The sequence below is a fragment of the Cedecea sp. B1(4) genome, from assembly GCF_059414925.1.
The window spans coordinates 1-383,223 of sequence record NZ_JCAHMZ010000007.1 but is presented as its reverse complement, the minus strand read 5'-3'; the positions used below and the strand labels follow the sequence as shown (position 1 = coordinate 383,223).

Annotated in this window: 345 protein-coding genes and 1 tRNA gene; 195 read left to right on the top strand and 151 right to left on the bottom strand. The window is 56.0% G+C overall.

Annotated elements, in window-relative coordinates:
* The 3 genes from ACR6JA_RS17060 to mdtD form a co-directional block, all read left to right on the top strand.
* Positions 1–181: hypothetical protein (locus tag ACR6JA_RS17060; RefSeq protein WP_494599142.1), on the top strand; the 181-nt coding region annotated here is incomplete at its 5' end.
* Between the two features lie 25 nt (positions 182–206).
* A complete protein-coding gene (locus tag ACR6JA_RS17055) occupies positions 207–905 on the top strand; it encodes a FadR/GntR family transcriptional regulator (protein WP_494494242.1) in 699 nt (232 codons plus the stop codon).
* A gap of 30 nt (positions 906–935) precedes the next feature.
* Positions 936–2,330 carry a multidrug transporter subunit MdtD gene (gene mdtD, locus ACR6JA_RS17050; protein WP_494494241.1) on the top strand — a complete coding sequence of 465 codons (1,395 nt, stop codon included), beginning with the start codon at positions 936–938 and terminating at the stop codon, positions 2,328–2,330.
* Here mdtD and rbsR read toward each other — a convergent pair.
* The 7 genes from rbsR to kup all read right to left on the bottom strand — a co-directional run bounded on the left by rbsR (position 2,327) and on the right by kup (position 10,225).
* Positions 2,327–3,319, bottom strand: a complete 993-nt coding sequence (rbsR, locus tag ACR6JA_RS17045; RefSeq protein WP_213713428.1) for a ribose operon transcriptional repressor RbsR — start codon at positions 3,317–3,319, stop codon at positions 2,327–2,329. The two genes, mdtD and rbsR, sit on opposite strands and share 4 nt — an antisense overlap.
* A gap of 3 nt (positions 3,320–3,322) precedes the next feature.
* Positions 3,323–4,252 (bottom strand): ribokinase, encoded by a 930-nt coding sequence (rbsK, locus tag ACR6JA_RS17040; protein ID WP_213713430.1) that lies wholly within the window; start codon positions 4,250–4,252, stop codon positions 3,323–3,325.
* 68 nt (positions 4,253–4,320) lie between these two features.
* Complete coding sequence (gene rbsB / locus ACR6JA_RS17035) at positions 4,321–5,208, bottom strand: ribose ABC transporter substrate-binding protein RbsB (RefSeq protein WP_213713432.1); 888 nt, start codon at positions 5,206–5,208, stop codon at positions 4,321–4,323.
* A gap of 27 nt (positions 5,209–5,235) precedes the next feature.
* The gene (gene rbsC / locus ACR6JA_RS17030; protein WP_008457775.1) at positions 5,236–6,201 is read right to left on the bottom strand and encodes a ribose ABC transporter permease; all 966 of its coding nucleotides are present in this window, start codon (positions 6,199–6,201) and stop codon (positions 5,236–5,238) included.
* The gene (gene rbsA, locus ACR6JA_RS17025) at positions 6,198–7,712 is read right to left on the bottom strand and encodes a ribose ABC transporter ATP-binding protein RbsA (protein ID WP_213713434.1); all 1,515 of its coding nucleotides are present in this window, start codon (positions 7,710–7,712) and stop codon (positions 6,198–6,200) included. The genes rbsC and rbsA overlap by 4 nt, the downstream gene beginning before the upstream one ends.
* A 10-nt stretch (positions 7,713–7,722) precedes the next feature.
* Positions 7,723–8,142, bottom strand: coding sequence for a D-ribose pyranase (rbsD, locus tag ACR6JA_RS17020; protein WP_166878976.1), 420 nt, complete (start codon positions 8,140–8,142; stop codon positions 7,723–7,725).
* A gap of 214 nt (positions 8,143–8,356) precedes the next feature.
* The gene (gene kup, locus ACR6JA_RS17015; protein ID WP_213713435.1) at positions 8,357–10,225 is read right to left on the bottom strand and encodes a low affinity potassium transporter Kup; all 1,869 of its coding nucleotides are present in this window, start codon (positions 10,223–10,225) and stop codon (positions 8,357–8,359) included.
* Between the two features lie 224 nt (positions 10,226–10,449).
* On the opposite strand from kup, the gene ravA reads away from it, so the two are divergent.
* On the top strand, positions 10,450–11,943 hold the full coding sequence (ravA, locus tag ACR6JA_RS17010) for an ATPase RavA (protein WP_494494240.1): 1,494 nt from the start codon (positions 10,450–10,452) through the stop codon (positions 11,941–11,943).
* A complete protein-coding gene (gene viaA / locus ACR6JA_RS17005; protein WP_494494239.1) occupies positions 11,940–13,391 on the top strand; it encodes an ATPase RavA stimulator ViaA in 1,452 nt (483 codons plus the stop codon). The genes ravA and viaA overlap by 4 nt, the downstream gene beginning before the upstream one ends.
* Positions 13,392–13,394: 3 nt before the next feature.
* On the opposite strand, the gene asnA is transcribed toward viaA, so the two are convergent.
* Complete coding sequence (gene asnA / locus ACR6JA_RS17000; protein ID WP_494494238.1) at positions 13,395–14,387, bottom strand: aspartate--ammonia ligase; 993 nt, start codon at positions 14,385–14,387, stop codon at positions 13,395–13,397.
* Positions 14,388–14,542: 155 nt separating this feature from the next.
* Between asnA and asnC the strand changes: the two genes are divergently transcribed.
* The 16 genes from asnC to ACR6JA_RS16920 all read left to right on the top strand — a co-directional run bounded on the left by asnC (position 14,543) and on the right by ACR6JA_RS16920 (position 30,475).
* Positions 14,543–15,001 carry a transcriptional regulator AsnC gene (gene asnC, locus ACR6JA_RS16995; RefSeq protein ID WP_008457765.1) on the top strand — a complete coding sequence of 153 codons (459 nt, stop codon included), beginning with the start codon at positions 14,543–14,545 and terminating at the stop codon, positions 14,999–15,001.
* A gap of 89 nt (positions 15,002–15,090) precedes the next feature.
* Positions 15,091–15,540 (top strand): FMN-binding protein MioC, encoded by a 450-nt coding sequence (gene mioC, locus ACR6JA_RS16990; protein ID WP_494494237.1) that lies wholly within the window; start codon positions 15,091–15,093, stop codon positions 15,538–15,540.
* A gap of 370 nt (positions 15,541–15,910) precedes the next feature.
* Entirely contained in the window at positions 15,911–17,800 is a 1,890-nt protein-coding gene (gene mnmG / locus ACR6JA_RS16985) for a tRNA uridine-5-carboxymethylaminomethyl(34) synthesis enzyme MnmG (protein WP_213713442.1), read from the top strand.
* Between the two features lie 56 nt (positions 17,801–17,856).
* Positions 17,857–18,480 (top strand): 16S rRNA (guanine(527)-N(7))-methyltransferase RsmG, encoded by a 624-nt coding sequence (gene rsmG, locus ACR6JA_RS16980; protein WP_166878962.1) that lies wholly within the window; start codon positions 17,857–17,859, stop codon positions 18,478–18,480.
* A 619-nt stretch (positions 18,481–19,099) separates the two neighbouring features.
* Positions 19,100–19,480, top strand: a complete 381-nt coding sequence (gene atpI / locus ACR6JA_RS16975; RefSeq protein WP_008457755.1) for a F0F1 ATP synthase subunit I — start codon at positions 19,100–19,102, stop codon at positions 19,478–19,480.
* Positions 19,481–19,488: 8 nt separating this feature from the next.
* Entirely contained in the window at positions 19,489–20,307 is an 819-nt protein-coding gene (gene atpB / locus ACR6JA_RS16970) for a F0F1 ATP synthase subunit A (protein ID WP_039299003.1), read from the top strand.
* 47 nt (positions 20,308–20,354) lie between these two features.
* Positions 20,355–20,594: a F0F1 ATP synthase subunit C gene (gene atpE, locus ACR6JA_RS16965; RefSeq protein WP_000429386.1), complete on the top strand. Its 240-nt coding sequence runs from the start codon at positions 20,355–20,357 to the stop codon at positions 20,592–20,594.
* A 61-nt stretch (positions 20,595–20,655) separates the two neighbouring features.
* Positions 20,656–21,126, top strand: a complete 471-nt coding sequence (atpF, locus tag ACR6JA_RS16960) for a F0F1 ATP synthase subunit B (RefSeq protein ID WP_008457751.1) — start codon at positions 20,656–20,658, stop codon at positions 21,124–21,126.
* Between the two features lie 14 nt (positions 21,127–21,140).
* Positions 21,141–21,674 carry a F0F1 ATP synthase subunit delta gene (atpH, locus tag ACR6JA_RS16955; protein WP_039299001.1) on the top strand — a complete coding sequence of 178 codons (534 nt, stop codon included), beginning with the start codon at positions 21,141–21,143 and terminating at the stop codon, positions 21,672–21,674.
* Positions 21,675–21,686: 12 nt separating this feature from the next.
* The gene (atpA, locus tag ACR6JA_RS16950; protein WP_008457747.1) at positions 21,687–23,228 is read left to right on the top strand and encodes a F0F1 ATP synthase subunit alpha; all 1,542 of its coding nucleotides are present in this window, start codon (positions 21,687–21,689) and stop codon (positions 23,226–23,228) included.
* A gap of 50 nt (positions 23,229–23,278) precedes the next feature.
* Positions 23,279–24,142, top strand: coding sequence for a F0F1 ATP synthase subunit gamma (gene atpG, locus ACR6JA_RS16945; RefSeq protein ID WP_008457744.1), 864 nt, complete (start codon positions 23,279–23,281; stop codon positions 24,140–24,142).
* Between the two features lie 158 nt (positions 24,143–24,300).
* The gene (gene atpD, locus ACR6JA_RS16940) at positions 24,301–25,683 is read left to right on the top strand and encodes a F0F1 ATP synthase subunit beta (RefSeq protein ID WP_008457741.1); all 1,383 of its coding nucleotides are present in this window, start codon (positions 24,301–24,303) and stop codon (positions 25,681–25,683) included.
* A gap of 19 nt (positions 25,684–25,702) precedes the next feature.
* Positions 25,703–26,122, top strand: coding sequence for a F0F1 ATP synthase subunit epsilon (locus ACR6JA_RS16935; RefSeq protein ID WP_008457739.1), 420 nt, complete (start codon positions 25,703–25,705; stop codon positions 26,120–26,122).
* Positions 26,123–26,418: 296 nt separating this feature from the next.
* Positions 26,419–27,789: a bifunctional UDP-N-acetylglucosamine diphosphorylase/glucosamine-1-phosphate N-acetyltransferase GlmU gene (gene glmU / locus ACR6JA_RS16930; RefSeq protein WP_166994941.1), complete on the top strand. Its 1,371-nt coding sequence runs from the start codon at positions 26,419–26,421 to the stop codon at positions 27,787–27,789.
* 280 nt (positions 27,790–28,069) lie between these two features.
* Positions 28,070–29,899, top strand: a complete 1,830-nt coding sequence (gene glmS, locus ACR6JA_RS16925) for a glutamine--fructose-6-phosphate transaminase (isomerizing) (protein ID WP_166878955.1) — start codon at positions 28,070–28,072, stop codon at positions 29,897–29,899.
* A gap of 168 nt (positions 29,900–30,067) precedes the next feature.
* Complete coding sequence (locus ACR6JA_RS16920; protein WP_008457733.1) at positions 30,068–30,475, top strand: cupin domain-containing protein; 408 nt, start codon at positions 30,068–30,070, stop codon at positions 30,473–30,475.
* A 64-nt stretch (positions 30,476–30,539) separates the two neighbouring features.
* Here the strand turns inward: ACR6JA_RS16920 and ACR6JA_RS16915 are convergent, their stop codons facing one another.
* Positions 30,540–30,923 carry a hypothetical protein gene (locus ACR6JA_RS16915; protein WP_213713444.1) on the bottom strand — a complete coding sequence of 128 codons (384 nt, stop codon included), beginning with the start codon at positions 30,921–30,923 and terminating at the stop codon, positions 30,540–30,542.
* 192 nt (positions 30,924–31,115) lie between these two features.
* Here ACR6JA_RS16915 and pstS point away from each other — a divergent pair, with 192 nt between their 5' ends.
* The 5 genes from pstS to phoU all read left to right on the top strand — a co-directional run bounded on the left by pstS (position 31,116) and on the right by phoU (position 35,630).
* The gene (pstS, locus tag ACR6JA_RS16910; RefSeq protein ID WP_008457728.1) at positions 31,116–32,156 is read left to right on the top strand and encodes a phosphate ABC transporter substrate-binding protein PstS; all 1,041 of its coding nucleotides are present in this window, start codon (positions 31,116–31,118) and stop codon (positions 32,154–32,156) included.
* Positions 32,157–32,220: 64 nt separating this feature from the next.
* The gene (gene pstC / locus ACR6JA_RS16905; RefSeq protein ID WP_008457726.1) at positions 32,221–33,183 is read left to right on the top strand and encodes a phosphate ABC transporter permease PstC; all 963 of its coding nucleotides are present in this window, start codon (positions 32,221–32,223) and stop codon (positions 33,181–33,183) included.
* The gene (pstA, locus tag ACR6JA_RS16900) at positions 33,180–34,070 is read left to right on the top strand and encodes a phosphate ABC transporter permease PstA (protein ID WP_008457724.1); all 891 of its coding nucleotides are present in this window, start codon (positions 33,180–33,182) and stop codon (positions 34,068–34,070) included. The genes pstC and pstA overlap by 4 nt, the downstream gene beginning before the upstream one ends.
* A gap of 47 nt (positions 34,071–34,117) precedes the next feature.
* Positions 34,118–34,891 carry a phosphate ABC transporter ATP-binding protein PstB gene (gene pstB / locus ACR6JA_RS16895; RefSeq protein WP_008457722.1) on the top strand — a complete coding sequence of 258 codons (774 nt, stop codon included), beginning with the start codon at positions 34,118–34,120 and terminating at the stop codon, positions 34,889–34,891.
* A 13-nt stretch (positions 34,892–34,904) separates the two neighbouring features.
* Positions 34,905–35,630 (top strand): phosphate signaling complex protein PhoU, encoded by a 726-nt coding sequence (phoU, locus tag ACR6JA_RS16890; RefSeq protein WP_008457720.1) that lies wholly within the window; start codon positions 34,905–34,907, stop codon positions 35,628–35,630.
* Between the two features lie 54 nt (positions 35,631–35,684).
* Here the strand turns inward: phoU and yiiM are convergent, their stop codons facing one another.
* The 10 genes from yiiM to hypA form a co-directional block, all read right to left on the bottom strand.
* Positions 35,685–36,362: a 6-hydroxyaminopurine reductase gene (yiiM, locus tag ACR6JA_RS16885; RefSeq protein WP_213713446.1), complete on the bottom strand. Its 678-nt coding sequence runs from the start codon at positions 36,360–36,362 to the stop codon at positions 35,685–35,687.
* 73 nt (positions 36,363–36,435) lie between these two features.
* Positions 36,436–37,056 (bottom strand): superoxide dismutase [Mn], encoded by a 621-nt coding sequence (gene sodA / locus ACR6JA_RS16880; RefSeq protein ID WP_008457716.1) that lies wholly within the window; start codon positions 37,054–37,056, stop codon positions 36,436–36,438.
* A 334-nt stretch (positions 37,057–37,390) separates the two neighbouring features.
* Positions 37,391–38,359: a chemotaxis protein gene (locus tag ACR6JA_RS16875; protein WP_494494236.1), complete on the bottom strand. Its 969-nt coding sequence runs from the start codon at positions 38,357–38,359 to the stop codon at positions 37,391–37,393.
* Between the two features lie 148 nt (positions 38,360–38,507).
* Positions 38,508–38,855, bottom strand: a complete 348-nt coding sequence (gene yajD, locus ACR6JA_RS16870) for an HNH nuclease YajD (RefSeq protein ID WP_008457693.1) — start codon at positions 38,853–38,855, stop codon at positions 38,508–38,510.
* Between the two features lie 46 nt (positions 38,856–38,901).
* Positions 38,902–40,986, bottom strand: a complete 2,085-nt coding sequence (gene flhA / locus ACR6JA_RS16865; RefSeq protein ID WP_494494235.1) for a formate hydrogenlyase transcriptional activator FlhA — start codon at positions 40,984–40,986, stop codon at positions 38,902–38,904.
* A gap of 109 nt (positions 40,987–41,095) precedes the next feature.
* Positions 41,096–42,106, bottom strand: coding sequence for a hydrogenase expression/formation protein HypE (hypE, locus tag ACR6JA_RS16860; RefSeq protein WP_494494234.1), 1,011 nt, complete (start codon positions 42,104–42,106; stop codon positions 41,096–41,098).
* Entirely contained in the window at positions 42,103–43,224 is a 1,122-nt protein-coding gene (gene hypD / locus ACR6JA_RS16855; protein ID WP_494494233.1) for a hydrogenase formation protein HypD, read from the bottom strand. Before hypD ends, hypE begins: the two co-directional genes overlap by 4 nt.
* The gene (locus ACR6JA_RS16850) at positions 43,224–43,484 is read right to left on the bottom strand and encodes a HypC/HybG/HupF family hydrogenase formation chaperone (protein ID WP_213713456.1); all 261 of its coding nucleotides are present in this window, start codon (positions 43,482–43,484) and stop codon (positions 43,224–43,226) included. The genes hypD and ACR6JA_RS16850 overlap by 1 nt, the downstream gene beginning before the upstream one ends.
* Positions 43,475–44,338, bottom strand: a complete 864-nt coding sequence (gene hypB, locus ACR6JA_RS16845; protein ID WP_494494232.1) for a hydrogenase nickel incorporation protein HypB — start codon at positions 44,336–44,338, stop codon at positions 43,475–43,477. Before hypB ends, ACR6JA_RS16850 begins: the two co-directional genes overlap by 10 nt.
* A complete protein-coding gene (hypA, locus tag ACR6JA_RS16840) occupies positions 44,331–44,693 on the bottom strand; it encodes a hydrogenase maturation nickel metallochaperone HypA (RefSeq protein WP_213713460.1) in 363 nt (120 codons plus the stop codon). Before hypA ends, hypB begins: the two co-directional genes overlap by 8 nt.
* A gap of 256 nt (positions 44,694–44,949) precedes the next feature.
* Between hypA and hycA the strand changes: the two genes are divergently transcribed.
* The 13 genes from hycA to ACR6JA_RS16775 all read left to right on the top strand — a co-directional run bounded on the left by hycA (position 44,950) and on the right by ACR6JA_RS16775 (position 59,227).
* Entirely contained in the window at positions 44,950–45,405 is a 456-nt protein-coding gene (gene hycA / locus ACR6JA_RS16835) for a formate hydrogenlyase regulator HycA (RefSeq protein ID WP_008457686.1), read from the top strand.
* A gap of 88 nt (positions 45,406–45,493) precedes the next feature.
* On the top strand, positions 45,494–46,099 hold the full coding sequence (locus tag ACR6JA_RS16830) for a 4Fe-4S dicluster domain-containing protein (RefSeq protein WP_213713462.1): 606 nt from the start codon (positions 45,494–45,496) through the stop codon (positions 46,097–46,099).
* Positions 46,096–47,904: a formate hydrogenlyase subunit 3 gene (gene hycC / locus ACR6JA_RS16825; protein WP_494494231.1), complete on the top strand. Its 1,809-nt coding sequence runs from the start codon at positions 46,096–46,098 to the stop codon at positions 47,902–47,904. The genes ACR6JA_RS16830 and hycC overlap by 4 nt, the downstream gene beginning before the upstream one ends.
* A gap of 9 nt (positions 47,905–47,913) precedes the next feature.
* A complete protein-coding gene (locus ACR6JA_RS16820; RefSeq protein ID WP_008457683.1) occupies positions 47,914–48,840 on the top strand; it encodes a respiratory chain complex I subunit 1 family protein in 927 nt (308 codons plus the stop codon).
* A gap of 17 nt (positions 48,841–48,857) precedes the next feature.
* On the top strand, positions 48,858–50,567 hold the full coding sequence (locus tag ACR6JA_RS16815) for a hydrogenase large subunit (RefSeq protein WP_494494230.1): 1,710 nt from the start codon (positions 48,858–48,860) through the stop codon (positions 50,565–50,567).
* A 191-nt stretch (positions 50,568–50,758) separates the two neighbouring features.
* Positions 50,759–51,301 (top strand): formate hydrogenlyase complex iron-sulfur subunit, encoded by a 543-nt coding sequence (locus ACR6JA_RS16810; RefSeq protein ID WP_494494229.1) that lies wholly within the window; start codon positions 50,759–50,761, stop codon positions 51,299–51,301.
* The gene (locus ACR6JA_RS16805) at positions 51,301–52,065 is read left to right on the top strand and encodes an NADH-quinone oxidoreductase subunit B family protein (RefSeq protein ID WP_494494228.1); all 765 of its coding nucleotides are present in this window, start codon (positions 51,301–51,303) and stop codon (positions 52,063–52,065) included. The genes ACR6JA_RS16810 and ACR6JA_RS16805 overlap by 1 nt, the downstream gene beginning before the upstream one ends.
* On the top strand, positions 52,065–52,475 hold the full coding sequence (locus ACR6JA_RS16800; protein ID WP_213713474.1) for a formate hydrogenlyase maturation HycH family protein: 411 nt from the start codon (positions 52,065–52,067) through the stop codon (positions 52,473–52,475). The genes ACR6JA_RS16805 and ACR6JA_RS16800 overlap by 1 nt, the downstream gene beginning before the upstream one ends.
* Positions 52,468–52,950: a hydrogenase maturation peptidase HycI gene (gene hycI / locus ACR6JA_RS16795; RefSeq protein ID WP_494494227.1), complete on the top strand. Its 483-nt coding sequence runs from the start codon at positions 52,468–52,470 to the stop codon at positions 52,948–52,950. The genes ACR6JA_RS16800 and hycI overlap by 8 nt, the downstream gene beginning before the upstream one ends.
* A gap of 204 nt (positions 52,951–53,154) precedes the next feature.
* Positions 53,155–53,700 carry an electron transport protein HydN gene (gene hydN / locus ACR6JA_RS16790; RefSeq protein WP_008457677.1) on the top strand — a complete coding sequence of 182 codons (546 nt, stop codon included), beginning with the start codon at positions 53,155–53,157 and terminating at the stop codon, positions 53,698–53,700.
* Positions 53,701–53,737: 37 nt separating this feature from the next.
* The gene (gene fdhF, locus ACR6JA_RS16785) at positions 53,738–55,888 is read left to right on the top strand and encodes a formate dehydrogenase subunit alpha (RefSeq protein WP_494494226.1); all 2,151 of its coding nucleotides are present in this window, start codon (positions 53,738–53,740) and stop codon (positions 55,886–55,888) included.
* Between the two features lie 80 nt (positions 55,889–55,968).
* Complete coding sequence (gene hypF / locus ACR6JA_RS16780) at positions 55,969–58,227, top strand: carbamoyltransferase HypF (RefSeq protein ID WP_494494225.1); 2,259 nt, start codon at positions 55,969–55,971, stop codon at positions 58,225–58,227.
* On the top strand, positions 58,205–59,227 hold the full coding sequence (locus ACR6JA_RS16775) for a HoxN/HupN/NixA family nickel/cobalt transporter (protein ID WP_494494224.1): 1,023 nt from the start codon (positions 58,205–58,207) through the stop codon (positions 59,225–59,227). The genes hypF and ACR6JA_RS16775 overlap by 23 nt, the downstream gene beginning before the upstream one ends.
* Positions 59,228–59,266: 39 nt before the next feature.
* Here the strand turns inward: ACR6JA_RS16775 and avtA are convergent, their stop codons facing one another.
* From avtA to ACR6JA_RS16760, 3 genes are all read right to left on the bottom strand, one after another.
* Entirely contained in the window at positions 59,267–60,520 is a 1,254-nt protein-coding gene (avtA, locus tag ACR6JA_RS16770; RefSeq protein WP_494494223.1) for a valine--pyruvate transaminase, read from the bottom strand.
* Between the two features lie 268 nt (positions 60,521–60,788).
* Entirely contained in the window at positions 60,789–62,819 is a 2,031-nt protein-coding gene (locus ACR6JA_RS16765; protein ID WP_494494222.1) for an alpha-amylase, read from the bottom strand.
* A gap of 118 nt (positions 62,820–62,937) precedes the next feature.
* A complete protein-coding gene (locus tag ACR6JA_RS16760) occupies positions 62,938–63,693 on the bottom strand; it encodes a hypothetical protein (protein ID WP_494494221.1) in 756 nt (251 codons plus the stop codon).
* A 347-nt stretch (positions 63,694–64,040) separates the two neighbouring features.
* Between ACR6JA_RS16760 and ACR6JA_RS16755 the strand changes: the two genes are divergently transcribed.
* Positions 64,041–64,877: a protein bax gene (locus ACR6JA_RS16755; protein WP_494494220.1), complete on the top strand. Its 837-nt coding sequence runs from the start codon at positions 64,041–64,043 to the stop codon at positions 64,875–64,877.
* A 62-nt stretch (positions 64,878–64,939) separates the two neighbouring features.
* Here ACR6JA_RS16755 and xylR read toward each other — a convergent pair whose 3' ends face one another.
* From xylR to xylF, 4 genes are all read right to left on the bottom strand, one after another.
* Positions 64,940–66,118, bottom strand: a complete 1,179-nt coding sequence (xylR, locus tag ACR6JA_RS16750) for a D-xylose utilization transcriptional activator XylR (protein ID WP_166878899.1) — start codon at positions 66,116–66,118, stop codon at positions 64,940–64,942.
* A 109-nt stretch (positions 66,119–66,227) separates the two neighbouring features.
* Positions 66,228–67,409: a xylose ABC transporter permease XylH gene (xylH, locus tag ACR6JA_RS16745; protein WP_494494219.1), complete on the bottom strand. Its 1,182-nt coding sequence runs from the start codon at positions 67,407–67,409 to the stop codon at positions 66,228–66,230.
* Positions 67,387–68,928, bottom strand: a complete 1,542-nt coding sequence (locus ACR6JA_RS16740; RefSeq protein ID WP_494494218.1) for a xylose ABC transporter ATP-binding protein — start codon at positions 68,926–68,928, stop codon at positions 67,387–67,389. The genes xylH and ACR6JA_RS16740 overlap by 23 nt, the downstream gene beginning before the upstream one ends.
* 50 nt (positions 68,929–68,978) lie before the next feature.
* Positions 68,979–69,971 carry a D-xylose ABC transporter substrate-binding protein gene (gene xylF, locus ACR6JA_RS16735; RefSeq protein ID WP_213713492.1) on the bottom strand — a complete coding sequence of 331 codons (993 nt, stop codon included), beginning with the start codon at positions 69,969–69,971 and terminating at the stop codon, positions 68,979–68,981.
* Between the two features lie 371 nt (positions 69,972–70,342).
* Here xylF and xylA point away from each other — a divergent pair, with 371 nt between their 5' ends.
* The 4 genes from xylA to ACR6JA_RS16715 all read left to right on the top strand — a co-directional run bounded on the left by xylA (position 70,343) and on the right by ACR6JA_RS16715 (position 74,886).
* Positions 70,343–71,665: a xylose isomerase gene (gene xylA, locus ACR6JA_RS16730; RefSeq protein WP_494494217.1), complete on the top strand. Its 1,323-nt coding sequence runs from the start codon at positions 70,343–70,345 to the stop codon at positions 71,663–71,665.
* Between the two features lie 45 nt (positions 71,666–71,710).
* Positions 71,711–73,165 (top strand): xylulokinase, encoded by a 1,455-nt coding sequence (gene xylB, locus ACR6JA_RS16725; RefSeq protein WP_213713496.1) that lies wholly within the window; start codon positions 71,711–71,713, stop codon positions 73,163–73,165.
* A 258-nt stretch (positions 73,166–73,423) separates the two neighbouring features.
* A complete protein-coding gene (locus ACR6JA_RS16720; RefSeq protein WP_494494216.1) occupies positions 73,424–73,966 on the top strand; it encodes an isochorismatase family protein in 543 nt (180 codons plus the stop codon).
* On the top strand, positions 73,963–74,886 hold the full coding sequence (locus ACR6JA_RS16715; RefSeq protein WP_494494215.1) for a GlxA family transcriptional regulator: 924 nt from the start codon (positions 73,963–73,965) through the stop codon (positions 74,884–74,886). The genes ACR6JA_RS16720 and ACR6JA_RS16715 overlap by 4 nt, the downstream gene beginning before the upstream one ends.
* Here ACR6JA_RS16715 and ACR6JA_RS16710 read toward each other — a convergent pair.
* On the bottom strand, positions 74,883–75,878 hold the full coding sequence (locus ACR6JA_RS16710; RefSeq protein WP_008457652.1) for an acyltransferase: 996 nt from the start codon (positions 75,876–75,878) through the stop codon (positions 74,883–74,885). The two genes, ACR6JA_RS16715 and ACR6JA_RS16710, sit on opposite strands and share 4 nt — an antisense overlap.
* 199 nt (positions 75,879–76,077) lie before the next feature.
* Here ACR6JA_RS16710 and ACR6JA_RS16705 point away from each other — a divergent pair, with 199 nt between their 5' ends.
* From ACR6JA_RS16705 to tcp, 4 genes are all read left to right on the top strand, one after another.
* Positions 76,078–76,365 (top strand): YsaB family lipoprotein, encoded by a 288-nt coding sequence (locus ACR6JA_RS16705; protein WP_157141404.1) that lies wholly within the window; start codon positions 76,078–76,080, stop codon positions 76,363–76,365.
* 108 nt (positions 76,366–76,473) lie between these two features.
* Positions 76,474–77,385 (top strand): glycine--tRNA ligase subunit alpha, encoded by a 912-nt coding sequence (glyQ, locus tag ACR6JA_RS16700; RefSeq protein ID WP_213713504.1) that lies wholly within the window; start codon positions 76,474–76,476, stop codon positions 77,383–77,385.
* A gap of 9 nt (positions 77,386–77,394) precedes the next feature.
* Positions 77,395–79,464, top strand: coding sequence for a glycine--tRNA ligase subunit beta (gene glyS, locus ACR6JA_RS16695; RefSeq protein WP_494494214.1), 2,070 nt, complete (start codon positions 77,395–77,397; stop codon positions 79,462–79,464).
* A gap of 172 nt (positions 79,465–79,636) precedes the next feature.
* Positions 79,637–81,298 carry a methyl-accepting chemotaxis citrate transducer gene (gene tcp, locus ACR6JA_RS16690; RefSeq protein WP_494494213.1) on the top strand — a complete coding sequence of 554 codons (1,662 nt, stop codon included), beginning with the start codon at positions 79,637–79,639 and terminating at the stop codon, positions 81,296–81,298.
* A gap of 92 nt (positions 81,299–81,390) precedes the next feature.
* Here the strand turns inward: tcp and ACR6JA_RS16685 are convergent, their stop codons facing one another.
* Positions 81,391–82,137 carry an AraC family transcriptional regulator gene (locus tag ACR6JA_RS16685; RefSeq protein ID WP_213713508.1) on the bottom strand — a complete coding sequence of 249 codons (747 nt, stop codon included), beginning with the start codon at positions 82,135–82,137 and terminating at the stop codon, positions 81,391–81,393.
* Between the two features lie 92 nt (positions 82,138–82,229).
* On the opposite strand from ACR6JA_RS16685, the gene ACR6JA_RS16680 reads away from it, so the two are divergent.
* Positions 82,230–82,622, top strand: coding sequence for a nuclear transport factor 2 family protein (locus ACR6JA_RS16680; RefSeq protein WP_494494212.1), 393 nt, complete (start codon positions 82,230–82,232; stop codon positions 82,620–82,622).
* Positions 82,623–82,733: 111 nt separating this feature from the next.
* Here ACR6JA_RS16680 and ACR6JA_RS16675 read toward each other — a convergent pair whose 3' ends face one another.
* The gene (locus tag ACR6JA_RS16675) at positions 82,734–83,021 is read right to left on the bottom strand and encodes an HTH-type transcriptional regulator (protein ID WP_008457638.1); all 288 of its coding nucleotides are present in this window, start codon (positions 83,019–83,021) and stop codon (positions 82,734–82,736) included.
* A gap of 547 nt (positions 83,022–83,568) precedes the next feature.
* Here ACR6JA_RS16675 and ACR6JA_RS16670 point away from each other — a divergent pair.
* Together ACR6JA_RS16670 and ACR6JA_RS16665 are read left to right on the top strand one after the other, a co-directional pair.
* The gene (locus tag ACR6JA_RS16670; RefSeq protein ID WP_494494211.1) at positions 83,569–84,375 is read left to right on the top strand and encodes a MipA/OmpV family protein; all 807 of its coding nucleotides are present in this window, start codon (positions 83,569–83,571) and stop codon (positions 84,373–84,375) included.
* A gap of 271 nt (positions 84,376–84,646) precedes the next feature.
* On the top strand, positions 84,647–85,357 hold the full coding sequence (locus ACR6JA_RS16665) for a DUF3053 domain-containing protein (RefSeq protein ID WP_039296391.1): 711 nt from the start codon (positions 84,647–84,649) through the stop codon (positions 85,355–85,357).
* Between the two features lie 70 nt (positions 85,358–85,427).
* Here the strand turns inward: ACR6JA_RS16665 and ghrB are convergent, their stop codons facing one another.
* The 15 genes from ghrB to ACR6JA_RS16590 all read right to left on the bottom strand — a co-directional run bounded on the left by ghrB (position 85,428) and on the right by ACR6JA_RS16590 (position 104,351).
* Positions 85,428–86,402: a glyoxylate/hydroxypyruvate reductase GhrB gene (gene ghrB / locus ACR6JA_RS16660; RefSeq protein WP_213713515.1), complete on the bottom strand. Its 975-nt coding sequence runs from the start codon at positions 86,400–86,402 to the stop codon at positions 85,428–85,430.
* A 56-nt stretch (positions 86,403–86,458) separates the two neighbouring features.
* The gene (locus ACR6JA_RS16655; RefSeq protein ID WP_213713517.1) at positions 86,459–87,742 is read right to left on the bottom strand and encodes an MFS transporter; all 1,284 of its coding nucleotides are present in this window, start codon (positions 87,740–87,742) and stop codon (positions 86,459–86,461) included.
* Positions 87,743–87,810: 68 nt separating this feature from the next.
* The gene (locus ACR6JA_RS16650) at positions 87,811–88,746 is read right to left on the bottom strand and encodes a sugar kinase (protein ID WP_213713519.1); all 936 of its coding nucleotides are present in this window, start codon (positions 88,744–88,746) and stop codon (positions 87,811–87,813) included.
* A gap of 2 nt (positions 88,747–88,748) precedes the next feature.
* On the bottom strand, positions 88,749–89,498 hold the full coding sequence (locus ACR6JA_RS16645; protein WP_213713521.1) for a sugar phosphate isomerase/epimerase family protein: 750 nt from the start codon (positions 89,496–89,498) through the stop codon (positions 88,749–88,751).
* Positions 89,499–89,611: 113 nt separating this feature from the next.
* Complete coding sequence (locus tag ACR6JA_RS16640) at positions 89,612–90,631, bottom strand: LacI family DNA-binding transcriptional regulator (RefSeq protein ID WP_494494210.1); 1,020 nt, start codon at positions 90,629–90,631, stop codon at positions 89,612–89,614.
* An 80-nt stretch (positions 90,632–90,711) separates the two neighbouring features.
* Entirely contained in the window at positions 90,712–91,605 is an 894-nt protein-coding gene (locus ACR6JA_RS16635; protein ID WP_494494209.1) for a LysR family transcriptional regulator, read from the bottom strand.
* A 58-nt stretch (positions 91,606–91,663) separates the two neighbouring features.
* A complete protein-coding gene (locus ACR6JA_RS16630; RefSeq protein WP_213713527.1) occupies positions 91,664–92,851 on the bottom strand; it encodes an MFS transporter in 1,188 nt (395 codons plus the stop codon).
* Between the two features lie 201 nt (positions 92,852–93,052).
* On the bottom strand, positions 93,053–94,060 hold the full coding sequence (dppF, locus tag ACR6JA_RS16625) for a dipeptide ABC transporter ATP-binding subunit DppF (protein ID WP_494494208.1): 1,008 nt from the start codon (positions 94,058–94,060) through the stop codon (positions 93,053–93,055).
* Positions 94,057–95,040, bottom strand: coding sequence for a dipeptide ABC transporter ATP-binding protein (gene dppD, locus ACR6JA_RS16620; RefSeq protein WP_008457613.1), 984 nt, complete (start codon positions 95,038–95,040; stop codon positions 94,057–94,059). Before dppD ends, dppF begins: the two co-directional genes overlap by 4 nt.
* Before the next feature lie 10 nt (positions 95,041–95,050).
* Positions 95,051–95,953 (bottom strand): dipeptide ABC transporter permease DppC, encoded by a 903-nt coding sequence (gene dppC, locus ACR6JA_RS16615; RefSeq protein WP_213713533.1) that lies wholly within the window; start codon positions 95,951–95,953, stop codon positions 95,051–95,053.
* Between the two features lie 9 nt (positions 95,954–95,962).
* A complete protein-coding gene (gene dppB / locus ACR6JA_RS16610) occupies positions 95,963–96,982 on the bottom strand; it encodes a dipeptide ABC transporter permease DppB (RefSeq protein WP_008457609.1) in 1,020 nt (339 codons plus the stop codon).
* Positions 96,983–97,092: 110 nt separating this feature from the next.
* Entirely contained in the window at positions 97,093–98,700 is a 1,608-nt protein-coding gene (dppA, locus tag ACR6JA_RS16605; RefSeq protein WP_494494207.1) for a dipeptide ABC transporter periplasmic-binding protein DppA, read from the bottom strand.
* A gap of 618 nt (positions 98,701–99,318) precedes the next feature.
* Positions 99,319–101,001 (bottom strand): kdo(2)-lipid A phosphoethanolamine 7''-transferase, encoded by a 1,683-nt coding sequence (eptB, locus tag ACR6JA_RS16600; RefSeq protein ID WP_213713537.1) that lies wholly within the window; start codon positions 100,999–101,001, stop codon positions 99,319–99,321.
* A 192-nt stretch (positions 101,002–101,193) separates the two neighbouring features.
* Positions 101,194–102,870: an LTA synthase family protein gene (locus ACR6JA_RS16595; RefSeq protein ID WP_494494206.1), complete on the bottom strand. Its 1,677-nt coding sequence runs from the start codon at positions 102,868–102,870 to the stop codon at positions 101,194–101,196.
* Between the two features lie 272 nt (positions 102,871–103,142).
* Positions 103,143–104,351, bottom strand: a complete 1,209-nt coding sequence (locus tag ACR6JA_RS16590; RefSeq protein ID WP_494494205.1) for an L-lactate MFS transporter — start codon at positions 104,349–104,351, stop codon at positions 103,143–103,145.
* 359 nt (positions 104,352–104,710) lie between these two features.
* Between ACR6JA_RS16590 and tag the strand changes: the two genes are divergently transcribed.
* Both tag and ACR6JA_RS16580 read left to right on the top strand, forming a co-directional pair.
* Positions 104,711–105,274: a DNA-3-methyladenine glycosylase I gene (gene tag, locus ACR6JA_RS16585; protein WP_213713543.1), complete on the top strand. Its 564-nt coding sequence runs from the start codon at positions 104,711–104,713 to the stop codon at positions 105,272–105,274.
* Positions 105,271–105,732: an N-acetyltransferase gene (locus ACR6JA_RS16580; RefSeq protein ID WP_213713545.1), complete on the top strand. Its 462-nt coding sequence runs from the start codon at positions 105,271–105,273 to the stop codon at positions 105,730–105,732. Before tag ends, ACR6JA_RS16580 begins: the two co-directional genes overlap by 4 nt.
* Here ACR6JA_RS16580 and ACR6JA_RS16575 read toward each other — a convergent pair.
* A complete protein-coding gene (locus tag ACR6JA_RS16575) occupies positions 105,680–108,052 on the bottom strand; it encodes a molybdopterin guanine dinucleotide-containing S/N-oxide reductase (protein WP_494494245.1) in 2,373 nt (790 codons plus the stop codon). The genes ACR6JA_RS16580 and ACR6JA_RS16575 overlap by 53 nt on opposite strands.
* 112 nt (positions 108,053–108,164) lie before the next feature.
* Here ACR6JA_RS16575 and ACR6JA_RS16570 point away from each other — a divergent pair, with 112 nt between their 5' ends.
* A complete protein-coding gene (locus ACR6JA_RS16570; RefSeq protein ID WP_213713547.1) occupies positions 108,165–108,827 on the top strand; it encodes an OmpA family lipoprotein in 663 nt (220 codons plus the stop codon).
* Positions 108,828–108,998: 171 nt separating this feature from the next.
* Here ACR6JA_RS16570 and bcsG read toward each other — a convergent pair whose 3' ends face one another.
* The 3 genes from bcsG to bcsE are packed head-to-tail and all read right to left on the bottom strand — an operon-like array spanning position 108,999 to position 112,427.
* Positions 108,999–110,681, bottom strand: a complete 1,683-nt coding sequence (bcsG, locus tag ACR6JA_RS16565) for a cellulose biosynthesis protein BcsG (RefSeq protein WP_494494204.1) — start codon at positions 110,679–110,681, stop codon at positions 108,999–109,001.
* On the bottom strand, positions 110,674–110,868 hold the full coding sequence (bcsF, locus tag ACR6JA_RS16560) for a cellulose biosynthesis protein BcsF (RefSeq protein WP_008460596.1): 195 nt from the start codon (positions 110,866–110,868) through the stop codon (positions 110,674–110,676). Before bcsF ends, bcsG begins: the two co-directional genes overlap by 8 nt.
* Complete coding sequence (gene bcsE, locus ACR6JA_RS16555) at positions 110,865–112,427, bottom strand: cellulose biosynthesis protein BcsE (protein ID WP_213713552.1); 1,563 nt, start codon at positions 112,425–112,427, stop codon at positions 110,865–110,867. Before bcsE ends, bcsF begins: the two co-directional genes overlap by 4 nt.
* 173 nt (positions 112,428–112,600) lie before the next feature.
* Between bcsE and bcsR the strand changes: the two genes are divergently transcribed.
* From bcsR to ACR6JA_RS16510, 9 genes are all read left to right on the top strand, one after another.
* Positions 112,601–112,786 carry a cellulose biosynthesis protein BcsR gene (bcsR, locus tag ACR6JA_RS16550; RefSeq protein ID WP_038483072.1) on the top strand — a complete coding sequence of 62 codons (186 nt, stop codon included), beginning with the start codon at positions 112,601–112,603 and terminating at the stop codon, positions 112,784–112,786.
* A gap of 12 nt (positions 112,787–112,798) precedes the next feature.
* Entirely contained in the window at positions 112,799–113,533 is a 735-nt protein-coding gene (gene bcsQ / locus ACR6JA_RS16545) for a cellulose biosynthesis protein BcsQ (protein ID WP_166878813.1), read from the top strand.
* Positions 113,530–116,139 carry a UDP-forming cellulose synthase catalytic subunit gene (gene bcsA / locus ACR6JA_RS16540; RefSeq protein ID WP_494494203.1) on the top strand — a complete coding sequence of 870 codons (2,610 nt, stop codon included), beginning with the start codon at positions 113,530–113,532 and terminating at the stop codon, positions 116,137–116,139. Before bcsQ ends, bcsA begins: the two co-directional genes overlap by 4 nt.
* A gap of 139 nt (positions 116,140–116,278) precedes the next feature.
* Entirely contained in the window at positions 116,279–118,672 is a 2,394-nt protein-coding gene (gene bcsB, locus ACR6JA_RS16535) for a cellulose biosynthesis cyclic di-GMP-binding regulatory protein BcsB (RefSeq protein ID WP_494494202.1), read from the top strand.
* A 5-nt stretch (positions 118,673–118,677) separates the two neighbouring features.
* On the top strand, positions 118,678–119,784 hold the full coding sequence (bcsZ, locus tag ACR6JA_RS16530) for a cellulose synthase complex periplasmic endoglucanase BcsZ (RefSeq protein WP_494494201.1): 1,107 nt from the start codon (positions 118,678–118,680) through the stop codon (positions 119,782–119,784).
* Positions 119,766–123,263 carry a cellulose synthase complex outer membrane protein BcsC gene (bcsC, locus tag ACR6JA_RS16525; RefSeq protein ID WP_494494200.1) on the top strand — a complete coding sequence of 1,166 codons (3,498 nt, stop codon included), beginning with the start codon at positions 119,766–119,768 and terminating at the stop codon, positions 123,261–123,263. Before bcsZ ends, bcsC begins: the two co-directional genes overlap by 19 nt.
* Before the next feature lie 202 nt (positions 123,264–123,465).
* Positions 123,466–125,451 carry a biofilm formation regulator HmsP gene (hmsP, locus tag ACR6JA_RS16520; protein WP_213713562.1) on the top strand — a complete coding sequence of 662 codons (1,986 nt, stop codon included), beginning with the start codon at positions 123,466–123,468 and terminating at the stop codon, positions 125,449–125,451.
* A 181-nt stretch (positions 125,452–125,632) separates the two neighbouring features.
* Complete coding sequence (locus tag ACR6JA_RS16515) at positions 125,633–126,919, top strand: dicarboxylate/amino acid:cation symporter (RefSeq protein WP_008460613.1); 1,287 nt, start codon at positions 125,633–125,635, stop codon at positions 126,917–126,919.
* Positions 126,920–127,195: 276 nt separating this feature from the next.
* Positions 127,196–128,680: a M16 family metallopeptidase gene (locus ACR6JA_RS16510; RefSeq protein WP_008460615.1), complete on the top strand. Its 1,485-nt coding sequence runs from the start codon at positions 127,196–127,198 to the stop codon at positions 128,678–128,680.
* 116 nt (positions 128,681–128,796) lie between these two features.
* Here ACR6JA_RS16510 and kdgK read toward each other — a convergent pair whose 3' ends face one another.
* Positions 128,797–129,729: a 2-dehydro-3-deoxygluconokinase gene (kdgK, locus tag ACR6JA_RS16505; RefSeq protein ID WP_494494199.1), complete on the bottom strand. Its 933-nt coding sequence runs from the start codon at positions 129,727–129,729 to the stop codon at positions 128,797–128,799.
* A gap of 242 nt (positions 129,730–129,971) precedes the next feature.
* On the opposite strand from kdgK, the gene pdeH reads away from it, so the two are divergent.
* Positions 129,972–130,745 carry a cyclic-guanylate-specific phosphodiesterase gene (gene pdeH / locus ACR6JA_RS16500; protein WP_166994838.1) on the top strand — a complete coding sequence of 258 codons (774 nt, stop codon included), beginning with the start codon at positions 129,972–129,974 and terminating at the stop codon, positions 130,743–130,745.
* Positions 130,746–130,810: 65 nt separating this feature from the next.
* A complete protein-coding gene (locus ACR6JA_RS16495) occupies positions 130,811–132,877 on the top strand; it encodes an AsmA family protein (RefSeq protein WP_494494198.1) in 2,067 nt (688 codons plus the stop codon).
* 52 nt (positions 132,878–132,929) lie between these two features.
* Here ACR6JA_RS16495 and ACR6JA_RS16490 read toward each other — a convergent pair whose 3' ends face one another.
* The 4 genes from ACR6JA_RS16490 to ACR6JA_RS16475 all read right to left on the bottom strand — a co-directional run bounded on the left by ACR6JA_RS16490 (position 132,930) and on the right by ACR6JA_RS16475 (position 137,212).
* Positions 132,930–134,255, bottom strand: coding sequence for an MFS transporter (locus tag ACR6JA_RS16490; protein ID WP_213713571.1), 1,326 nt, complete (start codon positions 134,253–134,255; stop codon positions 132,930–132,932).
* 196 nt (positions 134,256–134,451) lie between these two features.
* Positions 134,452–135,108, bottom strand: coding sequence for a DapH/DapD/GlmU-related protein (locus ACR6JA_RS16485; RefSeq protein WP_494494197.1), 657 nt, complete (start codon positions 135,106–135,108; stop codon positions 134,452–134,454).
* A gap of 90 nt (positions 135,109–135,198) precedes the next feature.
* Positions 135,199–136,257, bottom strand: coding sequence for an inner membrane protein YhjD (yhjD, locus tag ACR6JA_RS16480; protein WP_213713575.1), 1,059 nt, complete (start codon positions 136,255–136,257; stop codon positions 135,199–135,201).
* Positions 136,258–136,312: 55 nt separating this feature from the next.
* Positions 136,313–137,212 (bottom strand): LysR family transcriptional regulator, encoded by a 900-nt coding sequence (locus ACR6JA_RS16475; protein ID WP_166878783.1) that lies wholly within the window; start codon positions 137,210–137,212, stop codon positions 136,313–136,315.
* Positions 137,213–137,331: 119 nt separating this feature from the next.
* Here ACR6JA_RS16475 and ACR6JA_RS16470 point away from each other — a divergent pair, with 119 nt between their 5' ends.
* Entirely contained in the window at positions 137,332–138,090 is a 759-nt protein-coding gene (locus tag ACR6JA_RS16470) for an SDR family NAD(P)-dependent oxidoreductase (protein WP_213713578.1), read from the top strand.
* A 148-nt stretch (positions 138,091–138,238) separates the two neighbouring features.
* Here the strand turns inward: ACR6JA_RS16470 and yieH are convergent, their stop codons facing one another.
* The gene (gene yieH, locus ACR6JA_RS16465) at positions 138,239–138,904 is read right to left on the bottom strand and encodes a 6-phosphogluconate phosphatase (protein WP_166994834.1); all 666 of its coding nucleotides are present in this window, start codon (positions 138,902–138,904) and stop codon (positions 138,239–138,241) included.
* Positions 138,905–139,072: 168 nt separating this feature from the next.
* Here yieH and ACR6JA_RS16460 point away from each other — a divergent pair, with 168 nt between their 5' ends.
* Positions 139,073–140,404 (top strand): NCS2 family permease, encoded by a 1,332-nt coding sequence (locus ACR6JA_RS16460; RefSeq protein WP_039288928.1) that lies wholly within the window; start codon positions 139,073–139,075, stop codon positions 140,402–140,404.
* Positions 140,405–140,463: 59 nt separating this feature from the next.
* On the opposite strand, the gene ACR6JA_RS16455 is transcribed toward ACR6JA_RS16460, so the two are convergent.
* The 7 genes from ACR6JA_RS16455 to rpmH form a co-directional block, all read right to left on the bottom strand.
* Positions 140,464–141,030, bottom strand: a complete 567-nt coding sequence (locus ACR6JA_RS16455) for an NADPH-dependent FMN reductase (RefSeq protein ID WP_213713580.1) — start codon at positions 141,028–141,030, stop codon at positions 140,464–140,466.
* A 17-nt stretch (positions 141,031–141,047) separates the two neighbouring features.
* Positions 141,048–141,806, bottom strand: coding sequence for a 4'-phosphopantetheinyl transferase family protein (locus tag ACR6JA_RS16450; protein WP_213713582.1), 759 nt, complete (start codon positions 141,804–141,806; stop codon positions 141,048–141,050).
* Between the two features lie 320 nt (positions 141,807–142,126).
* Positions 142,127–143,491 (bottom strand): tRNA uridine-5-carboxymethylaminomethyl(34) synthesis GTPase MnmE, encoded by a 1,365-nt coding sequence (gene mnmE / locus ACR6JA_RS16445; protein WP_494494196.1) that lies wholly within the window; start codon positions 143,489–143,491, stop codon positions 142,127–142,129.
* A 77-nt stretch (positions 143,492–143,568) separates the two neighbouring features.
* Positions 143,569–145,212 (bottom strand): membrane protein insertase YidC, encoded by a 1,644-nt coding sequence (gene yidC / locus ACR6JA_RS16440; RefSeq protein ID WP_312745384.1) that lies wholly within the window; start codon positions 145,210–145,212, stop codon positions 143,569–143,571.
* Positions 145,213–145,214: 2 nt separating this feature from the next.
* On the bottom strand, positions 145,215–145,472 hold the full coding sequence (yidD, locus tag ACR6JA_RS16435; RefSeq protein ID WP_071530513.1) for a membrane protein insertion efficiency factor YidD: 258 nt from the start codon (positions 145,470–145,472) through the stop codon (positions 145,215–145,217).
* Complete coding sequence (gene rnpA / locus ACR6JA_RS16430; protein ID WP_008460645.1) at positions 145,436–145,795, bottom strand: ribonuclease P protein component; 360 nt, start codon at positions 145,793–145,795, stop codon at positions 145,436–145,438. The genes yidD and rnpA overlap by 37 nt, the downstream gene beginning before the upstream one ends.
* Positions 145,796–145,812: 17 nt before the next feature.
* Positions 145,813–145,953, bottom strand: a complete 141-nt coding sequence (gene rpmH / locus ACR6JA_RS16425) for a 50S ribosomal protein L34 (protein WP_003849659.1) — start codon at positions 145,951–145,953, stop codon at positions 145,813–145,815.
* Positions 145,954–146,546: 593 nt separating this feature from the next.
* Here rpmH and dnaA point away from each other — a divergent pair.
* From dnaA to yidA, 6 genes are all read left to right on the top strand, one after another.
* A complete protein-coding gene (gene dnaA / locus ACR6JA_RS16420) occupies positions 146,547–147,929 on the top strand; it encodes a chromosomal replication initiator protein DnaA (RefSeq protein ID WP_008460649.1) in 1,383 nt (460 codons plus the stop codon).
* A 4-nt stretch (positions 147,930–147,933) separates the two neighbouring features.
* Positions 147,934–149,034 (top strand): DNA polymerase III subunit beta, encoded by a 1,101-nt coding sequence (gene dnaN, locus ACR6JA_RS16415; protein WP_008460651.1) that lies wholly within the window; start codon positions 147,934–147,936, stop codon positions 149,032–149,034.
* Entirely contained in the window at positions 149,035–150,108 is a 1,074-nt protein-coding gene (recF, locus tag ACR6JA_RS16410; RefSeq protein ID WP_039298758.1) for a DNA replication/repair protein RecF, read from the top strand.
* A gap of 28 nt (positions 150,109–150,136) precedes the next feature.
* On the top strand, positions 150,137–152,551 hold the full coding sequence (gene gyrB, locus ACR6JA_RS16405; RefSeq protein ID WP_008460653.1) for a DNA topoisomerase (ATP-hydrolyzing) subunit B: 2,415 nt from the start codon (positions 150,137–150,139) through the stop codon (positions 152,549–152,551).
* Between the two features lie 101 nt (positions 152,552–152,652).
* Complete coding sequence (locus tag ACR6JA_RS16400; RefSeq protein WP_494494195.1) at positions 152,653–153,051, top strand: YidB family protein; 399 nt, start codon at positions 152,653–152,655, stop codon at positions 153,049–153,051.
* A 148-nt stretch (positions 153,052–153,199) separates the two neighbouring features.
* On the top strand, positions 153,200–154,012 hold the full coding sequence (gene yidA, locus ACR6JA_RS16395; protein WP_008460655.1) for a sugar-phosphatase: 813 nt from the start codon (positions 153,200–153,202) through the stop codon (positions 154,010–154,012).
* Between the two features lie 53 nt (positions 154,013–154,065).
* Here yidA and ACR6JA_RS16390 read toward each other — a convergent pair whose 3' ends face one another.
* Positions 154,066–155,187, bottom strand: coding sequence for an agmatine deiminase family protein (locus tag ACR6JA_RS16390; RefSeq protein WP_494494194.1), 1,122 nt, complete (start codon positions 155,185–155,187; stop codon positions 154,066–154,068).
* A 130-nt stretch (positions 155,188–155,317) separates the two neighbouring features.
* On the opposite strand from ACR6JA_RS16390, the gene ACR6JA_RS16385 reads away from it, so the two are divergent.
* Both ACR6JA_RS16385 and ACR6JA_RS16380 read left to right on the top strand, forming a co-directional pair.
* Positions 155,318–156,193, top strand: a complete 876-nt coding sequence (locus tag ACR6JA_RS16385) for a LysR family transcriptional regulator (RefSeq protein WP_494494193.1) — start codon at positions 155,318–155,320, stop codon at positions 156,191–156,193.
* Between the two features lie 45 nt (positions 156,194–156,238).
* Positions 156,239–157,504: a YidR family protein gene (locus ACR6JA_RS16380; protein ID WP_494494244.1), complete on the top strand. Its 1,266-nt coding sequence runs from the start codon at positions 156,239–156,241 to the stop codon at positions 157,502–157,504.
* A 5-nt stretch (positions 157,505–157,509) separates the two neighbouring features.
* Here ACR6JA_RS16380 and ACR6JA_RS16375 read toward each other — a convergent pair whose 3' ends face one another.
* Positions 157,510–157,830, bottom strand: a complete 321-nt coding sequence (locus ACR6JA_RS16375) for a YceK/YidQ family lipoprotein (RefSeq protein ID WP_213713598.1) — start codon at positions 157,828–157,830, stop codon at positions 157,510–157,512.
* 314 nt (positions 157,831–158,144) lie between these two features.
* On the opposite strand from ACR6JA_RS16375, the gene ibpA reads away from it, so the two are divergent.
* The 3 genes from ibpA to ACR6JA_RS16360 all read left to right on the top strand — a co-directional run bounded on the left by ibpA (position 158,145) and on the right by ACR6JA_RS16360 (position 160,887).
* Complete coding sequence (gene ibpA, locus ACR6JA_RS16370; RefSeq protein ID WP_213713600.1) at positions 158,145–158,558, top strand: small heat shock chaperone IbpA; 414 nt, start codon at positions 158,145–158,147, stop codon at positions 158,556–158,558.
* 113 nt (positions 158,559–158,671) lie between these two features.
* On the top strand, positions 158,672–159,100 hold the full coding sequence (gene ibpB / locus ACR6JA_RS16365; protein ID WP_213713602.1) for a small heat shock chaperone IbpB: 429 nt from the start codon (positions 158,672–158,674) through the stop codon (positions 159,098–159,100).
* A 128-nt stretch (positions 159,101–159,228) separates the two neighbouring features.
* Entirely contained in the window at positions 159,229–160,887 is a 1,659-nt protein-coding gene (locus ACR6JA_RS16360; protein WP_494494192.1) for a putative transporter, read from the top strand.
* Here ACR6JA_RS16360 and ACR6JA_RS16355 read toward each other — a convergent pair.
* Positions 160,882–161,625 (bottom strand): GntR family transcriptional regulator, encoded by a 744-nt coding sequence (locus ACR6JA_RS16355; RefSeq protein ID WP_213713606.1) that lies wholly within the window; start codon positions 161,623–161,625, stop codon positions 160,882–160,884. The genes ACR6JA_RS16360 and ACR6JA_RS16355 overlap by 6 nt on opposite strands.
* Before the next feature lie 224 nt (positions 161,626–161,849).
* On the opposite strand from ACR6JA_RS16355, the gene ACR6JA_RS16350 reads away from it, so the two are divergent.
* The 6 genes from ACR6JA_RS16350 to ACR6JA_RS16325 all read left to right on the top strand — a co-directional run bounded on the left by ACR6JA_RS16350 (position 161,850) and on the right by ACR6JA_RS16325 (position 168,451).
* Positions 161,850–163,472 (top strand): alpha-glucoside-specific PTS transporter subunit IIBC, encoded by a 1,623-nt coding sequence (locus ACR6JA_RS16350; RefSeq protein ID WP_494494191.1) that lies wholly within the window; start codon positions 161,850–161,852, stop codon positions 163,470–163,472.
* Positions 163,469–164,791, top strand: a complete 1,323-nt coding sequence (locus ACR6JA_RS16345; protein WP_494494190.1) for a 6-phospho-alpha-glucosidase — start codon at positions 163,469–163,471, stop codon at positions 164,789–164,791. Before ACR6JA_RS16350 ends, ACR6JA_RS16345 begins: the two co-directional genes overlap by 4 nt.
* Before the next feature lie 258 nt (positions 164,792–165,049).
* Positions 165,050–166,060 (top strand): cellulase family glycosylhydrolase, encoded by a 1,011-nt coding sequence (locus tag ACR6JA_RS16340; RefSeq protein ID WP_494494189.1) that lies wholly within the window; start codon positions 165,050–165,052, stop codon positions 166,058–166,060.
* A 113-nt stretch (positions 166,061–166,173) separates the two neighbouring features.
* Positions 166,174–166,938 (top strand): basic amino acid ABC transporter substrate-binding protein, encoded by a 765-nt coding sequence (locus ACR6JA_RS16335; RefSeq protein WP_085938922.1) that lies wholly within the window; start codon positions 166,174–166,176, stop codon positions 166,936–166,938.
* Between the two features lie 39 nt (positions 166,939–166,977).
* Entirely contained in the window at positions 166,978–167,742 is a 765-nt protein-coding gene (locus tag ACR6JA_RS16330) for an amino acid ABC transporter permease (protein ID WP_008460679.1), read from the top strand.
* Positions 167,729–168,451, top strand: a complete 723-nt coding sequence (locus ACR6JA_RS16325) for an amino acid ABC transporter ATP-binding protein (protein ID WP_008460680.1) — start codon at positions 167,729–167,731, stop codon at positions 168,449–168,451. Before ACR6JA_RS16330 ends, ACR6JA_RS16325 begins: the two co-directional genes overlap by 14 nt.
* Before the next feature lie 30 nt (positions 168,452–168,481).
* Here ACR6JA_RS16325 and ACR6JA_RS16320 read toward each other — a convergent pair whose 3' ends face one another.
* The 5 genes from ACR6JA_RS16320 to dsdX form a co-directional block, all read right to left on the bottom strand.
* Entirely contained in the window at positions 168,482–169,465 is a 984-nt protein-coding gene (locus ACR6JA_RS16320) for a nucleoside hydrolase (RefSeq protein ID WP_213713614.1), read from the bottom strand.
* A gap of 1 nt (position 169,466) precedes the next feature.
* Positions 169,467–170,498, bottom strand: coding sequence for a LacI family DNA-binding transcriptional regulator (locus tag ACR6JA_RS16315; protein ID WP_213713616.1), 1,032 nt, complete (start codon positions 170,496–170,498; stop codon positions 169,467–169,469).
* Between the two features lie 91 nt (positions 170,499–170,589).
* Positions 170,590–171,984 carry an MFS transporter gene (locus ACR6JA_RS16310; protein ID WP_494494188.1) on the bottom strand — a complete coding sequence of 465 codons (1,395 nt, stop codon included), beginning with the start codon at positions 171,982–171,984 and terminating at the stop codon, positions 170,590–170,592.
* 262 nt (positions 171,985–172,246) lie between these two features.
* Positions 172,247–173,575, bottom strand: coding sequence for a D-serine ammonia-lyase (gene dsdA / locus ACR6JA_RS16305; RefSeq protein WP_494494187.1), 1,329 nt, complete (start codon positions 173,573–173,575; stop codon positions 172,247–172,249).
* Between the two features lie 17 nt (positions 173,576–173,592).
* Positions 173,593–174,930, bottom strand: a complete 1,338-nt coding sequence (gene dsdX / locus ACR6JA_RS16300) for a D-serine transporter DsdX (RefSeq protein ID WP_494494186.1) — start codon at positions 174,928–174,930, stop codon at positions 173,593–173,595.
* Between the two features lie 224 nt (positions 174,931–175,154).
* Between dsdX and dsdC the strand changes: the two genes are divergently transcribed.
* Positions 175,155–176,090: a DNA-binding transcriptional regulator DsdC gene (gene dsdC, locus ACR6JA_RS16295; protein WP_213713624.1), complete on the top strand. Its 936-nt coding sequence runs from the start codon at positions 175,155–175,157 to the stop codon at positions 176,088–176,090.
* Here dsdC and emrD read toward each other — a convergent pair whose 3' ends face one another.
* Positions 176,091–177,275 carry a multidrug efflux MFS transporter EmrD gene (emrD, locus tag ACR6JA_RS16290; RefSeq protein ID WP_166878713.1) on the bottom strand — a complete coding sequence of 395 codons (1,185 nt, stop codon included), beginning with the start codon at positions 177,273–177,275 and terminating at the stop codon, positions 176,091–176,093.
* Positions 177,276–177,637: 362 nt separating this feature from the next.
* On the opposite strand from emrD, the gene fhuE reads away from it, so the two are divergent.
* Positions 177,638–179,803 (top strand): ferric-rhodotorulic acid/ferric-coprogen receptor FhuE, encoded by a 2,166-nt coding sequence (gene fhuE, locus ACR6JA_RS16285; protein ID WP_213713626.1) that lies wholly within the window; start codon positions 177,638–177,640, stop codon positions 179,801–179,803.
* Here the strand turns inward: fhuE and ACR6JA_RS16280 are convergent.
* The gene (locus tag ACR6JA_RS16280) at positions 179,800–180,720 is read right to left on the bottom strand and encodes a LysR family transcriptional regulator (RefSeq protein WP_494494185.1); all 921 of its coding nucleotides are present in this window, start codon (positions 180,718–180,720) and stop codon (positions 179,800–179,802) included. The genes fhuE and ACR6JA_RS16280 overlap by 4 nt on opposite strands.
* 109 nt (positions 180,721–180,829) lie before the next feature.
* Between ACR6JA_RS16280 and ACR6JA_RS16275 the strand changes: the two genes are divergently transcribed.
* Positions 180,830–181,609, top strand: a complete 780-nt coding sequence (locus tag ACR6JA_RS16275; RefSeq protein ID WP_494494184.1) for an SDR family oxidoreductase — start codon at positions 180,830–180,832, stop codon at positions 181,607–181,609.
* Here the strand turns inward: ACR6JA_RS16275 and ACR6JA_RS16270 are convergent.
* From ACR6JA_RS16270 to ACR6JA_RS16260, 3 genes are all read right to left on the bottom strand, one after another.
* Positions 181,606–181,884: a hypothetical protein gene (locus ACR6JA_RS16270; protein ID WP_008458753.1), complete on the bottom strand. Its 279-nt coding sequence runs from the start codon at positions 181,882–181,884 to the stop codon at positions 181,606–181,608. The two genes, ACR6JA_RS16275 and ACR6JA_RS16270, sit on opposite strands and share 4 nt — an antisense overlap.
* A gap of 112 nt (positions 181,885–181,996) precedes the next feature.
* Positions 181,997–182,779: a metallophosphoesterase family protein gene (locus tag ACR6JA_RS16265; protein WP_494494183.1), complete on the bottom strand. Its 783-nt coding sequence runs from the start codon at positions 182,777–182,779 to the stop codon at positions 181,997–181,999.
* On the bottom strand, positions 182,769–184,307 hold the full coding sequence (locus ACR6JA_RS16260; protein ID WP_494494182.1) for an MFS transporter: 1,539 nt from the start codon (positions 184,305–184,307) through the stop codon (positions 182,769–182,771). Before ACR6JA_RS16260 ends, ACR6JA_RS16265 begins: the two co-directional genes overlap by 11 nt.
* A 114-nt stretch (positions 184,308–184,421) precedes the next feature.
* Here ACR6JA_RS16260 and ACR6JA_RS16255 point away from each other — a divergent pair, with 114 nt between their 5' ends.
* The 7 genes from ACR6JA_RS16255 (at position 184,422) to idnR (ending at position 191,686) form a co-directional block, all read left to right on the top strand.
* Positions 184,422–185,315, top strand: a complete 894-nt coding sequence (locus ACR6JA_RS16255) for a LysR family transcriptional regulator (protein WP_494494181.1) — start codon at positions 184,422–184,424, stop codon at positions 185,313–185,315.
* A gap of 85 nt (positions 185,316–185,400) precedes the next feature.
* On the top strand, positions 185,401–186,012 hold the full coding sequence (locus ACR6JA_RS16250; protein WP_494494180.1) for a hypothetical protein: 612 nt from the start codon (positions 185,401–185,403) through the stop codon (positions 186,010–186,012).
* A 187-nt stretch (positions 186,013–186,199) separates the two neighbouring features.
* Positions 186,200–186,880, top strand: a complete 681-nt coding sequence (locus tag ACR6JA_RS16245) for an HAD-IA family hydrolase (protein WP_494494179.1) — start codon at positions 186,200–186,202, stop codon at positions 186,878–186,880.
* Positions 186,881–187,299: 419 nt separating this feature from the next.
* A complete protein-coding gene (gene idnD, locus ACR6JA_RS16240) occupies positions 187,300–188,331 on the top strand; it encodes an L-idonate 5-dehydrogenase (RefSeq protein WP_494494178.1) in 1,032 nt (343 codons plus the stop codon).
* A 24-nt stretch (positions 188,332–188,355) separates the two neighbouring features.
* Positions 188,356–189,120 (top strand): gluconate 5-dehydrogenase, encoded by a 765-nt coding sequence (gene idnO, locus ACR6JA_RS16235; protein WP_494494177.1) that lies wholly within the window; start codon positions 188,356–188,358, stop codon positions 189,118–189,120.
* A 194-nt stretch (positions 189,121–189,314) separates the two neighbouring features.
* Positions 189,315–190,634: a gluconate:H+ symporter gene (locus ACR6JA_RS16230; protein WP_494494176.1), complete on the top strand. Its 1,320-nt coding sequence runs from the start codon at positions 189,315–189,317 to the stop codon at positions 190,632–190,634.
* A gap of 65 nt (positions 190,635–190,699) precedes the next feature.
* Entirely contained in the window at positions 190,700–191,686 is a 987-nt protein-coding gene (gene idnR, locus ACR6JA_RS16225; protein ID WP_494494175.1) for a DNA-binding transcriptional regulator IdnR, read from the top strand.
* A 419-nt stretch (positions 191,687–192,105) separates the two neighbouring features.
* On the opposite strand, the gene ACR6JA_RS16220 is transcribed toward idnR, so the two are convergent.
* From ACR6JA_RS16220 to ACR6JA_RS16210, 3 genes are all read right to left on the bottom strand, one after another.
* A tRNA-Sec gene (locus tag ACR6JA_RS16220) sits at positions 192,106–192,200 on the bottom strand.
* Positions 192,201–192,329: 129 nt separating this feature from the next.
* Entirely contained in the window at positions 192,330–193,244 is a 915-nt protein-coding gene (locus ACR6JA_RS16215; protein WP_494494174.1) for an alpha/beta hydrolase, read from the bottom strand.
* A gap of 83 nt (positions 193,245–193,327) precedes the next feature.
* Positions 193,328–193,663 (bottom strand): nuclear transport factor 2 family protein, encoded by a 336-nt coding sequence (locus ACR6JA_RS16210; protein WP_494494173.1) that lies wholly within the window; start codon positions 193,661–193,663, stop codon positions 193,328–193,330.
* 202 nt (positions 193,664–193,865) lie between these two features.
* On the opposite strand from ACR6JA_RS16210, the gene ACR6JA_RS16205 reads away from it, so the two are divergent.
* Positions 193,866–194,087, top strand: a complete 222-nt coding sequence (locus ACR6JA_RS16205) for a YgdI/YgdR family lipoprotein (protein WP_494494172.1) — start codon at positions 193,866–193,868, stop codon at positions 194,085–194,087.
* 50 nt (positions 194,088–194,137) lie between these two features.
* Here the strand turns inward: ACR6JA_RS16205 and fdhE are convergent, their stop codons facing one another.
* The 4 genes from fdhE to fdnG are packed head-to-tail and all read right to left on the bottom strand — an operon-like array spanning position 194,138 to position 199,661.
* Positions 194,138–195,067: a formate dehydrogenase accessory protein FdhE gene (gene fdhE, locus ACR6JA_RS16200; protein WP_494494171.1), complete on the bottom strand. Its 930-nt coding sequence runs from the start codon at positions 195,065–195,067 to the stop codon at positions 194,138–194,140.
* Complete coding sequence (fdoI, locus tag ACR6JA_RS16195; protein WP_038477697.1) at positions 195,064–195,699, bottom strand: formate dehydrogenase cytochrome b556 subunit; 636 nt, start codon at positions 195,697–195,699, stop codon at positions 195,064–195,066. Before fdoI ends, fdhE begins: the two co-directional genes overlap by 4 nt.
* Positions 195,696–196,598 carry a formate dehydrogenase subunit beta gene (fdxH, locus tag ACR6JA_RS16190; RefSeq protein WP_166994779.1) on the bottom strand — a complete coding sequence of 301 codons (903 nt, stop codon included), beginning with the start codon at positions 196,596–196,598 and terminating at the stop codon, positions 195,696–195,698. The genes fdoI and fdxH overlap by 4 nt, the downstream gene beginning before the upstream one ends.
* A gap of 12 nt (positions 196,599–196,610) precedes the next feature.
* On the bottom strand, positions 196,611–199,661 hold the full coding sequence (gene fdnG / locus ACR6JA_RS16185; protein WP_213713658.1) for a formate dehydrogenase-N subunit alpha: 3,051 nt from the start codon (positions 199,659–199,661) through the stop codon (positions 196,611–196,613).
* 212 nt (positions 199,662–199,873) lie between these two features.
* Between fdnG and fdhD the strand changes: the two genes are divergently transcribed.
* Positions 199,874–200,665, top strand: coding sequence for a formate dehydrogenase accessory sulfurtransferase FdhD (gene fdhD / locus ACR6JA_RS16180; RefSeq protein ID WP_213713660.1), 792 nt, complete (start codon positions 199,874–199,876; stop codon positions 200,663–200,665).
* Positions 200,666–200,725: 60 nt separating this feature from the next.
* Here fdhD and exaC read toward each other — a convergent pair whose 3' ends face one another.
* From exaC to ACR6JA_RS16155, 5 genes are all read right to left on the bottom strand, one after another.
* Positions 200,726–202,264: an acetaldehyde dehydrogenase ExaC gene (gene exaC / locus ACR6JA_RS16175; protein WP_008458710.1), complete on the bottom strand. Its 1,539-nt coding sequence runs from the start codon at positions 202,262–202,264 to the stop codon at positions 200,726–200,728.
* A 137-nt stretch (positions 202,265–202,401) separates the two neighbouring features.
* Positions 202,402–204,237, bottom strand: a complete 1,836-nt coding sequence (gene selB / locus ACR6JA_RS16170; protein ID WP_494494170.1) for a selenocysteine-specific translation elongation factor — start codon at positions 204,235–204,237, stop codon at positions 202,402–202,404.
* Positions 204,234–205,622, bottom strand: a complete 1,389-nt coding sequence (selA, locus tag ACR6JA_RS16165; protein ID WP_494494169.1) for an L-seryl-tRNA(Sec) selenium transferase — start codon at positions 205,620–205,622, stop codon at positions 204,234–204,236. The genes selB and selA overlap by 4 nt, the downstream gene beginning before the upstream one ends.
* Before the next feature lie 69 nt (positions 205,623–205,691).
* The gene (locus ACR6JA_RS16160) at positions 205,692–206,300 is read right to left on the bottom strand and encodes a glutathione S-transferase (RefSeq protein ID WP_213713667.1); all 609 of its coding nucleotides are present in this window, start codon (positions 206,298–206,300) and stop codon (positions 205,692–205,694) included.
* 65 nt (positions 206,301–206,365) lie between these two features.
* On the bottom strand, positions 206,366–207,256 hold the full coding sequence (locus tag ACR6JA_RS16155; protein WP_213713670.1) for a LysR family transcriptional regulator: 891 nt from the start codon (positions 207,254–207,256) through the stop codon (positions 206,366–206,368).
* A 100-nt stretch (positions 207,257–207,356) separates the two neighbouring features.
* Between ACR6JA_RS16155 and ACR6JA_RS16150 the strand changes: the two genes are divergently transcribed.
* From ACR6JA_RS16150 to ACR6JA_RS16125, 6 genes are all read left to right on the top strand, one after another.
* The gene (locus tag ACR6JA_RS16150) at positions 207,357–207,956 is read left to right on the top strand and encodes an NAD(P)H oxidoreductase (protein WP_494494168.1); all 600 of its coding nucleotides are present in this window, start codon (positions 207,357–207,359) and stop codon (positions 207,954–207,956) included.
* 466 nt (positions 207,957–208,422) lie between these two features.
* Positions 208,423–210,342, top strand: a complete 1,920-nt coding sequence (locus ACR6JA_RS16145; RefSeq protein WP_008458694.1) for a PTS mannitol transporter subunit IICBA — start codon at positions 208,423–208,425, stop codon at positions 210,340–210,342.
* Positions 210,343–210,485: 143 nt separating this feature from the next.
* Positions 210,486–211,634: a mannitol-1-phosphate 5-dehydrogenase gene (gene mtlD, locus ACR6JA_RS16140; protein ID WP_494494167.1), complete on the top strand. Its 1,149-nt coding sequence runs from the start codon at positions 210,486–210,488 to the stop codon at positions 211,632–211,634.
* A gap of 45 nt (positions 211,635–211,679) precedes the next feature.
* Complete coding sequence (gene mtlR / locus ACR6JA_RS16135) at positions 211,680–212,219, top strand: mannitol operon repressor MtlR (protein WP_008458691.1); 540 nt, start codon at positions 211,680–211,682, stop codon at positions 212,217–212,219.
* A gap of 71 nt (positions 212,220–212,290) precedes the next feature.
* On the top strand, positions 212,291–212,653 hold the full coding sequence (locus ACR6JA_RS16130; protein WP_008458687.1) for a YibL family ribosome-associated protein: 363 nt from the start codon (positions 212,291–212,293) through the stop codon (positions 212,651–212,653).
* 260 nt (positions 212,654–212,913) lie between these two features.
* Positions 212,914–213,159, top strand: coding sequence for a YdgH/BhsA/McbA family protein (locus ACR6JA_RS16125; protein WP_008458685.1), 246 nt, complete (start codon positions 212,914–212,916; stop codon positions 213,157–213,159).
* Between the two features lie 43 nt (positions 213,160–213,202).
* Here the strand turns inward: ACR6JA_RS16125 and ACR6JA_RS16120 are convergent, their stop codons facing one another.
* From ACR6JA_RS16120 to ACR6JA_RS16110, 3 genes are all read right to left on the bottom strand, one after another.
* Positions 213,203–213,730 (bottom strand): GNAT family N-acetyltransferase, encoded by a 528-nt coding sequence (locus ACR6JA_RS16120; protein WP_494494166.1) that lies wholly within the window; start codon positions 213,728–213,730, stop codon positions 213,203–213,205.
* 4 nt (positions 213,731–213,734) lie between these two features.
* Complete coding sequence (locus ACR6JA_RS16115; protein WP_494494165.1) at positions 213,735–214,064, bottom strand: DHCW motif cupin fold protein; 330 nt, start codon at positions 214,062–214,064, stop codon at positions 213,735–213,737.
* Between the two features lie 89 nt (positions 214,065–214,153).
* Positions 214,154–214,393: a YjiS-like domain-containing protein gene (locus ACR6JA_RS16110; protein ID WP_494494164.1), complete on the bottom strand. Its 240-nt coding sequence runs from the start codon at positions 214,391–214,393 to the stop codon at positions 214,154–214,156.
* A gap of 110 nt (positions 214,394–214,503) precedes the next feature.
* On the opposite strand from ACR6JA_RS16110, the gene ACR6JA_RS16105 reads away from it, so the two are divergent.
* Both ACR6JA_RS16105 and ACR6JA_RS16100 read left to right on the top strand, forming a co-directional pair.
* A complete protein-coding gene (locus ACR6JA_RS16105; RefSeq protein ID WP_166867872.1) occupies positions 214,504–215,922 on the top strand; it encodes an aminotransferase-like domain-containing protein in 1,419 nt (472 codons plus the stop codon).
* A gap of 173 nt (positions 215,923–216,095) precedes the next feature.
* A complete protein-coding gene (locus tag ACR6JA_RS16100; protein WP_213713688.1) occupies positions 216,096–217,733 on the top strand; it encodes an STY4199 family HEPN domain-containing protein in 1,638 nt (545 codons plus the stop codon).
* Positions 217,734–217,766: 33 nt separating this feature from the next.
* Here the strand turns inward: ACR6JA_RS16100 and nudI are convergent, their stop codons facing one another.
* On the bottom strand, positions 217,767–218,192 hold the full coding sequence (nudI, locus tag ACR6JA_RS16095; protein WP_213713691.1) for a nucleoside triphosphatase NudI: 426 nt from the start codon (positions 218,190–218,192) through the stop codon (positions 217,767–217,769).
* Between the two features lie 103 nt (positions 218,193–218,295).
* Complete coding sequence (locus ACR6JA_RS16090; RefSeq protein WP_494494163.1) at positions 218,296–219,228, bottom strand: omptin family outer membrane protease; 933 nt, start codon at positions 219,226–219,228, stop codon at positions 218,296–218,298.
* A gap of 518 nt (positions 219,229–219,746) precedes the next feature.
* On the opposite strand from ACR6JA_RS16090, the gene ACR6JA_RS16085 reads away from it, so the two are divergent.
* Positions 219,747–220,283, top strand: a complete 537-nt coding sequence (locus ACR6JA_RS16085) for a GNAT family N-acetyltransferase (protein ID WP_213713695.1) — start codon at positions 219,747–219,749, stop codon at positions 220,281–220,283.
* A gap of 305 nt (positions 220,284–220,588) precedes the next feature.
* On the top strand, positions 220,589–221,482 hold the full coding sequence (gene kdoO, locus ACR6JA_RS16080; protein ID WP_494494162.1) for a Kdo hydroxylase KdoO: 894 nt from the start codon (positions 220,589–220,591) through the stop codon (positions 221,480–221,482).
* A gap of 74 nt (positions 221,483–221,556) precedes the next feature.
* On the opposite strand, the gene ACR6JA_RS16075 is transcribed toward kdoO, so the two are convergent.
* The 3 genes from ACR6JA_RS16075 to ACR6JA_RS16065 all read right to left on the bottom strand — a co-directional run bounded on the left by ACR6JA_RS16075 (position 221,557) and on the right by ACR6JA_RS16065 (position 224,384).
* The gene (locus tag ACR6JA_RS16075) at positions 221,557–221,937 is read right to left on the bottom strand and encodes a hypothetical protein (protein WP_494494161.1); all 381 of its coding nucleotides are present in this window, start codon (positions 221,935–221,937) and stop codon (positions 221,557–221,559) included.
* A gap of 133 nt (positions 221,938–222,070) precedes the next feature.
* Entirely contained in the window at positions 222,071–223,423 is a 1,353-nt protein-coding gene (gene gorA, locus ACR6JA_RS16070) for a glutathione-disulfide reductase (protein ID WP_008458659.1), read from the bottom strand.
* 118 nt (positions 223,424–223,541) lie between these two features.
* Positions 223,542–224,384 (bottom strand): 23S rRNA (adenine(2030)-N(6))-methyltransferase RlmJ, encoded by an 843-nt coding sequence (locus ACR6JA_RS16065; RefSeq protein ID WP_045784286.1) that lies wholly within the window; start codon positions 224,382–224,384, stop codon positions 223,542–223,544.
* Positions 224,385–224,578: 194 nt separating this feature from the next.
* On the opposite strand from ACR6JA_RS16065, the gene ACR6JA_RS16060 reads away from it, so the two are divergent.
* From ACR6JA_RS16060 to rsmJ, 3 genes are all read left to right on the top strand, one after another.
* The gene (locus ACR6JA_RS16060) at positions 224,579–225,850 is read left to right on the top strand and encodes an acid phosphatase (protein ID WP_494494160.1); all 1,272 of its coding nucleotides are present in this window, start codon (positions 224,579–224,581) and stop codon (positions 225,848–225,850) included.
* Positions 225,851–226,003: 153 nt separating this feature from the next.
* Positions 226,004–228,046, top strand: a complete 2,043-nt coding sequence (gene prlC, locus ACR6JA_RS16055; RefSeq protein WP_494494159.1) for an oligopeptidase A — start codon at positions 226,004–226,006, stop codon at positions 228,044–228,046.
* 8 nt (positions 228,047–228,054) lie between these two features.
* Positions 228,055–228,807 carry a 16S rRNA (guanine(1516)-N(2))-methyltransferase RsmJ gene (gene rsmJ / locus ACR6JA_RS16050; RefSeq protein ID WP_085540213.1) on the top strand — a complete coding sequence of 251 codons (753 nt, stop codon included), beginning with the start codon at positions 228,055–228,057 and terminating at the stop codon, positions 228,805–228,807.
* Positions 228,808–229,317: 510 nt separating this feature from the next.
* Here rsmJ and uspA read toward each other — a convergent pair.
* Positions 229,318–229,755: a universal stress protein UspA gene (gene uspA / locus ACR6JA_RS16045; RefSeq protein ID WP_039298608.1), complete on the bottom strand. Its 438-nt coding sequence runs from the start codon at positions 229,753–229,755 to the stop codon at positions 229,318–229,320.
* Between the two features lie 366 nt (positions 229,756–230,121).
* Here uspA and uspB point away from each other — a divergent pair, with 366 nt between their 5' ends.
* Positions 230,122–230,457, top strand: coding sequence for a universal stress protein UspB (uspB, locus tag ACR6JA_RS16040; RefSeq protein ID WP_008458643.1), 336 nt, complete (start codon positions 230,122–230,124; stop codon positions 230,455–230,457).
* A 74-nt stretch (positions 230,458–230,531) separates the two neighbouring features.
* Here uspB and pitA read toward each other — a convergent pair whose 3' ends face one another.
* Positions 230,532–232,028, bottom strand: a complete 1,497-nt coding sequence (gene pitA / locus ACR6JA_RS16035; RefSeq protein WP_008458642.1) for an inorganic phosphate transporter PitA — start codon at positions 232,026–232,028, stop codon at positions 230,532–230,534.
* A 229-nt stretch (positions 232,029–232,257) separates the two neighbouring features.
* On the opposite strand from pitA, the gene ACR6JA_RS16030 reads away from it, so the two are divergent.
* Together ACR6JA_RS16030 and ACR6JA_RS16025 are read left to right on the top strand one after the other, a co-directional pair.
* Complete coding sequence (locus tag ACR6JA_RS16030) at positions 232,258–233,451, top strand: BaiN/RdsA family NAD(P)/FAD-dependent oxidoreductase (RefSeq protein WP_494494158.1); 1,194 nt, start codon at positions 232,258–232,260, stop codon at positions 233,449–233,451.
* Positions 233,452–233,523: 72 nt separating this feature from the next.
* Positions 233,524–234,288, top strand: coding sequence for a DeoR/GlpR family DNA-binding transcription regulator (locus ACR6JA_RS16025; RefSeq protein ID WP_494494157.1), 765 nt, complete (start codon positions 233,524–233,526; stop codon positions 234,286–234,288).
* Between the two features lie 36 nt (positions 234,289–234,324).
* Here ACR6JA_RS16025 and ACR6JA_RS16020 read toward each other — a convergent pair whose 3' ends face one another.
* From ACR6JA_RS16020 to ACR6JA_RS15980, 9 genes are all read right to left on the bottom strand, one after another.
* The gene (locus tag ACR6JA_RS16020) at positions 234,325–235,125 is read right to left on the bottom strand and encodes an HAD-IIB family hydrolase (RefSeq protein WP_494494156.1); all 801 of its coding nucleotides are present in this window, start codon (positions 235,123–235,125) and stop codon (positions 234,325–234,327) included.
* 34 nt (positions 235,126–235,159) lie between these two features.
* Positions 235,160–235,678 carry a phosphoribosyltransferase gene (locus ACR6JA_RS16015; protein ID WP_494494155.1) on the bottom strand — a complete coding sequence of 173 codons (519 nt, stop codon included), beginning with the start codon at positions 235,676–235,678 and terminating at the stop codon, positions 235,160–235,162.
* 168 nt (positions 235,679–235,846) lie between these two features.
* Positions 235,847–236,644: an energy transducer TonB gene (locus ACR6JA_RS16010; RefSeq protein ID WP_494494154.1), complete on the bottom strand. Its 798-nt coding sequence runs from the start codon at positions 236,642–236,644 to the stop codon at positions 235,847–235,849.
* Positions 236,645–236,777: 133 nt separating this feature from the next.
* Positions 236,778–237,767, bottom strand: a complete 990-nt coding sequence (locus ACR6JA_RS16005; protein WP_494494153.1) for a FecR domain-containing protein — start codon at positions 237,765–237,767, stop codon at positions 236,778–236,780.
* Complete coding sequence (locus ACR6JA_RS16000) at positions 237,764–238,261, bottom strand: sigma-70 family RNA polymerase sigma factor (RefSeq protein ID WP_166878574.1); 498 nt, start codon at positions 238,259–238,261, stop codon at positions 237,764–237,766. Before ACR6JA_RS16000 ends, ACR6JA_RS16005 begins: the two co-directional genes overlap by 4 nt.
* A 162-nt stretch (positions 238,262–238,423) precedes the next feature.
* Positions 238,424–240,976: a TonB-dependent receptor gene (locus tag ACR6JA_RS15995; RefSeq protein WP_494494152.1), complete on the bottom strand. Its 2,553-nt coding sequence runs from the start codon at positions 240,974–240,976 to the stop codon at positions 238,424–238,426.
* A 103-nt stretch (positions 240,977–241,079) separates the two neighbouring features.
* Positions 241,080–242,096, bottom strand: a complete 1,017-nt coding sequence (locus ACR6JA_RS15990; RefSeq protein WP_213713716.1) for an alcohol dehydrogenase — start codon at positions 242,094–242,096, stop codon at positions 241,080–241,082.
* Between the two features lie 49 nt (positions 242,097–242,145).
* Positions 242,146–242,490: a carboxymuconolactone decarboxylase family protein gene (locus ACR6JA_RS15985; RefSeq protein ID WP_213713718.1), complete on the bottom strand. Its 345-nt coding sequence runs from the start codon at positions 242,488–242,490 to the stop codon at positions 242,146–242,148.
* Positions 242,491–242,510: 20 nt separating this feature from the next.
* Complete coding sequence (locus ACR6JA_RS15980; RefSeq protein WP_494494151.1) at positions 242,511–242,792, bottom strand: hypothetical protein; 282 nt, start codon at positions 242,790–242,792, stop codon at positions 242,511–242,513.
* Between the two features lie 287 nt (positions 242,793–243,079).
* Between ACR6JA_RS15980 and ACR6JA_RS15975 the strand changes: the two genes are divergently transcribed.
* Positions 243,080–243,982 (top strand): DMT family transporter, encoded by a 903-nt coding sequence (locus ACR6JA_RS15975; RefSeq protein WP_494494150.1) that lies wholly within the window; start codon positions 243,080–243,082, stop codon positions 243,980–243,982.
* Between the two features lie 36 nt (positions 243,983–244,018).
* On the opposite strand, the gene ACR6JA_RS15970 is transcribed toward ACR6JA_RS15975, so the two are convergent.
* Together ACR6JA_RS15970 and pdxR (ACR6JA_RS15965) are read right to left on the bottom strand one after the other, a co-directional pair.
* Positions 244,019–244,624, bottom strand: a complete 606-nt coding sequence (locus tag ACR6JA_RS15970) for an ATP-dependent Clp protease proteolytic subunit (RefSeq protein WP_213713724.1) — start codon at positions 244,622–244,624, stop codon at positions 244,019–244,021.
* 19 nt (positions 244,625–244,643) lie between these two features.
* Entirely contained in the window at positions 244,644–246,131 is a 1,488-nt protein-coding gene (gene pdxR, locus ACR6JA_RS15965) for a MocR-like pyridoxine biosynthesis transcription factor PdxR (protein ID WP_213713726.1), read from the bottom strand.
* Positions 246,132–246,227: 96 nt separating this feature from the next.
* Here pdxR (ACR6JA_RS15965) and ACR6JA_RS15960 point away from each other — a divergent pair, with 96 nt between their 5' ends.
* Positions 246,228–246,869 (top strand): FMN-binding negative transcriptional regulator, encoded by a 642-nt coding sequence (locus tag ACR6JA_RS15960; protein ID WP_494494149.1) that lies wholly within the window; start codon positions 246,228–246,230, stop codon positions 246,867–246,869.
* Between the two features lie 6 nt (positions 246,870–246,875).
* Here ACR6JA_RS15960 and ACR6JA_RS15955 read toward each other — a convergent pair whose 3' ends face one another.
* The 3 genes from ACR6JA_RS15955 to ACR6JA_RS15945 form a co-directional block, all read right to left on the bottom strand.
* On the bottom strand, positions 246,876–247,925 hold the full coding sequence (locus tag ACR6JA_RS15955) for an AI-2E family transporter (protein WP_494494148.1): 1,050 nt from the start codon (positions 247,923–247,925) through the stop codon (positions 246,876–246,878).
* Between the two features lie 130 nt (positions 247,926–248,055).
* Entirely contained in the window at positions 248,056–248,613 is a 558-nt protein-coding gene (locus tag ACR6JA_RS15950; RefSeq protein ID WP_008458608.1) for a DcrB family lipoprotein, read from the bottom strand.
* Positions 248,614–248,685: 72 nt separating this feature from the next.
* Complete coding sequence (locus tag ACR6JA_RS15945) at positions 248,686–249,351, bottom strand: 7-cyano-7-deazaguanine/7-aminomethyl-7-deazaguanine transporter (RefSeq protein WP_494494147.1); 666 nt, start codon at positions 249,349–249,351, stop codon at positions 248,686–248,688.
* Between the two features lie 174 nt (positions 249,352–249,525).
* On the opposite strand from ACR6JA_RS15945, the gene tusA reads away from it, so the two are divergent.
* Complete coding sequence (gene tusA, locus ACR6JA_RS15940) at positions 249,526–249,771, top strand: sulfurtransferase TusA (protein WP_008458604.1); 246 nt, start codon at positions 249,526–249,528, stop codon at positions 249,769–249,771.
* 37 nt (positions 249,772–249,808) lie between these two features.
* Here tusA and zntA read toward each other — a convergent pair whose 3' ends face one another.
* Positions 249,809–252,022, bottom strand: a complete 2,214-nt coding sequence (zntA, locus tag ACR6JA_RS15935; protein ID WP_213713740.1) for a Zn(II)/Cd(II)/Pb(II) translocating P-type ATPase ZntA — start codon at positions 252,020–252,022, stop codon at positions 249,809–249,811.
* A 184-nt stretch (positions 252,023–252,206) separates the two neighbouring features.
* On the opposite strand from zntA, the gene ACR6JA_RS15930 reads away from it, so the two are divergent.
* The 3 genes from ACR6JA_RS15930 to ACR6JA_RS15920 all read left to right on the top strand — a co-directional run bounded on the left by ACR6JA_RS15930 (position 252,207) and on the right by ACR6JA_RS15920 (position 255,913).
* Positions 252,207–253,253, top strand: a complete 1,047-nt coding sequence (locus tag ACR6JA_RS15930) for a LacI family DNA-binding transcriptional regulator (protein ID WP_213713743.1) — start codon at positions 252,207–252,209, stop codon at positions 253,251–253,253.
* Positions 253,254–253,415: 162 nt separating this feature from the next.
* Complete coding sequence (locus tag ACR6JA_RS15925; RefSeq protein ID WP_213713745.1) at positions 253,416–254,486, top strand: SIS domain-containing protein; 1,071 nt, start codon at positions 253,416–253,418, stop codon at positions 254,484–254,486.
* A gap of 56 nt (positions 254,487–254,542) precedes the next feature.
* Complete coding sequence (locus tag ACR6JA_RS15920) at positions 254,543–255,913, top strand: PTS transporter subunit EIIC (RefSeq protein WP_250153526.1); 1,371 nt, start codon at positions 254,543–254,545, stop codon at positions 255,911–255,913.
* 2 nt (positions 255,914–255,915) lie between these two features.
* Here the strand turns inward: ACR6JA_RS15920 and ACR6JA_RS15915 are convergent, their stop codons facing one another.
* Complete coding sequence (locus ACR6JA_RS15915; protein WP_166878538.1) at positions 255,916–256,542, bottom strand: lysoplasmalogenase; 627 nt, start codon at positions 256,540–256,542, stop codon at positions 255,916–255,918.
* Between the two features lie 121 nt (positions 256,543–256,663).
* Here ACR6JA_RS15915 and ACR6JA_RS15910 point away from each other — a divergent pair, with 121 nt between their 5' ends.
* Entirely contained in the window at positions 256,664–257,035 is a 372-nt protein-coding gene (locus tag ACR6JA_RS15910; RefSeq protein ID WP_213713750.1) for a DUF2500 domain-containing protein, read from the top strand.
* On the opposite strand, the gene ACR6JA_RS15905 is transcribed toward ACR6JA_RS15910, so the two are convergent.
* Positions 257,023–257,292 (bottom strand): DUF1145 family protein, encoded by a 270-nt coding sequence (locus tag ACR6JA_RS15905; protein ID WP_096754169.1) that lies wholly within the window; start codon positions 257,290–257,292, stop codon positions 257,023–257,025. The genes ACR6JA_RS15910 and ACR6JA_RS15905 overlap by 13 nt on opposite strands.
* A 5-nt stretch (positions 257,293–257,297) precedes the next feature.
* Positions 257,298–257,885 (bottom strand): 16S rRNA (guanine(966)-N(2))-methyltransferase, encoded by a 588-nt coding sequence (gene rsmD / locus ACR6JA_RS15900; RefSeq protein ID WP_039288607.1) that lies wholly within the window; start codon positions 257,883–257,885, stop codon positions 257,298–257,300.
* Positions 257,886–258,066: 181 nt separating this feature from the next.
* Between rsmD and ftsY the strand changes: the two genes are divergently transcribed.
* The 4 genes from ftsY to rpoH all read left to right on the top strand — a co-directional run bounded on the left by ftsY (position 258,067) and on the right by rpoH (position 262,524).
* Positions 258,067–259,695, top strand: a complete 1,629-nt coding sequence (ftsY, locus tag ACR6JA_RS15895) for a signal recognition particle-docking protein FtsY (protein ID WP_213713752.1) — start codon at positions 258,067–258,069, stop codon at positions 259,693–259,695.
* Positions 259,696–259,697: 2 nt separating this feature from the next.
* A complete protein-coding gene (gene ftsE, locus ACR6JA_RS15890; protein ID WP_039288597.1) occupies positions 259,698–260,366 on the top strand; it encodes a cell division ATP-binding protein FtsE in 669 nt (222 codons plus the stop codon).
* Positions 260,359–261,414, top strand: a complete 1,056-nt coding sequence (gene ftsX / locus ACR6JA_RS15885) for a permease-like cell division protein FtsX (RefSeq protein ID WP_213713755.1) — start codon at positions 260,359–260,361, stop codon at positions 261,412–261,414. The genes ftsE and ftsX overlap by 8 nt, the downstream gene beginning before the upstream one ends.
* Before the next feature lie 255 nt (positions 261,415–261,669).
* Positions 261,670–262,524 (top strand): RNA polymerase sigma factor RpoH, encoded by an 855-nt coding sequence (gene rpoH / locus ACR6JA_RS15880; RefSeq protein WP_008458573.1) that lies wholly within the window; start codon positions 261,670–261,672, stop codon positions 262,522–262,524.
* A 35-nt stretch (positions 262,525–262,559) separates the two neighbouring features.
* Here rpoH and pdxR (ACR6JA_RS15875) read toward each other — a convergent pair whose 3' ends face one another.
* Complete coding sequence (gene pdxR, locus ACR6JA_RS15875; RefSeq protein WP_494494146.1) at positions 262,560–264,050, bottom strand: MocR-like pyridoxine biosynthesis transcription factor PdxR; 1,491 nt, start codon at positions 264,048–264,050, stop codon at positions 262,560–262,562.
* Positions 264,051–264,168: 118 nt separating this feature from the next.
* Here pdxR (ACR6JA_RS15875) and ACR6JA_RS15870 point away from each other — a divergent pair, with 118 nt between their 5' ends.
* The 3 genes from ACR6JA_RS15870 to ACR6JA_RS15860 all read left to right on the top strand — a co-directional run bounded on the left by ACR6JA_RS15870 (position 264,169) and on the right by ACR6JA_RS15860 (position 268,180).
* The gene (locus tag ACR6JA_RS15870; RefSeq protein WP_213713759.1) at positions 264,169–265,434 is read left to right on the top strand and encodes a 4-aminobutyrate--2-oxoglutarate transaminase; all 1,266 of its coding nucleotides are present in this window, start codon (positions 264,169–264,171) and stop codon (positions 265,432–265,434) included.
* Between the two features lie 140 nt (positions 265,435–265,574).
* Complete coding sequence (locus ACR6JA_RS15865) at positions 265,575–266,819, top strand: aromatic amino acid transport family protein (RefSeq protein WP_494494145.1); 1,245 nt, start codon at positions 265,575–265,577, stop codon at positions 266,817–266,819.
* A gap of 257 nt (positions 266,820–267,076) precedes the next feature.
* A complete protein-coding gene (locus ACR6JA_RS15860) occupies positions 267,077–268,180 on the top strand; it encodes a branched-chain amino acid ABC transporter substrate-binding protein (protein ID WP_008458563.1) in 1,104 nt (367 codons plus the stop codon).
* A gap of 66 nt (positions 268,181–268,246) precedes the next feature.
* Here ACR6JA_RS15860 and panM read toward each other — a convergent pair whose 3' ends face one another.
* Positions 268,247–268,627: an aspartate 1-decarboxylase autocleavage activator PanM gene (gene panM, locus ACR6JA_RS15855; RefSeq protein WP_494494144.1), complete on the bottom strand. Its 381-nt coding sequence runs from the start codon at positions 268,625–268,627 to the stop codon at positions 268,247–268,249.
* A gap of 398 nt (positions 268,628–269,025) precedes the next feature.
* Here panM and livK point away from each other — a divergent pair, with 398 nt between their 5' ends.
* The 10 genes from livK (at position 269,026) to ugpQ (ending at position 279,093) form a co-directional block, all read left to right on the top strand.
* The gene (livK, locus tag ACR6JA_RS15850) at positions 269,026–270,135 is read left to right on the top strand and encodes a high-affinity branched-chain amino acid ABC transporter substrate-binding protein LivK (protein ID WP_039288573.1); all 1,110 of its coding nucleotides are present in this window, start codon (positions 269,026–269,028) and stop codon (positions 270,133–270,135) included.
* 62 nt (positions 270,136–270,197) lie between these two features.
* Positions 270,198–271,124, top strand: a complete 927-nt coding sequence (livH, locus tag ACR6JA_RS15845) for a high-affinity branched-chain amino acid ABC transporter permease LivH (RefSeq protein ID WP_008457946.1) — start codon at positions 270,198–270,200, stop codon at positions 271,122–271,124.
* Complete coding sequence (locus tag ACR6JA_RS15840; RefSeq protein WP_494494143.1) at positions 271,121–272,398, top strand: high-affinity branched-chain amino acid ABC transporter permease LivM; 1,278 nt, start codon at positions 271,121–271,123, stop codon at positions 272,396–272,398. Before livH ends, ACR6JA_RS15840 begins: the two co-directional genes overlap by 4 nt.
* Positions 272,395–273,162, top strand: coding sequence for a high-affinity branched-chain amino acid ABC transporter ATP-binding protein LivG (gene livG, locus ACR6JA_RS15835; RefSeq protein WP_008457941.1), 768 nt, complete (start codon positions 272,395–272,397; stop codon positions 273,160–273,162). The genes ACR6JA_RS15840 and livG overlap by 4 nt, the downstream gene beginning before the upstream one ends.
* 1 nt (position 273,163) lies before the next feature.
* A complete protein-coding gene (gene livF, locus ACR6JA_RS15830) occupies positions 273,164–273,877 on the top strand; it encodes a high-affinity branched-chain amino acid ABC transporter ATP-binding protein LivF (RefSeq protein WP_085938903.1) in 714 nt (237 codons plus the stop codon).
* Between the two features lie 238 nt (positions 273,878–274,115).
* Positions 274,116–275,432 carry a sn-glycerol-3-phosphate ABC transporter substrate-binding protein UgpB gene (gene ugpB / locus ACR6JA_RS15825; RefSeq protein WP_312742240.1) on the top strand — a complete coding sequence of 439 codons (1,317 nt, stop codon included), beginning with the start codon at positions 274,116–274,118 and terminating at the stop codon, positions 275,430–275,432.
* A gap of 114 nt (positions 275,433–275,546) precedes the next feature.
* Positions 275,547–276,434, top strand: a complete 888-nt coding sequence (gene ugpA, locus ACR6JA_RS15820) for a sn-glycerol-3-phosphate ABC transporter permease UgpA (protein WP_008457934.1) — start codon at positions 275,547–275,549, stop codon at positions 276,432–276,434.
* Positions 276,431–277,276, top strand: coding sequence for a sn-glycerol-3-phosphate ABC transporter permease UgpE (ugpE, locus tag ACR6JA_RS15815; protein ID WP_008457932.1), 846 nt, complete (start codon positions 276,431–276,433; stop codon positions 277,274–277,276). The genes ugpA and ugpE overlap by 4 nt, the downstream gene beginning before the upstream one ends.
* A 9-nt stretch (positions 277,277–277,285) precedes the next feature.
* Entirely contained in the window at positions 277,286–278,356 is a 1,071-nt protein-coding gene (locus tag ACR6JA_RS15810) for a sn-glycerol-3-phosphate import ATP-binding protein UgpC (RefSeq protein ID WP_008457931.1), read from the top strand.
* Positions 278,353–279,093, top strand: a complete 741-nt coding sequence (ugpQ, locus tag ACR6JA_RS15805) for a glycerophosphodiester phosphodiesterase (RefSeq protein ID WP_494494142.1) — start codon at positions 278,353–278,355, stop codon at positions 279,091–279,093. The genes ACR6JA_RS15810 and ugpQ overlap by 4 nt, the downstream gene beginning before the upstream one ends.
* 4 nt (positions 279,094–279,097) lie before the next feature.
* On the opposite strand, the gene ACR6JA_RS15800 is transcribed toward ugpQ, so the two are convergent.
* A complete protein-coding gene (locus ACR6JA_RS15800; protein WP_008457926.1) occupies positions 279,098–279,457 on the bottom strand; it encodes a DUF2756 family protein in 360 nt (119 codons plus the stop codon).
* A gap of 121 nt (positions 279,458–279,578) precedes the next feature.
* Here ACR6JA_RS15800 and ggt point away from each other — a divergent pair, with 121 nt between their 5' ends.
* Positions 279,579–281,321 (top strand): gamma-glutamyltransferase, encoded by a 1,743-nt coding sequence (gene ggt, locus ACR6JA_RS15795; RefSeq protein WP_494494141.1) that lies wholly within the window; start codon positions 279,579–279,581, stop codon positions 281,319–281,321.
* 103 nt (positions 281,322–281,424) lie between these two features.
* Here ggt and ACR6JA_RS15790 read toward each other — a convergent pair whose 3' ends face one another.
* Positions 281,425–281,922, bottom strand: a complete 498-nt coding sequence (locus ACR6JA_RS15790) for a GNAT family N-acetyltransferase (protein ID WP_213713774.1) — start codon at positions 281,920–281,922, stop codon at positions 281,425–281,427.
* A 488-nt stretch (positions 281,923–282,410) separates the two neighbouring features.
* Between ACR6JA_RS15790 and ACR6JA_RS15785 the strand changes: the two genes are divergently transcribed.
* The 6 genes from ACR6JA_RS15785 to ACR6JA_RS15760 all read left to right on the top strand — a co-directional run bounded on the left by ACR6JA_RS15785 (position 282,411) and on the right by ACR6JA_RS15760 (position 287,927).
* Positions 282,411–283,448, top strand: a complete 1,038-nt coding sequence (locus tag ACR6JA_RS15785) for an oxidoreductase (protein ID WP_213713777.1) — start codon at positions 282,411–282,413, stop codon at positions 283,446–283,448.
* A 123-nt stretch (positions 283,449–283,571) separates the two neighbouring features.
* Positions 283,572–284,267, top strand: coding sequence for a pirin family protein (locus tag ACR6JA_RS15780; RefSeq protein WP_494494140.1), 696 nt, complete (start codon positions 283,572–283,574; stop codon positions 284,265–284,267).
* Positions 284,268–284,360: 93 nt separating this feature from the next.
* On the top strand, positions 284,361–285,356 hold the full coding sequence (gene gntR / locus ACR6JA_RS15775; RefSeq protein ID WP_008457915.1) for a gluconate operon transcriptional repressor GntR: 996 nt from the start codon (positions 284,361–284,363) through the stop codon (positions 285,354–285,356).
* Between the two features lie 150 nt (positions 285,357–285,506).
* Positions 285,507–286,040 (top strand): gluconokinase, encoded by a 534-nt coding sequence (gntK, locus tag ACR6JA_RS15770; RefSeq protein ID WP_008457913.1) that lies wholly within the window; start codon positions 285,507–285,509, stop codon positions 286,038–286,040.
* A complete protein-coding gene (gntU, locus tag ACR6JA_RS15765) occupies positions 286,037–287,377 on the top strand; it encodes a gluconate transporter (protein ID WP_494494139.1) in 1,341 nt (446 codons plus the stop codon). Before gntK ends, gntU begins: the two co-directional genes overlap by 4 nt.
* A 115-nt stretch (positions 287,378–287,492) precedes the next feature.
* Positions 287,493–287,927, top strand: coding sequence for a hypothetical protein (locus tag ACR6JA_RS15760; protein ID WP_494494138.1), 435 nt, complete (start codon positions 287,493–287,495; stop codon positions 287,925–287,927).
* A 72-nt stretch (positions 287,928–287,999) separates the two neighbouring features.
* Here ACR6JA_RS15760 and ACR6JA_RS15755 read toward each other — a convergent pair whose 3' ends face one another.
* Entirely contained in the window at positions 288,000–288,593 is a 594-nt protein-coding gene (locus ACR6JA_RS15755; protein WP_008457909.1) for a YhgN family NAAT transporter, read from the bottom strand.
* Between the two features lie 174 nt (positions 288,594–288,767).
* Here ACR6JA_RS15755 and asd point away from each other — a divergent pair, with 174 nt between their 5' ends.
* The 6 genes from asd to glgP all read left to right on the top strand — a co-directional run bounded on the left by asd (position 288,768) and on the right by glgP (position 299,621).
* Positions 288,768–289,874: an aspartate-semialdehyde dehydrogenase gene (asd, locus tag ACR6JA_RS15750; protein ID WP_311888246.1), complete on the top strand. Its 1,107-nt coding sequence runs from the start codon at positions 288,768–288,770 to the stop codon at positions 289,872–289,874.
* Between the two features lie 261 nt (positions 289,875–290,135).
* Positions 290,136–292,325 (top strand): 1,4-alpha-glucan branching enzyme, encoded by a 2,190-nt coding sequence (gene glgB, locus ACR6JA_RS15745; RefSeq protein WP_494494137.1) that lies wholly within the window; start codon positions 290,136–290,138, stop codon positions 292,323–292,325.
* On the top strand, positions 292,322–294,304 hold the full coding sequence (gene glgX, locus ACR6JA_RS15740) for a glycogen debranching protein GlgX (protein WP_494494136.1): 1,983 nt from the start codon (positions 292,322–292,324) through the stop codon (positions 294,302–294,304). The genes glgB and glgX overlap by 4 nt, the downstream gene beginning before the upstream one ends.
* A 14-nt stretch (positions 294,305–294,318) precedes the next feature.
* Positions 294,319–295,602 (top strand): glucose-1-phosphate adenylyltransferase, encoded by a 1,284-nt coding sequence (glgC, locus tag ACR6JA_RS15735; protein ID WP_494494135.1) that lies wholly within the window; start codon positions 294,319–294,321, stop codon positions 295,600–295,602.
* A 111-nt stretch (positions 295,603–295,713) separates the two neighbouring features.
* Positions 295,714–297,147, top strand: a complete 1,434-nt coding sequence (glgA, locus tag ACR6JA_RS15730) for a glycogen synthase GlgA (RefSeq protein ID WP_213713791.1) — start codon at positions 295,714–295,716, stop codon at positions 297,145–297,147.
* Between the two features lie 26 nt (positions 297,148–297,173).
* The gene (glgP, locus tag ACR6JA_RS15725; RefSeq protein WP_494494134.1) at positions 297,174–299,621 is read left to right on the top strand and encodes a glycogen phosphorylase; all 2,448 of its coding nucleotides are present in this window, start codon (positions 297,174–297,176) and stop codon (positions 299,619–299,621) included.
* A gap of 59 nt (positions 299,622–299,680) precedes the next feature.
* On the opposite strand, the gene ACR6JA_RS15720 is transcribed toward glgP, so the two are convergent.
* The 3 genes from ACR6JA_RS15720 to glpE all read right to left on the bottom strand — a co-directional run bounded on the left by ACR6JA_RS15720 (position 299,681) and on the right by glpE (position 301,744).
* Positions 299,681–300,439 carry a DeoR/GlpR family transcriptional regulator gene (locus ACR6JA_RS15720; protein WP_008457897.1) on the bottom strand — a complete coding sequence of 253 codons (759 nt, stop codon included), beginning with the start codon at positions 300,437–300,439 and terminating at the stop codon, positions 299,681–299,683.
* A gap of 17 nt (positions 300,440–300,456) precedes the next feature.
* Complete coding sequence (glpG, locus tag ACR6JA_RS15715; protein WP_494494133.1) at positions 300,457–301,278, bottom strand: rhomboid family intramembrane serine protease GlpG; 822 nt, start codon at positions 301,276–301,278, stop codon at positions 300,457–300,459.
* A gap of 139 nt (positions 301,279–301,417) precedes the next feature.
* Positions 301,418–301,744 carry a thiosulfate sulfurtransferase GlpE gene (glpE, locus tag ACR6JA_RS15710; RefSeq protein WP_008457894.1) on the bottom strand — a complete coding sequence of 109 codons (327 nt, stop codon included), beginning with the start codon at positions 301,742–301,744 and terminating at the stop codon, positions 301,418–301,420.
* 195 nt (positions 301,745–301,939) lie between these two features.
* Here glpE and glpD point away from each other — a divergent pair, with 195 nt between their 5' ends.
* Complete coding sequence (gene glpD, locus ACR6JA_RS15705) at positions 301,940–303,448, top strand: glycerol-3-phosphate dehydrogenase (RefSeq protein ID WP_166878486.1); 1,509 nt, start codon at positions 301,940–301,942, stop codon at positions 303,446–303,448.
* Positions 303,449–303,644: 196 nt separating this feature from the next.
* Here glpD and malT read toward each other — a convergent pair whose 3' ends face one another.
* Positions 303,645–306,350 carry an HTH-type transcriptional regulator MalT gene (malT, locus tag ACR6JA_RS15700; protein ID WP_213713800.1) on the bottom strand — a complete coding sequence of 902 codons (2,706 nt, stop codon included), beginning with the start codon at positions 306,348–306,350 and terminating at the stop codon, positions 303,645–303,647.
* 420 nt (positions 306,351–306,770) lie between these two features.
* Here malT and malP point away from each other — a divergent pair, with 420 nt between their 5' ends.
* Together malP and malQ are read left to right on the top strand one after the other, a co-directional pair.
* Positions 306,771–309,173 carry a maltodextrin phosphorylase gene (malP, locus tag ACR6JA_RS15695; RefSeq protein WP_494494132.1) on the top strand — a complete coding sequence of 801 codons (2,403 nt, stop codon included), beginning with the start codon at positions 306,771–306,773 and terminating at the stop codon, positions 309,171–309,173.
* 9 nt (positions 309,174–309,182) lie between these two features.
* Positions 309,183–311,261, top strand: a complete 2,079-nt coding sequence (malQ, locus tag ACR6JA_RS15690; RefSeq protein WP_494494131.1) for a 4-alpha-glucanotransferase — start codon at positions 309,183–309,185, stop codon at positions 311,259–311,261.
* 65 nt (positions 311,262–311,326) lie between these two features.
* On the opposite strand, the gene nfuA is transcribed toward malQ, so the two are convergent.
* Both nfuA and gntX read right to left on the bottom strand, forming a co-directional pair.
* Positions 311,327–311,902, bottom strand: a complete 576-nt coding sequence (nfuA, locus tag ACR6JA_RS15685; protein WP_008457887.1) for a Fe-S biogenesis protein NfuA — start codon at positions 311,900–311,902, stop codon at positions 311,327–311,329.
* Between the two features lie 58 nt (positions 311,903–311,960).
* Positions 311,961–312,644 carry a DNA utilization protein GntX gene (gene gntX / locus ACR6JA_RS15680; RefSeq protein WP_494494130.1) on the bottom strand — a complete coding sequence of 228 codons (684 nt, stop codon included), beginning with the start codon at positions 312,642–312,644 and terminating at the stop codon, positions 311,961–311,963.
* A 38-nt stretch (positions 312,645–312,682) separates the two neighbouring features.
* Between gntX and bioH the strand changes: the two genes are divergently transcribed.
* Positions 312,683–313,468: a pimeloyl-ACP methyl ester esterase BioH gene (bioH, locus tag ACR6JA_RS15675; protein ID WP_494494129.1), complete on the top strand. Its 786-nt coding sequence runs from the start codon at positions 312,683–312,685 to the stop codon at positions 313,466–313,468.
* 34 nt (positions 313,469–313,502) lie between these two features.
* On the opposite strand, the gene feoC is transcribed toward bioH, so the two are convergent.
* From feoC to greB, 5 genes are all read right to left on the bottom strand, one after another.
* Positions 313,503–313,739: a [Fe-S]-dependent transcriptional repressor FeoC gene (gene feoC, locus ACR6JA_RS15670; RefSeq protein ID WP_494494128.1), complete on the bottom strand. Its 237-nt coding sequence runs from the start codon at positions 313,737–313,739 to the stop codon at positions 313,503–313,505.
* 9 nt (positions 313,740–313,748) lie between these two features.
* Positions 313,749–316,067: a Fe(2+) transporter permease subunit FeoB gene (gene feoB / locus ACR6JA_RS15665; protein ID WP_494494127.1), complete on the bottom strand. Its 2,319-nt coding sequence runs from the start codon at positions 316,065–316,067 to the stop codon at positions 313,749–313,751.
* A 53-nt stretch (positions 316,068–316,120) separates the two neighbouring features.
* On the bottom strand, positions 316,121–316,345 hold the full coding sequence (gene feoA, locus ACR6JA_RS15660) for a ferrous iron transporter A (RefSeq protein WP_008457875.1): 225 nt from the start codon (positions 316,343–316,345) through the stop codon (positions 316,121–316,123).
* Positions 316,346–316,796: 451 nt separating this feature from the next.
* Positions 316,797–319,133 carry a Tex family protein gene (locus ACR6JA_RS15655; protein WP_494494126.1) on the bottom strand — a complete coding sequence of 779 codons (2,337 nt, stop codon included), beginning with the start codon at positions 319,131–319,133 and terminating at the stop codon, positions 316,797–316,799.
* A 111-nt stretch (positions 319,134–319,244) separates the two neighbouring features.
* Positions 319,245–319,724 carry a transcription elongation factor GreB gene (greB, locus tag ACR6JA_RS15650; RefSeq protein WP_008457871.1) on the bottom strand — a complete coding sequence of 160 codons (480 nt, stop codon included), beginning with the start codon at positions 319,722–319,724 and terminating at the stop codon, positions 319,245–319,247.
* Between the two features lie 238 nt (positions 319,725–319,962).
* On the opposite strand from greB, the gene ompR reads away from it, so the two are divergent.
* Together ompR and envZ are read left to right on the top strand one after the other, a co-directional pair.
* Positions 319,963–320,682, top strand: a complete 720-nt coding sequence (ompR, locus tag ACR6JA_RS15645; protein ID WP_006177890.1) for an osmolarity response regulator transcription factor OmpR — start codon at positions 319,963–319,965, stop codon at positions 320,680–320,682.
* A complete protein-coding gene (gene envZ, locus ACR6JA_RS15640; RefSeq protein WP_039288465.1) occupies positions 320,679–322,028 on the top strand; it encodes a two-component system sensor histidine kinase EnvZ in 1,350 nt (449 codons plus the stop codon). The genes ompR and envZ overlap by 4 nt, the downstream gene beginning before the upstream one ends.
* A gap of 65 nt (positions 322,029–322,093) precedes the next feature.
* On the opposite strand, the gene pckA is transcribed toward envZ, so the two are convergent.
* Entirely contained in the window at positions 322,094–323,713 is a 1,620-nt protein-coding gene (gene pckA / locus ACR6JA_RS15635; RefSeq protein WP_494494125.1) for a phosphoenolpyruvate carboxykinase (ATP), read from the bottom strand.
* Between the two features lie 325 nt (positions 323,714–324,038).
* Between pckA and ACR6JA_RS15630 the strand changes: the two genes are divergently transcribed.
* Positions 324,039–325,787, top strand: coding sequence for a DUF4153 domain-containing protein (locus ACR6JA_RS15630; RefSeq protein WP_494494124.1), 1,749 nt, complete (start codon positions 324,039–324,041; stop codon positions 325,785–325,787).
* A gap of 35 nt (positions 325,788–325,822) precedes the next feature.
* On the opposite strand, the gene hslO is transcribed toward ACR6JA_RS15630, so the two are convergent.
* The 4 genes from hslO to ACR6JA_RS15610 all read right to left on the bottom strand — a co-directional run bounded on the left by hslO (position 325,823) and on the right by ACR6JA_RS15610 (position 330,021).
* Complete coding sequence (hslO, locus tag ACR6JA_RS15625) at positions 325,823–326,701, bottom strand: Hsp33 family molecular chaperone HslO (protein ID WP_008457859.1); 879 nt, start codon at positions 326,699–326,701, stop codon at positions 325,823–325,825.
* A gap of 27 nt (positions 326,702–326,728) precedes the next feature.
* The gene (gene hslR / locus ACR6JA_RS15620) at positions 326,729–327,130 is read right to left on the bottom strand and encodes a ribosome-associated heat shock protein Hsp15 (protein ID WP_039298413.1); all 402 of its coding nucleotides are present in this window, start codon (positions 327,128–327,130) and stop codon (positions 326,729–326,731) included.
* A gap of 9 nt (positions 327,131–327,139) precedes the next feature.
* Entirely contained in the window at positions 327,140–327,811 is a 672-nt protein-coding gene (yrfG, locus tag ACR6JA_RS15615) for a GMP/IMP nucleotidase (RefSeq protein WP_494494123.1), read from the bottom strand.
* Between the two features lie 74 nt (positions 327,812–327,885).
* Complete coding sequence (locus tag ACR6JA_RS15610) at positions 327,886–330,021, bottom strand: intracellular growth attenuator family protein (protein ID WP_494494122.1); 2,136 nt, start codon at positions 330,019–330,021, stop codon at positions 327,886–327,888.
* Positions 330,022–330,356: 335 nt separating this feature from the next.
* Between ACR6JA_RS15610 and nudE the strand changes: the two genes are divergently transcribed.
* A complete protein-coding gene (gene nudE / locus ACR6JA_RS15605) occupies positions 330,357–330,923 on the top strand; it encodes an ADP compounds hydrolase NudE (protein ID WP_494494121.1) in 567 nt (188 codons plus the stop codon).
* 54 nt (positions 330,924–330,977) lie between these two features.
* Here nudE and mrcA read toward each other — a convergent pair whose 3' ends face one another.
* Positions 330,978–333,530: a peptidoglycan glycosyltransferase/peptidoglycan DD-transpeptidase MrcA gene (gene mrcA / locus ACR6JA_RS15600; protein WP_213713831.1), complete on the bottom strand. Its 2,553-nt coding sequence runs from the start codon at positions 333,528–333,530 to the stop codon at positions 330,978–330,980.
* Positions 333,531–333,669: 139 nt separating this feature from the next.
* Between mrcA and ACR6JA_RS15595 the strand changes: the two genes are divergently transcribed.
* From ACR6JA_RS15595 to ACR6JA_RS15500, 20 genes are all read left to right on the top strand, one after another.
* Positions 333,670–334,485: a type IV pilus biogenesis protein PilM gene (locus ACR6JA_RS15595; RefSeq protein WP_213713833.1), complete on the top strand. Its 816-nt coding sequence runs from the start codon at positions 333,670–333,672 to the stop codon at positions 334,483–334,485.
* Positions 334,485–335,033, top strand: coding sequence for a PilN domain-containing protein (locus ACR6JA_RS15590; RefSeq protein WP_213713835.1), 549 nt, complete (start codon positions 334,485–334,487; stop codon positions 335,031–335,033). The genes ACR6JA_RS15595 and ACR6JA_RS15590 overlap by 1 nt, the downstream gene beginning before the upstream one ends.
* Positions 335,023–335,493 (top strand): HofO family protein, encoded by a 471-nt coding sequence (locus ACR6JA_RS15585; RefSeq protein WP_494494120.1) that lies wholly within the window; start codon positions 335,023–335,025, stop codon positions 335,491–335,493. The genes ACR6JA_RS15590 and ACR6JA_RS15585 overlap by 11 nt, the downstream gene beginning before the upstream one ends.
* Entirely contained in the window at positions 335,480–335,872 is a 393-nt protein-coding gene (locus ACR6JA_RS15580) for a HofP DNA utilization family protein (protein ID WP_494494119.1), read from the top strand. The genes ACR6JA_RS15585 and ACR6JA_RS15580 overlap by 14 nt, the downstream gene beginning before the upstream one ends.
* Positions 335,811–337,058, top strand: coding sequence for a type IV pilus secretin PilQ (pilQ, locus tag ACR6JA_RS15575; RefSeq protein WP_494494118.1), 1,248 nt, complete (start codon positions 335,811–335,813; stop codon positions 337,056–337,058). The genes ACR6JA_RS15580 and pilQ overlap by 62 nt, the downstream gene beginning before the upstream one ends.
* 319 nt (positions 337,059–337,377) lie before the next feature.
* Positions 337,378–337,899, top strand: coding sequence for a shikimate kinase AroK (gene aroK, locus ACR6JA_RS15570; RefSeq protein WP_008457837.1), 522 nt, complete (start codon positions 337,378–337,380; stop codon positions 337,897–337,899).
* A 58-nt stretch (positions 337,900–337,957) separates the two neighbouring features.
* Entirely contained in the window at positions 337,958–339,046 is a 1,089-nt protein-coding gene (gene aroB / locus ACR6JA_RS15565) for a 3-dehydroquinate synthase (RefSeq protein WP_494494117.1), read from the top strand.
* Positions 339,047–339,120: 74 nt separating this feature from the next.
* Entirely contained in the window at positions 339,121–340,398 is a 1,278-nt protein-coding gene (gene damX / locus ACR6JA_RS15560) for a cell division protein DamX (RefSeq protein ID WP_494494116.1), read from the top strand.
* A 63-nt stretch (positions 340,399–340,461) separates the two neighbouring features.
* Positions 340,462–341,286 carry an adenine-specific DNA-methyltransferase gene (gene dam, locus ACR6JA_RS15555; RefSeq protein ID WP_213713854.1) on the top strand — a complete coding sequence of 275 codons (825 nt, stop codon included), beginning with the start codon at positions 340,462–340,464 and terminating at the stop codon, positions 341,284–341,286.
* 46 nt (positions 341,287–341,332) lie between these two features.
* Entirely contained in the window at positions 341,333–342,010 is a 678-nt protein-coding gene (gene rpe / locus ACR6JA_RS15550; RefSeq protein WP_039288419.1) for a ribulose-phosphate 3-epimerase, read from the top strand.
* The gene (locus ACR6JA_RS15545; RefSeq protein ID WP_494494115.1) at positions 342,003–342,716 is read left to right on the top strand and encodes a phosphoglycolate phosphatase; all 714 of its coding nucleotides are present in this window, start codon (positions 342,003–342,005) and stop codon (positions 342,714–342,716) included. Before rpe ends, ACR6JA_RS15545 begins: the two co-directional genes overlap by 8 nt.
* On the top strand, positions 342,709–343,713 hold the full coding sequence (gene trpS, locus ACR6JA_RS15540) for a tryptophan--tRNA ligase (protein ID WP_008457824.1): 1,005 nt from the start codon (positions 342,709–342,711) through the stop codon (positions 343,711–343,713). Before ACR6JA_RS15545 ends, trpS begins: the two co-directional genes overlap by 8 nt.
* Positions 343,714–343,849: 136 nt before the next feature.
* A complete protein-coding gene (gene yhfZ, locus ACR6JA_RS15535) occupies positions 343,850–344,755 on the top strand; it encodes a GntR family transcriptional regulator YhfZ (RefSeq protein WP_494494114.1) in 906 nt (301 codons plus the stop codon).
* A gap of 14 nt (positions 344,756–344,769) precedes the next feature.
* The gene (locus ACR6JA_RS15530; RefSeq protein ID WP_494494243.1) at positions 344,770–345,126 is read left to right on the top strand and encodes a PRD domain-containing protein; all 357 of its coding nucleotides are present in this window, start codon (positions 344,770–344,772) and stop codon (positions 345,124–345,126) included.
* 88 nt (positions 345,127–345,214) lie between these two features.
* Complete coding sequence (locus ACR6JA_RS15525) at positions 345,215–346,387, top strand: YhfX family PLP-dependent enzyme (protein WP_494494113.1); 1,173 nt, start codon at positions 345,215–345,217, stop codon at positions 346,385–346,387.
* Positions 346,380–347,624: a phosphopentomutase gene (locus tag ACR6JA_RS15520; protein ID WP_494494112.1), complete on the top strand. Its 1,245-nt coding sequence runs from the start codon at positions 346,380–346,382 to the stop codon at positions 347,622–347,624. The genes ACR6JA_RS15525 and ACR6JA_RS15520 overlap by 8 nt, the downstream gene beginning before the upstream one ends.
* A complete protein-coding gene (locus tag ACR6JA_RS15515) occupies positions 347,611–348,501 on the top strand; it encodes a phosphotriesterase-related protein (protein ID WP_494494111.1) in 891 nt (296 codons plus the stop codon). The genes ACR6JA_RS15520 and ACR6JA_RS15515 overlap by 14 nt, the downstream gene beginning before the upstream one ends.
* A 9-nt stretch (positions 348,502–348,510) precedes the next feature.
* Positions 348,511–348,864, top strand: a complete 354-nt coding sequence (locus ACR6JA_RS15510; RefSeq protein ID WP_038478118.1) for a DUF2620 domain-containing protein — start codon at positions 348,511–348,513, stop codon at positions 348,862–348,864.
* A gap of 10 nt (positions 348,865–348,874) precedes the next feature.
* On the top strand, positions 348,875–350,179 hold the full coding sequence (locus ACR6JA_RS15505; protein ID WP_494494110.1) for a YhfT family protein: 1,305 nt from the start codon (positions 348,875–348,877) through the stop codon (positions 350,177–350,179).
* 9 nt (positions 350,180–350,188) lie between these two features.
* Positions 350,189–351,280 (top strand): aminotransferase, encoded by a 1,092-nt coding sequence (locus ACR6JA_RS15500; RefSeq protein ID WP_494494109.1) that lies wholly within the window; start codon positions 350,189–350,191, stop codon positions 351,278–351,280.
* A 27-nt stretch (positions 351,281–351,307) separates the two neighbouring features.
* Here ACR6JA_RS15500 and cysG read toward each other — a convergent pair whose 3' ends face one another.
* The 8 genes from cysG to tsgA form a co-directional block, all read right to left on the bottom strand.
* Positions 351,308–352,681, bottom strand: coding sequence for a siroheme synthase CysG (gene cysG / locus ACR6JA_RS15495; RefSeq protein WP_494494108.1), 1,374 nt, complete (start codon positions 352,679–352,681; stop codon positions 351,308–351,310).
* Positions 352,682–352,694: 13 nt separating this feature from the next.
* On the bottom strand, positions 352,695–353,501 hold the full coding sequence (gene nirC / locus ACR6JA_RS15490; protein WP_494494107.1) for a nitrite transporter NirC: 807 nt from the start codon (positions 353,499–353,501) through the stop codon (positions 352,695–352,697).
* A gap of 183 nt (positions 353,502–353,684) precedes the next feature.
* Positions 353,685–354,011 (bottom strand): nitrite reductase small subunit NirD, encoded by a 327-nt coding sequence (gene nirD / locus ACR6JA_RS15485; RefSeq protein WP_008457053.1) that lies wholly within the window; start codon positions 354,009–354,011, stop codon positions 353,685–353,687.
* Positions 354,008–356,557 (bottom strand): nitrite reductase large subunit NirB, encoded by a 2,550-nt coding sequence (nirB, locus tag ACR6JA_RS15480; protein ID WP_213713881.1) that lies wholly within the window; start codon positions 356,555–356,557, stop codon positions 354,008–354,010. Before nirB ends, nirD begins: the two co-directional genes overlap by 4 nt.
* Before the next feature lie 177 nt (positions 356,558–356,734).
* Positions 356,735–357,625 (bottom strand): LysR family transcriptional regulator, encoded by an 891-nt coding sequence (locus tag ACR6JA_RS15475; RefSeq protein ID WP_213713883.1) that lies wholly within the window; start codon positions 357,623–357,625, stop codon positions 356,735–356,737.
* Positions 357,626–357,696: 71 nt separating this feature from the next.
* Entirely contained in the window at positions 357,697–359,763 is a 2,067-nt protein-coding gene (locus ACR6JA_RS15470; RefSeq protein ID WP_494494106.1) for a 2Fe-2S iron-sulfur cluster-binding protein, read from the bottom strand.
* A gap of 25 nt (positions 359,764–359,788) precedes the next feature.
* Positions 359,789–360,406 (bottom strand): glutathione S-transferase family protein, encoded by a 618-nt coding sequence (locus ACR6JA_RS15465; RefSeq protein ID WP_494494105.1) that lies wholly within the window; start codon positions 360,404–360,406, stop codon positions 359,789–359,791.
* 181 nt (positions 360,407–360,587) lie between these two features.
* Positions 360,588–361,772, bottom strand: coding sequence for an MFS transporter TsgA (gene tsgA, locus ACR6JA_RS15460; protein ID WP_213713890.1), 1,185 nt, complete (start codon positions 361,770–361,772; stop codon positions 360,588–360,590).
* A 280-nt stretch (positions 361,773–362,052) separates the two neighbouring features.
* Here tsgA and ppiA point away from each other — a divergent pair, with 280 nt between their 5' ends.
* From ppiA to argD, 3 genes are all read left to right on the top strand, one after another.
* Entirely contained in the window at positions 362,053–362,625 is a 573-nt protein-coding gene (gene ppiA / locus ACR6JA_RS15455; RefSeq protein ID WP_039288366.1) for a peptidylprolyl isomerase A, read from the top strand.
* A gap of 125 nt (positions 362,626–362,750) precedes the next feature.
* Positions 362,751–363,314, top strand: a complete 564-nt coding sequence (gene pabA, locus ACR6JA_RS15450) for an aminodeoxychorismate synthase component 2 (protein WP_494494104.1) — start codon at positions 362,751–362,753, stop codon at positions 363,312–363,314.
* Between the two features lie 89 nt (positions 363,315–363,403).
* Positions 363,404–364,624 (top strand): bifunctional acetylornithine/succinyldiaminopimelate transaminase, encoded by a 1,221-nt coding sequence (gene argD / locus ACR6JA_RS15445; RefSeq protein ID WP_494494103.1) that lies wholly within the window; start codon positions 363,404–363,406, stop codon positions 364,622–364,624.
* A gap of 2 nt (positions 364,625–364,626) precedes the next feature.
* Here argD and ACR6JA_RS15440 read toward each other — a convergent pair whose 3' ends face one another.
* Together ACR6JA_RS15440 and crp are read right to left on the bottom strand one after the other, a co-directional pair.
* Entirely contained in the window at positions 364,627–366,711 is a 2,085-nt protein-coding gene (locus tag ACR6JA_RS15440) for a YccS/YhfK family putative transporter (protein ID WP_213713898.1), read from the bottom strand.
* A gap of 62 nt (positions 366,712–366,773) precedes the next feature.
* Positions 366,774–367,406, bottom strand: a complete 633-nt coding sequence (gene crp, locus ACR6JA_RS15435; RefSeq protein ID WP_000242758.1) for a cAMP-activated global transcriptional regulator CRP — start codon at positions 367,404–367,406, stop codon at positions 366,774–366,776.
* 312 nt (positions 367,407–367,718) lie between these two features.
* Between crp and ACR6JA_RS15430 the strand changes: the two genes are divergently transcribed.
* The gene (locus ACR6JA_RS15430) at positions 367,719–368,123 is read left to right on the top strand and encodes an OsmC family protein (RefSeq protein ID WP_166868079.1); all 405 of its coding nucleotides are present in this window, start codon (positions 367,719–367,721) and stop codon (positions 368,121–368,123) included.
* Between the two features lie 35 nt (positions 368,124–368,158).
* On the opposite strand, the gene ACR6JA_RS15425 is transcribed toward ACR6JA_RS15430, so the two are convergent.
* From ACR6JA_RS15425 to ACR6JA_RS15415, 3 genes are all read right to left on the bottom strand, one after another.
* A complete protein-coding gene (locus ACR6JA_RS15425) occupies positions 368,159–369,028 on the bottom strand; it encodes a phosphoribulokinase (RefSeq protein WP_008457077.1) in 870 nt (289 codons plus the stop codon).
* A gap of 90 nt (positions 369,029–369,118) precedes the next feature.
* The gene (locus ACR6JA_RS15420; RefSeq protein WP_494494102.1) at positions 369,119–369,337 is read right to left on the bottom strand and encodes a YheU family protein; all 219 of its coding nucleotides are present in this window, start codon (positions 369,335–369,337) and stop codon (positions 369,119–369,121) included.
* Between the two features lies 1 nt (position 369,338).
* The gene (locus tag ACR6JA_RS15415) at positions 369,339–370,355 is read right to left on the bottom strand and encodes a hydrolase (protein WP_008457087.1); all 1,017 of its coding nucleotides are present in this window, start codon (positions 370,353–370,355) and stop codon (positions 369,339–369,341) included.
* A 60-nt stretch (positions 370,356–370,415) separates the two neighbouring features.
* Between ACR6JA_RS15415 and ACR6JA_RS15410 the strand changes: the two genes are divergently transcribed.
* Positions 370,416–371,018, top strand: coding sequence for a LysE family translocator (locus tag ACR6JA_RS15410; RefSeq protein WP_008457089.1), 603 nt, complete (start codon positions 370,416–370,418; stop codon positions 371,016–371,018).
* 41 nt (positions 371,019–371,059) lie between these two features.
* On the opposite strand, the gene ACR6JA_RS15405 is transcribed toward ACR6JA_RS15410, so the two are convergent.
* Positions 371,060–372,964 carry an ABC transporter ATP-binding protein gene (locus tag ACR6JA_RS15405; RefSeq protein WP_166994603.1) on the bottom strand — a complete coding sequence of 635 codons (1,905 nt, stop codon included), beginning with the start codon at positions 372,962–372,964 and terminating at the stop codon, positions 371,060–371,062.
* A 124-nt stretch (positions 372,965–373,088) separates the two neighbouring features.
* On the opposite strand from ACR6JA_RS15405, the gene kefG reads away from it, so the two are divergent.
* The 4 genes from kefG to slyD all read left to right on the top strand — a co-directional run bounded on the left by kefG (position 373,089) and on the right by slyD (position 376,340).
* On the top strand, positions 373,089–373,640 hold the full coding sequence (gene kefG, locus ACR6JA_RS15400) for a glutathione-regulated potassium-efflux system ancillary protein KefG (RefSeq protein ID WP_312742455.1): 552 nt from the start codon (positions 373,089–373,091) through the stop codon (positions 373,638–373,640).
* The gene (gene kefB / locus ACR6JA_RS15395; protein ID WP_008457096.1) at positions 373,640–375,445 is read left to right on the top strand and encodes a glutathione-regulated potassium-efflux system protein KefB; all 1,806 of its coding nucleotides are present in this window, start codon (positions 373,640–373,642) and stop codon (positions 375,443–375,445) included. The genes kefG and kefB overlap by 1 nt, the downstream gene beginning before the upstream one ends.
* Before the next feature lie 11 nt (positions 375,446–375,456).
* A complete protein-coding gene (locus tag ACR6JA_RS15390) occupies positions 375,457–375,657 on the top strand; it encodes a YheV family putative zinc ribbon protein (protein ID WP_016538480.1) in 201 nt (66 codons plus the stop codon).
* A 98-nt stretch (positions 375,658–375,755) separates the two neighbouring features.
* The gene (gene slyD, locus ACR6JA_RS15385; RefSeq protein WP_039288330.1) at positions 375,756–376,340 is read left to right on the top strand and encodes a peptidylprolyl isomerase; all 585 of its coding nucleotides are present in this window, start codon (positions 375,756–375,758) and stop codon (positions 376,338–376,340) included.
* A gap of 51 nt (positions 376,341–376,391) precedes the next feature.
* Here the strand turns inward: slyD and ACR6JA_RS15380 are convergent, their stop codons facing one another.
* Positions 376,392–376,610, bottom strand: a complete 219-nt coding sequence (locus ACR6JA_RS15380; protein WP_008457099.1) for a protein SlyX — start codon at positions 376,608–376,610, stop codon at positions 376,392–376,394.
* Positions 376,611–376,840: 230 nt separating this feature from the next.
* Here ACR6JA_RS15380 and fkpA point away from each other — a divergent pair, with 230 nt between their 5' ends.
* The 9 genes from fkpA to ACR6JA_RS15335 all read left to right on the top strand — a co-directional run.
* Positions 376,841–377,668, top strand: a complete 828-nt coding sequence (gene fkpA / locus ACR6JA_RS15375) for an FKBP-type peptidyl-prolyl cis-trans isomerase (RefSeq protein WP_008457100.1) — start codon at positions 376,841–376,843, stop codon at positions 377,666–377,668.
* A 339-nt stretch (positions 377,669–378,007) separates the two neighbouring features.
* On the top strand, positions 378,008–378,736 hold the full coding sequence (locus ACR6JA_RS15370; protein ID WP_008457101.1) for a helix-turn-helix transcriptional regulator: 729 nt from the start codon (positions 378,008–378,010) through the stop codon (positions 378,734–378,736).
* Complete coding sequence (tusD, locus tag ACR6JA_RS15365) at positions 378,736–379,122, top strand: sulfurtransferase complex subunit TusD (protein ID WP_166994599.1); 387 nt, start codon at positions 378,736–378,738, stop codon at positions 379,120–379,122. The genes ACR6JA_RS15370 and tusD overlap by 1 nt, the downstream gene beginning before the upstream one ends.
* The gene (tusC, locus tag ACR6JA_RS15360) at positions 379,122–379,481 is read left to right on the top strand and encodes a sulfurtransferase complex subunit TusC (protein ID WP_213713906.1); all 360 of its coding nucleotides are present in this window, start codon (positions 379,122–379,124) and stop codon (positions 379,479–379,481) included. The genes tusD and tusC overlap by 1 nt, the downstream gene beginning before the upstream one ends.
* 7 nt (positions 379,482–379,488) lie before the next feature.
* Positions 379,489–379,776: a sulfurtransferase complex subunit TusB gene (tusB, locus tag ACR6JA_RS15355; RefSeq protein WP_213713909.1), complete on the top strand. Its 288-nt coding sequence runs from the start codon at positions 379,489–379,491 to the stop codon at positions 379,774–379,776.
* A gap of 124 nt (positions 379,777–379,900) precedes the next feature.
* Entirely contained in the window at positions 379,901–380,275 is a 375-nt protein-coding gene (gene rpsL / locus ACR6JA_RS15350; protein WP_008457105.1) for a 30S ribosomal protein S12, read from the top strand.
* Between the two features lie 95 nt (positions 380,276–380,370).
* Complete coding sequence (gene rpsG, locus ACR6JA_RS15345; protein ID WP_008457106.1) at positions 380,371–380,841, top strand: 30S ribosomal protein S7; 471 nt, start codon at positions 380,371–380,373, stop codon at positions 380,839–380,841.
* A gap of 93 nt (positions 380,842–380,934) precedes the next feature.
* Positions 380,935–383,049 (top strand): elongation factor G, encoded by a 2,115-nt coding sequence (gene fusA / locus ACR6JA_RS15340; protein WP_008457107.1) that lies wholly within the window; start codon positions 380,935–380,937, stop codon positions 383,047–383,049.
* A 71-nt stretch (positions 383,050–383,120) separates the two neighbouring features.
* On the top strand, positions 383,121–383,223 hold a 103-nt coding region (locus ACR6JA_RS15335; RefSeq protein WP_029364778.1), incomplete at its 3' end, for a GTP-binding protein.

Below are 383,223 nucleotides of genomic sequence, written 5' to 3'. Positions count from 1 at the left end.
AGCCGCTTCGCCGTGTCAGTGGAGGCGCATTATAGGGAGTTCTCAGAGCCTGACAACCCCTAATTTGAAAAAACTTTCTGACCGCATTCTTTTTCACCAATGGCGCGCAGAAAGCCAGCAAATCAGGGATATTTGCTGCATAAATCACCGCAAAATCACCGCCGATGGCATACTAGGGTAAGAAATACAGCTAAAGGAATTGCGTCATGTCTTTATCCACTCAACAACTCGCAGCCCAAAAAAACCTTTCTTATGTGCTGGCAGAGAAAATAGCCCAGCGAATTCTCAAGGGCGAATATGCGGCAGGCAGCATTCTTCCAGGCGAGATGGAACTGGGTGATCTTTTTGGCGTCAGCCGGACAGCCGTTCGTGAAGCCGTCAAGACGCTAGCCGCTAAAGGCATGCTGTTGCCTCGCCCAAGGATTGGCACTCGCGTCATGCCCCGCAGCCACTGGAACTTCCTTGATAAAGAACTGATAGCCTGGTGGATGACCAAAGATAACTTCAGTCATGTAGTAGAAGAGTTTTTGATTATGCGTAATAGCCTGGAGCCACAGGCCTGCGCATTAGCCGCTATTAATAGTAATGAGCAGCAGCGAACCAGGCTTACTCAACTGATGGCGCAAATGACAGAACTGCAGACAGACTTTGACCGTCAGCAGTGGATTGAGGTGGATATGGCCTACCACGAACTCATCTATGAAATGAGTGGTAACCCTTTCATGACATCTTTCGCGAACTTATTCAGATCGATTTATTACAATTACTTCACCGCGATTACCGATAACGAAGTCATTAAGCTCGATTTGCATCAGGCGATTGTGGATGCCATTGCTAAGGGAGAGAGGCAGGCCGCTTTTAACGCCTGCCTGGCGCTATTAAAGGAACCCGTCACTCATCGGTAGTCTAAAGCGCACATAACCTTCAGGATAATAATGACGAAAACAGCACGCAGCATGGCCGGCCTGCCGTGGATAGCCGCAATGGCTTTCTTTATGCAGGCTTTGGATGCCACCATCCTTAACACCGCGCTACCGGCAATAGCCCATAGCCTGAATCGCTCCCCGCTGGCCATGCAGGCTGCCATTATTAGCTACACCTTAACCGTCGCTATGCTTATCCCGGTAAGCGGTTGGTTAGCAGACCGCTTCGGCACACGCCGCGTATTTATGCTGGCCGTTAGCCTGTTCACTCTCGGCTCCTTTGCCTGCGCCATGTCAGGGTCTTTAACCGAGCTGGTCATCTTTCGCGTGATTCAGGGAATTGGCGGCGCAATGATGATGCCGGTTGCGCGTCTGGCATTACTTCGGGCTTACCCACGCAGCGAGCTGTTGCCTGTACTCAACTTTGTCACCATGCCCGGTCTGGTCGGCCCCATAATAGGCCCACTGCTCGGCGGCGTTCTGGTCACCTGGGCAAGCTGGCACTGGATATTTTTAATCAATATTCCGATTGGCATTCTGGGCCTGCTGTATGCCCGCAAGTACATGCCCAACTTCACCACGCCGAAGCGCGGGTTTGATATGAGCGGCTTCTTGCTATTTGGCGCGGGCCTGGTGCTGATCTCCAGCGGGGTTGAGCTATTTGGCGAGCGGATTGTCGCCAGCTATATAGGCATGTTATTGATTCTGAGCGGGATTTTACTGCTGCTGGCTTATGTCTGGCATGCCCGCCGCGTTCCAACGCCGCTTATTCCCCTGCCTCTCTTTAAGACGCGTACCTTCTCCGTTGGCATAGTCGGCAATATAGCCTCACGCCTCGGCACCGGCTGCGTGCCTTTTTTAATGCCGCTTATGCTGCAGGTGGGGTTTGGCTATTCAGCATTATTGGCTGGCTGCATGATGGCACCTACGGCGGTCGGTTCGCTACTGGCTAAATCGACCGTCACGCAGGTGCTGCGCTGGCTGGGCTATCGTAAAACGCTGGTCGGGATCACTTTGGTCATCGGCCTGCTGATTGCCCAGTTCTCGCTGCAGTCACCGGGCATGGAAGTCTGGCTGCTGATCCTGCCCCTCTTTATATTAGGGATGGCAATGTCGACGCAGTTTACGGCCATGAACACCATCACCCTTGCGGACCTGACGGATGAAAACGCCAGCAGCGGCAACAGCGTGCTGGCCGTAACTCAGCAGCTTTCAATTAGCCTTGGGGTTGCCGTTAGTGCCGCAGTGCTTAGAGCATGGGAAGGAATAGACAGCGTCAATACCATCGAGCAATTCCACTACACCCTGTTGACGATGGGCGCGATAACGCTGGTCTCATCGGCGGTATTTTTGCTACTGCGCTCCAAAGACGGGCGCAACTTAATAAAAGAACGTCACAAACCTTAAACGGAACTTCGCTCCACCAGCTCTGGCGTCAGCAGTAACCGTTGCTGCGCCAGGTCTGGTTGCCCCATTCGGTGGATCAGCACATCCACGGCCAATTCGCCGAGCTCATCTTTGGGCTGGTGAATCGTCGTCAGCGGCGGCGTCATATAGCGTGCAAGCTCAATATCATCGTAGCCAATCACCGCCATATCCTGCGGAATGCTAAGACCAGCCTGATATAAAGCATGGTAGGCCCCAACGGCCATAGCGTCATTCCCCATGAATACAGCGTCCGGCCTGTCCGCCAGGGTAAGCAGTTCGCTCATGGCGCTAAACCCGCCCTGAAACTCGAAGTCGCCAATAATTTCATAGCCTGGATGAATAGCCAGCCCGGCCTGAGCCATAGCTTTGCGGTAGCCTTCAAGGCGCAGTCTGGCAGGCGTTTTATCCTGCGGCCCGGCGATGCAGGCAATACGGGTATAGCCGTTGTCGATCAAGTGCTGTGTCGCCATTTCTCCGCCGAGCAGCGAGTTATCCTGAATCACATCGCTCTGCCCCTCAAACGGAGCCCAGTCCATCATTACTGTCGGGATAGTCGGGTAGCGGTTGATGATTTCAGGCGAAGGCTGATGCGTTTCGGTGCACAACAACAGTAATCCATCGACGCGCTTTTGCAGCAGCGTTTCCAGATTTCGGTTCATGCGGTGCTCATCGCCTTCGGTGTTACACAGTACCAGGCTGTAGCCGCGCTCAAAGCAGCTGCGTTCCACGCCTCGAACCAGCTCGGAATAGAAGGGGTTACTACTCGCGGTGATCAGCATACCGATGGTATGCGTTTGATTAAGCTTAAGGCTGCGAGCCAACGCAGAAGGCGCATAGTTCAGCGTTTTTACCGCTGCCTCAACCTTCTGGCGGATGGTGTCGCTAACAAAGCGATCGTTATTAATGACGTGGGAAACGGTAGAAGTCGAAACCCCCGCCAGGCGGGCGACGTCTTTCATGGTAGCCATGACTTACCTCTGCTGCTGCAGGAACTCATCTATTTCCTTGCGCCACGGCACGGAAGGCTGAGCGCCTTTTCGCGTCACGGCAATTGCGGCGGCAGCGTGAGCAAATCGCACGGCATCTTCCATCGACTTATCTTCCAGCAATGCAGTCACCAGCGCACCGTTAAAAGTGTCGCCAGCAGCGATAGTATCGACAGCTTTTACCTTAAAGCCCGGCACTCGTTTGCCGTGACCTTTTTCGCTTAGCCATACACCACGGCTGCCGAGCGTGATAATCACCGTTTCGATTCCCTTACCGTGCAGCACTTCAGCAGCTTTGGCAGCATCTGCATCATTCTCAACCCGCACGCCAGTCAACTTTTCTGCTTCCGTTTCGTTCGGAGTGATCATATCTAACAGAGACAGAAGCTCATCAGAGAGTTCACAGGCCGGGGCCGGGTTTAGAATCACTTTGGTCTGGTGCTGATGGGCAATTTTCGCCGCAGCCAGAACGCTCTCAAGCGGGGATTCCAGCTGCATTAATAACGCCGAAGCATCAGAAATTTTCTGCTGCTGTGCTTCCACCAGCTTGGGAGTCAAAGCGGCGTTCGCGCCAGCGTGAATGCCGATCACGTTTTCACCTGCGCCATTGACAAAAATCAGTGCCACGCCGGTCGCTTCATCTTTAATGGTACTGATTGGCGAAGTATCAATATTATCGCTGGCAAGCTGCTTACAAACGCGGCCACCGGTATCGTCATCGCCCACACAGGCAATAAACGCAATGTCTGCTCCACTGCGCCCTGCCGCAACGGCCTGGTTCGCACCTTTACCGCCGAACGCCACCTGATACCCCTGCCCGGTGACGGTTTCACCCGGCGTTGGGAAATGTTCGAGGTTGAGGATATGGTCAGCATTGATGCTGCCAAGAACGACGAGTTTGCCTGTGCTTTTCATATCTTAATATCCAGTTTGAGTGCGCCGCTCATGCCTGAGCGGCGCGTTGCCCTGCTTTTCTTTAATTCTTATTTGGTGATCAGTTTCAAATCAACCGGGATTTTCGCATCCACTTTCTCGCCTTTCAGCACTTTATCAGCGGTTTCCACACCGATAACGCCGATCTGGTCAGCCATCTGAGCCACTGTCGCGCCCAGTTTGCCGCCTTCAACCGCTTTCACGCCGTCAGCCGTACCATCGAAACCGACGACCAGCACATCAGATTTACCCGCAGTTTGCAGCGCACGCAGGGCACCCAATGCCATTTCGTCGTTCTGAGCAAACACAGCCTGAACGTTAGGGTGTGCAGTCAGCAGGTTCTGCATAACGTTCAGACCTTTAGTACGATCGAAGTCAGCTGGCTGGCTGGCTAGCACGTCAAATTTATGTGCCGCAACAGCCTGTTTGAAACCTTCACCACGTTCACGGGCTGCGGAAGCACCAGCAATACCCTGCAGTTCAATGACTTTCGCGCCGTCGCCCAGTTTCTTAGCGATGTAATTACCGGCCATTTTGCCGCCAGCAACGTTATCAGAAGCAATGTGGCTCACCACGGTCCCCTGGTTTGCCATACGGTCGAGAGTGATCACCGGGATTTTAGCCTGGTTTGCCATCTTAACGGCATTGCCCACCGCGTCGGAATCCGTTGGGTTAATCAGCATTAATTTGGTGCCGCGAACCGTTAAGTCCTGCACGTTGGCCAGCTCTTTTGCCGGGTTGTTTTGTGAATCCAACACCACCAGGTTGTAGCCCAGCTTGTCGGCTTCTTTCTGCGCGCCATCTTTCAGCGACACGAAGAACGGGTTATTCAGGGTAGACACCACCAGCGCGATGGTGTCTTTTGCCATGGCGTTTGCGCTTACGGTGGCGCTCAGGGCGACAGCGGAAACCAGGGTAGCCAGTTTTTTCATGTTCATAGTCAGATGTCCTGTAGGGTTATGGTTTTACTGCTTTTTATTGTCCACCAGCACCGCCAGCAAAATTACCACCGCTTTGACGATCATCTGGTAATAAGAAGAAACACCTAATAAATTCAGACCGTTGTTCAGGAAGCCGAGGATCAATGCCCCGATCAGCGTGCCGACAATCCGGCCTTTACCGCCCGCCAGGCTGGTACCGCCCAGCACAACCGCCGCGATAGCATCCAGTTCATATCCCGCACCCGCCGTTGGCTGCGCAGAGGAAAGACGTGCTACTTCGATGATCCCGGCCAGCGACGCCAGCAGACCACACAGAGAGTAGACGATGATTTTCACTTTGTTGACGCTAATACCTGACAGGCGCGTTGCCGCTTCGTTGCCGCCGAGCGCATAGATGTAACGCCCCAGGCGAGTATGGTGCAGCATGTACCACGCGGCCAGGAAGACAATCGCCATGATCCAGACCGGCGTTGGGATCCCCAGCGGGCGGCCAATACCGAACCAGCCAAACAGATCAGCATTGTCTGAGAAGCCGGTATTCATCGGGCTGCCGTTGGTGTAAACCAGCGTTACCCCGCGTAGCAGCAGCATCATGACCAGGGTGGCAATAAAGGCCTGAACCCGCCCTTTCGCTACAATCACCCCCGTTACGGCACCAATGGCAGCCCCAAGAGCTAGCGCAGCGGCAACGGCCACCAGCGCATTGACCTCAAAGCCCACAATCGAGGCCGCCACCGCCCCGGTCAACGCCAGAAGAGAACCGACGGACAGGTCGATCCCGGAGGTCAGAATGACCAGCGTCATCCCCACCGCCATAATGGCGTTCACCGACGTTTGCTGCAGGATGTTGAACAGGTTATTCACGGTAAAGAAGTTCGGGCTCAGGGCCGAGACAATCGCAATCAGCACCAGCAGAGCGATCAGCGATTTTTGCTCCATCAGCCACGCTTTGGTGAACCAGCGACGGGTGGACACGGTCTGGGTACTCATTTATCTAACTCCTGATTCACTCGATTAAGCTTACCAACGGCCGCGGCCATCAGCGCCTCCTGGGTGGCTTCTTCACGGGAGAACTCCCCGCTCAGTCGCCCTTCGTGAATAACCATAATGCGGTCGCTCATGCCCAGCACTTCCGGCATCTCGGACGACACAAGGATGATGCTCAACCCTTCGGCTTTAAACTGGTTAATTAACTGATAAATTTCTTTTTTCGCCCCAACGTCGACGCCACGAGTTGGCTCGTCGAGGATCAGCACTTTCGGGCGGGTCATCAGGCCGCGCGCAATGGCGACTTTCTGTTGGTTACCGCCGGACAGCAGGCCAATTGGCTGTTCCATGGAAGGCGTTTTGACGTTGAACAGGCGAATAAAGTCCTGCACCGCCTGCTGCTCATCTTTATGCTTCAGGCTGCCAGCCCCGCGACTGAAATAACGCAGCGCGGTCAACGACATGTTCTCCTTCACCGACATCCCCAGAACCAGCCCATCACGCTTGCGGTCTTCAGAGATATAAACGATGCCATTAGCCAACCCATCCTGCGGAGAGCGAGTCACTACTTCACGGCCATCCAGCGCCACATAACCACCGCTTCTCGGCAGCGCGCCATAAAGTACTTTCATCAATTCGGTACGCCCGGCACCCATCAGCCCGGCAACGCCGAGGATTTCGCCTTTACGCAGAGTGAAAGAAACCGCCTTCACGCCGGGGCCGGATACGTCATCGACCCGCAGGCGAATATCGCCGGGCTGTTTGTCCAGATGCGGATACTGGTCTTCCAGCTTGCGGCCAACCATCATTTCGATCAGGGTATCTTCGGTAAGCGTGGAGACTTCGCGCTCGGCAATAAACTGCCCGTCACGCAGCACTGTCACGTCATCGCACACCTCAAAAATCTCTTTCATACGGTGGGAGATATAAACGATGCCGCAGCCCTGAGCCTTCAGCTCACGGATAACGCGGAACAGCGACTCGGTTTCCGTGTCGGTCAGCGCATCGGTCGGTTCATCCATGATGATGACTTTGGACTCAAAGCTCAGCACCTTGGCAATCTCAACCATTTGCTGATCGCCAATCGACAGCTCGCCCACCAGACGCTCGCTGGTGTAGCGTAAATTCAGCTTCGCCAGCAGCTTGTCGGCTTCACGGTACATCTTCTTCCAGTCAATGTTGCCAAAATGCCCGACAAACTCGCGGCCAAGGAAGATGTTCTCCGCAATGCTGAGCTGCGGGATCAGGTTGAGTTCCTGGTGGATAATCCCGATACCGGCTTCCTGAGACGCTTTTGGCCCGCTAAAGGCGGTTTCTTTTCCCAGCCACAGCAGCGAACCGGCATCTTTGGTGTAGATCCCGGTCAGGACTTTCATCATCGTGGATTTGCCGGCGCCGTTCTCACCCACCAGCGCCATTGCGCGGCCCGGGTAAACGTTCAACGCCGCGCCAGACAGGGCTTTCACCCCTGGGAACGATTTATCGATCCCTTTAAGTTGCAGTAAGGGTTCCATGCTGACCTCCTCAGAAGGTTACGCCGGCACAGAGAATGATATTCGCATACGGGGAACACTCCCCGCTGCGAATAACCGCATGTGCATCCGCGGTGTGCTGCTTAAACTGCTCATGGCTGATGTAACGAATAGTTATGGTGTTTCCCTGGTGTTTTTGCAGTTGCTCAATATGGCTGAGCAACGTTTCGTGAAGCGCGGGATTATGTTGTTTGATTTCAGAAGCAATGATTGCCGCCTCAACCTGCATTTCCTGCGTTACCACATCCACGACCTGCATAAAGCCCGGAACGCCGTGGGTTAATGCCAAATCAATGCGCTGGGTATGGCGCGGAATTGGCAGCCCGGCATCGGCAATAACCAGTGAATCGGTGTGCCCCAGACGGGAGATAACGGCCGAAATATCAGCGTTAAGAACGGTACCTTTCTTCATTTTCCTGCTCCACTAGCGAAACGTTTCGCTGATAATGAGTGTAGGAAAAGAGCTGGCGGTTAAACAACCACCAGGTTAAAGAAGTGTGATCGACATCGAAACGTTTCGCTAATAAATGCAAAACGGTACTTGAGTACCGTTTTTTAGTCTTTGCGCCCTCTCCTTGTGGGAGAGGGTCGGGGTGAAGGCATCAGGCCAGTAAAGACTGGCTGACTTAAATCTCGACCTGGGTGCCCAGCTCGATAACCCTGTTCGGCGGGATCTCAAACTGGTCAGGCGCGCGCAGGGCATTTCGCTGCAGGGCGAGGAACAGCTTGCCGCGCAGGCGGAGATACCACGGACGTTTGCCGATAATCAGCGACTCATGCGACATGAAGAACGAGGTTTCCATCATCCGACAGCTTAAGCCTTCCAAACCGCAGCGGTGGAAAATCTCTTCCACGTTCGGCGTTTCACGCCAGCCGTAGCTGGCCACCACGCGCCAGAAGGTGGGTGACAGCTGCTCAATGGAAACGCGTTTAACGTTGTGAACGTATGGGGCATCTTCGGTGCGCAGCGTCAGCAATACGACTCGCTCATGCAGCACTTTGTTGTGCTTGAGGTTATGCAGCATGGCAAACGGGATCACGTTTAACGCGCGGGACATATAAACCGCGGTGCCCGGCACGCGAACCGGCGGAGACTTCTCAAGGGACGCAATCATCGCTTCCAGCGAGTTACCGTGCTCGTGCATACGGCGCAGCAGGCGGAAACGCTCGCTCTTCCACGTCGTCATGATGGTAAACATGACAAGCCCCAGCGTGAGCGGCAGCCAGCCGCCAGAGACGATTTTCTCGAGGTTAGCAGAGAACAGCGGCACGTCGATAAACAGGAAGCCCACGCACATCAGGAGCACGGCAATTTTATTCCAGTGCCAGTTTTTGCGCGCGACGGTGCAGCAGAGAATCGAGGTCAGCACCATCGTGCCGGTTACTGCGATCCCGTATGCCGCCGCCAGGTTACTTGAATGTTCGAAGCTAACGATGACGATCACCACGGCGATATACAGAATCCAGTTAATCGCTGGAATGTAAATCTGCCCGGACTCCATTTCCGAGGTATGGATGATGCGCATTGGCGAGAGATAACCCAGGCGAACCGCCTGACGCGTCAGCGAGAATACGCCGGAAATAACGGCCTGAGAGGCAATCACCGTTGCCAGCGTCGCCAGAACCAGGAGCGGGATTAGCGCCCAGTCAGGTGCCAGCAGGAAGAACGGGTTTTTAATCGCTTCCGGGTTCTTTAACAGCAGGGCACCCTGGCCAAAATAGTTCAGGACTAATGAAGGCAGAACCGCGATAAACCATGCGATGCGAATCGGGAGCTTACCGAAGTGCCCCATATCGGCATACAGCGCTTCAACGCCGGTGATTGCCAACACAACCGCCCCGAGAGCAACGAACGACACGGCTTTGTACTGCACGAAGAAATTCACCGCCCAGGTCGGGTTAAGCGCCAGCAGGACTTCCGGGTTGCCGATAATACTGCGCGCGCCCAGAACAGCGAGCGTCAGGAACCACAGCAGCATCACAGGAGCAAACAGCTTGCCCACCATCCCGGTGCCGTGCTTCTGAATCATAAACAGCAGCGTCAGAACAATAATAGAAAGGGGAACAATGTACTGATCGAGCTGCGGCGCGGCTATCTCAAGACCCTCAATGGCCGACATCACCGATATCGCCGGTGTGATAACCACCTCGCCGTAGAAGAAGCTGCCGCCAATCAACCCCATGATCACCAGCACAGAGGTCATTCGCGCCGTCGTATTACGCCCGGCAAGCGACATTAGCGTTAAGATCCCGCCTTCCCCGGCGTTATCCGCCCGCATCACGAAGGTGAGATATTTGATGGAGACGACCAGTACCAACAGCCAAAAAATTAACGACAAAAAGCCAAACACGGCGTCGCGTTCAACGCCAAACCCAAACTGCCCGGACAGACATTCACGAAGGGTATAAAGCGGGCTGGTACCAATATCACCGTACACAACCCCGATAGCAGCCAGCGTAACGGCCGGCAACGATTGTTTATTATCAGCGCTCATAGACTAATCTTTTGTTGGAATCCCGAAAACGTGTGCTTAGTCCCTTGGCCCACAAAACGGCGCACAGTATGCACGATAATTGTGTAAATCGTACTCCTAAATGCATTTGACTTATCTCAGCTCAAACGCTGCATGCGGCATAATCAGCACATTAACTGGCTAAAAATAAACGCTATACTCGCGTTTCTCCACAGGGTTAACCGCGTAAGGATGCAAAGCTAATTATGGCTCAATCACATTTGCTGGCTGAAAGAATTTCTCGTCTCAGCCAGGCGCTGGAAAAGGGACTTTTTGAACGTCAGCACGCCGTTCGTCTCTGTTTGCTGGCGGCGCTGAGCGGCGAAAGCGTCTTTTTACTTGGTCCGCCAGGCATTGCAAAAAGCCTGATCGCTCGCCGCCTGAAATTCGCCTTTCGCGAAGCGCGCGCCTTTGAATATCTAATGACTCGCTTCTCAACGCCAGAAGAAGTTTTTGGTCCGCTGTCTATTCAGGCGCTGAAAGATGAAGGCCGCTATGAGCGCCTGACCGCCGGCTACCTGCCGGAAGCCGAAATCGTGTTTCTGGATGAGATCTGGAAAGCCGGCCCAGCAATTCTAAACACACTGCTGACCGCCATTAACGAACGTCGCTTCCGCAACGGCGCCAGCGAAGACAAAATCCCCATGCGCCTGCTGGTGGCCGCCTCCAACGAATTGCCCGAAGCGGACAGCAGCCTGGAAGCGCTGTATGACCGTATGCTGATCCGCCTGTGGCTCGACAAAGTGCAGGACAAAGCGAATTTCCGCTCAATGCTCATCAGCCAGCACGACGAAAACTTTAATCCGGTCACCGAAAACCTGCAGGTTACCGATGAAGAATATTTCACCTGGCAGCAGCAAATTGGCGGCGTCGCGCTGCCGGACGACGTTTTTGAACTGATCTTCACCCTGAGGCAGCTGCTTGAGGCCACGCCGGGGGCACCTTATGTATCCGATCGCCGCTGGAAAAAAGCCATTCGCCTGCTGCAGGCCAGCGCCTTCTTTAACGGCCGCGATGCCGTGGCGCCTATCGATCTTATCCTGCTCAAAGACTGTCTGTGGCACGACACAGCAACCATGAATTTGATGCAGCAGCAGATTGAAGTTTTGATGACCGGACACGCGTGGCAGCAGCAGGCCATTCTGAGCAAACTCAGCGGCATCGTCCAGCGCCGCCTCCAGCTTCAGCAGCAAAGCAGCGATCGGGACGCTTTCACCGTGCTCAAGCAGACCGGTATGTTCAGCCGCAAGCCGCAGTACCAGCTCCCGGATGAAATAACCGGCGAAACGCTGACGCTTTTACTGCAAAAGCCGCTGAAACTGCACGATATTGAAGTGATTCATATCACCCTGGCGCATGAAGCGCTGGCGCAGTGGCTTAATAAAGGAGGCGAGATCCGCGGCAAGTTGAACGGCATTGGCTTTGCGCAGTTGCTTAACCTTGAAGTGGACAACAGCCTGTACCTGACCATTCGCGATGTTAGCCTTCAGGCCACACGGCTGGCGCTGCCGGGCCACCAGCAACAGGGCGTACCGGATGAGATCAAAAAGCAGTTTGACGATCTCGACGCCGCGTTACACCAGCAGCACGAGCGCTTTAACGATCAGCAAAAATGCCTGTTTATTGAAAGCGACTGGCTGGGAAAAATTGAAGCCAGCCTGCAAGACGTTGCGGCACAGCTGAAACAGGCCCGGCAATGATAAGCGTTGAAACGCTGGATATGATCCTGGCTATTGGTGAAGGCGAACTGATAGAAGAGATCATTATTACCCTGCTGGCTGCCCCGCAGCTGGCGGTGTTTTTCGAAAAATTCCCGCGTTTGAAAAAAGCAGTTAGTGAAGACTTACCTCGCTGGCGAGACCAGCTCAAAGGCCGCCTGAAGGACGGGCACGTCCCGGATGAGCTGGCGCAGGAAGTCCTTTGCTACCAGCAGAGTCAGTTACTCACCACCGGGCAGCTCATCATGCGGCTGCCGGAAATTATTCAGCTGCTGCATAAGCTCGGCTCGCCGTTCTATGAACAGGCCAAAACGCTGGTGGCTGATAACCCGCACTTCACCCCGGCGCAGCATACGCTGTTTCTGCAGCGCTGGCGGTTGAGCCTGGTTGTACAGGCCACGTCACTTAACCAGCAGCTGTTAGAAGACGAGCGCGACAAGCTGCTGGCGGAGATTCAGGAGCGGCTGGCACTTAGCGGGCAACTGGACCCCGCACTTGCCGAAAACGATAAAGCAGCGGGCAAGCTGTGGGACATGAGCGGCGGCACGCTCAAACGCGGGGACTATCAGCTGATTGTGCAATACGGCGAGTTTCTCACCGGCCAGCCGGAGCTGATGCAGCTTGCCGAACAGCTGGGCCGCTCCCGCGAGGCAAAATCCGTCCCGCGGAAAGATTCCCCCACGGAGCCCTGGCGTATGTTGGTGCGGGAACCTGCCACCGTGCCCGAACAGGTTGACGGCCTACAGCGCAGCGACGATATCCTGCGCCTGCTGCCGCCCGAATTGGCAACCCTGGGGATTACCGAACTGGAATTTGAGTTCTACCGCCGGCTGGTGGAGAAGCAACTGCTCACTTACCGTCTGCACGGTGACGCATGGCGTGAAAAAATCATCGAACGCCCGGTCGCCCATCAGGATTTTGACGAACAACCTCGCGGGCCATTTATTGTCTGCGTGGACACTTCCGGCTCCATGGGCGGGTTCAACGAGCAATGCGCAAAGGCTTTTTGCCTGGCGCTGATGCGCATTGCCCTCGCCGACAACCGGCGCTGTTTTATTATGCTGTTTTCCAGCGAAGTGGTGCGCTATGAGGTCAGCGGGCGGGATGGCATCAATCAGGCGATCCGTTTTTTAAGCCAGCACTTCAGCGGCGGGACGGATCTGGCCAGCTGTTTCCGCTCGATCCTGGAAAAAATGCAAACCGGAGACTGGCACGATGCCGATGCGGTGGTGATCTCAGATTTTATCGCCCAGCGGCTACCGGACGATGTCGTCAGCAGCGTGAAGGCGCTGCAGCGGCAGTATCAGAACCGCTTTCACGCGGTCGCCATGTCGGGGCATGGAAAACCCGGCATCATGCGCATCTTTGACCATATCTGGCGCTTTGACACCGGGATGAGAAGCCGCCTGCTGCGTCGCTGGCGGCGCTGAGACTTATAACAGATCGCTAACCTTAGCCTGCACTTCTGGCGACCAGACGCCGCACTGAACCTGCCCGATATGCGGCAGTTGAAGCAGCAGCATCGTCAGGCGGGACTGGCCAATGCCGCCGCCAATGGTTTGCGGCATTTCACCTTTCACCAGCGACTGGTGCCATTCGAGCTGGAGCCTGTCTTCATCTCCGGTGATCGCCAGCTGGCGCTTCAGGGTTGCCGCATCCACGCGGATCCCCATAGAAGAAAGCTCCAGCGCATCTTCCAGCACCGGGTTCCAGACAAGGATATCGCCGTTCAGCCCCGGTAAACCTGCTTCCCCGCCGGTTGACCAGTCATCATAATCCGGGGCGCGGACATCGTGACGTTTCCCGTCCGACAGCTTTCCCCCGATACCGATTAAGAAGACCGCGCCAAGTTCTTTAGCGATAGCCCGCTCGCGGCCTTTTGCGTCCAGACCAGGAAAGCGCTGCAATAACGTTTCGCTGTGAACAAAATGGATTTTCTCCGGCAGCAAGGCGGCCAGGCCAAACCTTTCACTCACTTCAGCTTCGGTAGCCTTAATTGCCGCCCAGATGCTCTCTACGGTTTGTTTTAGTGTGCCGGTGTGGCGTTCACCGTCACCCATCACACGTTCCCAGTCCCACTGATCGACATAGACCGAGTGAATCGGGGATAGACGGTCTTCATCGGGGCGAAGAGCTTTCATGTGCGTGTAAAGCCCTTCGCCCGCGCTGAAGTCGTGCTGGCCGAGCGTTTTTCTTTTCCATTTGGCCAGCGAATGCACCACTTCAAACTGCGCCTGCGGCAAGGTTTTCACCTTCACTTGCACTGCTTTCTCGCTGCCAGAAAGGTTGTCCTGTGTGCCATCCCCTACGCGGCTGAGGATCGGTGCCTGTACTTCTATCAGGCCCAGCTTCTCTTCCAGCTGACGGGAAAAATGGGTTTTCACAAAACTGATCTGACGTTGTTTAGCAATCCAGGCGGTTTTCATGGCTTTTCTCTTTGTTGTGGTGTTTCTGTCATCGATTAAGCAACAGAAACGTCACCGTATTCAATAATCAACAATAAAAAAGGCCAGCCTCTTTTTAATCGACGAATTTAAGGCTATAAAAAATGGAAAATCGGCATTTATCATAGGAAAAAGTGATGGATAATTATCAGATCGACAATCTCGATCGCGGCATACTCGAAGCATTAATGGCCAATGCCCGCACCGCATATGCAGAACTGGCCAAACAGTTTGGTGTCAGCCCGGGCACCATTCACGTCCGCGTCGAAAAGATGAAGCAGGCGGGGATAATTACCGGGGCGCGCATCGACATCAGCCCGAAGCAGCTCGGCTACGATGTCTGCTGCTTTATTGGCATCATTCTGAAAAGCGCCAAAGATTATCCCTCCGCCCTGACCAAGCTGGAAAACCTGGATGAGGTGACTGAGGCTTACTACACCACCGGCCACTACAGCATCTTTATTAAGGTGATGTGCCGATCCATTGATGCCCTCCAGCAGGTACTTATCAACAAGATCCAAACAATCGATGAAATTCAGTCCACTGAAACGCTGATCTCGCTGCAGAACCCGATCATGCGTACTATCCGGCCCTGATCGTTAATTTTAATACCCATATTATCCACAGGTAGATCCCCGCTCTTTCACAGCGTACAATACGCGACGATTTGAAAAGGCGGGACACAATGGCTGATATCACTCTGATTAGCGGCAGTACTCTGGGTAGTGCCGAATATGTAGCAGAACATCTGGCAGAGAAGCTTGAAGAAGCGGGACACGGCACTGAAATGCTGCATGGCCCTCTTTTAGAAGATCTTAAAGCCAGCGGTATCTGGCTGGTGGTCTCTTCCACACATGGTGCTGGCGATCTGCCGGACAACCTGCAGCCTTTCTATGACGCTATAAATGGACAGCGCCCGGATCTGAGCGACGTAAGCTATGGCGCGATCGGGATCGGCAGCCGTGAATACGACACGTTTTGCGGTGCTATAGAGAAGATCGATCTGCTTCTGACCGAATGTGGTGCAACCCGCATAGGATCCTTGCTCAAAATTAACATCCTCGATCACGACATTCCTGAGGATCCAGCCGAAATTTGGGTTGGTTCTTGGATTAATTTACTCCCTGAAGTGTAAAGATTGCGCGATCAGATGTGGATAACTCTGGTTAAAAGCTTGGATTAACCCGTAGTTATCCCAATAACAACCGCTGTTCACTTTTTGAGTTGTGCATAAACCTCAATTCTGATCCCAGCTTATACGGTCTGGGATCACCGGTAGTACACAGCAAACGATCCTTTCCAGGTTGTTGATCCTAAAATGGATAAATGGCTTATCCACAGAGGTGGTCGATCCTAATAAGAGATCACAATAAAGAGATCTTTAAATAAAAAAGATCTTCTTTTAATAACCGAAGATCCCGATGCTTTCTCGAAAGACTAAAGTTGAGTAGAATCCCCAGCCCGGGAAGTCACAAACCCTCATTCGCGAAACCGAGGCAGTTACCATGTTTTATCCAGATCCTTTTGACGTCATTATCATCGGCGGGGGTCATGCAGGCACAGAGGCGGCAATGGCCGCAGCTCGTATGGGTCAGCAGACCCTGCTTCTGACACACAATATCGACACGCTGGGACAGATGTCCTGTAACCCGGCTATTGGCGGTATTGGCAAGGGACATTTGGTTAAGGAAGTGGATGCTCTCGGTGGCTTGATGGCTACCGCGATCGATCATGCAGGTATTCAGTTTAGAATACTAAACGCCAGCAAAGGCCCGGCAGTCCGCGCCACTCGTGCTCAAGCAGACCGTGTGCTTTACCGGCAGGCCGTGCGCACCGCGCTGGAGAACCAGCCAAACCTGATGATTTTCCAGCAGGCTGTTGAAGATCTTATCGTTGAGAACGATCGTGTTGTCGGTGCGGTCACGCAGATGGGGCTTAAATTCCGCGCGAAAGCGGTTGTGCTGACGGTAGGCACCTTCCTGGATGGTAAGATCCACATCGGGCTGGATAACTACAGCGGCGGCCGTGCAGGCGATCCTCCATCGATCCCGCTCTCACGTCGCTTACGTGAACTGCCTCTGCGCGTCAGTCGCCTGAAAACCGGGACACCTCCGCGCATTGACGCCCGCACCATTGATTTCAGCGTACTTGCTCCGCAGCACGGAGATAACCCGATGCCGGTCTTCTCCTTCATGGGGAACGTGAACCAGCACCCGGAGCAGGTACCTTGCTACATCACGCATACCAATGAGCAAACTCACGAGGTCATTCGTAATAACCTCGACCGCAGTCCAATGTATGCAGGGATTATCGAAGGCATTGGTCCTCGTTACTGCCCGTCTATCGAAGACAAAGTGATGCGTTTTGCCGATCGCAACGCGCACCAAATCTTCCTGGAGCCTGAAGGGCTGACCAGCAACGAAATTTACCCGAACGGGATCTCCACCAGCCTGCCGTTTGACGTTCAGATGCAAATCGTTCGTTCGATGAAGGGAATGGAGAATGCGAAGATCGTTCGCCCAGGCTACGCGATTGAGTATGACTTTTTCGATCCGCGCGATCTGAAACCAACGCTGGAAAGCAAGTTTATCCAGGGGCTGTTTTTTGCTGGTCAGATCAACGGCACCACCGGTTACGAAGAAGCCGCTGCTCAGGGTTTGCTTGCTGGTCTCAATGCCGCACGCTTCTCTGCCGAGAAAGAGGGTTGGGCACCGCGTCGCGATCAGGCTTACCTTGGCGTGCTGGTCGATGACCTGTGCACTCTGGGGACCAAAGAACCGTACCGTATGTTTACTTCTCGGGCTGAATATCGCTTGATGCTGCGTGAAGATAACGCCGATCTGCGTCTTACCGAAGCAGGCCGTGAGCTGGGTCTGGTGGATGATGCTCGCTGGGCTCGTTTCAACGATAAGCTGGAAATGATCGAACGTGAGCGTCAGCGCCTGAAAGATATCTGGCTGCACCCGAACTCTGAGCAGGTAGCAGAGGTGAACGCGCAGCTCAGTGCCCCGCTTTCCAAAGAAGCTAACGGCGAAGATCTGCTGCGTCGTCCTGAAATGACCTACGCTGCGATGACGCAGCTGTCGACTTTTGCGCCCGGTCTGGAAGATCCTCAGGCTGCCGAACAGGTTGAGATCCAGGTTAAATACGAAGGCTACATCGCGCGGCAGCAGGACGAGATTGAAAAGCAGCAGCGTAATGAAAATACGGTACTGCCAGCTACGCTTGACTATAGTCAAGTTAGTGGGCTGTCTAACGAGGTGATCGCGAAGCTTAACGATCACAAACCGGTTTCAATTGGCCAGGCATCCCGTATTTCGGGGATCACCCCGGCAGCAATCTCTATTTTGCTTGTCTGGCTTAAAAAACAAGGACTGCTGCGACGCAGCGCTTAAAAACAGACGACCACAGGCCAGGCAAACCTGGCCTCTTTTTTTGATGGATTTACGACGTGCTGACTAAATTATCTCGCCTGCTGAAAGAAGCGGGCATCACTCTCCCTGAAAATCAGCAGCAGCAACTGGTGGGCTATGTTTCGCTGCTCGACAAATGGAACAAGGCCTATAACCTCACTTCGGTGCGTAATCCTGATGAAATGCTGGTGCGGCATATTCTGGATAGCATTGTTGTCGAACCGCATTTGCAGGGAAGCCGGTTCATCGATGTTGGCACTGGCCCTGGTCTTCCAGGGATCCCGCTGGCCATCGTGCGCCCTGATTCGCATTTCACCCTGCTGGACAGCCTCGGCAAACGTGTGCGATTCCTGCGTCAGGTACAGCACGAGCTGAAGCTGGAAAACATTACTCCTGTACAAAGCCGCGTGGAGGATTTTCCGGCGGAACCTCCGTTTGACGGCGTTATCAGCCGGGCTTTTGCCTCGCTAAGCGACATGGTGAACTGGTGTCACCATCTGCCTGCTGTGCACGGGAAGTTCTATGCGCTGAAAGGGGTGCGTCCGGACGAAGAAATTACCCAACTGCCTGCCGGATTCACCGTTGAAAATATCGTCAAACTCAACGTGCCGAGCCTGGAAGGGGAGAGGCATTTGGTGCTGATTAAGGCAAACAAAACTTAATATTTATCAAAAAACGACGCGATAGAGATGTTTCACTGAGGTTAAAAAGCAACGGGGCGAACGATGTAATGGTTGGTTACATTTAACTAATCTTTAACTCGGATTTATCCTGCTTTTAACTTAAAAGTGATTAATTACCAGGGTAATAATTTTATTCGAAAATATCATCCGGCTAAAATTATGCCGAAAAACGGCCTTTGTCGGATGTTAAAAGTTTAACTGGAATGTCAATGAAAGGTTTTTATGATGTTTCAGCTTGTTTTAAACAGAGTGCACATTAATCAGCTTAATTATCAGTCATCTGTAATTAGTGCTTTCTTAGGCGGCAAAATAATGTCTGCCGATAAGATGTTTAATTTGTGATCGTGTGCACGCTTTGCTGTCAGGGATTTCGGCTTATTTGCACTTTTTGAGGAAGCCGATGCGATTCACCAAAAGTCAGAAAACGGCTCTGCGGAAAATTAATTAAACATTTGTTCACCTTTTCGCTACTTATTGTTTGAAATCACTGGGCCGCACCGTATAATTTGCTCGCTTTTTGAGGCTTGACTCAGCGTCGCAAAGACAGTTTTATACGACACGCGACATACCTCATAGGTAGCAGGAGTTAGGAAACGTCATGTCTGTGTCGCTCTTGAGTAAGAACGTAGCCCGCAAGCTTCTGTTCATCCAACTTCTGGCTGTGGTAGCAATTGGACTGCTGTTTTGCCTTAAAGCTCCTTCTTGGGGCGCTTCCGCTCTCGGTGGAGGCCTGGCGGTTTGGTTGCCAAACGCGCTGTTTATGATTTTTGCCTGGCGTCATCAGGCGCATACACCCGCAAAAGGCCGCGTGGCCTGGACATTCGCTTTCGGCGAAGTGCTAAAGGTGATTGCGACCTTCATCATTTTAGTGGTGGCGCTGGCGTACTTTAAGGCGGTGGTATTGCCGCTAATAGTGACGTGGGTTTCGGTGCTGGTTGTGCAGATACTCGCACCAGCTGTAATTAACAACAAAGGGTAAGAGGCATCATGTCTGCAGGAGAAATCTCTACACCGCAGGAGTATATAGGTCACCACCTGAATAACCTTCAGTTGGACCTGCGTACTTTCTCGCTGGTGGATCCGCATAACCCCCCGGCTACCTTCTGGACGCTCAACATCGACTCCATGTTCTTCTCAGTATTTCTGGGTCTGGTGTTTTTGGTGTTGTTCCGCAAAGTGGCGAAAACCGCAACTAGCGGCGTTCCGGGTAAATTCCAGACTTTTGTAGAGCTGATCATCGGCTTTGTGCATGGCAGCGTGAAAGACATGTACCATGGCAAAAGCAAGGTTATCGCTCCACTCGCCCTGACGATTTTCGTCTGGGTCTTCCTGATGAACTTGATGGATCTGTTGCCTATCGATCTGCTGCCATACATTGGTGAGCATATCTTTGGCCTGCCAGCCCTGCGCGTGGTGCCGTCTGCGGACGTGAATATCACCCTGTCTATGGCGCTAGGCGTGTTTATCCTCATTCTGTTCTACAGCATCAAAATGAAAGGCATTGGCGGCTTCACGAAAGAGCTGACGCTGCAGCCGTTCAATCACTGGGCATTTATTCCTGTCAACTTAATCCTTGAAGGGGTAAGCCTGCTGTCCAAACCTGTATCTCTGGGTCTGCGACTGTTCGGCAACATGTATGCCGGTGAGCTGATTTTCATTCTGATTGCAGGTCTGTTGCCGTGGTGGTCACAGTGGATTCTGAATGTGCCGTGGGCCATTTTCCACATCCTGATTATTACGCTGCAAGCCTTCATCTTCATGGTTCTGACGATCGTCTATCTGTCGATGGCGTCTGAAGAACATTAATTTACTTACCACTACTGCGTTTAACTGAAACAAACTTGGAGACTGTCATGGAAAACCTGAATATGGATCTGCTGTACATGGCTGCCGCTGTGATGATGGGTCTGGCGGCAATCGGTGCTGCGATCGGTATCGGCATCCTCGGGGGCAAATTCCTGGAAGGCGCTGCACGCCAACCAGATCTGATTCCACTGCTGCGTACTCAGTTCTTTATCGTTATGGGTCTGGTGGATGCAATCCCAATGATCGCTGTTGGTCTGGGTCTGTACGTGATGTTCGCCGTCGCCTAGTGAGCGATGTTTGAGTCATCTAGTAATATCAGAACGTTAACTAACAAAGAGGCATTGTGCTGTGAACATTAACGCAACAATCCTCGGCCAGGCCATCGCGTTTGTCCTGTTTGTTCTGTTCTGCATGAAGTACGTATGGCCGCCATTAATGGCAGCCATCGAGAAGCGTCAGAAAGAAATTGCTGACGGTCTTGCTTCTGCAGAACGTGCTCAAAAGGACCTTGACCTTGCACAGGCCAACGCGACCGACCAGCTGAAAAAAGCCAAAGCGGAAGCTCAGGTGATCATTGAGCAGGCGAACAAACGCCGTGCCCAGATCCTTGATGAAGCGAAAACTGAGGCAGAGCAGGAACGTAATAAAATCGTTGGGCAGGCTCAGGCAGAAATCGACGCTGAGCGTAAACGCGCTCGTGAAGAGCTGCGTAAGCAGGTCGCTCTGCTGGCTATTGCCGGTGCCGAGAAGATAATCGAACGTTCCGTAGATGAAGCTGCTAACAGCGACATCGTCGATAAACTGGTCGCTGAACTGTAAGGAGGGAGGGGCTGATGTCTGAATTTGTTACTGTAGCTCGCCCCTACGCCAAAGCAGCTTTTGACTTTGCCGTCGAACACCAGAGCGTAGACCGCTGGCAGAATATGCTGGCGTTTGCTGCCGAGGTAACGAAAAACGAACAAATGGAAGAGCTTCTTTCCGGTGCCCTGGCACCAGAAACGCTCGCAGATTCGTTCATCGCCATTTGCGGCGAGCAGCTGGACGCCAACGGCCAGAACCTGATTAAGGTGATGGCTGATAACGGTCGTTTAAAAGCGCTCCCGGATGTTCTTGAGCAGTTCGCGCATTTACGCGCGCTGAGTGAAGCGATTGCAGAGGTTCAGGTAACCTCCGCGGCTGAACTTAGCCATGAACAGCTTGCAAACATTACGTCCGCAATGGAAAAACGTCTGTCACGCAAAGTTAAGCTGAATTGCAAAATCGATAAGTCTGTTATGGCGGGCGTTATCATCCAGTCGGGTGATATGGTCATTGACGGTAGCGTACGCGGCCGTCTTGAACGCCTTGCAGACGTCTTGCAGTCTTAAGGGGACTGGAGCATGCAACTGAATTCCACCGAAATCAGCGAACTGATCAAGCAGCGCATTGCTCAGTTCAATGTTGTGAGCGAAGCTCATAACGAAGGTACAATTGTTTCTGTAAGTGACGGTATTATCCGCGTTCACGGCCTGGCCGATTGTATGCAGGGTGAGATGATTTCCCTGCCGGGTAACCGTTACGCTATCGCACTGAACCTGGAGCGCGACTCCGTAGGTGCTGTAGTTATGGGCCCATACGCTGACCTTGCCGAAGGCATGAAGGTTAAGTGTACTGGCCGTATTCTGGAAGTTCCGGTTGGCCGTGGCCTGTTGGGCCGCGTGGTGAACACCCTGGGTGCACCAATCGACGGTAAAGGTCCGGTTGATAACGATGGCTTCTCGCCAATCGAAGTTATCGCGCCAGGCGTAATCGAACGTCAGTCCGTCGACCAGCCGGTTCAGACCGGTTATAAATCCGTCGATGCGATGATTCCAATCGGCCGTGGCCAGCGTGAGCTGATCATCGGTGACCGTCAGACCGGTAAAACCGCGATGGCAATCGATGCCATCATCAACCAGCGTGACTCCGGTATTAAATGTGTGTACGTGGCTATCGGCCAGAAAGCGTCCACCATTTCTAACGTAGTTCGTAAACTGGAAGAGCACGGCGCACTGTCCAACACCATCGTTGTTGTGGCAACTGCTTCTGAATCCGCTGCACTGCAATACCTGGCACCATATGCTGGTTGCGCAATGGGCGAATACTTCCGTGACCGCGGTGAAGATGCGCTGATCGTATACGATGACCTGTCTAAACAGGCTGTTGCTTATCGTCAGGTTTCCCTGCTGCTTCGTCGTCCACCAGGTCGTGAAGCGTTCCCGGGCGACGTGTTCTACCTCCACTCCCGTCTGCTGGAGCGCGCATCCCGCGTTAACGCGGAATACGTGGAAGCTTTCACCAAAGGTGAAGTTAAAGGTAAAACCGGCTCCCTGACCGCTCTGCCGATCATCGAAACCCAGGCGGGTGACGTTTCTGCGTTCGTTCCAACCAACGTAATTTCGATTACCGATGGTCAGATCTTCCTGGAAACCAACCTGTTTAACTCCGGTATTCGTCCGGCAGTTAACCCAGGTATTTCGGTATCTCGTGTTGGTGGTGCTGCTCAGACCAAGATCATCAAGAAACTGTCCGGTGGTATTCGTACCGCGCTGGCACAGTATCGTGAACTGGCTGCGTTCTCTCAGTTCGCATCCGATCTGGATGAAGCCACCCGTAAACAGCTGAGCCACGGTCAGAAAGTGACCGAACTGCTGAAACAGAAACAGTATGCCCCAATGTCTGTTGCACAACAGGGCCTGGTGCTGTTCGCGGCTGAACGCGGTTACCTCGAAGACGTGGAACTGGCGAAAATCGGTAGCTTCGAAGCCGCTCTGCTGGCTTACGCTGACCGTGATCACGCTCCGCTGATGCAAGAAATTAACCAGACCGGTGGCTATAACGACGAGATCGAAGGCAAGCTGAAAGGCATCCTCGACTCCTTTAAAGCAACCCAGTCCTGGTAACGTCTGGCGGCTTGCTCTAGGGCAAGCCGCAAGGCATTGAGGAGAAGCTCATGGCCGGCGCAAAAGAGATACGTAGTAAGATCGCAAGCGTCCAGAACACGCAGAAGATCACCAAAGCGATGGAGATGGTCGCCGCTTCCAAAATGCGTAAATCGCAGGATCGCATGGCGGCCAGCCGTCCTTATGCAGATACCATGCGCAAAGTGATTGGTCACCTTGCGAACGGTAATCTGGAATATAAGCACCCATACCTGGAAGAACGCGACGTTAAGCGCGTGGGCTACCTGGTGGTGTCGACCGATCGTGGTTTGTGCGGCGGTTTGAACATTAACTTGTTCAAAAAAGTGCTGGCGGATATGAAAGAGTGGTCCGATAAGGGCGTTCAGAGCGAACTCGCGATGATCGGCTCTAAAGGCGTTTCTTTCTTCAACTCCGTTGGCGGCAACGTGGTTGCTCAGGTTACCGGCATGGGAGATACCCCTTCCCTGTCTGAACTGATCGGCCCGGTGAAAGTGATGCTGCAAGCCTACGACGAAGGTCGTCTGGACAAGCTGTACGTTGTCAGCAACAAATTTGTTAACACCATGTCTCAGGTTCCGACCATCACTCAGCTGCTGCCGTTACCGGCATCAGAAGATGAGGATCTGAAGCGTAAATCCTGGGACTACCTGTACGAACCGGACCCGAAAGCGCTGCTGGACACCCTCCTGCGTCGTTATGTTGAGTCTCAGGTTTATCAGGGCGTCGTAGAAAACCTGGCCAGCGAGCAGGCCGCACGTATGGTGGCGATGAAAGCCGCAACCGATAACGGCGGCAGCCTGATTAAAGAGCTGCGGTTGGTATACAACAAAGCTCGTCAGGCCAGCATTACTCAGGAACTTACCGAAATCGTCGGTGGTGCGTCCGCGGTTTAAACCAGGTTTATTACCCTAAATAGTTCGGTTTGCAGAAAGACGCCAACTGAGCAAATCCTCAAGAGCTTACTTCAGTAAGTGACTGAGGTGAGGGAAGGCAGTCAACGCATCTGCAAATTGAAATATGACGGGTAAACGAATTACGTAGAGGATTCAAGATGGCTACTGGAAAGATTGTCCAGGTAATCGGCGCCGTGGTGGACGTCGAGTTCCCTCAGGACGGCGTACCGCGCGTTTATGACGCGCTTGAGGTACAGAACAACAATGAGAAGCTGGTGCTGGAAGTTCAGCAGCAGCTCGGCGGCGGTATCGTGCGTACCATCGCAATGGGTTCCTCCGACGGTCTGCGTCGCGGTCTGCAAGTCAATGACCTCGAGCACCCGATCGAAGTCCCGGTAGGTAAAGCGACCCTGGGCCGTATCATGAACGTACTGGGTCAGCCAATCGACATGAAAGGCGACATCGGCGAAGAAGACCGTTGGGCTATTCACCGTGCAGCACCTTCCTACGAAGAGCTGTCCAGCTCTCAGGAACTGCTGGAAACCGGCATCAAAGTTATCGACCTGATTTGTCCGTTCGCTAAGGGCGGTAAAGTTGGTCTGTTCGGTGGTGCGGGCGTAGGTAAAACCGTAAACATGATGGAGCTGATCCGTAACATCGCGATCGAGCACTCCGGTTATTCCGTGTTTGCGGGCGTGGGTGAACGTACTCGTGAGGGTAACGACTTCTACCACGAAATGACCGACTCCAACGTTCTGGATAAAGTAGCACTGGTTTACGGCCAGATGAACGAGCCACCAGGTAACCGTCTGCGCGTAGCGCTGACCGGTCTGACCATCGCGGAAAAATTCCGTGACGAAGGCCGCGACGTTCTGCTGTTCGTTGATAACATCTACCGTTATACCCTGGCCGGTACAGAAGTATCTGCACTGCTGGGTCGTATGCCTTCTGCGGTAGGTTATCAGCCAACTCTGGCAGAAGAGATGGGTGTTCTTCAGGAGCGTATTACCTCCACCAAGACCGGTTCTATCACCTCCGTACAGGCCGTTTACGTTCCTGCGGATGACTTGACTGACCCGTCTCCGGCGACCACCTTTGCGCACCTGGACTCAACCGTTACGCTGAGCCGTCAGATCGCATCTCTGGGTATTTACCCGGCAGTTGACCCGCTGGACTCCACCAGCCGTCAGCTGGATCCACTGGTTGTTGGTCAGGAGCACTACGATACCGCGCGTGGCGTTCAGTCTATCCTGCAGCGTTACCAGGAACTGAAAGACATCATCGCGATTCTGGGTATGGACGAACTGTCCGAAGAAGACAAACTGGTGGTAGCACGTGCGCGTAAGATCCAGCGCTTCCTGTCTCAGCCATTCTTCGTAGCAGAAGTCTTTACCGGTTCTCCAGGCAAATACGTTTCGCTGAAAGATACCATCCGTGGCTTTAAAGGCATCATGGACGGCGAATACGACCATCTGCCAGAGCAGGCGTTCTACATGGTTGGCTCCATCGACGAAGCCGTTGAGAAAGCGAAAAAACTTTAACGCCTAATCGGAGGGTGACATGGCTATGACTTACCACCTGGACGTCGTCAGCGCGGAGCAGCAAATGTTCTCCGGTCTGGTCGAGAAGATCCAGGTAACGGGTAGCGAAGGTGAGCTGGGTATCTACCCTGGCCACGCCCCGCTGCTCACCGCCATTAAGCCTGGTATGATTCGCATCGTTAAACAGCACGGACATGAAGAGTTTATCTACCTGTCCGGCGGTGTTCTGGAAGTTCAGCCGGGTAACGTAACCGTCCTGGCTGACACCGCGATTCGCGGTCAGGATCTCGACGAAGCGCGTGCCCTGGAAGCGAAACGCAAAGCTGAAGAGCACATGCACAGCTCCCACGGTGACGTGGATTACGCTCAGGCTTCTGCTGAACTGGCTAAAGCGATCGCCAAACTGCGCGTTATCGAGTTAACCAAAAAAGCGATGTAACTACCTGCTTGAAAAGACAAATGCCAGTCCGGGAAACCTGACTGGCATTTTTTTATTCCTCAGCTTTATTCCATGCTCAAAATAACCATAAAACCAGCTAGATAGCGGTTTTCTCGGGGTGTTTAGCCCCTATTTCGGCCTTAATTCTCATGGATTCTGCCGCGATTACTGCTATAAAAGACGCAGATAATCTCAAGGCGGTGAAATTAGCAGCAGCGTATTTTTTGGTGCAAAATATGTAGAATTTTCAAGGCTAAATCGCTTTACTTCACACACTAAACAGATTCAGGACACGTATGTCAAACAGCGCAATGAGCGTGGTTATCCTTGCCGCCGGCAAAGGAACCCGCATGTACTCAGATCTTCCAAAGGTGCTGCACACGCTGGCTGGGAAGCCAATGGTTCAGCATGTCATTGATGCCGCTAATAAATTAGGTGCTCAGCGGGTGAACCTGGTGTATGGCCACGGCGGGGATCTGCTAAAGCAAACCCTGAACGACGGCTCGCTTAACTGGGTACTGCAGGCGGAGCAGCTGGGAACCGGCCACGCGATGCAGATGGCGGCGCCGTTCTTTGCCGATGACGAAGACATTCTGATGCTGTACGGCGATGTGCCGCTGATCTCCGTCGAAACTTTACAGCGCCTGCGTGAAGCTAAACCGCAGGGCGGCATTGGTTTGCTGACCGTTAAGCTTGATGATCCGACCGGCTATGGCCGCATTGCGCGGGAAAATGGCAAGGTCGTTGGCATCGTTGAGCATAAAGACGCCAGCGAAGAACAGCGCAAAATCAATGAAATCAACACCGGGATTCTGGTGGCTAACGGCGCAGATCTGAAGCGCTGGCTCGGCAAGCTGGATAACAACAACGCCCAGGGCGAGTTTTACATCACGGACATTATTGCCCTGGCTCATGGTGAAGGCCGTGAAATTGCCGCCGTTCATCCGGATCGACTGAGTGAAGTCGAAGGCGTGAATAACCGCCTGCAGCTTTCTCGCCTGGAACGCGTTTACCAGACGGAGCAGGCCGATAAGCTGCTGCTGGCGGGCGTTATGCTCCGCGATCCGGCTCGGTTCGATCTGCGCGGTGAATTCACGCACGGGCGCGATGTTGAAATAGATACTAATGTCATTGTGGAAGGTCGCGTTACGCTGGGTAACCGCGTGAAGATCGGGACCGGCTGCGTGATTAAAAATGCCGTCATCGGTGATGACTGCGAAATCAGTCCGTATACGGTTATTGAAGATGCGACGCTTGAAGCCGCCTGCACCATCGGGCCATTTGCCCGCCTGCGCCCTGGCGCGGAACTGGCGGAAGGCGCTCACGTGGGCAACTTCGTTGAAATGAAGAAAGCTCGTCTGGGGAAAGGTTCCAAAGCGGGCCATTTGAGCTACCTCGGTGATGCCGAAATTGGCGACAACGTGAACATCGGTGCGGGCACAATTACCTGCAATTACGACGGCGCGAACAAACATAAAACGATCATTGGTGATGACGTGTTTGTTGGCTCTGATACTCAACTGGTGGCCCCGGTCACTGTGGCCAGCGGTGTCACAATTGGCGCCGGGACGACAGTGACGCGCGACATTGCTGAAAATGAACTGGTGATCAGCCGCGTAAAACAGAAACATATTCAGGGCTGGCAGCGTCCGGTTAAGAAAAAGTAATCTCCCCTCACCCTAACCCTCTCCCCAAAGGGAGAGGGAACTGGACTGAGATGACTTTCCCTTCCTCTCTAAGGGCCTGGGAGCTGAATAAAACACAGATTTCCTCCTTCTCCCTTCCAGGGAGAGGGCTGGGGTGAGGGTCATTCTTGAAAATGCCCCACCCAAAAGCAGTAACCATAAAAATAACCCCACTCTCTACAAGGCTCGGGGCTCCGGAAATACCGGAATAAACAGGTCAGCGACAACACATGGCTAACGCCATTCTCAGGACTTAAAAATTATGTGTGGAATTGTTGGCGCAGTGGCGCAACGTGATATCGCTGAAATCCTTCTTGAAGGACTCCGTCGTCTGGAATACCGCGGGTACGACTCTGCGGGCCTGGCGGTTGTGGACAATAAAGGTCACATGACCCGTCTGCGTCGTTTGGGTAAAGTACAGAAACTGGCGGAAGCTGCGGAAGAAACCGCTCTGCATGGCGGCACCGGGATTGCCCATACCCGTTGGGCAACGCACGGCGAACCTTCAGAAACTAATGCTCACCCACATGTCTCCGACCATATTGTGGTCGTACACAACGGCATTATCGAAAACCACGAACCGCTGCGTGAATTGCTTCAGTCTCGCGGCTACACGTTTGTCTCCCAGACGGATACCGAAGTTATTGCTCATCTGGTGCATTGGGAACTGGAGCAGGGTGGCACGCTGCGCGACGCTGTCCTTCGCACTATTCCTCAGCTTCGCGGCGCTTATGGCACCGTAATCATGGATACCCGTAACCCGGATGTGCTGCTGGCCGCGCGTTCCGGTAGCCCGATGGTTATCGGCCTGGGCATGGGTGAAAACTTTATCGCCTCCGATCAGCTGGCACTGTTGCCGGTAACCCGCCGCTTTATCTTTCTCGAAGAAGGCGATATCGCAGAAGTGACCCGTCGCGCGGTGACCGTTTTTGATACTAAAGGCGAGCAGGTTAAGCGCCCGGACATCGAATCCAATCTGCAGTATGACGCGGGTGACAAAGGCATTTACCGTCATTACATGCAGAAAGAGATCTACGAGCAGCCGAACGCCATCAAAAACACCCTGGCCGGGCGCATCAGCCACGGTGAAGTGGATTTGACGGAGCTGGGGCCAAAAGCCAATGAAATGCTCTCTCAAGTTGAGCATATTCAAATCGTAGCCTGCGGTACGTCGTATAACTCAGGCATGGTTTCCCGCTACTGGTTTGAAGCGCTGGCCGGCGTGCCTTGTGATGTCGAAATCGCCTCTGAATTCCGCTACCGCAAATCTGCGGTGCGCCGCAACAGCCTGATGATCACCCTTTCCCAGTCTGGCGAAACGGCGGACACCCTCGCGGCGCTTCGCCTTTCCAAAGAGCTGGGCTATCTCGGTTCACTGGCGATTTGTAACGTGGCAGGCTCTTCTCTGGTGCGTGAATCCGACCTGGCGCTGATGACCAATGCCGGAACGGAAATCGGCGTGGCCTCAACCAAAGCGTTTACCACTCAACTGACCGTACTGTTGATGCTGGTGGCTAAACTGAGCCGCCTGAAAGGCGCTGACGCACAGGTTGAGCAAGATATCGTACATGGCCTGCAGGCGCTGCCAAGCCGTATCGAGCAGATGCTGTCCCAGGACAAACGCATTGAGCAACTGGCGGAAGATTTCTCTGACAAGCATCATGCGCTGTTCCTTGGCCGTGGCGATCAGTACCCGATCGCCATGGAAGGTGCGCTGAAGCTGAAAGAGATCTCCTATATTCACGCCGAAGCCTATGCGGCGGGTGAGCTGAAGCACGGCCCGCTGGCGCTGATCGATGCCGATATGCCGGTTATCGTTGTGGCTCCGAACAATGAGCTGTTGGAAAAACTGAAATCCAACATCGAAGAAGTTCGCGCCCGCGGTGGCCAGCTGTATGTGTTCGCCGACCGTGACGCTGGCTTTACCAGCAGCGACAATATGCACATCATCGAGATGCCGCATGTGGAAGAGGTGATTGCGCCTATCTTCTACACCGTGCCGCTGCAACTGCTGTCCTACCACGTGGCGCTGATCAAAGGCACCGACGTTGACCAGCCGCGTAACCTGGCGAAATCGGTAACGGTTGAGTAATTTTTTGTCACTAATCAGTCGCGATTAGCGGATGGAAAAGCCGTTTCTCACCAGATCAATAATGCTATAAACGAAGCTACCTCGGGCGATATACCGGGTTAGCTTTCGCATCCACCCTGCGAACGGCGAGTTTGCAGGGTGTTTTTATTTCTGAGCGGGAAACAACAAATGTCGGCAAACAAACCTCACTGTCGGCTGGTCAAGCCGCAGCCAGTATTTATAGGCAAGCAGGGGCTTTCTTATCAGGTAGGTGTTTCAAAGGAGGCCGTCGATTCGCAGCATATCCATATGCAGCTGGCGACCATTCCTCCTCGTTCGCAGGCCAAAGCCCACAAGCACGAACACCATGAAACCGCAATTTATGCCCTGAGCGGAACTTCATCGGTGCTTTATGGTGATGCGCTGGAGCATTTTCTTGAGCTTCCCGCCGGCAGCTTTCTTTATATCCCGATGGATACCCCGCACCTGCCTTACAACAATACCGATGAGCCTGCGGTGGTGATTATTTCGCGGACCGATCCTAACGAGCAGGAGAGCGTGGTGATGATGCCCGAGCTGGACAGAGACGTGCTCTAGCGTCGCCATATAAATTGTCGCGGAGTCATAGAGAAGCCCTCTACGCAGTTGAGGGCTTTTTTTGTTATTTCATTTTCTGGGCTAGTTCATCGATCTTGCGGGAAAGCTGCTCGTTATCCCGCTTCAGGCTGTCCATTCTGGATTGCTGCTCATTGGCTTTACTTTCCATTTGAGACAGTTTGTTTTTCATCTCATCCAGCCTGCTTTCCTGCTCATCTATTTTCCTGACGCTACCGTCGTAATTTGACTGCAACTTTTCCAGGCGATTCTTCATCTCGACAATTGTGCTTTCCTTAATCGATGTAGGGACGAGGGTATTACTTCCTGAAAAGGTGGCGAGCGTTGAGCTGAAACTATCCGTATTACGTGCCTCAACGGCATCAGCGTAAACGGTAGAGGCTGTCATAATCAGTGATATCGTACATAATACAGACAGATAGGCTTTCATTTTAAAACACCTTTTTAAACAAACTGAATTTACTGATGCTTTAAAAAACATGGGGTTGTGTGTTTTTTTATGACGCCAAGCGGATTGTCATAAAACTGTCATAATTCGTACATTTAACTGTCACCAAACTGTCCTATTTTCTACCCTGTATTTAATTAAACAACAATTTACGAACATCTGGCAGGAGACATTATGAACGTTATGCGTACCACTGTCGCAACTGTTGTCGCCGCGACCTTATCTCTGAGCGCTTCTACTGCGTTTGCAGCTGCAAGCCTGACTGGCGCTGGTGCAACTTTCCCTGCGCCGGTGTATGCCAAGTGGGCAGATACCTACCAGAAAGAAACTGGTAACAAGGTGAACTACCAGGGTATCGGTTCCTCCGGCGGCGTGAAGCAAATCATTGCTAACACCGTTGACTTCGGCGCTTCTGACGCCCCTCTGGCGGATGACAAATTACAGCAAGAAGGCCTGTTCCAGTTCCCTACCGTAATCGGTGGCGTGGTGCTGGCTGTTAACCTGCCGGGCTTCAAGTCTGGCGAGCTGGTTCTGGACGGCAAAACTCTGGGCGACATCTACCTGGGCACCATCAAAAAATGGAACGACCCGGCGATTGCTAAGCTGAACCCAGGCCACAAACTGCCTGATCAGAACATCGCGGTTGTTCGTCGTGCTGACGGCTCCGGTACTTCCTTCGTGTTCACCAGCTACCTGTCTAAAGTGAACGAAGAGTGGAAATCCAAAATTGGCGCAGGCTCTACCGTTAACTGGCCAACCGGTCTGGGCGGCAAAGGCAACGATGGCATCGCGGCCTTCGTACAGCGTCTGCCAGGCTCCATTGGCTACGTTGAATACGCTTACGCTAAGCAGAACAACCTGACCTACACCAAGCTTCTGTCCGCTGACGGTAAGCCAGTAAGCCCAACCGAAGCAAACTTTGCTAACGCGGCGAAAGGCGCTGACTGGAGCAAATCCTTCGCACAGGATCTGACCAACCAGAAAGGTGACGAAGCGTGGCCAATCACCTCCACCACCTTCATCCTGGTCCACAAAGAGCAGAAAAACCCTGAGCAGGGCGCAGAAGTGCTGAAGTTCTTTGACTGGGCATACAAATCTGGCGCGAAAGAAGCTAACGCCCTGGATTACGCAACGCTGCCGGCCTCTGTGGTTGAGCAAGTTCGCGCTGCATGGAAGACCAATGTAAAAGACAGTTCCGGTAAGGCGCTGTACTAAGTGCAAAAATCTGGGGTAACAGGTATGTTACCCCGGTTTATTCAGCAACTACGAAGAGTACGCTATGGCTGTGACTAAGCCGACGTTTAAAGCCCCTGGCAAACAAGGTGATGTAATTTTCAGTGCGCTGGTAAGACTGGCTGCGCTGATTGTGCTATTTCTGCTGGGTGGGATCATCATCTCGCTGTTTATCTCCTCGCTGCCGAGCATTGAGAAGTTTGGCTTCTCTTTCCTCTGGTCCAAAGAGTGGGATGCTCCTAATGAAGTCTTCGGTGCACTGGTGCCGATTTACGGAACCCTCGTAACCTCGTTTATCGCACTGCTGATTGCGGTCCCGGTGAGCTTTGGTATCGCGCTGTTCCTGACAGAACTTGCGCCTGGCTGGCTGAAGCGCCCGCTGGGTATCGCCATTGAACTGCTGGCGGCCATTCCAAGTATCGTGTACGGCATGTGGGGCCTGTTTATCTTTGCTCCCCTGTTCGCGACTTACTTCCAGGAGCCCGTAGGCAACGTGCTCTCTGCCGTGCCTATCGTTGGCGCGCTGTTCTCTGGCCCTGCGTTTGGTATCGGCATTCTTGCTGCCGGTGTGATCCTCGCGATTATGATCATCCCGTACATCGCCTCCGTGATGCGCGATGTCTTTGAGCAAACGCCGGTAATGATGAAAGAGTCGGCCTACGGCATCGGCTGTACCACCTGGGAAGTCATCTGGCGCATCGTGCTGCCATTCACCAAAAATGGCGTGATTGGCGGCGTGATGCTTGGCCTTGGCCGTGCGCTGGGTGAAACCATGGCGGTGACCTTTATCATCGGTAACACCTACCAGCTCGATAGCGCTTCACTGTATATGCCTGGCAACAGTATTACCTCAGCACTGGCGAACGAATTTGCCGAAGCAGAATCCGGCCTGCACACCGCCGCACTGATGGAGCTTGGCCTAATTCTGTTTGTGATTACCTTTATCGTACTGGCTATCTCTAAGTTCATGATTATGCGCCTGGCGAAAAACGAAGGGGCTCGCTCATGACCACGATGGAAATGCAAAGCAGCGCGGCACTGGCTGAGTCGCGCCGCAAAATGCAGGCGCGTCGCCGCATGAAGAACCGTATCGCCCTGACGCTCTCTATGGCGACCATGGTGTTCGGTCTGTTTTGGCTGGTGTGGATCCTGTTTTCCACGGTAACCCGCGGCATCGACGGCATGTCGCTGGCGCTGTTTACCGAAATGACGCCTCCGCCTAATACCGCGGGCGGTGGCCTGGCTAACGCCCTGGCGGGCAGCGGCCTGCTGATCCTGTGGGCGACCGTTATCGGTACGCCGCTGGGCATCATGGCCGGGATTTATCTGGCCGAATATGGCCGTAAATCCGCCCTGGCCGAAGTGATTCGTTTTATTAACGACATTCTTCTGTCCGCCCCATCGATTGTGGTCGGTCTGTTCGTTTACACCATTGTGGTGGCGAAAATGGAACACTTCTCCGGCTGGGCGGGCGTGATTGCGTTGGCGCTGCTGCAGGTGCCTATTGTCATTCGTACCACTGAAAACATGCTGAAACTGGTGCCGGACAGCCTGCGCGAAGCAGCTTACGCACTGGGAACACCAAAATGGAAGATGATCTCCGCGATTACGCTTAAGGCGTCCGTTTCTGGGATTATCACCGGCGTGCTGCTGGCGATTGCCCGTATCGCTGGCGAAACCGCTCCGCTGCTCTTCACCTCCCTCTCCAACCAGTTCTGGAGCACGGATATGATGCAGCCTATCGCCAACCTGCCGGTGACCATTTTCAAATTTGCTATGAGCCCGTTTGCCGAATGGCAACAGCTGGCCTGGGCAGGGGTGCTGATTATTACCCTCTGCGTGCTGCTGCTGAACATTCTGGCGCGCGTGATTTTCTCGAAGAGTAAACACGGTTAAATTTTACGGCGCGGCCCTCGCGGCGCCGGACGGAGATTAAGACACAGATGAGTAAGGTTGATTTAGCCCCAGGCAAAATCCAGGTTCGCGATCTGAACTTCTATTACGGTAAGTTCCACGCCCTGAAGAACATCAATCTGGATATCGCGAAGAACCAGGTTACCGCCTTCATTGGGCCGTCAGGCTGTGGTAAATCCACCCTGCTGCGTACCTTTAACAAAATGTACTCGCTCTACCCTGAGCAGCGTGCAGAAGGTGAAATCCTGCTGGACGGGGAAAATATTCTCACCCAGAGCCAGGACATAGCCCTGCTGCGTGCCAAAGTCGGCATGGTCTTCCAGAAGCCGACGCCGTTCCCGATGTCTATTTACGACAACATCGCTTTTGGCGTGCGTCTGTTTGAAAAGCTGTCCCGCAGCGACATGGATGAACGCGTGCAGTGGGCATTGACCAAAGCCGCGCTGTGGAACGAAACTAAAGATAAACTGCACCAGAGCGGCTACAGCCTCTCCGGTGGTCAGCAGCAGCGTCTGTGCATCGCTCGCGGCATCGCGATTCGCCCGGAAGTTCTGCTGCTGGATGAGCCGTGTTCCGCGCTTGACCCGATCTCCACCGGGCGTATTGAAGAGCTGATCACCGAGCTGAAAGAAGACTATACCGTAGTGATCGTGACCCACAACATGCAGCAGGCGGCGCGTTGTTCTGACCACACGGCGTTTATGTACCTCGGCGAGCTGATCGAATTCAGCGAAACCGATACGCTGTTTACTACGCCAGCGAAGAAACAAACCGAAGATTACATTACTGGCCGCTACGGTTGATTTGGAGAGCGCGATGGATAACCTCAACTTAAACAAACACATTTCTGGCCAGTTCAACGCCGAGCTGGAGTACATCCGTACTCAGGTGATGACGATGGGCGGGCTGGTGGAACAACAGCTCTCCGACGCGATCACCGCGATGCACAACCAGGACAGCGAGCTGGCGAAGCGCGTTATCGCCGGTGACCAGAAGGTCAACATGATGGAAGTGGCGATCGATGAAGCCTGCGTGCGTATCATCGCCAAACGCCAGCCTACCGCCAGCGACCTGCGCCTGGTGATGGCGATCATCAAAACCATCGCCGAGCTGGAACGTATTGGCGACGTAGCGGACAAAATTTGCCGCACCGCGCTGGAGAAGTTCTCCCAACAGCACCAGCCGCTGTTGGTCAGCCTGGAATCGCTGGGGCGCCACACCGTGCAGATGCTGCACGACGTGCTGGACGCTTTCGCGCGTATGGATCTGGATGAAGCGGTGCGTATCTACCGTGAAGACAAGAAAGTTGACCAGGAATATGAAGGCATCGTGCGTCAGCTGATGACCTACATGATGGAAGATTCCCGTACGATTCCAAGCGTGCTGACCGCGCTGTTCTGCGCCCGTTCTATCGAGCGTATCGGTGACCGCTGCCAGAACATCTGCGAATACATCTTCTACTTCGTGAAGGGGCAGGATTTCCGTCACGTGGGCGGCGATGAGCTGGACAAGCTGCTGGCGGGTAAAGATCCGAAAGAATAAGTATTCGTCCTTCCCCCCTCTCCCCTTTGGGGAGAGGGTTGGGGTGAGGGGCCGTTACTTTCCGAACAAACGCCGCGAATTATCCTCGATCTTCCCTGAAATTCTGCGCTTCTGTATCGTTCTGCTCCAGCTTACCGATAACCCAGCCGCTGACAAAAGCCGATGATACTGTGAATCATCAAACGGCATATGCCACGCAATGGCGATAGCTTCTGCCACCGTCACGTCGCTAACGCGAGAAGCCAGCTCCAGCGGTGCATCGGCGGAAACATTCCCCGCCAGAATCACGCGATAAAGCCAGCCGCAGTAGCCCGCTTCCTGCATCCGCGTTGCCATATCCTCTACGCCAAAATGGTAGTTCAGCTTAAAGCAGGGCGAACGAGGCTGAGTCACCTGAATCAGTGCCTCACCCCAGCGGTAAATATCCCCCATACAGACGTTCTTTTCCGTCATCCCTTCCGTGGACAGGTTTTCGCCGAAGGCCGGGGCGTTAAACAAATCGATTTTATCCGGGAAGAGTTGCGCCCAGTGCTGATAATGCTCGCGCGGATAGTGGCACAGCGCCCTGTCTGGCCCACCGTGAATCACCTTCTCCGCCTGCTCGTCGCCCTCCAGCCCAAGCTCTGTCAGGCGAAGTTCGCCGTCCACCTGCACCTTGGCGATGGCGCTGGGCCGACTCCCTTCGTAAGCACGGATCTGGCCAACGTAAACCTGAAGCGGATAGCGATGCATAAGCGACTCCCTGCGAAATAGACATAAAAAAAGCGAGCCATCAGGCTCGCTTCTCTAAGGTCGTATTGCAACCTTATTTTTTAGCGGCGAAACGTGCTGCTGCTTCGTCCCAGTTAACCACGTTCCAGAACTCTTTCGCGTAGTCCGGGCGACGGTTCTGGAATTTCAGGTAGTAAGCGTGTTCCCAAACGTCCAGGCCCACAATCGGGAAGCCGGAAGCGCCGGAGATAGCTTCGCCCATCAGCGGGCTGTCCTGGTTTGCCGTAGAGACTACAGCCAGTTTGTCGCCTTTCAGTACCAGCCACGCCCAGCCGGAGCCGAAACGGGTAGCGGCTGCTTTTTCAAACTCAGCTTTGAACGCGTCAACGCTGCCGAAATCGCGCTCGATAGCGGCTTTCAGGTCGCCTTTCAGCTCGGTGCCTTTTTTCAGGCCTTTCCAGAAGAAGCTGTGGTTAGCGTGGCCGCCGGCGTTGTTACGCAGTACGGTTTTCTTATCCGCAGGCAGTTGATCCAGTTTAGCGATCAGTTCTTCAGCAGACAGGCTGGCAAACTCAGGCAGGGATTCCAGCGCGGCGTTCGCGTTGTTGACATAAGCCTGGTGGTGTTTGCTGTGGTGGATTTCCATGGTTTCTTTGTCGAAATGCGGTTCCAGCGCGTCGTAAGCGTAAGGCAGGGATGGCAGTGTATAGCTCATATTCATCGTCTCCATTAACGTAGAGCGGCTGTAATGCTGTTAACGCCGCGTAATCAGTCGGTTCATTATAGTTAATTAAATGATATTGAAAATGTTTATCAATGCCGTACTTAGCGTGTGGTTATAACTTTTCTTCATGAAACCACGGCTTACGGCTATAACGCAGCGGGTAAAAAGCCATTTTTTCAGAGTAACGGCGAATTGTTACCCGGTCGTGACGCGAAGATATGAAGAGGGGATAACTGGCGGTGATGGCTATCGTGGGTATTCGCTTAAAGAAGTGTTCTGGCTCGAATAAAAAACAAGGCCCGGTTTCCGGGCCTTTTCTTATCTCTTAGCGAGTGGCGGCGTCTTCCAGCGCTTTGTGGATGACGGAAGACAGCTCGGCGACGTCAAACTTGGCGACATAGCCGTTGGCGCCGACTTTACGGACGTGATCTTCGTTGGCGCTGCCGGACAGCGAAGAGTGGATCACCACCGGAATGTGTTTCAGCGAAGGTTCGGTCTTAATGTTTCGGGTCAGGGTAAAACCGTCCATCTCCGGCATCTCGATATCGGTCAGCACCAGGCCGATTTTGTCGGTAATAGGCGTGCCGGACGCTTTGGCCTCGGCAGCAATAAGTTTGATTTTTTCCCAGGCTTCCTGGCCGGTCGCGTGCATGATGGCCGGAATGCCCATCCCCTTCAGACCCTGCTCCAGCATCGAACGCGCAACTTTGGAGTCTTCGGCGACGATAGCCACCGCGCCCGGCTTCAGGGTATAGGTTTTCTCTTCGATCGCGGCAATGTTCACCTCTCTCCCGGACGGGATAATGTCATAGAGGATCTGCTCTACGTCCAGCACCAGCGCCAGGTCTTTGCCGGTTAGCGGATCGTCAATATTGGCGATGCTGGTGATATTGCGGCTGCTGACCCCGGCCTCGGCGGCGTGCACCTGGCTCCAGTCGAGGCGAATAATGTTCTCCACGGACTCCACGGCAAACGCCTGGGTGCTGCGGGCATATTCGGTGATCAGTAATAAATTCAGGCCGGTGGTCGGCGTGCAGCCGGTGACCGCAGGCAGGTCGATAACCGGGATAATCTGGTCGCGAATATTAGCCATGCCCAGCAGCGGTGATTCCATGCCTGCGGCACGGTTAATCTTCGGCATCGGCACAATTTCACGCAGCTTAAAAACGTTGATGCCGTACAGCTCGGACTTGCTGTCGTGCTGGCTGGTCCCTAAGCGGAACAGCAGCAGCTCGAACTTGTTGGATAACGCCAGGTTGGCCCTTTCATCAATATCTTTCTGAAAACTATCCATTTTAACCTCAAGTGATAACCCGGCCTCAGAACCCAACCGTACGGAGTGAATGCTTGTCTAAGTTATCGGCAGCGTCTGGAAAAAATGAAGGGAAAAGGCGAAATGATTTCGCTTAGAGGGACGTGATATCCCTCTAAGCGGAGGGCGCTTACTTTTTCTTGTTCAGCATCGCTTTGAGGTCGGCAAACGGATTATAGGTTGCTTCGCCTACATCCTTTTGCGCGTCCTCTCCGGCAATCACCGTGGAGCCGTACTGGTCGGCCTCGGTGTATTTAGAATGTTCATGATCGTGGCAATACAGGCATAAAAGCTCCCAATTGCTACCATCTTCAGGATTATTGGTATGATCGTGATCCATATGGTGAACGGTCAGTTCACGCAGATTGGAATAGACAAACTCGCGGGAGCAGCGCCCGCACACCCACGGGAAAAGCTTCAGCGCCTTTTCGCGGTAGCCGCTTTCCAGCCGCGTATAGTTCTTGGGGATAATTGCCATGATTCAGGTTCCAGACAAAAAATGTAGGGTTATGCCCAGTTTCCGGCTAAAGCGCGTCTTTATCAATCCCCAGGCGCTTCATCCGGGAAAGTAACGTGGTGCGCTTCAGCCCTAATCGCTGGGCAGCGCCGCGAGGCCCGGCCACCACGCCGTTAGCTTCTTTCAACACGCGCAGGATGCGCTCACACTCGTCCTCATCTTCACGCCTCTCTTCTTCCACACCCGGAGATAGATGGCGTTCCAAAGGAGGGCGGTGATCCATTTCGGGCAGGGAAAGATGCAGCACGTTGCCCCGGGTTAACAACACCGCCCGCTCAATCACGTTTTCCAGCTCCCGCACGTTGCCTGGCCACTCCATGCGGCTCAGGGCGCGCAGCGTTTCCGCCGGAATACTGTCGATGTTACGGTTCAGGCGGCGGGCGATTTTGAAGGTGAAGGATTTCACCAGCAGCGGGATATCCTCCGGGCGTTCGCGCAGCGGCGGCAGCGTGATAGGAAACACGTTCAGCCGGTAATAAAGATCGCTGCGGAACTCCCGGTCGGCAACCATCTCTTTCAGGTTGCGGTTAGTGGCGGCGATCAGGCGCACGTCCACTTCCTGAACCTTATTGCTGCCGAGGCGCTCGAACTCCTGTTCCTGCAGCACGCGCAGCAGCTTGGGCTGCAGCTCAAGCGGCATATCGCCCACTTCGTCGAGGAACAGCGAGCTTTTATCCGCCAGCTCAAAGCGGCCAATGCGCTGATTGTTTGCCCCGGTAAACGCCCCGCGCTCGTGGCCGAACAGGTCGCTCTCCAGCAGCCCGGCGGGCATCGCGGCACAGTTGATCTTCACCATCCGGCGGCTGTTGCGGTCGCTCAGATTATGGATCGCCCGGGCAATCAGCTCTTTACCAGTGCCGGTTTCGCCGAGGATCAGCACGGTGCTGTCGCTGCTGGCCACCATCTCCACCTGCTTAAGCACGATAGACATCGCTTCGCCGCGCCCGATAATTTCGCCAAAATCACTGTCGACGTTATTAATTTGCTCGGTGAGGTAGAGGTTTTCATCCACCAGATTCTCTTTCAGGCGGTTGATTTCCTGGTAGGCGAGGGCGTTATCCACCGCGATGGCAATACGTTCGGCAATCTGGCGCAGCAGTTTGAGATTGGCAGGCGTAAAGCCCTGCTCGCTGCATTTGGCAAGCTTCAGGACGCCCAGCATATTGGGGCCGAACTTCAGCGGCAGCAGGCAAAGCGTCTGCGGTTTGTTGTCCCACATCTCCAGCAGCATCCGCTCATACGGCGCCAGTTTGTCGCCAGAGCAAAGGTTGAGCAGCAGCATTTCACCACTTTTAAAGACGCGTTCTGACAGCGTGCCTTCCTCAAGCACGTCGCTTTGATCGTGAATCGGCGAAGCTTCATCAACAAAGTGAGTGGAGTAGAGCGTGAGCCGCGACTTGCGGCTGCTTTTCAGCACGATGCTGATGGAATCAATGGCGAAGTGATAGTGAATTTCCCGGGCAATCTCGCTGATCAGTTCGTCCAGGTCCAGCTTCGACAATACCGCGTTAGTGACGGCCACCAGAATGCGAAAATCGTCGCGCTCCCGGCACAATAACTGGTGATCGTGGCTCGAATTGAGCCGGGTCTGGATTTGCTCGGTCACCAGGCCGACAATTTGCGCCAGGGTATAAAGCCGGTTCAGCTCTTTTTCCGTCCAGGCGTCCGCCCGGTTGCGGATAAATTCGCAGCCGCCGAAAATTTTGCCTTCGGAGGCCAGCGGTAAAAGGCAGTAGCGGCCAAAAGGAGCATACAGATCCAGGCTTGCCATTTGCGGCCATGTTTCATCGAACTCTTGCTGGCTGCAAATCAGCGCCTCCGGGCGCGACAATATGCGGCGCACCGGGCCGCTGGCCAGAGCCATTTCATCTTCGTAGTGCAGTTCCTTGCCGTGTTTATCCTTGCCATAAAAACTCACCCGCTGATGCAGGGGATGGTAAAGCAGAATGTTAACGCGATCGGCCAGTGCGCCCTGTTTCACCAACTGTGTCAGGCTGCTGGCGAGTTCGTTGAGATCGGGCTGCTGGAGCAGCGTGCGGGTGATATCAAACAACCCCTGCTGCCCGAGATCGCTCATCGGCGTGTATGACATTTTTGCTTTCCATTAAAATGCCCTGCGGCGGGCGCAGGGCTAAAACATATAATTAATATAAATATTGTTTAAGTTTAGTCAGCGTTGCCTGAATGCGTACTGGCGCAGGTCAACAAATGCGCGGTAAGGGTTCAAAATGCGGCAGATCGAGCGTGCGTTTTACGCCATAAAGCCCCGTTACGCGCACGCCTTTTCGCTCCACAACCTCCCCCACGACAGCCGCCTGTTTGCCGCAGGGATGTTGCTGTAATGCCTGAATAACGGCCGGGGCAGACTCGGGAGACGCTGCGATAACCAGCTTGCCTTCATTAGCAAAATTTAACGCATCCAGCCCCAGCAGCTCGCAGACGCCGCGCACCGCCGGGTTCAGCGGTAAATGATTTTCGCTGATTTCCATTCCGCAGCCGCTGGTGTCGGCAAACTCATGCAGAACGGCGTTTACCCCGCCGCGCGTGGCGTCCCGCAGCGCTTTTACGCCGGGAATCTGCAGCAGTGGGGCGATCATCGGTGCCAGCACCGCGCAATCGCTTTGTAGGTCGCCGTCCAGACCCAGTTTCTCGCGCAGGTTGAGGATGGTTGCGCCGTGGTCGCCGAGTGTGCCGCTCACAATCAGCAGATCCCCTGCTTTGATCTGGGCCGCGCCCCAGTTAACGCCCGCAGGAATAGCGCCTATCCCGGCGGTATTGATAAACAGCTTGTCCGCCGCGCCGCGCGGTACGACTTTGGTGTCGCCGGTCACAATGGCGATATTCGCCGAGCGTGCCGCATTCGCCATGCTGGTGACCACGCGCTCCAGCGTTTCAAACGGCAGGCCTTCTTCAAGGATAAAACCGCACGACAGCCAGCGTGGCGTAGCGCCGCTCACCGCGACGTCGTTTGCCGTGCCGCACACGGCCAGCTTGCCGATATCCCCGCCGGGGAAAAAAAGCGGATCGATAACGTAGCTGTCAGTAGAAAACGCCAGCTGGTCGCCGCAGGCGGTCAGCTCTGCCAGCGAAAGCCTCGCCTGATCTTCCTGCTCGGCCAGCCACGGATTATCAAAAACTCGCATAAACAGGCTGGCGATCAACTGTTGCATCGCCTGGCCGCCGCTGCCGTGGGCCAGCTCAACGGTTTTCATACTTCACACTCCTGAGAACGGTACTGATACCACGCCGCGCAGGCTCCTTCGGAGGAGACCATCAGCGCGCCGAAGGCGTTTTGAGGATTACAGTCGCGGCCAAACAGCGGGCATTGATGCGGCTTGCAGCGCCCGGTAAGCACGTCGCCGCAGCGGGCTTTCGGGTCGTCGTAAACCCGCTGAGGTTTGGGCTGGAAATGGTCTTCGGCATCAAACTGACGGTAGGCTTCGGTGAGCTGTACGCCGGAATCGCCGATTACGCCCAGGCCGCGCCATTCCGCTTCACCGCGCACCGTAAACACGTCGCTTATCGCCTTCTGTGCAAGCAAATTGCCTTCTTCCGGCACGACCCGGCGGTACTGGTTTTCTACCAGGCTGCGCTGCCTGATTTTTTGCTCGACCAGCATCAGCACGCCCTGCAGCAGATCGAGCGGCTCAAAGCCGGCCACCACCAGCGGGCGCTGGTGCTCAGAGGCAATAAAGTCATAGGCTTCGGTGCCAATCACCATGCTGACATGCCCCGGCGCCAGGAAAGCGCCGATGCCGTTGTCGGGCTGGGAAAGCAGGCTGCGCAGCGTCGGGATCAGCGTGATGTGCTGGCAGAAGAAATAGAAATTATCGATGCCCTGCGACTTTGCCTGTTGAAGCGTGATTGCCGTGGCGGGCATTGTGGTTTCAAAGCCGAGGCCAAAGAACACCACTTTGCGCTCCGGGTTCTGGCGAACCAGCGTCAGCGCGTCCATGGGCGAGTAAATTACCCTGACGTCCGCGCCTCGCGCCTTCGCCTGCATCAGCGAGCCGTTTTTACCCGGCACGCGCATCGCATCCCCAAAGGTACAGAAAATCACTTCCGGGTGGCTGGCTATCTCAATGCAGGTGTCGATTCGCCCCATCGGCAGCACGCAAACCGGGCAGCCGGGGCCGTGAATAAACTCGATATTTTCCGGCAGCAGCTGATCGAGGCCGAATTTAAAAATAGCGTGGGTATGGCCGCCGCAAACTTCCATGATGCGCAGCGGGTGGCTCTCCGTGTCGTTCAGCAGCGCGGCGCGGGATTTCAGCGTTTCAATCAGCTGCATCACGCGATCTGGATCGCGGTATTCATCGACGTAGCGCATCAGCGACGCTCCTCGCCATAAAGCAGTGCGCCAACGTCCGGCTCAACCTCGAACATGTTTTGCAGGGCATCCAGCGTGTCCCGTGCCTCGGATTCGTCAATAATGCTCATGGCGAAACCGACGTGAACCAAAACCCATTGCCCCACGGCGGCGTCGCCCACCAGCGTTAAATTCACGTCGCGCTGCACGCCGCAGACGTCCACTTTCGCGCTGCCGTCGGCCAGGCGCTCAACAATTTGCCCCGGGATGCCTATGCACATCGCTCCGCCTCCAGCCAGCTAAGCCACTCGTCCATCCCTTCGCCGCTGGTCGCGGAAACCAGAATAATTTTGATGTCCGGGTTGACCTCGCGGGCAAAAGCTAAGCACTTGCTGACGTCGAACTGCAGGTAGGGCAGCAGGTCGATTTTGTTCAGCAGCATCAGTGACGCCGCGGCGAACATATGCGGGTATTTCAGCGGCTTATCTTCGCCTTCCGTCACCGACAGCACCGCGACCTTATGGCGCTCGCCTAAATCAAAGCTCGCCGGGCAAACCAGGTTGCCGACGTTTTCGATAAACAGCACGCCGTCGCGTTCAAGCTGCAGGCGCAGCATGGCATCGCGAATCATTTGGGCATCAAGATGGCAGCCTTTCCCGGTGTTGACCTGAATGGCCGGCGTGCCGGTTTCGCGGATGCGCGCGGCGTCGTTCACCGTTTGCTGATCGCCTTCGATAACCGCGCACGGCATTTTGGCATTCAGGCGCTTCAGCGTTTCGGTGAGCAGGGTGGTTTTGCCGGATCCGGGGCTTGAGACCAGGTTCAGCACCAGCTGATTGTGGCTGGCAAAGCGGTCGCGGTTATGGGCGGCGAGCTGGTTATTTTTGTCGAGCACGTCCAGCTCGATCTCCAGCATCTTACGCTGAGTCATCCCCGGCGCGTGGGTGCCTGCCGCGCCGTGGCCGTAATGCAGGTCACCCTGTTCGTCGGCCGTGGGGGCAAATTTGACGCCGGTTATCTGCTGCAGCGGGCGTGCCGCCGGGGCAAACGGGGCACTGCGAAAGCCAGAGTGGGGATTACGTTCGTCCCCTTCAATGTACAGGTTGCCTTCACCGCAACCGCAAGTGCTACACATGAGCTATCTCCTGATCGATTTCCAGACGCTTAATCTGCATGCCGTCATCCGCCACGATGCGTAGGTTGCTGCCGTTACAGTTGGGGCAGCACTTCACGCGCTGGGTCAGTAAGGTGACGAACTGCTGGCAGTCATGGCACCAGCATTCAGCTTCCTGCTGGTGGATATGCAGTTCGCAGCCTTCCGCCAGGGTGCCGCGGCAGACCAGATCAAAGCAAAACTCCAGGGCGCTGGTTTCCACGCACGAGAAGGCGCCGACCTCCAGCCAGACGCCGGTCACGCGACGGGCATTGTTCTGGCGGGCGTGGCTTTCGATAAGTTCGACTGCGCGCTGGCAAAGGGTGATTTCGTGCATGGGGCCTCCGGGGTTAACTGGGGCAGGTAATGCAAGGACGGTGCCAGGCTTTTTCTTTGCCCCTCACCCCGGCCTTCTCCCTTCCCGGGAGAGGGTGAAAAAGTGCCATCAGCCAAAGTCAAAGATGACGAAATGACATGTCACTCTGCTTGCCAAAGACACCTTTATCGGTTTAATCCATTTAAAAACAATAAATTAAAAACATGGCACGAAACGTGCCTTACGGAGGGACAAGCACTAACAGAGCGAACAAAACATGAACATTTGGGAACTGAGCGAAAAAGCCGAGTACATCGCCGACAAGCACCAGCGGCTGCTTTCGCAGTGGCATCTATACGGCAACACCCTGATTCAGGGGATCACCTTATCCAAAGCGAAGTTGCATCACGCCGTGGGCTGCAACCCGGACGAAAGCCTGCGTTTCTTCTTATTTGACCACTTCGTTATTCAAATCAATCTCGCCGAAGGCTTTAACAGCCACACCATCGAGTACAGCATCGAACTGCGCGACGGCAGCGATAACGTGCTGATTGCCAAGGCGACTATCGACGATGACGGACTGATTGATAACGCCGTCAGCAACCGCGACCGCGAGAAAGTGCTGGAACACTACCTCGAGCTGATCCGCCCGGTGTACGACAGCCTTTATCTGGCCGTGCAGCAAAACACCCCGTTATCCATGGCACTGCTGCAAAAGTCCGCCGTGGCATGAAGAGATCTGGGGTGTCGAGAACTGTCGAACCGGCAGCTTTTCGGCATGTTTTCGTCAAAAATGACGATTGTCACCTGAGGAAGAACTGGTGAACCGTTTTGTAATCGCTGACTCAAAATTGTGTATGGGCTGCCATACCTGTGAAGCGGCCTGCGCCGAGACGCACCGCCTGCACGGCCTGCAGTCCATGCCGCGCCTGAAAGTCATGCGCAACCTGAATGAATCTGCGCCGCAGATGTGCCACCACTGTGAAGACGCCCCCTGCGCCGGGGTTTGCCCGGTCAACGCGATAACCCGCGTGGACGGCGCCGTGCAGCTGAATGAAAGCCTGTGCGTAAGCTGCAAACTTTGCGGCATCGCCTGCCCGTTCGGCGCCATTGAGTTTTCCGGCAGTCGCCCTCTGCATATTCCCGCCAACGTGAACAGCCCGAAAGCGCCACCCGCGCCTCCGGCCCCGGCTCGCGTTAGCCCGCTGCTGGACTGGGTTCCCGGCGTTCGCGCTATCGCGGTCAAATGCGACCTGTGTAGCTTCGACGAAAGCGGCCCGGCCTGCGTTCGAACCTGCCCGACCAAGGCGCTGCGGCTGATTGACAACAAAGACATCGCCCAGGCCAGCAAGCGCAAACGTGAACTGACGCTTGGCGCGACGCTTGGCGACCTGACCCTGTTTACCCAGCCAGAGGCGAGAAAATGAATGTTTTTTTACTGATTCACTGGGCGCTTTTGGGATTTGCCACCAGCGCTGTGTTAGCCGGCGTTCTGACATTTTCAAAGCCCGTTAGCGGCTTTATCGGTGGCGTTGGCGGCGCAATCAGCGCCCTGCTTTTGCTGATCGCGGGTGTTCAGGCGCTGCTGGGCTTCAGCGGCGAGGCTGAAATCTGGCACTGGCACCTGCAGCTCAACGCTTTCAACGGCGTCTGGCTGGTAACGGTGGCGTTAAGCGGCCTGTTTATTTCCGTCTATAACTGCGCCTGGCATCGCCATCCGGCGATAAAAGCCGACGGCCTGCTGATTAACTTAATCCTGGCGGCAAGCGTTGCAGCGCTGGTAGCCGACAACTTTGTCACGCTGGTAGCGATGGCGGAAATCATCTCCCTGGCGGGTTATTTCCTCACCGGCTGCCAGAAGTCCGGGCAGCTGTGGTTTGCCCTTGGTCGTCTGGGCACCGTGCTGCTGGCGATTGCCTGCTGGCTGCTGTGGCAGCGCTACGGCGCGCTGGGCTATGGCGATCTGCGTCATCTCCTTGACGGCGCGCCGCTGCCGGCCCCGGTACTGATCCTCGTGCTACTCGGCTTTGGGCTGCTTGCCGGGATTATTCCGCTGCACGGCTGGGTGCCGCAGGCGCATGCGAATGCCTCCGCGCCTGCCGCCGCGCTGTTCTCCGCCGTGGTGTTGAAGATTGGCCTTTACGGCATTATGAGCTTCTCGCTGATCGGTAATACGCTGCCGCTGTGGTGGGGTGTGCTGGTCGTGGTGGTCGGCATGATCACCGCGTTTATCGGCGGGCTTTACGCGCTGATGGAGCACAACATCAACCGCCTGCTGGCTTATCACTCCCTTGAAAACATCGGCATTATTTTGCTGGGCCTGGGCTGCGGCCTGATCGGTATCGCACTGCATGAGCCAGTGCTGGTGGCGCTGGGCATGACCGGCGGCCTTTATCATTTGTTCAACCATAGCCTGTTTAAAACCACGCTGTTCCTCGGCGCAGGTGCCGTCTGGTTCCGCACCGGACACCGCGACATCGAGAAGCTGGGCGGGATCGGCAAACGCATGCCGGTTATTTCGCTGGCGATGCTGGTTGGGTTGATGGCGATGGCCGCGCTGCCGCCGCTGAACGGCTTTGCCGGGGAGTGGGTTATCTATCAGTCGTTTTTCCGCCTCGGCAGCCTGCCGCTGTTTGTGGGCCGTTTTATCGGACCGCTGCTGGCCGTAGGGCTGGCAATCACTGGCGCACTGGCGGTGATGTGCATGGCGAAAGTCTATGGCGTCACCTTCCTGGGTGCTCCGCGTACTAAAGAAGCGGAAAACGCGACCTCTGCGCCGTGGCTAATGAACGTCTCAGTCGCTCTGCTTGCCGCATGCTGCGTAGTTGCCGGGGTTGCTGCCCCGTGGCTGCTGCCTTTGCTTCAGCACGCCGTTCCGCTGCCGCTTCAACCGGCGCATACCGCCGTGTCTCAGCCGATGATAACGCTGCTGCTGATCGCCTCTCCGCTGCTGCCGTTTATTTTGATGATCATTTTCCGCGGCGACCGCTTGCCAAACCGCTCTCGCGGCTCGGCGTGGGTCTGCGGCTACGACCACGAACAGGCGATGGTGATCACCGCGACGGGCTTTGCCCAGCCGGTAAAAGCGGCGTTTGCGCCTTTGCTTAAGCTGCGCCAAACCCTGAACCCGGTGAAGTGGATCCCTGGCTGGCAATGCGAGCGCCTGTCCGGCACGTTCCGCCGCCTGGCGATGGTTGAGCTGGCGGTCTTATTGGTGGCGATGGTTGCCTGAGGAACTGATATGACTACGTTTTTATTTGCTCTTATCCAGGCGTTGGCGCTGTTTTTTGCCGCGCCTCTGCTGGCCGGGATTACCCGCGTAACGCGCGCCCGCCTGCATAATCGCCGTGGCCCCGGCGTGCTGCAGGAATACCGAGATCTGTTCAAGCTGCTGGGCCGCCAGAGCGTGGCCCCCGCCGCCTCTGGCTGGGTCTTCCGCCTGATGCCGTTCGTGATGGTGGGCGTGATGCTCACCATCGCCACCGCGCTGCCGGTGGTGACGATTGCCTCGCCGCTGCCGTCATTAGGCGACCTGATCACCTTAATTTACCTGTTCGCCATCGCCCGCTTCTTCTTCGCCATCGCCGGGCTGGACACCGGCAGCCCGTTCACCGGGATTGGCGCCAGCCGCGAAGCGATGTTGGGTGTGCTGGTTGAGCCGATTCTGCTGCTTGGCCTGTGGGTTGCCGCACAGGTGGCCGGCAGCACGCACATCAGCAATATCGCCGGGGCTATTCACGCCTGGCCGACGGCGCAAAGCCTGACGCTGGTTCTGGCCTTCGCGGCCTGCGCCTTCGCCACCTTTATTGAAATGGGCAAGCTGCCGTTTGACCTCGCCGAAGCCGAGCAGGAGCTGCAGGAAGGGCCGTTGTCCGAATACAGCGGCGCGGGCTTTGCGGTGCTGAAGTGGGGCATTTCGCTGAAGCAACTGGTTGTGCTGCAAATGTTTGTCGGCGTGTTCCTGCCCTGGGGGCAAATGAGCGCCTTTAGCTGGGGCGGGCTTGTCCTTGCCCTGGTGCTGGCCGTTGTGAAGCTGGTGGCGGGCGTGCTGATTATCGCGCTTTTCGAAAACAGCATGGCGCGCCTGCGGATGCTTGAAACCTCGCGCATTACCTGGGCCGGTTTTGGCTTTGCCTTTTTAGCCTTCGTCTCCTTGCTGGCGGCGTGATTTAAGAGAACCTATCGATGTCTGAAGAAAAAATTGGTCAACACTATCTCGCCGCGCTGCATCAGCAATTCCCGCATGCGGTGATCGAAGAAGCCTGGCAGACCAAAGACCAAATCACTGTCACCGTGAAGCTCAACATGCTGCCGGAGGTGGTGGAGTGGCTTTACTACCAGCAGGGCGGCTGGCTTTCGGTGCTGTTTGGCAACGATGAACGCCAGCTGTGCGGCAGCTATGCGGTGTATTATGTGCTGTCGATGGAAAGCGGCGTGAAGTGCTGGATCACCGTACGTGTGGAAGTGGATGCCGACAAACCAGAGTTCCCATCCGTCACGCCTCGCGTTCCTGCCGCCGTTTGGGGCGAGCGCGAAGTCCGCGATATGTACGGCCTGCAGCCGGTTGGCCTGCCCGATGAGCGCCGTCTGGTGCTGCCGGACGACTGGCCGGACGATCTCTATCCGCTGCGTAAAGACAGTATGGATTACCGCCAGCGCCCGGCGCCGACCACCGACAAAGAGACCTACGAGTTCATTAACGAACTGGGGACGAAAAAGAACAACGTGGTGCCGATTGGCCCGTTGCACGTCACTTCTGATGAACCCGGCCACTTCCGCCTGTTCGTTGATGGCGAAAACATTATCGACGCCGACTACCGCCTGTTCTACGTCCATCGCGGCATGGAAAAGCTGGCGGAAACCCGCATGGGCTACAACGAAGTTACCTTTTTGTCCGATCGCGTGTGCGGCATCTGCGGCTTCGCCCACAGCACCGCCTATACAACCTCGGTGGAAAACGCGATGGGGATTGTGGTGCCGGAGCGCGCGCAGATGATTCGCGCCATTCTGCTGGAGGTTGAGCGTTTGCACAGCCACCTGCTGAACCTCGGCCTGGCCTGCCACTTTGTCGGCTTCGACTCCGGTTTTATGCAGTTCTTCCGCGTGCGTGAAATGTCGATGAAGATGGCGGAGATCCTGACAGGGGCGCGGAAAACCTACGGCCTGAACCTGATCGGCGGCATCCGCCGCGACCTGCTGAAAGACGACATGATCCAGACCCGCCAGCTCGCCCAGCAGATGCGTCGGGAAGTGCAAGATCTGGTGGATATCCTGCTGAGCACGCCGAACATTGAGCAGCGCACCGTCGGCATTGGCCGCCTTGACCCACAAATCGCCCGTGATTTCAGCAATGTCGGCCCAATGGTGCGTGCCAGCGGCCACGCCCGTGATACCCGCACCGATCACCCGTTTGTCGGTTACGGCCTCCTGCCGATGGAAGTACATAGCCTCGACGGCTGCGACGTGCTTTCCCGCCTGAAAGTGCGCATCAATGAAGTCTTTACCGCGCTGAACATGATTGATTTTGGTCTGGATAACCTGCCGGGCGGCCCGCTCGCCGTGGAAGGTTTTACCTACATTCCAAACCGCTTTGCCCTGGGCTTCTCAGAGGCACCGCGCGGGGACGACATTCACTGGAGCATGACCGGCGACAACCAGAAGCTGTACCGCTGGCGCTGCCGCGCGGCGACGTATGCCAACTGGCCAACCCTACGCTACATGCTGCGCGGCAACACGGTATCCGACGCCCCGCTGATTATCGGCAGCCTTGATCCTTGCTACTCCTGCACCGACCGCATGACGGTGGTGGACGTGCGCAAGAAGAAAACCCAGGTGGTGCCGTACAAAGAGCTGGAGCGCTACAGCATTGAGCGCACCAATTCGCCACTGAAATGATTTTGATGCCTGATCGGTGACTGACCCTCACCCCGTCCTCTCCCTGATAGGGCGAGGGGGAAAACCGGCTTCGATCTGTCTCTCACCTCTTATGGGGGGAGGTGGCATCGTACTCGATCTGTTCCCTCTGCCCTCAGGGGAGAGGGTTAGAGTGAGGGGTTGCTCTAAGACCCGGCAAACAAGGAAAACGCATGTTTAACTTCATCAAAAAAGCCATCAAGGGCGGCGTGGCAACCGAGTCTTACCCGCTCCAGCCCATTGCCGTCGACCCGAATTTTCGCGGCAAACCGGAGCACAATCCGCAGCAATGTATCGGCTGTGCGGCCTGCGTGAACGCCTGCCCGTCCAACGCCCTGAGCGTTGAGACCGATCTTGCCGCCGGGCAACTGCAGTGGAGCTTTAACCTCGGGCGCTGCATCTTCTGCGGGCGCTGTGAAGAGGTTTGCCCGACGGCCGCCATCAAACCCTCACAGCAGTACGAGCTGGCGGTGTGGAACAAAGCCGACTTCCTGCAGCAGGCCTGCTTCCCGCTGTGTAACTGCCGCGAATGTGGTCGCCCGTTTGCCGTGCAAAAAGAGATCGACTACGCCATTGCGCTGCTTGAGCACAACGGCGATTCCCGCGCGGAAAGCCGTCGTACAGCATTTGAAACCTGCCCGGACTGCAAGCGCCAGCAAAGCCTGGTGTCGTCCGACCGGATCGACTTTAGCCGTCAGATGAGAGAGGCCAGCTAATGAGTAACCTACTGGGGCCGCGCGACCACAACGGCATTCCGGTGCCGATGACGGTGGACGAATCTATCGCCAGCATGAAGGCGTCGCTGCTGAAAAACATCAAACGCTCAGCCTACGTTTACCGCGTGGACTGTGGCGGCTGTAACGGCTGCGAAATCGAGATTTTTGCTACGCTTTCGCCACTTTTCGATGCAGAACGCTTTGGGATCAAAGTGGTTCCTTCCCCCCGCCATGCCGATATTCTGCTGTTTACCGGGGCGGTAACCCGCGCGATGCGTTCCCCGGCGCTGCGTGCCTGGGAGTCGGCGCCCGATCCTAAAATTTGCATCTCCTACGGCGCCTGCGGCAACAGCGGCGGGATCTTCCACGACCTTTACTGCGTCTGGGGCGGGACCGAAAAAATCGTGCCGGTCGATGTGTACATTCCCGGCTGCCCGCCAACGCCCGCAGCCACGCTGTACGGGTTTGCGATGGCGCTTGGCCTGCTGGAACAAAAAATCCATGCGCGCCCGGCAAGCGAGCTGGACGTTGAGCCGGCAAAAATCCTCCACCCGGATATGGTTCAGCCGCTGCGCGTGCGCATTGACCGCGCCGCTCGCCGTCTGGCCGGTTACCGCTATGGCCGTCAGATTGCCGACAGCTACATGACTAACCTGACAACCGGGGGCGATGCCGTTCAGCAGTGGCTGAGCGCGGAAAGCGACCCACGCCTGACGGAAATCGTCACTAACCTTGAGCAACTGGTTCATCAGGAGCGCGTGTAATGAGCGAGTCGGTGGTGTTCTGTCAGCTCAGCCGCAAGTTTGTCGATGAGAACGACAACACCCCGGCTGACGCTCAGCAGGTGGTCTACTACAGCCTGGCGATTGGCCACCATTTGGGGGTAATCGACTGCCTGAAAGAGAGCCTGGTTTGCCCGCTGGAAGCCTATCAGGCGTGGATTGCCACGCTTGAAGCTGACGGCGAGGCCCGGCGCAAAATGAACGGCGTGCCGCGCTACGGCGAAATCGTTATCGACCAGAATCACGTGGTGATGCTGGCCCGGGCGCTGGATGCCGCTAAGCCGACGCAGACCCCGGAACAGCTGGCCTGGAGCCAGGCGCTGCTCGACATGCTGCAGGCCATTCAACAAGAACCCGCCATCTACCTGATGGTAAGGAGACGCTATGACTAAGGTACTGCTTTGCGTAGGCAACAGCATGATGGGTGACGACGGGGCTGGCCCGCTGCTGGCCGAGAAGTGTCAGGCTTCTCCGCAGGGCGACTGGGTGGTGATCGACGGTGGTAGCGCGCCGGAAAACGACGTGGTTGCCATCCGCGAACTGCGTCCGGAAATGCTGCTGATTGTGGATGCCACCGACATGATGCTCAACCCCGGCGAGATCCGCGTCATTAACCCGGACGATATCGCCGAAATGTTTATGATGACCACCCACAATATGCCGCTCAATTATCTGGTCGATCAGCTGAAAGAGGACGTGGGGGAAGTGGTGTTCCTCGGCATTCAGCCGGATATCGTCGGCTTCTACTATCCGATGACGGAGGCGGTGAAAGTGGCGGTGGAGCAGGTTTATCAGCGGCTGGCGACGTGGACGGGTTTTGGTGGGTATGAGCCCCTCGCGATTTCAGAGAGCGAAACGCCTTTCTAGTCTTTCCTCTCACTCTCACCCTCACCCTCTCCCCGTGGGGGAGAGGGTGAGGGTCATTAATGACTACTGTTACCAAAATGACATCGTCAAAAGTGTCGAATATCCCTCTTACCTCTCGTCAAACCCGCTAACCGCGCAGCCTGCAAACCTGGCACGCTTTATGAATAACCCCACGCAATAACACACTTATTGCAGGAGTTCATGATGAACCGCTTCATCATTGCCGATTCTAGCAAATGCATCGGCTGCCGCACTTGTGAGGTGGCGTGCGTGGTCTCTCACCAGGAGAACCAGGACTGTTCGGCGCTGACCCCCCAAACCTTCTTACCGCGTATTCACGTCATCAAAGGCGTGAATGTGTCTACCGCCACCATGTGTCGCCAGTGCGAGGACGCGCCCTGTGCCAACGTCTGCCCTAACGGCGCCATCAGCCGGGACCAGGGCTTTGTCCACGTCATGCAGGAACGCTGCATCGGCTGCAAAACCTGCGTCGTTGCCTGCCCTTATGGCGCGATGGAGGTCGTCGTGCGGCCAGTGATCCGCAACAGCGGTGCAGGGCTGAACGTGATGGCGGAAAAAGCTGAGGCCAACAAATGCGACCTTTGCTACCACCGCGAGGCTGGCCCGGCCTGCCTGGAAGCCTGCCCGACCAACGCCATCCTGTGCGTGGACCGTAACCGGCTGGAACAAATGAGCGCGGAAAAACGTCGCCGTGCCGCGTTAGATGCCCCTGCGGCACTGACTTTCTAATCCCTTTGCATTTCAACTTTTAACAGGTCTGTTACTGATGAAAAAAATTACCAGCGTCTGCCCTTACTGCGGGGCCGGCTGCAAACTGAAACTGGTCGTTGAGAACAACAAAATTATTCGCGCCGAAGCGGCCGGGGGCGTGACTAACCAAAACGAACTCTGCCTGAAAGGCTACTACGGCTGGGATTTTCTTAACGACACCAAACTGCTGACGCCACGCCTGACGCAGCCGATGATCCGCTACGAGAAGGGCGGCAAACTGCAGCCGGTAAGCTGGGAAGAAGCGATTAGCTATACCGCTGCGCGCCTGAAGGCGATCAAAGAGCAGTTCGGCCCTCGCGCCATTATGACCACCGGTTCTTCGCGCGGAACGGGGAACGAAACCAACTTTGTGATGCAGAAATTCGCCCGCGCGGTGCTGAACACCAACAACGTCGACTGCTGCGCCCGCGTTTGCCACGGCCCAAGCGTGGCCGGGCTGCAGGCAACGCTGGGGAACGGGGCGATGAGCAACTCCATCGGCGATATCGAAAACTCCAAATGCCTGCTGGTGGTGGGCTACAACTGCGCCGATTCGCACCCTATCGTGGCTCGTCGGGTGATTAAAGCCAAAAGCAACGGCGCGAAAATCATCGTCTGTGACCCGCGCCGCATCGAAACCGCCCGCATTGCCGATCAGCACCTGCAAATCAAAAACGGCTGCAACATGGCGCTGGTGAACGCCTTTGGCTATGTCCTGCTGGAAGAGCAGCTGTACGACAAAGAGTACGTCGCCAAATATGCCGAAGGGCTGGAGGCTTACCGCGAAACCGTGAAGGACTACGCGCCGGAGGACGTCGAGCATTTAACCGGCGTACCGGCTCAGCTGGTTCGCCAGGCGATGCGCACCTTCGCCGCAGCGCCTTCCGCCACCATCATGTGGGGCATGGGCGTAACCCAGTTCGGCCAGGCTGTTGACGTGGTCAAAGGGCTGTCCAGCCTGGCGCTGCTCACCGGTAACCTGGGCCGTGAAAATGTCGGCGTTGGCCCGGTTCGTGGCCAGAACAATGTGCAGGGAGCCTGTGATATGGGCGTGTTGCCTAACCAGTTCCCCGGCTACCAGGATGTGGTTGATCCTGAAGTGCGCGCGAAGTTTGCTAAATCCTGGGGGATTGACCCGGCGGTGATGGATGACGAAGTTGGCGTGCGCATTACCGAAGTGCCGCACCTGGCGATAGAGGGCAAAATCAAAGCCTACTACATCATGGGTGAAGATCCACTCCAGACCGAAGCGGACCTGGGCCTGGTGCGCAAAGGATTTGAGGCGCTAGACTTTGTGGTGGTGCAGGACATCTTCATGACCAAAACCGCCGAAGTAGCGGACGTGCTGCTGCCGGCGACCTCCTGGGGCGAGCACGGCGGTGTCTTTACCTGTGCCGACCGGGGCTTCCAGCGCTTCGAGAAAGCCATCGAGGCGAAATACAACGTGAAGCGCGACTGGGAAATCATCAGCCTGCTTTCGACGGCGATGGGCTACCCAATGCACTATGAAAACAACCAGCAAATCTGGGATGAGCTGCGTGAGCTGTGCCCGCTGTTTTACGGCGTCACCTACGAAAAAATGGGTGATATGGGGCACGTGCAGTGGCCTTGCCCGACGCTGGACCACCCCGGTACGCCGTATCTCTACAAAGACAGCAAATTCGACACGCCAAGCGGCAAAGGGCAACTGTTTGCCGCCGCCTGGCGTGCGCCCGCCGAAGTGCCTGACGATACCTACCCGCTGGTGCTTTGCACCGTCCGCGAAGTCGGGCACTACTCCTGCCGCTCGATGACCGGCAACTGCGCGGCGCTGCAAACCCTCGCTGATGAACCCGGCTTTGTACAAATCAACCCGCTGGATGCGGACGCGCTAGGTATCAAAGATCGGCAACTGGTCTGGGTTAGTTCGCGTCGCGGCAAGGTTATCAGCCGCGCGGACGTGAACGAGCGCATTAACAAAGGCTCCATCTATATGACCTATCAATGGTGGATTGGCGCCTGTAACGAGCTGACGCAGGATAATCTCGACCCGATCTCCAAAACGCCGGAAACCAAATATTGCGCGGTGAACGTTAGCGCGATTGAGGATCAGGCGTGGGCGGAGAGCTATGCGCAAACGACCTATAACAACATGAAGGCACGGCTGCGCGAGGCGGTGGAAGCGTGATTTTTACCCTCACCTCGGACGGAGGAATCGTGGAGTCTGAACTCGATTTGTCCCCTCTCCCCTCTGGGGAGAGGGCCAGGGTGAGGGGCACCGAATTCCGCATTCGCGGCAAAGTCCAGGGCGTTGGCTTCCGCCCCTTTGTCTGTCAAATCGCACAGCGGCTGAAGCTGATGGGCGATGTCTGCAACGATGGCGAAGGCGTTGTGGTTCGTCTGGTGGCCAGCCCGGAAGCTTTTCTGAGCGAACTGCACGAATACTGCCCGCCGCTGGCGCGCATCGACAGCGTGGCGCAGCAGCCAATTTTCTGGGACGTTTTGCCCCAGGACTTTAGCATTCGCCACAGCGGCCATGGCGCGATGGACACCCAAATCGTGCCGGATGCCGCCACCTGCCCGGAATGCCTGCGCGAGCTTAACGATCCGACCGACCGCCGCTACCGCTACCCGTTTATCAACTGCACCCACTGTGGGCCACGTTTCACCATCATCCGGGCGATGCCTTATGACCGCCCGTCCACGGTGATGGCGGCGTTTCCGCTCTGTGCCGCCTGCGAGGAAGAATATCGCAACCCGATGGACAGGCGTTTTCACGCTCAGCCGGTAGCCTGCCCGGACTGCGGGCCGCAGATCTACTGGCAGCAGGGTGCGCAGCGACTGGACGGCGAGCAGGCGGTTGCCCTGGCCGTTGCCGCGCTGCGTGAGGGAAAAATCGTGGCGGTTAAAGGTTTGGGCGGTTTTCACCTTGCCGTGGATGCCCGTAACAATGTCGCCGTTGAACGCCTCCGGGCGCGTAAGCAGCGGCCCGCCAAACCACTGGCGGTGATGATTGCTACGCCCGAAGGGTTGCCTGATGAGGCCATGGCGCTGCTTGCCACGCCTGCAGCACCGGTGGTGCTGGTGGCGAGTGATTTTTTGCCTGAGCTGAGCGCTGCCGTGGCGCCGGGGCGAAACGAAACCGGCGTAATGCTGCCCGCTAATCCGCTCCAGCACCTGCTGGTTCAGGATTTTGGTGGCCCGCTGGTGATGACCTCCGGGAACCTCAACGGCAGGCCGCCGGCTATCGACAATGTTCAGGCGCTTCAGGATTTGGGCGGTATTGCCGACGGTTTTTTGCTGCATAACCGCGACATTCTTCAGCGCATGGACGACTCGGTGATGCGAGCCAGCGGCGAAATGCTGCGCCGTGCGCGAGGCTTTGTGCCGGACGCGTTTCCTTTACCCACTGGCTTTAAAGACCTGCCGCCGATTCTGGCGTTGGGGGGCGATCTCAAAAATACCTTCTGCCTGGTTCGCGGCGGGCAGGCGGTGCTCAGTCAGCATTTGGGCGATCTGGCGCAGGAGGGCGTGGAGGCCCAATGGCAAAGCTCGCTGGCGCTGATGAGTGAGATCTACGGCTTTAAGGCAGGGCATGTCGCACTCGACGCTCATCCTTGCTACCGCAGCGCGCAGATTGGGCATGACATGGCGCTTCCGGTTACCGAGGTGCTGCATCACCACGCCCACGCGGCGGCCTGCCTGGCCGAACACGGCTGGCCGCTGAGCGGCGGTAACGTCATTGCCCTTGCGCTGGACGGCATTGGCTATGGCGAAGCCGGCAAGCTTTGGGGCGGCGAATGCCTGCTGGTGAATTACCGGCGCTGTGTCTCTCTCGGCGGATTGCCGGCCGTGGCGTTGCCGGGGGGAGATCTGGCCGCCGTGCAGCCGTGGCGTAACCTGCTCGCGCAGTGCGAGGCATTTGTGCCCGGCTGGCAGCGTTATCCCGAAACGGAGGCGGTGCGGGCGCAGGCGTGGCGACCTCTGGCAAAAGCGGTGGATCGCGGAGTTAATGCCCCACTAGCCTCATCCTGCGGGCGGCTGTTTGATGCCGTTGCCACCGCGCTCAACTGTGCGCCTTACCAACAAAGCTATGAAGGCGAAGCCGCCTGTCGCCTTGAAGCCCTGGCGCTGGACGCTGGCCCCTGCTCGCACCCTGTCACGCTGCCGTTGGTGAACGGTCATCTCGATCTGGCGGCCTTCTGGCGGCAATGGTTTGGCTGGCAGGGCGAGGCCGGAGCGCGGGCCTGGGCGTTTCACGATGCCCTGGCGAAAGGCCTGTCGGCGCTGGTTCGCCATCATGCCCTGCTCACCGGCGTGACCACCGTGGCCTGCTGCGGTGGCGTGCTGCACAACCGGCTGCTGCGCGAGCGCCTGGCGTTCTATCTCTCCGATTTCACCCCTCTCTTCCCGACGCGGCTTCCCGCCGGTGACGGGGCGCTTTCCCTGGGGCAGGCAGTGGTTGCCGCTGCCCGCTATTTGAACCACCACAAGGATAAAAAAGATGTTAATGCGTGTTCTTCGTGACAACCCGCGCGCCGGCCTGCTACTGGCGGTTTTAGTGGCTGCTAACTTTGCTGCCTGGGCCTGGGCGCTGGCGGCGTTTAACCACAGCTCGGCGCTGATGGCGGCTAGCCTGTTGGCCTGGTGCTACGGCCTGCGCCACGCGGTAGACGCCGACCATATCGCCGCGATTGATAACGTCACCCGCAAAATGATGCAGCAGGGCAAACGCCCGTTTGGCGTGGGAGCCTGGTTCTCGTTGGGTCACTCCAGCATTGTGATTCTGGCTTCTGTCGCCATTGCAGCTACTGCTGCGGCTTTCCAGCAAAAAATGGACTGGTTCCATGACGTTGGCGGCGTGATCGGCACCGCCGTGTCGGCCTGCTTCCTGCTGGCGATGGCGCTGGTTAACTTGGTCATCCTGCGTGGCGTGTGGCGCAACTTCCGCCAGCTTAAACGCGGTGAACCGCTGGCTGCAGATGCGACGGAAATGACCGGCGGCGGCATGATGAGCTGGCTGTTTAACTCTGTTTTTCGCCTGATCGGCAAAAGCTGGCACATGTACCTGGTCGGCTTCCTGTTCGGCCTCGGCTTTGACACCGCCACCGAAATTGGTGTGTTGGGCATTTCTGCCGCCAGCGCCTCCAGCGGCATGTCCATCTGGTCGATTCTGGTATTCCCGGCGCTGTTTGCCAGCGGCATGGCGCTGGTGGATACCCTCGACAACGTGATTATGGTGGGTGCCTACGGCTGGGCGTTTAACAAACCGCAGCGCAAGCTCTACTACAACATGACGATTACCGGCACTTCTGTGGTGGTGGCGTTGTTTATCGGTGGGCTTGAAGCGCTGGGCCTGCTGGCTGATAAATTCCAGTTAGAGGACGGGGTCTGGCAGTGGGTTAGCGCGCTCAACGACAACCTCGGCAACGCCGGATTTGTTGTGGTCGGGCTGTTTATCGCCTGCTGGGGGATTTCGATGCTGAACTACCGCTGGAAAGGCTATGACGCTTTAGTGGTGAGATAAGAAAACGGGGCATTAAGCCCCGTTTTACATTGTTACTCGTTATTCGGCTTCCGCCCAGGCTCGCTCAATCTCTTCAGCCAGGATTTTCACCCCTGCCTCGATCTTTTCCGGCTCCGGGACATAGTTCATGCGCATGCACTGGTGCGTGTGCGGCCACGGCTTGTCCAGCCCCGGGAAGAAGTAATCGCCCGGCACCATCAGTACGCCGCGCTTTTTCAGGCGCTGGTACAGCAGCTCGGTGGTGATCGGCAGGTCTTTAAACCACAGCCACAGGAAGATAGCGCCTTCCGGCTTGTGGATCAGGCAGCGTTCCGGCGACAGATAGCGGCGGAGCACGGCGATAGTTTCATGCACGCGCTGGTAGTAGAACGGCTTGATAACCGTTTCAGACAGGCGCAGCAGATCGTTCCGCTTAATCATTTCGCAGGCCATGGCTGGGCCAATGCCGCCCGGCGCCAGGCTGATAATGCCGTTCATGTTACTGATGGCGGAGATGATTTTCTCGTTAGCGATAATGATCCCACAGCGGCTGCCCGGCAGGCCGAGCTTGGACAGACTCATGCACAGGATGATGTTCGGGTTCCACAGCGGGCGGGCTTCGCTAAAGATGATGCCGGGGAAAGGCACGCCGTAGGCGTTATCGATCACCAGCGGAATGCCGTGCTGGTTCGCCAGCGCGTCCAGCTTCATCAGCTCTTCGTCGGTGATTACGTTGCCGGTTGGGTTTGTCGGACGAGATACGCAGATCATGCCGGTATCTTCGCCGATATGCAGGTGTTCGAAGTCAACGTGGTACTTAAACTGGCCTTCCGGCAACAGTTCGATGTTCGGACGAGTGGAGACAAACAGCTCTTCTTCCAGTCCGGCATCCGCGTAGCCAATGTACTCCGGTGCCAGCGGGAAGAGCACCTTTTTGGTGCGACCATCCGCATGACGTCCGGCGAAAAGGTTAAACAAGTAGAAAAACGCGCTCTGACTGCCGTTTGTTAGTGCAATATTCTGTGGTTCGATGTCCCAACCTAGTTCATCGCGCAGCATACCGGCAAGCAGTTTTAGCAGTTCACTTTTCCCCTGCGGACCGTCGTAGTTGCATAGCGTGTCGGTCAGTTTACCGCTGGCCAGCATCTCGGAAAGCAGTTGCTGGAAGTAGTCGTTCATCGCCGGGATCTGCGCAGGGTTGCCACCGCCAAGCATGATGGCGCCTGGCGTGCGCAGGCCGTCGTTGAGATCCTCCATCAGGCGAGTGATGCCTGCATGGCGGGTGAATTTATCGCCGAAAAGTGAAAACGTCATAACGTGGGTCTGCTGAATACTTTTGAAAAGAGGCTAACCATAGCGCTACAAATAACGCCGTGCAAACCCGGTAAGCATAGCCACTGTTGGCGAATATGCTGTGTGATTTGTGCTGTGCAGCAGGATATGTTGAAGCCGGGCGCTCTTTTCAGGGATGTGGCGTTGTTACCCTAACCCTAACCCTAACCCTAACCCTCTCCCTCAAGGGAGAGGGAATAAGCCCTGGCTCCCGCAGCTTGTTTTCTCCCTCGCTGAGGGGCTTTAACGCCTAAGGATTGCCCGCCCACACCACTATCACCTTGTCATCGCCACTGACCCGGCTAAAGGCATAGCCCTGTTTTACGCTCAACGTGGTTTGTTTTCCTGCGCCGATGGCCTGGTGGCGGGCGCGGAACTGGCTCAGCTTCTGCCAGTGGGCAAGCGTCGCGGCCTGTGGGCCGGTGGCATCCTGCCAGTTCATGTCCGAGCGGGTGCCCTGTAGCGGGTCAGAGCCCGTCGGGCCAAACGGCCTTTGGGTTTCATCCCCGTAGAAAATCTGCACCGCGCCTGGCGTGAGCAGCAACAGCTCCGCCGCTTTTTGTCCACCTTCCCTGAACAGGCGGGTGTCGTGGGAGGAGAGGTAGCTCAGCACGTTGAATTGCTGAAGTTTGTCAGACATTTGCTGCCAGGTTGGGTCAATCGTCGCCAGGCAATCCACCGCTTTGGCCGCCTGTTCCTGATAGTCGAAGTTGATCATCGCGTCGAAGCCGCTGGCGTAGTAGTCGCTTTTCATCACGCCGTGTCCCCAGGCTTCGCCCGTCATCCAGAACGGCGCATCGTCGATTTTTTTGTCTGGGTTGGCCTGTTTCCATTCAGCCAATGCCGCGCTGGATTGTGTTTTTAATTGCTGCCAGGCCGCTTTTTCGACGTGTTTTGCCGTATCGACCCTGAAGCCATCAATGCCGTAGTCACGCACCCACTGACTTAGCCAGTGAGTCAGGTAATCGCGAACCGTGTAGCCCGGTATCGCCTTTGCGGCGGTATCCAGCTTGTGGCTGTAAAACGCCGGTAATTCTGCTGGAGCGGTCGCTTCGGTTTTCAAATCGGGCAGGAAGGCGAGCGACATGGTTAAGTCGTCAAAACCGGGATTGTCGTAATCGCCAATATCCGTCCTGATCCAGGCTTTGCCCCACCACTTATCCCATGCGGCCTTGTCGCTGAAGTTGATGTAATCGTTAAAGCTGTGCCAGCTTTGGCCCGGCGCTGGCTTCCAGTCAGTCCAGCGCTCGCCGAGGGTTTTTTTAAGTTCATCACCTTTGAGATAGAGGGCGCCAAACTGGTATTCCTGCATGTCGGCGAGCGTCGCGTATCCGGTGTGATTCATCACGACGTCAAACAGAATGCGGATCCCGCGCTGATGGGCTTCATCCACCAGTCGGCGAAGATCGGCTTCGTTGCCCATGTTGGCATCAAGCTTCGTCCAGTCCTGGGTGTAATAGCCGTGGTAGGCGTAATGCGGGAAATCACCTTTGGTGCCGCCGCCCACCCAGCCGTGAATTTGCTCCAGCGGGGAGCTTATCCAGAGCGCGTTAATGCCAAGCTGCTGCAGGTAATCCAGTTTGCTGGTCAGCCCGGCAAGGTCGCCGCCGTGGAAGGTGCCTATTTCCTGCATGCCGTCTTTATGGCGGCCATAGCTGTGGTCGTTCGCCGGGTTGCCGTTTTCAAAACGGTCGGTGAGAACGAAATAGACCGTCGCATTCTGCCAGCTAAACGGGGCTGGCTTCTCCACGGTGACGGACTCCAACAGCAATAAACCGTCGCTTCCGGCCACCGGCATCAGCGTGATGTGGCCTTGCTTAACCTGGACCGTATTCCCGCTGTAGAAATCCCGCACAACCGACCCTTCAGCAAAAGTGCTGCTGACATCGACGTTGAGCGGCTTTCCATCCCATTTCGGGCACTGCGCCATCGCTTGCAGGGGCTGAATGCTGGCCTCCGGCTGAAGGCTCAGCATCAGCGTTGGCGTCCCGCTGCGGGTATCTATTTGCGCCTGGTACTCTCCGCCGCGGAAAACCCGCCATGTCGGGGCATCCCCGGCGCAAGGCGTCAGGGACAGAACCTGATTAAGTTTGATGGCCTCTGAGGGCTGCCAGCATTGATTATCCTGCGTCAGCCTAAGGGGAAGGGTACTTTTATCGAGGTGTGTTGCGCTGGTAAACAAGCCCGGATTTGTGGCCTGAAAAGCAGAAAGCCCAGGCGCGTTCCAGCCCGCGTATGCAAGGCAGGGCGTGAACAACAGGCAGAGAGAGAGTCGTGTCATACGCATCATCCAGTGAGGATTTATTGCGCAGTTTGCCATGCCCCTGGAAACATGCGCTCATCCTGCCCGTGTGTTTTGCAGGGTGTAGCCGCCGGGGTGAGTGACGGCGTTAACGTTTTTATTTGTTCGTTAACCAGTGGCCGAAGTGGGCGCTCAGCGTGTTGCGGGTGGCGAGCAGCTCATCGATTGTTTTGGTGAGCCTGGCGTTCAGGGTTTCACACTGCTCAAAGCTGTAATGGTTATCGGCGCGCAGATTCTCGAGTTTTTCCTGCAGGATCGCCACTTCCGCTTCCGCTTTGTAGCGCGCTTCCTGCTGGGTTTTAATCAGTTCGTCGGCGGCTTCCAGGCGCTGATGAAGCTCGCCCTTTTCCCGCTGATGTGTCTCCAGCAGCCCGGAGCCGGACTCTTTCTGGCGGTTCAGCAGGCTTTTCAGCTCGTCGATTTCCCGCTGCATCACGCTGCGCACCAGGGCTGATTCTTTCAGGTGCATTTCCTGACTGATATTCAGCGCTTTCTGGAGCTCTGCGACCTGTTTTTCATATCGTTGCAAGCGGGCGGTCGTCTCTACGGTGTTACCCTGAGTGGAGCGCTGCTGGGCTTCTCGCAGCTGGGCAAGCAGGCTGGTGGAGAGTGACTCAGCTTCTCTCAGGCGACGGAGGGTTTCCGGAGAGTCCTGGTAAACCGTTTTGGTTTGCGGCGGTTTTTCACTGATGCGAACAAGATTAACGTTGACTAATGCTGCGCTAACCTCGGCCTGAATTTGCTCTTTATTATGCGCTTTCATACGGTTGCACGCGCTGGCAAGGAAGCTTGCGGCTTCGTTAGCGTTCGCCGTTGCAAAGGCTTTTTTTATCAGGTTCTGCACCAGGCTCATGTTGCCAGTCTTCCTGTATCAAATGTTATTTGAGCGCCTTAACCCCGGTCGTTCCGCCGTCAGGCTATTGCCGCCGCCACCTTAAAAATATAACCAATAATCTCACTCTCTAAATGCGGGAATCATCCTCCGCAGTGCATTTTTTTACTGTGCCGCGAAGTGTGATTAAGCCCCGAATTTTACAATACTTTTTATCACCATAAGAAGTTCATAGGTGACATTGTTTCGGAATAGTACTATTTCTAAAGGTGCTCTGAGCGGTTAATTTTGATATAATTCGCCTCTATTTTTCTAAAACCTTTTAAAAAATAAGGCACTGGAAACGATCGATCCGACCAGGAGAGCTAATGATATCACCCCCATTTCGACGATTCGGGGCCGCGATACTCATGCTGCTGACCGTGGGCTTTTCAAGTCACGCGCTCGCCAGTAAACATGAGCCTAAATCGCACAGCAAGGCCCATATAACGAAAGTAAGCAGCAAGAAAGCGGTAAGCAGTAAACTGGCAAGTAGTAAAAAAGAGTATTCTCGCAATAGTGAAAATGGTTCGCTTCCTGATTTGCGAAAATACCCTTCCGGGACACCAAGGAAAAAAGCGTTTCTCCGGACGGTCATGCCATATATTACCCGCCAAAATGCAGCGATAACTGCCGACCGTAACTGGTTGATTTCAAAGCAGTACGAAAAGCGCTGGTCGCCGAATGAGCGTGCACGTCTGAAAGAAATTACCCAACGCTACAAGGTGGCGTGGCGCGGCAACACCAACCGTGTGCCGTGGAACAGCCTGCTGGAAAAAGTCGATATCATTCCTACCAATATGGTGGCGACAATGGCAGCGGCGGAAAGCGGCTGGGGTACATCCAAACTTGCCCGCAGCAACAACAATCTGTTTGGCATGAAGTGCACCAAGCGCCATTGCAACAGCGAGCCCGGTAAAGTGAAAGGTTACCTGCATTACGGCTCTGTGAATGAAGGCGTGAATGCTTACGTAGCTAACCTGAATACCCATCCGGCCTATTCTTCGTTCCGTAAAGAGCGTGCCAAGCTGCGCAAAGCGGATCAGGAAGTGACGGCTAATAATATGATTCACAAGCTGAAAGGGTATTCGGCGAAAGGCTCAAGCTATAATAACTTCCTGTTCGCGATGTATCAGAGCAACCAGCGTTTAATGCTGCCGAATTAATTCTGATCCCATTTGGACATTTAAATTAATGCCCTCTTCGGAGGGCATTGTTATTTATAGTTTTAAACTAAAATTTCGCTAAAGCGATCGCGGTGTTCTTTAGGCGTGGCGTCATACTCTTTTTTAAATACCGAATAGAAATATTGCAAAGACGGGTAGCCGCACATCTGTGATATTTCATTGATAGATAAAGAAGTTGAAATCAGTAGGCTGCGCGCTTTTTCCAGTTTTTCGGCGTGGATCACCGCGTGAATCGTCTCGCCGACCTCTTCTTTAAAACGTTTCTCCAGGTTCGAACGTGAGATCCCGACCGCATCCAGCACTTGTTCGACCTTGATCCCTTTGCAGGCGTGATTGCGGATGTAGTGCATCGCCTGGATTACCGCCGGGTCATGCAGCGAGCGATAATCCGTGGAGCGGCGTTCCACAACCCTCACCGGCGGCACTAGCACACGCTGGAGCGGCAGGATTTCGCTGTCCAGCAGGCGGTGTAGCAGTTTGGCGGCCTGGTAGCCCATCTGACGAGTACCCTGCGCGACTGACGAAAGCGCGACCCGCGATAAATAACGGGTCAGCTCCTCGTTATCGATACCGATAACGCAAAGCTTTTCCGGGACGGGGATATGCAGGTGCTCGCAGACCTGCAGCAGGTGTCGGGCTCGGGCGTCCGTGACCGCAATAATGCCGGTTTGCGGCGGCAGCGTTTGTACCCAGTCCGCCAGGCGGTTTTGGGCGTGCTGCCAGTTTTCTGGTGCCGTTTCTATGCCCTGATAAACCACGCCCCGGTACTTTTCCTTCGCAACCAATTGACGAAAAGCGTGCTCGCGTTCGGCCGCCCAACGTTTGCCGCTTGAGCCAGGCAACCCATAAAACGCAAAACGCTGCACGCCTTTCTCTTTCAGGTGCAGGAAGGCGCTTTCCACCAGCGCGTGGTTGTCGGTCGCGATGTAATGCACTGCGGGATAGTGCTCCGGCGTGTGGTAGGAGCCACCGACGCCGACAATCGGGACTTCGGCGCCTTCCAGCAAGTGTTCAATCTCCCGATCGTCAAAATCGGCAATCACGCCGTCGCCCAGCCACTCTTTGATATTATCGATCCGGGCGCGAAAGTCTTCTTCGATAAAAATGTCCCATTCTGACTGAGAGGCCTGCAAATATTCCCCCACGCCTTCGACTACCTGACGGTCATAGACTTTATTGGCGTTGAATAACAGCGTAATGCGATGACGTTTCTCAAACATGCCGATAGTTTCCCGTAGCTAACCAGATGTCTGCATATCACAGCCGCGAGCGAGCCGGGGAACGCCACCCGGCATTGTGATCGTTTGCACGTTTTGCCCGCCAGGCACATTACGCCCGGCGTTTGGTCGCAGAATCCATCCACACCGCGAGCAGCAAAATGGCGCCTTTCACGATGTACTGCCAGAAGGTCGGGACGTCCATCATGCTCATGCCGTTGTCGAGCGAAACCATAATAAATGCCCCCATCACCGCACCGGCAACGCTGCCGATACCACCCGCCAGGCTGGTTCCACCAATAACACAGGCGGCAATGGCATCCAGTTCGGCGATGTTCCCGGCGGAAGGTGAGCCTGCTCCGAGGCGCGAGCTAAGAATCAGCCCGGCAATCGCCACCATCAGGCCATTTATAGCAAACACCGCTAGCTTGGTACGCTCGACGTTGATTCCCGAAAGGCGTGCAGCATCAATATTGCCGCCGATGGCGTAGATACGGCGGCCAAACGCAGTTCGGGTAGCCATAAACATCCCGGAGAGCAGCAGCAGCGCAAGGATCAATACCGGCGTGGGCACGCCGCGATAGTCGTTCAACAGCCAGATGGCGCCGAGTACGATCACGGCGGTGATTGCCTGGCGGCCAACAACGCTACCCGACGCGGGCGCGGCAAGGCCCAGAGCCTGACGGCGAATGCGTAGGCTCCATTGCCAGGCAATAAAGCCCATCAAACCGATAACGCCAACGGTAAAGCCAATGCCATCTGACAGGTAGCTTTGCCCGATTTGCGACATGGCTCCGCTAGTAGGCGACACGGTGGTGCCATTGGTGATGCCGATTAAAATTCCCCGAAACGCCAGCATGCCCGCGAGCGTGACGATAAACGACGGTACTTTGCGATAGGCAATCCACCATCCGTTCCATGCCCCGAGAACCAGGCCCAGGACCAGCGTGACAACAATTGTGAGTGGCAGAGGCCAGCCGAGCCAGACGTCAAAAATGGCTGCTACGCCGCCCAGAAGACCCATCATTGAGCCAACCGAGAGGTCGATTTCAGCCGAAATAATGACGAACACCATACCCACCGCGAGGATGCCGGTAATAGCCGTTTGCCGAAGCAGGTTGGAGACGTTGCGGGCGCTCAGGTAAGCGCCGTCCGTTTGCCACGTAAAGAACAGCATGATGACGAGGATGGCGGCAATCATGACAAAAACCTGCAAATTCAGCGATTTTAATGCCCCAACGGAGGCGCGGCCTGGTGCCGTCAGTTTCATTTCAGACAAATTGCTTTTCGACATGGGGGTCACTCCTCAGGGCGGCTTCCATGACCTTTTCCTGGGTCAGATTATGGTTAATCAAATCGGCTTTAATGCGGCCTTCGTGCATCACCAGTACGCGATCGCTCAGGCCGAGCACTTCCGGTAGTTCAGAGGAGATGACAATGACGGCGATCCCCTGCTGCACCAGTTGATTGATAAGTTTGTAGATCTCGTATTTCGCGCCAATGTCGATGCCTCGAGTGGGTTCATCGAGTATCAGGATGCGCGGATTGAGCAACAGGCAGCGGGCAAGAATTGCTTTTTGCTGGTTCCCACCGCTCAGGCGGCCAATCGCCAGGCTGGGCGATGACGTTTTGACTTTCAGGCGTGTCAGCGACTGCAGCATGCAGTGCTGCTCTTGCGCTTCATCCAGGCTGCTTAGTGCGCCAGTAAACTGACTCAATGCGGCAAGCGTGATGTTTTGCCCCACGGCCATGACCGGCACGATGCCGTCCTTCTTACGATCTTCTGGCACCATGGCGATGCCGTGAGCGATAGCCTGCTGACAGTTATTGATACGAACCTGCTGCCCGTCGATGTAGATCTTTCCTTCCCAGCGCCCCTGCCAAACGCCAAACAGACACTGCACCGCCTCGGTTCTTCCGGCCCCGACCAAACCGGCAATGCCCAGGATTTCCCCTTTTCGCAGAGAAAAAGAGGCATCGTTGACCCGCTTGATGTGTCGGATGACCGGGTGCCATGCGGTAAGGTGTTCGACGCGCAGGATCTCATCGCCGGTTTGGTGAGGTTCACTGGGATACAACGCCGTCAGTTCCCGGCCAACCATCATGGTGATGATATCGTCCTCGCTCATCTGCTTAGCTTCGCGGGTGCCGATGGGCTGCCCGTCACGAATCACGCAGATGGTGTCGGAAATGGCTTTTACTTCATTGAGCTTGTGGGAGATATAAATACAGGCGATGCCGTGCGCCTGCAGATCGCGAATTATCCCGAGCAGTACGGCGGTTTCCTGCTCGGTGAGCGAAGCGGTGGGTTCGTCCAGAATCAGCAACCGCACCTGCTTGTTCAGCGCCTTCGCGATCTCAACCAATTGCTGCTGCCCCAGCCCTAAATCTCCTACGCGTGTTTCCGGGGAGAGCGTAAGGTTCACCTGGGCAAGCAGCTTCTGGCAGCGTAACGTCATGGCATCGAAGTCGAGCAGGCCGTGGCGAGTAATTTCTACGCCGAGGAAGATGTTTTCCAGCACCGTAAGATGCTTCACCAGCGCCAGTTCCTGATGAATGATGGCGATGCCTTTGCGCTCAGTGTCGCGAATGTGACTCGCCTGCAGCGGCTCACCGGCAAACCAGATCTCACCTTCATAGCTGCCGTGAGGGTAAATACCACACAGCACTTTCATCAGCGTGGATTTGCCTGAGCCATTTTCACCGCACAGCGACATCACTTCTCCAGCGTCCAGGGCCAGACTCACGTTATCCACGGCTTTTACTTGCCCAAAGGATTTGGTGATGTTTTTCATTTCCAACAAATGAGGCATAAGGCTCCTCCTGGTGAAAGAGAAGGCCCGCGTATGCGCAGGCCCGGTGGCTACAGATCGCTCTTTTTGTGGAAACCGTCGGCAATGACGGTGCTGTCGATATTGGTTTTTTCCACCTCAATAGGCGTCAGGAGGCGGGAGGGAACATCTTTCAGGCCATTATTTAATGTGGCATCTGCGGCTGGTTTTTTACCTTCACCCAGCTCGACGGCAATTTCGGCAGCGGTATCTGCCAGTTTGGTAATAGGTTTATAGACGGTCATTGTTTGGGTGCCAGCAATAATGCGCTTAATGCCCGCGAGATCGGCATCCTGACCTGAAATAGCCACTTTCCCCGCCAGCCCCTGCGCGCTAAGCGCCTGAATTGCGCCGCCCGCAGTGGCGTCGTTGGAGGCGACAACGGCATCAATCTTGTTATTGTTCGCGGTCAGGGCATTTTCCATAATTTTCAGCGCGTTTTCCGGCAGCCAGCCGTCAACCCACTGATCGCCGACGACTTTAATTTTTCCATCGTCGATATAAGGCTTTAATACTTTCATCTGCCCGGCGCGGAATAATTTCGCATTATTATCCACCGGCGAACCACCCATTAAGAAGTAATTCCCCTGCGGCACTTTACTCACAATGCTTTTTGCTTGTAATTCACCGACTTTTTCATTGTCGAAAGAAATATAAAAATCAATGTCAGCATTATTAATCATGCGGTCGTAGGCGAGCACTTTAATGCCTTCGCGTTTAGCTTCTGCAACCACGTTACTTAATACCTGGCCGTTGTAGGGGATAATCACTAATACATCAACGCCGCGGTTAATCATATTTTCAATTTGCGACATCTGGGTTTCTTCGTTGCCATTAGCGGACTGCACAAAAACTTTCGCCCCCAACGATTCCGCTTTTTTCACAAAAATATCGCGATCTTTTTGCCAGCGCTCCAGACGAAGGTCGTCAATCGCCATACCGATTTTCACTTCTTTTGCGATGCCGCTTACGCTGGTCAGGATAAGTGAGGCACATAGCGTAACTAAGATGTTCTTTATCTTCATGTTATTTACCTGTAGGGGGAAAGTGGCTTATCGGAATAAAGAGTGATTCATATCAGCAGACGGTTTGAATTGTTATCGCTCCGGGACGCGGCTTCAATTACTGATTTTTATCTTCGCGTTATGTTTTTTTGTTTAATCGTAAAATTATGATGGCGATCTGATTTCATATTGAATGACCAGCCTGTTGCACTAATTTATGGAAGCAGTTACGCGACGTTTATTTATTATTTTATTCGTTTTTTGCGAGGTGACGCACATTTGAGTATTCTCTCAATCCCAGAGTGAAATAACGTAATTGAGCAACCGTCAGGGAAAACTCAGGATGAGCTGACCAGCTATCCTGCCGCAGTTTTCTGATGACGGAGTTAACTATGCAAGCTTATTTCGACCAACTCGACCGCGTGCGTTTTGAAGGCCCTAAAACCACCAACCCACTGGCGTTTCGTCACTACAATCCGGATGCATTAATTCTTGGAAAACGCATGGAAGAGCACCTGCGTTTTGCGGCCTGCTACTGGCACACATTCTGCTGGACGGGCGCGGATATGTTCGGCGTGGGTGCTTTCGAACGCCCGTGGCAGCAGGCCGGAGACGCGATGGTGCTTGCGAAGCGCAAGGCCGACGTGGCGTTTGAGTTTTTCCAGAAACTGGGCGTGCCGTATTACTGTTTTCATGATGTTGACGTGTCGCCTGAAGGCTCGTCGCTTAAGGAATACCTGAACAATTTTGCACAGATGACGGAAGTCCTGGCGCAAAAACAGCAGGACAGCGGCGTGAAGCTGCTGTGGGGCACGGCTAACTGCTTTACCCACCCCCGCTACGGGGCTGGGGCGGCAACGAATCCCGATCTCGAAGTGTTTACCTGGGCGGCGACGCAAGTCGTGACGGCAATGAACGCCACGCATCAACTGGGCGGGGAAAACTATGTGCTATGGGGCGGGCGTGAAGGGTATGAAACCCTGCTGAATACCGACCTGCGGCAGGAGCGCGAGCAAATCGGGCGATTTATGCAAATGGTCGTTGAGCACAAGCATAAAATCGGCTTCCGTGGCACGTTGCTTATCGAACCGAAGCCGCAGGAACCGACCAAGCATCAGTACGATTACGACGTGGCGACGGTCTACGGCTTCCTGAAGCAGTTTGGTCTCGAAAAAGAGATAAAGGTTAACATTGAGGCTAACCACGCGACGCTCGCCGGTCACTCATTCCACCACGAAATCGCCAGCGCGATTGCACTGGGTATTTTTGGCTCGGTGGATGCTAACCGGGGCGATCCGCAGCTGGGCTGGGATACCGATCAGTTCCCGAACAGCGTCGAGGAAAATGCGCTGGTGATGTATGAGATCCTGAAAGCTGGCGGGTTCACGACCGGTGGCCTGAACTTTGACGCCAAAGTGCGCCGCCAGAGTACCGACAAATATGACCTGTTTTATGGTCATATCGGCGCCATGGATACGATGGCGCTGGCGCTGAAAGTGGCTGCCCGCATGGTTGAAGACGGCGAGCTTGATAAACGTGTCGCCAAACGCTACGCCGGGTGGAATAGTGAGCTGGGCCAGCAAATTCTTAAAGGGCAGATATCGCTCACGCAGCTGGCGCAGTACGCTGAGCAGCACAAGCTGGCCCCGCAGCATCAAAGCGGACATCAGGAGCGGCTGGAAAACCTGATTAATCACTATTTGTTCGATAACTAAACTTGCCTGCGCCGCTGAAAAGCGGCGCGATATTAAGGAGCTACCATGTATATCGGCATCGATCTTGGCACCTCAGGCGTGAAGGCGATCCTGCTCAGTGAAGCAGGTGAGGTGATGGCTACATGCAGCGAGCCGCTGACTGTATCCCGGCCTCATTCCCTGTGGTCCGAGCAAGATCCCGAACACTGGTGGCAGGCAACGGACCGTGCAATGCGGGCGTTGGGCGTGAAACATGCACTCAGCGGTGTAAAGGCGATTGGGCTTGCGGGTCAGATGCATGGGGCAACGTTGCTGGACAGCAAACAGCGCGTACTCCGCCCGGCTATCCTTTGGAACGATGGCCGCAGCGGAGAGGAATGTGCGTTGCTGGAGAGCAACGTAGAAGAGGCAAGAGCGATCACCGGCAACCTGATGATGCCCGGCTTTACCGCGCCTAAGCTTTTGTGGGTCGAGCGTCATGAGCCTGAGATCTTTGCGCAAATTAATAACGTGCTGCTGCCGAAGGATTATCTGCGTCTGAGAATGACCGGAGAATTCGCCAGCGACATGTCCGATGCGGCAGGCACGATGTGGCTGGATGTCGCGAAGCGCGACTGGAGTGACACGATGCTCGACGCCTGCCGTCTTTCCCGGCGGCACATGCCTGAATTGTTTGAGGGCAGTGAAATAACCGGTGTACTAACGCGAGAAGTTGCAGATGCCTGGAAAATGCCTGCTGTGCCCGTTGTGGCTGGCGGGGGCGACAATGCCGCAGGGGCTATTGGTGTCGGCATGGTTGATGCCGGACAGGCAATGCTATCGCTCGGGACATCCGGGGTTTACTTTGCCGTCAGCGACGGTTTCCGTAGCAGGCCGGAAAGTGCAGTACACAGTTTTTGCCATGCGTTACCTAACCGCTGGCATTTGATGTCGGTGATGCTCAGTGCGGCCTCCTGCCTTGACTGGGCGGCTAAACTCACTGGCCTCGGCAGCGTACCGGCTCTACTGGCGGCGGCGGAACAGGCAAATCAGGACGCCGGCGTGGTTTGGTTCTTGCCTTATCTTTCCGGGGAGCGTACTCCGCATAATAACCCGCAAGCTAAAGGTACCTTTTTTGGTCTGACCCATCAGCACGGCCCCGCCGAGCTTGCCCGCGCGGTGCTGGAAGGTGTGGGCTACGCGCTGGCGGACGGCATGGACGTTGTGCACGAATGTGGCATTACGCCGGACAGCGTCACGCTGATTGGCGGCGGCGCACGTAGCCCGTACTGGCGGCAAATGCTGGCGGATATTAGCGGCCAGGTGCTGGATTACCGCACCGGCGGCGACGTTGGGCCCGCGCTTGGGGCGGCGCGCCTGGCGCAAATCGCGCTCTCACCGGGCCAGTCTTTACAGACTCTGTTACCTCAGCCGCCGCTGGAGCAAAGGCATCAGCCTGATTTGGCTCGCCACCAGCGCTATGCCGGGCGGCGCCAGGTCTTTAACCAGATTTATCAGCAGCTGCTGCCGCTGATGTCCTGAGTGTCGTGTTCATTTTCCCCTCACCCCAGCCCTCTCCCCAGAGGGGAGAGGGAGAAAACAAAAGCTATGGGAAATCGTGTTTATTTCCTCTCCCTTCCAGGGAGAGGGTAAGGGTACAAATTGCGGTTGAAGAAGATGCCGGACGTACAGCGAGCCGTTCATCGTCTCAAACCAACACTATCCTGTCCGTTTTTGGTATTAGCAACCGTGAAATCCCTTGTCAGAATGGTTTTAACCTCACTAACAAGGAGTCCGAAAATGTCACGTACAGCGCTGATCAATATTGATACCCAGCAGTCTTTCTTTCACCGGGATTATTGGCGGGAGGATGATGTCCCGGCGTTCCAACAGGCGATGCTAGCACTCATTGCAGGCTGCCAGCAGAAAGGCGTGCCGGTGGTGGATATCTTCCATGTGGATGAAGACGATGTCTTTTCGCTGGCCTCCGGGTTTGTTACGCCGATGCCATTTTTACGCCATCAGCCTGCGGTCAGTTTCCAGAAACACGTCCACAACGCATTGACCGGTACCGGGCTGGATCATTGGCTCCGTGCCCGAGACATCAACCACCTGATTATCTGTGGGATTCGCACCGAACAATGCTGCGAAACCACTGCGCGGGTGGCCTCCGACCTGGGCTACCGGATTTCTTTTGTTAGCGAGGCGATGCTGACCTTCCCGATGACCTGGAAAGGCGTTACGCTGGACGCCGCCACCCTGCGGCACCGCACAGAAACCGTGCTGGCAGGGCGGTTCGCCGAAATTCAAACCGTAGCCGAGTGCCTGGAGTCGCTGGAATGAGTGTAGGGGTCTGGTTTGTGGTGCTGCCAGGGGTTTTGTCCCTCGATCTGAGCGGCCCGGCGGAAACGCTGATGCTGGCGAGGCGCGCGTTTGATCTGCACTACATTGGCCCGGACCCTGAGGTCGAAACCTCTATCGGCCTGACGTTCAGCGGTATTCAGCCGTTACCTGAGACCCTTCCCGCCGGGAGTCTGCTGGTGCTGCCCGGTGTATGCGATTCAAACCGCTTTTTTTCCACGCCGCAGGCGGAAGAAGTCCGCCGTTGGTTAACCCGGCTGCAGCCGCAAATCCACAGCCAGCAGCTTAATCTGATGTGCGTTTGTTCCGGGGCGCTGCTGGCAGCCCGTGCGGGTTTGATGCACGGCATTCAGTGCACAACGCACCATGACGTGCTTGAAAGACTGAAAGCCGCTGCGCCGGGCGCGCAGGTTAAAGATAACCGCATTTTTGTGGAAGATCGCGGTATATGGACCAGCGCAGGGATTACATCGGGGATCGATCTCGCTTTGCATTTGGTTAACCGCTACTGCGGCCCACGGATGGCACTCGATGTTGCCAGAGAGATGGTGGTCTGGTTCCGCCGTTCAGGAGACGACCCGCAGCTTTCGCCCTGGCTTCGCTACCGGAACCACATTCACCCGGCGGTGCATCGCGCGCAGGATCTGCTTTCGGCTGCACCTGAGGCTGCCTGGCCGATCCCGGAAATTGCTAACCGGGTTCACGTCAGCCCCCGACATTTATCCCGCCTTTTTCAGCATCACCTGGGCATTTCCGTGCGCGACTACCTGGAACAGCTCCGGCTGGCGGTGGCGGAACAGCGGCTGCAGCAGGGGCAGCGTATGGAACAGGCCGCCAGCGCCGCCGGGTTTTCCTCTCCGCGCCAGCTTCATCGGGCCAGAGGCCGCAGCCGCGACGCTTAGCTCACCAGCTTTTTGCGGTCGAGTTTTCCCAGCCCAACGGCCAGCAGCAGGCTGCCCGCCAGCGTCGCGCCGAAGATCCACAGAATATCCAGCACTGGCCAGTGGGTCAGCTCGATATTATGGGTACGCAGGTAATGGATAATCAGCGCATGAAACCCATAAATACCCAGCGAGTAGCGTGAGATAAACGTCAGGCCCGGCAGCGGGCGCTGGTTCAGGCAGTTTTTGGCGACGACCAGCAGGCTGATGGCGGCGATAAACACCAGCGGGCCGCAGTAGACGTAAAAGGTTTCGGCGAAGTTTTTGTTGATTTCCAACTGCCGATGAGTGCCCAGTGCAATGGAGATGACGCAAATCACAAACAGGCCGCCTGCCAGGCCGCTGACGCCTTTTCTTTGGGTTTCGAGCATCCCAATCGCCCGGCCAAGCAGCCCATAAAGCACGTAATAAAAGGTGTCGCCGTTGATGTAGAGGTTAACGGGCAGCCAGCGCATATTGCCCACCGTCTGCGGCACAGTGTTGGGGTTGGCCACCACGCCGAGCAGCACCATCAGCCCCAAAATTGTCACGGCACTGACTTTCTTCACCTGTATCAGCGGTGAAAGCAGGTAAATCACCATAATCGCGAAGAAAAACCACAGGTGGTAGAACACCGGCTTGACCAGGATGTAGCGTAGTGCAAGGCCTGTGCTGATGGGGGTAAACAGCCAGATATACAGCAGCGCAATGGCGCTATAAAACAGCAGGCAGCTGGCTATCCGTAGAAAGTGGCGCTGCTGCGCGCTGCGTTCACCAAAAAACAGGTAGCCGGAAATCATGAAAAACAGCGGGACGCTGACGCGAGAAGCCGAGTTCAGAACGTTTGAAAAGTCCCAACTGAACGCGGTGACAGTGTGTGGATTCGTGATGTACCAGGTTGTGGTGTGGATCATGACCACCATCAGGCAGGCGATGCCCCGAAGGTTATCTATCCAGTTTATTTTTTGCTGCATTCGTCCCTCTGAACCCGCTTGCTTACCCGTGTCCGGAAATGTCTGAGTTTACCCGGCGCATCTTGCTATCCCCGTGGCGGCTTCGCAAAATGCCTGCTGCACGAGGAGTTGATATAAGAAACCGAGTTTAACGTACTGGTAGCGAATGATGATGGCAGAAAGAAAAAATAGGCTCCTCTTAACCGCTTTTCTGGCGTTAATGCTCAGTGCCTGCAGTTCTACGCCGCAGGAAGGCCAGGCCGCGCAGAAGTTGCGCCCGGTGGTTCACACCGAAGCGATGGAGCTTGCCTGTAAAAATCAGGCCGCTTATCGCTACAACACCCAGCCGCAGCGTATTAATCTGTCAGATTTTAAGCAGTATCAGGCCAGCTACGAAATGATGGGCAGCACCGCCCGCAAAGAGGGTTTTACCTGTTCGTTTGACGAAAGCGGTCAATTTTCACACCTTTCCAGCCGCGAAAACCTCAACCAACGCGCAACAACCTGACGCCTTTCTCCCTCACGGCCGTTCCGTTGCCGTGTTGATACAACTCGACCGCGTTTGCGTATATACTGGCCGCTTCTCTTAAATCCACCGAACGCGTGCGAATTCAACATGCAAAAGTTTGATACCAAGACCTTTCAAGGCCTGATCCTGACTTTACAGGACTACTGGGCTCGCCAGGGCTGCACCATTGTTCAACCTTTGGACATGGAAGTGGGCGCAGGCACCTCTCACCCGATGACCTGCCTGCGTGCCTTAGGGCCGGAGCCAATGGCCACCGCTTATGTGCAGCCGTCCCGCCGTCCTACCGATGGCCGCTACGGCGAAAACCCGAACCGTTTACAGCACTACTACCAGTTCCAGGTAGTGATTAAGCCTTCTCCGGACAACATTCAGGAGCTGTACCTCGGGTCGCTGAAAGAGCTGGGTATGGATCCGGAGATCCATGACATTCGTTTCGTGGAAGATAACTGGGAAAACCCAACGCTTGGCGCGTGGGGCCTGGGCTGGGAAGTCTGGCTCAACGGTATGGAAGTGACGCAGTTTACCTACTTCCAGCAGGTTGGCGGCCTCGAGTGTAAGCCGGTAACCGGCGAAATCACCTACGGTTTAGAGCGCCTGGCCATGTACATTCAGGGCGTAGACAGCGTTTACGACCTCGTGTGGAGCGACGGCCCGCTGGGGAAAACCACCTACGGCGACGTGTTCCACCAGAACGAAGTGGAGCAGTCCACCTATAACTTCGAATACGCCGACGTGGACTTCCTGTTCACCTGCTTCGAGCAGTACGAGAAAGAAGCGCAGCAGCTGCTGGCGCTGGAAAATCCGCTGCCGCTCCCGGCCTACGAACGTATTCTGAAAGCCGCTCACAGCTTTAACCTGCTGGATGCGCGCAAGGCCATTTCCGTGACCGAGCGCCAGCGCTACATTTTGCGCATTCGCACCCTGACCAAAGCCGTGGCCGAAGCCTACTACGCTTCTCGTGAAGCGCTTGGCTTCCCGATGTGCAATAAGAAAAACTAAGAGGCCGCCATGTCTGAAAAAACTTTTCTGGTGGAGATCGGCACTGAAGAGCTGCCACCAAAAGCCCTACGCAGCCTGGCTGAATCCTTCGCTGCCAACGTTACCGCCGAGCTGGATGCGGCCAATATCGCCCACGGCGAAGTAAAATGGTTTGCTGCCCCGCGTCGCCTGGCGTTGAAAATCGCAAATCTGGCGGCTTCACAGCCGGATCGCGAAGTCGAAAAACGCGGCCCTGCGGTGTCTGCGGCGTTCGATGCCGAAGGTAAAGCAAGCAAAGCCGCCGAAGGCTGGGCTCGTGGCTGTGGGATCACCGTTGACCAGGCCGAGCGTCTGGCTACCGACAAAGGTGAGTGGCTGATGTACCGCGCCCACGTCAAGGGCGAAAGCGTGCAGGCTCTGCTGCCAAACATGATCGCCACTTCTCTGGCGAAGCTGCCGATTCCTAAGCTGATGCGCTGGGGCGCGTCCGATATCCAGTTCGTGCGTCCGATTCATACCGTGACGCTGCTGCTGGGTGACGAACTGATCCCTGCCACTATTCTGGGCATTCAGTCCGCCCGCGTCATTCGCGGCCATCGCTTTATGGGCGAGCCGGAGTTCACCATCGACAATGCCGACCAGTACCCGCAGATCCTGCTGGAGCGCGGGAAGGTCATTGCCGATTACGAAGCGCGTAAAGCCGTCATCAAACGTGACGCCGAAGAAGCCGCCCGTAAAATCGGCGGCCAGGCTGACCTGAGCGAAAGCCTGCTGGAAGAAGTCACCTCGCTGGTGGAATGGCCGGTGGTGCTGACCGCGAAGTTCGAAGAGAAATTCCTGGCCGTGCCTGCTGAAGCGCTGGTTTACACCATGAAGGGTGACCAGAAGTACTTCCCGGTCTACGCCGCCGACGGCAAACTGCTGCCGAACTTCATCTTCGTGGCGAACATCGAGTCCAAAGACCCGGTGCAGATCATCTCCGGTAACGAGAAGGTGGTGCGCCCGCGCCTGGCAGATGCCGAGTTCTTCTTCAATACCGACCGCAAAAAGCGCCTGGAAGACAATCTGCCGCGTCTGGAAACCGTGCTGTTCCAGAAAGAGCTGGGCACCCTGCGCGACAAAACCAACCGTATCGAAGCCCTTTCCGGCTGGATTGCGGGCCAGATTGGTGCCGACGTGAACCACGCGACCCGTGCAGGCCTGTTGTCCAAGTGCGACCTGATGACCAACATGGTGTTCGAGTTTACCGACACCCAGGGCGTGATGGGCATGCACTACGCGCGCCACGACGGCGAAGCAGAAGACGTTGCGGTTGCGCTGAACGAGCAGTACCAGCCACGCTTTGCGGGCGACGCTCTGCCGTCTAACCTTGTAGCCTGTGCGGTAGCGATTGCCGACAAGATGGACACCCTTGCGGGCATCTTCGGCATTGGTCAGCATCCGAAAGGCGATAAAGATCCGTTTGCGCTGCGCCGTGCCGCGCTGGGCGTGCTGCGTATTATCGTCGAGAAAAACCTGCCGCTGGATCTGCAGACCTTGACCGAAGAAGCGGTTCGCCTCTACGGCAGCAAGCTGACCAACACCAACGTGGTGGATGAGGTTATCGACTTTATGCTGGGTCGCTTCCGCACCTGGTATCAGGAAGAAGGCCACGCGGTTGACACCATCCAGGCGGTACTGGCGCGTCGTCCTACCAAACCGGCTGATTTCGATGCTCGCATGAAGGCGGTTTCCCACTTCCGTACTCTGGAAGCGGCGGCGTCTCTGGCGGCGGCTAACAAGCGTGTTTCCAACATTCTTGCCAAGTCTGACGAAGTGCTGAACGACACCGTGCAGGCCACCGTGCTGAAAGAAGCCGAAGAAATTCGCCTGGCGACGAACGTTGTCGTGCTGCGCGATAAGCTACAGCCGTACTTCGCCGAAGGCCGTTACCAGGAAGCCCTGGAAGAGCTGGCGAACCTGCGCGAGCCGGTGGATGAGTTCTTCGACAAAGTGATGGTAAACGCAGAAGATAAAGATCTGCGTATTAACCGTCTGACGCTGCTGACCAAGCTGCGCGAGCTGTTCCTGCAGGTGGCGGACATCTCTCTGCTGCAGTAATTGCCTTGTGGAGTGACGAAATCCCAAAACCCGCTTCGGCGGGTTTTTTTATTAATTTTTTTACTTTCAAATATCAATGGATTAACAAAAAGTCGCGTCAGAGGCGGTAAGGGAAATCTGCGCCGAACCGATATATCTCATATCGGCCATTACCTCAGGAACGTTGGGCGCTATGAAAAATATCAAAGTTATCACCGGAATTGTCACTACGCTGGGGATCTTCAGCGTGCTCTTGCTGGTGACCGGGGCTCTGTACTACTCCTCCGTCAGCAGCGATCGCCTTAACTTCCAGAATACCGGCCTGCTGAACTACCAGCAGCAGCAGCTTGGCGGCAGCTTCCAGACGCTGGTTGAAACTCGCGTCACCATCAACCGCGTGGCGATTCGCGTGCTGAAAAATCAGCGCGATCCTGCCTCGCTGGAGGCGATGAACAAGCTACTAACGAATGCCGGTGTGCTGCTGGCCGACGCGCAAAAGCAGTTTTCCAGCTACATGGATTCCGACGATGTGCCGGGGCAGGATAAAGCCCTCGACGACAAAGCGGCGGCCAGCTTCAAGCAAATGCACGACGTCATGGCCCAGTCTATTCAGTTCCTGAAGGCCGATAACTACCAGGCTTATGGCAACCTCGATGCCCAGCAGGCTCAGGACGACTTCAAAGCCGTTTACGGCCAGTGGCTGACGCAGAACACCCGGCTGTTGAAGGCTGCCAGCGAACATAATCAAAGCAGCTACACCGGTATGCTCTGGACGTTGGGCACTATTTTACTGATTGTGATCGCCGCGCTGGTGGTTATCTGGCTGGGCCTGCAGCGCGTGCTGCTGCGTCCGCTGAAAAACGTGATGGGGCATATTCAGGCGATCTCCGAGGGGGATTTAACCCGCGCGATCGACGCCGAAGGGCGCAGCGAAATGAGCCGCCTGTCTGCCGGGCTTAAATCCATGCAGCAGTCGCTGGCGAAGACCGTGAGCGTGGTGCGTGACAATGCGGATTCTATTTACACCGGCGCCAGCGAAATCTCTGCCGGCAGCAGCGATCTTTCTTCCCGCACCGAGCAGCAGGCGGCGGCGCTGGAGGAGACGGCGGCCAGCATGGAGCAACTGACCGCGACCGTGAAGCAGAACACCGATAACGCTCGTCAGGCCACCGGTCTGGCGAAAAACGCCTCCGAAACCGCGCAAAAAGGCGGGCGCGTGGTGGATAGCGTGGTCAGCACGATGAACGAAATCGCCGAAAGCTCTGGCAAAATCGTGGATATCACCAGCGTTATCGACAGCATTGCTTTCCAGACCAACATTCTGGCGCTGAACGCCGCGGTAGAAGCCGCACGTGCGGGTGAGCAAGGGCGTGGATTTGCCGTGGTTGCGGGAGAAGTCAGAACGCTGGCTAGCCGCAGCGCACAGGCGGCGAAAGAGATTAAAGTGCTGATTGAAAACTCGGTGTCGCGCATTGATACCGGTTCCAGCCAGGTGCGAGAGGCGGGCGCGACCATGAAAGAGATCGTCTCGGCGGTCACCCGCGTGACTGACATCATGGGCGAAATTGCGTCGGCCTCTGAAGAGCAAAGCAAAGGCATTGAACAGGTGGCGCAGGCGGTATCTGAGATGGATAGCGTGACCCAGCAGAACGCCTCGCTGGTGGAAGAGTCCGCTTCTGCCGCTGCGGCTTTGGAAGACCAGGCGAGTGAGCTACGCCTGGCGGTGGCGGTTTTCCAGCTCCAGCAATCCGGCGGACGCCGTGTGGAGGTGGTGCAGGAAAAACTTCGCCCGCAGCCAGCGACGTTGAAACCGCAAGCGGCCTCAGCCTCTGATGCAAACTGGGAAACGTTCTGATTTTTTCATTGCCAGTGCTGAGCGAAGAGACTCCGGGGGTGGTTTCCGAAGGTACAGGACTTCCGATTCCACCCTCCGCGAATAGGCATGATTCATCCTGCTGACGGCTGGCAGGATGACACTTTAAATTGTCCGGGCGTCTTGCCAAATCTCAACCGAAACGCCTCTATGTAAGCGCTGATATTGCTGTAGCCGCTTCGCTCGGCGACTTCACTGATGGGTAAACCCGAAGTTATCCACTGGAGTGAGGACACTATTTTCGCCTGTTGCCGCCACTGGCTGAAACTTAACCCGGTTTGCTGATTGAACAAACGGCTGAGATTTCTGACGCTTAGTCCCCATTGCTGAGCAAGCTGCGCCTGATCGAGCCTGGTGGCGGGATGTCTCAATAATTCCTCTGCAACGTTACGCGCCCGGCGATCCGAAGGCAAAGTGAGCTCGAGAGGCCATTGTGGGAGCTGCTTTATTTCATGGCTCAAGAGCGTGAGAAGGGTACATAAATAATCAGATGACAGGGGTTGGTTAACATTAAGTTCTAAACGCGCCAGCAGCGCAAACACAAAATGGTCGGCCCCATAAATCCCCGGTTCAGGTGGGAATAAGGTGCAGGAGGCTGCAGAGAGATAAAGGCTGCTTCCTTTGACGTTGCCCGGAAACCAGGCCCGGTGCTCTATTCCGGTGGGAAACCAACCCAGCGTGCCGGCGGTAACGTGCCACTGCGCCTGTAGCGTTTCAATCACCATCACGCCCTGCTCAAGCCAATAAAGCTGTCCCGAGGTATGTTTGTGCCAGGGCGTTGAGTGTTGACGCAAATAATCAATTTTTTGTGTTTTTATCATATGGCTGATTAGCCGTAAAAGTTGTCTTGATGCGGATATTATACAGTTATTGATGCTTTGTAGACTGGGGACTCCAACAAAAGGAGTTTTCTATGAAATCGCAAAACCAGAGCGTCATTGACGCATTACAGGAAATTATTTGTAGCCCCGAGCATGATGAACAAAAAATTGCACAGTACTTTGCTGCGGATTACCGGCAAATCGTCGATGGCAAATCACTGAGCTATGATGACTTCATTAATCATATGAGCGCGCTAAAAGTGCAGACCCAAAAAATGCATCTGACAGTTAAGGCCGCCGTTGGGGAAGGAGACACCGTATTTACCCAGCACTATGTAAAGGTCGAGAAAAATGAGACTGAATGGAGTGAATTCGAAGTGTTTGCCCGATTTACCTTACTGGCTGGAAAAATTCATCGTTGCGAAGAGGTAACCCGGATGATTCACGGGGTGAGCGAGGACAGTGATTTTGGCAGCAGGCGCTGATTTTCTTTAGTACCCACCACGATGTTGTCAGAAACAGGAGCTAAGACGGTGGCTTCTTAATGACAAACCCCGCGTCATGGCGGGGTTGTTTTCTTGCGGTACAGCGGTTTTCTAACTGATTAACTGTTTACTAAGGCCTGGGTTGGCCTGAATCAGACGCATTAATTTCAGTTCGGTGATGGAGGGCTTGAGTCGTCTGGACTCCCATTCCTGCACCATCGTTACGCTAACCCCCATCACCTGAGCAAAATCATCGATTTTTAGTCCGGTACTTTTACGTAGCTGCTCAAACTCCGAGAAGGCGCTGGGTTTCTGACTCAGGCTAACGGCCTGATTATCTTTAAAAACAATCTGCTCAAGACTGCTAAGCAGCTCAATCATTGGATCTTTATATTCCATTGAGAACTCCTCATAAATCACACAGCGAGAACGTGAACGCAAAGAAGCCTATTAACTGTAGCTGGATTTAAAGCGTGCGTGGGATCACGCTAGTGGCTAAACGTGCTGCAAAAAATGCTTATGCGTTTCAGCTGAATACGCAGTCGAAGTAAGCGCTTGAAAAGTCATAGATGCAGGCTTTTAGTATAAATATGTAAATAGTTATGCGGTTTATGACATCATGCCTGGAGCAGAGGTGTTGGCCGCAGCGGGCAAAGATAAAATTTTGCTGGACATGCCTAATGTACTCACATTAAAAAATAACTCATCCGCTGATGCGGTACAAAACTAAATAAAATTAGATCGGCCGTTATTAATTAGATGTCTAATGAATTAATTGTCTATTTTGTTTTACTGTCGTTTATTTATCCTGCGTTTCACTGTCAGTGCTATACGTTGTATTTTGCGGTGTCTGAATATAAAAAGATATGTTTTTAACATTTACCATTAATTCAATGATTTCAATTCCTTAATACCTAACCGTGGTTTTAAATAAAGGAACTTAATTTTGAAAAAATCTCTGGCAATCTCGGCATTTGCTTTATCCCTTTTATTTCCTGTATTAGCCCAGGCTGAAGATGGAAAAGCTTATTTAACCGTTGGCGGCGGCGTCGCGTTTGCGCCGGCTTATCAGGGGGCGGATAAATACCGGCCAACGGCGCTTTACGATTTGAGCATCGGCTACAGTCACGGAAGCTGGGGCAGCGTGAGTCTTGGGAATAATGGCCTTAGTTGGGCGCTGCCGCTGGATGAGCCTTTTGGCGTGGCGCTCTTGCTTGATTATGACTCAGGCCGGGATGAAGTTATTAATACGCTTGATGGCAAAGACAGAACGCTTAAGGGCATGGGCGACCTGGGGGGCGCTTTGCAGGCGGGCGTGGAGCTAAGCTATCTGTTGGATCCCTTCCGCAGCTATGTAAAGGTGCTGCAGGCGACGAAGAAAAGGCATTATGGCGGAGAGGATTTAGGCCGCACTTTACTGGCTGAACTGGGGGTTGGCACCGTAACGCCTCTTAACGATCAGTTCTCTCTGCAAACCAATCTCTCCACAACATGGGCAAACAGCGGCTATCAACGCGGCTATTTTGGCGTGACTCCCGAGCAGGCGCAGCGCACGGCCTTTTCTACCTGGCGACCAGGCAGTGGTTTTAAGGATGTCACGCTGACCGCAGCGCTAAATTATGAATGGACCCAAAATATTGCGCTACAGGCGGGGGCGGGAGTCACCGCCTTAGTGGGTGATGCCGCCGACAGCCCAATTGTTGCAAAGAAAGTGGCCACGCTGAGTTTTGTCAGCGCCAGCTACAGTTTCTGATATTGGTCCTGGACGAGGATGTGTTTGCATAAGCGGCCAGATTAGCGGCCGCTTTATTATTTACTCTGCATGACTAAACCTTGCTAAGTAGAAGGTCTTTGTTATTCCTCAGCCAGTGCCTTGCCAAAGTTCAGGCAGAGAGGCAAAGCTTGCTCAGAGCGGAAAGAGATTGTTGCGAAAGGGTATCTTGCGAAGGGCGGTTGGACTATTCTTAGCATCGTTATTGGGTGGCAATTTGCCAGGTAGTGCATTGGTGACAGGAGTAGAAATGATGGCGACAGGTAAGTCCTGGTCTCGCTGGTTTGCGCCGCTGGCGGCGTTATTAATGGTGGTGAGCCTGAGTGGTTGCTTCGATAAAGAAGGCGATCAGCGTAAGGCGTTCATCGATTTTCTGCAAAATACGGCTATGCGTAGCGGCGACCGCCTGCCGACGCTGACGTCCGATCAGAAAAAACAGTTTGGCCCGCTGGTCTCTGACTACGCCATTCTGTACGGCTTCTCCCAGCAGGTTAGCCAGGCCATGGACGAAGGCATGAAGCCGGTTGTGGATAGCGTGAACAGCATTCGTGCTCCGCAGGATTACATGACCCAGCGCGACGCGCTGCGCCAGGCTAACGGCTCGCTGAACGTTTTGGGTCAGCAGGTTCAGAATGCCAAGATGCAGGCCGACGGTGCGCTTGCAGCGCTGAAGCAGCCTGACGATCTGAAAACTGTTTACTATCAGGTTTACCAGAAAGTCGTCACCGGCCCGGCGAACGCCATGGCGCCGCTGATCCCAGCCGCGCAGACCCTGACCCAGCAGCTGGTGCAGGTGGGTGATTTTATCGCGCAGCAGGGAACGCAAGTTGGCTTTGCTAACGGCGGGATTCAGTTCCCGACTTCCCAGCAGGCAAGCCAGTACAACTCGCTGATTGGCCCGCTGTCCGCTCAGCACCAGGCATTTACTCAGGCCTGGGCCGCAGCGCAGACTGCTACGCAGTAAGTTTTATGGCTTAAGAAAAAGCGGAGCGCTTAACGGCGACTCCGCTTTTTTTATGGGCAAAGAAACCGAACTATTTCAGTACCTGCGGATTCACACAGTTCACTTCCACTTTGCCGGTTAACGCGGTAATCAGGTTTTCCACCGCGCATTCTGCCATGCCGTAGCGGGTTTCATGGGTAGCGGAGCCGATGTGCGGCAGGGCGACCACATTCGGCATGCCGAGCAGCGGAGACTCCAGCGGCAGGGGTTCTTGTTCGAAGACATCCAGTCCGGCAGCGTGAATCTTTCCCTCTTCCAGCGCCTGAATCAGCGCTTTCTCGTCCACCACCGGGCCGCGCCCGACGTTGATTAAAATGGCGGAAGACTTCATTTTCGCAATTTGTTCTGCGCCAATCAGGTGGCGGGTTTCGTCGCTGAGCGGCAGCAGAATACAAACGAAGTCAGACTCGGCCAGAAGGGTGTCCAGGTCGCAGTAGCGGGCGTTAAAGCGCTCTTCCGCTTCCTTATGATGGCGGCGGGCGTTGTACAGAATTGGCATACTGAAGCCGAAGTGCGCACGCTGAGCCAGCGCCAGGCCGATGCGCCCCATGCCCAGAATACCGAGCGTTTTATGATGCACATCGATACCAAACCAGTCAGCGCCAATACTGCTTTGCCATTCGCCGACCTTCACGCGCTCGGCGACTTCCACCACGCGGCGTGCGCTGGACAGGATCAGCGCCATAGCGGTGTCGGCGACGGTTTCGGTCAGTACCGTCGGGGTGTGCATCAGAACAACGCCGCGTTCGTTCAGGGCGTCCACGTTGAAGTTATCGTAGCCGACAGACACGGTAGAAGCCGCGCGCAGCTTTGGCGTATTCGCGAGAAACGCAGCGTCAACTTTGCCGCCAGACCCTAAAATGCCTTCCGCATTGGCAAACAGCGCCACGTTTTCCTTTACGGTTTCCGGGCTGATGTCGTCAAGCTGGGTGACGGTAAAGTGGCTTTCAAGCCGGGACAGCAGGTTGTCAGGCAGCGCCTTGTAGAGGATGACGGACGGCTTCATGAGATTCTCCGTTTTCGGTTAAACGCGAACCGGGCGACAGAGCGCCCGGCGCGGGGTCAGGCGTGATGTACGCCGGACGGAATTTGTTGATGGTTAGCAGGCTTCACAATCAGAGTAAGCCATACCGAGGCGAGCAGCGCCAGCCCCATAAAGATATAGGACGCTGCCGGGCTGCCGGTGGCCCCGTTCAGGTAGCCCACAAACCAGGAGCCGACGAAGGAACCCAGCGCGCCCATGCTGTTAATTAATGCCATTGCGCCGCCGGCAACGTTCTTCGGCAGCATCTCCGGGATAATGGCAAAGAAGGGGCCATAAGGGGCGTACATGGCCGCGCCGGCAATCACCAGCAGCGTATAAGACACCCAGAAATGGTTGGCGCCGACCAGCCATGAACCGAGGAATGCCAGCGCACCAATCAGCAGTAGCGGCCAGACAAACAGCTTCCGGTTTTGCATTTTGTCCGATGCCCATGAGACGGCGATCATCGCGATGGTCGCGGCCAGATAAGGCACGGAAGAGAGCCAGCCGACCTCCACCATTCCCATGCCTGACGCGCCCGCACTGCGGATAATGGACGGCAGCCACAGCACGAAACCGTACACGCCGATGCTCCATGCAAAATACTGCATGCACAGAATAACCACGTTACGTGACCGGAAGGCTTCACTGTAGTTACGCACGGCTTTGATGCCTGCCTGCTCTTTCTGTAGCTGAGCCTGCAGGGCGGATTTTTCACTGTCGGACAGCCAACCCACCTGGGCTGGTTTATCTTTTACCAGCACCCACCAGGCAAACGCCCAGATAATCGCCGGGATCCCTTCGATGATAAACATTTCGCGCCAGCCTAAGGCCTGAATCAGGTAGCCGGAAACGACCGACATCCAGAGCACGGTGACCGGGTTGCCGAGGATCAGGAAGGTATTGGCGCGGGAACGTTCGGATTTGGTAAACCAGTTGCTGATATAAATCAGCATTGCCGGCATCACCGCTGCCTCAACCACGCCGAGGACAAAGCGGATGGCGGCCAGCATTGGAATGTTGCTCACCACACCGGTCAGTGAGGCGCAGCCGCCCCACAGAATCAGACAGACGAAGATCAGTTTGCGTACGCTGCGGCGCTCGGCATACATCGCCCCGGGGATCTGGAAGAAGAAATAGCCAAGGAAAAACAGCGCCCCCAGCAACGATGAAATGCCTTTGGTGATGCCGAGGTCGTCGTTGATGCCCGCGGCGGAAGCGAAGCTGAAATTGGCGCGGTCGAGGTAAGCCAGGCTATACGTGATAAACACGATAGGCATGATGTACCACCAGCGCTTTGGCGCGATTGTCGGGTTTTTCATGAAAGTGCCTCTATCTTGAGGTTAACCGTCTCGCTTTGTATGTAGGGTACAGAGCGAGGGAGTCGGGTTTATTCGCCCAGTGCGCTTCGGGTGGGTAGCCCTTCGCTGTCACCGATGACCTGTATTGCCAGTGAGCCGATTTTGTTACCCCGGCTGACTGCCTGATGCAAAGACTTCCCTTCCAGCAGGGCGCTTATTACCCCGACCGCAAAGCCATCTCCGGCCCCCACGGTGTCCACAACATTCTCTACTTTTACCGCCGCGACTGCGCCTTTCTCGCCGTCTGCGGTTTTATACCAGGCGCCGTCTGCGCCAGTTTTTAGCACCACAACCTTCACGCCCTGGTGCAGATAAAAATCGGCGATTCCTTCCGGTGTATTTTGACCGGTAAGCACAATGCCTTCCTTCACACCGGGCAGCACCCAGTCGGCTTGGAATGCCAGGTGATTAAGCTGTTTCACCATTTCGGCTTCGCTGCGCCACAGCACCGGGCGCAGATTTGGATCGAAGGAAATGGTTTTTCCTTTTTTTCTCATGATCTTAGCTGCGTGATTCAGCAACGCCAGGGACGTATCTGAGAGCGCAGCCGCCACGCCGCTTAGGTGCAGATGGCGAGCCGGGAGGAAGTACTCCGCGTTAAAATCGGCGACCGACAGGTGGCTGGCGGCGGAATTTTTACGGAAATACTCCACAATGGGATCGGTTCCATCTTCGACTTTGGATTTGAGCTGAAAACCGGTGCGGTACTGCTCATCGACCGTCACTCCGCGGCTGTCGATGTTTTCTTTCGCTAGCTGTTGCAGCACGTAGCGGCCAAAAGAGTCGTTGCCTACGCGGCTTACCCAGCCCACCTTCAGGCCCAGGCGAGCCAGCCCCGTGGCGACATTTAACTCCGCGCCAGCCGCGCGTTTCACAAAATGTTCGGCGGCGGCAAGGTCGCCGGTTTCGCAGGCGACAAACATCGCCATCGCTTCACCTATCGTGATGACATCCAGCTGATGCATGGTTATTCCTCGCGTAAAAGATTGACGTAATGCCGGGTAACCGCGACCAGGTCTCGCCCTTCCAGCGGAAACTCAATGCCGCGTGGGGCATCTGGCGGCAGCATATTCAACAGCCCTTTCCAGTCTGAACTGGCGTCATCCAGCGCCACAGCGCGGTAGCGGTTATGCTGGGCGACCGCTGTTTTGACGTGGATATAGCTTACGGAAGGCGCCAGCGCGCGGGCTGCCAGCTGCGGAGAGTCGTCCACCCACAGCCAGTTGGCCATATCGAAGGTGAGCGTCACCGGCAGATTGTGAACGCCGCAGGCGGCCTGAAAGCGCTGCATCGGGGCAAGTTTGCCGCTGTCGGTTTGGTCGTTTTCCACCACCAGTGCAACGGGACTTTCGCTGAGCCACTGTTTTAGCGTGTCGAATGCCCGGGCGGTGTTGAACTGCCCGAGAGAGAGCTTCAGCCAGCGGGCGTTTAGCTGGTGGGCTTCCTGCAGAAGCGACGGGATTAGCGAGTTTAGCTTGCCATCGCCTGTGAAAAGCGGTTCCGGGGCGGAATAGCAGGCCTCGAGCCCGTGCTGCGTAATTTCTCCGGCCACGGTCGACAGAAAATCCAGCTGTGCAGCGGTAAACAGTTCGCGGCGGATTTCGACGCCGTCGGCCCCTGCTTCAGCAATGATCGGTAGCACCGCCTGCTGGCCACCGAGAGCGGCAAGGCGGTCGCGGCCGTAGGCGGCGGTGACGACGATAATTTTTCGCGGCATGGTGGTCTCCAGGCGATAACAACGAACGACTGATGTTATTTACGCTAAATGGAACCGGTTCCAAAGAAAAGACCAGACTTGCTAATTTTTGAGCGCCATCACGAACAAAAGATTTAGCGAGAGGTGGAGCCGCGCACGATAAGCTCGCCGGAGAATAGCTGTTCACGTACGGTTTCAGCGATGCCTTCAATGCGCCTCACGACCTGCTCCAGCGCGGCGTAGCCTATCTGCCAGGTCGGCTGTTTCAGGGTGGTAATGCCGACGCCGGCAAGTTCCGCCCACTCCAGCTCATCAAACCCCAGCAGGCCGATATCGCTGCCCCAGCTCAGGCTGAGGCGGCGCATTGCGCGGGCAACCTGCAGCGTTAGCGCCCCGTTGGCGGAGATCACCGCTTTACGCATGCCTCGATGTTGGGTGTGGAACTGGCGCAGCGTGTTGTCGATCAGCTCTGGCTGGTGCAACGGCGTTTCGGCATTTTCGGCAATGATACCGGGATGCCTCGACATTGTGCCTCGAAACGCACGCAACCTTTCATGTCGGGTATTCACCATTCCCAGCGGTTCACTCAGGAACAGGATAGCTTCGAAGCCCTGCTCAATCAGATGCTCCGTCGCGTTTGTTGTGGCCTGAATGTTGTCCAGCCCGACCATGTCACAGGCAAAGCCCGGAATTTTGCGGTCAATAAGCACCATCGGCAGCGCAGACTGCTGCAGGCGGCTGAGCCCTTCTTCACGCATCCCGACCGCGTTCACCACAATCCCCTCGACCTGGTAGCTGCGCAGCAGGTCGAGATAGTGCAGCTCCTGATTGACTTCGTTATTGGTGTTACACACCAGCGGCGTAAAGCCTTTCTCGCGGCATGCGGCTTCAATACCGCTCAGCACGTCAACCGAGTAGGGGTTGGTGATATCGGCAATGATCAGGCCGATAAGGCGGGTGCGGCCTCTTTTCAGGCCTCGCGCCATCTGGCTTGGGCGGTAATCGAGATCGGCAATGGCGCGCTCAATGCGCCCACGAAGGTCATCAGACAGCGCGTTCTGCTCGCCGTTAAGGTAGCGGGAAACGCTGGTCTTCCCGGTCTTCGCCGCTTTCGCGACATCGCTTATCGTAGGGCGTGCTGCCTTGCCGTTCATAGCCGTCTCCAGAGGGGTAACCCTGCGGAGAGTAACATATTTTTATGCGGGGAAAAGGCGATGTGGCGTCTTTATACTGGTCAGGTAAAACGGGCCACGGCCCATTCGATAAACACCCGCAGCCTGGCGCTAAGATGACGGTTGGACGGGTAAACCAGGTATATCTGCTCCGGCGGTGGCTGGTAGTCGTCCAGGACGCCGATCAGTTCCCCGCTGTCGAGATACGGCTGTGCCGCAAAGCGGACCACCTGGCTTAATGCAGCACCAGAGAGCGCGACGGCAAGATGAGCGTTACTTTCGTTGACGCTTATCTGGTAGCGCTGCTGTACCTCGATGATTTTTCCCCGATCAATAAAGCGCAGGGGATAGATGCGGTCGTTGCGTGCGTGGCGGTAATACCCCAGCGGATATCCCTGCTCAAGCTCCTCAGGGTGGGTTGGCGTGCCGTAGCGCTTAAAATAGTCCGGCGTCGCGCAGGTAACTAAGTCCATGGTAAACAGGCGGCGGGCAATCAAAGTGGAGTCAACCAGCGGGCCGCTGCGTATAACGCAGTCTGCATTGTCGTTGATTAAATCCACCAGTCGGTCGCTGACGCCAAGATCAATGGAGATCTCCGGATAGCGTTCAAGAAATTCCGGCAGGGCGGGAATCAGCAGTTGGCGGGATAACGATCCTGCGGCATCCACACGCAGCACACCTTGAGGTTCGCTTTGCGACTCGGTCATGCTGCCTTCCATCTGCTCCAGGTCGGCCAGCCATTTGACTGTACGGCGGTAATAGCATTCGCCCTCTTTAGTGACCGATACGCTGCGGGTCGTGCGCTGAAAGAGCTTGATTTTAAGATGATTTTCAAGGTTTTGAATCAGTTTGGTGACGGTGGTCTTCGGCATACGCAGGGAGTCGGCGGCACGGGTAAACCCGCCTGTTTCAACCACGCGATTAAACACGCGAATTGCCAGTAAGTGGTGATCCATACAAAGCCTCAATGAAAAACCCTGTCTCAGACAGGGTTTTGTTTATCCACGTAAACAATCATCCACATTGTTTAGCGTTAATCATTCGACTGCGCAAGGAGAGGCCAAAAACCAGCGTGGCTGAGAGCATCAGCGCGCCGCCAAACAGCATCGCGCTGCTGACGCCGTGCCAGTCTACGACTTCACCACCTAGCAGGGCACCAGATGCCAGGGCAATCTGAATCACTGTGACCAGCAGCGACTGGCCGGCTTCTGGCGCATCTGGCACCGCTTCAAACATCCAGTTTGTCGCGCAAACCGGCACGGCCCCAAAGGCCAGGCCCCACACCAGCACCATTACCGTGGCACCCGCCAGGCCGCTGAGCAGCGGTGAAACGATCAGGATAATGGCCAGCATCGCCGTCACCAGAATAAAGGTCGCGCGCAGGCTGTGTTCCGCCAGACGCTCGCCGATAAAGGTGCCCAGCAGTCCAACCGCCCCGTAGGCCAGTAGCTGGAAGGTGATCGTCGAGGGGCTGAGAACAAAGACCTGCTGCAGCAGCGGGCGCAGGTAGGTATAGGCTGAGAAGTGGCCCACAAACAGCAGCACGATGGCGATTAACCCAATACGTGCCATCGGCAGACGCAGCGGAGACAGCAAGTCCTGGACGGTCATGGCGCGGCTCGGTGGAACCGGCGTCAGCAGGCGTAACTGAGCCAGCAGGGTGATGGCCGCCAGCCCGGCGCTGGCAAAGAACGCCGAGCGCCAGCCGAGCAGGTCCCCGATTAATGCCCCAGCAGGAACGCCGCAAACCGCGCCGATGGACACGCCGCTGACGATCAAGGCCACCGCGCGTCCCTGGCTTGCCTCCGGCACAAGATGTCGGCCATAGTTCATTGAAAAAGACCAGAACCCGCCGACGCAGATGCCGAGCAGCACGCGGCCCAGCAGCATCATCGGAAAGTTGACGGCCAGAGCAGACACCAGGTTTGAGACCACCAACAGCAGCGACAGGCCAAGCATCAGCAGGCGACGGTCGAGGCTGCCCGAAGCCAGACTCAGGACCGGGGCTGCGACGGCGGCAACAATGCCCGGCATGGTGACCATCAGCCCGGCGGTACCGGTGGAGACGTTGAGGGAGGGTGCGATGTTGGTCAGCAAACCGATGGGCAAAAACTCGGTGGTGACCATGACAAAGCAGGCTACGGTCAGGGAAAAGACCGCAATCCACGGGGATGTAGCAGGTTTATCTTTATTATTCAGCATAGTAATGCGCTTCCGTAGAGGCTACATGAGTGACAGGGATCACAATTTACGCAGTCAGCGGCGGCGAATAAATGCAGGATTTATGATTTCACTGTTTCTGTGGGGGAATAATGCAGGTGAAATTTCAATTTTGATAAAAATATGTATTGAATCATTGGCATCGTTGGATACCCTCCCCCAAAAGGGAGAGGGTAAAAAGGATTAACGCTGTTCCCCGTTCACATCCTGGTCAACCGCAAAACACGCCACCAGCTGGCCGTTGCCGTAATCTTTCAGCTGCGGCTGGAGCTGGGTGCATGGCCCGAAGCGACGACTGCAGCGGGCGTTAAAGGCGCAGCCCGGCGGCGGGTTCAGCGGGCTTGGCAGCTCGCCGGTCAGCTTGATGCGTTCGCGACGTTCGTCCGGGTTCAGGCGTGGCGTGGCGGACAGCAGCGCCTGGGTGTACGGGTGGCGAGGGTTAGAGAAGATCTGCTCTTTGCTGCCTTTCTCCACGCAGCGGCCCAGGTACATCACCATCACTTCATCGGCGATGTGCTCCACTACCGACAGGTCGTGGGAGATGAACACGTAGGACAGCCCCAGATCCTGCTGCAAATCCATCATCAGGTTCAGTACCTGAGCACGCACCGACACGTCGAGCGCGGAGACCGGCTCATCGGCAATCACCACGTCCGGGTCTAGCATCAGGCCTCGGGCGATAGCGATACGCTGGCGCTGGCCACCGGAGAACATGTGCGGATAGCGGTCGTAGTGCTCGGTTTTTAGACCCACTTTCGCCATCATCTCCAGCGCTTTTTCGCGACGCTCGGCTTTACTCAGGCCGGTGTTGATTTGCAGCGGCTCTTCCAGGATCTGCCCCACTTTTTTACGTGGGTTCAGCGAGCCATAAGGGTTCTGGAAGACGATCTGGATTTTCTGCCGACGCAGCTTTTCCGCCGAGGCGTCCGGGATCAGCAGATCCTGGCCCTGGTAGTAAAGCTCCCCTCCGGTCGGGACTTCGATCATGGTCAGTAGGCGACCAAGGGTAGATTTCCCGCAGCCGGATTCGCCGACGACCGCCAGCGTTTTACCGCGCTCGAGGGTGAAGCTCACGCCGTCCAGCGCTTTCACCAGGCGTTCAGGGGCGAAAAAGCCCTTCTTCACCGGGTAATGTTTTTTCAGGTCGATGGCCTGCAACAGCGGTTGCGAGGTGGCCTGTTGGGTACTCATAGGGTTGGCCTCCCGGCATCATCGAGTGGGTAGTGGCATTTGGACTGACGCCCGTCTGCCAGCAGGGTTAACGCTGGCTCTTCACTGCGGCATTTATCGGTCGCATACGGGCAGCGTGGGTTGAGCAGGCAGCCGTTCGGGCGGTCGTATTTGCCCGGCACTACGCCCGGCAGCGAGGCCAGACGCGCTTTATCCTGAGCAAATTCCGGCAGCGCACGGAGCAGAGCTTGGGTGTACGGGTGGCGCGGCGCTCGGAAGATATCGTGGGACGAACCCGCTTCCACAACCTGTCCTGCGTACATCACGATGATTTTATGGGCGGCTTCGGCAACCAGCGCGAGGTCATGGGTGATCAGGATCAGCGCCATGTTCTCTTTTTGCTGCAGCTCCAGCAGCAGTTCGATGATCTGCGCCTGAATAGTTACGTCGAGCGCGGTGGTTGGCTCATCGGCGATCAGCAACTTAGGACGACAGGCAATCGCCATGGCGATCATCACGCGCTGGCTCATCCCGCCGGAAAGCTGGTGCGGGTAAACGTCGAGACGTGAAGCCGGGTCAGGAATACCCACCTGGGTCAGCAGGTCGATTGCGCGCTGGCGGCGGGTTTTCTTGTTACCCCCCTGGTGCACCTTAATGGCTTCCATAATCTGGAAACCGACGGTGTAGCACGGGTTCAGGCTGGTCATCGGGTCCTGGAAGATCATTGCCACTTCGGCGCCCACCAGGTTGCGGCGCTCTTTCTCAGAAATGCGCTTCAGATCCCGGCCGTTGAATTCCAGTTTTTCCGGCATCACGCGGCCAGGGAAGTCAATAAGCCCCATAATCGCCAGCGAGCTGACGGATTTACCGGAGCCGGACTCGCCCACGATGCCGACAACCTGCCCCTGATCCACGCTATAGCTGATGCGGTCCACGGCACGGAACGGTGCGTCTTCGTCGCCGAAATGCACCGATAATTTATCTACATTTAATAACGCCATCTCGAACCTCTTACTGCTTCAGTTTGGGATCGAGCGCGTCACGCAGACCGTCACCCATCAGGTTAAATGCCAGCACCGTTAGCAGGATTGCCAGACCCGGGAAGGTCACAACCCACCAGGCACTCTGCGCGAACTGCAACACGTCGGCGAGCATGGTGCCCCACTCCGGTGTTGGCGGCTGCGCACCCATGCCGAGGAAGCCAAGGGCGGCCATATCGAGAATGGCGTTCGAGAAGCCGAGCGACGCCTGAACGATCAGCGGCGCAAGGGTATTCGGGAAGATATTCACAAACATCTGGCGAACCGGGCCAGCGCCCGCCACTCGGGAGGCAGTCACGTAATCGCGGTTCACTTCCACCAGCACTGCGGCGCGGGTCAAACGCACATAGTGCGGCAGCGCCACGAAGGTCAACGCCAGCGCGGCGTTACCGATGGACGGGCCGAAGATAGCCACCAGCACCAGCGCCAGCAGCAGGCTTGGCAGTGCCAGCATGATATCGACCACGCGCATGATGATGTTGTCGACCACGCCGCCGAAGTAACCGGCGACCAGGCCCAGCACAATCCCCATCACCAGCGACAGGACAACCACCAGGCAGCCGACCAGCAGCGACAGGCGAGCGCCGTACATCAGGCGGGAAAGCACATCGCGACCGACATCGTCGGTGCCGAGGATGTAGCTCCAGCTCCCGCCTTCCTGCCACACCGGCGGGTGCAGCAGCGCGTCGCGGAACTGCTCCGCCGGCGCGTGGGGCGCGAGGAAGTTAGCGAAAACGGCGATGAAGATCATGATGGCGACGTACACCAGGCCGATCACCGCCCCTTTATTGCGTTTGAAGTAGTGCCAGAACTCCTGGAAAGGCGTCATCGGCTTGGGTGCTGCCACCACTTTGTTTTCTGTCAGTTGCGTCATGATGGCCCCTTATTTCTTATGGCGTATACGCGGGTTCACCACGCCGTACAGCAGGTCTACCAGCAGGTTGACGAGGATAATCATCGTCGCCACCAGCAGCACGCCGCCCTGGACTACCGGGTAGTCACGACGCTGCAGAGCGTCAATGAGCCAGCGGCCAAGACCCGGCCAGGAGAAGATCGTTTCCGTCAGGATGGCGCCTGCCAGCAGAGTACCGACCTGCAGGCCGATAACCGTGACGACCGGCAGCATCGCGTTGCGCAGGGCATGAACCACGATCACGCGCATGCGGGTCAGACCCTTGGCGCGAGCGGTACGGATGTAGTCTTCGCCCAGCACTTCCAGCATGGAAGAGCGGGTCATACGCACGATAACCGCCAGCGGAATAGTGCCCAGCACAATGGCAGGCAAAATCATGTGGGCGACGGCGTCAATAAAATCACCCGGCTGGCCCCAGATAGCGGTATCTATCAGCGCAAACCCGGTGAGCGGCAGGGAGTCATCCAGGAACACGGTGTCGCTGATGCGCCCAGACACCGGCGTCAGGTTCCAGTGCACCGACACCAGCATGATAAGCATCATGCCCCACCAGAAAATTGGCATGGAATAGCCGGTCAGCGCGAGGCCAACGGCGGTGTGGTCGAAGATTGAACCACGCTTCACGGCGGCCAGAACGCCCACCGGAATGCCGACGGCAACGGCGAAAATCATCGCGCAGATGCCGAGTTCCAGCGTCGCTTTAAAGCGCGGCACGAACTCATCCCAAACCGGGAGGCGGCTCTTTAATGAAATGCCTAGATCGCCATGCATTACGCCCCAGATGTAATGGAGGTACTGCTGCCACATTGGCTTGTCGAGACCCATCTCGGCCAGCAGTTGGGCATGACGCTCAGGAGAAATACCGCGCTCTCCGGCCATGATCATCACCGGGTCTCCGGGGATCATATGCACGAAAGCGAAGGTGAGTAGGGTAATACCTATAAACGTGGGGATGACTAACCCCAGTCGTCGGAGGATGAACTGCAGCATATCCCGGATTCTCTGTAGTGACGGAAAGCCTGGTAACTGTTCCGTCTGTATTGCTCACAAATGTTTCCCCTCTCCCCACGGGGGAGAGGGAATAAAGCACGTTACTTTTATTATTCGACGGACACGTTTTCGAAGTGGTGTTTGCCCAGTGGATCAACCACGTAGCCTTTAACTTCTTTACGCACTGGCTCGAACACAGTGGAGTGAGCGATGATCAGCGCTGGCGCCTGATCGTGCATCACAACCTGAGCCTGTTTGTACAGTTCAACACGCTTGTTGTGGTCGTCGGTGGCGCGAGCCGGCTGAATCAGATCTTCAAACGGCTTGTAGCACCAGCGAGAGTAGTTGGAACCGTCTTTCGCTGCGGCGCAGCTGAACAGGGTGGCGAAGAAGTTATCCGGATCCCCATTGTCGCCGGTCCAGCCCATCATTACGGCCTGGTGTTCACCGGCTTTAGCACGCTTCAGATACTCGCCCCACTCGTAGGTCACGATCTTGGCCTGTACGCCGATTTTCGCCCAGTCAGCCTGAATCATCTCAGCCATGCGGCGAGCGTTCGGGTTGTATGGACGCTGTACTGGCATCGCCCACAGCTCAACGGTGAAGCCTTTATCCTGGCCTGCTTCTTTCAGCAGCGCTTTCGCTTTTTCAGGATCGTAGGTGTAGTCCTTCACGTCATCGTTGTAGCCCCACATGGTTGGTGGGATCAGGTTTTTAGCCGCGGTGCCCGCGCCCTGATAAACGGCTTTGATGATCGCTTCTTTGTTCACCGCGTAGGTCAGCGCCTGACGCACTTTCACGTCGTCAAACGGCTTCTTCTCGGTGTTGAAGGAGACGTAGCCCACGTTCAGGCCAGCCTGTTCCATCAGATTGATGTTCTTGTCTTCTTTCATGCGGGCGATGTCGGCCGGGTTCGGGAACGGCATCACCTGACATTCGTTTTTCTGCAGCTTGGCGTAACGCACGGAAGCGTCTGGCGTGATGGAGAAGACCAGGCGATCGATCTGCGGCTTGGTACCCCAGTAGCCCGGGAAGGCTTTATACAGAATACGGGAGTCTTTCTGGTACTGCAGCAGCTGGAATGGACCGGTACCGATTGGGTTCAGGTCTGTTTTTTCCGGGGTGCCGGCTTTCATCATGTTGTCCGCATATTCTTTAGAAAGAATAGAGGCGAAGTCCATGGCCATGTCCGCGAGGAACGGCGCTTCTGGACGCGCCAGCACGAACTGCACGGTGTTATCGTCGACTTTCTTGATCTCGGTGATCAGGTCAGGCAGGCCCATACCTTCGAAGTATTCGTAGCTGCCGCCAGAGACTTTGTGATACGGGTTGTCTTTGTTTTTCTGACGGTCAAAGGAGAATACAACGTCGTCGGCGTTGAAATCGCGAGTCGGTTTGAAGTCTTTATTGTCCTGCCACTTCACGCCTTTACGCAGGTGGAAGGTGTAGGTTTTACCGTCCGGGCTAACGTCCCATTTTTCAGCCAGGCCTGGGATGATTTCGGTGGTGCCGGTTTTAAATTCCACCAGACGGTTATAAATCGGTACGGAGCTGGCATCGTAAGTCGTGCCGGAAGTGAACAGCTGTGGGTTAAAGCCCTCTGGGGAACCTTCTGAACAGTAAACCAGGGTTTTGGCTTGTACGCTTGCTGCAACGGTCATGGCAACCAGGCTCAGACCAAATTTCAGCATCCCTGACTTCTTCAAGGAAATACTCATTATTCTGCTCCAATTATGTGTCGTGTTGTGTTTTGTAACCGTCTGACCATTGTTATTTGTGGGTGGTCGGTACGGTGTGCCCGGAGGCGGTGGTGAGGCTAGCAGTTCCTTTCGCGAGTCATGCATGGAGGTAGCACAGACGGTCCGTAAATAGCCCCTCTCGTCCTACAATCTGTCAACAGATTAAGGAAACGTCAATACAGGTCACGGGGATTTACAAGCAAGGTGGGATTCGGCGGGCAAAGATTAAAAAAACCTTCCGGGGACATTTCCAGCAGGGAAATTTATGCTACAGGCTTGTTACCAGAATATTGCACTGCTTAATTTGCAACCTATAGCGCGAACCGATTGTCCGGAATAGGTAAAATTTTGTGTTAAACGATGAATTGTTGCACGATTTATTTTGTGATCTGCATCGCTCACAGCGGAAAATGCTGTCTGCCATCATAAGCGGCGGCGCAAAAAACCACGCTTTTCCATAACCAAATACGATGAATTAATCGGGCTTGGCAGAGGCAAAACTGGCAGAAACTGAGGCGAATAAACGGCGAGGTTCAAAATATAAAAACACTCCGTAGAACGGAGTGTTTTATTTAATTGTTGGATGCGGCGTGGATATTAATTCACGGCTTTATCCGGCACGTGGCACCAGTTGTTATTCTGATTAATCCCGCCGTTAGGCGAGGTGTAGCCCAGGCAACCGAGAATGGTGTCGAACAACTCAACGTGGCGATGCGGCATCTTCATTGCTGCCTGCTCTTGCAGATGTTTAAAGGCGTCGGCAGCCGTTGGATTGGCCAGGTATTTATCCGAGGCCCAAACCAGCAGCGGGACGCGGAATTGTTCCGGCGGTGCCATTTTACGCGGCGTGCCGTGCAGGTGCATGGAATCGCTGATGGATTCGCCGTGGTCGGCGGCGTAGAAGACTATCGCTTTCTTATCGCGAAGCTGGTCGAGCACGCTGTCTATCATCGTATCGACATACAGGACCGAATTATCAAAGGCGTTAATCAGCATCTCCTTTGAACAGCCTTTGCCAATATCAATGCATTCTGGCGTCCATTTCGCGAAGCTGCGCGGGTAGCGCTGGGCATAGGAGAAGTGGGAACCTTTGGTATGCAGAATTATCAGATGTTTGCCGTCAGGATTCTGCTCGAGGGATTGCTTCATTTCATCAACCAGCAGCATGTCGTCCACTGTTTTACCGCGATTGCGGGGCTCGGCGGCGATTTGTTCGCGGAAGGCAAGGGTGTCCGGCATGGCGTTTTTGTAGAACCAAATTTCGCTCTGCATGGCATAAAGGTCGGCGCTAAACCCCAGCTGTTTTAAGACCGCGAAGATGTTTTGCTCTTTCAGCGTACGCTGAGGGTTATCTTCTGCCCCACCTTCGCGGACGAACATGCAGCGTAGCGAGAGTTTGGTGGCGGTGTCGCAGGACTCCCCGCGGAAAGCGACCAGGTTTTTCTCTTTGGCGAGGTTTGGCGTGGTGTCACGGCCATAGCCAAATATTCCCATATGATCCCAGCGCGTGGTTTCGCCAATAATAAACACCACATAAGCGTCGTCCAGCCCGGGCGGCGTGACGTAGGTGAACTTTTTCGTCGGGTTCATCAGCGAACCGTTGCCGGTGGATTCGTCGGCATTCGCCCAGGCAAAAAGCCCCAGGGAAGAGACCCAGTTGACCGGCACATAGGAGCTGGCCACCACGCCGCCGTAGCTTGCCATATCCGTCGTTGAGCCATGCTCGTCGTTGGACTGCATTTCGCCTAGCATTCGCAGCGGGGCCCAAACCAGCAGGCCCGCACAAAGCAGGATAGCGATGTTTTTGATGCGCTGGCCGGGGGTTTTCAACTGCTGAAGCAGCGTGTCCTGGGCGCTATTGAACCAGATAAGGAACAGCGGGATAGCGCTGACCAGCGTCATCCAGATGGCAAAGTGGTAGCCCACAACCTCTTTAGAAAGATCGATATCGGTGGTCATTACCGAGGCAATAATGCCGTAGCCAATTACCACGTTGAAGAAGGTCATGTAGTAGCTGGCGGCCACGGAACACAGCACCACGAAGGAGGCCAGCACTCGCCAGAGATTGCGGCCAAAGAGCGACAGCAGGCGTAACAGGAAAAACGTCACCAGCAGGCAGGCGAAAAACTCTGCGGCGGCGGCCAGGCCCTTCCAGGCGATGAAGACCTGGGCACGGCTATCAAAACGTTGGTAGAAAACAGAGATATTCAAAAACCAGCCAATGTATACCCCCAGCAAGAGACACAGTTTTTGCTGGGACAATGTTTTTATGTAATTCATGCAGGGCATCCAGGCGATATAAAAATATTAGCGCTATTCAGACCGTGGAGTCGCCAGCTAGTTCTGAAAAGCTTGTGAAACGAAGATGATTCCTGGCGAGAGGGCAAAATTCGAAGAAAATGGCCGGTTTTTAACAAAAAAAGACCCCAGTTTTAGGCCGGGGTCTTTTTGCCGTCTGCTTAGCAAAGAGAATCAGGGTTTCGAGGCCGCATGCAGTTCATCGTAGACATAATGCCTGTAGCTATTAAACAGCGTTGTGTCCGGGCAATCATTCAGCCTGCCCTGGCACAAATGGCGCATGTCGATATTGGCCTGATAGAACGGCGACACTTTTAGCTGGGCCTGTTCGAGCAACATACCCCCAAGGAAAGCAATATCGGTAATGGCGCCCAGGTCAGCCACCGGCGGGGCATTAAAATTATCCCGCAGGCTGAATTGTGAAAGATGGACCGGATCATCCTGTTCCGTGGTGTATCCATTGGCCCAGTCTATGGCTGGCTGGTGGTCGCCAAAATACATAAACATGGTCGGACGCGGGCGTTGGTCAACAAACTGGAAGAAGTCAGCCAGCGCGGTTTCTGAGTTTTTAATCTTTTCAACGTAATGGCTGAATTTCCCGGCCGCATCCTTATTCTTCATCGCCGATGTGAGCTGGTAATCATCGGCATGCCCTGCGTCATAAGGGCCGTGTTCATACATTGTTAAGGCATAAACAAATACAGGTTTATCGGTGTGGCTGGCAAGGAGCTTTTTAACATAGCTCAGGACATCTGCGGTGGGAATGTGCCACAGGTTATCTGCCAAATCACCCGGGTAGCCCAACTCCTGCGGCTGGATAATTTTATCCACGCCCATCATGGTGTAGGCGTGACCGGCGTTATAGGCCGATTTGTTGAATGGCGTCAGAACCACGGTGTAATAACCGTTGTCTTTCATCTGCTTAAACAGGCTGTCGTTAACGTGATCGACCGCGGAATAAAACACCGAATTTTTCAACGCCCCGAAATCATCGCTGCGCATTCCGGTTAAGGCTGCGAACTCAGACAGCCAGGTGCCGCCCCCGAAGGTTTGCACGCGCATCAGCGTGTGGGCTTTCACCTTATTGTCCTGCTCAAACATAGAGAAGTGCGGCAGTAATTTAGGATCAGGCACTTTATACAGGCGCGGATCCACCGTTGATTCCTGCAGCAGCAGAACGATATCAGGCTTCACGCTGGCTGAGGCGGTTGTCTTGTTATTCAGCGCTGCCGCGCGGGAAATAAATTCTTGAGACGTTGCCTGAGGGAACGTTGGCGCGTCATAGCTGGCCTGGATACCTGACAGCGCCAGGTTTGACAGCACGCCGGTTCCGCCAGGCAGTTTGGTGGCCCAGTCGTGCTGATTCTTCAGTACGCTGTGGCTAAGCGTCGACGCCGAGCCCAGCATCACGCCGAGGGCAATCAGCGGGGCGAGCATTCCTTTCCGCCGCGGTACGGCGCGCCAGCTGATGATAATCGTCAGGATAAGCAGCGCTATCATTGCCGCAACGGCGATACCGGCGGAAGGATAATGCAGCAGCGTGCCCGCATTGGCCGGATCGGCCATCAGGTAAAAATCGCTAAACAGCAGCTGGTCCTTGTAATAGTGGACCTTAAGCTGGTTACAAAATTGCAGCAGGATCACCAGCAGGCTGCTGGTCCCGACGGCAAAAATGACTCTGGCGGAGAGTAAATAAAACAGTCCGCAGGTAAAAATGAAGGTGCTTGCCGCGATAACAAGAGGGTAGATATCGCGCGGAGAGTTACCCGCAATGATGATCAGGGCTGCAATAAGAAGCAATGTGACATAAAGATATGTCCAGAGCGATTTTCGGCTGGTTTTTTGTACCATGATGCTCGTTTCTCTGTGGGACTGTTCTGGATAGCAAATGTTGTCTTAGGAGAGACATCCCTCTGCTGGCCTGACGCGTGAAAAGAGGATAAGGCGGTTAGAAGGGGATTTATCCTGGCCGGGATAATACAGCTTGTGGTGAAAAAGTCTCCCCAAAGACGGTTATTTCATTGCTGTGGTTGTGTTTTTGTTTGAAGAGGGCAAACGAGGCGGGGATGAATTGCGTTAAGGCCGCCTTATTCGGCGGCCTTAATATGGGTGTGACGAGGCTATCAGGCGTGAGCGTGCTTGTGATTGAGTACCGCACGTACCGGCTGGCGAATCGTGGTGGAAATTGCCAGCGACAGAATCAACAGCGCGAAGATAACGCAGAAGGTCACGTAGAAGCCGCCGAACAGCGAGGCGATGATGGAGCCGCAGATACTGCCGATGCCGAAGCCCAGGTAAATCACGCCGTAGTTTTTGGTCAGATTGTTCAGGCCAAAGAATTCGCTGACCAGCGAAGGGTAAACGGTGATGGTGCCGCCAAAGTTAAAGGCAACGCAGGCGATGGCCGCAAAGAAGGTGGCTTCGTTGAGTGGGGCAAACAGCAGGGCAGCCATACCGACCAGAGAAATCACCTGACCAATAGTTATCACGCGGATACGAGCAATTTTATCGGACAGGATACCGAGCACCAGGCGGCCGCTAAGGTTAGCAATGGAGATAACGGTGACCGCGTTGGCTGCGGACATTGCATCCAGGTGAACCATGCCCTGAGCGATATCTTTTGCAACGCCGATAACGTACAGGCCGCTCATGCAGGCGGTGAGGAACATCAGAGCCAGCATCCAGTATTGCGGCTGGCGCATAGATTCAGCGAGAGTGAAATCGGTTTTTGCCGCGCCGTTTACGGATTTAGTTTCCTGCAGCGGAGCATCTTTCATCATGGTGGCGCCGAACAGCACCATCACCATCGCCAGGCCACCCCAAATCATAAAGGTGTTTTCCAGGCCGTAGGCCGCCAGCAGGTGGGTATCAATGTATTTAAAACCGAGGCTGCCGAGGCCATAGGCGCCGATGGAGAAGGCAGAAATCAGGCCTTTACGTTCCGGGAACCACTTCACGCAGTTCGACAGCGTCAGCAGGTAGCCAGCGCCGTCCGCCAGGCCAACCAGCACGCCCGCCGTGAGCCAGAGCATCATCAGGTTGTTGGCATGTGCGGTGAAGAACAATCCGGCTCCGAGCAGCACACCCGCCGCCATGGTGACTTTACGCACGCCAAAGCGGTCCTGCAGTTTGCCCGCCACGGAAGAAGAGATGGCGAGGCCAAGGCTCAGCAGGCCGAAGGAGAAGGCGACCTGGCTGATTGGCGCGTCCAGTTTCTGGGACAGCGCGCTATTGAACAGGCTCCAGGTATAAACGGAACCCAGCGCGAACTGAGTAATGATGGTTCCGATGAGGGTTAACCAGCGAGTACGGTTGTAGGTGGCAGTGTTCATGGCAGATGTCCTGCGAATCTAAGGGAAGTTATCTGCCGCCTACGATAGCGAAGCGCCGTTTATTCCAGGAAAAAACGGCATGAAATGCATGAAGAACGGAATGAAGTGCCTCTGAAACGGTATGAACGGCCTTTCCGTTGCACTTTATGCTTTGTCTGTTAGTGCTCGCTATCATTGTGATGTGCGTATTTGCTGTATATCAAATGTTAAATCATAAGTGAGACATAGTTAACATTTTGCAAAATTACCGGTGTTAAGTGCCCTTTCTTTGATCTCATTCAGGGTTGCGAAATATCCCGGATTCACTATTGTCAGAAAGTAAAATTTACCCGCGCTCGGTAGGTTACAGGGAGAGCTAAATGGAACGTTGTGGCTGGGTCACTCAGGATCCGCTGTATCTGGAGTATCACGACACAGAATGGGGCGTGCCGGTTACCGACGGGCAGAAGCTCTTTGAGATGATTTGCCTGGAAGGCCAGCAGGCCGGGCTGTCGTGGATCACCGTGTTGAAAAAACGCGAAAATTACCGCCAGCGTTTCAGGCATTTTGACCCCTATGCCGTGGCGTTGATTCAGCCGGAAGAGGTGGATGTGCTGATGCAGGATGCCGGCATTATTCGCCACCGAGGGAAAATCGAGGCGATCATCACCAACGCCAAAGCTTTCCTCGCGATGGAAGCTAACGGCGAGAGCTTCCCGGATTTTGTCTGGGGATTTGTCGACCATACGCCTAAGGTGTCGCATGCCGCTTCACTCAGCGAGGTCCCGGCCATTACGCCGACGTCAGATGCGCTGTCTAAAGCGCTAAAAAAACGTGGGTTTAAGTTTGTGGGATCGACAATCTGCTATTCGTTTATGCAAGCCTGCGGCCTGGTCAATGACCATGTGACGGGCTGCTTCTGCCACCCTGATTTTCGCCAATGATGCAGCTGTTTAACATTGGGGAAATGGATGCGCTCATGGCGCTCTGGCTGGAAAGTACTATCGACGGCCATCCGTTTATCCCGGAAAGCTACTGGTACGAAAGCCTCAACCTGGTACGCAATGTCTATATTCCTCAGTCAAAAACGTGGGTTTATCTGCACCAGCAGCAGATGGTGGGGTTTATCAGCGTGATGGATCGGCAGTTTATCGGCGCGCTGTTCGTGGCGCCTTCTTTTGCCGGGCAGGGGATCGGCGGCGAATTGCTGGCGAAGGTGAAGGCGGAATACCCGGCCTTAAGTCTCGAGGTGTATCAAAAAAATCGCCGGGCGGTGCATTTCTACCACCGCCACGGCTTTCATATTGAAGAGAGCGCTTGGCAGGAAGAAACGCAGCACCCGACGTGGATTATGAACTGGCAGGCGGATCAAACGCCGTCACGACAGGAGCAGGACCAGTAAATTTCTCCGCCCAGACGAGGGAGTTATTTGCCGCGCAGCCATTGGCCAGCCGCGAAGACGGAATATCCATGGTGAGGACGTTAACCGCGCCGTTTTTACACAGCCGGTCTTCATCCAGATCGGGCCATGCGCCCTGGTGGATACACACCACGCCGGGCCTGATGCCATCGGTTACCTGAGCGCCAACCAGCACCTGCCCGCGAGCGTTCCATACCCGCACTAAATCTCCGTGAGCGATGCCGCGCGCTTTAGCGTCAATCGGGTGCAGCGTAATAGGCTCTCGCCCGGCGATGACGTATTGGTCGCGCAGTCCGGCATAGTTCAGCTGGCTGTGCAGGCGGTGAGCCGGATGGGATGAAAGTAGCTGTAGCTGACCGGAGGCGGCATTGCCCTGCCATTCGTCCGGTGCCAGCCAGCTTGGATGCGGCGGGCAGTCGGCATAGCCAAAGCTGGCGATGCGCTCAGAGTAGATCTCAATTTTACCGCTCGGCGTTTTGAGTGGGTTTGCCTCAGGATCGTCCCGAAAAGCGGCAAAGCGAATAAATTCGGCATTTTTCGCATTTTCTGGCATTTCTATCAGTTGGTTAGCTGCCCAGAACTCCCTGAAGTCCGGGAGCTCGATCTGCTGCGTAGCGCCACGCTGACGGGCGATATCATAGAAAGACTCCAGCCATTCAAGCTCACTTTTCCCTTCGCTGAACCGTGCTTCACCGCCGGATTCCCATCGTTCGCTTAGCTCTGCAAAAATATCAAAGTCATTTCTCGCTTCTCCCTGCGGGGCGACGACCTGTTTCATGGGGACCAGATGCTGATTGCTGTAATCACCGGTCATCGTCATGTCGTTCCGCTCGAACGAAGTGGTCACCGGCAGAACGATATCGGCGTGTTTTGCCGCCGCCGTCCAGAAACATTCGGAGATAACGATCAGCTCAGGCCTTTGCCAGGCTGCGGCAAGGCGGTTGGTGTCCTGATGATGGGTGAAGTTACTGCCGCCGGCCCACCACAGCATACGAATGTCCGGGAAGGTGTGCCGTTGCCCGTTGTGCTGGTAATCCCTGCCGGGGTTTTCCAGCGCTTCGACGATGCGCGCCACGGGGATTTTCTCCACGGCATCGGTGCCGCCTTTAAGAGAGCCCTGCAGGGAACCGAGAACCGCTGCGCTGCGGGTGGGGTTGCCGCCGTTGGCGAAGTGGTAGGAAAGGCCAAAGCCGCCGCCCGGGGTGCCAATCTGGCCCAGCATGGCGGCCAGCGTGACCAGCATCCAGTGTTTCTGTTCGCCGTATTGCTGGCGCTGCATACCCCAGCCCGCCATCAGCATGGTGCGGTTGCGGCTGAAAAGATCGGCCAGATTTTCGATGGTTACCGCGGGGATGCCGCAGATCTCAGCCGCCCAGGCCGCGCTTTTAGGCGTCCCGTCCGTGTTGCCGAGCAGGTAAGATTCAAATTTGTCATAGCCATAAGTGCAGCGGGCAAGGAAGGCAGTATCGTGCCTGCCGCGAATGACCAGCGTGTGGGCAATGCCGAGCATCAGCGCTACGTCGGTCCCCATATGCGGGGCGATCCATTCGGCTCGTTCCCCGAAGAAATCCACCGTTTCAGAGCGCATCGGGTCGATGGCGACGATCGTTTTGCCGCTGTTTTTTAGCTGTTCGAAGAACTTCACGCCCTGTTCGTCGCTGGCATTCCAGGCAATCTTCAGCGTGTTGAGCGGGTTCGCGCTCCACAGCACCACGACTTCGCTGTTCTCAAGCAGCAGCGGCCAGCTGGTCTGTTGCTGGTAAACCTCGTTAGAGCCCACCACGTAGGGCATGATCACCTGCGCAGCACCGGTGGAGTAGTCGCCGGAATGCCCGGTATAGCCGCCCGCGAGGCTCATGTAGCGCTGAAGCAGCGTGGAGGCTTTGTGCAGCACGCCGTTGGATCGCCAGCCGTAGGAACCAGAGAAAATGGCCGCCGGGCCGTGGCTCTCGCGAATGCGCTTGTGCTGCTGGTGAATCAACGTCAGGGCATCATCCCAACTGATGCGGACATAGTCATCTTTACCGCGAACTCCCTGCGGCTTATCCGGGGAGGCCAGAAACCCTTTCCGGGCCATAGGAAACGCCACGCGAGCTTTGCTGTGAACCTGGTCTGGCACGGCACTTTGTAGCGAGTTTTGATGACCGGTTTCAAGCGCGCCGCGAGAGTGGTAAACCCGTTGCCCGTCGGTTTCGACCAGCATAGGGCCCCAGTGTGCGGCGGTGAGGATCTGTTTACGTGCAGGCGATGTATAGGCCAATTTGGGCTCCGCGATGGCAGGTGCTGGGCTGTACGCCCGCATATTTATGTTCACTATTCAGAATTCTTACCGGAATTTTCTACACGATTTGCCGTCATAATCAATCGCCGGGCGCATATCCGGCAAAGGATGAATAAGGATAGAAGGAAATAAGATGAAAAAACGCGTCATGATTATCGCCGCCGTCGTGTGTGGCACCTTAGCGGTTTCCGGCTGCACCACCAATCCGTACACCGGCGAAAGCCAGGCCGGAAAATCTGGTATAGGCGCCGGGATTGGCTCGCTGGTTGGGGCGGGCGTGGGGGCACTTTCGTCATCGAAGAAAGATCGCGGCAAGGGTGCGCTGATTGGCGCCGCGGCTGGTGCAGCCCTCGGAGGCGGGGCCGGTTACTACATGGATGTGCAGGAAGCTAAGCTGCGCGACAAAATGCGCGGAACCGGCGTGAGCGTGACCCGCAGCGGCGATAACATCGTGCTGAATATGCCGAACAATGTCACCTTCGACAGCAGCAGCGCCACCCTGAAACCGGCGGGTGCCAATACCCTGACCGGCGTGGCGATGGTGCTAAAAGAGTACCCAAAAACGGCGGTTAACGTGGTCGGTTACACCGACAGCACTGGCAGTAACGAGCTGAATATGCGCCTGTCACAGCAGCGTGCAGACGGCGTAGGAAGCGCGTTGATTACCCAGGGCGTTGAGGCCAGCCGTATTCGCACCACCGGTGCAGGCCCGGCGAACCCGATCGCCAGCAACAGCACCGCGGAGGGTAAAGCTCAGAATCGCCGCGTAGAAATTACCCTGAGTCCTTTGGGCTAACGTAATGTCCGGCAGTGGGCTTAGCAGCATCTCGAGATGACGTCTTTTTCTTCCAAGAATCCATTTCGCTGAAGATTTAAACTTATTGCAGTTGTTGCACAGTATTTTCGATTTTCGCCATAAAAAAACCGGCGCACAAGGCACCGGTTTTTGGTCGTCTAAACACAAGTATTATTGCGGATAAGGTACCCAGTCGCCGCCGCTCAGGCGGACATAAGGCTTATCCTGGTACTTCAGCACCACCGCCGTCGCATTTTCGGAAACCGGCGCAGTTTGCGGCAGATTGCTGGTGAGCGCGCTCCAGTCAACCTGGTCGGCGACAAAGTTTTTGCCGTCCACCGAGCGGGAAACCAGTTCTGAAATCGCCAGATAGCTGCTTGGCTGGTTGATTTCAATGGCATCGCCGCTGTGCGGTGCTTTCATGCCGATGAATTTCACGCCTGCCGGCACGTGGGTGATGTCAGGACTCGGGATGTCACGCAGCCCGGAAACCTGCATTTTATCGCCTTTCAACGCCGCGCCGTGCTCCGGCACAATCACCACCATTACTTTGCGGTTCGACTTCTCAAGCTCGGTCAGGAAAGAATCCAGCTCATCGAACAGCTTCTGCGCCCGCGCCTTATAGTCGGCTGTTTTGCTGTTGCCTGGGTAATGGTTACCGTCGTGCAGCGGCACCAGGTTGTAGAAGGTGGCCGTGCGCGGGTTCGCGCCGTCATTTTGCTCACCCTGCAGCCAGCGCTGCAGTACGGCGGTGTCGTCGTAGATTGGTGAATTATCAAATGCCAGCAGATTGCTCGGCAGTCCGCTTTGATCCATCAGTGGGACCTGAATCCCGCCGTTTTCCCGCACTTCTTTCAGGAAGTTACCGAATACTCCGTTGTGGTCCATCATCAATTGCTGCTTGAAGCCGAGACGGGCCAGGTCATCAAACAGATAGCATTGATTGCCAGCGGGTTCATAAAGCCCTTTGTGAGACGACTGCCCGCAGCTCGCGCGGAGCAGGCGGATAGCCGCCGGGCCGCTGTAGGAGGTCGCCGAGTTGAAGTTCTTGAACAGAATATCGAAGTGTTTCCACAGCGGGTGCGAGCTGAGGCCTACCGCCTCGATGTCGGACCATGAGAGGGAACAAATATTGATGATCAGCAGCTCAAAAGGCTGTGCGTCAGCGGGCAGTGCGTCCGGGAATTTGGTCTGCCGTTTGGCTTCGCTGGCGTAGAAGTTGTTCAGCCAGGCGGTAATATTGTCGCTTGTCGGCGGGGCCGTTTGTGCCGGAATATCACCGGAAGAAGGTGCTGCAGTATTGGCGGCGGCCGTTGACCCGGCGGTACCACTGGCGTTAACGGAGGCCGTTGTTTGTGATACGGAGGGCAGTAAAGAGATAGCCGGGCCGGCCACCGTCAACACGTTGAGCCAGACCAGGATAGCCACGACAAACACCGTGACGCGCAGCCACTGGGAGACAAAAAGCCAGGCAACCAGCAGAACAAACGCCGCGCCGATCATTTGCCAGTTAATAAAGCGGGTCACCAGGTCGAGAAGATAGTCCGCACTGAAGCCAACGACCTGGCTCCCCTGGCTCATCATGCTGTCGAGGCCGGGCAGCCAGGTATCGTGCCAGAAAAGGCCGATCCCTACGGGAAGGGCTATCCAGTTACGCAGTTTGTGCAGCTTCAGCGGCGGCAGCGGGAATAACAAAAAGGCAAGAAAGACCAGATTCGCCAGCGGGTGAAAATTCAGGTAACCGGTCCATAGCAAACCGAACTTCAACAGGAAGTAGTAGTTCCAGCCGCCCAGGCCACGCCAGTACTGCAGAAAATGAGCCGGCGATTTTGCCGTTTGAGAGTGATTAGTCATGTTGATGGTCTGCCCTGGCGGAAGGTCGGCGTAGCGTCCCGGCCGGTTTAACGTAGCGTGGTTTTAAAAACATCAGCCGCACCGCGGCGGTAAAGCGGGGAAGCCAGCGGTGAGCGGTATAGCCCAGCGGAAAAAAAACTATCGCGCAAAGCACGACGAGCTGAATGATGTCGGTGATGTTCATCATTGTGTCTGTTCCCTCTGGGTGTCATCCAGCAGCGTGACAGGCGTTGGCTGCCTGCGCCAGCTATGCCCTTCGTGGCTGGCATGGCGAACGCTGTTCAGGTCGAGCGTGGCGGCCAGCGGTTTTACCCATTTTTCCGGGCGCATGGCCTGCATTTGGAGTATTTCGGCGGCGATTTGGCTGTCTTCAAACCACACCATGCGGTTGGTGAAAAGGTCGTTCACCGGCAGCGGGAAAATATGGTTCAACGCGGTATCGAGATCGTTAATACGGCAGAAGGAGAGGAACAGCATCAGCCGGTTTTCTCCGATGGTCACAATATCGCCCATGCGGTTTGGACGGCATAACGTCAGCGCCTGCTCAACACGCAGGCCCGGCACCGGGCGCAGTGCGACCATCACGCCTTTGCCATCCTCAGGCAGCAGGGCGTTGTTCATCAGCGCCCCGATACCGTTGCAGAAAACGTCCCATTTCTGATAACCGCGCAGTTTTAGCGGCTGCATCTGGTCGATGAGCACGGTAATGTCTTCCGGGACATGGCGAGTGAATTTCACACCCTGCACGCTTTCGATCATCGTCAGGCAGCGTGAAAGCGGGGCGTTCCACGGAATAATTAGCGTTGCCCCGCAGCCCAGCAGAAGTCGTTCATCGGTGGCTCGCAGACTGGCCTGGTTTTCCCGCACGATCAGTTTCAGCGCGCTGCCGCGCTGGCGGCGGAGGGCATGAATCTGGCGGGCGATACTGTTGATTTGGCTATTCTGGGTGAGCGAGAAAATAATTGTGGCGGCCTGTGCAGTTCGCGCGGCGTCAAACAGTTGCTCATTGTTTTCGAAGAGCTGCCAGTTTTCCGACAGGGCAGGAGCACCTTCCAGAACAGCAATGTGGCTGAGGACGCTTTTTTCATCGCTGCGCGGCTGTGGCGCACTTTCGGCATCTTCTACTACCTGCCATGCCCCGTTTTGCCACTGGACGTTGAGTTGTTGATCGGCAGTGACGCCTTTTTCATTACACCAAAAGGCAATGTCATAGCGATGGATATCGCTTTGCGCCCGCAGGCTTGCAAGCCCGGACAGGCTGCGATGCTCGCTGACTAATAACGAGAATTGTTTATCATTGTTATTTCCGACATTAACAAAAAGCAGACTGCACTTATTGCGTTTAGTCCATTTTCCCATTACGGCGAGCCAATGACGTAAATCCACCGGGGGAATATTTTCCCAGACGTTATCCGAACTTAAGAGTACAAAAAAGTAGTCTTCGGGATTAATACTGCACATTAGATCGCGGCGCAGTGCGTTGAGTCCATTGATGGATGAGGGCATGGTAAAAAGGCGTAATTTTTCTGGCCCTTTGCTTGGATCGAGCTTTATCGATTGTGCAGACTTTGCTGACATTGAAATGACGGAAACCTTTGCCGTTGATTGTTGTGCGGCAACTGTTTGATTAACAATACTTATTGCATCATCCTGACTTTCTACGTTCAGCCACCAGACGCCGCCTGCGGGCATGTGGTTCAATTCGTTCCACAACGAACGGAAGCCAAGCGAAAATATGGGTTCCATGGCGTCCCCTGGAGATAAATTAGTATGTATGTCAGTTTACTAGCGTAAGCTGAGAAAGAAACCTACCATTGAAAATAAACAGCATCAGTTTTAGCATTGTAAAACATTTTTCGTTTTCCTGGCATTTGCCGTTATCACTGCTAACGAAACCTGATCAAGGGATGACAACTAAAATGCAAGATGAAGAGACTGGCAATGCTCAGGAAAACAAGCTTGTTTATGCCTTCCAAAATGATTTTCTGGCGCTGAGTAAAGCATTTTCACTGCCCGAAATAGATTACACCGATATATCGCAGCAGGAACAACTGGCGGCGGCAATTAAACGTTGGCCGCTGCTGGCTGAATTAACGCAACAATAGGGAGTAGGCCTGATGGCTGTCATTGGGTTGCAAGGGCTGCGTGGTGGCGTAGGGACGACGTCTATTACCGCGGCGCTTGGTTGGTCGTTGCAGCAACTTGGGGAATCGGTGCTGGTGGTGGATATCTCGCCAGATAACCTGCTGCGTCTGTTTTATAATATTGATTTCGCAGAGCCAAAGGGCTGGGCGCGGGCCATGCTGGATAACGAAGACTGGCGCAAATGTGCATGGCGCTATACCAGCCATCTCGACGTGCTGCCGTTTGGCCAGCTCAGCCCGGCTGAGCATGAAACGTTCGACACGGTGGAAAAAGCCCTTGGCAACTTCAGCCATTTTCTTGCCGACCTGAAAGCGAGCCAGCGATACCAGTGGATATTACTGGACTTGCCCCACGGCTTTAACGCCCTGACCCGCCAGATTTTAGCGCAAACTGACAGCGTGGTGACGGTGGTTAAACCGGACACCAACTGCCATATTCGTTTGCACCAGCAGGCTTTGCCTCAAGGGGCGCATATTCTGGTGAACTATCTGCAGGTGGCCAGTCAGCTGCAGGATGATATCTACCAAATTTGGCTGCAAAGCCAGCGCACGATGATCCCCATTATTCTTCACCGGGATGAGGCGATGGCCGAAAGTGCGGCGGTAAAACAGCCTCTGGGCGAATACCGTCCGGATTCATTGATTGCCGAGGAAATCATGACGCTCGCCAACTGGTGCCTGTTGAACCTTGCAGGGAAGAAGGCATGAGTCATCTGGCCTCCTGGCTGTTACTCCCCGCTGCCAGCCAGCGGCTGGGTGAGCGTTATCGTACTTTTCGCCGCAACGGTGCCCCGATGTTCAGTGCGACGCTGGGCTGCATCGTCTTGATTCTTGCCTGGGTTTTTCTGCCGCTTGAAGGCCCCCGCTGGCAGCGCATACGCGCCGGGCATGACCAGTTCTACCCGCATATCAATCCAGACAGGCCGCGCCCGCTGGACGTGGTGCGTTACGGTATCCAAAGCCTGTGGCTGTTGCTCCGCGTCAGTAAGCAAGCCGGGCGCCCGCGGGTACGCTCTTTTGGCCGGATGCAGGCCTGGCGTGAAAGCTGGCACGGCTGGCTTGATAAACTGCCGGAAAACATTAGCAACCGGACGCAGCATCTCGATGAAAAGAAAGAATTAAGCCATATCAACCACACCACCCGGCGGATTATTCTGGGCGTGATTGTTGTGTTTTCGGCCATTCTTGCCCTGCTTTGTATTACTCAACCGTTTAACCCGTTGTCACAGTTTATCTTCCTGATGCTGCTGTGGGGCGTGGCGCTGATCGTTCGGCGTTTACCGGGGCGTTTTTCTGCCTTGATGCTGATTGTGCTGTCGCTCACCGTTTCCTGCCGCTACATCTGGTGGCGCTACACCTCGACCCTGAACTGGAACGATCCGGTCAGCCTCGTCTTCGGTCTGGGGCTGCTGTTTGCCGAGACCTACGCCTGGCTGGTGCTGGTGATGGGGTATTTCCAGGTGGTGTGGCCGCTTAACCGCCAGCCGGTGCCGATGCCAAAAGACATAAGCACCTGGCCGGTGGTGGATATTTTTGTGCCGACCTACAACGAAGAGTTGCACGTCGTGAAGGGGACAATTTATGCCTCGCTCGGCATTGACTGGCCAAAGGACAAGCTAAATATCTGGATTCTGGATGACGGCGGGCGCGACGAGTTTAAGCAGTTTGCCGATATGGTCGGGGTCAATTACATCGCCCGTCCGACGCATGAACACGCAAAGGCGGGGAATATCAACAACGCGCTGAAACATGCGAAGGGCGATTTCGTCGCTATCTTCGACTGCGATCACGTGCCCACGCGTTCCTTCCTGCAGCTCACCATGGGCTGGTTCTTCAAAGAGAAGTCGCTGGCGATGATGCAGACCCCGCACCATTTCTTCTCGCCCGATCCGTTCGAGCGCAACCTGGGGCGTTTCCGTAAAACACCTAACGAAGGGACGCTGTTCTACGGGCTGGTGCAGGACGGGAATGATATGTGGGATGCCACGTTCTTCTGCGGCTCTTGTGCGGTGATTCGCCGTGGCCCGTTGGATGAAATTGGCGGTATTGCCGTTGAAACCGTGACCGAAGATGCCCACACATCGCTGCGTTTGCACCGCCGGGGCTATACCTCGGCTTACCTGCGTATTCCGCAGGCTGCGGGGCTGGCAACCGAAAGTCTTTCCGCGCACATTGGGCAGCGTATTCGCTGGGCGCGAGGGATGACGCAGATATTCCGTCTCGATAACCCGTTCTTCGGTAAAGGGCTGAAGTTTGCCCAGCGGCTCTGTTATGCCAACGCCATGTTCCATTTCCTGTCGGGGATCCCGAGGCTTATCTTCCTGACGGCACCGCTGGCGTTCCTGTTGTTACACGCCTATATCATTTACGCCCCGGCCATCATGATTGCGCTGTTTGTTTTGCCACACATGATCCACGCCAGCCTGACCAACTCCAAAATTCAGGGCAAATATCGCCACTCTTTCTGGAGTGAAATTTACGAAACGGTGCTGGCCTGGTACATCGCTCAGCCTACGCTGGTGGCCTTGTTTAATCCGCACAAAGGGAAGTTCAACGTGACCGCAAAGGGCGGGCTGGTTGAAAACGAATATGTGGATTGGGTCATCACGCGTCCGTACCTGATTTTAGTCCTGATTAACCTGCTGGGCGTCGCCTTTGGGGCATGGCGCTTCTTCTACGGCCCGGAAAACGAAGCGCTAACGGTGGTGGTGAGTCTGCTGTGGGTGTTCTACAACTTGATAATACTGGGCGGCGCTGTGGCCGTTTCCGTGGAGAGTAAGCAGGTCCGGCGAGCGCACCGCGTTGAAATCGCCATGCCGGCCGCGCTGGCGCGTGAAGATGGTCACCTCTTCCCGTGCACCGTGCATGACTACTCAGACGGCGGGGTAGGGATCAAGATTCATGGTCCGACTCAGGTGCTGGAAGGGCAGAAAGTGAACCTGCTGTTGAAACGTGGAGCACAGGAGTTCTTCTTCCCGGCTCAGGTGATGCGTGTCTTTGGCGATGAAGTCGGCCTGCAGCTGGCGCAGATGACCACCAAACAGCATATCGATTTTATTCAGTGTACTTTTGCCCGCGCCGATACCTGGGCGCTGTGGCAGGACAGTTTCCCTGAGGATAAGCCGCTGGAAAGTCTGGTGGATATTCTCAAGCTTGGATTCCGGGGTTACCGGCACCTTGCGGAGTTCGCTCCACCGTCATTGAAGTTTGTTTTCCACGCGATCACCACGCTGGTGGACTGGATTGTGTCGTTTATTCCGCACAGCCCGACGGCAGAACCAGCAAAACGGCGGACTTTGTCTGCCCTGGCTTAACGAAATTGCTCACCAAAAGGGAAAAAGCGTGGTTTTTCCCTCTTTGTAGCCGGCAACTGAAATCACGAATTGATGTTCTCTGGTGTTTCTTCTTTCGCCTGAGGTTTGTCAACAGCTTGATTAATTTGATGATAACGCGATGAAAAGAAAAATATCCTGGTTTTATGCAGCGGCGGTAGGCATCAGCGCCCTGCCTGTTACAGTGGCAAATTCGGCTGATTCGACGCCGGCTCCGACGGTTCCAGCCGTGGCGACGGCAAATCAGGCGGTGGTTACGCCTGCGCCGGGTTCAACCGAGGCGATCGTTCCCGCGACTCCCGCTGGCAGCGCCCCGGCGGGTGGGCAAGTCTTACCGGGCGTACCTGGCGCAAATGCGCCCATCGTCGCCGAAAATGTGCCTTCCCGCGATGTGAAACTGAATTTTGCGCAAATTGCGCCGCCGCCGGGCAGCATGGTGTTGACCGGCGTGAATCCGAATGGCGGGGTAGAGTTTGGGATGCGTCGGGATGAAATCGTCTCGAAAGCGCTGCTGAACCTGGAATATACCCCTTCACCTTCGCTGCTGCCGGTGCAGTCGCAGCTCAAAGTCTATCTTAACGACGAGCTGATGGGCGTCCTGCCGGTGACCAAAGAGCAACTGGGCAAAAAGACCTTTGCACAGGTGCCGGTTGACCCGCTGTATATCACCGACTTTAACCGCGTGAGGTTGGAGTTTGTCGGCCACTACCGCGACATCTGCGAGAATCCGGCCAGCACCACGCTGTGGATGGATGTCGGTCGCAGCAGCTCGCTGGCGCTGACCTACCAGCGGCTGCCGGTTCAAAACGATCTGTCGCATTTCCCGGTGCCTTTCTTCGACTCGCGAGACGATCGCCCGCTGACGTTGCCTGTCGTTTTTGCTGCCAGCCCGGATATTGAACAGCAGCGTGCCGCCGGGATTGTCGCCTCGTGGTTTGGTTCCCGTACCGCATGGCGTGGGCAGAGCTTCCCGGTGCTCTTCAATCAGTTGCCGGCCAGCAACGGGATCGTGTTTGCGACCAACGATAAGCGCCCGGACTTCCTCCGCGACCATCCTGCCGTGCAGGCGCCAACCGTTGAGATGATGAGCCACCCGGATAACCCGTACGTCAAACTGCTGGTGGTGATGGGCCGTGATGATAAAGACCTCGTGCAGGCGGCAAAAGGCATTGCCCAGGGGAATATCCTGTTCCGCGGCAGCAGCGTCACCGTGGATGACGTGAAGCCCTTGCAACCACGCGAACCTTACGATGCACCAAACTGGGTGAGAACTGACCGGCCGGTAACGCTGGGTGAGATGAAAACTTACCAGGAGCAGCTACAGTCCAGTGGCCAGGAGCCGAGCGCCATTAGCGTGACGATGAATCTGCCGCCCGATCTCTATCTGCTGCGCAGTAACGGCATCGATCTCAACCTGAAGTATCGCTACACCGCGCCGGCGATGAAAGACAGCTCGCGCATGGACATTAGCCTGAACAACCAGTTCCTGCAGTCGTTCAACCTGACGCCGAGCGAAGAGAACAATAAGCTGCTGCTGCGCCTGCCGGTGCTGCAGGGCCTGCTGGACGGCAAAACGGATGTGTCGATTCCCGCGCTGCGTCTGGGCGCCGCCAACCAGCTGCGATTTGACTTCTCGTATATGAACCCGATGCCTGGCGGCTCGATAGAGAACTGTATTACGTTCCAGCCGGTCCAAAACCACGTCGTGGTGGAAGATGAGTCAACCATCGACTTCTCTAACTATCACCACTTTATTGCCATGCCGGATCTGCGCACCTTTGCGAATGCGGGCTTCCCGTTCAGCCGCATGGCCGATCTCTCGCAAACTATCGTGGTGGTCAGCAAAGAACCTAACTCGGCTCAGGTGACTGCGCTGCTGGACGCGCTTGGCACCATTGGTTCACAAACCGGCTTCCCCGCCGTAAACGTGAGCCTGACGGATGATGGCAGCACCATTCAGGGCAAAGATGCGGATATCATGATCATCGGCACTATTCCGCCAACGATGAAAGATGACAAACGTATCGATCTGCTGGTTGAAGCCACGCAAAGCTGGGTGAAAACCCCGGTTCGCCAGACTCCGTTGCTGAACGGCGTTTCCGATCCAAAAGATCGCGCGGCGGATACGCAAACGGAGGTCACCTCCGAAGGCGCCATGGCCGCGATCGTCGGCTTCCAGTCGCCGTATAACGACCAGCGCAGCGTCCTTGCTTTACTGGCCGACAGCCCGCGAGGTTACGAGCTGCTGAACAATGCGCTCAACGACAGCGGCAAACGGGCGGCGATTTCTGGGTCGGTGACGGTGATTCGTGAATCCGGCGTGGATAGCCTGCGCGTCGGCGATATTTACTATGTGGGCCACCTGCCGTGGTTCGAGCGCATCTGGTACGCGCTGTCGAACCATCCGGTTCTGCTGGCTATCTTCGCCGCGATAAGCGTCGTGCTGTTGGCCTGGGTGCTGTGGCGTATCCTGCGCATCCTTAGCCGCCGCCGTATCGATCCAGAAGACGAGTAATTACGATGAAAATCAGCGCCGCACTGCTGATGGTCGGGCTGATGCTGACAACCGTTTCCGGGCAGGCCGCCTGTAGCTGGCCTGCCTGGGAGCAGTTTAAAGCCAGCTATGTCAGCGACCAGGGCCGGGTGATCGATCCCAGCGATGAGCGCAAAATCACCACTTCTGAAGGGCAGAGCTACGCGCTTTTCTTTGCGCTGGTGGCCAACGATCGGGCGATGTTCGACAAGCTGCTGCTCTGGACGGAAAACAACCTCGCTCAGGGGGCGCTGAAAGACCATCTTCCCGCCTGGCTGTGGGGCAAAAACGACAAAGATGCGTGGACGGTTTTAGACAGCAACTCCGCCTCCGATGCCGATATGTGGATTGTCTGGAGCCTGCTTGAAGCGGGGCGTCTGTGGCATGAACCTGCCTATAGCCGCCTCGGTGAAAAGCTGCTGAAGCGCGTGGCGAAAGAGGAAGTGATTAAAATCCCGGGGCTGGGATTTTCACTGTTGCCGGGGCGAGTGGGGTTTAATCATTCTCCTGACTGGCGGCTGAATCCAAGCTACCTCCCGCCGCAGGTACTGCAGCGAATGGTGCGTTACCGCGGCCCGTGGTCGGCCATGCAGGTGGCAAACCAAAGATTACTGCTTGAAACCGCACCCAAAGGATTTTCACCCAACTGGGCCGACTGGCGCGAAGGCAAAGGCTGGCAGTTCCAGACCGACGACGCCCGCAGCGGCAGCTATGACTCAATCCGCGTCTACATGTGGATTGGTATGATGGCCGACGACGCGCCGCACAAAGCCGCGCTGCTGAAGGCCTTCCAGCCCATGGCAGATATCACCATCAAACAAGGTTTGCCGCCGGAAAAAGTCGATGTGCAAACCGGCAGCGTTCAGGGCAATGGCCCAGTGGGATTCTCCGCCGCCATGCTGCCTTTTTTACAGGATAGCGAAGCACGGGACGTGCAGCGTCAGCGGGTGAAAGATAATTTCCCCCAGGCTGATGCCTATTACAGCTATGTTTTAACGCTCTTTGGTCAGGGATGGGATCAAAATCGTTTTCGCTTCAATTCTCGGGGTGAATTAATCCCTAGCTGGGGTCAGGTATGCGCAAGTTCTCATTAAGTTTCGTCACTCTCTCATTGGGCATGGCGCTGATGCCGATGGCTCAGGCCGCGTTGACGCCCCAGCAGCAGTTGCTGGAGCAAGTGAGGATGGGTGAGGCCAGCAAACGCGAAGATATTGTGCGGCAGTCGCTGTCCAGGCTGGAGCTGATGGCGCCGGACGATCCGGACGTGATTGCGGCCCGAATGCGCTACCTGCTGCGCCAGGGGGATAACGCCGGGGCGAAAGCACAGCTTGAGCGTCTGGCAAAACTGGCTCCCGGCTCCGCCGAATATAAACAGTCGCAGGTCACGATGATGCTGACCGGCGCGGATGGCCGCCAGCAGCTGCAGCAGGCCCGTTTATTAGCGACCAGTGGGCATACCGAACAGGCTATTGCCGCCTATGAAAAGCTGTTTGACGGCAACCCGCCCGCAGGAGATTTAGCGATTGAATACTGGATGCTGATGGCGAAGCGCCCGGCAACCATCAACCAGGCGATCGATAAACTGAAAGCGTTGGATGCCGCTGCGCCAGGGAACGGCGAACTGCGTGGCAATCTGGCGCGGCTGATGTTTGCCAACGGCCGCAGCGCCGAGGCTTATCAGGTACTTGAGCAAATGGCGAAATCCAACGGCAGCCGGGAAGACGCGGCGGCTTTATGGTATGGCCAAATCAGCAACTTACCGACAGGGCCACAAAGCGTCGCGGCCCTGCAGCGTTTTCTTAATGTCTTCACCGAAGGCGATACGGTGGCCACTGCGCGTGACAGGCTCGCGCAGCAGCAAAAACAGTTGTCTGACCCGGCTTTCCTCGCCCGGGCAAAAGGGCTGGAAGACGTGGGCGGTGGTCGCGGGAACCAGGCCATTCCGCAGCTGAAAGAGGCGTTAAGCTCGAAGCAAAACGATAGCGAAGTGGTTGGCGCCCTGGGGCAGGCTTATTCTCAGCAGGGAAAACGCGCCCTCGCGGTACAGCAGTTTGAGAAAGCCATTCAGATGGACCCGCAAAGCGACAACCGGGGCAAGTGGGACAGCTTGTTAAAAACCAACCGCTACTGGCTGTTGATTGAACAAGGTGATGCTCAGCTCAAAGCCAATAACCCGGATGCCGCGCTGCAGAAATACCAACAGGCGCAGAGGGTGGATAACACCGACAGCTACGCGGTGCTGGGCTTTGGTGATGTGGCCGTTGCCAAAAAAGATGATGCCAGCGCGGAGCGTTATTATCAGCAGGCGCTGCGCATGGATCGCGGGAACAGCAACGCGATTCGTGGCCTGGCGAACGTTTATCGCCGCCAGTCGCCGGCGCGTGCAACGGCGTATATTCAGAGCCTTTCGGCCAGCCAACGCAAAAGTATTGATGATATTGAACGTAGCCTGGCCGGCGAGAGGCTGGAGCAGCAGGCCACCGCGCTGGAAAGCCAGGGGCAGTGGGCAAAAGCGGCGGAGATCCAGCGCCAGCGGCTCAAACTCGACCCGGACAGCGTGTGGATAACCTACCGCCTGTCGAACGATCTCTATGCCGCCGGAAAACACAGCGAGGCAGATAGCCTGATGCGCGGCCTGGCCCAGCGTAAGCCCGGCGACCCGGAGCAGGTCTTCGCTTACGGCCTTTATCTCTCAGGCAATAACCACGATGCGGCGGCGCTAAGCCACCTCAATACGCTGCCCAAAGCGCAGTGGACCGACAATATTCATGAGCTTGCTGACCGGCTGCAGTTTAACGAAGTGATGCAAACGGCTAACCGGCTGCGGGACAGCGGCAAAGAAAAAGACGCCATTGCGCTGCTTCAGCAGCAGACGCCGTCCGATCGCGTCGACTTAACGCTGGCCGACTGGGCCGCCGAACGTGGCGATCGCCCCACGGCGAAAGCGCAGTATCAGAAAGTCCTGCAGCGTTCACCCGGCAACGAAGATGCGCTGTTAGGGTTAACCGAGGTGCTGATTGCCGAGGGGGATAAACCTCAGGCCCGCGATCTGCTAGCGAAGCTGCAGAAAGCACCTGCGGGTGAAACACCGTCCATCAATACGCAACGCCGCGTGGCGAACGCCTGGGCTGCCCTGGGCGACAACGAAAAAGCCGCGCAAACCTACGCGCCAATTCTGGTTGCGGCGAAAAGCCAGCCGCCGTCGATGGAAAGCGCGCTGGTGATGCGTGATGCCGCGCGTTTCCAGGCCGCCAGCGGCCAGCCGCAGCAGGCGCTGGAGACTTACAAAGACGCTATGGTCTCCTCGGGGGTTACCCAGCAGCGCCCGCAGGATAACGACACCTTCACTCGCCTGACCCGCAACGATGAGAAAGACGACTGGCTGAAGCGGGGCGTGCGCAGCGATGCCGCCGATCTTTACCGCCAGCAGGATGTAAACGTGACGCTTGACCACGAATACTGGGGCTCAAGCGGCACGCCAGGTTATTCCGATCTGAAAGCACATACCACGATGCTGCAGGTGGACGCTCCGCTTAGCGACGGGCGGATGTGGTTCCGTACCGATCTGGTGAATATGAGTGCTGGCTCGTTCAAAGATAACGGCGGGGGTTACAACGAGCGTTGGGGCACCTGTGCGAAGCACAACTGTTTCGGCAACACAAATCAGAGTGGCAACGGCGCAAGCGTGGCCGTTGGCTGGAAAAACAATACCTGGCAAACGGACATTGGCACCACGCCGATGGGCTTTGACGTCGTGGATGTCGTGGGTGGCGTGAGCTACAGCAACGACCTCGGGCCAATTGGCTATACCGTCAATGCGCATCGTCGGCCTATCTCCAGCTCGCTGCTCTCCTTCGGCGGGCAGCGGGATCCGAATACCAATAAAGTGTGGGGTGGCGTTCGCGCTAACGGCGGCGGTATCAGCCTGAGCTACGACAAGGGCGAAGCTAACGGCGTCTGGTCCAGCCTGAGCGCGGACACGCTGACCGGTAAAAACGTGGCCGATAACTGGCGCGTGCGTTGGATGACGGGCTACTACTACAAGCTGATTAACGAGAATAATCAGCGGTTAACCGTGGGCCTGACCAATATGGTCTGGCACTACGAAAAAGACCTCAGCGACTACTTCCTCGGGCAGGGCGGCTATTACAGCCCGCAAAAATACGTGTCGTTTGCCGTGCCGGTCATCTGGCGTAAACGCACCGAAAACTGGTCCTGGGAACTGGGCGCTTCCGGCTCCTGGTCTTACTCCCACAGCAATGCGGGCCAGCGCTATCCGCTGCGTAACCTCGTGCCAAATGACACTAACCCCTACCCGGAAGATCCCTATGCTTACCCGGACCGCAATGACACCTTCTCGGGCAGCAGCAGCAATGGTTTCGGTTATACGGCCAGAGCGTTGGTTGAACGGCGGATCAACTCGCACTGGTCAATCGGTGCCGGGATTGATATTCAGCAGGCCAAGGACTACACCCCAAGCCACGCGTTGATTTTCGTGCGCTACTCTATGGCGGGCTGGCAGGGCGATATGGATATGCCGCCGCAGCCGCTGGTGCCTTACGCGGACTTCTGATTAGCTGTGACGCAGAGCGGCGGGTTAGCCCGCCGTTTGTGTTTTTTTACTCAGAATTCGGCGCAAAGTTGCCCATAAATGCAGAATTACCCGATTCTCCTGAGGTCAGGATTAAAAAGAGCGGCAATGCAGTATACTCTGCGGGCATAAGAATATCCTGATGCCGGGCGTGGCGCAGGTTAAGCAAAAGCGGAGAGTCAGCTTGCGAGTCAGTCGTTCCCTAACGATAAAACAGATGGCGATGGTGTCAGCCGTGGCCCTGGCGTTTATTTTCATTTTTATCGTCATTCAGCTGTTCCATTTTGTGCAGCAAAACCGCTACGACACCGCCACGCAAATGGAGAAAATCGCCCACTCCGTGCGTCTTCCGCTGTCTGAGGCCATTTTGCGGGCGGATATTCCGCAGGCCGAGGCTATTCTTCAGCAGATCCAACCTTCGGGCATCATCAGCCGAGCCGACGTCGTGCTGCCCAATCAGTTCCAGGCGCTTCGCATTAGCTTTATGCCGGAGCACCAAATCCCGATGCTCATCACCCGCGTGTTTGAGCTGCCGGTGCAGATTTCCCTGCCGCTTTATTCCCTCGAACGCCCGGCAAACCCGCAGCCGCTGGCTTACCTGGTGCTACAGGCTGATTCCTGGCGCATGTACCGCATTATCATCAGCACGATTTCCACTCTGCTGACCACCTATTTGCTGCTGGCGCTGATTTTGACCGTGGCGATCAGCTGGTGCATTAACCGGCTGGTGGTGCATCCGATCCGCAAGATTAGCCGCGAGCTGAGTAACCTGAATCCTCAGCAAGCGGGTGAGCACCAGCTCACGCTGCCGCCGCTGCACCATGACGATGAGATTGGCATGCTGGTACGCAGCTATAACCGCAATCAGCAGGTTGCCCAGCGTCTTCAGCAGCAAATGAACGCGTTGAGTACCCATCATCCGGTCACGGAGCTGCCAAATAAGGCGCTGCTGATGGCGCTGATTGAGCAGATGGTGGCGAACGAGAAACGCGGCGCGTTGATGTTAATCGGGAGCGAAACGCTCCAGGATGCGGCCGGCGTGCTGAACGAAGAGCAGCGCGAGATGCTGCTGTTGACGCTGGTCGAGAAAATTAAACCCGTGTTGCCGACCAACGCGGTGCTGGCCCAGCTCAGTCAGAATGATTTTGGGCTGCTGCTCTATGGCGTCAGCGACCCGTGGAATGCCATGACGCTGGCACAGAAAATCATGGAAACGCTCAACGCCCGTTTGCCCGTTCAGGCATTGCAACTGAAACCGACCGCCAGCATTGGCATTGCGATGTTCAGAGGGGGCCTCGATGCAGAACAGCTTTATCGCCGGGCGGCTTCGGCAACGCTTGCGGCTCGCCGCTTCGGGAAAAACCAAATTCAGTTCTTCGACCCCGATCAGATGGAGATAGCCCAGCAGCGCCTGACCGAAGAGCACGATATTTTGAATGCGCTTGAGAAGCATCAGTTTGCTATCTGGCTACAGCCGCAGGTGGATATGCGTGACGGGAGCGTGGTCAGTGCCGAAGTCCTGCTGCGCCAGCGTCAGGCTGACGGTAGCTGGAGCCTACCGGAAGGGCTGATTGAGCGTATTGAAGCCTGCGGGCTGATGATTACCGTCGGTAGCTGGATCCTCGAGGAGTCCTGTCGCACGCTGTCTGCCTGGCAAAGCCGGGGCGTTACGCTGCCGCTGTGCGTCAATCTCTCCGCGCTTCAGCTGCTGCATGACGCCATGGTGCCTTCGCTCCTGGAGCTGCTCAGACGTTACCGAATCCAGCCCGGCACGCTGATTCTTGAAGTTACCGAGAGCCGCCGCATTGATGATCCACAGGCGGCGGTCAATATCCTGCGGCCGCTCCGCCAGGCCGGGGTGCGTATTGCGCTGGATGATTTTGGTATGGGTTACGCCAGCCTGCACCATCTGCACCACATGAAAGCGCTGCCGATTGACGTGCTGAAGATAGACAAAAGCTTCATCGAAGGGCTGCCGGAAGATAACGCGATGGTGGGCGTGATTATCGCGATGGCCAAAGCCCTGGATCTGAAAGTGGTGGCTGAAGGCGTGGAACAAGAAGCGCAGCGCGAGTGGCTGGTGCAGCAGGGGGTTATCTATGCCCAGGGGTTCCTGTATGCCAAAGCGCGTACCCTTGAGCAGTTTGAACGTGAATTTCTTACTGCGTAAATGAAAAACAATAGTTACAAATGTTACGAGCTGGATCGGTTCAGTTCAAGTTTTTAACAGTTCCGTTAACAAAATCGATCCAGGCCACTTCTGCGTTTTTTTTAGGGTGCTATGTTGAGTGCCGCAGTCATACCGGTTCCTGAGCCGGGGCTGCGGTTACTCTCCGTCCAAGGATACTCTAATGAAAACCTCACTCTTCAAAAGTCTGTATTTTCAGGTGCTGACCGCAATTGCCATCGGCATTTTGCTGGGTCACTTTTACCCGGAATTGGGTGCCCAAATGAAACCGTTTGGCGACGCGTTCGTTAAACTGATTAAAATGATTATTGCGCCCGTCATCTTCTGTACCGTGGTGACCGGGATCGCTGGCATGGAAAGCATGAAAGCCGTAGGCCGTACAGGCGCGGTAGCGTTACTTTATTTTGAAATTGTCAGCACGATTGCGCTGATTATCGGGCTGGTTGTGGTTAACGTGCTGCAGCCAGGCGCCGGCATGAACGTGGACCCGGCGACGCTGGATGCCAAAGCGGTTGCGGTTTACGCTGAACAAGCTCAGCAGCAGGGCGTTATTGCCTTCTTGCTGGACGTGATCCCGGGTAGCGTGATTGGTGCGTTTGCCAGCGGTAACATTCTGCAGGTGCTGCTGTTTGCCGTTCTGTTTGGCTTTGCGCTGCATCGCCTGGGCCACAAGGGCCAGATGATCTTTAACGTCATCGAAAGCTTCTCTCAGGTTATCTTCGGCATCATCAATATGATCATGCGTCTGGCGCCAATCGGGGCGTTTGGGGCCATGGCGTTCACCATCGGTAAGTACGGCGTAGGTTCTCTGGTGCAGCTGGGCCAGTTGATCGTCTGCTTCTACATCACCTGCCTGCTGTTTGTGATTCTGGTCCTGGGCTCCATCGCCCGCGCGACGGGCTTTAGCATCTTCAAGTTCATTCGCTATATCAAAGAAGAGCTGCTGATTGTACTGGGGACATCGTCTTCCGAGTCTGTTCTGCCGCGTATGCTCGATAAGATGGAGAAGCTGGGCTGCCGTAAATCCGTTGTGGGCCTGGTCATTCCAACCGGCTACTCCTTCAACCTGGACGGCACCTCGATTTACCTGACAATGGCGGCGGTGTTTATCGCTCAGGCGACCAACAGCCACATGGATATCTTCCATCAGATCACGCTGTTGGTTGTGCTGCTGCTCTCTTCTAAAGGGGCTGCAGGCGTGACGGGAAGCGGCTTTATCGTGCTGGCGGCAACCATTTCTGCGGTAGGCCATCTGCCGGTTGCGGGTCTGGCGCTGATTCTGGGTATCGACCGCTTCATGTCCGAAGCGCGCGCGCTGACCAACCTGGTCGGTAACGGCGTGGCGACCGTCGTTGTCGCGAAATGGGTAAAACAGCTGGATGAAAAGCAACTTCATCAGCAGTTGGATAATCCAAAATCTGACAAAAAAGTGACCGAAGTCTCCCACTAATCCGACCAATTGCCCGCAGCGACTTGCCCTCGCTGCGGGCGACTCTGCATAATCCCCCTAATACCCGCCATACTTCATCTTGCAGGTGTATTAATTACCGCCTACCTGCAGCTCGAATTATTTAGGGTTTTTATTCTCTATTTTTGACTTTCTTACGTGACGTTTTCGCAGAAATGCGGTCAAACGGATTGGTGAAACGTCACCTATGTCGGTTTGCGGACGTCGAATGCCGCGCCGATGTGCTACTTTTAACCAGGATTGTTTTTAGGGGTTCACATGCAGGGCACCAAGATTCGACTTTTAGCTGGCGGGTTGCTATTAGCCGCAACGGCCAGCAACGTGCAGGCAGAAGCGCTCCAGCCGGACCCGGCCTGGCAACAGGGAACGCTTTCTAACGGCTTCCAGTGGCAGGTTTTGGCCACCCCCCAGCGCCCAAGTGACCGCGTTGAAATTCGCCTGATGGTGAATAGCGGTTCGCTCACAGAAACCGCCCAACAAAGCGGTTACAGCCACTTTTTACCGCGCATGCTGTTGACGCAGACCGGCGGTCTGCCGACGAGCCAGGCGCGTTCGTTATGGCACCAAAGCAGCGACCCGGAGCGTCCACTTCCTCCGGCTATCGTCTCCTATGACTTCACGCTGTTTAACTTAAGCTTGCCTAATAACCGCAATGATTTGCTGAAAGAAGCGCTGACGTTTATGTCGACCAATATCGGGTCGCTGGCGGTGACGCCGGCAACCGTCACCGCGGCACTGCATGTGCCGGATATGGTCGCGACCTGGCCGATGAACACCAAAGACAGCTGGTGGCGCTACCGCCTGAAAGGCTCCACGCTGCTTGGCCACGATCCGGCTGATAATCTCAAGCGCCCGGTTGATGCCGCGCAGCTCAAAGCGTTTTACGACAAGTGGTACACCCCGGATGCCATGACCCTCATCGTGGTGGGTAACGTGGATAGCCGCAGCGTGGCGGAGCAAATCAATAAAACCTTCGGTGAGCTAAAAGGCAAGCGCGACACGCCTGCGCCTGTGCCAACGCTTTCCCCGCTTAACCCTGAGCCGGTGAGCCTGATGACCGACAGCGTGCGTCAGGACAGGTTGTCCCTGATGTGGGACAACAGCTGGCAGCCGATTCGTGAGTCTGCGGCGCTGCTGCGCTACTGGCGTGCCGACCTGGCCCGTGAAGCGCTGTTCTGGAATGTGCAGCAAAGCCTGAGCAAAAATGGCGTTAAAGACCTCAATCTGAGCTTTGATTGCCGCGTGCTTTATCTGCGCGCCCAGTGCGGGATCAACATTGAATCCCCGAACGATAAGCTGAACGCCAGCCTTACCAGCGTCGGGCGTGAACTGTTGAGAGTGCGCGATAAGGGGTTGTCTCAGGAAGAATTCGACGCGTTGATAGCGCAGAAAAAGAATGAGCTGACGAAGCTGTTTGCTACCTACGCGCGCACCGACACCGACGTGCTGATAAGCCAGCGTTTGCGTTCGCTGCAAAATCAGGTGGTTGATATTGCACCGGAGCAGTACCAGAAGCTCCGGCAGGACTTCCTCGACAGCCTGACCGTGTCGATGCTCAATCAGGATCTGCGTCAGCAGCTGTCTCAGGAGATGTCTATGGTGCTGCTGCAGCCTAAAGGCGAACCTGAGTACAACATGAAGGAGCTGAAAGAGACGTGGGATAAGGTGATGGTGCCGGCTGCGCCGCCGCCGGTGACGGACGATCCTAAGCCGGAAGTTTCGGATATTCCACCGGCTTCTTAGCAGTGGGATTGCCCCTCACCCCGCCCCTCTCCCCACAGGGGAGAGGGGGAACTTGCGCAGACATTTTCTTTTCGTCCCCTCTCCCTTCCAGGGAGGGGGTTAGGGTGAGGGTCATCTTATTGGGGCATTGCATCCAGCGGGATAATCGCCCCGCGATATTGAATCACCGTGCCCGCCGTCAAATGACCACGCTTCGCGGCTTCTTCTGCTGTACCCCCGGTTAAACGCACCGCCAGATAACCCGCGCTAAAGGAATCTCCTGCCGCGGTGGTGTCCACGATTTTTTCTTTTGCCAGGCGAAGCGCCGGGACGTCGAGTAGATCCTCGCCGCTGACCGAGACCAGGCAAGACTCAGCGCCTCGTTTGATAACCACTTCTTCTACGCCAGCAGCATGCGTCCGGCGAATCACTTCCTCTGCCGGGATTATGCCCCATAGCGCGTCTTCGTCGTCCAGCGTCAGAAACGCAATATCCGTGCAGGCCAGCATTTGCCGGTAAACACGCTGTGTCTCTTCCGGGCTGGTCCATAAGCGTGGCCGATAGTTATTGTCGAAAATGACTTTGCAGCCGTTCGCTCTGGCCTGCTTCAGCATCGCGAAAAGCTTCTCCCGGCTGGCGTTATTGAGGATGGCCAGGCTAATGCCGCTCAGGTAGAGATAATCAAACCGGGCCAGTTCCGCACATATTTCGTCTGAACGCTCGCTTTCCAGCCAGAACCGCGCCGCTGCTTCGTTACGCCAGTAGTAGAACGTCCGCTCACCGTGGCTATCGGTCTCGATGTAATACAGGCCCGGAAGGCGGTGCTCCAGGCGCTGAATCAATGCCGTGTGCAGGTGTTCCCGTTGCCAGGTGTCCAGCATTTGCTGGCTAAAACTGTCCTCGCCGAGCGCGGTGACATAATGCACTTCCAGCGCGCCTTCGCTGACCTGGCGGGCGAGGTAAACCGAGGTATTTAAGGTATCGCCTCCGAAGCCGCGATGCAGCTGGGCCCCACTTTGAGACAGTTCGATCATGCATTCGCCGATCACGGCAATTTTCTGAGTGAGCATAAGAGACCTGGCGGTTAAATGAACAAAAACGCTGTTTTTTGCATTCTCCGCCGTGGCGAAAAGTGAGTCAAACATTTTAAAACAGCGTTTTGAAAATATTTGATGTACGCCAGGTTATTGTGATTGTGACAAAAATCGCTCCGGCGCATTTTGCTGCGAAAGCGAGCATAAAGTTCTCTATTCCGACGCCGATAACCTTTCGACGAGCCATGTAGCGTTATCAGGGCAAACAGGATGTACAGATGAAGTTGAAGCAGATCACTCACCGGCTGCATACGCTTGAGGCGAGCGTTGAAAGTTTGCAGGAGCGACGATTCTGGCTGCAATGCCAGCGCCGCTACACCTTTCAGCCGATTTACAAAACAGACGGAAAATTGATGGCAGTTGAACTGCTGACGGTGGTCACGCATCCGGCTGAGGCTGACGTACGTATCCCGCCTGACCGCTATTTCTCTGCGATCCCCAGCCGCCAGCGTCTTACGGTGGTGGAAGAGCAACTGCGTCTGCTGGAAGACTGGGCGCAGACCTTCATCGGTCACGGCATACTGGCCTCGGTGAACGTCGATGGCCCCACTTTAATTGCCATGAAGCAGCATCAGCCGATTCTTGATCTGATCGCCAAACTGCCGTGGGTACGTTTTGAACTTGTGGAGCACATTAACCTGCCGCAGGCGGCAACTCTGGCCGGCATGCACGAGTTTGGCCCGCTCTGGCTTGATGATTTTGGTACTGGCCTGGCTAACTTCTCCGCGCTGAGCGAAGTCCGCTACGACTATATCAAAGTGGCGCGCGAGCTTTTCATCATGCTACGAAAAAGCGATGAAGGGCGGAATTTATTTACCATGCTGCTGCAATTAATGAACCGCTACTGCAAGGGCGTGATTGTAGAAGGCATTGAAACTGTTGAAGAATGGCGAGATGTTCAGTCTTCACCTGCTTATGCGGCACAAGGTTATTTCCTGTCGCGCCCTGTCCCCTTCGAAAACCTGGAAAACGTTCTGATTCGCCTCCCCTGATGTCGTTTCGGTCACGCTGAACTATCTTTTAGTCAGGCAGTCCGGCATCAGGAGAGGTAAGAAGGATGACAAAAACGGGTAAAATTAGCAGCACAGTCGCCGGGATTTTCTTGTTGTTGGTTGTCGTAGCGATCGTGGCGATCGCCACGTTTGACTGGAACCGGCTGAAACCAACCATCAACCAAAAAGTCTCGACAGAGCTGAACCGCCCCTTTGCCATTCGCGGCGATTTAGGGGTGGTTTGGGCACGAAATAAAGACGAGCCCGGCTGGCGCAGCTGGGTGCCGTGGCCACACGTTCATGCCGAAGATATCCTGCTTGGTAACCCACCTGATATCCCCGAAGTTACCATGGTTCATCTGCCCAGCGTCGAGGCCACGCTCGCCCCGCTTTCGCTGTTAACCAAAACGGTTTATATCCCCTGGCTTCGCCTGGTTGAGCCGGATGTCCGTATTATCCGGCTGTCGGAAAAAAACAATAACTGGACCTTTAACCTTGCCAGTGCTGGCGGCAGCGATCCCAATCAAAAACCCTCCGGCTGGTCCTTCCGGCTCGACAATATCCTGTTCGATAAAGGTCGGATCGCCGTGGACGATAGAGTGACCAAGGCGGCGCTAACGATCCTGGTTGATCCTTTGGGTAAACCGCTGCCGTTTAGCGAAGTTTCCGGCCAAAAGCCACAGGGCAAAGATGCGGCGACGGCGGCAGATTACGTTTTCGGCCTGAAAGTGAATGGCCGCTACAACGGCCAGCCGGTGGAGGGCAGCGGTAAAATTGGCGGTATGCTGGCACTGCGTAGCGAAGGCGATAGCGCATTTCCGGTGCAGGCAGACGTGCGTTCGGGGACATCGCGAGTGGCCTTCGTTGGCACAGTTAACGACCCGATGAAAATGGGAGGCGTCGATCTCAGGCTCAAGTTCTCCGGCGATTCCCTCGGTAATCTTTACGCGCTGACCGGCGTGCTGCTGCCGGAGACGCCTCCGTTTGAAACGGACGGCCATCTGCTGGCAAAAATCGACACGGATAAAGGCTCGGTCTTCCGCTATCAGGATTTTAACGGGCGTATTGGCGACAGCGATATTCACGGTTCCCTGACCTACAGTCAGGGTAAACCCCGGCCTAAACTTGAGGGCGATTTAGTCTCTAAACAGCTGCGGCTGGCCGATTTAGGGCCGCTGATTGGCGTTGATTCCGGGAAGGATGCCGAAAAGACGAAAAAAGCCAGACAGCAGCGGGGCGACAGGACGGTGCAGCCAGCCGATAAAGTGCTGCCTTACGATCGCTTTGAAACGGACAAATGGAACGTGATGGATGCCGATGTGCGCTTTAAAGGGCAGCGCATTGAACACAGCGGCACGCTGCCGCTGAGTGACCTCACCACCCACGTGATCCTGAATAACGCTGACCTGCGCCTGCAGCCGCTGAAATTTGGCATGGCGGGCGGCTCCATCAATGCCAATATCCACCTTGAGGGCGATAAAAAGCCGATGCAGGGGAAAGCGGATATTCAGGCGCGTCGTCTGCAGCTGAAGCAGCTTATGCCGAAGGTTGAGTCGATGCAGAAAACGCTGGGCGAGCTGAACGGCGACGCTAATCTGAGCGGACGCGGTAACTCAGTCGCGGCGCTGCTGGGCACCAGTAACGGCAGCCTGAAGCTGTTGATGAACGACGGGCTTATCAGCCGTAACCTGATGGAAATCGTTGGCCTTAACGTGGGCAACTACATTGTCGGCAAGATTTTTGGCGATGATGAGGTGCGGATCAACTGCGCCGCTGCGAACCTGGATTTACGCAACGGAATTGCGACGCCGAGAATTTTTGCCTTTGATACTGAAAACGCGCTTATTAACGTCACCGGCAGCACAAACTTTGCCAGCGAACGTCTGGATCTGACCATCGATCCGGAGAGCAAAGGGATTCGTATTATCACTCTGCGTTCTCCGCTCTATGTGCGCGGCACGTTCAAGAGCCCGGATGCGGGAGTGAAGCCGGGGCCATTGATTATTCGTGGCGCAGTGGCTGCGGCGCTTGCCACGCTGGTCACTCCGGCGGCGGCGCTGGCTGCGCTGATCTCGCCTTCTGAAGGAAGTGATAATCAGTGCCGGACGATTTTGGGGCAGATGAAGAAGTAAGGCTGCCCCTCACCTCACCCTCTCCCTTTTAGGGAGAGGGTGAGGGTAAAAATTACAGCGACTGGTGGCGGGTCTCTTTACTCAACAACAGCGCAATCAGCGTCAGTGCAGACATTGCCGCCAGATAAACCCCGACATAGAACAGGCCATAATTAGCCTGCAGCCAGGTGGCGATATACGGTGCGACGGACGCGCCAAGAATGGACGCGACGTTGTAAGAGAATGACGCGCCGGTATAGCGGACTTCTGTCGGGAACATCTCCGGAAGCAGCGCCCCCATCGGGCCAAAGGTAAGCCCCATCAGGCTCAGACCAATCAGCAGGTAGGCCATCACCAGCGTCTGGTTCCCGGAGCCCAGCAGCGGCGGGAAGACGAACAGCGCAAACAGAATCATCAGGCTGGTGATCACAATCATGCTCTTGCGGCGGCCAAAAGCATCCGCCAGATAGCCCGCAATCGGCACCATCACGCCAAAGCCAATCACCGCCATCATCAGCATCCAAAGCACCTCATTGCGCGAGAAGCCCAGTCCCGCCGGAACGGGCGCGGTGCTGAAGGTCATGGAATAGACCGTCATGATATAGAACAGCGTATAGGTCGCCAGCATGATGAAGGTGCCGAGGATCGTCGCCTTCAAATGTTTGGTCAGCAGCGTGCCCAGCGGGACTTTGACCTGCTTACCGGCTTTGGCAATCTTCGCGAATACTGGCGTTTCATGCAGCGAAACGCGGACATAAAGCCCGATAATAACCAGAACCGCAGAGAGGATGAACGGCACGCGCCAGCCCCAGGACATGAACTGTTCGTCGGTAAGCAGCCATGAAAGCAGCAGGAAGGTGCCGTTGGCGAAGAAGAAGCCTATCGGCGCGCCCAACTGCGGGAATGAACCGTACAGCGCGCGTTTGCGCGGCGGGGCGTTCTCCGTGGCCAGCAATGCCGCGCCACCCCATTCACCGCCCAGGCCAAGACCCTGGCCAAAACGGGCCAGCGCCAGCAGAAGCGGGGCGAAGATACCGATGCTGGCATAGCCCGGCAGCAGGCCGATGACGACGGTCGAGATCCCCATCGTGAGCAGGGAAGCGACCAGCGTGACTTTGCGACCGACGCGGTCACCGAAGTGGCCGAATAGCGCTGAACCAATCGGACGAGCCACAAAGGCGATGGCAAAAGTGGCGAGAGACTGTAGCGTGGCAGCCGTCGGGTCACCCTGCGGGAAGAAGATGTGCGGGAAGACAATCACCGCCGCGGTGGCATAGATATAGAAGTCGAAGAATTCGATGGCCGTGCCGACCAGCGAAGCAACAACGACTTTTCCGCGTGAGTTTACGGGCGTAGCGTCAGCCCCGGTATCGAGAGTTGTGGCAACGGATGCTTGCATAGATTTTTCTTATTTATGGCGAACGAAAGTCCATTTACGCATAGCAAAAGAAGCATTTCAACGCGCCGCACCGGGCGAAATGGCTCAAAAAACGCGCATTAAGTGGATAATTTTTAAGCCTGCCCGTAACCTTCTATGAAATGCTTCACAAAATTTTCAAAATAGAGAATAAAACTGGTTTTAGGTTAAATAAAAGTTACCAGTTAGATTTATCTGCTGAGTTGGTCGGCTTGTCCCAGCGAGCGCAAAAACTGGCTATCTCACCGGATTGAAATTCCGGCAGGTGCGCCATTAATTTCTCCAGCGGCCAGTCCCACCAGGCGATACGCCCCAGGCTTTCAGCCACCTCCTGCGGGAAACGGCTGCGAATAGGTTTCGCTGGCACGCCGCCAACGATGGTGTACGGCGGCACATCTTTGCTGACCACCGCGCCCGCGGCCAGTACAGCGCCGTCACCTACTGTCACGCCGGGCAGGACGATAACACCGTGGCCAATCCACACGTCGTTACCAATTATCACCCGGTCCTCGCGGCGATGCGTAAAGAATGAGGTATCCCGGCCAACATCAGTGGCGTAGTACTCGGGACAGTAGGTAAAGCGGTGCTGTGACGGGCGATCCATCGGGTGATTGGGGGCGCCAAGTCGAACGTGGTTGGCAATGGCGGTAAATTTGCCGATCTCGCTGTCGGCCACGCAACAATGTTCCCCGAGGTAGGAGAAGTCGCCGAGGGTGCTGTATTCCAGCACGCTGTTGGCGAGTACTTCACATTGTTCGCCGATGTGTGTTTCGCGCAGGCGAACGCTGGGGTCAATAACAGTTTTTTGGAGTTTGGGTACGGAGGCAGTTGTCATGGCATGTTCTCTGGTCGGAGGTTTAGACAAGTGGACCTGCTAACCTGAAGGTCGGCAGGCCACCTATCCTGACCGGAAATCATGACAGGATTATTTATGCGTTTTTCCCGGCATCCTCGGGTCGTCTTTGTATTCTGCGGTGGCAATCCAGGCCGCGCAGAACAGCGTCAGGCGGGCGAAGAAGTAGAAGAAGGCCATCAGCCCCAGCACCGAGCCAAAAGCGGCCCCGGAAGGGGAACTGACGAGCTTCGGCAGGCTGTAGGTCATGATGATTTTGATCACCTCAAAGCCGATGGCCGCAATCAGCGTGCCGCGAATCAGCGCCTTGCGGCGTGGGCGATGGCGCGGCAGACGCCAGAAGATCCAGAAGAACAGCAGATAGTTGGCAAAAATAGAAATCGCCAGGCCGACCAGATGCCAGACCGGTTTCAGCCATTCAATATCGCCCAGGTGCAGCAGGCCGATCAGCAGCGTCTGGGCCGAGCCGGAAATCGAGGTAATAGACAGGGTAACGATCAGCGCAATCAGCAGTCCAATCAATGAGATAAAATCACGCAGGTATTTTACCCAGAATTTTTCCTGATCCTGCGGGCTGCGTTCCCACTTATCCCGCGACTGAGCGCGCACCGCTTCACGCAGGTTGCCCATCCAGTTAATGCCGGAGTAAAGCGCAATCAGCAGCCCGACCAGGCCAACGGTGGTGCGCTGCTGAACCGCGGTATTGATGGTATTTTTCAGGGTGGCGGCAAGCGTCGGGTCACTGACGTTCTCAAGGATTTTGGCAAAAATATCTTCGAGCAGCGTCGGGTGAGAGGCAAGCACATAACCGCCTGCCGCGAAGGCCACCATCATGATGGGGATCAGCGACAGAAACGAGAAGTAGGTAATGGCGGCGCCAAACTGATTCCCCAGCCGATCGTTAAAGCGTTCGGCGGCGCGGAGCAGGTGGGCAACCATCGGCTGCCTGACCGTTTTGTTGACCACGGATATGGTGCTGTTCACCGCGGCGTTGCTGGTTTTGAGCTTTACCAGCGGTTCGTTTTCTGCGGGCTCGCCTGGGGCTTCATCCTGCTGGGTTTCGATAGGGACAACAGGCTCATACTCGAGCTCGTGGGTTGGGCGTTTTTCGCGGTTATCCGGCGTCGTCATAGGGTCAATTTTCCTTTTGCTGTGGCAGGATCTTAAGGAAATTATAGCCATAACGCTAATCGACATAGGCTTTGAGTACGTCAGTGAGCCATTCCATAAACAAATGTACTCGCCGGGAGAGGTTGCGGCGATGCGGATAAAGCAGCGAAATCGGCATCGGCTCGGCGCGGTACTGAGGCAAAATTTCCACCAGAGTGCCCTCTTTGAGCTGGGTTTTCACGCCCACGCGAGGTACCTGAATGATCCCCAGCCCGGCGACACAGGCGGCCTGGTAGGTTTCCGTGCTGTTGACGGTGATTAGGCCACCGGTTTTCACCCACTGCGTTGTTTTATCCAGCCAGACTTCAAAGCCTTGTGGGCGGGTGCCGAGATTTTGGGCGTAATGCACCAGTGCATGCGAAGCCAGATCGTCCAGGCTTTCGGGATAGCCAAAGCGGCTGAGGTAGTCGGGGCTGGCGCAGTTGATCATGGTGAATTTCCCCAGCGGCCTGGCTACCAGACCTGAGTCTTTGAGGTGACCCACGCGCACCACGCAGTCAAACCCTTCCCGGACGACATCCACCATTCTGTCGCTGCTGCTAAGCTCTAGCTCTATGCCTGGATATTGCTGCAGAAATCCCGGCAGTTTCGGGATAATCAAGCCGCGCGCCAGCGTAACGGGCATATCGACCCGGATGCGCCCGCTGACGCTGGCGGGATCGGTCTGGAACAGGCCGTCGAGTTCATCGAGGTTCGTTAACAGGTCGCGGCAGCGTTCGTAATAGACCATGCCGTCCTGGGTGAGCTGAACCCGGCGAGTGGTGCGGTGCAGCAGGCGTGTGCCGAGTGAGGTTTCCAGCGCCTGGACCTGACGAGAAACGCTGCCCTTCGGCAGCCCAAGCGTGTCCGCGGCGCGGGTAAAGCTCTCCAGCTCCGCAACCCGCACGAAAAGCTGCATTGCGTGTATTTTATCCATCTTATCACCACATTGTTGCTGAAGATGAAACAGTGATGCGCATTTGGCCATATTTATTGATTTTGTATCAGCTAATAAGCTGTATCTCAATGTCCTGACAGCCAAATAAGGGGTTTATCATGAGTCAACGTATCGCTTTAGTGACCGGCGGCAGCCGTGGTTTAGGTAAAAACGCAGCGCTGAAGCTGGCCGCACGCGGAATCGGTATTCTGCTGACCTATAATAGCCAGCGCCAGGAAGCCGAAGATGTTGTGCGCGAAATTGAGCAAAAAGGCGTGAAAGCGGCGGCAATCCAGCTCAACGTCGGCGATTCCTCTACCTTCGCTGGATTTGTTGAGCAGGTGAAAGAAACGCTGCGCAAGGTCTGGCAGCGAGACACGTTTGATTATTTATTGAACAATGCCGGGATAGGTCTTGAAGCATCGTTTGCCGAGACCACCGAAGCGCAGTTCGATGAAATAATGAACATCCATCTGAAAGGGCCTTTTTTCCTGACTCAGGGCCTGCTGCCACTGATTAATGACGGCGGCCGCATTCTGAATGTTTCCACCGGCCTGACCCGCTTCTCGCTGCCGGGTAAAGCCGCCTACGCCACGATGAAAGGGGCGATGGAAGTGCTGACCAAATACCAGGCTAAAGAGCTGGGATCGCGTGGGATTGCGGTGAATATTATTGCTCCAGGCGCTATTGCCACCGATTTCAGCGGCGGTATTGTGCGCGACAACGAACACGTTTCGAAGGCGATTGCAGCACAAACCGCATTAGGGCGTGTAGGTCAGCCGGACGATATCGGCGATGCGATTGCGGCAATTCTTAGTGATGAGACGGGCTGGATGAACGCGCAGCGGATTGAGGTTTCCGGCGGGATGTTCCTTTAGTTTTTTGACCGCTCCCGGTAGGTGACCCTCACCCTAACCCTCTCCTTAAAAGGGAGAGGGGATCGACCGCCGTCTGCTTTCGTGCAATCGAGCAGCCAGAAGGAAGGGGGGATTTCCCTCCTCGCCCCTTTGGGGTGAGGGGCAACTTCTACGCCGTAATTTCCCAGCCGCGCGCTTTCCACAAGCCCGGTAACTCAGCCAAATCGGTAAACGTCGTCACCTTCGGATGGTCGATCGGCTTGTTATGCGGATCGGCACAGAAGTAAAACACCTCCATGCCTGCCGCAATGCCCGACTGCGCACCTGCCATAGAATCATCCACCAGAATGCAGCGCTCTACGTCCATGTTCATCTGTTCCGCCGCGTGGAACATCAGGGCCGGGTCCGGCTTCCAGCGCTGAATGTCGTAGCCGCTGTACAGGGCATCCGGGAAGTAGCCGAGCATTCCGGTCTTGCCGAGAGAGTGCTGCATTTTGCTGACCGGGCCGTTGGATACCACGCACATCGGCTTATTGATTTGCGCCAGCAGCGTGTTCGCCCCGGCGATTGCCTGAAGTTCGCTGTCAAACAGGCGGGCAACTTCGGCGCGGTAAATCACTTCCAGCTCAAGCTTAGGCAGGCTGGTGCCGTACTCAGCGTTGATGGTGTCGATAATTTCGTAGAGTTTGACGCCTTTGAAGGTCTTGAAGACATCTTCGAGCGCAAGTTGAATGCCATATTGCGCAAACATATGTACGTAGGCTTTGGAGCAGATGACCTCGCTGTCGACCAGCGTTCCATCGCAGTCAAAAAACACCGCTTCTATCCGGGACATGCCATTTCCTTTCTTTTTGGTTTAACGTTTACTCTATGCTTTTTGCGCAACGCAATCGATCCCGTTGCGGTAATTTCAGCGAAAAAAGTGGATGATTTGCGTTATCCCCCGCCAATTTTGGTATAGGATAGCGGCGTATTTTTTCCTCTTTTAGTTCGGAAACCGATAATGAGCCAACCACAGTCCACTCCGGAAACAACCCCGGGGCTGCTCGAACGCGCGTTCAAATTACGCGAACACGGTACTAACGCCCGCACCGAGGTGATCGCCGGGTTCACCACCTTCCTGACGATGGTGTACATTGTTTTTGTTAACCCGCAGATCCTAGGCGCGGCAGGGATGGATACCCAGGCGGTATTCGTCACCACCTGCCTGATAGCCGCCTTTGGCAGCATTCTGATGGGGATTTTTGCCAACCTGCCAGTGGCACTGGCACCGGCTATGGGCCTGAATGCCTTTTTCGCCTTCGTGGTCGTCGGCGCGATGGGTCTGTCCTGGCAAGTCGGCATGGGCGCGATTTTCTGGGGCGCCGTAGGCCTGCTGCTGCTGACCATCTTCCGCGTTCGCTACTGGATGATTGCGAATATCCCGCTTGGCCTGCGCGTTGGCATTACCAGCGGTATCGGCCTGTTTATCGGCATGATGGGGCTGAAAAATGCCGGAATCATCGTGGCCAACAAAGAGACGCTGGTCAGTATCGGGAACCTGACTTCCCACAGCGTGCTGCTGGGGGCGTTGGGCTTCTTTATCATTGCGATTCTCGCTTCCCGTAATATTCACGCGGCGGTGCTGGTTTCTATTGTGGTAACCACGCTGCTGGGCTGGCTGCTGGGCGACGTGCAGTACCACGGCATCGTGTCTGCGCCGCCGAGCGTGAGCAGCGTTGTCGGGCAGGTGGATTTAGCCGGATCGCTGAATCTGGGCCTTGCAGGCGTCATCTTCTCCTTCATGCTGGTGAACCTGTTTGACTCCTCCGGCACCCTGATTGGCGTCACGGACAAAGCCGGGTTAACCGACGAGAAGGGCAAGTTCCCGCGCATGAAGCAGGCGCTATTCGTGGACAGCATCTCTTCCGTGACCGGCTCGTTCTTCGGGACTTCTTCCGTTACTGCCTACATCGAAAGCTCATCCGGCGTTTCCGTCGGGGGCCGCACCGGCCTGACCGCTATCGTGGTTGGCCTGTTGTTCCTGCTGGTTATCTTCCTGTCACCGTTGGCGGGTATGGTGCCAGCGTATGCGGCAGCCGGGGCGCTGATTTACGTTGGCGTGCTGATGACCTCCAGCCTGGCCCGCGTGAAGTGGGATGACCTGACCGAAGCGGTACCGGCGTTTGTTACCGCGGTGATGATGCCGTTCAGCTTCTCGATTACTGAAGGTATTGCGCTGGGCTTTATTTCCTACTGTGTCATGAAGTTGGGCACCGGCCGCTGGCGCGAGCTGAGCCCGTGCGTGATTATCGTGGCGCTGCTGTTTGTACTGAAAATTGTGTTTGTTGATTAAAGCCAGACGCTAAAAACAACAACGCCAGTCATGTGACTGGCGTTTTTTTTGGCCTGGAATCAGGCTTTTACGCGCCTGATGTAATCGCCAAAGGCGGTTAGCTGCCCGGTCAGATGGTCAAGCGTGCTTTGATCGACCACTTCGCCGCTCTGCGGGTCAACTTTGTTCTGAATCACGCCGCCCATAAATTCAGGCTTGTTCATCACCATCGCGTCCAGGAAAACGAGGATCTGGCGCAGGTGATACTGGCAGCGCGCGCCGCCGATAGCGCCCATGGAGCTGGTTTGAATCAGCACTGGCTTGCCGGCGAGCGGCTGTTCAGGCAGGCGAGAAAGCCAGTCGATGGCGTTTTTCAGGCCACCCGGCACGGAATAGTTGTATTCCGGCGTCACAATCACCACGCCATCAGCCTGGCGGATTTGTGCGGCAATGGCTTCCACGCTCTGCGGGAAACCGTCTTCTTGCTGGATGTCGGCATCGTACAGCGGGATATCGCCGATGGAAGGCAGGGCATCTATCTGCATGCCTGCCGGGGCAATGTTCGGCAGCGTACGGGCAACCATCGCGTTAAATGAACCCTTACGCAGGCTCCCCAGTAAAGTCACTATCTTCAACGAATCAGACATTGGTACTCCTTTATGTGTCAGGACGTTCGGGAAAATGTGTTATGCGGCGTTGCTGCCTCTGATGATATACCCGTCAGGCGAATGATGCGCGCCTGAGCGCTTCGGCTGCGAGCTTCGGCATCCGGCAGGGCGTTCCAGCCCTGTTGGCCGTCGAATTCCCACAGCTTCAGGCGCTCCACGCCTGGCGCCACGGCACAGCCCCAGATGAGGATATCTTCCGCATCGCTGATAGCTTCAATATGCGGCTCGTTTATGACGCGCAGACGACCAGAGCCTGGCAATAATTGTAGTGTGCTGAGGCTGGTCTGGGGATTGTCCGTTAGTTTCAGGACGCTGCGCCGCAGCGTATGCAGCTGGGTTCTGGCTTCGTTGGGATCGTTTTGGTTATTGATCCAGGTAATTTCGCTGCTGCTGGACTGGGACGGTGGCACAACCGGGGACGGGGCCTGGAAACTGCGGCGAAGCTCCATGTCCAGCCCGCAGCGCCCTTCGGTCGCCAGCAGCACGCCCACCATGTTACCGGCGTAGGCGATGCTGAAATCCGGCAGTTCGGCGTCGGCAAAGCGCGGGCGACCTGCGGTAGACGTAATGATTTGCGGCAGGCGCTGGGTGCCGTACAGCATAAACATCATCTCTGCGACCAGCGTACGCGACGCGAGATAGCGCGTGCGGCGATGTTCTGGCATCAGGCTGGCGGCGTTAAGAATTTCGTCGTTCAGCCGGGGTGAAGTGAGGTTGGGAGGGTTCAGAGCCCATCTTGCAAAATGCGTCGCCATTTGTCGCTCCTTGATAATGGTCAGTCGATGTCATGCTGTTTCGGGTGGCTGAAACAGCGCTCCGCGTCCGATCCTGGATCTTGTCAGGGATCGAAGAGTAGTCTCTGGCTCAATGCGCTGTCATTGATGCTCTTCAATAGCATGAACTATTTTTTGAGCAATATATTATATATTCAATCCTGGGAAAATTCTTAGTGGTTTGCGTAAGTGGAGCACTTAAAAATGTCGTTCTGAAGACATCGTCTTGAAATGATGAAGTATTTTAAATATGAGGAAAATGCCCCGCATTCTGAAGTGTGACGCGGGGCGGCGGTAAGGGGTTATTTCCCGATACAGAAGCTCGAGAAGATGCGCCCTAACAGGTCGTCAGAGCTAAATTCGCCGGTGATTTCACTTAAGTTCTGCTGCGCCAGGCGCAGCTCTTCTGCCAGCAATTCTCCGGCCCAGGCACCCAACAGCTGGGCTTTGCCCTGTTGCAGATGTTCAGCGGCTTGCTCGAGCGCCTGCAGGTGACGGCGGCGGGCGAGGAAGCCGCCTTCCATGTTGGTTTCGAAGCCCATGCTCTCTTTCAGATGCGCGCGCAGCACGTCAACACCTTCCCCGGTTCGGGCGGAAAGACGAACAAGTGAGTGACTATTTACTTCGCTCAGGCCAAGCGTTTCGCCGGTGACGTCCGCTTTATTGCGCACCACGGTAATCGGCAAACGCTCCGGCAGACGGGCGATGAAATCAGGCCAAATCGCCGCTGGGTCAACGGCGTCGGTGGTGGTGCCGTCCACCATGAACAACACGCGATCCGCCTGCTCAATCTCTTTCCAGGCACGTTCAATCCCGATGCGTTCAACTTCATCGCTGGCTTCGCGCAGGCCCGCGGTATCGATGATATGCAGCGGCATCCCGTCGATGTGGATATGTTCGCGCAGGACGTCACGCGTGGTGCCGGCGATATCGGTGACGATAGCCGCTTCGCGCCCGGCCAGCGCATTCAACAGGCTGGATTTACCGGCGTTTGGACGCCCGGCAATAACGACTTTCATGCCTTCACGCAGCAGGCTTCCCTGGCGGGCTTCGGCGCGTACCGCGTCAAGATCGCCAATGACCCGATGCAGCTGGGCTTCGATTTTACCGTCGGAGAGGAAGTCGATCTCTTCATCCGGGAAATCGATAGCCGCTTCCACGTAAATACGCAGGTGAGTCAACGCTTCCACCAGGTGGTTAATACGCGCGGAGAAAGCCCCCTGCAGCGAATTAAGCGCTGAACGAGCTGCCTGCTCGGAACTGGCATCGATCAGGTCGGCAATTGCCTCTGCCTGCGCCAGATCGAGCTTATCGTTCAGGAAAGCGCGTTCTGAAAACTCACCGGGGTTGGCGATGCGTAAACCCGGCAGCGCCAGAATGCGTTTTAGCAGCAGGTCGAGGATGACAGGGCCGCCGTGCCCCTGCAGTTCGAGAACATCTTCACCGGTAAAGGAATTCGGGCCAGGAAACCACAGCGCAATGCCCTGATCCAGCGCGCTACCGTCGGCATCGCGGAAGGGAAGGTAATCCGCGTAGCGCGGCTTCGGCAGTTTACCGAGCACCGCCTCTGCGACCTCGCGCGCCTGGCGGCCAGAAATACGCAGGATGCCTACGCCGCCACGCCCCGGCGGAGTAGCCTGGGCAATGATAGTGTCATGATTGCTCATCGTTTATCTCAGACCTTGAATCAAAAAGAAAAAGGCGGTCAATCGACCGCCTTTCGTAAGCTTAACGCCAAATATTATCAGGTCTTTTTCTTGTCGCGGCTATGCAGGCCACGCTTTTCCAGACCGCGATAAATCAGCTGCTGCTGAAGGATGGTCACCAGGTTGCTGACGATATAGTACAGCACCAGACCTGACGGGAACCACAGGAAGAACACGGTGAAGATGACCGGCATAAAGGTCATGATCTTCTGCTGCATCGGGTCGGTTACGGTGGTCGGCGACATCTTCTGGATGAAGAACATCGTGGCGCCCATCAGAATCGGCAGGATGTAGTACGGGTCCTGTGCAGACAGGTCATGGATCCACAGTGCAAACGGCGCGTGGCGCAGTTCAACGGAGCCCATCAGCATGTAGTACAGCGCCAGGAAGATTGGCATCTGGATGATCAGCGGGAAGCAGCCGCCCAGCGGGTTAACCTTCTCAGCTTTGTACAGCGCCATCATTTCCTGGCTCATACGCTGCTTGTCGTCACCGATACGCTCACGCATGGCCGCCAGTTTTGGCTGCAGCATACGCATTTTGGCCATCGAGGTGTACTGCGCTTTGGTCAGCGGGTACATGATGCCACGAACGATAAAGGTGATAACGATAATGGAGAAGCCCCAGTTACCGATGAAGCTGTGGATAAATTTCAGCAGTTTAAACAGTGGCTGAGAGATGAACCACAGCCAGCCGTAATCTACGGTCAGGTCAAGGTGTGGCGCAACGGCCGCCATTTTGTCCTGAATTTCCGGACCGACCCACAGGGTGCTGCCCATCTGAGCGGTCTGGCCTGGCTGGACGATCTGCGAGGCAGACTTATAGCCAATCGCCGCAACGTCGTTGCTCAGCTTGGTCGTGTAGAAGTTGTTCGCGCCCTGAGTATGCGGCACCCATGCGGTAGCAAAGTACTGCTGCAGCATAGCCACCCAACCGCTGTTGGCGTTGAGGTTCAGGTTTTCACCATCAGCGATGTTGTCGAACTTAACTTTTTCGTATTTCGCGTCCGGGGTGGAGTACGCTGCACCACGGAAGGTATGCAGCGCAAAGTTGCTGCTGCCGGTGTCGCGGTGAGAAGGCAGGTTGATGGACTGCTTCAGCTGACCAAAGGTTGCCAGCTCCAGCGGTTTTTCGCCCACGTTCTTCACGTTGTAGTCCACACCGACAGAGAACTCACCGCGTTTCAGGGTGAAGGTCTTGGTGAAGGTGTTGCCAGCGGCGTCGGTAAACGTCATCGGGACAACCAGTTCGTTCTGGCCATCCGCCAGTGCGAAGGTATCGGCAGTGACGTTATACAGCGGACGATCGCCGTTCGCCGGGTTATCCGGGCCATCACGACCGGTCAGGCCGCTCTGCGCCTGGTAGATAAATTCAGGCGTGGTTTCCAGCAGTTGGAACGGCTCTGCGGATTTCAACTCTTTCGGGTAGGTTGGCAACAGCGCTTGTTCTACATCACCACCGCGGGTGTTGATGGTCAGTTCAAGAACGTCAGTTTTAACCGTAATGAGTTTTCCCTGGCCACTGGCCGGCACACCCTGGTTAGCGGCGTTACCCTGGCTGTTCGTGGTCTGCGTGGTCTGCTGCACCTGAGGTTGAGGAGCGTGGTCCTGCTCCCAGGCTTGCCAGATCATGAAAGACACGAACAACAAAGCGATGAGAAAAAGATTGCGTTGCGAATCCATCGTTAGTGTTCTCTGGTATCAAAAGGTCCGGGCGGAACGGGATCGTCTCCACCAGGGTTCAAAGGGTGGCATTTTAGTACGCGTTTCATCGTTAACCAACTGCCTTTTAACACTCCAAACCTGCGCAAGGCCTCAATTCCGTAGTGAGAACAGGTTGGGGTGAAACGGCAATGCGGCCCGAGAAGCGGACTAATCAGGCGTTGATAGACCCTGATAAGGGCTATCAGGACCCGCGAGCCTGGCGACAATGGCGGCGCCATAACTTTTCCAATGCTTCCGATAAAGCCTGGTTATCCAGATCGGCAACCCCTTTCTTCGCTACTACCACGAAATCCATTGCTGGCAGTTCGTGCTGACGCAGACGGAAGCTTTCACGCGTCAGACGTTTAATCCGATTGCGTTCGTGGGCGCGTTTTACGTTTTTTTTAGCGACGGTGAGACCGATGCGGGGATGCCCCAGCGAATTAAGGCGGCCGAGAATGGTGATTTGCGGCGTGCCAGCCCGTTGTGGCTGCTGGAAGACGAATGTGAAATGATGGGGAGTTAACAAGCGTAACTCCCTGGGAAAAGCTAGCTTAACCACGCAGGGGTTAGCTTTTATTACTTAGAAACGGTCAGACGAGAACGGCCTTTAGCACGACGACGTGCCAGAACCTGACGACCATTTTTAGTAGCCATACGAGCACGGAAGCCGTGAGAACGGTTGCGCTTCAGTACAGACGGTTGAAAAGTGCGTTTCATGGCGATTTCTACCTAAACTATTAAATTTCACTGGATTTGCGTAATGCCCAACAGGGTCTGCGAACGACTTACGCTTCAGTGTGGCTGATTAAAGAGGCCGGATTGTAATAATTGTACACTCCGGAGTCAATTCAATTCCCTTACTGCTGCGCCCTTTTTGACCCCGAAAAGAGGCCCGGATCTCCGCTGAATGACAGCGGCATTACGCGACGGGTTGAGAATTATACGGGCTTACCGTGAAAGCGCAAGGATCCACGAGGATCTTCATCAGATCTCTTTAGCGATATTTGTGCGCTAGTCATTAAATTTTCCAATATGAGACGGTTATACGCTGCACGTGTGGCAGGATCGATTACACTTAACCCGCTCAAAACTTCCCTGTGGATAATTCGTGAAGAATCTGTGAGAAACAGAAGATCTCTGCCGCGCTTTAGGCTATGATCCGCGGTCCCGATCGTGATCCAGCCTTCACCGGGGAAACCGCAAATAGCGGTTCGCGCGCCTCCCACAGCCTGAGAGCGCGTGTCAACAATCATGAATGTATAACTTTCAGTCTTCGTCTTTTTATCGACTTTGTTCGAGTGGAGTCCGCCGTGTCACTTTCGCTTTGGCAGCAGTGTCTTGCCCGATTGCAGGATGAGTTACCAGCCACAGAATTCAGTATGTGGATACGCCCCCTACAGGCGGAACTGAGCGATAACACGCTGGCTTTGTACGCGCCTAATCGTTTCGTGCTCGACTGGGTGCGGGATAAATATTTAAATAATATCAATGGTTTGCTTAACGATTTTTGCGGCAGTGATGCACCTTTATTACGCTTCGAAGTTGGCAGCAAACCCGTGACTCAGCCCGTTGCCGCTATGGCAACCGCGGCGGCCCCCGCCCAGGTTGCACGCGCTGCAGCGCCGATGCGCCCAAGCTGGGATAACATGCCTGCGCCTGCTGAGCCTTCCTACCGTTCTAACGTTAACCTGAAACACACCTTTGATAACTTCGTTGAAGGTAAATCGAACCAGCTGGCTCGCGCGGCAGCACGCCAGGTGGCCGATAACCCAGGCGGCGCGTATAACCCGCTCTTCCTTTATGGCGGCACCGGTTTAGGTAAAACGCACCTTTTACATGCGGTGGGTAACGGCATCATGGCCCGCAAGCCGAATGCCAAAGTGGTGTACATGCACTCTGAGCGTTTTGTTCAGGACATGGTTAAAGCGCTGCAGAACAACGCCATCGAAGAGTTCAAACGCTACTACCGTTCGGTGGATGCGCTGCTTATCGATGACATCCAGTTTTTTGCCAATAAAGAACGTTCACAGGAAGAGTTTTTCCACACCTTTAATGCCCTGCTGGAAGGGAATCAACAGATCATTCTGACGTCGGATCGCTATCCAAAAGAGATCAACGGCGTGGAGGATCGTTTGAAATCCCGTTTCGGCTGGGGGTTGACGGTGGCGATCGAGCCGCCGGAGCTTGAAACCCGTGTGGCGATCCTGATGAAAAAGGCCGACGAGAACGATATCCGTCTGCCGGGCGAAGTGGCCTTCTTTATTGCCAAGCGACTGCGCTCCAACGTCCGCGAGCTGGAAGGGGCGCTGAACCGCGTGATTGCCAACGCCAACTTTACCGGCCGGGCGATTACCATCGACTTCGTGCGTGAAGCGCTGCGCGATCTGCTTGCGCTGCAGGAGAAGCTGGTCACCATCGATAATATTCAGAAAACAGTGGCCGAGTATTATAAAATTAAGGTCGCTGACTTGCTGTCCAAGCGTCGCTCCCGTTCCGTTGCCCGTCCGCGCCAGATGGCGATGGCGCTGGCAAAAGAGCTGACCAACCATAGCCTGCCGGAAATTGGTGATGCTTTTGGTGGACGCGACCACACCACGGTTTTACATGCCTGCCGCAAGATTGAGCAGCTGCGTGAAGAAAGCCACGATATTAAAGAAGATTTCTCCAATTTAATCAGAACATTATCTTCGTGACGCTATGAAATTTACCGTTGAACGTGAACATTTATTAAAACCGCTGCAGCAGGTAAGTGGCCCCCTCGGAGGCCGCCCGACTCTGCCTATCCTGGGCAACCTGCTGCTGCAGGTGGCTGAAGGTGCACTCTCTTTAACCGGTACCGATCTGGAAATGGAGATGGTGGCGCGCGTGGCGCTGGTACAGCCTCATGAACCTGGGGCTACGACCGTACCGGCACGTAAATTCTTCGATATCTGCCGTGGCCTGCCGGAAGGGGCTGAAATTGCGGTACAGCTGGAGGGGGACCGCATGCTGGTTCGCTCCGGGCGTAGCCGCTTTTCGCTTTCCACGCTGCCTGCGGCAGACTTCCCGAACCTGGACGACTGGCAGAGCGAGGTAGAATTTACCCTGCCGCAGGCGACCATGAAGCGCCTGATCGAAGCCACCCAGTTCTCTATGGCGCATCAGGACGTTCGTTATTACCTGAACGGCATGCTGTTCGAAACCGAAGGCGAAGACCTGCGTACCGTCGCAACGGACGGCCACCGCCTGGCGGTTTGTTCGATGCCGGTTGGCCAACCTTTGCCTAATCATTCGGTTATCGTGCCCCGTAAAGGTGTGATTGAGCTGATGCGTATGCTTGACGGCGGTGAAACCCCGCTGCACGTACAAATCGGCAGCAATAACATTCGCGCTCACGTCGGCGACTTCATCTTTACTTCCAAGCTGGTGGATGGCCGCTTCCCGGACTACCGTCGTGTGCTGCCGAAGAACCCGGATAAACATCTCGATGCAGGCTGCGACCTGTTGAAGCAGGCGTTTGCCCGTGCGGCGATTTTGTCGAACGAGAAATTCCGCGGCGTGCGCCTGTTCGTCAGCGAGAACCAGCTGAAAATCACGGCAAACAACCCCGAGCAGGAAGAAGCAGAAGAGATTCTGGACGTTTCCTACGACGGTACCGAGATGGAAATCGGCTTCAACGTCAGCTATGTGCTGGACGTGCTGAACGCCCTGAAGTGTGAGAACGTCCGCATTCTGCTGACCGACTCCGTTTCCAGCGTGCAGATTGAAGACGCGGCCAGCCAGGCGGCGGCCTATGTTGTTATGCCAATGAGACTGTAGATGTCACTTACGCGTTTGCTGATTAAAGACTTTCGCAACATCGAAAACGCGGATCTCGCTCTTTCTCCTGGCTTTAATTTTCTGGTCGGTGCTAACGGCAGCGGCAAAACCAGCGTGCTTGAGGCGATTTATACCCTCGGGCACGGTCGCGCTTTTCGCAGCCTGAAAATTGAACGCGTGATTCGCCATGAGCAGGACGCTTTTGTTTTGCACGGGCGGCTTCAGGACGGTGAAAGGGAAACCTCAATCGGCCTGACCAAAGACCGCACCGGCGACAGCAAAGTACGTATTGACGGCAGCGACGGCCACAAAATCGCCGAACTGGCGATGATGATGCCGATGCAACTGATTACCCCCGAGGGGTTTACTTTGCTGGGTGGCGGCCCCAAATACCGTAGAGCTTTCCTTGATTGGGGCTGCTTTCACAATGAACCCGGCTTTTTTGTGGCCTGGAGTAACCTCAAACGCCTGCTGAAGCAACGTAACGCCGCGTTGCGCCAGGTGACACGCTACGCGCAGCTGCGCCCGTGGGATCAGGAGCTGATTCCGCTGGCCGAGCAAATCAGCCGCTGGCGCGCCGACTACAGCGCCGCCATTGCGGAAGATATGGCCGATACCTGCGCACAGTTTTTACCGGAATTTGCCCTGAGCTTCTCTTTCCAGCGCGGCTGGGAGAAAGAGAGCGACTATAGCGAAGTGCTGGAGCGCAATTTCGAACGCGACCGGATGCTGACCTATACCGCGCACGGCCCACATAAAGCGGATTTTCGTATTCGTGCCGACGGGGCGCCGGTGGAAGACACGCTCTCGCGCGGGCAGCTTAAATTACTGATGTGCGCCTTACGACTGGCGCAGGGTGAGTTTCTCACCCGGCAGAACGGGCGGCGTTGCCTGTATCTGATAGATGATTTTGCCTCTGAACTGGATGACGCCAGGCGCGGCCTGTTGGCCAGCCGGTTAAAGGCCACGGAGTCACAAGTTTTTGTTAGCGCGATCAGCGCCGAACATGTGATGGATATGGCGGACAAAAATTCAAAGATGTTCGCCGTGGATCAGGGTAAAATAGCGGATTAACCCAAGATTAAATGAGCGAGAAACGTTGATGTCGAATTCTTATGACTCCTCCAGTATCAAAGTCCTTAAGGGGCTGGATGCGGTACGTAAGCGCCCGGGCATGTATATCGGCGATACGGATGACGGCACCGGTCTGCACCACATGGTATTTGAGGTCGTGGATAACGCTATCGACGAAGCGCTCGCGGGCCACTGTAAAGACATCGTGGTCACTATCCACGCGGATAACTCCGTCTCGGTAACCGATGATGGCCGTGGTATTCCTACCGGTATTCACCCGGAAGAGGGTGTTTCTGCCGCGCAGGTTATCATGACCGTACTGCACGCTGGCGGTAAGTTTGATGACAACTCCTATAAGGTGTCCGGCGGCCTGCACGGCGTAGGCGTCTCGGTGGTTAACGCCCTGTCCCAGAAGCTTGAGCTGGTCATTCGCCGCGAAGGTAAAGTGCATCAGCAAACCTACATCCACGGTGAGCCTCAGGCTCCGCTGGCAGTGACCGGTGACGCCGATGTGACCGGGACTCAGGTGCGTTTCTGGCCGAGCCATGAAACCTTCACCAACGTAACCGAATTCGAATACGAAATCCTGGCTAAGCGCCTGCGCGAGCTGTCGTTCCTGAACTCTGGCGTGTCTATCCGCCTGATCGACAAGCGCGACGGCAAGCAGGATCACTTCCACTACGAAGGCGGTATCAAGGCGTTTGTTGAGTACCTCAACAAGAACAAAACCCCGATTCACCCGAACGTGTTCTATTTCAGCACTGAAAAAGACGGTATCGGCGTGGAAGTGGCGCTGCAGTGGAACGACGGTTTCCAGGAAAACATCTACTGCTTCACCAACAACATTCCTCAGCGCGACGGCGGGACTCACCTTGCGGGCTTCCGCGCGGCGATGACCCGTACCCTGAACGCCTACATGGACAAAGAAGGCTACAGCAAAAAAGCCAAAGTCAGCGCCACCGGTGACGATGCGCGTGAAGGCCTGATTGCCGTCGTTTCCGTGAAAGTGCCGGATCCTAAATTCTCTTCCCAGACCAAAGACAAGCTGGTTTCTTCGGAAGTGAAATCCGCAGTTGAGCAGCAGATGAACGAACTGCTGGCCGAATATCTGCTGGAAAACCCGTCTGACGCGAAAATCGTTGTCGGCAAAATTATTGATGCGGCGCGCGCTCGTGAAGCTGCACGTCGCGCACGTGAAATGACCCGCCGTAAAGGCGCGCTCGACCTGGCTGGCCTGCCTGGTAAGCTGGCGGACTGCCAGGAACGCGACCCGGCGCTGTCTGAACTGTACCTTGTGGAAGGGGACTCTGCGGGCGGCTCTGCAAAACAGGGGCGTAACCGTAAGAACCAGGCGATCCTGCCGCTGAAAGGTAAAATCCTTAACGTTGAGAAGGCGCGCTTCGACAAGATGCTCTCTTCTCAGGAAGTGGCGACGCTTATCACCGCGCTGGGCTGCGGCATTGGCCGTGACGAATACAACCCGGACAAGCTGCGCTACCACAGCATCATCATCATGACCGATGCGGACGTCGATGGTTCCCACATTCGTACGCTGCTGCTGACCTTCTTCTACCGTCAGATGCCTGAAATCGTTGAGCGCGGCCACGTCTATATTGCACAGCCGCCGCTGTACAAAGTGAAGAAAGGCAAGCAAGAACAGTACATCAAAGACGATGAAGCGATGGACCAGTACCAAATCGCTATCGCCCTTGATGGTGCGACTCTGCACACCAACGCAAGTGCACCTGCGCTGGCCGGTGAACCACTCGAGAAGCTGGTGGCGGAATACAACACCGCGCAGAAAATGATTGGCCGCATGGAGCGCCGTTATCCACGCAACCTGCTGAACAACCTGGTTTATCACCCAACGCTGCAGGTGGCCGACCTGGCCGACGAAGCGAAAGTGACGCAGTGGATTTCTGCGCTGACCGTGACGCTGAACGAAAAAGAGCAGCACGGCAGCACCTGGAAATACGATATTCACCATAACAGCGAGCTGAACGTGTTTGAGCCGATTGTACGCGTGCGTACTCACGGCGTGGACACTGACTACGTGCTGGAAAAAGAGTTTGTGGAAGGGGGCGAATATGGCCGTCTTTGCGCTCTCGGTGAGAAGCTGCGTGGCTTGATTGAGGAAGATGCGTTTATCGAACGCGGCGAACGCCGTCAGCCGGTAACCAGCTTCGAGCAGGCGTTGGAGTGGCTGCAGAAAGAGTCCCGCCGTGGTCTGGCAATCCAGCGATATAAAGGCCTGGGCGAGATGAACCCGGATCAGCTGTGGGAAACCACCATGGATCCGGACAGCCGTCGCATGCTGCGCGTGACCGTTAAAGACGCGATTGCCGCGGACCAGCTGTTCACCACCCTGATGGGCGATGCGGTTGAACCACGTCGTGCGTTTATCGAAGAGAACGCCCTGAAAGCGGCGAATATCGATATCTAAGGTAAGTCCAGCCAGACTAAAGAGCCGTGCTTTCAGCACGGCTTTTTTTATGGGCGCTATACTTTCCGGTGTCGATTTTCTACATCACAGAGGGAAACCCCATGGGACTTTTTGATCAGGTTGCGGGCTCGCTGCTGAACGGCGACGCCGGTAAATATCAGGCCATTCTAAGCTGGGTAGAACAGCAGGGCGGTATTCAGGCGCTGCTGGACAAGCTGCGCCAGGGCGGCTTAAGCGAAATCGTCTCCTCGTGGCTCAGCAGCAACAGCACAAATCAGACGCTGAGCGGCGACCAGATAACTCAGGCCCTGGGTTCGCCGTCCGTTGCCGCGCTGGGGGAAAAACTGGGCGTGGATACCGGCTCGGCTTCCGCTTTACTGGCGGAATATCTGCCGAAGGTGATCGACGCGTTGTCGCCAAACGGTGAAGTGACGCCGGAAGCCCATAACGACTTGCTAAGCGCGGGCGTTAACCTGTTGAAAGGTAAGTTGTTCAGCTGACCTTTTTGTTGGCCCCGGCTTTCGGTCCGGGGCTTTTAAAAGAGGAGTTTCCTTGCCGCCTCTCATCCCCCTTTTCCCCGGAGTTTGCTGCTGTTTTTTGAGCGGAATCGCGTTAGCATGAGGTAAATCCATTACCTCTGAAGATCTCATGACCATAAAACTGATTGCAATTGATATGGATGGCACGCTGCTGCTGCCAGACCACACTATCTCTCCGGCGGTAAAACAGGCCGTTGCGGCGGCGCGCGAGCGCGGCGTCAATGTCGTGATCTGTACCGGTCGTCCGTTTGCTGGCGTTGAAAGCTACCTGCGTGAGCTGCAGATGGATAAGCCCGGCGACTACTGCATCACTTACAACGGCGCGCTGGTACAGAAGGCAAGCGACGGCAGCACCGTCGCCCAGACGGCGCTGAACTATGACGACTATCGTTTCCTGGAAAACCTGTCCCGCGAAGTGGGCTCACACTTCCATGCGCTGGATCGCCATACCCTTTACACTGCGAACCGCGATATCAGCTACTACACGGTGCATGAGTCCTTTATCGCCAGTATTCCTTTGGTGTTCTGCGAAGCGGAAAACATGGATAAAAACGGCGAGTTCCTGAAAGTCATGATGATTGATGAACCGGCTATTCTCGATGAGGCCATCACCCGGATCCCGGCCGACGTCTTTGAGCGCTATACGCTGCTGAAAAGCTCGCCTTACTTCCTGGAAATCCTCGACAAGCGCGTCAATAAAGGTACCGGCGTGAAGTCACTGGCGGAGAAACTGGGCATTAAGCCAGAAGAAGTGATGACCATTGGCGACCAGGAAAACGACATCGCAATGCTGGAATACGCTGGCATGGGCGTGGCGATGGACAACGCGACCGACAAAGTGAAAGCCGTCAGTAACTTCGTCACTAAATCCAACCTGGAAGACGGCGTGGCCTACGCTATCGAGAAGTTTGTGCTGAATTAATCGCCTCTTATCTCATCTGTTGGAGAGGGGAGCGCCAGGTGCGCTCCCTTTTGTTATTTCACTGCGGGTAACTGATTTGTTACACAGTGAATCCCGCCGCCTCCGGCGGCAATTGCGTCGATGTTAAGCTGCACAACCTCACGCTCAGGGTAAAGCGTCGACAGCAAACTAAGCGCCGCCTCATCCGTCTCTTCATCGCCAAACTCCGGGGCGATAATCGCGCCGTTAATCACGAAGTAATTGATGTACCCGGCGGCAAAATCCGGGTTTCCTTCGCTGAAGCGGCTTGCGCGTGGGACTTGCGGTGGCGTGACGGTGTGAACTTGTAGCCTGCGGCCCTCGGCGTCAGTGGCCTGCCTGAGGATGTCCAGGTGAGTCTGCGTCACTTTGTGGTCCCAGGAATCCGGGTCGGGATCGAGGTTGGCGATCACTACGCCGGGCTCAACAAAACGGGCGTAAAAATCGACGTGGGCATCGGTAATATCTTTGCCTTTGATGCCCGGCAGCCAGATGATTTTTTTCAGGCCAAGCTGTGTTTTCAGCTCCTGCTCTACGCGGTCGCGGCTCCAGCCCGGATTGCGGTTGGCGTTTACCCAACTGCTTTCGGTCATGATGCCGGTGCCGTGCCCGTCCACTTCAATCCCGCCACCTTCGCCCGTCAGCGCGCTGCGGATGAACGGCGCTGCATCGTATTTTTCGGCCATAAATGCCGCCAGCTTCGTGTCTTTGCTGTGCCGCTGCTTATTGCCCCAGCCGTTGAAGTTAAAGCCCACGGCGGCGAGTTTGCCTGCCGATGAAGTGACAAAGCACGCGCCGGTGTCCCGCATCCAGATGTCGTCCAGTTCGGTCACCACGTAAGTGACGTTGTGGCTGCCGCATTTTTCTTCCGCCAGCGTGCGTTCGTGCTCCCGGCAAAAGACCGTCAGCGGCTGGTAACCGGCGATGGCGTGCGCGATGCGGCCCAGGGCATCCTGCACGTCAGGGGTAAAATCTTTCCAGATGGCGCGCTGAGCGCCAAAGGCGATAAATGCACGCTGCTGCGGTTCTCCTTCGTCAGGCATACGCCAGTCCGGGCTAGCGGCCGCGAAGGCGGAAACAGGCAGCCCGAAAGAACCCGCCATACCCATCCCGGCCAGCACTGAGGCACATTTAATAAATTCACGACGCGTTGACATACCGGACTCCCGTATAGCTGTTTTAACGTAAGAAATTCTGCTCAGTATTGCAGGTGGATATTTCATCACTGGCTGAATTCGGCTTCCAACGATATATTTAGCGGACATCTGATTAGTCTGGCTTATCGACATGTTAAAACATTGGCCACCGTTAAATGCCCTGCGTGGGTTTGAAGCCGCCGCGCGTCTGGGAAGCTTTCACCAGGCGGCGTCTGAACTGCACCTGACCCAGTCGGCCATCAGCCAGCAAATCCGCAGCCTGGAGGATTACCTGGAGCAGCCGCTGTTCTTTCGCAGCGGGCGCAGCGTCAGCCTGACGGACGCCGGCCAGGATCTCTACAGCACCGCGCAGGTCATGCTGCAACAGCTGGCGGTGGGTATTCGTCGGCTCGATCAGTACCGCAAGCCGAACCAGCTTATCGTGAATACCACGCCCGCTTTCGCCAGGCACTGGCTGTTACCTAATCTGGCGGACTTTAATCGCCAGTATCCGCAGACCGATCTTTGGCTGTTCACCAGCTTCGATCCGCCGGATATGGCCAGTGAAACCGTCGATGTGGCTATCCGGGATGACCTCAGCCAGCAGGCGGAATGTCTTTTCGAGGTGTTGTACAAGGATAGACTTTATCCGGCCAGCCATCCCGCCGTGCAGGATTTGCCGGTAGAGCAGCGACTAACGCTGCACGGCGAACGCGAGATGAGCTGGGAGCACTGGAGCGTGGCTGGCGGGGTGGACGTCGGCCAGCAAAGCCAGGGGATGAATTTCTCCGATCATGGATTGTTGCTTGACGCAGCAGCAGACGGGCTGGGTATTGCGCTTGTCAGCCAGCTGCTGGCAGAAAGAAAAAGGGAAAATGAGCAAATTAGCCCGCTGGTGGAGCAAACCGTGCGCGGCGCTGACTGGGCGTGGCTTATCCATCGTGAAAGCGAAAATGACCCGTTAACCCGCCAGTTTTGCGCGTGGCTCCGGGGCAGGTTGCCTGGCAAAGTGGAAAGGCCTGGCTAATTCTTTTACCCTGAGGCGTACTCAGCGCTTCAGGGCAAAACAGTGATCAAACAACTCACCTTCGCACCGCGTCATCATCAGCTTACCAACATCAATACCTGGACGCCGGACAGCCAGTGGCTGGCCTTCGACGTTCGGCCTTCGGGAGCCTCTTTTACCGGCACAACCATCGAGCGAGTTAATATCCAGAACGGTGACGTCGAGGTGGTTTATCACGCCCCTGAAGGCGCCCACGTTGGCGTAGTGACCGTGAACCCACGGCTGCCGGAGCGCTACGTTTTCATCCATGGCCCGGAAACCCCGGACGCCGACTGGCACTATGACTTCCACCACCGCCGTGGCGTGGTTGTGGCGCAGGGTGAGGCCAGCAATCTTGATGCAATGGACATTACCTCGCCCTATACCCCCGGCGCGCTGCGCGGCGGCAGCCATGTTCACGTCTGGAGCCCGGACGGCAGCCGCTTGAGCTTCACCTACAACGACCACGTTATGCACGAGCTTGATGCGCGCCTCGACCTGCGAAATGTCGGCGTCGCGCTGCCGTTTGGCCCCGTGACGCCGCCTAAACAGCATCCACGAGAATACGGCGGGAGCCATTATTGCGTGCTGGTGAGCCGCACGACGGCAGAGCCACAGCCCGGCAGCGATGAGATTAACCGTGCCTACGAAGAAGGCTGGGTCGGGGAACATGGCTACCGGAAGCCAGACGGCAGCGTTCAACGCTGGGCGCTGGCGTTTATCGGCGATACCCGGTTGGTAAACGGCGAGAAGGTGCCCGAGCTGTTTATCGTGGACCTTCCCAATGAGCCGCAGGCTTACCAGCAGGCCGGAAGTGAACCGCTGTGTGGCACCGCCACGACGCTGCCAGCGCCGCCAAAAAGCGTGATGCAACGTCGGCTGACCTTTACCCATCAGCGCCGTTATCCGGGTCTGGTGAATCAGCCCCGGCACTGGATCCGCAGCAGCCCGGATGGCAGCCAGCTTGCCTTCCTGATGCGCGACGACAGCGGTGTGGTGCAGCTTTGGGTGATTTCCCCGAACGGCGGCGAGCCACGGCAGGTTACCCACGGTGAGCACGACATTCAGTCGGCCTTTAACTGGCATCCTTCAGGTAAAGCTCTTGGGTTTGTGCAGCAGGGGCTTGTGGTGTTGTGTGACGCGCAAAGCGGGGTCATTACGCCATTAAGTTCGGCAGAGGGCGAAGCACCTTCTGGCGATGCCATCGTCTTCTCCCCGAACGGCAAGCAGGTTGCCTGGATGCAGGACGTCGACGGTTTCCGCCAGTTATGGAGCGCGGAAACCGGCCTGTAGATGATTCAGTGAGGCAGTTCTGCCGGTGGGATAACGGAGTTAGTGGCCAGATTCTGTTGCTCGCTGGCTTCCACACGCGATCTCACCGAATTGTCCTTGCGGAACATATCCCACGGCAGCAGCACCGTATCGAGCACGGCGGTAAACGGCAAATCCAGCGCAACCAGCGGCTTGATTGCCCAACTGGTGTCGTCGTCGCCAAGCGTTGCCGCACTGGCTCGGGTACCGGGGTACACGCCTTCTTTGCCACCGCTGTGTGACATCATACTTGAGCAGCCGGTCAGCAATAACAGCCCGCTGCTAATCACCAGAGTTCTCATTATCATTTTGCTGTCATCTTCAATGGTTGGCGGAGTACCAGCCCCAGCGGAGTTATAACACCCGCCTGTGATTTAAAACTGTTCATCATTCCGCTCTGCGGCGGCTATCGCATATTTTTAACCTTTTATGCTGTTTGCCAGTCTATGTAAGGAAACCTCAGGACGCAAAAAATTTGCAGTAAAGCGCCTTGAAAAATTTTAAGCGAACCACATTTTAGTAGGGTAACCAAAACGAGTATGCCGATTGGGTACTCCGGTTCATGGCCTGTCCAAAGGGAAGGCTTTTACATATTACTCGCTGATTTCAGGAGCTTTTTATTATGCGTAACTTCGATCTTTCTCCGCTGTACCGTTCCGCCATCGGTTTTGACCGCCTGTTTAATCTGCTGGAAAACAACCAGAGCCAAAGCAACGGCGGCTACCCTCCGTACAACGTTGAATTAGTGGATGAAAATCACTATCGCATTGCTATCGCCGTCGCCGGTTTCGCAGAAAGCGAACTTGAGATCACAGCCCAGGATAACTTGCTTATCGTCAAAGGGGCGCACGCGGGCGAGCAGCAAGAGCGGACTTACCTCTACCAGGGCATTGCCGAACGCAACTTCGAGCGCAAATTCCAGCTGGCGGAAAACATCCACGTTCGTGGCGCGAACCTGGTCAACGGCCTGCTGTACATCAGCCTGGAACGTGAAATTCCAGAATCGATGAAGCCTCGCCGCATCGAAATCAACTAATTCATGGGGTCGCGCCGCGCGCGGCCCGTCATCAAGCTGGCTTGCCGTCAGGGAGCCAATGCCCGTTCGCATGCGGGCAGGTTATTTCTTGCTTCAAAGAAGGAGAAAACACTATGCGTAACTACGATTTATCCCCACTTCTGCGTCAATGGATCGGCTTCGATAAACTGGCCAACGCGCTGCAGTCCAGCGGTGAAAGCCAGGGCTTCCCGCCGTACAACATCGAAAAAAGCGACGATAACCATTACCGCATTACGCTGGCTTTGGCCGGTTTCCGCCAGGAAGATCTTAATATCGAGCTGGAAGGCACCCGCCTGAGCGTGAAGGGCACCCCGGTTAAACCGGAAAAAGAGACCAACTGGCTGCATCAGGGGCTGGTGACTCAGCCGTTCAGCCTGAGCTTTACCCTGGCCGAGCATATGCAGGTCTCAGGGGCAACGTTCACCAACGGCTTGCTGCACATTGACCTGGTGCGGGACATCCCGGAAGCGGTTGCTCCGCAGCGGATCGCCATTAGCGAACGCCCGGCGCTGAATAGCTAAATAATTTTCCCATATGAAGTATTAAGGCCCCTGAAAATGGGGCCTTTTTTGTGCTCCGCACCCCATTATCCTCCCCTTAGCTCTGCCAGAATCCTTAGTAACAATAATGTTATTCACAGGGATTATATATGAGTGGAATAGCGTTAACCGTCAGCATGCTGGCGCTGGTTGCCGTCGTGGGATTGTGGATCGGTAATATCAAGATCCGCGGGGTGGGCTTCGGGATCGGAGGCGTGCTGTTTGGCGGCATTATTGTCGGCCACTTTGTCAATCAGGCCGGGATTGGCCTGAACGGCGACATGCTGCACTTTATCCAGGAATTTGGGCTGATCCTGTTTGTTTACACGATAGGCATCCAGGTCGGCCCCGGTTTCTTCTCATCCCTGCGCGTTTCCGGCCTGCGGCTAAATTTGTTCGCTATTCTTATCGTTGTGCTCGGTGCGTTGGTCACTGCCGTGGTCTACAAGCTGTTTGATGTGCCGCTGCCAGTGGTATTGGGGATCTTCTCCGGTGCCGTCACGAATACGCCAGCGCTGGGTGCCGGGCAGCAGATCCTGACCGATCTCGGCACGCCGGGGCAATTGGTTGACCAAATGGGGATGAGCTACGCGATGGCCTATCCGTTTGGGATTTGCGGCATCCTGCTGACCATGTGGCTGTTACGCATGGCCTTTCGCGTCAGCGTTGACAAAGAAGCTCAGCAGTTTGAAGCCAACAGTGGCCAAAATCACGCCCAGCTGCACACCATGAATATCTGCGTCGCCAACCCAAACCTGAACGGGCTGGCGATTCAGGACATCCCTATTCTTAACAGCGACGAGATAATTTGCTCCCGCCTCAAGCGCGGCGAACTGCTGATGGTGCCTTCTCCAGGGACCCTCGTTCAGACTGGCGACCTGTTGCATCTCGTTGGGGCAGAAAAGGATCTGCACAAAGCGCTGCTGGTGATCGGCAACGAAGTGGATACCTCGCTTTCCACGCGAGGCACGGATCTGCGGGTTGAGCGCGTCGTGGTGACCAACGAAAAGGTTCTGGGCAAGAAGATCCGCGATCTGCATCTGAAGCAGAAATATGACGTGGTGATATCTCGCCTTAACCGCGCCGGGGTCGAGCTGGTGGCCAGCAGCAACGCTAGCCTGCAGTTCGGCGACATCCTCAACCTGGTTGGACGCCCTCAATCGATAGATGCGGTGGCCGCAGAGGTCGGTAACGCGCAGCACAAGCTGCAGCAGGTGCAAATGCTGCCGGTGTTTATCGGCATTGGGCTTGGCGTATTGCTGGGCTCCATTCCGCTGTTTATCCCCGGTTTCCCGGCGGCGCTGCGCCTTGGCCTGGCTGGTGGGCCGTTGATTATGGCGCTGATCCTCGGGCGCATCGGCAGCATCGGCAAGCTTTACTGGTTTATGCCGCCGAGCGCGAACCTGGCGCTGCGTGAGTTGGGTATCGTCCTGTTTCTGGCGGTGGTCGGGCTCAAGTCCGGCGGGGATTTTATCGATACTCTGCTGGTGGGCGACGGCGTAAGCTGGATTGGTTACGGCATTCTGATCACCGCGGTGCCGCTGATTAGCGTCGGCCTGCTTGCTCGCCTGCTGGTGAAGATGAACTACCTGACGCTGTGCGGCATGCTGGCGGGCTCGATGACAGACCCACCTGCGCTGGCCTTTGCCAACGGGCTGCATGCGACCAGCGGAGCCGCCGCGCTTTCTTACGCTACGGTTTACCCGCTGGTGATGTTCCTGCGTATTATTACTCCCCAACTGCTGGCGCTGCTGTTCTGGGGACTATAGCTCTCCGCCGCCCGACTGGCCGGGCGGCACCCTCGAATGATCCCGGCGTAAGTGGTAATCCACCTGATATTCGCTGGCATTTCTGAACATCACCGAATAGTTAAGAAATTCACCTTTGTCGCTGTAGGAGAGCGAGGTGATGCGCAAAATCGGTGTCGCCTCCGCGATGTTCAACAGTTTTGCCGTTTTGGCGTCGGCGAGTACCGGCGTCAGCGTTTCATAGTTGCCGCTGATGACTATCTGGCATTCATCTTCGATATAGCTGAATTTTGACCCCTCAAGGTGGGCCAGGGACAGGTTGCGAAAGAGTTTGACCGGCATATAGCTGTCTTCCACCATCAGCGGCTTGCCGCCCACGGCGCGCACGCGGCGGGAGTAATAGATTTTTTCGTCGATCTTAATGCGCAGCAGGCTGGCTATCGCCGGAGGCGCGGGCATCACGCTAAACTCCAGCACCTCGCTCAGCACCTCTTTGCCCTGGCTGCGCATCACTTCCACAAAACCCGTCAGGTTAGTGGTTTCGTGGTGAACGTCTTTTTTTGTCACCCAGGTGCCGCTGCCCTGGCGGCGATTAACCAGACCCCAGCCCACAAGCAAATCCACCGCTTTACGAATCGTCATGCGCGACACGCCAAATTCTTCAGCCAGCTTCTTTTCCCCAGGCAGGGGGCTGCCTATGGTGTAGTCGGCAGAATTAAGCCGCAGCCGTAGCCTGTCGGCAATTGATTTGTAGATCATAGCTGGACATCTCCAGGCGTTATCACGCCGTTATATGTCGGTTAATTGTCTAGTTTTAACTATAAAAATAGACAACTTTGGCCAAATAAAAACCATGAATACGATCACGAATCGCTGCGCCTGACGCGGCGAGCCACCGCCCGCGCTCATATCCTCAGCTTCAGGCCAACTAAAAAAATAAGGCCGCCTCTTACTCTACGAAGTTGTTACATGAGGATTTAAAAATGCTCAGTCAAATACAACGCTTTGGTGGTGCAATGTTTACCCCGGTTCTGCTGTTCCCCTTTGCCGGGATCGTGGTCGGGCTTGCCATCATGCTGCGCAACCCGCTGTTTGTTGGCGAAGCGCTCACCGCACCAGACACTCTGTTTGCACAAATTGTTCATATCATCGAGGAAGGCGGCTGGACGGTGTTCCGCAATATGCCGCTGATTTTTGCCGTGGGTTTGCCCATTGGCCTGGCAAAACAGGCCCAGGGGCGAGCTTGCCTGGCGGTGCTGGTGAGCTTCTTAACCTGGAACTACTTCATCAACGCGATGGGGATGACGTGGGGGCACTACTTCGGCGTCGATTTTAGCCTCGACCCTACGGCAGGCAGCGGCCTGACGATGATGGCCGGGATTAAAACGCTCGATACCAGCATCGTCGGGGCGATTGTTATCTCCGGCATCGTCACCGCGATTCACAACCGTTATTTCGATAAGCCGCTGCCGGTGTTCCTCGGTATTTTCCAGGGCAGCTCATTTGTGGTGATTGTGGCCTTCCTGGTGATGATCCCCTGCGCCTGGCTGACGCTGCTCGGCTGGCCAAAAGTGCAGCTCGGCATTGAATCGCTGCAGGCGTTTTTACGCAGTGCCGGAGCGCTGGGGGTCTGGGTATACACCTTCCTTGAACGCATTCTGATCCCTACCGGGCTGCACCACTTCGTCTATGGCCCGTTCATTTTCGGCCCGGCGGCGGTTGAAGGCGGCATTCAGGTGTACTGGGCGCAGCATTTGCAGGAGTTCAGCCAGAGCACTGCATCGCTGAAATCTCTGTTCCCGGAAGGCGGCTTCGCCCTGCACGGCAACTCGAAGGTGTTTGGTTCGGTGGGTATCGCACTGGCGCTCTACTACACCGCCTCGCCGCAGAACCGCGTGAAGGTTGCCGGACTGCTGATACCCGCGACGCTGACGGCCATGCTGGTCGGCATCACTGAACCGCTGGAATTTACCTTCCTGTTTATCTCTCCGCTGCTGTTCGCTGTTCACGCCTTCCTGGCCGCCTCAATGGCAACGGTGATGTACATGGCGGGCGTGGTGGGCAACATGGGCGGCGGCCTGCTGGACCAGTTCCTGCCGCAAAACTGGATCCCCATGTTCCATAACCACGCCTCGATGGTCTTTACCCAGATAGGCATCGGCATCGCCTTTACCGGCGTCTACTTCGTGGTTTTCCGCGCCCTGATTCTGCGTTTCAACCTGAAAACGCCGGGCCGGGAAGATAGCGAGATCAAACTCTACAGCAAGGCCGACTACCAGGCGGCACGGCAGCAAACCAGTGCGGCAGTCAGTCAGGATGCAAAGCATGGGCAGGCGCATGGCTTCCTGCAGGCGCTCGGCGGCGCGGCGAATATCGCCAGCCTGAACAACTGCGCGACGCGTTTGCGTATCACGCTCGGTGACATGGCTCTGACCGAAGCCGACGAAGTGTTCAAAGCCCTTGGCGCCCACGGCGTGGTGCGCAGCGGCAATGGCATTCAGGTGATTGTCGGGCTGCATGTCCCACAAATTCGCGACCAGATTGAAACCCTTATCAAAGAGCAAACTTCAGACGAACACCCATCCATGACGGAGGCAGTATCATGAAAAAATTCTCGGTAGTTGTAGCAGGTGGCGGCAGTACTTTTACCCCTGGCATCGTGCTGATGCTGTTGGCTAACCAGACCCGTTTCCCGCTGCGGGCGCTGAAATTCTACGATAACGACGGCGCACGCCAGGAAACTATCGCCGAAGCCTGCAAAATCATCCTGAAAGAGCAGGCCCCGGATATCGACTTCAGCTATACCACCGACCCGCAGGAAGCGTTCAGTGACGTGGATTTTGTGATGGCGCACATTCGCGTGGGCAAATATCCGATGCGTGAAAAAGACGAGAAAATCCCGCTTCGCCACGGCGTACTCGGCCAGGAAACCTGCGGCCCGGGCGGGATAGCCTACGGCATGCGCTCCATCGGCGGCGTGCTGGAGCTGGTGGATTATATGGAAAAATATTCGCCGAACGCCTGGATGTTGAACTACTCCAACCCGGCAGCCATTGTGGCGGAAGCGACCCGCCGCCTGCGTCCAGACTCAAAAATCCTGAATATCTGCGATATGCCTATCGGCATCGAAAGCCGCATGGCGCAGATTGTGGGCCTGAAGGATCGCAAAGAGATGAAGGTGCGTTACTACGGCCTGAACCACTTTGGCTGGTGGACCCACGTAGAAGATAAAGACGGCAATGACTTGATGCCGAAAATTCGCGAACATGTGGCTAAATATGGCTATGTGCCGCCAAAAGATGAGCATGGCACCGAAGCAAGCTGGAACGACACTTTTGCCAAAGCAAAAGATGTGTGGGCGCTTGATCAGGACACGCTGCCGAACACTTACCTGAAATACTATTTGTATCCGGATTACGTGGTGCAGCACTCCAACCCGGAGCGCACCAGGGCGAATGAGGTAATGGATCACCGCGAGAAGCACGTGTTTGGTTCCTGCAACGCCATTATTAGCGCCGGGAGATCCTCTGCAGGTGAGCTGGAAATTGACGAACATGCCTCTTACATCGTCGATCTTGCAACGGCAATTGCCTTTAATACCCAGGAGCGGATGCTGCTGATTGTGCCGAATAACGGGGCAATCAATAACTTCGACCCGGAAGCTATGGTGGAAATTCCTTGTCTGGTGGGCAAAGACGGGCCGGAGCCGCTGGTCGTGGGGAATATCCCTCAGTTCCAGAAAGGATTGATGAGCCAACAGGTCGCCGTTGAAAAACTGGTCGTGGATGCCTGGGAGCACCGCTCTTATCAGAAACTGTGGCAGGCGATCACCCTGTCGAAAACCGTGCCGAGCGCCTCCGTTGCCAAAGCGATTCTTGATGACTTGATTGAAGCGAACAAAGACTACTGGCCTGAATTGAAATAAATTTTCTTGGGCTATTATCAAGCGCGGCGGAGGCGTCGCGCTTTTTTTATGGCGACAGAACTCGTCCTGAGGATTTAGCGTTGCAGCGTGAAGCTAGTGGGATATTTTCAACGCCAGAAGTGGTTGAAGAGATTGTGAAGATGGCGGACAAGCTCGGCATTGTGCTTAGCGACGAGTAGTTCGCTTTGGCAATCCTTCACACTCGGCATCACGATTAATTTTTTATTGCAATCCTCACTCCCCGCAAACGGGAAAAGCATGCTAAATATTAGTTTTCCTTCGCTAAGTAACGTGCCGCCGATGTTAAAGCCAACTCTTATTCTGGTTGCCCTCTCTTTCTGTGCCAGTTCGTTTGCGCAGCAGCAGGATATTTTGCCGCCCACCTGGACCAGCCAGCTTGGGGTGGGAATAAACGTTGACTGGGCGTTAACAGAGCGAGGCATCCGCGAATTTGACCCTCTGGCGGTGCGTGACTTTCAGCAGCGAGGCTTTGGCCATGTCCGCATTCGCGTTGCCGGGCCGATAACCCATCAGAAACTGGTGCATTTACGGCGCATCGTTGATGCCTGCGAGCAGTACCATATCGTGCCGGTGATCAGCTACCGGGCTGCGGAGCTGAAAGCGAAGCCGACCGCTGAAAATGCGGAAGATATTGTGGAGTGGTGGACGACCGTGGCGCGCTTTTTTGCCAAAAATGACGACTCGCTGGTGTTCGATATTATCGGGCAGCCAGAGGAGAAACTCAGCGCCAACCCTCAGTTGCTCAACCAGATTTATGACAAGACCGTGAAGGCGATTCATAAAATCAGCCCTCAGCGCCATATCTTTGTTGCGCCACGCAACCACGCCTCCCCGGAAGCGCTGGCCACGCTTAAAATTCCTGAATCCCGACACGGACTGGTCATGGCTGACTGGCACCTGATGCCGGGCGGCCCAAAAAACTGGAACGGCAAAACCTGGAACGGAAAAAACCAGTGGACGACGGGGACGGATGCGGAAAAAGCGGCTATCCATGCCCGCATCGAAACCGCCGTGCACTGGCAGCAGAAAACCGGCCATCTTTCCTGGGTCGGGAACTGGTCTCCTGGCAGTAAATTACCGGTCGATCAGCAGGTTGCGATGGCGACGTTTGTCGCCTGTGAATTACAAAAAGCGCAGATTCCGTATGCAGTCAACGGTGATGAAAAATTCTACGATGGGGAAGAGGGCGCCTGGCGGCCTGATATGGCGCCGTTGCTGGACGCTATTCTGAAGCCTCAGTGTCAGTAATTATCACTCAGCGTGAATTATCTGTTGCTGCATTTCGGGTAATTATGTATTTTTATGCAAATTAACTGCATAAAAACATCATATATCCAGGGGCTTCTATGTTTACTAAAGTGATGAAATCAGTAGTGGCTGGCGGGTGTTTGCTCGCGGCATTGTTCAGTTCTGCTCAGGCGCTGGCGCAGACCTACGTTGTGGGTTCCGGCGGCACCTACCGCCCGTTTGAATACGAAAACAGCCAGAAACAGCTGGAAGGTTTCGATATCGACATCATCAAAGCCATCGCTAAAGCTGAAGGGTTTGATATCAAGCTGGTTAACACGCCGTGGGAAGGTATCTTCGCCACGCTGAACTCCGGCGATCGCGACATCATCATTTCCGGTATCACCATCACCGACAAGCGTAAAGCGATGGTCGATTTCTCCACGCCGTACTTCCCGGCAGAGCAATCCATCGTGGTGCCGACCGACTCTAAAGTAGATTCTGTTACCTCGCTGAAAGGCAAAAAAGTGGGCGTGGTTAATTCCAGCACCGGCGACATTGTGGTGTCCGACGTTCTGGGTAAAAACAGCACCGACATCAAGCGCTTTGACAACACGCCGCTGATGCTGCAGGAACTGACTGAAGACGGTATCGACGCCGCCGTGGGCGACGTGGGCGTGGTGAAGTACTACATCAAATCCCACCCGGAAAAACCGCTGAAGCTGGTGCCGGACAGCAAGTTTGAGCGTCAGTACTTCGGCATCGCGGTTGCCAAAGGTAATACCGAGCTGAAAGGCAAAATCGACGCCGGCCTGAAGAAAATCATCGCCGACGGCACCTACGCTAAAATTTACGCCACCTGGTTTGACAACAACGTTCCAACCCTCCCGGCAGAGTAATTATCAATCGGGGCCGCTCCGGCCCCAAAAAGGACAGGTATGACCGGATTTCGCTGGGAGATAATCTCAGAATACGCGCCGTTGTTTATGCAGGGCGCGCTGATGACCATCAAGTGCACCATTATCTGCGTGATTTTAGGCACGACCTGGGGGCTGCTGCTGGGGCTTGGGCGTATGGCTCACGCCGATGACGGCCCGTGGAAGCACGTGCTGCGTTATGCCGTGCAGTGGCCAGTGCGCGTTTACGTCAGCGCGTTTCGCGGCACGCCTCTGTTCGTGCAGATCATGGTGGTTCACTTTGCGCTGGTGCCGCTGTTTATTAATCCGCGCGACGGGATCATGATCACCAGTGGGATGATGTCCGTGGACTTCGCCCGCGACCTTCGCTCAGAATACGGCGCATTTCTCTCCTGCGTGGTGGCGATCACCCTTAACGCCGGGGCCTATGTGTCCGAGATTTTCCGCGCCGGTATTCAGTCCATCGACAAAGGGCAGATGGAAGCGTCACGCGCGCTGGGTATGGGCTGGGGCAAAACGATGCGTAAGGTTATCCTGCCGCAGGCGTTCCGCCGCATCCTGCCGCCGCTGGGCAACAACGCGATTGCCATTGTGAAAGACTCGTCGCTGGCATCCGCCATCGGTCTCGCCGACCTGGCCTACGCGGCGCGTACCGTTTCCGGCGCTTATGCGACTTACTGGGAACCGTACCTGACCATCTCCGTGGTGTACTGGGTGCTGACGTTCCTGCTTTCGCTGCTGGTGCAACATATGGAAAAGAGGTTTGGCAAAAGTGATTCACGTTAAGGATTTACAGAAACAGTTTGGCAAAACTCACGTGCTGCGCGGTATCTCCTGCGATATTGCGCCTCAGGAAGTGGTTTGCGTGATTGGCCCTTCCGGCTCCGGCAAAAGTACGTTTCTGCGCTGCCTGAACGCGCTGGAAAAACCGGACGGCGGCGAAGTCGTAGTCAACGGTTTTGCGGTACACGACCCAAAAACTAATCTCAACACGCTGCGCGAAGGCGTGGGCATGGTGTTCCAGCGTTTTAACCTGTTCCCGCACATGACGGTGCTGGAAAACCTGATCATGGCACCCATGTCGCTGAAAGGGTTGTCCAAAGCGGAAGCGGTAAACCGCGCCGAAAAGCTGCTGCAAAAGGTCGGCCTGCTGGACAAAATCGACGCCTGGCCTTCGAGCCTATCCGGTGGCCAGCAGCAGCGCGTGGCGATTGCCCGTGCGCTGGCGATGGAGCCGTCGATAATTCTGTTCGACGAGCCAACTTCAGCGCTGGATCCTGAGCTTGTTGGTGAAGTGCTGGCGGTGATGAAACAGCTGGCGCAGGAAGGGATGACGATGATTATCGTAACCCACGAAATGGGCTTTGCCCGCGAAGTGGCGGACCGGGTGATCTTCATTGACCAGGGTGTGATTCAGGAACAGGGCGTGCCGGCGCAGATCTTTAGCGCGCCGCAAAACCCGCGAACTCAGGCCTTCCTCAGCAAGGTTCTGTAAAAAAGGGCGCTTAAGCGCCCTTTTTATTGTCTATGCAAACTGGCGGATATGCCTGTCGATAAGCGCCAGCAGCTTCTGGTTATCCACGGTTTGCAGCAGCTTCACCGGCTTGCCCTGCGGCGCGTCAACGTTCACCGCCAGCCGCAAATGTTCCGGGCCATACCGCAATGTTCTGCCGCGGCTCAGCCCGCTCAGCGACACATCCACATAATCCTCCGCCCAGCTCACCAGCTCGGGCTCAAGCAGCCAGGCAACGGTCAGCACGTCGTGGATCCAGCAGCCCGGTAAGTGGCGGGTCTGCATGGAAAAATCCATCCACGGGCGAATGGTGTCCACGAGAAAACGGCTCAGGCGGTTATCGCAGGTGGCCAGCGCATCTAAATCCTGGTGAGTCATCATTGTTTGGGTGGTGACGTCCATCGGTACCAGAACGATGTTTGCGCCGCTGGTCAGCACGGCGTGTGCGGCCTCCGGGTCAACGCCGAAGTTGGTATCCTTCAGGTAGCCATCAACGTTAAATACGCCGCCCATGATGACAATCTCTTTTACCGCGCTCGCCATCTGCGGGTAAAGCTGCAAAGCTAGCGCCACATTGGTCAACGGGCCGATAGCTATCAGCGTGATTTCACCGGGATTTGTACAGATAAGTTCGCCCATCTTATGCACCGCCAGCGGGGCCACTTCGGCCAGCATTTGCGGGGCAGTAACGTTCATCCACAGGTGGCGCAGACCCACTTTATCGACTTTGTGATCCAGATGTTCCCGCCACGGTGCTGAAGGCTCGATCAGCGCACGCGAAGCGCCGCGGGCGACCTCAACGGCCATGCCCAGGCGAGCGACTAAATCAGAGGCGACGGCGTAGCCCACTTCGCTTGGCGTATTGCCGGACACGGTGGTAATAAGCTCCAGAGAAATCTCCGGCGCCGCCAGCGCCAGGGCAAGGGCCAGACCGTCGTCTACGTTAGCCCCGGCAACGCCGTTACCCGGATCGCAATCGATAATTAAACGCTTCATGTTACTTATAACTTCCTGCTGTGGTGAGGGAGTGGCAGCCGCAGGACTCGCCAATCTCCAGCTCAAAATCAAATTCGTATTTATGCGGCTGCCCGTCCCACTTTTTCAGCATTTCGATGGCCTTTTTTGCCATTTTCGTGACGGGCTGGCGAACCGTCGTCAAAGAGGGAACGTTGAAGGCCGATTCCAGGGTGCCGTTGAAGCACACCAGGGCGAGGTCTTTCGGCGCGGAAAGCCCGTGTTCAGATAGTGCTCTCAGGCAGCCAAAGGCCTGTTGTTCGTTGGTGGCAAACAGCGCGCGAGGCAATTCGCCAGCCAGCATTTGCTTTGTGGCATCGTAGCCGCCCTGGCGGGTGTAATCCGTTGAAAAAATCCATTCCGAGCGGACGGCAAGGCCCGCTTCTTCCAGCGCCAGCCGCCAGCCGCTGATGCGATCCTGAGTGTTTAGCATCTCCTGTGGCCCGCAAATAATGGCGATATCGCGATAGCCGTGCTCAATCAGATGACGGGTTGCGCGCCGTGCGGCGTGCTGCTCGTTAACCTGAATCGAGCAAACGTTCAGCTCCGGCTCAACCCTGTCCAGCATCACGCATGGCGTGCCGCTGGCCTGGATAAGATCGATGTAAGGATGCCTGTCGACGCTGGTATAAATCAGCCCGTCCACCTGGCGGTGTAGCAGGTTATTGATAAGCTCCAGCTCGCGGGCGCGGTCATCGCCGGAATCGCCAAGCAGCAAGACCCGGCCATCGGCAAAAGCCTCCTGCTGGAGCGCGTGCGCCATGGACGAGATAAACGGGTTGGCAATATTGGGCACGACTAAACCGTAGGTGCGCGTGGTGCCGCTGGCCAAAGCCCTGGCAATGCCGTTCGGGCGGTAGCCGGTTTTCTTGATGGCGGCGAGCACGCGCTCACGCGTCGCCTGCGCGACCGGACGCGGGCCGTTGTTAATCACGTAGCTGACGACCGCGACGGACGTCCCTGCTTCTTTGGCGACTTCAGCGCGGGTAACGCGGTGTACTTGAGGCTTAGTCACTGAATACCTGCTTTATTTGGCTGGCGGGCGATAAACGGAGCCACAGCATAAAGCTTTGCTCCGTAAAAATCGCCGTCAACTCTGTGACAAATCAAATAGCGTCTTCCGGCAGATTAAGGTCGCGACCTCGGGTCTCAGGTGCAAAGAAGGTGGTCACCAGCCCGATGCCCGCCATCACTGCAAAGTAGAGCGCGATAGGCCACCAGTGCCCGGTCCAGGAGAGCAGCGCGGCGGCAATCAGCGGTGCAGTTCCGCCGGAAAGCATCGACCCCAGCTCTTTGGCAAACGCCATCTTGGTATAGCGGTTTGTCACGCCGAAAAGCTCCACGCCCCAGGCGGCCTGCACACCGAAAATGCCCAGCGAAGCCAGCCCCATGCCGACAACAATGGTTGGAATAACGATCATCGGCTCGCGAGAGTCCAGCAGCATAAAGGCCGGGAACGCGTAGATAATCAGCAGCAGGCAGAACCAGCGGTAAACGATCCGGCGGCCAAAGCGGTCGGAGAGCCAGCCAGCAAAAGGAATAATGGCGAAGCCCAGCACCGAGGCGATCAGCACCGCCAGCGTGGGGACGGATTTATCCACCGCCAGCACTTTGGCAACGTAGCCAATGATAAAACCCTGGGCGAGATAAGAAGGGCCGTTTTCACCAATGCGTAGCCCGACCATGGTCCAGAAGGCGCGGGTCCGCTGCCAGAAGCTGCGTGGATCTTTCTGCTGCTCGGCCAGCCCCTTTTCCCGCACCTGTTTACGCTCAGCTTCCAGCAGCGCTTTTTGGCGCTCAAACACCGGGGTTTCACGCAGATGCTGGCGAATAATCAGGGCAACAGCGGCAATCAACATGCTGCACAGGAACGGAATACGCCAGCCCCAGGCAAGCAGCGTCTCTTTATCCATCTGCAGCACCAATAGCCAGGTCAGAGAAGCCAGCAGCGTGCCGCTGTTGGAGCCCAGCCCGATAATGGATGACACCAGGCCACGACGTTTCACTGGCGCATATTCACCCAGCATGACGGTACCGCCGGACAGCTCCGCACCCGCGCCAAGCCCCTGGGCAAAACGCAGAATCACAAGGCAGGTTGGCGCCCAGACGCCAATTTGCGCGTAGCCTGGGATCAGGCCAATAAGCGTAGTGGAGCAGCCCATTAGCGCAATGGTAATGATCATCACCATTTTTCTGCCGTAGCGGTCGCCCAGCCAGCCAAACAGCAGGGCGCCTATTGGCCGGGCAACAAAGCCCACGGAGTAAGCGGCAAAGCTGGAGAGCAGCGCCATGACGGGCGTGGCATCCGGGAAGAACACATCGCCAAAGATGATCCCGGCCGCCAGGCCATAAAGCGCGAAGTCCGCGTATTCCATCGTGGTACCGAGCCAGCAGGAGAAGGTGGCGCGAATAAAATCACGTTTACCTTCCGCCGTGGCCAGACGCTCTTCTGCCGCGTGTTGCGCCGAGGCCGGAGGAGGGGAGAAAGTGCTTGTCGTCATTAGAGTTCTCACAGAGATCGAACGTTATCTGTTGGCGAAGATGCCATTTTTAATCATTTCTCGCAGTGTATCTACGCGCGTAGATTGATCAAATAATTAAACCGGAAGTGAGAGTAAGGTAACTAAATGACAAAAATATGACGGGGAAGGTGACCCTCACCCTAATCCTCTCCCTGGAAGGGAGAGGGGCCGATCGGGAGCAAAATATGCCGGGGTTTTCTCCCTCTCCCCTTTGGGGAGAGGGCTGGGGTGAGGGGAAAGATCAGCGAGCCTTCGCTAAATACTGCGCCATCTCAGCCTCAGGAACCATACCGCCCCCGGTGGCCCAGACCAGATGCGTCGCGTTATCAAGGTGTTGGGCGCTGAAGCCCTGCATCTCATGATAAGGCACCGCCGAACACACGTGCTGCGGCCCGGCCATGCCGGCCAGAGCCGAGGGTTCCAGGCGAATATTTTCCTCTTCTGCCAGCCAGCCTAGCATGTTGTACAGCGTTTGATCGTCCACGGTATAGAAGCCATCCAGCAGCCTTTGCATCGCTCTGCCGACAAAGCCGGAAGCCCGCCCCACGGCCAGGCCGTCGGCGGCCGTGAGGTTATCAATCCCGATATCCTGAACGGAAAGCGCATCGTGCAGGCCCGTGTAAACGCCCAATAGCATGCAGGGGGAGTGGGTTGGCTCGGCAAAAATACAATGAACGTGATCGCCGAAGGCCAGCTTCAGCCCAAAGGCTACGCCACCGGGGCCGCCGCCGACGCCGCAGGGCAGGTAGACGAACAAAGGATGTTGCTCATCAACGGTAATCGCCTGCCGTGAGAATTGGTCTTTCAGCCTTTGCCCGGCAACGGCGTAACCCAGGAACAGCGTGCGGGAGTTTTCATCATCAATAAAGAAACAGTTGGCGTCCGCCTCGGCGGCTTTCCGCCCCTGCTCAACGGCAACCCCGTAATCTTCGGCGTATTCAACCACCTCCACGCCGTGGCTGCGCAGTTTAGCTTTTTTCCATTCGCGGGCGTCGGCGGACATATGCACCGTGACGCGGAAGCCAATTCGGGCGCTGATGATCCCAATCGACAGACCCAGGTTGCCGGTAGAGCCAACGGCGATGCTATAACGGCTGAAAAACTCACGTAATTCAGGAGACAGCAACTTGCTGTAGTCATCTTCAGGACTCAGTAGCCCTGCCTCGGTAGCCAGTTTTTCCGCGTGAGTCAGGACTTCATAAATGCCCCCGCGAGCCTTAATCGAGCCAGAAATAGGCAGATGGCTGTCTTTTTTCAGCCACAGTTTACCGAAGAGCCTCTGCCCATTTTCTTTTTCCAGGCGCTTTTGCATCGCCGGAATGACGGCCAGCTCTGACTCGATAATCCCACCGGTTGCGGCGGTTTCCGGGAATGCTTTGGCCAGATAAGGCGCAAAACGAGCCAGCCTGGCGTGCGCCTCTTTAACGTCCTGCTCAGTCAGGCCAACATGCGGTAAGCCTTCGGCAAGGGAGGTGGCTCCCGGATTAAACCAGGCCGTTTCGTTCAGGGCGGTAAGCTCGCTGAGCAGCGGAAATTTTTCGGTTAACGCGTGTAATTCTGTCGATTTCATAACGAGCCTCCTGGCGCTCAGATGATAAAGGAAAGCAGGAATGTGCCGACCAGTGCAACTAAAGAAGCGATGAATGTCGCCGTGGTGTAGTACTTAAAGGTTTCATGGAGCGTCGCGCCGCAGTACTGCTTCACCAGCCAGAACAGCGAATCCGTCACAATGGTGCAGCCGATAGCGCCAGAGCCGATGGCGAGCGTAACAATCTCGGGGCTGACGTTGGGATAGAGCGGCAGCAGAGGGGCAACGATAGCGGTGGCTCCCATCATCGCCACGGTAGCGGAGCCCACGGCGGCGTGAAGGATAAGGGCAACCAGCCAGGCCAGCAGGATCGGATGCATATGCAGGCTGGAAAGGCTCAGCGCCAGGCTGTCTGCCATACCGCTTGCCTTGAGAATGGCGTTAAACGCGCCACCGGCTCCGATGATCATCAGGATATTCGCGATGGAGCCAAAGCCAGTTTCGGTGTGGCTCAGCAGCGTAGCGATACCCATGTTCTGACGCAGGCCCAGCAGATAATAGGCCACGAAAACGGCGATAAACATGGCGGTAATCGGGTTGCCGATAAACTCCAGCGCGGTATAAGCCGTGCTGCCCGGGCTCATGTTCAGCTCAGCGAGCGTCTTCGCCAGCATCAGGCCAATGGGTAGCAGCACGGTAAACAGCGTGGCGCTCAAAGACGGTAGAGAAGCCGCATCGCGCGTTTGCAGATATGAAAATTCGGCGGGAACGGATTTAAACGGCAGACGCTTGCCCAGGCATTTCAGAAAGAGCGGGCCACCCACCAGAGACGCCAGCAGACCCACCGCTAAGCCATACACAATCACGGTGCCTACATCGGCGCCGAGCTTATTGGTCACGAACAGCGCCGCCGGGTGCGGGGGTACCACGCAGTGAACGGCCATCAGCGCGGTACACAGCGGGATGGCCAGCTTCAGCAAAGACGTGCGGGTCTTTTTGGCGATGGAAAAGGCCAGCGGGATCAGTAGCACCACGCCAACCTCAACGAACAACGTAATGCCGCAAATCAGGCCGACCAGTACCATAATCACGTCGGCGGAAAGCCAGCGGCATCGCTGCAGCGCCAGGCCAATGCGTTCGGCGGCGCCGGAGACTTCCATCATTTTTCCCAGAATGGTCCCCAGCCCGATGACCGCGGCTAAAAAGCCGAGTGTGCCGCCGATGCCGCTTTCCACTGCGTTGACCATCTCCAGCGGGCCCATGCCCATCATCACGCCGACGAAAAAGCTCGCCAGCAGCAGCGCGAGGAAAGGATGAAGCTTCAGTTTTACGATGGTCAATACGATTAACACTATGCTGGCAAGCAGCGTACCCACCACCCAGATTTGCGATCCCATTAGCCCTTCTCCTGTGCATCATTTGCGGGCTATTGGATAAAAATCCATCCGGGCTGACAAACGATAAAACTGGCCTTTCACATGAGGTAGATTGGATCAAGAGGGTGATTTTCGTCGAAATAAAGCGATGAAATGCGCTATAGGTTTTAATTTTATCAACTAAATGCTGCTGGCTGGCGGCAGTTTTTTTAAACTCGGCTGGCTGAATTGAGAGAGAGGTCACGATGGAAACGTCACGCGAGGGGCGAAATCGGTTATTAAACGGCTGGCAACTGTCGAAGCTGTACACTTTTGAGGTGGCGGCGCGCCATCAATCTTTTGCGCTGGCGGCGGATGAACTGTCACTCAGCCCCAGCGCGGTTAGCCACCGGATAAACCAGCTGGAAGAGGAGTTGGGGATCCAGCTTTTTGTTCGCTCGCACCGTAAAGTGGAACTGACTCACGAAGGCAAGCGGGTGTTCTGGGCGCTGAAATCGTCTCTGGGCACGCTGAACCAGGAGATTCTGGATATCAAAAATCAGGAACTCTCCGGCACGCTGACCGTGTACTCAAGGCCGTCGATTGCCCAGTGCTGGCTGGTGCCCGCGCTGGGAGATTTTACTCAGCGCTACCCTGCTATTTCGTTAACCATTCTGACCGGGAACGACAACCTGAATTTACAGCGCGCAGGCATCGATCTGGCGCTCTATTTTGACGATACGCCGTCCTCGCAGCTGAGCCACCATTTCCTGATGGATGAGGCGATTTTGCCGGTTTGCAGCCCTGAATATGCCCGCCGCTTTGAGCTTAATGCCCGGCCTTCTCAGCTGCGCCACTGCACGTTGTTACATGACCGGCAGGCGTGGAGCAATGATTCCGGCACCGACGAGTGGTACAGCTGGGCGCAGCAGTTTGGCATTGAGCTGCCCGCCTCTACGGGCATTGGCTTCGATCGCTCTGACCTGGCGGTAATTGCCGCTATGAACCACGTTGGCGTGGCGATGGGACGAAAAAGGCTGGTGCAGAAGCGGCTGGAGCGGGGCGAACTCATCGCCCCGTTTGGGGATAAAACGTTGAAATGCCATCAGCATTACTACATTTCGACGCTTGCTGGCCGACAATGGCCGAAGATTGACGCTTTTATTGGTTGGCTGAAAAACCTTGCCAAAGAGGCTAAATAACTAAACTGTCTCGCCATGATGCTGGAACCGCTGCGCCAGCGGCAGCCAGCAGCACAGGATCAGCACGCCCATCGCGGTCATCAGCATTCCGATGCTGTATTGCCCGGTTTGCGGCATCAGCGCGGAGAACCAGGCCATCACGCCGGAGCCGATGTTTTGCAGGCCGCCAACCAGCGCCCCTGCGGTACCGGCGAGGAACGGGAACGGCTCCATCGCGCCGCTGGTTGCCAGCGGGAACAGCATGCCTGCGCCGAAGAAGAACAGCGCCGCAGGTACCAGTAACGTCCAGATATTCATGATGCCGAACCAGCCGGGGATCCACATCAGAATACCGGCGAACAGGCAGCTCAATACCGCCTGCCACATCAGGCTGGAGAAACGCACGTTCTGGCGGCCCGCGTACCAGGAGCCAAAAAACGCCGCCGGAATGGGCAGAATAAACAGAATGCTGACCACCACGCCGTTCAGGCCGAGTACGCCGCCCATCAGTACGCCGGAGCAGGCTTCAAACACCGCCACGCCCGCCAGGCCACCGACCAGCATCAGCAGATAGCAGTTGAAGGAGATATTGCCGAGCAGCATTTTGTAGCTGCGCATCAGGCGAGGCGGCGTGGCGTCTGCCGGGCGGGTTTCGGGCAGCCAGCGCCACATAGAAAACGCGACAATGGCACACAGCAGCAGCAGGAAACCGTAGCAGGCCCGCCAGCCCCAGACGCTGTCCAGCATCCCGCCAATAACCGGTGCCAGCAGCGGACTCACCAGAATGCCCATATTCAGCAGGCTGTTGGCCTGGCGTAAATCACCGCCTTCGTAGAGATCGCGCGGCATGGTTCTCGCCATTACGCCCGCGACCCCGGTGCCCATGCCCTGCAGGGCGCTTGCCAGCACCAGAATATGCAAATTAGTGGTAAACAGTGCACCGAGCGTCGCCAGCATAAAAATCACCATGCCGGCGAGGATCACCGGGCGGCGGCCAATGCGATCGGAAAGCGGGCCATAAAACAGCTGAGACACGCCGTAGGTAAACAAATAGGCCGCCATCACGCGCTGAATTGCGCCGCTGCGCACGCCCATTTCATGAGCCATATCGGGAATAGAAGGAATATAAATCGTCTGTGTCATCTGCCCGACAGCAACCAGCAGAATCAACATCATCAGCAGGTGGATATTGGCTAACTTTCTCATGGCGTCCGATCGTTTACCTGAAAAAAGAGAGAGGCTTCGCAGCGTATTTTGCTGTGTATGTTTTGAAAGCGAGAGGAATCTATCACAACCTATGCAATAAGCCAGATGATGAGGCTGTTTTAACAGCAGATTTACGTGTTGGTTTGTAAAGCGAAAGCGGCAATTTTTATTGCCACCAAATGCCCGTTTTTGCCCCGCAACGGTGCAATCGTCGTTAACCCTCAGAGAATTACATTTGTTTACAGGTTAAATACAAATGCGTATATTTCTCATCCGCATTTAATCGTGCGCGTCTTTATAAAAATCAAAAAAAGGTGCCGGCCACGGAAAACGCCGCAGCACTACAAAAATGAGGGTTTAACATGGCATTTGTTAACTTCTCCAGGGATCGGTTCACGTTACGGGCAGGCGGCCCATCACTCTTGGCGGCGGCCATTGCGCTGGCGCTGCTGCCTTCTGCGCAGGCAGAAGACACCATCACGGTGAATACTCAGGCGGACAATCCGCTGGCGGGACAGGAACAGGATTACAGCGTCAAAACCACCACCACAGGCACCAAGCTGCTGCTGGTTCCGCGCGATATCCCGCAATCCGTCAGCGTCATCAGCCAGCAGCGTATTCAGGATCAGAACCTGCAAACCATCGGCGAGGTGCTGGATAACACCACCGGCATCAGCACCAAGCTGGTGGACAGCAGCCGTGCCACCTACTTTGCGCGCGGCTTCTTCATCAGCAACTATGCCTACGACGACATGCCCACGCAGGTGAGCGACGTCTGGGACTTCGGTGATACCGGCTCGGATACCGCCGTGTTTGAAAATATTGAAGTAGTGCGCGGCGCGGCGGGGCTGATGAGCGGCAGCGGCAATCCATCGGCGTACATCAACATGGTGCGCAAGCACGCCGACAGCCGCGAATTTAAAGGCAACGTGTCCGCCAGCTACGGTAGCTGGGACAAGCAGCGCTATGTGGCCGATCTTTCCGCGCCGCTGAGCGAGTCCGGCAACGTGCGGGGCCGCGTGGTTACCGGCTACCAGGACAACGATACCTGGCTGGACAAAAGCCATTACCGCAAGAAATTCATCTACGGCGTAGTGGACGCCGATTTGACCGACTCCACCACGCTTTCCGTCGGCTACGACTACCAGGAAAGCAATGACGACAGCCCGACCTGGGGCGGCCTGCCCACCTGGTATGCCGACGGCAGCCGGACGCACTTTAGCCGCAGCGCCACCACCGCGCCGGACTGGGCTTACTCCAACAAAGACGCCACCAAAGTGTTCGCCAACCTGGTCCAGCGCTTTGATAACGGCTGGGAAGCGCGAATTAACACGCTGCACGCCGAAACCAACTTCGACTCTAAGCTGATGTACGTCACCGGCTTCCCGGATAAAGTCACCGGAGCGGGCACCAGCGCCTATGGCGGCTGGAACCGGGGCGAGCGTAAACAGGATTCGGTGGATGCGTTTGTGCGCGGCGGCTTTGACCTGTTTGGCCGCCAGCATGAGCTGATGATCGGCGGCAGCTACAGCCGCCAGCGTAACCACTACGATAACGCCATGCCGAACACCGGCTTGCCATATGGCGGCATAGCGATGGACAGCTTCTACAGCAGCGTCGCAGATCCAAGCTGGTCAGCCTTCTCGCTCTACAGCAAAGATGTGGTGCGCCAGCAGGCCGCCTACACCGCAGCACGTTTCTCGCTGGCTGACCCGCTGCACCTGATTGTGGGCGCCCGCTATACCGAATGGGACGCGGACTACAATCCGTCCACCGCGCCCCAAACCAGCCTGAGCAGCAAAAAACATGACGTGACGCCGTACGCGGGTCTGGTTTACGACATCAACGACACCTGGTCGGCCTACACCAGCTACACCTCCATCTTTCAGCCGACGGACAAGCGCGACGTCAACGGCGATTACCTCGATCCAACCACCGGGAAGAGCTACGAAGCAGGCGTGAAAGCGGACTGGTTTAATACGCGCCTGACCACCTCGCTGGCGGTATTCCGCATTGAGCAGGATAAAGTGGCCCAGTCACTCGGCACGCCGGTTAACGGTAACCCTGGTGAAACGGCGTATAAATCCGTGGATGGCACCGTGAGCCGCGGTGTTGAGTTCGAGCTGAACGGCGCGCTGACCGATAACTGGCAGCTCACCTTTGGGGCTGCCCGCTACGTGGCGGACGACAATAACGGTGAGGCGGTAAACCCGGACCAACCGCGTACCACGATGAAGCTGTTCACCCGCTACCAGCTGCCGATGCTGCCGGAAGTGACCGTGGGCGGCGGCGTGAACTGGCAGAGTAAAACCTGGCAGGATGCCTACGGCCCGAACGGTAGCACTCGCATCAAACAGGGCAGCTACGCGCTGGTGGATCTCTTCACCCGTTACCAGGTGACAAAAAACTTTGCCGTACAGGGCAACATCAATAACCTGTTCGACAAAGAATATGAATCCTGGCTGTCCGACTATGTGGTTTATGGCGCCCCGCGCAGCTTCTCGCTGACGGCAAACTACAGCTTCTAAGCGTGGCGGGGAGGTCGGTGAGCTCCCTGACTACTTTCCCGTGCCAGCGCCAGGAAAGCGGCAAGCCCAGCAGAAGGATGCCGCCTGCCGGAATAGTAAAGGCAAAGCCCAGGGAAGGGCGGCGTCCAGGTTTCCAGCAGGCGCACCAGCTTGCCGGAGCGAATTTCATCGGCGACGTTTTGCTCCATAAAAAAGCCAATTCCGACACCTTCCAGCACCGCCTCCCGCGCCAGCGAGGCTTCATCCAGGGTCAGCGGGCCGCGCACATCGACTTGCGCGACTTCGCCCTGCTTTTCCAGATGCCAGCGGTAGAGCGAGCCGTCCGGCAGCCGGACGCGAATACAGGCGTGATTCAGCAAGTCGCCCGGGGTGAGCGGCGTGCCGTGTTCTGCCAGGTAAGCCGGAGACGCGGCCACGGCAAAGCGTTGGGGGTGCCCAAGCGAAAGTGCAATCATATCGGCGGGTACCAGCCCGGCCACGCGCACGCCAAGATCGAATCCTTCCGCAACGATATCGACCAGCTTTCCTTCAGTCACAATATCGACCTGCATCTCCGGATAGCGGCGTAAAAACTCAAACACCAGCGACGAAAGCACCTGGCGAGCGGCAAAAGGCGGGGCGTTGATGCGCAGCACGCCGGATGGCGTATCGCGGTGCGCCCGCACGCTCTCAAGGGCGTCATTCAGCCCCTGAAGAGACGGGCTAACTCTCTCGATAAACAACCTCCCGGCCTCCGTCAGCGACACGCTGCGGGTGGTGCGGTTGAACAGGCGCACGCCAAGCTCGGCCTCAAATTTTGCCAGGGTATGGCTGAGCGCCGTGGTTGAAACGCCCAGGTCGATAGCCGCCGCGCGGAAAGATCCCCGGCGGGCGATGGCCTGCACGGCTTCGATATCGCCGAGGGCTATACGTGGCATTGTCCTGATTCCTTCATCATTTCATCCCGGTTTGTCCCAATTGTTTAAATTATACCGCGTTCTTAAAGTAGTGATACGGCAGGCCAATCGACTTTTTGGAGAACATAAGATGACTGACTTTTTGACGCTTAAAGGCAAGAGAGCGCTGGTGACATCCGGCACCAAAGGTGCAGGCGCGGCGACCGTGGCGCTGTTCCGTGAGCTGGGTGCAGAGGTATTGACCGTGGCTCGCCATCAGCCTGAAGAGATTCTCGGTGGGGCATTTGTGGCGGCGGATCTCTCCACGCCTGAAGGCTGCGAGCAACTGGTAAAAGCCGTCCAGACGCAACTTGGGGGCGTGGATATCGTCGTGCACATGCTCGGTGGTTCATCGTCTCCTGCTGGCGGGTATGCGGCACTTGGGGAAGCACAGTGGCAACAGGAGCTCGCGCTCAACCTGCTTCCGGCGGTTCGGTTAGATCGTGCTTTGTTGCCGGGCATGACGGCGCGCGGTACCGGCGTGATTATTCACGTCTCTTCCATTCAGCGAATTTTACCGCTACCGGAGGCCACCACCGCTTATGCTGCCGCGAAAGCAGCGCTTTCTGCCTACAGCAAAAGCCTGTCAAAAGAGGTGGCCTCGCAGGGCGTACGGGTGCTGCGCGTGGCGCCGGGCTGGATTGAAACTGAGGCTTCGGTGCGCTTTGCGGAGCGTCTGGCCTCAGAAGCGGGAACGGATTATGAGGGCGGTAAAAAAATCATTATGGATTCGCTGGGTGGGATCCCGCTTGGCCGCCCGGCAAAACCAGAGGAAGTGGCTAACCTGATCGCCTTCCTGGCCTCAGACCGTGCCGCTGCAATTACCGGGACGGAGTACATTATTGACGGCGGCACGGTGCCAACCGTTTAGAAATGCACCGGCTGGCCGAAACCGTCGCCGCTGTCGGTACTATTATCCCTGCGGCCTCTGGCTTCCAGCTGGTCGGCGCGGATGCGGTCCCGGATATCCTGGCGCTGTTCCGGCGTCAGGTAGCGGCTGTTGTAGTAGGGATCGGGCCACGGGGAGCGCATAAAGCTGTCGTCCAGCCGTTGCCTGTCCTGGCGGTCTATTCCTGAATTATCCGATGACGAACAGGCCGCCAGTAGCAGCGGAGCCAGCAGAACGAGTGCATATTTAGAGGCCATTTTTCTTCCTGAAGCGGCAAGCAATGAAAGTGAGGCAGTATCGCGCATCGACATATTGATGTGCGTTATCTGTCGCCAATATTGCGCAGCTTATCACGAAATAGTGAGCCGCTCAGAATACCGACAGCGCCCGTGAACAGGCCATGCCGTGTTGATACAGCTCCTCCGCGTAAAAGTCAGGCACGGGGCTGTCTTTAATCGCCTGGGCCACGGCGGCGACGTCATAATTTACCGCTTGAACCGCCAGTTTTAGCTTCCCGTGACGGTAGTGCCCCCTCAGCCAGGTGGCCTGCGGCTCGCCGGGTTTGATTCGCCCGACGGCACCGGTATTGGCGACGATTAGTCTGCGGCCATCGCTGCGGACTAATTCTCGAATATCCGCGTAGTGCGTATGCCCGGAAACCATCACATCGAACTGATGCGTGGTTTGCCACTTCATCAGTTGGCTGCAGGAGAACTGGCGATGCACATACTCGGACAGAGAATCCGGGCTGGCGTGAACAAGCAGAATTCTGAGCGACCCGGCGTAAAACGCTCTCGACCGGGGCAGGGCGCTGAGCCAGCGGCGGTTCTCCTCCGTTAGCGTGCGTTTGCTCAAGGCAATCGCCTGTTCACGGGCTTGTTGTTCGTGGACGGAGTGCTTAGCCAGCGGCGTGACCGGCTCGTCCATTGCCACGCGGTGGTCGTGGTTGCCCATCACCACCGGAATGTTGCGGCTGCGAATCAGCTTTATCACTTCATTCGGCCACGGCGCAAAATCCACCAGATCGCCCAGGCACCAAATTTGGTTGATGTGGTGGCGGTCAATGTCCTGCAAAACGGCCTCAAGTGCCGGTAAATTGGCGTGAACATCGCTGAAAATCGCAAACTGGAAATCAATATATTTAGCGTTCATTGGGCGGACTCCCGGCGCGATCCCGCACGGTGAAAACGACAACCAGCGCAATGAAGAAAGCGAACAGCGCGGCGCAAACCAGCATCAGCGAGAAGCCGCTGGCGTAGCTGTGGCGGATCAGCGAGCTTAGCGTCTGAGCCTGTTTCTCCGGCCACAGCGCAAGGGCGCGTTGCACATCTCCGGCCACAACCTGAGTAATAAAATTGTCGCGTACCGGCAGGTTGCTAGCCTGCATCGTTGAGGTCAGCACGTGACGCGTATGCCCGGCCAGAATGGCCCCCAGCAGCGCAAAACCTTGCAGAATGCCAGAGAAGCGCGCCGTGGTGCTGATCCCCGAAGCCATGCCCGCCCGTTCGTGAGGCACGGTGCCCATAATCGCCTTCTGCGTTTCGCCGTTAAGAATACCGCCGCCGCTGCCCAACACGGCCATCCCGGTGATAACCAGCCAGGGCCACTGCGCCAGCACACCGCTGGCGATAATCAGGTTGCCGACGCCAACCAGCCCTAATCCGGCGGCTAAGATCCAGCGGGCGGCCATGCGGTGTGCCATCCAGCGGGCCACCATCGGGAAGAACAGCATGGCGAGCGCGAACGGCAGCATACCCACCCCGGACGCCAGGGCGGTTTTCCCCTCGACGTTTTGCAGCATCAGCGGCAGCAGTGAGGTCATCACCTGTGCCGTAGCCGCGTAGGTAAACATGGCCAGCACCGCGCCAATAAACGGCATCGAACGGAACAAGCGGAGATCGAGCATTGGCTGGGCTTTGTAACGTTCGACCAGCGCAAAGAACAGAAAGAACCAGGCTGAGGCGATAAAGCGCCCCATCACTTCGGGGCTGCCCCAGCCGTGCTCGGGGGCGAGGATCAGCGCCCAGGTGAGCGAAAACATGGCGGCGATAAACAGCGAAATGCCGTGTACGTCCGGCTTACCGGCGGCTGGATTACGGGACTCTTCAATGGTACGCAGCACCGCCATTGCCAGCAGCAGGCAAATGGGGATGTTGATGTAGAACGCCCAGCGCCAGCCGAAATAGGCGCTGATGATGCCGCCGGCCAAAGGCGCGAGCACCATGGTTATGCCCATCATGCCGCCCCAGATGGCCCACGCGCGGCCTCTGGCCTGCGGTTCGCGGAAGGTGTGGCCGATGATCGCCAGCGCCGGAGCCAGTAAAAAGGCCGATCCCACGCCCTGCAGCGCCCGGGCAATGTTCAGTATCAGGCTGGTGGTTGCCGCTCCGCAGGCCAGAGAAGCCAGAGCAAACAGCGCGATGCCGAATAAAAAGACCCGCCGCCTGCCGAAGCGGTCCGCCAGGGAACCGGCGGGCAGCAAAAGGGAAGAGAAGCACAGCACGTACGCGCCGATCACCCACTCCATATCGGCAAAGGTGGCGTCCAGCCCGCGGGCGATGGTCGGCAGCACGACGCCAACGATATTCGTGTCGATGACCGTCATCGCGCAGCCCATGGAGGCAACCAGCAGCACGGTGGTGTCGTTTTTGGCCACGGGCGCGGCCAGCACATTAGACATAAAAGCTCCGAAAACGCGGGAAGAACACGCTTTAAGCTTCGCGATCCGGGGCGCGGTATTCAATTTCCACGTTCGGCATTATTATTAGTTAAAACCTAATAATCAGGATTGAATATGGAGCTTCGCCATCTGCGTTATTTCCTCGAAGTTGCCCGAACGCTCCATTTTGGCGCGGCGGCAGAGACGCTGAATATCTCCACGCCGACGCTGTCGGTGCAAATCAGCCAGCTTGAGCGGGAGTTTGGCACCCCGCTATTTTTACGTACCAAAAGGCGCGTACAGCTAACCCAGGCCGGGGAGATTTTCCGCGAAGAAGCCGAAGCCACGCTGCGGCAGGCTGAGCTGACGCGTGAGCGTGTGCTTAGCGCTGCACGCGGCGAGCAGGGCTACATTCGCGTCGGCTACGTGGCGTCTTCGCTTTGGTCGGGGACGCTTAGCTCGGTGATGGGGGCGTTTCGGGGGCGATACCCTGATGTTTCACTTGGCGCGCGAGAAGTGCTGATGGACAGCATGGCGGCGGCGCTGGTAGAGGGCAAAATCGACGTTGGGTTTGTGCGCGCCCCGGTCGCGCTGCCGTCAGAAGTCGGGCATCTGTTGGTGCAAAGCGACTGTTTTTGCCTGGCGCTGCCCGCTTCCCATCGTCTGGCTTCCCGCGCGGAAGCTATCGACCCCGCTCTACTGACTGGGGAAAGCTTTGTTTTGCCGGAGCAGACTTCCGGCTCGCATGAAGTTGCCCGCCGGGGCGGGTTTGTACTCAATGATGCCATCCGCTCCAGCACGCTGACCGAAGTGCTGGCGCATATCGCGCTGGGCAATGGCATCGCGGTTATCCCGGAGATCATGGCAAAAACCATCGGCGTGCCGGACGTGGTCTATCGCCCGATTGCCGGGGCAGAAATCCCCTCGGCTATCTGGATGCTTTACCGCAAGCGGGAGCGCACGCCGCTGATTAAACGCCTTATTCGCTTCGCAAAAGAGCACGTTTCGGGTGGGTCAGGAAACGTTTGAACACACTCTTTCACCCCCGGGATTCATTTGGCGGTTAATCTTACTCCAGTGCAGTTATTAACCTGACGTGAATCCTGGAGAAAGCATGATCAAGCCTCGTTTGTTTATCCCGGCCCTAAGCCTGCTGCTGCTGAGCGTGGGCGCTGCGGCGGCGGACAATGTCATCACCCCGGTACGCGGCACCATTGATGCAGTCAATGATTCTTCGCTGCAAATCACCACCCGGCAGGGGGAAAAGCTTTCCGTTGGCCTGACGGACAAAACCCGCATCAACGGCGTGAGCGAAGCGAAGATGAGCGACATCAAGCCCGACAGCTTCATCGGCACCGCCGCCGTGCCGCAGGCTGACGGCACGCTGAAGGCGCTGGAAGTGCACGTTTTTGCCCCGAGCCTGCGCGGTTCCGGGGAAGGGTTTAATCCGTTTGAGTCCGCAAACGGCCAGGTGAACACCATGACCAACGGCACGGTCGGTACGTTGGTGAATAGCCACGGGCGCACGATGACGGTGAAATTCCACGGCCAGCAGAAAACCGTGCAGGTGCCGGACGACGTACCGGTGGTGCTGATCAGCCCCGCCGACAAGTCCGTGCTGAAGCCGGGCGCGAAAGTGGTGCTGTTCGCCACCAAAGACGACACAGGCCAGGCCGTCGCGCGCGGGATTTCCGCCGGGGTTAACGGGCTGACGCCGCCGATGTAATTTGTGGTGATTATCAGAACAGTGGCGACATCTATACAGAGAACCTGTCAGTAAGCTTTACAGGTTGAATCGTTGATCTGTATTTCCCTTCTCCCTTTGAGGGAGAAGGTGGTTGCCCAGGTGAACAATAAATAACGCCCATGTATGATGCTCCGCAGACCATCAGACTCCTGTGGAGAGCACGTAATTGACAGCACAGACGGGCGATATTCTTTTTAACGGCCAGCGCTTTTCGGCCTTCTTCTTTGATATGGACGGCACCATTCTGACCTCCATCCGCGTGGCAGAACGCATCTGGGGTGAGTGGGCCATGCGCCACGGCATCGATCCGGTCACTTTCCTGCCCACCATTCACGGCGTGCGCGCGGTGGAGACGATTGCCCGCCAGAATCTACCGGGCGTGGATGCCGAAGCCGAAGCACAGCGGATTACCGAAGCTGAAATCGCCGATGTGGATGGTGTGGAAGCCATCGGCGGCGCGCGAGAGTTTTTGCAGGCGCTGCCGCTGGATCGCTGGGCCATTGTTACTTCCGCCCCAAAAGCGCTGGCGCTGCGCCGCATTCAGGCCGCCGGTTTGCCTGAACCCAAAGTCATTATTGCGGCGGAAGACGTCCGTCTCGGTAAACCCGCCCCGGAGGGCTACCTGCTGGCGGCGGAAAAATTGGGCGTAAACGCGGCCGACTGCCTGGTGTTTGAGGATGCCCTGGCGGGTGTACAAGCCGGTGAAGCGGCAGGCGCAAAAATCTTTGTCATTTCCGGCACCAACGCTCACCATGCCGGGGAACTCTCTCGTTATACCGGCGCGGAAAATTACGATGCCCTGCGAGTTGAGGCCGATGGCTCGGGTATTTTCTTGCAGCGAAGCTAATTATTCAGGCTCTCTTTTTTGGCAGAGCCTAATCAAGGTGATTGACAGATTCCCGGCCGATGAGTGCCGGGTTATCTCTTTCATTCTCATGGTTAATTAAAAATATTATTCTACTTTGTAAATAAATAATTCATGCTTTTAATGATGGGTTATATTTTATTTGCAGATCGTTCATGTATTTTCCTTATAAAAGTTATTGATGTTTTTTTATTTATTTACCAGCATTCTCAGAAGCTATTTTTTATTTTCCGTATTACATCACCCCATCCCTGGCACCAATCGGTAAGAACTAAAAGGTGCGTCACGTTATGCGTAACATCCTTCTGTAACAGCCTTTAAGTGTGACTTTTATCACAATTACTGGCAGGTAAAAGCCTTTAAATAGCGCTGAGTTTTACCCGCTGACTATTGAGGCATTGATGAAAATTAACACTGAATCCTGTGTGATCTCAGGCAAGCAAACCGTTTCCGTTAGCCATCAGGAAATTGAGTGGAATAATAAAGGGACGTTGCTGAAGATTTCCCGGGGAGGCATTTGCGGGTCCGATTTGCATTATTATCAGGAAGGGAAGGTCGGCAACTTTGCCGTAAAAGCCCCAATGATTTTAGGCCATGAAGTTATTGGCACGGTGGTGCATACCGATTCTCCTGAATTACATGAAGGGCAGACGGTCGCTATTAATCCATCCAAACCCTGTGGTCATTGTAAATATTGTCTTAGCCAGGAAGAAAATCAATGCACAACCATGCGCTTCTTCGGCAGCGCAATGTACTTCCCACACGTTGACGGCGGCTTTACCCGCTTTAAAACCGTCGACAGCGCGCAGTGCGTTCCCTATCCCGCTGAAGCGGATGAAAAAGTGATGGTGTTTGCCGAGCCGCTGGCGGTGGCCATTCACGCCGCGCACGAAGCGGGCGATCTGCAGGGCAAGCGCGTGTTTATCTCCGGCGTAGGGCCGATTGGCTGCCTGGTCGCCAGCGCGGTAAAAACGCTGGGAGCGGCAGAAATTGTCTGCGCCGATGTCAGCCCGCGCTCGCTTTCGCTGGCCGCGCAGATGGGCGCCGACACGCTGGTGAACCCGCTGCACGACAGCCTGGACGGCTGGAAAGAGGAAAAAGGCTACTTCGACATAAGCTTTGAAGTCTCCGGCCACCCTTCGTCGGTAACCACCTGCCTGGAAGTGACCCGCGCCAAAGGCACCATGGTGCAGGTGGGAATGGGCGGCGCAGTGCCGGAATTCCCCATGATGATGCTCATCGCCAAAGAGATTGCGCTGAAAGGCTCTTTCCGCTTCACCACGGAGTTCAATACGGCCGTCTCCTGGCTGGCTAACAAGGTGATTAACCCGCTGCCGTTGCTGAGCGCGGAGTATGCCTATACCGACCTGGAGCAGGCGCTGATCTTTGCCGGGGATAAAACCCAGGCCGCGAAAGTCCAGCTGGTTTTCTGAGGCCTGTTAATAAGGATTAAGGCAATGAACGATCTTTTTTCACTGAAAGGCAAAAACATCCTGATTACCGGCTCCGCGCAGGGGCTCGGGTACCTGATGGCGACCGGGCTGGGCCAGTACGGGGCGCGGATAATCGTCAACGCCAGCACGCCAGCTAAGGTCGAGGCCGCGGTGCAAAAGCTGCGGGACGAAGGGATCCGTGCCGTGGGCGCCCCGTTCGACGTGACGCAGAAACAGGATGTCGATGTGGCCGTGGAGCGTATTGAGCAGGACGTAGGCCCGATTGATGTGCTGGTGAACAACGCCGGAATTCAGCGCCGCCATCCCTTTACCGAGTTCCCCGAGCAGGACTGGAATGATGTGATTGCGGTGAATCAGACCGGCGTTTTCCTGGTTTCGCAGGCGGTTACCCGCCGGATGGTGGCACGCCAGGCCGGGAAGGTGATCAATATCTGCTCCATGCAGAGTGAGCTGGGGCGCGACACGATCACGCCTTACGCCGCCTCGAAAGGCGCGGTGAAGATGCTGACCCGGGGCATGTGCGTTGAGCTGGCCCGCCACAGCATTCAGGTCAACGGCATCGCCCCGGGCTACTTCAAAACGGAAATGACTCAGGCGCTGGTGAATGACGAAGCGTTCAGCGGCTGGCTGTGCAAACGGACGCCCGCCGCACGCTGGGGTGACCCGCAGGAGCTGATTGGCGCCGCGGTGTTCCTCTCTTCAAAAGCTTCAGATTTCGTTAACGGGCACCTGTTGTTTGTTGATGGCGGAATGCTGGCCGCCGTTTAACGGCGCGAGTGTCTGCCGAAAAGTGAAGGCGAGTAGACCGAATAAAAGGTGGAGAGTATGGGCCTTCTCTCGCCGCAGAAAGCTGAAAATCAAGCGATTGGTTTTCAGCTTTTTTAAACGCGCTGACTGCCCGACCTGACCACTAACCTGCAGCGCTGCGCGCTGCTTTTTTTGCACTGATAAGAGATAAGCGTATGCCATTACTTATTATTGCCGCAGGCGTCGCCCTGCTGCTGGTCCTGATGATCGGTTTTAAAGTGAACGGCTTTATCGCGCTGGTTCTGGTGGCTGCGGTGGTTGGGTTTGCGGAAGGGATGGATCCCCAGGCGATTCTGCACTCCATTCAGAATGGGATCGGCGGCACCCTGGGCGGGTTGGCGATGATCCTTGGCTTTGGGGCGATGCTCGGGAAGCTGATCTCTGACACCGGGGCAGCGCAGCGCATCGCCACGACCCTGATAGATGCCTTCGGCGCGAAGCGCGTGCAGTGGGCGCTGATGATTGCCGGCCTGGTGGTAGGCATGGCGATGTTCTTTGAGGTCGGCTTCGTGCTGCTTCTCCCGCTGGTGTTCACCGTTGTCGCCTCGTCCGGCCTGCCGCTGCTGTATGTGGGTGTACCAATGGTGGCCGCGCTGTCGGTCACGCACTGCTTTCTGCCGCCGCACCCGGGGCCGACCGCGATTGCCACCATGTATAACGCCAATCTCGGCACCACCCTGCTATACGGGCTGATCATCAGCCTGCCGACGATTATCGTGGCCGGGCCGCTGTTCTCCCGGCTGTTAACCCGTTTTGAAAAGCAGCCGCCGGAAGGGCTGTTCAGCTCGCGTGTGTTCACCGAGGCGGAAATGCCTTCTTTCTGGAACAGCCTGCTGGTGGCGATCACGCCGGTACTGCTGATGGCGATTGCCGCGCTTTGTAACGTGGTGCTGCCTGAAAAAAGTGGGCTCAGATCTTTCCTCGACTTTATTGGTAACCCGGCGGTCGCGCTGTTTATTGCCCTGACTATCGCCACCTTTACCCTCGGTTGGCGCAAAGGGCGCAGCATGGAGCAGGTGATGAACATCGCCGGGGACTCTATCGGCGCTATCGCGATGATCGTGTTTATCATCGCCGGTGGCGGTGCCTTTAAGCAGGTGCTGGTCGATAGCGGCGTAGGGCAGTACATCGCGCACCTGATGAACGGCGCGCCGCTCTCGCCGCTGCTAATGTGCTGGACGGTGGCGGCCCTGCTGCGTATTGCGCTGGGTTCGGCGACCGTCGCGGCGATCACCACCGCAGGCGTGGTGCTGCCTATCATCAGCGTGACCCACGCCGACCCGGCCCTGATGGTGCTGGCGACCGGGGCGGGGAGCGTGATCGCCTCTCACGTTAACGACCCGGGATTCTGGCTGTTTAAGGGCTACTTTAACCTCAGCGTGGGGGAAACGCTGCGCACCTGGACCGTGATGGAAACGCTGATCTCAGTCATGGGGCTGCTGGGCGTATTGACGATAAATGCCGTTTTGCATTAAATCGTTGTATGACTCGCCGACAGGCCACCGGGTGCGCGCGCTGCGCCCCGGTATTGAGAGGGCCGATGAGAAACCACCGCATTTCTTTGCAGGATATCGCTACGCTGGCTGGCGTGACGAAGATGACCGTCAGCCGCTACATCCGTTCGCCTAAAAAGGTTGCAAAGGAAACCGGGCTGCGCATCGCCCGAATCATGGAAGAGATTGATTACGTGCCCAATCGTGCCCCTGGTATGCTGCTTAATGCCCGCAGCTATACGCTGGGGGTATTGATTCCTTCTTTTCAAAACCAGCTCTTCGCCGGCATTGAGTCCGTCACGTCCGGGCAGAATTACCAGACGCTGATCGCCAACTATAACTACAACCGCGAGTCGGAAGAGGAGTCGGTGATTAACCTGCTCTCCTACAACATCGACGGCATTATTCTCTGCGAGAAGTACCACACCTTCCGCACCGTGAAGTTTTTGCGGTCCGCTGCCATCCCGGTTGTGGAACTGATGGATATTCAGGGCGACCGGCTGGATATGGAAGTGGGGTTTGATAACCGCCAGGCCGCGTTAGACATGGTTGGCACCATGCTGGACAAGCGGCAGCGGCGCAGGATCGTCTACCTCGGTTCAAAAGATGACGTGCGCGATGAGCAGCGCTTTCGCGGCTACTGCGAGGCGATGACGCTGCGCGGGCTGGAGCCCCAGCGCATCAACCCGAAAGCCATTTCATCCATCCATCTGGGTATGCAGCTGATGCGCGACGCCCTGGCCGTTTACCCTGACCTGGACGGAGTCTTCTGTACTAACGACGATATTGCCATGGGAGCACTGCTGCTATGCCGGGAGCGCGGCCTGCCCGTGCCTGAACAAATATCGATCGCCGGTTTTCACGGGCTGGAGATGGGGCGCCAGATGATTCCCAGCCTGGCGAGTGTGATCACTCCCCGCTTCGACATTGGCCGGGTGGCGGCCAGAATGCTGCTGGATAAGATCGGTAATGAAGATCTCAATCACAACACCATTGATTTGGGCTACCAGATTTACCACGGGCAGACGCTGTGAGCGGGTTTTGTGAGGCAGGCGCCAGGAAGGGAACACGGCGTTGATGACGCCGCGTATTTTTCCCTCTCCCTTTTAGGAAGAGGGTCGGGTGAGGGGCTAGTGAATATTATTTCCGGACTGGCTATCGATCATTGCGAGACCTGAATCTGTGCGTACAAAGCGGAGCGCTCGCAGGCTGTCGATCAGAAGGTTAAACATCGGGATTAACAGAGAGCTGTAATATTTCCGTACCGAAAGTGGCCAGCATCATCTATGGATGTATAAGATTTGTATCGCGCTGAAAGTTAATAAGGATTATTACGAATTTTTGGAATGTTGCATGAACTAGATTGCACGCTAAAACATTAATGTGCTTTGGTGGAAATATTTTAATACCCTCAACCAATTATTTTATTTAGATGTTTTTGATATTTTAAACTTGGCGGAAAGTCACAGGAGTCGAACCTGCCCGGCGCCGCTGGCGGCACCAACTGGAGTTGAAGTCCAGCCGCCTCACCGGAGACGACGACCTTCCGCGCCTTCATTGCTACATGGAGGCGGGGCGGAGTATACCGGGTTTCCTGCTGCTACCCAATGGGTCAGTAAGAATATATCCCGCGCCTAAAGTGAAATTATTCACTAAATCAGTCTAACGGCCTGGGAATCACCCTGTTGACGCGGTTCGCCACGCGATGTCTCTTATGGCCTCTCTCGCCGTCTGGCTAATGCCGCCCAGCTGAAAGAAACCGTGGATCACGCCCAAATAACGCTGGCAACTTGCGGTAACACCTTGTTCTGTAAGGCGTGAATAAAGTCGCTCACCTTCATCGCGCAGGGGATCGTATTCGGCGGTGATGATATGCACCGGTGGCAGCCCGGCAAAATCCTCGCGCCACAGCGGGCTGGCTTCCGGGTGCATTACATCCGTTCCCGGGAAATAAGCTTCAAAGCCGCTGAGCAAGGTGTCGCGGGTGATAACATAGTCTTCGCCGTTCTGCTGGTAGCTTGGCAGCTGAGCGCTGGTATCGAGCATCGGATAAATCAGCATCAGGCTAGCCGGGAGCCATCCTCCTGTGGCTTTCAGGCGCAGGGCAGTCACCAGGGCGATATGCCCGCCCGCGCTGTCTCCGGCAAGCGTAATACGCTGGCTATCGACGCCTAAATTCATCGCATGTTGCCTGATTAATATGGCGGCACGTTCGGCATCATCATGGGCGGCAGGGTAAGTGTGTTCTGGGGCCAAGCGATACTCCACGGCAATGACCCGGCATCCACTGTGAAAAGCTAACTGGCGGAGCTGATTATCGTGGGTAGCAAACCCACCGCTGACAAAGCAGCCGCCGTGATAATAAATCACCGTCGGCAGTGTTCCACTGGCGTTGGGTGGGGAAACGACCCGCAGCGGCATTCCCTCCAGTGAAATATCTTCCACCTGGACTCTGGTTTCCGTTTCACCGGCCAGCACGGTACTGGCGATATAGCCCGCCCGTCGTTCGGCAAAACTTTGCTGGCGAGAAGAGGGGCGACCGGCGGCAATAAAGTCATCTACCAGCCGGGCAATAGCGGGTTCGAGAGCCATAAAACGTCCTTTTACTGGATGAATATCCATATCCTATGCCGACAAACTGGCCGGGTAAACCTATCCTTTATGGCGGACAGGGCTCAGCCAAAAAAGAACCACGCCGTTTTTATCAGTCCATTTTCTACTTCGAAAACCGCCATGCTTTCAATCGGTTCATCGCTCAGGCCGTGGATTTTCTCGTGGTCGAACACCTTGTTGCCCATTGCGGTACGGGAAATGATTTCTGCGCACAGGGCAGGGTTATTGAAGCGGTGATCTTTGTAGAAGGCCTTGAGAGCGTCTCGTCCTGCCAGGGAAGGCGTCACTGCCGGTGGGCGGTAAGCGGTGAAATCCTCGCTAAAGCAGGCTGCGAAAGCCTCGAGGTCGTGGGCGTTGTACGCCTCGAACTGGCGGATTACGGGGTCTGTGACTGACATAAAAGTATCCTGATGGAGAATTAGGCTGGCTGCCAAAGTGTTGTTGTGTGCCGGGACAGCGTCTCTTACTGGATGGAAAATGTCCAACGAAAGGAATGGTGCCGTGGCTAAACCCTGTCTCCCTTAGCAATACACATTAACACCTGGTTGCATTTCATCCCGCTACAATCCAGCGTCTAAAAACAATACAGGGTTGGCAAAAATGAAAAAACTGTTCGGGATGGTATTGGTGAGTGTGGTTGCGTTCACGGTTGTGGCCTGCTCCAGCAGCTACGTGATGGCGACCAAAAACGGGGAAATGATTGTCACTAAGGGTAAACCAGAGGTGGATAAGCAGACCGGACTGACGCGTTACTATGATGGGCAGGGCGTAGAACATCAGATCCAAAACGATCAGATCACCCAGCTTATCAAGCGCGGCTGATCGCCGGGAAAGAAATAACCGGCCAGTGAAGGCTGGCCGGTAGGGCAGTTTTATTCCCCTTCGCCAGGGAATAAGAACGGGTTGATGCTGCTGCGGGCGAAGCCTTCTTGCTCCATGCGGGCGTCAAGCACCAGCGAGGCCAGGTCGTCGGCGACGGCTTCCACTTTCGGATCCTTTTCCTGATAGAGAATTTTCAGGTAGGTGCCGCAGTCGCCGCAGCTTTCGGCTTTGATCGCCGCCTGTTCGCTGTCCAGCGACCAGTAGTTTAAGTCGCGGGTCTGCTCGCAGTTGCTGCACTTCACGCGCACCACGTGCCATTCGGTTTCGCACAGGTTGCAGTGCAGATAGCGCAGGCCATTGGTGGTGCCGATGTGCACCATGCTGGAAACCGGAATCGAGCCGCAAACCGGGCAGAACTGGCGCTGCTCGCCGTATTCGGCTTTGGCTTTGCCGGGGATAAGCGTCGCCATTTGCGCCCAGTAGAGCGACAGCGCAGCCCAGATAAACGGTGCCTTGTCGCTGCTGACGAGCGAAAAGTCGGCGTTGAACAGCGCGGTGGCCATCTCTTCCAGCTCCAGCGAAGAAGCCTTTTCAAGATTTTCAATCACCGCTAACGCCGGGCCGTCCATTTCTGGCTTCAGCTCGGCAATCAGCGACTGCAGCAGGCGCTGCCAGTGCGGGTCGCGCGGCAGGACGTGAATATCCAGCGGCGGCTTGCCGGTTTTAGCTGACTCGGCAATCAGGGCGGTTAAATCCATCTCCAGCGGGTGGTCGTACAGCACCACTTCCTGCGCGTGGGCAATCAGCGCGGCAAAGCGCAGATAGTCGCCCAGTGGGTTGCTGGCAGCCAGCTCGCGCAGGCGTTCAGCGCGGCGGTTATAGAGATTTTTGAGTCTGGGGAATAATAACGGCGGAATCACTTCCGCCGCGCGTTTCTCGCTCTTCTCCAGCTGGTCTTGCGGGATTATGCGAATACTCATTCAGATGACTTTTCCTGTTTCTGGCGGACTTCGCGGTACCATTTCGGGTGATGTTTCTTCGCCCACGTCGTGGTAACCCAGCCCTCCACCATCGCGGTGATGGTGCCTTTTACCCAAAGGGCGGCGTAAATATGCACCATGATAACCACAATTAACGCTACCGCGGCAAATGAATGCAGCATTAACGCAAATCGAATAACCGGAATAGGGAAGACTGGCGCAAAGTAAGGACGCCAGATAATCACGCCGCTCGCCAGCAACAGCACCAGGAAAATAATCGCCGCCCAGAACACGCATTTCTGGCCGAAGTTATAGCGCCCGGTGTCTCCCACTTCCTCGTTGACGACGATCTTACGAATATTCTTCGCCCAAAAGATATCATCCCGATTGATTAGGTTGTGGTGCCAGTAACGGAAAAACATGATGATGAAGGAGGCGAACATCACCACCCCAACGAACGGGTGAAGGATGCGCGCCAGCTGCGGCGTGCCGAGAATGCCCATCAGCCAGTTGAAGGACGGGAAGAAAAAGCCCAGTCCGCTCACCGCCGCCAGCACGAAGCAGAAGGCGGTGATCCAGTGGTTGATGCGCTCCGGCGCGCTGTAGCGCTGAATGGTCGGTTGCTTTTTCATTTACGCACCTCGTCGTCGTCATGGTGCAGATTATCGTCCTCTTCATCGGCACGGTTCGGGCCGACCCCAACGTAGTGGAAGACGCTGGCGGCGAAGGTCGCCGCAAAGCCAATGGCGGCCAGCGGTTTCCAGACGCCTTTCCAGAACTTCACGGTTGGGCTGATGGACGGGTTCTCCGGCAGGCCGTGATACAGCGTCGGCTTGTCCGCATGGTGCAGCACGTACATCACGTGCGTCCCGCCAACGCCTGCCGGATCGTACAAACCTGCGTTGTCATAACCACGGGTTTTCAGTTCCGCCACGCGCTCCCCGGCGAGGGTCTTCATATCCTCTTTCGAGCCGAAATGAATCGCCCCGGTCGGACAGGTTTTCACGCATGCAGGCTCCTGGCCCACGGTGACGCGGTCTACGCACAGGGTGCATTTGTAGACGCGGTTGTCATCCGGGTTCAGGCGCGGCACGTCGAACGGGCAGCCTGCAATGCAATAGCCGCAGCCGATGCACTGTTCGGACTGGAAGTCGACGATGCCGTTGGCATACTGAATAATAGCCCCTTCCGACGGGCACGCCTTCAGGCAGCCCGGATCCGCGCAGTGCATACAGCCGTCTTTGCGGATCAGCCATTCCAGTTTGTCGTTCTGCTCCACTTCCGAAAAGCGCATCACCGTCCAGGATTTGGCGGTCAGGTCCGCCGGGTTGTCGTACACCCCGACGTTGTGCCCCACTTCATCACGGATGTCGTTCCACTCCGAGCACGCCACCTGGCAGGCCTTACAGCCGATGCAGGTGGTGACGTCGATAAGCTTGGCGACCTCTTGCTGGTGATCCCGCGCCTGAGGCGCGGGCGTGAAGCCGTTAGTGGCGGAACGACGGATAATGTCCTGAGATTGATAAGCCATAATTCGTCTCCGTTACACCTTTTCCACGTTGACCAGGAACGCCTTGAACTCTGGCGTTTGCGTGTTGGCATCCCCGACAAACGGCGTCAGGGTGTTGGCGATAAAGCCTTTCTTCGCCACGCCCTCGTAACCCCAGTGAATCGGGATCCCGATGGTATCTACCTTCTGACCATGAACGTCCAGCGTGCGGATACGCTTGGTCACCACCGCTTTGGCCTTGATGTAGCCGCGGTTGGAGGAGACCTTCACCGTGTCGCCGTGGGCGATGCCGAGCTTGTTGGCCAGCTTCTCGCCAATCTCGACAAACTGCTCCGGCTGCGCGATGGCGTTCAGCAGCGCGTGCTTGGTCCAGTAGTGGAAATGCTCCGTCAGACGATAGGTGGTGCCGACATACGGGAACTTGTCGTGCGTGCCCATCGCTTCCAGGTCATCTTTAAACACGCGTGCCGCCGGGTTGGAGACCACGTTCGGGTGCAGCGGGTTGGTGCCCAGCGGCGTTTCAAACGGCTCGTAGTGTTCCGGGAACGGCCCTTCTGCCATCTTGTCGAGGGCAAACAGGCGACCCAGGCCTTCCGGCTGCATGATAAACGGCCCGACGCCGCTGTCCGGCGCAGCGGTGCTGTAGTCCGGCACGTCGATGCCGCCCCATTTCGCGCCATCCCAGGAGATCAGACGGCGTTTTTCATCCCACGGTTTACCCGACGGATCGGCGGAGGCACGGTTATACAGAATGCGGCGGTTAAGCGGCCACGCCCAAGCCCAGCCGAGCGTGTTGCCCAGGCCTGAAGGGTCGGCATTGTCGCGGCGTGCCATCTGGTTGCCGTCCGGCGTCCAGCTTCCGGCGAAGATCCAGCAGCCGCTGGACGTTGTCCCGTCGTCGCGCAGCTGAGCAAAGGAGCTGAGCTGCTGCCCTTTTTTCACCAGCACCGCGCCGGTGGCCGGGTCAGTCAGGTCTGCCAGCGCTTTACCGTTGCTTTCCATGGCCACTTCTTCCGGGGCCGGGTTGTCCGGCGTCAGGTACTGCCAGGTCATGTTCAGCACCTGCTCAGGCACTTTGCCGCCGTCGCGCGCGTACATGTGGCGCAGGCGGGTGAAGATGCCGGAGAGGATTTCGCCGTCGTTCAGCGCTTCCCCTGGCGCATCCGCCCCCTTCCAGTGCCACTGCAGCCAGCGCCCGGAGTTGACGATGGAGCCGTTCTCTTCCGCGAAGCAGGTGGATGGCAGGCGGAACACCTCGGTCTGGATTTGCGACGGATCAACGTCGTTCATCTCGCCGTGGTTCTGCCAGAAGTTGGAGGTTTCGGTGTTCAGCGGGTCAATGGTGACCAGGAACTTCAGCTTCGAAAGCGAGGCCACGACCTTGTTCTTGTTAGGGAACGAGGCCACCGGGTTAAAGCCCTGGCACAGATAGCCGTTGACCTTGCCCTGGCTCATCATCTCGAAGTACTGCAGCACGTCGTAGCCTTTGTCCCACTTCGGCAGCCAGTCGTAGCCCCAGCTGTTTTCTTTCGTCGCTTTGTCGCCAAAGAAGGCTTTCATCATCGAGACGAAGAATTTCGGGTAGTTGCCCCAGTAGTTCACCTGGCCTTTCAGCAGCGGTTTCGGCGTGTTGGCCGCCAGATAGCTGTCGATATCCACCTGTTTTTCGCTTGGCAGGTTCATGTAACCCGGCAGGCTGGTGGAAAGCAGGCCGAGGTCGGTCAGACCCTGAATGTTGGAGTGGCCGCGCAGGGCGTTAACGCCGCCGCCCGCCATCCCCATGTTGCCGAGCAGCAGCTGGATCATCGCCATGGTGCGGATGTTCTGCGCGCCGATGGAGTGCTGTGTCCAGCCCAGGGCGTACAGGAACGACGCGGTTTTGTCCGCCACGCTGGTTTCGGCGATGTACTCGCACACCTTCAGGAAGTCTTCCTTCGGCGTACCGCAGATGCTGGTGACCACGTCCGGCGTGTAGCGGGAAATATGCTCTTTCAGCAGGTTCCACACGCAGCGCGGGTGCTGAAGCGTCAGGTCGCGTTTGGCGAAGCCTTCTTCATCCAGCTCGTAGTTCCAGGTGGTTTTGTCGTACTTGCGGTTGGCCGCGTCGTAGCCGGTGAACAGGCCGTCGTCGAAGCCGAAGTCCTCACGCACAATCAGGTTGGCGTTGGTGTAAGACTCGACGTACTCGCGATTGAATTTGTTGTTGTTTATCAGGTACAGCAGGACGCCCGACAGGAATGCAATGTCGGTCCCGGAACGGATAGGCGTGTAGAAATCCGCCACCGAAGCGGTTCGTGTAAAGCGAGGATCGATCACAATCAGCTTCGCGCCGTTGTGAATTTTGGCTTCCATCGCCCAGCGGAATCCCACTGGATGCGCTTCTGCCGCATTCCCACCCATTACCACGACGAGGTTGGCGTTTTTGATATCAACCCAGTGGTTGGTCATCGCACCGCGACCAAATGTTGGAGCAAGACTTGCTACCGTTGGTCCGTGTCAGACACGCGCCTGGTTATCCACGGCAAGCATGCCGAGGGCGCGGGTAAATTTCTGGGTTAAATAGCCGGTTTCGTTGCTGGACGCGGATGCGCATAGCATTCCCGTGGAGAGCCAGCGGTTGACCGTGGTGCCCTGTTCGTTCTTTTCGATGAAGTTGGCGTCGCGGTCTTCTTTCATCAACTTCGCGATGCGGTCAAAGGCATCGTCCCAGCTGATTGGCTGCCATTTATCGGAGCCTGGCGCACGGTAAGAAGGCGTTTTCAGGCGGCTTTCGGAGTGGATGAAGTCCACCAAACCGGCCCCTTTCGGGCACAGCGCGCCGCGGTTTACCGGGTGGTCCGGGTCACCTTCGATATGGAAAATTGAGGCTTTTGCGTTTTTTGCGCCGTCGCCGAGGCTATACATCAATAGCCCACAGCCCACGGAGCAGTATGTGCAGGTGTTACGGGTTTCACGGGTGCGTAGCAGCTTGTACTGCCGGGTTTCCGCGAGCGCAGCGCCGGGGGCAAAACCCAGTGCTGCTGCCGTGGTGCCTGCCATACCGCCAGCGCAGATCTTAAAGAACTGCCTTCTGCTGACCTGCATGGATCGCTCCTTACATTTCGACATTTCACATTGCTTAGGATTTATTTTGCGGGGTAACCCGCAAAGGTTCACAATTAGAACCAGTATAGATTTTGATGGCTTACTTCCCTTCATCCGGAAGGGGTATTAAGTAGAATACCACATTGGTACTGAGGGTGTTCTCGAATGGTTAAAACTAAGTGAACAAATTTCGCTACTCTGACAAAAAACTTATGGAACAGATTTCCGGCGCACGCACGATTGAGCTTTGGCATCGGGGCAATCTCAGCGTAGCCGAAACCGACTGGCTGGCGGAGGAAGTCCCTGTCGCGCTGGTTTACAACGGCATTTCACACGTTGTGATGATGGCTTCCCCTAAGGACCTGGAAGCGTTTGCGCTCGGGTTTTCTCTGTCCGAAGGCATCATCGAAAGCCCCGCGGAGATTTACGGGATGGACGTGTCGCCGTCCTGCAACGGCATTGAAGTACAGATTGAGCTGTCCAGCCGCCGCTTTATGGGGCTGAAAGAGCGCCGCCGGGCGCTGGCCGGTCGAACCGGCTGCGGCGTTTGCGGCGTCGAGCAGTTAAACGACATTGGCCGCCCGGTTCCGCCGCTGCCGTTTACCCAGACGTTTGCCCTGGAAAACCTGGATGCGGCGCTGAAGAAAATGCGTGACTACCAGCCCGTCGGCGACCTGACCGGTTGCACGCATGCGGCGCTATGGCTCGATCCTGACGGGCAGATCCTCGACGGACGCGAAGATATTGGCCGCCATGTGGCGCTGGATAAAATGCTCGGTGTTCGCAGCCGTAACCCGTGGCACAACGGCGCTGCGCTAGTGTCGAGCCGTGCGAGCTATGAAATGGTGCAGAAGGCCGCGATGTGCGGCATTGAAATCCTGTTCGCGGTGTCTGCGGCGACCTCATTAGCGGTTGACGTTGCGCAGCGGACAAATCTCACGCTGGTGGGCTTTAACCGGCCTGGGCGGGCGACGGTTTATACGCATCCTGAGCGGCTGCGCTAGATTTTCCCCTCACCCCGGCCCTCTCCCTTCAAGGGAGAGGGTTAGGGTGAGGGTCAATCCTCAGAACAGGCCCAGCGGCTTATCGGAATAGCTCACCAGCAGGCACTTCGTCTGCTGATAATGCTCCAGCATCATCTTATGGGTTTCGCGCCCAATCCCGGACTGTTTGTAGCCCCCGAACGCCGCGTGCGCCGGGTAGGCGTGGTAACAGTTGGTCCACACGCGCCCGGCCTGAATGCCGCGCCCCATTTTATACGCCAGGCTGCCGTTGCGGCTCCAGACGCCCGCGCCCAGACCGTATTCAGTGTCGTTCGCCAGCTCCAGCGCCTCTTCCACGGTTTTAAACGTAGTGACGGCGAGCACCGGCCCGAAAATTTCCTCCTGGAACACACGCATATTGTTTTTACCGAACAGGATGGTCGGCTCAAGGTAGTAGCCCGCCTGCAGGTCGCCCGTCAGCGCTTTTCTGCGCCCGCCAGTAAGTACATCCGCACCTTCTTTCTTGCCGATGTCGATGTAGTTGAGGATGGTTTCCATCTGGCCCTGAGACACCTGCGCGCCCATCTGGGTGCGGCTGTCCAGCGGGTTGCCGGAGCGAATGGCTTCTACGCGGCGGATCGCGCGTTCAATGAAACGTTCGTAGATGGACTCCTGCACCAGCGCGCGGCTCGGGCAGGTGCAGACCTCGCCCTGGTTGAAGGCGAACAGCGCAAAGCCTTCCAGCGCTTTGTCGAAGAAGGCGTCTTCCTCTTCCATTACGTCGGCGAAGAAGATGTTCGGGGATTTGCCGCCCAGTTCCAGCGTGACCGGGATTATGTTTTGGGTGGCGTACTGCATGATCTGCTGGCCGACTTCGGTGGAGCCGGTAAACGCCACCTTGGCGATGCGCTTGGAGGTCGCCAGGTATTCACCAATTTCGCCGCCCGCGCCGTTCACCACGTTAACCACGCCCGGCGGCAGCAGGTCGCCAACCAGCTCCATCAGCAGCAGCACGGAGAGTGGGGTCAGTCGCGCAGGCTTCAGGACGATGCAGTTGCCCGCCGCCAGCGCCGGGGCCATTTTCCAGCTCGCCATCAGCAGTGGGAAGTTCCACGGGATAATCTGCGCCACCACGCCCAGCGGTTCGTGGAAGTGATAGGCCACGGTGTCTTTATCCACCTCGCTGATGCCGCCTTCCTGGGCACGAATGCAGGAGGCGAAGTAGCGAAAGTGGTCGATAGCCAGCGGCACGTCTGCGGCGCTGGTTTCGCGAATCGGTTTGCCGTTGTCCCAGGTTTCCGCCGTCGCCAGCAGCTCAATGTTTTGCTCCATGCGGTCGGCAATTTTTAGCAGGATAGTCGCGCGCTCCTGCACGGACATCTGTCCCCAGCCCTTTTTAGCCGCATGGGCAGCATCCAGCGCAAGGTCGATGTCGGCCTTGCCGGAGCTGGCGATTTCGCACAGCGGCTGGCCTGTTACCGGGGTGAGGTTGGCATAGTACTGGCCGCCAACGGGGGCAACCCACTGGCCACCGATGTAGTTGTCGTAACGGGGTTTAAGTTTGAGCGGGAAACCATACTCGCCGGGAATAATACGGGTATCGGGAGGATTATTTGTCATGGCCGTCTCCTTGTAATGGTTCACTCACAAGGGTAGTTCGGGCAGCCTGTTTCTTCGCCATTTCGCGTCGGCTTTACGACACGCTTCACGGATTCCCTGGGGAGAAGAGGGCAGACCTCTTCTCGCTGAAAGGGATATTACGCAGCTAAAAATAGCGCCTTATCGCGCAGCAGATGGTCGTTGCCGCGCCGCCGGGTGAAGCCAATTTTGTCGAAATACTCCAGAATCTGAATCGCCAGTTTGCGGCCCACGCCCAACCGATCGCGAAAGTCAGCGGCGTTGGTCGCGCCGTGGGTTTGATCCAGTTCTCGGATCAGATCGGCAAACGCCTGCAGGCGATCGTTCCGGTAATAACGATCTTTCAGAATCGCGGTGACCAGCCCTTGCTGAGCGGCGGATCTTAGTAACTGGCGCATGGCCTGCTCTTCTTCACCGGTTTCTTTGGCCAGGTCACGGACCCACCACGGCTCGTCGCCAAACAGGGCGTCGACTTTATCCCACACGGCCTGCTGTGCTGAGGAAAACCCAGGTTCATGCCCCGGCAGATGCAGCCAGCCCTGGCGGCTCATTATTAGGCCTTCACCGCGCATTTTTTCGATGAGCGACAGTACCAGGCCTTCATCCTCTGCGGGCAACGCCATACGGCGCAGGCGTTCTCGCCCCGGTCCCGGCTGATCGTCATGTTGCTGGTGGTAGCGAGCCAGCGCGTCGAGCAGTTTTTGCTGCCAGAGAGCGGCCACGTCTGGGCTTAACAGCGCGTTGCCCGCCTGCAAGTATCCCGGCTTCGCAAGTAAGGCCTGAAGCCCTTGCGTTGTTAACTGACGCGCCCAGCTAAATTCGTTGAGCAAAACGGCGCCTCGCGCCAGATGAGATTCCAACGCTTGCTGGTCATCGGTGGTTTCTGCCAGCTCACCCAGCCAACTGAGGAAGGCAGGCTGGCGTTTACCACGGCGTGGCGCATGAAGCAGCACGGCACGGGCTCCGGCGAGCGTGATACGCGCGCTGATATCGCGCAGCACCAGGCGGTCGTTATCCGCCAGCCACAGCGGAACATCCAGCACCAGCTCGGCCAAATTATCTTCGAGCAGCGAAACTCGCCCGGTCACGTGGCGGGCAGAATGGTGAATATGCAGCGGCTGCCATTGCTGGAGCGGCTGCAGCGTTTGCAGCTCGACGATGACGCGCTCAACCGGCTGCAGCGGTTTGTCGCTCAGCAGCCAGTCGCCCCGGCTGATGTCGGTTTTTTCCGCGTCACCGCTGATGTTCAGCGCAATGCGCTGCCCGGCCATCGCGCGGGTTACCGGCTGGTTTTGAGCGTGGAGGCCGCGCACGCGCATCGGTTTTTCTGCGCCCGTCAGCCAGAGTGAATCGCCGATATTGACTTCGCCGCTCAGCGCCGTGCCGGTTACAACCAGCCCTGCGCCCTTCACCGTAAAGGCGCGGTCGATGGCGAGGCGAAAGCGATGCGCAGTGGCATGAGGACGTTCGCCCAGCTCTTTGAGATGCTTCTGTAGCGCCTCGACGCCTTCCCCGCTGGTGGCGGCGGTTACAAAGATTGCGGTCTGGGTATCACCCAGTAATGCGGTAACTTCATCGCGGACTTCCGCAATGCGGCTGTCGCTCACGCGGTCGGATTTAGTCAGCGCGACTGTGATCTGCGGGTTGCCGGTCAGCTGTAAAATCGCCAAATGTTCGCGGGTTTGCGCCATCACGCCATCATCGCAGGCGATGACCAGCAGGGCATGATCGATGCCGCCGACGCCAGCCAGCATGTTGGCCAGAAACTTTTCATGCCCGGGCACGTCGATAAAGCCGATCACCCGGCCATCCGGCTGCGGCCAGTAGGCGTAGCCGAGGTCGATGGTCATGCCGCGTTTTTTCTCTTCCGGCAGGCGGTCTGCGTTCACGCCAGTCAGCGCCTGAAGCAGGGTGGTTTTGCCGTGATCGACGTGCCCGGCGGTGGCGATAATCACTGGGCGAGTCCCTCCAGCAGCAGCGCTTCGTTTTCGAGGCAGCGTAAATCCAGCCACAGGCGGCCCTCGGCCACGCGGCCAATCACCGGCCTTTCCAGCTCGCGCAGAGTTTGCGCCAGCGAGGCGAGCGTTGTGCCACGTCCGTCTTTCGGCGTGAAGGTCAGAGCGGCACCGGGCAGGCGGTCAACGGGCAAAGAGCCGCTGCCGATTTGCGACATGCACGCTTCAACGCGCACGTCGAACTGCTCGCCAAAGCGCTCTTCAAATGCGGGCAGCAGGCGGCTGGCCTGCAGGTGGATATCTTCGGCGCTGCGGGTCAGCAGGCGCAGGGTTGGCAGGCGTTCAACCAGCGTTTCCGGGTGCTGGTACAGCCGCAGTGTGGCTTCCAGCGCCGCCAGCGTCATTTTGTCGGCACGCAGTGCGCGCTTCAGCGGGTGGCTCTGAATGCGCTCTATCAGCGCTTTTTTGCCGACGATGATCCCCGCCTGAGGGCCGCCGAGCAGTTTGTCGCCAGAGAAGCTCACCAGGCTCACGCCGTCGGCAATCAGCTGCTGCGGCATCGGCTCGGGCGGCAAGCCCCACTGACTTAAATCCACCAGCGAGCCGCTGCCGAGGTCAGTGACGACCGGCAGATTCAGTTCATTGCCCAGCGTAACCAGCTCGGCCTCGCTTACGGCTTTGGTGAAACCTTCAATGTGGTAATTGCTGGTGTGAACCTTCATCAGCAGCGAGCTGTTTTCACCCGCTGCCGCGCGGTAATCTTTCAGGTGTGTGCGGTTGGTGGTGCCGACCTCAACCAGCCCGCAGCCCGCCTGACGCATGACGTCTGGGATGCGAAACGCACCGCCAATCTCCACCAGTTCGCCGCGCGAAACCACCACTTCACCGCCGTCTGCGCAGGCTGCCAGCATCAACAGAACCGCCGCCGCATTGTTATTGACGATGCAGGCATCTTCCGCCCCGGTCAGCTCGCAAAGCAGATCGGCGATGGCGCGATCCCGGTGGCCGCGCCCGGCGTCGTCCAGCGAATATTCCAGCGTGACGGCGGAGCGCATGGCCTCCGTCACTGCCGCAATAGCCTCTTCTGCCTGTAATGCCCGGCCAAGATTGGTGTGCAGCACGGTGCCGGTCAGGTTGAACACGGGTTGGAGAGCGCTGCGCTGGCTGGCCTCGAGCACGCTACGCGTTTTCTTCGCCCAGTCCTCGCTCCAGTCCGGCAGCTTGCGTGCTGAGCGGATGTGCTCGCGCGCTTCGTTTTGCAGCGTTCTCAGTGTGGTAACCACACGGGTATGGCCGAACTCGGCAAGCAGGGCGGTAAAGGCGGCATCGCGCAGCAGGCGGTCGGTCGCCGGAAGATGGCTAAAAAGTGTTTGAGCTGTCGTCATGGCAAGGGCTGAATTAAGAAATTTGTGGGCGATATTACAGGGGGCAGCGCCCCCTGTCCTGGCAGCAGATCATGCCGCGGGCGGTTCGGTACGGGCAAAACTCTCGCGCTGGAACAGCTGTTCTACCAGCTTGACCAGGTGAGGGCGATTCACGCACCAGCCCGGTGAAACGCGGCGGAAATTAAGATAGCCCACTGCGCAGGCCGCGGAAATACTGGCCAGATCGAGCGGCTCTGCGGTCAGCGTACCGTCGGCTGCGTATTCCTCAAGCAGATCGAGGGCGCGGCCAATTTTCTCGCGCTGGCGCACCAGGACTTCTTCAGACTGCTGTTCCGCCGGGCGCAGTTTCTCACGCACTGACGTTAACGCCGCGTCCAGAATGCCGTCGGAAAGCGCCTCAAGCTGGCGTACTTTCAGCGCCGCTTTTGGGTCGTGCGGAATGAGCTCTGGCGCAATGTTTAGCAGCTCAAGGTATTGGGCGATGATTGGCGAATCAAACCAGCGCTCGCCTTCATCGGTAATAAGCGTTGGGACTTTGCCTAGCGGGTTGTACTGCGGAGCCGGGCTGTCGCCAACCCACGGGTTGACGTTAATAAATTCAAAACTGAGGCCTTTTTCAAGCAGGATGACCGAGATCTTTCGTACATAGGGGCTGGTGTAATTACCGATCAGTTTCATGACATTATCCGTTTTTGCCAACTTGAGGTAAGTATGAAACAGATACTCAACATTGGTGAAAAAGTCTACGCCTGCTGCGCTTTTATGTAATCAACGAATGCACGCAGCGCGCTGGGCATGTATTGCCGATTTGGGTAATAGAACTGGAACGGCGGCAGCTCAGGCAGCCAGTCTTCGAGCATTGAAACCAACCTGCCGCTTGCCAGGTGTTCTTCTACCTGTTGTTTGTAGAGATAGCCGATGCCTGCGCCGCACAGCACCGCTTCCAGCTCAGAGTCGAGATCGTCCACGATGATGTTGCCGCACGGCGTCACTTCCAGCTTGCCTTCCGGCCCGTAAAACTCCCAGCAATAGGGGCGACCGCTGTGAAATCGGAAGATAACGCTGCAGTGATTAACTAGCTCGCGCGGGTGCATTGGCGCAGGGTTTTGCGCCAGGTATTCCGGCGTGGCAACGACGCAAATCTTCGCTTTTGGGCCGATGGGAACGGCAATCATGTCTTTTTCCACCGTGGTGCTCAGGCGTATCCCGGCGTCGTACTCCTGCTTCACGATGTCCACCAGCCTGTCGTCGGTGGTCACTTCGACTTTGATGTCGGGATAGCGGGCGGTAAACCCGGCGACCAGCGGCATCAGCACAAGGCTTGAAGCCAGCCGCGAACTGTTGATTTTGAGGGTGCCCATCGGCGTGTCCCGAAACGAGTTCACCTCATCGAGAATGGTATGAATCTCGTCGCAAGCCGGGCGCAGGCGCTCGTAGAGGTTGTTGCCAGCCTCGGTCAACGAGACGCTGCGGGTGGTGCGGTTGAACAGCCGAATTTTCAGGCGCTGCTCGAGCTGTTTGATGCCGTGGCTGATCGCCGAAGGAGACAGCCCCAGCTCGTCCCCTGCGGCGCGAAAGCTTTTGTGCCGCGCCACGGCGATAAAGGTCGCGAAGTCGGTAAAATTTAGCGCCATTAGTGAAAATCCTTCATTAACCCATCTCAAATACTACGTTTTACAGAATTATCCAGCGGTCGTAAAGTGAACGCACATCCCCACTGGCTGAGGTAACTCCATGAAATCAGAGAATATGTATATTATTTGGGCGCACCCGCGCAGCGAGTCGTTAACCGCGCAGGTGGTGCAGGAAATTCAGGGCGAGGCGGCCGAACGCGGCATTAACGTCTCCTCCCTCGATCTGTACCGCAGCGGCTTTAACCCGGCGCTGGGCATGGAAGATGAGCCGGACTGGAACAACCCGCAGAAACAGTATTCCCCGGAAGTTCATCGCTTGTTTGGCGAGTTAGAAGATAAAGACACCCTGGTCGTGGTGTTCCCGGTGTGGTGGTACAGCTTCCCGGCCATGCTCAAAGGCTATCTGGATCGCGTGTGGAACTACGGCCTGGGCTACGGGCCAGGTAGCACGCTGGGAAATAAGAAAATCCGCTGGGTGGCGCTGGTCGGCGGCTCACAGGCCGGGTTTGCGAAATATGGCTGGGAAAAAAACATGGCCGATTATATTCACGGCTCCATGGGGTATCTGGGTGTGGAAGATGCAAAAATTGAGTTCCTCTATAACACCATCGGCGTGGAAGAGGGGATTGGCGACAGCGACGCCCATTACCAGCAGCTGTTTTCTCAGGCGCGCGGCATTGTCGCGGATTTAGATAACTAACTTTTCATTCCAGCGCGGCATTCAACGTCGCGCTTTCTGCCAGCCGCTTCGCTGTAATTTACTTTCATCCCTTTCTTGCCCGCCGTTTGTTGTCAACGCCCAGATTTTAACTGGATCACATTAGGATTAATCTGCCCTAAAATACTTTGTGAAGTAGATCACAAATGAATAACAAAAACGCCATAACAAAATGTGATTTTAGTCACATTAAAAGGTCAATCAGGGTTAAAAATTCCACGGTGTACTTTTTTTACACTGCAATTATGTGATCGTCATCACTCAATGTGGATAGTGGATCCCTGGATATTAGTGATCTAAATCACATAATTGGGCGGTTGCTGGACAGCTTAACGATTCAGTGCCAGATTCGCGTCACTTTACTGCATAAGGCCGGCGACCCTGCCGCTACGTTAACAATAAACCTCGGGCTGCTTTTCAGCGCGGAACACCAACAAGGGGTATGTGTATGTCATCCGATATCAAGATCAAAGTGCAAAGCTTTGGTCGTTTCCTCAGCAATATGGTTATGCCAAATATCGGGGCGTTTATCGCCTGGGGTATTATCACGGCCTTATTTATTCCTACCGGATGGTTGCCAAACGAAACGCTAGCGAAGCTGGTAGGCCCGATGATCACTTACCTGCTGCCGCTGCTGATCGGCTTTACCGGTGGTCGCCTGATTGGCGGTGACCGCGGCGGCGTGGTGGGTGCGATTACTACCATGGGCGTTATCGTCGGTGCAGATATGCCGATGTTCCTCGGCGCAATGATTGCGGGTCCTCTGGGCGGCTGGGCAATCAAACACTTCGACAAATGGGTCGACGGTAAAATCAAATCCGGCTTTGAAATGCTGGTGAACAACTTCTCTGCCGGTATCATCGGGATGATCCTGGCGATTCTGGCGTTCCTCGGCATCGGCCCTGCGGTTGAAGTCCTGTCCAAAGTTCTGGCGGCAGGCGTTAACTTCATGGTTGTGCACGACATGCTGCCGCTGGCATCTATCTTCGTAGAACCAGCTAAAATCCTGTTCCTGAACAACGCCATCAACCACGGTATCTTCTCGCCGCTGGGTATTCAGCAGTCCCACGAACTGGGCAAATCCATCTTCTTCCTGATTGAAGCGAACCCGGGTCCGGGTATGGGTGTTCTGCTGGCGTACATGTTCTTTGGGCGCGGTAACGCCAAGCAGTCTGCAGGCGGCGCGGCAATCATCCACTTCCTGGGCGGTATCCACGAAATTTACTTCCCGTACGTGCTGATGAACCCACGTCTGATCCTGGCCGTTATCCTCGGCGGCATGACCGGCGTGTTCACCCTGACCGTGCTGAATGGCGGCCTGGTGTCTCCGGCATCCCCTGGTTCTATCCTGGCAGTGCTGGCGATGACCCCGAAAGGCGCGTACTTCGCTAACATCGCGGCCATCTGTGCGGCAATGGTTGTTTCCTTCGTGGTCTCCGCCATCTTGCTGAAAACCAGCAAGGTGAAAGAAGAAGACGACATCGAAGCTGCGGCTCGCCGTATGCAGGAAATGAAAGCCGAATCTAAAGGTGGCGCAGCGCCGCTGGCGGTCGGTGCAGGCCTGTCTAACGACCTGAGCCACGTGCGTAAAATCATCGTTGCCTGCGACGCAGGGATGGGCTCCAGCGCCATGGGCGCAGGCGTGCTGCGTAAGAAAGTGAACGACGCTGGCCTGAAAAATATCTCCGTGACCAACTGCGCGATCAACAGCCTGCCGGACGACGTTGACCTGGTGATTACCCACCGCGACCTGACCGAGCGTGCGATGCGCCAGGTGCCGCAGGCGCAGCATATCTCCCTGACCAACTTCCTCGACAGCAGCCTGTACGCCAACCTGGTTGAGCGTCTGGTGGCTTCTCAGAACTTGAGTCAGAAAGAAGAAAAAGTCATGCATAGCCTGGAAGACAGCTTTGTTTCCAGCGAAGACGCGGTGTTCAAGCTGGGCGCGGGTAACGTGTTCCTCGGCCTGAAAGCCAGCAACAAAGAAGAAGCGATTCGCTTCGCTGGTGAACAGCTGGTGAACGGCGGTTACGTGCAGCCGGAATACGTGGACGCGATGTTTGAGCGCGAGAAACTGACCCCGACCTACCTGGGCGAAGGTATCGCGGTTCCTCACGGCACCGTGGAAGCAAAAGACCGCGTGCTGAAAACCGGCGTAGTGTTCTGCCAGTACCCTGAAGGCGTTCACTTCGGTGAAGAGCCGGAAGATGTGGCCCGACTGGTGATCGGTATTGCAGCCCGCAATAACGAGCACATCCAGGTCATCACCAGCCTGACCAATGCGCTGGATGATGAGTCGGTGATTGAGCGCCTGGCGCACACCACCAGCGTCCAGGAAGTGCTGGATTTGCTGGCCGGTAAGAAATAAGACCCTGCCCCTCACTCCGGAGGGGCAGCAGGTGCAAAGCATTATTCCCTCTCCCCTTTGGGGAGAGGGCTAGGGTGAGGGGATTCGCATACAGTATCCTTACCCCAGCCCTCACGGGTGAAATAATCAGGAAGGTTAACGCAATGAAAGCATTACATTTTGGTGCAGGTAATATCGGTCGTGGCTTTATCGGTAAACTGCTGGCGGACGCCGGTCTGCAGCTGACTTTTGCCGACGTAAACCAGGTGGTTCTGGATGCCCTGAACGCGCGTCACAGCTACCAGGTTCACGTAGTCGGCGAGCAGCAGCAGATTGATACCGTCTCCAACGTGAATGCCGTCAGCAGCATCGGCGACGACGTTGTGGCCCTTATCGCTCAGGTTGATCTGATCACCACCGCCGTCGGCCCGGTTGTGCTGGAGCGCATCGCGCCAACGCTTGCCAAAGGCCTGGAGCTGCGCCGCGCGAACGGCAACGAAACGCCGCTGAACATCATCGCCTGTGAAAACATGGTGCGTGGCACTAGCCAACTGAAAGAGCACGTGAAGAAAGCGCTGTCTGCTGACGCGTGGGCGTGGGTAGAGCAGCACGTTGGCTTTGTCGATTCTGCGGTTGACCGCATCGTTCCGCCGTCTGAATCCGCCACTAACGATCCGCTGGAAGTGACCGTGGAGACTTTCAGCGAGTGGATTGTCGATAAAACCCAGTTTAAAGGTGACCTGCCGAACATACCTGGCATGGAACTTACTGATAATCTTATGGCGTTTGTCGAGCGCAAGCTCTTCTCGCTGAATACCGGGCATGCTATAACCGCGTACCTCGGTCAGCTGGCCGGGCATCAGACTATCCGCGATGCCATTCTTGATGAGAAAGTGCGCGCCGTAGTGAAAGGGGCGATGGAAGAGAGCGGTGCTGTGCTGATTAAGCGCTACGGCTTTGAAGCCGACAAACATGCCGCGTACATCAAGAAAATCCTCGGTCGTTTCGAAAACCCGTATCTGAAGGATGACGTGGAACGCGTTGGCCGCCAGCCGCTGCGTAAACTCAGCGCGGGTGACCGCCTGGTTAAGCCGCTGCTGGGGACGATTGAGTACGGTTTGCCTCACGTGAACCTGATCAAAGGGATTGCGGCGGCAATGCATTACCACAGCGAGCAGGACCCGCAGGCGCAGGAGCTGAAACAGCTGCTGGCAGCGAAAGGTCCGCAGGCGGCACTGGCGGAAGTGTCCGGTCTGGATGCGAACAGCGACGCCGTGACTGAGGCGGTGAAGGCGTATAACGCCATAGCGTAACCCTATGCAGGCGCGGTGGATACCGCGCCTGAAACATGTTTAGTGATGCAGGCAAAAATGGAAGAAACCCAGGCCTTTGAAAACCGCGTGCTTGAGCGACTGAATGCCGGCAAAACCGTAAGAAGCCTGCTGATTGCTGCCGTCGAGCTGTTAACCGAAGCGGTAAATATCCTGGTGCTGCAGGTGTTCCGCAAGGACGACTACGCGGTGAAATATGCGGTTGAGCCACTGCTGGACGGCGACGGCCCGCTGGGCGACCTGTCGGTACGCCTGAAGCTTATCTACGGGCTGGGCGTGTTGAACCGTGCCGAGTACGAAGACTGTGAGCTGCTCATGGCGCTCCGGGAAGAGCTGAACCACGACGGCAACGAGTACAGCTTCACCGATGACGAAATGCTTGGCCCGTTTGGCGAGCTGCACTGCGTGACGGCGCTGCCGCCGACACCGACCTTCGTTGACGGCAGCGATCCTGAACTGTTGGCAATGCAGCGTCAGCGCTATATGCAAATCGTTCGTTCCACAATGGTACTTTCTCTGACAGAGCTGATCTCAAGGATCAGCTTAAAAAAAGCCTTCCAAAAATAGCCGCCTTTCGCCCTGTCCCTCAGGATCGTGTATCCTTGCCAGCAAGCCATCTTTATTCACGGTAAGTCAAAATGAAAGAAATCGAAAAAGCAGAAATTAAACGCCTTAGCGACCGTCTGGACGCTATCCGCCACGAAATGCCTGGCCTGCACCTGATCAACGAAGCGGAAAAATATGCCGAGCTGGAAAAAGAGCGGCAGAAGCTGGAAATCGAAATCGCTCGCCTGCAGGCGGTGCGTAACCAGAAGCTGAGCAAAGAAGCGCAGAAGCTGGTGGCGCTGCCGTACAAGCGTGCGATTACCAAAAAAGAGCAGGCCGATATGGGCAAGCTCAAGAAAAGCGTGCGTGGCCTGGTAATTGTCCATCCGATGACCGCTCTGGGTCGCGAAATGGAACTGACCGAGATGACCGGTTTCTCCCGCACGGAATTCTGACCGCGTTCTCTTTTCGGTGAAATAAGCCGATAAAACTCGTCATCGTTTTCAGATTAAATCCTCATCCGGCCTTGTTGTTAAGCGCCGGGTGCGGGGTTTAACCCTTAGTTTCTGTCGCTATTATCATGATCACTTTGTGTTCAGTTTTTTTGAAGTAGATAAGCGAATTGTTCCGCTAACAAACAAAGCACGGCGGCGCTATTCTTATCTCATCGAAGGCAGTCAGCCTTCCAACTAAACAAAACGCAAAGGTAACCATCATGAAAAGCATCAAATATTTTGCCGTAGTTATGACCCTCGCTGCTTCCTTCTCCGGCTTCGCTGCGGAAACCCAGCCAGCTGTCAGCCAGAAAATGGGCACCGTATCGGTCAGCGGCGCGTCTAACCTCGACAGCCTGCAACACCAGCTGCAGCAGAAAGCCGAGCAGGCAGGCGCGAAGTCTATCCGCATTGTTTCCGCAGGTGGTGATAACAAAATGTACGGCGTGGCTGAAATCTACAATTAAGTCTTGAATCACGCAGTATGGGCCGCCTTGTGCGGCCCGTGTTTTATCTGAACTCCCGGGCCATCAGGCCAAAAATCCAGTCATCCTGCCAGCGTTCGTTCAGCCAGTAGTTCTCCCGCAGCGTTCCTTCCTGCTGAAACCCGACTTTCTCCAGCACTTTCTTCGACGGAAAATTTCCGGCGGTGACCGTGGCCACAAGCTTGCGGATGCCGACCTCCGCAAATGCAAAGGCGCACACTTCGTACAGCGATTCATACCCGTAGCCCTGGCCGTGAAACGACGGGTCGAGTAAAAATCCGACTTCCGCGATATCGTCCTCACGCAGAATGAAGCCGGTGACGCCAATCGGCACGCCGGTTTTGCGGTGGCGCATCACCATACAGAGCCAGTGGCGGCTGCCCGGCTGCCAGTCGGGAAGACGGGCGTCAAAAGCCTGGCGGATCTCTGTCTCCGGTCGGTTATCGGCCACGTAGAGCATGACGTCCGGCTGCTGCTGCAGGTAGCGGAAAAGCGGCCAGTCTGCTTCGGTGATTTGGCTGAGTGCCAGGCGTGGCGTCAAAAGCGTCTGCATGGCGTTAATCCACAATAAACAGGACAGCACCTGATGCCGTTGAGGAGCGGTGAGGCTCCGCGCCGTCGGCCACCTGGTAGCTCATACCCGGGGTCAGCGTAAACTGGCGACCATCTTCCAGCTCAGTTTGCAGCTCGCCCTTCAGGCACAGCAAAACGTGCCCTTTTTGGCACCAGTGATCGGCCAGATAGCCTGCGGTGTATTCCACCATGCGCACGCGGATCGGGCCAAACTGCTGCGTGCGCCAGAACGCTTTGCCGGTAATGCCGGGGTGTTCGGTAGGGGTGAGCGTTGCCCAGTCGGTGGTAGTAAAAGGCAGATCGGTGATGTTCATACGGCTCCTGCTTATCGTTGTAGTTGTCTGGTCCTCCTTTTGATAGCAGTAAATAAAAAACGGTGCCAGCTTGTGGCACCGCTTATCTGCTAATCCCAGCGGGATAAATCATCCCTCGTCAGCCCCATGTCCCTGAGTTGATTCGGACTAAGCCCGCGCAACGCCCGTAAAGCCCGGCGGCGCTGCCGGCTGCGGCGAAAATACTGGTATAGCATCACCAGGCCATAAAACGGCCTGCGGGAGTGGTTCTCTTCAAAGCCCATGACGTTATTCCTCGCTGTTTTCCAGGGCTTATCATGCGGCGAGCGGGCAAAAGCAGACAGATTCAAAAATTACTTTTCTTTAACATACAGAAGGGCTAAAACATGAAGTGAATGGCATTTTTAGCGCCATTCTGTATTGGTTTTTCCTTCTGTATGGTTCCCGGTGAGGATACAGCATGACGCGTTACCAACAGCTCGCCACTCTGCTGGCAGAGCGTATTGAACAAGGCTTATATCAAAGCGGAGAACGCCTGCCTTCGGTGCGTAGTCTGAGTAGCGAACATGGCGTCAGCATCAGCACCGTACAGCAGGCTTACCACGTGCTTGAGGATCGGCAGCTCATTTCCCCTCAACCCCGCTCTGGTTACTACGTTACGCCCCGTAAAGCTGTCCCACCGCTGCCTCGTCTGACTCGCCCGGCGCGCTGGCCTGTGGAAGTCAAACAATGGAGTGAGGTGCTGGAGTTGATCAATTCCCGCCACAGCGAGTGTACACCGGGATTTTTCAGCGGTGCGCCGGATCTCACCCAGAGTACCGTCAAGCCACTTTGGCGTGAGATGGGGAGGTTGAGTCAGCATCAAGCCGCCGAGATGCTGGGGTATGACCAAATCCAGGGCACACGAATTTTGCGTGAGCAAATCGCTCGCCTGCTGCTGGACAGCAACTGTGTGGTGAATCCCGAAGATATTGTGATCACTAATGGCTGCCATGAAGCCCTGTCGATTGCCATTCGCGCGGTGTGTGAACCTGGAGATATCGTCGCGGTTGAGTCACCGTCGTTTCACGGCACGATGCAGATGCTGCGAGGTTATGGGCTGAAGGTCGTAGAAATTCCGACCGATTCCGCCACAGGGATGAGTCTGGAGGCGCTGGAACTGGTCCTGGAACAGTGGCCGATAAAAGCGATCTTTTTAGTCCCTAATTGCAATAATCCTCAGGGCTTTATCATGCCTGACGCGCGTAAAAAAGCGGTGCTCAATCTGGCAAAACGCTATGACATTGCCATCATCGAGGATGATGTTTATGGCGAACTTGCCTACGAGTATCCGCGCCCGATGGCGATTAAATCACTGGATGTAGGAGACTGTGTTTTACTCTGTGGCTCATTTTCCAAAACCCTTGCGCCAGGGTTGCGTATCGGCTGGATTGTCCCCGGCCGCTATCTCGACCGCGTCCTGCATATGAAGTACATCGGCACCGGGAGTACTCCGGTCTTTACACAGCGCGCCATTGCCGGCTTCATTCGCGAAGGTCACTACCACCGCCATCTGAGGCGAATGCGGCAGTATTATCAGCGTAACCTTGAACATTTTACCTGTCGTGTTCGGCAGTATTTTCCCTGCGGGATTTGCGTGAGCCGGCCTCAGGGCGGCTTTCTACTTTGGGTTGAATTGCCGGAAAGTATCGATGTGGCGCGTTTCAATCGCTTATTACGTGAGGAAAATATCTACGTTGCTAACGGCTCGCTTTTTTCCGCCTCTGGAAAATATAGCCATTGTATGCGCCTGAACTATGCTTTGCCTCTGGATCCCGCCGCAGAGGCTGTGTTGAGGAAGGTCGGCGAAATCGCCGAACAAGCGCTAGAAAATACCTGACAAAATCGCTCTTTTTATCGCCATTGATTCCCGCCGGGCTGCTTTACACTCGGTTGTAATGGCGAAGTTTGGCCTTGGCATTAATAACCATAAAAAAATAGCCGCCTGGGGCGGAAAAAAGCCGTTTTTTCTGCGTTCGGCAACATAAGGCCGGACATCGACAAAGGACTATCATGAGCAGCGCAACATTGCAGATGCGGGAGCACTTTGAGACGTGTCTGGGGATTGTTCGGCAGGCTTCACTTCAGATCCTGCCGCTATTGAATATTCGTGCCGCCGATGGCAAAGATCCGCAGTGGTTTTTCCAGCAACTGGAGCAGGCCCGTATGGCGCTGGGCAGTTGGGGGGCGGTGGCAAAACGGCTGAATCTTAACGACTCTGAGATTTCACAATTCACGCTGTTGCTGCGCCATTTGCAGCAGCTGGTACCGCAGTATGAAAGCGGGCAGGAGGTTAGCCAGAACCAGCTCCTCGCCGCCCTGCGATTCACCAGTTATCTGGAGCATGTGCGCTTCAAGCAGCCCTTGCTGGGCTACTCCACCGAGCTTTCCTCCGACGTTGACGGGCTACAAAAAGGCGCCCAGCAGCAGATGCGCGCCATTGAACTGATGCTGAAAGGGCTAGTCAATCAGGCGTGGGAAAACCAGGCGGAGCTGGTTAATCAGTTAAAAAGCCAGTTTGGGGCTGACAAAGTTCGCCGCTGGCTGAAGCGAGGCGAGCGGGGCGATGTGCTGAGCGGCATGAAGTTCAGCGAGCTGGCGCTGATGCTGGTGGATAAGAAAGAGTTTGCCCATCACTACGCCAAAGTTTACCAAAACTCGCCTCAGCTGGGTTTTCTTATCGACCAACGTAAAACCCTGCAAATCTTCCTCGATGGCACCCGTCAAATCCGCAACGACCTGATGCACAAGCAGCCGCTGACGAGCGTGCAGGTGGCTTTGCTGGATAGCTATTTCGGTGAAATCAGCGGCCCGGTACAAAAAGCCTTTAGTGAAGGCCGCACTAAAGTGAATCCCTCCTCGCTGCTAGACGCGGATGATGCGGCGCTGCAAAGCTACCTTGAACAGGCGCGTAAAAATCATGCGGCCCAGGGCGGCGATCCGGCAGAGATCAGAGAATCCATCGAGCGTTATGACCCGCGCACGGCCAAAAAACAGCATGATACTACCGACATGATCTCCACCGCGCTGTGGGCATCGGTAGGGATTGTGGTGGTGGCAGTGGCGGTGATTGGTCTCTATCTGTTAAGTGATGCTGCTTCAAAACCTGAGGTGACGGCGGCTCCGCCAATAGTGAGTACGCCGGTGCAGCAGAAAGAGCGGCCGGAATCCAACAGCCCGCGGGATATGCTTGCCAATATGGGCATCACCTGGGACGAAAATAACCTGCGGGCGGCGATTAACCGTAATGACGCGCGTATTGTGCGCCTGTTTATGCAGGGCGGGATGAACTGGAAAGTCTATTTTGCCGAGCAGGCGCTGGCGGTGGATGACCGCGATGTGTTGACCATTTTGCTGCAATACCGCCCGCAAATGGATGAAACCCGGCCCTGCCGCAGGCTGATTGGCTCCACCGAGTTAGGCATGAAGAAAGGGCAGAAGCTGACTTCGTTAAGAAAGCAATTCCTCGCCAGCTTCTGCAGTTCAGCCCCGGCGGTACAGCGCCAGAAAGAGGAAGTAGAGCGCGCTCAGCTGCGCCTGGCGGCGCAGAAGCAGCGCTATGAAGATGCGACCGCCCAGGGGCTGGAGCCAGAGCCGGTTGATGAGCAGACCGTCAAAATTCAGCAGGCGATATACAACGCGATGCGCTAGCCGTGCCGGGCAGCCTTCGGGCTGCCAAATGCATTACAGCAGTCCTTTATCACGGAACGTCGCGGCGGTGGCTTCATTCAGATCGTAGCTCGCCAGATCCTGCGGGCTGACCCACGCGTACTGCTCAAACTCTTCGTTAATGGTTATATCGCGGTTTTCGCTGATGCAGTCGAACATCAGGTAAATCATGTACACCTGCTCCTGGCTGCCGTCGGCGTAGGTTTTCACCCGCACGTCATCGCGGAAGGTCCATGGCTCAATGTGCGAGATAATCAGCGCTTCACCCAGCTCTTCCCGGATCTCACGCCGTAGACCTTCTGCCATGGTTTCACCTGGCTCAAGGCCGCCACCGGAGAGCGCCCACTGGCCGGGAAATACCCCGCGATCTTGTGGCATTTTGCACAGCAAATATTGGCCCTGATTCTGGATAATCGGGCAGGCAATCACTCTTTGTCGCATGGTCATCTCCCTGAAAATAAGCCGCTGAGTTATAGCACAGATAAGAAAAAGGGTCTGCGCGCTGGCAGACCCCCGGTGAATAAAAACTATTTGGTACAGATTGTTAGAAGCGATACTGAATCCCGACGCCATAGGTATAGCTGTCGTTACTCAGGCCCGCGGAACCGCTGCCCTGAGACCAGGTTTCCCCGGTATTATTATTTCGGGTTTTTGTTGATGCTTTTGCTTCGGAAAAACGCGTCCACGTTAATTCCGTGTACAGTCGGGTATTTGGCGTAACGTAATAACCGGCGGAGACGGTTGCGGCATAATAATTGGAATGACTACTTTTCTCGCTAAAGCTCAGCTGACGCATATAGTGCTCGTCATTATCCTGAGCATTAACCAGCGGGCTGAATTTAAATTGCCCTGCAATATCAAAGTCCTGATAGCGGTAGCTACTGGTCAGCCCAATATACGGCACGCTGAATTTCTGACTATACCCAATTCCCGGTTTCCCGGCGGGGAACTCACCGATAAGTGCACCGTTGAAATAATTGTATGAGCCGCCTCTCGCCGTCCAGCTATAGCGAGTTTCCTGGTAGCCGGTTACCACGCCGAGATTGTATGTCGGCTCCTTCAGCAGCCAGCCGGTAAGGTTGAAATCGAACTGGTTGGCATAATTCAGGCTGGTATCCGGGTGGATGGATTTGTCACTCCAGTGGCTCTGGCCAGGCGTTTGCCAGTCATAGTCGGACATGTGCGAGCCGCGAGAGGCGAAGGTTGTCCAGCCGTTAGCATTGAGGGTGATGTAGCGCTGTGCGTCCCAGCTAATACCGCCTTTAATAATAGGGGTATTTTTGATTTTCCATTTCAGTTCACTTAATTTACTGCCATCGCCTTGATTATAAACGAGCTCTTTAGATTCTCCGTTTAAAATGCTGGTGGAAATATTGGTGGTGAATGCATCGGGTGAAAAATTAAAGCTGGTTGAAGCTAGCAGCGCCGGGCTAAACAGCAATGCGGCGGCTACAGGCAGGTATTTTTGCTTGTGCATGATGTATCGTTCTGTTTTCTATCACATTGGTTTGGTGTTGCAAAAAATAAACCTGTACGGACAGGTTAAGGGCCGTAAAGGGTTATTGTTACGCGATAAATTATGTTGTTGAAAATTATTATTAGTTTGTCTTGCCAGGCAAAACGGGTGCTATTTTATGGACCGTTCCTTGACAGGGGAAAGATTATTTTCTACTGGTGAATATTTGAGCGGTGAATCGTTTGATTTTAAAGAAAATTAAAATTGTAGCTTTTTGTTACAAGGATATATCATAACTATTCATATGTATTTATTGAGAAAATTTAGCTTAAGTCGTGCCTGGTGAATTTAAATATGTAAGCGAACTAATAATTATTTGGCGATGAAAGTTTTGCTGCTCGTAGCATATTCATTTCATTCTCTTTTTTACATAATGCGTGCCACCGCGCCGCTGAGCACTCGGCGTAATATCGCAAAAACGTAAAGCTGCTACCCTGCATGCCGACACTATACCCAGACACTTTGACCAGGAATGACTTATGGAGCCGTTACTGACCACCCCGCGCCTGACGCTGCGCAAGTTTACTCGTGCCGATTTGCCCGCTTTTATTGAATACCGTAACCAGCCGGAAGTTGCTCGCTACCAGAGCTGGGATGGCTATAGCGAAGCCGATGCCGAGGTGTTTTATGCCCAGCAGGCGTCGCTGGACTTTAATACCGATGAAAGCTGGTTTCAGATTGCGGTGGCCCGCAGCGAAGACCAGCGTTTATTGGGTGACGTTGCCGTTCACTTCTTCGATGAAGGCCAGCAGGCAGAGTTGGGCATGACCTTTGATGAGAGGCATCAGCGTCAGGGCTTTGCTTTTGAAGCTTTGCGCGGCGCGATTGATCTGTTGTTCACCACCTTCAACAAGCATCGCCTGGTGGCGACGGTTGATGCCAGGAATGACGCCGCCGCTGGCCTGCTGGAAAAGCTGGGTTTTCGTCGGGAAGCACACTTTCACAAGAATATTTTCTTTAAAGGTGAGTGGGGGGATGAATATGCCTATGCGCTATTGCGCAGCGAGTGGAAATAAACAATGGCCTGCTTAGCGGGCCATTATTTATTTAGCCGTGGCGAATAGCGAATAATATCAGTGAGCCAGTGCAATATTCACTTAGCGTTATTTTATGATTTTGTGCGTTTTAATTTAGCGCCTAAGGCGATGTTTAGCTTTTGTTTAACCTTTAATTTACATTCTTACTATACTCGTTCGAATCCCTTTCAGGTATGCATTCGCTGTCTTCCGGCGGCGTGCTTCTATTCGTCTTTCAAAAAATAAAATGTTCCGGAAATTCATCTGTTAAAGACATTATCCGGAGCAGTGGCAAGGACATCAATATGTCAGATTTAAACATCACTCTTGATACCGCAGCCCTGACGCATCCGCTTTCTCAATGGGGCAATACGGCTGCTGAGTCGGCTGTGAGCGAGCTGGAACAGGGCAAAGTTGTTTTTCTGCCGCAGCTGGCGTTTGCGCTGACCGAACAGGAAACCGCGCTGCTTAACCCAGCGGTCGTGGATCCGAAACGTAAAAACATCAGCTATCAGCCCCTGAAGGATAAATTGACCGGCGTGGCTGTAGCCGATCAGGAGCCAGAAGTTCGCGCCCTGCTAAAACGGCATTACGAATCTTGCCTGCAGCTGATTGCCACTCTTCTGCCGGAATACCAGCAGGTGCTACATTCGCCGACCAATAGCCTGCGCCTGCACCCCGTTAAGCAGTGGACGCAGAACACTTCCTGGCGTAAAGACGACAGCCGCCTGCACGTGGACGCGTTCCCGTCCCGGCCCAACTATGGCGAGCGTATTTTGCGTATTTTCACCAACATTAATCCGGCCGGTGAAAGCCGCAGCTGGCGCGTGGGTGAAGCCTTCCCGACGCTGGCCGAACGCTTCCTGCCGCGCCTGAAAAGCTATTCCCCGGTAAGCAGCTGGCTGCAGAACGCCGTCGGCATTACCAAAAGCCGCCGCAGCCATTACGACCACCTGATGCTGCAGATGCACGACGCGATGAAGGCCGATGCGGATTATCAGAAGCAGGGCCCGCAGGTGGCCATTGATTTCCCACCGGGCAGCAGCTGGATCTGTTTCTCTGACCAGACGCCGCATGCCGCGATGGGCGGGCAGTTTATGCTGGAGCAGACGTTTTTACTGCCGGTAGACGCCATGCAAAATCCACAGCATTCCCCGCTGAAGGTGCTGGAAGGACTGCTGCGTAAGCCGCTGATTTAGCCATAATGAGCGCGTGTAAAAAGCCGCTGGTGCGGCTTTTTTATTGGTAATCCGTAGAGGCAAGACTGCGCTGTTTATTTTCTGAAGTAAGTAATGATTTTCTTTAGAAATGACGGTGATACTTCTTTTTTTGCCCACGATGGATTAAGTAAATCATCGGGCGATAAGTATAAGTTGCCGTCATCGTCCCGGACTTTTGCATTGAGCGCGGCGGCGATATCCAGCATTTTGCAATACAATGCCTGAGCAGGCGATTTTGCAGAAATATTCCCTGTATGCCAGTCCAGCCAGTTAATTTCATCCCCTCGCCAGATGACATGATAGGGTCCATTTATGGGAGAGAAACTGAGCTCAGGATCGTTATTTACATACTGAATCCATTCTGCTGCAAGAATAGGATTACTCTCCCCATCCCATGCATGTTCCGTTCTGGTGATATGCATTTCCCAGCCCATAATATATCTCCGCTTTGTACATTATTTTTGATATCAGTTTATGCAGAGATAAATATCATGGCTGAGTATTTTTCCACAGATATAAAAAAGGCCAGAGCGATCTCTGACCTTTTAGGCATTTCCCTGGGGGGAATTAACGCATGGTGACAAACTCTTCCGCTGCGGTCGGGTGGATCGCCACGGTGTTGTCGAAGTCTTTCTTGGTTGCGCCCATTTTCAGCGCTACGGCGAAGCCCTGCAGGATTTCATCCATGCCGAAGCCGATGCCGTGGATCCCGACGATTTTCTCGTCCGGGCCAGCACAGACCAGCTTCATGCGGCACGGCTGGCGGTGAGAGGTCACGGCGGTGTACATGGCGGTGAAGGAGGATTTGTAGACCTTCACGTTATCGTCGCCGTACTGCTCGCGCGCCTGCGGTTCGGTCAGGCCCACGGTGCCGATTGGTGGGTGGCTGAACACCACGGTCGGCACGTTGCTGTAGTCCAGATGCTCGTCCGGCTTGTTGTTAAACAGGCGCTCGGACAGGCGACGACCGGCGGCAACCGCCACCGGGGTCAGCTCAACCGCACCGGTGTTATCGCCCACGGCATAAATCCCCGGCACGTTGGTGTTCTGGAACTTATCTACCTTGATGTAGCCTTTGGCGTCCAGCTCAACGCCGGTTACCTGCAGATTGAAGTTGTCGTTAGCCGGTTCGCGGCCGATCGCCCAAATCAGGGTGTCGACGGTTTCCGCCCGCCCATCTTCCAGCTCAAGCGTTAGGCTGCCGTCTGCATTTTTCACGACCGCTTTCGGAATCGCGTTGGTGTGCAGAGTTGGGCCTTCTGCTTCGATGACTTCCAGCAGCGTTTCAACGATCAGCGGGTCGAAGGTGCGCAGCGGCGCATGTTTGCGCACGAACAGGTGCGTTTCTGAACCCAGAGCGTTAATCACGCCCGCGATTTCCACCGCGATGTAGCCCGCGCCAACAACCGCCACGCGTTTTGGCAGGCCCGGCAGCTCGAAGAAGCCGTCGGAGTCGATGCCGTACTCAGCGCCAGGGATGTTCGGGTGGCTTGGGCGGCCGCCGGTAGCGATCAGAATATGGTCTGCGGTAATGGTTTCGCCGTTAACTTCCACGGTGTGGGCATCAACGAACTTCGCAAAGCCGCGGATCACGTCCACTTTATTCTTACCCAGTACGTTGTCGTAAGAGGTATGAATACGGTCGATATAGGCGGTGCGGCTGGCGATCAGCTTGTCCCAGTCGAAGTGGTTCAGCGTGGTGTCAAAGCCGTAGTCCGGGCCGTAGTTGTGGATCGCTTCGGCGATCTGCGCCGCATGCCACATCACTTTTTTAGGCACGCAGCCGACGTTCACACAGGTGCCACCCAGATCCTTCGCCTCAATCAGTGCGCATTTCTGCCCATACATTGCCGCACGGTTAATCGAGGCGATACCGCCGCTGCCGCCGCCAATGGCGAGGTAGTCATAATGTTTGGTCATGATGTTTCCCTTTTGAGTCGAAAATTAGGCGCGATTGTATCGCGCCGGGATAAAGGTTCTACCGATTACTGTGATAGCCACGCCATACTTCAAGCTGCAGCGGCATTGGCTAGCTTTCTTATTCAGGCACAATCCAGCTCAGCGTGGTGGAGCCGGTCCCCGTTGGCACCAGCTTTTTGTGCAGCCACGGCAGCACGTTCGCCATCTGCTGTTCCAGCTTCCACGGCGGGTTAATCACAATCATGCCGGAAGCCGTCATGCCGCGCTGGTCGCTGTCCGGGCGAACCGCCAGCTCGATCTGCAGGATGCGGCGGATGCCGGTCTCTTCCAGGTCGCGGATCATGCGTTTGATTTGCTGACGCAGCACCACCGGGTACCACAGCGCGTAGGTGCCTGTGGCAAAACGCTTATAGCCTTCGGCAATCCCTTTCACCACGTCCTGGTAGTCGGTTTTGATCTCATACGGTGGGTCGATGAGGATCAGGCCACGGCGGGAAACTGGCGGCAGCTTCGCTTTCAGCTGCTGGTAGCCGTCGGCGCGCTCCACGCGGGCGCGGTTGTCTTTCTGGAACTCCGAACGCAGCAGCGGGAAGTCGGACGGGTGCAGCTCGGTCAGCTGCAGGCTGTCCTGCTCGCGCAGCAGGTGGCGGGCAATCAGCGGGGAGCCTGGGTAATAACGCAGGTTGCCGCTGCGGTTCAGATGTTGCACCGCGCCAATATAGGCCTCCAGCTCGGCAGGCAAATCGTCCTGCTGCCAGATGCGCGCGATACCTTCCAGATACTCGCCAGTGCGCTCCGCATGTTCACTGCTCAGCTGGTAACGCCCGGCGCCTGCGTGAGTGTCGAGATAGAGAAACGGTTTCTCCTTCTCTTTAAGCGATTCAATAATCAGGCTTTGAACGGTGTGTTTTAGTACGTCGGCATGGTTACCGGCGTGAAAGCTGTGGCGATAGCTGAGCATGAGGGATGGTGTTCCACGAATAAGAAAACAAATTTCCCACAGTTTACCGCAGATTGCGGCAGATTACCGCCCGGCGCGGGGCTGTTTCAGTCGGGGAGAAAGCGTTTCAAAACATAACGGTGTCATAAAAATGTCAAATCACCAGGATAGCGTCGCTGCCAGGCAAGGTAATTGTTTGAATAAAAGGAAAAATAATGAAACTTCGTATTTCTATGCTGACCGCCGCGTTAGCCGTCTCTCTGCCCGCGCTGGCAAAGGACGTGTCTCTTCCTCAGGCCGCGGCGATAGCCAATAGCGTGACCCCGGCCAACAGCAGCCAGCCGTTTGATGAGCTTGAAACGCAGTCCCTGGCGGCGTTGCGCACTGCCCTGAAAGGCGATGCGGATAAACTAACCCGCGACCAGTTGGATAAAGCGAAGCAAAGCAAAAAGCTGGCGGATACCGCCTGGCTGAAGGCGAGCGGCTATGACTTCCAGACCAAAGCTAACCAGAAAGCGGGTATTGAGCTGCTTTCTGCCTTCAGCAAGTTGCCGGACTCGGTGATTAAGCAGAACCTTGAAACCGTCACCAACATCAACCTGAACGCCGTGCAGACTTCGCGTCATCAGGCGCTGGCGGATGCCGAGGGCATCAACCACCTTTACTTCCTGAGCGATGCCATGGGGCCGCGTCTGGGGAAAGCCTTCCTGGCCGCCTACGATAAAGGCGAGCTGAGCAAAGCCGCAGCGCTGATTAAAGCCTCCGAAGTCAGCACCAGCGCAGCGAAGAAGCACTTCAATAACCCGCGTCCGTTCCTGATTCAGGGCAACACCATTCACCTCGTGCCGGACGATGTGGTGATTAAAGACAACAAACCGTACACCGCAGACGGCGGCTCCTTCCCAAGCGGCCACACCAACACCGGCTATACCGACGCGCTGCTGATGGCCGAAATGGTGCCGGAGCGCTTTGAAGCCCTGGTTGAACGCGGGGCGCGCTACGGTTACTCGCGCATTGTGCTGGGCGTGCATTACCCGCTGGACGTGATGGGCTCCCGTATGGTGGCACAGCGCAATGTCGCCAACTACCTGAACGACCCGAAATACCGCGCGTTGTTTAACGAAGCTCGCGATCAGCTGCGTACCGCGCTGGAAAAAGAGTGCGGCACCACTTTGGCTGAATGTGCGAAATCTTCCGCAAAAGACGATCCGTACCGCGCCCCGGCGATGAAAGAACTTTACCGCTTCACCATGACTTACGACCTGCCGCAGCAGAAGGGCGAGAAGCAAGCCCTGAAAGTACCGCAAGGGGCGGAAGTTCTTCTGGAAGCCGCGCTGCCTAAGCTTTCCGCCTCCCAGCGCCGCGACCTGATGGTGAAAACTGCGCTGCCTGCGGGTTACCCGCTGTCCGGCACGACGGCAGACCAGCAGTTCTGGCAGCGCCTGAACCTGCCAGCAGCCTACGCAATGGCCGCGAAATCCCACTGATTTACCGCCCGGGGCAGCGCCTGCTGCCCCATTTCCCGGCGACCGCAGCGCAACGCCCGGGATTGAAATTCGCTACACTTAACCCCATGCTAGACTCCATGCACAAAGCGCCGCTTGAGCGCTTCTCTCTCCCTTTTAATCAGGAACGCGCTTATGACCAATCCTTTACTGACCTCTTTTGAGCTGCCGCCGTTTTCCGCCATCAAACCTGAGCATGTTGTTCCGGCCGTGACTAAAGCGTTGGACGACTGCCGTGCGGCGGTGGAAAGCGTGGTTGCGCAGGGCACGCCTTATAGCTGGCAGAACCTGGTTCAGCCGCTGGCAGAAGTGGACGATCGCCTGGGCCGCCTGTTCTCCCCGGTCAGCCATCTGAACTCGGTACAGAACAGCCCGGAGCTGCGCGAAGCCTATGAGCAGACGCTGCCGCTGCTGTCCGAATACAGCACCTGGGTTGGCCAGCACGAAGGCCTGTATAACGCCTACCGCGATCTGCGTGACGGGGCGAACTACGCCAGCCTGAGCGTCGCCGAGAAGAAAGCGGTGGATAACGCGCTGCGCGACTTCGAGCTGTCCGGGATTGGTCTGCCAAAAGACAAACAGCAGCGCTACGGGGAGATCTCCGCTCGTCTGTCCGAGCTGGGATCCACCTACAGCAACAACGTGCTCGATGCCACCATGGGCTGGAGCAAACTGATCGCCGACGAAGCCGAGCTTGCCGGAATGCCGGAAAGCGCCTTAGCTGCAGCGCGCGCTCAGGCGGAAGCCAAAGAGCAAGACGGCTGGCTGCTGACGCTGGATATCCCAAGCTACCTGCCGGTGCTGACCTACTGCGACAACCGTGCGCTACGCGAAGAGATGTACCGCGCCTATTCCACGCGCGCTTCTGACCAGGGCCCAAATGCCGGGAAGTGGGATAACACCCCGGTGATGGAAGAGATTCTGGCGCTGCGCCACGAGTTGGCTCAGCTACTGGGCTTTGGCAACTACGCGGAAAAATCCCTGGCCACCAAAATGGCGGAAAACCCGCAGCAGGTACTGGAGTTCCTGTCAGACCTGGCCAAACGCGCCCGTCCGCAGGGTGAAGCCGAGCTGGCTCAGCTGCGCGCCTATGCGAAAGAGCATTACGGCGTGGAAGAGCTGGAGCCGTGGGACATCACCTGGTACAGCGAAAAACAGAAACAGCATCTCTACAGCATCAGCGACGAACAGCTGCGCCCGTACTTCCCGGAAGAGCGCGCGGTAAATGGCCTGTTCGAAGTCGTGAAGCGCATCTACGGCATCACCGCCAAAGAGCGGAAAGATATCGACGTTTGGCACCCGGACGTGCGCTTCTTCGAGCTGTATGACGACCAGGGCGAGCTGCGCGGCAGCTTCTATCTCGACCTCTACGCTCGCGAGCACAAACGCGGCGGGGCGTGGATGGATGACTGCGTGGGCAAAATGCGCCGCGCCGACGGCTCGCTGCAAAAACCGGTGGCCTATCTGACCTGTAACTTCAACCGCCCGGTGAACGGCAAACCTGCGCTGTTTACCCACGATGAAGTGATCACCCTGTTCCATGAGTTCGGTCACGGCCTGCACCACATGCTGACCAAAATCGAAACCGCGGGCGTGTCCGGTATCAACGGCGTGCCGTGGGATGCGGTCGAGCTGCCAAGCCAGTTTATGGAAAACTGGTGCTGGGAGCCGGAAGCGCTGGCGTTTATCTCCGGCCATTATGAAACCGGTGAATCCCTGCCTGTTGAGCTGCTGGAAAAAATGCTGGCGGCAAAAAACTACCAGGCAGCGCTGTTTATTCTGCGTCAGCTGGAGTTCGGCCTGTTCGACTTCCGCCTGCATGCGGAATTCAACCCGGAGCAGGGCGCGAAAGTGCTGCAGACGCTGGCCGAAATTAAGAAACAGGTTGCCGTGGTGCCGGGGCCGAGCTGGGGCCGCTTCCCGCACGCCTTCAGCCATATATTTGCCGGTGGTTACGCGGCGGGTTACTACAGCTACCTGTGGGCCGACGTGCTGGCGGCGGACGCGTTCTCTCGCTTCGAAGAAGAGGGTATTTTCAACCGCGAAACCGGCCAGTCGTTCCTCGATAACATCCTAACCCGTGGCGGTTCGGAAGAGCCGATGGAGCTGTTCAAACGTTTCCGCGGGCGCGAGCCGCAGCTGGACGCGATGCTGGATCACTACGGTATTCAGGGTTAAGCCACCACGTGAAAATCTGTTTACTGACTGAAGCAGGCGCCGACTCCGGCGCCTTATCTGTTTTGAGCGAGCGCTGGCAGCTCGAGCATGATGAAGAGGCGCTGATGGCGCTGGTGCTGACGCCTGAAAGGCTGGAGTTACGCAAACGCGACGAGCCAAAGCTAGGCGGCATTTTTGTTGATTTTGCCTCCGGCGCGATGGCGCACCGCCGTAAGTTTGGCGGCGGGCGTGGCGAAGCGGTGGCAAAAGCCGTGGGCGTGAAGGGCAGCTATCTGCCGGACGTGGTTGACGCGACGGCTGGGTTAGGGCGAGATGCCTTTGTGCTGGCGTCCGTCGGTTGCCGCGTGCGGATGCTGGAGCGCAATCCGGTGGTAGCCGCGTTGCTGGATGACGGCCTGCGCCGAGGCTACGAAGATCCTGAAATCGGTGGTTGGCTGCAGGAGCGATTGCAGCTGATTCATGCCTCAAGCCTGACGGCGCTCAGCGATATTACGCCGAGGCCGGATGTGGTGTATCTCGACCCGATGTTCCCCCACAAGCAGAAAAGCGCGCTGGTGAAGAAAGAGATGCGCGTTTTCCAGTCTTTGGTGGGGCCGGATGAAGATGCAGACGGGCTGCTGGCCCCGGCCAGAGCGCTCGCGAAGAAAAGGGTCGTTGTGAAGCGCCCGGACTACGCGCCGCCGCTGGCCGACGTCGCCACGCAGAATGCTGTGGTGACCAAAGGGCACCGGTTTGATATTTATGCCGGGACGCCGGAGTAATCGCGCTGTGACAGCCTCTCTTCCCCGGTGGCTTTTGGTCACAACGGTGCTCTATGAGGGATCGGCTAAGGCTCCGTTCACTTCCAGCCATACTTTATCTGTAGCTCTTGTACCGGTGAACGTCTTAGGGGAGTCACCGTCACTCCCCTAAGAACCCGGACTCCCGGCGAAATAAATCGACCGCGTGAGCGGCAAACCTCCGTTTTATCTCCCAGTCCTGGGTCGGCTGAGATGCGTTCCCGACGCTCTCATCCTCCGGCCGTTCCCGACGGCCGGACCCTGGCCAGTCGGAGAGAAAACGGAGGCGATTTAAGCCGGAACCGGGCCTCGCTTTAAACCCACAGCCACGCATAAGCGTCACAGTCGCTGCAAGTCCGCAGCCATGCTCTTGCCCCCGGAAAATTCATGACTAAGGGGCTGTGACACACGGAAGAAGGGGAAAACCGAAGATTTATACTCTATTCAGTCCCCTCTCCCCTGTGGGGAGAGGGTTAGGGTGAAGGGAAAATGTTACTCGTCTTCGTCATCACGCAGCGGAACAATCAGCATATCCACATGCACGGTATTGATCAGCTGGCGTGCAGAGGACATCAGCTTGCTCCAAAAATCCTGGTGGTGACCACAAACCACTAAATCCATATCGTATTTTTTAATGGCGTCGACCAACACCTGGCCCAGATCGCCGCTGCCGCTCAGGGTTTCGGTAATCGGGTAACCTGCCCCGGTAGACAGCTCGGTGAGCGCGTGGTGAGTCTCTTCGGAAATGCGTTTCTGCATATCGCCCAGATTGACATCAATCAGCCCGGTATACAGATCGGAGTAATTCACATCGACATGAATCAGGGAAACTTTCGCGTTGTAAGGCCGAGCCATGGAGACGGCTTTTTCTACCAGGACTTTGCTCTCAGGGGAGAGGTCAACCGCGATCAGAATGTGTTTGTAAGCCATAATGTTACTCCTTCCATAAGTTATCGATGACTCTCGCCGTCATCTTTTAAACCGTAGCGGCATGAGCTACGGTCACCCGATCTAAAGACTTCAATTGTAGATGGTATTTCGCTTTTATCGAACCTTCTTCAGCCCGACAATGCGCCATCCCTCAATCACATTCAAGCGAAAAATGAATGCGGCCACTTTGATAAAGATTAACGCGGTGGTAAAAAAATTAAGGGATCTCCTACACTATTAAATGAGCCGGGCGGGAAGAGATCTGTGACCTGTATCGGTTATTCGTTGCAGGATTGTCTGACAGGGTTTTCGGGGAGAGCGGTCGTCCCGAAGCAAAGGCTTCGAGGGCTTCGCCGGGAGGGGTACATGATCAGCACCGTCGCGCTGTTCTGGGCGCTTTGTGTAGTTTGTGTGGTGAATATGGCGCGCTATTACTCTTCACTGCGCGCGTTACTGGTGGTGCTGCGCGGGTGCGATCCGCTGCTGTATCAATACGTTGATGGCGGCGGTTTTTTCACCTCACATGGTCAACCCAGCAAGCAGGTCAGGCTGGTGCGCTATATCTACGGCCAGCGCTATGTCGATCATCATGATGAAGAGTTTATTCGCCGCTGTGAGCGCCTGCGCCGCCAGTTTATTCTGACGAGTTCGCTGTGTGGTCTGGTGGTGATTAGCCTGATTGGATTAATTATCTGGCACTAGTTGTAGGGCAGCGTTATGGACAAGCATAAAAAAAGCGGGCCAGTTTCCTGACCCGCTTTTTCTTTGGCTACGGCTTACACGAAGCGCAGCGCAATCCAGTACAGCCCGCCGGAGAGCAGAATCGAAGCCGGTAAGGTAAATATCCAGGCCATCAGGATATTGGTTACCGTCTTACGCTGCAGGCCGCCGCCGTCCACGATCATGGTCCCTGCCACGGAGGAAGAGAGCACGTGGGTAGTGGAAACCGGCATCCCGGTGTAGCTTGCCAGACCGATAGAAACGGCTGCCGTCATCTGCGCGGACATCCCTTGCGCATAGGTCATGCCTTTCTTACCGATCTTCTCACCGATGGTGGTCGCCACGCGACGCCAGCCGATCATTGTACCCAGACCAAGAGCCAGAGCCACCGCCAGAATAATCCAGACCGGAGCGTACTCGATGGTGCTAAGCATGTCGCCTTTCAGTTTCTTCAGCAGGCGCTGGTCGTCGGCGCTCACTTCCGGCAGCTTCGCCACTTTATCGGTAGTGTCGGAGATGCACAGCATAATGCGACGCAGCTGGCTACGCTGCTCAATGCTGAGCTTGTCGTAGCTTTCGATATCCGTCAGCATCAGCTTCGCGCGATCCAGCGCGTTAATCGCGTTGGCCGGGTGGCAGTGGAACTGAGCCGGTTCAGTTGCGCCCGCTTCCGGAGAAGGGATCAGCTGTTCTGAGCCGGTGGCTTTCTTCAGCAGGTCAGGACGTTGCTGGAAGAAAGTTTCGACGTTGTTCACCGCATCGCGAGTACGGGTGATTTCGTAGCCGGAAGCATTCATGTTAACCACGAAGCCCGCCGGTGCGACGCCAATCAGTACCAGCATAATCAGACCGATGCCTTTCTGGCCGTCGTTAGCGCCGTGAGAGAAACTCACGCCGATAGCGGACAGGATCAGCGCGATACGCGTCCAGAAAGGCGGCTTTTTCTTGCCGTCTTGCTTTTCACGTTCCGCAGGCGTCAGGTGAATACGCTGCTTTTTCTTGGTGTTGCTCCAGTAACGGCGCAGCAGGAAAATCAACCCACCGGCAATCACCAGCCCGACAATCGGGGACAGAATTAAGGAAGCGAAGATCCCAATGACTTTCGGGATATTCAGCGCGTCGACAACCGAGGTGCCGGTCAGCAGCGCGTTGGTCAAACCGATACCGATGATGGCACCGATAAGCGTATGGGAGCTGGAGGCCGGCAGACCAAAATACCAGGTGCCGAGGTTCCAGATAATAGCGGCCAGTAACATAGAGAACACCATGGCGAGACCATGAGAAGACCCTACGTTTAACAGCAGATCTGTAGGCAGCATATGCACAATGGCATAGGCCACGCTCAGTCCACCGAGCAGAACGCCGAAGAAGTTAAACAACGCAGCCATTGCCACCGCAAGTTGCGATCGCATAGCGCGGGTATAAATTACCGTTGCTACTGCGTTGGCCGTATCGTGGAAACCATTAATGGCTTCGTAGAACAGCACAAATGCCAGAGCAAGCAAAAGTAAAAGCCCGGTGTGAAGATCCAGGCCGGCAAACAAATGTAGCATAGACGTTACGCCATTTTGAGGACATGAACGCGGCGCATTATGTAAGACAACCTCCACCGCGGCAAAGTGAAATCTGGACTTTTTTTGATTTTAGTCGCCATCTGGCGCACAGGTGGAATGATTTACATTTTGTTTATCAATCACCTGCATTTGTTATTCACCTTAAAGCTGGTGCGACCAGCCTCAGGTCTTTACAATCCGTTGCCTTAAGCATAGTCGGGAGTCGGTCGTGGAAAAGTTTGATGCCATTATTATAGGTGCGGGTGCAGCAGGAATGTTTTGTGCGGCGGTTGCCGGGCAGGCGGGCAGCCGCGTATTGCTGATTGATAATGGGAAAAAACCGGGCCGTAAAATCCTGATGTCCGGCGGCGGACGCTGCAACTTTACCAACCTTTATGTCGAGCCTGCGGCGTATCTGAGCCAAAACCCGCATTTCTGCAAATCTGCGCTGGCTCGCTACACCCAATGGGATTTTATCGACAGGGTGGGCAAGCACGGCATCGCCTGGCACGAGAAAACCCTCGGGCAGCTGTTCTGCGACGATTCTGCCCAGCAGGTAGTCGATATGCTGGTGGCCGAATGCGAGAAAGGCAAAGTAACAATGCGCCTGCGCAGCGAAGTGCTGAGTATTGAACGCGACGAGCAGGGGTACACCCTGCAGCTAAACGGCGGCAGCGTGCAGGGCGCGAAACTGGTTATCGCCAGCGGCGGTCTGTCGATGCCGGGGCTGGGGGCGACGCCGTTCGGCTATAAAGTCGCCGAACAGTTTGGCCTGAAGGTGCTGCCGACCCGCGCGGGCCTGGTGCCGTTCACGCTGCATAAACCTTTGCTCGAACAGTTGCAGGTGCTGTCCGGTGTCTCGGTGCCGTCCGTCATCACCGCAGAAAACGGCGTCAGCTTCCGTGAAAGCCTGTTGTTTACCCATCGTGGCCTGTCCGGCCCTGCCGTTTTGCAGCTTTCCAGCTACTGGCAGCCGGGCGAATTCGTCAGCGTGAATCTGCTGCCGGACACCGATCTGGACGGTTTTATTCACGAGCAGCGCAACGCGCACCCAAACCAGAGCCTGAAAAACACGCTGGCGATGGTGCTGCCGAAACGCCTGGTTGAGTGCCTGCAGCAGCTGCAGCAGATCCCGGACGTCACGCTGAAGCAACTTAACAGCCGTCAGCAAAGCGAACTGGTTGACACCCTGCAAGCCTGGCGCGTACAGCCCAACGGCACCGAAGGCTACCGCACGGCGGAAGTGACTCTCGGCGGCGTGGACACCAACGAACTTTCCTCCCGCACCATGGAAGCGAAAAAATCCCCGGGCCTCTATTTTATCGGCGAAGTGATGGACGTCAGCGGCTGGCTGGGCGGCTATAACTTCCAGTGGGCCTGGAGTTCTGCCTGGGCATGCGCGCAGGCGCTGGTGGAAGGCTAACTCGCCGCTTTTCGAGTGCCGATGATAGATTGTGATATGTTATGCACTATTGCAGCTATTTGAGGGCTAAACGTGACAGATTATGACGCATTGCCTGAACAGCGCCAGGCGATGATCCACCAGATCCTGACCGAAACGGGCAGGGTGATCGGGGCTGATGTGGCGCGGAAGCTGGGCGTGTCCGAGCACACCATCCGCCGGGATCTGCAGGAGCTGGCGCGTCGCGGCCTGTGCAAAAAGGTTTATGGCGGGGCCATCAGTCAGTTCCAGCAGTCTGCCAGCTTCGAAACTCGCGTGTCCCAGGATGTGGGTGAGAAATCCCAGGTGGCACGGAAGTGCGCCGGGATGATCAAAGCTAACACCTGCGTGTTTCTCGACGCCGGTTCAACCTATCTGGCGATGGTGGAGTTTATCCCCGAAGAGCTGGATCTCACCATTGTCACCAATTCTCCGCAGATTGCAGCGGCGCTGAGCGGGCGCACGCGGGGCGAACTGATTTTGTTGGGCGGCAAAGTTAACCCGCTGACCGGCAGCACGCTGGGTTCCGACACGGTAAATCAGCTGCGCGGCATGGTTTTCGACCAGACCTTTATCGGCGTGTGCGGGCTTGATCCGCAGGCTGGCCTAAGTGCGGTTTATTACGAAGACGCCTGTTTTAAGCGGGAAGTGCTGAGCCAAAGCAACGAGGTGATTGCCGCCGTGACGGCCAACAAGATGTCCCAGGTGGCTCGCTATAAAGTGGCACCCTGCGAAGACATTGATATTGCGGTGGTCAGCGCCGAAACCAAAATTGCCGATTTCGGCGGCGTTAACCTGCGGATTGAAGTCGCGGGCTAAAGAAACAGGCGGCGTGTATGCCGCCCTGCTTTAACCTTATTTTTGCAGCGCCAGCAGGCTTTTTATCGTGTGCTGGACCGCGCTTTCATCATTGCTGCCGGTAATAAATCGGGCCGCGGCCTTGGTCTCTTCAAACGCATTACGCATCGCGAAGCTGTATTCAGCCTGGGCCAGCAGCTCCAGGTCGTTATAGCCGTCGCCAAACGCGAGAGTTTCCGCCGGGCTGACGTTCAGTAACTGCTGGAGCCTTTGCACCGTTGTTCCTTTGTGAACACCGTAATCCGCAATATCTATCCACGCCGCTTCGGACACCACGATGTAGACGTCCTGCTCAAATGGCTTGAGTACCGGGCGAGTCTGCGGGCAGTTTCCGGCTTCGTCATAGACGCTTATCTTCACGAAATCACACTCGAGCTCGGCGAAAGAGTCCACCAGCGCCAGGCTGGCGTAGGACTGGCGCATTTTGTCCTGCAGCCGCTGCGGCACGTCTTTGCGAACAAACGCGCTTTCGCTGCCGCAGGCAACAATAACGTGGCTGTCACTGGCTGCTTCCAGCGTGTCGATAATGCGTAATCCCAGCGCATTATTGATAAGCGACTCGTAGACATATTCGCCGTTCCTTTTAATGCGCGTGGCGCTGTCGCCGATGATCCATAAATCCTCGCGGTAATCGGCGAACAGCTCTTCTACCCGCTGGCACTGTTTGCCGGTACAGGCGGCGAAATGGACGCCTTGCTCGGCCATTAAGCGGTGGGTCTGGGCAAATAATTCACGGTCATAGTCGCCGCGGCTATTGAGAAAAGTGCCGTCGAGGTCGGTAATAATTAGCTTTATCATGCTGTTATCCCATCGGTAAGTGTTCTGTAGGCGTTTATATTTTTAGTTTTGAAACGAAGGGCAGGTTGCGATACTTGTTTTGCCACGGCATGCCGTAGCCAATGAGCAAATCGTCATTGTCCATGATGTAGGCATAGCATTGCTCGACGGGGATCTCTACGCGGCCAGGCTTCACAAATAAGGTGGCGATGGAGAGCGATTTCGGGGCGTAATGTTCGATTAAATGCTCGACCAGACGCTTCATGGTCCCGCCGGACTCAATGGCGTCATCCACCAGGATAACGTCCTTCCCCCTGATGCCAATATTGTCGTGGTAAACGATGGTAGAGCTGTTGTTTCTGTCGCCGGGCGTGTGCGGGCAGGAAATATAGTCCATTGAAATATCGAAGGTGAGCTGCCTGACCAGATCGGCGGTAAACAGGATCCCACCGGGCACGACCGTGATCACTACCGCTTCGTGATAGCGACTATTCAACTGCCTAGCGACTTTGGTGACACCATCGGCAATCGTCGACTCATTAATCACGATGTGTCCTACATGATTGTTTCTCACTGCTGCATCCTCGCTAAAGTGTTATTGCTCGTTGTTGCTCGATTAAAATAAGATTGAATGCTCGATTGTGCAATATTAGCGTAAGATTAGCGTATTTTTTGTGATCAAAACCGATCTTGCAGGAAGGCGGTGCTCAATACTGCATTACCGAGCATTGAGCAAAGAGCGTTACAGGCGGAGATCGAAACGGATCGGCAGCGTGAGGGTTATTTGCGGCTGGCCTGGCGCGATATCGTCCGTGGGGGCGGGCAGCGGAACCGCACGAGTCGGCAGGGCAAGGGCTTCGCGATCCAGCGTTGGCGTACCGCTGCTTTTTGCCAGCGCCACGCTAAGGACCTGGCCCTCCCGGTTCAGCGTCAGGCTCAGATAAACCACGCCCTTGGCCTGCTGACGTAAAGCCTGAGCCGGGTAACGTTTGAAGCGGTCGAGCCGCTGGCGCAGTAGCCCGACCCAGTTCACTTCGCCTGGGCTGGGGGCGCTCACCGCACTGCTTCCTGCCCGACCGGCGCTTTGCTGCGGGTGGCTGGCGGGCGCATGCGTTTCAGGTGCAGGAGGTGTTGGGGCCGGCGGCACTTCCACATCGTGCGGCTTAACCGGCTGAGGTTTGGTGATGACTTTATGGTGCATTTTTTTAGCCACAACGAGCTCCGGGTTCGGGGCCTCCACGCTCTTCACCGCTTCTTTTGACTCGGCCTTTTCCTGAGGTGTGGCCGACTGGATCTGTTTGATCTTATCGGGCTGCTTTGCTGGCGTGGCGACAGAGGCCGGATCGTCTGTCGGGAGGATCATCAGCGCAACAGGCGGTGGCGCGGTGGCCGGTTGCTCTTGCGTGGGCCGGTTGGTTAGCCAGAGAAAAACGCCCGCGTGCAGCAAGAGCGCCAGCACCAGCCCGATGCTGCGGCGTGTGGGAGGCAGGCCGTCGGACCAGGCAGGAAAGGGCTGTCTTATCGGCAGGGTAGAAGGCATGACAAAATACTCCGCAGCCGGGCTAAGGGCTGTTGTTTCAGTGGGGATAAGAGAGAGGACACGCGAAACGCCCAAACGGGCAGGCTGACATGAATAACGAGACAACTGACATGGATTACTCCGTCTCGAAGCATTATTCACTGCGTGAAAGGCTGACCCAGTAACGAGATAGCGTATTTATTCTGACGGGCAGGACGCGGGGGAGCGCAGCCAGAATCTGGTCAGTATCCGCCAGCGGGAAAACGCCGGACAGCCGCAGGGCCGCAATATCCTCGTCGCAGCGCAGGACGCCGGGGCGGTAGCGGTTAACTTCCCGCAGAAAATCGCCCAGCGGCATATTGTCGGCCAGCAGCTTGCCATGTACCCAGCCAGGCTCTTTTTCACCGCCGTGCAGGCCCCCGGATTCGGCCTCGCTAAGCCATGCGCCCTGGCCTGCCGCGAGCTGTAGCCCGGCGAGGCCGGAGTTGCGCGGATAAAGCCGGACTGCGCCGTGGTAAACCGCCACGCGGGTAAGTCCCGGTTCCAGCTTTACCCGGAATTGGGTGCCCAGTGCGAGCACTTTGCCGTGTGGCGTCGTCACGCAAAAAGGCCGGGGCCATGCCGCCCGCTTTTCCTGCTGCCCGGTCGTAATCAGCAGGTCGCCGCCGAGCAGCTCAATCTGGCGCTGTTGCCCGGTAAAATCCACGTTTAGCGCGGTTTGGGTGTCCAGTAATAGGCGGCTGCCTTCGCTGAGTTCAATCTGCCGCTGCTCCCCCGTCCCGGTGCGGTAATCGGCAATGAACGCTTCCCAGCCGTGCTGCTGTCGCCCCCATTCCAGCGAACCACCGATCAGCAGCAGAGCGCCTAACCCTTTTAGCGCCCGACGCCTGCCGCTGTTTTTTAACGAAGAGAGGCTCTGCCGCGCCAGTTTGCCGTCAACCTGCCGGAAGCTGGCGCAAACCGCCTCGACGTGCTGCCAGGCACGCTGATTCTCGGCGCTGGACGCCAGCCATTTTTGCCAGTCGGCTTTATCCTGCTCGCTAACGTCGTCCGACATCATCAGCGTCAGCCATGAGGCGGCGGCCCAAGCGCTGTCCCGGTCGATGGCTTGCCCGTTTTGGTCAATAAAAGGATGGGAGGTCATGAGCTGAGCGCGAAGAAACAGTGCAGGTTGGCGCGCTGGAGATACTGCTTCACGGAGCTGCTGGAAACGCGCAGGCGCTCGGCGATATCGCAATAGCGCATTCCCTGCAGGTGGGCCAGCAAAAAGGCTTCCCGCACCTGCGGCGGCAGGCCGTCCAGCGCCGCATCAATCTGTTCCAGCACTTCCAGAATCAGCAGTCGGGTTTCAGGGGAAGGGTGTTCCATTTCCGGCTGAGTCGCCAGCGCCTCCAGCCAGGCCTCTTCGATTTTCTTGCGGCGATAATGGTTGGCAATCAGCCGTCTGGCGACCGTGGCAAGAAAAGGACGTGGCTGGCGAATGGAGGCCAGATCGGGGCTGACCAGAATATTAATAAAGGTGTCCTGAGTCAGATCCTGCGCCTGTTCCGGGCAGCCGACTTTGTTGCGAAGCCAGTGGTAAAGCCAGCGCTGATGATCGCAGTAAAGCTGCTGCGCAACCTGTTGGGAACGGGACATGATGTGACTCACCATTGATCGGTATCAGGGCGTGATAAATATTTAAATGATAATCATTATTATTTTCATTTCTCTATTTTTATGTCAAGAGATTGCGAGGTATTAATGTATTTTTGCGGGCGACGAGAACGCAGCGCCAGCACTGGCGCTGCGGGTAACACACTAGAATTTCTGCGAAATGGTCAGCTTAACGTTGCGGCCGATACCGGACACGGATTCACCCAGGTACGGGTAGTAGTCGGTGTTAAACAGGTTGTCGACGGCAATGCGGGCTTCCATGCCTTTCACCTGCTCCGGCTGCCAGGATGCAAACAGGCCCTGCAGCGCGTAGCCGCTGGTTTTTGGCAGCGCCCAGATGCCCGCTAACGGGTCGCCATCCTGCGGGGAGCGATCCTGTTTACGCACCATGTCCATGGTCCAGCCGAAGGTCATGTTCCACTCCGGGGCTTTTACGCCCAGCGTAGTGTGGGCGGTGACCGGTGGAATTTCTGCAATCCAGGTTTGGTTGCCCCACGGGTCGCGCGGAGAAGCGTCACGCTGCCCACGAATGGTCGAGAAGGAGAAGCTGCCGAAGATACGGCGGCTGTCGTAAAACGATTCAATCTCCAGGCCCTGGATGGTGTAGCCCGGCAGGTTACGATAGTTCGACAGCGGAGAACCGCAGTTAGCGCCACTTTTCACCGACTGCGCCTCGCACAGCACGCCGCGACGGTAGAAGATTTCGTCTTTGCCGCGGTTGCGGAATAGCGTGGTACGAATCTGTACGCTGTCGTCTTCCGCCAGCAAATTATTGAAGTTCAGGATCATCCCGCCACGAATGCTGTTAATGGTTTCCACTTTCAGGTCGCGGCTGGTGCCGGACACGTTAGACAGCGCGTACTGCACGGTGTACTGCTCATCAATGGTCGGCGCTCGCCACGTGCGGGTGACATCGGCAAACAGCGATATATTCGGCGTGGCTTTCCAGACCAGCCCAAGCGCAGGCGTAAAGCCGTGATAACTTTTGCTGCTGTAGTCGTGGCCGACTTTAGGATTACTGCTGTTGTACATTGAGGCGATGTTTGGCTCGCCGGTATTGGTGACGCTGTCGTAGCGCACACCCGGCGTTACGGTGACGCTGCCGAGCGTCATGCTGTCCTGCAGATACAGGCCGCGCGTTTGCTGTTCTCCGGCGGGCATGTAGTACGGCTGGAAGTAGCCGTAGTTGTAGGCGGCATTTTTCTTGTAGCCTGGGTAGTACATCAGCGCATCGCGTTGGTTTTTATGCCAGCTTGCGCCGATTTCCAGCAGGTGATCCACCGGCCCGGTGCTGAAGCGGCTCTTGTTGCTGATCTCCACCAGGTTGTCTTTGTAATCCACCCAGCTCTCATTGCCGAGCGAGCCCAGGAAGCTGGACGCTCCGGCGGAGTCGGGGCGGGTATCATGTTGTTTGGTTTTGGAGTAAGCGTAGTTCAGCGTCAGATCCAGCCAGGGCTTGTCCGCCGGGGCCAGGTTCCACTTCACGGAGTAGTTTTCGTCGGTCTGGTTGCGGTACACCAGCTTCCTGCGCCAGGCCTCGTCTAACCCGTATTTGTCGACATCCGCCTGACTCGGGGCGGCAATTTCGTCCCGCTTGGCGGCGAAGGGCTGCCAGCCGGTGGATTCGGAATGCATGGCCGAAAGCGTCAGCGTCTGCGCGTCGGTCAGGTAGAGATTGGTTTTGGCAAGCCAGGTCCCCTGGCGGTTAGCGGAATAGTCGAAATGCGTGCCGTCCGGGCGGGTAATATTGCCGCCATCGCGTTTGCTGGCGTAGAGCATGCCGTCAGCAAAGCCCTCTGATGTTCTGCCATACAGTGCGCCGCTGTAGATATTCTGGTTGTCGTTGGTGTGGAAACCGTACTTCAGCATGCCGCCAAAGTTTTCGCCGGGCTGCAAGAGGTCGGCCGCGTCTTTGGTGACGATCTTGATGCTGCCGCCAAAGCCGCCGTTGCCGTTGGCGAGGTTAAACGGACCCTTATCGACGTCGATTTGTTTGATTAGCTCTGGTTCGATAAACACCGACCCCTGGCGGTACTTCTCAAACCCTTTGGGCGCGCCGTCCAGCGTTACTTTGATGTCCTCCATGCCGCCCATGCCCCAGATATTCAGGCTTTGCCCGCCCGGGCGCGGTGAACCTGCGGAAGAGACACCCGGCAGCTTATCCAGCAGGGCGGCGACGTTATCGGCCTGAATGCGCTCGATATTCTCTTTTTTCAGCGTTGAGCGCCCGGCCACGACGCTGTCATCCAGGCCGCTGAGCACGGAAAGCTCTGGCACGATAATCGGCGCGCTCTCGCCAGAGGCTGCTGGCAGGGAAACAAGCCGATAGCTATTGCCGTCGCGCACGGCTTTCAGGCCGCTGCCCGCCAGCAGATGATCAAACGCGCTTTGAACGGAATAAGTCCCTTTGAGGCCTGAAGTCGTTTTGTTTGACGTCTGATCCGGGGTGAAGACCAGCAGCACGTTGGCGTCATTCGCCAGCGTTTGCAGAGCGCCGCTCAAAGGCCCGGCAGGCACGGAAAATGCCTGGCTGGCGGCTAAGGGGGCTTCTGCCGCCCAGGATAATGTCGGTAAACCAGTTGCCAGCGCCAGCAGGCCGGATAAGGCAATGCCAGACGCAAGTGGGGCGCGAGGGCGCTGTGCAGGTTGGCTCGCGTCGGAAATGGCCGTAGCCTTTCCGTTATTTTTTATCGTCATGATGTATCCCTGAAGGTGAGTCACAAGAAGTACTGCTTCAGAGAGGTCACGCGAGACTGAAAATCAGGCAGAAAATTTTTAAATTAAAAACGGCCGCCGGGTTCTACATCGTCAGCACAATGCGGAATCGTGCCTTGCCGGACTTCATTTTTTTCCACGCTTCGTTGGCCTGCGCCAGAGGGAATATTTCCGTCATCGGCTGCACGTTGTTCAGCAGGCTAAAACGCAGAGCGCTTTCGGTTTCATACGGTGTGCCGGTCAGCGAGCCTTCGATTGACAGCTCCCGGCCAACCAGCATACCCGGAGAAAGCACGAGCGGCTGCTGGCCGACCCCGAGCACCATCAGCTTACCTTTGGGCTGCAGGGCGGACAGCAGAGAGGACGCGATAGCATTGTCCGTGACCGTGGTGACGACCGCCTTTACACCGCCGAGTTTTTTCAGCGCTTCGGCAGGATTATCCAGGCTGCTGTCGAGATAATCGCTGGCACCCAGCGCCAGCGCAGCTGGTGCTTTATCGCTCCCACGCCCGATGGCGATAACCCGGAACCCCATTTTAGCGGCATACTGCACGGCAAGGTGGCCTAAGCCGCCAATGCCGAGGACTGCGATGCTGTCCCCCGGCTGAGCACCTGATTTACGCACCGCGTTAAAGGTGGCTATTCCGGCGCAAAGCAGCGGCGCGGCGGCGACTGCGCTTAGCGCATCCGGGATTGCTACAAGGCCGGTCGCCTTCGCCAGCATCATTTCGGCATAGCCGCCGTCCTGCGAGCTGCCGACGACCGGCTGGTGGCTGCAAAGCGTGAACTTGCCGCGGCGGCAGGCATCGCATTCATTGCAGTGCCCGCCAAGCCTGCCCACGCCAACCCGCTGCCCAACACGCAGGCCAGAAGGTACGCCACTGCCAAGTTTCAGCAGCGTGCCGACAACTTCATGCCCTGGCACGCGCGGGTAAGCCACGTTCTTTTCCGTGCCGTTGATAACGCCGCCGTCAGCGCCACAGATGCCGCAGGCTTCTATTTTTATCAGCACTTCGCCTGCGCCAGGTTCTGGTACGAGGCGCTCGACAAGTTCCAGGCTGCCGTTGCCGCTGGCCTGCATCGCTTTGTAGGTCATTTGCATTCTCCGATAAAAAAAGAAGCGGCACCCTCAGGAAGGATGCCGTTTAGGCTCAGGCTTTTGGCAGCGCGTCGAACGCGTCCAGGGCGTGGGCGGTGTAGGTCAGCGCCGCCCCGGTGTTCAGCGAAATGGCGACCGCCAGCGCTTCGGCAATCTCTTCCCGGGTTGCGCCGTATTTTGCGGCGGCTTTAACGTGTACCGACAGGCAGCCGTCGCAGCGGGTGGTGATCGCCACCGCCAGCGCAATCAGCTCGTGGGTTTTGGCGTCCAGGTGGCCCATGGCGGAAGCACCCGCGTCCATCTTCATCAGCCCTTTCATAAACTCCGGCTGCAGCTTCGCGTAATCGCCCACCACACCCAGTAATTCTTCGCGATGTTCATTCCAGTTCAGCAACATACAAACCTCTTCAGTTAATTTCAGGCGACGCTATAAATGCGGATTTCCGGGGCGGCATTCAGGAAAGGTTTTAGGGCTTCAACTACGTCGCGGGTGAACAGGTCAGAACCCAGATAGGCTTCGGCCTGGGCGGCGGTGTTAAAGCCGTGCAGTACCTGGACATCCTGCTCGCGGATCAGCAGTTCCTTGGAGACTGCACCGTCGATGGTGGTCAGGAAGGCCGTTTTGTACTGCTGGTAAACGCCCGCTGCTGCGGCGCGATTCTGCGCGCTGATATCAAGGGTGATTTGCAAATAAGCCATGGTTCACTGCCTCTTGTTGTGTGGCTCATGCTGTTGCACGAGCGGAGATGAGGGAGAAAAAAGCGGCTGCGTGAAGAAGAAAAAGGCTGCCGCTTGCCTCTCCGTGTTGGCGCATTATGTGAATCAGCGTGAGGGTTAACAAATGACTTAATCTTGACTGGCAAGATAGATTTTCTTCTTTGGTGGGTGAATTTTTTGCTGGCCTGGTGATTCTTGTTCATTGTGGATCTGTCTGTCGTGGCGGCTTTGCGCAGAATAGGAAGCCAATCTGAGTATCTGGAGCCACCATGCAAAATAGAAGCGCGTTGCCGCTCAGTCAGCCGACTGCTCACCCGCAAACCCGAGGCTGGATCAGCGGCTTTTTGGGGATGCTTATTTTTAGCGGCTCGCTGCCTGCCACGCGCGTTGCGGTGCTGGAGCTTGATCCTCTTTTTCTGACGGCGATACGGGCCACTCTTGCGGCGCTGCTGGCGGCCGGCACGCTGCTGATTTTGCGGCAGCAGCGGCCGCAGCGGGGAGACTGGTTGCCGCTTTGCCTGGTGGCCGTCGGCGTGGTGCTGGGTTTCCCACTGCTGACGGCTTTGGCACTGCAGCACACAACCTCGGCACACTCGCTGGTCTACATCGGCCTGCTGCCGCTGGCGACCGCCTGTTTTGGCGTGTTGCGTGGAGGAGAAAGGCCAAAAGCGGCTTTCTGGCTGTTTTCTCTGGCGGGCGCTGCGCTGGTGGCAGGTTTTGCCTTGAGCCACGGGACGGCGAGTGGCTGGCAGGGTGATGCGCTGATGCTGGGCGCCATTGCGCTGTGCGGGCTGGGTTATGCCGAAGGTGCGGTGCTGACCCGGCGGTTGGGCGACTGGCAGGTGATTTCGTGGGCATTGGTCATTTCTCTGCCGCTTAGTGCCGCGGCTACTGCTTTTACCGTTCCGTCGGCGGGAGCCGCTATCAGCGCTCAGGCATGGCTCGCGCTGGGCTATGTGTCGCTGTTCAGCATGTGGATAGGGTTTATTTTCTGGTATCGCGGCCTGGCGCTGGGCGGGATTGCCGCCGTCGGGCAACTGCAATTGTTACAGCCCTTTTTTGGCCTGTTGCTTGCCGGGCTGTTGCTTCATGAAGAAGTGCATACGTCGATGATTGCCGTGATGCTTGGCGTGCTGGTTTGCGTTTTCGGCGCTAAGCGCTTTTCCCGTTAGAAAGAAAAACCGCCGGGGAAGGCGGTTTCTCAGGCGTTAGTCGATATTCAGCTCGGAGAAGCTGGTAATGACTTTGCCGACAATGCCGTAGTCGATAGCTTCTTTCGGCGACATCCAGTAGTTGCGATCGGTGTCCTGCTTCACCTTCTCCAGCGGCTGCCCGGTGGCCTCGGCGATCATCTTGTTCACGCGATCGTGCATGCGAATAATCTCTCTGGCTTCGATCTCAATGTCCGTGGCCTGGCCGCGCACGCCGCCCAGCGGCTGGTGGATCATAAAGCGCGTGTTTGGCAGCGAATAGCGGTGCTTTTTGTCCGCCGCGAGGAAGATGGTGATCCCGGCGCTGGCAACCCAGCCGGTGCCGATGATATGGACTTCCGGCTTGATGAATTTGATCACGTCATGAATGGTGTCCGCCGCCTCAACGTGGCCGCCCTGGCTGTTGAGGTACAGCTTGATTGGTTTGTCGTTGATGCTTTGCAGCAGCAAAAGCTGGGCAACCACCTCTTTGGTGATCGCCTGAGTGATTTCGCCGGAGATAATAATCGAGCGGGAATCCAGCATTTTTTGCTGCATCAGTCCTGACGCATTGGTGGGGGTGGTGCTTTCTTCAGGTTCATCTTTTTCTAAATAGGTCAGCATAATCAGGCTCCTGCCAGGTTTATGGCGTAATCAGGGATGCACTTGAGCATAGCACTTCATCCAGACGCTGCACGGCGCGAACGATCTCTTCGTCGCTGTAACCACCGAGGCCCAGCAGAATGCCGGACTTCTGTTTTTCTGGGGTAAACATGTGCGACACCGCGCGAACGGCGATTCCGGCCTGCATTGCCCGCTCCACAACCTGATGGTCGTCCAGGCCCTGGCGCAGCCAAAGCACCATGTGCATGCCCTGGTCGCAGGGCTGAAGCCAGGCCACGTCCGGGGAAATGTATTGTTCTACCGCCGCCATTAACACGCGGCGTTTTTCGGCATAAACACCGCGCATTTTGCGCAGATGGCGGTCGAGGTGCCCCTCCGAAATAAAGCTCGCCAGCACGTGCTGGTCTGCCCCTGGCGGCTGCCTGTCCATCAGAATGCGTGCCCCGCAGAAGGCGGAAACCAGCTGCTTGGGCACTACGGCGTAGCCGAGACGCAGCGACGGGAAGAGGATTTTGCTGAAGGTGCCGAGGTAGATAACGTTCTCCGGCCCCAGGCCCTGCAGCGCCGGGAACGGGTGGCCCGCGTAGCGCATCTCGCTGTCGTAGTCGTCTTCAATGATCCAGGCCTGGTTGGCCTGCGCCCATTCCAGCAATGCGGCGCGGCGCGACATGCTGAGCGGCATGCCCAGCGGGTACTGGTGCGAGGGCGTGACAAACGCAGCGCGGGCGTTGGGGGCCAGCTTTTTCCCCAGCTCCACGTCCAGCCCTTCGTCATCCACGGCGACTCTGACCATGCTGCGGTCGCGGAACATCGTCTCAAACAGCGAGGTCGCACCTGGGTAGCCAGGTTCTTCCATCCAGACGGCATCGCCCGCCTCCAGCAGGATTTGCAGGGTCAGGTACAGGCCGTGCTGGTTACCGGAGGTGATGATGACCTGTTCCGGGGTGCAGCGCACCGAGCGCGACTTTCTGACGTACTCACAGATAGCCTCGCGCAGAACCAGAACGCCTTGCGGGTCGGCATAGCCCGACGGGGCACCGGCACCCCGCGCCCGAATGCGGTTGCCTAGCCTGCGCCACACGTCGTCCGGGGCGGTGTCGCCAACCGGAACGGAAACGGCAAACGGCTTCGGTGCCAGCGTTTTAAGCTGCTCGCCTACTCTGGCAAAAGCCTTAGCTTGGGCAGAAAGCGGGATGGCTGCCGCTGTACGAGCCGCCGGTTCGGGCTGCGGGCTTTCCGGGGCGTAGGCCACGCGAGTACCGGAGCCGTGTTTCGACTCCAAAAACCCTTCCGCAACCAGCTGCTCGAATGCCTCCAGCACGGTGCCGCGCGCCACGTTAAGGGCGCCCGATAAGACGCGGGTCGAGGGCAGCAGGTCGCCGCTCTTTAGTTCGCCTTTGTGAATGGCGTTTTTCAGCGCTTTGGCTAGCTGCAAACTAAGCTGTCCGCTGCGGCGGTCAAGCTCGCCAATGGCGGGGATATCTACGGCTCGGGCTTTACGTGACATGAATTGTGGCTCGGTCATATAGCTATAATCTGGTTCTTTATCATAAACCACTTCGAACATAAGCTGGGCAAAATTACCGCAAATGAAGGTCTGCCCATGTATATTCCTCGCCCTTTTCAGGAGCCTGATATTGCTGTGCTGCAGCGGCTGATTCAGGCCAATCCCCTGGGCCTGCTGGTTGTACAAATCGAAGGTGTGCTGGAAGCGTTTGATATTCCCTTTGAGCTTTGCCCTGATGAGGGGGAATTCGGTACGCTCCGCGCGCACATCGCCCGTGCGAACCCGTTGTGGCGCGGCCTTCAGCCCGAGCAGGATGTGCTGGTGGTGTTCCGTGGTGCACAAGGTTATATCTCCCCGAGCTGGTATCCGGGCAAGCAGGAGCACCACAAGGAGGTGCCGACCTGGAACTACCAGACCGTGCAGGCGCGGGGGAGGATTGCGGTGCGGGACGATGCGGATTTTGTCCTGCGGCAGATAACTAGCCTGACGCGGCGGCAGGAAGCCCAGAGCGAGCTCCCGTGGCAGGTAAGCGATGCGCCCCCGGCGTTTATCGACGCAATGCTTAAAGCGATTGTCGGGATTGAAATCCTTCTGGCTTCGCTGGTCGGCAAGACCAAGCTCGGCCAGAACAAGAAGCCTGAGGATCAGGCCGGGGCCGCACAGGGGCTGATGGCAAAGGGTGACGTGGCCATCGGCGAGGCGATGTTAGCCAGCCTCGCCGGGCGTGATAAAACGTAACCGGTATTATCCCGGCAGGCGTTTTTTCGGCCTGCCGGGCCCCAGCAGAATTGCCAGTTTCGCCCCGCCTTGGGTGGATTCCATGAGGATTTTACAAACGCTGGTGAGCGGCACTGAGAGCAACATGCCCACCGGGCCGAGCAGCCAGCCCCAGAAGAGCAGGGAGAGAAATACGACGAAAGTCGACATCCCCAGCCCACGCCCCATCATTCGGGGCTCCAGAATATTTCCCAGCACCATGTGCACCACCAGGAACAGCGCCCCGACCATCAGCATCTCATAGGTGCCGTTAAGCAGCAGAGCCTGAATCATCGGCGGCACGGCGGAGATCACCGACCCAATATTGGGAATATAGTTGAGCAAGAAGCCCAGCACGCCCCACATCAGCGCAAACTGCACGCCCAGCAGCTTTAGCCCCAGCCAGATAACGATACCGGTCAGTAAACTGATAAAGGTCTTCAGCGCCAGATAGTGGGTGACGCCTTTCAGCGCGCGGTGCATGCCGGCGATATGCAGCTTGGGGTTTGCCAGCGCAAAACGGAGTTTATAAGGCACATGGCGCACCTCAAACAGCATAAAAATCACCGTCATCGCCAGTAAAAGCACGCTGGCCATCGCCCCGGAAAGCTCGGTCATCAGCGTTGTGGCAAAGGTCATTAGCTTGTCGGAGTCCAGCTTTTGCAGCAGGCGTTCCGGCGACAGCGGCAGGTGCAAAAACGGCATCGCGTGCTCGATTTCACGCACTTTCTGCGTCAGCAGTTTGTTGAACTGCGGCATCTGCTCCATGAAGTCATTCATCGATGTTGCCAGCACGCCGACCAGCAAAGTGAGCATCACCAGCATGACCAGCACCACGATGGCAATCGCCAGCGGGCGGCTAAGGCCGCGGCGCATAAACCAGGTCACCAGCGGATTGAGAACAATGGCGAAAAATACCGCCAGCAATAGCTGAACGATGATGTCGGCTGCGGCGTGAATACCGGCGAGAATAATCACCAGGGCCGCGAGTTTGAGCAATATATGCAGGCCGGTCTTATCAGGTTGTGGGGCTGTCATGCAGACGTCCGATCGGGAAAAGGTGCTTTTAGTGTAGTCCTTCCTGGCAGGGCGACGGCGGCAGTCTGTCTGAAAATGAAGGAAAAAAATGGCCCCGCGAAGGCGGAGCCATTGATGTATCGCGCGGCGATTACTTGATGACGATGGTGTTGATGATGTTTTCCGCGTTGGTCTGCGCCAGCTGCTGGTTATCCGCAGGCAGCGTGATTTGCATGGTCAGCAGTTTATCGTCCACTTTGCCAATGATGATGGAGGAGTACGCGGTCTGTCCTTTGGCGGAGATCACGCTGTCCAGCTGCTGCAGGGTGTGGCCTTTAATCTCAATGGATTTGTTGGTCACCACCTGAAGCTGCGGGTCGCGTGCGCGCTGCTGCTCTTCCAGGCCTTTTGCCAGCGTGGCAAGGTCGCTCGTCGGGTTGTCGCTGACAATCACGATCACCGCTTTCTGGCCTGTTGCGTCAGAATAAACGTGCATGTTGTTGGACTGGGTGCCCACCTTGCCGCTCTGATCGCTCATGTCCGCTGGCAGGGCAAAGCTCAGCTTGCCGTCCAGCAGTTCAACTGGCTGACCGCTGGCGCTGCTGGCTTCCGGCGCGCCGGTGGTGGCGGTTTTGCTGTCGTTATTATCACAGGCGGCAAGACCCACTACCAGCAGGCCAATACCGACATATTTTACCAGTTTGCGCATCGCGTTCTTCCTTTCCGTTAGCAAGCCAAAAGGCCAATCTCTGCATCTTAACACAAGATATTCAGCCCGCGTTTAACCAGGCTGCAGCGCGGAGATTTCAGATTTATCTGCGAGGCGTTTCAACAGCATATTCAGCAGAACGCCGTACATCGGCAGGAAGAATACCAGGCTAATAAGCACTTTGAAGCAGTAATCGACCACGGCGATTTCTACCCAGTGCTGGGCCATAAAGGCGTCCGGGCTGCGCCAGAAAGCGATAAAGAAGAACGACAGCGTATCGCTCACGTTACCGAACAGCGTGGACACTGTTGGGGCCAGCCACCAGCAGTGATTCTGGCGCAGGCGGTTAAAGACATGGACATCCAGAATCTGGCCGAGCGCGTAAGCCATGAAACTGGCAACCGCGATACGGGCAACAAACAGGTTAAAATGGAGCAACGCTTCAAAGCCCTGCCAGCTCCCCATGTAAAACAGCGAGGAGATGCCGTAGGAAATCACCAGGGCCGGGATCATCACTGCAAAAATAATCCGCCGCGCCAGCGGAGCGCCGAAAATACGCACCGTGAGATCGGTCGCGAGGAAAATAAACGGGAAGCTGAAGGCGCCCCAGGTGGTATGAAACCCGAAGACAGAGACCGGAAGCTGAACCAGATAGTTGCTGGAGGTGATCACCAGCAAATGAAAAAGCGATAGCCAAAACAGCGCATTAGTGCGCTGGCGAGTGCTGAACTGCATCATGTTGTAGCCTTTTTAGTAGTGGGGTGAGGGAACCCAGTCAAAAATGTAAAGCGCGGGGATGATACTGCTTTAGTTTCTCAATGCAATGGTTAATTTTAACGCAATCGTTCACGCGGCTTGCGCCAGATTTTACCCGGCGTAAACTAGCGCGGTTTTTGACGACCTGAGAGTGCTATGACCGATTTGTTCGCAACCCCTGACCACACGCTGGACGCTCTTGGCCTGCGCTGCCCCGAGCCGGTGATGATGGTGCGCAAAACCGTGCGCAATATGCCCGTCGGCGAAACGCTGCTGGTGATAGCCGATGACCCGGCCACCACGCGCGATATCCCCGGTTTTTGCCGCTTTATGGAGCACGAGCTGGTCGCCAGCGAAACCGACGCGCTGCCTTACCGCTATTTGCTGCGTAAGAGTCACTAAACGAGGCGCATTTTCTCGCCCCGTTATCTCTCGAAAACTATTTCTTCCGCAGCAGGCGAATGGCGTTCGCCGTGACCAGCGCGGTTGCGCCTGAGTCTGCCAGCACCGCCAGCCACAGGCCGGTCAGGCCGAGCAGGGTGGTGACCAGGAAAATCCCCTTCAGCCCCAGCGCAATCGTCACGTTCTGGCGAATGTTGTTATGGGTGGCTCTGGCGAGCCGTACCATACCTGCCAGTTCGGTCAGACGGTTGTGGGTTAGCGCGGCATCTGCCGTTTCCAGCGCGACGTCTGTGCCGCTGCCCATCGCGATGCCGATGGTCGCCGCTTTCATCGCCGGAGCATCGTTGATGCCGTCGCCGACCATCGCCAGCGGCGCGGTGGCATTCAGTTTGTTCACCGCTGCCACTTTGTCTGCCGGGAGCAGGCTGGCGCGGTAATCAATACCCAGTTCGAGGGCTATTGCCGCCGCCGCGCGTGGGTTATCCCCGGTCAGCATTACGCCCTGAATCCCGAGCTGGTGGAGTGCCGTAACCGCTTCGCGGGCGTCGCTGCGCAGCGTATCGCGCATGGCGATGGTGCCCAGCAGTTGCCCCGCACGCAGCACCACGATCACCGTCTGGCCCTCTTCTTCCTGCTTCGCGATACGCCTTTGCCAGGTTTCGCTGAGTGTCTGGCCGTCAAGTTTGGACGGGGAGCTGAGCAGCAGCGTTTCGCCCTGAATGATGGCTTCTACGCCAACCCCGGCGAGAGCGCGGTGATTTTCTGCGGCGACAGGAGGCAAGTTGCGCTGTTGCGCCGCGTTGACAATGGCCTGCGCCAGTGGGTGGGTGGAGCCTTGTTCAACCGCCGCGGCGAGCGCCAGAAGCTGGTCGTCTTCTGTCCCTTCTTCCACCGCTATGGCCGTAACCTGAGGTTTACCTGCCGTCAGGGTGCCGGTTTTGTCGAACGCGACCTGCTGGATTTGACCGAGACGTTCCAGCGCGGCCCCGCCTTTAATCAACGCGCCCCGACGAGCCGCCGCGGCAAGACCTGAAGTAATGGCCGCAGGCGTGGAGATAACCAGAGCGCATGGGCAGCCTATCAGCAGTAGCGTCAGGCCTTTATAGATCCACGGTTCCCAGCCCTGGCCGAAGAACAGCGGCGGGATGACGGCGGTCAGCAGCGCGAGCAGCATGATGATCGGCGTGTAAATCCGGCTAAAACGATCGATAAAGCGTTCGATAGGCGCGCGACGTTCCTCGGCTTCTTCAATCAGCCGAAGAATACGGTCGATGGCGCTGTCGCCGGGCTCGGAAATCACCTCCAACTGAACAAGGCGATCCACGCTGGTGCTGCCTGCTGCGACTTTTTCGCCCTGCTGGCGCTCTACCGGCACGGACTCCCCGGTTAGGGCACTTTCGTCGAAACTGGCAAAACCGCTGAGCAGGCGACCATCGGCGGGTAGGCGGCCACCGGCGGCAACTTCAATCACGTCGCCTGGGCGAAGATCGGCCTGCGCGACGGTTTCGCGCTCGCCGTCCCGGAGGCGAATAGCGACGTCCGGCTTTAGCGCCATCAAGGCGCTTACCCCGCGGCGTGCTCGGCTGGCGGCATAGGATTCGAGGCGTTCGCCGATGAGGAACAGTAGCAGAACCATCGCCGCCTCGGCGGTTGCGCCGATAAACAGCGCGCCGATTGCGGCAACGCTCATCAGCGTTTCAATGGCGAACCAATTGCCGCTGCGAATCAGGCGCACGGCCTGGCGCGCGATCGGCCACAGGCCAACCAGCGTGGTGGCGATAAACGCCAGGTTGCCGAGCGGATGGTTGAATTGCTCGAGCCCCCAGCTGATCACCATCACGACGATGAGCAAGATCAGCGGCAGGTTCTCTTGCAGGCTGCTGCTTTTTTCCTGCTTCGGGGCACTAGTGTCGTTCAGCGTGTAGCCTGCGGCCTTGACCGCTTTTTCTACGTCGTCGCGAATGTCTCTTGAGGCGCTGACCAGCAGTTTTTCGGTAGAAAACACCACCTGAACTTGCTGCACATCGCTCACCTGTTTCACCGCATTTTCCACTTTGCGTGCGCAGGCTGCGCAGTCCATCCCCGCGACGTGCCAGCTGTAACGGCTGCCGTTGTCGGCAATTTCTGGCTCTGGTTTTTGTGCAGAGCAGGCGTCATCGGCGCAGCAGGAGGGGCCTTCCGCCTGCAGCGGGCTTAGTTTGGCAAACGCAAACTGCGGTGGCTTTTTGCCGTCTTGAGGTGTGTTGAGCATGGCGCCCTCCGGTAATGATAATTTTCTCATTACCGATGTTACTCTCTGGAGTTGACTCCAGAGTCAAGCGTCTTTTTTACCGCCGGATATTTCTGGCTGGCCGGCGGCAGTTTTCAGGATTGGCCTTTGCTTCCCCACTGCGCTTCCCCTAGTATTATCCGCAGGTCGGGATGAGAATGAATCGATGAAAAAACCACTGACAATCAAGGATATTGCGGAGCTGGCGCAGGTGTCTATCGCCACGGTCTCCCGGGTGCTGAACAATAACAGCTGGGTGGCGGACAAAACGCGTAGCCGGGTTGAAAAAGTGATTCAGGAGCATAACTTCAGCCCGAATCTGCTGGCGCGGGGGATGATTTCCAAGAAAACCCAGACGCTGGCGATTGTCGTTTCCGATATCAGTAACCCCTACTTTGTGATGCTGGTGGCGCAGATTGAGCACGAAAGTTTGCGGCTGGGCTACAAGGTCACGCTGTACGACACGCAATCGGCAAACAGAACCTCCCGCGAAGCACCGGTGGTGCCCGAAGAGCATATTTTTAATTCCATTACCGATAGCCAGATAGACGGCGTGATTATTCTCGGCGGTAATATCGACTACAACGACATTGCCGCGACTTATCTGCAGGAACTGAAAAAGCTGATCGCCACCGTGCCGGTCGTGGTGGTGGGGCGTAACCTGCCGGGCGTGGAATATGCCTGCGTTGAACGCGATCAGGCGGGATGTGTGCGATTAGCTACTCGTCATCTGATTGAGAAAGGTTACCGGCGCATTGGTTTTATCGGCGGGTCAAAGAATGTATATATTACTCGCGAGCGCGAGGCGGTATTTCGGGCCGAGCTGGAAGCTGCGAAATTGCCGGTAGAAAATAGTTTTATTGTGCTGAATAACTTTTATTTACAGCATGGTTATGAGGCAATTGAAACGCTGATTTCAACGAATGCAAGCTTGCCGGATGCCATTGTGGCAATTAACGATCATGTCGCCAAAGGCGCGATCCGTGCGCTAAAGGATCACAATCTGTCTGTGCCAGATAATATCGCCATAGTAAGCTGCGAATATTTCCCAGGCAGCGAGTATTTTATTCCCCGCATTGCCACCGTTGACCACCAGAATGCTTTGATTGGCAAAGAGGTCATGACAAAATTAATGGCTATTTTGAATGAAAATGCTGCCGGTATCGTAGTCGAAAAAATATCTCTTACGCTATTGAACGGCGAATCCTGTTAGTTTTCAACGGCGGATCTCTTTTTCAGGCATCCGCCCGTTTCTCCCCTTCACGTTATTTTTTGATCTCGCTAACAGTTGCGCGATCTGGCGTTGACAAGCCTCGTCAGACTCCTCTAGCCTAAAACCTGAAAACGTTTTCAGGTTTTGATTACAGGAGAGCCGATGAAACCGACAATGATGACCTACATTCATGAAGAGCAGGCGACATTAAGCGCCATGCTGTCTCGCTATCCGTCCGATCTTCCGGTGCTCGGTGGGCAGAAAGAGTGGCTGGTGCTGGCCACGGGCTCCAGCATTAACGCGATCAATAGCGCGAAATACTACGTGGAAAATCTGGCGGATGTTCGTATCTCCGTCGAAGAGCCGTTCCACTTTCAGCATTACGAAAAATTCAGTGAAGCCACCGATCTAGTGATAGGCGTTTCCCAGAGCGGGGAAAGCACCTCGACCCTCAACGCGATTCAGCATATTCGCCAGACTTACCCGGTCAAAACGCTGGGCATCACCAGTAAAGCCGGGAGCGAGCTTGCCCGCGCCGTGGACCACGTGATTGATATCGAGATCGGCGAGGAACGCGTGGGCTACGTCACCAAAGGGTACGTTGCTACGATCCTGAAATTTATGCTGCTGGGCGTGTTTGTCGCTCGCCGCAGCGGGAAGATCGACGCTGAACAGGAAGCGGATGAGCTGCATAAGCTGGACGTTGCTGTGAAATCGATTCCGGGCGTGATTGCCGGCACAGAAGCTTTCTTCACAAAATGGCAGGCCGAACTGGCCGCTTCCCCGCGCTTTACCTCAATTGGCTACGGGCCGAGCGTCGGCGTGATCAAAGAGATGGAAACCAAGTTTGCCGAGACGATTCGCGTGCCGTCCCAGGGCGTTGAGCTGGAAGCGTTTATGCACGGGCCTTATTTCGAAGTGAATGGCAGCCACCGGATGTTCTTTATTGATACGCCGGGCGTGGCTCGCGAGCGTTTATTACTGCTGAAAGCCTATGAGCAAAAATATACCGACTATGTGTACACCATCAAATTAGGTGAGGACAACGATCCGCGCACGCTGGAGGTGAAAGCCAATATCGATGAGTATATTGCCCCGCTGATCCTAGTTATCCCCTTCCAGATATTGGCTCACCATATTGCGGAGGCAAAGGGAAATAATCTGCCGCAGCGGATCTTTACCGATTTTGGCGTGTCCGTAAAAAGTAAAACGAAGCCAGGCGATTACGCCTGAGGCACAGTGTTCCCTACGCAATAATAACGTCCCTACCTTGCTACTGAGGAATGATTATGGCTACCTTCAGTCAACTTGCCCGACAGATAATTCAGCATGTCGGCGAGGCAGAAAATATAGAGCATCTTACCCACTGCGCAACCCGTTTGCGTTTTACTATCAAAGATAAAAGTAAGATTAATAAAGATGAGCTGTATAAGTTGCCAGAGGTAGTCAAACTGGTTGAAAACCCTGGGCAATTCCAGATTGTTATTGGGCCAAAAGTTGAAAAAGTCTTTCTGGCTATTACGGCACAGATGGGGGAACCGTCCTCAGAAGAAGCATCTGCGCCGCAGGGCTCGATGATTAACCGCCTGCTGGCCACGCTTTCCGCTATTTTCACGCCTTACATCGGCGTGCTGGCGGGTGTGGGGGTGGTGAAAGGGATTGTGGTGTTGCTGCAAACAATACACTTGGTGGATACCCATTCGTATGTGTTCACCGTGTTCAATGCGCTTTCCAGCGGCGTTTTCGTCATGCTGCCGCTGTTTATCGCGGTAACGGCTGCGGAGCGCTTTAAGGCCAATAAATTTAGCGCCCTGGCGCTGACGGCGGCGATGATTTTCCCGCTGACGGATGCCAGCGTGCCCGGGACCTTCCACGTTATGGACTTGGCGCTGAACGTGAAAATCTACGGCGGAGCGGTGATCCCGGCGGTGTTTGCCGTGCTCTTCCTGAGCCACGTCGAACGCTGGCTGAAAAAGGTGATCCCGGAGATCGCCGCGCTGGTATTCGTGCCTTGTTTGTCGCTGATCGTCAGCGGCTTTGTGGTGTTCACCGTGATTGGCCCGGTGGCTGACTATGTTGGCGTCGGCATCGCCAACGGCTATGCGTGGCTGTACAACCTCAGTCCGGTGATTTCCGGTGCGCTGTTAGCGGGGATTGGGCAGCTGTTCGTGGTGTTCGGCGTGCACTGGGGCATTATCCCGCTGGCGTTAATTAACATTCAGGTCAACGGCTACGACACCATTATGGCGATGTTTATGTCGGCGGTAATGGGGCAGTTTGGGGCGGTATTTGGTGCCATCTTTATTGCCCGTAACCTGAAAGATAAGCAGATTGCGATTTCCGCTTCGCTCTCCGCCTTCTTCGGCATTACCGAACCGGCGCTGTACGGCGTGAACCTGAAATACCGCATGTTATTTGTTTTCGGCTGCATTGGCGCAGCGCTGGGCGGCGGGATTACCGGCCTCTTGGGCGTGAAAACTTACAGCTTCCTGCCGGTACTGAACGTGTTCGAGCTGGGGCTGTTTAGCGGGCCGGAATCGAAGATGATTTACGAGGTGATTGCTATCGCGGTGGCGTTTACGGTGCCTGCGGTGTTGACCATTATCTACGGCAAAACCCGCAGGCTGGAACCTGCCTCCCTGGCGGAAGACAGGCGTTAACCTCAGATATACAGGGCACGAACAATCATAAAGTGCCCGGCAAAGTAGCAGGCGGCGGCAATGGCGCTGTCGCCTCTGAAGCGGTGACGATAGTGGCTGACCAGCCAGACAATGTTGCCCAGCAGCAGCAGGCTAGCCCCCACAAAACCGGAGAAGTTCGGGGCCGTCGGGCGGAAGAAATAAAGCTCGGCGGCAAGCCAAACCATCACCAGCGTCATACCGATAAACGTCAGAATAGGCACGCGCAGCGCTTCCAGCCGCGTCCAGATAGTCGCGACCAGCAGTGCGCCAATAATGAGCAGAGCCAGCGGTAGCGGCCAGAAAATGGCTAAGCTCATCTGGCTGGCAAAATAGATGGTGTACAGCAGATGCGAAAGGAAGAATGCCCCCACGGCGTAAAGCAGACGTTGAGTGGGCAGTAGCGTGAGCGCATCGCCGACCAGCGTTGCCAGAAGACCCGCCACAATCAGGTAGCCGGCCGCTTCAAACATCGGTGCCTGCCAGGCCAGCAGCAGCAGCAGCAGCAGGGTGAGCGGCTTGAAAAGCCAGCGCTGCCAGGTGGAGCCGCGCCAGGAAGCATCAATGTAAATCCAGGCCGATAACGCAACAGCAATAAATGACCAAAGCATGGCATATCCTTATTTTAATTGTTGGCGTAACACCGTTCAGTCTAGTGGCTAAGCGGCGCAGATGACAACGGCGCGGCGCCAGGGTTATGCTGAAAAGTGTCTGACAATTAGAGAAAAAGCCATGAGCAAGCCCCCAGCTTTCATTATCGCCATCGTTGTGGTCATCGTCGTAGCCGCCTCTTTTCGCTATTTTCAGCAGCGTCGCCAGAATATCGAAAACGACGCGGAGCCGCTGAGCGTAAAAAAAGTGGTGGTGGCGACCAAGCGTGAAAAACCGTCCAATGACCGACGTTCGCGCCAGCGTGAAGTCACTCCGCCGGAAGACTCGATTCGCTATGAGGTTTGGTTTGCGCCACAGAGCGGCGGGATGGAAATGAAAATGCGCGTTGAAGCGGCGGAATACCATGCGGTATCGGTGGGAGATAAAGGTACGCTGAGTTACAAGGGGACGCGCTTTGTCAGCTTCGTCCCCGAAGAGACTCACTTGCCCTGACGCAGCTTTTTCTGCCAGACCAGCAGCTCAAACACGCCAAAAACGAAAATCTTAATCTGTTCACCGCGGGCAAGCGCCGGGCCGTCTTTCGGCTGTGTGGCTTTCAGCAGGCTTAGCTGCAGGCCGTGCATAATCACCATGAAGATCAGCGCGACGTTAACGAAAATGTTCAGCGGGCGCGGATAAGGGTGAACCAGGTTAAAGATCAGAAAGCCCCAGACGCAAAGCATCAGCAGGCGGCCAAAGTTAATCAGAATCGGCATTATGCGGCTCCTTGAGCTTCACGAATAAACAGGCGATAAGCCACCTGACCGGCGACTTTTTCACGGTGCAGCGCCCAACTGGCAGGCACCGCTGGCAGACCATTTTCCACTTCACTTTCTACGTAGATTAGCGCGTCATCCGCCAGCCAGCCGTTTTTCTCGAGCAGACTGAGCGTTTCATCCAGCAACCCCTTACGGAACGGTGGGTCGACAAAGACGACGTTGTGCTGCGTGCCGGGCTGCGCGAGCACATTCAGCGTATTGGCGTTGAGCACTTTGCCATTGCTGGCTTTTAAGGTCGCGAGGTTCTTTTGCAACTGCTGGGAGACTGCGCGATCCATTTCAATCAGCGTCGCGCTGGCGGCATAGCGAGAGAGCGCCTCCAGTCCGAGCGCGCCGCTGCCGGCAAAACAGTCGAGGCAATGGGCATCTACCATTGACGGGGCCAGCCAGTTGAAAAGCGTTTCGCGCACGCGGTCTGTCGTCGGGCGCAGGCCAGGGCTGTCCGGAACCGGGAGTTTTCGGCCGCGCCATTGGCCGCCGATGATGCGAATCTGGCCGGAACCAGAGGATTGGGGTTTCTTCATTGCTCTCACTGCGATGCTAAATTTTGCGGTTATTCTAGCGGCGCTCGCCCGGGCAGGAAACCTTAATCCACTGGCGTGATGCCGCGCCGGGAAAGTGATAGACTAACGCACTATTTTTTATGCCCGTGGCAAGCAGAATCGGGTCTGTGCCATGAATTAACAGCGAGGAGTGTAGTCGCAAATGGCGAAAGAGAAAAAACGTGGCTTTTTTTCCTGGCTGGGATTTGGCCAGAAAGAGCAGCAGCCGGACGTCGAAGCAGAACAAAAAGTAATAGAAGAACAACCGGTTACTGAGCAGGCTCCCGCGCAGGATGAACCTCAACAGCCCCAAGCTGCCGAGCAGGAACAGCAGGATTTAGTTAGTGAGCACTCACTGGAGGAGTCCGAAAAGTTTGCTGAGCAGGTCGTGGAGGTTAACGCCCAGCTTGCAGAAGAAGCGGAAGAAAAAGCGCTGGCGGCCGAGCTGGAAATGATTCCTGAGCCGGAAGTGACCGTTGAGCCCGAGATCGTGGCTGAACCAGAGCCAGTGGCGGTTATCGAGCCAGAACCCGCTGTTGAACCTGAGGCCGTTGTCGAGCCTGAGGTGATTGAACCTGCGGCTGTTGTTGCAGAGCCGGAAGTCATTGAGCAGCCTGTTGCGGCCGTGGAGCACGAAACGCTGCCGTTGCCGGAAGAGATTGCCGAAAATGTAGATCAGCCTGACGAGTGGCAGGCCGAGCAGGACGAAATCGTCAACGAAGAAGTGGTTGAAGCCGAGGCGCTGTTCGCGCACGAAGCTGCCGTTGAAGATGAAGCCGTGGCTGAAGAAGCTGTTGATGAAGAGCCGGAAGTAGAGGCTATGGAAGAGACTGCTCCGGTTGCCGTGCAGCAAGAGCAGGAAAAGCCGACCAAAGAGGGCTTCTTCGCCCGCCTGAAGCGTAGCCTGGTCAAAACTAAACAAAACCTCGGTTCCGGATTTATCAGTCTGTTCCGCGGCAAGAAAATCGATGATGATCTGTTTGAAGAGCTAGAAGAGCAGCTACTCATTGCCGACGTTGGGGTTGAGACAACCCGGAAAATCATCACCAACCTGACCGAAGGTGCAAGCCGTAAGCAGCTTCGCGATGCGGAAGCGCTGTACGGTCTGCTGAAAGAAGAGATGAGCGAAATCCTCGCCAAAGTGGACGAGCCGCTTAGCGTGGAAGGCAAAACGCCGTTTGTTATCCTTATGGTTGGCGTTAATGGCGTGGGTAAAACCACCACCATCGGTAAGCTGGCACGTCAGTTCGAGCAGCAGGGTAAATCCGTGATGCTGGCGGCAGGTGATACCTTCCGTGCGGCAGCGGTTGAGCAGCTTCAGGTTTGGGGCCAGCGCAACAATATTCCTGTTGTCGCTCAGCATACCGGCGCGGACTCCGCTTCAGTTATCTTCGATGCTATTCAGGCGGCGAAGGCGCGTAACATTGATGTGTTGATTGCTGATACCGCAGGGCGTTTGCAGAATAAATCGCACCTGATGGAAGAATTGAAGAAAATTGTCAGGGTTATGAAAAAGCTGGACGAAGATGCCCCGCATGAGGTTATGCTCACCCTCGACGCCAGCACCGGTCAGAATGCCATAAGCCAGGCTAAACTGTTCCACGAAGCGGTGGGGCTGACGGGCATCACCCTGACCAAACTGGATGGTACCGCCAAGGGTGGCGTAATCTTCTCTGTGGCAGACCAGTTCGGCATTCCGATTCGCTACATTGGCGTCGGCGAACAAATTTCTGATTTACGACCGTTTAATGCGGGCGACTTTATAGAGGCACTTTTTGCCCGAGAGGATTAACAATGATTCGCTTTGAACACGTCAGTAAAGCCTATCTCGGTGGGAGACAAGCGTTGCAGGGAGTGACCTTCCATATGCAACCGGGCGAGATGGCCTTTCTGACAGGCCATTCTGGCGCAGGGAAGAGTACTCTGCTCAAGCTTATCTGCGGTATCGAACGGCCCAGCGATGGGAAGATTTTTTTCAGCGGCCATGATATTAGTCGCCTGAAGAGCCGTGAAGTCCCGTTCCTGCGTCGTCAGATTGGGATGATCTTCCAGGATCACCACCTGCTGATGGACAGAACCGTGTACGACAACGTGGCCATCCCGCTGATCATCGCGGGCGCTAGCGGCGAAGATATTCGCCGCCGCGTGTCTGCGGCATTAGATAAGGTCGGCCTGCTGGACAAAGCGAAGAACTTTCCTATCCAGCTTTCCGGCGGTGAACAGCAGCGCGTGGGCATCGCTCGCGCCGTGGTAAACAAGCCGGCTGTGCTGCTGGCGGATGAGCCGACCGGGAACCTTGATGATGCGCTGTCGGAAGGTATTCTGCGCCTGTTCGAAGAGTTTAACCGCGTGGGCGTGACGGTGCTGATGGCGACCCACGACATGGGGCTTATCTCGCGTCGCAACTACCGGATGTTGACCCTCAGCGACGGCCATTTGCATGGAGGCCTGGCAGGTGAATAAACACAGTGCGCTCAATCATATCAAGCGTTTCAGCAACAAGCTGGATAAAATCAACCAACTGAGTAAGTTAGGCGACCTTGGCCGCTCGGTGAAAAAACGTGGCAAAGGGCCGCAGTCCAAAAGCAAAGCCCTTAAAGGCGGCGTGAATGAGCAGTTCCGCTATGCCTGGGAAGGGGCGCTTCAGGATCTGAAGAGCAAGCCGCTGGCGACCTTCCTGACGGTAATGGTGATTGCCATTTCCCTGACGTTGCCTAGCGTCTGCTACATGGTTTACAAGAACGTAAACCAGGCGGCGACCCAATATTATCCGTCCCCGCAAATCACCGTTTACCTCGATAAGGCGCTGGACGATAACGCCGCGCAGCAGGTGGTGGGCGCGATTCAGGCGGAGGAGGGCGTGGATAAAGTTAACTATCTCTCCCGTGAAGAAGCGCTGGGCGAGTTCCGTAACTGGTCGGGCTTTGGCGGCGCCCTGGATATGCTGGAAGAAAACCCGCTGCCCGCCGTGGCCGTGGTGAACCCTAAACTGGATTTCCAGAGCACGGATCACCTGAATACGCTGCGTGACCGCGTGGCGAAGATTCATGGCGTTGATGAAGTGCGCATGGACGACAGCTGGTTTGCCCGTCTGGCGGCGCTGACCGGGCTGGTCGGCCGCGTGGCGGCGATGATCGGCATCCTGATGGTTGCAGCGGTGTTCCTCGTCATCGGTAACTCGGTGCGTTTGAGCATCTTTGCCCGCCGCGACACCATCAACGTGCAGAAGCTTATCGGGGCAACCGACGGCTTTATTTTGCGTCCGTTCCTGTATGGCGGTGCGCTGCTGGGCTTTAGCGGTGCGTTCCTGTCGCTGATCCTGTCTGAGATTCTGGTGATGCGCCTCTCTTCGGCGGTGACGGAAGTGGCGCAGGTATTCGGGACTAAGTTCGATATCAGCGGGTTGGGCTTTGACGAATGCCTGCTGCTGTTGCTGGTCTCGTCGATGATCGGCTGGCTGGCAGCCTGGCTTGCCACTGTTCAACATTTACGCCGTTTTACGCCGGAGTAAAAAGTTTTTGATATACTCATTCCCTGCTACGATAACGTCGTCCGCAGGGAGTGCGTTTTACACCGTAGTGACCCCTGCGATGCTGCAATAACCGTCACACTTTGTGTGTAATCTATTCACAGCTTTACATTGAACTTGTGGATAACATCACTGTCTGAGAGTACAGTGAAGGGTACGGTCTGGGCCTGACGTGTTGTCGGTGCGCCTCAGCCACTTGAATGGCAAGCCGTACTTAGTCTCTAAGAGAGGGTTTGAATGACCAAAGAAATGCAAAATTTAGCTTTAGCCCCTGTTGGTAACCTGGAGTCGTATATCCGGGCTGCAAACGCCTGGCCGATGTTAACGGCTGAGGAAGAGAAGGAGCTGGCTGAAAAGCTGCATTACCAGGGCGATCTGGAAGCAGCGAAAAAGCTGATCCTGTCTCACCTGCGCTTTGTTGTTCATGTTGCGCGTAACTATTCCGGCTACGGCCTGCCGCAGGCAGACCTTATCCAGGAAGGCAACATCGGCCTGATGAAAGCAGTACGCCGTTTTAACCCAGAAGTGGGTGTTCGCCTGGTCTCCTTTGCTGTGCACTGGATCAAGGCTGAAATTCATGAATACGTGCTGCGTAACTGGCGTATTGTGAAAGTCGCGACCACCAAAGCACAGCGTAAGCTGTTCTTTAACCTGCGTAAAACCAAGCAACGCTTGGGCTGGTTTAATCAGGACGAAGTCGAAATGGTGGCCAACGAGCTTGGCGTGTCCAGCAAAGACGTGCTTGAGATGGAGTCACGCATGGCGGCGCAGGATATGACTTTCGACATGTCGAATGACGACGACGCTGACGGTCAGCCGATGGCGCCGGTGCTCTTCCTGCAGGATAAGTCTTCCAACTTTGCCGACGGCATTGAAGACGACAACTGGGAATCTCACGCCGCAGACAAACTGAGCGATGCGATGCAGGGCCTGGATGAGCGCAGCCAGCAGATCATTCGCGCGCGCTGGTTAGATGAAGACAACAAAAGCACGCTGCAGGAACTTGCAGACCGCTATGGCGTTTCCGCCGAGCGCGTTCGTCAGCTTGAAAAGAACGCGATGAAAAAATTGCGCGCCGCTATCGAAGCTTAACGCCGATACACACGTCGCACTAAGAGCGCCCCACTTTATGTTGGGGCGTTTTGCTTTTTATGCTCCGGCATACATGCCACCAGCACGGTAAACGCCGCTTCCATTTCGCTCTCCGGCAGGCTGGCGAACCCCATCAATAATCCCTTCTTGCGCCGTTCGGTCAGGTAGTAACGCGACAAGGGCCGCACCAGAATATTGTGGGCGTTAGCGCGCTCAGCAATCGCCACATCATCGGCCTCATCAGGCAGATTCAAAATCAAATGCAGCCCGGCGTTATCGCTAAAATCTGACAGCGCCTGTGGCCCGCAGTGGCGGGAGATCAGGTCGGTCAGGAAAGCGCGACGGCGGCCATAGAGCAGGCGCATCCGTCGAATATGGGCCGAATAATGCCCGGCGATAATAAACTCTGCCAGCGCCTGCTGAATAAGCGAATGCCCGCCGCGATAAAGTTCCGCATGGGCGGTTTTCAGGTCATTGGCCAGCGGGCGAGGCAGCACGACGTAGCCGAGCCTTAAGCCCGGATAAAGCGTTTTACTGAAGGTGCCGATGTAAACCACCGGCGCGTCGGTGACCAGCCCCTGCAGCGCCGGAATAGGCTGGCCAGAAAAGCGAAATTCGCTGTCGTAGTCATCTTCAATAATCCAGCTGCCGTGCTGGCGGGCGAGTGCCAACAGGCGCTGGCGGCGCTCCAGGCTCATCACCGCCCCCAGCGGGTACTGATGAGACGGCGTGACGAAGATTAAGCGCGGCGCTTCGGTAACTTTCTCCGGCGGGCAAAGGCCGTTCTCATCGACGGTGAGCGGTATGACCCGCACATCATTCATCGTCAGTACGTGGCGGATGCCCCAGTAAGAAGGTTCTTCGATCCACGCCAGGTCGCCTCTGTCGCACAGCATCCGGGTGACCAGATCGATAGCCTGGTGGATCCCTTCGGTGATCAGGATTTGGTCGACCTGGCAGTTTACTCCTCGGGAAACACGCAGGTAATCGACCAGCGCATGCTGCAGTTCAGGTGTTCCGCCGTTGCAGCTATAGCTCAGGCGCTCCGGTTTAGGACGGCGGCTGATGCGCGCCTGGATCTTGCTGAATAGCGGATGAGGGAAGGCGTTGACGTCTGGCACACCGGGAATAAAAGCTCCCCACTGGCGCGGGCTGGCGCTCACCTGAGAAAGAAGATGCTGTCCGCGGCGAGAAATAGATACCTTAGGAGCCGGAGCCGTACCACCTTCGCCAGGGCTTCCCGTGGAGGTGAAGCGATCCGGCAGCGTTTTTTCAACAAAAGTGCCGCTGCCCTGGCGGGATGAAACGTACCCCTCGGTCATAAGCTGCTCATAAACTGTTAACACAGTGTTACGAGAGATGCTGAGTTCGCTGGCTAAATCGCGGGAGGCAGGCAGGCGGCTGTGGGGCGGCAATGAGCCATCCAGAATGGAACGGCGCAGCGCGTTATAAAGACGTTTATGCAGCAGAATATCGGTCTCTTCCTGCAGCCTGACAAGAATCAAATCACCCACTAAATCTCGCAATTGGATCCCTCAGATAAACTGAATTGGTACTCGATTATAGGGCCAATACCTGTGTAAATAAACGACATTGTTTCTGATTTGTTGCGATAAAGTGACTGACTTAACAGGAGAGACCAAGGTGAAAAGTGCAGAGCTGAATCAGCGTCGTTTACAGGCCACGCCGCGCGGTGTGGGCGTGATGTGTAGCTACTTTGCAGAGAAGGCGGAGAACGCCACTCTGTGGGATGTGGAAGGCAATGAGGTTATCGATTTTGCCGCCGGGATCGCCGTGCTGAACACCGGCCATCGTCACCCGAAAGTGATTGCCGCTGTAGAAAAACAATTGCAGGCCTTTACCCACACGGCTTACCAGATTGTCCCTTATGAAAGCTACGTTTCGCTGGCCGAGCGTATTAACGAACTGGCGCCGATTGACGGCCCGGCGAAAACCGCGTTCTTCACCACTGGTGCAGAAGCGGTTGAGAATGCGGTGAAAATCGCCCGGGCTTATACCAAACGTCCCGGCCTGATCACCTTCGGCGGCGGCTTCCATGGCCGTACCTTTATGACCATGGCGCTGACCGGCAAAGTGGCACCTTACAAAATCGGTTTTGGCCCGTTCCCTGGCTCTGTCTACCACGCGGTTTACCCGAATGCCGCTCACGGCGTGACGACTGACGATGCGCTCAAAAGCCTGGACCGTATCTTTAAAGCCGATATCGCCGCAGACCAGGTCGCGGCCATCATACTGGAGCCGGTTCAGGGAGAAGGCGGCTTCAACGTGGCGCCCCCTGAATTTATGCAGGCGCTGCGCCAGCTGTGCGACACCCACGGCATTCTGCTGATTGCCGATGAAGTGCAGACCGGCTTCGCGCGTACCGGCAAGCTGTTTGCGATGGACTATTACGATGTCAAAGCCGACCTGATGACGATGGCGAAAAGCCTGGCCGGTGGCTTCCCGCTGTCCGGCGTTGTGGGCCGTGCCGAAGTGATGGATGCCCCTGCGCCTGGTGGCCTGGGCGGCACTTATGCTGGCAACCCGCTGGCGGTTGCGGCGGCTCACGCGGTGCTGGATGTAATCAACGAAGAGCAGCTGTGCAAACGTGCCACCCAGCTTGGTGAACACCTGAAAGAAGTTCTGAATCAGGCGCGCCAAAGCTGCCCGGAAATTGTCGATGTGCGTGGGCAAGGCTCGATGGTTGCAGTGGAGTTTAACGATCCGCAGACCGGGAAACCTTCGCCGGAATTTACCCGCGAAGTTCAGCTGAAAGCTCAGGAACAAGGGCTGCTGCTGCTGAGCTGCGGCGTCTACGGCAACGTTATCCGCTTCCTTTATCCACTGACCATTCCTGATGCTCAGTTCACCAAAGCGCTGGCCATTTTGTCCAAAGTGCTTAAGGGCTAATTCCCGTAGTTTGCGGCGGCAGGGAAGCCCGCCATACACAAGGCGGCCGCAGCATTTTTTCCCCAGCGTGAAGTGGTTTATCACCCTGATATCCCCTGTTTTCCGGCGGACGTTACCGCCGGAGTAATACGGAAAATATTATGTCTGAAAACTCCACCTTCTCTCCCGCCGTTGCTCGCGGGGAGCGGACTGCTGTCCCCAGTAAATCCCTGAGTTTCGTTGAAGGCGTGTCGATGATTGTCGGCACTAACATTGGTGCGGGCGTGCTTTCTATCGCCTATGCCTCGAGTAAAGCAGGATTCTGGCCGCTGCTATTCTGGCTGGTGCTGGTGGGCAGCCTGACCACCGTGACGATGCTTTACGTCGCTGAATCGACGCTGCGTACTCGTCAGCATTTACAACTCAGCGGGCTGTCGCTGCGCTATGTCGGGCGCTTTGGCGCGCTGATGATGTTCCTTTCCGTCTGCGTAAACAGCGTCGGGGCGTTGACCGCCTATATGACCGGCAGCGGCAAACTGCTGCACTCTTTGTTTGGTATCTCCCCGGCCCTGGGCAGCGTGCTGTTTTTTATCCCGGCTGCGGGCGTGCTCTACATGGGCCTGAAAGCCATCGGGCGCGGGGAAAAGTTTATTAGCGTCGGCATGGTGGTGATGATCGCGGTGCTGGTGATTGCGACTTTGCTGAAAGAGACGACCAGCGTCGGCTACCTGCTGGAAGGCAACTGGCTTTATATGGTGCCGGTGTTCAACGTGGTGGTGTTCTGCTTCTCGGCGCAGTACATCGTGCCGGAGATGGCGCGTGGTTTTGCCGACAAGCCCGAAAAGCTACCGAAAGCCATCATCGTTGGCATGGTGGTGACCTTCGCGCTGCTGGCTCTGGTGCCGATGTCGGTCATCATGCTTAACGGGCTGGACGATATCTCTGAGGTGGCGACGATTTCCTGGGGGAAAGCGCTGGGAGAGTGGGCATTCTTCTCGGCGAACCTGTTTGCGCTGTGCGCCATGCTGACGTCGTACTGGGGGCTGGGCGGGAGTTTCCTGACCAATATCTTTGACCGCTTCCGCCTGGGTAGCGATGAGCCTTCTCTGAAGCGTTTTCTGGTACTGTTGGTGGTCGCGATCCCGCCGTTTGTGCTGGCGTACAGCGGGCTGGTGTCGTTCGTGAATGCGCTCTATTTTGCCGGCGTGTTCAGCGGCGTGATTTTGTCGATTATGCCGATCCTGATGATTAAAGGCGCCCGCCGCAGCGGCGATGTCACGCCCGGCTGGACCTGCCCGGCGTTTATGACCCACCCGCTGATCCAGATTTTCATCGTGTTGCTTTACCTCTGCAGTGCCGTTTATGCGGTTGCTTCCGCTCTGGGATATTTGCCGGCAGGTTGGTGATTCCGAGGCCTGCTCCCCCGCGCCTGGAGGCTTTCCGGCGCGGTTATTTTTTTGTCACATTCCCGTTATCTAACCTTCAAATATGTCTTTCCAAATTATCGCAAATGGCGCTATGTTTAGCATAGTGTGCTGCCGTAGCGCCGGCTGCTGCCCTTAAGTTAGCTATCATATGCTTTTCTTATACCTACAAACAGAATAATGCGCTAATAAACAACAACACAACAAATTCAATAACCATAACAATGGGGACTCTCAGGATGAAAATGACGGGTAAAGCCTTACTGGCAGGATGCGTTGCACTGGCAATGAGCCACGCGGCGATGGCAAAAGATATTAAGGTCGCGGTAGTAGGGGCAATGTCTGGGCCGGTCGCGCAATACGGCGATCAGGAGTTTACCGGTGCCGAGCAGGCGGTGGCTGACATTAACGCCAAAGGCGGGATCAAAGGCGACAAACTGGTTATCACCAAATATGACGATGCCTGTGACCCGAAACAAGCGGTCGCGGTAGCGAACAAAGTGGTGAACGACGGCATCAAGTACGTGATCGGTCACCTGTGCTCTTCTTCTACTCAGCCAGCGTCTGACATTTACGAAGACGAAGGCATTCTGATGATCACCCCGGCAGCTACGGCACCGGAGCTGACCGCGCGCGGCTATAAGCTGACTCTGCGTACTACCGGTCTCGACTCCGACCAGGGCCCAACCGCGGCGAAATACATTCTGGAACACGTGAAGCCTAAGCGCATTGCTGTTATCCACGATAAGCAGCAGTATGGCGAAGGTCTGGCGCGTTCCGTGCAGGACGGCCTGAAAAAAGGCGGCGCTAATGTGGTGTTCTTCGACGGGATCACCGCCGGTGAGAAAGATTTCTCCACGCTGGTTGCTCGCCTGAAGAAAGAGAACATCGACTTTGTTTACTACGGCGGCTACCACCCGGAAATGGGGCAGATCCTGCGCCAGTCCCGCGCTGCTGGTCTGAAAACTCAGTTCATGGGGCCTGAAGGCGTAGCGAACGTTTCCCTGTCTAACATCGCCGGGGATTCAGCAGAAGGCCTGCTGGTGACCAAACCGAAGAACTACGATCAGGTTCCGGCTAACAAACCGATTGTGGACGCGATCAAAGCGAAGAAACAGGATCCAAGCGGCGCATTCGTCTGGACCACCTACGCAGCCCTGCAGTCGCTGGCTGCTGGCCTGAACCAGAGCGCAGATCCGGCGGCTATCTCTAAATACCTGAAAGGGGCGACCGTGGATACCGTAATGGGGCCGCTGTCGTGGGATGAGAAAGGCGACCTGAAAGGCTTTGAATTCGGCGTGTTTACCTGGCATGCCAACGGCACAGCCACTGACGCAAAATAAAAGCAAACGGCAACCAAAGGGTTGCCGTTTTAGTGTTTGCTTCCTCTCCCTCTGGGAGAGGGCAGCTTATTTCCCCCAGCCACCGCTTTGCTCGCGGAACCCGGAAGCCTGCATAAATGCCGTCATCACGGCATGATCCTCAACGCCAACATCCGCCAGCCACCAGTGTTTAATCGCCGGGTTATCCCGCATAACCTCTTCCAGCAAATACTGCCCCACGCCCCTGCGGCGGGTAATTTCGCGAACTCGCAGCGAATCCAGCGCTCCGGCATCCCCTGTGAGCGTAACGCGCACCGCGCCGAGCAGGCGCTCGTTAAATTTTGCGGCGTAGATCCTTTCATTGTCGCTAAGGGTCAGTGAAGCGCTGGAGTATTCCGGCCAGATCTTGCCGAGGTCAATTTTATCCTGAGCGCTAAACTCAAACAGACGAATGATGGTGAGTTTCATAAGTGACCTAACCAAAAAGCGGGAAAACCCCGAGTGTAACCAATTTATTTGCCTCAGACGCTTTATCTTTTTTATGCCGTTCAGCAGTTGATTACTTTTTAGCGTAAAGGTAAGCCAGCCTTTAACGCGGCAGATTGAATCATGACCAGGATAAAGCACTAAAATCCAGTGAATTGTTCGGCTCTTTGTACCGGTATTTTATGCTGATTTTGGTGCTTTTTTTTGTTTAACTATGGCGAAATACAGAATATTATCTCTACTTAATCGCCTGAAAAATAGAGAGTTTAGTCTGATAAATTGTAAAATTTACCGCTAACTCCTTAACGGCACTGATAAAAATGGTCATTGATTATAAAAGGTACTGAGTGCTTTTTAACCAAGTTATGGGGATGGAACGAATGAAGATGAACGCGAAGACATTACTGGCCGGGCTGGTGGCGTTGGCCGTGTCTCACGCGGCAACCGCGGGTGATATCAAAGTGGCTGTTGTCGGGGCAATGTCAGGCCCGGTCGCGCAGTGGGGCGACATGGAATTTAACGGTGCTCGCCAGGCTATCAAAGACATCAACGCCAAAGGCGGGATCAAAGGCGATAAGCTGGTTGGCGTTGAATATGACGATGCCTGCGATCCAAAACAGGCCGTGGCGGTTGCCAACAAAATCGTTAACGACGGCGTGAAGTACGTTATCGGCCACCTGTGCTCCTCTTCCACCCAGCCAGCTTCCGACATCTATGAAGATGAAGGCATCCTGATGATCACTCCGGGTGCGACCAACCCTGAGCTGACCCAGCGCGGCTACGGCATGATCATGCGTACCGCTGGCCTCGACTCTTCCCAGGGGCCAACGGCGTCCAAATATATTCTGGAACACGTTAAGCCGCAGCGCATCGCGATCATCCACGATAAGCAGCAGTACGGCGAAGGTCTGGCGCGCTCCGTGCAGGACGGCCTGAAAAAAGGCGGCGCTAACATCGTGTTCTTCGACGGGATCACCGCCGGCGACAAAGATTTCTCCACCCTGGTGGCGCGCCTGCAAAAAGAAAATATCGACTTCGTTTACTACGGTGGCTACTACCCGGAAATGGGGCAGATCCTGCGCCAGGCACGCGCCGTTGGCCTGAAAACCCAGTTTATGGGGCCGGAAGGCGTGGGTAACGCTTCTCTGTCCAACATCGCTGGCCCTGCGGGCGAAGGGATGCTGGTCACCATGCCTAAGCGCTATGACCAGGATCCGGCCAACAAAGCTATCGTTGATGAGCTGAAAGCGGCGAAGAAAGACCCGAGCGGCCCATATGTGTGGATCACCTACGCGGCAGTTCAGTCTCTGGCCACCGCTATGGACCGCACCGGCAGCAAAGATCCTGCTGCGCTGGTAAAAGATTTAAAAGCACACGGTGCGAACACCGTGATTGGGCCGCTGAACTGGGATGAGAAAGGCGATTTGAAAGGATTTGAATTCGGTGTCTTCCAGTGGCACGCCGATGGTTCGTCCTCAGTGGCGAAGTAAGGCGAAGGCTGCACAGTCATCCCACCCCCGGCCTATGTCGGGGGTTTTTAAAAGGTTAAGTTATGTCCGAGCAGTTTCTCTACTTCCTGCAGCAGATGTTTAACGGCGTCACGCTGGGCAGTACCTACGCGCTGATCGCCATCGGTTACACGATGGTGTACGGCATTATTGGCATGATCAACTTCGCCCACGGCGAAGTGTATATGATCGGCAGCTACGTCTCTTTCATGATCATCGCCGCGCTAATGATGCTCGGAATTGATGTGGGCTGGATGCTGGTAGGCGCAGGCTTTATTGGCGCCATTATCATCGCCAGCGCCTACGGCTGGAGCATTGAGCGCGTCGCCTACAAGCCGGTGCGTAACTCCAAGCGCCTGATCGCGCTGATTTCCGCCATCGGGATGTCTATCTTCCTGCAAAACTACGTCAGCCTGACGGAAGGTTCGCGCGACATAGCGCTGCCAAGCCTGTTTAACGGCCAGTGGATTGTGGGGGCGAGTGATAACTTCACCGCCACCATCACCACCATGCAGCTGGTTATCTGGGTTGTGACCTTCCTGGCTATGCTGGCGCTGACGTTGTTCATCCGTTATTCCCGCATGGGCCGGGCCTGCCGCGCCTGTGCTGAAGACCTGAAAATGGCCAGCCTGCTTGGGATTAATACCGACCGCGTTATCTCGCTCACCTTCGTCATTGGTGCCGCAATGGCGGCAGTGGCTGGCGTGCTGTTAGGCCAATTCTACGGCGTAATCAACCCGTACATCGGCTTTATGGCAGGGATGAAAGCCTTTACCGCGGCGGTACTTGGGGGCATCGGCAGTATTCCCGGCGCAATGATTGGCGGCCTGATCCTCGGCGTGGCCGAAGCGCTAACTTCAGCCTACCTGAGCACGGAATATAAAGACGTCGTCTCCTTCGCGCTGCTGATTGTGGTGCTGCTGGTGATGCCTACCGGGATCCTGGGTCGTCCGGAGGTTGAGAAAGTATGAAACCGATGCATATTGTTTTTTCGCTGCTCTCCGCAGCAATGTTCTTTGTTTTAGCATCGGTATTTATGGGCGTTCAGCTTAGCCTGGACGGCACCAAACTGGTGGTGAACAGCGCACCGTCCGTGCGCTGGGAATGGGTCTTCATCGGCACCGCTGCGGTGCTGGTATTCCAACTGCTGCGCCCGCTGTTCCAGAAGGGCATGAAGAAAGTGTCCGGGCCGAAGTTTGTGCTGCCGGCGCTGGATGGTTCCACGGCTAAGCAGAAGCTGTTCCTGGTGGCGCTGCTGGTTGCCGCCGTGGCGTGGCCTTTCCTTGTTTCACGCGGCACCGTGGACATTGCTACATTAACCATGATTTACATCATCCTCGGCCTGGGGCTGAACGTGGTGGTGGGGCTGTCTGGCCTGCTGGTGCTGGGCTATGGCGGCTTCTACGCTATCGGCGCTTACACTTTTGCGTTGCTGAACCACTATTACGGCCTGGGCTTCTGGACCTGCCTGCCGCTGGCGGGGCTGGTGGCTGCTGCCGCAGGCTTCCTGCTCGGCTTCCCGGTGCTGCGCCTGCGTGGTGACTACCTGGCGATCGTGACGCTGGGCTTCGGCGAAATCGTCCGTATCCTGCTGCTGAACAACACCGATATTACCGGCGGCCCGAACGGCATCAGCCAGATCCCAAAACCGACCTTATTCGGCCTGGAGTTTAGCCGTACCGCCCGCGAAGGCGGCTGGGATACCTTCAGTAACTTCTTTAACGTGGCCTACGACCCGAGCGACAGGATTATTTTCCTGTACCTGGTGGCGCTGCTGCTGGTGGTGCTGTCGCTGTTCGTGATTAACCGCCTGCTGCGTATGCCGCTGGGTCGGGCCTGGGAAGCGCTGCGTGAAGATGAAATTGCCTGCCGTTCTCTGGGCCTGAATCCAACCCGCATCAAGCTGACTGCGTTTACCATCAGCGCCGCCTTTGCGGGCTTTGCCGGGACGTTGTTCGCCGCACGCCAGGGCTTTGTCAGCCCGGAATCCTTCACCTTCGCCGAGTCGGCGTTTGTGCTGGCGATTGTGGTGCTGGGCGGGATGGGCTCGCAGTTCGCGGTGATTCTGGCCGCTGTTCTGCTGGTGGTTTCCCGCGAGCTGATGCGTGACCTGAACGAGTACAGCATGCTGGTGCTCGGTGGCCTGATGGTGCTGATGATGATTTGGCGTCCACAAGGCTTGCTGCCGATGACGCGCCCGCATCTGAAGCTGAAGAAAGAGCAAGTGAAAGGAGAGCAGGCATGAGTCAGCCATTGTTATCCGTAAGCGGTCTGATGATGCGTTTCGGCGGCCTGCTGGCCGTCAACAATGTCTCGCTCGAGCTGCATCCACAGGAAATTGTTTCGCTTATCGGTCCGAACGGCGCCGGTAAAACCACGGTGTTTAACTGCCTGACCGGCTTTTACAAGCCGACCGGCGGCACCATTTTGCTGCGCGACCAGCATCTGGAAGGCTTACCGGGCCAGCAGATTGCGCGCATGGGCGTGGTGCGTACCTTCCAGCACGTTCGCCTGTTCCGTGAAATGACGGTGATTGAGAACCTGCTGGTGGCGCAACATCAACAGCTGAAAACCGGTATTTTCTCGGGCTTGTTGAAAACCCCGGGCTTCCGTCGCGCCCAGAGCGAAGCGCTGGACAGGGCGGCCACCTGGCTCGAGCGTATCGGGCTGCTGGAGCACGCTAACCGGCAGGCAAGCAACCTGGCCTATGGCGATCAGCGTCGCCTTGAAATCGCTCGCTGCATGGTGACCCAGCCGGAAATCCTGATGCTGGATGAACCTGCAGCTGGCCTTAACCCGAAAGAAACCCACGAACTGGATGAGCTAATCATGGAGCTGCGCAATCACCACAACACCACGGTGTTGCTGATTGAGCATGACATGAAGCTGGTCATGGGCATTTCTGACCGTATCTACGTGGTGAACCAGGGAACGCCGTTAGCCAACGGCACGCCGGAGCAAATCCGCAACAACCCTGATGTCATTCGCGCCTATCTGGGTGAGGCTTAAGATGGAAAATGTAATGCTGTCGTTTGACAAGGTGAGCGCCCACTACGGCAAAATCCAGGCGCTGCACGACGTCAGTCTGCATATTAAACAGGGCGAAATTGTTACGCTCATCGGCGCTAACGGCGCAGGTAAAACGACGCTGCTTGGCACGCTTTGCGGCGACCCGCGCGCGACCAGCGGCCGCATCGTGTTTGATGGCAAAGATATTACAGACTGGCACACCGCACGCATCATGCGTGAGGCCGTGGCGATTGTGCCGGAAGGGCGCCGCGTTTTCTCCCGCATGACGGTGGAAGAGAATCTGGCGATGGGCGGCTTTTTTGCCGAACGTGACCAGTTCCAGTCGCGTATTAAGCGCGTCTACGATCTGTTCCCGCGCCTGCACGAACGCCGCATCCAGCGGGCGGGCACCATGTCCGGCGGTGAGCAGCAGATGCTGGCGATAGGCCGCGCACTCATGAGCCAGCCGCGTCTGTTATTGTTAGATGAACCGTCGCTGGGTCTGGCACCTATCATCATCCAGCAAATCTTCGACACCATTGAGCAGCTACGTAGCGAAGGGATGACCATCTTCCTCGTGGAGCAGAACGCCAACCAGGCGCTGAAGCTGGCTGACCGGGGCTACGTGCTGGAAAACGGCCATGTCGTGCTGGAAGATACCGGCGATGCGCTGCTGGCGAACGAAGCGGTGCGCAGCGCTTACTTAGGCGGCTAATAAAAGTAAAACGGCAACTTCGGTTGCCGTTTTTTTGTTTGCACTTTCCCCCACAGGGAACGGTAAAGTGCGGGAAAAGAAAAATATATCTCCCGTCGACAAAGAAACATTTCATTCACTCCGCTGTAACTATTCTGTCATCCAACCGTTATTTTTCTGTCATTCGAGCGTGTCATGTTACCTCGCGAGCATAAAACGCGTGATTTCGCGCATCCGGCACAACAAGAGAGATAACCGAATGACATCGTTACGACACACAGCTTTAGCGCTGACGCTTGGTCTGGCATTTGCCTCCCAGGCGATGGCCGTTACCACGATTCCTTTCTGGCATTCAATGGACGGGGAACTGGGTAAAGAAGTGGATTCTCTGGCAAACCGTTTCAATGAAACGCACCCTGATTACAAAATTGTGCCGGTTTATAAAGGCAACTACGATCAAAGCCTGGCGGCGGGTATCGCGGCATACCGTTCCGGTAACGCCCCGGCCATCCTGCAGGTATATGAAGTTGGCACCGCGACCATGATGGCTTCCAAGGCTATCAAACCGGTCTACGAAGTGTTTAAAGACGCTGGCATCAACTTCGACGAATCTCAGTTTGTCCCGACCGTGGCCGGGTACTACACCGACTCTAAAACGGGCCACCTGCTGTCCCAGCCTTTCAACAGCTCCACCCCGGTGCTGTACTACAACAAAGACGCTTTCAAGAAAGCCGGTCTGAACCCGGATCAGCCACCTAAAACCTGGCAGGACGTGGCGGCATACAGTGCCAAACTGCGTGCAGCGGGCATGAAGTGTGGCTACGCCAGCGGCTGGCAGGGCTGGATCCAGTTGGAGAACTTCAGCGCCTGGCACGGCCTGCCGTTCGCTACCAAAAACAACGGCTTTGACGGCACTGATGCCGTGCTGGAGTTCAACAAACCTGAGCAGGTGAAACACATTGCCCTGCTGGAAGAGATGAACAAGAAGGGTGACTTCACCTACTTCGGCCGTAAAGATGAGTCTACCGAGAAGTTCTACAACGGTGACTGCGCGATCACTACCGCGTCTTCCGGCTCCCTGGCTGACATCCGTCAGTACGCGAAATTCAACTACGGCGTAGGCATGATGCCTTACGACGCAGACGTGAAAGGCGCGCCACAGAACGCCATCATCGGCGGGGCAAGCCTGTGGGTTATGCAGGGCAAAGACAAGCCAACCTACACCGGTGTGGCCGAGTTCATGCAGTTCCTGGCTAAACCAGAAATCGCCGCTGAATGGCACCAGAAAACCGGCTACCTGCCAATCACCACCGCCGCTTACGAGCTGACTCGTAAAGAAGGCTTCTACGACAAGAACCCGGGTGCGGACACCGCAACTCGCCAGATGCTGAACAAGCCACCGTTGCCGTTCACCAAAGGTCTGCGTCTGGGCAACATGCCGCAGATTCGTACCGTGGTTGACGAAGAGCTGGAATCCGTTTGGACCGGTAAGAAAACGCCACAGCAGGCGCTGGACGCTTCCGTTGAGCGTGGTAACCAGCTGCTGCGCCGCTTCGAGCAGTCTACCAAGTCTTAAGTTCTACCCTCGTCCCCCCCAAAGGGAGGGGACAGAGTACCGCGCTCTCTGTCACAGGAGAGCGTTGTGCTAAGGGGCAAAGCATCGCTGTTCTAACATTAACCGAGTAACCCTATGTCATCATCTCGCCCGGTGTTCCGTTCAAGTTGGCTACCTTATGCGCTGGTTCTGCCGCAGCTGATCATCACCGTCATTTTCTTTATCTGGCCGGCGGGCGAAGCCCTCTGGTACTCGCTGCAAAACCTTGACCCGTTTGGTCTGTCCAGCCATTTCGTTGGCCTGGATAACTTCGTGCAGCTTTTCCACGATAGCTACTATCTGGATTCTTTCTACACCACCATGATCTTCAGTGGCCTGGTGGCGGGCTGCGGGCTTCTGGCTTCGCTGTTCTTCGCCGCGCTGGTGGATTATGTGGTGCGCGGCAGCCGTTTTTATCAAACGCTGATGCTGCTGCCCTATGCCGTTGCACCCGCCATTGCCGCGGTGCTGTGGATTTTCCTGTTCAACCCAGGGCGCGGGCTGATTACCCACACGCTGGAAGAGTTTGGCTACAACTGGAACCACGCGCAGAACAGCGGGCAGGCCATGTTCCTGGTCGTGTTCGCGTCCGTGTGGAAACAGATTAGCTACAACTTCCTGTTCTTCTTTGCCGCTTTGCAGTCGATTCCGCGTTCGCTGGTGGAAGCCGCAGCCATTGACGGAGCTGGCCCCGTGCGCCGCTTCTTCTTTATCTCGCTGCCGCTGATTGCCCCGGTGAGCTTCTTCCTGCTGGTGGTGAACCTGGTGTATGCCTTCTTCGACACCTTCCCGGTGATCGACGCGGCAACCGGCGGTGGCCCGGTGCAGGCAACCACCACGCTTATCTACAAGATTTATCGCGAAGGGTTTACCGGGCTGGATCTCTCTTCCTCGGCGGCGCAATCCGTGGTGCTGATGCTGCTGGTGATTGTCCTGACGGTGGTTCAGTTCCGCTTCGTTGAACGTAAGGTGCGCTACCAATGATTGAGAACCGTCGCGGGCTGACTATCTTCAGCCACACCATGCTGATTCTGGGCATCATCGTCATTCTGTTCCCGCTGTACGTGGCATTTGTTGCCGCGACGCTGGACAACAAAGCCGTCTTCGATACGCCGATGACGCTGATCCCCGGTACTCACCTGTGGGAAAACATCAGCTACATCTGGACCAACGGCGTGGCGGTCAACAGCGCCCCGTTCGGCCGGATGCTGTTTAACAGCACGGTGATGGCGCTGGTGATCACCATCGGCAAAATCGCCGTGTCGATGCTGTCGGCTTTCGCCATCGTCTGGTTCCGTTTCCCGCTGCGTAACCTGTTCTTCTGGATGATTTTTATCACCCTGATGCTGCCGGTCGAAGTGCGTATTTTCCCGACGGTTGAGGTTATCTCTAACCTGAAAATGCTCGACAGCTACACCGGCCTGACGCTGCCGCTGATGGCGTCTGCTACGGCTACGTTCCTGTTTCGCCAGTTTTTTATGACGCTGCCAGACGAGCTGATGGAAGCGGCCCGCATCGACGGCGCCTCGCCGATGCGCTTTTTCTTTGACATCGTGCTGCCGCTGTCCAAAACCAACCTGGCGGCGCTGTTCGTTATCACCTTTATCTATGGCTGGAACCAGTATCTCTGGCCGCTGCTGATAATCACCGATGCCGATCTGGGCACCGCCGTGGCGGGTATCAAGAGCATGATTGCCAGCGGTGATGGCGTGACGCAGTGGAACCAGGTGATGGCAGCGATGCTGCTCACGCTTGTTCCACCGGTTGTTATTGTTTTAGTTATGCAGCGCGCCTTTGTGCGTGGTCTGGTTGATAGCGAGAAGTAGGAACCTTTCATGGCTGGTTTAAAATTACAGGCAGTAACCAAGAGCTGGGACGGTAAAACCCAGGTGATTCAGCCGCTGACAGTGGACGTTGCGGATGGTGAATTCATCGTGATGGTCGGGCCTTCTGGCTGCGGGAAATCGACGCTGTTGCGTATGGTCGCCGGGCTGGAGCAGGTGACCAGCGGGGATATCTGGATCGACAGCCAGCGCGTCACCGACATGGAGCCCAAAGAGCGTGGCATCGCCATGGTGTTCCAGAACTATGCGCTCTATCCGCACATGACGGTGGAAGAGAACATGGCCTGGGGCCTGAAAATTCGCGGTCTGGGCAAAGAACAGATCCGCCAGAAAGTGCTGGAAGCCGCCCGTATTCTGGAACTGGACGCACTGTTAACTCGCCGCCCGCGCGAACTATCTGGCGGCCAGCGCCAGCGCGTTGCCATGGGCCGCGCCATCGTGCGCGATCCGGCGGTATTCCTGTTTGACGAACCGCTATCCAACCTTGATGCCAAGCTGCGCGTACAGATGCGCCTTGAGCTTCAACAGCTTCATCGCCGCCTGAAAACCACCAGCCTGTACGTGACGCACGACCAGGTTGAGGCCATGACCCTTGCCCAACGCGTGATGGTGATGAACAAAGGCGTGGCGGAGCAGATTGGTACGCCAGTCGAGGTTTACGAGCGCCCGGCGAGCCGCTTTGTGGCAAGCTTTATTGGCTCTCCGGCGATGAACCTGCTGGATGGCAACATCAGCATCGACGGCTCACGCTTTGAGCTGGACGGCGGTGATGCGTTGCCGACCGGCAGCCAGCGTCTGCAGTGGGTTGGCCGGCCAATGACGCTGGGTATCCGCCCGGAACATATTGCGCTAAGCTCACAGGCTGCAGGTGGCATCCCGATTGTGGTGGAAACCCTTGAAATGCTGGGGGCTGATAACCTGGTTCACGGCCGCTGGGGCGGTCAAAAAGTGGTGATTCGCCTTGGGCATCAGGAACGCCCGCAGCCGGGCACCACGCTTTGGGTGCATCTGCCAGAAGAACATCTGCACTTCTTTGATGGCAAAAACGGACAACGTTTATGAGCAACTGGCCTTACCCAAAAATCGTCGCCCACCGTGGCGGCGGTAAACTTGCGCCGGAAAACACCCTCGCGGCAATCGACGTCGGGGCGCGTTACGGCCACACCATGATTGAGTTTGACGCCAAGCTCTCGCGCGACCGGCAAATCTTCCTGCTCCACGACGACACGCTCGAGCGCACCAGCAACGGTTGGGGTGTTGCCGGCGAACTGACCTGGGACAAGCTGCTGAAAGTTGACGCGGGAAGCTGGTTCAGCCGTGAATATGCGGGCGAGCCGCTGCCGCTGCTTTCTCAGGTGGCTGAACGCTGTAAACAGCACGGCATGATGGCCAACATTGAGATCAAGCCAACCACCGGTCTGGAAATCGAAACCGGCAAAGTGGTTGCGCTGGCTGCTCGTGAGCTATGGGCCGGGCAAACCGTACCGCTGCTTTCTTCTTTTGAGATTGACGCTCTGGAAGCCGCACAGCTTGCGGCCCCCGAACTGCCTCGCGGTCTGCTGCTGGATGAATGGCGTGATGACTGGCAGGAACTGACGACCCGGTTACAGTGCGTGTCTATTCACCTGAATCATCAACTGCTTGATGAGGCTCGGGTAAAGGCATTGAAAGCCGCTGGACTGTATATTCTGGTTTATACCGTGAACGTTCCCCACCGCGCGGCCGTGCTGCTGCAGTGGGGCGTCGATGCCATCTGTACCGACCGCATCGACGAGATAGGCCCGGACTTCTCCGCATAACGCCTTACGGCGTGACTGGCGGCGGCAGCGTTGAACTGTTTGGCTTCAACATGCCGCCGTTATTTCCTCTTAGCATCCCACCATTGGTGTTCGGCAGCGGGTTCATGCCCGGCTGCGACTGCAGGACACGCTGCTGATTATTGTTCAACTGCGTCTGAAGCTGCTGTTGTTGAAGCTGATTTTGCGATTGTATCTGCTGCTTTAACATCCCCTGCTGCTGAGACTGCTGCGTTTGCATCTGTGTCAGCATCCGCTGTTGGCTCGGGTTCTGATAGACCGGCAGGTTAGGGTTGTTGGTCGTGTTGAGCGGCTGTGCGAGCGCGGTTAGCGGCAGCAAGGCTGCCAGAAGCCATACCTTTTTCATCGTTATCTCCTCCCATCAGGGGTTGCTTAAGTTTACTCCGTTTCCTTTATCACGGTGATTATTTCGGATTTGTGAACCAGGCTTAAGCGGGGACTTTCCCCGGGTAAATGAGGATATAACGATGATAAAGCAGTGGAAAACTTTACGCTGGGTAGCGATTCCAGCCCTGACAATCGGGCTGTGTTTGACGGTTATAGCCGCTCCTCCGCCAGTCTCTTATGGCGTGGAAATGGACGTTTACCATCCGGTGCGCGCGGAGCACGGCATGGTGGCTTCGGTGGACGCAGCGGCGACTCAGGTGGGCGTCGATATTTTAAAGCAGGGCGGTAATGCGGTAGATGCCGCGGTCGCCGTGGGTTATGCCCTTGCGGTCACGCACCCGCAGGCGGGCAATATCGGCGGCGGTGGTTTTATGATGCTGCGCACCAAAGACGGCAAAACAACCGCGATAGACTTCCGGGAAATGGCGCCGGAAAAAGCCAGCCGGGATATGTTCCTCGACGATAAAGGCAATGCGGACAGCAAGAAGTCTCTGACCTCGCACCTGGCTTCCGGCACCCCGGGTACAGTGGCAGGCTTTAGCCTGGCGCTGGAAAAGTACGGCACCCTGCCGCTAAATAAAGTCGTGCAGCCGGCTATCAAACTGGCACGAGACGGCATCATTGTGAACGATGCGCTGGCGGACGATCTGAAACAGTACGGGGCGGAAGTGATCCCGAATCACGCCAACAGCAAGGCTATCTTCTGGAAAGCGGACGGAGAGCCGCTGCAGAAAGGTGACAGGCTGGTGCAGGCCAACCTGGCGAAAAGCCTGGAGATGATTGCCGAGCAGGGGCCGGATGCCTTCTACAAGGGGGTGATTGCCGACCAGATTAGCGAAGAGATGGCGAAGAACGGCGGGCTGATAAGCAAGGCGGATTTGGCCAATTACAAAGCCATTGAGCGTAAGCCCGTCAGCGGGGAATACCGTGGCTACGAAGTCTATTCCATGCCGCCACCATCTTCCGGCGGGATCCACATCGTGCAGATCCTCAATATTCTCGAAAATTTCGATCTGGCGAAATACGGTTTTGGCAGCGCGGACACCCTGCAAATCATGGCCGAGGCGGAAAAATACGCCTACGCCGACCGCTCTGAATACCTCGGCGATCCGGACTTTGTGAAGGTGCCGTGGCAGGCGCTGACCAGCAAGGCTTATGCGAAATCGCTGGCGGAGAAAATTGATATCAACAAGGCTCGGCCGTCGAGCGAAATCAAGCCGGGTAACCTGGCCCCGTATGAAAGTAACCAGACCACGCATTTCTCCGTGGTGGATAAAGACGGTAACGCCGTGGCGGTGACTTATACGCTGAATACTACCTTCGGCACCGGGATCGTGGCCGGGAATACCGGTATTCTGATGAACAACCAGATGGATGATTTCTCCGCTAAACCGGGCGTGCCGAACGTGTACGGTCTGGTCGGTGGGGAAGCCAATGCCGTGGGGCCGCACAAGCGCCCGCTATCTTCTATGTCGCCAACCATCGTGGTGAAGGACGGGAAAACTTGGCTGGTCACGGGCAGCCCAGGCGGGAGCCGAATTATCACCACCGTGCTACAAATGGTGGTCAACAGCATCGATTTTGGCATGAATGTGGCAGAAGCGACCAACGCGCCGCGCTTCCATCACCAGTGGCTGCCGGACGAGCTGCGGGTGGAGAAAGGCTTTAGCCCGGATACGCTCAGGTTGCTGAAAGATAAGGGGCAAAATGTCCAGGTGAAGGCTGCGATGGGCAGCACGCAAAGTATTATGATTGCGCCGGACGGCAAGCTTTATGGCGCGTCTGATCCACGTTCGGTGGATGATTTAACCGCGGGGTATTGATTGCCCCCTCATCCCGGCCCTCTCCCCGTGGGGGAGAAAATGACATGAAATATTGATTTATCCCCTCTCCTTTTCTGGGAGAGGGTTAGGGTGAGGGTAAAAATCACTCCGGCTTAAAACGCGCCATAAAATACGCATCCACATACTCGCCGTCGCGCAGCGCAAAGCGCTTTCCGGTGCCTTCCACCTCGAAGCCAAACTTGCGGTACACCGCCAGCGCAGCCGCGTTATCGGTATACACCGTCAGCTCGATGCGCTCGATGCGCAGCCAGTTATCGCACAAGCCAACCATTTCCTTAAGCAAAGCCGAAGCGATGCCTTTCCCCTGATGATCGTAATGCACGCCCATGCCGAAAGTGGCGACGTGGCTGCGGCGCGGAGACTGCTCCACCATCAGCGTTAGCTGCCCCACAATCTCATCGTCGATGCATGCCACCAGATGTCGGCTCCCCGGTCTGGGGTCGGTAATGCGGTCATGCCAGGCTTTTAGAGGAGGATGAGGTAGCTGCAGCGTGTCGCGGTAAAGCGCCGGATGGGCATACATTTTCTGTAAAGCTTCCGCATCGGCAGGTTCGGCGTGACGCACAACAACTGATTTCATCCTTTTCTCCTCAATGAGTTATAGAAAACCTTTTAAACATCATTGACTTTGAACAACAAGTCAACGCTATTTTTTTCAAAAAACGCTTTACAAGTGCGAATGATAATGATTATTATTGCCATGCGTTCAGGGGAGACCCCTACGGAGACATCCTGAAAGCACGACATTGCTCACATTGCTTCCAGTATTACTTTAGCCAGCCGGGTGCTGGCTTTTTTTTTGCCCTTCTTATTTGAACCCGTAGCGGCGTTGGCTGCACTCAGTTACCCGAATCACTTACCGAAGTAAGCTCATCGGGATACCTTCCTTTGCCGCCTTGCAACAGCTCCAACTAATTTGGGCAAAACCTGGTGCCCTTCTTATTTGAAGTCGTAGCCGCGTTGGCTACGCCCGACCTTTAAAATTAAAGATGGTTTGAAGTCTGCGGCTATAACGTGGCGCGGCTTTGCAGTAAGGTACAGGCAGCTCAAATCAAAAAGGACAATGAAATGACTCTGCACTGTGCCTTCATCGGCTTTGGTAAAAGTACCACCCGCTATCACCTGCCGTTCGTTCTGGTTCGTAAAGACAAACTCAACGTGGCCCATATCTTCCGCCGCAGAGAAAAGCCGGAGCTGGAACAACAGCCGCAGTACGCGGGCATTCACTTCACCAGCCAGCTCGATGACATTCTCAATGACCCGTTGGTCAAACTGGTGGTGATTTGCACCCACGTTGACAGCCATTTTGAGTACGCGAAAAAAGCGCTCGAAGCGGGTAAAAACGTGCTCGTGGAAAAACCTTTCACCCCGACGCTTGCCGAAGCGCGCGAGCTGTTTGCGCTGGCAAAAGAGAAGGGCCTGATTGTCACGCCTTATCAGAACCGTCGCTTTGACGCCTGCTTCCTGACGATGAAAAAAGCCATTGAGAGCGGCAAGCTCGGCAAGATTGTGGAAATTGAAAGCCACTTCGATATGTATCGCCCGGATGCGCCTGCGAATCCTGGTAAACCGGCGGACGGCGCTTTCTACGGCCTGGGCGTGCACACCATGGACCAAATCATCTCCCTGTTTGGTCGCCCGGACCACGTCGCCTATGACATCCGCAGCCTGCGCAACAAAGCTAATCCGGACGATACCTTTGAAGCCCAGCTGTTCTACGGCGACCTAAAAGCGATCGTGAAAACCAGCCATCTGGTGAAAATCGATTACCCGAAATTTATCGTGCACGGTACCAAAGGCTCGTTCGTGAAGTACGGCATCGATCAGCAGGAAACCAGTCTCAAAGCGTACATCATGCCTGGTGAGCCAGGGTTCGGGGCCGACAGCAGCGTAGCGACGCTGGAGTACGTTAACGGAGCCGGGGAAACGGTGCGCGAAGAGTGGAAACCGGAAGTGGGCGACTATGGCCGCGTCTATGATGCGCTGTACGACACGCTGATCGGCGGCAAGCCTAACTACGTCAGAGAAATTGAAGCTCTCACCAATCTGGAAATCCTCGAGCGCGGTTTTGAACAGCCTTCTCCTGCGACAGTAAGCCTCGCCTGATAACTTTTTGACGCCTCCAACTCGTTCACTTTTTTTGAACAGAGGAGTCAATTTTCACCCTCTATGATCCTCCGCGAAATGGGTCCACACTTATCCCATCAAACGAATTGCGGAGGACATACCATGATCTACTTAAGAAAAGCACAGGACCGCGGCCATGCGAACCACGGCTGGCTGGACAGCTGGCATACCTTCTCTTTTGCCGACTATTATGACGCCAACTTTATGGGCTTCTCGGCGCTGCGGGTCATTAACGAAGACGTGATCGACGCAGGCCAGGGCTTTGGGACCCATCCGCACAAAGACATGGAAATTCTGACCTATGTGCTGGAAGGCGCGGTTGAGCACCAGGACAGCATGGGCAACAAAGAACGCGTGCCTGCGGGTGAGTTCCAGATCATGAGCGCCGGGACCGGGATCCGCCACTCTGAGTACAACGCCAGCCAGACCGAACCGCTGCGGCTGTACCAGATTTGGATCATTCCAGAAAAAACCGGGATTACGCCGCGCTACGATCAGCGCCGTTTTGATGCGCCTCAGGGGCGCCAACTGGTGCTTTCCCCGGATGCTCGCGACGGTTCGCTGAAAGTTTACCAGGATATGGAGCTGTCCCGCTGGGCGCTGGCCAAAGATGAGCAGTCGGTTTATCAAATTCCGGCCGACCGCCGTGTTTGGATCCAGGTCGTAAAAGGCGACGTGTCCATTAACGGTACGCAGGCAAAAACCAGCGACGCGGTCGCGGTCTGGGATGAACAAGCGATTTCCGTTCACGCCAGCGAGGCGAGCGAGATCCTGCTGTTCGACCTGCCGCCGGTATAACGTTACCCGTCACAACCTGCCCCTGAAAAAGGGGCGGGTTTTCTTTTGTCCGTGCTAAACTCGGCTGTCGAAACTCACAAGTCGCGCAGGACAATGAAAAAGAAAAGACCGGTACTACAGGATGTTGCAGATCGCGTTGGGGTGACTAAAATGACGGTCAGCCGTTTCTTACGCAACCCAGATCAGGTGTCTGCCGCGCTGCAGGTTAAAATTGCCGCCGCGTTAGATGAACTGGGCTATATCCCGAATCGTGCGCCGGATATCCTTTCTAATTCAACCAGCCGGGCCATTGGCGTTCTGCTGCCTTCCCTGACCAACCAGGTGTTCGCCGAAGTGCTGCGCGGCATTGAAAACGTCATCGATGCCCACGGTTACCAGACCATGCTGGCTCACTACGGCTATAAGCCGGAACTGGAGCAGGAGCGTCTGGAATCCATGCTGTCCTGGAATATCGACGGCCTGATCCTGACCGAGCGCAACCACACGCCCAGAACGCTTAAAATGATTGAAGTTGCCGGTATTCCGGTGGTGGAGCTGATGGACAGCGTTTCTCCTTGCCTGGATATCGCCGTAGGTTTTGATAACTTCGAGGCGGCTCGTCAAATGACGGCCAGCATTATTGCTCGTGGCCATAAACATGTGGCCTACCTCGGTGCGCGCCTCGATGAACGTACCCTCATCAAGCAAAAAGGCTATGAGCAGGCGATGCTTGACGCCGGGCTGACGCCGTACAGCGTGATGATTGAAAACTCCTCGTCTTATTCCACCGGCATTGAACTGCTGCGCCAGGCAAAACGCGAATATCCGCAGCTCGACAGCATCTTCTGCACCAACGATGACTTAGCGATTGGTGCGGCCTTTGAATGCCAGCGCCAGGGGCTGCGTATCCCGGAAGATATGGCGATTGCCGGTTTCCACGGCCACGATATTGGGCAGGTGATGGAGCCGCGTCTGGCGAGCGTGCTGACCCCGCGAGAGCGCATGGGGCGTATCGGCGCAGAGCGTTTGCTGGCGCGTATTCGTGGTGAAATCATTACCCCGAAGATGCTGGATTTAGGCTTTACGTTGTCGCCTGGTGGCTCGATCTAGGCCAAATTTTTTATTTGATGTAGTTCACACTTATACACTTTGCAAGCTAATGGTTATTGCTTATTGCTCAGCCAGGCCGGAAAATGTTATCGGTAACAGTTACCCGTAACAAAACCAGGCGCATTGCTTTGTGTCAGAGTCGGAGCCATCATGAGCACTACTAACCACGACCACCACATTTACGTCCTGATGGGCGTCTCCGGCAGCGGTAAATCCGCCGTTGCCAGCGAAGTTGCCCATCAGCTGAACGCCGCGTTTCTTGACGGCGACTTCCTGCACCCCCGCAGCAACATCCTGAAAATGGCCTCCGGCGAGCCGCTGAACGACGACGACCGTACCCCGTGGCTGAAAGCGCTGAACGACGCCGCGTTTGCGATGCAGCGCACCAACAAGGTTTCGCTGATCGTCTGCTCGGCGCTGAAAAAGCACTATCGCGACCTGCTGCGTGACGGTAACCCGAACCTCTCCTTCATCTATATGAAAGGTGATTTTGAAGTGATCGAAAACCGTCTGAAGGCGCGGAAAGGCCACTTCTTTAAAACCCAGATGCTGGTGACCCAATTCGAAACCCTGCAAGAACCGCAGGCGGATGAAAAAGATGTGCTGATCGTCGATATCGACCAGCCGCTGGACGGTGTCGTCGCCAGCACCCTCGCATTGATCAACCAAGGCAGCGCAGAGTGAGTACATTAACGCTTGTTTTAACCGCGGTCGGCTCCGTGCTGCTCCTGCTGTTTTTAGTGATGAAGGCGCGTATGCACGCCTTCGTGGCTTTGATGGTGGTTTCTATTGGTGCCGGGCTTTTCTCCGGCATGCCGCTCGAAAAAATCGCCGACACCATGCAGAAAGGCATGGGCGGGACGCTGGGCTTCCTGGCGATTGTGGTCGCCCTGGGTGCCATGTTCGGTAAAATCCTGCATGAAACCGGCGCGGTGGATCAGATCGCCGTCAAAATGCTGAAATCCTTCGGCCACAGCCGTGCGCACTATGCGATTGGCCTGGCCGGCCTGATTTGCGCGCTGCCGTTGTTCTTTGAAGTGGCTATCGTGCTGCTGATTAGCGTGGCATTTTCAATGGCTCGTCACACCGGAACGAATCTGGTCAAGTTGGTGATTCCTTTGTTTGCTGGCGTCGCTGCCGCTGCGGCGTTCCTGCTGCCGGGGCCTGCGCCGATGCTGCTGGCCTCCCAGATGCACGCTGACTTTGGCTGGATGATCCTGATTGGCCTGTGCGCCGCGATCCCGGGCATGATTATCGCCGGGCCGCTGTTCGGGAACTTCATCAGCAAATTTGTTTCGCTGGAAATTCCGGAAGACATTTCCGAGCCGCATCTGGGTGAAGGCAAGCTGCCGTCCTTCGGTTTCAGCCTGTCGCTGATCCTGCTGCCGCTGGTGCTGGTTGGCCTGAAAACTATCGCTGCTCGCTTTACCGCGCCGGGTTCTTCGCTGTACGAATGGCTCGAATTCATCGGCCATCCGTTTACTGCGATTCTGGTCGCCTGCCTGGTGGCTATTTATGGCCTGGCGTATCGTCAGGGCATGGATAAAGAAAAAGTGATGGCGATTTGCGGCCAGGCGCTGCAGCCGGCGGGCATTATCCTGCTGGTTATCGGTGCCGGTGGCGTGTTCAAACAGGTGCTGGTTGACTCCGGCGTGGGCCCGGCACTGGGCGAAGCGCTGACCGGGATGGGCCTGCCTATCGCGATTACCTGCTTCGTGCTGGCGGCGGCGGTGCGTATCATTCAGGGTTCCGCTACCGTGGCCTGTCTGACGGCGGTTGGCCTGGTGATGCCGGTTATCGAGCAGCTGAATTATAACGGCGCTCAGATGGCAGCTCTGTCAATTTGTATCGCGGGGGGGTCTATCGTGGTGAGCCACGTGAACGACGCGGGCTTCTGGCTATTCGGTAAGTTTACCGGCGCAACTGAAGCGCAGACGCTGAAGACCTGGACGATGATGGAAACCATCCTCGGCACAACCGGGGCGATTGTCGGGATGATTGCGTTCAGCCTGCTGAGTTAATCTCTCGTCTTATCCCCGCTAAAAACACCCGGCAATTGCCGGGTGTTTTGTTTTACGGGTTAAGGTTTTCTCTTCCCGTGACGCTATGACTCCCTATCAAACAGGGAGTGTCCGCATGAAAAAGTTCCTCTTCTTACTGCTATTGCCGTTACTAACCGGTTGCGCGACGCTGGTGGGCAACAACGACGCCACGGTGTATATCGACAGTACGCCAAAGAGTGCCGCCTTTACGATTTTTGATGGCAAGGGTGATATCGCCGCCCAGGGCGTTACGCCGCAGTCCGTGACGCTTAAAAAGACAGACGGTAGCTACTTCGGGAAGAAAAGCTACACGTTGACGCTCAAGCATGAAGGGTATTACTCCACATCGCTGCCGCTGGAAACCCGCTTAAGTCTCTGGTATCTCTTCGGCAATATCATCTTCTTCGGCGTGCCAGAGTGGCTGATTGTCGATCCCTTCTTTGGCGGCATGTATACGCTGAAGCAGGAAAGTCTGCATCCCATCCTGCGAAAGTGCCAGCCGGGACCGTATCGGGATATGTGTTCGTGAGGGGGAAATAAGAGCTTAGGATCTGAACTCGATGCGTACCCTCTCCCTTTTAGGGAGAGGGTGAGGGTGGTCTTACCCCCGCATCCACGCTCGAATCCCATCCAGGAACATCTGGGTGGATATCATCACCAGCACCAGCCCCATCAGGCGCTCCAGGGCGTTAACCCCTTTCTCACCCAGCAGACGCAGGAACAGGGAAGACTGCAGCAGAATCGCCACGGTACCGCCCCAGGCCAGCATCAGCGCGGCCACTAAATGCCCCATCTGATTTGGATACTGGTGCGAAAGCAGCATCAGCGTCGCCAGCAAAGAAGGGCCAGCAACCAGCGGAATCGCCAGCGGTACGATAAACGGTTCTTCACCCGCAGGCAGGCCGGATGAACTGCCTTCCTGGCCTGGGAAAATCATCTTAATGGCAATCAGGAACAGAATGATGCCGCCTGAAATCGACACGGTTTCAGCGCGTAAATTCAGGAAACCAAGAATTTTTTCCCCGGCAAACAGGAAGATAAGCATCAGTAGCAGAGCAATAAGCAGTTCGCGGATCATAATGGCCCGGCGGCGCTTCGGCTCCGTGTGTTTTAGGACCGACATAAAGATCGGCAGGTTACCCAGCGGGTCCATAATCAGGATCAGGAGTACCGCGGCGGATATGATTTCAGTCATCTGTTTTCCCCAAAATCTGGCAAGTTGTTTCTGGTAATAAGCTTTGTTTCTGACTCGGTGGATATCATTGATTAATTTCACTTGCGACTTTGGCTGCATTTTGTAAGGTGGAGTGATGTTCTGGCCCACGGCCAGCGCTTACACACGCAATCATCTCTGCAGGATTAAGTCGCTATGAAAAATGTTGGTTTTATTGGCTGGCGCGGTATGGTCGGCTCTGTACTCATGCAACGCATGGTGGAAGAGCGCGATTTTGACGCCATTCGTCCGGTTTTCTTCTCCACTTCCCAGCTTGGGCAGGCAGCCCCTACGTTTGCCGGCACCACCGGCGGTACACTGCAGGACGCATTTGATCTGGAAGCGCTGAAGGCGCTGGATATCATCGTGACCTGCCAGGGCGGCGATTATACCAACGAAATCTATCCAAAGCTCCGTGAAAGCGGCTGGCAGGGTTACTGGATCGACGCAGCTTCTTCTCTACGCATGAAAGATGACGCGATTATTATCCTCGACCCGGTAAACCAGCACGTTATTCAGGAAGGCCTGAACAAAGGCGTGAAAACCTTCGTCGGCGGTAACTGCACCGTCAGCCTGATGCTGATGTCCCTCGGCGGCCTGTTTGCCAACGACCTGGTTGACTGGGTTTCCGTGGCGACTTACCAGGCGGCATCCGGCGGCGGCGCGCGTCATATGCGCGAGCTACTGAACCAAATGGGCCAGCTGTACGGCGAAGTCTCTACCGAACTGGCAAATCCGGCTTCCGCTATTCTTGATATCGAACGTAAGGTCACCGAACTTGGCCGCAGCGGCAAACTGCCGGTGGATAACTTCGGCGTGCCGCTGGCCGGGAGCCTGATCCCGTGGATCGACAAGCAGCTCGACAACGGCCAGAGCCGTGAAGAGTGGAAAGGCCAGGCCGAGACCAACAAAATTCTTGCGACCTCTACCGTTATCCCGGTTGACGGTCTGTGCGTGCGCGTTGGCGCACTGCGCTGCCACAGCCAGGCGTTCACCATCAAGCTGAAAAAAGACGTGTCTATTCCTACCGTGGAAGAGCTGCTGGCCGCGCACAACCCGTGGGCGAAAGTGGTGCCAAACGACCGCGATATCACCATGCGTGAACTGACGCCTGCCGCGGTAACCGGCACGCTGTCGACGCCGGTTGGACGTCTGCGCAAGCTTAACATGGGGCCGGAGTACCTTTCCGCCTTCACCGTCGGCGACCAGCTGCTGTGGGGCGCCGCCGAACCGCTGCGCAGAATGCTGCGGTCACTCGCATAATTACACTTATTTACCTGAGGGGCTTTGTGGCCCCTCTTTTTTTGCCCGTAATTTAAGGTACAACGGAATTCATTAATTAATTTCACGAGGAGTTAATAAAGCGTTGGCTATGCTTAAGTCAGCACGCGCAAGCGTTTTGGCGAGTATTGGGCGAACTGGCTTACAGGAGTTGCGCGCCGTTCGTCGGGGTCAATGATAAGTGTCGTATCCGCACGCAGGCGTAGGGCGGGTCATCGGTGACACATAAAAAAGGAAAATGCCATGTCTGTTCTGCCGGAAAGAGACGTGATTAATGCGCTAATTGCGGGTCATTTTGCCGATCCGTTTTCCCTGCTGGGAATGCACCAAACCGACGCCGGGCTTGAAGTTCGGGCTCTCTTGCCTGACGCCACCGAAGTGTGGGTTATTGAGCCTAAAACAGGGCGTAAAGTCGCCCAGCTCGACTGCCTCGATTCCCGCGGCTTCTTCTGCGGGCTGATTCCCCGCCGTAAAAATGCTTTTCGCTACCAGCTTGCCGTTGTCTGGCACGGCCAGGAAAACCTGATCGACGATCCCTACCGTTTTGGTCCTTTGACTCAGGAGCTGGATAGCTGGCTGCTCTCAGAAGGCACGCATTTACGCCCTTATGAAACGCTGGGTGCGCATGCAGATACCATGGACGGCGTGACCGGAACGCGTTTCTTGCTGTGGGCCCCCAACGCCCGTCGCGTTTCCGTGGTGGGGCAGTTTAACTATTGGGATGGCCGCCGCCATCCGATGCGGCTGCGGCGCGAAAGCGGCATTTGGGAGCTGTTTATCCCCGGGGCGCACAACGGCCAGCTTTATAAATTTGAATTGCTGGACGCCGAAGGGCGGCTGCGTATTAAAGCCGATCCTTATGCTTTTGAAGCGCAAATGCGCCCGGAAACGGCCTCGCTGATTTGCGGCCTGCCGGAGAAAACCACGCTCAGCCCCGAGCGGCAGAAAGCTAACGGTTTTGATCAACCCATCTCCATCTATGAGGTGCATCTCGGCTCCTGGCGTCGCCACACCGACAATAATTTCTGGCTCAGCTACCGCGAACTGGCGGATCAGCTCATTCCCTATGTCAAAGAGATGGGCTTTACCCATCTTGAACTGCTGCCGGTGAACGAGCATCCGTTTGACGGCAGCTGGGGCTATCAACCACAGGGGCTTTACGCGCCGACGCGTCGTTTCGGTACTCGCGACGACTTCCTCTATTTCATCAGAACCGCCCACGAAGCCGGGCTTAATGTTCTGCTGGACTGGGTACCGGGCCATTTCCCGACGGATGACGCCGGGCTGGCGAAGTTCGACGGCACCGCGCTGTATGAGCACGGCAATCCGCAAGAGGGCTACCACCAGGACTGGAACACGCTGATTTACAACTATGGCCGTCGGGAAGTCAGCAACTATCTGGTGGGCAACGCGCTCTACTGGATTGAGCGGTTTGGCATTGACGGCCTGCGTGTGGATGCCGTGGCGTCGATGATTTATCGCGACTATAGCCGGGAAAGCGGCCAATGGGTGCCGAATGAGCACGGCGGGCGTGAGAACCTGGAAGCGATTGCGTTTTTGCGTAGCACTAACCGCATCATCGGCGAGCAAACCCCTGGGGCGGTGACCATGGCGGAAGAGTCCACCGATTTTGCCGGTGTCTCTCGCCCACCAAGTATGGGCGGCCTGGGATTCTGGTTTAAGTGGAACCTGGGCTGGATGCACGACACGCTCGATTACATGAAGCTTGACCCGGTTTACCGCCAGTACCATCACGACAAAATGACCTTCGGCATGCTGTACAACGGCACCGAAAACTTTGTGCTGCCGCTGTCTCACGATGAAGTCGTGCACGGCAAAAAATCCATTCTTGATCGTATGCCGGGAGATGCCTGGCAGAAGTTTGCCAATCTTCGCGCCTACTACGGCTGGATGTGGGCATTTCCAGGCAAAAAGCTGCTGTTTATGGGCAACGAATTTGCCCAGGGGCGAGAGTGGAACCACGACAGCAGCCTCGACTGGCACCTGCTGCAGGGCGGCGATAACTGGCACCACGGCGTGCAGCGCCTCGTACGCGACCTGAATCATACCTATCGGCGTCATGCGGCCTTGCATCAGCTGGATTTTGACGGCTACGGCTTTGAATGGCTGGTGGTGGAAGATAAGGCCAATTCAGTCTTTATTTTCGTGCGGCGTGATGCCGAGGGCAATGAAGTGATTGTCGCCAGCAACTTTACGCCGGTGCCGCGTTACCACTATCGCTTCGGCATCAACCAGCCAGGGCGCTGGCGCGAAGAGCTGAATACCGACTCTATGCACTATCACGGCAGCAACGCCGGTAACAGCGGCACGGTGCGTAGCGAGGCGGTGCCGAGCCACGGTCGCGACCATTCGCTGTGTATTACGCTCCCGCCGCTGGCCACGCTCTGGTTGATCCGCGAGGGGGACGCATGACGCAGCTTACCCAAGGCAGCCCGGCTCCTTTTGGGGCGTATTTCGACGGCAAAGGCGTTAACTTCACGCTCTATTCCGTGCATGCGGAAAAGGTCGAGCTGTGCTTGTTCGACGAGCATGGCCACGAGCGCCGCTACGACATGCCTGCGCGCTCAGGGGATATCTGGCACGGCTATTTGCCGGATGGCAAGCCGGGGCAGCTGTACGGCTACCGGGTTCATGGCCCCTGGGCGCCTGAGCAGGGCCACCGTTTCAACCCGGCGAAGCTGCTGCTCGATCCTTGTGCTCGCGTGGTCGTCGGCGGGGCAGAAGATCACCCGCATTTTCACTGCGGCTACGATGAGCCCAACCTTGAAGACAGCGCCCCGCACATGGCGAAGTGCGTGGTGGTCAGAGAGAAATTTGACTGGGAAGACGACCGGCCGCTCCGAACGCCGTGGGGCAACACGGTTATCTATGAAGCTCATGTTCGCGGGCTGACGTTGCTCCACCCCTGCATCCCGGAAGAGCTGCGTGGGACCTATGCCGCGCTGGGGCATCCTGTGATGATCGACTACTTCAAGCGCCTGGGCATCACGGCGCTTGAGCTGCTGCCCGTGGCGCATTTTGTTACCGAGCCACGCATTTCCCAGCTTGGGCTGAGTAACTATTGGGGTTACAACCCTCGCGCTTTCTATGCCGTTGAAAGCTACTACGCGATAGACCAGAACCCCCACAACGCTGCCAACGAGCTGCGTGGCGCCATCAAAGCGCTGCATCAGGCCGGTATAGAAGTGATCCTCGACATTGTGTTGAACCACAGCGCGGAGCTAGACAAGGACGGCCCAACCCTGTCGCTGAGCGGAATCGACAACCGTAGCTATTATTGGTTAATGGACAATGGCGATTACCAGAACTGGACCGGCTGCGGGAACACCCTGAATCTCAGCACGCCGGGCGTGGTTGCCCTGATGATCGACTGCCTGCGCTACTGGGTCGACAGTTTTCACGTGGACGGTTTCCGGTTCGATTTGGCTTCGGTAATGGGGCGCACGCCCGAATTTCGGCAGGACGCCCCGCTGTTTGAGGCAATCAAAAACGATCCTCACCTGTCGCAGGTGAAGCTGATTGCGGAGCCCTGGGACATCGGCCAGGGTGGTTATCAGGTCGGTAATTTCCCTCCGCTGTTTGCCGAATGGAACGATCATTTCAGGGACGGGATGCGCCGCTTCTGGCTCCAGCAGGATCTCTCTTTGGGCGGCTTTGCTTGCCGCTTTGCTGGCTCGAGCGACGTTTATCGCCACGGCGAAAGGCTGCCTTCCACCAGCATTAATTTAATCACCGCCCATGATGGTTTTACGCTTCGGGATTGCGTAAGTTTTAACCAGAAGCATAACGAAGCCAACGGCGAAGATAACCGCGACGGCACCAACAGCAATTTTAGTAACAACTATGGGTTTGAAGGGCTTGAAGCCAGCCTGATTACCAAGGAACGGCGGCGCGACAGCGTGCATGCCCTGCTCACCACGCTGCTGCTCTCGCAGGGCACACCGATGCTGCTTGCCGGGGATGAACACGGCCACAGCCAGCACGGCAACAACAATGCCTACTGCCAGGACAACGTGCTGACCTGGCTTGACTGGGCTGAGGGTAATGACGGCCTGACGGCCTTTACGGCGGCGCTTCTCCAGCTTCGACAGGCTATCCCGGCGCTGACCGCCAACCGCTGGTGGGAAGAGGGGGATGGCAGCGTCCGTTGGCTGAATAAAGACGCGCAACCCCTGAACGTCGATGAGTGGCAAAACGGCATACACCGCCTGCAAATCCAGCTGTCCGACCGCTGGCTTATCGCAATTAACGCGACCGAAGAAGTTGCGGACATCGTTCTACCTGAGGGGGAATGGCACGCTGTTCCTCCGTTTGCCGGAGAGGACAACCCGGTCGTGATGGTTGTATGGCATGGTCCCGCGCACGGAGTTTGCGTGTTCCACAAGTCATGAAAAAGGAGTTCGTCATGGTTAGGTTTGAGAAAAACGATCCGCTGATGTTGGCCCGCCAGCTGCCCATCAAATCCGTTGCGTTAATTCTGGCCGGTGGCCGCGGGACTCGACTGAAGGATCTCACGTCGACCCGCGCCAAGCCTGCTGTTCACTTTGGCGGCAAGTTCCGCATTATTGATTTTGCGCTATCCAACTGCATTAACTCCGGCATTCGCCGCATTGGGGTGATTACTCAATATCAATCGCACACCCTGGTGCAGCATATTCAGCGCGGCTGGTCTTTCTTTAGCGAAGAGATGAACGAGTTTGTCGATTTACTGCCCGCCCAACAGCGCGTACACGGTGAGAACTGGTATCGCGGCACGGCGGACGCCGTGACCCAGAACCTCGACATTATTCGCCGTTACGACGCCGAGTATGTGGTCATCCTGGCCGGGGACCACATCTACAAGCAGGACTACTCGCGCATGCTGATCGATCACGTCGAAAAGGGTGCACGCTGCACCGTGGCCTGCATGCCGGTGCCGGTGCATGAAGCATCAGCGTTTGGCGTTATGGCGGTGGATGCGAACGAAAAAATTATCGATTTCGTGGAGAAGCCGGAAAACCCGCCGACGATGCCCAACGACAGCAGTAAGTCTCTGGCCAGCATGGGCATTTACATTTTTGATGCGGATTACCTGTTCAAGCTGCTGGAAGAAGATGACCGGGATGAAAACTCCAGCCACGATTTTGGCAAAGACATTATCCCGAAAATCACTCGCGCGGGGGAAGCTTACGCCCACCCATTCCCGCTCTCCTGCGTACAGTCCGACCCTAACGCCGAACCTTACTGGCGCGATGTAGGCACGCTGGAAGCCTACTGGAAAGCGAACCTTGACCTGGCCTCGGTGATGCCGGAACTGGATATGTATGACCAGGCCTGGCCGATCCGCACCCATATGGAGCCGCTGCCGCCCGCTAAATTCGTTCAGGATCGCTCCGGCAGCCACGGCATGACGCTGAACTCGCTGGTGTCCGGCGGCTGCATTATTTCTGGTTCAGTCGTTGTGCAGTCGGTGCTGTTTCCTCGCGTGCGTATCAACTCGTTCTGCAACATCGATTCATCCGTCCTGCTGCCGGACGTTATTGTCGGACGCTCCTGTCGATTACGCCGCTGCATTATCGACCGCGCCTGCGTGATCCCCGAAGGCATGGTAGTTGGCGAAAATGCCGAAGAGGATGCACGCCGTTTTTATCGCTCTGAAGAGGGCATTGTACTGGTCACGCGTGAAATGCTGGCGAAGCTGCAGGGCTGAAACGCGTAGAAGATTGGCCTGTGCACGGTGATGCCGTGCGCGGTTATTTTATCGTTCGGCGTTGCCTGATGATTAAGACACAGCGCCGCGACTTTCCATATGGGAGCGATAATGCAGGTCTTACATGTCTGTTCCGAGATGTTTCCTTTGCTGAAAACTGGCGGCCTTGCGGATGTGCTGGGCGCTTTGCCTGCGGCACAAATTGCCGGCGGCGTTGATACGCGCGTCCTGTTGCCCGCCTTTCCTGATGTGCGGCGAGGAATCGAAGATATTCAGGTGGTTGCCCACCGACAGACGTTCGCAGGCCCAATGCGTCTGCTCTACGGCCACTACAACGGCGTTGGTATTTATCTGATTGATGCCCCCCATCTTTATGAACGCCCGGGCAGCCCATACCACGACACGAACCAGTTTGCTTACCAGGACAACGTACTGCGCTTTGCGCTGCTTGGCTGGGTTGGGGCGGAAATGGCCTGCGGCCTGGATCCGTTCTGGCATCCCGATGTGGTGCATGCCCACGACTGGCACGCCGGGCTGACGCCGGCCTATCTCGAGGTTCGCGGGCGGCCGGCGAAGTCGGTATTTACCGTTCACAATCTCGCCTATCAGGGAATGTTCTATGCTCATCACTTAAGTGAAATTGATTTGCCGTGGTGGGTCTACGACATGAACGGGTTGGAATTCCACGGCCAGATTTCGTACCTGAAGGCCGGGCTTTACTATGCCGACCACATCACCGCCGTCAGCCCAACCTATGCTCGGGAGATTACCGACCCGCATTTTGCCTATGGCATGGAAGGGCTGCTGCGCCAGCGCCAGCGTGAAGGGCGCCTGTCGGGCATTTTAAATGGTGTGGACGACAAGATCTGGAACCCGGAAAGCGACCTGCTGCTGGCCTCGCGGTATAACCGCGATTCGCTGGAGGAGAAAGCCGAAAACAAACGCCAGCTGCAGGTGGCGATGGGGCTGAAGGTGAACGACAAAGTCCCGCTGTTCGCGGTGGTCAGTCGGTTAACCAACCAAAAAGGGCTGGATCTGGTGCTTGAGGCATTGCCGGGGTTGCTGGAACAGGGCGGGCAGCTTGCGCTGCTGGGCGCCGGGGACTCCGTGCTGCAGGAAGGGTTCCTGGCGGCGGCGGCTGAGCATCCCGGTCAGGTCGGCGTCCAGATTGGCTATCACGAGGCATTTTCCCACCGCATCATGGGCGGTGCCGACGTGATTTTAGTCCCGAGTCGCTTTGAGCCCTGCGGCTTAACGCAGCTCTACGGTCTCAAATATGGCACCTTGCCGCTAGTGCGGCGAACCGGTGGTCTGGCTGACACCGTGTCTGATACTTCTCTCGAGAATCTGGCTGACGGTGTGGCTACCGGTTTTGTGTTTGAAGACAGTAATGCCTGGTCGCTGCTTCGCGCGATCCGGCGTGCTTTCGTGCTGTGGTCCCGCCCGTCGCTGTGGCGTTTTGTGCAGCGGCAGGCAATGAATATGGATTTTAGCTGGCAGGTAGCGGCGCAGTCATACCGCGACCTTTATCAACGCTTGATGTAATTACCCATACACCAGGAATCACTGATATGAACGCACCCTTTTCCTATGCATCACCCACGCTGAGCGTCGAGGCGCTTAAACACTCGATTGCCTATAAGCTGATGTTTACGGTGGGGAAAGACCCTGCCATCGCCAATAAACACGAGTGGCTTAACGCGACGCTGTTTGCCGTGCGCGACAGGCTGGTGGAGCGCTGGCTGCGTTCCAACCGCGCCCAGCTTTCCCAGGAAGTCCGCCAGGTTTACTACCTGTCGATGGAGTTTCTGATCGGACGCACGCTGTCGAACGCGCTGCTTTCCCTCGGCATCTATGAAGATGTGAAAAATGCCCTCGAAGAGATGGGCCTCGACCTCGAAGAGTTGATTGACGAGGAGAACGACCCCGGCCTTGGCAACGGAGGTTTGGGGCGTCTCGCCGCCTGTTTCCTCGATTCGCTGGCGACCCTGGGGCTGCCTGGGCGTGGCTACGGCATTCGTTACGACTACGGGATGTTCAAGCAGAACATCGTCGATGGCCGCCAGAAAGAGTCGCCGGACTACTGGCTTGAGTACGGCAACCCGTGGGAGTTTAAGCGCCACAATACGCGCTACAAGGTGCGTTTCGGCGGGCGTATTCAGCAGGAAGGGAAAAAGTCTCGTTGGGTCGAAACCGAAGAGATCCTTGCGGTTGCCTATGACCAGATTATTCCGGGCTACGACACCGACGCGACCAACACGCTGCGGCTGTGGAACGCTCAGGCGAGCAGCGAGATCAACCTCGGTAAGTTTAACCAGGGCGATTACTTCGCGGCGGTGGAAGACAAAAACCACTCCGAAAACGTGTCCCGTGTGCTTTATCCCGATGACTCTACCTATTCGGGGCGTGAGCTTCGCCTGCGTCAGGAGTATTTCCTGGTTTCGGCGACCATGCAGGATATTCTGAGCCGCCATTATCAACTGCATAAAACCTACGCCAACCTTGCGGATAAAATTGCGATTCACCTGAATGACACCCACCCGGTGCTGTCGATTCCGGAGTTAATGCGGCTGCTGATTGACGAGCATAAGTTTGAATGGGAGGAAGCGTTCGAAGTGACCTGCCAGGTCTTCTCGTACACCAACCACACGCTGATGAGCGAGGCGCTGGAAACCTGGCCGGTAGACATGCTCGGCAAGATCCTGCCGCGTCATCTGCAGATAATCTTTGAGATTAACGACTACTTCCTGAAAACCCTGCAGGAGCAGTACCCGAACGACACGGGGCTGCTGGGCAGGGCATCTATCATCGACGAATCCAACGGCAGGCGAGTGCGGATGGCCTGGCTCGCGGTGGTGGTCAGCCATAAAGTAAACGGCGTGTCTGAGCTGCACTCCAATCTGATGGTGCAGTCCCTGTTTGCCGACTTCGCCAGTATCTTCCCGATGCGCTTTAGCAACAAAACGAACGGCGTCACGCCGCGCCGCTGGCTGGCGCTTGCCAACCCGGCGCTGTCTGAAGTGTTGGATGACAATATCGGGCAGACCTGGCGGACGGACTTAAGCCAACTGAACGACCTGAAGCAGCACATTGACTACCCGACGGTGCATCAGGCGGTGCGTAAGGCCAAGCTGGCGAATAAAAAACGGCTGGCGACGTACATTGGGCAGCAGCTCAACGTCGTGGTGAGCCCGGACGCCTTATTCGATGTGCAGATTAAGCGCATTCATGAATATAAGCGCCAGCTAATGAACGTCCTGCATGTGATCGCCCGCTATAACCGCATCAAGGCCGATCCTGAGGCGGAATGGGTGCCACGCGTGAATATTTTCGCGGGTAAAGCGGCATCGGCCTATTACATGGCGAAGCATATTATCCATCTTATCAACGACGTTGCGGAGGTAATCAACAACGACCTGCAGGTTAAAGATAAGCTGAAGGTGGTGTTTATCCCCAACTACAGCGTCAGCCTCGCCCAGTTGATTATTCCGGCGGCAGATCTCTCCGAGCAAATTTCGCTGGCGGGAACCGAAGCTTCGGGTACCAGTAACATGAAGTTTGCGCTTAACGGGGCGTTGACCATCGGGACGCTGGACGGCGCCAACGTGGAGATGCTCGACCACGTCGGCAAGGACAACATCTTTATCTTCGGCAACACCGCAGAAGAGGTGGAGACACTCCGCAGCAAAGGCTACAACCCTCGGGAGTATTACGAGAAGGATGAAGAGCTGCGCCAGGTACTGACGCAAATCGCGACGGGGGCATTCAGCCCCGGAGAGCCGGGGCGCTATCGGGACTTAGTCGACTCGCTGATTAACTTTGGCGATCACTACCAGGTGCTGGCGGATTACCGCAGCTATGTGGACTGTCAGGACAAGGTGGATGAGGTTTACCAGCAGCCGGAGGAGTGGACTATCCGCACTATGCACAATATTGCCAATATGGGCTATTTCTCGTCAGATAGGACGATTCAGGAGTATGCCGACGAGATTTGGCATATTAAGCCGGTGAGATTGTAACTTTTCCCCTCACCCTAACCCTCTCCCCACGGGGGAGAGGGCCGGGCCGAGGGTAAAACTCAGCACAGCTCCAGCTGCACGTTATTCTCTTTAATCACCTGCATCACTCCTGCGGGCGGCACCACGTCGGTATACACGGTATCCACCAGGCTAATACTGCCCAGATTCACCATCGCATTACGGCCAAACTTCGAATGGTCCACGACCAGCAACACGCTGCGAGAGTTTTCGATAATCGCGCGCTTGGTGCGAACCTCGTGGTAGTCGAACTCAAGCAGCGAGCCGTCGCTGTCGATCCCGCTGATGCCGAGAATGCCGAAGTCGAGGCGGAACTGGGAAATGAAGTCCAGCGTGGCCTCGCCGATAATGCCGCCATCGCGGCTGCGCAGCTCCCCGCCGGCCAGAATGATACGGAAATCTTCTTTAGCCATCAGCGTGTTCGCCACGTTGAGGTTGTTGGTCACAATGCGCAGGTTGCTGTGATTAAGCAGCGCATGCGCCACGGCTTCCGGCGTCGTGCCGATGTCGATAAACAGCGTGGCGCCGTTAGGAATTTGGCTGGCAACCTTCTGCGCAATACGCTCTTTTTCTGCGGTTTGCGTTGCTTTTCGGTCATGCCACGGGGTGTTAACCGAGCTGGAGGGCAGGGCCGCCCCGCCGTGGTGGCGCAGGATCATATTCTGATCGGCCAGGTCGTTTAAATCCCGGCGGATGGTTTGCGGGCTGACGGCAAACTGTTCCACCAACTCTTCGGTACTGACGTATCCCTGCTGCTTAACCAGCTCAATAATCGCGTCATGACGTTGTGTCTGCTTCACAAGCTACTCCAGCATTGTTATGTTCGTTTTCGCGCATTCAGGGTATCTACCAGCGCCATCGCCAGGCCAACCAGCATGCCGGTCAGGTGCGCTGGAATGACAGCGGACTGAGTAAAGACCTCAATAACCAACCAAATTACCGCAAACGCCAGCAGCCCGCGCTGCATCTGAATGCCGCTGTCGGGATCTCGCTCTCCGCGCAGCCAGACATAACCCATCAGCGCAAACACCGTGCCTGACAGGCCGCCAAACAGCGGGCCGGTAAATTTTGCCTGCATAAAACCGCTCAGCAGGGTGGAGATAAGCGTCAGCGTCAGCAGTTTGCCGGTGCCGAGGCGTTTTTCGAGCGCGCCGCCTAAATACCACCACCATAGTAGGTTAAAGAGGATATGCAGCAAGGAGAAATGCAGTAATCCGTGCGTGAAATAACGCCACAACTCAAAGCGCTGCTCGGGCACGAGCGGCCAGCCAAGCACGGAGATCACCGGGCCGAAGCCCACAATATTGAGCAGGATAAACAGCGCGATGCACACGCCGATGACGATAAGCGTCAGCGGGCCGGCACGCTCTTTGATGGTGGCAAAAAACGGATAGCGTTTATAGCTGAAACCCACGCCGCTGTGGCCGGTGCTCCAGCTGGCGGCCTGGTAGCGCGGGTCGCCGGGGTTCGCGACGAACTTTTCCAGCTCGGCGCGAACATGCTGTTCCTGACTTTCATCGGCCAGCCAGACATCGCTTTGCGTATGCTGCTGAATAGTAAGAATAATGCCCTGAGTTGCCATATAGTCGACAAAAGCCTGCGCCACGCGCGGGTTGGCGAAAGAGGTAATCATGATCATGAAAGTTTAACCAACTTCGTCTATTTACCCGTCATACTTCGAGCCGTAGGGGCATCGTCTTCCTACGACTCAAATTATTTAGGGTAAAGCTTTTATTAAGGCAAGCAGTATACCTGCAGGGAGCGACAAGGGCTGAACTTTACGCGCCGTGAGCGACTTCAGCCGGGAAATGGCGGTGCCAGGCATCAAAGCCACCGTCGATGCTGTAGACCTGGTCATAGCCTTGCTGCAGCAGATATTGGGCGGCGCCTTTGCTGCTGTTGCCGTGGTAGCACATCACCATGACCGGCGTGTCGAAGTCGGTTTGCTGCATAAAATTCACCAGCGTGTCGTTGGTGAGGTGGTAAGCCCCCGGCGTGTGTCCCATGGCAAAGCTCTGCGGATCGCGGATATCCACCAATACCGCCTGCTGCTGCTGGAGTTTCTGGTGTGCTTCTTCCACACCAATACATTCAAATTGATCCATGGTTTTACTCGTCGAGAAAGAAAGGAAACAAGGGGCATGTTAAGGCATCGCGCCCCGCTGGCGCTGATATTAACGCCAATATGTTATCCATATCACGTAGAAATGTTTTTATTTCGTTACCAAAGCGGGCGAACACTTGCTATTATGAGCGATATCGAACATTTTTGAGCTTTAACGAAAGTGCGTGAGGGCAACATGGAAACCAAAGATCTGATTGTTATTGGCGGTGGAATCAACGGCGCCGGTATTGCGGCGGACGCCGCTGGCCGCGGGTTATCCGTGTTGATGCTGGAGGGACAGGATCTGGCCTGCGCGACCTCTTCCGCCAGCTCGAAGCTGATTCACGGCGGCCTGCGCTACCTGGAGCATTACGAGTTTCGCTTGGTGAGTGAGGCGCTGGCGGAGCGTGAAGTGCTGTTGAAAATGGCACCGCACATTGCCTTCCCAATGCGCTTTCGTTTGCCGCACCGGCCGCACCTTCGCCCGGCGTGGATGATTCGGACAGGCCTGTTCATGTACGATCATCTGGGGAAACGCACCAGTTTGCCGGCCTCTACCGGCTTGCGTTTTGGCGCAGATTCAGTGCTGAAGCCTGAGATCGTGCGCGGTTTCGAATATTCCGACTGCTGGGTGGATGATGCTCGCCTGGTGCTGGCCAATGCCCAAATGGTGACCCGCAAGGGCGGAGAGGTGAAAACCCGCACTCGCGCCACCAAAGCAACCCGCGAAAACGGGCTGTGGGTCGTTGAAGCGCAGGATATTGATACCGGCGAAACCTTTACCTGGCGCGCGAAAGGCCTGGTTAACGCCACCGGTCCGTGGGTAAAAACCTTCTTTGATGAAGGGCTACACCTGCCTTCACCTTACGGAATCCGTCTGATCAAAGGCAGCCACATCGTGGTGCCTCGCGTGCATACCCAGAAGCAGGCTTACATCCTGCAAAACGAAGATAAACGTATTGTGTTTGTGATCCCGTGGATGGACGAATTCTCCATCATCGGCACCACCGACGTGGAATACCACGGTGACCCGAAAGCGGTGCAGATTGATGACAAAGAAGTGAGCTATCTGCTGAACGTTTACAACGCGCATTTCAAAAAGACGCTGACCAAAGATGATATCGTCTGGACCTATTCTGGCGTGCGTCCGCTGTGTGATGACGAGTCTGATTCTCCGCAGGCGGTGACCCGCGATTACACTCTCGATATTCATGACGAAAATGGTCAGGCACCGCTGCTGTCGGTCTTCGGCGGTAAACTGACGACCTACCGTAAGCTGGCTGAACATGCGCTGGATAAGCTGGAGCGTTACTACCCGAATATCGGCCCGGCCTGGACCAAAGAGTGCCGCCTGCCTGGCGGTGACATCGGTGGCGATCGCGATGATTATGCGGCCAAGCTGCGCCGTCGTTACGGTTTCCTGACCGAAAGCCTTGCCCGCCACCTGGCGCGCACCTATGGCAGCAACAGCGATCTGGTGCTGGGCGATGCCAAAACCCTGGGCGATCTGGGCGAAGATTTTGGCCATGAGTTTTATGAAGCCGAGCTTCGCTATCTGGTTGAGCATGAATGGGTCAGATGTGCGGAAGATGCGCTGTGGCGCCGCACCAAACTGGGCATGTGGCTGAACGAAGAGCAGCAGGCGCGGGTGGCGCAGTGGCTGGTAAAGCAGGCGGCTAAAGCGGGACTGTCGCTGGCGTCTTAACCGGAATATCTCTTCCCTTTCGCTGTTTCCGACAGCTCACCCGCCCCTCACCCCGCCCCTTTCCCCAAAGGGGGGAGGGGCGGGAAACATGGTTTTTACCCTCTCCCTTTCAGGGAGAGGGTAAAAAAACCAGAAGCGACCCTGGACTGGAAGCGAGCGGAATCTAAGCTGACCTCTGCATAGATAATATCTCCAGCTAAACCCCATACCCCATCATCTTCAGTAATTTCTGTGCATGCTGTACCGCGTCCTGACGGTGCGCCACGCCCAGCTTCTGGTAAAGATTTCGGATATGCGTTTTGATGGTGGTGGCCGCAACATCCAACTCTCCGGCGATCTGCTCGTTGCTATAACCGGAATAAATCAGCCCCAACACCTGCCATTCTCGCTGCGTCAGCGGGCTGGTGCGGATAAGCTCCGGCACTTCCGGGTGATTCAGCAGGCGGTTCACAAAGCTTTCATCAAAGTGCGCAAACTTATGGCGGTGGTGCTGGTTTATCTCACGCAGGATGCGTTGAGCGCGGTGCTGATCCAGCTCCGGCAGCGTGTTGAGCTGAATAAGCTGGCGCAGCTGCTGCGCCATTGCTTCCCCTTCGATAACGAAGTGACTGATAAACCCGGTGCGGTTTGCCAGCGCCAGAGCTTCAAGCAGCACGCGTTGAGCGTCACTTTTTCTGCCCGCCTGCCAGTAAAGCTGGTTGAGCAGCAGCAGGTTGCGGTTAAGGTCGCTCATCAGACGCAGGCTGCGGGCATTTTCGTTAAGTTCTTCCAGCACCATTTCCGCCGGATCGTACTCACCCAGCAGGATTTGTACGCGGGCGATATTCCGCCACTGGCTTTGCAGGAAGTGGTTATTGGCAAATTCAGGCTTCGGCGTCTGGCGCAGCCAGTTGGCTGCCGACTTTTTATCGCCAATCATTTGCCAGTAAATCACCCGTACCTTGTCGGCGTTGGAGACCCAGTCGCTGTGCCAGGGACCGTTCCCAAGCAAATTTTCGAGGCGATTAAGGTGATTACGAGCATTATCCAGGTCACCGCGCGCCAGCGAGCATTGCACCAGCAGCGCCAGACACTGGAGCTGTTGCTGCGGCTGGAAGCCGGAAAGGACCTCCATTCCGCTGCGGGCTGCTGCTTCGGCTTCATCCAGCCGGGCCCAGGCCCAAAGCAGCTGGGCCCGGATACGCTGTAGAAACTCATGCAGTGGCAATTGTTCGAGGTGCTGCTCGCGGATCAGCACAAAGGCTTTCTCCTGGGTTTCCCAGGCGGCCTGTAAGAACCCCTGAGCCAGCAGGATTTCGCTTTGCTGAATTAGGCTCCACAGCGCGTAGTGCCACACATCGTGGCGGCGGGCCATTTGCTCGGTCTGCTGCATAACGGAAAGAGACTTCGTCAGATCGCCCTTGCAGTGCAGCACTTCGCCGTGAACCGAGGTCGCTACTATGCGGCTGTAAAAATTGGCCAGCGGCAGCATTTCCAACGCGACCATGGCCAGGCGCTCGGCTTCCGCCGGATCGCCCGCGTTGATGGCAACCTGGGCTCTCAGGGCGTTAAATTCACCGTGCAATGTGTCGTCGATTACCAGGTCCATTTCCTGCTCGGCCCTTGCCAGCAGGGTATTCACTTCGCCGTAGCGGTGCTGGCTTTGCATCAGCCAGGCCTGCAGCAGCACAAGTTTTGGGTTTTCCAGCAGACTTTCCCACGGCAGCGCCTTCAGTGACTCCTCGAGCAGCGTCAGTTCGCTGTGGTTAAACAGCGCCCACGCGTGGCCCAGCAGAATATCGCGCAGCATATTGGCGTCACCTGCCGCCAGCGCGTGGTGAATAGCCTCGCTTGGGAAGCCTTGCGCCATCCAGCTTTCGGCGGCCGCCCGGTGAATATCCGGCAGCTCTGCGGCCAGCTCCCACTGGCAGCGCTGGCGAAGGAAACTGCCAAACAGCGGGTGGAAGCAGAACCATTCGCCGGAATCGTCCATGCGCTGCAGGAACAAGCCCTGGCGCTCAATCTCTTCCAGCCGCATCTGGCCATTTTCTTCACCCGTCACCTGGATGATCAATGCGTCATTCATTGAGCGCAGGATGGAGCTTCTCAGCAGGAAGTTGCGAGTATCGGCATCGACGTTGTTCAGGACTTCATCCACCAGATAATCTGAAAGATGGCTGGCGTTAATGCCCGACAGGCGGCGTGCGGAATGTTGAGCTGGCGTATTGCTCTGGCGTGCGGACAAGGCGATTAACTGGAGCGCGGTTACCCAGCCAGCAACGTCATCACACAGGCGACTGCTGTCCGCTTGTTCAATCGGCGTTGCCAGGCGGTTGTCGAAGAACTGTTTGGCTTCCTGATGCGTAAAGGCGAGCTGCTGGCTACCAATTTCCAGGAGCTGATCGCGCACGCGAAGGTTGGCAATGCCAAGCTGCGGGAGATTGCGCGACAGGATCACCAGTGTCAGGTTTTCTGGCTGGTGGCGAATGAAAAAGCGCATGGCTTCATGAATAACCGGGTTGGCAATCAGATGATAATCATCAATCACCAGGTACAGCGGTTTGTCCCATCCCGCCAGCTCAATGAACAGCTGAGAAAAGAGCGAGGACAGGCTGGCGTATTGCCGCTTTTGCGCCATGATTTCGCTACTGGCGCAGTGGCCGCCGGTGGCGTGCTGCAAGGCGGCAATCAGGTAGCTGGCAAAGCGTTCCTGCTGGTTATCTCCCTCATCAAGGGAATACCAACCCAGCTCTTTTCGCCCCGCCGCCCACTGCGACACGAGGGTCGTTTTACCATAACCGGCCGGGCTGGCGATCAGCGCTAAGCGATAGTTGGCGGCAGTTGAAAGCTTCACCAACAGGCGATCGCGAACCACAGTGTTTTCCAGCCGAACGGGGCGGCTTAATTTGGATGGGATTAACATAGTTGATCACTTCACTGTGTATAAATTTCCCCGGCATTTTTCGCGCTGCAGGGCGGGGCTGCCGGACTGCAGAGAAAATAATGGAGGGAAAAGTTCAAGGATGCGATTTTTTTTACGCTTCGTAATTAATGCTTACGGATAAGGTCTGCCAGAATGCTTTTTATTGCAAGGTTGTTGAACTTTCCGAGCTCGGTAAGTTGCACCCTGTCACAGTTCCATTTTTTCATGAATGCGATTGCCCACTGCTTGTGGCAGCGCGGCTGAAACCTGTTACACCGCCGCATCGAGTGGCAGAGATCACATTTTTCGCTCATCCTCGCTACTCCTCCCCGCCTAATCCGCGCCGGGAGGAGGAACTCCCACGGGCTGCCCGGCACACTAACGGGTAATGATTTTCGAACATTACAGGACCGATTTTCTATGTCACAGCCGATCTTCAGTAAAGAACAGTTCCAGTCCGCTCTGACGCGCCAGTGGCAGCGTTATGGCCTCCATGATGCCAGTGAAATGACTCAGCATCAGTGGTGGCAGGCGGTTAGTGGTGCGCTTGCAGAGCACTTAGCGGCTCAGCCAGCAGCAAAACCTGAAGCCAAACAGCGCCACGTAAACTACATCTCGATGGAGTTTCTGATAGGCCGCCTGACGGGGAATAACCTGCTTAATCTTGGCTGGTTCACTGAGGTGAGCGATGTGCTGAAGGATTACCAGATAAACCTCACCGATTTACTGGAAGAAGAAACGGACCCGGCTTTAGGCAACGGCGGGTTGGGACGGCTTGCGGCCTGCTTCCTGGACTCAATGGCCACGGTCGGGCAATCGGCCATCGGCTATGGCCTCAACTATCAGTACGGATTGTTCCGCCAGTCCTTTAAGGACGGCAAACAGATGGAAGCCCCGGATGACTGGCAGCGCGGGAGCTACCCTTGGTTCCGTCACAACAGCGCGCTGGATGTGCAGGTGGGCATTGGCGGGAAACTCGTGAAGGACGGTAAGCATTCCCGCTGGGAGCCAGCCTTTATTTTCCAGGGCGAGGCGTGGGATTTACCGGTGCTGGGATACCGAAACGGCGTGGCGCAGCCGCTGCGCCTGTGGCAGGCAAAACATGCTCATCCATTTGATTTGACGAAATTTAATGACGGTGAGTTTCTTAAGGCCGAGCAGCAGGGCATTGACGCTGAAAAGCTCACCAAGGTGCTCTATCCGAATGACAATCACCTGAACGGTAAAAAGCTGCGCCTGATGCAGCAGTATTTCCAGTGTGCCTGTTCGGTGGCTGACATTCTGCGCCGCCATCATCTGGCAGGCCGCAAGCTCGCCGAGCTGCCGGCCTACGAAGTGATTCAACTGAACGATACCCACCCAACCATCGCTATCCCTGAGCTGCTTCGCGTGCTGATTGACGAACATCAGCTTAGCTGGGACGACGCTTGGGCGATTACCAGTAAAACGTTCGCCTACACTAACCACACCCTCATGCCTGAAGCTCTGGAGTGCTGGGACGAGAAGCTGGTGAAAGCGCTGCTGCCTCGCCATATGCAAATCATCAATGAGATTAACAAACGCTTTAAGCTGCTGGTAGACAAAACCTGGCCGGGGGATGAAGCCGTCTGGGCGAAGCTTGCCGTGGTGCATAGCAAGCAGGTACGTATGGCTAACCTGTGCGTGGTCGGAGGCTTTGCGGTGAACGGCGTTGCAGCGCTTCATTCTGAGCTGGTGGTGAAAGATCTGTTCCCGGAATACCACCAACTGTGGCCGAACAAATTCCATAACGTGACGAACGGCATTACGCCGCGCCGCTGGATCAAGCAGTGCAACCCGGCGCTTGCCAAACTGTTCGACAAGACGCTGAAGAAAGAGTGGGCGAATAACCTCGACGTGCTGGAAGGACTGGAAAAGCACGCCGATGACGCCAAATTCCGCCAGACCTGGCGCGAAATCAAGCATCAGAACAAAGTAAAACTGGCTGCATTTGTGAAGGCTCGTACCGGCATCGTGATTAGCCCGGATGCATTGTTCGATGTGCAAATCAAACGTCTGCACGAATACAAACGTCAGCACTTGAACCTGCTGCATATCCTGGCGCAGTACAAAGAGATTCGCGAGAACCCGAAAGCAGACCGCGTGCCGCGCGTTTACCTGTTTGGCGCGAAGGCGGCTCCGGGTTATTACCTGGCCAAAAATATTATCTTTGCGATCAACAAAGTGGCCGAGGCGATCAACAACGATCCGTTGGTGGGTGACAAACTGAAGGTTGTTTTCCTGCCGGACTACTGCGTATCTGCGGCGGAGATCATGATCCCGGCGGCCGACATTTCCGAACAGATTTCCACTGCGGGCAAAGAAGCTTCTGGCACAGGCAACATGAAGCTGGCATTGAACGGCGCATTAACTGTGGGGACGCTGGACGGTGCCAACGTTGAAATCGCAGAGAAGGTGGGTGAAGAGAATATCTTTATTTTTGGCCACACCGTCGAACAGGTTAAGGCCCTGAAAGCCAAAGGCTATGACCCTGTGAAATGGCGCAAAAAAGATAAAGTGCTGGATGCCGTGCTTAAAGAGCTGGAACAGGGCAAATACAGCGCAGGAGATAAACATGCCTTTGAGCAGATGCTGCACAGCATCGGCAAAGAGGGCGGCGATCCTTACCTGTTGATGGCGGACTTCACTGCTTATGCCGAAGCGCAAAAGCTTGCCGACAAACTTTATCTGGACCAGGAAGCCTGGACGCGCGCCGCCATTTTGAACAGCGCCCGTTGCGGCATGTTCAGCTCCGATCGCTCGATCCGCGATTACCAACAACGTATCTGGCAGGCAAAACGCTAAGGGAGCGCCATGGAGAGCAAACGTCTTGATAGCGCCGCTCTGGCGGCGGGTATCAGCCCGAACTACATCAACGCTCACGGCAAACCGCAGGCGATTCCTGCGGAGACAAAACTGCGTCTGCTCGAGGCCATGAACCGCACCGCTGTTGCAAAAAAGTCGACAGATCCTGTGCCAGCGGTTCAGGTTTTCACTGCCGGGCAGCGAATGCAGCTGACGCTGGAAGGCGAGGGTGAATTTAGCTGGACGCTGACCACTGAAGAAGGTCATACCCACCGCGGGCAAGTTTCCGGTGGGAAGAAGTTATCGCTGCCGACAAAGCTACCCGAAGGCTACCATTCGCTGGTGGTCAGTCGGCAAAAGCAGAGCTGGACGAGCCGAATTATCGTCGCCCCGCCGCGCTGCTATGAGCCTGACGCGTTACTGCAGGGCAAAAAGCTGTGGGGGGCGTGCGTGCAGCTTTATACGCTGCGCTCGGCGGCTAACTGGGGCATCGGCGACTTTGGCGATTTGAAGCAGATGCTGGGGGATGTGGCGAAGCGGGGCGGAGCGTTTGTCGGCCTCAACCCGATTCATTCGCTTTACCCGGCTAACCCGGAGAGCGCCAGCCCATACAGCCCTTCGTCACGCCGCTGGCTGAATGTCATCTATATCGACGTCAATGTGGTAGAAGATTTCCAGAACAGCAAAGCGGCGCAGACGTGGTGGAAAACATCCACAGTACAGAAACAGCTTCAGGCCGCGAGAGATGCCGAGTGGGTGGATTATTCCGCCGTTACGGCCCTCAAAGTTGCGGGACTGCGTTTAGCGTGGCAGCAGTTCTCGTTGCGTACAGCCAGCGATGCACAAGTCGTCGCGTTTGGCAGGTTCGTTGCGGAAGGAGGAGAAGGTCTGTTCTACCAGGCTGCCTACGATGCGCTTCATGCCAGCCAGGTTAACGAAGATCCTCTGCGCTGGGGCTGGCCGGTGTGGCCGGAAGGCTATCGCGACGCCCATAGCCCGGAAGTGAAGCAGTTCTGCGAGCAGCATTGCGATGAGGTCAACTTCTGGCTTTGGCTGCAGTATCTCGCCTGGCGTCAGTTTAAGGCCTGCTGGGATGCCAGCCAGCATGACGGGATGCCGATTGGCCTTTATCGCGACCTGGCGGTGGGCGTAGCGGAAGGCGGCTCTGAAACCTGGTGTGACCGTGAGCTTTACTGCCTGAAAGCCTCCGTTGGCGCGCCGCCGGATATCCTCGGCCCATTAGGCCAAAACTGGGGGCTGCCACCGATGGATCCCCACGTCATGGCCGCTCGCGGCTATCAGCCGTTTATCGAACTGCTGCGCGCCAATATGACCCACTGCGGTGCCCTGCGCATTGACCACGTTATGTCGATGCTGCGGCTGTGGTGGATCCCCTACGGCGAGACGGCGGATAAAGGCGCCTATGTGCAGTACCCGGTGGACGATCTGCTTTCGATTCTGGCCCTGGAAAGCCAGCGCCATCGCTGCATGGTGATTGGCGAGGACCTCGGTACCGTGCCGGTTGAAATCGTCGGCAAGCTTCGCGACAGCGGCGTTTATTCTTACAAAGTGCTGTACTTCGAACACGACGGAGAGAAGCAATTCCGGGCTCCGGCCACATGGCCTAAGCAGTCGATGGCGGTTGCCACAACGCACGACTTACCCACGCTGCGTGGCTACTGGAATAGCGGTGATTTAACGCTGGGCAAAACGCTGGGACTTTACCCTGATGAAGAGGTGCTGGCGGGGCTGTATGAAGACCGCGAAAGGGCTAAACAAGGTTTGCTGGACGGGCTGCATAAATACGGCTGCTTGCCGAAGCGGGCGGGGCATAAGGCCGCGTTAATGACGATGACCGACACGCTCAACCGTGGAATGCAGCGGTATATTGCCGACAGCCATAGCGCGCTGCTGGGGCTGCAGCCTGAGGACTGGCTGGATATGGCCGAGCCGGTGAATATTCCTGGCACCAGCGATCAATATAAGAACTGGCGGCGCAAGCTAACCGTCTCTCTGGAAGCGATGTTTGCCGATGAACGGGTGAATAAGTTGCTGAAGGATTTGGATAAGCGGCGTAAGAAGCAGTGATTTGGTGACCCTCACCCTAGCCCTCTCCCCTTTGGGGAGAGGGTCGGGGTGAGGGGCTTATCTAATTAATAGTAAGAGTGCTCACCGCGCTGGTGTTCGGTCAGGTCACGTACGCCTTTCAGTTCAGGGAACTCAGCCAGAAGCTGTTTCTCAATCCCTTCTTTCAGCGTCACATCCACCATAGAACAGCCGTTACAGCCGCCGCCAAACTGCAGAATGGCATAGCCTTCGTCGGTAATTTCCATCAGCGTGACGCGACCACCGTGGCCCGCCAGCTGTGGGTTAACGGTCGCCTGCAGCATATACTCAACGCGCTCCATCAGCGGCGCGTCGTCAGACACCTTACGCATTTTTGCGTTAGGGGCTTTCAGCGTCAGCTGGGAACCGAGCTGGTCGGTGACGAAGTCGATTTCAGCATCTTCCAGATAAGGCGCGCTCAGCTCATCGACATAAGCCGTTAGCTGCTCGAACGGCAGCGCCGTGTCGGTCGCTTCAACCGCATCCGGCGGACAATAAGACACACCACACTCCGCATTGGGGGTGCCAGGATTGATTACGAATACGCGGATTTGCGTCCCTTCTTCCTGATTTGCCAGCAACTTGGCAAAGTGGGATTGTGCAGCATCGGAAATACGGATCATAACGATTGCTCAATAGTTGACTATTTTAGTCGGTTATAATACGCCCATCATCGAGGGTCTACAAGGTTCGACACAGGCACCATACCTGGACAGTCGCCGCGCCCTGCCTTTTCAGCAATCGCGCTATCTCCGCAACAGTACTACCCGTCGTCACGACATCATCCACAATCGCCATATGGCGACCCGCAACGGGAATTTCAACCCTAAAGATGCCTTTCAAATTCCTCTTTCGTTCTTTTGCCGTTAACGTATGTTGGGCTGGTGAGGAGCGTATTCGTTTGATTACATAGGGATAATGCTCCAGACCCAGCCAGTGTGAGAGTGGGGTAGCAATTAGTGCGCTTTGGTTATAGCCGCGCCGCCACGCTCGGGTACGGTGCAGCGGCACACTCAAAATAGCATCAGGCAAATGAAGCCTGCCCTCTCGCCTGGCTGCCAGAATACGCAGTAGCAGAAGGCGGGCTAAGGCCGGCGCAAGCGAGGTCGTTCCGGTAAATTTCAGGTGATGAATTAGCGTGCTTAACGGCGGCAGGTAGTCTGTCACATAGGCCATTGCGTCCCACTCAGGCGCTCTTTGCAGACAGCGTCCGCAGGGCAAATGCCCGCTCAGCGCCGGTAAACCACACTGTAAACAGCAGGCCAGGGGCTGAAGCAGCGAAGCGGTGCAGCATGAGCAAATGCCCCATGTCGGACGGGCAAGCGGTAACCGGCATAGCCAACAGCGGCCAGGGATTGCTAGCATAGCGTTCTCCTTGCTGATGAAAATGAGAACGGTAACTGATGAGTGAGCTGTGGTGGCAAACAAAAGGTGAAGGAAAAAGCGATCTTGTGCTGCTGCACGGATGGGGACTGAATGCGGAGGTTTGGCACAACATAGAATCCGAACTCGGCTCGCAATTTCGACTGCATCTGGTCGACTTACCGGGGTATGGCCGGAGCAAGGGGTTTGGTGCGCTAACGCTGGAGGAAATGGCCGACATTGTGCTGGCTAAAGCGCCTGAATGTGCCGCATGGCTTGGCTGGAGCCTCGGTGGGCTGGTAGCAAGCCAGGCTGCGCTCGCCAGGCCTGAGCGTGTGAACGCGTTGGTGACGGTGGCTTCCTCACCCAGTTTTACCGCCGCAGAAGACTGGCCGGGCATTAAACCGGACGTGCTGGCCGGGTTCCAGCAGCAGCTAAGCGAAGATTTTCAGCGTACCGTGGAGCGCTTTCTGGCGTTGCAAACCCTGGGCACAGAAACCGCGCGGCAGGATGCTCGCCTGCTGAAAACCGTTGTTCTGGAACAGCCGATGCCGGACGTGGCCGTGCTTAATGGCGGGCTTGAGATCCTGAGAACCGCCGATCTGCGCCAGGAGCTTTCGCATTCTGCAATACCGCATTTACGTCTGTATGGACGACTGGACGGGCTTGTGCCACGGAAAGTGGTTCCCCTGCTGGACGCCCTGTGGCCGCAGTCCAGCTCGGTTATCTTCGACAAGGCCGCCCACGCGCCGTTTATCTCTCATCCGGCTGAATTCTGCCAGGCGCTGCTGGCCTGGGGCAACAACGGCTTAGCTGACGGGCAGTAAAAAGGCGGGGTAGCCCGCCTTTCATCAGATTAACTTAACTCAGTGCCCAAAGTTCCCGGGCGCACTTTTTCCCTTCTGGGCAGCTTTTGCAGCTTCCCGTCAGGCAACTGCTCGGATCTTCGCTGATGCGTATGGCTTTGCCCATCGCTTCCAATCGATCGAGCATGGCGGCTACCAGCGGCAGAGGCGTGGCAAGCTGCTGGCTTATCTGCTTCGCTTCCAGGCGGCCCTGAAGCGCCAGGGCGTTACGGATATCAATCAGGCTTGCCATCATCGCTCCTTAGTGACAGTCGCCGGTGCTGCTTTGGCAGCAGGACGACGGCGTTTTTCTGGTGGCGAGCAGCGATACATCCACGCGACTTCTTGCTCGGCGCAGCCCGCCAAGCAGCAGGACGTTGAACAATACCACCGCCAGGATGCAAACCAGGCTGAACTGCGGATGCTCGCTGAAGGTGACGCTCTGGTAGTAAAGCGTGGAGAGCGAATACGCAATGTTCAGCCCCCACAGCACGGAAAACGTCATCCAGCCCCGGCTCGATTCACGAGCGATGGCCCCCATCACCGAGATGCACGGAATATAGAGCAGAACGAAAATCAGATAGCTGTAGGCAGCGGCTTCGCTGCCGAATTTCGTGCTCATCACGCCCATCGGCCCGGAGGACATTTCACCGTCGCCTTTGCTTGCCTCAATCGGGTTCGCCAGCACGCTCAGGCTGAAGGTGTTTTTCAGCCCCTGCCAGGTTTCATCGGCGGCGGCGCCCAGCTCATCAAGCAAATTAAAGCTTGCGGCATCAAACTCTTCATTATGGATATCTTCGGCGGTATAGAGGGTATTCAGCGTGCCGACTACCACTTCTTTGGCCATCGCGCCGGTAAAAAGCCCGACGGTGGCCTGCCAGTTGTCATCATGGACACCGATTGGCTTCAGCAGCGGCGTCAACACACGGCTGACGGAGGCAAGGGCGGAATCATTGATGCTATCTACTGGCTTGCCGCTAAAGGAGAAGCTGTTCAGAGCGCCGATGAAAATACTGACGATCACGATGACCTTCCCGGCGCGAAGCACGAAGCCTTTCAGGCGCTGCCAGGTTTGTAAAATCAGGCTCTTGAGGTGAGGGACGTGGTAAACCGGCAGCTCCATGACAAACGGCGAAGCTTCGCCACGCATGATGGTGTGCTTCAGCATCAGGCCGGTGAGAATAGCCATGACAATGCCGAGAATATAAAGCGAGAACACCACCAGCGCGCCCTGCTGACCGAAGAATGCGGCGGCAAACACCGCGAAAATCGCCAGGCGCGCACCGCAGGACATAAACGGCGCCATCATGATGGTCATCAGCCTTTCGCGCGGCGCATCGAGGGTACGGGCACCCATGACCGAAGGCACGTTACAGCCGAAGCCGACAATCAGCGGCACAAAGGATTTACCCGGTAAACCCAGCGACTGCATCAGGCGATCCATCACGAAGGCTGCGCGCGCCATATAGCCGGAATCTTCGAGGAAGGAAAGGAACAGGTACATCATGCCGATTTGCGGCACCAGCGGCAGCACGGTATTGATCCCGCCGCCGATCCCCTGGGCCAGGAAAATCGTCAGCCATTCCGGGAAGTGCAGCGTATAACCGAGCCACTGGATGCCGTGAATGAATATCGCCACCGAGCCGCCATCAAAAATAGGCTGCAGCGCGCCGCCGATGTTAATCGCCAGCAGGAACATCAGATACATTACCAGCATGAAGATCGGCAGGCCGAGGTAACGATTGAGGATGATTTTATCCATCGCCACCGTCAGCCGGTTGGGCTCGGCAGTCAGGCTATTGCTAACCGCGTCGCAGATGGAAGCGATGCTTTGGTAACGAGCATCTGCGATCAGCAGCGCGGGATCGTCAACGGTCTCCGCCAGGCGCGCGCGCGCCGAGTCAAGTTTGTCTGTGGCATTTCCCGCATACGCGAGGCTGTAGATATCCCCTTCCAGCATCTGCAGCGCCAGCCAACGGCGCTGCGTCACCGGCATTTCCTGCGGCATATCCTCGGCCAGCTTTTTTGCCTCTTGCAGCAAAATCTGCGGATAGTGCACCAGCTCGTTTTTCTCGTTGGGCTGCTTGCGGTCAATGGCGAGTTTCAGGCTTTCAATACCGCGCCCGCGAGTAGACACCAGCGGCACGACGGGGCAGCCGAGACGGGCGGCCAGCGCGTCGATGTCGATGCGAATCGCCTGTTTTTCGGCAATATCCAACATATTGAGCGCCACCACGCACGGGATGCCCAGCTCGAGTAACTGGAGCGTCAGGTAGAGGTTCCGCTCAAGGTTAGAAGCATCCACTACGTTGATTAACAGATCCGCATCGCCGCTCAGGATGTAGTGGCAGGCGATTTGCTCATCAAGCGAAGTTTGTGACGAAATGGTGGTGAGTGAGTAGGTGCCGGGTAAATCAACCAGCGTGACCTGGTGCTCAAGGGTGGAAAACTGACCTTCTTTGCGTTCTACGGTGACACCCGCCCAGTTCCCCACGCGCTGACGGGCACCCGTCAACTGATTAAATAACGTGGTTTTACCCGAGTTAGGATTGCCGATTAAACCTATGATTAAGTTTTTCATTTTATTCGTGAACTTCGTTGAATGTGCAAAATAACGCCAACGTTTCCCCGCCGTTACGCCACGGCTTCGATATTGACCAGCGCGAGATCTTTTTTGCGCAGCACCAGGCTTACGCGGCGCGTTTCGATATGAATAGGGTCGCCGAGAGGTGCCACGCGGACGACGTTGAATGAGGAGCCCGGCAGCATGCCGAGAGACAATAATTTTTGGCGATAAGCCGGACTTATTTCACTGGCGAAGCCGGTAATTTTCCACGCGCTATTCGGTATGAATTGCATAAGACCTACTTAGAGCTGGGCTCTGCATTGACGCTGACTGAATGATCGTTTTATTCACGAGTGATGCGTGTAATAAAAACGAATTAAGCTATCGGAAGAAAGAGAAGAAATATCGTTCAATGCAATGATAATGAGAATGGTTACTGTCGACAATATTTATTTTTCTGAGTGAATTTAACCAAAATAGGTATTTTTCTGGCTGATTTAGTGGGGGTGCTTTTAACGAGCGGAAGAAAGTGGTTTCTTAATTGCATGAAAAATAGAGTAATGGCTTCTCTTTAGTGAACGATGAATGTTATTTCGTTATTGCCGATGTTACAGGGATGATAATTGCTGGTTTCATGGCGGGGTAGATATTGAAAATTGATTTAGATCAAGAGTACGTTATTTTTCTGCTTATTGTCGGCGATGGAAAAAATAAGACCTCTCCCCGAAGGGAGAGGTCAGACAATTAACGCTTCTTGCCCATCGCAGCGGCCAGCGCATCCATCATCGCGCTATTCCCACCGGCGGCGTTTTCGCGCCCGCGCGGTTTTTGTTGTGCTGTTGGCCTGCCTTTTTGCTCGCGAGGTGCGTTGCTACCCCCATTACCGCGACGGCTGCCACCTTCGCCAGGCTGTTCATCAAGGCGCATGGTCAGGGCGATGCGTTTCCGCTGCAGGTCCACTTCCAGGACTTTGACTTTAACGATATCGCCCGCTTTCACCACTTTGTGCGGATCGTCGATGAATTTGTCCGACAGGGACGAGATATGCACCAGGCCGTCCTGATGCACGCCGATGTCGACAAATGCGCCGAAGTTAGTGACGTTGGTCACCGCGCCTTCCAGCACCATGCCCGGTGTCAGGTCGTTCATGGTTTCCACACCTTCGGCAAACTGTGCGGTCTTAAACTCAGGGCGCGGGTCGCGGCCCGGTTTTTCCAGCTCTTTGATAATGTCCGTCACGGTAGGGACACCGAAACGCTCATCGGTAAACTGGCTGGCTTTCAGATCGCGTAATTCACTGCTGTTGCCCATCAGGTCCTGCAGTGCCTGCTGAGTGGCGGCCAGAATACGTTCGACCACCGGATAGGCTTCCGGGTGTACGGTAGAGGCATCCAGCGGGTTATCGCCGTGGTTGATACGCAGGAAGCCCGCACACTGCTCAAAAGCTTTTGGTCCCAGGCGGCTGACTTTCAGCAGCTGCTGGCGGTTCTGGAAGCGGCCATTTTCGTCGCGCCAGTTGACGATGTTCTGCGCCATCATGCGGGTCAGGCCAGCCACGCGGGTCAGCAGCGGCACGGAAGCGGTGTTGAGATCTACACCAACGGCGTTCACGCAGTCTTCGACGACCGCATCCAGTTTTTTCGCCAGCTGAGTCTGGCTGACATCGTGCTGGTACTGGCCCACGCCGATAGATTTCGGGTCGATTTTCACCAGCTCGGCCAGCGGATCCTGCAGACGGCGGGCAATCGAGACCGCGCCGCGAATAGACACGTCCAAATCCGGGAATTCCAGCGCCGCCAGCTCGGAAGCGGAGTAAACGGAAGCGCCAGCCTCACTGACGATCACCTTCTGGGCGGTGACTTTCGGGAACTGTTTTTGCACATCCAGGAAGAAGCGCTCGGTTTCACGGGATGCGGTACCGTTGCCGATAGCGACCAGCTCGACGTTATGTTTTTCACAAAGGGCAGCCACGGCCACGGCGGCTTTCGCAGCCTGACCGGTATGCGGATAAATAGTATCGGTCGCTACCAGCTTGCCGGTGGCGTCAACCACCGCGACTTTTACGCCGGTACGCAGGCCCGGATCGAGGCCCATGGTGGCGCGCAGGCCAGCCGGGGCCGCCATCAGCAGATCGTGAAGGTTGCGGGCGAAAACGTTGATGGCTTCATCTTCGGCGCGTTCGCGCACGGTGCCCATCAGCTCGGTTTCAAGGTGCATTAACACCTTGATGCGCCAGGTCCAGCTCACCACGGCCTTACGCCAGCTGTCGGCCGGGGCATTGTTCAGGCGCAGATTCAGGTGAGAGATGATCAACTGCTCGCAGTAGCTCTCGCGCGGCGGCTCATCAAACTGCGGGTCGGCATTCAGCGACAGCTGTAAAATACCTTCGTTACGCCCGCGGAACATCGCCAGCGCGCGGTGAGAGGGAACGGTGGCAATGGCTTCGTGGTGGGCGAAGTAGTCGCGGAATTTCGCGCCTTCTTCCTCTTTACCGCTTACCACGGCGGAAACCAGATGCGCATTTTTCCACAAATAGTCGCGCACTTTTGCCAGCAGAGCGGCATCTTCGGCGAAGCGTTCCATCAGGATGTAGCGTGCGCCGTCCAGCGCGGCTTTGGTGTCGGCGACGCCTTTGTCGGCATCCACAAAGCGAGCGGCTTCCTGCTCCGGGTCGTGTGAAGGTTCGTTCCACAACAAATCCGCCAGCGGCTCAAGGCCGGCTTCGATGGCGATTTGCCCGCGGGTACGGCGCTTGGGTTTATACGGCAGGTAAAGGTCTTCGAGTTCGGTTTTGCTCAGCGTGCCGTTGATGGCACCGGAAAGTTCCTCGCTCAGTTTACCCTGCTCGGCAATAGACTTGAGGATGGACTGACGGCGCTCTTCCAGCTCGCGCAGGTAGCTAAGACGAGTCTCCAGTTGACGCAGTTGCGTGTCATCCAGACCGCCGGTGACTTCCTTACGATAACGTGCAATAAACGGCACGGTATTCCCTTCATCCAGCAGGCGAACGGCGGCTTCTACCTGTTCGTTTCTGGCCTGAAGCTCACCCGCAATAATGCGGCAAAGCGAATCATTCATCATGGCTTTTCATCTGTGTAGTACGGAAAATTCAGCAAACAGTTATACGGATCGGGGCGCGAAAATGCCAGCCGACGACCCACGGATATTGGGTTTCAGACAGTTCTGCGCACGTTACTCGGGTTTAGGGTACTCAATTTCATTGACGTACCACTGTGCTTCTCCCGCCGGCGTTTGCACCACGGCTAAATCGCCCACTTCTTTTTTGAGCAGCGCGCGCGCCATCGGCGAATCAATAGAAATGTAGTCCTTGCGGCCAAAAATCTCGTCGTAACCGACGATGCGAAAACGCAGCATGTCGCCGTCGTCGTTTTCAATTTCGACCCACGCGCCGAAGAAGACTTTGCCTTCCTGCTGCGGTGAGTAATCGACGATTTTCAGGCGCTCCAGAGATTTGGTGATGTAGCGAACCCGGCGGTCAATTTCACGCAGGCGTTTTTTGTTGTACTGATAGTCGGCGTTTTCGCTGCGATCGCCGAGGCTGGCGGCCCAGGTCACTTTCTTGGTCACTTCGGGGCGCTCTTCACGCCACAGATAATCCAGCTCTTTTTTGAGCTTTTCGTAGCCTTCACGGGTGATTAACGGCGTTTTCATCTTTCTGCCCTACAGCCTGTAAAATCAGAGTGTGATTTAAACCGATGCTCAATAAGGAATGCAACCGGTGCATTTTGGGAAGCAAGTCACCAAATTTTGATTTAAAACGTTGATAACCGACTGTTTAATATGCTTTGTAACAATTTCGACTAGAATGTATACCAGAATTGACTGGTTGTATTAGCGCAGTTTTTTAAGAATACACACTCAACTGTTCGAGCCTTTGGGAGTACAAACGATGCAAGAGAACTATAAAATTCTGGTGGTCGATGACGACATGCGTCTGCGCGCGCTGTTAGAGCGTTATCTCACCGAGCAGGGCTTCCAGGTTCGCAGCGTCGCTAACGCCGAACAAATGGATCGCCTGCTGACCCGTGAATCCTTCCACCTGATGGTGCTGGATCTCATGCTGCCGGGTGAGGATGGTCTTTCTATCTGCCGCCGTCTGCGTAGCCAGAGTAACCCAATGCCGATCATCATGGTGACCGCGAAAGGCGAAGAAGTTGACCGTATCGTCGGCCTGGAAATCGGCGCTGATGACTATATCCCTAAGCCGTTTAACCCGCGCGAACTGCTGGCCCGTATTCGTGCGGTCCTGCGCCGTCAGGCGAACGAACTGCCGGGTGCGCCTTCTCAGGAAGAAGCAGTTATCGCTTTCGGTAAGTTCAAGCTGAATCTAGGCACTCGTGAAATGTTCCGCGAAGACGAGCCAATGCCGCTGACCAGCGGTGAGTTTGCGGTACTGAAAGCGCTGGTCAGCCACCCGCGCGAGCCGCTTTCCCGCGATAAACTGATGAACCTGGCCCGTGGCCGTGAATACTCCGCGATGGAGCGTTCCATTGACGTGCAAATCTCCCGCCTGCGTCGGATGGTGGAAGAGGACCCGGCACATCCGCGTTATATCCAGACCGTTTGGGGTCTTGGCTACGTCTTTGTCCCGGACGGCGCTAAGGCATGAGGCGAGTTCGCTTCTCCCCCAGAAGCTCGTTTGCCCGTACGCTGTTGCTGATCGTCACCTTGCTGTTTGTCAGCCTGGTGACGACTTATCTTGTCGTTCTGAACTTCGCGATTTTGCCGAGCCTGCAGCAGTTTAATAAGGTGCTAGCGTACGAAGTCAGAATGCTAATGACCGACAAACTGCAGCTTGAAGACGGCACCCAACTTGTGGTGCCGCCTGCGTTTCGTCGTGAGATTTACCGCGAGCTGGGCATTTCACTTTACTCCAACGAGGCGGCGGAAGACGCTGGCCTGCGCTGGGCGCAGCACTACGAGTTTCTGAGCCAGCAAATGGCGCAGCAGCTTGGCGGCCCGACCGAAGTGCGCGTTGAGGTGAACAAAAGCTCCCCGGTTGTCTGGCTGAAGACCTGGCTGTCGCCGAATATCTGGGTCCGCGTTCCGCTGACTGAAATCCATCAGGGCGATTTCTCCCCGCTGTTCCGCTACACGCTGGCGATCATGCTGTTGGCGATAGGCGGCGCATGGCTGTTTATTCGAATACAGAACCGACCGCTGGTCGACCTGGAGCACGCTGCGCTGCAGGTCGGTAAAGGGATTATTCCTCCTCCTTTGCGCGAATATGGCGCCTCGGAAGTGCGATCGGTGACGCGGGCGTTTAACCATATGGCCGCGGGCGTTAAACAGTTGGCCGATGACCGTACGCTGCTGATGGCGGGTGTCAGCCATGATCTGCGTACGCCGCTGACGCGTATTCGCCTGGCGACTGAAATGATGGGGCAGGAGGATGGCTATCTGGCCGAGTCGATTAACAAAGATATCGAAGAGTGTAATGCGATTATCGAACAGTTTATCGACTACCTGCGCACCGGGCAGGAGATGCCGCTGGAGATGGCGGATCTCAACAGCGTGCTCGGGGAAGTTATTGCGGCAGAAAGCGGTTACGAGCGTGAAATCGATACCGACCTGCAGGCCGGCGAAATCCGCCTGAATATCCATCCGCTCTCTATCAAGCGTGCGGTGGCGAATATGGTGGTGAACGCGGCGCGCTACGGCAATGGCTGGATCAAAGTCAGCAGCGGCAGCGAGTTAAACCGCGCCTGGTTCCAGGTGGAAGATGATGGCCCAGGCATTGAGCCAGACCAGCTTCAGCATCTGTTCCAGCCGTTTGTTCGCGGCGACAGCGCCCGCAGTACCAGCGGCACCGGGCTGGGTTTAGCCATCGTGCAGCGCATCATTGACAACCATAACGGGATGTTGGATCTCGGGAAGAGCGAGCGGGGAGGGCTGCGAATCAGGGCTTATCTCCCGCTGCCGATAACCCGGGTGGTGACTCATCGGGAAAGCTAGCTGGCCTGTGGCCCAATAAAAAACGAACCCCGAAGGGTTCGTTTTTTTCGTCTAATGCTTCAGATTTACAGCTTCGGACCGGCTTCGACCAGGGCCGCCCCGGCAGGAGTATCGGTGTATTTCTCGAAGTTTTCGACAAACAGCTTCGCCAGTTGCTCAGCTTTTTCCTGCCACTGTTCCGGGGACGCGTAGGTATTACGCGGGTCCAGAATGTGGGTATCAACGCCCGCGAGCGAGGTTGGAATGGCGAGGTTAAACATCGGCAGCGTAAAGGTTTCTGCGTCGTCCAGCGAGCCGTCGAGAATAGCGTCGATGATCGCGCGGGTGTCTTTGATCGAAATGCGTTTGCCGGTACCGTTCCAGCCGGTATTCACCAGGTACGCCTGGGCACCGGATGCCTGCATGCGTTTCACCAGCACTTCAGCATACTGCGTTGGGTGCAGCGACAGGAACGCCGCGCCGAAGCAGGCGGAGAAGGTTGGCGTTGGCTCAGTCACGCCGCGTTCGGTACCCGCCAGTTTGGCGGTAAAACCGGACAGGAAGTGGTACTGAGTCTGGTTCGCGGTGAGGCGGGAAACCGGTGGCAGTACGCCGAAGGCATCCGCAGTCAGGAAGATGACTTTGGTGGCGTGACCCGCTTTCGACACCGGCTTAACGATGTTGTCGATGTGATAAATCGGGTAAGAAACGCGGGTGTTTTCCGTTTTGGATGCATCGTCGAAGTCGATTGTGCCGTCGGCACGGACGGTCACGTTTTCCAGCAGCGCATCGCGGCGAATCGCGTGATAGATATCCGGCTCAGCTTCTTCTGACAGGCGAATGGTTTTCGCGTAGCAGCCGCCTTCAAAGTTAAACACACCGTCGTCGTCCCAGCCGTGCTCATCGTCGCCAATCAGGCGGCGTTTCGGGTCGGTAGACAGCGTCGTTTTACCGGTGCCGGACAGGCCAAAGAACACCGCCACATCCCCTTTTTCACCGACGTTTGCCGAGCAGTGCATGGAGGCGATGCCCTTCAGCGGCAGCAGGTAGTTCATGATAGAGAACATCCCTTTCTTCATCTCGCCACCGTACCAGGTGCCGCCGATAAGCTGCATGCGTTCAGTCAGGTTAAACGCCACAAAATTTTCGGAGTTCAGGCCCTGTTCTTTCCAGTTTGGATTGGTACATTTAGCCCCATTCATCACTACAAAATCAGGCTCAAACGTTGCCAGCTCTTCGTCCGTTGGGCGAATAAACATGTTTTTCACGAAGTGTGCCTGCCAAGCAACCTCAGTGATAAAACGCACTGACAGGCGGGTATCGGCGTTGGCCCCGCAGAAAGCGTCAATAATAAACAGGCGCTTGCCCGAGAGTTGATGAGTGACGAGCCCTTTGAGCTGGTGCCAGGTTTCTTCGGAAAGCGGTTTGTTATCGTTTTTGCCTTTACCGTTGTCTGCCCACCATAAGGTGTCGCGGGTGGTGTCATCGCGGACGATGTATTTATCTTTTGGAGAGCGGCCGGTGAAGATCCCGGTATCTACGGAAACGGCGCCTAAGTTAGTGACCACACCGCGCTCAAAACCCTGCAGGTTAGGATCGAGCTCTTCGCGGTAAAGGGTGTCGTAATCGGGGTTATAGACGACTTCGCTGACGTCATGAATGCCATAAGCCTTGAGATCTTGCGGGGTTATGCCTTTAACTCGCATTTCACTGCTCCTTAGCCAATTTATACTGCCGAATATTGTAGGGTTGTTTAGGGGGTGTTAACCGCGACCACTATCATAAATTTACGCGCCTGCTTAAATTTAACAGGGGAAATGCACAGGGGATGCCGCAACGGGGGCAGAGTATGGCAGGAATTCGCTGGCTTTCGGGGAAAATATGGCAGATATGTTAATAATTAGGATAATAACGGAGAACTTTGTGAATGAACGCGCTCTCATGCGCAACGCAATGAAACAAGAGCGTCATTTGCAAGTCGCAGCAGGTCGTTACACTAAGTCAAAAATGAGCTAATAAGGGATGACAACCATGTTCATGTCTGAACCGTTGCCTAAGGCGACCCGCTGGGGAATTTTGCTGGTGGGGTTTCTTTTAGGCGTGGTGCTGTACCTCACCGAAGGAGACAGGGTGAGTAGTATCTGGCTGCGAGGGGATAATCAAGCCCTGTATCTGCGCTCCCTGTCCGTAGTACTGGCGGCGACGCTGGCGCTTATCACCGTGCGTTTCAATGGCCTGCGATTTTGGGGCCTGGCGTTGCTCCCTTTGCCGATTGTGGCGTTGATGAGCGGCTGGGTGAACTGGACGACTCAGGGGCTGGAAAGCTGGAACCGGCACGATATTGTGCTGGGGTATCTCTGCTCGCTGGCGGTGATGCTGTTTCTGACTTTGCCCTGGCTGCAGGGGCGGCTGCACTCGAATCGCGGTTGGGGAGGCTGGCAGGTATTCTACGGCCAGCTCTGGCGGAACGGTATTACTCTGCTGCTGACCGGGCTGCTGGTGCTCTTTTTCTGGGGCGTGCTGGCGCTTTGGGCCGGGTTATTTAAGCTGGTGGATATCGCCTTCTTTGATCGCCTTTTTTTCAGTTCGTCGGCGTTTGCCTGGATTGCTACCTGTACGGCAGCGGCGTTGGCGGTCACGCTTTGCCGTGACCAGGTTCGGGCTATTAACGCGGTAAAACATTTCTTCAGCGTTTTTGCCACGGGGCTTTTACCGCTGCTATCGCTGATTTCGCTGATGTTTTTGGCGACGCTGCCGGTGGTTGGCCTGGGGTCTATTTCACTGCACTTTTCCTGTAATGCGCTGCTCAACACGCTGACGCTGATGGTGATGGGCACTGCCGCAGTGGCTTATCATCCGGAAAGAGAAACCCGACCTTATCCTGCTCTGCTTGATGGTGCGATAAAGCTGACGTTATTGCTGTCGCCGGTTTATGCCTTGCTGGCAAGCTATGCGCTTTGGTTGCGCGTTTCGTCATACGGCTGGACGCCAACAAGGGTATATGCGGCGCTGATAACCTTCACCGTATTGGTGTGGGCTTTTGGCTACGTCGTCACGCTCGGTCGCCAGCGTCGGGGGACTGTTCTACAGCCGGGAGGGATTAACCGCGCGGTGCTTTTGCTGGCGCTGGCCTTGCTGGTCGCGGTGAATTCCCCGCTTCTGGACCCTTACCGGATCAGCGTTAATAACCAAATGGCGCGTTACCACAGCGGCATCCTGAAGCCCGAGAAGGTGAGCATGACCATGCTGCAATACGCCGGTCGGCGGGGCTACGATGCGCTCAGCGAGCTGCAAAAAGACCCTGTGTTTGTCGCCAGCCCCGATCGCAGAAGGCAATTGGCGATGCTGTTGAGCAACGGCAAAGCGGGCGGTGTGGCTGTGGCGAAGCTGACGGTTGAATCTCTGCGTCAGCGTATCGTGCTGGCGGATAAAAATCGCGTGCCGGAAAACGCGTGGTGGCAGGCCATGGTAAAAGATGAAAGTTACCAGGCTCGCGAGTGTCTGGATGATGAGGATAAGTGTTTGCTGGTTGGGATGGATCTGAACGGAGATGGGCAGGATGAATGGCTGCTGTGCCAGCCGGAAATGAGCTACTGCAAAGTGTACGGCAAGATTGGCGGGAGCTGGAAGGATATCGGTCAGGCCAGGGATCTGGATAAAAACCAGATGATGTCAGCGCTGAAGCAGGCCGCTTCTGAAGGAAAACTGACGGCGGCGCCGAAGGTCTGGCAGGACGTAATGGTGCAGGGGCAGCGGGTTAAAATCGACTATTACCGCTGAAAAAAAACGCCTCCGATTGGAGGCGTTTTGCAAACTTAGTGAACCTGCGGATCCGCCGGAGAGGCATTGTTGCGGATCGCCGTGATGTCCATGGAGTCAAACACATAGCGGCTGCCACAGTAATCACAGTTCATGTCGATTTCGCCGTCTTCGGCCAGAATACTGTCGACCTCTTCATCCGGCAGCGTGCGCAGCGCGTCAGCACAGCGCTCGCGTGAGCAGGTGCATTTGAACTCTACGTCCTGAGGATCGTACAGCGTGACTTCTTCTTCGTGATACAGACGCCAAAGCACATCGTTCGCTGGCAGCGTCAGCAGCTCTTCGGCCTTGATGGTTTCGGTCAGCGTCGCGAGGTGGTTGAAGTCGTCGGTTTCCGCGTTTTGCGCCGGCAGAACCTGCAGCAACATACCGCCCGCCGCCGCTTTACCGTCTACTTCACCGGTACGAATAAACAGACGAGTTGGCAGCTGCTCGGAACGCATGAAATAATCTTCCAGGCAGGCGGCCAGCGTATCCCCTTCCAGACCGACCACGCCCTGATAGCGCTCGCCTTCGCTTGGGGAGATGGTGATCACCAGATAACCGTTACCCACCAGATCTTTTAATGCAGCATCCGCCGGGATATCACCCTGTACACGCGCTACGCCGCGCATTTGCTGTTTGTTGTTGCCGTTAATCACGGCCAGCGTCATCGGGCCATCGCCCTGAAGCTGAACGGTGATATCTCCGTCAAACTTCAGCGTGGCGGTCAGCAGGCTGGTGGCGACCAGCAGTTCGCCCAGAATTTTTTTGACCGGCTGCGGGTAATCATGGTTTTCCATGATCTGCTGCCAGGTTTCGGAAACTGTCACCAGCTCGCCGCGCACGGCGTGGTTTTCAAACAGATAGCGGTGTAGTTGGTCGTGTTGAGTCATCGTCATCTCTCTTACTGGTCGGCGAATTTACGCTTCGCCACCGTGTTTAAATTTCATCAAATCTCGCCGCTCTTTTTTATCCGGGCGGCGATCGGGATGCGGCATGGTCAGCGCGTTCATTTTGCGCGCCAGCGCCACTTTTTCCCGTTTGGCGATGCTTTCCGCCGTCTCTTCATAAAGCTGAGTGGCTTCTGCGGCTGGCCTGCGCTGTTCGGTAATACCCAGTACGGTTACGGTGCGCTCGTCGTTTCCCTGGCGCAGCGTGAGTACCGCATGAAGCTCAACCAGTTTACTCGGCTTGCTGCGTTGGCCGTTGTAGTGCACTTTCCCGCCTTCAACCATTTCCCGCGCCACCGCACGGGTTTTGTAAAAGCGTGCGGCCCACAGCCATTTATCCAGGCGTACGCCCTCGGCGGTTTTTTCTTTCATTGCGCCTCCTTAAGCAGAAAGCGATGGGATCAGGCTACGGTAATCGCTCAGGCCAGGGTGGCGCTCAAACGTTTTTTCCGCTTCACCTGAATCCGGGTTGAGAACGCCAAAGCAGTAGCGAATCCCAAACGTTGCGGCTGCATCAAGAATGGCTTCGCTGTCGTCGATAAAGACGGTTCGGGCCACATCGAACCCGGTATATCCAGCCACCGCCTGCCATAAACGCTGATCTTCTTTCGGATAACCAAATGTGTGGGTGGAAAGTAATAAATCAAGGTGCTGGTTCAAACCCGTGTGCTCAAGCTTCACCGCCAGGTTATGCGGGTGCGCGTTGGTGAGCAGAATGCGGCGCTTGCCGCTGGCTTTCGCCGCTTCAAGAAACGGCACGGTATCTTCACGCAGCGCGGCCTTTGGCCCTTGTTCGGTGGTCATGCCACAGATATCCAGCCCCAGGCGTTCGCTCCAGTAGTCGAGACAGTACCAGTTTAGCGTATGCTGCACGGCGTGGTATTCGCGGGAAATTAATTCATACGCGTCCTGCAACGGAATGCCGCGCTGAAGGCTAAGGGTTTCCGGCACCAGCTTTTTCCAGAAATGGTTATCAAAGGCCAGGTCCAACAGGGTCCCGTCCATATCCAGCAGCAGGGTGTCCACGTCCTGCCAGGCAATAGCACCAGACATAGCTTTAGTCTCGATTGAGGGAAAATAGCGTACCAGGGTAGCACAACCCGGTACGCAAAGTTTACCCGTAGCGGCTACTTCAGCGGCGTAGGCGGAGTCAGTGTGGGGTTGAGGCAGCTATCATAATAGCGCTGAATTTCAGCCAGCCGTGTACTGGCACGGCGATAGCGAGTCACCGCCAGAACGCCGTTTATCGCGGCGCAGGCCAACATCGCAATCAGCATCAGAGAAATACCGATGTAGCTCCAGAGGCTATGAGTGTCTGAGATCCGATGCAGGGTGACGTGCTGTGTGCCGTTGGCATCCGTGTAGATGCCGGTAATGATCCCTTCGGCGTGGAACGGCGTGTGCAGCAGCATTTCCGCCAGTCGCTGGAATTCGGTCCATTGTTCCTGAGGCGGGAAATCATACAGCGACATTGGCGGCAGCGGCTGGTCTACGAAATCACCACCTTCATCGTTGATGATGATGTACCCACCTGGGGCAGGGCTATTTAATGACTGTGCGGCGCGGGCGGTTTCACGAATAAAGAAGGGTGCGGTTGAGGTGGCCACCAGGTTATCCAGCGACTCGGCGCTAACTGGCCGTAGAAGGACATTCACTCCGGTCAGTTTTCCTGAATCCGCGCGCTTGATCAGGGAATCCCAGTCTTTAGTGTTGCCCAGGTTTACTAGCGCATTCTTCAGACGGACGCACTCTTCTTCTGCGGTACACAGCGCCTGGGTTTTTTTCACAATCCCGGCAAAATCATCCAGCAGGACCATGCCTGATTTCTGAATGGCGTCCGCGAGCTGTGGGTTAACTTTGCTGTCACCTTCTCCACCCTGAGGATGAATTTGCCCGCTGACGGCTTTGGTCAGAGCGACCGCTTTATCCATGATGTCGGATTCCGGCAAGGGCAGAGGGCGGGCGGTATTCCAGATGATCTGCGAGCAGTCGAAGGGGGTGAATGGGAAGTTTTGCCGCGAGCGATAACCGCCTGGAGTTTGAATATTACACATCCCCGTGCCATCCACTCTCAGCGTATCGCCTACCTGCAGCTTGTATTTGGCGAGTTCCTCAACGCTGGTGGCTTCGATGGACTGAGCGCCCTTCAACCATGAGGCGCTAAGCTTGATAGGCATTTCCAGCGGCACCCAAATAGTCATCATCAGCAGGACTAGCAGCGCGCCGGCGGCAATCAGCAGGTTACGCACCCAGTGCTGTAGCGGGAAGTTACGCACTTCATCATGGAGTGAAAGGAAACGTCCCTGACGCACCACATGGCGGTCAAGGTAGATATCAATATCGGTTTTCTGCCCCAGATCCTGAGCTACAAAAGGCTGCCAGTGGGGCGGATACACCAGATCGATAATGCCCAGGGAGATGTTGTTCATCTGTTCCTGGTCAGACTCGCCGAACAGTCCCCAGCGTTTGGGTGTGCCGCGCAGGCAGTGGATCTCGCGCAATGCCGTTTTCGCCGGCGGGGCAAACAGGCCCCACAAACCGGCGGCAATCAACAGGACGGCGCCGCCAATTAACCAGGGCAGGAACACCGACGGCGTCACGAGACCCAGGAACAGCATGATAAATGCGATGCAAATAAGCGCGGCTTCGCGCACACCGTCGGGGCGGCTCAGGGAATACTCTTCCTGAGTTTCCTGGCGAATGTTTAGCAGCTCGATTTGCTCGCTTTCTTCGCCGCGAATGGAGGCCTGAGTGCCTGAGTAGCCTTCCAGGGCGTACTGCTGCACATCCAACGTATCGTTTTGCAGCGTATTGCCATTGAGCGAAATCACCAGCGGGATGCTGCTCGTCTGAATCAGCTCTACGTCGTTATCGTTGGTGATGTACTGTTCCCAGAGCGGCGGGAGGTGAACTTCAACAGAATCAAGGTAATAACGCCATTTATTGGCGTCATCGGCAGAGAGGCCGTAGCGAGTGATCGACCGGGTCAGGGAGAAAACTGTACTGCTTTGCGCGGTGAGCGTGAGTCTTGGCGGTGGATTGCTCGCGCCGGAGGGGCCAATCAGCTCCTGGGAACGGGAATAACGCTCGAGGTAATTTTCGACGGCAACGCGCTCTTCTGGGGTTAGTTTGCGCGTGGTGGCACCGGAGAAGGAACGATCGTGCGAAACCTGGGCACGTAGCTTCAGGCTTCGCCAAATCAGCCATCCGGCGATCAGTGCGCAGGCCAGCATAGCAGCTAACAGAAATAATAAGGTGCTCATGCTTTCCCCATCAAACAATCGTCTTTTTCATCAAACTCGGCAAAAGATCGGCCTTTCAAATGGTTAAGAAGTCAGAAGTCATTATCGGCAGGTAAAGCTGCAAACTTGAGCTATTTTTAAGGCGACCCGCCTACAGTAACACAATGTTAGCAAAGCGACTTCGTCCGAAATACAAGTAAATTCCTATTCAATAGTACCTGCCTTGACAGCGGGTAAAATTACGTGTTTTAGCGCGCCAAACGTTACAAAAATGTAAATAATAGCCAATGCTCGTTGCACGATATGTGCGGCATACCGCACAATAACTTACCTCTTTCACTGTTGAACCCGGCCACATGAGCAAATCACTAATAAAACCAACGATTTTAAATGTCGAAACCGTGGCGCGTTCGCGGCTGTTTAATGTCGAAACGGTGGATCTGGAATTTAGCAATGGCGTTCGCCGTGTCTACGAACGCATGAAACCGTCTTCCCGCGAGGCGGTAATGATAGTGCCTGTTGTTGATGACCACTTGATCTTAATCCGTGAATACGCGGTTGGCACAGAATCCTATGAACTTGGGTTCTCTAAAGGGCTGATCGACCCGGGCGAAACGGTATTTGAGGCCGCTAACCGTGAGCTGAAAGAAGAAGTGGGCTTTGGCGCGAACCAGCTAACGTTTCTGAAAAAGCTGACGATGGCCCCGTCCTATTTCTCGAGCAAAATGAACATTGTGATTGCGGAAGATCTGTATCCCGAATCCCTGGAAGGAGATGAGCCGGAAGAACTGCCGCAAGTACGGTGGCCGCTGGCGAACATGATGGATTTGCTCAATGAAGATGATTTCAGCGAGGCGCGTAACGTCAGCGCTTTGTTCCTTGTCCGGGAATGGTTAAGGCAGCAGGGCAGGCTGAAAGACTGACCGCTAAAGAATAACAAAGGGCCGCTAAGCGGCCCTTTGTTATTTCGGGCTGGGTTAGAACAGCTCGTGCTCTTCCCCGTTATCGATAAGCGTCGTGCCTACTTCATGCACGGCTTGCTGCGTGGGCTGCGTACCTTCGATGAAATACTCTTCACGACTGTTGCCACCGTTGGCTAACTGCCCGGTACTGCGATCAATATTGACGGTGACGATACCCGGTGGTGGCGTCATCGGCTCTTCTGGCACACCCGCCAGCGCGATTTTCATGAAATCATCCCAGGCTGGCTGGGCGCTCTTCGCGCCGCCTTCATAGCCGGAGATCTGATCTTTAATCGCGCCTGAAGCCGTGGTTCGGCCAAGGTCGCGGCGATGGTCGTCAAAGCCAATCCAGACTGACGTGACCACCCCCGGGCCGTAACCGGAGAACCAGGCATCTTTCGAACTGTTGGTTGTCCCGGTTTTGCCGCCGATATCCTTACGTTTCAAATCACGGCCTGCTCGCCAGCCGGTTCCCTGCCAGCCCGGCTCACCATAAATGTTGCTGTTAAGCGCACTTTTGATCAGGAAAGATAGCGGCGTGTTGATCACGTGTGGGGCATACTCCTCGCCCTGTGCTTTTGCCACCAGACCACGGTTAGCTTGCTCCAACTGAGGCATCGGTACGCTGCTGTTTTGTGGCGTTTGCGAAACGGCAACGTCTTCTACGTCCTGGTTTTCCAGTACCGTTGATTTTGGCGTATCGCCATAGATAACCGGAATATCGCAGCTGGCACAGGCAACCTTAGGCTTGGTCTCAAACACGGTATTACCCGTGTCGTCGATAATTTTGGTGATGTAGTAAGGATCCACCAGGAAGCCGCCATTGGCCATGACGGAGTAACCGCGAGCAACCTGCATTGGCGTAAATGAGGCGGAGCCCAGGGCCAGCGATTCGGTATGCACAATATTTGCTGCAGGGAAGCCAAAGCGCTGCAGATATTCTGCGGCATAATCGACGCCCATCGCCCGCATCGCACGTACCATCACCACGTTCTTGGACTCGCCCAGCCCCTGACGCAGACGAATCGGCCCGGCGTATTGGGCCGGAGAGTTCTTCGGCCGCCAGTCGGAGCCCGCCCCGGCATCCCAGCGTGAAATAGGCACGTCATTAAGAATGCTTGCCAGCGTCAGGCCTTTGTCCATTGCTGCGGTATACAGGAAAGGTTTGATGTTTGACCCTACCTGACGCAGCGCCTGGGTCGCACGGTTGAACTTGCTTTGGTTAAAGTCAAAACCGCCGACCAGTGCCAGCACGGCGCCATCGTGTGGATTGAGTGAAACCAGCGCCGAGTTAACGTCGGGCACCTGGCTAAGCCACCAGGCATCGTCCACCTTGCGTACCCAAATCTGCTGTCCGGCCTGTACCACGTCCGTTACTTTGCGTGGCGTAGCGCCTTGCGCGGTGTCGGAACGATACGGACGCGCCCAGCGCATGCCTTCCATACTCAGTGAAACAGCGCTGCCGTCGGCCAGCATGGCCGTTGCTTCATCAGGTACGGCGCGGGTGATAACCGCCGGGAAGAGCGGGCCATAAACCGGGAGGCTTTTTAGCGAATCGGTGATTTTTTTCTTATCCCAGGCGCTTTCCCCCACTTTCCACAGCACATTAGATGGGCCGCGGTAGCCATGGCGCATGTCGTAGGCCATGACGTTGTTGCGAACGGCATCCTGGGCGCCCTGCTGAATTTTACGGCTCAGCGTGGTGTAAACCTTGTAGCCATCTTCGTAGGCTTTGTCGCCGTAGCGGGCGACCATGTCCTGACGCACCAGCTCTGAAAGATATGGTGCGGAGAAGGCGATTTCAGGCGTGTGATAGCTGGCGTCAATCGGCTCACTACGTGCTTCATCGTACTGGCTTTGGCTGATGTAACCTTCGCTCAGCATGCGCGACAGCACCACGTTACGGCGTGCCGTTGAACGATCCATGGAGTACAGCGGGTTAAACGTTGACGGCGCTTTAGGCAGCCCGGCAATCACCGCCATCTCGCTCAGGGTCAGCTGATCGACCGTTTTGCCGAAGTAAACCTGAGCGGCAGCGCCAACGCCATAGGCGCGGTAACCGAGGTAGATTTTGTTCAGATAGAGCTCAAGGATCTCGTCTTTGTTCAGCATCTGTTCAATGCGAACCGCAAGAAACGCTTCCTTAATTTTACGCATCAGGGTGCGTTCGGGGCTCAGGAAGAAGTTACGCGCCAACTGCTGCGTAATGGTACTTGCGCCCTGAGAAGCATGGCCTGAGAACAGCGCTACGCTTGCAGCACGGAAGATGCCCACCGGGTCAACGCCGTGGTGCTCATAAAAGCGGCTGTCTTCTGTTGCGATAAACGCTTTTACCATCACCGGGGGGATCTGGTTCAGGGTCAGTGGAATACGGCGTTTTTCGCCGTACTGAGCGATAAGCTCGCCGTCAGCGCTGTAAACCTGCATTGGAATCTGCAGTCGCACATCTCTCAATGTCGCCACGTCGGGCAGCTGGGGCTCGATGTATTTGTATAAACCGTAAATCGAGCCAGCTCCCAGCAGAACGCAACAGACTGCAAGGATTAATAAATACTTTACGAACTTCACCTTAAATTTCCCATCAGGTTTCAATTGGGCAGTTTCTAAACAACCGCGCGGTAGTATAAAGGCAAGCCAGGAGCTTTGATATACCCGTTACTGTTTCGGGGTCAGGGCTGTTTATCATCCGGATAAGGAGATCGAAACCATGATGTTTCCTGGTTGGCGGATTGGCCTGGATATTCAGGCGGAGGGCGTACGTGCCGCAGCCGTACAGTGGCACCGGCAAGGGTGGCAGTTGCGCCATTGGTGGCATTTACCTTTCCCGAAACAAACACTTGCGGACGGCATGTTACCCGAACCGGACACACTGCGCGAGGTACTTGCCGCATGGCGTAAAGAAATCCCCGTGCGTCATCATCTGCGGGTTGGGTTTCCTTCACAGAGGGCTTTGCAACGCCAGGTTCCCAGACCTCCACAGCGGTTACAGGAATCGGCCCAAGAGAAGTATATCTCGGGTGCAACGGCTCGCCAGTTGCAAATGCTCTCGGAACAACTTTGCTACGACTACCTGGAGGATGATTCGTCATTTTCCGTGACGGCGGCGAAACAGGCGGATATTGCTGCATTGCAGGCCATTTTTGCCAGCATGAATCTCTTTCCCCGGACGATAACGCCGGGAGACAAAATTCTGAGCGCCTTGCCTCAGAATTGCTATCCAGCGCATTGTCGTTTTCTGGTTCATGAAGAGCCGGGCTACTGGCTGTGGGCATCAGTCAATAACCTCGAACGCTCTGGCTGGCTGGATAAACGGCAGACAGTAAATTTCCTTGCCCTTTGTCAGCAGTTGGAGGCCAGTGCCGACGAAATTGCCTTTAGTCATGCCGATGTTGAGGGTTCCTGGCCTGCCGGAGCAGAAAGGCTGAATGCCTGGCAACCCCTTGTCCGCCAGCAGCCGCCATTGCCGCGTCACGGTGGGCTTTACACGCTCGCATTGGGGCTGGCTTTGGGGGCCGAACGCTAATGATGCCGCTGATTAACCTCCTGCCGTGGCGGCCGTTAAGGCGCCGCCATCGACTAAAACGCTGGGTCAGCCTTCTACTATGTGGCGTGCTTTCCATTATGGGGTTGATGCTGCTCTGGACTCAGTTTCTCGCCATGAAAGTGCGCTGGCAACAGGCCCAGACAACCCAATATGAGGTGCAGGAATCCGCCCTGAAGGCGCTGTTATCACGTCAGCTAACAGAGTTGAAAGATAACCAGCAGCGGTGGGCAATATTGCAGGCGGAGGTGATGCGGAAAGGCAACATTTCACGTTGGGAAAACGTGCTGAATATGCTGGCCTCACGCTTGCCCGAAAACAGCTGGCTGCAGAGTGTTAGCTGGCAAAATGAAAGCGCAACAATCTCTGGCGTAGCGGGAGATGCACGGGAACTGGAGCAGGTTGAAGCAGTTCTGGCTGATTTACCCGGGGCGTTTAAGGTCAAGCCCGGTGAGTTGCGCGATGAAAAACACAAAGGCCTGGTCTTTACCTTCACCTTAAACACCCCGGATGGCGAACATGCTCAGTAACCTGGATCGCCTCATTGACGGGCATGTTGCCTATCGGGTGTTGAGCCTATTGGTGTGTCTGTTATTAACCGCTTTAGCCTGCTTATGGCTGCTGGTTTGGCCCCTGCGACAGGAATTGCAGGTGAAGGAACAGCACAACCAGCAGCGCTGGCAGCACGTGCTCTCGCAGCAGCGGAAAATTGCAGTTTTGCCGAAACCAGAGCCGCTGCCTGATGCGGTGCCTCTGGAGACGTTTTCTGCCATGGCTGCGATAAAACGGTCTGGCGGGAGACTGGTGACGTGGAAGCCTGAACCGCGACATTCTGTGTTGGAAATGCTGCTTCCCTGGCCCAACGTGCCATCCCTTTTTAAGGAACTGACCAGCTATTCAAGCCTGAAGATACCGGCGTTTATCTTAAGTGAGGCCGGGGAAAAAGTGCGGGTTTTGCTCACTCTGGAGTTTATCGATGAAAGCCGCTAGTTGGATGTTACTGGTCGCGCTCAGCTCGCCTCTGCAGTCGTCACCGCGTAATCCTTTTCTTTTACCCGTATCACCCTGTGAAGAGCTGCTTAAGCGGCTTGATGGCTGGCAGTTACGCGGCGTGTTTTACCCGACTGGCACTGCAGAGAGTATTGCCTTAATGCAATTCTTAGGTAAACGCTGGCAAAGGGTAAAAGAAGGTTTGTTTCTGGAGCCTGGTGTGCAGGTGACCACGCTTCTTGAGCGGCAGCTGAGAGTTTCGTTCAACGGCGCCTGCGAAGGGCGTTACTACCATTGGAAAATAGAGGGAAGAATCAATGATAAGGCACATCGTGGCAGGCGTACTGATGCTGATGCCCCTGACGGCGTGGACGAATAATCGCGTCACTCTGACGCTAGATGAAACGCCTGTCGTCCAGGTTTTGCAGGTGCTGGCCGAGCAGCAAAACTTTAACGTGATGATTGCGCCTGAGGTGACGGGGAATCTCTCGCTACGTTTGGCCGATGTGTCGTGGGAACAGGCTTTCAAGCAGGTACTCAGATTAGCAAACCTGACTTCGTCGAAGACGGGCAATATTCTTCAAATCCAGCAGAAACAGGATCCGGCGCAACGACGCGCTCAGCAGGAGGCCGCTCGTAAGCAAAAAGCGCTTGAGCAGCCGCTGGTACAAGCGGTTTATACGCCGCGATATGCTGACGTTGCCGACCTTGCCGCGGGGATCAAAGCTAATGAAGAAAAACTGCTTGGGCCCAGGGGCAGCATTACCGTGGATAAACGCACAAACCGGCTGGTGGTGCGCGACAGCCAGCAGGCGCAAAAGCGTGTTGCGGCCTGGATTAAAGATATGGATGTTTCGATGGGGCAGGTCGAGCTATCCGCGCATATTGTCACCATCAACCAGGATAAGCTGCGAGAGCTTGGCGTGAAGTGGAGCGCCCCGGTAGGTGAGACGGCATCCGGGTTATACCAAACCACAACTGTCTCAAGTGAGTTAGCCGTAAACGCGGCAACCACAACGGTAGGGTTTAATATTGGCCGGATCAACGGCCGTATGCTTGAGCTTGAGCTCAGCGCACTAGAGCAGCAGCAACAGCTGGAAATCATCGCCAGCCCACGCTTGCTGGTCGCACACCAACAGTCTGCCAGCATCAAGCAGGGTACTGAAATTCCCTATCAGGTCTCTAATGGCAAAAATGAAGCCACGTCGGTGGAATTTAAGGAGGCGGTGTTGGGTATGGAGGTCATGCCGACGATAAGTCACCACGGAACTATTCGCCTGCAGCTTCGCATCAGCCAAAATATGCCAGGACGCAGCATCCAGCACGCAGATGGGGAAGCACTCGCCATTGACAAGCAAGAGATTGAAACGCAGGTCGAGGTGAAGGACGGTGAGACGCTGGCGTTAGGCGGAATCTTCCAGCAGCAGAACAACCACACCAGGAATAGCGTTCCTTTACTGGGAAATATTCCTTTTATCGGCCAATTGTTCCGGCACGACGGGAAAAAGCACCAACGTCGGGAATTGGTCGTCTTCATTACGCCCAGGTTGATTGCATTACCTTAGCGTGTTTCCTCTTCCGCCTGCGGGTTTTTCTGCTAAACAGCGCCCAGGTGTTTGACGGCAGAGAGGAATTAGCTTACAAGGTGTACCGTTTCGGGAGGCTGGGTATTGAGAGCCTGCGGCCGGTAAAGCTGGCGCACGGTTTTCGTCCCAAGCTGGGCGCCAGGTGATTTATTCGGTTGCCAAACCCCCTTGAGTGTTGAGATAATTTTTAGTCTGATTCTCGAACTCACGCTTATGAGGTTTCAGTTCATGTCCCGCCGCAGCAAGTTGTTACCGGGCGGGTTTATCATCAACGAATTGTCTTAGTAGTACCGAAAAAATGGCAGAGAAACGCAATATCTTTCTGGTTGGGCCTATGGGTGCCGGCAAAAGCACTATTGGGCGTCAGTTAGCTCAGCAACTCAATATGGAATTTTTCGATTCTGATCAAGAGATTGAGAAACGTACCGGAGCTGATGTGGGCTGGGTATTCGACGTTGAAGGCGAAGAAGGCTTCCGCGATCGCGAAGAAAAAATCATCAACGAACTCACTGAAAAACAGGGCATCGTGCTGGCTACCGGTGGCGGTTCTGTGAAATCTCGTGAAACCCGCAATCGTCTTTCCGCCCGTGGCGTAGTGGTTTACCTTGAAACCACGATTGAGAAACAGCTTGCACGTACTCAGCGCGATAAAAAACGTCCGCTGCTGCAGGTTGAGACTCCACCTCGTGAAGTTCTGGAAGCGCTGGCAGGCGAACGCAATCCGCTGTATGAAGAGATTGCCGATGTCACAATTCGCACCGATGATCAAAGCGCCAAAGTGGTCGCAAACCAGATCATTCATATGCTGGAAAGCAACTGATTCTGGCTTAATCAAGAAACGCCTGCGGGCAAAGCAACAATAAGGTGGGCTCCGCGTAATGGAGAGGCTGACAGTCACTCTCGGGGAACGTAGTTACCCTATTACCATTGCCGCCGGGTTATTCAATGACCCGGCTTCCTTTTGGCCGCTGAAGGCTGGCGACCAGACCATGCTGGTTACCAATGAAACCCTTGCACCGCTCTATCTGGACAAGGTTCGTGGTCTTCTGGAACAGGCAGGCGTTAAAGTGGATACCGTCATTCTTCCGGATGGCGAGCAGTTTAAAAGCCTCGCGGTGCTTGATACCGTCTTTACGGCGCTGTTGGAAAAACCTCACGGCCGCGACACCACCTTGATTGCTTTAGGCGGTGGCGTTGTGGGCGATTTAACCGGTTTTGCCGCAGCGAGCTATCAGCGCGGGGTGCGTTTTATCCAGGTCCCTACCACACTGCTTTCGCAGGTGGACTCCTCCGTTGGCGGTAAAACTGCCGTTAACCATCCCCTCGGCAAAAACATGATTGGCGCGTTCTACCAGCCCGCTTCGGTGGTGGTGGATCTCGACTGCCTGTCGACTTTGCCTGCTCGGGAGCTGGCTTCGGGCCTGGCGGAAGTCATTAAATACGGCATCATTCTGGACGGCGAGTTCTTTGACTGGCTGGAAGAGAACATCGACGCATTGTTAAAGCTGGACGGCAAGGCAATGGCGTACTGCATTCGTCGTTGTTGTGAGCTGAAAGCCGAAGTTGTTGCCGCAGACGAGCGAGAAAGCGGCTTACGTGCTTTACTGAATCTGGGTCATACGTTTGGCCATGCCATTGAAGCTGAAATGGGCTATGGCAACTGGCTGCATGGCGAAGCCGTGGCGGCCGGTATGGTGATGGCGGCGCGTACCGCTCAGCGCCTGGGTCAATTCAGTGAGGCAGACGTTCAGCGCGTGATTGCGCTGTTGGTGCGAGCCGGGTTACCGATTAACGGGCCGCAGGAAATGTCCCCTGACGCGTATATGCCCCACATGATGCGTGACAAAAAAGTATTAGCCGGCGAGCTGCGTTTGATTCTGCCGCTGGCGATAGGGAAGAGTGAAGTGCGCGGTGGAGTACCGCACGATGTCGTTCTATCAGCCATTGCTGATTGCCAGCAGGCTTAACAACTAGAATTTTTATAGTATTTAACTTCGGGCGTGATGCAGAGATGAGCATACGCCTTTGAGTGGGGTGTTAAATGGATGAGTTTAAACCAGAAGACGAGCTGAAACCCGATCCAAGCGATCGTCGTCCTGGGCGTTCCCGCAAACCTGACGAGTTCGATAAAGAACCGCAGATCAACGTTGATGACGTCGATCTTGATGCGGACGATCGTCGTCCTTCTCGTTCACGCCGTGAGCGTGAAGAAGAGGTTGAGGAAGAGTACGAAGGTGATGACGGCCTTGCCGCAGAATCTCGTCCGGCGCGTGGTCGTAAAAAGGCAGCAAAACAGAAAGCCCCTGCTTCTCGTCAGCACATCATGATGGGCGTTGGGATTCTGGTTCTGCTGCTGCTTATCATCGGCATCGGTTCAGCCCTGAAAGCACCTTCATCTACCCCAGATACTGCCGAGCAAAAACCAGGTGCGGAGAAGAGCATCGATCTCTCCGGTTCGAACGGTGCGGCACCTGCCGATCAGCCACAGTCAGGGAATACCCCAGCTGCTGGCCAGCAGAATCCGCAGGATGTTTCCCTGCCACCTATTTCTTCTACACCAACCCAGGCCCAGACGCAGACGCAGCCGGAAGGGCAGCAGCGCGTTGAGGTTCCTGGAAACCTGAATAACGCCCTGACTCAGCCTCAGCAACAGGGGCAGATTGACAACGTGGCGAGCAATTCCACGCTGCCAACTGAACCGGCTACCGTCGCGCCAATCGCTGGCAGCAAAACCGAACCGCGTAAGCTGGCCGGTACCCAGGAGCCAACACGCACCGTTGAATCTCGTCCTGAGCGCAAGAAAACGGTGATTGAGCCTGTGCGTAAAGCCGAGCCTAAACCGCAGGTGAAAGCTGAAAGCAAACCAGTGGCAACGGTGAAACGTAGCGAACCTGCCCCGGTGGTTTCTGCTCCGGTCACTGCACCATCAACCAGCGCAGCTACTTCAACCCCGGCACCGAAAGCGACAGCATCTACTGCGCCAAAAGCAGCACCGCAAGCTGCAGCCGCGGCCAGCACTGGCGGCACGGTAACGGGGGATGCGAGCGCTATTAAGAGTGCACCAGGCAGCCACTACACGCTGCAGCTGAGCTCTTCTTCAAACTCCGCAAACCTGAATGCGTGGGCGAAAAAAGAGAATCTGCAGCACTATATGGTTTACCAGACTCAGCGTAACGGTCAGCCTTGGTTCGTGCTGGTGAGCGGTGTTTATGCCACGAAAGACGATGCAAAACGCGCGGTGACAAGCCTGCCGGCAGACGTTCAGGCTAAGAATCCGTGGGCAAAACCTATTCATCAGGTGCAGTCTGACCTCAAGTGAAAATAAGCGCAGTCGCTGTCGGAGCCTTTCCACAGCTGGATAAGGTGTAAATAGTAAGACAGCATGAAAAAAAATCGCGCTTTTCTGAAATGGGCAGGGGGGAAATTCCCCCTGCTGGACGACATAAAAAAGCATCTGCCGGAAGGCGACTGTCTGATTGAGCCTTTTGTTGGCGCGGGGTCGGTATTTCTCAATACCGACTACTCACGCTACGTCCTCGCCGATATCAATAGCGATCTGATTAACCTCTACGACATTGTCAAGAACCGTGCAGATGAGTATGTGCGGGAGTCTCGTTTGCTCTTTACCAAAGCGCAAAATGAGGAAGCTATTTATTACGCTTGCCGCACTGAGTTTAACCAATGCACTGACAAATTCCGGCGCGCGGTGTTGTTTTTGTACCTCAATCGCCATTGTTACAACGGCCTGTGTCGTTATAATCTGCGCGGTGAATTTAACGTGCCGTTTGGCCGCTACAGCAAACCTTACTTCCCTGAAGAGGAACTGTACAACTTTGCCGAACGGGCTAAAAATGCCACTTTTGTCTGTCAGTCTTATGATGTCAGCATGGTAGACGTTGCTGCGGGTTCCGTAGTGTATTGCGATCCGCCCTATGCGCCGCTTTCCGCCACCGCCAACTTTACCGCTTATCACACGGACAGCTTCAGTATGGTGCAGCAGCAGCACTTAGCCGAGCTGGCTGAAAGGCTGCGGGAGCAGAGTATTCCGGTGCTGATTTCTAATCATGACACCGAGCTGACTCGCCAGTGGTATCAGAACGCCACCGATTTCCATAAGCTGCAGGTTCGCCGCAGCATCAGCCGAAACGGTGGTAAACGTAACAAGGTGGACGAACTTCTGGCCCTTTATAAAGCGAAGGTTGCCTGAGCCGTTTCGCCCGCCGCCGAAAGATGAATGACTCCTGGAGAAGCGGATGAAACAGTATTTGATTGCCCCCTCAATCCTCTCTGCCGACTTCGCCCGACTGGGCGAGGATACGGCTAAAGCACTTGCCGCAGGTGGTGACGTCGTCCATTTTGATGTTATGGACAACCACTACGTCCCTAACCTGACGATGGGGCCAATGGTGCTTAAGGCGCTGCGCGATTACGGTATCACTGCGCCTATCGACGTTCACCTGATGGTGAAACCCGTTGACCGCATCATTCCTGATTTCGCCGCGGCTGGTGCCAGCATTATTACCTTCCATCCTGAAGCCTCTGAACATGTCGATCGCTCTCTGCAACTGATCAAAGAACACGGCTGTAAAGCGGGCCTGGTGCTGAACCCGGCGACCTCGCTTTCCTGGCTGGATCACGTCATGGACAAACTGGATGTCATTTTGCTGATGTCCGTCAACCCTGGTTTTGGCGGCCAGTCGTTTATTCCACACACGCTGGAAAAACTGCGCCAGGTTCGCGAACGTATTGATGCCTCCGGCTATGATATTCGCCTTGAAGTGGATGGCGGCGTCAAAGCCGACAATATCGCGGAAATCGCCGCTGCGGGTGCGGATATGTTCGTTGCAGGTTCTGCTATTTTCGGCCAGCCTGATTATAAAGCGGTGGTTGACCGCATGCGTTCTGAACTGGCTAAGGTAAGTCATGGATAAGTTTCAAAAAATTCGGGGTGTTGCCTTCGATCTCGACGGCACGCTCATCGACACGGCGCTTGGCCTGAGTCAGGCCGTTGATCTGGCGCTTTATGCGCTTGAACTGCCTGTGGCCGGTGAAGATCGCGTTGTCACCTGGATCGGCAACGGCGCAGATATCATGATGCAGCGGGCGCTTAAGTGGTCGCTGAAAGATAAAGAACCCGACCTCGCCCAGTTGAATATGGCGCGCAAACTGTTCGATCGCTACTATGCGGAAACGGTGGAAGAGGGGAGCTTCTTGTTCCCGGGCGTAGCTGCAACGCTTGCTGCGCTGAAAGAAAAAGGCCTGCCGCTCGCCGTTGTCACCAACAAACCCACGCCTTTTGTCACGCCGCTGCTGGAAGATCTGGGCATTGCCCATTATTTCCAGACCATCATAGGTGGGGACGATGTGAAAGAGAAAAAGCCACACCCGGAAGCGCTGCACAAAGTCATGGAAACCCTGGGACTGGCGGCGGATGAGCTGCTTTTTGTCGGCGATTCCCGTAATGACATTCAGGCTGCACAGGCGGCCGGCTGCCCAAGCGTCGGCCTGACCTGGGGCTATAACTATGGCGAAGCGATTGTGCTTAGCAACCCGGACGTTGTGTTCGATCGTTTCGAAGACTTATTGCCCGCTTTCGGGCTACCACCTTTAGCAAATCAGGAAGCAGAACATGAGTAAGCCCATCGTATTTAGCGGCGCCCAGCCGTCAGGCGAATTAACTATCGGTAACTACATGGGTGCGCTGCGTCAGTGGGTAAACATGCAGGATGATTACCATTGCATTTACTGCATCGTTGACCAGCATGCGATCACCGTTCGTCAGGACCCGACCGCGCTGCGCAAAGCGACGCTGGACACTCTGGCGCTGTATCTGGCCTGTGGCATTGACCCGAAAAAAAGTACCATCTTTGTTCAGTCCCACGTGCCGGAACACGCGCAGCTGGGCTGGGTGCTGAACTGCTACACCTATTTCGGCGAGCTGAGCCGCATGACGCAGTTCAAGGACAAATCTGCCCGCTATGAAGAAAACATCAACGCCGGCCTGTTTGACTACCCGGTGCTGATGGCCGCAGACATTCTGCTGTATCAGACCAACCAGGTCCCGGTGGGTGAAGACCAGAAACAGCATCTGGAGCTGAGCCGCGACGTGGCCAGCCGCTTCAACGCGCTGTACGGCGACATCTTCAAAGTGCCTGAGCCATTTATTCCTAAGTCCGGTGCTCGCGTGATGTCCCTGCTGGAGCCGACCAAAAAGATGTCCAAGTCAGACGATAACCGTAATAACGTCATCGGCCTGCTGGAAGATCCGAAATCCGTGGTCAAGAAGATCAAGCGTGCGGTAACCGACTCCGAAGAGCCGCCTGTGGTGCGCTACGACGTGAAAGAGAAGGCGGGCGTTTCTAACCTGCTGGACATTCTTTCCGGCGTCACCGGCAAAGCGATTCCTGAGCTGGAAGCCAGCTTTGAAGGCAAGATGTATGGTCATCTGAAGGGAGAAGTGGCGGAAGCCGTGTCCGGCATGCTGACCGAGCTTCAGGAGCGCTATCACCGTTACCGTAACGACGAAGCTTTCCTGCAGCAGGTCATGAAAGAGGGTGCTGAAAAAGCCCGCGCCCGCGCCGGTGAGACGCTGAAAAAGGTCTACGAAGCGATCGGTTTCGTCGCGCATCCATAATCTTTCCCTATGAATAACCCGCCCCCTGGCGGGTTATTTCTTTTTTGTGACTGCATTCTCCTTTTGTCATTTTCCCCTTTGCCATCTATATTCAATTTTATGAAGATATATTCATTCAATAAATTGAAGATAACCGATGAGCCGCAGCTTTATTAAAAAAGAGGGCGTTGCCCAGTCCAGCCTGGCCCGTTATTTACTGGGTGAGAAATGTGGTAACAGGCTGAAAACCATAGATGAATTAGCCGGTGAATGCGGCTTTTCCGTTGGCCTGACGCAGGCCGCTTTGAAGACGCTGGAGAAGGCCGGGGCCGTGAGCGTTGAGCGCCGTGGCCGCAACGGCAGCTACCTGCTGAGCATGGATAACAAAGCCCTATTGGCGTTCGCGGACATCGGCAATGTAGTGTGTGCTATGCCGCTGCCGTACACCCGGCTTTATGAAGGGCTTGCCAGCGGTCTGAAGGCGCAGTTTGACGGGATCCCATTTTATTATGCCCATATGCGTGGGTCGGATGTTCGCGTGGAATGTCTGCTGAATGGTGTTTATGACCTGGCCGTCGTGTCCAGGCTGGCAGCGGACAGCTACCTCAGCAACCCGGATCTTTTTATCGCGCTGGCGCTGGGGCCGCAAACTTACGTGGGCGAGCACAAGCTGATTTGCCGCGCCGGGCAGCAGGAGAGCATCCGCCGTATTGGGATTGATCCTCGTTCGGCGGATCAGCGAATCATGACGGATGTTTATTTCTCCGGGCAGGATGTGGAATTGCTTGATGTGTCGTACCACGAGTGCTTGCACAGAATCGCGAAAGGCAGCGTGGATGCAGTGATTTGGAACGTTAGCAACGAAGCCGATTTGACGGCACTGGGGCTGACCGCCCTCCCGTTAAGTGGGGACAACTGCTTCCTGACGGCATCGGAAGCGGTGGTGCTTACGCGAAGTGAAGATATCCCTATTCAGCAATTGCTGAGAACGGTGGTGGATAAGAATGCCCTGCTGGCCCATCAGCAAAGCGTGCTGAGCGGTGAACAGGAACCAAGCTATTGACAGAGGTAATCAGTATGGAAGACCGGCTCAATCTGCTCTGTGAGGCAGGTGTCATCGACCGGGATATTTGTGATGGCATGAAAGTGGTTGTGACGCAGCTGGAGACCCACTGGGCTATTCCGCTGCAGAACGATCAGGGGGCAATGGCCATCACCCACATGGCTAACGCGCTGATGCGCAGCCGCCGTGGGGAAGAGGTAAACCCACTGGATGAAGAGCTGCTGGCGGAGATTAAAACCGACAGTGTCTTTGGTGATGTTGAGCAGGCCCACCACGCATTGCTGGCGCCGTTCAACGTGCAGCTGCATCCGAACGAAGAAGGGTATCTGCTGGCTAACCTGTTCAGCCTGTGGCTGACTCATAAGAGCTAACGGATTTATTTGCAACGTTTTTTCTTAGCTTAAATATTCAAAAAAATGATTATTTAAGAGGTTTATTTATCAGGTCGCGAGGCAAGGCATGTTTATTGAGGCACTCAAGGCACAGAACCCGGCGTTGATTGATGCGGCCAGAACGCTTTGGCGGCAGGGCGCAGTACTTCCCGATACCTGGATTATCGATGTCGATCAGGTTCTGGAGAACGGCCGGAAACTGCTCGCGGCCGCGCAGAAGCACGGCATCACGCTCTACTTTATGACCAAGCAAATCGGGCGTAACCCCTGGCTTGCCAACAAGCTGATTGAGTTGGGCTTTAAAGGCGCCGTGGCCGTTGATTTTAAAGAATCCCGCACGCTGCGTGAAGCCAATGTGCCCGTCTCACATGTGGGCCATCTGGTGCAGGTGCCGGTGGCCCTGGTCGAAGAGAATGTGAACGGCGAGACGGAAATCATCACGCTTTTCTCGCTGGAAAAAGCCCGCGAAATTTCCGATGCCGCGCGGGCGAGCGGACGTGTTCAGGCTGTAATGCTGAAGGTATTCGCCGAGTACGACCGACTTTACCCGGGCCAGGAAGCTGGTTTTCCGCTCGGTGAGCTGGACGACGTGGTACGCGCCATTCGCGAAATGCCGGGCATTCGGCTTGCCGGGCTGACGCATTTCCCCTGCCTGCTCTGGAACGAAGAGCAGCAACAGACGCAGCCAACCCGCAACTTGATCACGCTGCTGAAGGCGCGGGACTTGCTGCACGAACAGGGAATTCAGATCGAGCAAATCAACGCGCCGTCGGCCTCAAGCTGCAGCACTTTCTCCATTCTGGCCGAGCACGGAGTAACTCATGCTGAACCGGGCCACGCGCTGACCGGCACCATTCCGGCGAACCAGCATGGCGACCAGCCCGAGGCGATTGCCATGCTCTATCTGACGGAGGTTTCCCATCAGTTTCAGGGCAAAAGCTATTGCTTCGGCGGCGGATATTATCGTCGCGGCCATGCGCAGAATGCGCTGGTGTTCAGCCGCGATTTGCAGCCTGAGCAGGCGCGATTGATGCCGCCAGACAGCACCAGCATTGATTATCACCTGGCGCTGGAGGGCAGCTATCCCGTTGGCAGCCCGGTGGTGATGTGCTTCCGCACGCAGATTTTTGTCACCCGCAGCGATGTGGCGCTGGTGTCCGGCATCCAGAGCGGGAACCCGGTGCTCGAGGCGCTGTACGACAGCCTTGGGCATCCGATTCCAGGAGGTCAACATGAGTAAGTTTCTGGTGCTGGTCATAGACAGCTTCGGCGTGGGCGCAATGGACGATGTACCGGAAGTCAGGCCGCAGGACATCGGTGCGAATACCTGTGGACATATCCTGCAGCACTTTCCCGACCTGCGTTTACCCACGCTTGAGAAGCTGGGCCTGATTAATGCGCTGGGCTTTACGGCCAATGTGATGCAGCCGAACGCCGATGCCGCGTATGGCACAGCCGCACTGCAGCATGAAGGTGGGGACACTTTTATGGGTCACCAGGAAATTTTGGGCACAAGGCCACAAACGCCACTCCGTATGCCGTTTTCTGCAGTGATCGACGACGTAGAACGTGAACTGGCTGACGCTGGCTGGCAGGTTGAACGCAGAGGTGGCGAGCTGCAGTTTCTGTGGGTAAACCAGGCTGTCGCCGTGGGAGATAACCTTGAGGCCGATCTTGGGCAGGTGTTTAACATCAGCGCCAATCTCAGCACCATACCGTTTGAGCAGGTACGCGCCATTGGTGAAGTCGTGCGCCGCTGCGTCAAAGTGGGTCGGGTCATTGCCTTTGGTGGCTTGCTTGAGAGCAGCGAGCAGCTGATTAACGCCGCGGAAGAGAAACAGGGGCTTTATGTCGGCATTAACGCCCCGCGTTCTGGGGTATACAAAAGTGGGTTCCAGGTGGTGCATATGGGCTACGGCGTGGATGCCAGCGTTCAGGCTCCACAGCAGCTGCATCAGGTCGGTGTTAAAACCGTGCTGGTGGGTAAAGTGGCTGATATTGCGATTAACCCGCACGGCATCAGCTACCAGAATCTGGTCGACTCGCAGCGCATTCTTGATATCACCCGGGATGAGCTGAATAAGCCTGGCAGCGCCTTTATTTGTACCAACATTCAGGAAACCGATCTAGCGGGCCACGCTGAAGACGTTGCGCGCTACGCCGAGCGGCTTGAGCTGGTAGACAAAAACCTGGCTCTGCTGATGGCCGATATGCAGCTCGGGGATTGCCTGGTCGTCATGGCGGATCACGGGAACGACCCGACGATTGGCCACAGCAAGCACACTCGTGAAAACGTGCCGTTGCTGGTTTGGCAGCCCGGTATAACAGGCAATTATCTGGGCGCACGCGCTACGCTTTCTGATGTGGGTGCCACGGTTTGTGACTTTTTTAGGGCAGCCGCGCCGCAGAACGGAACGTCGTTCCTGCCGCTGCTGAATGTCTCTTCAACAGGTGGAGTGAATCATGACGGGGTATAAGCATATCGATCCATCGGGCTATACCTATGCCCACGAGCATCTTCATATCGATCTTTCCAGCTTCAAGGACAATATCGATTGCCGACTGGATCAGTACGAGCTGATTTGCGGTGAAATGAAGTCACTCTACGCGCAGGGTGTGCGCAATATCATTGAAATGACCAACCGCTACATGGGGCGCAACCCACAGTTCCTGCTGGATATCATCCGTGATACCGGAATGAACGTGATGGCCTGCACCGGTTACTACCAGCACGATTTCTTCCCGCCGCACGTGGCCACCACGCCGGTAAAAGTGCTGGCGCAGGAGATGATCGATGAAATAGAAATTGGCATCGGCGGCACGGCGTTAAAAGCGGGAATCATCGCGGAAATAGGCTCTAGCGTGGACGTTATCACCCCGGTGGAGAAACGAGTTTTCCAGGCGGCAGCCATCGCGCATCATGAAACCGGCAGGCCGATTTCAACCCATACGTCATTCAGCACCATGGGCCTTGAGCAACTGGCACTTCTGAAGTCATGGTGCGTGGATCTTTCCCGCGTCACCGTCGGGCACTGCGACCTGAAAGACAATCTGGACAACATCCTGCGGATGATCGATCAGGGCGCCTACGTCCAGTTCGATACCATCGGCAAAAACAGCTATTACCCGGACGAAAAACGCATTGCGATGCTGAGCGCACTTAAAGATCGCGGGCTGCTCGACCACGTCATGCTGTCGATGGACATTACTCGTCGCTCCCATTTGAAAGCGAACGGCGGGCCAGGTTTCGACTATTTGCTTACCACGTTTGTGCCGATGCTGCTGGAGGCCGGTTTCAGCCAGCCAGACGTCGATTTGATGTTACGTGACAACCCCTCTGTCTTTTATAAGTAAGGATTTCCCATGAAAAAGATCGGTGTCGCTGGCCTACAGCGCGAACTCATCAAACAAACCATCGAAACCGCCGCGCCGGGCAGCTTCGAAGTGTTTATCTATAACGACATGGACGCCGCGCTGAAGGTGAAATCCGGCCAGCTTGATTACTACATTGGGGCCTGTAATACCGGGGCTGGTGCGGCATTGTCTATTGCCATCGCGGTGATTGGCTACAACCGCAGCTGCACCATCGCTAAGCCCGGCATTAAAGCGAAAGAAGAGCAAATTGCCCGCCTGGTTTCAGAAGGCAAAGTGGCGTTTGGTCTCTCCGTTGAGCATATCGAGCACGCCATCCCGCTGCTCGTTAACCATTTAAAATAAAGGCATCCGTATGGAATTCTACCTTCACCTTGTTGTTGTTGCCTTGCTGACCGGGATGACGGCTTTACTGGCGCACCGCTCCGCGGCGGTGTTCCATGACGGGATTCGACCGATTCTGCCGCAGCTTATTGAAGGCAATATGAACCGCCGCGAGGCGGGGAGTATCGCTTTCGGCCTGAGCATCGGCTTTGTGGCTTCCGTCGGGATCTCCTTCACCCTGAAAACCGGGCTGCTTAACAGCTGGCTGCTGTTCCTACCGACCGACATCCTCGGCGTGCTGGCGGCCAACAGCGTGCTGGCGTTTGGGCTGGGTGCCGTTTGGGGGATCCTGATCCTGACCTGCTTGGTGCCGGTGAACCACCTGCTGACCGCGCTGCCGGTAGATGTTCTCGGCTCGTTGGGTGAGCTGAGTTCTCCGGTAGTATCTGCCTTTGCGCTATTCCCGTTGGTCGCGATTCTCTACCAGTTTGGCTGGAAGAACAGCCTGTTCGCGGCGGTGGTTGTGCTGCTGACTCGCGTGCTGGTGGTGCGTTTCTTCCCGCAGTTGAACCCGGAATCCATCGAAATCTTCGTGGGCATGATTATGCTACTGGCGATTGCGATTTTTCAGGATCTACGCTCGAGGGATAAACATGAGCACGATGCTCACGGGCAGTCGGTGTTTGAAGAGCGGACGTCAAGGATCATCAAGAACTTGCCGTATATCGCCATCGTTGGCGGGCTGATCGCCGCCGTTGCCAGTATGAAGCTGTTTGCGGGCAGCGAGGTCTCCATCTTTACGCTGGAAAAAGCCTACAAGGTTGGGCTGGATCCGACACAGTCTCAAAGCCTGATTGATCAGGCCGCACTGGCTGAGTTTATGCGTGGCCTGGGCTTTGTGCCGATGATCGCCACGACGGCGCTGGCGACCGGCGTTTATGCCGTGGCCGGGTTCACCTTTGTATTCGCCGTCGGCTACCTGATTGCTAACCCGCTACTCGCTTTTGTGGTGGGGGCGCTGGTGATTTCCGCTGAAGTCCTGCTGCTGCGCTCTATCGGGAAATGGCTGGGTCGCTATCCTTCTGTGCGTAACGCATCGGACAACATCCGCAACGCGATGAACATGCTGATGGAGATGGCGCTGCTGATTGGCTCTATCTTTGCCGCCATCAAAATGGCGGGTTATACCGGCTTCACCATTGCGACAGCGCTGTACTTCCTGAACGAATCGCTGGGTCGCCCGGTGCAGAAAATGGCCGCGCCGGTTGTGGCGGTGATGATAACCGGCATTGTGTTGAATATTCTGTTCTTCTGCGGCCTGTTTATCCCGGCCTAAGGGGGTTATGTGGAAAGCTGGCCATTGCAAAGCCTGAGCCTGGCTCAGGCCCAGCAGAAGCAATTCGCCCTGGTGGATATCATCTGCCGGCATTTTCCTGGGGCTGATTTTCTGAGCTTGGGGGATGTCGGCCTGGTGCCCGGTCTGAATCAGCCCAACACCACGCAGCGGGTTGAGGCCGTTCTGGCTGATTTCTTCTCTGCGCCAGCCGCCGCGCTGGTGCAGGGAGCCGGCACCGGGGCTATTCGTAGCGGGCTGGCGGCATTGCTAAACGCTGGCGATAAGCTGCTGATTCATCAGGCTCCGCTGTATCCTACCACTGCGGTTATCGCCGAACAGATGGGGCTGGAGCTGATTCGCGCCGATTTCAATAAGTTAAATGATGTGGAAGCCGCTATTGCGGCTCATCGTCCGGCTGCAGCTTTGATTCAGCATTCCCGCCAGACATTGGATGACGCCTATTCATTGGCTGATGTGGTGGCCTGTTTTAATCGCCACGCTTTGCCGTCGCTGGCCGACGATAATTATGCGGTGATGAAGGTCGACAACATCGGCTGCGAGTGCGGAGCCACGCTGTCGACCTTCTCCTGCTTTAAGCTATTCGGCCCGGTGGGCGTTGGCGTTGTGGTCGGTGATAAATCGGCCGTTCAGGCTGTGCGTCAGAGCATGTACTCCGGTGGCAGTCAGGTGCAGGGCTTCCAGGCTATGGAGGCGCTGCGCGGGTTAGTCTTCGCCCCGGTGATGCATGCCGTTCAGGCGCAGGTGAACGATGCGCTGGTTGAGTTATTGTCTCAGGGTGCTGTGCCTCAGGTTAAAAGTGCATTTATCGCCAATGCGCAGTCGAAGGTGCTGCTGGTGGAGTTTCATCGACCGATTGCCGAAAAAGTATTGGCCGCCGCACAAAAGCTGGGTGCATTACCTTATCCGGTAGGCGCAGAATCTAAGTATGAAATCCCGCCGCTTTTTTATCGGCTTTCCGGGACCTTTAGACAGTCTGAGTCGGGGCTGGAAAAGCGGATGATCCGCATCAACCCGAACCGCAGCGGCGCAGAAACCGTGTTAAGAATTTTGCGGGAAAGCTGTGCAGAGGCAGAAAAGTAAAAGGGAGGCTGGTGCCTCCCTTGGTATTTAATGGTTTGAGAACCAGTTTAGCCTGTTACGAAGGCCCACCACTCGGCCTACAATAATCAGCGCCGGGCTGCAAACCTGGGTGGCTAGCTCACCTAATTGGTCTAGGGTGCCGTCCACGACGCGCTGATTCACCGCCGTGCCGTTTTCTACCAGCGCAACCGGCATGCTCTCTTCCATCCCGTGGGCGATCAGCTGCTGCTGAATAGCCGAGGCCTGATTAAGCCCCATGTAAAACACCAGCGTTTGTTTCTCTGCCGCCAGGTTAGCCCAGTCGAGTTCGCCCCCGGTTTTCAAATGGCCGGTGACCAGGCGCACGCTTTGCGCGTAATCCCGGTGAGTAAGCGGAATGCCTGAGTAGGCGGAACAGCCGGAAGCTGCGGTGATCCCTGGCACGACAGAGAACGGAATTCCGCCGTTGCACAGCGTTTCCAGCTCTTCACCGCCGCGCCCGAAGATAAACGGATCGCCGCCTTTCAGGCGAACCACGCGTTTGCCTTTTTGCGCCTCCCGCAGCAGGATTTGGTTAATCTCTTCCTGCGGCACGCAGTGGTAGCCCGCCCGCTTGCCGACAAACACGCGGTCTGCGTCGCGGCGGACCAGATTCATGATGTCGTCCGACACCAGGCGGTCATAAACTACAACATCGGCCTGCTGAATTTGCTGCAGGCCTTTCAGCGTCAGCAAGCCAGCATCGCCGGGGCCAGCGCCAACCAGCACCACTTCACCGCGGTGATCGAGCGGGGTGGAGAACAGCGATTCCGTCTCTTTTTCAACGGCAAGCTGGTCTTCGTTGGCCAGATACTGCGCCAGGCGATCGTTAGTGAAAAACTTCTCCCAGAAGCGGCGACGCTCGCCCATGGTGGCAAAAGTTTGTTTCACGCGGCCACGCAGAGTACCTGCAAAAGCGGCGATTTTACCCAGATGCAGCGGTAGGCTGGCTTCCAGCTTTTCGCGCAGCAGTCGGGCCAGAACAGGGGACGTGCCGCCGGAAGAGACGGCGACCATCAGCGGGGAGCGGTCGATAATCGACGGCATAATAAAGCTCGCCTGTTTCGGCGCATCCACCACGTTGCAGAAGATCCGGCGGGATTCAGCGGCATCGCTAACCTGCTGATTCACCTCATCATCGTCGGTGGCGGCAATTGCCAGCCAGCTTTCGTCCAGCAGCGTTTCTGAGAACGCCCCTTCGGCCAGCGTCAGCATATTTTGCTCAGCCCACACCTTAAACTGTGGGCTGAATTCGAGGGCGTTAACGGTGATGCGCGCACCTGCCTCCAGCAATAAACGCGCTTTGCGTTCAGCGACATCGCCACCGCCTACCAGCAGGCAGGCGCGGCCACGTAACTGACAAAATATCGGCAGGTGATCCACGGTCAATCCTCAATTAATTACGGGCGGTTTCCGCTGCGCCTGCGGCGGCAGGCTGCGGGCGTTCGGCTTTCGGCGTAGCATACCAATAACCCAGACCCATGAATACCACGCCGGAAAGGGTGTTCCCCAGCGTGACCCACAGCAGGTTATGGCCGATGCCGGACAGCGTATAAGCCTCGCTATGATGGCCAAACCAGGACAGGGCAAACAGCGTCATGTTGGCGATGGAGTGCTCGTAGCCGGAGGCAATAAATGCCAGCAGGCACCACCAGATTGCGATGAGCTTCGCCGCCCCTTCGGTGCGAATTACCATCCAGATTGCCAGGCAAACCAGCCAGTTACACAGCACCCCTTTAAAGAACAGCACCATCGCTGGTGCAGTGGTTTTTGCCAGCGCGACGGTGTGCACGATACTGGTATCTACCGGCAGCAGACTACCGCCGCCCCAGCTATACAACAGCGCGACAAATACCGAGCCGACCAGGTTGCCCAGCCAGGTTTGCGGCAGAATCGCCCACATCTGGCCGTGAGAGATGGTGCCGGCTTTCACGCCGAAGGTCAGGAACATGGTGTGCCCGGTGAACAGCTCGGAACCGGCGATAATCACCAGCGTCAGGGCGATCCCGAAGGTCGCACCCATCACCAGCGGACGAATGGCCGGATCGAGTAAATTACCGAGGGTGAAAATCAGGATGATGCCAAGGCCAACGTAGGCCCCAGCCATGGCGGAACTGACCCAAAAGCCCAGAGGGTTTGTCTGCGAGAGACGGTTAATACGCGCGGCATTCGCTGCACACTTATTGATGGTGTCGGTGAACATTTTTGCTATCCCAATGAAGTTAAAAATAAAAATTAAATACCCTCACCCCGGCCCTCTCCCAAAGGGAAAGGGGGAAATCCGTCGCCGCTATTGTTGCTCGATCGGTTCCCTCGCTCCCGAGGGAGGAATACTGTCGGTATCCTCTCCCTTAGGGAGAGGATAGGGTGAGGGTTGTTTTATGGATTACGCTTTTATCTGCACCAGCCCGTCCTGCACGCGCGCTTCATAGTGCGGTACGGAACGGCTTTCATCTTCCAGGCACAGGCCGTCCCGCAGGCGGAAGTGCTGCTTTTTCAGCGGGCTGGCAACCCACAGCTCGGCCTGATGTTCTGCAATCAGTCCGCGGGAAAGCACGCTGGCTTCAAAGAACGGGTCGATATTACTGATGGCGTAAACCTGCTCGTCTTTACGCGGGCGGAAAATAGCCACCTGCGCCGAACCGACCAGGGCGCAAACGCCGGTTGCTGGCAGGATATCGTCTAGCTGACAAACGGTTGTCCACTGGCTCATGCGTGTTCCTCCACTTCTACCAGAGTGACCGGAATACGCTCATACGGCGTGGCCGGACGGTGTTGATCGCGCTCGCTAACAATTTGCACATTCGGGTCGCGCTGCGGGCTGTTGATAAAGTGTTTGAAGCGAACCTGCGCCTGCGGCGTGTTCACAGTTTCCGTCCACTCGCAGATTACTTTCTCGCGCAGGCGGTTAATCTCCGTTTCAAGCTGATCGTTCAGGCCCAGCTTGTCATCGACAATCACGCTACGCAGGTAATCAATGCCGCCTTCCAGGTTTTCCAGCCAGACGGAAGTACGGGTAAGTTTGTCGGCGGTGCGGATGTAGAACATCATGAAGCGGTCGAGATACTTGATGATGGTGTCGCGGTCGAGGTCCGCCGCCAGCAGGTCCGCATGGCGCGGTTTCATGCCGCCGTTACCACACACATACAGGTTCCATCCCTTCTCCGTGGCGATAATACCCACGTCTTTGCCCTGCGCTTCCGCACATTCGCGGGTACAGCCGGAGACGCCAAACTTCATTTTGTGTGGGGTGCGGATGCCTTTGTAGCGGTTTTCCAGCTCGACGCCAAAGCCTACGCTGTCGCCCACGCCGTAGCGGCACCAGGTGCTGCCGACGCAAGTTTTCGCCATTCGCAACGCTTTGGCGTAGGCGTGGCCGGTTTCGAACCCGGCTTCAATAAGCTGACGCCAGATTTCTGGCAAATCGTCCTTTTGTGCGCCGAACAGGCCGATGCGCTGAGAGCCGGTGATTTTGGTATACAGGTTGTATTCGCGGGCGATACGACCCACTTCCATCAGTCCTTCAGGCGTGATTTCGCCGCCTGCCGAGCGCGGGATCACCGAGTAGGTGCCGTCTTTCTGAATGTTGCCGAGGAAGTTATCGTTGGTGTCCTGCAGCGGCGTCAGCTCAGGCTGCAGGACGTAGTCGTTCCAGCAGGAAGCCAGCAGCGAACCCACGGTGGGTTTACACACTTCACAGCCGTAACCCTTGCCGTATTTGTGCAGCAGCTGGTCGAAGGATTTGATTCCTTCCACGCGGATCAGGTGGTACAGCTCCTGGCGCGAGAAGGCGAAGTGTTCGCACAGGTTGTTGTTCACTTCGATACCGGCTTTGGCCAGCTCGGCGTTCAGCACCTGAGTCACCAGCGGAATACAGCCACCGCAGCCGGTCCCTGCCTTGGTTTCGGCCTTCAGCGCCGCCACGGTGTGGCAGCCTTTGTTGATGGCTTTGATCAGGTCACCTTTGGTGACGTCAAAGCAGGAGCAGATCTGCGCGCTTTCCGGCAGCTTATCGACGCCGATAGACGGTTTTCCGCTGCTGGCGTGTGCCGGCAGGATCAGCGCATCCGGGTTTTCCGGCAGCTCAATTGCGTTCAGCACCAGCTGCAGCAGGTTGCCGTAGTCGCTGGTGTCGCCCACCAGCACGGCACCAAGCAGGGTTTTATTGTCTTCGCTAACCACCAGTCGCTTGTAAACCTCTTTGCTTTCATCGAGGTAAACGTAGCTGCGGGCGTTAGGCGTGCGGGCGTGCGCATCGCCAATGCCGCCGACATCAACGCCGAGCAGTTTCAGCTTGGCGCTCATGTCAGCGCCTTCAAAGGTGTTTTCCGTGCCGAGCAGGTGGTCGGCCGTGACCTGAGCCATTTTATAACCCGGCGCAACTAGCCCAAAAACGCGGTTATTCCAGCTGGCACACTCCCCGATGGCATAAATATCCGGATCGGAAGTCTGGCACTTATCGTTGATGGTGATCCCGCCGCGCTGGGCCGTTTCAAGCCCACATTGCGTAGCCAGCTTGTCCTGCGGACGAATACCGGTGGAGAAGACGATGAAATCCACTTCCAGCTCGCTGCCGTCGGCAAAACGCATTGTTTTACGGGCTTCAGTGCCCTGCTGGACGATTTCCTGGGTGTTTTTGCCGGTATGCACACGCACGCCCATGCGCTCGATTTTGCTGCGCAGTTGTTCGCCGCCCATGCGGTCAAGCTGCTCGGCCATCAACATTGGCGCGAATTCGATAACGTGGGTTTCCACGCCAAGGTTTTTCAGCGCCCCGGCCGCTTCCAGCCCCAGCAGGCCACCGCCGACGACGGCCCCGCGTTTGCTGCGGCGGGCGCAGGACTCAATGGCATTAAGGTCTTCGATGGTGCGGTAAACGAAGCAGTCCTGGGTTTCAGAGCCTTTAATCGGCGGGATCCACGGGTAAGAACCTGTCGCCATCACCAGTTTGTCGTAATAAACGGTGCGGCCGGTATTGGAATGGATCACTTTTTCCTGGCGATTGATGGTGATGGCACGTTCGCCAACCAGCACTTTTACGCCATGTTTTTCGTAGTAGCCGTCGCGGACAAGGGAGAGTTCTTCAGCGGTATGATGGGAGAAATAAGAAGAAAGGTGTACTCGATCGTAGGCTTTACGCGGCTCTTCACAAAATACGGTGATGTCGAACTGGTCCGGCGGGGCCTTATCAAGTAAGTCTTCGATAAAGCGATGGCCAACCATGCCATTACCGATAACTGCGATTCTGACTTTGCTCATAATTGCCTCAATTTCTTTTCTATTACCGCCTACCTTAACGATTCAGCTGTGGTGATTATTGATGCAAATCAAATGCGCCTTTATATACCCATTAAGAGGTATATCATTGATTTTGATGTGTTTTTGTAAGTCATGGAATTGTCTGGTTTTCCGCCAGTAGCAGACGTTAGAGGAGATTCAGTTCAGCAAAGGGTTCGCGCGGAGCCGGGCAACAATCAAGTCAACAAAAGTGCGTACTTTGGCGGAAGCGTGGCGGCCTTCGGTATGCACCACATGTATGGGGAGTGGCTCAAGCTCGTATTCGCTCAGTACGATTTGCAGTTCCCCCTCGTGCAGGGCTGGCGCTATCTGATAATCCAGGACTCGCGTCAGCCCCCAGCCTGCTTTTGCGGTGGCAATCGATGACTCGTTGTTGTTGCACTGGAGCGCGGCATTGATCATGACGCGTTGTTCACCCGCAAAGCGCCACTCCGGTGAGGCCCAGGCACTGGCCGAAGAGACAATACGGTGGTTTTTGAGGTCCGCAGGTGTCAACGGTGTGCCATGTTTTTCCAGGTAACCTGGGGAAGCACAAACGACCCGGCGCACGGTGCCGACTTTGGTTGCCGTCAGCCCTGAATCGGGCAAATGCCCAATGCGAACGGCGACATCGATTCCTTCTTCGATGATGTTTACCTGGCGATCAACGAACAGTGACCGGGCGCGCATGGTTGGCCACGCGTCAAGATAATCAGTGATCGCCGGCAAGACGAATTTCTGGCCGAACAGCACAGAAGCGGTAACCGTCAGGATCCCAGACGGCGTGGCATAGGAGCCTGCCGCTGCCGCCTCGGCTTCCTCTATGCTGGTGAGAATCGTGCGGCAGTCGTTGAGGTATCGCAGGCCAGGCTCGGTCAGCTTCACTGTGCGTGTGGTGCGGATAAAAAGCCGGGTTCCGATGACCTCTTCCAGGGCAGCAACCGCACGCGTGACCACTGGCGCACTGATATGGAGCTGGCGTGCCGCAGCGGCAAAACTCTCGGTTTCTGCGACTTTGACGAAAATTTTCATCGCCTGCCAACGATCCATGCACAACCTCATCACCTGTCTGAAAAGAATTTCAGTATCGGGTATTCGCCGGGTATGGCGCAATCCCGGTATTACAGCTCAAGCTGAATGCGGTTTTCTTCTCCCGCAGGCAGCTGTGCCGGAACTGCGCAGCAAATCAGGACCTCATCATCTGCCGTGCTTGCGGACGGTATTTTCGGGTAGGTGACTGAGCCTTTGAGGAGTTTAGTCCGGCAGGTTCCGCAGTGGCCTTCCCGGCAGCTGAATTCCGGGGTTAATCCCCGAGCTTCGGCCAGCTCTAAAAGCGAACCTGAATCCGGTAGCCAGCGAGCCTCTTTTAGTGAACGCATAAAAGCAACCGGTACGGGGCCGGTGGAAGGCTGCAGGGCGTCAGGTTTTGGCGTTTGGCTGGCTGTGGTGCGAACCAACGCTGAGGGACCAAAGGCTTCCGCATGGATTCTGTCATCGCCGATGTTGTATTTCCGCAGTCCGTCATAGAGAGATTGGGTGAATGCCGCCGGGCCGCAAACATAGAAATCGTAGTCGTTAAACGGCAGACGACTGGTCAGTAAAGGTATATCGATATGACCACGAACATCATACTCCACGCCCAACTGAGCGCTTTCCGGCTGACTGAGTACGCGAATCACCTGCACGGCACCTTTGGCTGCCGTGACCAGTTCGCCAATCTCGTGAGTAAAAGGTAAATCTTCCAGCTGTCTTGATGCCTGGAACAAAAACGTTTGTCGAATACGTTGTTTGCGTAGCCCTTCATAGACGATGTGGCGCAGCATGGCGAGCACCGGGGTAATGCCCACGCCTCCGGCCAGCAACACGGCAGGGCGTGGCTCATGGGCGTCAAGGGTGAAACCTCCAGCCGGAGCCCGGACGTCAATTATATCGCCAACGGAAACGCCGTTGTGCAGGTGGCTGGAGACACTTCCTTCCCGCTTGACGCTAATACGATAAAAACCGTCGGACGGAGCCGATGAAAGCGTGTAAGTACGGATTGCTGGAGCTTCTGTGCCGTGAAGCTTCACGCGAATGGGTAAATGCTGCCCGGCGAGATGAGGCAGCAGGCCAGCATCGTCGTCAGGTTGAAGATAGAAAGATCGAATCGAGCGGCTCTCATCCTCAATCTTCGCCACGCGAAAAGGCCGCCAGCGGGTGGCGAGTTCCGTCGCTTTCAGGCGGTTGCTGGCTGCCTGCCAGTCTCCGGTCATCAGCGAATGAGGAGAAAGCCCCTCGGCTTCAAACTTCCAGCGCAGCGCCAGCGCGTTGCGGCGGCGTACAACCCGACGGGCTTTAAACGTCCATAGCCGTTCTGCGCCCTGGAAGGCGGCGATTTCCGGTGAGTCCAGAATGACTTTTGCTTCGCCGGTCATTTGCAGCATGTCGCCGGTGTTAAAGTCCACGAACAGCAGGCCAGCCTGGCCGTTAAGCAGAATATTACCGAGTGTGGCAAAAAAGAGATTGCCGTTGAAGTCAGGAATGGTCAGTGTGCCGTCATCGCCGACCCGGATGAAGCCGGGTTTGCCGCCGCGGTGGGAAACGTCGGCCTGTCGCTTACCCTCTCTTTCGGCCCAGGAGGCCACAAAAAAGGCATCAGCTGCCTGAATCATTGCGCTTGCTTCAGCGTCCAGCCCCGGAAGGGTCTCTAACGTACCACCTGCATGACTACCGGGCGCGCGGGTAAAAGTGAATTCACGCAGTTGAATATAGCGCGGGCAGTTACCGAAGCTTTGGTCGACTTCAACCTGAAGGCCGCCCTCTGTTTGCAGTAGCGTGCCATTCATCCTGTTACGCCGTCGGGTATGAAGCTCGATGCCCAACAAACCAAGGGATGCGTTGGGCACTACCCCTTCTCTGGCCGGATCTTCCCCAGGCAACGACGCTGCAATCGTCAGGCGGGTTGAGGTCGGAGAGGAGATAAAACCGGGCTTACCTTCCAGAAATGTTGCCCACGCTTCGCCATTCTGAGAGATGCTGCCGATGACGATAAAAGGCAGCTGAGCGTAGAAGTCACGATGCTGCTCGGGCATGTAATCGCGTATTACTCGCTGGCCCACTTCAGCCATACGTTCGGTGACGCCGATTTTGTCCTGAAGGAATATTTCACCTTTATGCCAGACCGACTTTTTCGTCAGCTTCTCGCTCATTTTGCTCTCCCAGGGATGCGTGAGATTAGGCGACGGCGTTAAGGCCTGCGGCCGTTTTAACGAAAGGCACAAACCCTGGCAACGCTTCTATCCGACGGAGGAAAGCATTCACGGCTGGATAACCGGAAAGGTCCACATTCCCCTCAGGTGCGCTGGAGGTATAGCTGTAAATGGCAACGTCGGCGATGGTTGGGTGGTCGCCGACCAGCCATTTACGGTTGGCGAGATGCTGTTCAAGGCGTCCCAGAAAGACGTGAGCGCGGGCAATCACCTCATCAGGATTAAATTTGGCACCGAAAACCGTGACCAGGCGGGCTGCGGCTGGACCAAAGGCGAGGTCTCCGGCGGCGACGGAAAGCCAGCGTTGAACGGCTGCCGCGCCCTGCGGATCTTCCGGCAGCCATGCACGTTCGCCACTTTTTTTCGCCAGGTAGACAAGAATGGCGTTGGAGTCAGGGATCAGCGTGCCTTCATCGTCCAGCAGAGGGACCTGCCCAAACGGGTTGAGTGCCAGGTATTCCGGCTGCTTGTGCGCACCAGCTTTTAGATCCAGTTCAACCAGCTCATGGGGCAGGCCGAGCAGGGAGAGAAACAGGCGAGCGCGGTGGGCATGACCTGACAGCGGGAAGTGGTAGAGTTTCATAAATTGGTTCCTGATTGACTGAACGGGAAAGGCCCCGAACGATGCAAACAGGTTGCCACAGGCAATAATGGGCAGGAATAAGCCTTATCGGCAATTCATTATTGCGAAAAACGTAATAATAGCGGGAGGGAAAGTGAAAGAACCCTCTCCCTGTTAAAGGAGAGGGTGAGTTGCAGGACTATCAGTGTGCCGCAGCCTCTACGCCATGGCGGCGGTGCCTGGTGACGAACCCAAGCAGCAGGCACATGACGAAGACGACAGCGTACAGGCCATTGGCGGTGTGCAGAGCAGCCAGAGGACCACTGTGCGCCACGATTGGACCCGTGACGATGAAGGTCAGCATGGTGCCCACGGTGCCGCAGGTCAGGACAAAGTTAACCAGCTTCGGAGAGGACACTTTGGTCTGCTGTGAACCCAGGGTGATGATGGTGGTGTAAATGGCGCTGGAGAAGAAACCAAGCGACAGAATAAACCACACCAGGTGAGCCGGGTCACCGTGGTTGAACAGGTACATTAGCACGGTGGCTGCCCCGGCGAGCACGGTCAGAATGCGCTGCAGGTCGAAGAAACGCAGGATGAAGCTGAACGCCCACATGCCGAACATGTAAGACATCCAGAAGTCACTCACCAGTTTACCGGCATCGTTGATGCTCATGCCCAGGCCTTTGGCATATTCCGGAACCCAGGAAATAAAGCCCAGCTGGCCGAGGATGTAGCACAGCGCCGCGATGGACAGGAACAGCACGCCGATGCCCCATTTTTCTTTGGTGACAGGCTGGTCGTCTTTCTTCGCATGTTTGCCCAGCGCCGGGAATTCACAGCCCAGGGTCAGCAGGAAGATAGCGACATAGACCAGGCCGATACATACGTAGACCCAGTACCAGTTGATGCTGCGAGCCAGCAGAATAGCGGCGACCATCGGGAAAATCATCCCGGCCATGCTGAAGAAGGAGTCGGTAAACAGCAGGCGGGAACCACGCTGACGCCCTTCATACATATGGGTGATCAGGAAGGTACCAATCGACATGGTTATCCCGCTCACAAGGCCCAGTACGAACATGGATGCGGAGAAGATAGCCAGGTTATGACCGAAGATCAGGCCAGCGACGGCCAGCACCATCAGCAGGAAACCAAAGCGCAGCTGGGTTTTCAGCGGCACGATTTCCATCAGCCAGGCGTTCAGGAAGATAGAGATTAAAATACCGGCATTAAGGAACGTAAAGGTATTACTCATGCTGGACACCGGCAGATTAAAGTACTCTGCGATGTTTCCCATCACCATCCCGGTGACGATCACCAACGCGCCAGTCAGGGCGTAGGAGAAGAAGCTAATCCATAAGAGCTTGGTTCGGTTGCTGTTAGTCATAACGAGCCTGTGCAAGGAAATGTAAAGCGCATTGACAGCGCGGCGGACGGGCAGATTTTAGTCATTTGCGTGATCTATTTAAATGAATTATGAATTTATTGCTGAAATAAACTGATTGAATCATGAGGTGCATCACATATTTCAATCTATTTCAGCGTGTTGGCACGGCAACTCGTTGATTTGCGTGTAAGTAAAAAACCGTAAATGGCTGGCGTCGGCTGCGGTGCCTCTTTACAATCAAGCCACTTGCTTCACTCACTGCCTTCGTAAGGAATTGTTCATGCTCAAATCGACACTGGCGGCTGTTGCAGCTGTATTCGCCCTCTCTGCGCTTTCACCTGCAGCGCTGGCTGCAAAAGGCGATCCGCACGTCCTGTTGACCACCTCGGCTGGCAATATTGAGCTTGAGTTAAATAGCCAAAAAGCGCCGGTTTCGGTCAAAAACTTCGTGGATTACGTCAACAGCGGTTTTTATAACAACACTACCTTCCACCGCGTAATCCCGGGCTTTATGATTCAGGGCGGCGGTTTCACCGAAGATATGAACCAGAAGCAGCCTAACGCACCGATTAAGAACGAAGCGGACAATGGCTTGCGTAACACCCGCGGCACCATTTCTATGGCGCGTACCGCAGACAAAGACAGCGCAACCAGCCAGTTCTTTATCAATGTGGCCGATAATGCCTTCCTGGACCACGGCCAGCGTGACTTTGGCTACGCCGTATTTGGTAAAGTGGTCAAAGGTCTGGACGTTGCCGATAAAATTTCCCAGGCGCCAAGCCATGACGTCGGCCCGTACCAGAATGTGCCGACTAAACCTATCGTGATTCTTTCCGCGAAGGTCCTGCCTTAAGTATTTCTGCGCGGGCCTCAATCGCCCGCGCTACGCCTTCCCTGAAGCAGAGAATTTCAATAAGTGGTGAGCCTGGCGTTGGAAAGCGACTAGAATAGCGCGTTCTTTTTTGCCCTGGAGCTGCCATGTTACTGCTTATCGACAACTATGATTCCTTCACCTGGAACCTCTACCAGTATTTTTGCGAACTGGGTGAGGAGGTGTTGGTTAAGCGTAACGATGAAATTGGGCTGGAAGATATTGAGCGCCTGACCCCGGACAAGTTGGTGATCTCTCCAGGCCCTTGTACCCCGACCGAGGCGGGTATTTCACTTGCCGCCATTAATCACTTTGCCGGGCGGCTACCGATTCTTGGCGTTTGTCTCGGACATCAGGCTATTGCGCAGGTGTTTGGGGCGACTATCGTGCGGGCCGAACAGGTGATGCATGGCAAAACCTCCGCCATCAGCCATAACGGCGGCGGCGTATTCCGTGGGCTGAATAATCCGCTGACCGTGACGCGCTATCATTCGCTGCTCATTGATCCCGATACCCTGCCTGACTGTTTCGAGGTTACGGCGTGGACGGATAAGCAGGAAATTATGGGCATCCGTCACCGCTCGCTGGATCTTGAGGGCGTGCAGTTCCACCCGGAAAGTATTCTCAGCGAACAGGGGCATGCGCTGCTGGCGAATTTCCTCCAGAGATGAATTGTCACTTGCCTGTTTTTGGTTTTTTATGCATATTTCGTGATTATATTTTCATTAAAATCTAACGCATAAAAACGGGTGGGGAATAAATGGCAACTGAACAAGCAGCGGTTACGCGGGCAACCTTCGATGAAGTGATTCTGCCGATTTATGCACCAGCAGAATTTATTCCAGTGAAAGGGAAAGGCAGCCGCGTGTGGGACGCAGCCGGGAAGGAGTATGTGGATTTTGCCGGAGGCATCGCCGTGACCGCACTGGGGCATTGCCACCCTGCGCTGGTGGAGGCGCTGAAGACCCAGGGTGAAGCCCTGTGGCACACCAGCAACGTTTTTACTAATGAGCCCGCCCTGAAACTTGCCCGTAAGCTGATTGATGCCACCTTTGCCGAGCGCGTCGTCTTCATGAACTCCGGTACGGAAGCGAACGAGACGGCTTTCAAGCTGGCTCGCTATTATGCTTCGACCCGCCATAGCCCGTACAAAAGCAAAATCATCGCCTTCTACAATGCGTTTCACGGGCGTTCGCTGTTCACTGTTTCCGTGGGTGGACAGGCTAAATACTCCGACGGCTTCGGCCCGAAACCTGCCGACATTATTCATGTGCCGTATAACGACCTCGCGGCGGTGAAAGCGGTGATGGGCGATCATACCTGCGCGGTAGTGGTGGAGCCGATTCAGGGCGAGGGTGGCGTGACCGCCGCGACGCCGGAGTTCCTGCAGGGGCTGCGCGATTTGTGTGATGAGCATCAGGCGCTATTGGTCTTTGATGAAGTGCAGTCCGGCATGGGCCGCACGGGCGAGCTTTTCGCTTACATCAACTACGGCGTCACGCCAGATATTCTGACCAGCGCCAAAGCGCTTGGCGGTGGCTTCCCGGTAAGCGCTATGCTGACCACCCATGAAATTGCCTCCGCGTTCCACGTCGGTAGCCACGGTTCTACCTACGGTGGCAACCCATTGGCCTGTGCGGTGGCCGGGGCGGCTTTCGATATCATCAACACGCCGGAAGTTCTCAAAGGTGTGGCGGACAAACGTCAGCTTTTCGTTGAACAACTGCAAAAGATAAACGCACAGTTCGATCTTTTCAGCGACATTCGTGGCATGGGACTGTTGATTGGTGCAGAGCTTAACGAGAAGTACAAAGGGCGTGCCCGCGAGTTTCTCTACGCTGGCGCGGCAGAAGGTGTGATGGTATTGAACGCCGGGCCGGACGTTATGCGCTTCGCGCCTTCGCTTATTGTCGAGGACGCGGATATCCTGGAAGGGATGCAGCGTTTCGCCAAAGCGGTTGCCAGCGTGGTAGCCAGCTAAGGCTAACCCGAGCGTCGCAGACGGCGGTTGAGCCAGATCCCATGATGAGGCCGCTGGCGCCAGGCGACCGAGGAGATGGTATGCATGGTGTTCAGGTGGCCAATAATCCGCTGTAAATGCTGCTCCATGGTGCTTAACGGCCCCGTGGGCAGCGTGTCCGATTCCAGGATATTCGCGTCGTTCGACCCGCCAGGCCCGTCATACTCCAGCCTTTGCTGGCATCGCTGTAACCCAATCTCACAAGACTGTAGATATTTCTGCGCCAGGTCCGGCGTCAGCATGTTGTGTTCGCGCGCCAGCGTGGTCATGGCGTTGATATGCTCGACGATGAACTGGCTGTGCGTCACCCAAAGTTTCATGTCTGCCAGGTAGTGGGAGTTAAAGCCTGGCTCCTGCATCGCCTGATTGAGCGAGTTAAACAGCGCATTGTGCGCCTGGTTGACCCGCATACGCTGCCAGGCCAGCGGCGTGGGCTCTGGATCGTTGCTCAATATCAGCCGAATAGCATCCTGATCTGCCTCCAGCGCGTCGTGGGCGTTCTGACGCAATAGGCCGGTTTGCCACTGTGGCCACAGCCAGATCATGCCGCCAAAGGCGATCAGGCAGCCAAGAAGAGTGTCTATGAGCCTGGGAATGATGTAACTCTCGGCGCTGAGGGTAATGAGCTGCAGGGTATATACCGCCGTGACGGTAAAGCCAATGGTGGCCCAGCCGTAGCTTTTGCGGATAAACAGGTAGCTCACCAGCGTAATCATTAACATCGCCAGCAGGGTGTAGCTGTCCGGGACGTGGAAGTGCAGGGTGATACCCGCGATACACAGCCCTGCCATGGTGCCTGCCGCCCTGTGAACAATGCGCACCCGCGTTGCACCGTAGCCGTTTTGCGTCACGAACATCACCGTCATTAGGATCCAATACGGCTTTGGCAGGTGTAAGAAGGAGCCCAGCAGGCTGGCAATGGTCAACATCACACCTAAGCGCGCGGAGCTGCGCAAAGCGGAGGATTTGAACGAGAGATAGCTTTTCAGGGCCGGGAAAAACGGTAAACGGCGTTCCCTGTCCTCCATTAAATCCCTCACGTACAGCGGCCGCTGGGTTTTCAGTACCCGGGCAATGCGGCTGAAGTGGTAATGGCAGAACTGCCCCACTGGATTGTCCGGGTTCTGGCGAGCTATTTTTTCCAGGGCGTCGATCTGCTTATCCATGGTAAAGCGCGTTGGATAGCGGTGATAAAGAATATCGTCTGCCAGCACGCGCAGGCGCGCGGCGATGGTTTGGGCATTCCAGCGGATCACCGCCTCGGCATGGCTTTGCTCGACCAGTTTTTGCACCTCTTCAGGCTGGTGCAGGCTTACCGAAATGTGTTCCTGCAGATCCAGCGCAACCTGGAAAGCGCGTAATAGACGCTTGTAGCCGTTTTGCTGGTTGGCCGATAGCATATGCAGCTGCTGATAGCAGGTGGTGATCAGATCGACGGCTTTTTGTTGGCGGGCCAGCAGCGGCGGCAGCGCTTTTTCCGGGTCGGTATGCTGGGTCAGCAGGCTGTATTTTGCTTCGCAGTAATCTGCCAATTGGCGGTACAGCAGGCTGAGCGACTCCCTGAGCGGCTGTTCGCGCCAAAGCCGGAACCAGAACCAGTTGAAAGCGCCGTACCAGATGGTACCGAAGATATAGAGCACCATCGGTTTCCATATAGGCATGTTACCGGCCATGCTGAGCGTAAAAATAGCGGCGATCAGCGATGCGGGCAGCAGGCGAGCGTGAAGTGAACTGATTTCCGCCGTCACGCCGAGCAGCAGAGCCATGACGATCAATATTGCCGGCAGCGGGATGTGGGTATAGAGCAGCAGAAGCTGCAGGATAAGGCTGCTGAGGGCGAACAGGCTGCCGCCTATAATCAAACGTTTGAAGAAGCGTTTGTGTGGTGTGTCCAGCCCGGCAATGTTGCAGCAGGCGGGAACTAACGAGAAGAGCAGGCCGTTTTGCAGGCTGCCAAGCAGCAGGCCGACAGCCACGGGAAGACACAGCACCAGCGTTTGCCGCAGCGCGTAGTTAACTTCCGGGTGGTAAATTAATCTCTTCCACATAGCCTGAATTGTAGAGACAAAAAAGGCGTGTTACCGAAGCGACACGCCTTTATAAGGGCTAATTAACGGGTGCCGTAAACGACAATCGTTTTACCGTGGGCGGAAATGAGGTTCTGATCTTCCAGCATTTTCAGAATACGGCCAACGGTTTCGCGGGAGCAGCCCACGATCTGACCGATTTCCTGGCGGGTGATTTTGATTTGCATCCCGTCCGGGTGGGTCATGGCATCCGGCTGTTTAGCCAGGTTAAGCAGCGTCTGAGCGATGCGGCCGGTCACGTCGAGGAAGGCAAGGTTGCCAACTTTCTCAGAAGTCACCTGCAGGCGGCGCGCCATCTGGGAAGAAAGACGCATCAGGATATCCGGGTTGACCTGAATCAGCTGACGGAATTTTTTATAGGAAATTTCAGCTACTTCACAGGCTGTTTTGGCACGAACCCAGGCGCTACGCTCCTGACCTTCTTCGAATAAACCTAATTCACCAATGAAATCACCCTGATTCAGATAAGAAAGGATCATCTCCTTGCCTTCTTCATCTTTAATCAGAACAGCTACGGAGCCTTTGACGATGTAGTACAGCGTCTCCGCCTTTTCACCCTGGTGAATCAGCGTGCTCTTCGACGGATACTTATGAATGTGGCAATGAGACAAGAACCATTCGAGAGTCGGGTCTGTTTGCGGTTTGCCAAGCACCATGCGCGGTTATCCTCTGTTATAAACTGGCTACCAAAGACAAGACGTGGAACCTCTTGTCTGGCGTTGCAATCGTGAAATTTTCCCAAGCCCTGGGAGCTGGCGGGCAGGTTAACCCTGCGGCCTGTAATTAGTCGTTTCCTCTGCTTACGGCATAAACGTCTCTGTATCGCAGCAGCATCCGGATTGTTTTAGCATAGCTTTTGGTTAGTGTCTTGTATTGTCTCGTTTCAGCATGACCTGGATCGCCTTACGTTGCCAGTTTTCACGTAGACGCGTAATCTGAAAGAAATTTTTATTACGGGAGTAGGTAAAATGCAGGCACGTGTTAAATGGGTGGAAGGCATGACCTTCCTCGGCGAATCCGCTTCTGGCCACCAAGTTCTGATGGACGGTAACTCCGGGGATAAAGCGCCAAGCCCGATGGAAATGCTGCTGATGGCCGCGGGCGGTTGTAGCTCAATTGACGTGGTGTCGATTCTGCAAAAAGGCCGCCATGATGTGACGGATTGTGAGGTGAAACTGACTTCCGAACGTCGTGAAGAAGCACCGCGTCTGTTTACCCGCATCCATCTGCATTTTGTTGTGACCGGGAAAGAGCTGAAAGAAAGCGCGGTTGCCCGCGCCGTTGAGCTGACCGCAGAGAAATATTGCTCGGTGACGTTGATGCTGGAGAAAGCCGCCGAGATTAGCCACAGCTACGAAATTATTGAAGCGTAAGTAGAAAAGGGCGGTGTAAAGCCGCCCTCACGCTATCAGGCAATTTTCCTGCCTTCCGCCAGCCGCTGCACCAGCGGGGCCATGATCAGCTCCATCGCCAGCCCCATTTTCCCGCCCGGTACCACCAATGTATTGATGTGGGAGATAAACGACCCCTGCAACATCGCCAGCAGATAAGGGAAGTCGATGTCGTCCAGCCCACGGAAGTGAATGACCACGAAGCTTTCGTCCAGCGACGGAATGGCTCGCGCGGCAAACGGGTTAGAGGTGTCTACGGTCGGAACGCGCTGGAAGTTGATATGGGTACGTGAGAACTGCGGCGTAATGAAGTTGATGTAATCGTCCATGGATCGCACTACGGAATCCATCACCGCTTCCCGTGAATGGCCGCGTTCGCTGGTATCGCGCACCAGTTTCTGAATCCATTCCAGGTTAACGATGGGCACCACGCCTACCAGTAAATCGACGCAGTCGGCGACGTTATGTTGAGGGGTGACTACACCGCCGTGCAGGCCTTCGTAAAACAGGACGTCAGTGGGCTCCGGGAGCGGCTGCCAGGGCGTAAAAGTGCCCGGCACTTGGTTCCACGGCACCGCTTCATCGTAGGTATGCAGGTATTTACGTGCTTGCCCTTTGCCGGTCTGGCCGTATTCGATAAAAGTTCGTTCCAGTAACCCGAAGTCGTTGGCGTCTGGCCCAAAGTAACTAATATGGCGGCCAGCATCGCGTGCCTTGCGGATGGCCATGTCCATTTCCGGGCGGGTATAGCGGTGGAAACTGTCGCCTTCAACTTCGGCGGCGCGCAGGTTGAGCTGCTGGAAAATCTTGCGGAAAGCGAGGCTGGTGGTCGTGGTACCGGCGCCGCTGGAACCTGTGACCGCAATAACCGGGTGTTTGGCTGACATAGGGTGAAAACTCCGTGAGGGATCGGAAAAGAGATCTGTATCTGCTTGTTATACTTTTCAGCCAGTATAGATCACCCTGCCAGTCAGCGGTCAGCCGCGAAACTGCCCGCGCGGCATAATGTTCACCGTTTCATGGAGTTCAGACCAAACCAGCACGGCCTCGCCGTTTTGTAACTGGCGCTTCACGTCGGCGACTTTTTGCGTCAACGAGCGCTCCTGCTCACCATAATCGGTGCCTTCCCGTAATACAAAAGATTCAATCAAATTGTCGAGCGTTTCAGGGTCGAGATCTTGCCAGGGAATGATCATTTCAGTGGTCCAGGAAGCGGGTTAGCCAATCGGGAATGCGCTGCTCAAGCCACATCTGTGGGCGCAGCAGAGTCCCGCCGACAAAGCCAACATGGCCGCCGTAAGTCGTGAGCTGGTAGTGGATATTGGGCGGCAGCGTTTCGCGATCCGGGATGACGTGGTGATCCATAAACGGGTCGTCTTTGGCGTGGATAATCAGCGTCGGAGCGGCAATTTCCGGCAAAAGCGGCATGGCGCTGCACTGGCGATAGTAGTCCAGCGCGTCGGCAAAGCCATGGATCTTCGAGGTAATTAAGTCATCGAACTCGCGAATGCGGCGCAGGCTTTTCAGCTTGCGGAGGTCGATAGGCAGCGAGCCAGGGTAGCTCTTCAGCTTACGGGCGGCATTTTTCTTCAGCAGATTCAGCAGGTAATGCTGGTAGACGCGCGAGAAGCCCTGCTCCATGTGGTAGCAACACTGCTCAAGCATCAGCGGGGCGGAAACAATCACGCCTGCTTTCAGCGTGCAGGCAGCGCCCTGTTTTGCCATCAGGCAGGCGAGCATGTTCCCACCCAGCGAAAAACCAACTGCGGCGGTGGGGACTTCACCGTAGCGCTGATTTAACCATTCGAGAAAGTAAGTGCCGTCTTCGGTTTCGCCGGAGTGATAAATGCGTTCTTTACGGTTCGGCACGCCGCTGCAGCCGCGAAAATGCATCACCACGCCCAGCCAGCCGCGTTTTTTCGCCGCTTCTATCATGCCGTGAGCATAGGGGCTGTGGAGGCTGCCTTCCAGTCCGTGAAACACGACCAGGCGAGGTTTGTGCATAGCGGTTTGCGGATCTTCGCTCCACGCAAGATCGACAAAATCCCCGTCCGGCATATCCAGTCGCTGCCAGTGGGGTTTGAAATTGATTCGACGACGAATCAAACGTGGGATCATGGTTTGCAGATGCGGGTTACTGAGTCCGCGCATCGGGCGGAAATCGTCACCTTCATCATGATGAATATTCAATTCTAAAGGACTTGTACTGGCCATATCACACTGTTAGTTTCGTTTAGTTCGCTAATTATTCTTCGGGTGTGGAGCACCCAATTCATGGACTTAACGCTTTTTCTTTCGATGCTGGGCTTTCTCTGGGTCGCCGCCATCACACCTGGCCCTAATAATACGCTACTTACCGCATCCGGGGCGAATTACGGTTTCTTCCGCAGCCTGCCGCTGATGATTGGCATCATGCTCGGGATGCAGTGCATTTTAGTGCTTGTTGCCTTCGGCGTAGGCAGCTTAATCCTGCTTTACCCCGCTCTGCACCTTATCCTGAAGATTGCCGGGAGCGTTTACCTTTTGTGGCTAGCCTGGAAAATTGGCACCGCGAAATACGAGCGCCTGGAAACGGATGCGGCCCCGCCGTCTCCGGTACCTTTCTGGCAAGGTGGCCTGCTGCAGGTGATTAACCCTAAAGCGTGGCTGATGGCGCTGGGCGCGGTAGCCAGTTTCAGCCTGGCGGGCGCAGCCTACCTGCATTCCGTGGCGATGATTAGCGTAGGGATTGCGCTGGTGAACATTGTGGCCGGGGTTATCTGGATAGCCTTTGGCAGCCTGATTGGCCTGTTCCTGCGCAGCCGTCGCTCCTGGGCTATTTTCAACGTCAGCATGGGCGTGTTAACCGCCGCCTGCGTGTTGCTTATCTGGCGTTGAGGGCAAACCCTCTCCTCGCGAGGAGAGGGAAACGTTCGCGTTTAGTCGGCCTGCAGCATCTGTTCAAGCTGTTCCTGAATATCCAGCCATTCCATCTCGCACTCTTCCAGCGCCGACTTCACTTTTACCTGCGTTTGCAGGCATTCGTTCATCTCGGCTTTACGGCTCTGGTCGTAGATAGCGCTGTCTGCCAGCTTCTCTTCTACTTCTGCAAGCTGAGCGTTCAGCTTTTCCATCTGCTTTTCAAGCTGGGTAATTTGCTTGCGCAGCGGCTGAGTTTGGGTGCGAAGTTCGGCCTCACGGCGCTTCTGGTCCTTGCGGGCCTGGGCGCTGTTGGCGTTATCCTTTGCTGATTCAGCGGGCTGATTCTCCTGTTTTTGCAGGTCGCTCAACCACTGTTGGTAATCCTCGAGGTCGCCATCGAAAGCTTCCACTTTGCCGTCGTGCACCAGGTAGAGATCGTCCGTGGTGGAGCGCAGCAGGTGGCGGTCGTGCGAAACCACAACCAGCGCGCCCTCAAAGTCGATGAGCGCTTCGGTCAGCGCCTGGCGCATGTCGAGATCGAGGTGGTTCGTCGGTTCATCGAGCAGCAGCAGGTTAGGGCGCTGCCAGACAATCAGCGCCAGCACCAGCCGGGCTTTTTCACCGCCGGAGAAACGCGCCGTTTGTTCCGTGACTTTATCGCCCTGGAAACCAAAGCCGCCCAGATAGTCACGCAGTTGCTGTTCCAGCTCGCGTGGGGCAATACGAGCCAGATGCTGAAGCGGCGATTCATCGGCGCGCAGGTATTCCAACTGATGCTGGGCGAAGTAGCCGAGCTTGATGCCTTTGGCCAGGCCAATGTCACCCTGCAGCGGCTGTAATTCACCGGCCAGCAGTTTGATTAACGTGGATTTCCCCGCCCCGTTTCGGCCCAGCAGGCCAATACGCGAGCCAGGAACAAGGTTCAGCTTGATGGAGTTGAGGATCACTCGCTCGCCGTAGCCTGCGCTGACCTTTTCCATCCTCAGCAGCGGGTTGGGAAGGTTTTCTGGCGCACGGAAGCTGAAGTGAAACGGGTTATCGACGTGAGCCGGGGCAATCAGCTCCATGCGCTCCAACATTTTCACGCGGCTCTGCGCCTGCTTGGCTTTGGACGCTTTAGCTTTAAAGCGATCGATAAAGCTTTGCAGGTGGGCCACTTTTTGCTGCTGGCTTTCGTACATCGACTGCTGTTGAGACAGGCGAGTTGCGCGCTGGATCTCAAACGACGAATAGTTGCCGGTGTACTCGAACATATTTTCCTGTTCGATGTGGATAATTTTATCGACCACCGGATCGAGGAAGTCCCGGTCGTGAGAGATAAGAATCAGGGTACCCTGGTAGCTTTTCAGCCAGCGCTCCAGCCAGATGACCGCGTCCAGATCGAGGTGGTTGGTTGGTTCATCGAGCAGCAGCAGGTCGGAACGGCAAATCAGCGCCTGGGCAAGGTTAAGACGCATGCGCCAGCCGCCCGAGAAATCGCTTACCGGGCGTTCCAACTGTTCATTGCTGAAGCCCAGACCGTGCAGCAGGCTGGAGGCGCGTGAGCGAATGGTCCACGCATCTACCGCGTCCAGCTTGCCGTGAACCAGCGCAATGGCGTGACCGTCGTTGCGTTCGTTGGCGACGTTTAGCTCGGCTTCCAGCTTGCGGAATTCACGGTCGCCGTCGATCACATACTCTATCGCCGGCATCGCAAGGGCGGGCGTTTCCTGATTCACCCAGGCAAGCTGCCAGTTGCCGGGAAAGCTTGCGCTCCCGCCATCGGCGCTTATCTCGTTTTTCAGCAACGCCAGCAGCGTGGATTTCCCGCAGCCGTTTTTACCCACCAGGCCGACTTTTTGACCGGGGTTGATGGTGGCGGTGGCGTTATCCAGCAGAACGCGGGTGCCGCGACGAATTTGTAACGAGGAGAAAACAATCATAAAGCGCCGTATGTTCAGAGTATGTTAAATTGTCATTGTAATTCGTTAACATGTCGCTTGGGCAACAGGTCGGGCTGCATGGTAGCCCAAAATAATGACTATGACGACGCCCTGGAGGGTAATGATGTCGCAGCCGCCGAAAGTTTTGCTGCTGTATGCCCATCCGGAATCCCAGGACTCGGTGGCTAACCGGGTTTTGCTTCAGCCGGCTCTGCAGCTTGAAAATGTGACCGTACACGATCTCTACGCGCACTATCCCGATTTCTTTATCGATATTTATCACGAACAGTCATTGCTGCTGGAGCACGATGTCATTGTTTTTCAACACCCTCTTTATACCTACAGCTGCCCTGCGTTGCTGAAAGAGTGGATGGATCGCGTCCTAAGCCGGGACTTTGCCAGCGGCATCGGAGGCAACGCGCTGGCGGGAAAGTACTGGCGCAGCGTGATCACCACCGGCGAGCCGGAAGGGGCCTATCGCTATGACGGCTATAACCGCTTCCCCTTAACCGAAATTTTACGACCTTTTGAGCTCACCGCGGCGATGTGCAAGATGCACTGGCTGATGCCGATTATCGTTTACTGGGCGCGCCGCCAATCTAAGCCGGAGCTGCAAAGCCATGCGAAAGCCTATGGTGAGTGGCTGGCGAATCCGCTGTCGATGGGAGGACGCTGATGGAAGGTTCTGATTTACTGTTGGCGGGAGTGTTGTTTCTTTTCGCCGCGGTTGTTGCCGTACCGGTTGCCGCACGTTTAGGCATTGGCGCCGTGCTGGGCTATTTGCTGGCAGGTATCGCCATTGGCCCCTGGGGCTTAGGGTTTATCAGCGATGTTGATGAAATCCTGCATTTCTCCGAGCTGGGCGTGGTGTTCCTGATGTTTATCATCGGGCTGGAGCTGAATCCGTCGAAGCTATGGCAACTGAGGCGCTCTATCTTTGGCGTTGGGGCGGCGCAGGTGATTCTCAGCGCAGTGGTGCTCGCGGGCCTGCTGATGCTGACGAATTTTTCCTGGCAGGCGGCAGTGGTGGGCGGTATCGGCCTTGCGATGTCTTCCACAGCGATGGCGCTGCAGCTGATGCGTGATAAAAGCATGAACCGCAGCGAATCCGGTCAGCTAGGCTTTTCGGTCCTTCTGTTCCAGGATCTGGCGGTGATCCCGGCGCTGGCGCTGGTGCCGCTGCTGGCCGGGAACGGCGACGATCATACCGACTGGATTAAAGTCGGCCTGAAGGCGTTGGCGTTTATCGGCATGCTATTGGGCGGGCGCTATCTGCTTCGCCCGGTTTTCCGCTTTATTGCCGGGTCCGGGGTGCGTGAAGTCTTTACCGCGGCTTCGTTGTTGCTGGTCCTTGGCTCGGCGCTGTTTATGGATGCGCTTGGGTTTTCTATGGCCTTGGGGACGTTTCTGGCTGGCGTGTTGCTGGCGGAAAGCGAATATCGCCACGAGCTTGAGATTGCTATCGATCCGTTTAAAGGCCTGTTGCTGGGGCTGTTCTTTATCTCTGTTGGCATGGCGCTGAACCTGGGCGTTTTGTTCACCCATTTGCTGTGGATTGCAGTGAGCGTGGTTGCGCTGGTGGCGGTGAAAGCCACCATTTTGTATGGCCTGTCGCGGGTGTATGGTTTGCGCAGCTCTGAGCGGCTGCAGTTTGCTGGTGTGCTAAGCCAGGGCGGTGAGTTTGCCTTCGTGCTGTTTTCCGCGGCGGCCTCACAGAAGCTGTTCCAGGGCGATCAAATGCCGCTGCTGCTGGTGACGGTGACGCTGTCGATGATGACCACGCCGCTGCTGATGAAAGGTGTGGATGCGATTCTTGCCCGGCGCTTTAATCCGGGCGAGGAAACTGAGGAGACGCCTTACGTTGAGGACGATCATCCGCAGGTTATCATCGTCGGATTTGGGCGTTTTGGTCAGGTGATAGGCCGTCTGTTGATGGCGAATAAGATGCGTATCACCGTTCTTGAACGGGATATCAGCGCCGTAAGCCTGATGAGAAAATACGGTTATAAAGTGTATTACGGTGATGCGACGGAAGTGGAACTGTTGCGTTCGGCGGGAGCGGAAGAGGCCAAATCCATTGTTATCACCTGCAATGAGCCGGAAGATACGATGCGGATAGTCCACCTCTGTCAACAACACTTTCCACATCTTGCCATACTGGCGCGTGCTCGTGGCCGCGTTGAGGCACATGAATTGTTGCAGGCCGGCGTTAAACTGTTCTCGCGTGAAACCTTCTCCAGCGCCCTTGAACTTGGGCGTAAGGCCTTGCTCACGCTGGGTATGCATCCTCACCAGGCGCACCGGGCTCAATTACATTTCCGCCGACTGGATATGCGTATGCTGCGTGAACTGATGCCAATTCACACGGACAGTGCGCAGATTTCCAGGGTGCGGGAAGCCCGGCGTGAGCTGGAAGATATTTTTGAACGTGAAATGCAGCAAGAGCGTCGGCAGCTGGACGGCTGGGACGAATTTGAATAAGGGTGAAGCCAATGTCAGTGCGTAAGCGTTTTATTGCCGGGGCCGTTTGTCCCAAATGCCAGGCTAAGGATTCTCTCGCGCTGTGGCGCGAGAACAACGTTGATATCGTTGAGTGCGTAAAGTGTGGCCATCAGATGCGAGAGGCCGACAAGCAGGTTCGCGAGCACGTTCGCGAGCAGGAGCAAGTGATAGGGATTTTTCATCCCGACTAGCGAGATGGAGCAGCTTTTTTTAAGCTAGAGGGTACAGCGGCGCAGATTTCCGCTACAATCGGCGCCAGTTTTTTCCCTACGCTCGTTCAGGAGATATCATGAAAGTAGCAAAAGACCTGGTGGTCAGCCTGGCCTATCAGGTACGTACAGAAGACGGTGTGTTGGTCGATGAGTCTCCGGTGAGCGCGCCGCTGGACTACTTGCACGGTCACGGCTCCCTGATTTCTGGCCTGGAAACGGCGCTGGATGGTCACGAAGTTGGCGACAAGTTTGACGTTGAAGTGGGCGCGAACGACGCTTACGGTCAGTACGACGAAAACCTGGTGCAGCGCGTACCGAAAGACGTTTTCATGGGCGTTGACGAGCTGCAGGTTGGTATGCGCTTTATGGCGGAAACCGATCAGGGTCCAGTGCCGGTCGAAATTACCGAAGTGGAAGACGAGCACGTTGTGGTTGACGGTAACCACATGCTGGCCGGCCAGAACCTGAAATTCAACGTGGAAGTTGTTGCTATCCGCGAAGCGACCGCTGAAGAGCTGGCCCATGGCCACGTTCACGGTGAGCACGACCATCATCACGACCACGATCACGATGGTTGCTGCGGTGGTCACGGCCACGATCACGACCATGGTCACGAGCATGGTAAAGGCGGTTGCGGTAACGGCGGTTGTGGTTGCCACTGATCGCTGTGAAAGAGAAAAGGCCGCGTTAGCGGCCTTTTTTACGTCTGTTATTCAGTAATGCGGCGGTGGCGTCTCTTCTGACTCTGAAGCGATCATCGACGGCTGGCTGGCCTTTAGCTTTTCAACCAGCAGGCGGAAATGCTCGCGAAGTTTGACCATCTCAAGCTCGTGCGCCGTCACGGTCTGGTTCAGCTCTTCAATTGTAATCTCCTGAAAGGCGAGACGACTCTCGAGATCTTCCAGCCGTTGTTCGGTGGATTTAGTGTGCATGGCGGTTCCTCTTTTGCCTGCGCGATGGACAATATGCGGTGATTTTACTGAAAATGACCCAGCTTTACAGCGCAGAAGCGCATTGAAGGAAACTTCTTTAAACAAAAAGAATCTCAATTTGACTCGATAACTCGCTGAGAGATTGTGTAGATTTCTTTCACGACGTTATAGTACGTCACTTAGCTTATTTGAAACCCTGGGGTGAGAGGCCCCGGCCCTTGGAGAAATGGATGAAATCATTATTTAAAGTAACGCTTCTGGCGACCACAATGGCCGTTGCCCTTAATGCCCCTGCTTTTGCGGCGCCTGCTGCAGCGAAAGATGCACCTGCGGCTCAGGCTGACAGCAAAGCGGCCTTTAAGAACGACGACCAGAAAGCTGCCTATGCACTAGGCGCATCGCTCGGGCGTTACATGGAAAACTCCCTGAAAGAGCAGGAGAAACTGGGGATCACCCTGGATAAGGCTCAACTGATCGCGGGCGTACAGGATGCGTTTGCGGATAAGAGCAAACTGTCTGACCAGGAAATCGAACAAACTCTGCAGGCGTTCGAGACTCGCGTAAAAGCCTCCGCTCAGGAGAAAATGGAGAAAGACGCTAAAGAGAACGCGGACAAAGGCAAAGCCTTCCGTGATGCTTTCGCCAAAGAGAAAGGCGTTAAAACGTCTTCTACCGGCCTGATGTATAAAGTTGAGAAAGACGGTACCGGTGATGCGCCGAAGGATACCGATACCGTTGTGGTTAACTACAAAGGTACGCTGATCGACGGTAAAGAGTTTGATAACTCCTATACCCGCGGTGAGCCACTGTCCTTCCGCCTTGATGGCGTGATCCCAGGCTGGACCGAAGGCCTGAAAAACATCAAGAAAGGCGGCAAGATCAAGCTGGTTATTCCACCAGAGCTGGCTTATGGCAAAACCGGCGTGCCGGGGATCCCTGCCAACTCTACGCTGGTGTTTGAAGTTGAGCTGCTGGACATTAAACAAGCGCCAAAAGCTGACGCTAAGCCAGCCGCTGCTGCAGATGCTAAAGCCGCTGACGCAGCCAAAAGCAAGTAATTAGCAGGTCGTTTGAACCGCCGCCCACCGGGCGGCGGTTTTGTTTTTGGCACCAGCGTTTATTCCCCCCACGCGTAATGAGGAGAATAAAGACTGGAAAGCACATCTTACGTTGTATTACCTTAGCGGGCAGCGTTTCAACCGAGTATGAGTCTGCCCTGACACCATCAAAGCGCGACAGGCTCTCTTTAGAGTAAATTGCTGGCAACGTCTTTTATCCATAAAACGCTCAATTTGCAGCAATAAAAATAATGGACGAAGTCTGCTGATTTACCCCAAACGCCCGAGAACCCCGTTGTCCGGACGTTTGTCATCAATCTGAGAGGGTGGTATTTTTTCATGTCCAATTCGCTTTTAACCAACGAAACCAGTGAACTTGATTTGCTGGACCAGCGTCCTTTTGAACAAACCGACTTCGAAATATTAAAATCCTATGAAGCGGTCGTGGACGGGTTAGCGATGCTGATTGGTTCCCATTGCGAAATCGTTCTGCACTCCCTGCAGGACCTGAAATGTTCAGCTATTCGTATCGCTAATGGTGAGCATACCGGGCGAAAAATAGGCTCGCCAATTACCGATCTGGCCTTGCGCATGCTGCACGATATGACCGGGGCCGACAGCAGCGTCTCTAAATGCTACTTCACTCGCGCAAAAAGCGGTGTTCTGATGAAGTCGGTGACGATTGCGATTCGCAACCGCGACCAGCGTGTGATTGGTTTGCTTTGCATTAACATGAACCTCGACGTGCCGTTCTCCCAGATCATGTCGACCTTTATTCCACCGGAAACTCAGGATCAGGAAGTGCCGTCTTCGGTAAACTTTGCGTCCTCCGTGGAGGATCTGGTGATGCAAACGTTGGAATTCACGATTGAAGAAGTGAATGCCGACCGTAACGTCTCAAATAACGCCAAGAACCGCCAGATAGTGCTCAACCTCTATGAAAAAGGGATCTTCGACATCAAAGATGCCATCAACCAGGTTGCCGATCGGTTGAACATTTCCAAACACACCGTTTATCTCTACATTCGCCAGTTCAAAAACGGCGACTTCCTCGGTCAGGATAAGTAATGCGTTTTGCCTTGATGGTTACTGGCCCGGCTTATGGGACGCAGCAGGCAAGCAGTGCATTGCTGTTTGCCCGGGCGTTGCTGGCGGAAGGACACTCGCTGGAGAGCGTTTTTTTCTACCGTGAAGGGATTTATAACGCCAATCAGCTGACCGCCCCGGCAAGCGACGAAGTTGATCTTGTCCGCGAGTGGCAGAGCCTGAGCGCGCAGCACGGTGTGGCACTGCATATTTGCGTGGCTGCGGCATTGCGTCGCGGTGTGACCGATGAAGAGCAGGCCAAATCTTTGGGGCTCAAGGTGAGTAATCTCCAGCCTGGCTTTACGCTTAGTGGCCTCGGGGCGCTGGCGGAATCCGCGCTTACCTGCGAAAGAATGGTGCAGTTCTAATGAAACGTGTCGCTTTTGTTTTTCGATCGGCGCCGCACGGCTGCACCTCTGGCCGGGAAGGGCTGGATGCATTATTGGCGACGTCGGCCCTGTCAGAAGATATCGGCGTGTTCTTTGTTGGCGATGGTGTTCTACAGCTGCTGCCGGGGCAACAGCCTGCCAAAGTGCTGGGCAGGGATTACATCGCCACTTTCCGCATTTTGCCGCTGTACGATATTGAGCAGTGTTTCCTTTGCGCTGCCTCAGTAAGGGAAAGAGGGCTATCGGGTCAGGCATCCTGGGTTATCGATGCGGAAGCGCTTGAGCCTGATGCGCTTCGGGAAAAACTGAATCATTACGATGTGGTACTTACCTTCTGAGGCTCCTATGCTGCATACCTTACGTCAGTCGCCCTTCCAGTGTGATATCACCGAGATTCTGCGTTATGCCCAGCCTGGTGACGATTTACTGCTGATTGAAGACGGCGTGATTGCCGCGCTGAATGGCAGCCGGGCGCTTGAATTACTGCTTTCCGCCCCCATTACTGTTAGCGCTCTGCAAGAAGATGTTGAGGCTCGGGGCCTCTCTGCTCAAATTTCGGCCAAAATTGAGCGTGTCGGCTATACTGACTTCGTCAGATTAACGATAAAACATAGCCAGCAGTTCGCCTGGTGAGGGCGGATCGCTGTATATTTCTTGACACCTTTTCGGCTCAGCCCTAAAATTCTGCGTCCTCATATTATATGAGGCCGTTTTATTACGTGTTTACGAAGCAAAAGCTAAAACCAGGAGCTATTTAATGGCAACAGTTAACCAGCTGGTTCGCAAACCACGCGTACGCAAAGTTGCAAAAAGCAACGTGCCTGCGCTGGAAGCTTGCCCGCAAAAACGTGGTGTATGTACCCGTGTATATACCACCACTCCTAAAAAACCAAACTCCGCACTGCGTAAAGTTTGCCGTGTGCGTTTGACTAACGGTTTTGAAGTCACCTCCTACATCGGCGGTGAAGGTCACAACCTGCAGGAACACTCCGTGATCCTGATCCGTGGTGGTCGTGTTAAAGACCTGCCAGGTGTTCGCTACCACACCGTTCGTGGTGCGCTTGACTGCTCCGGCGTTAAAGACCGTAAGCAATCTCGCTCCAAGTATGGCGTGAAGCGTCCTAAGGCTTAATGGTTCTCCGTTAAGTAAGGCCAAACGTTTTAAATTAATGTCAAAATAAACTCTTTGAGTTTTGGACAATCCTGAATTAACAACGGAGTATTCCTATGCCACGTCGTCGCGTGATTGGTCAGCGTAAAATTCTGCCGGATCCTAAGTTCGGATCAGAGCTGCTGGCTAAATTTGTAAATATCCTGATGGTAGATGGTAAAAAATCTACTGCAGAATCTATCGTTTATACCGCGCTGGAAACCCTGGCTCAGCGTTCTGGTAAAAACGAGCTGGAAGCTTTCGAAGTCGCTCTGGACAACGTCCGTCCGACCGTCGAAGTTAAGTCCCGCCGTGTAGGTGGTTCTACTTACCAGGTTCCAGTTGAAGTTCGTCCGGTTCGTCGTAATGCTCTGGCAATGCGTTGGATCGTTGAAGCTGCTCGTAAACGCGGTGATAAATCCATGGCTCTTCGCCTGGCGAATGAACTGTCTGATGCTGCAGAAAACAAAGGCACTGCAGTGAAGAAACGTGAAGACGTTCACCGTATGGCTGAAGCCAACAAGGCGTTCGCTCACTACCGTTGGTAATAAATCCTTCGTAGTGTTACCCAAGCGGGCGCTTCATGAAGCTGCCCGCTTTGGGTTACTTAACTTGAACGTCCCAGGATATAGAGGAATCAAATGGCTCGTACAACACCCATTGCACGCTACCGTAACATCGGTATCAGTGCACACATCGACGCCGGTAAAACCACGACTACCGAACGTATTCTGTTCTACACCGGTGTAAACCACAAAATCGGTGAAGTTCATGACGGCGCTGCAACCATGGACTGGATGGAGCAGGAGCAGGAGCGTGGTATCACCATTACCTCCGCTGCAACTACTGCATTCTGGTCTGGTATGGCTAAGCAGTATGAACCGCACCGCGTAAACATCATCGACACCCCAGGGCACGTTGACTTCACCATCGAAGTAGAACGTTCCATGCGTGTTCTTGACGGTGCAGTAATGGTTTACTGCGCAGTTGGTGGTGTTCAGCCACAGTCTGAAACTGTATGGCGTCAGGCTAACAAATACAAAGTTCCACGCATCGCGTTCGTTAACAAAATGGACCGTATGGGTGCAAACTTCCTGAAAGTTGTAGGTCAGATCAAATCCCGTCTGGGCGCGAACCCTGTTCCGCTTCAGCTGGCAATTGGTGCTGAAGAAGGTTTCACCGGCGTTATCGACCTGGTGAAAATGAAAGCCATCAACTGGAACGATGCAGATCAGGGCGTTACCTTCGAATACGAAGATATCCCAGCTGACATGCAGGACCTGGCTGACGAATGGCACCAGAACCTGATCGAGTCCGCTGCAGAAGCCTCTGAAGAGCTGATGGAAAAATACCTGGGCGGCGAAGAGCTGTCCGAGGAAGAAATCAAGAAAGCTCTGCGTCAGCGCGTTCTGAACAACGAAATCATCCTGGTTACCTGTGGTTCTGCATTTAAGAACAAAGGTGTTCAGGCGATGCTGGATGCGGTAATCGATTACCTGCCAGCACCAACCGACGTACCGGCAATCAACGGTATTCTGGATGACGGTAAAGACACGCCGGCTGAGCGTCACGCAACTGACGACGAGCCGTTTGCTGCTCTGGCATTCAAAATCGCAACTGACCCGTTCGTTGGTAACCTGACCTTCTTCCGCGTTTACTCCGGCGTTGTTAACTCCGGTGATACCGTGCTGAACTCCGTTAAAGCTGCTCGTGAGCGCTTTGGCCGTATCGTTCAGATGCACGCTAACAAACGTGAAGAGATCAAAGAAGTTCGCGCAGGCGACATCGCGGCTGCTATCGGTCTGAAAGACGTAACTACTGGTGACACCCTGTGTGATCCAGATTCGCCTATCATTCTGGAGCGTATGGAATTCCCAGAGCCGGTAATCTCCATCGCCGTTGAACCAAAAACCAAAGCTGACCAGGAAAAAATGGGTCTGGCTCTGGGCCGTCTGGCTAAAGAAGACCCATCATTCCGCGTATGGACTGATGAAGAATCTAACCAGACCATCATCGCCGGTATGGGTGAACTGCACCTCGACATCATCGTTGACCGTATGAAGCGTGAATTCAACGTTGAAGCGAACGTCGGTAAACCTCAGGTTGCTTACCGCGAAGCGATTCGCGCTAAAGTTACCGATATCGAAGGTAAACACGCCAAGCAGTCTGGTGGTCGTGGTCAGTACGGTCATGTTGTTATCGACATGTACCCACTGGAGCCGGGCTCTAACCCTAAAGGTTACGAGTTCATCAACGACATCAAAGGCGGCGTAATTCCTGGCGAATACGTCCCTGCCGTTGATAAAGGCATCCAGGAGCAGCTGAAATCTGGTCCACTGGCGGGTTACCCGGTTGTAGATCTCGGCGTGCGTTTGCACTTCGGTTCTTACCATGACGTTGACTCCTCCGAACTGGCGTTTAAACTGGCCGCTTCTATTGCCTTCAAAGATGGCTTTAAGAAAGCTAAACCAGTTCTGCTTGAGCCTATCATGAAGGTTGAAGTTGAAACTCCGGAAGAGAACACCGGTGACGTTATCGGTGACCTTAGCCGTCGTCGTGGTCAGCTGAAAGGCCAGGAATCTAACGCTACTGGCGTACAGATTCATGCTGAAGTTCCGTTGTCTGAAATGTTCGGGTACGCAACTCAGCTGCGTTCTCTGACCAAAGGTCGTGCATCTTACTCCATGGAATTCCTGAAGTATGATGACGCACCTAACAACGTTGCTCAGGCCGTAATCGAAGCTCGTGGCAAATAAGCCAACGCTTTTAACACAATGATCCCGTGCTCTCTCCACAAGGGGAGGGCACAATAGTAAGGAATATAGCCGTGTCTAAAGAAAAATTTGAACGTACAAAACCGCACGTTAACGTTGGTACTATCGGCCACGTTGACCACGGTAAAACCACTCTGACCGCTGCAATCACTACCG

Excerpts from the sequence above, each read along its gene's own strand:
- mtlR (WP_008458691.1), top strand. The coding sequence starts at position 211,680 with ATGCAGGCAAAAATGGAAGAAACCCAGGCCTTTGAAAACCGCGTGCTT.
- ACR6JA_RS16740 (WP_494494218.1), bottom strand. The coding sequence starts at position 68,928 with ATGCCTCATTTGTTGGAAATGAAAAACATCACCAAATCCTTTGGGCAA.
- ACR6JA_RS16350 (WP_494494191.1), top strand. The coding sequence starts at position 161,850 with ATGCTCAGTCAAATACAACGCTTTGGTGGTGCAATGTTTACCCCGGTT.
- ACR6JA_RS16775 (WP_494494224.1), top strand. The coding sequence starts at position 58,205 with ATGTTAATGCGTGTTCTTCGTGACAACCCGCGCGCCGGCCTGCTACTG.
- ACR6JA_RS15925 (WP_213713745.1), top strand. The coding sequence starts at position 253,416 with ATGAAACCGACAATGATGACCTACATTCATGAAGAGCAGGCGACATTA.
- kdoO (WP_494494162.1), top strand. The coding sequence starts at position 220,589 with ATGTCAGATTTAAACATCACTCTTGATACCGCAGCCCTGACGCATCCG.
- yhjD (WP_213713575.1), bottom strand. The coding sequence starts at position 136,257 with ATGACGACGCCGGATAACCGCGAAAAACGCCCAACCCACGAGCTCGAG.
- kefG (WP_312742455.1), top strand. The coding sequence starts at position 373,089 with ATGTCGCAGCCGCCGAAAGTTTTGCTGCTGTATGCCCATCCGGAATCC.
- slyD (WP_039288330.1), top strand. The coding sequence starts at position 375,756 with ATGAAAGTAGCAAAAGACCTGGTGGTCAGCCTGGCCTATCAGGTACGT.
- ACR6JA_RS16270 (WP_008458753.1), bottom strand. The coding sequence starts at position 181,884 with ATGGCCTCTAAATATGCACTCGTTCTGCTGGCTCCGCTGCTACTGGCG.
- ACR6JA_RS15520 (WP_494494112.1), top strand. The coding sequence starts at position 346,380 with ATGAGTAAGTTTCTGGTGCTGGTCATAGACAGCTTCGGCGTGGGCGCA.
- ACR6JA_RS15930 (WP_213713743.1), top strand. The coding sequence starts at position 252,207 with ATGAAAAAACCACTGACAATCAAGGATATTGCGGAGCTGGCGCAGGTG.
- ACR6JA_RS15465 (WP_494494105.1), bottom strand. The coding sequence starts at position 360,406 with ATGAAACTCTACCACTTCCCGCTGTCAGGTCATGCCCACCGCGCTCGC.
- tsgA (WP_213713890.1), bottom strand. The coding sequence starts at position 361,772 with ATGACTAACAGCAACCGAACCAAGCTCTTATGGATTAGCTTCTTCTCC.
- rbsD (WP_166878976.1), bottom strand. The coding sequence starts at position 8,142 with ATGAAGAAAGGTACCGTTCTTAACGCTGATATTTCGGCCGTTATCTCC.
- dsdA (WP_494494187.1), bottom strand. The coding sequence starts at position 173,575 with ATGAAATCGACAGAATTACACGCGTTAACCGAAAAATTTCCGCTGCTC.
- ACR6JA_RS15760 (WP_494494138.1), top strand. The coding sequence starts at position 287,493 with ATGAAAAAGTTCCTCTTCTTACTGCTATTGCCGTTACTAACCGGTTGC.
- ACR6JA_RS16090 (WP_494494163.1), bottom strand. The coding sequence starts at position 219,228 with ATGCACAAGCAAAAATACCTGCCTGTAGCCGCCGCATTGCTGTTTAGC.
- ompR (WP_006177890.1), top strand. The coding sequence starts at position 319,963 with ATGCAAGAGAACTATAAAATTCTGGTGGTCGATGACGACATGCGTCTG.
- ACR6JA_RS15415 (WP_008457087.1), bottom strand. The coding sequence starts at position 370,355 with ATGGCCAGTACAAGTCCTTTAGAATTGAATATTCATCATGATGAAGGT.
- ACR6JA_RS16355 (WP_213713606.1), bottom strand. The coding sequence starts at position 161,625 with ATGATCTACAAATCAATTGCCGACAGGCTACGGCTGCGGCTTAATTCT.
- ACR6JA_RS15975 (WP_494494150.1), top strand. The coding sequence starts at position 243,080 with ATGCAAAATAGAAGCGCGTTGCCGCTCAGTCAGCCGACTGCTCACCCG.
- gntR (WP_008457915.1), top strand. The coding sequence starts at position 284,361 with ATGAAAAAGAAAAGACCGGTACTACAGGATGTTGCAGATCGCGTTGGG.
- kup (WP_213713435.1), bottom strand. The coding sequence starts at position 10,225 with ATGAGCGCTGATAATAAACAATCGTTGCCGGCCGTTACGCTGGCTGCT.
- ACR6JA_RS15785 (WP_213713777.1), top strand. The coding sequence starts at position 282,411 with ATGACTCTGCACTGTGCCTTCATCGGCTTTGGTAAAAGTACCACCCGC.
- ACR6JA_RS15430 (WP_166868079.1), top strand. The coding sequence starts at position 367,719 with ATGCAGGCACGTGTTAAATGGGTGGAAGGCATGACCTTCCTCGGCGAA.
- ACR6JA_RS16765 (WP_494494222.1), bottom strand. The coding sequence starts at position 62,819 with ATGACACGACTCTCTCTCTGCCTGTTGTTCACGCCCTGCCTTGCATAC.
- ACR6JA_RS16665 (WP_039296391.1), top strand. The coding sequence starts at position 84,647 with ATGGCGACAGGTAAGTCCTGGTCTCGCTGGTTTGCGCCGCTGGCGGCG.
- mioC (WP_494494237.1), top strand. The coding sequence starts at position 15,091 with ATGGCTGATATCACTCTGATTAGCGGCAGTACTCTGGGTAGTGCCGAA.
- hypE (WP_494494234.1), bottom strand. The coding sequence starts at position 42,106 with ATGAAAACCGTTGAGCTGGCCCACGGCAGCGGCGGCCAGGCGATGCAA.
- ACR6JA_RS16250 (WP_494494180.1), top strand. The coding sequence starts at position 185,401 with ATGATCAAGCCTCGTTTGTTTATCCCGGCCCTAAGCCTGCTGCTGCTG.
- ACR6JA_RS16160 (WP_213713667.1), bottom strand. The coding sequence starts at position 206,300 with ATGAAACTGATCGGTAATTACACCAGCCCCTATGTACGAAAGATCTCG.
- ACR6JA_RS16635 (WP_494494209.1), bottom strand. The coding sequence starts at position 91,605 with ATGGATCACCACTTACTGGCAATTCGCGTGTTTAATCGCGTGGTTGAA.
- ACR6JA_RS16020 (WP_494494156.1), bottom strand. The coding sequence starts at position 235,125 with ATGATAAAGCTAATTATTACCGACCTCGACGGCACTTTTCTCAATAGC.
- trpS (WP_008457824.1), top strand. The coding sequence starts at position 342,709 with ATGAGTAAGCCCATCGTATTTAGCGGCGCCCAGCCGTCAGGCGAATTA.
- ACR6JA_RS15945 (WP_494494147.1), bottom strand. The coding sequence starts at position 249,351 with ATGATGCAGTTCAGCACTCGCCAGCGCACTAATGCGCTGTTTTGGCTA.
- yiiM (WP_213713446.1), bottom strand. The coding sequence starts at position 36,362 with ATGCATCGCTATCCGCTTCAGGTTTACGTTGGCCAGATCCGTGCTTAC.
- ACR6JA_RS16460 (WP_039288928.1), top strand. The coding sequence starts at position 139,073 with ATGAGCCAACCACAGTCCACTCCGGAAACAACCCCGGGGCTGCTCGAA.
- ftsY (WP_213713752.1), top strand. The coding sequence starts at position 258,067 with ATGGCGAAAGAGAAAAAACGTGGCTTTTTTTCCTGGCTGGGATTTGGC.
- bcsE (WP_213713552.1), bottom strand. The coding sequence starts at position 112,427 with ATGGAACCCATATTTTCGCTTGGCTTCCGTTCGTTGTGGAACGAATTG.
- ACR6JA_RS15780 (WP_494494140.1), top strand. The coding sequence starts at position 283,572 with ATGATCTACTTAAGAAAAGCACAGGACCGCGGCCATGCGAACCACGGC.
- ACR6JA_RS17055 (WP_494494242.1), top strand. The coding sequence starts at position 207 with ATGTCTTTATCCACTCAACAACTCGCAGCCCAAAAAAACCTTTCTTAT.
- bcsC (WP_494494200.1), top strand. The coding sequence starts at position 119,766 with ATGCGCAAGTTCTCATTAAGTTTCGTCACTCTCTCATTGGGCATGGCG.
- kefB (WP_008457096.1), top strand. The coding sequence starts at position 373,640 with ATGGAAGGTTCTGATTTACTGTTGGCGGGAGTGTTGTTTCTTTTCGCC.
- hypB (WP_494494232.1), bottom strand. The coding sequence starts at position 44,338 with ATGTGTAGCACTTGCGGTTGCGGTGAAGGCAACCTGTACATTGAAGGG.
- ACR6JA_RS16685 (WP_213713508.1), bottom strand. The coding sequence starts at position 82,137 with ATGATAAAAACACAAAAAATTGATTATTTGCGTCAACACTCAACGCCC.
- ACR6JA_RS16125 (WP_008458685.1), top strand. The coding sequence starts at position 212,914 with ATGAAAAGCATCAAATATTTTGCCGTAGTTATGACCCTCGCTGCTTCC.
- ACR6JA_RS16510 (WP_008460615.1), top strand. The coding sequence starts at position 127,196 with ATGCAGGGCACCAAGATTCGACTTTTAGCTGGCGGGTTGCTATTAGCC.
- ACR6JA_RS16935 (WP_008457739.1), top strand. The coding sequence starts at position 25,703 with ATGGCTATGACTTACCACCTGGACGTCGTCAGCGCGGAGCAGCAAATG.
- ACR6JA_RS15515 (WP_494494111.1), top strand. The coding sequence starts at position 347,611 with ATGACGGGGTATAAGCATATCGATCCATCGGGCTATACCTATGCCCAC.
- ACR6JA_RS15840 (WP_494494143.1), top strand. The coding sequence starts at position 271,121 with ATGAAACCGATGCATATTGTTTTTTCGCTGCTCTCCGCAGCAATGTTC.
- asnA (WP_494494238.1), bottom strand. The coding sequence starts at position 14,387 with ATGAAAACCGCCTGGATTGCTAAACAACGTCAGATCAGTTTTGTGAAA.
- glyQ (WP_213713504.1), top strand. The coding sequence starts at position 76,474 with ATGCAAAAGTTTGATACCAAGACCTTTCAAGGCCTGATCCTGACTTTA.
- nfuA (WP_008457887.1), bottom strand. The coding sequence starts at position 311,902 with ATGATCCGTATTTCCGATGCTGCACAATCCCACTTTGCCAAGTTGCTG.
- argD (WP_494494103.1), top strand. The coding sequence starts at position 363,404 with ATGGCAACTGAACAAGCAGCGGTTACGCGGGCAACCTTCGATGAAGTG.
- bcsZ (WP_494494201.1), top strand. The coding sequence starts at position 118,678 with ATGAAAATCAGCGCCGCACTGCTGATGGTCGGGCTGATGCTGACAACC.
- ACR6JA_RS16675 (WP_008457638.1), bottom strand. The coding sequence starts at position 83,021 with ATGGAATATAAAGATCCAATGATTGAGCTGCTTAGCAGTCTTGAGCAG.
- yidC (WP_312745384.1), bottom strand. The coding sequence starts at position 145,212 with ATGGATTCGCAACGCAATCTTTTTCTCATCGCTTTGTTGTTCGTGTCT.
- aroK (WP_008457837.1), top strand. The coding sequence starts at position 337,378 with ATGGCAGAGAAACGCAATATCTTTCTGGTTGGGCCTATGGGTGCCGGC.
- ACR6JA_RS16450 (WP_213713582.1), bottom strand. The coding sequence starts at position 141,806 with ATGGCGACGCATTTTGCAAGATGGGCTCTGAACCCTCCCAACCTCACT.
- hycA (WP_008457686.1), top strand. The coding sequence starts at position 44,950 with ATGAACATTTGGGAACTGAGCGAAAAAGCCGAGTACATCGCCGACAAG.
- panM (WP_494494144.1), bottom strand. The coding sequence starts at position 268,627 with ATGAAACTCACCATCATTCGTCTGTTTGAGTTTAGCGCTCAGGATAAA.
- ACR6JA_RS16455 (WP_213713580.1), bottom strand. The coding sequence starts at position 141,030 with ATGTCTGATTCGTTGAAGATAGTGACTTTACTGGGGAGCCTGCGTAAG.
- ACR6JA_RS15595 (WP_213713833.1), top strand. The coding sequence starts at position 333,670 with ATGATGTTTCCTGGTTGGCGGATTGGCCTGGATATTCAGGCGGAGGGC.
- gntX (WP_494494130.1), bottom strand. The coding sequence starts at position 312,644 with ATGCTAGCAATCCCTGGCCGCTGTTGGCTATGCCGGTTACCGCTTGCC.
- bioH (WP_494494129.1), top strand. The coding sequence starts at position 312,683 with ATGAGTGAGCTGTGGTGGCAAACAAAAGGTGAAGGAAAAAGCGATCTT.
- avtA (WP_494494223.1), bottom strand. The coding sequence starts at position 60,520 with ATGACGTTTTCACTTTTCGGCGATAAATTCACCCGCCATGCAGGCATC.
- ACR6JA_RS15810 (WP_008457931.1), top strand. The coding sequence starts at position 277,286 with ATGGCTGGTTTAAAATTACAGGCAGTAACCAAGAGCTGGGACGGTAAA.
- ppiA (WP_039288366.1), top strand. The coding sequence starts at position 362,053 with ATGCTCAAATCGACACTGGCGGCTGTTGCAGCTGTATTCGCCCTCTCT.
- glmS (WP_166878955.1), top strand. The coding sequence starts at position 28,070 with ATGTGTGGAATTGTTGGCGCAGTGGCGCAACGTGATATCGCTGAAATC.
- rbsC (WP_008457775.1), bottom strand. The coding sequence starts at position 6,201 with ATGAGTACCCAGACCGTGTCCACCCGTCGCTGGTTCACCAAAGCGTGG.
- ACR6JA_RS15610 (WP_494494122.1), bottom strand. The coding sequence starts at position 330,021 with ATGAGCACCTTATTATTTCTGTTAGCTGCTATGCTGGCCTGCGCACTG.
- pitA (WP_008458642.1), bottom strand. The coding sequence starts at position 232,028 with ATGCTACATTTGTTTGCCGGCCTGGATCTTCACACCGGGCTTTTACTT.
- ACR6JA_RS16400 (WP_494494195.1), top strand. The coding sequence starts at position 152,653 with ATGGGACTTTTTGATCAGGTTGCGGGCTCGCTGCTGAACGGCGACGCC.
- dsdX (WP_494494186.1), bottom strand. The coding sequence starts at position 174,930 with ATGGGATCGCAAATCTGGGTGGTGGGTACGCTGCTTGCCAGCATAGTG.
- ACR6JA_RS16575 (WP_494494245.1), bottom strand. The coding sequence starts at position 108,052 with ATGCGGGCGTACAGCCCAGCACCTGCCATCGCGGAGCCCAAATTGGCC.
- ACR6JA_RS15950 (WP_008458608.1), bottom strand. The coding sequence starts at position 248,613 with ATGCGCAAACTGGTAAAATATGTCGGTATTGGCCTGCTGGTAGTGGGT.
- ravA (WP_494494240.1), top strand. The coding sequence starts at position 10,450 with ATGGCTCAATCACATTTGCTGGCTGAAAGAATTTCTCGTCTCAGCCAG.
- ACR6JA_RS16100 (WP_213713688.1), top strand. The coding sequence starts at position 216,096 with ATGAGCAGCGCAACATTGCAGATGCGGGAGCACTTTGAGACGTGTCTG.
- ACR6JA_RS16075 (WP_494494161.1), bottom strand. The coding sequence starts at position 221,937 with ATGGGCTGGGAAATGCATATCACCAGAACGGAACATGCATGGGATGGG.
- atpG (WP_008457744.1), top strand. The coding sequence starts at position 23,279 with ATGGCCGGCGCAAAAGAGATACGTAGTAAGATCGCAAGCGTCCAGAAC.
- ACR6JA_RS16920 (WP_008457733.1), top strand. The coding sequence starts at position 30,068 with ATGTCGGCAAACAAACCTCACTGTCGGCTGGTCAAGCCGCAGCCAGTA.
- pstC (WP_008457726.1), top strand. The coding sequence starts at position 32,221 with ATGGCTGTGACTAAGCCGACGTTTAAAGCCCCTGGCAAACAAGGTGAT.
- ACR6JA_RS15915 (WP_166878538.1), bottom strand. The coding sequence starts at position 256,542 with ATGCTTTGGTCATTTATTGCTGTTGCGTTATCGGCCTGGATTTACATT.
- ACR6JA_RS16705 (WP_157141404.1), top strand. The coding sequence starts at position 76,078 with ATGCTCAGTGCCTGCAGTTCTACGCCGCAGGAAGGCCAGGCCGCGCAG.
- xylB (WP_213713496.1), top strand. The coding sequence starts at position 71,711 with ATGTATATCGGCATCGATCTTGGCACCTCAGGCGTGAAGGCGATCCTG.
- ACR6JA_RS16375 (WP_213713598.1), bottom strand. The coding sequence starts at position 157,830 with ATGATAATGAGAACTCTGGTGATTAGCAGCGGGCTGTTATTGCTGACC.
- ACR6JA_RS16115 (WP_494494165.1), bottom strand. The coding sequence starts at position 214,064 with ATGAACATCACCGATCTGCCTTTTACTACCACCGACTGGGCAACGCTC.
- ACR6JA_RS16210 (WP_494494173.1), bottom strand. The coding sequence starts at position 193,663 with ATGTCAGTCACAGACCCCGTAATCCGCCAGTTCGAGGCGTACAACGCC.
- ACR6JA_RS16595 (WP_494494206.1), bottom strand. The coding sequence starts at position 102,870 with ATGGTACAAAAAACCAGCCGAAAATCGCTCTGGACATATCTTTATGTC.
- idnD (WP_494494178.1), top strand. The coding sequence starts at position 187,300 with ATGAAAATTAACACTGAATCCTGTGTGATCTCAGGCAAGCAAACCGTT.
- ACR6JA_RS16810 (WP_494494229.1), top strand. The coding sequence starts at position 50,759 with ATGTTTAACTTCATCAAAAAAGCCATCAAGGGCGGCGTGGCAACCGAG.
- ACR6JA_RS16715 (WP_494494215.1), top strand. The coding sequence starts at position 73,963 with ATGAGTGTAGGGGTCTGGTTTGTGGTGCTGCCAGGGGTTTTGTCCCTC.
- ACR6JA_RS15970 (WP_213713724.1), bottom strand. The coding sequence starts at position 244,624 with ATGCTGACCTATTTAGAAAAAGATGAACCTGAAGAAAGCACCACCCCC.
- xylH (WP_494494219.1), bottom strand. The coding sequence starts at position 67,409 with ATGTCGAAAAGCAATTTGTCTGAAATGAAACTGACGGCACCAGGCCGC.
- ACR6JA_RS16680 (WP_494494212.1), top strand. The coding sequence starts at position 82,230 with ATGAAATCGCAAAACCAGAGCGTCATTGACGCATTACAGGAAATTATT.
- ugpB (WP_312742240.1), top strand. The coding sequence starts at position 274,116 with ATGACATCGTTACGACACACAGCTTTAGCGCTGACGCTTGGTCTGGCA.
- ACR6JA_RS16580 (WP_213713545.1), top strand. The coding sequence starts at position 105,271 with ATGATGCAGCTGTTTAACATTGGGGAAATGGATGCGCTCATGGCGCTC.
- selA (WP_494494169.1), bottom strand. The coding sequence starts at position 205,622 with ATGACGACAGCTCAAACACTTTTTAGCCATCTTCCGGCGACCGACCGC.
- aroB (WP_494494117.1), top strand. The coding sequence starts at position 337,958 with ATGGAGAGGCTGACAGTCACTCTCGGGGAACGTAGTTACCCTATTACC.
- atpI (WP_008457755.1), top strand. The coding sequence starts at position 19,100 with ATGTCTGTGTCGCTCTTGAGTAAGAACGTAGCCCGCAAGCTTCTGTTC.
- ACR6JA_RS16275 (WP_494494184.1), top strand. The coding sequence starts at position 180,830 with ATGACTGACTTTTTGACGCTTAAAGGCAAGAGAGCGCTGGTGACATCC.
- bcsB (WP_494494202.1), top strand. The coding sequence starts at position 116,279 with ATGAAAAGAAAAATATCCTGGTTTTATGCAGCGGCGGTAGGCATCAGC.
- ugpE (WP_008457932.1), top strand. The coding sequence starts at position 276,431 with ATGATTGAGAACCGTCGCGGGCTGACTATCTTCAGCCACACCATGCTG.
- ACR6JA_RS16390 (WP_494494194.1), bottom strand. The coding sequence starts at position 155,187 with ATGTCAACGCGTCGTGAATTTATTAAATGTGCCTCAGTGCTGGCCGGG.
- hycI (WP_494494227.1), top strand. The coding sequence starts at position 52,468 with ATGACTAAGGTACTGCTTTGCGTAGGCAACAGCATGATGGGTGACGAC.
- sodA (WP_008457716.1), bottom strand. The coding sequence starts at position 37,056 with ATGAGCTATACACTGCCATCCCTGCCTTACGCTTACGACGCGCTGGAA.
- nirC (WP_494494107.1), bottom strand. The coding sequence starts at position 353,501 with ATGTTCACCGACACCATCAATAAGTGTGCAGCGAATGCCGCGCGTATT.
- tcp (WP_494494213.1), top strand. The coding sequence starts at position 79,637 with ATGAAAAATATCAAAGTTATCACCGGAATTGTCACTACGCTGGGGATC.
- livH (WP_008457946.1), top strand. The coding sequence starts at position 270,198 with ATGTCCGAGCAGTTTCTCTACTTCCTGCAGCAGATGTTTAACGGCGTC.
- yhfZ (WP_494494114.1), top strand. The coding sequence starts at position 343,850 with ATGAGCCGCAGCTTTATTAAAAAAGAGGGCGTTGCCCAGTCCAGCCTG.
- ACR6JA_RS15545 (WP_494494115.1), top strand. The coding sequence starts at position 342,003 with ATGGATAAGTTTCAAAAAATTCGGGGTGTTGCCTTCGATCTCGACGGC.
- ACR6JA_RS16515 (WP_008460613.1), top strand. The coding sequence starts at position 125,633 with ATGAAAACCTCACTCTTCAAAAGTCTGTATTTTCAGGTGCTGACCGCA.
- ACR6JA_RS16360 (WP_494494192.1), top strand. The coding sequence starts at position 159,229 with ATGAGTGGAATAGCGTTAACCGTCAGCATGCTGGCGCTGGTTGCCGTC.
- ACR6JA_RS16875 (WP_494494236.1), bottom strand. The coding sequence starts at position 38,359 with ATGGATAGTTTTCAGAAAGATATTGATGAAAGGGCCAACCTGGCGTTA.
- crp (WP_000242758.1), bottom strand. The coding sequence starts at position 367,406 with ATGGTGCTTGGCAAACCGCAAACAGACCCGACTCTCGAATGGTTCTTG.
- zntA (WP_213713740.1), bottom strand. The coding sequence starts at position 252,022 with ATGCTCAACACACCTCAAGACGGCAAAAAGCCACCGCAGTTTGCGTTT.
- yieH (WP_166994834.1), bottom strand. The coding sequence starts at position 138,904 with ATGTCCCGGATAGAAGCGGTGTTTTTTGACTGCGATGGAACGCTGGTC.
- yrfG (WP_494494123.1), bottom strand. The coding sequence starts at position 327,811 with ATGTCTGGTGCTATTGCCTGGCAGGACGTGGACACCCTGCTGCTGGAT.
- ACR6JA_RS16340 (WP_494494189.1), top strand. The coding sequence starts at position 165,050 with ATGCTAAATATTAGTTTTCCTTCGCTAAGTAACGTGCCGCCGATGTTA.
- ACR6JA_RS16495 (WP_494494198.1), top strand. The coding sequence starts at position 130,811 with ATGACAAAAACGGGTAAAATTAGCAGCACAGTCGCCGGGATTTTCTTG.
- ACR6JA_RS15585 (WP_494494120.1), top strand. The coding sequence starts at position 335,023 with ATGCTCAGTAACCTGGATCGCCTCATTGACGGGCATGTTGCCTATCGG.
- hslR (WP_039298413.1), bottom strand. The coding sequence starts at position 327,130 with ATGAAAGAAAAAACCGCCGAGGGCGTACGCCTGGATAAATGGCTGTGG.
- feoC (WP_494494128.1), bottom strand. The coding sequence starts at position 313,739 with ATGGCAAGCCTGATTGATATCCGTAACGCCCTGGCGCTTCAGGGCCGC.
- mnmG (WP_213713442.1), top strand. The coding sequence starts at position 15,911 with ATGTTTTATCCAGATCCTTTTGACGTCATTATCATCGGCGGGGGTCAT.
- rpsL (WP_008457105.1), top strand. The coding sequence starts at position 379,901 with ATGGCAACAGTTAACCAGCTGGTTCGCAAACCACGCGTACGCAAAGTT.
- ACR6JA_RS15525 (WP_494494113.1), top strand. The coding sequence starts at position 345,215 with ATGTTTATTGAGGCACTCAAGGCACAGAACCCGGCGTTGATTGATGCG.
- fusA (WP_008457107.1), top strand. The coding sequence starts at position 380,935 with ATGGCTCGTACAACACCCATTGCACGCTACCGTAACATCGGTATCAGT.
- pabA (WP_494494104.1), top strand. The coding sequence starts at position 362,751 with ATGTTACTGCTTATCGACAACTATGATTCCTTCACCTGGAACCTCTAC.
- glmU (WP_166994941.1), top strand. The coding sequence starts at position 26,419 with ATGTCAAACAGCGCAATGAGCGTGGTTATCCTTGCCGCCGGCAAAGGA.
- ACR6JA_RS15470 (WP_494494106.1), bottom strand. The coding sequence starts at position 359,763 with ATGAGCGAGAAGCTGACGAAAAAGTCGGTCTGGCATAAAGGTGAAATA.
- ACR6JA_RS16485 (WP_494494197.1), bottom strand. The coding sequence starts at position 135,108 with ATGACAACTGCCTCCGTACCCAAACTCCAAAAAACTGTTATTGACCCC.
- tag (WP_213713543.1), top strand. The coding sequence starts at position 104,711 with ATGGAACGTTGTGGCTGGGTCACTCAGGATCCGCTGTATCTGGAGTAT.
- hslO (WP_008457859.1), bottom strand. The coding sequence starts at position 326,701 with ATGACTCAACACGACCAACTACACCGCTATCTGTTTGAAAACCACGCC.
- glpE (WP_008457894.1), bottom strand. The coding sequence starts at position 301,744 with ATGGATCAATTTGAATGTATTGGTGTGGAAGAAGCACACCAGAAACTC.
- glgX (WP_494494136.1), top strand. The coding sequence starts at position 292,322 with ATGACGCAGCTTACCCAAGGCAGCCCGGCTCCTTTTGGGGCGTATTTC.
- ACR6JA_RS16755 (WP_494494220.1), top strand. The coding sequence starts at position 64,041 with ATGATATCACCCCCATTTCGACGATTCGGGGCCGCGATACTCATGCTG.
- glgP (WP_494494134.1), top strand. The coding sequence starts at position 297,174 with ATGAACGCACCCTTTTCCTATGCATCACCCACGCTGAGCGTCGAGGCG.
- xylR (WP_166878899.1), bottom strand. The coding sequence starts at position 66,118 with ATGTTTGAGAAACGTCATCGCATTACGCTGTTATTCAACGCCAATAAA.
- atpA (WP_008457747.1), top strand. The coding sequence starts at position 21,687 with ATGCAACTGAATTCCACCGAAATCAGCGAACTGATCAAGCAGCGCATT.
- dppA (WP_494494207.1), bottom strand. The coding sequence starts at position 98,700 with ATGAGTATTTCCTTGAAGAAGTCAGGGATGCTGAAATTTGGTCTGAGC.
- ghrB (WP_213713515.1), bottom strand. The coding sequence starts at position 86,402 with ATGAAGCCGTCCGTCATCCTCTACAAGGCGCTGCCTGACAACCTGCTG.
- ACR6JA_RS16085 (WP_213713695.1), top strand. The coding sequence starts at position 219,747 with ATGGAGCCGTTACTGACCACCCCGCGCCTGACGCTGCGCAAGTTTACT.
- ACR6JA_RS16800 (WP_213713474.1), top strand. The coding sequence starts at position 52,065 with ATGAGCGAGTCGGTGGTGTTCTGTCAGCTCAGCCGCAAGTTTGTCGAT.
- ACR6JA_RS16255 (WP_494494181.1), top strand. The coding sequence starts at position 184,422 with ATGGAGCTTCGCCATCTGCGTTATTTCCTCGAAGTTGCCCGAACGCTC.
- asnC (WP_008457765.1), top strand. The coding sequence starts at position 14,543 with ATGGATAATTATCAGATCGACAATCTCGATCGCGGCATACTCGAAGCA.
- ACR6JA_RS16145 (WP_008458694.1), top strand. The coding sequence starts at position 208,423 with ATGTCATCCGATATCAAGATCAAAGTGCAAAGCTTTGGTCGTTTCCTC.
- envZ (WP_039288465.1), top strand. The coding sequence starts at position 320,679 with ATGAGGCGAGTTCGCTTCTCCCCCAGAAGCTCGTTTGCCCGTACGCTG.
- ggt (WP_494494141.1), top strand. The coding sequence starts at position 279,579 with ATGATAAAGCAGTGGAAAACTTTACGCTGGGTAGCGATTCCAGCCCTG.
- rpoH (WP_008458573.1), top strand. The coding sequence starts at position 261,670 with ATGACCAAAGAAATGCAAAATTTAGCTTTAGCCCCTGTTGGTAACCTG.
- ACR6JA_RS16490 (WP_213713571.1), bottom strand. The coding sequence starts at position 134,255 with ATGCAAGCATCCGTTGCCACAACTCTCGATACCGGGGCTGACGCTACG.
- ACR6JA_RS16065 (WP_045784286.1), bottom strand. The coding sequence starts at position 224,384 with ATGCTCAGCTATCGCCACAGCTTTCACGCCGGTAACCATGCCGACGTA.
- ACR6JA_RS15990 (WP_213713716.1), bottom strand. The coding sequence starts at position 242,096 with ATGCAAATGACCTACAAAGCGATGCAGGCCAGCGGCAACGGCAGCCTG.
- ACR6JA_RS15425 (WP_008457077.1), bottom strand. The coding sequence starts at position 369,028 with ATGTCAGCCAAACACCCGGTTATTGCGGTCACAGGTTCCAGCGGCGCC.
- ACR6JA_RS16215 (WP_494494174.1), bottom strand. The coding sequence starts at position 193,244 with ATGGCTCTCGAACCCGCTATTGCCCGGCTGGTAGATGACTTTATTGCC.
- ACR6JA_RS16650 (WP_213713519.1), bottom strand. The coding sequence starts at position 88,746 with ATGCATCAGCTGGATGTCATCACGATAGGTGAAGCGATGGCGATGTTT.
- recF (WP_039298758.1), top strand. The coding sequence starts at position 149,035 with ATGTCACTTACGCGTTTGCTGATTAAAGACTTTCGCAACATCGAAAAC.
- tusA (WP_008458604.1), top strand. The coding sequence starts at position 249,526 with ATGACCGATTTGTTCGCAACCCCTGACCACACGCTGGACGCTCTTGGC.
- rpsG (WP_008457106.1), top strand. The coding sequence starts at position 380,371 with ATGCCACGTCGTCGCGTGATTGGTCAGCGTAAAATTCTGCCGGATCCT.
- fdhF (WP_494494226.1), top strand. The coding sequence starts at position 53,738 with ATGAAAAAAATTACCAGCGTCTGCCCTTACTGCGGGGCCGGCTGCAAA.
- ACR6JA_RS16640 (WP_494494210.1), bottom strand. The coding sequence starts at position 90,631 with ATGAACGGCAAGGCAGCACGCCCTACGATAAGCGATGTCGCGAAAGCG.
- ACR6JA_RS15865 (WP_494494145.1), top strand. The coding sequence starts at position 265,575 with ATGTCTGAAAACTCCACCTTCTCTCCCGCCGTTGCTCGCGGGGAGCGG.
- dppD (WP_008457613.1), bottom strand. The coding sequence starts at position 95,040 with ATGGCGTTATTAAATGTAGATAAATTATCGGTGCATTTCGGCGACGAA.
- asd (WP_311888246.1), top strand. The coding sequence starts at position 288,768 with ATGAAAAATGTTGGTTTTATTGGCTGGCGCGGTATGGTCGGCTCTGTA.
- ACR6JA_RS15860 (WP_008458563.1), top strand. The coding sequence starts at position 267,077 with ATGAAAATGACGGGTAAAGCCTTACTGGCAGGATGCGTTGCACTGGCA.
- kdgK (WP_494494199.1), bottom strand. The coding sequence starts at position 129,729 with ATGCTCACTCAGAAAATTGCCGTGATCGGCGAATGCATGATCGAACTG.
- malT (WP_213713800.1), bottom strand. The coding sequence starts at position 306,350 with ATGTTAATCCCATCCAAATTAAGCCGCCCCGTTCGGCTGGAAAACACT.
- tusD (WP_166994599.1), top strand. The coding sequence starts at position 378,736 with ATGCGTTTTGCCTTGATGGTTACTGGCCCGGCTTATGGGACGCAGCAG.
- ACR6JA_RS15910 (WP_213713750.1), top strand. The coding sequence starts at position 256,664 with ATGAGCAAGCCCCCAGCTTTCATTATCGCCATCGTTGTGGTCATCGTC.
- ACR6JA_RS16710 (WP_008457652.1), bottom strand. The coding sequence starts at position 75,878 with ATGCAGCAAAAAATAAACTGGATAGATAACCTTCGGGGCATCGCCTGC.
- ACR6JA_RS15755 (WP_008457909.1), bottom strand. The coding sequence starts at position 288,593 with ATGACTGAAATCATATCCGCCGCGGTACTCCTGATCCTGATTATGGAC.
- ACR6JA_RS15440 (WP_213713898.1), bottom strand. The coding sequence starts at position 366,711 with ATGTGGAAGAGATTAATTTACCACCCGGAAGTTAACTACGCGCTGCGG.
- pdxR (WP_213713726.1), bottom strand. The coding sequence starts at position 246,131 with ATGTCACGTAAAGCCCGAGCCGTAGATATCCCCGCCATTGGCGAGCTT.
- emrD (WP_166878713.1), bottom strand. The coding sequence starts at position 177,275 with ATGAGAAAGTTAGCCAATATCCACCTGCTGATGATGTTGATTCTGCTG.
- ugpA (WP_008457934.1), top strand. The coding sequence starts at position 275,547 with ATGTCATCATCTCGCCCGGTGTTCCGTTCAAGTTGGCTACCTTATGCG.
- hycC (WP_494494231.1), top strand. The coding sequence starts at position 46,096 with ATGAATGTTTTTTTACTGATTCACTGGGCGCTTTTGGGATTTGCCACC.
- nudI (WP_213713691.1), bottom strand. The coding sequence starts at position 218,192 with ATGCGACAAAGAGTGATTGCCTGCCCGATTATCCAGAATCAGGGCCAA.
- feoA (WP_008457875.1), bottom strand. The coding sequence starts at position 316,345 with ATGCAATTCATACCGAATAGCGCGTGGAAAATTACCGGCTTCGCCAGT.
- ACR6JA_RS15980 (WP_494494151.1), bottom strand. The coding sequence starts at position 242,792 with ATGGCTTATTTGCAAATCACCCTTGATATCAGCGCGCAGAATCGCGCC.
- ACR6JA_RS16345 (WP_494494190.1), top strand. The coding sequence starts at position 163,469 with ATGAAAAAATTCTCGGTAGTTGTAGCAGGTGGCGGCAGTACTTTTACC.
- ACR6JA_RS16385 (WP_494494193.1), top strand. The coding sequence starts at position 155,318 with ATGTTAAAACATTGGCCACCGTTAAATGCCCTGCGTGGGTTTGAAGCC.
- ACR6JA_RS16010 (WP_494494154.1), bottom strand. The coding sequence starts at position 236,644 with ATGCCTTCTACCCTGCCGATAAGACAGCCCTTTCCTGCCTGGTCCGAC.
- rpmH (WP_003849659.1), bottom strand. The coding sequence starts at position 145,953 with ATGAAACGCACTTTTCAACCGTCTGTACTGAAGCGCAACCGTTCTCAC.
- ACR6JA_RS16570 (WP_213713547.1), top strand. The coding sequence starts at position 108,165 with ATGAAAAAACGCGTCATGATTATCGCCGCCGTCGTGTGTGGCACCTTA.
- hypD (WP_494494233.1), bottom strand. The coding sequence starts at position 43,224 with ATGCGCTACGTCGATGAATACCGCGATCCAGATCGCGTGATGCAGCTG.
- atpH (WP_039299001.1), top strand. The coding sequence starts at position 21,141 with ATGTCTGAATTTGTTACTGTAGCTCGCCCCTACGCCAAAGCAGCTTTT.
- viaA (WP_494494239.1), top strand. The coding sequence starts at position 11,940 with ATGATAAGCGTTGAAACGCTGGATATGATCCTGGCTATTGGTGAAGGC.
- glyS (WP_494494214.1), top strand. The coding sequence starts at position 77,395 with ATGTCTGAAAAAACTTTTCTGGTGGAGATCGGCACTGAAGAGCTGCCA.
- mdtD (WP_494494241.1), top strand. The coding sequence starts at position 936 with ATGACGAAAACAGCACGCAGCATGGCCGGCCTGCCGTGGATAGCCGCA.
- ACR6JA_RS16280 (WP_494494185.1), bottom strand. The coding sequence starts at position 180,720 with ATGCCACGTATAGCCCTCGGCGATATCGAAGCCGTGCAGGCCATCGCC.
- ACR6JA_RS16915 (WP_213713444.1), bottom strand. The coding sequence starts at position 30,923 with ATGAAAGCCTATCTGTCTGTATTATGTACGATATCACTGATTATGACA.
- glgB (WP_494494137.1), top strand. The coding sequence starts at position 290,136 with ATGTCTGTTCTGCCGGAAAGAGACGTGATTAATGCGCTAATTGCGGGT.
- ACR6JA_RS15475 (WP_213713883.1), bottom strand. The coding sequence starts at position 357,625 with ATGGATCGTTGGCAGGCGATGAAAATTTTCGTCAAAGTCGCAGAAACC.
- bcsA (WP_494494203.1), top strand. The coding sequence starts at position 113,530 with ATGAGTCATCTGGCCTCCTGGCTGTTACTCCCCGCTGCCAGCCAGCGG.
- ACR6JA_RS16475 (WP_166878783.1), bottom strand. The coding sequence starts at position 137,212 with ATGGATAAAATACACGCAATGCAGCTTTTCGTGCGGGTTGCGGAGCTG.
- feoB (WP_494494127.1), bottom strand. The coding sequence starts at position 316,067 with ATGAAAAACTTAATCATAGGTTTAATCGGCAATCCTAACTCGGGTAAA.
- flhA (WP_494494235.1), bottom strand. The coding sequence starts at position 40,986 with ATGTCATACACGCCGATGAGCGATCTCGGGCAGCAGGGGTTGTTTGAT.
- ACR6JA_RS16645 (WP_213713521.1), bottom strand. The coding sequence starts at position 89,498 with ATGCCGCGAAAAATTATCGTCGTCACCGCCGCCTACGGCCGCGACCGC.
- ACR6JA_RS16655 (WP_213713517.1), bottom strand. The coding sequence starts at position 87,742 with ATGAAAAACCCGACAATCGCGCCAAAGCGCTGGTGGTACATCATGCCT.
- dppC (WP_213713533.1), bottom strand. The coding sequence starts at position 95,953 with ATGACGCAACTGACAGAAAACAAAGTGGTGGCAGCACCCAAGCCGATG.
- ACR6JA_RS16320 (WP_213713614.1), bottom strand. The coding sequence starts at position 169,465 with ATGAAGCGTTTAATTATCGATTGCGATCCGGGTAACGGCGTTGCCGGG.
- ACR6JA_RS16265 (WP_494494183.1), bottom strand. The coding sequence starts at position 182,779 with ATGAACGCTAAATATATTGATTTCCAGTTTGCGATTTTCAGCGATGTT.
- ACR6JA_RS15920 (WP_250153526.1), top strand. The coding sequence starts at position 254,543 with ATGGCTACCTTCAGTCAACTTGCCCGACAGATAATTCAGCATGTCGGC.
- livF (WP_085938903.1), top strand. The coding sequence starts at position 273,164 with ATGGAAAATGTAATGCTGTCGTTTGACAAGGTGAGCGCCCACTACGGC.
- ACR6JA_RS16760 (WP_494494221.1), bottom strand. The coding sequence starts at position 63,693 with ATGAGCCTGGTGCAGAACCTGATAAAAAAAGCCTTTGCAACGGCGAAC.
- ACR6JA_RS15800 (WP_008457926.1), bottom strand. The coding sequence starts at position 279,457 with ATGAAAAAGGTATGGCTTCTGGCAGCCTTGCTGCCGCTAACCGCGCTC.
- gorA (WP_008458659.1), bottom strand. The coding sequence starts at position 223,423 with ATGACCAAACATTATGACTACCTCGCCATTGGCGGCGGCAGCGGCGGT.
- prlC (WP_494494159.1), top strand. The coding sequence starts at position 226,004 with ATGACCAATCCTTTACTGACCTCTTTTGAGCTGCCGCCGTTTTCCGCC.
- malP (WP_494494132.1), top strand. The coding sequence starts at position 306,771 with ATGTCACAGCCGATCTTCAGTAAAGAACAGTTCCAGTCCGCTCTGACG.
- uspA (WP_039298608.1), bottom strand. The coding sequence starts at position 229,755 with ATGGCTTACAAACACATTCTGATCGCGGTTGACCTCTCCCCTGAGAGC.
- rbsK (WP_213713430.1), bottom strand. The coding sequence starts at position 4,252 with ATGAAAAGCACAGGCAAACTCGTCGTTCTTGGCAGCATCAATGCTGAC.
- nirD (WP_008457053.1), bottom strand. The coding sequence starts at position 354,011 with ATGAGCCAGTGGACAACCGTTTGTCAGCTAGACGATATCCTGCCAGCA.
- ACR6JA_RS16630 (WP_213713527.1), bottom strand. The coding sequence starts at position 92,851 with ATGCTGAATAATAAAGATAAACCTGCTACATCCCCGTGGATTGCGGTC.
- pckA (WP_494494125.1), bottom strand. The coding sequence starts at position 323,713 with ATGCGAGTTAAAGGCATAACCCCGCAAGATCTCAAGGCTTATGGCATT.
- exaC (WP_008458710.1), bottom strand. The coding sequence starts at position 202,264 with ATGACAAATAATCCTCCCGATACCCGTATTATTCCCGGCGAGTATGGT.
- ACR6JA_RS15995 (WP_494494152.1), bottom strand. The coding sequence starts at position 240,976 with ATGACGATAAAAAATAACGGAAAGGCTACGGCCATTTCCGACGCGAGC.
- xylF (WP_213713492.1), bottom strand. The coding sequence starts at position 69,971 with ATGAAGATAAAGAACATCTTAGTTACGCTATGTGCCTCACTTATCCTG.
- rbsA (WP_213713434.1), bottom strand. The coding sequence starts at position 7,712 with ATGGAACCCTTACTGCAACTTAAAGGGATCGATAAATCGTTCCCAGGG.
- ACR6JA_RS16230 (WP_494494176.1), top strand. The coding sequence starts at position 189,315 with ATGCCATTACTTATTATTGCCGCAGGCGTCGCCCTGCTGCTGGTCCTG.
- ACR6JA_RS16000 (WP_166878574.1), bottom strand. The coding sequence starts at position 238,261 with ATGTCCCGTTCCCAACAGGTTGCGCAGCAGCTTTACTGCGATCATCAG.
- atpB (WP_039299003.1), top strand. The coding sequence starts at position 19,489 with ATGTCTGCAGGAGAAATCTCTACACCGCAGGAGTATATAGGTCACCAC.
- bcsF (WP_008460596.1), bottom strand. The coding sequence starts at position 110,868 with ATGATGAACATCACCGACATCATTCAGCTCGTCGTGCTTTGCGCGATA.
- fdhE (WP_494494171.1), bottom strand. The coding sequence starts at position 195,067 with ATGAGTATTCGCATAATCCCGCAAGACCAGCTGGAGAAGAGCGAGAAA.
- dppF (WP_494494208.1), bottom strand. The coding sequence starts at position 94,060 with ATGAGTACCCAACAGGCCACCTCGCAACCGCTGTTGCAGGCCATCGAC.
- ACR6JA_RS15580 (WP_494494119.1), top strand. The coding sequence starts at position 335,480 with ATGAAAGCCGCTAGTTGGATGTTACTGGTCGCGCTCAGCTCGCCTCTG.
- ACR6JA_RS15655 (WP_494494126.1), bottom strand. The coding sequence starts at position 319,133 with ATGATGAATGATTCGCTTTGCCGCATTATTGCGGGTGAGCTTCAGGCC.
- malQ (WP_494494131.1), top strand. The coding sequence starts at position 309,183 with ATGGAGAGCAAACGTCTTGATAGCGCCGCTCTGGCGGCGGGTATCAGC.
- ACR6JA_RS16850 (WP_213713456.1), bottom strand. The coding sequence starts at position 43,484 with ATGTGCATAGGCATCCCGGGGCAAATTGTTGAGCGCCTGGCCGACGGC.
- mnmE (WP_494494196.1), bottom strand. The coding sequence starts at position 143,491 with ATGAGCAATCATGACACTATCATTGCCCAGGCTACTCCGCCGGGGCGT.
- ACR6JA_RS16820 (WP_008457683.1), top strand. The coding sequence starts at position 47,914 with ATGACTACGTTTTTATTTGCTCTTATCCAGGCGTTGGCGCTGTTTTTT.
- ACR6JA_RS16130 (WP_008458687.1), top strand. The coding sequence starts at position 212,291 with ATGAAAGAAATCGAAAAAGCAGAAATTAAACGCCTTAGCGACCGTCTG.
- ACR6JA_RS16120 (WP_494494166.1), bottom strand. The coding sequence starts at position 213,730 with ATGCAGACGCTTTTGACGCCACGCCTGGCACTCAGCCAAATCACCGAA.
- ACR6JA_RS16330 (WP_008460679.1), top strand. The coding sequence starts at position 166,978 with ATGACCGGATTTCGCTGGGAGATAATCTCAGAATACGCGCCGTTGTTT.
- yajD (WP_008457693.1), bottom strand. The coding sequence starts at position 38,855 with ATGGCAATTATCCCCAAGAACTATACGCGGCTGGAAAGCGGCTACCGC.
- ACR6JA_RS16005 (WP_494494153.1), bottom strand. The coding sequence starts at position 237,767 with ATGACCTCCCATCCTTTTATTGACCAAAACGGGCAAGCCATCGACCGG.
- glpG (WP_494494133.1), bottom strand. The coding sequence starts at position 301,278 with ATGATCATGATTACCTCTTTCGCCAACCCGCGCGTGGCGCAGGCTTTT.
- ACR6JA_RS15955 (WP_494494148.1), bottom strand. The coding sequence starts at position 247,925 with ATGACAGCCCCACAACCTGATAAGACCGGCCTGCATATATTGCTCAAA.
- ACR6JA_RS16720 (WP_494494216.1), top strand. The coding sequence starts at position 73,424 with ATGTCACGTACAGCGCTGATCAATATTGATACCCAGCAGTCTTTCTTT.
- dam (WP_213713854.1), top strand. The coding sequence starts at position 340,462 with ATGAAAAAAAATCGCGCTTTTCTGAAATGGGCAGGGGGGAAATTCCCC.
- ACR6JA_RS16470 (WP_213713578.1), top strand. The coding sequence starts at position 137,332 with ATGAGTCAACGTATCGCTTTAGTGACCGGCGGCAGCCGTGGTTTAGGT.
- uspB (WP_008458643.1), top strand. The coding sequence starts at position 230,122 with ATGATCAGCACCGTCGCGCTGTTCTGGGCGCTTTGTGTAGTTTGTGTG.
- ACR6JA_RS16155 (WP_213713670.1), bottom strand. The coding sequence starts at position 207,256 with ATGGCGCTAAATTTTACCGACTTCGCGACCTTTATCGCCGTGGCGCGG.
- ACR6JA_RS16260 (WP_494494182.1), bottom strand. The coding sequence starts at position 184,307 with ATGTCTAATGTGCTGGCCGCGCCCGTGGCCAAAAACGACACCACCGTG.
- glpD (WP_166878486.1), top strand. The coding sequence starts at position 301,940 with ATGGAAACCAAAGATCTGATTGTTATTGGCGGTGGAATCAACGGCGCC.
- bcsG (WP_494494204.1), bottom strand. The coding sequence starts at position 110,681 with ATGACTAATCACTCTCAAACGGCAAAATCGCCGGCTCATTTTCTGCAG.
- ACR6JA_RS15390 (WP_016538480.1), top strand. The coding sequence starts at position 375,457 with ATGTCAGTGCGTAAGCGTTTTATTGCCGGGGCCGTTTGTCCCAAATGC.
- pstB (WP_008457722.1), top strand. The coding sequence starts at position 34,118 with ATGAGTAAGGTTGATTTAGCCCCAGGCAAAATCCAGGTTCGCGATCTG.
- ACR6JA_RS15410 (WP_008457089.1), top strand. The coding sequence starts at position 370,416 with ATGGACTTAACGCTTTTTCTTTCGATGCTGGGCTTTCTCTGGGTCGCC.
- fdxH (WP_166994779.1), bottom strand. The coding sequence starts at position 196,598 with ATGGCTTATCAATCTCAGGACATTATCCGTCGTTCCGCCACTAACGGC.
- ACR6JA_RS15630 (WP_494494124.1), top strand. The coding sequence starts at position 324,039 with ATGTTCATGTCTGAACCGTTGCCTAAGGCGACCCGCTGGGGAATTTTG.
- idnO (WP_494494177.1), top strand. The coding sequence starts at position 188,356 with ATGAACGATCTTTTTTCACTGAAAGGCAAAAACATCCTGATTACCGGC.
- tusB (WP_213713909.1), top strand. The coding sequence starts at position 379,489 with ATGCTGCATACCTTACGTCAGTCGCCCTTCCAGTGTGATATCACCGAG.
- pstA (WP_008457724.1), top strand. The coding sequence starts at position 33,180 with ATGACCACGATGGAAATGCAAAGCAGCGCGGCACTGGCTGAGTCGCGC.
- dnaN (WP_008460651.1), top strand. The coding sequence starts at position 147,934 with ATGAAATTTACCGTTGAACGTGAACATTTATTAAAACCGCTGCAGCAG.
- rbsR (WP_213713428.1), bottom strand. The coding sequence starts at position 3,319 with ATGGCTACCATGAAAGACGTCGCCCGCCTGGCGGGGGTTTCGACTTCT.
- ACR6JA_RS16205 (WP_494494172.1), top strand. The coding sequence starts at position 193,866 with ATGAAAAAACTGTTCGGGATGGTATTGGTGAGTGTGGTTGCGTTCACG.
- nirB (WP_213713881.1), bottom strand. The coding sequence starts at position 356,557 with ATGAGCAAAGTCAGAATCGCAGTTATCGGTAATGGCATGGTTGGCCAT.
- ftsE (WP_039288597.1), top strand. The coding sequence starts at position 259,698 with ATGATTCGCTTTGAACACGTCAGTAAAGCCTATCTCGGTGGGAGACAA.
- ibpB (WP_213713602.1), top strand. The coding sequence starts at position 158,672 with ATGCGTAACTACGATTTATCCCCACTTCTGCGTCAATGGATCGGCTTC.
- ACR6JA_RS16815 (WP_494494230.1), top strand. The coding sequence starts at position 48,858 with ATGTCTGAAGAAAAAATTGGTCAACACTATCTCGCCGCGCTGCATCAG.
- pilQ (WP_494494118.1), top strand. The coding sequence starts at position 335,811 with ATGATAAGGCACATCGTGGCAGGCGTACTGATGCTGATGCCCCTGACG.
- ACR6JA_RS16805 (WP_494494228.1), top strand. The coding sequence starts at position 51,301 with ATGAGTAACCTACTGGGGCCGCGCGACCACAACGGCATTCCGGTGCCG.
- ACR6JA_RS16310 (WP_494494188.1), bottom strand. The coding sequence starts at position 171,984 with ATGACGACAAGCACTTTCTCCCCTCCTCCGGCCTCGGCGCAACACGCG.
- pdeH (WP_166994838.1), top strand. The coding sequence starts at position 129,972 with ATGAAGTTGAAGCAGATCACTCACCGGCTGCATACGCTTGAGGCGAGC.
- rsmD (WP_039288607.1), bottom strand. The coding sequence starts at position 257,885 with ATGAAGAAACCCCAATCCTCTGGTTCCGGCCAGATTCGCATCATCGGC.
- hypA (WP_213713460.1), bottom strand. The coding sequence starts at position 44,693 with ATGCACGAAATCACCCTTTGCCAGCGCGCAGTCGAACTTATCGAAAGC.
- fdoI (WP_038477697.1), bottom strand. The coding sequence starts at position 195,699 with ATGAAAAAGCAACCGACCATTCAGCGCTACAGCGCGCCGGAGCGCATC.
- pstS (WP_008457728.1), top strand. The coding sequence starts at position 31,116 with ATGAACGTTATGCGTACCACTGTCGCAACTGTTGTCGCCGCGACCTTA.
- bcsR (WP_038483072.1), top strand. The coding sequence starts at position 112,601 with ATGCAAGATGAAGAGACTGGCAATGCTCAGGAAAACAAGCTTGTTTAT.
- greB (WP_008457871.1), bottom strand. The coding sequence starts at position 319,724 with ATGAAAACGCCGTTAATCACCCGTGAAGGCTACGAAAAGCTCAAAAAA.
- phoU (WP_008457720.1), top strand. The coding sequence starts at position 34,905 with ATGGATAACCTCAACTTAAACAAACACATTTCTGGCCAGTTCAACGCC.
- fkpA (WP_008457100.1), top strand. The coding sequence starts at position 376,841 with ATGAAATCATTATTTAAAGTAACGCTTCTGGCGACCACAATGGCCGTT.
- hydN (WP_008457677.1), top strand. The coding sequence starts at position 53,155 with ATGAACCGCTTCATCATTGCCGATTCTAGCAAATGCATCGGCTGCCGC.
- atpD (WP_008457741.1), top strand. The coding sequence starts at position 24,301 with ATGGCTACTGGAAAGATTGTCCAGGTAATCGGCGCCGTGGTGGACGTC.
- ACR6JA_RS15420 (WP_494494102.1), bottom strand. The coding sequence starts at position 369,337 with ATGATCATTCCCTGGCAAGATCTCGACCCTGAAACGCTCGACAATTTG.
- rbsB (WP_213713432.1), bottom strand. The coding sequence starts at position 5,208 with ATGAACATGAAAAAACTGGCTACCCTGGTTTCCGCTGTCGCCCTGAGC.
- fdhD (WP_213713660.1), top strand. The coding sequence starts at position 199,874 with ATGGAACAGATTTCCGGCGCACGCACGATTGAGCTTTGGCATCGGGGC.
- ACR6JA_RS15985 (WP_213713718.1), bottom strand. The coding sequence starts at position 242,490 with ATGTTGCTGAACTGGAATGAACATCGCGAAGAATTACTGGGTGTGGTG.
- glgA (WP_213713791.1), top strand. The coding sequence starts at position 295,714 with ATGCAGGTCTTACATGTCTGTTCCGAGATGTTTCCTTTGCTGAAAACT.
- ibpA (WP_213713600.1), top strand. The coding sequence starts at position 158,145 with ATGCGTAACTTCGATCTTTCTCCGCTGTACCGTTCCGCCATCGGTTTT.
- ACR6JA_RS15505 (WP_494494110.1), top strand. The coding sequence starts at position 348,875 with ATGGAATTCTACCTTCACCTTGTTGTTGTTGCCTTGCTGACCGGGATG.
- ACR6JA_RS15590 (WP_213713835.1), top strand. The coding sequence starts at position 334,485 with ATGATGCCGCTGATTAACCTCCTGCCGTGGCGGCCGTTAAGGCGCCGC.
- ACR6JA_RS16335 (WP_085938922.1), top strand. The coding sequence starts at position 166,174 with ATGAAATCAGTAGTGGCTGGCGGGTGTTTGCTCGCGGCATTGTTCAGT.
- ACR6JA_RS15510 (WP_038478118.1), top strand. The coding sequence starts at position 348,511 with ATGAAAAAGATCGGTGTCGCTGGCCTACAGCGCGAACTCATCAAACAA.
- idnR (WP_494494175.1), top strand. The coding sequence starts at position 190,700 with ATGAGAAACCACCGCATTTCTTTGCAGGATATCGCTACGCTGGCTGGC.
- ACR6JA_RS16060 (WP_494494160.1), top strand. The coding sequence starts at position 224,579 with ATGAAACTTCGTATTTCTATGCTGACCGCCGCGTTAGCCGTCTCTCTG.
- bcsQ (WP_166878813.1), top strand. The coding sequence starts at position 112,799 with ATGGCTGTCATTGGGTTGCAAGGGCTGCGTGGTGGCGTAGGGACGACG.
- mtlD (WP_494494167.1), top strand. The coding sequence starts at position 210,486 with ATGAAAGCATTACATTTTGGTGCAGGTAATATCGGTCGTGGCTTTATC.
- yidA (WP_008460655.1), top strand. The coding sequence starts at position 153,200 with ATGACCATAAAACTGATTGCAATTGATATGGATGGCACGCTGCTGCTG.
- dppB (WP_008457609.1), bottom strand. The coding sequence starts at position 96,982 with ATGCTGCAGTTCATCCTCCGACGACTGGGGTTAGTCATCCCCACGTTT.
- xylA (WP_494494217.1), top strand. The coding sequence starts at position 70,343 with ATGCAAGCTTATTTCGACCAACTCGACCGCGTGCGTTTTGAAGGCCCT.
- tusC (WP_213713906.1), top strand. The coding sequence starts at position 379,122 with ATGAAACGTGTCGCTTTTGTTTTTCGATCGGCGCCGCACGGCTGCACC.
- glgC (WP_494494135.1), top strand. The coding sequence starts at position 294,319 with ATGGTTAGGTTTGAGAAAAACGATCCGCTGATGTTGGCCCGCCAGCTG.
- ACR6JA_RS15380 (WP_008457099.1), bottom strand. The coding sequence starts at position 376,610 with ATGCACACTAAATCCACCGAACAACGGCTGGAAGATCTCGAGAGTCGT.
- fhuE (WP_213713626.1), top strand. The coding sequence starts at position 177,638 with ATGGCATTTGTTAACTTCTCCAGGGATCGGTTCACGTTACGGGCAGGC.
- atpE (WP_000429386.1), top strand. The coding sequence starts at position 20,355 with ATGGAAAACCTGAATATGGATCTGCTGTACATGGCTGCCGCTGTGATG.
- livK (WP_039288573.1), top strand. The coding sequence starts at position 269,026 with ATGAAGATGAACGCGAAGACATTACTGGCCGGGCTGGTGGCGTTGGCC.
- nudE (WP_494494121.1), top strand. The coding sequence starts at position 330,357 with ATGAGCAAATCACTAATAAAACCAACGATTTTAAATGTCGAAACCGTG.
- gntK (WP_008457913.1), top strand. The coding sequence starts at position 285,507 with ATGAGCACTACTAACCACGACCACCACATTTACGTCCTGATGGGCGTC.
- damX (WP_494494116.1), top strand. The coding sequence starts at position 339,121 with ATGGATGAGTTTAAACCAGAAGACGAGCTGAAACCCGATCCAAGCGAT.
- livG (WP_008457941.1), top strand. The coding sequence starts at position 272,395 with ATGAGTCAGCCATTGTTATCCGTAAGCGGTCTGATGATGCGTTTCGGC.
- ACR6JA_RS16105 (WP_166867872.1), top strand. The coding sequence starts at position 214,504 with ATGACGCGTTACCAACAGCTCGCCACTCTGCTGGCAGAGCGTATTGAA.
- dsdC (WP_213713624.1), top strand. The coding sequence starts at position 175,155 with ATGGAAACGTCACGCGAGGGGCGAAATCGGTTATTAAACGGCTGGCAA.
- ACR6JA_RS15790 (WP_213713774.1), bottom strand. The coding sequence starts at position 281,922 with ATGAAATCAGTTGTTGTGCGTCACGCCGAACCTGCCGATGCGGAAGCT.
- eptB (WP_213713537.1), bottom strand. The coding sequence starts at position 101,001 with ATGAATTACATAAAAACATTGTCCCAGCAAAAACTGTGTCTCTTGCTG.
- ugpQ (WP_494494142.1), top strand. The coding sequence starts at position 278,353 with ATGAGCAACTGGCCTTACCCAAAAATCGTCGCCCACCGTGGCGGCGGT.
- rpe (WP_039288419.1), top strand. The coding sequence starts at position 341,333 with ATGAAACAGTATTTGATTGCCCCCTCAATCCTCTCTGCCGACTTCGCC.
- ACR6JA_RS16150 (WP_494494168.1), top strand. The coding sequence starts at position 207,357 with ATGAAATCAGAGAATATGTATATTATTTGGGCGCACCCGCGCAGCGAG.
- ACR6JA_RS15530 (WP_494494243.1), top strand. The coding sequence starts at position 344,770 with ATGGAAGACCGGCTCAATCTGCTCTGTGAGGCAGGTGTCATCGACCGG.
- gyrB (WP_008460653.1), top strand. The coding sequence starts at position 150,137 with ATGTCGAATTCTTATGACTCCTCCAGTATCAAAGTCCTTAAGGGGCTG.
- ACR6JA_RS15370 (WP_008457101.1), top strand. The coding sequence starts at position 378,008 with ATGTCCAATTCGCTTTTAACCAACGAAACCAGTGAACTTGATTTGCTG.
- ACR6JA_RS15960 (WP_494494149.1), top strand. The coding sequence starts at position 246,228 with ATGTATATTCCTCGCCCTTTTCAGGAGCCTGATATTGCTGTGCTGCAG.
- ACR6JA_RS15405 (WP_166994603.1), bottom strand. The coding sequence starts at position 372,964 with ATGATTGTTTTCTCCTCGTTACAAATTCGTCGCGGCACCCGCGTTCTG.
- yidD (WP_071530513.1), bottom strand. The coding sequence starts at position 145,472 with ATGGCGCCGCCATTGTCGCCAGGCTCGCGGGTCCTGATAGCCCTTATC.
- ACR6JA_RS16590 (WP_494494205.1), bottom strand. The coding sequence starts at position 104,351 with ATGAACACTGCCACCTACAACCGTACTCGCTGGTTAACCCTCATCGGA.